Source organism: Leclercia sp. LSNIH1, from assembly GCF_002902985.1.
In the GTDB taxonomy this organism is placed as follows: Bacteria; Pseudomonadota; Gammaproteobacteria; order Enterobacterales; family Enterobacteriaceae; genus Enterobacter.
Genome location: NZ_CP026171.1, coordinates 1 through 341,250 on the forward strand (window position 1 = coordinate 1; position 341,250 = coordinate 341,250).

Annotated in this window: 346 protein-coding genes and 24 pseudogenes; 185 read left to right on the plus strand and 185 right to left on the minus strand. The window is 50.0% G+C overall.

Annotated elements, in window-relative coordinates; genetic code table 11:
• Positions 1-2,203: 2,203 nt before the first annotated feature.
• The 12 genes from trhC to C2U54_RS25205 form a co-directional block, all read right to left on the minus strand.
• Positions 2,204-4,885 carry an IncHI-type conjugal transfer ATPase TrhC gene (gene trhC / locus C2U54_RS25150; protein ID WP_040113303.1) on the minus strand — a complete coding sequence of 894 codons (2,682 nt, stop codon included), beginning with the start codon at positions 4,883-4,885 and terminating at the stop codon, positions 2,204-2,206.
• A gap of 8 nt (positions 4,886-4,893) precedes the next feature.
• Positions 4,894-5,844, minus strand: a complete 951-nt coding sequence (locus C2U54_RS25155; RefSeq protein ID WP_015063108.1) for a TraV family lipoprotein — start codon at positions 5,842-5,844, stop codon at positions 4,894-4,896.
• Positions 5,845-5,853: 9 nt separating this feature from the next.
• Positions 5,854-6,606 (minus strand): protein-disulfide isomerase HtdT, encoded by a 753-nt coding sequence (htdT, locus tag C2U54_RS25160; protein ID WP_185757620.1) that lies wholly within the window; start codon positions 6,604-6,606, stop codon positions 5,854-5,856.
• A 105-nt stretch (positions 6,607-6,711) separates the two neighbouring features.
• Entirely contained in the window at positions 6,712-7,218 is a 507-nt protein-coding gene (locus C2U54_RS25165; RefSeq protein WP_015063106.1) for a hypothetical protein, read from the minus strand.
• Between the two features lie 8 nt (positions 7,219-7,226).
• Positions 7,227-8,585: an IncHI-type conjugal transfer protein TrhB gene (gene trhB, locus C2U54_RS25170; protein WP_022652153.1), complete on the minus strand. Its 1,359-nt coding sequence runs from the start codon at positions 8,583-8,585 to the stop codon at positions 7,227-7,229.
• Entirely contained in the window at positions 8,575-9,015 is a 441-nt protein-coding gene (gene htdO / locus C2U54_RS25175; RefSeq protein WP_015063104.1) for a plasmid transfer protein HtdO, read from the minus strand. Before htdO ends, trhB begins: the two co-directional genes overlap by 11 nt.
• Before the next feature lies 1 nt (position 9,016).
• Complete coding sequence (locus tag C2U54_RS25180; protein ID WP_015063103.1) at positions 9,017-10,255, minus strand: TraK domain-containing protein; 1,239 nt, start codon at positions 10,253-10,255, stop codon at positions 9,017-9,019.
• A 2-nt stretch (positions 10,256-10,257) separates the two neighbouring features.
• Positions 10,258-11,043: a TraE/TraK family type IV conjugative transfer system protein gene (locus C2U54_RS25185; RefSeq protein ID WP_022652152.1), complete on the minus strand. Its 786-nt coding sequence runs from the start codon at positions 11,041-11,043 to the stop codon at positions 10,258-10,260.
• 11 nt (positions 11,044-11,054) lie between these two features.
• The gene (locus tag C2U54_RS25190; RefSeq protein WP_022652151.1) at positions 11,055-11,372 is read right to left on the minus strand and encodes a type IV conjugative transfer system protein TraL; all 318 of its coding nucleotides are present in this window, start codon (positions 11,370-11,372) and stop codon (positions 11,055-11,057) included.
• 51 nt (positions 11,373-11,423) lie between these two features.
• Positions 11,424-11,777: a hypothetical protein gene (locus C2U54_RS25195; RefSeq protein WP_015063100.1), complete on the minus strand. Its 354-nt coding sequence runs from the start codon at positions 11,775-11,777 to the stop codon at positions 11,424-11,426.
• Between the two features lie 289 nt (positions 11,778-12,066).
• A complete protein-coding gene (locus C2U54_RS27570) occupies positions 12,067-12,252 on the minus strand; it encodes a hypothetical protein (RefSeq protein ID WP_032610388.1) in 186 nt (61 codons plus the stop codon).
• A 1,050-nt stretch (positions 12,253-13,302) separates the two neighbouring features.
• Complete coding sequence (locus C2U54_RS25205) at positions 13,303-14,178, minus strand: RepB family plasmid replication initiator protein (protein ID WP_015063098.1); 876 nt, start codon at positions 14,176-14,178, stop codon at positions 13,303-13,305.
• A gap of 541 nt (positions 14,179-14,719) precedes the next feature.
• Here C2U54_RS25205 and C2U54_RS25210 point away from each other — a divergent pair.
• The 4 genes from C2U54_RS25210 (at position 14,720) to C2U54_RS25225 (ending at position 17,815) form a co-directional block, all read left to right on the plus strand.
• Complete coding sequence (locus C2U54_RS25210; protein ID WP_022652149.1) at positions 14,720-15,793, plus strand: hypothetical protein; 1,074 nt, start codon at positions 14,720-14,722, stop codon at positions 15,791-15,793.
• Positions 15,794-15,810: 17 nt separating this feature from the next.
• Complete coding sequence (locus C2U54_RS25215; RefSeq protein WP_022652148.1) at positions 15,811-16,011, plus strand: hypothetical protein; 201 nt, start codon at positions 15,811-15,813, stop codon at positions 16,009-16,011.
• On the plus strand, positions 16,008-16,727 hold the full coding sequence (locus C2U54_RS25220) for a hypothetical protein (RefSeq protein ID WP_015063095.1): 720 nt from the start codon (positions 16,008-16,010) through the stop codon (positions 16,725-16,727). Before C2U54_RS25215 ends, C2U54_RS25220 begins: the two co-directional genes overlap by 4 nt.
• A 266-nt stretch (positions 16,728-16,993) precedes the next feature.
• The gene (locus C2U54_RS25225) at positions 16,994-17,815 is read left to right on the plus strand and encodes a hypothetical protein (RefSeq protein ID WP_015063094.1); all 822 of its coding nucleotides are present in this window, start codon (positions 16,994-16,996) and stop codon (positions 17,813-17,815) included.
• A 14-nt stretch (positions 17,816-17,829) separates the two neighbouring features.
• Here the strand turns inward: C2U54_RS25225 and C2U54_RS25230 are convergent, their stop codons facing one another.
• Positions 17,830-18,675, minus strand: coding sequence for a DNA adenine methylase (locus C2U54_RS25230; protein ID WP_015063093.1), 846 nt, complete (start codon positions 18,673-18,675; stop codon positions 17,830-17,832).
• Between the two features lie 339 nt (positions 18,676-19,014).
• On the opposite strand from C2U54_RS25230, the gene C2U54_RS25235 reads away from it, so the two are divergent.
• The 7 genes from C2U54_RS25235 to C2U54_RS25270 all read left to right on the plus strand — a co-directional run bounded on the left by C2U54_RS25235 (position 19,015) and on the right by C2U54_RS25270 (position 30,473).
• Positions 19,015-20,169 (plus strand): ParB/RepB/Spo0J family partition protein, encoded by a 1,155-nt coding sequence (locus C2U54_RS25235; RefSeq protein ID WP_022652146.1) that lies wholly within the window; start codon positions 19,015-19,017, stop codon positions 20,167-20,169.
• A gap of 265 nt (positions 20,170-20,434) precedes the next feature.
• Positions 20,435-22,111, plus strand: coding sequence for a DUF4942 domain-containing protein (locus C2U54_RS25245; RefSeq protein WP_015063091.1), 1,677 nt, complete (start codon positions 20,435-20,437; stop codon positions 22,109-22,111).
• A 14-nt stretch (positions 22,112-22,125) separates the two neighbouring features.
• Complete coding sequence (locus C2U54_RS25250; RefSeq protein WP_022652145.1) at positions 22,126-22,302, plus strand: hypothetical protein; 177 nt, start codon at positions 22,126-22,128, stop codon at positions 22,300-22,302.
• 245 nt (positions 22,303-22,547) lie between these two features.
• Entirely contained in the window at positions 22,548-24,935 is a 2,388-nt protein-coding gene (locus C2U54_RS25255) for an Ig-like domain-containing protein (protein ID WP_022652144.1), read from the plus strand.
• Positions 24,936-25,250: 315 nt separating this feature from the next.
• Positions 25,251-27,707, plus strand: coding sequence for an Ig-like domain-containing protein (locus tag C2U54_RS25260; protein WP_022652143.1), 2,457 nt, complete (start codon positions 25,251-25,253; stop codon positions 27,705-27,707).
• Between the two features lie 502 nt (positions 27,708-28,209).
• On the plus strand, positions 28,210-29,409 hold the full coding sequence (locus C2U54_RS25265; RefSeq protein ID WP_022652142.1) for a tyrosine-type recombinase/integrase: 1,200 nt from the start codon (positions 28,210-28,212) through the stop codon (positions 29,407-29,409).
• Positions 29,406-30,473 (plus strand): PDDEXK nuclease domain-containing protein, encoded by a 1,068-nt coding sequence (locus C2U54_RS25270; RefSeq protein WP_004883035.1) that lies wholly within the window; start codon positions 29,406-29,408, stop codon positions 30,471-30,473. The genes C2U54_RS25265 and C2U54_RS25270 overlap by 4 nt, the downstream gene beginning before the upstream one ends.
• A 239-nt stretch (positions 30,474-30,712) precedes the next feature.
• Here C2U54_RS25270 and C2U54_RS25275 read toward each other — a convergent pair whose 3' ends face one another.
• The gene (locus C2U54_RS25275) at positions 30,713-31,678 is read right to left on the minus strand and encodes a hypothetical protein (protein WP_052958985.1); all 966 of its coding nucleotides are present in this window, start codon (positions 31,676-31,678) and stop codon (positions 30,713-30,715) included.
• Between the two features lie 103 nt (positions 31,679-31,781).
• Here C2U54_RS25275 and C2U54_RS25280 point away from each other — a divergent pair, with 103 nt between their 5' ends.
• Positions 31,782-32,813, plus strand: coding sequence for an IS630-like element ISEc33 family transposase (locus C2U54_RS25280; RefSeq protein WP_040113301.1), 1,032 nt, complete (start codon positions 31,782-31,784; stop codon positions 32,811-32,813).
• Between the two features lie 5 nt (positions 32,814-32,818).
• On the opposite strand, the gene C2U54_RS25285 is transcribed toward C2U54_RS25280, so the two are convergent.
• The 5 genes and pseudogenes from C2U54_RS25285 to C2U54_RS25305 form a co-directional block, all read right to left on the minus strand.
• Positions 32,819-33,115, minus strand: coding sequence for a hypothetical protein (locus tag C2U54_RS25285; protein ID WP_040113300.1), 297 nt, complete (start codon positions 33,113-33,115; stop codon positions 32,819-32,821).
• 288 nt (positions 33,116-33,403) lie between these two features.
• Positions 33,404-35,203, minus strand: a pseudogene (locus tag C2U54_RS25290) (UvrD-helicase domain-containing protein).
• Positions 35,204-35,205: 2 nt separating this feature from the next.
• Entirely contained in the window at positions 35,206-37,344 is a 2,139-nt protein-coding gene (locus tag C2U54_RS25295; protein WP_004883041.1) for an AAA family ATPase, read from the minus strand.
• A gap of 105 nt (positions 37,345-37,449) precedes the next feature.
• Complete coding sequence (locus tag C2U54_RS25300) at positions 37,450-38,859, minus strand: Shedu immune nuclease family protein (protein ID WP_004883043.1); 1,410 nt, start codon at positions 38,857-38,859, stop codon at positions 37,450-37,452.
• Positions 38,860-38,920: 61 nt separating this feature from the next.
• Positions 38,921-39,112, minus strand: coding sequence for a type II toxin-antitoxin system RelB/DinJ family antitoxin (locus tag C2U54_RS25305; protein ID WP_004883046.1), 192 nt, complete (start codon positions 39,110-39,112; stop codon positions 38,921-38,923).
• Positions 39,113-39,791: 679 nt separating this feature from the next.
• Between C2U54_RS25305 and C2U54_RS25315 the strand changes: the two genes are divergently transcribed.
• The 4 genes from C2U54_RS25315 (at position 39,792) to C2U54_RS25340 (ending at position 44,200) form a co-directional block, all read left to right on the plus strand.
• Complete coding sequence (locus tag C2U54_RS25315; RefSeq protein ID WP_103181206.1) at positions 39,792-40,622, plus strand: DUF932 domain-containing protein; 831 nt, start codon at positions 39,792-39,794, stop codon at positions 40,620-40,622.
• A gap of 80 nt (positions 40,623-40,702) precedes the next feature.
• Positions 40,703-42,769 carry a ParB/RepB/Spo0J family partition protein gene (locus C2U54_RS25320; protein WP_004883050.1) on the plus strand — a complete coding sequence of 689 codons (2,067 nt, stop codon included), beginning with the start codon at positions 40,703-40,705 and terminating at the stop codon, positions 42,767-42,769.
• An 810-nt stretch (positions 42,770-43,579) separates the two neighbouring features.
• A complete protein-coding gene (locus C2U54_RS25335) occupies positions 43,580-43,894 on the plus strand; it encodes a DUF736 domain-containing protein (protein WP_004883051.1) in 315 nt (104 codons plus the stop codon).
• 39 nt (positions 43,895-43,933) lie between these two features.
• A complete protein-coding gene (locus C2U54_RS25340; protein ID WP_034138236.1) occupies positions 43,934-44,200 on the plus strand; it encodes a hypothetical protein in 267 nt (88 codons plus the stop codon).
• Here the strand turns inward: C2U54_RS25340 and C2U54_RS25345 are convergent.
• The gene (locus C2U54_RS25345; protein ID WP_064717570.1) at positions 44,197-44,490 is read right to left on the minus strand and encodes a helix-turn-helix domain-containing protein; all 294 of its coding nucleotides are present in this window, start codon (positions 44,488-44,490) and stop codon (positions 44,197-44,199) included. The two genes, C2U54_RS25340 and C2U54_RS25345, sit on opposite strands and share 4 nt — an antisense overlap.
• 118 nt (positions 44,491-44,608) lie before the next feature.
• Here C2U54_RS25345 and C2U54_RS27890 point away from each other — a divergent pair, with 118 nt between their 5' ends.
• The 9 genes from C2U54_RS27890 (at position 44,609) to C2U54_RS25400 (ending at position 52,270) form a co-directional block, all read left to right on the plus strand.
• Positions 44,609-45,160 (plus strand): DUF2958 domain-containing protein, encoded by a 552-nt coding sequence (locus tag C2U54_RS27890; RefSeq protein ID WP_004883053.1) that lies wholly within the window; start codon positions 44,609-44,611, stop codon positions 45,158-45,160.
• A gap of 343 nt (positions 45,161-45,503) precedes the next feature.
• Positions 45,504-46,271: a DUF2285 domain-containing protein gene (locus C2U54_RS25355; RefSeq protein WP_103181207.1), complete on the plus strand. Its 768-nt coding sequence runs from the start codon at positions 45,504-45,506 to the stop codon at positions 46,269-46,271.
• A 112-nt stretch (positions 46,272-46,383) separates the two neighbouring features.
• The gene (locus C2U54_RS25360; RefSeq protein ID WP_004883058.1) at positions 46,384-46,668 is read left to right on the plus strand and encodes a helix-turn-helix transcriptional regulator; all 285 of its coding nucleotides are present in this window, start codon (positions 46,384-46,386) and stop codon (positions 46,666-46,668) included.
• A 26-nt stretch (positions 46,669-46,694) separates the two neighbouring features.
• Entirely contained in the window at positions 46,695-47,537 is an 843-nt protein-coding gene (locus tag C2U54_RS25365; protein ID WP_004883059.1) for a replication initiator protein A, read from the plus strand.
• Between the two features lie 265 nt (positions 47,538-47,802).
• A complete protein-coding gene (parA, locus tag C2U54_RS25375; RefSeq protein WP_004883061.1) occupies positions 47,803-48,441 on the plus strand; it encodes a ParA family partition ATPase in 639 nt (212 codons plus the stop codon).
• Positions 48,438-48,713, plus strand: a complete 276-nt coding sequence (locus C2U54_RS25380; RefSeq protein ID WP_004883063.1) for a hypothetical protein — start codon at positions 48,438-48,440, stop codon at positions 48,711-48,713. The genes parA and C2U54_RS25380 overlap by 4 nt, the downstream gene beginning before the upstream one ends.
• Positions 48,710-49,255: a DUF2840 domain-containing protein gene (locus C2U54_RS25385; protein WP_004883064.1), complete on the plus strand. Its 546-nt coding sequence runs from the start codon at positions 48,710-48,712 to the stop codon at positions 49,253-49,255. The genes C2U54_RS25380 and C2U54_RS25385 overlap by 4 nt, the downstream gene beginning before the upstream one ends.
• Entirely contained in the window at positions 49,252-49,851 is a 600-nt protein-coding gene (locus C2U54_RS25390; RefSeq protein ID WP_004883067.1) for a S26 family signal peptidase, read from the plus strand. Before C2U54_RS25385 ends, C2U54_RS25390 begins: the two co-directional genes overlap by 4 nt.
• A 436-nt stretch (positions 49,852-50,287) precedes the next feature.
• Positions 50,288-52,270, plus strand: coding sequence for a relaxase/mobilization nuclease domain-containing protein (locus C2U54_RS25400; protein WP_004883068.1), 1,983 nt, complete (start codon positions 50,288-50,290; stop codon positions 52,268-52,270).
• Here the strand turns inward: C2U54_RS25400 and C2U54_RS25405 are convergent.
• The 6 genes from C2U54_RS25405 to C2U54_RS25430 form a co-directional block, all read right to left on the minus strand.
• On the minus strand, positions 52,263-53,651 hold the full coding sequence (locus tag C2U54_RS25405; protein ID WP_004883070.1) for a patatin-like phospholipase family protein: 1,389 nt from the start codon (positions 53,649-53,651) through the stop codon (positions 52,263-52,265). The genes C2U54_RS25400 and C2U54_RS25405 overlap by 8 nt on opposite strands.
• Positions 53,652-53,872: 221 nt before the next feature.
• Positions 53,873-54,490: a DUF3313 family protein gene (locus C2U54_RS25410; protein ID WP_004883071.1), complete on the minus strand. Its 618-nt coding sequence runs from the start codon at positions 54,488-54,490 to the stop codon at positions 53,873-53,875.
• Between the two features lie 12 nt (positions 54,491-54,502).
• Positions 54,503-54,838 (minus strand): DMT family transporter, encoded by a 336-nt coding sequence (locus C2U54_RS25415; protein WP_004883073.1) that lies wholly within the window; start codon positions 54,836-54,838, stop codon positions 54,503-54,505.
• Positions 54,839-55,028: 190 nt separating this feature from the next.
• Positions 55,029-58,145: an efflux RND transporter permease subunit gene (locus C2U54_RS25420; protein ID WP_004883075.1), complete on the minus strand. Its 3,117-nt coding sequence runs from the start codon at positions 58,143-58,145 to the stop codon at positions 55,029-55,031.
• 22 nt (positions 58,146-58,167) lie between these two features.
• Positions 58,168-59,283 (minus strand): efflux RND transporter periplasmic adaptor subunit, encoded by a 1,116-nt coding sequence (locus C2U54_RS25425; protein ID WP_044256783.1) that lies wholly within the window; start codon positions 59,281-59,283, stop codon positions 58,168-58,170.
• A 50-nt stretch (positions 59,284-59,333) separates the two neighbouring features.
• The gene (locus tag C2U54_RS25430) at positions 59,334-59,969 is read right to left on the minus strand and encodes a TetR/AcrR family transcriptional regulator (protein ID WP_022652140.1); all 636 of its coding nucleotides are present in this window, start codon (positions 59,967-59,969) and stop codon (positions 59,334-59,336) included.
• Positions 59,970-60,078: 109 nt separating this feature from the next.
• On the opposite strand from C2U54_RS25430, the gene C2U54_RS27895 reads away from it, so the two are divergent.
• From C2U54_RS27895 to C2U54_RS25510, 17 genes are all read left to right on the plus strand, one after another.
• Positions 60,079-60,504: a hypothetical protein gene (locus C2U54_RS27895; RefSeq protein WP_213191790.1), complete on the plus strand. Its 426-nt coding sequence runs from the start codon at positions 60,079-60,081 to the stop codon at positions 60,502-60,504.
• Positions 60,446-61,501: a TolC family protein gene (locus C2U54_RS25435; protein ID WP_223852552.1), complete on the plus strand. Its 1,056-nt coding sequence runs from the start codon at positions 60,446-60,448 to the stop codon at positions 61,499-61,501. The genes C2U54_RS27895 and C2U54_RS25435 overlap by 59 nt, the downstream gene beginning before the upstream one ends.
• A gap of 74 nt (positions 61,502-61,575) precedes the next feature.
• Positions 61,576-62,520: a LysR family transcriptional regulator gene (locus C2U54_RS25440; RefSeq protein ID WP_004883081.1), complete on the plus strand. Its 945-nt coding sequence runs from the start codon at positions 61,576-61,578 to the stop codon at positions 62,518-62,520.
• Complete coding sequence (locus C2U54_RS25445; protein ID WP_004883082.1) at positions 62,517-62,792, plus strand: EexN family lipoprotein; 276 nt, start codon at positions 62,517-62,519, stop codon at positions 62,790-62,792. Before C2U54_RS25440 ends, C2U54_RS25445 begins: the two co-directional genes overlap by 4 nt.
• Positions 62,793-63,074: 282 nt before the next feature.
• The gene (locus C2U54_RS25450) at positions 63,075-65,090 is read left to right on the plus strand and encodes a conjugal transfer protein TraG (protein WP_004883083.1); all 2,016 of its coding nucleotides are present in this window, start codon (positions 63,075-63,077) and stop codon (positions 65,088-65,090) included.
• The gene (locus C2U54_RS25455) at positions 65,087-65,551 is read left to right on the plus strand and encodes a ribbon-helix-helix protein, CopG family (RefSeq protein WP_004883086.1); all 465 of its coding nucleotides are present in this window, start codon (positions 65,087-65,089) and stop codon (positions 65,549-65,551) included. Before C2U54_RS25450 ends, C2U54_RS25455 begins: the two co-directional genes overlap by 4 nt.
• Positions 65,548-66,615, plus strand: a complete 1,068-nt coding sequence (gene trbB, locus C2U54_RS25460) for a P-type conjugative transfer ATPase TrbB (RefSeq protein ID WP_004883088.1) — start codon at positions 65,548-65,550, stop codon at positions 66,613-66,615. Before C2U54_RS25455 ends, trbB begins: the two co-directional genes overlap by 4 nt.
• The gene (locus tag C2U54_RS25465; RefSeq protein WP_004883090.1) at positions 66,612-66,995 is read left to right on the plus strand and encodes a TrbC/VirB2 family protein; all 384 of its coding nucleotides are present in this window, start codon (positions 66,612-66,614) and stop codon (positions 66,993-66,995) included. Before trbB ends, C2U54_RS25465 begins: the two co-directional genes overlap by 4 nt.
• Entirely contained in the window at positions 66,992-67,264 is a 273-nt protein-coding gene (locus C2U54_RS25470; RefSeq protein WP_004883097.1) for a VirB3 family type IV secretion system protein, read from the plus strand. The genes C2U54_RS25465 and C2U54_RS25470 overlap by 4 nt, the downstream gene beginning before the upstream one ends.
• A gap of 11 nt (positions 67,265-67,275) precedes the next feature.
• Positions 67,276-69,726 (plus strand): conjugal transfer protein TrbE, encoded by a 2,451-nt coding sequence (trbE, locus tag C2U54_RS25475; RefSeq protein WP_004883099.1) that lies wholly within the window; start codon positions 67,276-67,278, stop codon positions 69,724-69,726.
• Complete coding sequence (gene trbJ / locus C2U54_RS25480) at positions 69,723-70,460, plus strand: P-type conjugative transfer protein TrbJ (protein ID WP_004883101.1); 738 nt, start codon at positions 69,723-69,725, stop codon at positions 70,458-70,460. Before trbE ends, trbJ begins: the two co-directional genes overlap by 4 nt.
• Before the next feature lie 12 nt (positions 70,461-70,472).
• A complete protein-coding gene (locus C2U54_RS25485) occupies positions 70,473-70,799 on the plus strand; it encodes a hypothetical protein (RefSeq protein WP_004883103.1) in 327 nt (108 codons plus the stop codon).
• Positions 70,796-72,160, plus strand: a complete 1,365-nt coding sequence (gene trbL / locus C2U54_RS25490) for a P-type conjugative transfer protein TrbL (RefSeq protein WP_004883106.1) — start codon at positions 70,796-70,798, stop codon at positions 72,158-72,160. The genes C2U54_RS25485 and trbL overlap by 4 nt, the downstream gene beginning before the upstream one ends.
• Positions 72,161-72,189: 29 nt before the next feature.
• Positions 72,190-72,894 carry a conjugal transfer protein TrbF gene (trbF, locus tag C2U54_RS25495; protein ID WP_004883108.1) on the plus strand — a complete coding sequence of 235 codons (705 nt, stop codon included), beginning with the start codon at positions 72,190-72,192 and terminating at the stop codon, positions 72,892-72,894.
• Positions 72,891-73,883, plus strand: coding sequence for a P-type conjugative transfer protein TrbG (gene trbG / locus C2U54_RS25500; RefSeq protein WP_103181208.1), 993 nt, complete (start codon positions 72,891-72,893; stop codon positions 73,881-73,883). Before trbF ends, trbG begins: the two co-directional genes overlap by 4 nt.
• A gap of 2 nt (positions 73,884-73,885) precedes the next feature.
• On the plus strand, positions 73,886-75,166 hold the full coding sequence (locus C2U54_RS25505) for a TrbI/VirB10 family protein (protein ID WP_004883119.1): 1,281 nt from the start codon (positions 73,886-73,888) through the stop codon (positions 75,164-75,166).
• The gene (locus tag C2U54_RS25510) at positions 75,163-75,405 is read left to right on the plus strand and encodes a DUF2274 domain-containing protein (RefSeq protein WP_004883121.1); all 243 of its coding nucleotides are present in this window, start codon (positions 75,163-75,165) and stop codon (positions 75,403-75,405) included. Before C2U54_RS25505 ends, C2U54_RS25510 begins: the two co-directional genes overlap by 4 nt.
• Positions 75,406-75,697: 292 nt before the next feature.
• Here C2U54_RS25510 and C2U54_RS25515 read toward each other — a convergent pair whose 3' ends face one another.
• Entirely contained in the window at positions 75,698-76,093 is a 396-nt protein-coding gene (locus tag C2U54_RS25515) for a DNA-binding protein (RefSeq protein ID WP_223203170.1), read from the minus strand.
• Positions 76,083-76,355 carry a hypothetical protein gene (locus tag C2U54_RS25520; RefSeq protein WP_022652138.1) on the minus strand — a complete coding sequence of 91 codons (273 nt, stop codon included), beginning with the start codon at positions 76,353-76,355 and terminating at the stop codon, positions 76,083-76,085. The genes C2U54_RS25515 and C2U54_RS25520 overlap by 11 nt, the downstream gene beginning before the upstream one ends.
• Before the next feature lie 108 nt (positions 76,356-76,463).
• Between C2U54_RS25520 and C2U54_RS27575 the strand changes: the two genes are divergently transcribed.
• Positions 76,464-76,622: a hypothetical protein gene (locus C2U54_RS27575; protein ID WP_022652137.1), complete on the plus strand. Its 159-nt coding sequence runs from the start codon at positions 76,464-76,466 to the stop codon at positions 76,620-76,622.
• A gap of 46 nt (positions 76,623-76,668) precedes the next feature.
• On the opposite strand, the gene C2U54_RS27580 is transcribed toward C2U54_RS27575, so the two are convergent.
• Positions 76,669-76,995: a hypothetical protein gene (locus C2U54_RS27580; RefSeq protein ID WP_015063087.1), complete on the minus strand. Its 327-nt coding sequence runs from the start codon at positions 76,993-76,995 to the stop codon at positions 76,669-76,671.
• A gap of 188 nt (positions 76,996-77,183) precedes the next feature.
• Here C2U54_RS27580 and C2U54_RS25525 point away from each other — a divergent pair, with 188 nt between their 5' ends.
• Positions 77,184-77,699, plus strand: coding sequence for a hypothetical protein (locus tag C2U54_RS25525; RefSeq protein ID WP_015063086.1), 516 nt, complete (start codon positions 77,184-77,186; stop codon positions 77,697-77,699).
• A 587-nt stretch (positions 77,700-78,286) separates the two neighbouring features.
• On the opposite strand, the gene C2U54_RS25530 is transcribed toward C2U54_RS25525, so the two are convergent.
• Both C2U54_RS25530 and C2U54_RS25535 read right to left on the minus strand, forming a co-directional pair.
• Complete coding sequence (locus C2U54_RS25530) at positions 78,287-79,168, minus strand: RepB family plasmid replication initiator protein (protein WP_015063085.1); 882 nt, start codon at positions 79,166-79,168, stop codon at positions 78,287-78,289.
• A 458-nt stretch (positions 79,169-79,626) separates the two neighbouring features.
• Positions 79,627-82,047: an Ig-like domain-containing protein gene (locus C2U54_RS25535; protein ID WP_015063084.1), complete on the minus strand. Its 2,421-nt coding sequence runs from the start codon at positions 82,045-82,047 to the stop codon at positions 79,627-79,629.
• A 224-nt stretch (positions 82,048-82,271) separates the two neighbouring features.
• Between C2U54_RS25535 and C2U54_RS27900 the strand changes: the two genes are divergently transcribed.
• Together C2U54_RS27900 and C2U54_RS27905 are read left to right on the plus strand one after the other, a co-directional pair.
• A complete protein-coding gene (locus C2U54_RS27900) occupies positions 82,272-82,739 on the plus strand; it encodes a DUF4165 domain-containing protein (protein WP_015063083.1) in 468 nt (155 codons plus the stop codon).
• Positions 82,733-83,137, plus strand: coding sequence for an Ig-like domain-containing protein (locus C2U54_RS27905; RefSeq protein WP_071787996.1), 405 nt, complete (start codon positions 82,733-82,735; stop codon positions 83,135-83,137). Before C2U54_RS27900 ends, C2U54_RS27905 begins: the two co-directional genes overlap by 7 nt.
• 519 nt (positions 83,138-83,656) lie before the next feature.
• Here the strand turns inward: C2U54_RS27905 and C2U54_RS25550 are convergent.
• The 7 genes from C2U54_RS25550 to C2U54_RS25585 form a co-directional block, all read right to left on the minus strand.
• Positions 83,657-84,355: a hypothetical protein gene (locus C2U54_RS25550; protein WP_022652135.1), complete on the minus strand. Its 699-nt coding sequence runs from the start codon at positions 84,353-84,355 to the stop codon at positions 83,657-83,659.
• An 84-nt stretch (positions 84,356-84,439) separates the two neighbouring features.
• The gene (locus C2U54_RS25555; protein ID WP_032610385.1) at positions 84,440-84,739 is read right to left on the minus strand and encodes a hypothetical protein; all 300 of its coding nucleotides are present in this window, start codon (positions 84,737-84,739) and stop codon (positions 84,440-84,442) included.
• A 35-nt stretch (positions 84,740-84,774) separates the two neighbouring features.
• Complete coding sequence (locus tag C2U54_RS25560; RefSeq protein WP_022652133.1) at positions 84,775-85,029, minus strand: hypothetical protein; 255 nt, start codon at positions 85,027-85,029, stop codon at positions 84,775-84,777.
• A 51-nt stretch (positions 85,030-85,080) separates the two neighbouring features.
• Positions 85,081-85,344 carry a hypothetical protein gene (locus tag C2U54_RS25565; protein WP_022652132.1) on the minus strand — a complete coding sequence of 88 codons (264 nt, stop codon included), beginning with the start codon at positions 85,342-85,344 and terminating at the stop codon, positions 85,081-85,083.
• A gap of 100 nt (positions 85,345-85,444) precedes the next feature.
• Complete coding sequence (locus C2U54_RS25570; protein WP_032610383.1) at positions 85,445-85,786, minus strand: hypothetical protein; 342 nt, start codon at positions 85,784-85,786, stop codon at positions 85,445-85,447.
• A gap of 462 nt (positions 85,787-86,248) precedes the next feature.
• Positions 86,249-87,025, minus strand: a complete 777-nt coding sequence (locus C2U54_RS25580; protein WP_022652130.1) for a hypothetical protein — start codon at positions 87,023-87,025, stop codon at positions 86,249-86,251.
• Positions 87,026-87,173: 148 nt separating this feature from the next.
• Positions 87,174-87,950 carry a hypothetical protein gene (locus C2U54_RS25585; RefSeq protein WP_022652129.1) on the minus strand — a complete coding sequence of 259 codons (777 nt, stop codon included), beginning with the start codon at positions 87,948-87,950 and terminating at the stop codon, positions 87,174-87,176.
• An 813-nt stretch (positions 87,951-88,763) separates the two neighbouring features.
• Between C2U54_RS25585 and C2U54_RS25590 the strand changes: the two genes are divergently transcribed.
• The 18 genes from C2U54_RS25590 to C2U54_RS25670 all read left to right on the plus strand — a co-directional run bounded on the left by C2U54_RS25590 (position 88,764) and on the right by C2U54_RS25670 (position 100,598).
• Positions 88,764-89,231, plus strand: a complete 468-nt coding sequence (locus C2U54_RS25590) for a hypothetical protein (RefSeq protein ID WP_022652128.1) — start codon at positions 88,764-88,766, stop codon at positions 89,229-89,231.
• A 63-nt stretch (positions 89,232-89,294) separates the two neighbouring features.
• The gene (locus tag C2U54_RS25595; protein WP_015063076.1) at positions 89,295-89,591 is read left to right on the plus strand and encodes a type II toxin-antitoxin system RelE/ParE family toxin; all 297 of its coding nucleotides are present in this window, start codon (positions 89,295-89,297) and stop codon (positions 89,589-89,591) included.
• Between the two features lie 8 nt (positions 89,592-89,599).
• The gene (locus C2U54_RS25600) at positions 89,600-90,781 is read left to right on the plus strand and encodes a hypothetical protein (RefSeq protein WP_022652127.1); all 1,182 of its coding nucleotides are present in this window, start codon (positions 89,600-89,602) and stop codon (positions 90,779-90,781) included.
• A 390-nt stretch (positions 90,782-91,171) separates the two neighbouring features.
• Positions 91,172-91,549, plus strand: coding sequence for a hypothetical protein (locus C2U54_RS25605; protein ID WP_015063074.1), 378 nt, complete (start codon positions 91,172-91,174; stop codon positions 91,547-91,549).
• A gap of 135 nt (positions 91,550-91,684) precedes the next feature.
• Entirely contained in the window at positions 91,685-92,119 is a 435-nt protein-coding gene (locus C2U54_RS25610; RefSeq protein ID WP_015063073.1) for a hypothetical protein, read from the plus strand.
• 63 nt (positions 92,120-92,182) lie between these two features.
• Positions 92,183-92,440, plus strand: a complete 258-nt coding sequence (locus C2U54_RS25615) for a hypothetical protein (protein ID WP_022652126.1) — start codon at positions 92,183-92,185, stop codon at positions 92,438-92,440.
• A gap of 115 nt (positions 92,441-92,555) precedes the next feature.
• Complete coding sequence (locus tag C2U54_RS25620; RefSeq protein WP_022652125.1) at positions 92,556-93,191, plus strand: hypothetical protein; 636 nt, start codon at positions 92,556-92,558, stop codon at positions 93,189-93,191.
• A 61-nt stretch (positions 93,192-93,252) separates the two neighbouring features.
• Positions 93,253-93,864 carry a hypothetical protein gene (locus tag C2U54_RS25625; RefSeq protein ID WP_022652124.1) on the plus strand — a complete coding sequence of 204 codons (612 nt, stop codon included), beginning with the start codon at positions 93,253-93,255 and terminating at the stop codon, positions 93,862-93,864.
• The gene (locus C2U54_RS25630) at positions 93,851-95,119 is read left to right on the plus strand and encodes a DNA methyltransferase (protein WP_022652123.1); all 1,269 of its coding nucleotides are present in this window, start codon (positions 93,851-93,853) and stop codon (positions 95,117-95,119) included. Before C2U54_RS25625 ends, C2U54_RS25630 begins: the two co-directional genes overlap by 14 nt.
• 175 nt (positions 95,120-95,294) lie before the next feature.
• A complete protein-coding gene (locus C2U54_RS25635; RefSeq protein WP_022652122.1) occupies positions 95,295-95,603 on the plus strand; it encodes a hypothetical protein in 309 nt (102 codons plus the stop codon).
• 82 nt (positions 95,604-95,685) lie between these two features.
• Entirely contained in the window at positions 95,686-96,126 is a 441-nt protein-coding gene (gene parS / locus C2U54_RS25640; RefSeq protein WP_032610495.1) for a type II RES/Xre toxin-antitoxin system antitoxin, read from the plus strand.
• Positions 96,123-96,581: an RES family NAD+ phosphorylase gene (locus C2U54_RS25645; protein WP_022652120.1), complete on the plus strand. Its 459-nt coding sequence runs from the start codon at positions 96,123-96,125 to the stop codon at positions 96,579-96,581. The genes parS and C2U54_RS25645 overlap by 4 nt, the downstream gene beginning before the upstream one ends.
• A gap of 37 nt (positions 96,582-96,618) precedes the next feature.
• Positions 96,619-96,849 (plus strand): hypothetical protein, encoded by a 231-nt coding sequence (locus C2U54_RS27400; protein ID WP_022652119.1) that lies wholly within the window; start codon positions 96,619-96,621, stop codon positions 96,847-96,849.
• A 334-nt stretch (positions 96,850-97,183) separates the two neighbouring features.
• On the plus strand, positions 97,184-97,516 hold the full coding sequence (locus tag C2U54_RS25650; protein WP_022652118.1) for a hypothetical protein: 333 nt from the start codon (positions 97,184-97,186) through the stop codon (positions 97,514-97,516).
• A gap of 56 nt (positions 97,517-97,572) precedes the next feature.
• The gene (locus tag C2U54_RS25655; RefSeq protein ID WP_032610382.1) at positions 97,573-97,836 is read left to right on the plus strand and encodes a hypothetical protein; all 264 of its coding nucleotides are present in this window, start codon (positions 97,573-97,575) and stop codon (positions 97,834-97,836) included.
• Between the two features lie 229 nt (positions 97,837-98,065).
• A complete protein-coding gene (locus tag C2U54_RS25660; RefSeq protein ID WP_015063028.1) occupies positions 98,066-98,872 on the plus strand; it encodes a hypothetical protein in 807 nt (268 codons plus the stop codon).
• Between the two features lie 46 nt (positions 98,873-98,918).
• Positions 98,919-99,365, plus strand: a complete 447-nt coding sequence (locus tag C2U54_RS25665) for a hypothetical protein (RefSeq protein ID WP_015063027.1) — start codon at positions 98,919-98,921, stop codon at positions 99,363-99,365.
• Positions 99,366-99,542: 177 nt separating this feature from the next.
• Positions 99,543-100,598 (plus strand): phosphoadenosine phosphosulfate reductase domain-containing protein, encoded by a 1,056-nt coding sequence (locus C2U54_RS25670; protein ID WP_022652116.1) that lies wholly within the window; start codon positions 99,543-99,545, stop codon positions 100,596-100,598.
• 27 nt (positions 100,599-100,625) lie between these two features.
• Here the strand turns inward: C2U54_RS25670 and C2U54_RS25675 are convergent, their stop codons facing one another.
• Complete coding sequence (locus C2U54_RS25675; RefSeq protein WP_023279901.1) at positions 100,626-101,261, minus strand: hypothetical protein; 636 nt, start codon at positions 101,259-101,261, stop codon at positions 100,626-100,628.
• A 613-nt stretch (positions 101,262-101,874) separates the two neighbouring features.
• Here C2U54_RS25675 and C2U54_RS25680 point away from each other — a divergent pair.
• The 5 genes and pseudogenes from C2U54_RS25680 to C2U54_RS25700 form a co-directional block, all read left to right on the plus strand.
• Positions 101,875-103,122 carry a tyrosine-type recombinase/integrase gene (locus C2U54_RS25680; RefSeq protein ID WP_007897923.1) on the plus strand — a complete coding sequence of 416 codons (1,248 nt, stop codon included), beginning with the start codon at positions 101,875-101,877 and terminating at the stop codon, positions 103,120-103,122.
• The gene (locus C2U54_RS25685; RefSeq protein WP_040113334.1) at positions 103,109-104,875 is read left to right on the plus strand and encodes a hypothetical protein; all 1,767 of its coding nucleotides are present in this window, start codon (positions 103,109-103,111) and stop codon (positions 104,873-104,875) included. Before C2U54_RS25680 ends, C2U54_RS25685 begins: the two co-directional genes overlap by 14 nt.
• Entirely contained in the window at positions 104,863-106,980 is a 2,118-nt protein-coding gene (locus C2U54_RS25690; protein WP_103181209.1) for a hypothetical protein, read from the plus strand. The genes C2U54_RS25685 and C2U54_RS25690 overlap by 13 nt, the downstream gene beginning before the upstream one ends.
• Positions 106,981-106,983: 3 nt before the next feature.
• Entirely contained in the window at positions 106,984-107,412 is a 429-nt protein-coding gene (locus tag C2U54_RS25695; RefSeq protein WP_017384060.1) for a hypothetical protein, read from the plus strand.
• 90 nt (positions 107,413-107,502) lie between these two features.
• Positions 107,503-108,191: pseudogene (locus C2U54_RS25700) on the plus strand (IS3 family transposase); the annotation flags it as partial.
• Positions 108,192-108,737: 546 nt separating this feature from the next.
• Here the strand turns inward: C2U54_RS25700 and C2U54_RS25705 are convergent.
• Positions 108,738-109,046, minus strand: coding sequence for an ArsR/SmtB family transcription factor (locus C2U54_RS25705; protein WP_032415288.1), 309 nt, complete (start codon positions 109,044-109,046; stop codon positions 108,738-108,740).
• Between the two features lie 95 nt (positions 109,047-109,141).
• The gene (locus C2U54_RS25710) at positions 109,142-110,266 is read right to left on the minus strand and encodes an alkene reductase (protein ID WP_023279877.1); all 1,125 of its coding nucleotides are present in this window, start codon (positions 110,264-110,266) and stop codon (positions 109,142-109,144) included.
• A 260-nt stretch (positions 110,267-110,526) separates the two neighbouring features.
• Between C2U54_RS25710 and C2U54_RS25715 the strand changes: the two genes are divergently transcribed.
• From C2U54_RS25715 to C2U54_RS25735, 5 genes are all read left to right on the plus strand, one after another.
• Positions 110,527-111,459, plus strand: coding sequence for a LysR family transcriptional regulator (locus tag C2U54_RS25715; RefSeq protein WP_158002126.1), 933 nt, complete (start codon positions 110,527-110,529; stop codon positions 111,457-111,459).
• Between the two features lie 82 nt (positions 111,460-111,541).
• A complete protein-coding gene (locus C2U54_RS25720; protein ID WP_017384065.1) occupies positions 111,542-112,417 on the plus strand; it encodes an MBL fold metallo-hydrolase in 876 nt (291 codons plus the stop codon).
• A 106-nt stretch (positions 112,418-112,523) separates the two neighbouring features.
• Positions 112,524-113,375 carry a DMT family transporter gene (locus tag C2U54_RS25725; RefSeq protein ID WP_023279882.1) on the plus strand — a complete coding sequence of 284 codons (852 nt, stop codon included), beginning with the start codon at positions 112,524-112,526 and terminating at the stop codon, positions 113,373-113,375.
• A gap of 75 nt (positions 113,376-113,450) precedes the next feature.
• Complete coding sequence (locus tag C2U54_RS25730) at positions 113,451-114,287, plus strand: helix-turn-helix transcriptional regulator (protein ID WP_023279881.1); 837 nt, start codon at positions 113,451-113,453, stop codon at positions 114,285-114,287.
• 294 nt (positions 114,288-114,581) lie between these two features.
• Positions 114,582-115,241, plus strand: a complete 660-nt coding sequence (locus C2U54_RS25735; RefSeq protein ID WP_007897903.1) for an SDR family oxidoreductase — start codon at positions 114,582-114,584, stop codon at positions 115,239-115,241.
• A 41-nt stretch (positions 115,242-115,282) separates the two neighbouring features.
• Here C2U54_RS25735 and C2U54_RS25740 read toward each other — a convergent pair.
• Both C2U54_RS25740 and C2U54_RS25750 read right to left on the minus strand, forming a co-directional pair.
• Positions 115,283-115,879, minus strand: a pseudogene (locus C2U54_RS25740) (LysR substrate-binding domain-containing protein); the annotation flags it as partial.
• Positions 115,880-116,326: 447 nt separating this feature from the next.
• A complete protein-coding gene (locus C2U54_RS25750; protein ID WP_022649401.1) occupies positions 116,327-116,653 on the minus strand; it encodes a four-helix bundle copper-binding protein in 327 nt (108 codons plus the stop codon).
• A 431-nt stretch (positions 116,654-117,084) separates the two neighbouring features.
• On the opposite strand from C2U54_RS25750, the gene C2U54_RS25755 reads away from it, so the two are divergent.
• Both C2U54_RS25755 and C2U54_RS25760 read left to right on the plus strand, forming a co-directional pair.
• Positions 117,085-118,218, plus strand: coding sequence for a glutathione-independent formaldehyde dehydrogenase (locus C2U54_RS25755; protein WP_022651297.1), 1,134 nt, complete (start codon positions 117,085-117,087; stop codon positions 118,216-118,218).
• A 569-nt stretch (positions 118,219-118,787) separates the two neighbouring features.
• Positions 118,788-119,087: pseudogene (locus C2U54_RS25760) on the plus strand (IS66 family transposase); the annotation flags it as partial.
• Positions 119,088-119,158: 71 nt separating this feature from the next.
• Here C2U54_RS25760 and C2U54_RS25765 read toward each other — a convergent pair.
• The 3 genes and pseudogenes from C2U54_RS25765 to C2U54_RS28030 all read right to left on the minus strand — a co-directional run.
• The gene (locus C2U54_RS25765; protein WP_012561117.1) at positions 119,159-121,810 is read right to left on the minus strand and encodes an excinuclease ABC subunit UvrA; all 2,652 of its coding nucleotides are present in this window, start codon (positions 121,808-121,810) and stop codon (positions 119,159-119,161) included.
• Positions 121,811-121,979: 169 nt separating this feature from the next.
• Positions 121,980-122,159: pseudogene (locus C2U54_RS28170) on the minus strand (hypothetical protein); the annotation flags it as partial.
• Positions 122,160-122,228: 69 nt separating this feature from the next.
• Positions 122,229-122,375: pseudogene (locus tag C2U54_RS28030) on the minus strand (regulator); the annotation flags it as partial.
• 51 nt (positions 122,376-122,426) lie between these two features.
• Here C2U54_RS28030 and C2U54_RS25775 point away from each other — a divergent pair.
• From C2U54_RS25775 to C2U54_RS25790, 3 genes and pseudogenes are all read left to right on the plus strand, one after another.
• Positions 122,427-123,112 (plus strand): annotated as a pseudogene (locus tag C2U54_RS25775) (IS3 family transposase); the annotation flags it as partial.
• A gap of 672 nt (positions 123,113-123,784) precedes the next feature.
• The gene (gene ltrA / locus C2U54_RS25785; protein ID WP_001189111.1) at positions 123,785-125,293 is read left to right on the plus strand and encodes a group II intron reverse transcriptase/maturase; all 1,509 of its coding nucleotides are present in this window, start codon (positions 123,785-123,787) and stop codon (positions 125,291-125,293) included.
• An 80-nt stretch (positions 125,294-125,373) separates the two neighbouring features.
• Positions 125,374-125,830, plus strand: a pseudogene (locus C2U54_RS25790) (IS3 family transposase); the annotation flags it as partial.
• Positions 125,831-126,029: 199 nt separating this feature from the next.
• On the opposite strand, the gene fghA (C2U54_RS25795) reads toward C2U54_RS25790, so the two are convergent.
• The 5 genes from fghA (C2U54_RS25795) to C2U54_RS25815 all read right to left on the minus strand — a co-directional run bounded on the left by fghA (C2U54_RS25795) (position 126,030) and on the right by C2U54_RS25815 (position 129,603).
• Positions 126,030-126,866, minus strand: coding sequence for an S-formylglutathione hydrolase (fghA, locus tag C2U54_RS25795; protein ID WP_012561110.1), 837 nt, complete (start codon positions 126,864-126,866; stop codon positions 126,030-126,032).
• Between the two features lie 64 nt (positions 126,867-126,930).
• A complete protein-coding gene (locus C2U54_RS25800; RefSeq protein ID WP_012561111.1) occupies positions 126,931-127,329 on the minus strand; it encodes a VOC family protein in 399 nt (132 codons plus the stop codon).
• Positions 127,330-127,372: 43 nt separating this feature from the next.
• Entirely contained in the window at positions 127,373-128,482 is a 1,110-nt protein-coding gene (gene frmA / locus C2U54_RS25805; protein ID WP_017384070.1) for an S-(hydroxymethyl)glutathione dehydrogenase, read from the minus strand.
• A 34-nt stretch (positions 128,483-128,516) separates the two neighbouring features.
• On the minus strand, positions 128,517-128,792 hold the full coding sequence (frmR, locus tag C2U54_RS25810; protein ID WP_017384071.1) for a formaldehyde-responsive transcriptional repressor FrmR: 276 nt from the start codon (positions 128,790-128,792) through the stop codon (positions 128,517-128,519).
• A 113-nt stretch (positions 128,793-128,905) separates the two neighbouring features.
• Positions 128,906-129,603 (minus strand): IS1 family transposase gene (locus C2U54_RS25815; protein ID WP_223195083.1). Its coding sequence is split into 2 segments (ribosomal slippage): positions 128,906-129,354 and positions 129,354-129,603, totalling 699 coding nucleotides; the frame shifts between segments, so codons are not numbered across the junction.
• A gap of 400 nt (positions 129,604-130,003) precedes the next feature.
• Between C2U54_RS25815 and acuI (C2U54_RS25825) the strand changes: the two genes are divergently transcribed.
• Positions 130,004-130,987 carry an acrylyl-CoA reductase (NADPH) gene (gene acuI, locus C2U54_RS25825; RefSeq protein ID WP_023280857.1) on the plus strand — a complete coding sequence of 328 codons (984 nt, stop codon included), beginning with the start codon at positions 130,004-130,006 and terminating at the stop codon, positions 130,985-130,987.
• Positions 130,988-131,049: 62 nt separating this feature from the next.
• On the opposite strand, the gene acuR (C2U54_RS25830) is transcribed toward acuI (C2U54_RS25825), so the two are convergent.
• A complete protein-coding gene (gene acuR / locus C2U54_RS25830) occupies positions 131,050-131,706 on the minus strand; it encodes an acrylate utilization transcriptional regulator AcuR (RefSeq protein ID WP_023280966.1) in 657 nt (218 codons plus the stop codon).
• A gap of 423 nt (positions 131,707-132,129) precedes the next feature.
• Positions 132,130-132,426, minus strand: a complete 297-nt coding sequence (locus C2U54_RS25835; protein ID WP_017384073.1) for a helix-turn-helix transcriptional regulator — start codon at positions 132,424-132,426, stop codon at positions 132,130-132,132.
• 858 nt (positions 132,427-133,284) lie between these two features.
• Here C2U54_RS25835 and C2U54_RS25840 point away from each other — a divergent pair.
• From C2U54_RS25840 to C2U54_RS25965, 25 genes are all read left to right on the plus strand, one after another.
• Positions 133,285-133,773: a P-loop NTPase fold protein gene (locus tag C2U54_RS25840; protein ID WP_023280967.1), complete on the plus strand. Its 489-nt coding sequence runs from the start codon at positions 133,285-133,287 to the stop codon at positions 133,771-133,773.
• A 44-nt stretch (positions 133,774-133,817) separates the two neighbouring features.
• A protein-coding gene (locus C2U54_RS25845) for an IS3 family transposase (RefSeq protein WP_087855188.1) occupies positions 133,818-134,968 on the plus strand; the annotation gives its coding sequence in 2 pieces (ribosomal slippage) (positions 133,818-134,076 and positions 134,076-134,968; 1,152 coding nt in all).
• Positions 134,969-135,035: 67 nt separating this feature from the next.
• Positions 135,036-137,807, plus strand: a complete 2,772-nt coding sequence (locus tag C2U54_RS25850; RefSeq protein ID WP_032415320.1) for a P-loop NTPase fold protein — start codon at positions 135,036-135,038, stop codon at positions 137,805-137,807.
• A 204-nt stretch (positions 137,808-138,011) separates the two neighbouring features.
• The gene (locus tag C2U54_RS25855) at positions 138,012-138,341 is read left to right on the plus strand and encodes a hypothetical protein (protein ID WP_000140246.1); all 330 of its coding nucleotides are present in this window, start codon (positions 138,012-138,014) and stop codon (positions 138,339-138,341) included.
• Between the two features lie 153 nt (positions 138,342-138,494).
• Positions 138,495-139,901, plus strand: coding sequence for a hypothetical protein (locus C2U54_RS25860; protein WP_223866369.1), 1,407 nt, complete (start codon positions 138,495-138,497; stop codon positions 139,899-139,901).
• A gap of 181 nt (positions 139,902-140,082) precedes the next feature.
• Positions 140,083-140,577, plus strand: a complete 495-nt coding sequence (locus tag C2U54_RS25865; RefSeq protein WP_015063025.1) for a hypothetical protein — start codon at positions 140,083-140,085, stop codon at positions 140,575-140,577.
• Between the two features lie 57 nt (positions 140,578-140,634).
• Positions 140,635-140,859: a hypothetical protein gene (locus C2U54_RS25870; protein WP_022652360.1), complete on the plus strand. Its 225-nt coding sequence runs from the start codon at positions 140,635-140,637 to the stop codon at positions 140,857-140,859.
• Between the two features lie 138 nt (positions 140,860-140,997).
• Positions 140,998-141,696 (plus strand): hypothetical protein, encoded by a 699-nt coding sequence (locus tag C2U54_RS25875; protein ID WP_187116898.1) that lies wholly within the window; start codon positions 140,998-141,000, stop codon positions 141,694-141,696.
• A complete protein-coding gene (locus C2U54_RS25880) occupies positions 141,693-142,001 on the plus strand; it encodes a hypothetical protein (RefSeq protein WP_040113307.1) in 309 nt (102 codons plus the stop codon). Before C2U54_RS25875 ends, C2U54_RS25880 begins: the two co-directional genes overlap by 4 nt.
• 33 nt (positions 142,002-142,034) lie before the next feature.
• Positions 142,035-142,559, plus strand: a complete 525-nt coding sequence (locus C2U54_RS25885; protein WP_040113339.1) for an HNH endonuclease — start codon at positions 142,035-142,037, stop codon at positions 142,557-142,559.
• 30 nt (positions 142,560-142,589) lie between these two features.
• The gene (locus C2U54_RS25890) at positions 142,590-143,198 is read left to right on the plus strand and encodes a DUF6012 family protein (protein WP_040113308.1); all 609 of its coding nucleotides are present in this window, start codon (positions 142,590-142,592) and stop codon (positions 143,196-143,198) included.
• Positions 143,199-143,388: 190 nt separating this feature from the next.
• A protein-coding gene (locus C2U54_RS25900) for an IS1-like element IS1B family transposase (RefSeq protein WP_103178130.1) occupies positions 143,389-144,086 on the plus strand; the annotation gives its coding sequence in 2 pieces (ribosomal slippage) (positions 143,389-143,638 and positions 143,638-144,086; 699 coding nt in all).
• A 44-nt stretch (positions 144,087-144,130) separates the two neighbouring features.
• Positions 144,131-144,367, plus strand: a complete 237-nt coding sequence (locus C2U54_RS25905; protein WP_022652355.1) for a hypothetical protein — start codon at positions 144,131-144,133, stop codon at positions 144,365-144,367.
• 33 nt (positions 144,368-144,400) lie between these two features.
• Positions 144,401-144,649 (plus strand): hypothetical protein, encoded by a 249-nt coding sequence (locus C2U54_RS25910; RefSeq protein ID WP_022652354.1) that lies wholly within the window; start codon positions 144,401-144,403, stop codon positions 144,647-144,649.
• A gap of 84 nt (positions 144,650-144,733) precedes the next feature.
• Positions 144,734-145,114, plus strand: coding sequence for a hypothetical protein (locus tag C2U54_RS25915; RefSeq protein WP_015063021.1), 381 nt, complete (start codon positions 144,734-144,736; stop codon positions 145,112-145,114).
• Positions 145,115-145,313: 199 nt separating this feature from the next.
• Positions 145,314-145,625: a DUF957 domain-containing protein gene (locus C2U54_RS25920; RefSeq protein WP_022652352.1), complete on the plus strand. Its 312-nt coding sequence runs from the start codon at positions 145,314-145,316 to the stop codon at positions 145,623-145,625.
• Positions 145,626-145,629: 4 nt separating this feature from the next.
• Positions 145,630-146,121: a DUF3085 domain-containing protein gene (locus tag C2U54_RS25925; protein ID WP_040113309.1), complete on the plus strand. Its 492-nt coding sequence runs from the start codon at positions 145,630-145,632 to the stop codon at positions 146,119-146,121.
• Between the two features lie 569 nt (positions 146,122-146,690).
• Positions 146,691-146,894 (plus strand): hypothetical protein, encoded by a 204-nt coding sequence (locus C2U54_RS27585; RefSeq protein WP_022652350.1) that lies wholly within the window; start codon positions 146,691-146,693, stop codon positions 146,892-146,894.
• 49 nt (positions 146,895-146,943) lie between these two features.
• Positions 146,944-147,168 carry a hypothetical protein gene (locus tag C2U54_RS25940; RefSeq protein WP_022652349.1) on the plus strand — a complete coding sequence of 75 codons (225 nt, stop codon included), beginning with the start codon at positions 146,944-146,946 and terminating at the stop codon, positions 147,166-147,168.
• Between the two features lie 34 nt (positions 147,169-147,202).
• Entirely contained in the window at positions 147,203-147,409 is a 207-nt protein-coding gene (locus C2U54_RS25945; protein WP_040113310.1) for a hypothetical protein, read from the plus strand.
• 229 nt (positions 147,410-147,638) lie between these two features.
• Positions 147,639-147,992 (plus strand): hypothetical protein, encoded by a 354-nt coding sequence (locus C2U54_RS25950; RefSeq protein ID WP_022652347.1) that lies wholly within the window; start codon positions 147,639-147,641, stop codon positions 147,990-147,992.
• A gap of 10 nt (positions 147,993-148,002) precedes the next feature.
• Positions 148,003-148,179 carry a hypothetical protein gene (locus tag C2U54_RS27590; RefSeq protein ID WP_162859439.1) on the plus strand — a complete coding sequence of 59 codons (177 nt, stop codon included), beginning with the start codon at positions 148,003-148,005 and terminating at the stop codon, positions 148,177-148,179.
• A gap of 120 nt (positions 148,180-148,299) precedes the next feature.
• Positions 148,300-148,581 carry a hypothetical protein gene (locus tag C2U54_RS25955; RefSeq protein ID WP_040113311.1) on the plus strand — a complete coding sequence of 94 codons (282 nt, stop codon included), beginning with the start codon at positions 148,300-148,302 and terminating at the stop codon, positions 148,579-148,581.
• A 236-nt stretch (positions 148,582-148,817) separates the two neighbouring features.
• A complete protein-coding gene (locus C2U54_RS25960) occupies positions 148,818-149,423 on the plus strand; it encodes a hypothetical protein (RefSeq protein ID WP_015063019.1) in 606 nt (201 codons plus the stop codon).
• Positions 149,424-149,856: 433 nt separating this feature from the next.
• Positions 149,857-151,197, plus strand: coding sequence for an ISNCY family transposase (locus C2U54_RS25965; protein ID WP_000589001.1), 1,341 nt, complete (start codon positions 149,857-149,859; stop codon positions 151,195-151,197).
• A 198-nt stretch (positions 151,198-151,395) separates the two neighbouring features.
• Here the strand turns inward: C2U54_RS25965 and C2U54_RS25970 are convergent, their stop codons facing one another.
• On the minus strand, positions 151,396-152,556 hold the full coding sequence (locus C2U54_RS25970) for an IS30-like element ISCfr4 family transposase (RefSeq protein ID WP_000830285.1): 1,161 nt from the start codon (positions 152,554-152,556) through the stop codon (positions 151,396-151,398).
• Between the two features lie 506 nt (positions 152,557-153,062).
• Between C2U54_RS25970 and C2U54_RS25980 the strand changes: the two genes are divergently transcribed.
• Entirely contained in the window at positions 153,063-153,635 is a 573-nt protein-coding gene (locus C2U54_RS25980; RefSeq protein WP_001515348.1) for a cytochrome b/b6 domain-containing protein, read from the plus strand.
• Positions 153,636-153,834: 199 nt separating this feature from the next.
• Positions 153,835-154,758 carry a cation diffusion facilitator family transporter gene (locus C2U54_RS25985; RefSeq protein WP_000167917.1) on the plus strand — a complete coding sequence of 308 codons (924 nt, stop codon included), beginning with the start codon at positions 153,835-153,837 and terminating at the stop codon, positions 154,756-154,758.
• A gap of 121 nt (positions 154,759-154,879) precedes the next feature.
• Here C2U54_RS25985 and C2U54_RS27915 read toward each other — a convergent pair.
• Positions 154,880-154,996: pseudogene (locus tag C2U54_RS27915) on the minus strand (hypothetical protein); the annotation flags it as partial.
• Positions 154,997-155,020: 24 nt separating this feature from the next.
• On the opposite strand from C2U54_RS27915, the gene relB reads away from it, so the two are divergent.
• The 3 genes from relB to C2U54_RS26005 all read left to right on the plus strand — a co-directional run bounded on the left by relB (position 155,021) and on the right by C2U54_RS26005 (position 155,776).
• Positions 155,021-155,260, plus strand: a complete 240-nt coding sequence (relB, locus tag C2U54_RS25995; RefSeq protein ID WP_000534858.1) for a type II toxin-antitoxin system antitoxin RelB — start codon at positions 155,021-155,023, stop codon at positions 155,258-155,260.
• Positions 155,260-155,547 carry a type II toxin-antitoxin system mRNA interferase RelE gene (gene relE, locus C2U54_RS26000; RefSeq protein WP_000323025.1) on the plus strand — a complete coding sequence of 96 codons (288 nt, stop codon included), beginning with the start codon at positions 155,260-155,262 and terminating at the stop codon, positions 155,545-155,547. The genes relB and relE overlap by 1 nt, the downstream gene beginning before the upstream one ends.
• Before the next feature lie 70 nt (positions 155,548-155,617).
• A complete protein-coding gene (locus C2U54_RS26005; RefSeq protein WP_001447600.1) occupies positions 155,618-155,776 on the plus strand; it encodes a type I toxin-antitoxin system Hok family toxin in 159 nt (52 codons plus the stop codon).
• A gap of 232 nt (positions 155,777-156,008) precedes the next feature.
• Here C2U54_RS26005 and C2U54_RS26015 read toward each other — a convergent pair whose 3' ends face one another.
• The 10 genes from C2U54_RS26015 to C2U54_RS26060 all read right to left on the minus strand — a co-directional run bounded on the left by C2U54_RS26015 (position 156,009) and on the right by C2U54_RS26060 (position 160,211).
• Complete coding sequence (locus tag C2U54_RS26015; RefSeq protein WP_044713525.1) at positions 156,009-156,215, minus strand: hypothetical protein; 207 nt, start codon at positions 156,213-156,215, stop codon at positions 156,009-156,011.
• Positions 156,216-156,254: 39 nt separating this feature from the next.
• On the minus strand, positions 156,255-156,605 hold the full coding sequence (locus C2U54_RS26020; RefSeq protein ID WP_032610485.1) for a hypothetical protein: 351 nt from the start codon (positions 156,603-156,605) through the stop codon (positions 156,255-156,257).
• A gap of 23 nt (positions 156,606-156,628) precedes the next feature.
• The gene (locus C2U54_RS26025) at positions 156,629-157,198 is read right to left on the minus strand and encodes a hypothetical protein (protein WP_040113312.1); all 570 of its coding nucleotides are present in this window, start codon (positions 157,196-157,198) and stop codon (positions 156,629-156,631) included.
• Positions 157,199-157,242: 44 nt separating this feature from the next.
• A complete protein-coding gene (locus C2U54_RS26030) occupies positions 157,243-157,575 on the minus strand; it encodes a DUF5417 domain-containing protein (RefSeq protein WP_032610481.1) in 333 nt (110 codons plus the stop codon).
• Positions 157,576-157,699: 124 nt separating this feature from the next.
• Positions 157,700-157,948, minus strand: a complete 249-nt coding sequence (locus tag C2U54_RS26035) for a hypothetical protein (RefSeq protein WP_050596976.1) — start codon at positions 157,946-157,948, stop codon at positions 157,700-157,702.
• A 59-nt stretch (positions 157,949-158,007) separates the two neighbouring features.
• A complete protein-coding gene (locus tag C2U54_RS26040) occupies positions 158,008-158,562 on the minus strand; it encodes a hypothetical protein (RefSeq protein ID WP_052134036.1) in 555 nt (184 codons plus the stop codon).
• 185 nt (positions 158,563-158,747) lie between these two features.
• Complete coding sequence (locus tag C2U54_RS26045) at positions 158,748-159,029, minus strand: hypothetical protein (RefSeq protein ID WP_032610524.1); 282 nt, start codon at positions 159,027-159,029, stop codon at positions 158,748-158,750.
• 117 nt (positions 159,030-159,146) lie between these two features.
• Positions 159,147-159,563, minus strand: a complete 417-nt coding sequence (locus tag C2U54_RS26050) for a hypothetical protein (protein WP_040113313.1) — start codon at positions 159,561-159,563, stop codon at positions 159,147-159,149.
• Positions 159,563-159,817: a hypothetical protein gene (locus C2U54_RS26055; protein ID WP_032610479.1), complete on the minus strand. Its 255-nt coding sequence runs from the start codon at positions 159,815-159,817 to the stop codon at positions 159,563-159,565. Before C2U54_RS26055 ends, C2U54_RS26050 begins: the two co-directional genes overlap by 1 nt.
• A gap of 10 nt (positions 159,818-159,827) precedes the next feature.
• Positions 159,828-160,211 (minus strand): hypothetical protein, encoded by a 384-nt coding sequence (locus C2U54_RS26060; RefSeq protein WP_050596975.1) that lies wholly within the window; start codon positions 160,209-160,211, stop codon positions 159,828-159,830.
• A 1,174-nt stretch (positions 160,212-161,385) separates the two neighbouring features.
• On the opposite strand from C2U54_RS26060, the gene C2U54_RS26070 reads away from it, so the two are divergent.
• The 9 genes from C2U54_RS26070 to C2U54_RS26110 all read left to right on the plus strand — a co-directional run bounded on the left by C2U54_RS26070 (position 161,386) and on the right by C2U54_RS26110 (position 166,714).
• The gene (locus tag C2U54_RS26070) at positions 161,386-162,591 is read left to right on the plus strand and encodes a DNA-binding protein (protein WP_032610476.1); all 1,206 of its coding nucleotides are present in this window, start codon (positions 161,386-161,388) and stop codon (positions 162,589-162,591) included.
• 64 nt (positions 162,592-162,655) lie between these two features.
• Positions 162,656-162,937, plus strand: coding sequence for a hypothetical protein (locus tag C2U54_RS26075; protein ID WP_032610475.1), 282 nt, complete (start codon positions 162,656-162,658; stop codon positions 162,935-162,937).
• 378 nt (positions 162,938-163,315) lie between these two features.
• A complete protein-coding gene (locus C2U54_RS26080; protein ID WP_040113314.1) occupies positions 163,316-163,612 on the plus strand; it encodes a hypothetical protein in 297 nt (98 codons plus the stop codon).
• A 49-nt stretch (positions 163,613-163,661) separates the two neighbouring features.
• Positions 163,662-164,099, plus strand: coding sequence for a hypothetical protein (locus tag C2U54_RS26085; RefSeq protein ID WP_015063013.1), 438 nt, complete (start codon positions 163,662-163,664; stop codon positions 164,097-164,099).
• 81 nt (positions 164,100-164,180) lie between these two features.
• The gene (locus C2U54_RS26090) at positions 164,181-164,726 is read left to right on the plus strand and encodes a hypothetical protein (RefSeq protein WP_032610473.1); all 546 of its coding nucleotides are present in this window, start codon (positions 164,181-164,183) and stop codon (positions 164,724-164,726) included.
• A gap of 45 nt (positions 164,727-164,771) precedes the next feature.
• The gene (locus tag C2U54_RS26095; RefSeq protein WP_032610472.1) at positions 164,772-165,008 is read left to right on the plus strand and encodes a DUF905 family protein; all 237 of its coding nucleotides are present in this window, start codon (positions 164,772-164,774) and stop codon (positions 165,006-165,008) included.
• Positions 165,009-165,545: 537 nt separating this feature from the next.
• Positions 165,546-165,686: a hypothetical protein gene (locus C2U54_RS27595; RefSeq protein ID WP_154591402.1), complete on the plus strand. Its 141-nt coding sequence runs from the start codon at positions 165,546-165,548 to the stop codon at positions 165,684-165,686.
• 266 nt (positions 165,687-165,952) lie between these two features.
• The gene (locus C2U54_RS26105) at positions 165,953-166,267 is read left to right on the plus strand and encodes a hypothetical protein (protein WP_015063011.1); all 315 of its coding nucleotides are present in this window, start codon (positions 165,953-165,955) and stop codon (positions 166,265-166,267) included.
• A gap of 87 nt (positions 166,268-166,354) precedes the next feature.
• Positions 166,355-166,714, plus strand: a complete 360-nt coding sequence (locus C2U54_RS26110; protein WP_015063010.1) for a hypothetical protein — start codon at positions 166,355-166,357, stop codon at positions 166,712-166,714.
• Positions 166,715-166,746: 32 nt separating this feature from the next.
• On the opposite strand, the gene C2U54_RS26115 is transcribed toward C2U54_RS26110, so the two are convergent.
• Genes C2U54_RS26115 through mobI form a run of 8 tightly spaced genes read right to left on the minus strand, consistent with a single transcriptional unit; the run spans position 166,747 to position 176,757 of the window.
• A complete protein-coding gene (locus C2U54_RS26115) occupies positions 166,747-167,475 on the minus strand; it encodes a nuclease-related domain-containing protein (protein WP_015063009.1) in 729 nt (242 codons plus the stop codon).
• Position 167,476: 1 nt separating this feature from the next.
• Positions 167,477-168,658 carry a S49 family peptidase gene (locus C2U54_RS26120; RefSeq protein WP_040113315.1) on the minus strand — a complete coding sequence of 394 codons (1,182 nt, stop codon included), beginning with the start codon at positions 168,656-168,658 and terminating at the stop codon, positions 167,477-167,479.
• A 12-nt stretch (positions 168,659-168,670) separates the two neighbouring features.
• Positions 168,671-169,333: a DUF4400 domain-containing protein gene (locus C2U54_RS26125; RefSeq protein ID WP_015063007.1), complete on the minus strand. Its 663-nt coding sequence runs from the start codon at positions 169,331-169,333 to the stop codon at positions 168,671-168,673.
• The gene (locus C2U54_RS26130; RefSeq protein ID WP_015063006.1) at positions 169,320-170,423 is read right to left on the minus strand and encodes a hypothetical protein; all 1,104 of its coding nucleotides are present in this window, start codon (positions 170,421-170,423) and stop codon (positions 169,320-169,322) included. Before C2U54_RS26130 ends, C2U54_RS26125 begins: the two co-directional genes overlap by 14 nt.
• On the minus strand, positions 170,423-172,507 hold the full coding sequence (gene traD / locus C2U54_RS26135) for a conjugative transfer system coupling protein TraD (RefSeq protein WP_040113316.1): 2,085 nt from the start codon (positions 172,505-172,507) through the stop codon (positions 170,423-170,425). The genes C2U54_RS26130 and traD overlap by 1 nt, the downstream gene beginning before the upstream one ends.
• Complete coding sequence (gene mobH, locus C2U54_RS26140) at positions 172,507-175,542, minus strand: MobH family relaxase (protein ID WP_015063004.1); 3,036 nt, start codon at positions 175,540-175,542, stop codon at positions 172,507-172,509. Before mobH ends, traD begins: the two co-directional genes overlap by 1 nt.
• A gap of 10 nt (positions 175,543-175,552) precedes the next feature.
• Complete coding sequence (locus C2U54_RS26145; protein ID WP_015063003.1) at positions 175,553-176,275, minus strand: hypothetical protein; 723 nt, start codon at positions 176,273-176,275, stop codon at positions 175,553-175,555.
• Positions 176,272-176,757, minus strand: a complete 486-nt coding sequence (gene mobI, locus C2U54_RS26150) for a conjugative transfer protein MobI(A/C) (protein WP_015063002.1) — start codon at positions 176,755-176,757, stop codon at positions 176,272-176,274. Before mobI ends, C2U54_RS26145 begins: the two co-directional genes overlap by 4 nt.
• Positions 176,758-177,513: 756 nt before the next feature.
• Here mobI and C2U54_RS26155 point away from each other — a divergent pair.
• The 5 genes from C2U54_RS26155 to C2U54_RS26175 all read left to right on the plus strand — a co-directional run bounded on the left by C2U54_RS26155 (position 177,514) and on the right by C2U54_RS26175 (position 185,894).
• Positions 177,514-178,311 (plus strand): hypothetical protein, encoded by a 798-nt coding sequence (locus C2U54_RS26155; RefSeq protein WP_015063001.1) that lies wholly within the window; start codon positions 177,514-177,516, stop codon positions 178,309-178,311.
• A gap of 5 nt (positions 178,312-178,316) precedes the next feature.
• On the plus strand, positions 178,317-178,829 hold the full coding sequence (locus C2U54_RS26160; RefSeq protein WP_015063000.1) for a hypothetical protein: 513 nt from the start codon (positions 178,317-178,319) through the stop codon (positions 178,827-178,829).
• A gap of 615 nt (positions 178,830-179,444) precedes the next feature.
• Positions 179,445-180,491 (plus strand): thioredoxin family protein, encoded by a 1,047-nt coding sequence (locus C2U54_RS26165; RefSeq protein ID WP_040113317.1) that lies wholly within the window; start codon positions 179,445-179,447, stop codon positions 180,489-180,491.
• Entirely contained in the window at positions 180,481-181,896 is a 1,416-nt protein-coding gene (trhH, locus tag C2U54_RS26170) for an IncHI-type conjugal transfer protein TrhH (protein ID WP_103181210.1), read from the plus strand. Before C2U54_RS26165 ends, trhH begins: the two co-directional genes overlap by 11 nt.
• A gap of 8 nt (positions 181,897-181,904) precedes the next feature.
• A complete protein-coding gene (locus C2U54_RS26175) occupies positions 181,905-185,894 on the plus strand; it encodes a conjugal transfer protein TraG N-terminal domain-containing protein (RefSeq protein WP_015062997.1) in 3,990 nt (1,329 codons plus the stop codon).
• Positions 185,895-186,265: 371 nt separating this feature from the next.
• On the opposite strand, the gene C2U54_RS26180 is transcribed toward C2U54_RS26175, so the two are convergent.
• Together C2U54_RS26180 and C2U54_RS26185 are read right to left on the minus strand one after the other, a co-directional pair.
• The gene (locus tag C2U54_RS26180; RefSeq protein ID WP_015062996.1) at positions 186,266-186,832 is read right to left on the minus strand and encodes an HAD domain-containing protein; all 567 of its coding nucleotides are present in this window, start codon (positions 186,830-186,832) and stop codon (positions 186,266-186,268) included.
• A gap of 99 nt (positions 186,833-186,931) precedes the next feature.
• Positions 186,932-187,447: a lytic transglycosylase domain-containing protein gene (locus C2U54_RS26185; RefSeq protein ID WP_032610469.1), complete on the minus strand. Its 516-nt coding sequence runs from the start codon at positions 187,445-187,447 to the stop codon at positions 186,932-186,934.
• 147 nt (positions 187,448-187,594) lie between these two features.
• Here C2U54_RS26185 and C2U54_RS26190 point away from each other — a divergent pair, with 147 nt between their 5' ends.
• The 3 genes from C2U54_RS26190 to C2U54_RS26200 are packed head-to-tail and all read left to right on the plus strand — an operon-like array spanning position 187,595 to position 189,219.
• Positions 187,595-188,344, plus strand: a complete 750-nt coding sequence (locus tag C2U54_RS26190; protein ID WP_040113318.1) for a thioredoxin fold domain-containing protein — start codon at positions 187,595-187,597, stop codon at positions 188,342-188,344.
• 25 nt (positions 188,345-188,369) lie between these two features.
• Positions 188,370-188,762 (plus strand): hypothetical protein, encoded by a 393-nt coding sequence (locus C2U54_RS26195; RefSeq protein ID WP_040113319.1) that lies wholly within the window; start codon positions 188,370-188,372, stop codon positions 188,760-188,762.
• A gap of 34 nt (positions 188,763-188,796) precedes the next feature.
• Positions 188,797-189,219, plus strand: a complete 423-nt coding sequence (locus tag C2U54_RS26200) for a hypothetical protein (RefSeq protein WP_015062992.1) — start codon at positions 188,797-188,799, stop codon at positions 189,217-189,219.
• Positions 189,220-189,277: 58 nt separating this feature from the next.
• Here the strand turns inward: C2U54_RS26200 and C2U54_RS26205 are convergent, their stop codons facing one another.
• The gene (locus C2U54_RS26205; protein ID WP_015062991.1) at positions 189,278-189,889 is read right to left on the minus strand and encodes a hypothetical protein; all 612 of its coding nucleotides are present in this window, start codon (positions 189,887-189,889) and stop codon (positions 189,278-189,280) included.
• Between the two features lie 105 nt (positions 189,890-189,994).
• Between C2U54_RS26205 and C2U54_RS26210 the strand changes: the two genes are divergently transcribed.
• Positions 189,995-190,804, plus strand: coding sequence for a DsbA family protein (locus tag C2U54_RS26210; protein WP_015062990.1), 810 nt, complete (start codon positions 189,995-189,997; stop codon positions 190,802-190,804).
• 51 nt (positions 190,805-190,855) lie between these two features.
• Here the strand turns inward: C2U54_RS26210 and C2U54_RS27935 are convergent, their stop codons facing one another.
• From C2U54_RS27935 to C2U54_RS26280, 14 genes are all read right to left on the minus strand, one after another.
• Complete coding sequence (locus C2U54_RS27935) at positions 190,856-190,909, minus strand: DUF4113 domain-containing protein (RefSeq protein ID WP_223203177.1); 54 nt, start codon at positions 190,907-190,909, stop codon at positions 190,856-190,858.
• A gap of 198 nt (positions 190,910-191,107) precedes the next feature.
• The gene (locus tag C2U54_RS26220; RefSeq protein ID WP_032610464.1) at positions 191,108-192,607 is read right to left on the minus strand and encodes a helix-hairpin-helix domain-containing protein; all 1,500 of its coding nucleotides are present in this window, start codon (positions 192,605-192,607) and stop codon (positions 191,108-191,110) included.
• A gap of 25 nt (positions 192,608-192,632) precedes the next feature.
• The gene (locus tag C2U54_RS26225; protein ID WP_040113320.1) at positions 192,633-194,270 is read right to left on the minus strand and encodes a PP2C family serine/threonine-protein phosphatase; all 1,638 of its coding nucleotides are present in this window, start codon (positions 194,268-194,270) and stop codon (positions 192,633-192,635) included.
• On the minus strand, positions 194,270-195,310 hold the full coding sequence (locus C2U54_RS26230; protein ID WP_040113321.1) for a TerY-C metal binding domain-containing protein: 1,041 nt from the start codon (positions 195,308-195,310) through the stop codon (positions 194,270-194,272). The genes C2U54_RS26225 and C2U54_RS26230 overlap by 1 nt, the downstream gene beginning before the upstream one ends.
• A gap of 85 nt (positions 195,311-195,395) precedes the next feature.
• Positions 195,396-196,034, minus strand: a complete 639-nt coding sequence (locus tag C2U54_RS26235; protein WP_001253658.1) for a vWA domain-containing protein — start codon at positions 196,032-196,034, stop codon at positions 195,396-195,398.
• Positions 196,034-196,675 carry a TerD family protein gene (locus C2U54_RS26240; protein ID WP_000116681.1) on the minus strand — a complete coding sequence of 214 codons (642 nt, stop codon included), beginning with the start codon at positions 196,673-196,675 and terminating at the stop codon, positions 196,034-196,036. The genes C2U54_RS26235 and C2U54_RS26240 overlap by 1 nt, the downstream gene beginning before the upstream one ends.
• A gap of 22 nt (positions 196,676-196,697) precedes the next feature.
• Positions 196,698-197,336 carry a vWA domain-containing protein gene (locus C2U54_RS26245; RefSeq protein WP_001388628.1) on the minus strand — a complete coding sequence of 213 codons (639 nt, stop codon included), beginning with the start codon at positions 197,334-197,336 and terminating at the stop codon, positions 196,698-196,700.
• 463 nt (positions 197,337-197,799) lie between these two features.
• A complete protein-coding gene (gene terW, locus C2U54_RS26250; protein WP_001176767.1) occupies positions 197,800-198,267 on the minus strand; it encodes a tellurium resistance protein TerW in 468 nt (155 codons plus the stop codon).
• A gap of 17 nt (positions 198,268-198,284) precedes the next feature.
• Positions 198,285-199,493, minus strand: coding sequence for a DUF4236 domain-containing protein (locus tag C2U54_RS26255; RefSeq protein ID WP_000506888.1), 1,209 nt, complete (start codon positions 199,491-199,493; stop codon positions 198,285-198,287).
• A 10-nt stretch (positions 199,494-199,503) separates the two neighbouring features.
• Positions 199,504-200,460 (minus strand): HpcH/HpaI aldolase/citrate lyase family protein, encoded by a 957-nt coding sequence (locus tag C2U54_RS26260; protein ID WP_040113322.1) that lies wholly within the window; start codon positions 200,458-200,460, stop codon positions 199,504-199,506.
• Positions 200,460-201,539 (minus strand): cysteine protease StiP family protein, encoded by a 1,080-nt coding sequence (locus tag C2U54_RS26265; RefSeq protein WP_040113323.1) that lies wholly within the window; start codon positions 201,537-201,539, stop codon positions 200,460-200,462. The genes C2U54_RS26260 and C2U54_RS26265 overlap by 1 nt, the downstream gene beginning before the upstream one ends.
• Position 201,540: 1 nt before the next feature.
• Positions 201,541-202,314: a hypothetical protein gene (locus C2U54_RS26270; protein WP_001040062.1), complete on the minus strand. Its 774-nt coding sequence runs from the start codon at positions 202,312-202,314 to the stop codon at positions 201,541-201,543.
• Positions 202,307-203,449, minus strand: a complete 1,143-nt coding sequence (locus C2U54_RS26275; protein WP_001282603.1) for a phosphoribosyltransferase domain-containing protein — start codon at positions 203,447-203,449, stop codon at positions 202,307-202,309. Before C2U54_RS26275 ends, C2U54_RS26270 begins: the two co-directional genes overlap by 8 nt.
• Before the next feature lie 9 nt (positions 203,450-203,458).
• Entirely contained in the window at positions 203,459-204,517 is a 1,059-nt protein-coding gene (locus C2U54_RS26280; RefSeq protein ID WP_040113324.1) for an ATP-grasp domain-containing protein, read from the minus strand.
• Positions 204,518-204,839: 322 nt separating this feature from the next.
• Here C2U54_RS26280 and C2U54_RS26285 point away from each other — a divergent pair, with 322 nt between their 5' ends.
• From C2U54_RS26285 to C2U54_RS26320, 8 genes are all read left to right on the plus strand, one after another.
• Positions 204,840-205,421 carry a TerD family protein gene (locus tag C2U54_RS26285; RefSeq protein ID WP_040113325.1) on the plus strand — a complete coding sequence of 194 codons (582 nt, stop codon included), beginning with the start codon at positions 204,840-204,842 and terminating at the stop codon, positions 205,419-205,421.
• Complete coding sequence (locus C2U54_RS26290) at positions 205,421-206,578, plus strand: TerD family protein (RefSeq protein ID WP_040113326.1); 1,158 nt, start codon at positions 205,421-205,423, stop codon at positions 206,576-206,578. The genes C2U54_RS26285 and C2U54_RS26290 overlap by 1 nt, the downstream gene beginning before the upstream one ends.
• Positions 206,579-206,600: 22 nt before the next feature.
• Positions 206,601-207,056 carry a tellurite resistance TerB family protein gene (locus tag C2U54_RS26295; RefSeq protein WP_000007448.1) on the plus strand — a complete coding sequence of 152 codons (456 nt, stop codon included), beginning with the start codon at positions 206,601-206,603 and terminating at the stop codon, positions 207,054-207,056.
• A gap of 22 nt (positions 207,057-207,078) precedes the next feature.
• Positions 207,079-208,119, plus strand: coding sequence for a tellurium resistance membrane protein TerC (gene terC, locus C2U54_RS26300; RefSeq protein WP_000255079.1), 1,041 nt, complete (start codon positions 207,079-207,081; stop codon positions 208,117-208,119).
• A 48-nt stretch (positions 208,120-208,167) separates the two neighbouring features.
• Positions 208,168-208,746, plus strand: coding sequence for a tellurium resistance membrane protein TerD (gene terD / locus C2U54_RS26305; protein ID WP_000116680.1), 579 nt, complete (start codon positions 208,168-208,170; stop codon positions 208,744-208,746).
• Positions 208,747-208,814: 68 nt separating this feature from the next.
• Complete coding sequence (locus C2U54_RS26310; protein WP_015062975.1) at positions 208,815-209,390, plus strand: TerD family protein; 576 nt, start codon at positions 208,815-208,817, stop codon at positions 209,388-209,390.
• Positions 209,391-209,448: 58 nt separating this feature from the next.
• Positions 209,449-210,099 carry a hypothetical protein gene (locus C2U54_RS26315; RefSeq protein WP_032610453.1) on the plus strand — a complete coding sequence of 217 codons (651 nt, stop codon included), beginning with the start codon at positions 209,449-209,451 and terminating at the stop codon, positions 210,097-210,099.
• Positions 210,100-210,114: 15 nt separating this feature from the next.
• On the plus strand, positions 210,115-211,356 hold the full coding sequence (locus C2U54_RS26320) for a vWA domain-containing protein (RefSeq protein ID WP_015062974.1): 1,242 nt from the start codon (positions 210,115-210,117) through the stop codon (positions 211,354-211,356).
• A 147-nt stretch (positions 211,357-211,503) separates the two neighbouring features.
• On the opposite strand, the gene C2U54_RS26325 is transcribed toward C2U54_RS26320, so the two are convergent.
• Positions 211,504-212,184 (minus strand): HAD family hydrolase, encoded by a 681-nt coding sequence (locus C2U54_RS26325; RefSeq protein WP_032610522.1) that lies wholly within the window; start codon positions 212,182-212,184, stop codon positions 211,504-211,506.
• A gap of 313 nt (positions 212,185-212,497) precedes the next feature.
• On the opposite strand from C2U54_RS26325, the gene C2U54_RS26330 reads away from it, so the two are divergent.
• The 4 genes from C2U54_RS26330 to C2U54_RS26345 all read left to right on the plus strand — a co-directional run bounded on the left by C2U54_RS26330 (position 212,498) and on the right by C2U54_RS26345 (position 217,775).
• Entirely contained in the window at positions 212,498-213,127 is a 630-nt protein-coding gene (locus tag C2U54_RS26330) for a hypothetical protein (protein WP_032610449.1), read from the plus strand.
• 82 nt (positions 213,128-213,209) lie between these two features.
• Positions 213,210-213,629 (plus strand): hypothetical protein, encoded by a 420-nt coding sequence (locus C2U54_RS26335; protein WP_015062971.1) that lies wholly within the window; start codon positions 213,210-213,212, stop codon positions 213,627-213,629.
• Positions 213,630-213,902: 273 nt separating this feature from the next.
• Positions 213,903-217,244 (plus strand): hypothetical protein, encoded by a 3,342-nt coding sequence (locus tag C2U54_RS26340; protein ID WP_032610447.1) that lies wholly within the window; start codon positions 213,903-213,905, stop codon positions 217,242-217,244.
• A 309-nt stretch (positions 217,245-217,553) separates the two neighbouring features.
• Positions 217,554-217,775 (plus strand): hypothetical protein, encoded by a 222-nt coding sequence (locus tag C2U54_RS26345; protein WP_032610446.1) that lies wholly within the window; start codon positions 217,554-217,556, stop codon positions 217,773-217,775.
• A gap of 206 nt (positions 217,776-217,981) precedes the next feature.
• Here the strand turns inward: C2U54_RS26345 and C2U54_RS26350 are convergent, their stop codons facing one another.
• Positions 217,982-218,581 carry a hypothetical protein gene (locus C2U54_RS26350; protein WP_015062969.1) on the minus strand — a complete coding sequence of 200 codons (600 nt, stop codon included), beginning with the start codon at positions 218,579-218,581 and terminating at the stop codon, positions 217,982-217,984.
• 261 nt (positions 218,582-218,842) lie between these two features.
• Here C2U54_RS26350 and C2U54_RS26355 point away from each other — a divergent pair, with 261 nt between their 5' ends.
• Complete coding sequence (locus C2U54_RS26355; RefSeq protein ID WP_032610444.1) at positions 218,843-219,373, plus strand: hypothetical protein; 531 nt, start codon at positions 218,843-218,845, stop codon at positions 219,371-219,373.
• A 220-nt stretch (positions 219,374-219,593) separates the two neighbouring features.
• Here C2U54_RS26355 and C2U54_RS26360 read toward each other — a convergent pair whose 3' ends face one another.
• The gene (locus tag C2U54_RS26360; protein WP_015062966.1) at positions 219,594-220,055 is read right to left on the minus strand and encodes a hypothetical protein; all 462 of its coding nucleotides are present in this window, start codon (positions 220,053-220,055) and stop codon (positions 219,594-219,596) included.
• A gap of 8 nt (positions 220,056-220,063) precedes the next feature.
• Positions 220,064-221,704, minus strand: a complete 1,641-nt coding sequence (locus tag C2U54_RS26365; RefSeq protein ID WP_040113327.1) for a hypothetical protein — start codon at positions 221,702-221,704, stop codon at positions 220,064-220,066.
• A gap of 314 nt (positions 221,705-222,018) precedes the next feature.
• On the opposite strand from C2U54_RS26365, the gene C2U54_RS27405 reads away from it, so the two are divergent.
• The 3 genes from C2U54_RS27405 to C2U54_RS26380 all read left to right on the plus strand — a co-directional run bounded on the left by C2U54_RS27405 (position 222,019) and on the right by C2U54_RS26380 (position 224,741).
• Positions 222,019-222,276, plus strand: a complete 258-nt coding sequence (locus C2U54_RS27405; RefSeq protein WP_103216141.1) for a hypothetical protein — start codon at positions 222,019-222,021, stop codon at positions 222,274-222,276.
• Positions 222,277-222,544: 268 nt separating this feature from the next.
• Positions 222,545-223,891: an ISNCY family transposase gene (locus tag C2U54_RS26375; RefSeq protein WP_077258062.1), complete on the plus strand. Its 1,347-nt coding sequence runs from the start codon at positions 222,545-222,547 to the stop codon at positions 223,889-223,891.
• A 58-nt stretch (positions 223,892-223,949) separates the two neighbouring features.
• Positions 223,950-224,741: a tetratricopeptide repeat protein gene (locus C2U54_RS26380; protein ID WP_023205302.1), complete on the plus strand. Its 792-nt coding sequence runs from the start codon at positions 223,950-223,952 to the stop codon at positions 224,739-224,741.
• A 40-nt stretch (positions 224,742-224,781) separates the two neighbouring features.
• Here the strand turns inward: C2U54_RS26380 and C2U54_RS26385 are convergent, their stop codons facing one another.
• From C2U54_RS26385 to C2U54_RS26415, 6 genes are all read right to left on the minus strand, one after another.
• On the minus strand, positions 224,782-225,618 hold the full coding sequence (locus tag C2U54_RS26385; RefSeq protein WP_004862033.1) for a macro domain-containing protein: 837 nt from the start codon (positions 225,616-225,618) through the stop codon (positions 224,782-224,784).
• A 56-nt stretch (positions 225,619-225,674) separates the two neighbouring features.
• Positions 225,675-226,229 carry a TIR domain-containing protein gene (locus tag C2U54_RS26390; RefSeq protein WP_004862036.1) on the minus strand — a complete coding sequence of 185 codons (555 nt, stop codon included), beginning with the start codon at positions 226,227-226,229 and terminating at the stop codon, positions 225,675-225,677.
• Positions 226,230-226,604: 375 nt separating this feature from the next.
• Complete coding sequence (locus tag C2U54_RS26395; protein WP_016246546.1) at positions 226,605-226,898, minus strand: hypothetical protein; 294 nt, start codon at positions 226,896-226,898, stop codon at positions 226,605-226,607.
• 20 nt (positions 226,899-226,918) lie between these two features.
• Positions 226,919-227,218: a hypothetical protein gene (locus tag C2U54_RS26400; protein WP_016246547.1), complete on the minus strand. Its 300-nt coding sequence runs from the start codon at positions 227,216-227,218 to the stop codon at positions 226,919-226,921.
• Positions 227,219-227,533: 315 nt separating this feature from the next.
• Positions 227,534-228,472, minus strand: a complete 939-nt coding sequence (locus C2U54_RS26410) for a hypothetical protein (protein ID WP_015062961.1) — start codon at positions 228,470-228,472, stop codon at positions 227,534-227,536.
• Between the two features lie 5 nt (positions 228,473-228,477).
• Complete coding sequence (locus tag C2U54_RS26415) at positions 228,478-228,993, minus strand: thermonuclease family protein (protein ID WP_015062960.1); 516 nt, start codon at positions 228,991-228,993, stop codon at positions 228,478-228,480.
• A gap of 222 nt (positions 228,994-229,215) precedes the next feature.
• On the opposite strand from C2U54_RS26415, the gene C2U54_RS26420 reads away from it, so the two are divergent.
• The 4 genes from C2U54_RS26420 (at position 229,216) to C2U54_RS26435 (ending at position 232,499) form a co-directional block, all read left to right on the plus strand.
• Positions 229,216-230,643 (plus strand): DNA cytosine methyltransferase, encoded by a 1,428-nt coding sequence (locus C2U54_RS26420; RefSeq protein ID WP_015062959.1) that lies wholly within the window; start codon positions 229,216-229,218, stop codon positions 230,641-230,643.
• 128 nt (positions 230,644-230,771) lie between these two features.
• A complete protein-coding gene (locus C2U54_RS26425) occupies positions 230,772-230,939 on the plus strand; it encodes a hypothetical protein (RefSeq protein WP_016246550.1) in 168 nt (55 codons plus the stop codon).
• A 23-nt stretch (positions 230,940-230,962) separates the two neighbouring features.
• Entirely contained in the window at positions 230,963-232,282 is a 1,320-nt protein-coding gene (locus C2U54_RS26430; RefSeq protein ID WP_040113328.1) for a DUF1173 family protein, read from the plus strand.
• A gap of 13 nt (positions 232,283-232,295) precedes the next feature.
• On the plus strand, positions 232,296-232,499 hold the full coding sequence (locus C2U54_RS26435; RefSeq protein ID WP_024191726.1) for a hypothetical protein: 204 nt from the start codon (positions 232,296-232,298) through the stop codon (positions 232,497-232,499).
• Between the two features lie 54 nt (positions 232,500-232,553).
• Here the strand turns inward: C2U54_RS26435 and C2U54_RS26440 are convergent, their stop codons facing one another.
• Both C2U54_RS26440 and C2U54_RS26445 read right to left on the minus strand, forming a co-directional pair.
• Positions 232,554-233,774 carry a hypothetical protein gene (locus C2U54_RS26440; RefSeq protein ID WP_032610436.1) on the minus strand — a complete coding sequence of 407 codons (1,221 nt, stop codon included), beginning with the start codon at positions 233,772-233,774 and terminating at the stop codon, positions 232,554-232,556.
• 2 nt (positions 233,775-233,776) lie between these two features.
• Positions 233,777-234,631: a DUF4942 domain-containing protein gene (locus tag C2U54_RS26445; protein ID WP_223866326.1), complete on the minus strand. Its 855-nt coding sequence runs from the start codon at positions 234,629-234,631 to the stop codon at positions 233,777-233,779.
• Between the two features lie 458 nt (positions 234,632-235,089).
• Between C2U54_RS26445 and C2U54_RS26450 the strand changes: the two genes are divergently transcribed.
• Positions 235,090-235,755 carry a DUF6884 domain-containing protein gene (locus C2U54_RS26450; protein ID WP_040113341.1) on the plus strand — a complete coding sequence of 222 codons (666 nt, stop codon included), beginning with the start codon at positions 235,090-235,092 and terminating at the stop codon, positions 235,753-235,755.
• A 37-nt stretch (positions 235,756-235,792) separates the two neighbouring features.
• Positions 235,793-236,245 carry a hypothetical protein gene (locus C2U54_RS26455; protein WP_040115233.1) on the plus strand — a complete coding sequence of 151 codons (453 nt, stop codon included), beginning with the start codon at positions 235,793-235,795 and terminating at the stop codon, positions 236,243-236,245.
• Positions 236,246-236,316: 71 nt separating this feature from the next.
• On the opposite strand, the pseudogene C2U54_RS26460 reads toward C2U54_RS26455, so the two are convergent.
• Both C2U54_RS26460 and merR read right to left on the minus strand, forming a co-directional pair.
• A pseudogene (locus tag C2U54_RS26460) lies at positions 236,317-236,787 on the minus strand (Tn3 family transposase); the annotation flags it as partial.
• A 33-nt stretch (positions 236,788-236,820) separates the two neighbouring features.
• The gene (gene merR / locus C2U54_RS26465; RefSeq protein ID WP_001166628.1) at positions 236,821-237,276 is read right to left on the minus strand and encodes an Hg(II)-responsive transcriptional regulator; all 456 of its coding nucleotides are present in this window, start codon (positions 237,274-237,276) and stop codon (positions 236,821-236,823) included.
• A gap of 71 nt (positions 237,277-237,347) precedes the next feature.
• On the opposite strand from merR, the gene merT reads away from it, so the two are divergent.
• From merT to C2U54_RS27600, 8 genes and pseudogenes are all read left to right on the plus strand, one after another.
• Positions 237,348-237,743 (plus strand): mercuric ion transporter MerT, encoded by a 396-nt coding sequence (gene merT, locus C2U54_RS26470; protein WP_001294653.1) that lies wholly within the window; start codon positions 237,348-237,350, stop codon positions 237,741-237,743.
• Positions 237,744-237,758: 15 nt separating this feature from the next.
• The gene (merP, locus tag C2U54_RS26475) at positions 237,759-238,034 is read left to right on the plus strand and encodes a mercury resistance system periplasmic binding protein MerP (protein ID WP_000732275.1); all 276 of its coding nucleotides are present in this window, start codon (positions 237,759-237,761) and stop codon (positions 238,032-238,034) included.
• Between the two features lie 27 nt (positions 238,035-238,061).
• A complete protein-coding gene (gene merC / locus C2U54_RS26480; RefSeq protein ID WP_000522996.1) occupies positions 238,062-238,487 on the plus strand; it encodes an organomercurial transporter MerC in 426 nt (141 codons plus the stop codon).
• Positions 238,488-238,525: 38 nt separating this feature from the next.
• Complete coding sequence (merA, locus tag C2U54_RS26485) at positions 238,526-240,211, plus strand: mercury(II) reductase (RefSeq protein WP_000209296.1); 1,686 nt, start codon at positions 238,526-238,528, stop codon at positions 240,209-240,211.
• Positions 240,212-240,228: 17 nt separating this feature from the next.
• Positions 240,229-240,594 carry a mercury resistance co-regulator MerD gene (gene merD, locus C2U54_RS26490; RefSeq protein ID WP_001277466.1) on the plus strand — a complete coding sequence of 122 codons (366 nt, stop codon included), beginning with the start codon at positions 240,229-240,231 and terminating at the stop codon, positions 240,592-240,594.
• Positions 240,591-240,827, plus strand: a complete 237-nt coding sequence (gene merE, locus C2U54_RS26495) for a broad-spectrum mercury transporter MerE (RefSeq protein WP_001087807.1) — start codon at positions 240,591-240,593, stop codon at positions 240,825-240,827. The genes merD and merE overlap by 4 nt, the downstream gene beginning before the upstream one ends.
• Positions 240,828-240,877: 50 nt before the next feature.
• A pseudogene (locus C2U54_RS26505) lies at positions 240,878-241,105 on the plus strand (DUF3330 domain-containing protein); the annotation flags it as partial.
• A gap of 32 nt (positions 241,106-241,137) precedes the next feature.
• Positions 241,138-241,203: pseudogene (locus C2U54_RS27600) on the plus strand (EAL domain-containing protein); the annotation flags it as partial.
• A 139-nt stretch (positions 241,204-241,342) separates the two neighbouring features.
• Here C2U54_RS27600 and C2U54_RS26520 read toward each other — a convergent pair.
• From C2U54_RS26520 to C2U54_RS26590, 13 genes and pseudogenes are all read right to left on the minus strand, one after another.
• Positions 241,343-242,107 carry an IS6-like element IS6100 family transposase gene (locus C2U54_RS26520; RefSeq protein WP_001389365.1) on the minus strand — a complete coding sequence of 255 codons (765 nt, stop codon included), beginning with the start codon at positions 242,105-242,107 and terminating at the stop codon, positions 241,343-241,345.
• A gap of 117 nt (positions 242,108-242,224) precedes the next feature.
• Positions 242,225-242,293 (minus strand): annotated as a pseudogene (locus C2U54_RS27605) (EAL domain-containing protein); the annotation flags it as partial.
• 320 nt (positions 242,294-242,613) lie between these two features.
• On the minus strand, positions 242,614-243,114 hold the full coding sequence (locus C2U54_RS26530) for a GNAT family N-acetyltransferase (RefSeq protein WP_000376623.1): 501 nt from the start codon (positions 243,112-243,114) through the stop codon (positions 242,614-242,616).
• A 127-nt stretch (positions 243,115-243,241) separates the two neighbouring features.
• The gene (gene sul1 / locus C2U54_RS26540; protein ID WP_000259031.1) at positions 243,242-244,081 is read right to left on the minus strand and encodes a sulfonamide-resistant dihydropteroate synthase Sul1; all 840 of its coding nucleotides are present in this window, start codon (positions 244,079-244,081) and stop codon (positions 243,242-243,244) included.
• Positions 244,075-244,284: pseudogene (locus C2U54_RS26545) on the minus strand (DMT family transporter); the annotation flags it as partial. The pseudogene C2U54_RS26545 and the gene sul1 (C2U54_RS26540), both read right to left, overlap by 7 nt.
• Entirely contained in the window at positions 244,281-244,937 is a 657-nt protein-coding gene (locus tag C2U54_RS26550; protein ID WP_012579084.1) for a quinolone resistance pentapeptide repeat protein QnrA1, read from the minus strand. The pseudogene C2U54_RS26545 and the gene C2U54_RS26550, both read right to left, overlap by 4 nt.
• Before the next feature lie 332 nt (positions 244,938-245,269).
• Positions 245,270-246,811, minus strand: coding sequence for an IS91-like element ISCR1 family transposase (locus C2U54_RS26555; protein WP_000050481.1), 1,542 nt, complete (start codon positions 246,809-246,811; stop codon positions 245,270-245,272).
• Between the two features lie 404 nt (positions 246,812-247,215).
• Complete coding sequence (gene sul1, locus C2U54_RS26560) at positions 247,216-248,055, minus strand: sulfonamide-resistant dihydropteroate synthase Sul1 (protein WP_000259031.1); 840 nt, start codon at positions 248,053-248,055, stop codon at positions 247,216-247,218.
• Positions 248,049-248,396: a quaternary ammonium compound efflux SMR transporter QacE delta 1 gene (locus C2U54_RS26565; protein WP_000679427.1), complete on the minus strand. Its 348-nt coding sequence runs from the start codon at positions 248,394-248,396 to the stop codon at positions 248,049-248,051. Before C2U54_RS26565 ends, sul1 (C2U54_RS26560) begins: the two co-directional genes overlap by 7 nt.
• A 163-nt stretch (positions 248,397-248,559) precedes the next feature.
• Positions 248,560-249,351 carry an ANT(3'')-Ia family aminoglycoside nucleotidyltransferase AadA1 gene (aadA1, locus tag C2U54_RS26570; RefSeq protein ID WP_001206316.1) on the minus strand — a complete coding sequence of 264 codons (792 nt, stop codon included), beginning with the start codon at positions 249,349-249,351 and terminating at the stop codon, positions 248,560-248,562.
• A gap of 412 nt (positions 249,352-249,763) precedes the next feature.
• The gene (locus C2U54_RS26580; RefSeq protein ID WP_001102919.1) at positions 249,764-250,276 is read right to left on the minus strand and encodes a GNAT family N-acetyltransferase; all 513 of its coding nucleotides are present in this window, start codon (positions 250,274-250,276) and stop codon (positions 249,764-249,766) included.
• 118 nt (positions 250,277-250,394) lie between these two features.
• Positions 250,395-250,859: an aminoglycoside N-acetyltransferase AAC(3)-Ia gene (gene aac(3)-Ia / locus C2U54_RS26585; protein WP_002089484.1), complete on the minus strand. Its 465-nt coding sequence runs from the start codon at positions 250,857-250,859 to the stop codon at positions 250,395-250,397.
• A gap of 75 nt (positions 250,860-250,934) precedes the next feature.
• Positions 250,935-251,489 (minus strand): aminoglycoside N-acetyltransferase AAC(6')-Ib3, encoded by a 555-nt coding sequence (locus C2U54_RS26590; RefSeq protein ID WP_032488579.1) that lies wholly within the window; start codon positions 251,487-251,489, stop codon positions 250,935-250,937.
• A 160-nt stretch (positions 251,490-251,649) separates the two neighbouring features.
• Here C2U54_RS26590 and intI1 point away from each other — a divergent pair, with 160 nt between their 5' ends.
• Complete coding sequence (gene intI1 / locus C2U54_RS26595) at positions 251,650-252,663, plus strand: class 1 integron integrase IntI1 (RefSeq protein ID WP_000845054.1); 1,014 nt, start codon at positions 251,650-251,652, stop codon at positions 252,661-252,663.
• Between the two features lie 141 nt (positions 252,664-252,804).
• On the opposite strand, the gene C2U54_RS26605 is transcribed toward intI1, so the two are convergent.
• On the minus strand, positions 252,805-253,509 hold the full coding sequence (locus tag C2U54_RS26605) for an IS6-like element IS26 family transposase (RefSeq protein ID WP_001067855.1): 705 nt from the start codon (positions 253,507-253,509) through the stop codon (positions 252,805-252,807).
• Positions 253,510-253,563: 54 nt separating this feature from the next.
• Between C2U54_RS26605 and C2U54_RS26610 the strand changes: the two are divergent.
• Positions 253,564-254,451 (plus strand): annotated as a pseudogene (locus C2U54_RS26610) (oligosaccharide MFS transporter); the annotation flags it as partial.
• Positions 254,452-254,481: 30 nt separating this feature from the next.
• Here the strand turns inward: C2U54_RS26610 and C2U54_RS26615 are convergent.
• Positions 254,482-255,570, minus strand: coding sequence for an AAA family ATPase (locus C2U54_RS26615; protein WP_001620097.1), 1,089 nt, complete (start codon positions 255,568-255,570; stop codon positions 254,482-254,484).
• An 86-nt stretch (positions 255,571-255,656) separates the two neighbouring features.
• On the minus strand, positions 255,657-255,917 hold the full coding sequence (locus C2U54_RS26620; RefSeq protein ID WP_001620096.1) for a hypothetical protein: 261 nt from the start codon (positions 255,915-255,917) through the stop codon (positions 255,657-255,659).
• A 297-nt stretch (positions 255,918-256,214) separates the two neighbouring features.
• On the opposite strand from C2U54_RS26620, the gene C2U54_RS26625 reads away from it, so the two are divergent.
• Complete coding sequence (locus C2U54_RS26625; protein ID WP_011117369.1) at positions 256,215-257,075, plus strand: extended-spectrum class A beta-lactamase SHV-5; 861 nt, start codon at positions 256,215-256,217, stop codon at positions 257,073-257,075.
• 20 nt (positions 257,076-257,095) lie between these two features.
• Here C2U54_RS26625 and C2U54_RS26630 read toward each other — a convergent pair whose 3' ends face one another.
• Positions 257,096-257,857: a DeoR/GlpR family DNA-binding transcription regulator gene (locus tag C2U54_RS26630; protein ID WP_002210513.1), complete on the minus strand. Its 762-nt coding sequence runs from the start codon at positions 257,855-257,857 to the stop codon at positions 257,096-257,098.
• 260 nt (positions 257,858-258,117) lie between these two features.
• Here C2U54_RS26630 and ltnD point away from each other — a divergent pair, with 260 nt between their 5' ends.
• The 4 genes and pseudogenes from ltnD to C2U54_RS26650 all read left to right on the plus strand — a co-directional run.
• Positions 258,118-259,020, plus strand: a complete 903-nt coding sequence (gene ltnD / locus C2U54_RS26635) for an L-threonate dehydrogenase (RefSeq protein ID WP_002210514.1) — start codon at positions 258,118-258,120, stop codon at positions 259,018-259,020.
• An 11-nt stretch (positions 259,021-259,031) separates the two neighbouring features.
• On the plus strand, positions 259,032-260,297 hold the full coding sequence (otnK, locus tag C2U54_RS26640) for a 3-oxo-tetronate kinase (protein ID WP_011117368.1): 1,266 nt from the start codon (positions 259,032-259,034) through the stop codon (positions 260,295-260,297).
• Positions 260,290-260,910, plus strand: coding sequence for a 3-oxo-tetronate 4-phosphate decarboxylase (gene otnC, locus C2U54_RS26645; protein ID WP_002210516.1), 621 nt, complete (start codon positions 260,290-260,292; stop codon positions 260,908-260,910). Before otnK ends, otnC begins: the two co-directional genes overlap by 8 nt.
• A 4-nt stretch (positions 260,911-260,914) precedes the next feature.
• Positions 260,915-261,568, plus strand: a pseudogene (locus tag C2U54_RS26650) (TIM barrel protein); the annotation flags it as partial.
• A 53-nt stretch (positions 261,569-261,621) separates the two neighbouring features.
• Here C2U54_RS26650 and C2U54_RS26655 read toward each other — a convergent pair.
• Complete coding sequence (locus C2U54_RS26655) at positions 261,622-262,326, minus strand: IS6-like element IS26 family transposase (protein ID WP_001067855.1); 705 nt, start codon at positions 262,324-262,326, stop codon at positions 261,622-261,624.
• A gap of 162 nt (positions 262,327-262,488) precedes the next feature.
• On the opposite strand from C2U54_RS26655, the gene C2U54_RS26665 reads away from it, so the two are divergent.
• The 4 genes and pseudogenes from C2U54_RS26665 to C2U54_RS26680 all read left to right on the plus strand — a co-directional run bounded on the left by C2U54_RS26665 (position 262,489) and on the right by C2U54_RS26680 (position 266,805).
• Positions 262,489-263,511 carry an IS110-like element IS5708 family transposase gene (locus tag C2U54_RS26665; protein ID WP_040113331.1) on the plus strand — a complete coding sequence of 341 codons (1,023 nt, stop codon included), beginning with the start codon at positions 262,489-262,491 and terminating at the stop codon, positions 263,509-263,511.
• A gap of 288 nt (positions 263,512-263,799) precedes the next feature.
• Positions 263,800-264,018 (plus strand): annotated as a pseudogene (locus C2U54_RS26670) (glycerol dehydrogenase); the annotation flags it as partial.
• Positions 264,019-264,346: 328 nt separating this feature from the next.
• Positions 264,347-265,738, plus strand: a complete 1,392-nt coding sequence (locus tag C2U54_RS26675) for an NAD-dependent succinate-semialdehyde dehydrogenase (protein ID WP_023205627.1) — start codon at positions 264,347-264,349, stop codon at positions 265,736-265,738.
• Positions 265,739-265,836: 98 nt separating this feature from the next.
• A complete protein-coding gene (locus C2U54_RS26680) occupies positions 265,837-266,805 on the plus strand; it encodes an IS5 family transposase (RefSeq protein WP_077255001.1) in 969 nt (322 codons plus the stop codon).
• A 261-nt stretch (positions 266,806-267,066) separates the two neighbouring features.
• Here the strand turns inward: C2U54_RS26680 and C2U54_RS26690 are convergent, their stop codons facing one another.
• Positions 267,067-267,864 carry a (S)-acetoin forming diacetyl reductase gene (locus C2U54_RS26690; RefSeq protein ID WP_040113342.1) on the minus strand — a complete coding sequence of 266 codons (798 nt, stop codon included), beginning with the start codon at positions 267,862-267,864 and terminating at the stop codon, positions 267,067-267,069.
• 161 nt (positions 267,865-268,025) lie between these two features.
• On the opposite strand from C2U54_RS26690, the gene C2U54_RS26695 reads away from it, so the two are divergent.
• Positions 268,026-268,994, plus strand: a complete 969-nt coding sequence (locus C2U54_RS26695) for an IS5 family transposase (RefSeq protein WP_000654811.1) — start codon at positions 268,026-268,028, stop codon at positions 268,992-268,994.
• Between the two features lie 203 nt (positions 268,995-269,197).
• On the plus strand, positions 269,198-270,127 hold the full coding sequence (locus C2U54_RS26700; RefSeq protein WP_040113343.1) for an Rpn family recombination-promoting nuclease/putative transposase: 930 nt from the start codon (positions 269,198-269,200) through the stop codon (positions 270,125-270,127).
• Here the strand turns inward: C2U54_RS26700 and C2U54_RS27920 are convergent.
• A pseudogene (locus C2U54_RS27920) lies at positions 270,124-270,356 on the minus strand (DUF2913 family protein); the annotation flags it as partial. The gene C2U54_RS26700 and the pseudogene C2U54_RS27920 overlap by 4 nt on opposite strands.
• 160 nt (positions 270,357-270,516) lie before the next feature.
• Here C2U54_RS27920 and C2U54_RS26715 point away from each other — a divergent pair.
• Positions 270,517-271,214 (plus strand): IS1 family transposase gene (locus tag C2U54_RS26715; RefSeq protein ID WP_223852547.1). Its coding sequence is split into 2 segments (ribosomal slippage): positions 270,517-270,766 and positions 270,766-271,214, totalling 699 coding nucleotides; the frame shifts between segments, so codons are not numbered across the junction.
• A gap of 212 nt (positions 271,215-271,426) precedes the next feature.
• On the opposite strand, the gene C2U54_RS26720 is transcribed toward C2U54_RS26715, so the two are convergent.
• The 7 genes and pseudogenes from C2U54_RS26720 to C2U54_RS27410 all read right to left on the minus strand — a co-directional run bounded on the left by C2U54_RS26720 (position 271,427) and on the right by C2U54_RS27410 (position 277,406).
• Positions 271,427-272,428, minus strand: coding sequence for an NAD(P)H-quinone oxidoreductase (locus tag C2U54_RS26720; protein WP_000903281.1), 1,002 nt, complete (start codon positions 272,426-272,428; stop codon positions 271,427-271,429).
• 124 nt (positions 272,429-272,552) lie between these two features.
• Positions 272,553-273,029 (minus strand): annotated as a pseudogene (locus tag C2U54_RS26725) (IS3 family transposase); the annotation flags it as partial.
• A gap of 80 nt (positions 273,030-273,109) precedes the next feature.
• Positions 273,110-274,618: a group II intron reverse transcriptase/maturase gene (ltrA, locus tag C2U54_RS26730; protein WP_139156384.1), complete on the minus strand. Its 1,509-nt coding sequence runs from the start codon at positions 274,616-274,618 to the stop codon at positions 273,110-273,112.
• A 672-nt stretch (positions 274,619-275,290) separates the two neighbouring features.
• Positions 275,291-275,719, minus strand: a pseudogene (locus C2U54_RS26740) (IS3 family transposase); the annotation flags it as partial.
• Positions 275,720-275,728: 9 nt separating this feature from the next.
• Positions 275,729-276,880, minus strand: a complete 1,152-nt coding sequence (locus tag C2U54_RS26745) for an IS30-like element IS30 family transposase (RefSeq protein WP_001254932.1) — start codon at positions 276,878-276,880, stop codon at positions 275,729-275,731.
• Between the two features lie 64 nt (positions 276,881-276,944).
• Positions 276,945-277,193 (minus strand): annotated as a pseudogene (locus tag C2U54_RS26750) (transposase); the annotation flags it as partial.
• 60 nt (positions 277,194-277,253) lie between these two features.
• On the minus strand, positions 277,254-277,406 hold the full coding sequence (locus C2U54_RS27410; protein WP_139156019.1) for a tRNA (adenosine(37)-N6)-threonylcarbamoyltransferase complex ATPase subunit type 1 TsaE: 153 nt from the start codon (positions 277,404-277,406) through the stop codon (positions 277,254-277,256).
• An 858-nt stretch (positions 277,407-278,264) separates the two neighbouring features.
• On the opposite strand from C2U54_RS27410, the gene C2U54_RS26755 reads away from it, so the two are divergent.
• Together C2U54_RS26755 and acuR (C2U54_RS26760) are read left to right on the plus strand one after the other, a co-directional pair.
• Complete coding sequence (locus tag C2U54_RS26755) at positions 278,265-278,561, plus strand: helix-turn-helix transcriptional regulator (protein WP_017384073.1); 297 nt, start codon at positions 278,265-278,267, stop codon at positions 278,559-278,561.
• 423 nt (positions 278,562-278,984) lie between these two features.
• Positions 278,985-279,641, plus strand: a complete 657-nt coding sequence (acuR, locus tag C2U54_RS26760) for an acrylate utilization transcriptional regulator AcuR (RefSeq protein ID WP_023280966.1) — start codon at positions 278,985-278,987, stop codon at positions 279,639-279,641.
• A 62-nt stretch (positions 279,642-279,703) separates the two neighbouring features.
• Here acuR (C2U54_RS26760) and acuI (C2U54_RS26765) read toward each other — a convergent pair whose 3' ends face one another.
• Positions 279,704-280,687, minus strand: coding sequence for an acrylyl-CoA reductase (NADPH) (acuI, locus tag C2U54_RS26765; protein WP_023280857.1), 984 nt, complete (start codon positions 280,685-280,687; stop codon positions 279,704-279,706).
• 400 nt (positions 280,688-281,087) lie between these two features.
• On the opposite strand from acuI (C2U54_RS26765), the gene C2U54_RS26775 reads away from it, so the two are divergent.
• The 5 genes from C2U54_RS26775 to fghA (C2U54_RS26795) all read left to right on the plus strand — a co-directional run bounded on the left by C2U54_RS26775 (position 281,088) and on the right by fghA (C2U54_RS26795) (position 284,661).
• Positions 281,088-281,785 (plus strand): IS1 family transposase gene (locus C2U54_RS26775; RefSeq protein ID WP_223195083.1). Its coding sequence is split into 2 segments (ribosomal slippage): positions 281,088-281,337 and positions 281,337-281,785, totalling 699 coding nucleotides; the frame shifts between segments, so codons are not numbered across the junction.
• A 113-nt stretch (positions 281,786-281,898) separates the two neighbouring features.
• Positions 281,899-282,174, plus strand: a complete 276-nt coding sequence (gene frmR / locus C2U54_RS26780) for a formaldehyde-responsive transcriptional repressor FrmR (protein ID WP_017384071.1) — start codon at positions 281,899-281,901, stop codon at positions 282,172-282,174.
• A gap of 34 nt (positions 282,175-282,208) precedes the next feature.
• Positions 282,209-283,318 carry an S-(hydroxymethyl)glutathione dehydrogenase gene (frmA, locus tag C2U54_RS26785; protein WP_017384070.1) on the plus strand — a complete coding sequence of 370 codons (1,110 nt, stop codon included), beginning with the start codon at positions 282,209-282,211 and terminating at the stop codon, positions 283,316-283,318.
• A gap of 43 nt (positions 283,319-283,361) precedes the next feature.
• Positions 283,362-283,760: a VOC family protein gene (locus C2U54_RS26790; RefSeq protein WP_012561111.1), complete on the plus strand. Its 399-nt coding sequence runs from the start codon at positions 283,362-283,364 to the stop codon at positions 283,758-283,760.
• Between the two features lie 64 nt (positions 283,761-283,824).
• A complete protein-coding gene (gene fghA / locus C2U54_RS26795; RefSeq protein ID WP_012561110.1) occupies positions 283,825-284,661 on the plus strand; it encodes an S-formylglutathione hydrolase in 837 nt (278 codons plus the stop codon).
• 27 nt (positions 284,662-284,688) lie between these two features.
• Here fghA (C2U54_RS26795) and C2U54_RS26800 read toward each other — a convergent pair.
• From C2U54_RS26800 to C2U54_RS26890, 16 genes and pseudogenes are all read right to left on the minus strand, one after another.
• Positions 284,689-284,841, minus strand: a pseudogene (locus C2U54_RS26800) (recombinase family protein); the annotation flags it as partial.
• Between the two features lie 114 nt (positions 284,842-284,955).
• Positions 284,956-285,232, minus strand: a pseudogene (locus tag C2U54_RS26805) (IS3 family transposase); the annotation flags it as partial.
• Between the two features lie 16 nt (positions 285,233-285,248).
• Positions 285,249-286,325: an IS110 family transposase gene (locus C2U54_RS26810; protein WP_000227969.1), complete on the minus strand. Its 1,077-nt coding sequence runs from the start codon at positions 286,323-286,325 to the stop codon at positions 285,249-285,251.
• A 272-nt stretch (positions 286,326-286,597) separates the two neighbouring features.
• A pseudogene (locus C2U54_RS27650) lies at positions 286,598-286,765 on the minus strand (DDE-type integrase/transposase/recombinase); the annotation flags it as partial.
• A 430-nt stretch (positions 286,766-287,195) separates the two neighbouring features.
• On the minus strand, positions 287,196-287,507 hold the full coding sequence (locus C2U54_RS26830; protein ID WP_032610398.1) for a hypothetical protein: 312 nt from the start codon (positions 287,505-287,507) through the stop codon (positions 287,196-287,198).
• Positions 287,508-287,591: 84 nt separating this feature from the next.
• Entirely contained in the window at positions 287,592-287,846 is a 255-nt protein-coding gene (locus C2U54_RS26835; protein WP_022652197.1) for a hypothetical protein, read from the minus strand.
• Positions 287,847-287,975: 129 nt separating this feature from the next.
• Positions 287,976-288,887, minus strand: a complete 912-nt coding sequence (locus tag C2U54_RS27660; RefSeq protein WP_022652196.1) for an HNH endonuclease — start codon at positions 288,885-288,887, stop codon at positions 287,976-287,978.
• Between the two features lie 185 nt (positions 288,888-289,072).
• Positions 289,073-289,276 (minus strand): hypothetical protein, encoded by a 204-nt coding sequence (locus C2U54_RS26845; protein WP_022652195.1) that lies wholly within the window; start codon positions 289,274-289,276, stop codon positions 289,073-289,075.
• 32 nt (positions 289,277-289,308) lie between these two features.
• Positions 289,309-289,716, minus strand: coding sequence for a hypothetical protein (locus C2U54_RS26850; RefSeq protein ID WP_015063157.1), 408 nt, complete (start codon positions 289,714-289,716; stop codon positions 289,309-289,311).
• A 114-nt stretch (positions 289,717-289,830) separates the two neighbouring features.
• A complete protein-coding gene (locus C2U54_RS26855; protein ID WP_306666234.1) occupies positions 289,831-290,466 on the minus strand; it encodes an HNH endonuclease in 636 nt (211 codons plus the stop codon).
• A 268-nt stretch (positions 290,467-290,734) separates the two neighbouring features.
• Complete coding sequence (locus C2U54_RS26865) at positions 290,735-291,940, minus strand: hypothetical protein (protein WP_015063155.1); 1,206 nt, start codon at positions 291,938-291,940, stop codon at positions 290,735-290,737.
• Positions 291,941-292,092: 152 nt separating this feature from the next.
• Entirely contained in the window at positions 292,093-292,323 is a 231-nt protein-coding gene (locus C2U54_RS26870; protein ID WP_022652194.1) for a hypothetical protein, read from the minus strand.
• Between the two features lie 409 nt (positions 292,324-292,732).
• Entirely contained in the window at positions 292,733-293,125 is a 393-nt protein-coding gene (locus C2U54_RS26875) for a hypothetical protein (protein ID WP_022652193.1), read from the minus strand.
• A 527-nt stretch (positions 293,126-293,652) separates the two neighbouring features.
• Positions 293,653-294,726, minus strand: coding sequence for a competence protein CoiA family protein (locus tag C2U54_RS26880; RefSeq protein ID WP_022652192.1), 1,074 nt, complete (start codon positions 294,724-294,726; stop codon positions 293,653-293,655).
• Between the two features lie 291 nt (positions 294,727-295,017).
• Complete coding sequence (locus C2U54_RS26885) at positions 295,018-295,659, minus strand: hypothetical protein (RefSeq protein WP_015063153.1); 642 nt, start codon at positions 295,657-295,659, stop codon at positions 295,018-295,020.
• A 176-nt stretch (positions 295,660-295,835) separates the two neighbouring features.
• Complete coding sequence (locus C2U54_RS26890; protein ID WP_022652191.1) at positions 295,836-296,048, minus strand: Hha/YmoA family nucleoid-associated regulatory protein; 213 nt, start codon at positions 296,046-296,048, stop codon at positions 295,836-295,838.
• A gap of 216 nt (positions 296,049-296,264) precedes the next feature.
• Here C2U54_RS26890 and C2U54_RS26895 point away from each other — a divergent pair, with 216 nt between their 5' ends.
• Complete coding sequence (locus C2U54_RS26895) at positions 296,265-297,446, plus strand: tyrosine-type recombinase/integrase (RefSeq protein ID WP_015063151.1); 1,182 nt, start codon at positions 296,265-296,267, stop codon at positions 297,444-297,446.
• A 24-nt stretch (positions 297,447-297,470) separates the two neighbouring features.
• Here C2U54_RS26895 and C2U54_RS26900 read toward each other — a convergent pair whose 3' ends face one another.
• The 25 genes from C2U54_RS26900 to trhI form a co-directional block, all read right to left on the minus strand.
• Positions 297,471-297,815, minus strand: coding sequence for a hypothetical protein (locus C2U54_RS26900; RefSeq protein WP_015063150.1), 345 nt, complete (start codon positions 297,813-297,815; stop codon positions 297,471-297,473).
• Entirely contained in the window at positions 297,751-298,659 is a 909-nt protein-coding gene (locus C2U54_RS26905; RefSeq protein WP_022652181.1) for a hypothetical protein, read from the minus strand. Before C2U54_RS26905 ends, C2U54_RS26900 begins: the two co-directional genes overlap by 65 nt.
• 10 nt (positions 298,660-298,669) lie before the next feature.
• Positions 298,670-299,629 (minus strand): DNA replication terminus site-binding protein, encoded by a 960-nt coding sequence (locus C2U54_RS26910; protein ID WP_022652180.1) that lies wholly within the window; start codon positions 299,627-299,629, stop codon positions 298,670-298,672.
• On the minus strand, positions 299,619-300,227 hold the full coding sequence (locus tag C2U54_RS27925; protein ID WP_015063147.1) for a hypothetical protein: 609 nt from the start codon (positions 300,225-300,227) through the stop codon (positions 299,619-299,621). Before C2U54_RS27925 ends, C2U54_RS26910 begins: the two co-directional genes overlap by 11 nt.
• The gene (locus C2U54_RS26925) at positions 300,220-300,666 is read right to left on the minus strand and encodes a hypothetical protein (RefSeq protein ID WP_015063146.1); all 447 of its coding nucleotides are present in this window, start codon (positions 300,664-300,666) and stop codon (positions 300,220-300,222) included. The genes C2U54_RS27925 and C2U54_RS26925 overlap by 8 nt, the downstream gene beginning before the upstream one ends.
• A gap of 16 nt (positions 300,667-300,682) precedes the next feature.
• Positions 300,683-301,219: a hypothetical protein gene (locus tag C2U54_RS26930; protein WP_015063145.1), complete on the minus strand. Its 537-nt coding sequence runs from the start codon at positions 301,217-301,219 to the stop codon at positions 300,683-300,685.
• A 73-nt stretch (positions 301,220-301,292) separates the two neighbouring features.
• Positions 301,293-301,550 carry a hypothetical protein gene (locus tag C2U54_RS26935; RefSeq protein WP_015063144.1) on the minus strand — a complete coding sequence of 86 codons (258 nt, stop codon included), beginning with the start codon at positions 301,548-301,550 and terminating at the stop codon, positions 301,293-301,295.
• A gap of 7 nt (positions 301,551-301,557) precedes the next feature.
• Positions 301,558-302,148 (minus strand): hypothetical protein, encoded by a 591-nt coding sequence (locus tag C2U54_RS26940; protein ID WP_022652179.1) that lies wholly within the window; start codon positions 302,146-302,148, stop codon positions 301,558-301,560.
• A 55-nt stretch (positions 302,149-302,203) separates the two neighbouring features.
• Positions 302,204-302,473, minus strand: coding sequence for a hypothetical protein (locus C2U54_RS26945; RefSeq protein ID WP_015063142.1), 270 nt, complete (start codon positions 302,471-302,473; stop codon positions 302,204-302,206).
• Positions 302,474-302,881: 408 nt separating this feature from the next.
• Positions 302,882-303,838, minus strand: a complete 957-nt coding sequence (locus C2U54_RS26950) for a hypothetical protein (RefSeq protein ID WP_022652178.1) — start codon at positions 303,836-303,838, stop codon at positions 302,882-302,884.
• Positions 303,839-304,014: 176 nt separating this feature from the next.
• Complete coding sequence (locus C2U54_RS26955) at positions 304,015-304,950, minus strand: hypothetical protein (RefSeq protein ID WP_022652177.1); 936 nt, start codon at positions 304,948-304,950, stop codon at positions 304,015-304,017.
• Between the two features lie 73 nt (positions 304,951-305,023).
• On the minus strand, positions 305,024-305,944 hold the full coding sequence (locus C2U54_RS26960; protein WP_022652176.1) for a hypothetical protein: 921 nt from the start codon (positions 305,942-305,944) through the stop codon (positions 305,024-305,026).
• 77 nt (positions 305,945-306,021) lie between these two features.
• Positions 306,022-306,957 (minus strand): hypothetical protein, encoded by a 936-nt coding sequence (locus C2U54_RS26965; protein WP_015063138.1) that lies wholly within the window; start codon positions 306,955-306,957, stop codon positions 306,022-306,024.
• Between the two features lie 67 nt (positions 306,958-307,024).
• Positions 307,025-307,903, minus strand: a complete 879-nt coding sequence (locus C2U54_RS26970; RefSeq protein ID WP_015063137.1) for a hypothetical protein — start codon at positions 307,901-307,903, stop codon at positions 307,025-307,027.
• Between the two features lie 77 nt (positions 307,904-307,980).
• Entirely contained in the window at positions 307,981-308,505 is a 525-nt protein-coding gene (locus C2U54_RS26975) for a hypothetical protein (RefSeq protein WP_022652175.1), read from the minus strand.
• A 273-nt stretch (positions 308,506-308,778) separates the two neighbouring features.
• On the minus strand, positions 308,779-310,011 hold the full coding sequence (locus tag C2U54_RS26980) for a DUF7146 domain-containing protein (RefSeq protein WP_032610499.1): 1,233 nt from the start codon (positions 310,009-310,011) through the stop codon (positions 308,779-308,781).
• A 114-nt stretch (positions 310,012-310,125) separates the two neighbouring features.
• Complete coding sequence (locus tag C2U54_RS26985) at positions 310,126-310,347, minus strand: hypothetical protein (RefSeq protein WP_015063134.1); 222 nt, start codon at positions 310,345-310,347, stop codon at positions 310,126-310,128.
• 70 nt (positions 310,348-310,417) lie between these two features.
• On the minus strand, positions 310,418-312,430 hold the full coding sequence (locus C2U54_RS26990) for a vWA domain-containing protein (protein ID WP_022652174.1): 2,013 nt from the start codon (positions 312,428-312,430) through the stop codon (positions 310,418-310,420).
• 77 nt (positions 312,431-312,507) lie between these two features.
• Positions 312,508-313,635, minus strand: coding sequence for a DUF3150 domain-containing protein (locus tag C2U54_RS26995; RefSeq protein WP_015063132.1), 1,128 nt, complete (start codon positions 313,633-313,635; stop codon positions 312,508-312,510).
• A gap of 71 nt (positions 313,636-313,706) precedes the next feature.
• Positions 313,707-313,976 carry a hypothetical protein gene (locus tag C2U54_RS27000; RefSeq protein ID WP_032610391.1) on the minus strand — a complete coding sequence of 90 codons (270 nt, stop codon included), beginning with the start codon at positions 313,974-313,976 and terminating at the stop codon, positions 313,707-313,709.
• Between the two features lie 38 nt (positions 313,977-314,014).
• Positions 314,015-315,067 (minus strand): ATP-binding protein, encoded by a 1,053-nt coding sequence (locus C2U54_RS27005; RefSeq protein ID WP_022652173.1) that lies wholly within the window; start codon positions 315,065-315,067, stop codon positions 314,015-314,017.
• A gap of 59 nt (positions 315,068-315,126) precedes the next feature.
• Entirely contained in the window at positions 315,127-316,113 is a 987-nt protein-coding gene (locus C2U54_RS27010) for a hypothetical protein (protein WP_022652172.1), read from the minus strand.
• 60 nt (positions 316,114-316,173) lie between these two features.
• The gene (locus C2U54_RS27015; protein ID WP_022652171.1) at positions 316,174-316,551 is read right to left on the minus strand and encodes a hypothetical protein; all 378 of its coding nucleotides are present in this window, start codon (positions 316,549-316,551) and stop codon (positions 316,174-316,176) included.
• 58 nt (positions 316,552-316,609) lie between these two features.
• Positions 316,610-317,485 carry a hypothetical protein gene (locus tag C2U54_RS27020; RefSeq protein WP_015063128.1) on the minus strand — a complete coding sequence of 292 codons (876 nt, stop codon included), beginning with the start codon at positions 317,483-317,485 and terminating at the stop codon, positions 316,610-316,612.
• Between the two features lie 373 nt (positions 317,486-317,858).
• The gene (gene trhI / locus C2U54_RS27025; protein ID WP_015063127.1) at positions 317,859-319,667 is read right to left on the minus strand and encodes an IncHI-type conjugal transfer helicase TrhI; all 1,809 of its coding nucleotides are present in this window, start codon (positions 319,665-319,667) and stop codon (positions 317,859-317,861) included.
• A gap of 182 nt (positions 319,668-319,849) precedes the next feature.
• Here trhI and C2U54_RS27030 point away from each other — a divergent pair, with 182 nt between their 5' ends.
• Entirely contained in the window at positions 319,850-320,722 is an 873-nt protein-coding gene (locus tag C2U54_RS27030; protein WP_015063126.1) for a hypothetical protein, read from the plus strand.
• Between the two features lie 28 nt (positions 320,723-320,750).
• Here C2U54_RS27030 and trhN read toward each other — a convergent pair whose 3' ends face one another.
• The 10 genes from trhN to parM form a co-directional block, all read right to left on the minus strand.
• Positions 320,751-323,927 (minus strand): IncHI-type conjugal transfer protein TrhN, encoded by a 3,177-nt coding sequence (gene trhN, locus C2U54_RS27035; protein ID WP_015063125.1) that lies wholly within the window; start codon positions 323,925-323,927, stop codon positions 320,751-320,753.
• A gap of 18 nt (positions 323,928-323,945) precedes the next feature.
• Complete coding sequence (trhU, locus tag C2U54_RS27040; protein ID WP_022652170.1) at positions 323,946-325,001, minus strand: IncHI-type conjugal transfer protein TrhU; 1,056 nt, start codon at positions 324,999-325,001, stop codon at positions 323,946-323,948.
• Between the two features lie 144 nt (positions 325,002-325,145).
• A complete protein-coding gene (trhW, locus tag C2U54_RS27045; RefSeq protein WP_015063123.1) occupies positions 325,146-326,654 on the minus strand; it encodes an IncHI-type conjugal transfer protein TrhW in 1,509 nt (502 codons plus the stop codon).
• Positions 326,641-327,153, minus strand: a complete 513-nt coding sequence (trhF, locus tag C2U54_RS27050; protein WP_015063122.1) for an IncHI-type conjugal transfer protein TrhF — start codon at positions 327,151-327,153, stop codon at positions 326,641-326,643. Before trhF ends, trhW begins: the two co-directional genes overlap by 14 nt.
• Before the next feature lie 278 nt (positions 327,154-327,431).
• Positions 327,432-331,730 carry an IncHI-type conjugal transfer protein RSP gene (gene rsp, locus C2U54_RS27055; protein WP_040113304.1) on the minus strand — a complete coding sequence of 1,433 codons (4,299 nt, stop codon included), beginning with the start codon at positions 331,728-331,730 and terminating at the stop codon, positions 327,432-327,434.
• Between the two features lie 121 nt (positions 331,731-331,851).
• On the minus strand, positions 331,852-332,409 hold the full coding sequence (locus tag C2U54_RS27060; RefSeq protein WP_022652167.1) for a hypothetical protein: 558 nt from the start codon (positions 332,407-332,409) through the stop codon (positions 331,852-331,854).
• Positions 332,410-332,411: 2 nt separating this feature from the next.
• Positions 332,412-332,846, minus strand: a complete 435-nt coding sequence (locus tag C2U54_RS27065) for a hypothetical protein (protein WP_022652166.1) — start codon at positions 332,844-332,846, stop codon at positions 332,412-332,414.
• Positions 332,836-333,288, minus strand: coding sequence for a hypothetical protein (locus tag C2U54_RS27070; protein ID WP_015063118.1), 453 nt, complete (start codon positions 333,286-333,288; stop codon positions 332,836-332,838). The genes C2U54_RS27065 and C2U54_RS27070 overlap by 11 nt, the downstream gene beginning before the upstream one ends.
• A gap of 564 nt (positions 333,289-333,852) precedes the next feature.
• On the minus strand, positions 333,853-334,530 hold the full coding sequence (locus C2U54_RS27075; RefSeq protein WP_015063117.1) for a hypothetical protein: 678 nt from the start codon (positions 334,528-334,530) through the stop codon (positions 333,853-333,855).
• Between the two features lie 26 nt (positions 334,531-334,556).
• The gene (gene parM / locus C2U54_RS27080; protein ID WP_015063116.1) at positions 334,557-335,591 is read right to left on the minus strand and encodes a plasmid segregation protein ParM domain-containing protein; all 1,035 of its coding nucleotides are present in this window, start codon (positions 335,589-335,591) and stop codon (positions 334,557-334,559) included.
• 372 nt (positions 335,592-335,963) lie between these two features.
• Here parM and C2U54_RS27085 point away from each other — a divergent pair, with 372 nt between their 5' ends.
• Genes C2U54_RS27085 through C2U54_RS27100 form a run of 4 tightly spaced genes read left to right on the plus strand, consistent with a single transcriptional unit; the run spans position 335,964 to position 338,653 of the window.
• Positions 335,964-336,911, plus strand: coding sequence for a metallophosphoesterase (locus tag C2U54_RS27085; protein WP_015063115.1), 948 nt, complete (start codon positions 335,964-335,966; stop codon positions 336,909-336,911).
• On the plus strand, positions 336,911-337,750 hold the full coding sequence (locus tag C2U54_RS27090) for a hypothetical protein (protein WP_015063114.1): 840 nt from the start codon (positions 336,911-336,913) through the stop codon (positions 337,748-337,750). Before C2U54_RS27085 ends, C2U54_RS27090 begins: the two co-directional genes overlap by 1 nt.
• The gene (locus C2U54_RS27095) at positions 337,743-338,264 is read left to right on the plus strand and encodes a hypothetical protein (RefSeq protein ID WP_015063113.1); all 522 of its coding nucleotides are present in this window, start codon (positions 337,743-337,745) and stop codon (positions 338,262-338,264) included. The genes C2U54_RS27090 and C2U54_RS27095 overlap by 8 nt, the downstream gene beginning before the upstream one ends.
• Positions 338,261-338,653, plus strand: coding sequence for a hypothetical protein (locus tag C2U54_RS27100; protein WP_022652165.1), 393 nt, complete (start codon positions 338,261-338,263; stop codon positions 338,651-338,653). Before C2U54_RS27095 ends, C2U54_RS27100 begins: the two co-directional genes overlap by 4 nt.
• 185 nt (positions 338,654-338,838) lie before the next feature.
• Here the strand turns inward: C2U54_RS27100 and C2U54_RS27105 are convergent, their stop codons facing one another.
• The gene (locus tag C2U54_RS27105) at positions 338,839-339,843 is read right to left on the minus strand and encodes a ParB family protein (protein ID WP_022652164.1); all 1,005 of its coding nucleotides are present in this window, start codon (positions 339,841-339,843) and stop codon (positions 338,839-338,841) included.
• The gene (locus C2U54_RS27110; RefSeq protein WP_015063110.1) at positions 339,840-341,093 is read right to left on the minus strand and encodes a ParA family protein; all 1,254 of its coding nucleotides are present in this window, start codon (positions 341,091-341,093) and stop codon (positions 339,840-339,842) included. Before C2U54_RS27110 ends, C2U54_RS27105 begins: the two co-directional genes overlap by 4 nt.
• Positions 341,094-341,250: the final 157 nt, after the last annotated feature.

Consider the following 341,250-nt stretch of genomic DNA (forward strand, 5'->3'; position numbering starts at 1 on the left):
GCCTCATCGGTTTACTTTGTTATGTGTAAAAAGAGAGTTATAAGGAATGACTTTCAACATTGGCGATAGCAAACTACCGACTTAACAAGAGTCAGCTATGTGGCAACTAACGTCAATTCCCCTGTATTCAAAAGCATCTCTTTTTGGGCTGGCGATTAACGGGGTTAAATGTTCCGGCACTCAAACAGCATCCCGCCCTGGGCTGGCGATTAAGGGGGTTAAATGTTCCGACACCCGGACAGCGTCCCTCCCTTGGCTGGCGATTAAGGGGGTTAAATGTTCCGACACCCGGACAGCGTCCCTCCCTTGGCTGGCGATTAAGGGGGTTAAATGTTCCCGCACCCAAACAGCATCCCGCCCTGGGCTGGCGATTAAGGAGGTTGAATGCTCCGGCACCCGGACAGAATTCGGCCTTGAGCTGGCGATTAAGAGGGTTCAATGTACCGCCGCTCCGACAGTATCCCGCGCTGGGCTGGCGATTAAAGGGGTTAAATGTTCCGGCACCTGGACAGTATCCGCCTTGAGCTGGCGATTAAGGGGGTTAAATATTCAGGCACCCGAACAGTATCCCGCCCTGAGCTGGCGATTAAGGGGGTTAAATATACAGGCACCCGAACAGCATCCCGCCCTGGGCTGGCGATTAAGGGGGTTAAATGTGTTCCGGCACCCGGACAGTATCCCGCCTAGAGCTGGCGATTAAGGGGTTATATGAATCAGTTCCCGGGAGGGATCTATACATGACCTACGATAAAAGCAAAACAACATTAAAGTTTGGTTGTAAGAACTGAAAAGTACAAAGTTGAAATATGAAACGCGGGTTGGACCTCTCTAACGTTAGTGGTAATGACTTATGGTGCAAACATAAATCTACATATTTATGGGAAGCTGGTTAGACGACGTCCGGTCTGAAGCGCACAGACTGAAAGAGTACCGTGTGGTTCGGCGTGAACCCAGACAATAATGTTAATTCTTCGCAGCAAAATAAGAGGGCGTTCTCACAAAAGTTGTGGAGACTTGTGCAGATTACTTCTTCTGAAATCTCGTAGGCCGTTCTAATTATCTCTATGTTACTAACATTTAATTTCCTTTACCTTTTCTAGTGTTTTCGAAATAAGGTTTCGGTGTGCTAGAACTTTGTTGGAATTTAAAGCCTGGACTCTAATACCGGGCAAAAGAGTAGAATATGCCAGGCCCCCGCAAAATTTTCGACGGCTAAGGCGCCATTCAGGAATGAACTAAATCCTTCCTGCTTACCTCGTGATCCAAAAGATGGCATTCAGAATACTAAGAAAGCACGCCGAATCTGAGCCTATAACCCTTTGGCTAAATTATGCAAAGCAATGTTACTCAACACCCGGGATAAACTTTAAGGTGTTTATATACCAATTTTGGAGATTAAGGCGCACATACCCGGCGGAGCGAATTGGTTGGATCGTCAGTAAATTGTTTTATTAGGAATAAACTTCCCCAATTTCAAGATGCGAATTTCAGGTTTTTTGGTAAATGGCACTACGCTTGTTTTACAGATAGCAACCAGTTACAACATCTCGATTAACCATATTCTAGTAATCACTTGAAGCTGAAAATGGTTGACTATACCAACCTAAATAGAAGGCATTTCATTTTAGTTCAAAACAAAACTGCAACTTAATAGTTATGGTTGGTTTAGATAACCACAAATACGAAAATTGACTAACAAAACAAAAAGAAACCAACTCACAAATATTATCTCTAACTTGTTAAACAAACCAACAAGACATGAGTTATTGTTTGTTTTTCAATGCCTTACCAAACTTTAAATCGATACATAAGAAATTATGGGTTGCTTAGCTAACCATAAAGATAGTGTTTATATCTAATATACAGTAGCGCGACAAATTTGGTTATCACTTGCAACCACAACATCCGTATCCAAGGCAGGAAAATTAGCTCAGCACAGGCCGAGCATGATTAAACATCAGCCGTATAAAAGCTACATCACCAATCAACTTAAGTAGAAGCCCCAGAGAAGCCAATCAACAGTATCTACAAATAAAATTTAGGGATATTTAGGGATATTTAGGGGAGTTAATTCGATCCAGAAATTCTGAACCTGAACAATTGTTGCGGGGGAGGGCAGTGTAACACAGTTAAAAACCTGTATTTTGAGTAAAGTACGGATACCTCATCCAGTAAAGATGAGGTATCCAGTACTACTTAAACGTTATGCAGCTGCATTGCTAGCAACTTCCTGTTCATACAGTATCTCAATTGCTTCGCCGTAAGAGCAATCAAGACGGCTTTGTATTTCCCATAGCTTTCCACGGTCGGTACTGTCAGTCGTAAAACAAAGCTCCATTTTCCTGTCTACATAGAGGCGACATATCTCCTGGAAATTCTCGAATCGGACGAGCATCTCAGAAAATGCACGCTTTATCGTTCGTATGTTTTTCATACGCTCATATACAGCATCAGTCGTGGAGAAGTAGTTATTAGCCTTCATGGCTTCTATGCTCTCCTTTTCCTGCTTCATGATGATCTTCCACGGCGAGTTGGCCGTCAGGGCTCGACCTACCGAGGAGGTGAAGTAATCTTCAAAGGACTGGGTAATACAAATACCAGCACAGTTCGTTTTCCTGAATCGGCGCCAGGCAGCTTCAAGGAAAGATGAGAAAAACTGATTTGACTGATTACTGGAGCCTGAAGCATTATCCGGGCGAATATACTCCCATGCCTCATCAAGGATGAACAACCGGCGGCGACCGTCCTTTTTGATAAACATTGCATGCTGAGCAGCTTGAATGATCGACATGAGCACGACTGTCTGGAGGTGAGGGGTACCCTTCAACTCTTCAAGCTCAAGAACTATAAACCGACTACCGAAGTTTATTGGCGGGAGCTTTTCGGTAAATCGATTTCCGTAAATGCCTCCTTCACACCATTGCCCTAATTGCTCACCGATATCTTTAATACGCTTATCTTCATGGGCAGAACAGCGGCGTGCAAATCCTGTAATAGAGCCTGTACTTCCGACTTTACGTGATTCGTTATATTCATCACCAATCAGTTGAAGCATGACCGATTGTTGAAAGTCGTCAATATTTCCTTTTTCAGATGCCATTATTTTTAACTGATTCAGGACCATAATGGTCTGTGCAACTTTATCCTTTTCTTCATCGTTATTATTTGAGTCGTCATTGAAAACAGGCGCTTCATCAAAAACTCGGTCTGCAACAGTGACATCGGTCAAAAATGCGAACGGATTCAGAGTAAAATCAGGCTTTTTACCAAAATCTATAAACTGACTATTTGTATATTGCTCCGAAATACCCTGATACGAGCGACCAACGTCAACTACAAAAATCTGGGCTCCATCAGGGTCAAATGCATCATAAGCATTGTTTTTGAAACCTTCAAAAGTATCACGATAATGGATCAGATTATTAGAACGCGGCCCTGCACCAAGATAGTTATTAATGATGTATGCAACCCAGAACGATTTGCCTGCACCAGAAGTCGCCCCAACAACCATATTATAGCTGGCAGAAGTCTTGAAGATATCAAGCCCCAACAGCTGGCCCTCTCGTGAGACGAGGTTAAGTACAGGTCTGTCAGTATTACCTTTCCATGGGCCGAATAGAGGGGTCATATGCGCTGCACCAGTATTACTGACTACCTCAAAACGGTCCAGATCTAGTATCGTCTTGGGGTCATTACACATTGGAAGGCAAGAGACAAAAGATGGAAAGATGATGTATGAATCATCAGCCACTTTAACGCGACTTTCCAGATAAAATGATTTTAACTGGTCTGCGGCAGACTGGACATCTAATGCTGAATTCCCCATGACGGTAAATGTCAGATAACTGTGTAAAAGACGGGCCCCATCTTCCAGTTCACGTGTTACCGCCATGTAATCATTATCCATGTCCTTCAGTCTTGGACAAAACGTTAAGACGGTTGGGATACTAGCTTGTTTGTTAGTAATTGCCTTATATCTGACGTTATCTCTAGCTAATTTTAAGGGATCGGCGAAATGGACTGTTTGAGTTATCATAAATGGGCTAAATATAGTTTTACGCCCATTCATCCAATTCACTACAAGTTCATACATGCTTCCAAAATTTACATGTTCTGGGAACTTGACCACAGATAATTGTTTGAAATAACGATGTTCAGAAACATCAGTACTCTGCGTTGTAGATGAAAAATTATTTTCAGTTACTGTATATTTTCGCCCCGGAACATTTAGCTGTTCGTTAAGACGCCTCATAGTGTTGACTTCAACATGACCTTCAGCCCAACGTGATGTTTTTCCCGGATGCATTAATTTATCCATGCAATAAAGCCAGTTTTCGGCGCTAACTTTATGTGGAAAAAGGCCCAGTGTGTTCAACTTACTGATTAGGTCAGAGTACAGTGCATCGATGCGATTAATTTCAATTTCAGTAGGAAGCGCAGATTTCAACGGAATAGAAAATGACATCCAGATCTGAAAGTCACGAAGCATTAATTTATCATGATCCGGTTTTAAGGGTTCATTTAGACTTCTATCATAATAATCCAGCTGGTAGGCCGTGAGTAAGTCCCCCTTAAGCTTATCATGTCCTTCCATTCGACCACCACGAACTGCCGACCAGGCACTTAAATGCAAGGTCAGGTCCGGCAGTGCTGTTAATGAGGTCTGACAGATAGTGTCAGTAGGAAAATCCATTTTAAATAATTCAGCTAACACATCCTGCTGATTATCAAAAACACCAGGTGAGGGGTTACAAATAAACATAAACCCAAGCCGATTACCGTCTATTAGAAAATAATTCGTGCCAGGAATCTGGTCGTATACAGGAATAAACCCACCAAACTGGTGGCGACTTAATTCTTTATTATAGATGTTAGCAGATTTCATTCGCGACCTCAGAGTTGTCTGATAATACCGTTAGACGAAACTGCTTTCGTTGCTCGCTGTTGCTGTTGCATATTTTCACGAGCGGCATCCTGAACTTGCAAAGGAACTATTCGCGCCGGATTTGATGTCGAATTTTTACCCGCAATCCAAGTTTGGGGTTTGACATTCACATAGACAAAGCCAGGCAGGTTTAAAGCGTCATTATCGTCCGTGTATGGTGCAAAGGTGATTCTCATGACGCGGCCTTGCTGAAGTACAGCAAGCGGTTCTGGAGCTACCACAGCCTGTTTATACCCTTGTGTACGGTATTGCTGGATCTGGCCAGAGCTGAGCGTAGGGTTTACAGGCTGTCCATTATTAACGGAGTAAAGGTCTTTACTAGCACTGATATCGGAATTTGGCGCAACGTAGCGCGGTACAGGTGCCGGAGATACAACCTGTGTTGTTTGCTTCATGACATCAGCAGTCGGATGGATAAAAGGGTTACCGGATGCACCTGTTGAGCTGTAGCTCGTTGTCATCCTTACATTAGAATTAACTGGAACGCCGCTTATCGGCCGTGGCCCGATTGTTGATGTTGGCGCGCCCATTTTTAATGTCTCATCGTACATAACGGGGACTTGGCCAGCAGGTTTAATTTGCGTCGTCTTGTATGTCACAGGCTTATTTACCAAGACGGCAGACTTAGGGTATTGCACAGCGCCAGGCGGCGAAATTTGGGCAGGGTACTGGCTGTCATTGACAGCCGATTTCTCCTTTCCCGAATTAGCTTCTTCCTCCGCAAGGCCGGAAAGATCATCACGGTTATTCGTTAGTTCCATAACTTCACGAGGGCCTTTACAAACGACCCCTTTTTCAATTCCCGGACATTCTGATTCTGAGCTGCCGATAGTACAACCCGCTAGGTATGAAGATGAACCAACAACCAGAGCGCTGAAAATAACTTTTTTAATGTTCATTTCATTACCTTAATTAGTAGCAAATGGGTTTTTGAGTAAGGGTTCGACACTTTGTTTTAACCATGAATCAAAATCTTTCGGTATGCCATTACCGGCAAGTCCGTCTTGTCTCACAACTGAAGGTACGCCCTGTAATTTATAAATACCTGCCAGCATCAGAGATCCTACCAATGGCTCAGCCGGACATGTTTCTGCCTCTTTTTTTGTCAGGAGCCTTTGTTCTATATCGGTCTTATTTCCCATAAGCCAACGCAAGATATCAAGGTCATTCACTTTGCCTTTTTCTTTACTGCACCATAGTTGACGTAATTCTTGCTTTGGCTCACCGGGGGAGGGGATTAAAATGATGTCAACCCGGTATTTTTCTCTTTCGTCATAGAATTTTTTTATTAAATCTTGGCAACCATCACAATCAAGCGTGATAAAAATAGCGGCTTGTCTTTTTAGTTTTGGGTTTCCTAAAGGGATCAATGCCACAGTATCAAGAGGAAAGGGGGCGTCGTCTAAATTAATAAAGTAGGATTTTCGTACATCTTCTACGGATAAGACTGACTTTCTCTGAAGAATGTCCATGACGCTACCACCCGTTATTGTATAACGTCCATCAGTGGTCACAGCCATCAACTGCGAACGTTCATCCTGGAACAGATAAAGACCTCCAGTCGGGATGTAAATAACATCTTTAGGCTTATAGCTTTGCATTTTCGCCAGTACGCCCTCTAAAGGTTTCGTGGACACTCCACCTTCTTTTGCTTTTTCCATTAATGCAGCTGCATCAGTGTTGTTTAATACATTTTCAGCAGCATTTGTAAGGGGTGGACACACTGTGATCATAGAGACCAGCAGAGATAAAAGTAACTTTTTCAATTATCGTATCTCACTTTCTTTTGTTTCGCCTTGTAGAGATTGTACCTCACCAAAACTTCCACCAAGGTCGATATAAGAGACTATTTGAACATTATCTGGAATTGTTACTGCTAATGATGCATCAATAACCAAATAGCCACGAGAACGGTAAACTTTCATTAATGCTTTAAAGTAATTTTCAAAGTTGTTTTTAGACTGTACCAAATCCGGCTCAGGATTCTGCTTATTAAATTCTTTCCTTAAAGTTTGCATATCAAGTACTGCAATTTGGTAGGACGGATTCGACATTGCTTTGACGCTTTCATAAACAAAACTCGCCCCCTTGTATCCATAGATCACGAAAAGCACAGCTAGGCCAGCTAGCATCAAATACTTGAGGGTTTTCTCGATATCTATTTCCAAAGTTACTTTTTTGGTTGTACGTATACCCCCAACAGGTTTAGCCGCCTCAAGCTTCACGTTTTCAGCAGAATCACTTTTTGTTCCTGGTTCAATGTTATTTTCCATAATTAACCTCAGCGACTCGTCAGGTTTGTAGGTATTGTTGCGCCTGATTGAACGATAAACGTAATTGGGCGCCCTGGGCTAACTTCGACTATTGGCCACTGCTGCTCAGCAATTGATGTGTAGTAGTCCACAAGACGGTTTAGACCGCCCTGAGCTGCTCCGGCTCCGGCCAACGCTCCTAATGCCCCGATGTTCGGCGATTGGTATTCAGCCGTTGAGTTAGGATCGATATTTAACGAAGACACCTTAGATGGGCTCAGACTACCAGCCAGTGCTGACAGGCCTCCTGCAAAAGCAGAACCTGCGATCGCATTTCCATTTCTACTTATCAGATTTCCACGAATACCATTTTTCCCGTCATTTTCACTAACTGCGTATGCTTCCAGTTTGACGTCGAAAGCTTTTCCTTTCGAGTTCACACAAGATATTGATGTTGCCCGAATGTATGCTCGCTGTGACGCCAGATCACCCACAGCTGAACCCAACAAATTACAATCCCGCAAATCCATCGTGAAATTGTTTGGCATGATGATGTCTTTTTTAATACGCATAGTGACTGGCATGGGTTCAGCTTTAGACGACAGACTCGTTGGGGCTTCCAGACCATTAATTAGCACCCCTGTGATAATTGACGTCGCTGGGAGAAACATTTCGTCTTTACGTGCCGCATGCCGAGCTTTACTGTCTACAGGAGCGGTCCCGTCGCCGCGAATAGTTCGTGTCGGGGCTTTGTCACCGCCAGCAACGACCTCACGCCCCTCTCTTATCCGGCTTTCGGATATCGGCATAACCTGAATGACACCATCAGAACCATTTGTCTTAATTGAACTCTGCGTGATAGTCCGCATTGGGCTATTTCGGGTCGGTGTGATCGGAGCGTATCCGGAACTAGCCCCATTCACCGCAGCATTTGGATTTAGCTGGTATGGCGTTGCTGGGGCCTGCTCATTGACGTTTTTGCGTGACCCACCTGCGTCGAGATTACGATTACCGTTTCGTGAGGTCTGCATGTCAGTCAACTGCGTCGAGAGCTGCTGGACTTGTGAAGCAAGGTTGGCAATCTGTACTTTGCTTTCTTGCTGGGCCTTTTCAGCTTTATCACGATCTGCCTTTGCCGCATTCTGATCAATGCGGTTCTGCCTGACCATTTCGTTATAAGTCTTCTGGCTTTCCTCGTTACTCAGCTTAGTCATTTGTGAATCATCAATCAGGAACCCAGTTTGCATATCTTTTTTCTGGGTTTTCTTCTCTTTTTTAACCGGAGTGGAAAAAATTGATTGACTAATAACGATAATCAATACAATCAACGCAGCACCAATTACTGAGATTCTGACAGTTTTATTTTCCCAGGCATTTTTAATGTCCATTATTAACTCCACTCTTTGGTTGCTGGAAGCGCTTAACTTTCAAATTTCGTTCGTTTTCTGTCATCTGAGGCACGATATAAGGTTCACCCGCCCTGGGCCATTTATCTTTAAAATTCAATCCTGAATTATCGGATTCAACAGGGGCAAAATCCTTACCATTATTAAGCGAACCAACTTCTTTAATTTCCTTAACTCCGCGCCGACTTTCAAACTCGGTTGAGCTTCCAACGAATTTTTGCGCAAGGGTAGGGTCGCTTATAATTATCGTATGTTCTTCAAACGCATCGTCAACTGTCTCACCCGGTCGGTGGTCATCGGGAACTATATTCACTGTTCCTTTTGGAATGTACTCAGTTTGGTAGTAATAACTGGTACCCAAAAAAACGACTAGTCCAAATGAGACCCCTGTAAGAAAAGTAGCTTTTCTCATTTTATCTTTTAATCAGGCTTGGTCGTGTGGTTACACGAGTCTGGCGCTCTTTAAATAATTTATCCCGCACAATGTAAAGCTCGGTTTCCTCTCCAGGCTGAAGAAATGCTTTATCGAACAAAGCACTTGCAATTACTCCTTCAGTTATACATTGCTGATCAGCGACAACTTGTCCGTAAGGCTTGTCATTTTTAACAAGAATGACATCTATCAATTCCCTAGATCCCACAAGTCTTTGCCCTAACTTTGAATACATATTGAAATTACACGGGGACTGCTCTGAGCTCGGTATACGTGACAAGCGGTCTTCTTGTAAACTAAAACCAGAAGGAACCTCACCTAGCGCAACCGGAGTCAGTAAATCAATGATCCGCTGTTTATGGTCATCCTGACGAGGGTCAGATGGTGCCAACTCTTCTGACTGGGATCGTGCCAGCATCTCATCATAATTATGTTTATCCAAAGATGTCTCACGTTTCGCCTGCATTGTCGGGCTCAAAGAAGTTGTGACCGAAATCATTGCACCAGGAACATCCAGTGGAACCAGTGTCAGGTTATAAGTCGATTCAGGCACTGAATCTTCTGAAAGCATTATTCCAATTGGCTTATCCGTGTTTGTTGAAATAAATACATCGCCGCCGTTAACGAAAATACTGGCTTCATCACCTGGCGTTGAAGTACTTACAGATGCGTTTTTAAATGAAGTTGAAATTCTGTTTTGCAGACCCCGTGAAACTGGCAGTACAATATTCCCACCCGGTGGGACGTTTACTCGCTGCACTTCTTTGTAGCGATTACGAGCCTCTACATATAACTCATCTGCTTTTGAAGGGGCCCCGGTGCTTTGTGCATTTTGTTGAGGCTCTTTCCCTGCCGGTCTTCCGTAACTATCAAAATTTCCGGATTTAACCTGTTGCTGATAACCGACAAGCGTAGGGTTTTTTGACAATGCGCCAGTTATCTCATTGACAGCTGGGGAGGCACTACTTGCAGGTGAAAGACTTGGTAGTTCAGTGGTCGGTTTTGTTGCTTGTGACGTCTCAGGCGCGGGGCCGGTGCCAGATTCTTTAATAATCGCATTTTTCACACCATTCTGAAATTCATCTGCCCCGACAGGCATAACAACCGGGTTATTTACTGTCGCCGGTAACTGATAGTCTTCAGCAAAGACTACATTCGAAGTTGCCAGCAAGATCATTGCTGTAATCGCGTGACAGCGAAAGCCCTTTTTAGAAGTCATAATTAGTTACCTGTAGACGGCGGGGGATTATCGAGTGTTGCCAGTTGTTCTTTGCCGTTGATTGTAATTTTCTTAATATTTGGTGTACCAGAATACTGATTTACATAGGCTATGCGTGGTCGTCCGTTTTTCATACCCAGCACCCATTCAAACGTCCATTTTGATGATTCTGTTTTGTCCGGAACATTAATCAAACGCGTTGATTTCGTTCCCCAGACATAGACCATGTCATTTTTGGTGTCATAATACATATCGATCGGTTTAAATGACTGTTCAACACCACGAGCTTGCATAATATTGGTCTGCTGCTGTAATGACTCACGGGTTTTCGCCTGTAAATCCGGAGAAAGCGCATCCAATATGGTTGTTGTTACAAAGCCTATGTTTGTTGGGTTTATGTTCCCAATTAAAGTACTGAAGAATAAGGCCCATTGAGTTTTATATGACTCTGAGGCTTTATTTCCCACAACTTTAACTTCTTCCGTCATATTAGGCGGAAGCACAATAGTCACAGGATCGGTAAGAAATTGATTTTTTACCACTAAAACTGCGATGACTAATATAGCAATTGAATTCACACGTAAGAGTTTTTCGTCACGTTTAATCAATGCACTATAAGTAATTCCAATTTCAGAAGCTTCAATCTCTTTACTAAAGCGAGCTTTAGAATCCCGAAAGCGTCCTTTTGAGTCTTCGCCTCCATTTTGCGAAGTCTCGTCCTTTTTATCAAAATCGCCATTACTGGCACTTTTAATGAATGGAATTTTAAGCTTGCTGAGAAGTTTCATTCTTAGCTCCATCAAGAATAGAGGTTTCTGATAAATGGATCGGTAAAGTAACGACTACTAAACACTGATTTCCCTGGAAACAAGCCGAACCACCACAGTTTGTGTTTGAGTTTTCCTCTAACTCCTTCTTCAGCTGCTTTTTTATATGCAAACCAAAACACAACCGCAACAACTACAGAAGTTATAAAGAAATCAAAAATATTACCACTCGCGATAGTCACGAATGTTATACCCAATTGCTTTGCATCCCAGAATAGAATCAACAAAGGCATATTAATTCTGTAAGGGAAACGATAGGTATGTGGAGGTACCTCGTACTGACTTGTCATAAAAACTCCAGAGAGGGGGAATATCCCCCTCATCGTTATTGTTCTAACAAATCACAGCGGGATACCAGCATCCAGGAACGTGCTGATAATTTTTTCACCGTTTGCCATAATCAGCATCATTAATGCTGAAACCAGCGCCAAACCAAGGTTAGGTTTTACAACGCCGAAATAAGCTACGGAGAACAACATGCCGCAAGCGATGATTTTACCCGGCGCACCAGTTAATGCTTCGCTCATGTAGGCCCAGATATCGCCGAAGGCTCCGTCGTCGGAACCCGCGTACGCTAAACCGCAACTTGCTAAAAACAGGAGAATAAACAAAGGCACTTTTGCATGTTTAGACTTCAGAAATGCAAAAGCGTTAGTTTGTTCTCTTTCAACGTTAGTATTCAATGTCAGTTCCATAATTACTCCGTGTTGATTTGAGTTCACGTAAACGCATTTGCATAATACTTTTTATTTTTCTTTCATTTTTCTGTTAACCACCCTTTTTTTCCCTTAATTGCGCCTGGTGTTTTTTTAGCCTATGAATGTCACATGTGAATACCGTGTGTATATCGGATTGAAGAAGGTGAGGCAGGTTATTTTTTCTTTATAGGGAAGAAGTTCATCGTCTATCTCTTCACCATTTTTGTGATAACCATCCAGTCCGATATTTGAGAAAGCTCTGTGTAAGGATGTCATTCTAAAAAAGTCACTTTTCCCATTGATACAAGTGCTTTTCAGCCACATCCTGTGTGTCGCCCCATTCATGCAAATGCTTTTCAAACAATGCGCCTTTTCCAGCCTCATTCATGCAAATGCCTTTGTAGCAAAGACACATATCCGAAACCCATTCATGCAAATGCTTTTCGACCAAAGGAACCTTTTCCGGGCTCATTCATGCAGTTGCTTTTCGACCAAGGGCAACTTTTACTATTCCATTCATGTAAATGCTTTTTGGTGAAATTCAGCTATCGAATCCCATTAAGAGAGGTACTTTCAGTCCAAAGGCACCTTTTCAGGTCGATTCATCCAAATGCTTTCCGGTCAAAGACACCGTTACGGCGCCATTCATGCAAATGCCTGTCAACCAAAAGCACCTTTTACTATCCCATTCATGCAAATGCTTTTCGACCAATGCCCCGTTTGCTGCACCATTCATGCAAATGCTTTTCGACCAATGCCACCGTTTGCGGCCCCATTCATGCAAATGCTTTCAGCTAAAGGCACCTTTTTACTGTCCCATTCATGCAAATGCTTTTCAGCTAAAGGCATCTTCCCGCCTCATTCATGCCAGGGGTTTCCAACGTAGGCACCTTACACAAACTCATTCAAGCAAATGCTTTTATACAAAAGGCACTTTTCTGTCGCCATTGAAGCAAGTGCTTTTCACAAAGGTCACTTTTCTCCCCCCATTGAAGCAAATGCTTTTCACCACCACTATGGGATTTTTAAACGATTTGCTTTTATTTTCATGAGGTTATGTTTACTTATGGGACCTCTGTTTTGAACTGGATATTTATCAAAACGCCTCTGTTCTAATCATGTCCCAGACAATTACAGGCTTTAATTTTCTGTGCAAATCTCAGTGTGACATGAGAAGGACAGGGATTTTTCACGTATAGCCACTATGCACAAACGTTGATGGGTAGTTTTATCTAAAGGCATCTGGATGAATGACTTCTGATTAAATCATTCAAAATCAATTGCTTAGTATTCGTTATCTAACTCAGTGAAAATTAGTTAAATAAAGCATTCGATCGAATGCTCAAAATTCCCAGGGTGCTTAAGCAAAAGTAAGAAAGGAAGCAGGGAAGCAGGGAAGCAGGGAAGCAGGGAAGCAGGGAAGGGTATTCATATCAGCAGAGGCGTCCAAAAAAGCATTTGGATGAATGCCCGTACGCCTCATTACATCCAAAGTTACTTTTCTGCGAACTGAACCAGAGGATCAGCTTTGTTTTGCCAGAGCAAGCTTTGGACTTCTCTTAAAAATCTGGAACTGAATATCTCTACCTTTCTTAACCTCTTGATATTCAAGGTATCCTATTGATTTTAACTCCAGCATAGCCTTTCTGATGATCTGGTTTTGAGTACGTACTGGAGTCGTCAAAAGAAGCCGCTCACGCAAACGCTTCATGTTAACGAATAACGTTCCGGCAGGCATTGCCTCAAAATAGATGTACAGGCTCTGTGCAGCTTCTTTTTTGGCGAGAACCGACAGTACCTGTAAGCTTAATAGGGTTTTATGATCATACCGGTAAAGCTCCCACATCGAGGGATCACCCACGAGCTCTACTGTGTCCTTCTTAGGGTCAATCATAGCTTTCTGCACAAGGTGTGTGACAGTGAAGCGTTCAGTTTTAGAATCACGGAAAGAAATAACAACGGACGCGAGGTTTGCCAGCGCTTCCTGAAATCGTGAACGGGTTCGCTTGTTGATATTTGTAGAACTGATACCACACATTTTTGCAAACTCATTGAACGACAATGTTATTTTCTCGGAGGCGAATCCATATTTACTGAACGCCATAATGCACCCAAGCCAACACTTGAAGTCCGTGGACATCGAAAGCTTAAGGCCAGTGATCCGGATGTCATCGTATCCTTCTGACCGGGCCAGTTCCATGCTCGACAACTCATCAGAAGCATCAACCTCAAAATTTCTGAATCGCTTCTCTTTAGTTCCCACCGGGGTAAAAACACTTAAGCGCAGTAAAGCAATGGGTTGGACCGATTTCGAAGAGTTTGGACTCAGTTGATAAGTCCTCCCTGTATCCGTGTTGGTCACATCAAACGGATGTGCTAACTCATTGTTATCACTCATTTAAACTTACCCACCATGTTTTTCCCTTTCTACATTTAGCTGTGAATAGATTATTCGTCCAAATGCTTTTCACGCATTAAACTAAATGCCTTTTCAATTCAAGTAAATGCTTTTCTTATTCGATCAAATGCTTTTCGCATGCACCTGAATGCCGGATCATTGCTATTTCTTTTAAAAATCATCACGTTACAATGGTCGTGATCTTTATTGTTCTCTATTGATCTCTATTGATCTAAAGAATTGATCTATCTTGTGGAAAACGGGGATAAATTCCCTCTGAGAAAGAGCTCTGGCCCTACAAATTTAGGATTGGATACAAACCCTGTATAGAATGCAGCCGGGAAAAATATCAGTTAGCATGAAGTTATTAAGAAAGATAAATTCAAACTATTCAGATTTTCTTTTTAATTTAATTTTTAAAACAGCCTATTTTTGAATTAGTAAGATACCTAACCACTAAAAGAAATTTTGTTTTTTATGCCTTCAGAGTTGTTTGAATCTGAGAGCATTAATGTATCATGTAATAAAAAAAGGTGCTTATATGAATCATTGCGACTATCAGATTATTGAAATCAGCCCAAAAGATCTTATTATCGAGCCTGGATTTAATCCACGGGAAGCGGTAATCGGTGATCTTTGTTACGAACAGGAGCCAGTAAAATCGGCAATTATTTCTCTCAAGCAAGCCTATAAAGAGGGGCGACGTGTTGATTTAATTAAGGTAGTAAAGAAGGACTCCAAGTACGTTGTCCGGCAAGGGCATTGTCGTTACAGAGCATTATTGCTTGCTCTCGCGGAAGGAGCTGACATCCAGCTCTTTTCAGTCGTACTTATGCACTACAAGGATAAAATCGAAGAATACCTAGAGAACCTTGATGGGAACAGGAATAACAGTCTCAATCCCGTTGCACTAGCTTACGCACTCGCAGAGACCCTGAAGCTTGGCTCTACCGTTGAATCCCTTGCTATGCGCTATCAGCGGTCTGGCACAGCGATTCGCAATCAGCTTAAAATCCTTGATATGCCTTTAGAACTGCAACGTTTAATCAGCCTAAACCTTATTAAAAAAACACTCGCGATTGAAATCATGTTGAAGTATTCCAATGATCATGCAAAAGTCCTTGCACACTTGGAGTCCTGTTCTTTTTTAGTGCCATCTTCTGGCGTACTTGATTTATCGAAACCAACAACCGTTGAAACAGCAACAAACAGTGAGCCACTCGAAGAACAGGAAAAACCTCCTGTACATATTAACCCTAAAGACATTAAAACAAAGTCTATCACTCGCAGTTCGTTAGGTATTAAACGTCTTTCACATAAAAAAACTGAACGGTTAAAAAATGAATTTATTGGTTTGATTGATAATGTAGGGTCAACAATGTCAGACAATAATAAACTGACAGAATTAATTTTAGACGGACAGCATTCTAATTTATTTATGAACGTCAGTAACACTTTAATCACAAAAACAAATGAAAGTGTAAAGATCACTTTAGATGAAGCAAAACTTCAACTTGTATTAAGTCTTCTAAATGATGAAAATACTGCAATCATCATTCCAAAATCTAAGGTTACAGAACTGAACGAAATTCGTGACCTTTTGACAAATGAGTAGATAGCTGAGGATAATTTATGGACAAGATTGTACATTTTACCGTCATTAATACTTTTAACGATTTACTTATTGCGAAAGCCTCGCTCGACCGTAACATTGTTGAGATCAACGCTGGTAAGCGCTTTGATCATTTTGAAGAAGGACATGATCAGTATGTACAGAAAGTGACTGACGCTTTACTTATCGTGGAGGGACGTCTGGAGAACCTTAAAAAATGAAACATTCAATTTTTTTTACTCACGATGGTTATTTATTGCCAGCGGTCGTAAAGCCTTTCCACGGTAACGATGGGCACTATTATGCCATGATCACACGTGAATGCTTTGCCTGCGGAGGGACAGGAGAAATCGCAAACGCCGTCTGCGTGACATGTAATGGAAGCAAAACGTCACCGGCCACAGAGGAAAAACTGGTACTGAAAGAGGGCATCGAATTTCTTGAAACTATCCCGGAATTTCGCTGCAATCCCGATCTAGACGCTTGGAAACGTAGGCACAGCGGGCACCTGGCATTGTTACAAGCCGATAATTCTAAGTTTGCAGTAAGCATTTCACAGCAGTTAAACAACAATCTCTTTTTAACAGTTCGTCAGTTAGAATCTTTCTACTCAACTTACCAACCCGTTTCTAAAGATTTGCCAGAAAACGCTGATGTACCTGTTGAGCATTCTTTCAGCATTGGTGATGTAGTGAGTATTGATATCATTTTTACAGAAGTGCGAGCTGCTTTTTCAAAAGGCTCCCACAGCTACTTTTTTACTTTTACAGGCAAAAAGCAGAATGATGGATTCGCATTAACAGGTAATGTGCAGGATCATGTTTTATTGGGGCATAGCTATCATCTTTCCGGAAGGGTGAGAAAGATCCACTATTTTGACTCTGTGCCCTACGCATTACTGACGGTGTTTAAATTAACCACAAAGCCTAGTGCGTAGTGAACAGAACTCCCAAATACAGGGTGTTTATTCATTAGCCACAGGCTTTCTGCACTGTCGTGCCGACTCACTCACGTCAAATTTGTTGCTCACGCATCGGGTTTTTACCCGGTTTTAAACTCCGAAAAATATGCCTATTTCTTTAAATTCAACACCCGTTATTAACTAATCTTTTAAATTAAAAATGATAATCTTATTAATTATATATTTAATTTTATTCTCCTTAACATTCAGGTTAAGGCGATTTTGTTAAAACGGAGTGATGTATGCAAAATGATCTTGGACTTGGGTTCATCTGCAAGTCAGCAAGAGCGTCAGCAAAAATTATATCCCGGAAAGTTACTTTTCCGCTAAATGGCTCGAGTACTACAAAACTTACCCTAACGGGACTACAGTGTCATCCATCCTGCCGGTTTCCGTTTTACCAGCTGTCTATGCTAATCCACAACCAGCTCGCTGATCATGCCGCCAACGTTGTCGATGAAAATGCTCCGTTCACTGTATCCATTAACATACATGAATGGCTGAGTCGTGCCAGAGTGGCATTTATTGATTATCACGGTCTGCGTAATACCGATAAAACAGCAATGATCACATTGGATCATCTGGAAGAATTACTTACTCACTTGTCGACTACATTGGCCGTATATATCCCGTATTCAAAGAAGCGCCTGAACTTTAGCTTTCTGACGTCCTTTACACTGATCAAAACATCACAGTCTTATACTTTGATGTTCCCTGGTGTGCTGCGGCCGATCTTGGTGTTACTTGGGGGGTTAATTCAGGAATTTATGACCGAGAAGTTATTGAAGAGACGTAATACCCAACTTGTCATTTTTGAATATTTGCGAAAGTCTCGGCGCCATTCCCATAAAATTACCGATATTGCTAACGCTCTTCAGTTGCAGACGGTGAACGTACGAATCATGCATGTTCTTACCCAACTTGCAGATCTGGGGCTTATATCGTTTATTTGTGAAGGTAAGAGAGGGGAGCGGTCCATCGAAGAGCTTCAGTTTATTCCTTATGCCAGTCGGGACCATTCCGAAGTTTTGAGCTTTGAGGAATGGATAAGCCCGATCGACTAACCACTGACTGTCACTTAACGAAGGACAGCCAGGATCTCTTTTTCCTTTTTTCGCGATTTTGATTGACTGCCGACAGAACGGTAAGCATTGAGAGTATGAATTTCAAAACCGCGTTCTTCATAGAGCTCCAGCGTAAAGGGAGTCAAGCTGTTGGATATGGCCACTGAAGCCCCTTTACGATGAGCTGCCACCAGCATATCCGCCAGTTTAACATGTGCGCTCTTATTGAACGGTATGCCGTCATAACTGACAAAGCTGGTTTTGCTGATTTTATCATAAGGCGGATCGCAATAAATTTGGTCACAACCACCAGCACTCTCCAACGTCAGACCAAAATCTGCGGTTGTCAGCTCAACGCCAGAAAGTCTGAATGAGAGATAATCGACTTTCTGGGGGTCCAGAGTTAACTTGGATCGATTCCCCCACGGAACTGAGTACTTACGTTTCAGATTGTAACGACACAGGCCGTTATATCCGAGTCGGTTCATTGCGTAGAAAAGGACTGCTCGTTGCAGCGGGGCATCATCCAAACTGGTGCTGTTAAACGTGTTCCTCAGCTTTAAGTAATCCTCTTTATCAAATTCCCTTTCCGCCAGAAGATTCACTTCTCTGATGAATGCCGATTTATTCCGCTGGATGTTGCGGTACAGATTGATTAGATCCGGATTACTGTCTGCCAAGAGTGCATCGGTGGCAAACATGTTAAGGAACACAGCGCCCCCGCCGATAAATGGTTCGACCCACCGACGGCTCTGATCATGTGGGAAATGCTGACTGATGAATGGCATCAGTTTGGTTTTACCCCCCGCCCATTTGATGATTGGTGTATGTTTTCGCAACGCGTATTCTCCTTTAAGCATTATCGGTATGTCACCCTTATGGTACCGAAAGCCGGATTACAACCAACAAGGTTTAAGCAGGGAAAATCGCGGGTGTTGTGAAAGAAATTTTCATTCCGACACATTTTTTTATTTTTTTTCACTTTTTGGCAAAAAAGTTAACTACCTTCTTAGCTCGCATAAACATTTGTTTTTAATTGTTTATTTAATCTTTTAGGTCTGAGCATCAGAACGTTTTGCTTCGCGAAATTCGGAATAAACCCCAAAAGTACCTTTTTAACGAAAAAGTGAGATTTTTTTTTCCGGTAGTATTCACGCACAGATGAAAGGTATGGCAAAAAAGAATACAACGGAGTATCTATGAGTGATCTGATGACTGATTCCCAGCAAACTAACTCACGGGTCTTTAAATCACCCCTCGTGTCATTTTCAACAGTGACAGGTTCCGGCCGATTCGTCAGTGGCATGAAGCAGTTCCGCGACGCGAACCCTGACCTTTGTAATGAAGTCACTGAACAAAAAGCTTGGGCTATCAACCCTTCAGTGGTTCAAATCTCGCCAGGCTTCAACTCCCGTGAGATGGGGATGGGGGAGGCATATTACCAGCTGCCGGAAGTCGTAGATCATCTCAATAACATCAAGTGTGCATTCATCCGGGGTGATTACGTTGACCCTATACGCGTTCTGATCAAAGACGGTATTCCGTACGTTTGCCAGGGCCATTGCCGTTTAAAAGCGGCTTTAATGGCTCAGGCAGAAGGACATACTGACCTCACCATTCTTTGCATCGAGATGAAAGCCGATGAGATCAGCTGCGAACTGACGACAATTGACGGGAACCGTGGTCTGGCTCTTTCTCCAGTGGCACTGGGTGAATCCTACAGACGTCTTCAGGCGCTGGGCGGATGGTCGCTTGATCGTATTGCCGAACGTGAGGGCAAGAGTAGTACAACCATTGCTGCTCTCATTCGTCTGACCGGATGCTCTGTCTACATCAAAAAATTAATCCATGCCGATGCTATTTCCTATGTTGCAGTCCTATCCCTTATTGATGAGTTCGGTGAAACGGAAGCCATCTCTCGTATCGAAAAAATGATCGCCGAGCTTGAGAAAGCTGATTCAAGCGGTATCAAGATTAAGAAGACGCCACGTGGCAGTATTCGTGTTGTCCCTTCCGATTTTAAACCGGCACGTGTTCCACCTGTTCTCGCCACAAAAGCCGTAGAAGGGGTCAAACTCATCACTACGAGTTTGTTGCAGAAACTCGGTGATATCCAACTTCCCGAAGTGACCGACTCCAGCGAAGATGAAGAAATTTCCTTTACGTTGAACCGAAGCATGCTGGAGATGCTCAAGAACCTGCAAAGTGAGATCACTGAAGCAGAAAACAAGCAGCTTCGCCGGGTCGAAAATCGGCAAGCTCGATTGAAAGGGGAGAAAGTGACTTACAAATCCGCGAAAAACACAAATACTGGCGGAGAACCACAATCTGAAGCACCACCAGCACAGGCTTGAATTAAGCATTTCAACTTATGAGTAGCACATAATTAGAAGTACGATATTCAAGAACGAGCCACCCAGGCTCTCGCCCATTGCCCCTACTAAGTAGGGGCTTTTTTTTGTCCTGTCTCCGGCACGCTTTCTCTTCATTAAAACGACATCTGTCTGTCCTACCTCCCGCAGCGCAACTTTCGAGATTTTTATGTCGCCCAACCTATTAGCTTTTTGAACGAGGTTGATATCCTGGTAATAGATAATTCCTACATAAAGGACTGATACTATGTCTGCTGTTGAATCTAATTTCCCCCAAATTGGCGCCCCAGGGAACTCTCTGGTCGCTTGTATGCCCCTAACTGGCCTCAGTGTTAACGAGGATAACTTTCTGCCCGAAATGCGGGAAGAGCTTGGCATCATTGCCAGCCAGGTCGAATCCTATAACGAAGAGCTTAGTTTACTGAGGTCCATGTCCACTCAGTTTATGAAATACGGAAATCAGAAGCTCTATTCCTACCTCTCGGGCTATAACCATCTCATTTCAGAAACAGATGCCCTGTACGCAGAAAATGCACTTCGTTCTGAGTACTGGAAGCGGGTAATGGCCCTTACCGATGTGCTGTCCGTGATGTCTGACGAAAAAAAGAACGAATGGGACAAGCAATTTACTGCTGACCGGTATCACCGGCCTCCGCAAGAGATCCCTGAGTTTACACTCGACGCAGTAGTTGCCACGGTTGTCACATTGCTCAATGACCGGCATCAGTTCATTAAAGAGCGCGTCTATGCCGTTTTTCAATCATTAAGCCGTCACCACAAAACCAATAAAGCTTTTGGTTTCTCAACCCGCATGATCACCGTCGGTGTCTGTGAAGGGGTGAAAGACAAGTGGGTAAAACTTAAAGTTGAATTCAAAGAATCAGGACTCATGCCACTGTCGGAACTGCGGGTGATCTGTTCTTATTTCCGGGGAGAAACAGTTAAACCGGTCTATGACACGAAAAAAATGGTTGAGAATATGGTTGGTCATGCTGGGTTCAGAAATTGGATCAGCCTGGATGGCAACAGTATTCGTTTTCGGGTTTACAAGAATGGTTCGATGCACATTGATGTACATCCTGATATTGCAGAACGGCTTAACAACATTCTTGCTGCCATTGTCCCTCTGGCGCTGCCTACTGAACGCTTAGCCCATTACAAAGCCACGTTGCAGGAGTTCCCGGCACTGAAACGCTGCATCGATTTTCATTCACGGATGCAGCTCGCAGAGCTGGAATTCACTCGGAATGAAAAGGAATGGTCCAGCTGGACATCGCTCGGTTATGCCGGTGAGTTCGCTGATAAAACGCGGCAGGTGAACGCGGAGGTTCTGCGGTTCCTCGGTGCCCGGATTACTAGCTACCATGTGACATTTGATTATGACCCGACCGAAGTGATGCGCTTCATCGGTCATATGGGTGCCATGCCCGATATTGTATCCCACCAGTTTTACCCTTCATCGCTGCGACTCAGTGAATACGTCGCATCCATTATTGCGACCGGGGAGGGGGAGCGACTGCTAGAGCCAAGCATCGGGCACGGGGATTTGCTGCAATGTTTTCCTAAGAGCGTCAACGTTACCGGCATCGAACTGGATACACTAAATTGTCTGGTCTCCCGAGCTAAAGGTTACGATACAACGGAGGCCGATTTTCTGGCATGGTCAGCAGCGAACCCAAATCAGAAATTCGACTGCGTGGTGATGAACCCACCTTTTGCTGACAACCGGGCTAAACTCCATCTACTGGCCGCTGCGTCTCATCTCGTTTCCGGCGGGCGTTTAGCGGCCGTCCTGCCGCTATCCCTTCAGGGGATCGATAACCTGCTGGGCGAGGGATACCGTGCTGAATGGATGGACACCTTCGATAACGAGTTTGACAACACTGCCGTCTCCGTCCGTGTTCTGTATGTAGAATGCCTTTAACTGAAGGAAAGACCATGTCTGAAATCTCACCTGGCCTGCCAGAGGACCAAAATGATGTTGAATTTATGATGGATGATTTCCAGCAGAGCCTGGGGAAAAGTAAACCGGTACATGAAGTGCAATTTCTGGGAGAGTCACCGCAAAGTGAAGACTCCGCCAACGCTGCCGATTCGCCCTGGTTTGAAAACTAACCTGTTAAAGGAGTTGGTACAGATTGCTCCCTTTATGGGCTCCCTACAAGATAGCGGGGAGCCCGAGCAGTGGTTATTACTCAGGATGAGATAAACTGTGATTAATAGTGCATGTTAAGCACTTCGCATTCCTGCTTTTATTGGCGAACATTTCACTCTTTTTTTCTTGTTTTTTATATCCCCTTCCCAGAAAAGTTAGCCTTGCTCACTTGGTATTATTGATACCTGACTGGGGGAGGATAATCATGAAATGCAGGGCGATACTTTTAGCACCACTCATAGCTTTTTCGTTTACGGCACAAGCTGAGATTGCAGAGTTAAGATTCAATGACACTCAGAATCAACCAAAGATTGTTGTTCCATCTGTGCAGTGGATTAATCCAGCAACCTCATTCGAGGCTGATGTAATCTCCGGCTTAGACCGGTACGTCCAGTTGTCGTTACTTAATGTCAACGGTGCAAGCTTGTGGAGCACGAAAAGTAGCAAAGTTACGGTTGATGACCGTATGACCTCCAGTAGCGGGTATGACTATTATGGAAAAAGGTTAAGTGTCCCTGCGTTTGGTGAAGATAATTACACCCTGAGGGAAGTGATCACAGATCTCCAAAATAATGAAATTTCTCGCCGGGACTACGTTATATCTATCGACCGCACTCCCCCTAAAACTAGCACAATTGGATATACGCGAAATGGATGGCAATATGGTAGCGAAGCCATCTTTACCAGCGTTCCTTCAGGTATGCAGTATGCCTCTGTTCAGGCTCTCGTCTTTTCAGGCCTTTCAGACAGTCGCTCTGGTCTCGACCGGGCTGAGTACTTTCTTGTCGATTCGAACGGCGTTGAACGAAAGAGAGGGGCTGTAATTAACCTGGTCGATAATTCAGTAACCGTCCAAAATACTACTGCGAGCGATCCAGCCCTGGCGCCAGCTTCTCAGTCTGAATACCGTATGGGCCTTTATGTTTATGACAAGGCAGGAAATAAAGCATCAGTAAGCAGACAAAGTGTGATTGATCGGGTCAACCCTCCTTCTGTTCTACAGGTGCTTAATACCAGGACAAATACCTGGGAAAACTACTCAGCTGGGATAACTGTTTACAGTAATCCAATATCATTGCGGGTACTCAGGAATAAAAGTAACTTTACTGCTGCTAATAAAACAAGCTTTGGGTGGGCAGATGCCAATTATCAAAGTTCTGACAGCACATATAATATTTATTCGTTCAATTTTGTTTTCCCCAGTACCGGTGATATTTATCACGAATTCCAGACACTTGCGGGAGGCGTTCGTCGGTACCATCACTCTGAGTTATCTTTCACTCCTTCCCCAACCATGGAACTTGCACCAAAGGTCACAAGCAAAGAAATTTTTCGTAGTGATACCGGTAAATGGAGCAGTGCTACTGGGAATGTAAGAACTGCCAAATTTACCCAAATACGCGTGACTACCGAACCTCGTAACTATGTACAACGGGTTGCAGCTAATTCGAACCGTAACTGGTACTGCCTTATCCCGGTAGGAAGCACTGGTTGTACCATGAACGTGGATTATACCTTTACTTCCGATAAGGGGATGCAATACATCCATCTGGTCTCAGGTAAAGACGGTACTGCTATTTATGATAATCTGGCTGGGGCATTCGTAGTGATTTGGGATAACAACCCACCGGTTATTAACGCCGTAAAAATTAACCGTATGGATAAAAATGTAACCATGACGGTTACTGATGATGACCGGATAAATGGATGGCAAATAGGAGCATGGGATACCCGAGAATTTGGCGTGGTGCTTAAAACCGAAACGGGGAATGTGATTGACCTACCCGCCAGGACATGGACAGAGAGTGATTTTAAAACAAAAAACGCGGTCATTTCCTATGCTGATCTGCCGGACGGCAAATATACCGTTCTGTCCGCCTATGCAAGAGATCTTGTGGGCAACACGGCAAACTACGTGATAAATGATTTGCTTACCATTGACTCCACTGCCCCTCTAATTTCCTACCGGTATCTGAATGATGATCCTGAAGGCAAACTGGTTAAGGGACTAGAAAACCTCAGAATTAGTGTAGCTGACCCTTCAGGTGACGCCTCGCTTGAATCACTGGTGTTGAGCGGTGGACCAAACAGTGAACAGGTGACATTAGCTTATTCCAGTCAGGGCTCAGGAGTTTATACGCCAGAGTACCCGCGTATCTTTCCCGTAATAGCAAAAGAGGATGGCATTTATACAATTGAAGCTCACGCAGTCGATGCCTCTGGAAACCGGTCCTCGAAAAAGCTCAATTTCCTCTATCAACCAGCAAACATGATCACTCTGGACAGGCTACGTACCCTTGCTACTGCGGCTGCACTAAAGACCACGGATAACCAGCCACTGGCTTTTATCCGGACAAGCGTACTTCGCCGAAAGGATGGTTCTGTCATTACTGGGCAGTTAAACGGTACGCTGTCCGTGCGGAAAGATGCTGACTTCCCGGTAAGTGTAGCTGGCGTAACCGTTGCGCCAGGAGAGACAAAGGCAATCATTTTTGATATGGGGCAGGGTGAAGAACGTATTTATTCTGTCACACCAGGAAAGAGTGGCGTTTCTGGTACATCTGAGTTTGCCGTGGAATTCCCGCAGTTCTGAATAATTTTGGGGTGTCGTTAAGTCGGCACCTTGCTGAAATATAGCCAAACCTCCACCCATATCTTTCAGTTCCCGCACTGTGGCATTTACATCAAAACATGAATTCTTGCTTACTTGTTCGTGTACGAAAAGTCACTTTTTCTCGTCCTGGTGAAGATCCATCTCAATAGTCAATCCGTTGCCAATTTTTACCTCGCCAAAGTTGTTATAACGGACATTTTCAAAAGTTTAAAGCTATGAAATACCTCTGATAACCAGCAAGGTCAGAAGAAATGATTTTGTAAAATAGGGACAAATACATCCCGGGAGCATCACATGCGTAAAATACTGACAGGCTGTATCATTGCCACGGCCATCTCTTCAACTTATCCGGCGGCGGCTCAGATTTTCAGTTATTCCTATACCGACACCAATCAGCTGGCAATGACGCTTAAGCCTGCAACGCAGAGCTATCTCAATCCGGCTGGCGCCCTGACCCTAAACTTAATTTCCGGTCTAGACCGGTACGAACGTGTGACTGTAACCAGGGACAGTGATAAAAAGGTTATGTATTCGGGACTAACGGCCAAGATAAGTGTTGCAGACCGCATTGTTGCTGCCGACGGCACAGAGTATTACGGAAAGGACATGGGGTTACCTGCACTTGGTGAAGGGTCTTTCACGGTAATCAATGACACGCTAGATCTCCAGCAAGCCGTCGTAAGTTCCACAACGTATCGTTTCACCATCGATACTACAGCGCCGAAGTACACCAGCATATACCCAAGCCAGAACGCAGGCTATGACATGGTCCTGAGTGGACCACTTTGGGAGCTCGGTCGCGGAGGTTCTGGCCAGTTTTCCATCTTTGCTGACGGCGTTGATGATGCGTATGGCATAGACAAGATCCGGTTGGTCATCAAGCGCAGCAATGGAACAGTCGTTTCCGATAATACACTCAGCTACGACACGGCGGCAAAACGTGCCTTTTACCCCTGGATAAAGGAAGCGGTCACTCAACCTGGCATGCCCACCAGCGATCTCAATGAAGAATTCACCTTCAATTTTATCATCACTGATAAGGCCGGAAACACGCTGAATATTCCTCCGCAGCGCTTTTTATTTGATGACCAGATAGGTGAATATACGCCCTTTGCGGTCCATGACTCACGAGTCAGTACGAGTGTGGTTCCAGGGATCTCTTCAGGGTACGTACCGTTTGTGCGGGGGCTCTCTGTACTCGAAAACCCGTACCGGATGGTCATTCGTATTCCCCGAACTAACTGGCAGCCATACCGTAACGGCGGCATCACCATTCTTAACAATTATGGCGGCTCTAAGGTTATTTCAGAAGACACGACCTATGTGTACGTAGAAGTGAAGCTCCCACAGGGTACTCTGGATGGAAACTACTATCGCCCTGTGAACAGGTACCAATGGGCCGGTGGCGGTCTGACTCAGTACGCCTCCTGGCTGAACTGGGACCCGGCGGCGGTAAAAAGTCCTGCGTGGGGGAGTCCTGCGATTGAGCGACAGAAGTCTGACGGCACTTGGTTCAATAGCGTCGACTGGAAAAATTTTCTGGCTTCAGATATGCCGGTGAACCTAACCAAGATCCGTTTCACTGTGCAAGCACGCCCCTACGAACAAGCAATTACCGGCAGTGCCACCTGCAAGATCCCTGCCGGGTCAACGTCGTGTACTGTCGACCTGACACAGGCGATTACAAACGGTACCACCGGCTATATACATACTGCCTATGAAGTGCGTTCGACAACCGAGTCCACCTTCTTCATGCCGCTCTGGGAAAACATCGCCTGGCATACAAAGGGGCCCACAGTTACTGGCTACAACTACAATGATGCGACCAACATTCTTCAGGTATTCGTCAACGAGCCAGGAGACGGATGGTATTTCGATGCCGTTAAACTGAGCCGGGTGTGGTTGTCTGACAAATCCCGCAATAACGCGGATATCAACGTGACAGGAAAACAAACGGGGCGTAACACAGCAACCGGGAATTATACTTACGACTTCAACCTGAAACAGATCCCGGAGGGCAGCTATAACGTGCAGCTCAACGCCCAGGATTCTTTCAGCAACACGGGAAGCTTAGCCTACAAAACCGTGACGGTCGATAACTCGCCGCCGTCCATCAGTATCAACTACGAAAACAAACCTATCACCAGCAACGTGACAGTGTTCGGCTTGGAAAACGTCCGAATTCAGCTCGCAGATACTCTGACCAAACCCTCGTTAACTCGCATGACGCTTCGAGGTGGACCGGTATCTGATGCTGTTGAGTTGTCCTGGGTAAATCTCGGAAATGATCTCTATACACCGAATTACCCGAAGATCTTCCCGTCACTTAATGACGGTGAAACCTACACGTTGACCGTGTATGCCAAAGACGAGATGAACAACGTTAAAGAAAGCGCCGTCGAATTTAACTACCTGCCGAACAACCTGGTACGTCTGGAGAACCTTAAGACCATCTCCGTCAGTACCGCCCTGAAAACGTCCGACAACACGCCGCTGGCTGTACTGTATGCCAGCCAGCTGCGCAAGAAGGACGGTTCTATCGCAACAGGGAAACAGGACGCGATACTGACGGTACGTAAGGATGCGGCCTTCGGCGTTACGGTGAATGGGGTTTCCGCAGCACCAGGGGAGAGCAAAAACGTTCAGCTGGATCTGGGTCTGGGTGACAGCCGCAGCTTCCCGATTTTCCCATCGATTTCCGGCGTCAGCGGAACGTCAGAATTTATGCTGAATATCGAGGAACTGAAGTAAAAGCGAGGCAGGGTGACCCGGTACCGGGTCACCCTTTCAAGGTAATGGCACCGCGATGATGATTATCCCATCTTATCCAGATTCCGGTCACAGGTTTATGCACCGTTTTTGTGGATAACCTGATGTCCCATCACTAAAACCGCAAATGAAACTGGCCTGCCGCTCTCTGCGGATCTGCCCATACACCTACCCGTCAGCATGGATCAACACATCATTCACCCGGCATAGTGGATTTGGGCAACTCTCCTAACCGGGAAGCGTGTTGCTTTTCATCTTTAGCCACGAAAACCCATCCTTAAGAGGCGCCTAAACGGGAGGCTTTTTTATTTCACCATGACTCCAGCACCGAAATTCGCTGGACTACGCTACAGCCCGATACAGCAGGTTTATCAATGACTTAAGCGAGTTCAACATATGCCGGTGCTTTCCGAAACCTGACCTGACTTCCGACCGCCTGACTCCTATCCGGCCCTTGGAATCCAGGTCTTTCCAAGGAGTCATCATGGCTAAGATCAAACTCACTAAGTCCGCTGTCGATGCGGCGCAACCCCAGGCAGAGGCCGTCGAACTCCGGGACACGCTGGTCCCCGGCTTCCTGTGCAAGATTACCCCGGCGGGTCGCAAGGTGTTCATGCTCCAGTACCGGACGAACGCTGGCGAGCGCCGCAAGCCCTCGCTAGGACTGTACGGGGAGCTGACCGTCGAACAGGCGCGGTCGCTGGCGCAGGAATGGCTGGCCCAAGTCCGCCGAGGCGGAGATCCCGCCGCAGAGAAGGCGGAGGCGCGCCAGGCACCTACGATCAAGGAGCTATGCACGAAGTTCATGGAGGACTACTCCAAGAAGCGCAACAAGCTCAGCACCCAAGCCGGCTATCAGGCTGTCATCAATCGCAACATTATTCCGCTGCTGGGACGCAAGAAAGTTCAGGACGTGAAGCGTCCTGAAATCGCCGGACTGATGGAAAAGCTTTCGTACAAGCAGACCGAGGCGAACAAGGTATTCAGCGTCTTGCGCAAGATGTTCAACATGGCCGAGGTATGGGGCTATCGGCCCGACGGTACCAACCCTTGCCGTCACGTCCCGATGTTCCCTGCCGGCAAATCGACTCACCTCATCAGCGACGAAGAAATGGGCAACCTGTTCCGACAGCTCGACAAGATCGAGTCGGAGGGGCTGGAGAACTACGTCATCCCTTTGGGAATCCGCCTGCAGTTCGAGTTCGCCGGCCGCCGCTCGGAAATCATCGCGCTGGAATGGAACTGGGTTGACTTGCAGAACCGGCGCGTCGTCTGGCCTGACAGCAAGACAGGCGGCATGTCTAAGCCCATGAGCGAGGAAGCCTATCGGCTACTCTCGACGGCACCCCGGCAGGAGGGTAGCCGCTATGTGCTGCCTTCTCCTAGCCACGCTGGCAAGCATCTAACCACGGGCGAGTATTACGGTGGCTGGAGCCGTGCGCTCAAGGCGGCTGGCGCTACGCACGTGGGCACGCACGGCATCCGCCACCGTTCGGCGACCGACATTGCCAATTCGGGCATCCCGGTCAAGGTCGGCATGGCGCTAACGGCGCACAAGACCGTCGTCATGTTCATGCGCTACGTCCACACCGAGGATAAGCCGGTGCGAGAGGCGGCCGAACTGGTGGCGAATCGGCGTAAGACGATCACCGGGATGCAGGGAGCCAAGGAGGTGGCCGCATGACCCGGCGCAAGGCATCCGTCTCAGCGCCAGCAGCGCCGCCCGCGCTGCTGGGCGACATCCGGGCACTGATCGAAGCGTCGCGCCAGCGCGTCGCCTCGGCGGTCAATGCCGAGCTGACATTGCTGTTCTGGCGCATTGGCCAGCGCATCCATACGGAAGTGCTTGCCGGGCAGCGGGCCGGGTACGGCGACGAAATCCTGCCGACCCTGGCGGCGCAGCTTGTCCGCGACTACGGACGTAGCTTCGCGGACAAGAACCTGCGCCGGATGGTGCAGTTCGCCGCCACCTTCTCGGACGAGCCAATTGTCGTGACGCTGTCACGACAATTGAGCTGGTCGCATTTCGTGGCGCTGCTGCCGCTAAAAGACCCGCTCCAGCGGGACTACTACGTGCAAATGGCCAGCGCCGAACGCTGGAGCGTGCGGACGCTACGCGAGCGCATCGACTCGATGCTATACGAGCGCACGGCGCTGTCCAAGAAGCCGGACGAGACGATCACGCAAGAGCTGGCGGCGATGCGCGATGCGCAGCGCATGTCGCCGGCGCTGGTCATGCGCGACCCGTACATCCTCGACTTCCTGGGCCTGCGCGATACCTGGCAGGAAGGCGACCTGGAAGCCGCGATCATCCGCGAAATGGAGTCTTTTTTGCTGGAGTTGGGCGCGGGCTTCTCTTTCCTAGCCCGGCAGAAACGCATCCAGATCGACGACGAGGATTTCCACCTGGACCTGCTGTTCTATAACCGCAAGCTGCGGCGGCTGGTGGCGGTGGAGTTGAAGATCGGCGAGTTCAAGGCAGCATACAAGGGGCAGATGGAGCTTTATTTGCGTTGGCTCGACAAGCACGAACGCGAACCGGAGGAAGCCTCGCCGCTGGGCATCATTCTTTGTACCGGCAAGAAGTCAGAGCAGATCGAGTTGCTGGAGCTGGACAAGTCGGGCATCCACGTAGCCGAATACCTGACGACCCTGCCGCCGCGTGCGGTGCTGGGGGAGCGGTTGCAGCAGGCGACCGAACGGGCGCGGTTGCAGATCGAGCAGCGGCAGCCTGGCGAGAAGTCCTGACAGCAGCATCTGTCCAACCGTACACCCAAACCACAGCACGAGCATGTGGCAACGGATCTCTTGCTCTATCGAGGCTCCATGCTAGTGTGGAATCGCCATAGGCCGATAAGGAACTGGCCTGCGGCTCAAGGATGCACTGGGGCTAGTGGGCGCGAGCGCCCAATCACATGATTATCGCGGGCAGCAGCGCCATGTTCTATGCCGATCGCTGTTTTAATTAAATATCTCAAACTATAAAGTCAGTTAATTTTTTCAAAATATTCACGAATCAAGTCATCATTTTTTAAATACGAATCGAGAACCTGAAACAGAAAAAGATCCCCGCTAATATTTATATCAAACGGGATCATTGAGTTATCTATTTTGAATGTCTTTATTTTTCTATGCCCCTTGATGTTGGCATTGCTCAATCTTTCTTGATAGCTATCCAACGTATATACGATAAATTCGTGATCCAAGTGAGTTATAAAAAAATCATCGCCTTTTGAACTGTATTCAAGATGGATGACTTGCGTTACGACGTCGTCGCCTGCCACCTCAAAGTCCTCCATCAATTCTTCAAAAGTCAAACTTAGCTTCTCTGCGTCATGGTGAATCCATAGATTGTTCTCATATTTATCGGTGGAGTAGAACTTTGACAATCTAGGAAGGGAAGATATTTTCAATCGCAACGGAGCGCCAAACTCCATCTCCTCCATTGCAGGGACATAATCGGAGACGTAATCAATCCTGAATGCTATTTCGGACAGCATTCCTTTTTCAATGAGTTCCTCGATAGAGGTAAGCAGCTTCCTCGGAACTTTTATCCAGAAGTGTCGCCCTATGCGTTCATCGCGTATTGTCTGACTATCCTTGTCGTTGAATATCTGAATATTCTCGTTCAGGCTGACAAGACTATATTTAGAGAACTGAGCATCTTCCTTTCTTATGTCAATTCCAATTTTCTCGTACTCACGTTCAACTACCTTGGAATATTTTAGCTCCAGCATCTCAGCCCTCCCCATGATTGATTGGTGCTTGGAATAAAAAATGCAGCCAATGCGATAATTTGCGTAATTTTCTTTTATGTACGAAACACCATCTTCGTCATGGATATGCTTGTAGGAATTGTTGAGAATTTCTAGCGATCCCGGATACTCGTTGAGATAATTATTTAAGTAGTCCATTAAATGCTGGATTGTCTTTATAGCCAATCGCTTGTCCACTAAATAGCTGCGCGGAATAGTAGATCACTGAAAGGGAACTCAGCCCGGATTGTGCGATCTGATCAATCGCCAAACCAACCAAAATCACCAACCGGGCTGAGCGATGCCGATCATAGTACCAATACCCCGTGGCGAACGACGCCTGATGCAGAAAGCTATTCATAAAACGCGTGATAAAAATCATGCCCGCAGACTCACGGCCATGCTAATGCTTCATCGGGGTGAACGGGTCAGCGATGTTGCCAGAACTCTCTGTTGTGCCCGTTCATCCGTTGGTCGCTGGATTAACTGGTTTACGCACTCAGGTATTGAAGGCCTGAAATCCTTACCCGCAGGGCGCTCCCGACGCTGGCCTTTTGAACATATCTGCACCCTGTTACGTGAGCTGATAAAGCATTCTCCCGGCGATTTTGGTTATCAACGTTCACGCTGGAGCACCGAATTACTGGCATTAAAAATCAATGAGATAACCGGTTGCCAGTTACATGCAGGAACCGTTCGCCGCTGGTTGCCATCTGCGGGGCTTGTATGGCGCAGGGCCGCGCCAACTCTGCGTATCCGTGACCCACATAAAGATGAAAAGATGGCGGTAATCCACAAAGCGCTGGATGAATGCAGCGCAGAGCATCCGGTATTTTATGAAGATGAAGTGGATATCCACCTTAATCCTAAAATCGGTGCGGACTGGCAGTTGCGCGGACAGCAGAAACGGGTAGTGACGCCGGGGCAGAACGAAAAATACTATCTGGCCGGCGCACTGCACAGTGGCACGGGTAAAGTCAGCTACGTGGGCGGCAACAGCAAAAGTTCAGCGCTGTTTATCGCTCTGCTGAAGCACCTGAAAGCCACTTACCGGCGGGCGAAAACAATCACGCTGATCGTTGATAACTACATTATCCATAAAAGCCGCGAAACACAGCGCTGGTTGAAAGCAAATCCCAAGTTCAGGGTAATTTACCAGCCGGTTTACTCGCCGTGGGTGAATCATGTGGAACGGCTATGGCAGGCACTTCATGACACGATAACCCGCAATCATCAGTGCCGCTCAATGTGGCAGTTACTGAAAAAGGTCCGCCATTTTATGGAAACCGCCAGCCCATTCCCCGGAGGAAAACATGGTCAGGCAAAAGTGTAGCGGTATTAGGCGCAGCTATTTAGATCAAGCTGTGGCCCATAAAACTTGGCTGCGTTTGGATGGTCGCGTTTGGCTTCAAATTCTTTCAGAATGGCCGCCTTTTCATTCATGCAGCCCTCCGTATAAGCACGCATTACGTCTGCCTGAAAGCTCTCATTTGCCAGAGAGGTTTGGATGAGGGGAAGCAATTTCTTGACAAAGATCGGGTCTTTATTAAGAAAGACGTAGCAAAATTTCCCAAAGCTGAATAACGCGATTTTTTCCGAAGAAAATTCATTGATTTCTTCAAAGATATTTTTCATATTTTTTACTCAACTCGCCGTAGTCCAAATAGTAAGCGACGGAACCTTGAGCGTCTCCACTTTGTGGATCGCGCTGCTCCACGTTCGCTATTCGCTCATCCCTGACGGGACTGGCATTCGCCAGCCCTCCACGGCCCGACACTGTGATCCGGGCCTGCGCGCTCCGCTTGCATGTTGAGCTGGCGACAGCAGGGCATGCAGAGCGAGCCGCGCGCAGATGATTCAGCCAAACGCTAAACAAAGCTGTAGGGCATCCCATAGAGAGCGCGGTTGCGCTACTCGTGATTTCTATGGAATTTGATCGTATCCAAAACTGCATGAGGCAAGCTTGCGAGTTACTTGATACTCTTCGCCAGAATACTGGCGAACTCGACCTCGTTCCGAAACAAGGTGCAGGTTCTTCCTTGCCCGCGAACCAATGACATACAGCAATTTCATCGCGCTTTCTTGACCGTTCGGATCATTGAAATGCGGCACCATATCTTCTAATAATGCATAAGCGATCACTGCATCGAACTCGGCTCCCTTGACGCCGTGTATCGTCGAGATGGTGATTCCAGTCCTATGCTGAAATACCTTCCTGAATGTCTCAATATCGCCTATAAATTCGCTACCTTCACTCTTCAATCGATTTACCCGGGCTTGCGAACTATCGAAGAAGGCAACGTGATGCTCTTGAAGCAGCGTGAAAAGGCGAAAGTCGATTGCTAAGTTTGCAAACAGACGCTCGAAAAATGCGCTCAAGTAGGTAAGACCATCTGTTTCATCGATCTTAATTGCATTGCACTCCCTCAACAAGGACCTCCGCGTGAGCTTCGACACGCTAGCCCCGGCCGCCTCTAGGTCATTCAGAATCTCCCCGGCCCACCGCAGTCTGCGCACATACATTCCCGGCGATGCCTGAGTAAGTGCAATCTTAGAAAGCCTGTACCAGAAATTCTCTGTGTCCCGTGCAAAGGGAACCATACCGGGGCCATCGAATGAGTACTCCGGCATGCTGGCGACCAAACGACGTGTCATGCTTGCAAGATGCGTCCACTGTGGCGCGAGAATGCACACCTCGTGAGGTGAGATGCCCATAGTCTCAATGTTGAAACGGATGAGCCGGATGAGCTCAGCGTCCAGATCATTTTTGCTCACTGTGTCGTCGAATGAAATAAGGCTTGGGTACGCCTTGTCCTCGGATGCGGCTTCGATGCGTGTGTTGTGAACGTTGTAGTTTCCGAAGTACTCAATGATGCGCTCAGAAGAACGGTAGTTCCGCGACAGTTCGAGTTCGTCCAAATCGATATTGGCCATCGCCTTGAAATCCTCGAAGGCAATCGGATATCCGCCAAGCGATTGATAAATCGCCTGGTTAGGATCTCCGACAATAAAGGCCTTGGTCGCACCTTGACCAGCTTTCAGAATGGCGGTGATGATCGAATACTGAATTCGTTTGGTGTCCTGATACTCGTCGATCAGCACGAAAGAGAACAACTGTGCCAGAAGAGTGCTGATCGCAGGATGACGTGCGATCAGTTGGTACGCATAGTAAAGAATGAGCTCAAAGTCTAGCTGCCGACTTTCGTGCAGAATCTCAAAATACTTGCCCAATATGACGTGAAGACCCGAATGCTTCCAATCTTGTGGGCAGGAGAGCACATATCCAGTTTCGGTGTAATAAAACTCACAATCCCAGAATGTTATTTTTGGCTTCTGGTAAGGCTTGCACAATGCCTCCAGGATTTTCTCGCGCTCATGCTGATCGATCACACGGAAGCCTCGATCCAACGCTTCGTGATAGATGCCGTACGGTTTCAATATCCATTCAAGACAGAACGAATGTATCGTTCCTATCCATAATCAGGATGTATCCACCCCAAGGCTCTCAATGCGCTCGTGGATTTCGTCGGCGGCACGGTGCGTATAAGTGATGGCAACGACAAACTGCTTGTTCGATTTCAGCCTGGACAACTCATAGGCGATTTTGTAGGTGAGCGTGCGCGTTTTCCCGCTGCCCGGGCAAGCGATGAGAAAGACGCTCCCTGGCTTCAGAATGGCTGCTTCCTGCTCGGGATTCAGATCATCTTTGTTCCACATGAACATGATCAGAACACCGCGAGTACATCGTTGATGCGATCATCTGGGAACGTGGCAAGCATCTCGTTTCGGATGCCGACGAAGTCGATGTCTCCATTTCGGAAGGCCAGCAGCTTGGCCCTAAAGTCGTCGAATACGGCAGACGCAGTGAAGATATCTTCTGCATCGATGTAGTTCACGCGGTAGCTCAGCACGTTAAACCAGACTTCCTTAGTGACCACCGGATGCGCAAAAGCGATGGCGTCCAAGATGTACTTCGGAATGGCGGTCTGCGGATCGATCTTCTTTCCCAGCAAGATGGCAAACCATCCCTTGCCGTAGTTGTCCGCCATGGTCAATGCGCGCTGACCGAACAACGCGATGTCCGCTGATTCGAGCTCCGCCTTGGCCGTCGCGATGGTTGGTGCATCCTTGTAGACATCAGGAAGGATGCCGACCACCTTACGCGCATTGCCGGCGGCAATGAAGTCGACCTCGAAGGTATGGGGGGCAAAGAATGGAGAAACCCACCCGTTATCTTTGAAGGTGTCTTCCAATAACGCTTTCCTGGCGACCCCTTTTTCCTGGGATGCCTGATACTTGCCCTTGCGCCGGAGCAGCCCTTCGGAGTCTCCCGCCGCCGGCGTTGTGTCAATGATGGACTTGTCAAGGTCGGTGACGATGCTGCACCGCTTCCGGATTCGGGCATCATCGAAAAGAACCGCGACGTTCTGAAATCCAGTGCTGCGGATATTAATTAAACTGATGCCGAGTTCATCAAGGCTGACGCCTAGCACGTTCTTGATCAGGATCGGAACGAGAATTTCTTCTGCATCGCCCTCCACTAAGAGGACGCTCTTGGCAAACAACAAGTTGCTACGGACAGCATCCAGGTAGCGTTGAATGTTGCCGATCTCTTCTGGGTTTAGGCCAATTGCAGGCTGGTATGCCTCGCAACGATCACCTTCTCTGCCGAGGATGTTCACGTTCTGAACATTGCTGACCTCAGAGATGTGCGTCGAATGGGTCGAATAAATGATCTGTGTGTCGTCGTATTTGAGCTTGTCGAACAGTGTTTTCTGGATATGTGTGTGAATGTGAGCTTCCGGCTCTTCGATAAGCAGAAAGTTGGCGATCGACTGTTTAGCCTTTTGATACTTGAATTCAAGCAGTTTCAACGTGAGGAATATCAGGTTTGCTCCACCAAGGCTCAGCTCGTGGATCGGTCCTTCGTGGCTCTCCCCCGATTCGCCAACGAACAGCTTGAGCGACTGGAACAACTTGTCAGCTTCGTCTGGCAGATCCGACTTGATAGAAAGAGAAGACGGCGAATACGCCTCACCCGCCGCATCCTTGATGGTGTCTCTGATATCCGTCCGGACGACCTGCACGTCTGGCAACGCTTCGATGGAGTCATTCAATGCCTTTACCCCGTCGGTGATAGCCTGGAACGCCACGGGGTCGATATCGCCGCTCTTGCCCTTCAGAAGCGAAAAGAGCGGATTTGTCCGGTTGTTGTGAAATTCGGAGACGACGTCCCGTAGCGCCTGGACGAAAGTGAACGAAATTTCTTTGGAGACGGACAGCACGTTCGGAATCTTCGCGCCGATAACACGAAATTCAACCTCTTCATTGAATCGAACATTCGCGAAGTCGCCGACCACATCCTTATAGAAGGCCTCGTCGTTGAAGTCGGCTTCACTCCGACCTGTGAAAATCGTTTCATAGTCGTCGATGGTGACCGGGTTCAGGATAGCGTCGAGGCCTGCCTGATCACCATCGTTCAATTGAGAAAGTCGCAGCCTGATTTCCTTCTTCGGACGAAAGATCAGGTTGTAAGTGGCCTTGCCGTTCGCCTCTTCCTCAATTACGCCCGTCCCATGTCGGAAGAGCGCCTGCACTGATTCATCCGCAGAGATTTCCTCAAACTCAAGACTGATGATGATCCAATGTCCCTGCCAGCGCCCTAGGCCGCGATGAAAGTCGGTATGCTCCAGCCGGTAGGCAGAGCGAATCATGTTGTCATCAAGCAGCAATCTGATTGCGCGAAAGAGATTGGTTTTGCCAGATCCATTTTCGCCGATGACAGTGTTGATACCCTTCTGGAACAGCAGCTTCGTGTTGGGAAAGTTCCGGTAGTTGACCAGGCTGAGCTTGGATATATGCATTTGATTCAATCTTGTTGTTGAAATCCACATGCCGATCGGCCGATGGATTGGTTGAACACTGCAGCCATTGATCCCAACTACGGAATGGCCAACTGTCAGTTGGTTTTAGAACGGCACCGTGTCTAAGGTAGGAATCGGTTGGAGCGCATTTTTAATCTCGGTTAGCCTTGCAAGTAGTTCATCGAAAGTCACGATCACGATCTCTGCGAACGCATTTCGAACGAGCTCGAATGACTTTCTTTGCTGATGCTCTTGTGGCGTCATGCCAGCGACAACTATGCAGCGAACCGCATAGCTGTGGAGGTCGTATCGGTTCATGTTATTTTTTATGACGGGTAGTTCACTCTGCAATTTGAAACGCTGATCTAGAATTTGAGCAATCGCTCCACCCAATTCTGTCGATGGGCCAAAAACATCATCTCCACGATAGGGAGATTTTCCTAGCAGTTCGGTTTGCGGCTTTTTTATCTCAATGAGGCCAAGATTGCCCGTGGAAGCGGATGCGTATAGAAAATCTGAAAATTTTCCGCCGGACCCGTTAAGTCGCTTGCCACCTGCATAAGCTTGCCCCTGAACCAGCATGGCTGGAACGGCAAATGCAAGACTAAGTATGAAAGGATTTTCCAGAAAGAAGCTTTGCCACTTGCTTTCCGTCAGTCCTTTTCCAAGCATTTCCTGGTATCGCTCAATCAGTTGATTCAGTGTGATGAGCTCAATATCATTCTTTAATGCCAGCAGCGAGCGCGGCTCAGATTCCGCCAGTGCTTCTATATTGTCTTGAACCATGCGAACAGCGGCGCGCCGATCACGCTTGGAAAGCGTCACATGCTGCCGCCCACCATCGGTCATTTCCGTTAGTGCATCAGGTCTTACGCTCTTCTTTAGAGCGGGAAATTGTGCTGAATCGGCAGCATGTAATAAGGTCTGGTAGACATGAAATTGCTTGTCCTTGCGCGCGTCTCTCTGGTGGCGAGAGGCTATGCGATTTAATTCTTTTCTTAATTCATGAAATCTTCTTATTCCGAGAATAAAGAATGGCGAATCAATTTTCGCGTCATTTCCTTTGTGGACAATGAGTATGCTTACGTTTTCTAAGCTGGCGGCTGTTTCGCAAATTTGCCGATATTCCCACAGAAGCCCCAAACCGAATCGAAAATCTTTGGCAAACCCATCCGGCAACTGCTCAAGAAGCCCAACGACATCGTCAGTAGTCTCTGGCAGTATGTAGGGCTCGATAACAGGCCGAGCGACGACGATGCGTTCAAGGGTGCCGTATTTAGGTTGCAGGTAATCGTCGCGATCTTCTCGAATATTAAGAGGCCAAATGGTCAATCTGTCTGGACACACATTGAGCAGTCTCGCTATTGGCGAATCCGGCTTGCGCTCCGCTGCGGGAATATCAGTGAAGAAAACGTTAATGCCTTCCTCTTCCGGTTCGGCTGCTTCAATGACAAGGAAGGGGCCGCCGTCCAAACGCTCACGTTGATTGAATGCTGAAGGTCTGATAGATGCCATGAACTATTCTTGATCCCTACTGTTCAGAGAAACGATTTGCGGGCCTTGCCTCAGCGCAACCTTATGGTGCCTTCCGATCAGAATCGGACGACACACGATTGATGTCAAAGGGGAGTGCCTTATCTGCCGCGATTCGGGTCAGCAGCATCCGAATCGCATCCGAAATTGATAACCCCATTTCAGCCAGAACAACAGTTGCGGCTTCTTTAATCTGCCCGTCAATCCGGGCACGAACGACGTCGTTACTTGCCATTGTTGCGCTCACAATAGATGTAGCTACATTGTGGCTCATAAGTACTATTGCGTCACTTACATTTTGTTGTGAACAGTAGAGCATCCCGGCGTGCCGCCGTCGGGCTCGCGGGCGTTGCCCCGCGCCTCGTGCCGAGTCGCGGCCATGCGGCTTTGATCCCTGATGCCTCCGGCCGTCTCTTCGCTCCTGGCCTGCGCGCGGCGCTTGCCCTCCAGGGGATCGGCTGGACAGCCCATCCCCGCCGCGCCTTGCTTGGCGCCCCTCGCATGCACCGAACAGGTTGCACCTGATCGACCAACAGCCATCCAGCTAGGCGTGCCGCTGGCACGCAGGGGCGCTCGCCGCGCGGCGTTGGTTTCAGCGCACCCCCTGGCCCATTGGCCGCTGTTCGTCTTTCCCCAAGTTCATCGCTTTTTCCCGCGACCGTAGCCCGCGGTGCCTGGCCGTCAAGGCGCGCAGGGCCGAGTCCTCGCTGCGCTGCGGGCCGCACCAACCCTGCGCTTCTCCCTTGACGGCCAGTCCCTCGCTGGCCCGGTTTTTCGCGGGCGATGAACTCAGGAAAGACGGCGGCAAACAGGACCGGCCCAGGTCTCTGCGCCGAACCAACCGAAGCCACAACGGGCTCCGAATCTTGGAATCCGGTCAGCTTTGAAACCACAGCAACTCATTGGAGAAAACCATGCAACTCGCATCTCGATTCGCTTCCCATTCCCCGACGCTGCGCAGTGACTACCCGCTGTCCGACGACCAAATCCGCCGCGTAGCCCCGTCCATCTTCGCGGAGGCCCCGCACGATAGCCGCTCCGAACGGTACGCCTACATTCCCACCGCCGCCGTGCTGGCGGAACTGCGCAAGGAAGGGTTTGAACCCTTCATGGCAGCGCAAACCCGCGTGCGGCACGACGACCGCCGCGACTACACCAAACACATGATTCGCCTGCGCCATGCCAGTCAGATCAACGGCGCGGAAGCCAATGAAATCGTGCTGCTGAACTCGCACGACGGCACCAGCAGCTATCAGATGCTGGCCGGAATGTTCCGGTTCGTTTGCAGCAATGGCCTTGTGTGCGGCGATACCGTGGCCGATGTGCGCGTGCCGCACAAGGGCGACGTGGCCGGTTCTGTCATCGAAGGCGCTTTCGAGGTGTTGAGCGACTTCGAACGCGTGAAGGAATCCCGCGACCTGATGCGCGCTATCACGCTGGACGAAGGCGAAGCCGAAGTGTTCGCCCGTTCCGCGCTGGCCCTCAAGTACGACCCCACCGATAACAAGCCCGCGCCCATCACGGAAAGCCAAATCCTGATGCCGCGCCGGTTCGACGACCGCCGCCCGGACTTGTGGAGCGTGTTCAACCGCACCCAAGAAAACCTGACCAAAGGCGGATTGCATGGCCGCAGCGCCAACGGACGCCGCCAGCAGACCCGCCCCGTGCAGGGCATTGATTCCGATGTGCGCCTCAATCGCGCCCTCTGGATGTTGGCCGATGGCCTGCGCCAGTTGAAGGCCTGATTCCCCACGCGGCAGGGGCAGGCAGCAGCCCTTGCCGCTTTCTTCGCTGCTGCATCCCTGAACCGATAGGAGTTATCACCATGAACGCCATTACCCAAACCGAAGCCCGCGCCCTCAACACCGCCGCCGCTATCCCGCTGGAAGCCGCCGACCCGACCAAGAACCTGATTTTGGTTCCGCTGTCGCGGCTGGTGTCGCGTCCTGCTGGCCGCAACGTGCGCAAGACCCCGCGCATGTCCATTCCCGAACTCGCCGCGAGCATTCAGCGTGTCGGCCTGCTGCAAAACCTCATCGTCATTGCCGCCGCCGATGGCGAGCATTACGAAGTCGTGGCCGGTGGCCGCAGGCTGGCCGCGTTGAAGCTGCTGGCGAAGAAGCGCCGCATCAGCAAGGAATGGGAAGTGCCTTGCCTGTTGGTGGCCGATGGCACCGCCCGCACGGCCAGCCTCACCGAGAACGTGCAGCGCGAAGCCATGCACCCCGCCGACCAGTTCGAGGCATTCGCCGCGCTGGTGGCCGAAGGCCGACCCATCGAGGACATAGCCGCCGATTTCAGCGTCACGCCGCTGGTGGTGCAGCGCCGCTTGAAGCTGGCGAACGTCTCGCCCCGGCTGCTGGCCGACTACCGCGCCGAAGCCGTGACGCTCGATCAGTTGATGGCCCTTGCCATCACCGACGACCACGCCGCGCAGGAAACCGCGTTCTACGACGCGCCGACGTGGCAGCGCAACCCTTCCCAATTGCGCGACCGCCTCACCGAGCGCGAGATTGACGCATACCGGCATCCGCTGGTGCGTTTCGTGGGGCTGGATACCTACGGAGCCGCAGGCGGTGGTGTGCGCCGTGACCTGTTCGCGGAAGGTGACGCGGGCGTGTATCTGACCGATGCCGCGCTGCTGGAACGGCTGGCGCAAGACAAGCTGGCAGGTATCGCCGCCGAGGTGAAGGACGAAGGCTGGGCGTGGGTGGATGCCACCCCCGCCGTGACCCATGCCGACCTGCACGCCTTCCAGCGTGCGCCGAGGGAGCGCCGCGAACCGAACAAGCGCGAAGCGCAGCGCATCGAGAAGCTGCAAACCAAGATGCACGAACTGGCCGCCGCCGTGGATGACGCGCTTGATACCGAAGACGAGGAAAAGGCCGATGCCTTGCAGGAAGAAGGCGAAGCCGTGGGCGAGCAGTTGCAGGCGCTGGAAGATGGCTTGCAGGACTACGGCACGACCGTGAAGGCCGCAGCCGGTGCCATCGTCACCATCGACCGCAACGGGCAGGCAGTGATTCATCGCGGGTTGATGCGCGAGGCCGAGGCCAAGGCGCTGCGCACACTGGAACGCCTGCGCCAAGGTTTCGGCAGCGAAAGCGAAGCCGGGAACGACGACGAAGGCGAGGACGACGAGCAGCCCAAGACCGCCGCCATGTCCGACAAGCTGGCGCAGCGGTTGAGCGCCCACCGCACCGCCGCGCTGCAAATCGAAGTCGCCCGGCATCCGCAAGTGGCGCTGGCCGCGCTGGTGCATGGCATGGTGCAGACCGTCTTGCAGGGCAGCCACTACGGCCACGACTTGCCGCTGGGCGTGAGCCTGAAAGCGCAAGACCGGCTGGAAGGCATCGCCCCGGATATACCGGATTCGCCCGCCGCCGTGGCGCTGCGCGAGTTGCAGCAGGTAGCAGGCGAAGGCTTGCCGGAGGACAGCGCCGAACTGTTCGCCGTGCTGCTAGCGAAGTCGCAAGATGAACTGGTGCGGCTGCTGGCGATATCCGTGGCCGTCACGGTGGACGTGGTGACACCCCGCGCCACGCCGCAGCAACCGGGCGCGGAACTGGCGCAGGCTGTCGGCTTGGACATGGCCGCATGGTGGAAGCCCACCAATGAGGGTTATTTCCGGCATGTGCCGAAGGCCGCGATTCTGGAAGCCGTGGAGCAGTACGCCCCGGCGCACGTCACCCGGCTGGCGAAGTTGAAGAAGGCCGACATTGCCAGCGAAGCCGAGCGGCTGGCCGATGGCACCGGCTGGATGCCTGCCATCTTCAAGGCCGAAGGCACCGACGACACCACGGCGCAGGATGCGCCGCAGGCGGTGACGAACGACGAGCCGGAAGCCATCGACAACGACGACGAGCAGCAGGCCCACGCACTCGCCGCCTGACCTTCACCACCACCGAGCGCCCCGGTTTCGGCCGGGGCGCTTCGCTGTTCCATCAGCATCGGCCCCAGGCCGTTCCGCCCTGGTGCCGATGGTCAAAAATCCGGGCGCGGCGGTGGCCGCGCCCGGTTTCCAAGCCCAAAGCCAGAACGCCCCTTCGCCGCCTTCGGGCGGACGGCGAAGGGGCGGCGCACAAGTGACCTTGTGCGCGGGAAACCCTCGAAGCCCATAAGTGCGTCGGCGCACAGCGCCGACGACATTCCGAACGCGCCCCACCGCAATGGACGGGCGTGTGGGGCTACGCCCCGGCTTGCTGCCGCAGGTTGCACGAAAGCGTGCCGTCCTCGACGCTGGCGGTTCGTCGCCTGTACGTCACGAAGGACGGTTCACCGACACGCCGCCCGGCCTTGCAATGGAGCTTCCACGCCACGCCTCACGCAAAGGGCCGCAAGCAGCAGTAGGGACGCTTTCACCTTGTCGCTGGGCATTGTCCTTGCCCGTGTCAGGGCGCAGGCCGGTGAAGCCGTCGCGCGGGGATGCCGAGTCGGCCATGCCTCCATTCGGGAGCGGGCGGCCAGTACGTCCTTGTGTTGTTGTGAATCCTGGCGGTGGCTGGGCTTCATGGCCGCAACCTTCCAGCGAAAACAATTCCCCCTGCGCTGCGCGCATTCCTCGCGGGACAAATTCTTTTCGCTTCCAGGTTCTCCACGGTGTTGCGACCGCTGCGCGGTGCGGCCAGCCCATCCCCCGCCGGACGGATCACAACAAGGACGCACTGGCGCGACCTTGTTCAACCCGAAAGGAGAAATCATCATGGCTAACATCGGCACCTTCACCGCAGAGAAAGACGGCTTCACCGGCCAGCTCCGCACCCTGACCCTCAACTTCAAGGTCAAGCTGGTTCCCAACGACAAGGGCGAGAACGAAAGCGCCCCGGACTTCCGCCTGCAAGCGGCCGGCCACGACTTCGGCGCGGCGTGGAAGAAAACCAGCGAGGCCGGGCGGGATTACCTGTCGGTGGCCATCGACGATCCTTCATTCCCGGCGACGGTCTATGCCCGCCTGATCGAAGGCGAGAATGACACGCACGACCTCATCTGGTCGCGCAGCAAGCCCAAGGCGGCCTGACGGCCGCCCACCGCGCCCCGCCCATTGCGGCGGGGCGCGGTGCTGCTGATCGCAGCATCGCACGCACAGGGTTTCGGCAGTTGCCCCATGTCCCGCATGTCCAAGGCCAGCATTGCATTGGTGATGGTCGAATGGCTCGAAGCCCGTGGCAGTAGGAACAGCATGGCGTGTCGGCGCATTGCGCCGCCGGGCTTTCGGGCTGCGCCCCATGCCGCCAATGGCGTCATGTCCATTCGGCTTCAATCCCTCACGCCTTCGCGCCTGGCGGCGCTGCGCGCTCCGCTTGCGGGCATTCAGACGCGCTAGGGCGCGTCGCGCTCTTTCAGCACGGCCTCGAACTCCTGGCGCACCCGCGCCAGCAGTTCGTCGGCCTTGTGCGTGTCGTCGCCGGCGTAGGCCAGCGTCAACAGCGTCAGCGGATGCACTTCCATGACCTCGCACAGCTCGGTCAGCTTGTGCAGGGTCGGACTTTTCAAGTCGCGCTCCAGCGTACTCATATAGGTGCGGCTGGACACGTCGGAGAACGCTTCCTGGCTCAAGCCTCGCGCCTTCCTGACTGTCCGTATTGCCGTTGCCAATGAGTGTTTCGCTGTCACTAACTTGGTTTCCCCATAAAAACCAAGATGACAGCCCATTGCGCCCTATAGGGCTACAATCTATAGTGTTCATTCATGGCTGAAAGGCCCGCTTTCGTGCTTTTACGGAAATCCGCAGATGCGGATTCCGACAGAACCGGGGAATCGCATCCGTGTCTTTCCGGCTTCCGACAATTCCGCTTCGGCGCTTCTGTTCTTCTACGGATGCGATGGCTTGCACATCGGTGCTTCCACACGAATGCACGGATGCGTTTCGGCAGTTCTGCGCTTCGGCACCAAAGCGCATTCGCGCATCGTCGGTTTCGTGGAGAAGCTGCCCATGACCCTGCCGCTTGTCACCGCTGATGAACGCGCCCGGCTGCTGGCCCACGGCGCGGCGCTCGCCGCTGGTCAGCGGCTCGACCCGCTGCCCGTGGTGCGCTTGTTCACCCCGGACGCGCATGTGACCTGGCTGCTGGTGTCGCTCGACCCGGCGGATGGCGACACGGCCTACGGCCTGATCGACCTCGGTATCGGTATGCCTGAGCTCGGGATGGTCAAGCTGTCCGACCTGGCGGGCATCGTCGGGCCGCGCAAGCTGCCGGTGCGGCGGGATCGGTATTTCCAGGCGGTGCGCCCGTTATCGGAGTACGTCCGGCTGGCGCAGGAGAACGGCGCGATCACGGACTGATGAAAACCAGCGCGGCCTAGCCAGCCGGGGCGCATCGTGACTATTTCAATCTTGATCAAGACCGTGCAGGTCTGAATCCGCATTCTTGCACCGAAGTGGTGCGATCCTGTTGAAAACAGTCCTGATCTTGGGCGCGGGCTGCGGCACGGTGTTCGGTGCTGCGCGTCATTTTCCTGAAGGCGTAGCCGTCGCATTCAGACGATTTCCGCAACACGCAGAGCCAAATGGTCTTGACACCGACAGTTACAGCCTAACCAATTTTGATGACGACCTGATGGCATTTCGATAGTTCCCGCATCGCGGAAATCGTGGCGACGCATCCCAAACAGAGGGAGGTTTCGCCATGACTGATCGCAGCGCCGAACACTGGTATCCGACAGCGGCCTATCTCTACGTTCTGCACCTTGACGGCCCTGCGCTGGCGTGGGAATACCTGCGCCGAAATCCCGACTACCGCCGCGACTGTCTGCGCCGCCGCCGCCGGCCGGACACGGCGCAGGCGTGGGGCCTGCGCCTGCTGGAAGACCCAGCCCTGGATGCGCGCGACGCGCATCCGGCCTGGTTTCCCGATCACGATGCCGTCGTGCAGGTTTACCCGGACGATGACCCGCCACCCGAAGCCCATGCCTTCGAGTTCTGGCGCGTCCCTGGCCGCAAGCAACTGATCCACGACGGCAAGCGCCTGGTGCTGGTGTCGCATTGGCCCGGCTGCTGCCTGCGGCTCGCGCTCGCGCCGGGCCTGGAAGACGGCATGGCCTACCTCTACGCCACCCGCGCCTGCGCCACGCCCTGCGCGCGCTATCGCACGCTCGCGTCCGAGCTGGACGCATTGGCCGTGGCCACGGTTGCCACGCCTGCGGCGGCGGCCCGTTCCAGGCCCACGACGGCCGCGGTGCTGGAACTGCACACCTTGCAGACGCTCGACGCGACCCTGGCGGGCGCGTCATTGCGCGAAGTGGCCGAAGGGCTGTTCGGCGCCGATGCCGTCGCCGCCGACTGGCACAAGGACAGCGCCTTACGTGCCCGCGTGCGGCGGCTGGTACGTCGTGGCGATGCGCTGATGCGTGGCGGCTATCGCCGCCTGGCACAGCTTCCGCCGCCGTTGCAGTAGGGGGGGACGTTTCGCGTCCCCCGTAGATCGTCCCTTAGCAAGCAGCCTCGCTTTCTTGAAAGTGCCTCTAACCGGCCGCGTGGTGTGGCCGGGCTTGATGGAGGTACATCCCATGCGACCCGCTCCCTTGCGGCCTGCCGCCGCTGCTGTCGCTGCGCCTGCGCAGCCCCAACGCTACCTGACCAACGACGAAGCCGCCGAGTACCTGCGCCTGTCGCCACGCACGCTGGAGAAACAGCGCGTGATCGGCGGCGGCCCGAAGTTCCGCAAGTTCGGCCGCCGCGTCATGTACGCGGTGTCCGACCTCGATGCCTGGGCCGACCAGCGCAGCTACGAGGCGACTTCCGACCCGGAATATGCCGAACGCCACGCGGGCGATTACCGTGATGGCCGCTGATCGCTGGCGCGTGGGTGGCCGTCGCCATGTCCAGCCCGCCAGGGCAAGCCTTGCAGCGCGAACAGCTCGACCTGTTCCGCGCGCTGCCGGGCGACATGGCACCCCGCGACAGCCAGGACTTGATGGCCTTTCCGTTCTTCTCGCTGGCGAAGTCGCGGCGTACCGCGCCGATCGACTTCCGCGCCGGCGGCATCACCATCCGCGTGGAGGGTACGCAGGAGCACGGCATCGCAACGATATGGGATGCCGACCTGCTGATTTGGGCCGCCTCGCAGATCGTGGAGGCGCGCGACGCGGGCTTGCGCCCGTCGCGCTGGATACGCGCCACTCCCTACGAGATCCTGCGCTTCATCGGGCGCGGCACGTCTCTCAACGACTACCTGCGCCTGAAAGCCGCGCTCGACCGGCTGCAATCGACCACGGTGGCCACGTCCATCCGCGAAACCACGGGAAGGCGATTGCATCGCTTCTCGTGGATCAACGAGTGGAAGGAACTGGCCGATGCCAGCGGCGTGCCGCTGGGCATCGAACTGATCCTGCCGGACTGGTTCTATGCGGGCGTGCTCGATGCCGCCTTGGTGCTGACCATCGACCCAGCCTATTTCCGCTTGAAGGGCGGGATCGAGCGCTGGCTGTACCGCCTGGTGCGCAAGCACGGCGGCAAGCAGCCGGGCGGCTGGCAATTCGACTTCCGGCACCTGCACCGCAAGTCGGGCAGCGCTGCGCGCTTCTCCGACTTCGCTTACGACCTGCGCGTCCTGGTGGCGCGGCAGTCGCTGCCCGGCTACGTCCTGGGCATCGAGCGAATGCCGGACGACGGACAAGAACTGCTGACCTTCCGGCCCGTGCTGCACACGGCACGGGGATAACTCGTGGAAAAGGTGTGGACGGCCTCGTGCTATCAGGAGTACCGGGTATCGTGCTATCGGGAGTACGCCTATCGTGCTATCAGGAGTACGAAAACGCCGGAAAGCCAATAACGGCGCGGGTTTGCGGCCCCTCTAACTTCCCTAACAAGAAATACATAACTTTTAGTAGAAGCGCGCCGTTTCGGTGGACAACCGAGAAACGGCACGGCGAACAGCGTTTTGCACGGCAGGTAAAGCCCGGCTTTCCAGCAGGGAGGGCCGCGCCATGATCCTCGCTCTGCTCAACCAGAAAGGCGGTGTCGGCAAGACCACGCTCGCCACGCACATCGCGGGCGAACTGGCGATGCGCGGCCAGCATGTCGTCCTGCTCGATGCCGACCCGCAGGGTTCATCCCTGGACTGGACGCAGCGCAGAAGCCAGCAAGGCTTGCCACGGCTGTTCAGCGCCGTGGGCCTCGCACGCGAAACGCTGCATCAGGAAGCGCCAGAACTCGCCAGGCGGGCCGATCACGTCATCATCGACGGGCCGCCGCGCATCGCCGCCTTGGCGCGCTCCGCGCTGCTGGCGGCCGAGCGCGTGCTGATCCCGGTGCAGCCCAGCCCCTACGACCTCTGGGCCAGCTCGGAAATGGTTTCGCTGATCCGCGAGGCGCAGGTGTTCCGGCCGCTGCTCCGCGCGGCCTTCGTCATCAACCGGCGCGTCAGCACCACCATCATCGGGCGCGAGGCGCGGCAATCGCTCGCCGAACAGCCGCTGCCCGCGCTGCGCTCGGAGGTGCATCAGCGCATCGTCTTCGCCGACAGCGTGGCCGCTGGCCGGCTCGCACGCGAGACAGCGCCCGACAGTGCCGCCGCCCGCGAAATCACCGCCCTGGTGGACGAACTGCTGCGGTGGCCGACATGACAGCGCAGCAGCCACCCAACAGCAAACGCACGGGCAAGCGCGTCGGCATCGGCGCACGTCCGCCCGCGAATCCGCACGCCGAGGCGTGGATTCGTCAGGGCGATGCCGACGCGCTGGGCAAAGGCGACCTCTACACGGCCCGCCTCACGCTCGACATCACGCCCGCCATGCGGGCGCGCATCAAGGTGTCGGCCTTCACGCAAGGCGTGACCGTGGCCGACCTGCTGCGCGGCCTGCTGGAGCGGGAGTTTCCGCCGGAGAACACACCATGAACGCATTCGCTTGGCCTGCCGCGAACGCGGCACCGGCTGCGCCGCTGCCTGCGCTTTCGGCACTCGCCGGACAGGCCGGCAATGTGCCGCTGACGCGCGTTTCGCTGGCCTACCTCGAACATCGCTTCAAGCTCTACCTGCGCTTCGGCGAACCGGCGCGCACGCTTCAGCTCGACCGCTGGCGGCGCTGCGCGGTGTTCCTGCCGGGCGCGATGCTCTGCCGCATCCGCTGGCAGGCCAACGACTACGGCACGATCCGCTGGCAACTCATGGTGATGCAGGCTTGCACACCGCTGGACGCGGCGCAGCGCATCCCCGGTGTTCAGCCGGGCGCGCGCTTGCTCCTACACACCGAAGGCGATGCCAACGTGCGCGCCGTGCTGGAGCGCATCGACGGCATCGAGGCGCTGGGCATCGCTGCCATCGACGTGTCGCCGGCGTACTGGCGCACGCTGGGCAACCGTCTTGCGGCTCGCCTTGCGCTGCCCGAATACACCACCGAGCGGCATACCGCCTGGCTGGCCGGGAAGGTGCTGCCATGACCGCCCCGACCACCACACCCAACGCGCCCGACGTGGCGCCGCGTCCTCGCTCACGCCTGCGCGCTCGCATCGTGCTGGCGACACTGGCCGCCATCGGCTTCGCTGCGCTGGCCTGGGCGGCTTTCGTGTCGCCGCTGCCGCGTCTGACCTACAACCCGTCCGACAGCGTGGCGGTCGGCTGGTATCGCATTGACCCGTTCGACCCGCGCACCGCCTCGCTGCCACGTCCGTTGTCCGTGGACAGCATCGTGCTGGTGCCGCTTCCGGCCACGGCTGCCGCGCTCGCTGCGCAGCGCGGCTACCTGCCGACGCGCGTTCCGCTGCTCAAACGTGTGGGCGCGGTCGCGCCGCAACACGTCTGCATCGTCGCCGGTCAGGTACGCATCGACGGCGTGCCTTCGGCCGCCGTACTGCCCGCCGACCGGCTGGGCCGGGCGCTGCCGTCCTTGCAGCTTTGCCGCCGCCTTGAACCGGGCGAACTGCTCCTGTTGAGCGTGACGAATCCAGCATCGTTCGACAGCCGCTATTTCGGCCCGGTCAGCGCATCCGCCGTGATCGGCGTTGCGCATCCGGTGTGGCCGGAGATACGCCCATGATGGCCGCCGATTCGCTGCGCTCTGACGTGCCATCGGGCATGTCGTTCTGCTGGCTGCTTCAGTGTCGCTGCGCCTGTCGTGCCGGTGCATTCGCACCGCACGTCGCGCAGCATCCGGCGCAGCCGTCCAACGTTCAGGCGTCTTGCCTCGAACGCGCCCGGCCTGCGGCCATTGGCGCTTTCGCCGGCGCGCTGTCTGTTCACGCAGCAGCGCCGCCGGGCCGCCGTTGCCTGGAGCGACAGCGAAGGGCAAAGGCGGAAGGCAAGACAAAAGGACGCGGCACCTGGCCGCGTCGAAAGCCAGTCAGCACATGGGGGGAACGCGGCACGGAGCGGCTTCGCCACCGTGCCGCGTTTGGCGCGAGGGTCGCGCCAATGCTGGCATGTCCGCGTGCTTCGCACGACAGGACACGCCCAAGCTTGCGGGGAGCGCAGCCATGACCGACAGCCGCGACGACGACTTTCGCGTGCGCCCCAGCGCCCCGAAGAACCGGGGCAAGGGCCAGGGGCAGAGCTTCGTTTCCAAGGTGCTCAAGCAGGCCGGCAAAGCCAGCAGCGGCAAGTCGGCAGTACGCCGTCCTGGCGCGGCTGGCACCGGCCAGCGGCCCGGCTCTCGGCTCGGACGTGGCCACACGGCGGCGCGCTTCGCCGGGGCGAAGCTAATGCCCATGTCGCGGCGCGTGACCATCAAGACCTTGCTGGTCAATCACCAGCGGGCCAGCCCGCAATCGCTCGCCAAGCACCTGCGCTACATCGAGCGCGACGGCGCGGGTCGCGATGGCGAACCGGGCCGGGGCTACGGGCCACAGGCCGACGAAGCCGATCTGGACGCCTTCAAGGAACGCTGCGCCGACGACCGGCACCATTTCCGCTTCATCGTCTCGCCCGAGGACGGGGCCGAGCTGGACGACCTGCGCACCTACACCCGGCATCTGGTGAGCCGCATGGAAGCCGACCTGGGCACGCGGCTGGATTGGGTGGCGGTGGATCACTGGAACACCGACAACCCGCACACCCACCTGATCGTGCGCGGGCGCGACGACACCGGCAAAGACCTCATCATCGCGGGTGACTACATCGCCCACGGCTTCCGCCATCGCGCCGCCGAGCTGGCGACCGAGTGGCTGGGGCCGCGCACCGAACTGGAGATTCAGCAGACCTTGAGGCGCGAGGTGGAACAGGAGCGGTGGACGAGCCTGGATCGCACCTTGCAGCGCGAGACCGGCGAGGATGGCCGGGTGCATGTCGAACGGCTCAACGAGCCGAGGTTGCAACGCCAGCGCCTGCTGCTGATCGGCCGCCTGCAACGCTTGCAGCGCCTGGGCCTAGCCGACGAGGTGCAGCCCGGCACCTGGGCCATTCATGCCGATGCCGAGAAGACCTTGCGTGCCCTGGGTGAGCGTGGCGACATCATCCGAACGATGCAGCGGGCCATGAGCGGCCAGCCGCGTGAGCTGGCGGTGTTCGAGCCGGGCGACGATGGTCGCAGCCTCATCGGCCGCGTGGCCGCGAAGGGGCTTGCCGATGAGTTGCACGACCGAGGCTATCTGATCATCGACGGCACGGACGGTAAGGCCCACTACGTTGCACTGAACGCCCGCGACGAACTGGCGAACTATCCCACGGGCGCTGTGGTAGAGGTGAAGGGTTCGACTGAGGTGCGCACGGCCGACAAGAACATCGCCTCGCTGGCGAGCGATGGCCTGTACCGCACCGATCATCACCTGGTAATCGAGCAGGGCCGGGCTACGCCCGGACGCGACCCGCAGGAAGTCGTCGCCGCTCATGTCCGGCGGCTGGAAGCCCTGCGCCGGGCTTGCATCGTGGAGCGCGTGGCCGAAGGGCTATGGAAGGTACCGGACGACCTGGCCGAGCGTGGCCGCCAATACGACGCGCAACGGCTGGGCGATGTAGCCGTAGAGCTGAAATCACACCTTCCTATTGAACGGCAGGCCCGCGTCATCGGCGCGACTTGGCTTGACCAGCAACTGATCGGCGGTGGCCGTGGGCTGGGCAACTTGGGCTTTGGCGGTGATACCAAGCAGGCCATACAGCAGCGAGCCGATTTCCTCGAAGAACAGGGGCTGGCACAGCGCCGCGGGCAGCGCGTCATCCTCGCGCGCAACCTGCTGGGCACGCTACGCAATCGGGAACTAGTGCAGGCCGCGAAAGACATTGCGGCGGAAACCGGCCTAGAGCATCGCCCGGTGGCCGACGGGCAGCGCGTAGCCGGTATCTACCGGCGTTCCATTATGCTCGCCAGCGGGCGCTACGCGATGCTCGATGACGGCATGGGGTTCAGCCTTGTGCCGTGGCGGCCGGTAATTGAGCCGCGACTGGGACAACAGCTTGCCGCAAAGGTTATCGGCGGAAGTGCCTCTTGGGAACTTGGACGAAAGCCCAGTATCGGTATCAGTTAGATATCAAGGGAAGCTGAGTACCAGGCGCAGTCTGCTTGGCTGCTGTGATTCTTCTTAGAGATTCAATCAATGCCATAAACTCCTTGGATTGCCTCAGTGCTTCGCCTCCCGCAGTTTGCAGGTCCAAGACATCCGTAGCCTCGATCGTGAAGGCTGTGGGCACGCGCAGCAGCGAATGCCGGATCTTGTCGTCCGGCACGTCGTTCAGACTTACGCTTACTACGTAGATTTCTGCGTCGGCCGCAAAGGGGCTGTCCGCTTGGCCACGGGTGCGGACAATCTCGGAACGCCAGTGTTGCAGGTCGTCGTTAAGCATGGCCAGCGTCACCTGGGTCTCGCGAGCGCCGGCACCGAAGATCAGCGACTCAAGTACTTGCGTCGTGCTGGGAACTCGGTCGCTACTGTCCACTCTCTCGCTCAGTCCTCGTTCGGAGTTCACCGTCACCAACACGAGTCGGCGCAAGCTTCCGGGCTTGACCTCCGAGAAATTGGCGCTCATTGAGCCCGAAGCTACTAGCCGGTCTAGCATCAGACGTACGCCGAGGTTGTCGGAGACACCACCGTCCACGAGGTGGATATAGGGCCGATCGTGCGCATTGAGGTAGCTGTCTATGCCGCTTTGCAGGATGCGTGATCTGTAATTTTGCCCTCTGACAGGCAAAGATCGGAGAGGCGGCGGACAGGTATTGGCGTTGTTTCGCACCGTTACGGGCGACAGCACCAGCGGTACTGCCGACGAGGCCGCCACCGCGAAAGACAGCGGCGTTGCATCGAGGTCGGAACAGATTAGCCGGAATTGCTCGGTGGTGAAATCGAAAGGGGCACCGGTCGTGAGGTCGGTTGCCGTGATCATCAGTTCGGGCGCGCCCGGTCGTCGGCGCACGTCACCAAAGGTGCGGCCTTCAAAAAGTTCGTCCAAGCGTTGAGCCAGGATCTGGCTGCGCCCAAACCAAGGTGAAGTTAGTCTATAAAGACGCTCAGGCCACAGAGCTTCACGTATGAGTCGCCCCTCAAAAGGCACAAGCAGAAAATCCGGCTCGAAACGAGTCAGCGTGGCATCGCCGAAGGCCGCGAAGTGCGCGGCAAGGATGCTGCCCCCCGACACTCCGCTGACCAGGAACACCTGATCCAACAGAGTGGTCTCCTGGCCCTCTAGCGCGAAGCGTGTGGCCTTGAGTTCGCGCAGCACGCCCAGGCCGAAGGCCGCCGCCCGAGCGCCCCCGCCTGACAGTGTCACCGCTACAACCACCGGTTGGTTGACCTCCGACGGCCTGATGCGTTGGTCGTTCTCGGCGAGAGACATTAAGGCGGCGTCGGAAAGTGTCGGGTTGATCCAAGGACGGTAAGTGGAACACCCTGTCAGAACTACCGTTGCCAGCACACCGGCCAAACTCCATCGTGTGAATTTACACACCTCCAGGCGCTTTACCTCTGCAAGCAGCACCACGCAGCGTTTCGAATAGACAAGAACGAGAAACGCCGGCAATTTTGCGACGAAGCAGAGCCACTCCAGAATGCTGCAGACGTTACAAGAACGGCACCCTACGAATCCCCTTGATGAGGCTCCTCGCGATCCGCGCGAAGTTATGGAATAGCAGCTATTCACGAGCCAGCACTTCTCCAAGCGCTATTGATCCGTTCAAGGCAGGTGGTGATTGCAGACTTTGCATGCCCGAGCAGTGTGTAGGAGCCTTTGAAATCCGCGAGAGCGTTGCCGTGCTCGAAGCAGCTAGCAGCAGCCACCCGACGATCTGTTTGTTCATCTACTGCCTCAAACTCCAAACTAGCTCCCCCAGTTGTCACTGGTCCAACAAGCAACGTCGTTAGGGTGTTGACTGCTCTATTGGGCGTCTCAATGGTCGTAATTGCCACACGCACACGTATGCGGCCTGACGATGCGGGAGCTTCGGACTTAGTTTGGAGATGTCGCAGTTCACTGTTGACGTGATCGAGAAGCTCTCGCACTTGCTCAGCTTCAAGCCCACCTATGCGTCCAGTTGCCGTCACTACCTGAGCATCCTCGACTAATATTTCCCGGTAACGACTGGGTTCAAAGCCTGGCGCCTTGAAGAGCAGAACATTTTCGTACTTCGTTTTTCCCAATACATCGTAATCACCAAGAAACCCTGATCGAGTCATTCCGTTTGAAGCACAGCCAGATAAGGTTGCCGTGAGGCCTGCCAGCAGCACAAAATGGATTAATGAAATAGGGCGTTTCATATATATTTTCATTTATCCCATTTTCAGACAGACGATGCCAGCAACAACCAGCGCAATTCCAACCCAACGTATCAAGGAGGCGGTATCGCCGAACACATACACGCCCACGAAAAACGCGCCCAGCGAACCGATGCCGGTCCAGACCGCATAAGCTGTTCCTATGGGGATCTGTTTAAGAGATAACCATAGGAAAAAGCCGCTGGCTGCCATACAGGCAACTGCAATCGCCGGCCCCACGTAGCGCATCGCTGCATTGGCCGCACCCATCTTGAGGCCTAGTGGCCAACCGATTTCGAACAGGCCGGCAATCAGTAGAACCAACCATGGATTCCATGACAACGGGTTCATATATTTCTCCAAATCTATTCAGTGAAAATTGATTATCAAAGCATCAAAGCATCAAAGAATAGGCAGTAGGCGGTCAATTCGCTCTGCTTCTGATTTCTTCTTAAACTCTCTGATGGCGAGAATCTGTCTCCCCGATCTCTCCGGCCACGAGAGAGATCGGGGGAAGCGTGTGGACAGTTACGCTGAGGGATCAGACCGGTTGCACTGGTTGTTGTACCGCCTCGTGACTCCGTTTGCTGCCCGGCCACTTCATTCCGAACAGCACCTCGTAGAGCAACGGAATCAGGCCAAGCGTCACGAGCGTGCCAAGTGCGAGACCACCGATCATGCCGATGGCCATGCCCTTCCACAGCGGCCCCGCAAACAACATCAGGGGCACGAGACCCGCGATACAGGTCACCTTGGTCATCACGATTGGACGCAGCCGCTGCATCGCAGCTCCCACCAGGGCTTCATGTCGGGCGAGACCTTCCGAGAGGCCGTGTTCAATTTGTTCGAGCAGAAGAACGGCGTTGTTGACGATGATTCCGAACAGCGCAAGCACCCCGAATGTCGCCATGAAGCTGAAAGGAGTGCCTGTTGCCTTCAGTGCAATCACGACCCCAATCAACGTGAAGGGAATCGTTGCGAGAATCACGATCAGCTTGCGGAAGGAGTTGAACTGCCAGATGAATAGCAGCAACATCGCCAGAAGAGCGAACGGCATGTAGTGCGTGAGCGATGCATTCGATTCAGCCGATTCCTCAATTTCTCCACCAAGCTCTATGGCATAGCCTGCAGGTAGTTCAATTGCGGCGATCCGAGGTGCGAGGTGATCCACGATCTCTTGCGCGGTGTATGCGGTGTTCTGCCCCTGAACTGTGACTGTACGAATGAGATTGCGGCGCTGGATCACAGACGGCTCGCTAGCGAGCGTGACATCGGCCACTTGCGCCAGGGAAACCGGCTGGCCACCCGACGCTGGATAGATGGTCGTCGAACCAACGTCCGCAGTGCTGCGCCGATCATTGGACGTCCCGCGCATCACGATTGGCACGCTGGTATCGCCATCTCGGATCACAGAGATCGACTGGCCGATGTAGCGGGTGCCAAGCCAGGCAGCTATGTCGTCGGTGGTGACGCCAGCACGTCGCGCACGATCTTGATCGACCCGAACATCGAGACGGCCGACACGGGTATCCCAGTTGTTCTTGATGTTGGCCGTACCTGGCAGCTCCCGTAGCGCGGACTCAATTTTCGCCGCCGCATTCATCAGCACCTCATGATCCGGCCCACTGACCCGGTAGACGGCTGTGCCGGCTTCGGTAGTGCCTAGCGAGAACCGCTGAGGCTCTGCGCGTACATCTCCATGATGCTGCGCGAAGTAAGCCCGAGTTCGGGCAATCACGACGTCAATGTTGGTGCCTGCCTTGACCGTCACGACAAAGTACGCGATGTTCGATGCTGGCAATGGGGGATTGAGCCCAAGGATGAAGCGCGGCCCACCGTCAGCGACGTAGCCAATGTGATCCGTGATTTCGGGGTTGATTTCTTGATCACCGAGCCAGCCGCTCACTTCCTTCACTTTGGCAAGAGTGAGCCGTGAATCCGTTCCAGGGGCGAGCTGCACCGGTATTTGGAATTGAACTCGGTCGGACTTCGGCAAGAAGTCGTATGGCAGTGTCGTGAATCCGTACAGAGCTACGGCCAATGCACCCGTCATCACACCAACGTAGATCGCCTTGTGGTCAAGCACCCACTCAAGCAACTTGCGATAGCCGCGATAGAAGCGTGTGTTGTAGGTTTGCGCGTCATTCGCCGGTTGATGATGCACTTTGGTGAAGTGGTAGCACAGCAGTGGAGTGACGGTCAGACACAACAGCCAAGATCCGAGTAACGTGAGCGCGAGGACAATGACGAGAGAGCGCAGATACTCACTCGTCGCACTCTGGCCGAAGAAGAACGGGGAGAAGGCGATGACGATAACCAATGAGGACGTCAGCAGCGGCAGTGCGAGGGTACGACCCGCTTCGAGACAAGCCTGTTTGCGGTCTTCACCGGCTGCCAAGCGCCGTTCAATGTCTTCGGCAATCACGATGCCGTTGTCTACCAAGAGCCCCAAAGCGATGATGATGGCTGCCATCGAAACACTTTGCAGCTCGATGTTCAGCGCGCGCATCACGATCAGTGCCCCCAGAATGGTAAGCGGCACGATCATCCCGACGATGAATCCTGTGCGCCATCCCAGGAAAAGGACGACGACGCCGAGCACGATGACAATCGTTTCGATCATCACCTGGTTCATCTTGCCCATTTCACGTTTGACGACGTCTGCCTGGAATGTCACATAGGAGAGCTCGAAACCTGCGGGCAGAAGTTTCTCAAGCTCGGCCACACGGGATTTGAGGGCTACGCCGAATTGCTCCACGTTCTGGCCCGAGGTCATGGACACTGCCATCACTACGGCAGGCTGGCCCTTATAGACTGCAGCAGACTCGGGAGGATCTGCAGGTTGTACCTGCACGCGCGCAAGCTCTCCCAGTGAGATTGAAGGAGCAGGCGAAGCACCGCGCGCACCCTGAGCTTGCGCCATCATGATCGGCAACGCGCGCAGCGAAGCGGCGTCGCGAACCTCTCCACTAACAGCCAGCGAAGCGTTGATGCCACCGATGGCGATTTGCCCGCCTGAAAGCACGACGTTTTGTTTAACGAGTTGATCGATCACCCCTTGTGGGGTCAATCCAAGCTGGGCTAGTTTTGGTCGATCAAATTCGAGATAGACGCGCTCTTCCTGCAAGCCGTAGAAGCTGATGCGATCAACGCCGGGAAGCGCGTATAGGCGATCGCGCATCTCTTTCAACGACACACGCATTTCGCCCATGGAGTAGCCCGGCGCGGTCACCGCAATGGAGGCCACGGCAACACGGCCGAAGTCGTCGTTGACAAATGGCCCCAACGTACCCTGTGGAAGCAGAGGCTGAGCATCGGCAACCTTCGCGCGAACGCGCTGCCATATGGGGGCTAGGTCGGTGTACCGCTCCCAGATCGTGACCTGTATGACGGCCCCGCCCGCGCGAACGGTTGTGGTTACACGCTTGACCTCGGCCAGCTCCCGCAAACGCTCCTCGATCGGACGCGCGATCAACTGCTCAACACGTTCGGCTGGCATGCCAGGGTTCAGAACGGCAACAACCGCATCTCGAATCGTGACCGATGGCTCTTCCTGCGAAGGGAAATTGAGAAACGTGGCAATGCCGGCAACAAGAATGATGACCGCGGCAAGGTAGGTGAGTCTGCTGGCGCGCAGCGCCATTTCTGTGATCTTCATAGCGAAGTCTTCCTGTAGCGGGTCAGCGTCCGGCCAATTGGGTCGTGGCCTTGAGTGGGGTGACTTGTTGCTCGTTCGTCAGCCAACTCGCGCCAGCCGCGACTACCATCTCGCCGCGCTTCAGGCCGCCCACAACGCGAACGTTGTCGCCGCCTGGCTCGCTCTGGAATTGCACTTCCCGGCGGTGCACCTTCTTTCCGGTCACGTCATATACAAACACTGCGGCTTGTCCTGCTTTCTCACTGAGCACCAGTGCCGAATAGGGAAGCATCAGACGATCTGGTGAGGCATCCTTCGCTTCCGGTGCCTTCAGCAATACTTGAACGGCAGACCCGGGTCGAAGACTGCGCGCAAGAGTAGCATCTTGAGGAACGAGCACGACAGGTAAAAGTGAGCCATTTTCAGCACGCAAGCCGATGCGTTGTACCGAAGCACGAACGGGACTTGCTGACTCGCTCAGGCGCAGTTCGGCGACCTGCCCAATTTTGATATTTGCCGCCTGGGTCGTCGATGCAGTCGCAAGGACTTCTACGCCGCTGCGTAGTCCATCCACTTGAAGCACCGGCGCTCCGGCTGCAATATCTGTGAACGGCAGAGCGAGTTTCTCCGCGACGACGCCGTCGAATGGCGCATGAATGGCGGCCCCCCTTCGCGCACGCTCGGCAAGGCCGAATGCGGCCTTTGCATTGCGCACCTGGCCTTCAGCTGCAACCAACTGTGCTTTCACACTCTCGAATGCAGCCGGGGAGATTACGTTGCCCTCAAGCAGCCCCCTTTGCTGCGTTGTCTGCACGATTCTGTCTGCCAATGCGGCTTCCGCAGCAGCGAGTGTCGCCCGAGCCTGTTCTAGGCGGAGTTGCTCGGGCTGAACATCCAACTCAGCCAGAAGCTGTCCGCGAGAGAAGCGATCTCCCACGTCCACATGAAGCTTGCTGATACGCCCGCCAGTCTCGAACCCCAAGGTACTCCGCTCACTGGAGCGAGCTAGACCACTCAATTCAATGCGATTGGCCACAGAACCTACATCCCCCACCGTGAGCAGCTTGACCGCTCGCGGTGGATCGGAAGCAGGCTCCTTCTGACTATCACAGCCGGCAAGCGATGCGAGCAGAACAAACGCGAGGCCGACTTTCTGCATTTGCCAGGACTGGGATTTAAAGGGAGTGCAAGACACGGGAAGGCCTTTCATCAGCGTTTATCAATAGGGGTGAGTTCCAGTTCGCCGCGGGCGAGCGCCTGGAGGGTGTGCATGAGTCGAGAAAGGTCTTCGGCAGCAAACGTCGGAAAACCCATCATTTCGGCGAGGAAGACTCCGTCCAAGGCAAATAGAACGATTCCGGCGATATCGGTGCCGCGTGGAGATTTGCTCGCGTTCTCGTACTGCCTGCGGTACCAGCCGCGCACAGGCTCAAGCAGCGTGGGGTCTTCAGCCACGGCCGCCAGCAATGCAGCGCTCATCTTTTGCATCCCGCCGTCAGGCATAGCCGAGACCTGGCTGGATAGCCAAGGGTCTGGATCGCCGACGAATGGCAGCTCTCGCTCTTCCTGCCCGCCATCAAACGCCGAGACCTGGTCATCAATCATCGTGAGGAGCAGATCGCGCTTGGTCTTGAAGTGGTACAGGAACGCACCTTTGCTCATTCCTGCCCGTGCAACGACCGCGTCAAGCGTTAGGTGCCCGGCACCTCCCTCCATGACTACGTCACGCGCAGCTTGAAGGATGCGCTCCCGTGTTTGTTGCGCTTTCTTAGAGATGGAGGGGGCTTCAGCGCCGTTGTCCGCCGAATGCGACTCCTCTGGGCTTGATTTCATACGAGTTGCCATGGTGAAACTCCAAAGATGCTTGATTTTTGAATCGTCTGGACGGTATAGTACACGCCATGAACTATGCCCGTCAAGACGGCCTCCTCAATTCACAACCTAGTGGCTCAACATGTCCGATCCCTACGCCCGCCGCGGCCTTACTGCTGTTGCATTCCTATCGATCACGCTTCTCGCCGCGTGCAGCCACTCGCCTCACAGGGTGGAGACATCACGCGTTGAGGTTCCGGCCAAATTCATGAACGAAGCGGGTCTGGCTGTGCAGCAGGTGCCAGCACAAGCACTCCCGGCCGAGTGGTGGACGGCGTACGGTGATCCGCTGATTGACGCGCTGGTGCGCAACGCGCTGGAGCACAACACCGATCTCGCTATTGCAAGAGCGCGGATTGATGAAGCTGTGGCGATCACCCGACGTACACGCGCTTCAATGTTCCCTAGCTTGGCGCTCACGCCCCAAGCAACGCGCGCGCGACTTTTCTTTGGCACCGACCATCAGCAGCGATGCCAGGCTTCCGCTGTCGGCTTCATGGGAAGTTGATCTAGCGGGCCGCCTCTCGCATGCCGCTGATGGCGCACGGATGGACGCAGTTGCTGTCGAACAGAACTGGTTCGCGACACGTTGGCAGATCGCCTTTGAGACAGTGTCCGCTGCACTGCAGCAGCGGCAGGCGGCAGAGCTGGAAGATCTGGCAAAAGAGCGACTTCAAGTCGCCGAGCGCCTTGAGCGTCTGACAGAGCAGAAGTTCAAGGCAGGTCAAGCTACGGGCTTTGACATTGAACGCACGCGTTCCGAGGTCATCGCCCTCCGGGTGGAGCAAGAGCAGTTGCGACGCGTACGCGGCGAAGCAACGCATGCCTTGGATGTGCTCGTTGGCCGGATTCCGGGGGCGCTTGGCAGCGGTCCTGCGCTTGCCTCTCTCACCATGCCCGATTGGACTCCCAGAAGCGTGCCAGGCGAATTGCTGCAGCAGCGCCCCGACGTCAGAGCCGCGCAGGCGCGTCTTGCAGCGGCGACGGCGCGATGGAACGCAGCAGAAGGCGAGCGGCTCCCCAAACTTGTGCTCGATTTGAGTGGTGGGCGCCAACGCTTCGAGAACAACGGAACACGTGTGGCAGGGAACATTTTCTCTCTGGGCTTGGGTGTGACGCTTCCGATCTTTGACGGTGGAGCAATACAAGCGGGAATCGACGAGGGCTCAGCACGCAGTCGCGGCGCACAGGCTGACCTGGAACGCACGGTTTTGCTTGCGCTTCAGGATGTGGAGAACGCTTATCTGGGCTGGCAGACCCAGCGGACTTCTCTGCAGCATCAGGTCGATGGTCTTGTCGTCGCTGATCGACTCCTTGACCGCAGTCGACGCCTCTTTGAGGCGGGACAGGTGGATGCGACCGTTGTTGCAGAAGCGGAGCGTGGCACCTTGTCCCAGCGAGCGGCTCTGGTCCGTGCTCGCGCCGACGCAGCCGTGCAATGGGGTGTTCTCGCTAAAGCGCTTTCTGGTTCGCCAGAGCATGTGAATCTGCAATCTTCACCCTGAGTCCTTGAGTTGGAAGAACGCAGCATGGCAGCGAGTTTTAAATACTGAATAGATCGACGATTAGTAGGGGACGCATGGAAATTCGACATCTACGTTGTTTTATGGCGCTCGCCGAGGAACTTCACTTCGCTCGCGCCGCTGCGAAACTGCATATTGAGCAGTCCCCACTGTCTCGCACGATCAAAGAACTCGAAGAGGAGTTAGGAGCACAGCTCTTTATTCGGAACACGAGAAGCACGCGTTTGACACGAGCTGGGTTGATGCTCATGGAGCACGCACCTCGGGTGTTCGCATCCTTGCAACAGGCGCGGGACTGCGTGAAGGCAGCAAAAAATGGCTTTCATGGACAACTCCGCGTCGCCTTGTCAGACGGCGCAACACTACTGTGCTTACCAGCCCTATTGGCGTTGTGTCGCGAGGAGGAGCCCGAGGTTGAGATTCGCTTTTTTGAGGTGCCACTATCCCAACAAATCAAAGGATTGCACGACGACCTGTATGACGTCGGCTTTGCACAGTCCGACGACGTAGGTGATGGAATCGTCGCACTTCCCGCGTGGACTGACACGCTTATGGTGGCGCTGCCAGCTCGGCATCCGTTGCTGGCTCTTAAGCGAATTCCATTGGATGAACTGCTGCGCTACCCGCTAGTGCTATCTGATCCTCAAGTGTGCGAGGGCCACGCCAAGCACATTGAGCGAGTACTTAGCCGGGCTGAAATGCAGCCTCTAGTTGCCGAGCGGGTTACCACTTTCGACCTGATGATGGCGTTGGTATCTGCCGGTTTTGCACTCGGACTTACAGGGGCTGCACACATTGCAGCCTCCCGAGAGCCAGGAGTCGTGGCGAGGCCGCTTTCGACACGCGTACCACCTTTGACGACCTATCTACTCAGACTTGAAGGCGATCCGTTTGACGAGCTTGCGCGCTTCATTCAGCGAGTACAGGCCATCGAATTGCCAGAGTTTCTCAGGTCAACAAAAAGCCGAAATCCCGATCTTCCGGAGGAATTGATGCCATGAGACTCGCCATCACGCTCGTCGCTGCAATGCTAGTCGCATGCGGTCAATCTGATAAACCGCACAAAGCCACTAGTGCAGAAAAGAAAACCCCGACAGTAGAAGAGCTGGTGGCAGACCCGGAACAGCTCAAGAAGTTGCGCCAGCAATGCAAGACGGATCGGCCTACTTTGGGCGAACTGCTTTGCAACCGGGTAGCGGAGGCAACACGTAAGCGGTTCTACGGTGACGGAAAAACGCCATACACACCGCCCAAAGAATCCCCCAAATTCTGAAATTCAGCAATTCAGCAATTCAGCAATTCAGCAATTCAGCAATTCAGCAATTCAGCAATTCGCTAGTCTGCCTGAATCTTCTGTTCGGCACGCTGATATTCGCCGGCGCTTACGGAGTCACTCCCTGGCTAGACACAGCGCGAATTCATTCTTTCTTATCGACCTTTCTGCCCCAAACGGTCTTTGACCGGCACTAAGCCAGCACCGATCCTGACGCCTGCGGCACATTTCTAAGCCGCGTTTCCCAAGGGAATCAGCGTAGGAGAGATTGGAGGCGGGGCTATGCAAGGTACGAATGTGCTGTTCGGTCAGATAGCCGTGGTATTCGGCATCGTGATCGCGGGTGTGTGGGGCGCCACACAATGGACGGCAGCAGCCCTTGGCTATCAGGTACGCCTTGGCTCCCCCTGGTTTGATTTCCTCGGCACACCGATCTACCTCCCGTGGAAGCTGTTTGAGTGGTGGTTCTTCTTCGATGCCTACGCGCCACGCGTTTTCGACACGGGCGGTGCCATAGCGGGTGGCAGTGGCTTGCTGGCGGTGGTGGTCGCAGTCTGCATGTCGATCTGGCGCTCTCGTCAATCACGCCTAGTCACGACCTATGGCTCGGCACGCTGGGCAAGTACGGAGGACATTCGCAAAGCCGGCCTTACGCAGCCGATCGGCGTGTTCCTCGGTCAGCACGATGGCAAGTACCTTCGGCATGAAGGCCCGGAACACATCCTCACTTTCGCGCCCACGCGCTCAGGCAAAGGCGTCGGCCTTGTGGTGCCGACGCTGCTTTCTTGGCCTGCATCCGCCGTAGTCCACGACATCAAGGGCGAGAATTGGCAGATCACCGCAGGTTGGCGCTCACGCTACTCACACTGCCTGCTGTTCAATCCGACCGATGCGAAGTCGGCGGCCTACAACCCGCTGCTAGAAGTTCGGCGCGGCGCACATGAAGTGCGTGACGTACAGAACATAGCCGACATTCTGGTCGATCCAGAAGGCGCGCTTGAGAAGCGCAACCATTGGGAGAAGACTTCGCACGCGCTGCTGGTCGGGGCCATCCTGCATGTGCTCTACGCGGGCGAGGACAAGACGCTGCGCGGCGTCGCCAATTTCCTCTCCGATCCGGCCAGCCCCTTCGAGCTGACCTTGCACCGGATGATGACCACACAGCACCTCGTGAACGTGGAAGGTGGTGGCCCGCATCCAGTCGTCGCTTCGGCGGCGCGCGAAGTGCTCAACAAGTCGGACAACGAGCGTTCCGGCGTGTTGAGCACCGCCATGTCGTTCCTGGGCCTCTACCGCGACCCCACGGTGGCCGAAGTCACCTCGCGCTGCGACTGGCGTATCGCCGACCTGATCGCGTCCGAGCATCCGGTGTCGCTTTATCTGGTAGTGCCACCTTCGGATATTTCGCGGACGAAACCGCTCATTCGCCTGATCCTCAACCAGATCGGCCGACGGCTCACCGAATCGCTCGACGGCAGCGACGGCATCGAACGCCGCCACAAGCTGCTGCTGATGCTCGATGAGTTCCCGGCGCTGGGCCGCCTGGACTTCTTCGAGACGGCGCTTGCCTTCATGGCGGGCTACGGAATCCGCAGTTTTCTTATCGCCCAATCGCTCAACCAGATCGACAAAGCCTACGGCCAGAACCATTCGATTCTGGATAACTGCCATGTCCGCGTGACGTTCGCCACCAACGATGAACGCACTGCGAAACGGATCTCCGAAACGCTTGGCACCGCTACCGAACTGCGCGCGCAGCGCAACTATGCCGGGCACAGATTGGCACCGTGGCTGGGGCACCTCATGGTGTCGCGGCAGGAGACGGCCCGCCCGCTACTGACGCCCGGTGAAGTGATGCAGCTTCCGACTGAGGAAGCTGTGGTGATGGTGTCCAGCGTGGCACCGATCAAGGCCAAGAAGCTGCGCTACTACGCCGACGCGAATTTCAAGAACCGCGTTTTACCGCCGCCTGTGCTCGCGGCCGGGCAATACGCGGACGCGCCACCGGCCCGGCCCGACGACTGGAGCGGCCTATCGATCCCAGCCGTGTCAACGGTCCGGGCTGCGGGCCTGTCCGGCGATGGCACAGGCACCGCCGATGACGGCGGCCCACGCCGACAGCCGGAGCTATCCGAAGTCAGCGAATACAGCCCCGAACCGCTGCTCGCCGGCCATGACCTGACTCTGCTCGATGACGACGACGACCTGCCGCTGCCGCTTCCCGGCCAGCTCGACCCGGCCATGCAGCGCACGGCCCGGCTGGCTTCCCTCGACCCCAACGACGGAATCGACTTATGAGCCAATACCGCCTCAATCTGTTCATTCAGCCCGAGCACGCCAAGCGTCTCGAAGAACTGGCCGCCAAGAAAGGCGTGTCCAAGTCGTCCATTGTCGCGGCGGCGCTCGCGTCGTGGCTATCGCCCGATGCTGGCGACCAGCGCGAGGCGGCCATCGCCAAGCGGCTCGATCGCCTGTCGCGGCAGGCCGAGCGCATGGAGCGCGACCAGAACATCCAGATCGAAACACTGGCGCTGTTCATCCGCTACTTCCTGACCGTCAGCACCCCGATTCCCGAAGCCCATCAGGACGCAGCTCGCGCCCAAGGCAAAGCGCGTTTCGAGCAATTCGTGGAGCGGCTCGGCCGCCACCTGCTGCGTGGCCGCAGCCTGGTGCGCGACGTTGTGGAAGAACTGCACCCAGACCCGGCGCGAATGGATGACGCGGAGGCACTGGCTGAAGCGCAGGAGCGTGCCTCATGAGCGCCATTCCGCAAACCCCGCCCGAACTCTCATCCGCCGCAACCTCTCTGGATCGCCGTATCCAGATGCTGCGCACGGCAATGGGGCCAGTCATCGCCGCTGCGCTGGCCGACCCCGACGTGGTGGAAATCATGCTCAACCCCGACCGCACCCTATGGGTGGATCGGTTGTCATCGGGCCGCATGCCGCTGGGCGTGGAGCTGTCCCAAGACGATGGCGAACGCATCATCCGGCTGGTGGCTGCGCACGTCGGCGCAGAGGTGCATCGCGGGCGGCCGCTGCTGACCGCCGAGCTGCCCGAAACCGGCGAGCGGTTCGAGGGCATCTTGCCGCCCGCAGCGCCCGGCCCAGCCTTCGCGCTGCGCAAGCGCGCCGTGAGCATCATCGGGCTGGATCGCTATGTGGCCGACGGCATCTTGACCACAGGCCAGGCCGAGTTCCTGCGCCGCGCCGTGCGTGAGCGCCAGAACATCCTGATCGCCGGGGCGACGAGCAGCGGCAAAACCACACTCGCCAATGCCTTGCTTGCGGAGATCGCCGCCACGGGCGACCGCGTGCTTGTGCTCGAAGACACCATCGAGCTGCAATGCGCAGCCCGCGACCATGTGCCGCTGCGCACCCGCGCTGGCGTCGTGTCTATGACCGAGCTGGTGCGGGCCACGATGCGCCTGCGCCCCGACCGCGTGATCGTCGGCGAGGTACGCGGCGGCGAAGCCCTGGACTTGGTTAAGGTGTGGGGCACCGGCCACCCCGGCGGCATCGCCACCATCCACGCCGGTTCCGCGCTGGGCGCGCTGCTGCGCCTCGAACAGTTGATTCTTGAAGTGGCGGTGAACCCACCGCGTGCGCTGATCGCCGAGGCGGTCAACGTCGTGATCCACATCGCCGGGCGTGGCCGCAAGCGCCGCGTCGAAAGCATCGCCCGTGTCGTCGGTTTCGACGGCACCGGCTATCGCCTGGCGGACGCGCTGGAAACACCGTTTCCCGAGCTGATGCCGGTTCCTCTCGCAGCCGATGCCGCTGCGCCTTCCTCGTCCCTTGACCTACCTGGAGAACTGCCATGACGCAGATGCACGTTCACGCTTTCCGTAATTCCGTAAATCCGGTTTCAACCATCGCACGCCTGCGGCGGCTGGCCGGCCCCGCGCACCACGGCCTGCTGCTGGCCGCAGTCATGCTGATGACGGCGGGCACGGCGAAGGCATCCGGCTCCTCGATGCCGTGGGAAGGCCCGCTGCAATCCATTCTGGAGTCGATTCAGGGGCCGGTGGCACGCATCGTCGCGGTCATCATCATCATCGCCACGGGCCTCGCGCTCGCCTTCGGCGACACGTCGGGCGGCTTTCGCAAGCTGATCCAGATCGTGTTCGGTTTGAGCATCGCGTTCGCCGCGTCCTCGTTCTTCCTGTCGTTCTTCAGCTTCTCCGGCGGGGCTGTCGTATGAGTGGCCCGGATAGCTTCGCGGCCGGCTTCGAGGTGCCGCTACATCGCTCGCTGACCGAGCCGCTCTTGATGGGCGGCGCACCGCGCACGGTGGCGATTGCCAACGGCACGCTAGCCGCTGCCGTCGGGCTGGGCCTGCAACTCTGGATTCCTGGCGTAGTGCTCTGGATCGTCGGTCACTCGCTGGCCGTGTGGGGCGCGAGGGTCGATCCGCAGTTCATGCAGGTCTTCGCCCGGCACATCAAGCACAAGCCGCTGCTGGACGTGTAGGAGACGCCGCCATGCTTAACCTTGCCGAATACCGCCAGCGGCCCGCCTTGCTGGCCGACTGGCTTCCCTGGGCTGGGCTGATCGCGCCGGGCGTGGTGCTGAACAAGGATGGCTCGTTTCAGCGCACGGCGCGCTTTCGCGGGCCTGATCTGGACAGCGCCACGCAGGGCGAATTGATCGCCACGACGGCACGGCTAAACAACGCGTTGCGCCGGCTGGGTTCGGGCTGGGCGCTGTTCGTGGAAGCCGAGCGCCAGTCGGCCGCGGACTATCCGCATTCCGACTTTCCCGAACCGCTGTCCTGGCTGGTGGACGAAGAACGCCGCGCTGCCTTTGAGGAATCGGGGAACCACTACGAAAGCAGCTATCACCTGACGCTAGCCTATCTGCCGCCGGAGGAATCCCGCGCTCGTGCAGCCAAGCTGCTCTACGAGCACGCGCCGGGCGATGGTGTGGACTGGCGCGGTCGGCTTGACGCCTTCCTGGCAGAAACGGATCGGGTTTTCGACCTGCTCGATGGCGTGATGCCAGAAATCGTCTGGTTGGACGATGCCGCGACGCTGACTTATCTTCACGCCACGGTGTCCACGCGGCGCTACCGGCTGGCCGTGCCCGAGGTGCCTTTCCACCTCGACGCACTGCTGGCCGATTCCGCCCTAGTCGGCGGCCTTGCGCCCATGCTGGGTGACCAGCATCTGCGCGTGGTGTCGGTGCGGGGCTTTCCGACCTCGACCTGGCCGGGCCTGCTGGACGACCTCAATCGCCTGGGCTTTGCCTATCGCTGGAGTACCCGGTTTCTCTGCCTCGATAAAGCCGAGGCGGAAAAGGAGCTGGGCCGCCTGCGTCGCCAGTGGTTTGCGAAACGGAAGAATGTCATTGCGCTACTGCGCGAAACCATCTTCCAGCAGGAATCGCCGCTGGTGGACACGGATGCCAGCAACAAGGCGGCCGACGCGGATGCCGCCTTGCAAGAGCTTGGCAGCGATCAAGTCGCCTTCGGCTACCTCACCGCCACGGTGACGGTGTTCGATGACGACCCTGCCGTAGCCGACGAAAAGCTGCGCATGGTGGAACGTGTCATCCAAGGACGTGGCTTCGTCACCATCCCCGAAACCTTAAATGCAGTCGATGCGTGGCTGTCGTCCATACCAGGCAATGCCTATGCCAACGTGCGCCAGCCCATCGTCTCGACGCTGAATCTGGCGCACATGATGCCGGTGTCCGCCGTGTGGGCTGGGCCGGAGAAAAACGCCCATCTCGACGGCCCGCCGCTGATCGTCACGCGCACGGATGGCGCGACGCCGTTCCGGCTGGTGACGCACATCGGCGACGTGGGGCATACGCTGGTCGCGGGGCCGACGGGCATGGGAAAATCTGTCCTGCTGGCGATGCTCGCCTTGCAGTTCCGCCGCTATGGCGGCTCGCGCATCTTCGCCTTCGACATGGGGCGATCCATGCGGGCGACGGTGCTGGGCCTGGGCGGCGAACACTACGACCTCGGCGCGGACGGCGCCATTGCCTTTCAGCCCTTGGCCCGTATCGACAGCGAAGGCTATCGCACCTGGGCCGCCGAGTGGATCGAAGGCCGCCTGCTGCATGAAGGCGTGACCGTCGGCCCCGACGAGAAAGCCGCCATTTGGTCGGCGCTCGGCAGCCTCGCTGGTGCGCCGGTGGAGCAGCGCACGATGACCGGGCTTTCGGTGCTGCTGCAATCGAACGCGCTGCGGCAGGCATTGTCGCCGTATGTGCTGGGCGGCGCGCACGGCAAGCTACTGGATGCCGACCGCGACCGGCTCGGCAGCGGCGACGTGCAGGGCTTTGAGATGGAAGAGCTAATGCACAGCCCCGCCGCCGTGCAAGCGGTGCTGCGCTACTTGTTCGCCCGCTTCGATGCACGTTTCGACGGTGCTCCCACGCTGCTGATTCTCGATGAAGCCTGGCTATTCCTTGATGAACCGTCCTTCGCGGCACGCATCCGGCAATGGTTGAAAACTCTGCGCAAGAAAAACGTGTCGGTGATCTTCGCCACGCAGTCGCTTGCCGACATCAAGGATTCGACCATCGCGCCCGCGATCATCGAAAGCTGCGCGAGCCGGATTTTCTTGCCCAACCCGCAGGCGACCGAGCCGCAGATTCGCACGGTCTACGAGGGCTTTGGCCTCAACAGTCGGCAAATCGAAATCGTCGCCACCGCGCAGCCCAAGCGCGACTACTACTACCAATCGCGCCTGGGCAATCGTCTGTTCGACCTCGACCTGGGGCCAGCCGCGCTCGCCTTCTCGGGCGCATCCACACCGCAAGACCAACGCGACATTGACCGAGTGCTGACGCAGGCCGGCGCTCCCGGCTTCGCCGGTGCGTGGCTACGCCATCGCGGCCTCGATTGGGCCGCCGACCTGCTGCCGTCCTCGCCGTCGGCGGCTTCTTTCCTCGCTACTCAACCCCTGGAGATTTCGCCATGAAGACCCGTGTACTTTCCGTTTCGCTCGCCGCCGCGCTGGCCGGCTCGCTGATGCTCGCTCAGCCAGCGGCGGCGCTCACTTTCGTTGATCCCGTCAACTTGGTGCAGAACACGCTGACTGCCATCCGCACGCTGGAGCAGATCAACAACCAGATCAACCAGCTCCAGAACGAAGCGCAGATGTTGATGAACCAGGCGCGCAACCTGGCGAATCTCGACTTCAACATCGTCAACCGGCTGCGCTCGACGCTCGCCACGACTGAACGCCTGATTGCCGAGGCGCAAGGGCTGGCCTACGACGTGCAGAGCATGGATGCCACGTTCTCGCGCCTGTACCCGGAGCAGTACGCCGCCACCATCAGCGGCGACCGCATGGCACAGGACGCACGCGAACGCTGGAAGAACACGCTCGACGGCCTGCACACCGCGATGCGGATGCAGGCGCAGGTGTCGCAGAACCTGACGCAAGACGAAAGCGCGCTGGCCGACCTCGTGAGCCAAAGCCAATCGGCCACGGGTGCGCTGCAAGCGATGCAGGCAACGAACCAGCTTCTCGCCTTGCAGGCCAAGCAGTCCATCCAGGCCCAGCAGCTCCAGATCACACAAGACAGGGCGGCCTCGCTGGAGCTGGCGCGGCAGGCAGCGGCCACCGAGCGCGCCCGCGAAGTGCGGCGGCGCTTCCTGGGCACCGGCACGCCGTACACACCGCAGTCCGTCAACTTCTACAACAACTGACGGGAGGCGGCCATGCGATGCGTTCCTGTCCTGCTGGCCGTGCTGCTGACCGCATGCGGCCAGCAGCCGGCTGAAGACCTGACCGCCACCTTGGCCGCCGATCCCGTGCGGCTCAAGGCGCTGCGCGCCCAATGCGCAGCCGACCGGCAAACCGCAGGCGAAGACACCTGTCGCGCCGCTGCCGAAGCCTTCCGGCGGCGCTTCTTCACCGGCCAGACTGGGCCGGACGAATACCGGACGCTGGCAGAACTGCCGCCGATTCCGGCGAGTTTCGACACGCCAACCGACGACGCGCCGGAAGGTGATGCGTCGCTCGCCGCTGCGGAGGACACGCCATGAACGACGTAACGATCATCGACAGATTCCTCGATACCTTCTCGCGCTACATCGACTCCGGTTTCGGTCTGCTGCAAGGCGAAGTCGCGTTCCTGACGGCCACTCTCATTGTCATCGACATGACCATTGCCGGTCTGTATTGGGCCATGAGCCATGCGACCGGCCAGGGCGAGGACGTGATCGCCAAGCTGCTGCGCAAGGTGCTTTACGTCGGTGCCTTCGCCTACATCATCGGTAACTTCAATTGGCTGTCGAGCATCGTGTTCCGCTCGTTCGCCGGGCTAGGCATCACCGCCACTGGCTCGGCCATAACGATGGAGAACTTCTTGCAGCCGGGTCGGCTTGCCAAGACCGGCATCGACGCCGCTGCGCCGATCCTCGACCAGATCGGTGACATGGCCGGCTTCCCCGAAGTGTTCGTGAACCTCGACCCCATCGTGGTGCTGTTCATCGCTTGGCTGGTGGTGATCCTCTGTTTCTTCGTGCTCGCGGTTCAGCTTTTCATCACGTTGATCGAGTTCAAGCTGACCACGCTTGCCGGCTTCGTCTTGATCCCGTTTGCGCTCTGGAACAAAACCTCGTTCCTCGCGGAAAAGGTGCTCGGCAATGTGGTTTCGTCAGGCATCAAGGTCTTGGTGCTGGCGGTAATCGTCGGCATCGGCTCGGGCCTGTTCGCGGAGTTCCAGGTTCATCCCGACGAGCCTTCCATCGACCATGCGCTTGTCGTGATGCTGGCTTCGCTTGCCTTGCTGGCGCTGGGCATCTTCGGCCCCGGCATCGCCACGGGCCTTGTGTCCGGTGCGCCGCAGCTCGGCGCGGGTGCGATGGCGGGCGCTGCCGTCGGCGCGGTAGGCACGGGTGTTGCCATCGGTGCCGCCGCGACCGGCGTGGGCGGTGCCGTCATGGCGGGCGCACGCATGGCCCCGGCCGCCGCAAAGCTGGCCGGGAGCGGCGCACGCGCCGCCACGTCGGCGGCCAGCAGCGCCAAGTCCGCATTCCAGGCCGGTTCCGCCGCTGCGGGCGGCGGGGCTAAAGGCGCGGCTGCGGGCCTCGGCAATGTCGCCAAGACCGGCGCGCAAGCGGCAGGCCGCCGAGCTGCATCGGGCGCTTCCGCTGCCGGTCAGAAGGTGGCCGACTCCTTCCGGGCAGGATGGAACGGTGCGGATGTCGGCGCTGCCGGTTCCGGCCAGGCCGCCGCAGGCGAAGGCGCAGCCAGCGCGCCGAAGCAAGAGCAACCCGCCTGGGCAAAGCGGATGCACCGCCGCCAGCAGATCACCCATGCCGCAACCACCGCAGCCCACACGCTGCGCAGTGGCGACGGCGGCGGCTCAGGGCAAGGCCCAAGCCTGCGCCCCGATGCGTGACCCGATACCTGACCACCAAGGAGAACCCTATGCGATTCAAACGCCCGCAGGTGCGCTATGCCGACACGCCGCAGCCTGCCACCCCGTACCAATCCGCCGCGCAGGTGTGGGACGAGCGCATCGGCTCGGCCCGCGTCCAGGCCAAGAACTGGCGTTTTATGGCCTTCGGCTGCCTCACGCTTGCGCTGCTGATGGCCGGTGGCCTGGTGTGGCGCTCGGCGCAGTCCATCGTCACCCCTTACGTCATCGAGGTCGATCAGTCGGGGCAGGTGCGCGCCGTCGGCGAAGCCGCCACGCCGTACCGGCCCGCCGATGCGCAGATCGCGCACCACCTGGCGCGCTTCGTGACGCTGGTGCGCTCGCTGTCTATCGATCCCATCGTGGTGCGGCAAAACTGGCTGGACGCCTACGACTACACCACCGACAAAGGCGCGGCGGTGCTCAACGACTACGCCAGCAAGAACGATCCTTTCGCCCGTGTTGGCCGCGAGTCGGTGACGGTGCAGATCACCAGCGTGGTACGCGCCAGCGATGCCTCGTTCAACGTCCGTTGGACGGAGCAACGGTTCATCAACGGTGCCCCCGCCGGGACCGAGCGATGGAACGCGGTGCTTTCCACCGTCCTGCAAACCCCGCGCACCGAACAGCGCCTGCGCAAGAACCCGCTGGGTATCTACGTCAACGGCCTGTCGTGGAGCCGCGAACTGGATTCTTCTGAAGGAGCCAAGCCATGAACCTGTCTTTCCGCTTATACGCTTTCGCGCTGACCGTGGTGGCCCTGTCGGGCTGCGCTTCGCAGGGCAAGCCGCCTCCGTCCATTTCGCTCGATGAGCCGGTGCAGGCACAGCCGCTGCCGGAGCCGCCTGCTCCAGTGGAAGTCGTCGCCATGCCCGAGCCGCTGGCGCTGCCAGCGCAGTTGAAGCCGCTGCACGAGTTGGACGCGGCCCCGGCTAAGCCGGAGCCGGCCGATGAGAAGGTGCGCGTTTCCCGTGCCAATGCCGAGGCGCGCATCGCGCCCACGCGCGAGGGCTACGTCAATGCGATTCAGGTGTGGCCCTTCACCGATGGTGCGCTCTACCAAGTCTATGCCGCGCCGGGACGCGTGACCGTGGTTTCCTTGCAGCCGGGCGAGGAACTAGTGACGGTCGCAGCCGGCGATACCGTGCGCTGGATCGTCGGTGACACGTCCAGCGGCAGCGGCGACGCGATGCGCATCAATGTGCTGGTCAAGCCCATCCGCTCAGGCCTCAAGACGAATTTGGTCATCACCACCAGTCGCAGAACATACCTGCTGGAACTGACCTCGACGGAAAAGGCATGGATGGCGTCGGTGTCCTGGGACTACCCAAAAGACCGGATGTTGGCCTTGCAGCGCCAGTCGCAGGCGGCTAGCGCCGCCGCACCGGTCGATACCGGACTGTCGCTGGAGAAGATCCTCTTCCGATATTCCGTCTCAGGCAGCAATCCGCCGTGGAAGCCGCTGCGCGCCTTCGACGATGGCGAGAAGGTCTATATCCAGTTCCCGCCGGGAATCGCCCAAGGCGAGCTGCCACCGCTGTTCGTCATCGGCGCGCAGGGCGACGGACAACTGGTGAATTACCGTTTTCGCTCGCCTTACTACATCGTGGATCGGCTGTTCGGCGCGGCCGAACTGCGCCTGGGCGGCGACAAGGGTGACGTGGTGCGTATCGAACGCACGGATGGCTTGGCGCGGAGGAACTGACCATGAGCCAGGACGACACTCCCGACCTCGCCACGCCGCATGCGGGCAAGGTGGCACCCGAGGCAGTTGCGCTGCGCGCCCAACCGCGCCCGGTCACGCGCCTGAACCGGCGCACGCTGGCCATCCTCGTCGGCGGTCTCTCGGTCGCTGTGCTCGGCGCGCTGATGTGGTCGCTGCAACCGCAGCGGCGCGGTGCAGGCGAGCAGACCGAGCTTTACAACGTCGATCGCGTCTCGAAGTCCGAAGGGTTGGACGCGCTGCCGGCGGACTACTCGAAGCTGCCGCCCCCCTTGGCGGCATCCGTGCCGGAGTTGGGGCCGCCGCTGCCAGGCGATCTTGGCCCGGCCATTGTGAAGTCGCAGCAGCCGGTGACGGCCGCCTACGCGGCCCCCGGCAACGACCCCAACGACGCGTTGCGCAAGGAAGCCGAAGCAGCAGCGGCATCGGCGGTGTTCTTCCGCTCTGGTTCGCAGAAGGCCGCGCCGGTGGCGCAGACACAGGTAGCCGCTGCGCCGGGCTTCACCGCCAATGCGGCCTTCGACCCGCTGGCGGCCGGGCCTGCGTCGACGGCGGCCCAGCCCGCCGACCCGACCGCCGTGCAGAACCGGCAAGACCAGAAAGAGGCATTCCAGAAAGCCGGAACCACGGAAGCCCGTGATTCCGGCAACCTGACGCTGCCGGCGTCGCCGTATCAGGTCATGGCCGGAACGGTGGTCGCCGGGGCGCTGGTGACGGGCATCAAGTCGGACTTGCCGGGCGATGTGATCGCCACAGTGACGGAGCCGGTCTATGACACGGCTACCGGCAAGTTCCTGCTGATCCCGCAGGGGTCACGCATCCTGGGCAAATACAACAGCCAGGTCAGCTACGGGCAGAGCCGCGTGCAAGTGGTGTGGAACCGGATCATCCTGCCCGACACGTCTTCGCTCAAGCTCGACAACTTGGCCGGCACCGATCCGGCCGGCTACGCCGGCTTGGAAGATGATGTGGATTGGCATTGGGATCGCGTCTTTGCCGGTGCGGCACTGACGACGCTACTGGGCATCGGTGCCGAACTGGCTGCGCCGGAGAACCGGCAGGACGGTGATCGCGTCATCATCGCCGGCCGCGATAGCGCCCAGGACAGCATCAATCAGGTCGGTCAGGAGATGACCCGGCGCAACCTCAACATCCAGCCCACCTTGACGGAGCGCCCCGGCTTGCCGGTTCGCATCATCGTCAACCGCGATCTGGTGCTGCGGCCGTACCAGCCACTTTTCTTCAACAGGGGGACTTCGCGATGACGACGCGCAAGCTACGGCTCGGGCCGCTGCCGAAAACGGAATCCACGAAGCTGACTTTTGCTTGCCCGGCCAGCCTGAAAGCCGACCTCGACCGCTACGCTACGCTGCACGCGCAGACCTACGGCGAGGCGGTCGATGCCACGGTGCTAATTCCGCACATGCTAGAAGCCTTCATGGTCGGAGATCGGGGATTCAGGAAGGGAGGCGCGGGCAAGGCCGCGCCGCCGAAGCCAAGCTGATGATGCCGGTTTCCGCTGGCGGCCATCCCTCAAACGCGCAGCCCAAGGCTGCGCGTTCTTCATTCTGGAGGACGGCGACCGATTGGGCTATGAAGACCAAACGCGGCTACCGCCTGCAGGCAACCGCCCCCGATGCAGCACGCTCGGGCTTTCTACCGCGAAGCTCCTATGTGGCTCCCAGCCCACAACGCCACAGCCCCGCAAGGCGGCCCGAAGTAGAGCCAAACCCGCACCCCATATAGACTTCCGGCCATCAGGCTGATTTCAACAATCGCTTGACTGCGGACATTTTTTATTGCTGCGCTGCGCTCCAGGCGTCCAGTTCTTCCTTCGTTTCGAACGACACAACTACTACAGCATCATGATCAGGGCGTTGCGGCTGTCGCACCATCTGAAAAGGCGGCTCAAAGGTCATATAGTAAATAGGCTGTTCCCGGCGTGCCACCCACTCAGCTTGTTTCCGTTCTGCCAGTTCACAGGCCTCATCATACGTGTCAGCCTGAGCCAGCCATGTCGGCCTATCCCACGCCCCGCCGTTCAGACAGTACACGTGAAATTTCTCGTTATGGGTGACGCAGTAAGGATGATCCCACCAGGCATCGAGCTGGGCCTTGCTGCGCTTCTCGTTAGGCGTAATGTCGAAATTCTTCGGAAGTGTAGGGTTGTTCGGGATCTGGTTAGGCATCATGCGCCTCCTGTTCATACACGCCACGGGGAAGCGCCCGCATGTCATCAGTAATGACAAAAAGCGATTCTGAAATCGTGTTGCCTGTTGGGCGCCCGTCCCCGCAAATTACCACGGCATCATTGCCTGGGTAGCGAGCCGACTCAATGACGGCGAATTCTATGCCATCTGCACGGCGAAACCAGTACAGGCTTTCACCTTCCGGTGATGTTTCAATAGTCTTGCGGAAAAACGTTCCTTCCAGTGTTTCGGGGATGTAAGGCATAAACACTCCTTGTGTACGAAAAAGACCACAAGTTGTTACCCCTGCGGCCTGATCGGGCGAATGCTGCCATTAAGACGGTTAATCGCCCTTGTAAGGTGAGGCAACAAAATGGATTCTAACGCTGTAGCTAACATTCCAGTAGGAATAATTATCCCCGCGAACGCGGATCTAAAACTGATCATCTTTGACTTTCCCAGCATCCGTCCGCTGGGCCAGCAGCAGCAAACACGGGTTCAGCAAGGCGATACACTGTACCGGGTACTGTAAACCCCTGTCCTGCCTATGTCGGTCAGCAGGACTGGAGGCGTGAAGTTCACGTGCTGTGGCCATATACAGACTGGTCTTCCCATGACTCACTGTCATGTTCAAGGGGGCCGGTGATCCATTGTGCGGTGCGTGAAGCTCGGGAGCGAAAAGCCCATGTTTCGTCAGGGCCGATAGTGACGTTTTCCTCCGTCAATGAGGCGTTTTCTGGCATTACAGGTAACTTGCGGGTATCACGATCACCGCTTCCCAGCCAGTGTTCTACTTGCGCCTGGGTCTGAAACAAAAAAGCATGCATATGGCAGGCTGTACCGTCATTGATACCGTACATCCGAAGTCCATCATCAAACTCAGCTATAAAAATATTGTGTGACATACATTAACCTCATGGAATTCGCTTTTTCAGGGGCGAATCCTGGTGCCTTAATTAAAGGGTAAAAAGGTAAACGCTCACCAATGGTACAATATAAAAAACCAATAACGTCATCCACGAACCTTTTTTGAGGCCGTAGATGATTTTAAACGTAGTATCTCTAAACTCGTACAAAATGGAGCATCAAAATAATGAAAATAAACATGGGTAGTCTGAAAAGCGCTGCACCGCTCTTTGTTCTTATTGGCTTGATGATCGCGTTTTCGGCCTATGTGAAATCATGGGCATTGTTATACACGTTGCTGGCGTCATCAGTCATGCTCACAGTCATGATATCGTTGCCATTTCTTGTCTCGCCTTTACAGCATTCAAAATTCATAGTCCTGCGAATTTTACGTTTACTGGTTATTACGCTCTGGGCGGTTGGCCTTGTCGGCGTACTCTTTTCAGTTGTGGAACGCCTTGTATGGGTTAATGCTGACAGCTATCCGTCATGGCTGGCGAAGGAACTGGATTCCCCGACCATCACGGATGGTGAAACTTTTATTAAAGCTACAGAGTCTTTTGAGAAGACCTGCGGTAAAAATAAAGGTTCTCTCAGCGTTGTCGCAAGGCATAACGGCATGTTTATGCGCTGCGATGATAGCGTCTCTTTCGACACCTGGTGGAAGGGGGTTTACCAACTTAAAACACCTGAGACTCGATGATGCATTTCTTTAGTGCAGCAACAGAATGGCCGTATTGTGGTTAAGACATTTTCGACGATATCAGCTACTCCACTGTGGCGGGAAAAGATTCCCCTCTCAGCCACCGGGTACGCAATCTTAGTGGCTCCACTATACCGGGTACAGTTTCCACTTCAGCCTCATCGTGCTATCAGGGCCGTTCACCCTTCACGAACCACTTTATCGGGTATATCTTCCTTCCCGTGACATCACGCCATCCGGGGCGGAGGCAGTAACGGGCTCCACTATACCGGGTAAAACTTGCCAACCAGTGCCGCCACATTTCCGGTGCCTGGTTCGCAAGGGGCCTTATCCACTATACCGGGTATGGATCACATTTTCGTGGCTCCACTGTACCGGGTATAGTTCACATTTTGGTTGAAAAACACACAGAATCGTCAGGGTAAGGCTGAAGAGAAAGGGCTGCATCGGAGTTTTAGGGCTGACATTACCCGGTGTAGTGGAGATCCACTGTACCGGGTAAAAACAGAGCGGAAAGGAGAAGAATATCCACTATTCCGGGTAATGCAGCCACCCACGCGGCAGGCAGCTGCATTATCCGGCATCTATCATGGCTTCATGTTTCTTTTCAGAATATTCAGTACATAATCGCCGTTTTCTTTGTCTATGGAGTATTCCAGAAAACCGATCTCTTTAAGCTGGCCCAGCGCCTTTTTAACTGTGGCATTCTGGTTGCCAAGATGTGAGGACAGTTGCAGGCGTTCACGCAGCCGGTCAAATCCGATACGGTAAAAGGTGCTCGGTAACTCAGCCAGATACAGATACAGGGCCTGTGCGGACTCCTTACGGGCCAGTTTCTGCAACGTCTTCAGGTAGAGTCGGGTTTTACCGTCGACGCGATACAGCGTATTGAGCTTCGAATTTGGCTTGATGACGATTTTCCCGGTGGAACTGTCGTAGTACGTGGATTCCACGAGGTGCATGTTTATCGTTATCTGATCGTCTGTACCGGGTATTTTCTTAATGAACGAGATACTGGTTCGGGCAATACGCGTCAATGAAGCATCAAAACGCTCTTTCAATTGCCTATCAATGCGCTTAGTGTCAAAACCGCAGAACTTAGCAAACTCCGGGAAATTCAGCTCCAGCTGACCTTCCGAGTCGAGCGGACGGTTAGACAATGCATAAACGATCCCACACCATGATTTGAAGTCAGAGTCCATGTCGAGGCGCGGGCCATAAATTTGGATCTGGCTGTAGCCTTCACCCTCGACAATGGATAGTCTCGAAAGGGGTTCGGTGGCATCGATGCGGTGACTCTTCCGGCCACCCTTATCCGTGGATTTCAGTGTTGGCACAAACACACCCAGACGGAGTAAAACTTTCGGCTGAATGGTCTGTCTTAGCGTGGGAAGCAGTTGGATAACTTCCCCGGAATCTTTTAGGGACTCTTCAATGACAAGAGATAACTTGTTGTTATTACTAGACATATAGAAAGATCCGTTTTGTGCATAAGATCTACATCCTACCCGGTATAGTGTATCGAATCCACCCGGTATAGTGGATTATGCACCCTGTATAGTGGATGGATTACCCGACATAGTGTATTTCGCCCCCTGTACAGTGGATGGCGATCCGCTGAGAGCCCCGATATTACTGGCCTGCGAGGATCGTTATTCCTTTTTGATCTGCTATTGATCCTATATTGATCTTTATTATTATTCTATCCTGTTGATAACTATGCACAGAGACGTCATGAAGCATTACGATCGAAATGTGAGTAAATTCCGATCCGTTCTAAGAACCGCACTAGCACACTTCTTCCCTTGTAGAAAAAGTTACTTTTTTGACGCAAGCGGCTACAGAGTTATGAGGAGAGAGAGCGGAGAAAATGCAGGAAATGGCGTCACGAAAAAAAGCCGCCAGAGTGACTGACGGCTTTTTATGGTTACTTCAGCTCATCAATTTGGATCATAAACTCAGCGGCTCCGGTCTTGCCGTTCTCTGATGGATAAACCGGCATGAGAAGATTATCACCCATACCCATGTCGATATTAACATTTACAGACTCCCCAGGAGCTGCCTCCGCTCCATTAAACACTATCCCGAAGTTGGCATCCTTACGTACTGAGAGGGTCGCGTTCTGTAAGCCTTTGGCTATTTCACCGTTAGTCTTGCGGAGCATGTTTGTAGACAGATAGGCAAGTGGCACGTTATCAGAGGTTTTGAGCGCCGACTTTACTGCAAGGGTTCGAAGGTTATGCAGCTGTACCAAGTTATTCGGGAGATAACTGAACTTCTGTGTGTAAGTTTTTGTGTTGGACTGGCTGTCCGACACTGTCACACTGAGAGCATAGTTTTCAGAGGGCTCGAAATTCGGGAATATGCGCGGATATTCCGGCGAGTATATGTCTTTACCAGCAGGTGACCAACTGAGTTCAACATTGTCTGATGTCGGTCCGCCAGTTAGCTGGAGACGAGTAATGCGAGGTGTGGTCAGGTTATCGCTCAGTGCAATGCGCAGATTTTCCAGACCATAGACGACGGTGTCATCCTTTACCGGCTTCCCTTCGAAGGTAATAGCAACCGTTGGGGGTGTGGCATCGAGAGCTATCACGCCATAGGTTTTGTTTGTCTGGTTACCGAAACGATCCTGAATATTCACTTCAACGTTGTATTGCCCTTCAGACTGCCGGGAAAGGTCATACTCAATCGTGTAGTTACCCGCGTTTCTGGACTTTTCGACTCCCACAGGCGTCATGCGCTGTTTGGAGTTCTTATCGGTAAGATAGAATCCGAGGAGTCTGAATCCGTCGAACCAATCATTATCTCTGTTGAGATGAGCTTCAACAGTCAGTATCTTAGATGTCGGGCTGTAGGTGATCTCACCAATTTCTGGGACGATTTGATTGTTCCAGCGTGTCATAACCCACTGCTCGGAACGAAGAATAGGGTTCGCGACACTGCGTACATAATAAAGTGTACGGTTATAACCCTGAGTCCCTACCGCCATATCAAAATTCTCAGGAGCTTCGCAACTTGTCTGGCCAACCGGAATGCGGCAGGTTAGGCGTCCCCCAACTTCCTGCTCAAACGGTCTGGCTTCTACATTAAATCTTGCCCGGACGATTTTAATCGGCAATCTGGAAGACAGAACTGTCTCGAAGTCCTTCGACTTATACCAGGTGCCATTGCTATCCTGAAAATCCTCCCAGGTGCCAGTAAAAGCAGGCGTCTTGTTTGCGTTCGGGTTGAGCGTCATCGTGTAGGTCGGGAAGTATCCTGCCCACTGTCCAAAGTTGGCCATACGAGCCATATCCCCATTGAAGGCACCAAATGGCAGCGTCATTTCGACATAGCTGTAGGTGGCATCAGAAGCGATTTCTTTTGCAGCCGAATAAAGGTTAATAAATTCCAGTCCACCCTCTGCATATGCCCGGTAGTTAGATCTCGGGATTTTATACACCAGCCTGATAGGGTTTTCGTTAACCACCATACCGGCTTTATAGGCCGGGTAGTTTTTCACGCCGGGAACGACGCTGGTTGCATCATTTGGATCATGAACAGCGAAAAGGGATATCTCACCAATTGTATTATCAAACCGAAATTTTTGGGTCGGTAACGTGCGGATATTCCCGGCGGTGTCGTAAATTTTGGCTTTTGCCTGAAATTCTTCGTCAAGGTTGCTATCAGGGATGCCCGGTTGCTTCACACTTGCGAAGGTGTAGGGCAGGTACATCGTCTTGTCACCGACGTTGTATTTCATTGGCGTTGAGCTGAAAAGGGTTCCATTAGCGCGATAGATTTCAAATATGCCTTTATCTATTCCAACCGCATCAGCGATGCCCGTTGATAAAAAGCTGTATTGCGCCACAGCTTCAAGACCTAATTTAAATACCGCTCCAGTTCCAGTGCCCAGTGATGTGGTTGCTGTAAGGGCATTTGCAGCCGGAGGTGTGGTGTCTATTGTCCAGTTGTAGTTATACGTAGCTACCACTGACTGATTCAGATCCAAAATGTTGACCTGGACGATCAGTTTTCCTTCCCCGAGAGCGGGTAAAGTTACTTTCTTCCCGTAAAATTCACTGCCGTCGGCTGCTTTTAGCCGATCAGCCACACCGGTACGGGTAGTGGTGGTATTGTACAACTGCGCCCCGGTTTCCCGGGTCACTTTAACGTTTACAAAGCGATCCAATCCAGAAATAAGCGTCAGCGTTACGGTAGAAGCCGGATTGAGTAGCATCCGGGTTGAAGGCGCGTGTACTTCAATGCCATTGGTATCTGTAAAGCTGGATTCATAAATCTGAGCTGTTACCGGAACTGAGACGCCGAGCAAAACCATAGCCAAAGTTATAGTCTGATATTTCATTCAGTATTCCCCTATTGTTTTGTCGTTATTTTAAACGATTCACCTCCGGCACTTTTTCGTTAAGCAGAGTATTTCTGGGCCGTTAATCAGCGGATATTGTCACTTTCGCTGGCCTGGCAAAAGGCGCACAAACGGGCGTTGTTTTACTGAATAATTACACCTCTTATCACCCGGGTGATGAAAACGTTTCGGGTAAAATTTCCTGGCCAACCAGGAGAACATAAATGAAATTTTACAGAGGTCCGTTGATCGCCGCCGTCTATGCGGCACTGCTGTTCCCACTTTGCGGCCAGGCTCAGCTGTACAACTATTCGTACACCGACACACGTGGTACGAAAGTGAATGCTGAACCCTCCAGAGCGTATCTCAACCCAGGTAGCGCAATTACGCTGAACTTGATATCTGGTCTCGACCGCTACGAGCGCGTTACCGTGACACGATCATCAGATAATGTGCAGATGTTCCAGAGTGTCACCGGCCTGGTGACAGTGGCCGACAGGATCACTGCCGCTGATGGTAGTGAGTACTACGGCAAATCCATGGCACTGCCGGTACTGGGCGAGGGGACTTTTGCCCTTAAATCCGAAACCCTCGACAATAAGTCGAATGTCGTGGCCACAACCAGCTACTCCTTCAGCATTGATACCCGCGTATCTTCCCCGCAACAGATGATGCAGATTCCTACGTGCTGACTGCCATAGCAATGGATGAAGCCGGAAACAGCACCACAAAGAGCAGCCGGTTCCGCTACGTACCGAACAACCTGATTGAATTTAATACCATCAAGACGCTGGCTGTGGGCATGGGGCTGAAGACATCAGATAACCAGCCACTGGCGTATCTGCGGACCAACAGCATCCGGAAGAAAGATGGTTCGCTGATCACAGGAGTGCAGACCGGCACGCTGACGGTCCGTAAAGATGCGGCCTTTGCGGTCAGTATGAATGGGGCGACTGTCATTCCCGGAGATTCGAAAGACATCACAATAGACTTCGGTCAAGGGGATGGCATCCTGATCCCGATCTTCCCGGCCACCAGCGGCAAAGTTGGCGAATCCCGCTTCATGATCGAGCTGCCGCAAATCCAATAAACACCACAGAACCGGCCCCGTCATACGGGGCCTTTTCATGGTGTCTTAACGTAGCCAGAAAGAAACGGAACAGGCTGATTTAGTCGAATGTCAGAGATTGCTGAGAAAACGTTTATCACGCATTTCGCTCCACTGGAGAGAATTTGCTATCGCGCTCCCCGGGTGCAGGGTCTCACGCCCGATCGCCATCAAATTCAAATGCAGCTCCAATTTTTGCGTCTTGGCGTCACCTGGTTACCACCCGCACTCGCCATGGCAGAACTGGAACACCTTCTTAAGGGGTATGACGCCGACCACTGTCGGCTACTGGAAAACGTCCTGGATACAGCCCACCGGCATTACCTGGAGTCCTGTGGACCGCTAAAGAGAGAAGGGGGCCGCGTCGGGAACCGCATATCAGGCACCCGCCACGACGAAGCACATTTGTGTGTACGGTTTATGTCAACACGCTATGAATTGGCCACTGAGCTTTGTGCCGCTTATGTGTGCAGCAGGTATGCTTATGGGTGATCGTACCGGTTACTTCTTGTCTTCCAACGAGGCCAAGCGGCTAATTTCTTTCATACCGAGACGAGCGGCCACGCCCATGGCGGAGGCTTCGAGTTCGGCCTTGCCGTGTGAGACGATTTTGTCCATGGATTCCTGCATCAACTGGGTGCTGAAGGCCAGATTAACCGGCAGGTTGGCGATTGCGCCGGACAGAGACTGATATACTTCTTCAAGCTCGCGCTTTCCTGCCTTGCCTTTTGCCACCAGCAAAGCCAGTGCTTTCAGCTTTTCATTCACTTTCGCCATCTCGCGCTCAGAGGCTTCCCGGATCTGACGCTCATAACGTTCGCGTGTCGACTCAATATAGCCAATCTCCGGCTGGCGCTCATAGTCGCCGCGAATCAAACTGTTAATGGTACACGGCACGCCGTCACTCATTCCGAACGATGTGATCATTGAGGCCCACTGAGCCGGAGACAGACTGACTTTCAGAAGTGGGGAACGGCGTCTGCCTTCCGCCAGCCGATGACGGATCACTCCATCGCGCTCAACCTGCTCTGATTCACTGAAGGTCAGCGTAATCACCTCTTTATGAATGAGGTCGGAGGCATACAAGCGCTGCCCCGTCGTTGTCGTGCGGCTTACCGATACCTGCCCGTATGCCGTGTGACGGGTGATCACCTCTTCCATCTCGTTTTCTGTTACCGTCGGTATTACTGTGTTTTCCATTGTCATGCCCTGAATCGAATTAATGTTGACAGCGTCTGGCGTAATACCGATGTGAGACCGGACTGCCTGGGAACTTTACCCGTATCACTCGCTAAATTGGACGCCCGCTGACCGGAGTAACTCTCTGACATCGTCTGCCAGGAAATACGTTTCTGTTGTGTTGCCCGGGCCATCAAAGAAACAGGTCTCGGGCAACTGAATTGCCTGCGACTGCTGCTGTATCTGTTCCCGGGACTCGTTACTTTCGACGATAGCATCGGCAATGACTTCTGTTGCCCAATCGCGATCAAAGCCAGGCATCGTATGGAGTGATGCCACCATGTCGCTGGGTAAGGCATCGATATAGTCCAGAGCCGCCTGAGCTACCGAAATCAGTTCTTTCATGGTTGTCACCTTACTGTTGTGCTCATTCACCGCGCTTAACTCGCGTGAGCCGATTCTTTACGTTTATTGATAAGAAACTCTTCACCGCACGTTCCGCATTTCAAAATGTATTCTGCGTGCCTGAGTTGCTTTAAGGACATTGCTTTGCAAACGGGGCAGGCAAGGTGTTCTGAAAGCCGACGCATCAGTTGATTAATTTCAGAGCATTGTTCTGGCGTTAACTTGTGGCGGGTTTCCCACTTATAGGTCGCTTCCCGCACGACACGAGCCACGATATTTTTACCCTTCATCACTCTTGTCCTCCGGTGCAGCCAGCCATCTTACTCACTTCCGTGCGCATGTCAGCGAATAATGACCAGGTCAGGACCAAAACTGAATCCATCGCCCATCCGGTCGGAATGCTTCGATACATACGATTTCCCGTACTTCTCCAGGTCTTGCAGGCTTGATTTTGCCAGATTCCATGAATACTCATGCCCCCAGATTTCCCCATCCCGATCAGCAAATCTTGCGGGTTTATAGTTGTCCTTGAGCAGAGCATAGACACGTTCGAGAGTTGGTAATTCTGGACTGGTCTTAACGTTAGATGCGTCAGCGTTCGTCATTATTATGTACTCATTCGAGTTGATGGATAGGGAAGGTTGCACGCGAACTGTGGCGCTCCCCGTTTTACTGATAACCTGTCGGTGCTCATGCACTACGAAATTAGAATGATTGAAGGCACGTCACGCTTCCCGAAAACCTTTTCCCGTTCCGGCGTTTAGGAAGCGAGTATTCGCCGTCAAACCGGTAGATGCCGACCTTAGAGCAGGGTCCTCCGTCTTTAACCAATTCCCAGATGAAATCGGCACGGTCACTGAAATAGCCAGGACCTTCGTCAAAGGATGAAAATTCACTATGCACAACACACAGATCGCCGTGCTGACCGTTGATAAAAACGAAGTGACCTTTATGCTTTTCGCCTGGCTTCGCATCGAGGTGTCCAAACGTTTGATACATTACGGAGGCTTGATGTTCTGCCCCTGTCTTTCCAAGTAATTCACGCATCTCACTCCCCCTTTGCAGTTGCGACCATTGCACGGTAAACATCTGCAAGACGCTGGCTCATTAATCGAGACATTTTTCCAGTGGCCGAAGTTATCTGCTTCCGGCCTGCAATTAGCTGTTCCATCGTGGGAACTACCGGGACGCGGGTCATACCTTCCACTTCTCCTGCGCCAGTAGTGGTAACTTGATCAACATACTGCTCAACCTGATGCTGCTCTTCGTCGGTCCTCCATTATGATTTCTTCAATCAGACGTCTTACAACCCAGTTACTTAGGTTGCTTTGTGACGGAAGGCGCTTATACCTTCCGCCTCGGCCATTTCGTTGCCCGCGCTGAGCATTCCAGCGTCGAAGTACGCCATCGTTAATTTTCGGTGGTAGTGTGGCAACATCGCCCATCTGCCTGACTCCTGTCCTGAATTATTTCACTCGGGGCCAAAATACCGCTGTGTTGTTTGCCAGGTTACACCCCTGGCACCAACAGGGACGGGCTGTTATAAGAAAAGCGGTCTACTGGAGCATCTTCAAATCCGTGGTTCGGCGCATCTGGTGTCAGAACAAGGCCGTCATGTGCCGCGTGAATATGCAGCAGTGAATCACTGCCCGTGTCGATGTGCAGCGTCGGTACACCCCGATCGATCTCAAAAATGAGGCCGAAACAAGTCGTGCCGGATTCATTCACCACTTCACACTGAATGTTTTTCTCTTCTAACAACACCTTCACCTGATAGGACTGACAGTCTTCTTCTGGCAGCTGGGTTTCACCCAGTTGCCAGTCCTGTAACGTCCGGATAATCTCTGAAGGCGTTGCCTGCGATTCCGGCGTCAGAAGCGCATACACCTGCTGGCGGAACTGCTGGCTCAACTCCTCCATCAGGGGATTGTCCTCGCCATCGAAATGTTCTTCCCAGCCATCAGGATCAGCGTGCATCCAAACGTTATGCGTCAGAGACGGTAGTGAGTCGTCAGGGTGTACGATGAGATATGGGGAGCTTTCTTTTGTTTCCAGATAGCGGACAGGCTGGCCATCCAGCAAAGCTTCATCAACTGCCGTACCATCGGTTTCCGGCAATGCGATTTCCGTGACATTGCCGCCGCAATGCTCTGCCACAACACGCCCCAGATCCTCCATCAGTGCGCGATGTTTTTCTGGAGAATCCAGCTCGCCCAATAATTCCGGTTTTACCAGTAATGCAGTAATAATTGTTGCCAGTTCACGAGTTGAAATTAATTTAGCCATGATAGTCATCCTTTCATCTGATGTGTTAATTCTAACAGTTTCGGTTTGCTGGCTAATAACCCGGCGTGAAGTTTTTTAAAAATATATTCGCCCTTTAAACAAAGAGCGAACAATGGAATTAAAAAAGGACAAATTTGTAATTAATGAATCAGGAGGCTGCTTTAACTAATAAGCCAGGGCGACCGTTGGTATACCTGTCAGGCGGCGAAATACCGAATTCATGATTCAGGGAGTCAGTTGAAAGGACCATGCCGCCGTGAGCAGCCTGGACGTGCAGAACTGAAGGATCAGTGTCACCCGCGTTTACATGGACCGAGGGAACACCATTTTCAATTAACAACGTCAGGGCCATTACCAGGCGTGATTCCACATCCTGTACTGCCAGCTGGGCATGACCGCCGAGCGCCATAGTAACGATAAACTCTGCTGAAGACCCGGGCTGTTCGTCGTCGAGGTTGCAGTAATCACGCATTCGTACCACCTGCGAGGGAAGATTAGCATGGTTGGTTTGTGTCTGAAGGAGCATCCGCTGGAGGGCGTAGCGGCGAACTGAGCACTCTTTATGCGTCGGCAATTCATCAGGGCTTTCTTCGTCGCTGCCTTTGATATGGTCAAGCCAGCCATCTCGGGCATGGTGACGCCAGACATTATCGGTGAGGGAGTGCATGTCCGCGCCGGGAGATACGACGAGATAAGGGGTTACATCCGGAGAGGTCAGATAATCGGCCTGGCTTGATTCATCGCGATCCACCGGCATGATCACACCGTCAATCTCTCCTCCGCAATGTTTCGCCACCAGCTCAGCGATATCCTGCATAAATGCTTTATGCGACTCCGGTGTTTTTAATTCATTCATTAATGTGGGTTGCACCAGTAATCCACAGACAATTTCCGCAAGCTCGGCAGGTAATAGACATTTTGGCATGGTTGGTTCTCCTCTTTTTTGAATGAGAACACTCTAACATTCCGGCTTATTTTCCAAATAAGTTGAAGGCATTTATTTTTTTAAAAATTCATATCCAAACTATAATTAAAATAGTCCATTTTAATCTCAGAAAAGTAACTTTTCTAAAGGCTTACCGGGAGGGCATTAACGAGTGTTTCGTAATCACATTTGTGCCAGTTGAAAGCCGGTGTGCATGACCATTGTTTCGTGACCTTAAACCCAGGAATCGTCGAGCGTCTGGGAGAAAGGCTGCGACACCTTCGGTTAAGATGGGTCTTGTGAGTGGGGAAGGGACGCTACAGCCGGAAGACAAACTGAATCTGCCATTTCAGCCCGCGAGTATCCCGACCCTGTGCCACCGTTTTATAGCTAACATTTCTCCTTTACTGTAGCATTCTGCCGTTTCGCCATCCTCTCGGAACTTCGGTATACCGCGAGCGGAATATTTGCCAGTCATATGGCCCTTACTGGTAACCGGAAAAAAGCTTCATGAAGGCGGATAGGAAGTTCCTTAGACGCATATGGTGTTTTTAAATTAACACATAAGCATTGCTACTCATAAGGATGTAAAATAACCATGCCCATTAAGGATGTAATTAAGACCTCATTGGTTTTTTTTTGGTATTTGTAAACAGACAATTCCGAAAATATTTCTCAGTAAAATTGAATCCTGCATATATAAACTGCCTTTAGCAGTGCTGCAAAATTATTTTTAAAAATCTTTCATTCAGGTTATTAGCCAGCGAGACCAATCTGTCATGATTACTTCAGACCAAACCTGAGGAATCAAAAATGGATAAATACTTTGACCAGAGCGGAATTGAAATCGACAACGCTAAGATTCAGTGTATTGATTCAGTAAAAGGCACCGGGGAATATATTTATCGGGTCACTTGCAATAAATGCAAAGGCCGTGGTGAGCGTAAACACTTTTATAGGAGCCGCTGCATGGCATGTAATGGTACGGGCTATAGCCTGGTCACAACCCGTACATGTTACACCCTTTCCGCGTTATATCGCACATACCCGGAAGCGGCACGCAAGATTTCAGCAGCTCAGGCAGTAGTGCGTCAGCGTGCTGTACAATCAAAGACTTCCGCGTTCAATCTGTGGTGTAAGAGCAATCAGGAACTGGTTGACGCCATCACACAGCAAGACGGGGAGAACAGCTTTCTGAACAGTCTGAAATCGACGTTATCACGGAAATATCCATTAAGTGATAAACAACTAACGGTCGCAGCCAGAATTCTCGGGATTTAATAAATCAGCTTCAGGCTTTTATAATTCTTATTTAATTTTACTCATTCCATTACGGAGGAAGATATGATCCATTCATTTAAAGACAGACGGCTGGAAAGCTTTTTCCGTAATGGAAAGTCCACAGCAGGTATTCCTGCTGATCTGTTAAATGCGATTTCATGCAGACTGAAAACGTTAAATAATGTAAAAAACGAACGCGAATTGTTATCAAGTAGTTTGCGTTACGAACGCTTAAGGATGACCGCAAACCGGTACTCTTCCATTCGAGTTAATTCAAAATATCGGTTATTCTTTGTGTGGAATGATGGCGTACATAACGTTCACCTGTCGGCGCATGATTATAAATCGCTAATCCATTAAGGTAAAAAATGAAACTTTTCGGTATTTTATCCAGGGATGCAGGCACGGATGCGATGTTTTATATTCAGACCAGCACTAAACAACAGGCAAGCTTCATATTTGATGCCCTTGTCCCCCGGCTGAATGCGCATTGCCAACTGATCGACCCACTGAATGAAACAATTATACCTTCACTAAGCCGGACGACACTTTCTTTACAGCCCTGGTCCCAGAATACCCAGACACGGACGAGTGAGCTGAAGATGACGACGCACGGTCTGACTCTCTCCGGGGCAGTGATGGTGGAACACTCCCGGCAGATCGTCGACTTCTGCGATAACCTGGGCCTGCGCCTCGATGCACCCACCGGGAAACCCAGCTGGACAGAACTGATCAATGCTGACCTTGAGCAGCTTAATTCCCCGCGTTTGTTCCCCGTCCTTACCCAATCTGGCACGGAAGGACAGTTTCAGATCTATGTCCCGGCACCGGCTGTCATTGACGCCGACGTAGTCATTGCAAGCGTGATCGGCGAGTGTTTTAGCGGCGTTACCCCGTACTGCGTGAACGGCACTCCATATCCGCTGACTGAAAAGCCGCTGATCCGGATGGAGGCACACGTTAGTGACATGCATACACGGGTTTTTGAGCTGACATTCGTCAGTTATAACCTGGCCCTTACTGCGACGGTATATGACAACAATCTGCGCCAGGTTCTGATGCTGTGTGAAGATTTTGGTGTCACCCTTCAGGGGCGAGCGGGTGCATCCTGTCATGCCTACATGCGTAACGAATACCGGCGGCTTGCACATGTAGGTGTTTGCTCACGCTCCGGGGCTGAAGACGATGTCCGCGCTTACAGCTCATATAAAGAGGAAACCCTGATCCGGCAGCTGCTGAATCAGGCGACGGCGGACAGCACATTGATCCCGGCGCGACACGGCCAGCAATTTAACGGTGTGCTGATGAATGCCACCCCGTCATCAGCAACCACCGGATTTATCTACCTGTCACAGGAATTCCCGCAAGGCCAGTTTATGATGACGGCGGAAGTGGTGAATGCCAGCAGCACGCCACGGGGGATCAGTTACATCGAAACGGTGGACGGTTACCGTTTTATTGTGACTGCATACGACACGAGAGCGATGAATTCCCTGACCGAATTTCTTGAAGTTAACGAGACCTATTTTACCCCATACCGCTGGGCGTAGCGCCAGCGCACCGGACAGCCAGGGAGGGCATCCGGAAAAGGTGATTTCACGCCATCAACAGAGCGCGAAACTCGCAGAAAAACAGACTGGCCCTATTTTAATACCCGATCACCGAAGCCAATTGCCTTCCGGGCAGAATGCCTGAGTATACCGGGTCTTAGCGACGTGGGATCAGGGCAGCCGGGAAAAGTAACTTTTGAAAAATTAGACGTGGTCAGTCGGCATGGTGTATTAAATTTCAAATCCTCTGGTTATATTCCTTCTTATAAACAATCCTCCTAATTTTTAAAGCTATCAATCACATCATCAACTATTCGGAAAAATTTTGCCGCAGGTTATTAGCCGTCGAGCGCGTCCTGGTATAATTGCCACATACCAACAGGAGACATCATGAATAAATTAGATATCATTTCCAGTCAGCTTAATTTCATTTCCCTTCTTAATGCTGTCGGTTATTCCGTATCTGATGTTGTATTTAAACGTCACGGTGCATCAACCGACTTTAATGCAGGTTTCTGGACGTTTGTCGCGGAGCAGAAAGATCGCTATATCGAAGTGTCGTGCAGCCTGTCACATCCTACCGCAGAAGGCACGCAGCATATCGATGTGCGCATTGATATGTTTGAAGACCCGATTGATGATGAGATCTCCCGGACTTTAGACACCAACACCTATGCCACGAATTATAAATATATTGAGCGAGTGCCGTTTACTGAATCCGTCAAAAGAGAATTTACCACCAGCCTTGGTGATATTATTTCAGAATAGTGCCAGCTTAATTCACGGCATGGATGCCTGAGATTTTCTTCAAAATATTCTCTTCCGGGTTATTAGGTTTTGAACCCAACCTGGTATTATATATCTACAGGCAATGCCAACAAATAATGAAGCGTCGGAGGCGATATGAGCATTCAGGAATTCGATTTTACCACCTGTGATTTATTTTCCATTCTGGACTCTCTGAATTATTCCCGCGAGGATATTAATGGTCTTACTCCGGCTATTTTCCGGGACGGCGAATTATCGAGAGTCTCTCTCTCTGTCGTCCAGTCTACCCGCTCGGCGGAAATCACGATCAGCCAGCGCGTGAGCACCGCCACAGGTCTCCGCTGCTATGTGCTGTTGATTGCGCAGCATGAAGACCGCATCCACAGTGAAGCCCTCAGCCAAGATGCTGAGGCGCAGTATCAGGTGAATCGCTTTATCCGCAAGATGGCTGAAGTCACGGATGCCAGCACCAAATCGATCAAGAAATGCTCTCAGATGATGAAAAAAATCATAAAGGAGCACCAGTTTAAAGCCAATCCTTCTTTCGGCCAGAGTTTCATCAAGGGTTGATTGAGTCTTGCCCCGGACGCCGGGGCAACGCTGAATAAACCCCTAACCAGCCGGGAGGCGCAGATGCCTGAAAAAAACTTCATTGTCAAAATTGTATGCCGGAATGGCGAGTATGAGCATTCCAGCGTGAAGCTTGTCGCCAGCGATACTGAGGCAAACGCCAGCCAGACGGCATTACTGAATGAGTGTCGCGACGAGGTCGAAGCACTGAGTTTTGAAGACGGCGGAGTGTATGATCTTGGCGGGGAATTCTTCTATCAAGTGAAGAGCTGCCAACAGCTGCCACCGGAGGATGCGGAGATCCTACTTCGTTACCTGTGAACCCGTGGACGGTTGCGTCAGCCGCCGTCCGTTGTAACGCGATCTTGCCTGCCCAGCCCGAGGGTTATGTGGTAATTTCCCGGCAACAGAATGATTCGAAATTAAGGTTATCAGTATGAAAAGTAAATTTGCTGAGCTGCCGGTGAAAAACGGGAAATCCGGTAACTGGACGCTGGACTCCTTTGTGATTACGCCAGAAAAAGCGCAGACCCTGAAGCTTCGCGCCGAATATACAAAGGATCAGGATGAATATATCCCGGCAGGCGTCTACCGGCGTTTGTCCTGTGATAACGAAGTGGTGATGTCCAATACGCCGATGGAGATCCGTACCTGTGAAGCTTTCATTGAGCGAGCAACTGGACGCATCCTGATTAACGGACTGGGGCTGGGAATGGTGCTGCACGCCATTCTTCAGAAGCCTGACGTGACCCACGTGACCGTCATTGAGAAGTCTCAGGATGTGATGAACCTGGTTTCCAAAGCATTTGCTCACGATCCCCGCGTTGAAATTATCCTTGCGGATGCTCTGAAATACTGCCCACCGGCAGGCGTTACCTTCAATGTGTGCTGGCATGATATCTGGCCAGATTTTTCGAGATCAAATCTTGATGAAATGGAAGCGCTCGAACGCAAATATCTCCACCTGTGCGACTGGCAGGACTCGTGGGGTAAAGAGCAGTGTGAAGCTGCCCTGATTCGTTTCGCGGCGCTGGAATCGTCACTGGAGTCCCTGATGCAGAAAGGGAAGTGACCTGCTTCACCGTCTTCCTGCGCCCACTTACGTTGAACTGAATCCATTTTAAGGATGACTGATGAAGAGTTGCTTTTCTAATTTACCTGTTAAAGATGGAACATCCGGTGCCTGGACACTGGACAGCTTCGAAATCTCCAAAGATAAGGCGGTTAGCCTTTTCCTCCGTGCCGCTACGGAGGATATCGACGCGGTTTTACAGCCCGGTAACTATCGCCGCCTTTCAAATGGCAGAAATGTGGTGATGACCAATTTGCCATACGAAATCCAACTCTGTCAGGAGTTCATAAAGCGAGCGACAGGGCACGTCCTGATCAACGGACTGGGGCTGGGGATGGTGCTGCACGCCATTCTTCAGAAGCCGGAAGTTAACAACGTGACTGTCATTGAGAAGTCGCAGGATGTGATTAACCTAGTTGCCGAGGCCTTTGCCCACGATCCCCGTGTTGAAATCATCCATGCGGATGCTCTGGAATACTGCCCACCGGCAGGCGTTACTTACGATGTGTGCTGGCACGACGTCTGGGCGGGATTATCGAGTTCAAATCTCGATGAAATGGAAGCACTCGAACGCAAATATCTCCACCTGTGCGACTGGCAGGACTCGTGGGGTAAAGAGCAGTGTGAAGCCGCCCTGGTCCGTTTTTCAAGGATGGCTGATGAGCAACCTTAACAGCGATTTGATTGCGCGGATCTATGCCGCGTCAGACACCCCGTTAACGAACGAAGAGCTGTATCGCGAGGTACAACGCGAAACGGGGATGTCGGATGCAGAACTACAGAAAATGAAGGCGTTCGGCTCGGACAAAATGCGAACCAGCGGCGTCAAGCATCAGGTTCGCTGGTATCAGCAGACGCTGCGGCAGGCCGGGGTGATCGAGCGTGTCCCGGAAAAGCGGGGCGTCTGGCGCTATGCCTTCAAAAATGACAAGAAGCTGCATGAGTCCTGGGACAAACTGTGCGTCGTTGGCTTCTCAACTTCGCTCGGGGCATCGGTCTTCGGGAATGCGTACGCGTTCTTCAGCAACATCAATGAGCAAATCCATCTCTGCCTTACGTCGCCCCCGTTCCTGCTGCGTAATGCCCGAAATTACGGGCACGGCGGCGGACGCGGTGAGCAGGCGTATATTGACTGGCTGCTGCGGATTCTTGAGCCTATCGTGAAGCAGCTCGTGCCGGGGGGCAGCGTGGCGCTCAATGTGACGCAGGACAGCTTTAATCCAGGCAGGCCATCGCGCTCTCTGTATCTGGAAAGACTGACACTGGCGCTGTGCGATAAGCTGGGTCTTGAGCTGATGGACAGACTGAACTGGGTGAACCGAGCGAAACCCCCGTCGCCGACTCACTGGGCGTGTAAACAGCGTGTTCAGCTCTGTTCGTCTTACGAGCCGGTGCTGTGGTTTACTAATGACGCGCAAAAGGTTCGTTCGAACAACATGCGCGTTCTCCAGCCTCATTCAGAGCAGCATCAGAAATTGCAGGCGTCCGGCGGCGAAAACCGCACTACATTTTACGGGGATGGCGCTTACCAGCTTAAAAATGGCGCCTTCGGCAATAAGACAGAAGGGACTATCTCCAAAAATACGCTTATGTTTGGCAATGCCTGCCCGGATACGCGGCTCTGCCATCGCATCGCCCGCGAACTGGGGTTTCCGCTGCACGGTGCAACGTCACCCACTCGACTCGCCGCATTCCTGATCGAGTTCCTCACCAGGCCTGGTGATCTGGTAGTTGAGCCATTTGCCGGTCTGCACAAAGTACCGGTTGCCGCTGAGCGGCTCGGCAGACGTTGGTATGCAACGGACAAAATAATGGAATGGCTCGGGATCTCGCGCAGCCTGTTTACAGAAATGCCGGGATACCAGAGCAGCCCGATACTCGATGACCTGGTTGCCCTTTACCGTGATGAACTGCGGGAAGGGGGATGAGCTGGGCGGTTTAGCCTGGCCAGCAGCCGGAAGTGACGCCAGCGGGGATGTCCTGCGGCGACGGCGCTGACAGAAAATGATTCAGCAACATACCGGCGTAATGGCCACCAGGATTCTTCTCCCGGATGCCTTAAAAACGACGGCGACAATTTTAATCACTGAAGGGAGTGTGAGCATGAAGAATTTGACTGAACAGGTTTCCCCCATTGAACTGCAAAAGGGCGACCGTGTTGAAGCGTACGGCGCATTAATGGAAGTGATGCACATCGTTGAATCCGGCTGTGATGTCCCCGGCGGCGTCCGCGTTGCCGCCTGCGTCTCGCGGGTTATCGGTGACACCACCGGTACTATTCCGCGTGGATGGCTGGAAACGCCCGAACAAATGTCGGAACGGGGGGCAACCTGGGCCGCAGAGCTTCCGGCTGGGCTGTACTGGAACATTCAGGGCAATGCCCATGCCAGAGTCAGCCGGGTGACGAACTGACGTTATGAGAAAGGTGAAAATATTGCCAGTAGTCACCCATATGGTATAATTGACATACCAAATGGGAGGGTCGGTTATGACTATGAAAGTTTTTTCTCCAGATTTATCCAAAATGAACCCGCACGGCTTATGGCAGGTGGTGGGTCTGGATAATGACGGCATTGCGCTGATGGACAAAATTAGCCACGGACTGGAAGGTAAAGTCGCTCATTCCATTTCTGAATGGGCGAACATCACGCCGTCGGAACTGCGCAAAATGTCCGGCATTCCGAACACCACCTTCAATCGCAGCGTAAAAGCCCGTTTCACTGCGGATCAGAGCGAACGTCTGGTGCGTATTATTCGCGTCATTGAACGGGCTGTAGAGCTGTTCGAAGGCGACAAAGAGGCAGCACAGAAATGGATGAACGAGCCAAACCGTGGCTTGAGCTGGAAGACTCCGGCAGATGTTGTCTCTTCGGAAACCGGCGCACTCGAAGTGATGCGCCTGATCACCCGTATTGAACACGGAGTCTATTCGTGATCCTGTATCGGATGACCAAGACCCGCTATATTACGACTGCATGGTCGGGATTAGGTGCGAAAGAAGCGGGAGGCCGCTGGAACAGTGTCGGCACAGCACTTGTCTATCTGTCCGAGACGGCCTCTCTGACCATGCTGGAGACGCTGGTGCATATCAATGCCCCGCAGCTTCTGGACGCTTACACGCTGCTGAGCATTGATGTCCCGGATGACCAGATCCAGGCCTTTGACTTGAACCTGCTGCCGCCGGGCTGGGCAAGTGAAGATGCGCCCGCAGAACTTGCCCTGTATGGCGATAACTGGGCTGAAAGTGGCTCTTCTGTTGCCCTGCGTATTCCCAGTGCATTATCTCCGGTGGAGTTTAACTACCTTTTAAATCCGGCTCATCCGGCGATTTTTGATCTGATGAAAACCGTCCAGAAAATTCCTTACCAGTACGACACACGGCTGAAATAGTTTCAGGTTTATATAACCTCCTGGATTGAGATGATAAATGATGACAAGCGAAAAAATCTTTAAAATCAGTGTATCGCTCGTTGTGTTATTTTCTTTCGTTTACTGGGGGCTTGATCCCGAATTTATCTGTAAATTTGCCAGTGACCCATCCAGTACCTGTGATTATTCTGAGCGTATTCCATTGCTTAACTTTATTTCTTCAGTATGGGCATTGATGCTGACTGTGACTCTGGCTGGCATTCTCGTTAAGTGGGTCAGAAAAAATTAGCCGCAGCTTTTGAACCGGGACAGGCTCTTCATAACGTCTTGTGTTCCGTCTGGTATTGCAACCGGGGCAGAGAGTATTTTACTTCAGATAATAACCTGAATATTTGAAATATACTTTTATACCAGACGATGCAGGTTCGTTGCGTACTTAATTCCGAATATGTCAAATGTGAAATGAATTGCAATCGGATAATGTGATTTTGCTGTTTCCAGATTTGTTCTCTTCCTGTTTTATTCCTCTATTTTTAAAAATTTCGCTTTGTACTTATTAGCCAGTGAACCGACTTTGCTAAAATATCCCTACAGCAACCCAACTGACGGTCGAGGTTAATAGTATGGAATCCGAACAGCTCATCACTAAAATTACTCAGACACTGAAACGCCCCGACGGCTCTGAAGTGCGTATTGTGGTGCAGCAGTCATTTGGCTTAGGCCTCACGCCTTCGCTGGGTGTGTATGTCCTGCGTCGCCCGACCACTGTCGACAACTGGCAGTTGTGCAAAAACACACCGCACAAGGACTGGCGCACCATGTCGGTGGATGAATACCAGAAACACGGGCGTTCTGAAATGCTGCGGTACGTCTCCATCGGCGAAATCCTTCGCCTAAGCGCCGCGATTGGCAAACCGATGAGCTACGTTGATACCTGTCCGGGTTTACAGGGCTGATGGTGTATTTTACCCGTAGCAGAACTGACAAATTTAAAAATTGCAGACGGAGAAAAATGATGATTAACAAACAGGGCAACGCTGTAAATCTCCCGGACTTAAGCCGACTGTATATTATCTCAGGCCGCATGATGTTTGATGATGAGGAAGAAGTGATGCTGGTTGAAGCCGACTCCTCCGGTGAAGCAGAAGCGGCATTCCGGCGACATATCGCCGACAGAGAGGCACACATTGAAAAGGCACTTGTCATTTCGTCGGCGTCCCTTCAATCACTGTTACCAGACCGGATCATTGTTTCCGCCCTGACACATACCTTATAACTGAATCTTTCCCATTTAATAAATGCCGCCCTTGTGGCGGTTTTTTATTTTTTCCGCATAATTACTTAATGCCGCCCTCTAAATAATGGCTGGATTAATAAATATGGCGCCTGTCTTCTCTATAAAAACTTCGAAAATATTTCATTTCGGGTTATTAGGTGCGGGTATCTGTTTTGATATTATCTATTCACAGACAGCAATCACACTTAATTAAATAAGGAGTTATGCAATGGCAAATAATTACACTCAGGCATCCTTCACAATTCTCTGTTCACAGGAACAGGCTCAGATGGCTCTGGACGCGATTGCGTATGTTACGGACACGGATGTGTCGGAAGGTGATCACCTGCTGTCTAAACCTGCTTCAGAGTGTTCCCTCACTGAACTGCTGGTCCTGGGTATTATTCAGAACCACCCGGAGTGCGATCCGTTTGAGCCGACTTTTGGTCAGCCGGAGTCACCAGAAGACAATTACGAGCTGGAACTCAAAGCGGAAATCACCGGTAGCGGTCTGGCAATCAGCCATGATGAAAGCATTAACCTCGACCACGCAATCGCGGTAACAACTGCCGTGTTGTCGGTGTTTAACCTGCCTGAAATGGTCACAATCAATGCCGCTTTCGTCTGCGACCGACCACGCGAAAACGAGTTCGGCGGTGCGACAATCGTGGTGACTAAAGATACACACCACTATGAGGAAGGCTTTAATTTTTCCCGCCTGATGAACGAAGCCCATGATGCCGGTGTTCAGTATGCGTTGGTGAAAGTGAACCAGTATAACCACGAAAACACATACACAGAATGCTATCTGATGAGCTGCAAAGCGTCTGAATCGCCTTATGACGTTGCACGCCACCGCCTGGCCTCGGACGAGAGTACTTCTGACGATCCTGATGAGGATGGAGTCATCATTCTCAGCGAAGAAGACAACACCAGCATGGCGCTTCACAGCGTCACCGAACTGACGCCCGTCGTGTACGACAGCCTGAGCAAATTGCTGCCTTCGCTGGACGTATTGTGCCCCGTGACTGCCTGATAACCCTAGATTGCCACCGGGACAGCCGGTGGCATGGAGAGCTGAAATGTTCAATAAACTTTTGATTGCGTCCGCTAGCTGCATCAATGAATTTGCGAGTGAAGTCCCGCAAAGCGTCTTCTTTTCCATTGATACATCGCTGGCTCAGCGTATCCGTGAACTGGCGGCATACGTGAAAGAGAATGATTTGTACGTTGCAGAGTTTTTCTTCTATGACTGCCTCTGGTCCGAAACATCGGAAGAGGACATTGAGGAACTCATGGCGAAGGCTGCATTTATTGAAAGTGACAGTAACGGGCAGGAAACCATGCTCCGGGACGTCATGCCGTCCTCTCGCACGGAAACAACTTCCATCCGGGTCATGAAAGAATCATTTCAACTGACGGCTGTACCCCGCCATTGCGGTGATGACATGATGCTCAATACCCCCAGAATTCCGTTGGCAGAGCTGGAATCAAATACGACGGTTTTAATTACCCAGCAGTATTCGTGAGAGCGTGGTAAAGATAATATATTTATTGCCGCGTAATTCTATTTATTCAGTGCTATTTAGTTAAATTGGCATAATTCCAATTTAACTAAATTTATCTTCACATATTGCACTGAAGATATTAGATGGGTTTAATAAATAACGCGATAATGCAGCGAAAGCCAAAATTCAGGAAATAATATGTATATCGAAATAAAAGAAACATTCCTTGAATTACCCTCAGAAATTCAATTTTCTGAGGCGGCTAACGCTGCCATTCTGACGCAGGATAAATGGGGCGATGTCTGGCAAACACTGAAGACCGATGCGGATCTGAATTATACCGATGCCGGTGAGCCGGTCAGTCTCGCATCGCGCGTGACGACGGCAACCAGTGCCATTTATCATGCGATTACCGAAGGCTGGACCATGTGCGTCGGCTACAGCGGCGGGAAAGACTCCCACTCGCTACTGCACCTGTTCCTCATGGCCCTGATCCGTGCCGTACGGAACGGGTCGAACGTCAGCCAGCACCACTTCATTCAGATCTCCAACACCCTGATTGAAAACCCTGAGATGCATCATCAGTCCACGCAGGTTCTCAGCCAGCTCCGAGCCTTTATTGCCGAACAGCAACTGCCCGTGACCGTCCTGGTGGCCCACCCGTCCATGACCCAGAGCTGGGTCGGACGCATTCTGACCGGGCGCGGACTTCCGACCTGGACAAATTCCAATACGCGTCAATGCTCTACAGATCTCAAACGCTCTCCACTGCGCCAGGCCAAAGCCCGTTATTTAAAAAATGCACCAGCTTCCGTCCGCAACAAAGTGTGCCTGATGCTGGGTTCCCGCGATGATGAGAGCGCCCGTCGGGCAGGCAACATCCTCAGAATGGGCGGGCAGTCGGACAGCGTCTCGCTCACGGAGCTCGGCGGCGAACTGTACCCGGTGAAAGAGTGGCGGACACAGGATATCTGGTCATTTCTGATGGCCTGTGGTTCGCTGGCGCGATTTCCGCTGCCAAGCTTTTTGCCGGACAACTTCAGCCTCGCCACGCTTTACAAAGACGCGACCGGGGAATGTATCTGGACGCCGGAGAAATACACGGCCCGGTCTTCTGCCTGCGGCGCTCGCTATGGATGCTCGCTTACTCTTGTTTTTATGTATTTAGAGTTAAACTCTACTTTTCTATTTTTAGAATTCAAGCTATTCATCGTAATTGAGAGATATCCTTTTAATGTTCAGCAAGCCTGTTAAAAGCACTTTATCTGAACCGCGTTTTGCCTAAATCCTGCTCAATATATACTCTCCCTGAGTTCTGAAATCCTCAAATTCCCCAATCTTAAAGCATTGATACATAGATGATGTCAGATAATGCGCAATCATCTCACCGCCAATATGGATCCGTTCCGGGTGTGAGTATGTCGCCTGTATAGCCCTTTGTTCATTCATCATTACAGGAATTGTCTGCAACAAATCCCCATCCAGGATTTGGCACTCAGGTTTTACTCCTGTTCCGTATTGTAATTGCTCTGATTCGAAATCATGGACTGAGCGATAGGCGAACGAAACGATATTTCCTGTTTCCTCGCAAATTGCGAACTGATAAACACTGGTTGTCACCGTTGAAGAAGAGGGAATTGCATGGTCATGCTTGTATTGTTTCCACAGCCTCCTTAGACAGGCCGATGTATGATAATTGAGATTTTGTATACCTGATACGACCATTCTGGTTGATGCTTCAAGCAACCAGGTGTTAGAAAATCCACCTGCCCCCGTACCTGCTATGATGGTTCTTAGCTGGGGGATGTAACCTGCTTTGGAAACAAAAGATAACGGCTCCCCATTATCGGTGACGGCAAGGGTATCTGTTACAATCAGTGCTTGTGCTTCGTCTGTATAAAATATCAGTGATGACATATTTTCCTCATCCAGAAAAGACATTACATGAATCACAGAACAGGTCACTACAACCACGTGAAAGGGAGTCAGACCATTTTCCAGAGGTAAATATATTCTTGTGTTTGGACGCGTTGCGGTTCTCTGTAAAAAATATATAGCACAAACAAAAGTCCCCGCAGGGATAAATATAGTTATATGCGCTTTTTCTGCTGGCTTTTACAATTGAAAGTGACAGGTAAACGAAATGTGTTACAGGTTTCTTTTGCTTTTCGTTGGGTTCTGTATATGCGAATTTACCCTGTGTGTTATTTTTGCAATGGACTCAGGCTGTATTCAATCAATTAAGGTTTACTTCTGGCATTAAGATGTATCCGTTGCCTGTTTTTTAAGGGCACGGTTTGTGCCGGGAAATGAAAATCACATCTTAAGTTCTTCACTCAAAGGATTTGTGATGTTTATCACGTATGGTCCGGGTAACGTGTTGAGGTCAATGTATTGCATCGTGATGGTGTCGTTACATCTTTTACTTTCCTCCTGATTTGCATATTCACTCCCGGCAACCTGGTTGTTTGTTTTTTCTTCTTCCGGATTTATAGTGTAGGCATGAGGTGGCGTTTCAGGGCGACAGACTGTGAGGATAATCACTAACATTCATGCGCGTTATGGGCGTGTCAGCAAACTGGATGCAACAGAGCCGAAACTGAAATTTGAACCCGGATTTCTGTATGCTGAAATACCTTATATTAGCGGCATCCAGAATCGAAAACTGAGCCGATATGTACACTTTTATCTTATGGATAAAGCTATCCTGCAGGCCAGGGATTTAAAGCCTTTAGCCCGGGCATTTTTACGCTGGATAAGGTGGCTGGAGGATAACGGACTTGACCCTTTCACCCCGGGAACGTTGAAATACCAAAGCCCTACATATGGCTTCAGGGAGTATCTTCTGGGGGCCGTAAGGCAGGGGCGCATCGCCTCATCCACCGCGGCGGTGTACATCAGCGTTATCCGACGGTTTTACGTATTTCTGGGCAAGTGTGGTGAGCTGGCTGCCAGCTCATTTTTTACGTTGGTCGAAAAAGTCGTTGACGGGCGACGCAAGGTGATAAGTTCGGATCTTGCCATCAGGATAACCAGCACAACAAAAAGGACAATCAACCCACTGAATGATGCAGAGGTTCATATCCTGGATGAGGCACTGAAATCTGAGTCCGGGTTGTTCAGTTTAATGATTGTGCTGATGAAAAATTGTGGGTTACGGCTGGATGAAATGCTGACCCTGCCGTCGTCACTCTTTACTGAAGAGTACCTTGCCAGTGTCCCTGTATCTGAGTTGACCATCAGGGGGCTTCATATTGGTCCGAGATGCGGAGTTCATACGAAGTTTGGGATGACGCGAGAACTCTTCATCACCAGACGATTGTACGAGCAGGTTCTGGATTATCTGGCGGATGAGGAGTATGAAAAGAAGATCCAAAAATGGCGTGCACGACAGGGTGGGGAAGGGCGGCACGAGCCTTTATTTTTAATGGCAAACGGGAAACGGATGTCTGAAAAAGCCTTTTACTCCCGCTGGTACAGTTTTCGCCATCGCCTGGCCCGGTCTGCTCCGGGAAATGTGTTCAGACATAAACCCCATGATTTGCGGGCAACGTTTGCGACCCATTTTTTACGCTCGGCACTGAGTTGCTATCCCGATCAGGCCGCAAATGCGCTGGGTACAGTAAAATACTGGATGGGCCATAAAAGCGAAAATACGACGATGAAATACATCGTCTTTCTTCAGCAAAACCAGATTTCTGATGCAGTCGCCGGGGTCATGGACGCATTGATTGACGGTGCTGCAGGTCGCGATGGAGCCATATATGAGCCGGAGTGAAACGCAGATAACGTGGATGGCCGAAAATGTGCTGTCATGGGAGACGGTCAGCGGACACATCACTCAGCGGGATCTGAACCGATATTATTTACTTGACGTTTATCTTCAGGCTCATTTTTCAGATTATGTGTTGCTCCCCGGATGGTTTAGTGAACATTCGCATCTTGCCCGCCCTGAAAAACGCGATTTTATTGCCTCTCTGAAACGATTTCTTCTGTCTTACCGTCCCGCCGGAAGGTTAACCATTTTCCGTTATCTCAATATGTTTTTTATATGGCAGTCAGTCAATCAGTATGACTATGGCACGGCTGAAGGCGTTGAAATGTATATTAAACATCTCATGAACGATATTCGTCGGCGAAAAATTTCAGTCAGGATGGCAAGACACTACTTGTCCGTGGTCAACCGGTTTTTGCTTACGGGCGGGCAGATTCAGAGGCGGTATGAATATGAATTCTTACCGAAAGGAACGTATCAGCAGCAGGGAAGGGATAGCTATACCAGGAATGAACTTTCCGAGATCCTGAGGCAGTTGTCATCCATGAATGAGTTCCTTGCGGGATGTATCCGGGAGCATATCGCTAAATCGGAAAAAGGGGTGCGGCATTTCTCACCGTCTTTGCTGGCACCTGTTTATGAAGCGTATTTCCGGTATCCGGGAGAGAACGGGGTCAGCAGGGCAGAGATCATCATCAGGGACGTTCTGGAAAATTACTTTCTTACTTCTTTTTTTCTGTTCTGTTACCACACATGGGGAAACACCTCTCAGGTTCTGGGTCTGACGCGGGATGATATACATCTGGATGAAAAGGGTATCAGCACTGATTATGTTTATAAGGGGAGAGCGAATAAGTATATACGTCTGACGATAGGTAAATCGGAGTATGTGACCAAACGTGCGGGCTATTACTGGTTTCTGTCTTTTATCAGGCTCAGGGACGACATCGTTAACTATCTGGTTTCCGCAGATAACTTCCCTCCGGTACAGGCGCTGTTTCTGAGTGAGCCGCAGGTGAAATTCCATAAGCTTTATTCTCTTAATCCCAGTCATCTGACTAAATTTTCTAACTCTGAGGGGGCGTGGGCCACGATGCGGCAGCTTAATCCCTCGCTTCCATCAATTACCGTTTCTGGCTTGCGCAAAACGTCTGAGCAGTATACGGACAGAACATTAAAGAATGGTCTGATTACGGCGGAAAAAGCACAGCATAACTGGGGCACTTACAGGCGGAATTATGCTGCAGGTAACCCACAGGGGGCGAAGGAAAACTTCAGTGCTGCACTTGATACGCTTATGAATCAGGGGATTGCGACACGTGCGTTATCCGAGCGGGTAAAAGTTGCTGATGAGCTGGGGATCGATCTGCGTGGAAGCGATGAGGGTGTGGATCTTTTATTGAATGGCCTGGGATGTCGATCGCAGGAGCCGCCTACAGATATTGAATTGCGCTTTATAAAAAAGCAAAAACGATTTGGCCGGACACCAAAGGCTTGTGCGGATTTTTCTCATTGTGTCGAATGTTCAAAAAGTTGCGTTGTGGAAACGCTGGAGTCTGTATGGCTCCTGCTGTCATTCAGGCATGCTATCGAGTATGGAAAACCGTTGTACATCGGTTCGGTCAATGCTGTGGAGCGTTATGAAACGTTACTCCTGAAGATTGATTTACGGCTTGGGCTGGTAGATGAGGCGATCCTGAAAAAAGCGCGCGTTAAACTTCAGCGAGAAGGTGTGGCTCCGGTATGGCAGATTTGAAGAAAAAAGAGGTAAGCCGTAGTCGAATGGCGGAGTTTCCTGCCGGAACGCCGCTTCGTTCAGGGGATGAGTTTCCGACTGAGGATATCATCTGTGAGGCACTAGAAAACAAAAGCTTTGAACGTCTGAATAACTGCCTGGTTATCGCCAGCTCAGATGAACATGATATGCGTTTTATCAATGAGGAGACGCTGAATATTTATTTCAGGGATGATGTCTGGACCAATCGCTATGTCAGAACCCATATTGGTGAAACGTTAAGAACCGTTAATTTTTCAGGCATACGGGATCCTGAACTGCGTCTTGAAGCCAAAATCATCTCAGCCAGCCTGCTCTGGATTGTCGGCAGGACCGCGAAGACGCAGTCCCTGATCCGGAAATGTGCAAACATTGTGGCGGGAGCCCGTATTATTGAGTCTATGGGGTATCGCAGTCTGTTTCAGCTTCGTTTTCCGCTTGTCCGGAATGCTTTCATTGTAAAGATGAAGGAGGAGGATGAGCACGGCAGGAAGCGTTCTGAAAGAACATTACGTAATTACTTTATGGACCTGGCGGATATCTCGCTGACAGGTCATACCCGTCTTCGAAAATACGGTTACTTTCCTGATATTAGCTTCGACAGTTACAACAGTGTGGATGATTCAAACCAGACATATTGTATGCCTTTCAGTCTTATGATGTCTGTCTGGGAAGGGCTGATTACTGAACTGGATGCTGAAATCAGTGATTTCGATTTTGACGGGTTTTCCCGGCTGTGCGCTATCATAAACGGTTTTTATGATTCGCCTTACTATACGTCGATGCTGGAAGCCCGTAAAAGAGGGACAGCAAAAAGCATACCGGATTACCGGGCCGCGTATTACTACAATATTGTTGCCGGGGAAATTCGGGCGCTTTTCGCGACACTTGGCCCCGGGATGCAGGGCTGGTTCTCGGTACATAAAAATAAGCGCTGGAGATCTGATTTTATTGGCGTTGATCACATAAAGCTGAACACCTGGCATTTTGAGCTGACGTTAAAAGTCATGAATGTGATACAGGCCATGTCGGGGATGAGACACAGCGAAGTGCTTGGCGTGATGCACGGTTCACTGATTTATGATGGTGATATCCTGGGACTTCGTTCGGTGTTGCATAAGTTCGCCCCGGAAGGTGGAAGTCACGAAGACTGGGTTGTTTGTCGCTATGTGGAAAAGCCTTTTCAGCATTTACGCAGAATTAATCAAATCATGACAGGCCTGGACGGGAAGACGCTGGACAATGTTCCATTGTCTTTAAATATCAGGTCGTGGTTCTCGGAGCAAAAACTCTCTTTTATGGGGACGCAGCGCCAGACTGAGTGGGCAAAGAAATTTGTGAAAAGACACCATCTGTTCATCCGACGTGACCATATTGATGAGTTCAGGCTTTTAAATCCAAACATACGTGATGATGAACGCGTTGCGATGGAGATTCGGGAGGGGGCTTTCTGGCCATTGCGAACCCATCAGTTTCGCCGTTCACTTGCTGTACACCTCAGGCGTCTTGATCTGATTTCTACTAATGATCTTATCCGGCAGTTTAAGAACTTAATCAGAGGCATGACGGAGTGGTATATGTCCGGTGCACTCAACGCTTCGCATTTTAGCCGGGCGATCCCTCAGGCATTCGCTGCCGAGATTGAGAGGGTTGATACCGAACTCTCAGCTTCCAGGGCTGTTTCTTATCAGCATGAAGGCCTGCTTTATGGCGAAGGCGGGAAGTTACTGATGTCCCAGAGAGGTGGGCACTTACATCAGATGACGTTTCCTACACTGAAAAAAGCGATGAGCATGGCTAAACGAGGCGGGCAAAAACTGGTATCTCTTGGAAACGGTTTTTATTGCATGAATGGCCATGACTGCGAGTTTAAGGCGGTTGTTCAGTCAGCGTCCTGCAATCCGGGATGTGAGAACATGCTGGCCGGAGCTGATTCTGTTCCCGTGTGGAAACGCAGGATGGCTCATTATGACAACCTTCTGGAGATTGCCGTGCGAAATAATGCTCCTCAGGCTGACAGGGATTTTCTGATGCTTGAGAGAGATTTTTATGCAGATGCTGTCCGTTTTTTTGAAAAGGATGAATAGAGCATGACGAACGAACAGTCGGGGGTTAAAAAAACACAGGCAAGAGCAGAGCAGGCCCTGAGGGAACTGATGTTATCAGGGGAGCGTATCAGCCAGTATGCTGTGGAAAAACGAGCGGGGCTGGCAAACGGCACCCTGAATTATAACTGTCCTGAGTACAGGCAGGTCAGGGAGGCTATCCGCAGTCTGAAAAAAACGTGCCAGGGCACCGCGCCGGTTGATGAGCAGGGCATTGAGCAGCAGATCAAGCTGAAAGAAAAGTATCGCCGTCAGAGAAATGAGCTGAGGGAAGAAATCAAAAAGATGATGGCTGAAAATGTAGAGCTGTTACATAACCTTATACTTTTACAGCAGTATGTCAGGGAGCTTGAACGCAACACCGGGAGGGAGAAAGGGGACGTCATTCCGTTCTCGGGTGGTGTCAGGGACTGAGGCTATACTGAACGGAAGGACGCGAGGTGAATCGCCACAGGTTTAACAGACACCTCAGAGTCATTTAAGATGACTTAAAGAGAGGTGCCCATGAGCGGTAAGCGTTATCCTGAAGAGTTTAAAATTGAAGCAGTCAAACAGGTTGTTGATCGCGGTTATTCTGTTGCCAGCGTTGCAACGCGTCTCGATATCACCACCCACAGCCTTTACGCCTGGATAAAGAACTACGGTCCGGATTCTTCCACTAATAAAGAACAGTCAGATGCTCAGGCCGAGATCCGCCGTCTTCAGAAAGAGCTGAAGCGGGTTACCGACGAACGGGACATATTAAAAAAAGCCGCGGCGTACTTCGCAAAGCTGTCCGACTGAGGTACGCCTTTATTCGTGACAACACCTATTGCTGGCCTGTTCGCCTGCTCTGTCGGGTGCTGGATGAACATCCCAGTGGTTTTTACGCCTGGCTTCAGCAGCCGCATTCACAACGCCATCAGGCAGACCTGAGACTGACAGGACAGATTAAACAGTTCTGGCTGGAATCGGGATGCGTCTATGGTTATCGCAAAATCCATCTGGATCTGCGGGACAGCGGGCAACAGTGCGGAGTGAACAGAGTCTGGCGACTGATGAAACGTGTCGGGATAAAGGCTCAGGTCGGATACCGGAGCCCGAGGGCATGTAAAGGCGAGGCCAGTATCGTGTCGCCCAACAAGCTCCAGCGACAGTTCAATCCGGATGCTCCGGATGAGCGTTGGGTAATCACAGCGTGGTTTCCTCAAACCCTCGCTGTGAATTAACTGAAATACTTCATTGAAGCTGTAACCAAACAGTTAACTGAAAGAATGAGCCCGCAGAGCATTGCACAGCGATGACACCATTTGTTGAGCTTCACCGTTTTCGCATACAACCGTCCGGAATTTGGAAAAGCACTGTCTTTTTGTACTGACCGATCATGATTAAGTGACACCTCTTCGAAAAAGAGAGCGCGATGAGCGATTAATATATGGCTCGAAAGACAATTATGTTGGGCTTTTATGACCGCTGTCAGAGGTATTATCTTACCCGGACGGCAACAGGGTCGGAATGTCATCAGCGGCACTGTAACAAGCTATCCGCCATCTTAAATATCTGCAGGTCCTTGCACCGAGTATGCACACCAACCGACAGAGTGATTTGACCCAAACTGGTGGATATTTTGCAAAACTATTAGCCTCTTATGACCGGTCTGCAGCCTGATATTGAGGAATTAGTGCGCTTTCATGGAATGCCTGCCGGGATCGCAAGTACGAACCCCCGGTACTGTTACACTGAATGTGCTCAGTCCTGTATCAGATTGTATTTTTCAGCAACTCAAGAACAACCCTTATTTTATCATTGTCACGTTTGTAGTACGTCCAGGGACCGATGCGCTGAGAAGTAACAAGTTGTGCCCGTTGAAGAGCTGAGAGGTAAAGAGAAACGGTAGACTGTGAGAGCCCGACCTTTTCCTGAATGATACTGACACACACACCGAACTCGTCCGCATCAGCATAAGGCTGATGGAAGTGTATTTTCGGTTCCTTGAGCATATGCAGAATTTTTCTTCTAACAGGGTTTCCCAGCGCCTTAATCACGTCATTCAAATCAATATCAGGCATAAACTCTGTCACTTGTCGCATTGAGGAATTGCAATGTTACGATACTTCTCTACGTTAAGCATCAGCTTTTGAAAAGCTGATGCTCATAAGAATGGTTAGCCAAAGGCGGGATAATCTGTGTAGCCTTTTGCCGTTCCACCATACATGGTTGTTGGATCGACCGGATTCAGTGGCCATTCATGATAAAGGCGCTGCGGTAAATCCGGATTAGCTATGAACGGGCGGCCAAATCCGATAATGTCTCCCCAGCCAGCACCGATAATCCGTTCGGCTTTTTCTTGCGTATATCGCCCGGCATACATAATTACACCGCTGAATAACTTACGGACTTCAGCTCTGAATGCTTCAGGCAATTCGGGAGCATCATCCCAGTCGGCTTCAGCAAGAGAAATATAGGCTATTCCGATTTCTTCAAGAATTTTAACGGCTTCGGTATAGGTTTCATGGGGATCATCTTCCACCAGGCCAAGATAGACCCTTACTTCATCCGTGGTCTGAAAGAGCGGAGCAAAACGGACTCCCACACGGTCTTTACCGACCACATCAGCGACAGCCTGCGTCACTTCGCGCAGAAACCGCAGCCGGTTATGTAATGAGCCACCATATTCATCCTCTCTTTTGTTGCTATGGGATGACATGAACTGGTTAACCAGGTATCCATTTGCACAGTGAATTTCCACACCGTCAAAACCGGCATCAAGGGCGTTCTGAGCTGCCCCGGCGTACATCCTGACAATCTCACTAATTTCCTCTTTTTCCAGTGCGCGGGGGCAGGAAGCGGTAGCCAGCGCACCCTCTCCCGGCCCGGTTTCGATGAATACCTTAACGTTTTCCCCTGCCGGTATCGCCGACGGAGCGACAGGCGAGGCGTTACATGGCTGCAGGGAGTTATGGGATACTCTTCCGACATGCCAGAGCTGGGCAAAAATGATGCCTTCTTTTTCATGCACTGCCCGCGTCACTTTCTTCCAGCCTTCCACTTGCCGTGAGCTGTAGATCCCCGGGGTCCACGCATAACCCTGCCCACGAGGTTCGATTTGTGTTCCTTCGGTCACCATAAACCCGGCACTGCTGCGCTGTGCGTAATATTCAGCCATCAGTTCGTTCGGAATATCACCCGGTTGTGAGCTCCGTGAGCGGGTTAAAGGCGGAAGTACAACACGATTCTTCAGGGTGTAGGGACCTAGTCTGGTGGGAGAGAACAGGTTTTTCGTCTTCATTACATATCCTGATATAGCGAATTTTCAATATCACTGAAACGCCATGTCTCAGCATTTACGACCTGGCATGTCGTCGTTCGGCCGATGTAGCCGCAGAACCACGACACTTTATTCCACATATTGAGATTTACCAATATCTAGATTTATAAAAATTATGATCGGATGAGCGGAACGGGGGGGTTGCCTGATGGCTCACAGAATCGGCATCATGAACCTAAATGGTTCTGATAATGTTATCGGAGATCCTGAACGGGAACGGTATGCGTCACGATTTTAATGACTATGTTGCATTCATGGCAGTAGCACAGGAGTGCAGTTTTTCACGGGCTGCTGTCCGCCTCGGGATCTCGGCATCCACGCTTTCACACACGATACGTCGTCTCGAGGAGCGCGTTGGCATGCCGTTACTTATGCGTACAACCAGGCGGGTGGCTGTCACCGAAGCCGGTAAACAATTATTACTGACGCTTGAACCCGGTCTTGCGCGCATTGAAGCGGGCGTGACAGCTCTTCAGAGACTGCGCCATACACCGGCTGGGCTGGTCAGACTTACGGTATCAGATCACATGATTCATGAATGTCTCTGGCCACGATTATCACCGTTACTAAAAAAATATTCGGATATCAAGGTGGAAATGTCGCAGCAGAACGGTTTTGTCGACATTGTTGAGGGCAATTTTGATGCCGGAGTCCGAATTGGTGATGACATATTAAAGGATATGGTGGCCGTCCGAATCGCACCGGACATACGGTTTGTCGTCATTGGATCGTCCACCTATCTTGCAGAAAGAGGTCTGCCGCTACATCCCTCTCAGCTGGAAAAACATGACTGCATCAATATACGTCTGTCACCCACAGGCCCGCTGTATGGCTGGGAATTTGTCAGGCAGGGGGAGATTGTGAAAAAAGTGGACGGGCAGCTTACTTTTTCAAGCATTTATCCAATGCTTCAGGCAGTAAAAGATGGCTACGGCCTGGCCTACCTGCCGGAGTCTTCTGCCCTGGCGGGGATTGAGGCGGGACACTATTGTCGGGTGCTTGAGGACTGGTCAGAGGCTTTTCCCGCCGACATGATAATTCCAATAATGTCCATTACAGGCTCCGGTAAAGATAATACCGACACCTTACATGAGAAAGGCAAAAGCAATATAACCTGCTGTGCTCCGGATTTTAAGAATGAGCGGTTTACGTAGCAGGATGAGCAGTTCGAACCAGAAATTTCGTTACTATTGCTAAAGTAAAACCTGATGACCTCTAATCGTAACGGAGACCAATATGACTTCACAACTGAACTGGCAGGCCCCGGCTATCAATCGCAAAAAAGTAGGTGACATGACTGTGACCATGCTGAGTGATGGCTATCTGGACGTATCTTTTGAGCTGCTGTCTGGTATTGACGGCTCACGTGCCGAGGATTTACTGCAGAAGCGCGGTGTGCCAGCAGTACCCCGTATTAATATCAACGTCTACGTTATCCAGACGCCTGAGCGAACCATCCTGATTGACAGTGGTGCCGGAGGTATCAATGGCTGGGGCGGTCGGCTTCAGGTAGCCCTGGCCGCGGCAGGCATTGACCCGCTTCAGATTGATACCCTTCTCCTGACTCACGCGCATCCTGACCATATCGGCGGGCTTGCAGGCCCCCTGCAGACTCCCGTTTTCCGCAATGTTCAGCAGTTGTTTGTGCATGAGAAAGAACTCGCTTTCTGGCGTGATGAAACCATTTCCGCTGGCGCGCCTGACGCATTCAAGCCGTTCTTTGAAGTAGCAAGGAACGCCTTCAGCGCTTATGACGACAAACTGGTGCCATTCCGCGAGGAAGCGATTTTACCAGGTATTCAGACTGTACCGCTGTTCGGCCATACACCAGGACATACCGGTTATCTGCTGGGTGATGAAAAAGAGTCGCTGCTCATCTGGGGTGATATTGTTCACTTCCCGCACATTCAGGTTGCTCAGCCTGACGTTACTATCGCGTTCGACAGCGATCCTGCGGCGGCGGCGGCCATCCGTAGCAAAGTGCTTGACCGCGCAGCGAGCGATAACCTGGCTGTCAGTGGTATGCACTTCAACCTGCCTACTACCGGTAAGGTTATCCGTGAAGGTAACAGCTTCGCACTGAATTACGACCTGTGGTCACCCGCAGTCTGATCACCTTCCTTCCCGGTGCACACAATAGTGACCGGGAAGATCCCCTTTCATATCGCCCGACAAGAACCCACCTGCAATACTATGAATATCACTGCCTCACAAAAAAATGGCTCATTACTCTTGCGCCCTGGCTTTTTGTATTCCTCTGGAGTCAGGGTTTGTCGCAGCCAAATTTACCGTGCAGTACAGCGCGCCGTTTCATCTTTTATTCCTGCGTGGCGCATTTTCCTGTCTGGTCCTTCTGCTGCTTACACTGGGGTTCAGGGCCCGTTTTCCGTCCGGCAGAGGAATGGTTCGCAACCTGATTGTCGGACTTTTCCTGCAGAGCTTCTTTCTGGGCGGATGCTTTTATGCCATCCATCGTGGCATGCCGTCAGGCATTGTGGCGCTCATCACCGGCCTGCAGCCGGTACTGACTGCAATACTGGTTTCACTCATGCACCGTCAGTCCCTGCATCCCCGGAAATGGCTGGGTATTGCGATTGGCTTTGCGGGCGTTTTCCTGGTGCTCTCGCCAGGCCAGCATAGTTTTGCACTGGATCCTGTGGCTTTTGGGTCGGTCATGCTGGGGTTATTTGGCGTAACGATCGGAGCGCTTTATCAGCGCCGTGCTCAGGGAGATGGACATATCTTTGCGAACACGTTTTTACAGTACGTCACTTTGACAATATCGATGGGTGCAATTAGCCTGATGTTCGAATCTGCTCCGACGCAGTGGAGCTTATCATTTGCGCTGGGTCTGGGCTGGCTGGTTATTGGCGTATCGGTTCTGGCGATTATGTTGCTGATTTTTATGATACGAAGCGGTGAAGCAACCAAAGTCGCTACTTACTTTTACCTGGTTCCCATTCTCACGGCAGCTGAAGCGTGGTTGCTGTTTGGAGAGGCCATTACATTGCCCATGCTTGTGGGTATGGCAATAACTATAATCGGCCTGATTTTTGTCATCCGGGAATAGACAACCGCACGCGTCGCTGTATGCTTTTGTATATGGCGACGTATAATAGCGGTCAAAGTCAAATTCCGGATGAATATGCAAACAGTCAGCTTTTCCGATTCTCCCGTTGATGATCTCCTCGCTGAGCTTCTTACCCTGGCACGCTCCCGTTTTCCACTTCCCTGCGATTGCCTTCGCGCAGAACAGACGCATCAGGTAAAGAAGTTCGAGGTGGAAGGTGCGACCCTTTCCTTCCCGCTGGAAGGAGAATTCCGGTATCGTGAAAATGAGAAATGGCACCGGGTGATCCCGGGCGAGATTATGGTCGTCCCGAATGCCCGTAGCATCGATATAGAATATGCCCCTTCAGAACAAAGTGGTGAGTTTGTTGCCCTGAGCGTGGTGCTCGCGGAGGAACAGCTTGAAGCAGCCAGGCTGTTACTTGCCGCACCACCACCACAGGACACCGGCAGCATCGCAGCCATTTCCGTATCAGCTCTTCTTTCACCCCTTAACCGCTGGACAGCCGCAATGCGGGAAGGGAAGCGTCCGCTTTCCCTGCACGCCATGGTTGAAGTGGTGCTCTGGCTTTATGGCATGGGATACCATGCTTTGCTGCGAGCCCGGCAGCCAAGTCTGGCCATGAAAATCCGTCAGATGGTAGCGGACAAACCGGCTCATCCCTGGAGTGCTGCTGAAATTGAAGATCTGACGGGACTCAGTGGCCCCACGCTTCGGCGCCACCTGGCCAGTGAGTCAACCAGCTTACGCTCAGTTATCGCCGATGCACGTATCGCGGAGGCTCTCCGCCTGCTGATGACATCGACGCTGCCGGTAAAAACGGTCGCGGGGCGGGTGGGTTACAATTCACTATCGAGCTTCAGCAAGCAGTTTTCTGAACGCTATGGAATCGAACCTTCAGGGTTCCGCTGACTTCAGTTCGTTCAAGGTACACATTGCGTCCCTCGCACTTCAGTAACTTGCGTGGATCTTTCGAATATAACGGAAGATATTGGCCGGCATTGCGTGTAACCGGTTCAGGAGTTCTCATCGTGACGGGAGAGCTAAATCGGTACGGCTGTTGTTCTCAGCTATAAGAACAACTGAGTATCTGACCAGCTGTCTGGTGCTGGCAGCAGCATGCAGTGCAATCGGTCAGGCTCAAAGGAACTGACCTGATGTCAGGTTATAATTTCGGACACATCATAACCCCAGAAGGAGACAACTGTGGTTCATGTTTTCATTATCGGTGGTGCAGGCAAAATCGGCCAGCGTCTGTGCAGGATCCTTTCAGGTAGGGGGCATGCTGTTCGTGCCCTCTACCGTAAGCCAGAGCAGCAGGCATTGCTAGGCGAGCTGGGTGCTGAGCCCGTCAGTGGGAGCCTGACAGAGCTGGATGCAGCTGCGCTGGCGATGCACTTTGCAGGTAGTGATACAGTGGTGTTTACTGCCGGTGCCGGCGGTAAGGGGGGACAGGAGATGACCAATGCGGTCGACGGCGAAGGGCTGAAAAAGTCGGTAGCTGCCGCCCTCAGTGCCGGTGTGTCTCGCTTTCTGCTCGTTTCTGCATTCCCGGAGTCCGCACGGGGAGAAACCACTTCTGAATCATTCGAAAATTATATGCGTGTTAAAAAAATGGCCGATGTGGAACTAGCACAAAGCGAGCTTGACTGGGTGATCCTGCGCCCCGGCGCGCTGCAGGATAAGACTGGTACGGGTTATGTACGTGCCGGCCTGGCCATCCCGTATGGTAACGTGCCCCGTGATGACGTGGCGGCTACGCTGGCTGAACTCATTGAGCAACCTGCCGTCAGCCGCGTCATCATTGAGCTGACGTCTGGCGATGCTCCTGTCCGTGAAGCCATACAGAAGCTGGCGGGCCGATAAAAGGCAGCGCACGTACCAGCAGGCTGCAGGCCCCCAGGCGTTTACAATAAACTTTCCAGCCAGTCGGTAAACGCCCGTACTTTTCGGGAGAGATGGCGGTGCGGATACAGAAGTTACAGTTTGCGATTCGGGGACGTATTATCTGGCAGAACCTCTACCAACAGCCCGCGATCGAGATAAGGCTGCAAAAAAATATTCATGCCCTGTAGTATTCCCAGCCCCGCCAGGCCTGCTGCAATGTAGGCTTCTGAGTTATCCACGACAAGCCTGCCTGGAAGTTCAATTTCGGTGGAGCCCTCTGACGTCCCGAATGTCCAGGGCATAACTTGTCTGTTGCTGCTGTTAATCCAGTTGACGGCCTGATGCTGCTGCAACTCGTCCATTGTTTCCGGGGTGCCGTGTTGATCAAGATACGCAGGACTGGCGCAGGTCGTCATTTTAACGGTTCCCACCTCCTTTGCGATATAGTCGCCATCGTCCAGCTCCCCCACCCTCAGTATGCAGTCCAGGCCATCATGCAGCATATTCCGTCGGCGGTCTGAGCTGCTCAGGATAATTTCAATTCCGGGATGCTGGCGATAAAAATCAGGCAGGTTGGGTATAACAAGTAAAGCCGCAAACGCGACAGGCATATCTATGAGCGAATAGCGGGCGTCAAAATGATAGCGACAGGAAAGTTCTGCCATATTAAACATAACAACCCTTGGGCGCACCGCCGCAGGCGCCCTCAGCACGTTTCTGCGGCCTCCCGCCTGTTTCCGGCACCTTTCAAACGCCCCTGATGATTTCTGCGCGTCTGCATGGCTATGCAGTGAGATCTGCTCTCCACCGATTAGTGCATGCAGATTTTGGAAACGTCCAATTCTGGCACGAAGCGGTCACCCCGGCGGGGTGCAGTCCGCTGTCAGCGAAAACGGACATTGAGCCAATCAAATAATCTGTGCCAGAATTTGTCATTGAGGCTAGTACTTTCGAGTAGATCTATTTCCCGCCCGTACTCTTAAACTCATCTATCTCATCCTTCTACGACTTATTACCGGGAATATAAAACCCCGCCGAAGCGGGTTTGGTAATTTGAGTTTTTCTCAGGCGGCCATCTTTCTGCATTGTTCGGCGCAGTGATGACAAGCGCTTGAGCAATCCTGACAATGGTCATGTTCATGCTTTCCACACTCGTCACCGCACTTCTGACAAACATCAGCGCAAAGACGGCAAAGATCCTGGGCAGACCCGCTATTTAGTGTCATGAATTGAGCTGCAAGACGGCAGATATTTGCACACTGCATATCCAGTTTTATGCACTCGCGCATCATCTCCAGATTCTCTTCGTCGAGACACGAAGCCGCACAGTTATCACATGCCGTTGCACATAGATAACAGGCTTCGATGCATTTTTTGTATTCGTCTAACATAATTTCTCCTTAGCTAAGGTTACGTATTAAGCATGGAAGAGATAACTGATTATTCAAATTTTGAATTAGTTAATTACCTTTTCAGCATTTCATATCATTGATTCAAAGTGCATCTCTAGGGTTACCTAATTCACCTATGTCTACTTCTGGCACAATGCAGAAATGAGATAGATTTACTTTATCCGCTTCTCGCTCAAAGCTGTCCGTAATCCCTTGCCTGCTTAAAAAAACCGGATTAACGTGTGATGTTTTTACGTTTTCCAGGCAGCCTTCATCGGTAAGTACCTGTCTTACAGACTTCAATGCACTTAGTTAAGAAACATCCTAATCGTCCTTTCGCCGATCGCGAGATCTGTTATGGCAGCTAAACTCGATTGATACCCCAATCCGCGGGGCAGCATTTCCTTTCCGCACGCAAGAAGGAGAAGATCATGAAAGCAGTAATTTACAACGGTCCTTATGATGTAAAAGTAAAAGACGTACCGGATGCGAAAATTGTCCGCCCCACGGATGTACTCGTCCGCATCACCACCACCAACATTTGTGGGTCGGACTTGCACATGTATGAGGGCCGGACCAGCTTTGAACAGGGACGGATTCTGGGTCACGAAAACCTGGGTGAAGTGGTCGAAATTGGCTCAGGCGTTGAACGTATTAAGGTGGGCGACTATGTTTGTCTGCCGTTTAACGTGGGATGTGGTTTTTGCGAAAACTGTGAAAAAGGTCTGACCGGCTTTTGTCTCACTACCAATCCGGGTACGGCAGGCGCAGCTTATGGTTTTGCTGAAATGGGTCCCTGGGAGGGAGGTCAGGCGGAACTTCTTCGGGTGCCATTTGCCGACTTTAACTGCCTTGTTCTTCCCCCTGATGCGGCAGAAAAAGAAGATGATTATGTGATGCTCTCTGACATTTTTCCTACCGGCTGGCATGCAACAGAACTTGCCGGATTGAAGCCTGGTGAAAGCGTGGCCATTTATGGCGCGGGGCCGGTCGGTTTGATGGCAGCTCATTCGGCGATCATTAAAGGTGCTTCACAGGTGTTTGTGGTTGATACGCACACAGACCGGTTGGCTCTGGCTGAAAAAATGGGGGCGACGGGCATCAATGCTACTGGCGATGAAGCTGTACAAAAAATTCTCGACCTGACGGATGGACGCGGTACGGATTGTGGCTGCGAATGTGTTGGCTATCAGTGCTGTAACAAACATGGCCATGAAGATAACTCTGTTACCATGAACAGTCTTGTTGCGTCGACGAAAGCAACCGGGGGAATTGGTGTGGTTGGCGTCTTTATTCCTCAGGATCCGGGGGCTGAATCGGAGCTTGCCAGAGAGGGTAAGATGCCATTTGATTTTGGGAGTTTCTGGTTTAAAGGACAGGCAATCCGTACCGGCCAGGCGAACGTTAAGGCCTATAACCGTCAGCTGTCTCGCCTCATCCATCACGATAAAGCCAGTCCGGGCAAAATAATTTCTCATCGTCTTTCGCTTGAAGAGGCTCCTGCCGGATATAAGCACTTCGATGAGCGGGATGAAGGATGGACGAAGGTTATCCTTAAGCCTTAAATAGAGTTATCCGGTATGAGAAAGCAAAAACCGGGAAAGAATGTATGACTTTTGACAGGGTGCAATAAAATATCCTGTCAGGGCGTTATTATTCATACTTTCAGCTGCCAGGCGCTTCCATATCCAGACTTGTTCCCTGATTTTGCCGACGAGATAGCAAAATTAATACATTCAGGAGGAGGCATCTGCGGTTGATCTGTTCCGTATTTATTAACGCCCTGTGCTGTAAGTATTGTCTGCCTCTACCACATAGCAGACATGTGCGCAGGAACGGTCCGCTATGAGCGAAAAGCGGACTTCCGGTCCTTGCGCAAACTCCCGTTCCGAGAAGTTGCAGTTCACAAATCACCTGTTAAAGAAGGTATGGTAGCCCACAGCATTAATTTTGCTTCCATCTTCAGTCAGACTGGCCGGTACCGGCTTCCGATAAGTTTCGTCGGCTGAGGCCCGCTAAAGTAGAGAGGTCAAAAAATAACCTTGACGTACAATAATTTTCGATATCCAAACTGACCCCTAATTAGGTGGACACCTGATGACTGACTTAAAATTTCTATCACGCCAGCGTTACACATCCGCAGTCGCATCTTGCGGGGTTCAGCGGGGTGTTGCAGGCGGACGTGCACGTGCGGACGCCCTCTGACACCACGACCGAAGCGCTGTGCCGTATCGGCGAGCTGTATGGCATCGAGGCGGGCATCCGGGGCAAAAGCGCGGCGGAACGGCTGGCCATTCGGCAGGAAAAAGCGGTACCGCTGCTGACCGCGCTGGAGGGCTGGCTGCGTGAAAAGCAGAAAACGCTGTCACGGCACTCGGAGCTGTCGAAGGCGTTCGCGTACGCGCTGAACCAGTGGGATGCGCTGAAATTATACCTGCGGGAGATTACTGATACAGAACACGCCGGGAATGTGCCGCCATTGACGCAATGACGACACAGCCCTTTTTAACCGTTCCGTGAGAGTTCCCTGGCAATATACTGTGCGGTACGGCTTTCTTTGACCTGCGATACCTGTTCGGGAGTTCCTGCGGCAACCAGGCGTCCTCCCTCATGTCCCGCTCCAGGACCGATGTCGATAACCTGGTCTGCCTGAGTAACCGCCCGCATATCGTGTTCAATCATTATCACCGTATTTTCTGCATCAACAAGCCGCTGCAGCTGCACAAGGAGGCGGTCGGCGTCTGAAGCATGCAGGCCGGTTGTCGGTTCATCTAGGATATACAACGTGTGGCCACGTTGGCTACGTTGTAGTTCGGTTGCCAGCTTGATCCTTTGCGCCTCCCCTCCGGATAACTCGGTTGCTGGTTGTCCCAGACGCAGGTAGCCCAGACCAATTTCACTCAGCAGACGGAGGGGACGAGCCACTGGTTCTTCAGTCGCAAAGAACTGACTGGCTTCATCCACCGTCATATGCAGGACCTCCGCGATATTTTTGTCCTGCCAGCAGATCCTGAGAGTATCCCGGTTATACCGCGCGCCATGGCAGGTCGGGCACGGTGCATACACGCTCGGCATAAACAACAGCTCCACGCTGACGAATCCTTCACCTTCACAGGTTGCACAGCGGCCTTTTGCCACATTGAAAGAGAATTGACCCGCATCGTAATGATGGAGTTTGGCGTCAGTCGTTCCGGCAAAGAGCTTACGAACAGGATCAAACAACCCGGTATATGTCGCCAGGTTTGAACGGGGGGTCCTGCCTATCGGTTTCTGGTCAACCTGAACCAGACGCTTTACCAGTCCGGTATCACCGGTCAGGGTACCGTACGTTTTCTCCGTTACGGATGGCCCCTCAGCGTCGCTGGCTTCGGAAAGCACGTCTTCTGGCTCACCGCCAAGTGAAGAAAGCACCAGTTCCGGTAAGGCCTGGGCAATCAGACTGGATTTACCGGAGCCAGAGACTCCCGTCACGGCTGTCAGCACACCCAGAGGAATATCAACATCGATCCACTTAAGATTGTGGCGATGGATCCCCTGCAGTTTCAGCCACCCGGATGGGATACGGGCAAAAGATTGTGGTGGCCGGACTTCATCAAATAAATAACGCGCGGTACGAGATTGGGTGACGGCTTTCAGATCTTCAGGAATACCACTGTAGAGAACATGTCCTCCCTGTTCACCAGCCGACGGTCCCACATCAACAAGCCATTGCGCCCGTCGCATCAGGTTAAGATCATGTTCAACGACAAACACCGAGTTGCCGGCATCACGAAGGTTCTCAAGCGCATCGTAAAGCGCTTTACTGTCTGAGGGGTGCAGACCCGCAGACGGTTCATCAAGAACATAGACCACACCAAACAGCATCGAACTGAGTTGCGTGGCAAGACGCAGTCGCTGAAGCTCTCCTGCAGATAGAGTTGGGGTTGCTCTGTCCAGCGTAAGATAACCCAGCCCCAGCTTCTGCAACTGATACAACCGGGCCATGACACCACCGGTCAGCCGTTGTGCCGCCAGTCGTTTCTCTTCCGATAACGCCGATGTCCGGCAGACATCGGCGTTATCGGAATGGACCGCTTTTCCGGATGCAGCACGCTCTGTCAGATCCCGACGGGTGATATCCCTGTCGGCATCTGCGCCGGCGTGGTGGGCACTGAAATCCCCCCGGGAGATTGGAAGGAGCAATTCCGCCAGCTGGTCTAAGGGCATCTGCATAAATTCACCAATGTCCACACCGGCAAAGGTGACGGACAATGATTCTGACTTCAGTCTTTTCCCGTGACAGACCGGACACAGCTTGCCTTCCATAAAACGGGAGACTCGTTTTCTCATCAACGCGCTTTGCGTGCTGGCGAAGGTATGTAGCACATAACGACGTGCCCCGGTGAAGGTCCCCATATAACCCGGCGTCATTTTTTTCCTGACGGCTTCGCGCGTATCTTCCGGACTCAGTCCCGGGAAAACCGGTACAGTGGGGGTGTCTTCGGTAAAAAGGATCCACTGACGGTCTTCCGCTGGCAGATTTTTCCAGGGAGTGTCGATGTCATACCCCAGCGTCACCAGAATATCCCGCAGATTCTGTCCGTGCCAGGCCGGGGGCCAGGAAGCAATAGCCTTTTCACGGATACTAAGTGAGGGATCGGGCACCATCAGTGTTTCAGTTACCTCATAGATATGGCCCAGACCATGGCAAGAAGGGCATGCCCCCTGCGGCGTGTTGGGAGAAAAATCCTCGGCATACAGCATCGGTTGTCCGGCAGGATAAGCGCCCGCCCGTGAGTACATCATTCGCACCAGACTGGATAAGGTGGTCACGCTGCCGACAGAGGAGCGCGCGTTACTGGCACCGCGTTGTTGCTGAAGCGCAACGGCTGGCGGCAGTCCGTCAATGGCATCCACATCCGGAACCCCGACCTGATCAATGAGGCGACGAGCGTAGGGGGCAACCGATTCAAAGTAGCGCCGTTGCGCCTCAGCATAAATGGTGCCAAAGGCCAGTGAAGACTTACCCGAGCCTGACACACCCGAAAAAACAACCAATGCGTTGCGCGGAATGGAAACATCCACCTCTTTAAGGTTGTTCTCGCGAGCACCGCGAATCACAACTGAATTGTTGTCGTCAGTCAGGATGGGATGATAACCGAAAAGTTTCTTTGCCATAGAATTTCCTGTGCTAGGTGTGTCCGCTCTTAATAAGGCCACCTCTTGTGACGGTATCTGGTGTGCCGGACCGCTCGATCAGAAAGCCCGTCGAAAAAAGCGTTTGTGTGACTGGAAACAGATTGCTGAAGCTGGGCCCGGTGGTACCATGTGGGACACCGCTGAAGTTTCAGCGGTACCCTGCGGATCCGCCTTCTGTATGAGAACTGGCTGGCGGCGTACCCGGGACCGGAGATTTGGCTCCCGTGATAATGCGGGCTCCCCGGTACGCGACGCTGTGGTTCCAGACCCAGCTGATGGCGACACTCAGGCGGTTTCGGGTACCAATTAAAAAATACAGATGAATAATGCACGTGATTTCATATGTCATTTCCTTTCATTACAGTTTTAGACCCCATCAGACATCTGCCTGGCAGAGTTAACGGAGATAGGAGCGGACTATCGAAATGGTGTCGTCGATTGACCTCTTCTGCGACTCATTTCGTTTGCCCGTATCGGGGAATTCCTCCCGAAGATAGCTTTCCAGAACAACCGCCATCAGGTCGTTAACGGCTCCCTGGACTGACCCCGCCCCGGTAGACGATCCTGCCCTATAGTTTGAGTATAGGAGGAGCGTATGGGCACACCACGATTTACACCTGAATTTAAGGAAGAAGCCGTCCGTCAGATAACGGAACGCGGTTATTCCGTCGCCTAAGTATCTGAGCGTCTGGGCGTCTCTGCACACCGCCTCTACAAGTGGCTACGGGCTATCAAACCTGATAACAGCGAGCAGCATGCCCGGGATTTACTGGAAGCTAAAAGCGAGATCCTGAAACTCCGGGCGCAGCTAAAACGCACCGAAGAAGAACGGGATATCCTGAAAAAGGCCGCGCGGTACTTTGCAAAGGAGCCCGACTGAAGTACCGCTTTATCAATGAGCACCGAACTGTATGGGGTGTGATGACGATGTGTCGGGTACTGAATGTCGCCCGGGCCGGGTTCTATGCGTGGCTGCATAACCCTGTCTCGGCGCGTGATAAAGATAACCAGCGCCTGCTGATGCTTATCCGCGACTCATATTCCCTGAGCGGAGGCGTATACGGTTACCGGCGGGTTCATGGCGATCTGAACGAAATCGGGGAAACCTGTGGTAGAAACCGGGTGGGTCGGATCATGCAACTGGACCGGATTAAAGCTGTGCGCGGCTATAAAGCGCCACGTCGTATCGCTGGCAGGCCTTCAGTCGTTGCTCCTAATCTCGTGCAGCGGCAGTTCACCGTTGTCCGGGCCACCCAGGTCTGGGTCACCGATATTACTTATAGTGTGCCCGGAGTTCAGGGCGGGCATGGATGCTTAAATGAACCGCGAGTCTGTCTGGAATATTGAACCGGTAACTCACGATGAGAAACCCAACAATCCCACCGGGTGTGACGGTGGAGAACCTGAGCGGCAGTGACCTGCGGCATGCCCGCAGGGTGATGTAACCCGCTGACAACGGGGATTGAGGCGAGATCACTAAGCCGAGATGATCCTCAAGGTTAAGTACTGAAAGGCTGAAGAACATGAACCCGTTAATCCGCCTCTGTGGGTTGAAAACGTCACCACGGCCTACGTGATCTGACAGGCCGTGCAGGAGGAACTGGCAGTGATACGTAAGCACTGCCGGTCGAAGGTGTTTTGACATGTATGCGAAACACCGGGGCAGCAGCGTCTATCACGCTTGCGATGCTGACTTCTGCCAACTTGCGGCAAGCAAGGATAAAGAGTGCGACGGGCAGCCTCCTCAGTATGCCTGAGTCCAGGCAGGTAAACCGGGGAAGGTCAGCGACGGATGTTAAGGGGGCATGGCTCCGATGACGCGCTGGCTGGCGGAGCTTCCGTAGTAGTCCGCGATGGGGAAAGCCCATTACATGGCGAAGGGAAGCAGTTTGAATGTGTTTGCGACGTGAATTAACTGACCTAACGAGGTGAAGACCTTTGATAATCAGCGAAATGCAACGCAAGCTTGCCACATGGGCAGCCACCGATCCGTCCCTACGGATTCAACGGCTGCTGCGTCTGATAACACAACCAGAATGGCTGGCTGAAGCGGCGCGGATCACGCTTTCATCAAAGGGGGCCCATACCCCCGGCGTTGATGGCGTGAACAAAACAATGCTACAGGCCAGACTGGCTGTTGAGCTGCAAATCCTCAGGGATGAATTACTCTCAGGCCACTACCAGCCCTTGCCCGCCAGACGGGTTTACATCCCTAAAAGCAACGGCAAACTGCGACCACTGGGTATCCCCGCGTTGCGGGATCGTATTGTTCAGCGGGCCATGCTGATGGCGATGGAGCCGATATGGGAGAGTGATTTTCATACGCTCTCATATGGCTTCCGGCCTGAGCGCAGTGTCCACCACGCGATCCGCACGGTGAAATTACAGCTCACAGACTGTGGTGAAACCCGGGGACGCTGGGTGATTGAAGGCGACCTGTCCAGTTACTTCGACACCGTACATCATCGACTGCTGATGAAGGCTGTACGCCGCAGGATCAGTGACGCACGTTTCATGACTCTGCTGTGGAAAACCATCAAGGCGGGACATATCGATGTCGGTCTCTTTCGGGCGGCCAGTGAAGGTGTACCACAGGGCGGTGTTATATCGCCGCTATTATCGAACATCATGCTGAATGAGTTCGATCAATACCTGCATGAGCGCTACCTGAGCGGGAAAGCCAGAAAAGATCGGTGGTACTGGAATAACAGTATCCAACGGGGCCGAAGTACGGCGGTCAGAGAAAACTGGCAGTGGAAACCCGCGGTGGCGTACTGCCGCTATGCCGATGATTTTGTCCTCATCGTCAAAGGCACCAAAGCACAGGCGGAAGCCATCAGGGAGGAGTGTCGGGGTGTGCTCGAAGGCAGTCTGAAACTCAGGCTGAACATGGATAAGACTAAAATCACCCATGTTAATGACGGCTTTATCTTTCTGGGGCACAGGATCATTCGCAAACGCAGTCGTTATGGCGAGATGCGAGTGGTCTCAACGATCCCGCAGGAGAAAGCCAGAAACTTCGCCGCATCGCTGACAGCACTGTTATCAGGCAACTACAGTGAAAGCAAAGTCGATATGGCTGAACAACTCAACCGAAAACTGAAAGGCTGGGCCATGTTCTATCAGTTCGTTGATTTTAAGGCCAAAGTCTTCAGTTATATCGACCGTGTCGTGTTCTGGAAGCTGGCTCACTGGCTGGCCCGCAAATACCGTACAGGTATCGCTTCCCTGATGAGGTGGTGGTGTAAATCACCGAAACCGGGTCAGAGCAAAACGTGGGTTTTATTTGGTAAAACCAATCACGGCAAGCTCAGCGGCGAAATACTGTACCGGTTGGTGGGGCAAGGCAAGAAGCTGTTCCGCTGGCGGCTACCCGAAGGTAATCCCTATCTGAGGACGGAGACCAGAAACACGTATACATCGCGCTTTACAGAAGTGGCAATGGCGTTCGCCAGCATTTAAATGGAGAGCCGGATGCGCTGAAAGGTGCACGTCCGGTTCGGGGAGGAGAGGCAGGGAAATAGTCCGACTACGCCCTGCCTCTTACTCTACTCCGCACCTGGCAGGGCTGGCTGTATCTGGCGGTGGTTATCGATCTCTTCGCCCGTAATGTGGTCGGCTGGTCGATGAAACCCACTCTCTCACGCGAACTGGCGCTCGACGCGCTGATGATGGCGGTCTGGCGCCGAAAACCAGACAGCGAGGTTATCGTACATAGCGATCAGGGCAGCCAGTACGGCAGTGACGACTGGCAGCGCTTCTACCGGGCCAATAACCTGGCGCCGAGCATGAGCCGGCGTGGCAACTGCTGGGATAATGCGGTGGCCGAATCGTTCTTCAGTTCGCTGAAAAAAGAACGGATCAGAAAACGCATATATAAAACCAGGGATCTGGCCCGGGCGGATCTTCGATTACATTGAAGTCTTCTATAACCGGTCCCGGCGCCACAGCCACCTCGGCGACGTCAGTCCGGAGGCCTTCGAACAGGCCTCGTCGTGAGGACAGGATTTGTCTACAGGCGTGGGGTCAGTCCAAACTATAGGGCAGGATCGTCTACCGGGGCGGGGTCAGTCCATCAACGGCTCGGAAGTGTCTAGATTATCCGTGGCGATTCAGTTACAGTACATCTCAGGTCTGCAGGGTTCAGGCCCTGTTCAGGCCTGAAAATTAAGCACATTTTCTGAGGCTGGAAATCAACTCATGCTGACAGCCTGAGCCTGTTGGCATGGTAAGCAATGTGCTCACCAATAAAGCTGGAAATGAAATAATAGCTGTGGTCGTATCCAGTATGATATCGGAACGACGCATTGAGGTTCATCTCATTGCATACTCTCTCAAGGATTTTGGTGCGCAGTTGCTCTTCATAAAAGGCGTCACTCAGCCCCTGATCAATGAAGATTTCTGGTAATTTTTCACCCTGTAAAATGAGGCTGACTGGATCGTAGGCTTCCCACGTTTTTCTGTTTTCACCCAGGTAAGCGCTAAATGCCTGTTGCCCCCATGGCACCTGAGAAGGCGATACTATCGGGGAAAATGCTGATACGCTCACATATTCACCAGGATTTCGCAGAGCCAGCACCAGAGCACCCAGCCCTCCCATAGAATGACCGGATATAGATTTTCTTGCCGTTGCAGGAAAATGATTCATGACGACATCCGGAAGCTCTCTGAGAATATAGTCATACATCCTGTAATGAACATTCCACGGCTGTTCCGTCGCGTTCAGATAAAAACCGGCCCCCTGGCCAAGATCGTAACTGTCGGCATCCGGGACATTATTACCCCGGGGACTGGTATCCGGGACAACAACGATGACGTTATGCCGGGCTGCATAATGCTGCATACCTGATTTGGTGATGAAATTCTGCTCAGTACAGGTCAGGCCCGACAACCAGTATAGTACCGGCAGTTTTTCTGTTACTGCTTTGGGAGGAAGATACACACCGAAATTCATTTCACAATTAAGGGATTGTGAATAATGCCGGTACACGTTTTGCCAGCCGCCAGAGCTGGCATGCTGCTCAATGAGTTCCATCAGCCGTTATCTCATGGTTATTTCCCCTGACCGAAGCCAGGGGAAGTATCTTTAAATCCGGACGTCAGATAAACGTATACGCCGTGATTTTGTTACCCGCCGGATCCCGCAGGTAGGCAGCATAGGCCCCGGGAAGGTGACCACGCGGGCCAGGTTGACCTTCATCAGCTCCACCGGCGGCAAGGCCGGCAGCATGGAAAGCATCAACCTCTTCCGGGGTGGCAGCAGCGAAGCCGACAGTCACCCCGTTAGCGGAAGGTGCTTCACCGTTGCCCGGACGGGCAATGATAAATGCCGGCTTTTCGCGGCCATAGAGTACCCAGCCGTTGCCAAACGGGCCGAGGTTATTGATACCAAGCGTGCCCAGGACGACATCGTAAAATGCGGAGGATTTCTCGACATCGGCTGCGCCAATGAACACATGAGAAAAGATGCCGTCACCAGAAATTACCGGAGTTGTCATTTTCCACTTCCTTCAGTTTGAGTTGATTAAAATTCTGATGGGATCAGTAATGAATCACTGTCCGGATAGATTTGCCTTCATGCATAAGCTCGAAGGCGTCATTGATTTCATCCAGTGTCATCGTATGGGTTACAAATGGCTCAAGGTCAATATCCCCCTTCATGGCATCCTCGACCATACCGGGGAGCTGAGTGCGGCCTTTTACTCCGCCAAACGCGGAACCTTTCCATACGCGCCCGGTGACCAGCTGGAAAGGACGGGTGGAAATCTCCTGTCCGGCCCCTGCGACACCAATGACAACGGACTGCCCCCACCCACGGTGAGCACTTTCCAGCGCTGCACGCATGACGTTAACGTTACCGATACATTCAAAGGTATGGTCAATACCCCACTTGTTGATATCCAGCAGAACATCTTTAATCGGTTTGTCATAATCATTCGGGTTAATGCAGTCAGTGGCCCCGAACTGACGGGCCAGGTCAAATTTTGTCGGATTAGTATCGATAGCGATAATACGTCCCGCTTTTGCCTGACGGGCCCCCTGTACCGCAGCCAGACCAATTGCCCCCAGACCAAAAATGGCAACTGAATCGCCCGGCTGCACTTTAGCCGTGTTATGGACGGCGCCAATACCGGTAGTCACGCCACAACCCAACAGGCAGACGTGTTCATGGTTCGCCTCCGGGTTAATTTTTGCCAGAGAAACCTCGGCCACAACGGTGTATTCACTGAATGTGGAACATCCCATGTAGTGGTAAAGAGGCTGACCGTTGTATGAAAAGCGAGTGGTCCCGTCAGGCATCAGTCCTTTGCCCTGAGTCTCGCGAACCGATACACAGAGGTTCGTTTTACCGGACTGGCAGAATTCACACTCCCCGCATTCAGCGGTGTAGAGCGGAATAACATGGTCACCCGGCTTCACACTGGTGACGCCTTCACCAACTTCAACGACGATACCGGCTCCCTCGTGGCCGAGAACCACCGGGAAAACGCCCTCAGGGTCATTCCCTGAGAGGGTAAAGGCATCGGTATGGCAGACACCTGTGTGGGTGTTTTTAATCAGCACCTCGCCTTTTTTAGGCGGAGCAACATCAATTTCAACAATCTCCAGGGGCTTCCCTGGTGCAAATGCAACAGCGGCACGTGATTTCATACGTAATATATCCTCAATGTAATAATGGCCTCACCTATTTAAGATAGGCACGAACCAGCTCAATCGTATCGTCAACTGATTTACTGACTTCATGACTGTAGCTGTCATTCTGGTCAAAGGTTTCCCGTATGTGGCTCTCCAGCACCTCTGCCATCAGTCCGTTAGCGGCGCCCCGGACGGCGGCGATTTGCTGGAGAACGGAACGGCATTCAGCGCCACTTTCAAGTGCTCTTTCCAGAGCATCAATCTGACCCCGGATACGGCGAACCCGGGTTAGGACCTTTTTTTTCTCTTCAGGAGTACTGGGCATTGCTTACCTCACTGCTCTGTATTTCTTATACTATAGGGGAGTATTACATTAAGATCAACACATACCCCACTATAGTATAATAAATATATCAGAGCACCGGTAATGACTCCAACTTACTGATAGTGTTTTATGTTCAGATAATGCCCGATGACTTTGTCATGCAGCTCCACCGATTTTGAGAACGACAGTGACTTCCTGCCCAGCCTTGCCAGATGCTGCCTCAGATTCAGGTTATGCCGCTCAATGCGCTGCGTATATCGCTTGCTGATAACGTGCAGTTCTCCCTTCAGGCGTGATTCATAAAGCGGCCAGCCATCCGTCATCCATACCACGACCTCAAAGGCCGACAGCAGGCCCAGAAGACGCTCCAGCGTGACCAACGTGCGTTCACCGAATACGTGCGCCACAACCGTCCTCCGTATCCTGTCATACGCGTAAAACAACCAGCGCTGGCGTGATTTAGCGCCGACGTAACCCCACTGTTCGTCCATTTCCGCGCAAACAATGACGTCACTGCCCGGTTGTATGCGTGAGTTTACCGACTGCGGCCTGAGTTTTTTAAGTGTCGTAAAATCGTGTTGAGGCCAACGCCCATAATGCGTGCACTGGCGCGACATCCGACGCCATTCATGGCCATATCAATAATTTTCTGGTGTGTACCGGGCTGAGAGACGGTGTAAGTGAACTGTAGCTGCCATGTTTTACGGCAGTGAGAGCAGAGATAGCGCTGATGTCCGGCAGTACTTTTACCGTTACGCACCACGCCTTCAGTAGCTGAACAGGAGGGACAGCTGATAGAAACAGAAGCCACTGGAGCACCTCAAAAACACCATCATACACTAAATCAGTAAGTTGGCACCATTACCCGAATTACCAGCGTCTGCTCTTGGCACGGAGCGGACCTATTTACTGAGCCGAAGGTCCGCTCAGACTAACTCATTAAAGCCTGGTTGTTTTATCGCATCATCAGCCGTGTTCTGAAGCATTAGCTATGTATCTTCAGGGATGCTGATTTTCCCTCTGCACCAGATAAACCAGAATACAGTTTGATGTCGGTCAAAAAAGACAGCTTTAAGTGCATGAAATGAATAATGTTTCTTGAATGCTGGCAAAGCACTGGGATAGTAGTGTTGATTATTAGACGATCGGTCAATATTATTTATTGACGACTTAATGACTGAACGGTAAACGCCCGGACAAACGAGGTGAACGTGTTTAAATCTTTATTAATCAACAAAACAGATGGACGCTATAGTGCGCAACTTGCTGAAATCGCTGAAAGTGAACTACCGCAGGGGGATGTGGAGGTCAATGTTGACTATTCATCCATCAACTACAAAGACGCACTGGCCATTACGGGCCGGGGCCCAATCGTCCGACGCTTTCCCATGGTGCCCGGCATTGATTTTACCGGTACAGTGTCCGCCAGTTCACATCCCGAATATCAGGCCGGAGATAAGGTTCTCCTGACCGGCTGGGGTGTTGGGGAAAAACACTGGGGCGGACTATCCGAAAAAGCACGGGTAAATGGAGACTGGCTGACGCCGCTCCCGGCTGGCGCTAACGGCAAACACGTAATGGCAATCGGAACAGCTGGGTTTACCGCGATGCTGTGCGTAGACGCACTTCTGAATCATGGTATTAAGCCTGAAGATGGTCCGGTACTTGTTACCGGTGCCAGCGGCGGCGTCGGGAGCATTGCGGCCATGATCCTTGCATCAATGGGGTACCGCGTTACGGCGTCTACTGGACGCCCGGAAGAGGCTGCCTGGCTCTATAAAACGGTCGGTGTGGACGAGATTATTAACCGTTCCGAGCTCTCCTGTCCCGGAAAACCGTTACAGAAAGAACGCTGGGCTGCCGCCATTGATACAGTCGGTAGCCATACGCTCTGCAATGTATGCGCCGGGGTGCGTTATGGCAGTATTGTTGCAGCCTGCGGCATGGCACAGGGGATGGAACTAATGGGGAATGTGGCTCCGTTTATCCTGCGTGGCGTCACGCTGAAAGGGATTGACAGTGTCATGTTCGCGAAGGAAAAAAGAGCGGCGATCTGGCAGCAGGCGGTACAGTATTTACCGGAGTCCAGACTGGATAGCCTGACCACCGTTTATCCGCTGAGTGATGCCATCAATGTGGCCGAAAAACTTCTGAGTGGCGGAATTCGTGGCCGGGCAGTAATTCAGTGTAGCTAATGAAGTGGAAGCCAGGCTCAGCCTGGGTTTGATAATTATTATCAGGGGCTGCGGCCCCTTTTTTACTTTTCAACAGCCGTGTCCTTAGAGGGCTGATAGCGTACTGACTTTTTGAAATAGCTCCAGAAGTCGTACACAGGCTGGGTTGAGCAATAAAGTTTGGCACGCATTACGGCACCCTCCCAACTGCTCCAGAAAATGGCCGCCAGTTGCGTATTATTCATATCGGAACGGATTTCGCCCGAAGATAACGCGTCGGACAGACAGCACGCCACAAGCGCCTGCCAGCGCTCAAGTATTTCGTGGAGCTGTTTGATAAAGGACAGTGGAAGACCCGGACTCTCCTGCATCATATTGCCAACCAGACAGCCCCGGGTGAAATTGTACTTTTTAATGCCGTCGCAGGCATCGTCGATGAAATTTTCCAGACGCATCATTGGTGTGAAGGATGATTCATACAGATGTTTTTGGAGTTTATGCACAAAGAAACTGTCATAGGCGCTCAGAACAGTCTGGGCATACTCTTCTTTGCTCTTGAAATAGTAATAAAATGAGCCTTTAGGAACACTGGCATTTTTGACAATGGCATCGACTCCCGTTGAAAGAAAACCATTCTGCGTGAGCAGTTCAAGCCCGCTTCGGATCAGGTCATTACGGGTATCTGTATAGGTACTCTCTGTTTTTCGTGGCCTGCCTCGCCCACGAATTTCGCCAGTCATGACTTTGCTCCTGCATTTTATTAACGGAAAAGAATAAGTGATTTTGCGCGGAGGCTTCAATCAGTTTATCCCCGGCGGTGACGAGGTGGCCACCTATGCCGACTGGACAGGGGACTGACTATTGCCATAACGCCATCGCAGGTTGCTTCAGTAAACCTGCTAATCCCGTACAATGGCGAATTCGCTATATCCGCTTCTCGCACTTAGCTGCCATAAATCGGCCAGGCAATCACAGGTCATTTCTGTCTCGCAAAGAAGGTGCCGTTTCTGCTTTGCGTTGACACCCCTAAATATTAGAATTAAAAGGAGAGAGTTACTGGAAAAAGGCAGCGGAGGCAGTGACAATCGTGGCTTGAAGCCACTACTCGATGGATGCGGACATGTAGTTGGCGTCATTCGACAAAACTAGCAAACTTCTAATAGTCACCATTTCTCCCGTCTGGCGGGAGTGCTGTCAAATGCCCCCCTCATCTCTGTGTGGGAAATGAAGGGTGAAGGGGAAATAGATGACAGCGTTATTTCTACGCCCAGAATACTGAATACCTTGTACAGACGATCAATACTGGCGCTAGCAGGGTTTGCTTCCAGGCGGGCATAGGTTTGCTGCGTTACGCCAAGCCTCTCAGACACATCTTTTTGCGTGAAGCCCTTGATTTTGCGAAACCCGATTAGCACAGGTCTGAGCTGGTTCAGCGTTTTTATCGGGAACTGATTATTCATAAGTGACCTGCCTCGCAGACTGAGTAGGGAGTACCGCCCTGTAATACAGCAGGTAAGGTGTATTTTGTGTTATACAGACTATAGGCTGTAAAACCTTTATTGAAAAGATGCTGATGTTCCAGGGGCATGCCGAGCATGGACGATTTTCTGCGGGGCGGTATTTCGCTACGGGGGAGATTGCGTTCGGGCAATGTACCGGTGTAAAAAACGTCAATTTTTCAAAACCGCTGTTATCGGGATAAGCTGAAAACTCCGAAGGCAGACACAGCCACGAATAATGTCAGACTTAAACTCTGTAGCTGTCTTCTTTTGCCTGTAAATAACGTCTAGTTTGACTCTGATGAAGGCTGTACCAGGCAGAGAACATGTCACTCTCGGGGCCGGATGATAAAATGTGTTCAACTGGCTGGGCAGGGTAATAGCGAAGAACGTTCTCTGAAATTCGATTCAGCTCAGCGTAACGTGCGCTGTAGGTATGTATAATCCATTGCATCAATTTTGCATCCGTATTATTCGCAGATTACACACAAGAAGCTTAACAATGGCTGAAAGAGTGAGCAGGGATATGTAACAAAAACAAGGGCTTCAAGATGAACTGGATAAAACCGGAGCAGAGCAAGCCCTGTTCCGGTTTGTCAGGCTTTGGAATTTCTTCCAGGCCCCTGCAGCTAGTCACAACAAACACATTAATGTTTTCATTGCTTCAATTCAATATTATTGTGTGAAAGGGATTCCATCGAAATCGGCTTATGCATGCTTAAAACTAAACTGCCCCGGCTGCAGTCATTTGGTTGCTGTGGGCTCTGTACTGTGTCTAATAGTGAAAGAATCTTACGTTATAACGAAGGAAATTGCTGAATGACTCTACGATTGCAGACGGAATCACCCGCTGACCAGGATATGTTTAGAGGCAGCAGTCATGAAAAAGTTGCAGAGAATGTGGCTCAGATCATCAGGACACCTGATGTCAATATTATTGGTCTGGAAGGTGAGCTGGGTTCAGGTAAGTCAACAATATTGAAGTTCCTGCAGAAAAAGCTTAAAGATGATTTTACGTTCATTAACTTTGATGCAGAACGTTACCATCATGGCTCAACTAAAAAAGCGCTTATCGATGTCATCCACCACGGGGTCAGCCTACAATGTCCGGGCTCCCGGGATGTGTTGGATAAGTATAAAAATCTGGCTCTGGGTAACATCGTTGAATACGACAAGAGGGTCAGCAGCAGGCTAAGCTGGTTGACCGTCGTTTTTATTTTACTGTCATTGCTTTCCGTGCAGATGCTTCGTTATGTGCTAACAGACCTTAATCAATATTTTACTAACAATGATCTTACCCACGAATAGTGGACACACGACTAAGTGAGTAAACTCTTAACCAGAGGTGACTCATGACAAAACCAGCATCAACCAGTAAGAAGCCCCGCAAACAGTACACGCCTGAATTCCGCAACGAAGCCCTGAAGCTTGCGGAACGTATCGGTGTTGCTGCCGCTGCCCGGGAACTCAGCCTGTACGAATCCCAGCTCTACGCATGGCGCAGTAAGATTAACAATGCCCGCAGCTCTTCCGAACGTGAGCAGGAAATGTCCGTTGAAATTGCCCGTCTTAAGCGCCAACTGGCGGAACAGGCAGAGGAGCTGGCCATTCTCCAAAAGGCCGCGACATACTTCGCGAAGCGCCTGAAATGAAGTATGTCTTTATTGAAAAACATCGGGCTGAGTTCAGCGTCAAAGCCATATGCCGGGTACTGCGGGTCGCCCGTAGCGGCTGGTATGCGTGGCGTCTGCGTCGTCAGCAGATAACACCACGTCAGCAGTTCCGGCTCGTCTGTGATACTGCTGTCCGTCAGGCATTCACTGAGGCAAAACAGCGTTATGGTGCGCCTCGTCTCGCTGACGAACTGCCTGAGTACAACGTCAAAACCATTGCCGCCAGCCTGCGGCGTCAGGGGCTTCGCGCAAAAGCGGCCCGGAAGTTCAGCCCGGTCCGATACCGCGAACATGGCCTGCCGGTGTCTGAAAATCTGCTGAAACAGGATTTTTACGCGAGTGGCCCGAATCAGAAGTGGGCGGGTGACATCACGTACTTGCGCACGGACGAAGGCTGGTTGTACCTGGCGGTGGTCATTGACCTGTGGTCCCGTGCTGTCATCGGCTGGTCGATGTCGTCGCGGATGACAGCGCAGCTGGCCTGCGATGCGCTACAGATGGCACTCTGGCGACGTAAGCGCCCGGAAAATGTCATCGTGCATACGGACAGAGGCGGGCAGTACTGTTCGGCAGACTATCTGGCGTTACTGAAGCGGCATAATCTGCACGGTAGCATGAGTGCCAAAGGATGTTGTTACGACAATGCCTGCGCGGAAAGCTTCTTCCACTCGCTGAAGGTGGAATGTATCCACGGGGAACGCCTTATCAGCCGGGAAATCATGCGGATGACGGTGTTTAATTATATCGAGTGTGATTACAATCGGTGGCGCCGACACAGTGCCTGTGGCGGACTCAGTCCCGAACAATTTGAAAACCAGAACCTCGCTTAGGGCCGTGTCCACATTACGTGGGTAGGATCACAAGGAGTCATTATTAGGGTGGCTTTTTTATGTTGAGGTGGCCGCGTTTCTTTCTCCTGCCATTATGGTCGCAGGACTGGCATGCCTGCAGAACATGGAATGGTACAGAAAGAAAGGGTATTCGAGTATTGGTGATTTGTTCAAACGCAACAGTACTGACAGGATTGAAGAGACTTGGCTAGTTAATAAGGAGGTCGGAGCTATTGAGCTGGCTGAAGCTCTGCAGGGATTTACCTCCAAAGAGGTCATTTCCCATGGAGATCGCTTCATCCTTATCATTGATAATCTGGACCGAATCAGTGCAGACAAAGTGAAAGAGCTCTGGAGTGATATGGAGCTTATTGCCGGAGCCACTCATGAACACTTCAGGATAGTGGTGCCCTATTCGGCAAGACAGGTTTCAGCCTCACTTTCTGTGGCGGGTTTCAGCGGGCGTGAGTTTATTGCAAAGCGGATTCCTGTAAGTTTTCAGGTTCCTCCTCTTATTTCGGCAGGATGGCAGGAAGCGTTAAGGCAGTACTGGAAAGAAACAGTAAATGAGGATGCAGGGATAGCGTGCCGGGAAGCAACGGTGTTGCTTGAGCGCTGGAAACCCTCTGAGTATCCTCGTATCACACCGCGATTAATGAAGAAGTTTGTTAATGATATTCATATTCTGAACCTTACCGTTCCTGCAACAGAAGATCATCGCCATATTCTTATTGCTCTCTACTTACTGGTGGTCAGATACGGGGAGCGAGATATTAAAGTATTACTTCGCGATCCCAAAGCTAGTCAGACCGAACCCGGTATTGCTCCGGATGATTTTGACGAGATGCTCTCGCTAACTTATCAACAAATATCCCGAATTTTTAATAACGATACAGAAAGATGGAGCGAATTTCTGATGAGCATCCACTATCAGTCCACGGTGGAGCTTGCCAGGAGCGAGTTGCTTGATACGCCTCTTAAAGACGCGATTGGTGCTATAAATATCCCACGGCTTGAAGAACTGACGGCCTTGTGGGGTTTCGCTGAAGCATGGCAGCGAGTGGCACCACATATTCAGATGCGAGACTGGCTGGTTTCTTATAGCCGGATGGATGAGAAGTGTCAGGCTCTCGCCGAACCGCAACTCAAAGTCGCAGTGCAAATGCTGAATCAGAGTTATGCTGTTTCACTCAGAGAAAAGAATGATGAAGGTTTCGTATTGAGTCTGCAGAAACTGATGGCTGACGGGCGGATAAGCCTAGAGCCTTTCGTCGAAAGGCAAATATCGTTTATTGTGAGTAAACTTGATGAAATTCAGGATTCAGAAAAATTGGAGGCTGAATCCACGCAGACGTTGCTGCAGGAAGCTGATTCATACTCTGTTCTGGCCGGTGAATCACTACTGAATAAAATGGAGAATTTTGTAGATGGCGTATTTTATGTGGAATACCTTGTCAATAATGAAGAGACCTTGTCAAACCTGAAAATTGGCACACTAGATATCGGAAATCACGGTCGGGAGGAGATGTTACGCTATGGAGCTGAGCAACCTCAGATAGACCTTTTTAATCCGGGAATTATCCGGCATATCAATATTGCATCGAAGGCGGTACAGAACGTAATTGGAAAGAATGATGGTACAGGTGGGGCTCAGGTTAGCTCTGCAATAATGACGCTTAAAAATCGTCAGGTTGTTGAGGACGTTATCCATTTCAGAAAAATTGTTCTGAGCCCGGACTGGAATAATAATGTTTTAAATCAATATTATCTTAATAATACGGCGACGAGGAATCTCTTCCCTGCGGAATTTGCTGCACAGGCTGTTGCTCACATGGTGCTCCATGGTAACTATGCCGGTATCGAGTCGTACAGTGAACATATTGGTGAGGAACGGTTTGACCTGGCTTTGGCTGCATATCTTCGTTATCTACGTACTGCCGAGAGTATCTTTATAGCACTTAAGGATAAAAATGTTCTGCCGTACATCAAAAATGCTGTTGGCAGGATTGTTGATTTAGGTCTTCTGGTGAATATACCTGTCCTGAGCTTTGTTAAAGGTCAGTATGACGTCATCAAAGAAGCTACAAATGCAACCTCTCTTTTAATATTTGTGCGAGAGCGTCAAAAAGCACTGTCAGAGAAAATAATTGAGTCTGATGTGAATGCTATGGGTCCAGTATTTCTCCATGACGTATATCAGTCAGGTGAGCAGTTTGATATTTTGAAGAAAAAGCTGAACGCCCTGGCATGTGGAGTATTTAGTTCTTCTGAAAGGCTTATTGAGTGTTTTACGGTTCTTCCTGTGAACATGCGCTTTATCCTTGAACAAATGCAACTTCAGGGGCAGCATATCCGGATGGAAGGTAGTGTGGGTATCTTTGCATCATGGTTCCGTGATGCAGAGCCAGACGTTGTCACAAATGCCGAGAACATTCATTTCCTGTGGTCTTGCCTCGACGATACCCAGAGAGAGACTGTACTTGATGAGTTGCACGATGTCTTACTTGAAAGACATATTCGTATTGACAGCCGTATTGCGATTATTACCCGTTTTCATAATGAGTTGTCGTTTATTGAACCTGAGAAGGCCGTTGAACGCAGGGCTATTGCGGCGCTGTTTAGCGCTTCTGTTGATAATGTATTATTGTCTCAATGGCTTGACCGTCAGACGTTTTCATTTTCATCATGGTCTCCGGAGGACGCCCGTACGGCAACGAGTTGTATAATGAATAACTCGGAGATTTTTCCTCTCATCTGCAGGAATTCACAGTATATTAAAAACAGAATGTTACCAGAGAAAGCGGACGTTACAGAAGATAGTGATACGTTTCCGGACTGAGTTCGTTCTTTAAATCCTATACCTGAAGACCACAGCGGTGGTCTTTGGGAGTTTTTTTATTGCCTGATATACATTAAGCATGTTATATCTTGCTAAGAAATAATCATTCAGGGATTAATCATAACTACTGAAGTTATGTTGTGTTCTTTTCTTTTAAAAATAAATTATTCAGATTTATTTTCTATTGATTTAATGAGGTAGGGAATGACAGAAAGTGCTTTGCTTTTGCGAGAGGCATTTAATGAATCGGTTAACTATATGACATGGTCTTTTTATTCACTGATAACTGCTTACGTTTCGATGGCTTTTTATGATAGAGTTGAGGTTAAGACCCGAATAAATAATTATCTGAATAAGTTACTTTTCGTGATTGCTATGTCCGTTTTTATCCCAAATATGTACTTTGTTTCAATGGTGTTCAGTCAGAAGTTAGGCACCGCAGCTGGCGTTGCGTCATTCATTATTGGGCTACTTTTCATGATGTTAAACTCGGCGCCTGTAATTACTGGTATCGTACAGCAGCGCAAAGATTGAGTTTTATGAGTATAGTCAGTTGGGTTTTCATCTGTTTTATCAGACTTAGAAAAATGAAATCTTTCAATTCATTGATTTTAAACGCAAAAAAATTTCTAAATGATCAGAATTATAGGGTGCTCCTTATGCTGCGCCGTCGGCATTGACCACTCGATGGAAACCTTACTCCGCACTGATCCTGAGAAGTACGGCTACCAGGCTGGTCTAAACCGCCTTCAGCGTTTCCTGACCAAAATCCAGTACGACTGGAGCCTTCGGGATTATATCGGCCGCAAAGTGTTTGAGGGCGGGTATGTGCGTCTTCAGCCCAATGTTTTCTCGTCGTCCCTGACCGAACGACTGTTCCATATCTGTTGCAGCCTCGATTACGTGGAGGCCCAGCGGGCCGCAGCGGTGCGGGAAAAGTTACTTTCTGGCGAGGTCGAAGATACGGCGCATAACCGCCGCATGGCGGAGCCGCAGTTTCGACTGGTGCAGGAAGCCAACGTGCTGCATATCGACTTTCTCTGGTCACTGCATTGCTTTAACCCGCGACCATTTCGCGCCATCGAACTTTACCGCCAGGTGTGGGAAGGGGGGGCACTGGATCTGCTCGACGATGAGCCAGCTATGCAACCCGTACCCCGCACGCCGATGCCAGCACCACGCTGGATGAAGTTGCCGGAAGGCCGTATCGGGACGTCATTTGACGGGCTGTCTGATCCGTCTGCCGAAATGGCCTATTTTGACGGTCGGGAGGATGACCGTGCTTCCCGCAGCCTGCTGAGCAGCGGGGAAAGCCTGAACATCGTTGCATTCGAAGAAGAGGATGAGCTGACGGTCGATGAAGACACTGCGTCCTGGATTATCTGGCATGAATATGACGGATTACGCCAGCGTGTGTCTGACGGTGAGTTTACCCCCGTGGCGGCGGCACAGTACCTGCTTAGATACGGCGCCGTCCGAATTTCCCGGGGGAAAGGTGCGGTGTACCACCGCCTCGCTCAACGCGGGCAGGCCTTTTCACGTCTTGGCATTAACGACCAGACGCCGCTGCCGTCCCTGCTCGTCAGCCACCGTTTCAAGATCCTGACCGACTGCGATTACCGCCTGCTCGTTGCCCGTAAACTGCGGGGGCAGCGGCAGAAACTGCGCTTCTGGTGCTGTGTTGCGGCCTGTGTGGCGCTGCACACCCACAACCGAACGCCTCTTGGGGCATGGATCACGACGCAACTGGAGAACGAACGCCAGCAACATCTGGCCCGGACGGGTGACGAACTGAAAGCCGGTCTGCTCGACGCTGTACTGACTCTCTGTAACCTGCGGATTAAGCCTCAATCAATGCAACCGGAGGAACGGTTGTATTACCGGGCTGTCAGAAAACGCTTTCTGACGACGTTAGCCAGGTGTATTTCCCAGGAGTACGACGAAACCTTACGGGAGGTTATTTGGGCGCTGAGGATGCTGTCCGGTCCCCAGTCTTCGAAAAAGACGGGATTCCGGCATGTGGATGATTGCCGGGAGAGTACTGCGGCACTGTTAAGGCCTCTGCTGAATCGTCTGGTCCGCCTGCTGGCGTGAGGCAATTAGCACAATCAGACAGACCTAAAAAAGCGTGAAAATAGCCCCGTTAACGGAAAAATAGATGAAATGTGTGTGGTGTAATGCTCGCAGGGGTGAAGTCCGTTACGGTGCGGGTTTGAAAAGTAACTTTTTTCATCAGACTAACAACATCCATTTTAAAACTATTAGGGACTGATATATGACCGATAAAGAGGATAAAAAAAGGAACTTAAGGAAGATAAGGGGCATTTCAATCAACTGGGAATTTAATAAGCCCACTGGTAAGGAACACCTGCTATTAATTATTGCCATAGTGGCATGTATTTTCCCTAGTCAGATTTTTTTCAATTCCTCTCTATGGAGCGGCTTCCTGTATTTAATTTGTGTTGCGGGTAGTTATGCATACCTGGCTATACCTCATTTTAAACATCGTAAGGAAATCTGGAAGGGATGGCTTGACCAGTCGCTGAAAGAGTACCAGCCGCTTGATCTGCAAGCTTGGGAGGTTTTTAAGGCCCGCGTTAGTGAGGAAGGCATGACTTATGTTGCTTTTGAATCATGGATGAATACTGAGGCTAGTGCTTTATATAAAGAACCCAAACAAGAATGGTCATTTGTCGACAAAACACCGGTCGGAGAAAATGATCAGTCAGAACCTGTTCAACAGATTTCAGTAAGTAATAAAAAAGAATAGATAATTTTAATCGAAAACCGTCCTGAAAACAGGGCTAATTATCCAGAGGATTGCACTATGACTATTCAAGAAAAAAATACCGTTTTCATTTTTAATGCCTGCCACGCTGACAAGGCCACTGCCTCCAGCGCCAATGCACTTTACAGCCTGGAAGTTGAATATCCGATGACCCTGAATGATTTGTCATTGCTGTGTGAGTCTGTCGCGAAAGCGTTGGATGCACCTGGTTGCGTGAAATATGAAATTACGACCGAGCCGGTAGTGGAAGCGGATGAAGATTAATTCGGGGTGTGTACACCACGTTTTCAGGAAGGGATGTAGAGTCCCGCGACCGTGTAACGACTGTCGTTTCCAGGGATGGGCGAATAAAGATGGATAGGCTTCTCAATGTGTGAACCATGTGTGAAAGGAGAAACCACAGTGAAGACACGTGGAATGCTTTTTAAAGATGAAATGGTCAGGGCAATTCTGGCAAACCAGAAAACACAGACGCGGCGGATTATAGAGCCTCAGTACAGTTCACCTGAATGGTCGGTAAGGCCTGCGCAAACACCGCGACATCGTGGGCATACGCATGACTGGTGGCTTCCAACAGGAACTCAGCCAAATTCGGCGCTTCGCGCCTGTCCGTACGGTGTAGTTGGCGACCGTATTACTGTACGTGAAGCGTTTTCCTTGCTCGGGAATGAAGATGCGTGCGCGGTGGACTGGAATGACAACATTGTGATGGACAGATCTGAAGCAGCCCGCATTTACCGTGCGAGCTGTGAACAGCGTTCGGGGGATTATGGGCTGTGGTCGATCCCTGATGAGGCCGACTGGAAGCCCCGTACAGAAAATATGAAGTTCGAAGGTGCGTGGACACCTTCTATCCATATGCCTCGCTGGGCCAGCCGTATAGTACTGGAAATCACCGATTTGCGAGTAGAGCGGTTAAACTGCATCAGCGAAGAGGATGCGAAAGCTGAAGGAGCCCCAACCGAATGTTGTGTTATTGGCGATAAGCATTTTCTTGGCTTCCGCAGCCTTTGGAAAGACACCTATGGAGAAGACAGTTGGCAGGCCAACCCGTGGGTGTGGGTAATCAATTTTGAGCGCATTGCTGGGGAAGTCGCATGAATAATGAGGTGAGTTCGCTGGGTACGGAAAAACCCGAAGGTCCTTTTGTTCTTCTGACGTTAGTCGGTGATGGTTTTATCTTCGATGAGCGGCACGAGATTATCAGGATAAATGGAAGACCAAAGCAGGTCGGAGTAAAGCGAAATTATTTTGAATCTGATCTGGGGGAAGGGAAGGCGAAATGCTGGACAGTGGATATTAATGAGGCCCATGTATTCCCCACTCTGGATGCCGCGACCGAACAGCTATGTAAATTAAGCCGACCACACCTGATTAAAATCCGAAAACTAATTCAGGAAATTTAATAAAAAACCGTCTTAATATGGTTGGGAGGTCCGGTGAAAGTTCTAAATAACAAAGGCTCAGTAATCGAATTACCCAATTTTTCAGAACTCCTCCCGAAGGTTAAATCTGATGATGGGCGATTTTCAAAGCCCAAAAATAAAATATCCAAAGAGCAACGAGCCGAACTGCGTTTGAAATTTGGTGGTCGGTGTGCCTATTGCGGCTGTACTCTGCCGGAAAAAGGCTGGCATGCCGATCATGTTGAACCGGTGAGGCGGGATTTTGAAATGGTCAGAGCCCCCGCTGGAAGCCGAGTGACACACCAGGCTCGAAGTACCGGTAAGGTCATGCATCCTGAACTGCATGCAAGCGAAAATCTTTTTCCGGCTTGCGCCCCCTGCAATCTCTTTAAAGGTGCATTGAGTGTTGAAGGAATGCGGAAAGAAATAAGCCGCCAGGTAGAACGCGCCAGGGCATACAGCGTCAACTTCAGGACCGCAGAGCGATTTGGATTAATTGAAGTCACGGAGAAGCCGATTGTCTTCTGGTTCGAAATGTATCAAGCGACACCGAAATAATTGAAACCATAATAAACGAGGATAATGACGATGTTTTTACACCTGGTACCTAAAATCCTGCATCCGATGGGAAATCTCTGCACGCTGGATTCCGTGAGCGTCACGGAACTGTCGCTTCACCTGACAGGAAATGACCTGTTTGCGATGCGCCCTTATCCGAACAAGCAATACCTGGTGGGTATGCTGAAGGGTCGCAAGGCATTGAATGGATTTCTGGTCAAAATTCCCCGAGCGTTAGAAGAGTTTACGATGGTCTCCGTCTGGAATATTGAAGGATACGGCAAAATAACGCACACCCTGAAGACCTTTGTCGAAGATACGGAATATGACCTGGTTTCCCATGACGTGCTGCTGGCGCAAGGGAGCTACCGGGCACAGGCGTCTGAAGAGTATCGTGTTCACCCTGTCTATAAAAACATTGCGCCGGTACACATCGAACCGAAGATGGAGTCCCTGCTGTCGACCGAACCCAATTTAGAGAACGATGTCTGTGAAACCTATTCGTGGGGGATGCTGGTGCGTACGCGGGAAGAGGGGTTTAAGGCAATGACGATGCCATCAGCCCGTCTCAGGGAGTCTGAGGCACTGCGGGGGGATCGCCAGCCACAACCGGAGCAGGCCATTGTTATTAGCGGGTGAGTGGCGATCAGCCTGATGTCGTTGCACAGGCTGACAGACTCTCAATGGATATACCGGGGAAGTTGATTTTCCAACCTGTAGGTTATTCGGTTCGTACCCCGATTCGGTATAATTAGTTAAATCATAGTTAGTTTAGGTGATGCTGCCAACTTACTGATTTAGTGTATGATGGTGTTTTTGAGGTGCTCCAGTGGCTTCTGTTTCTATCAGCTGTCCCTCCTGTTCAGCTACTGACGGGGTGGTGCGTAACGGCAAAAGCACTGCCGGACATCAGCGCTATCTCTGCTCTCACTGCCGTAAAACATGGCAACTGCAGTTCACTTACACCGCTTCTCAACCCGGTACGCACCAGAAAATCATTGATATGGCCATGAATGGCGTTGGATGCCGGGCAACCGCCCGCATTATGGGCGTTGGCCTCAACACGATTTTCCGCCATTTAAAAAACTCAGGCCGCAGTTGGTAACCTCGCGCATACAGCCGGGCAGTGACGTCATCGTCTGCGCGGAAATGGACGAACAGTGGGGATACGTCGGGGCTAAATCGCGCCAGCGCTGGCTGTTTTACGCGTATGACAGGCTCCGGAAGACGGTTGTTGCGCACGTATTCGGTGAACGCACTATGGCGACGCTGGGGCGTCTTATGAGCCTGCTGTCACCCTTTGACGTGGTGATATGGATGACGGATGGCTGGCCGCTGTATGAATCCCGCCTGAAGGGAAAGCTGCACGTAATCAGCAAGCGATATACGCAGCGAATTGAGCGGCATAACCTGAATCTGAGGCAGCACCTGGCACGGCTGGGACGGAAGTCGCTGTCGTTCTCAAAATCGGTGGAGCTGCATGACAAAGTCATCGGGCATTATCTGAACATAAAACACTATCAATAAGTTGGAGTCATTACCGTTAGTTTATTATGTGTAAGGACATAAACATGGATGAATATCTGGCGCTGGACAAGGCACTCATCGAAGTTCTAACCCCGGTTCCTAAGCCGTTCGCGACATTATTTGCCGGAGAAATCAAAGCAGAGTGTCACAGGATTGCCGCTAGGGAAAGCAATCCGCAACCATTGCGGATTCTTGACCGCCGTTTGCAATCGCTAATTAAGGACGGTCGCATTTCTTATACAACCGGAAAAGGTTGGCTTAAATGTGGTGGCACCGTATAACGGTATTTTCAATACAAAAAATTGGAAAGAATCATGACCAGCAATCGCTCCCGTGAAATCAAAACACCGCCTGTGCATATTATTGCGGATTACGTTCTTCGCTTCATGAAGAACAATAAAGAAGCGAAATTGTACGAAGCAATGAGCCGTCTTGAAAGTAAAATCAAACTCTTTGTTGCTGACGGCCATGATGAGCAGCATATCCGGACACAGTTAAATCAGGCCACACAATGTCATACCAAAGAAACACTGAAACGGGCCTGTGAACGGATTTGTATTTAACCTCATGTTATACATTCTGCGAGTGGTAGGCTGGCCTTTGACATCGTAGCCAGATTCTACCACTGAAAGAGGGACGCAATTTTAATGAAATTTATCCTGTTGTTTTTCATTTTAGTCATTCTGATCTGGGGGTTTACAGGTCTGGCTTTTAAAGAAGCCATTATATTTACGTCCGTCGGACTGAGCATTTCGGTTGTGGCTTTGTCTGCTCTCCTTGTGGTAGTTCTGACATTTGTAATGGCTGCAATGTATGCAACTCAGGAACTGGGTGCGCTGGGAAAAATGATTATCGCTCAGGTTGTACTGACCGGATTATGGAACCTGGCTTTTTCTATTATCCCGGACGGAAAGTTACTTTCTTTTTTCGGCGTAAATATCTGGCAATCCGGCTCATACCTGGTTTACTTCATGGCAGTGTTGATAGCTGTTTTTGCGACGTTCGTCGCGTTCCAGAAGCAGCAGTAGTTTTTACCTGATGCACCATAAGCCTTCCGATATGGAAGGTTTTTTCCTTCAGTGCTGAGTTTATTTATAGCGGGTCTGTCTTTACACCTTTTTAAACTAAATTCTGTCCTATCTAATTTATCTATTTTTTTGCTCTTTGGGTTATTAGCCGGGAGAGTCGGTTTGTTATATTGGGTTTACACCAACCGCGGGCAAAAAAATGCAGATTAATAAAGTCATGTCTTTTCTTGATATTCTTTCTAGCTGGCTTGAAGACAATATTAATATGGAGTCTGAGCTGGTCTTCGATAATGATGTAGACAATACCACCTCAGAAGCCCTGTATCCCGCAGTGGAAAAAGCTAACGCGGTATTGAGCAAACTTGCATCTCTGTCGTCTGATACGATTCAGGCGACGCGTCAGCGTTTACAGGACGCTGTCGAAGGCAATGGGGAGGTTTCTCCTGCTGACGTCAAAGAGCTGCTCTTGGCAACCAAGCATTTGATGCTAGCGCCGGATTGCGGAGAATAATCAGATGAGCAGATTAACATTCGAGATTTCAGGGGTAAAAAAACTGCTTAAAGAAATCCAGTCAGCGGAGCAATTCCTTGCAACCGTTGATCAGCTTTTTGAGCCAACAAATTATCCGGGGGGGGTGCCTCTTAACGAAGCTGGTAAGACGGAAAAAGAAGCTTGCCTGGCAGGGGAAGTTTTCTGGCCATCGCCAAAGCATATGGTTCAGACCCGTCTGACCCCTCAGATTACTCTGGTAAAAGGCCATGGCGTCTGTCTGATTACCAATGCTTCTCTGGATGGAAGTCCTGTCTCCCGAGATACAGCTATCTATGCCCGTGGAATGAATCCGTCGCTTGATGAAGATTGGAATTATGAGTCTGATCAGATTATGGGAGGAGATGATAGTACAGTTACTGTACCGCTTGAGTGGTTTGAACTCGCAATCGAAAAGAAACTTAAGGCTTTTAGTCTCAAAGTATCCCCTACAAAAATAACGCTGGTGAATGGATAAACGAGTCACAGGCTGTATCGGTCTAACATGGTCTGTCCCTGATCTTTCAGCCAGCCGAACAGACCCACCTTAAAAGGAGTATTATGGCTGACACAAAGCGACCTATTTCCCCGCTTACACAGGCCCAAATCTATGTGTTGCATCGTCTGGCAAGCGGAACGAAGTATGAGATCTGCGGTGAATTTCGTCGGGCCCGGGAATGCCGGATGTATAGGGGGGCATCGGATGATGTGCGATGCCGTAGCACCCCGGTCCTCTTTCGGCTTGGGTTGGTTGAGCTGGTTAATCCGTCCCAGCGGCCTTTACCGGGAAGTTATTATCAGGTCAAGCTGAGCGCCACTGGGAGTGATCTCCTGAGGTCCATCGAACGCGACTAAATTTTTCAATTGGAACCGTTTTTCTCTCTGATATCAGGACGGGATGACCACAGGTACCTCGAAAAGAACCTCGCCATTGCCAACCCTGAGGCGCTATTTTTTTCTGGTCAAAATAGGCCCGTTAGCGAAAAAAAAACGGTATCTGATGTGGTGTAATGCTGTTGTCATTTCACCCCAGAAGGATAGCTACTGATGAAATTGTTTTATAGCAAACCAGTTCGCTTTATCGTCATTATCTGTGTATTTCTCCTCGGCGTTGATAACTTGAGCGATATGTTCGCCGATGTTTCCCGATCTGTATTCTACGGCGGTCTCGCTGCTCTCCTTGCAATTGCCGTCGTCATTGCCCGAGTTGGTTACACCAAAAATGCGGACAAGGCCAGCCAGGCGCAGTAACTTTTACTCAGCCACCTTTCGGTGGCTTTTTTTTCATAAGGACTGACTCATGCACAACATTGAAATTTCTACCGTCGCCATTTTCAGCGCCCAGTTTAAAAACATCGAAGACGCCGAGAATGCCGGGGCCCTATATTCAGTCGACATCGAATATCCGATGACGCTGAATGACCTGTCGCTGCTGTGTGAATCCGTAGCAAAAGCCGTTGGTGTCCCTAATGGAGTAAAGTACCAGTTTGTCACTCAGCCGCAACCGGAAGAAAGTGATTATTAACGCTTATGGCGACTGGCTGAACAGGAGAAGAACATTGCCCCATGTTGATCACACCCGGACGCTCCGGGTCCAGCTGTACGATGCCAGCCGCTTTCATGATGGCGCGACGGCGGAACAAGCTGGCGAACTGCATACTGTCGCATTCAGTAAACCCACGATTACCGATGATATTCAGAAAATTGTGGATACCACTGCCGAGGTGCTCGGTAGACGCTACAGCGTTAACGTATTCTCAAACTGAGCGCCGGAGAAGGAGGTGTCCAGGTGACCTCCTTCTACCTTTTTTTAAATCAAAGACCGTCAAATTTAATTCCCCTGTCAGACGTCATCGGCACACTTAAAATAAAAACCGTCCTTTTCCCGGTTGCCATTTTCACTTTTCAGATATTCGTCAAAATATTTCACCACGGGTTATTTGGGCCAGAGGCCGTATTGATATAATGAGCTCACATTTCTGAAAGGAGTTTTAGATGAATAAGTCTCTGGTCAGCTTTGCGGAATTATCTGGCGATGCTATTAATCTTGCGCGACAGTCGGTTATCGAGATGGAAATGACCGCTGCCCGGGAAAAGATTGGAAAGGCTCGTTCGTTATTCCGCTCAGGTATTCATCGTGCTGTTAATGGCTATCCGCTGATTCAGTCGGCGGCTAACCAGATGAGCGTCATTAAACGACTCCAGAGCGACACAGAATATCTCGATGCCTGTATTACTGAGAATCTTTGTATGTTCTCGACAGAGGGTTATCTGTACCTGTTTATGCAACGCCGCTTCATTAATGAACCCGTGTCTGAAGGCCGGGAACTGAACAATATTTCCATTTAAAGGTGACATTATGAAACCATTTGGACTTGCCGGAAAACCGCAGCCTGAGCCCTGTGGCTGCTGCTGGTACTACCCGGAGGATTGCCGTTATGCTGCTGCGAAACCGCTTTACCGCCGCAGCCAGCGTAAGGCTGAGCGTCAGCGTCAGCGTGCGACTATTACCCGCACACTGGCCGAATCACGATAGCCGTAAGGACTGCTCATGCCTGGGCTGACAGTACCCTGTTACCTGGCGGCATTATCCGCTGTGAGTGATTATGATTAAATACGTCACCACGTCGATTTCCCCGATATCACCGGAGCAAAGATGAAACTCAGTCAGTTGGAGGCGGGGATGACCGTTTGGTCACTCTTCCGAACCAAAATGGGCAATACCACCATTAAGACAGTAACTCTTCATTCTGTCGTTATTCAGGAGGTTTACGATAACCACGTTATCGCCAGCTGGAACCGCAATGCGCCGCGTCGGTTCGGGGAAACGGCGATAAGTAGCTGGAAAAAAGATAAGCCGCTACTCATCCGCGACCGTTCCGGAAGTGTCCGTTTGGCGACGCGGGAAGAAAAATCCCGAATATTGGAATCAAAATAGCGCCCGTCCATCTTATCGGTTTGGCCCGTTCCGTTCTCAGCGTATTCCGGTGATGGCAGTTTTCCCCCCCACTTAACTGTAGGGAAACAAAACAGCTCATTGCATCCCACCTTCCTGCTGTCATTTCCCTCTTTATTCCCGTTTTTTTCGAGCCCTTAACCCGCAAACTAGCTCCCGTTCACCGGGTATGATCAGCGTGTCTGTGACCATTAATTTTCAGAGTGAGGAGAGGGTACATGAACCAAACTGAATCGGACCCGTCCGGATATACCGCAACAACGGTCGATGAAGAACGCATGGCCATCAGGGAACTGATCGGCGAAGTGGTCGGCCGCTACCGTAGACAGGTACCGCCTGATCGCGTCCAGAAAGCTACTTTTGAGGTGAATGGCGGGCTGCTCATGGGGCTTTTGCTTGCTCTGCTGATGCTGGTATGTATTATCCAGCGTGTGGCAACTGGCGACCGACTGATGAGCTTTACCGGAGAGCCTGACGTCCGGGATATTCAGTTTACCCTGATGCTGGTCATGGAGCTCGCACTTGGCATTGTTGTCTGGTTCCTGATTGCGACGGGGGACTATTCGCGTCCCTGGCTCTATCGTCTTACTCCGGCAAAACCCGTCTGGCTTTTTGATGAAGTGGAGGACTCCGATTTGGTGCTGCTTTCCAGCAATCCCTTTATCAAACGCTGGCTTCACGAGGAACTAACGAAAATCAGGCGACTGACGTATACCCGCCTCGATGAGAAACTGGAGAAAATCGCCCATTACCCGGATAGCCTAATGCACAGTTGTGTTCGTGCTCACCGTTTGTCACTGATCGCGGGTTCGAAGACTGACTGATTACAGCCGGAAAGAAGCGGGGGACCGGACGGGCTGGCGGCGTTGAGTGTAGAGATTTGCATCCGTCTGTTTCGTCAGCGATTACGTCAGCCGTCCGCTGTTACGGCCTGCGAGGCAGCAAAACCTGAAATACTTACTTATTAAATATTTAGGCGGTCGACCTGTTCGTTTGAAGGGGGCTGGGTGGTATAATGGCTTCGGTGCTGGAGGCTTTTGCCCCAGCCAGCAGAATCACTGTTTGACTGTGGTAAAAAGCAGAAAGCCCCGAGTAATTTTTTCAAATTAACCCGAGGCCCCTGATGCTAGTCACATTAAAGGTTAGCCTCTTACCTGCAAAAATGCAAGGAGAAGAAGCCATGTGTTAACACCAAGCTGTAATGTCCCCTTTGAACCATTCTAAAATGTCCCCAGACAATTCTCTGGGGGATTTTTCATGATCAAAGAGACTGTTACGATGAGTCATAAGGAACTCGACCGACTTCACATTATTCAGGAGTCACTTAATCGCCATATTACTCAGGAACAAGCTGCGGCACGCATTGGCATTTCTATTCGGCAGGTTAAACGTCTGGTGCAACGGTATAGAAATGAAGGGCCTTCTGGTCTAGTTTCCCGCCGACGTGGAAAGCGTCCCAATAATTCCTTTTCTACCGAATTCAGAGCAACAGTAATTTCACTCCTCAAAGGCCGCTACGCTGATTTTGGACCTACGCTTGCGTGCGAAAAATTGCGCGAGATACACGGCTTGTGTTTATCCATTGAAACTCTCAGGAAGTGGATGGTAGAGGAGGGCATATGGCGCGAACGTCGTCGTAAGTTTGCCCGAATTTATCAGCGCCGGATGCGGCGCCCATCCTACGGTGAACTCATCCAGATTGATGGCTCGCCTCATGACTGGTTTGAAGGTCGGGGCCCCAAATGCACACTGATAGTCTTTATCGATGATGCTACCAGCGCTCTGATGGCGCTACGATTCGCTCCTGCAGAAACAACCCGGGCTTACATGGAAACCCTCCGGGGTTACCTTAATGATCATGGCGTACCACTGGCTCTCTATTCTGACAGACACAGTATATTCAGAGTAAATAACCCGGAGCGGGAAGGAGAGTTGACTCAGTTCACACGTGCGATAAAGACACTGGGCATCGAGCCAATCCATGCCAACAGCCCGCAGGCAAAAGGGCGGGTAGAGCGTGCCAATCAGACACTGCAGGACAGGCTGGTCAAAGAAATGCGGCTTCAGGGTATCAGTGATATTGAAACAGCAAACGCATGGTTGCCGACCTTTATTGAAGCCTATAACAACCGGTTTGCTACGCCGCCTCGTATTGCTGATAACGCCCATCTTGATGTACACCATTCTGAAGAGGAACTGGGTTATATCTTCAGCCTCCAGGCGAAGCGCGTTCTCTCCAAAAATCTCACTTTCCAGTACAAAAGCAGTGCGTTTCAGATTCGCAGTGAAGGCCGGGGATATCGACTTCGGCATTCGGTTGTCACGGTATGCGAAAGCTTTAACGGTGAAATTAAGGTTCTGTATGATGGGAAAGCGTTGGGATGGGAAAAATATGTTGATGGCCCGGAGCCTATACCACTGGATGATGAAAAAAGTGTCCATGAACGTGTGGATAATGCCCGTTTTGATTTACGCTCAAAATTCTACGTAAAACCTAAAGCTGACCATCCTTGGCTCACGCGCCGCACGCAAAGTAATCAGCAAGTGAAGCCCCCTAAATTACCCAGAAAGAAGGCTGATCCCGATAAAATGGACTGAAACCAGGCGTTATTCAGTTGAGTGCATATCCAGTCATAGGATAGATTCTTACGTAGCGTTTCTGGCGTGCATTTTCGGGTGGTTTGTTACTGTTTTTAACGGGGACACGTCAGAAACGCGCTCAGGCCGTCTGAGCGGTACGCGTAATGCGGCGTTATGGTAAATAGCCTATGCTAATGTCCGCTAAGAGCTGTGAGTTCAACTGATGGACGCAACACACTTATTGAACCGTTCTGCGGGTGATTCATAGTCTAGCGTTTTTCTCGGCCTTTCGTTGAGCTGTCTGGCAACACTGTTAAGTCTTTGCTGGCTGTGAACCGATAAGTCAGTTCCTTTTGGAAAATATTGTCTGAGCAATCTGTTCGTATTTTCATTTGAGCCACGTTGCCAGGGGGATTGAGGATCGCAGAAGTAAACCTGAATATCTGTGGCTACAGTAAACCGGGTGTGGCTGGTCATTTCAGCGCCCCGGTCCCAGGTTAATGTTTTATAAAGTTCAGCAGGTAATTCCCGGGCTTGTCTGATGAGTGCAGATATAACCGTTATGGTCTTGTTGTCTCTGATCTTCGCCAGCATAACAAAACGGGAATGACGTTCTACGAGGGTGATTATATAGGAGTTTTTCGAGCCCTGAATCAAGTCACCTTCCCAGTGACCTGGAATGGCTCTGTCAGCCGCCTCTGGTGGCCTTTCGCTGATAGGTATCGTGTTCGGGATTGACCCTAATCCTTTCCCTTTAAGCGATGACGTTCTGGATCTACGCACTGCTCTTCCGCTTCTGAGGCATTGCTGCAGCTCTTTTTTTAATGCTCCCCGGGTTTGTATAAAAAGCGTTTTATAAATCGTTTCGTGTGACACATGCATTTCCTGATTATCCGGATAACAACGTTTCAGCCAACCGGCGATCTGTTCCGGCGACCAGTCCTGATGCATCTTCTCTGCAATGATTTTACACAATGCGGGGCTTTCAATTAGCTTGCACGGTTTTGGTCTCAGCGCATTTTCCCACGCAGTAGCATCGGCTTTTGCTGCTCGGTATTGTTTTGCACCACTGTGCCTCCTGACCTCGCGGCTAATCGTTGAGGGCGCTCTTGATAATTTGGCGGCGATGTCCCTGATGCTGAGTTTTGCTACCAGCCCTCTGGATATCTCCTCTCTTTCATCAAGCGAAAGCGCTAATCGGTGCCGTTTTCGCACGGGAGGACGGTAGCCGCCTGTCTGGTGGATAGTGGGCATAATGGAAGAATGATATCTGTCGAACATTCTGGCGATATCATGTAGAGAATCACCTTGCTTATATCTGTCCCAGATAATTGCCTTCTGCTCTGGCGTGTAGTTAATCCGAGTTCTTCGTTTCATGACAACGTCCCCCTTGATTAAGGATAGCGTTGCATCGACCCATTGAACTCACAGCGAGAAGCGGACATTGCAGACTGCCCAGTAGAAAAAGTGCTATCAGAATTATCTAAAGGAAGATCGTATTTACCATGTCTCATTCTAACTGTTTAATAAATTACAAAAATTAAAATTTCCATTTAATATCATCGCGTTAAGCAAGAGAATTAAACCTCTCATTTAATTTATGATTCTTATTTAATTCATGAGTTGGTGTAAAAATAGGTTGCCGCACTATAGAAAGACACATATTTAAACCCAGCAGGAAATCATATTTGAAAGTAATGTGTTTAAGGGGCTGCGTAACAAGAACAGCAAGTAAATACATAGTAATAACAGTTACCATTCCCATTTCGCAAGTGGCCATATCAGAGGTGAACTAATGCCTGCTGCAATTTTAAGAATTAAGGTTATCCTAATAATTCTTTTGTATGATTAAGATCATCGATAAATTTACTAAGGACTCATTAATGAAATTGCGACTCTGGAATCTATTACCCCATGATTACGCTCCTTTTTTTCGTATTCTTCACATCATTGTGGCATTTCTAATATTATCACAAATTATTAACTCTAATCTGACAGAGACCGAAGCAATTGGTGAACATAGTCTTGAAGGAGTTATAACCTGGATGCACATTATTTCAGGGTTAGGACTGATTATTTGTGGTTTTATTATGTTAAGTTGGATGCTTACTCAAAGAGGTTTTACTTATTATTTTTCATGGGTAGGGCTTGACTTTAGTGGTATTAAGCAAGATATAAAAACGTTGACTAGTTTCCGACTGCCCGATGCACATTCGGGAGGTATTGCCAGTACAATCCAAGGATTTGGAGTTCTAGCATTGCTAATTGTAGCACTTTCAGGTGGCCTATGGTTCTTGTTGAATACCATGCAGTCAAATCTGGCTGAAACAGTAATCCACTGGCATAAGTTCTTTACTACTTTCATTGAGGTCTATTTTTATGCACATGGTGCAATGGGAGTTTTGCATATTTTAATTGAAAAATATAAAAGCCGCTCAGTTAACCTAAGTGACTAATCTGTTGTGAGATAATATTACTTCAAGTTGAAGAAAACCCTAAAAATAAAATTTAGTTTACTAGAAGATGAAACAGCACTTGCAGAGACTTTTTAATTAAATTTAATAAAAACGAAAAAATATTCATGGCGAAATGATTGTTTAATTATCTATCATGGATAGAAATGTGAGTTAGTCGTCCTATTTTAGGAAGTTAATAATGACTAAAACAAAAGGGTTACCTCGTCCGCTGACGCACTACGCTTGGCTTTCCATTGCCACGGCTATTGCCACTATCGGACTCAAAGGTGTGGCGTGGAAAATGACCGGTTCGGTCGGTCTGCTATCTGATGCCATCGAATCCGTAGTTAACCTCGCAGGAGCCCTAATGGCGCTCTGGATGCTGACCTTGGCTGCGCTTCCGGCCGATGAGAACCATGCATATGGGCACGGCAAAGCCGAATATTTCTCGAGTGCTTTCGAAGGATTTCTGATCCTATTGGCGGCAGCCAGTATCGCCTATACCGCAGTTGAGCGGATGTTAACTCCACAGCCGCTTGAGGAGATTGGTCTCGGATTACTGGTTTCAACAGTCGCATCAATCCTTAATTTTGTGACGGCTCGCATTTTGTTAAGGGCTGGCAGGCAGCACAACTCTATCACTCTTGAGGCAGATGCTCATCACCTGCTGACCGATGTCTGGACGTCGGTCGGTGTCATTTTTGGTGTCGGACTGGTTTATCTGACCGGCTGGTTTTGGGTCGATCCGATCGTTGCATTGCTGGTCGCAGCCAACATCGTTTGGACTGGTTATCAGCTTATGAGTCGTTCAGCTGCAGGTCTGATGGACGTATCGCTACCCACGGAAGAACTCAAAAAAATCGAGTCACTGCTGGCAGGATATCGTGAACAGGGGCTTGATTTCCATGCACTACGTACACGCCAGGCTGGCGGGCGGGCGTTTATGACAATGCACATCCTAGTTCCTGGGCGATGGACTGTTCAATATGGGCACGACTGGGCCGAGCGTATAGAGAATGATATCCGCACCGCACTGCCTTTTATCCATATCACCACTCATGTGGAACCGTTGGAAGATCCCGCGTCAATGAACGACCAAACGCTCGACATTTCTGATCACTAAACTAACCACATGTCGCTGGTCGGGCAGGGTAACAAACCTCGCTCTACAAAAATTTCAGGTATTCTCTATAATTCTGAGGGTACTTGATGTGACCTGCGCCCAATTGTTGGGCACGCAATATTTTTAAAAAGTCCGCTTCTGGCACAAAGCGGACAGTGATCACCGTTCTTACGACTACTTTCTGACTTACTTCGTGACTTGCCCTAAGCATGTTGTAGTGCGATACTTGTAATGACATTTGTAATTACAAGGGGTGTAAGACATGGGTAGCATTAACCTACGTATTGACGATGAACTTAAAGCGCGTTCTTACGCCGCGCTTGAAAAAATGGGCGTAACTCCTTCTGAAGCGCTTCGTCTCATGCTCGAGTATATCGCTGACAATGAACGCTTGCCGTTCAAACAGACACTCCTGAGTGATGAAGATGCTGAACTTGTGGAGATAGTGAAAGAACGACTTCGTAATCCTAAGCCAGTACGTGTGACGCTGGATGAACTCTGATGGCGTATTTTCTGGATTTTGACGAGCGGGCACTAAAGGAATGGCGAAAGCTGGGCTCGACGGTACGTGAACAGTTGAAAAAGAAGCTGGTTGAAGTACTTGAGTCACCCCGGATTGAAGCAAACAAGCTCCGTGGTATGCCTGATTGTTACAAGATTAAGCTCCGGTCTTCAGGCTATCGCCTTGTATACCAGGTTATAGACGAGAAAGTTGTCGTTTTCGTGATTTCTGTTGGGAAAAGAGAACGCTCGGAAGTATATAGCGAGGCGGTCAAACGCATTCTCTGAACCAAAGCATGACATCTCTGTTTCGCACCGATGGTGACACTTCTGCTTTGCGTTGACAGGAGAAGAAGCCATGAAACTGCCGAACCAACCCGTTGTTTTGTGCGTATTGATAGTATGTCTTACGCTGTTGATATTCACCTGGCTTACGCGCAATTCGCTCTGCGAACTGCGGCTGAAAGACGGTACGCGGGAAGTGTCGGCTGTGATGGACTACGAATCCGGTAAGTAGCTGAAAGAGGGGGGTAACCCCCCTCGATTCAGATGTGGCCAGCAAGCCAATAGCACCTTTAGAAAAGGGTTTCTCCGGTCGGGGAAACCCTTTTTTCCTTCCGTTCGGTGGCAGACCGCCACTCAATTACCCAAGGCATTCAACAGTCTCAGTGGAATACCGTCGGATTAAAATTCTCCCCAGAACGGCTGCGGCTCGCACTGGGTACCTCCTCCTGCGTCCTGTTTAATTCTCAACGCCTCAATTTTTCGAGGACCCGCCGCATTTTCCGAACCTGGCTGGTCGTGGAGAGAGTACTGGTTTGTGGATGACATGCACTGGTCTTCTCATTGGGCTGTAGCTCATAGGACATAGCCAGTGCGGTCAGTGCTTCTTCAGCATCCAGCAGAGCTTTAATGGCCGTCTGGCGCATCTCTGCACGGCGTTCAATTATGGTCATGTTTGTCCTTGCTGCATCCGGTAAAATGACGCCGGGTATTCAGTCTTTCACGTTTTTCAGAATGGCCTGGCGGCAGGCATTCCAGATCGTCTGGGCATTCGCATCGCAGTCCACGAACCCGCCGCATTCCTGATAGATGACCTGGTAGACGCTGTCTGGGATCTTCTCCGGTACAACCGGGGAAAAGATGCTGACGGATGCCTTTCCTTCGGCGGCGTCACAGACGGCGTCCAGATGATTCGCCATCCATTCGGTTAAATTCAGATCCTCCTGAATTGCCTGCGCCTTATAGCGTTCTTTTCTTGTTACAGTGGCACGCATCTGAATTTGTACGCTCGCAGGCTCTTCGCCCTTCATCGCATTCTGAAGTGCAGATTTGGGCTGTTTCATCTTCGTTTTCATTTTCAATCGCACTATTTGGAAAGCGGCTTGTCTTCAGTGGGCTGAACCGGGGCTGTCTCCCCCGGCGTAACCAGCACACCAGCTTCACTCAGCACATGTCTCCACTGCTCATCCCGGTAGGCCGTTGCGGCGTCGGCAGAATCAAAGCATTGGTCGCAGGGCGGAGAATTTACGGTAACCAGGCTCACTACCGGCTTAACGTAGTACGCTCTTCCCCGTGGATAATCTTTTCCACAAGGGGCATAGAGCTCCTCGTCCCCACCAACACGGCGGAGGTGGAATTCTGGTTGCTGGCTGGCCTGCTCGGACAGCTTCACGGATGCCGTCTGCCAAGCTGCGATAGCCCGGGTCATGTCGCTTTCATGCCTGGCAAGATCTGCATCCCGGCGAGCCAGTAGGTGCGCGATAATATTGGCTTCATCGTAATTGATGACCGCCATTAGTTGACGGGTCGCTTCATCCCAGTCCTGTACTGCGGAGCCATCCAGTGGATTAGCGAGGTGCGCCTGGTATGTCGTACGGTAATTTGCGGCAGCACCTTCCAGCTGGTGCAGTTTTTCATCCGATAGTTGTTCGGTCATTGCACAGTTCCTTTTAGATGCAGGCTCAACGCTTGCATTAAAATTCATGCCGTCTGTTTGGCTGCGGCTTTACGCTGGGCGGCGATATGGGCGGCAATCTGCTTTTTGAGGCGCTTATAGTCAGCCCTGAAGCGTGCCACGTCATCGATCTCAATCATGTACCCGCAGCTGTAACCGGCATGCCCAAACGCATCGTCATCTTCGTAGTTTGGACAGTGATCGCTTTCCCAACCCGCTGCATCCAGCAATTCATCAATAGCGACGAGGTGTGCCCTGGGCGCATTCTCAATGATGAAGTAGAGCGAGCGACCCCAGAAGTGGCTGCGGGTACCTTCGATTACAGCAGTGTCGTTCGTGGTCTGGCGGGAAAGTTTCATTGGATACTCCTTTGCCCGGAGCCGCCGGGGCGGGGGTGTGATGTTCACACCTTGTGTTTGCAGTATGCGGTCCTTTTCAGGCAACCGGGAAAGTAACTTTTCGCTGCTGCTGGTGGACTGTCGCCTATTGCTCGCCAGCCTTTTTCTTTAGATAGTTTACGTCTGACTCATCACATACCTGATCCATATGACGCTGAATCCATGCCGAGATAGTCAGGCCATTACGCTTCGCCTCACGGACATAGCGTGATTTTTTCTCCGGGGTCATACGCATCTGGACCAGTGCCGTTGCTTTGTCGGCCTCATCTTTTTTCGCGTTATCGTTGCCCTTCATATGGATCGCGTTAACGTGCTTTTCATTGTTATCGGTCATAGTGTTCTCGGTCAAACAGAGCCGCGTAGTGCGGCTCCCAGGGGGAGAGTGCAGCCGTGTCATGTCGCTGTTGAAACCGTCGGGTCAGGGGCCAGTCCTGTGGCGAGGTTTACGGAAACGTTCTGCACGTTAGAATGAATTGTCTGGTCAGGCTGTTGGTCTGTATTATGGACGACGGTGTCTGATGGATTGTCAGCCATTCGAACAAGATCACCGGCCATAACTTCGTGCCGATGATCAAGCATGACTATGCCAGTCCGTGCCTGGGCACGGGGTGTGCCGTTAGCGCTGCGGATGAATGCACTTCGAAATCCCGTCACGGTACGAACAGTACCCTTGTCCAGGACCCGCTGGCCCGACTCCAGAGTCTCAGCTGCGGCCGCATGAAATTCCGCCACGGCAGCAGCAAACCACTTTTCGAAACGGGGAGCAATGGTCTTCACGGCAAGCGAGGTACAGGAATAGACCTGTTCAACCTGCTTAGAACCGTTTTTATCGGTAAAGGCGATAATGCCGATTCGGCCACAGTTAACGGTGTAGAAGGTTGGTCTGAAGCCGTTGGTGAGGAGTGATTTAACAGCTGAGAAGAAAGCGGATTTAAGCATCGGTTTCATGGGGTTATCCTGTATGCCCGGAAACGCCGGGGCGTGCGGCCAGAGTGCCGCTGTGTGATTAAATATACAGAATCAGAGTTGTTTTGTCAATACAAAACAACGGGTGCTTTTTCCACCTGATAGCTGTATTTATTTTTTAAATCAGACTGTTAAAGTTGTAATGAGCAGTGCAGCAGCGGGCTGAGTCAGCCCACCGAGATCACCGCCGTTGTGGCTAACTCCTGCCCACGCCCGGTCAGCCGTACGCGATAGAAACAGCTCTGTTCTAACCCACTTTTCAGAGTGAACTCAATCAGGCCCAGCCGGAAGAGGGGTGGCAGACTGGGGGCATTAACCGGAAAATATCCCAGCGTACTGAGGCAATCTGGACGCTGCTCCATCCCTTTCTTTCCGTTGCCCTGCATCAGGTAGCGGGTTCCGGTATTCAGCCGACGCAGAGTATAAATTTGGGCGTTAGTCAGCGTCATGATCATCGCCCTCTTCAGTGGAAGAGCTGACCGGCTGTTTCCAGCCGCAGTGACAGTCCTGTAGCGTTCCATCCCCCCCTTCAAGGTACGCCAGGCACTCGGGGCAATACAGCTTCATTACCACGGGACCACCTCGACATGTTCACCCAGCCAGGCCAGCTTCTCGCGAAGCAGTTCGGCGGCATGCATCTGGTCTTCGGCCCAGAATGGAGCGAGTCCCATAAATTCGCACCAGTACGCCAGACCGGATTTTCCGTCGTCCCGGTAAGTCCAGACCGCCTGGCCGTGACCCACGCCGGAGTCGACGGTTACATACAGCCCGGGCATGCATTCACAGGGCTCCTCGCAGTCGCAGGTGCCACTCTGGACCACGCGTACTCGTCTCAGCTTCACTGCGGTACGCAGGCGCAGGAGCTCCTCCAGCGCATCAGCGTCGAATTTCGTCGTGCTGACAAGGGTGTTTGCACTGGTTTTACGCAGCGCCTGAATACGGGTGCGAAGCGCATCGTTGCTGATAGTAGCCTTAATCATCATTATTCCCCCATCTCACCCAGCTGCTTGCGGATTGAAACGCTTTCCGCACGGAGTTCATCTTGTTTTGCCAGCAGGAAACGTTTTACAAGCGCCATCGCGTCCAGAAATTCAGTGGGCTCACATTCAACCCGTTCGCACACGCTCTGAACGGCTTCCGTCACCAGCGGCATTACGTCCAGCGCTGTCTGCATTTCCGAAATCACAGAGGAGTTGCCTGCGTAACGGGTTGCCAGTGACAGAGTCTCTTTGCTCATGGATCGCTCCTTATGCCGAGACCGGACGGACAAACAAGTCATGCGCCCCATCTGCCAGCGGCTCGCAGTAATCACCGAAACCGTCTGGCACAATGCTGCCATCGGCCACGATGCAGGAAGCCACCGGTTTCTGTGCCCGGTACGCTGCCAGTTCGGCTGCGTCGACTTTCGCGCCATCGGTCAGGTCAAAATGCAGATCGTCATACGCAGAGCCGTTCAGCTCTTCTTCCAGACTGATAGCCGCATTCAAGGTAGCCAGCGCATCAGCGACGTCACGTGAGTTGATTTTTGCGTCGCGCAGCTCTAGCTCAAAGGCCAGTTGCAGGCGGCGTACAGCGACGATGTGGGACTTATGCTGGGACAGACGAATGAGGGTGTCGATATCGTGGGTCATGATGCTTACCTTATGCCCGGAAACGCCGGGGCGTTGGTGCGGATGCCGCGCCATGGGATTACTATGATCTTCTGAACTTCTATTGTCAATACAATAGAAAACAACGTTTTGAGGATTTTTTATACAGGACGGATGCTGCGGTAAATTCAGTTGCACACAGTCATTAGCCCCTGCATTTACAGAAGATGGAGGCGGTTTAATCCAGGAGCTGACATCTTGATATGGACGCCAGCCGTCACAGCATGATTCTGCCCGGGGACACCGCGCCGAGTGTGACCTCCCGCAGACGGAAGAAGAGCGGGGGAGAATGTGCCCCTTCTCCCTGCGGTGGTCGCTGGGTTCAATATAGGATTGAAATTCCCCGCTTATCGACCAGATGTGGCATGCGAACAGGGTAGAATACTATTCCGGATTCACGAATTATCAGCGCCAGCCGGTGACCCGCTGACGTACCCGCTGCAACCTGTGCCGAAGGTGTCGACATGATTAAAAAGGAATGTATGAAAGAACGTACACAATCCCCGGGTGAGTCGTTTGCTCACGCTGAGTTTATGGAGAAAGTCTTTACCAACTTACGGATGTTTTGTGACGCCGAATACCGACGGTTAGCCACAGGTGAGAAAGAAACCCAACAGTCGCAACCGGAAAAGACCATACATTCGCATTATCTCGTGTAAGACCCATGCCGCCGTATCCTTTCCCGATGGCCGGGCAGATTTAGCCTGGCCCGATTTTAATTCCCTCATTCTACCTGCCCCGCGTTGAGATGTTCGACAGTGATCCCGGTTATTCTTTTATAGCGATAGATAGATTGCCATTCCATATTTTGGAAAAGTAACTTTAGATGCCTTGTGACGCCGCAGTTCCCCTCTTACTCATCTTCCCTTCAGCGCATGTAACACCTTTCATGCTGACGGTTCTGCATTATTGTGGGTTCTTGCAGACGGAAAAGTAACTTTTTCGATAAATTCCGGCTTTTTGGTACCCGATTTCACACTAAAGTTAAATTTGGCCTCCTTAGCGAAAAATTAAAACGGACGGATCACGTACTATTACCCCGGGAAAAAAAGTTACTTTTTTTTTCGCCTCAGGTTATTAGGAAATGAATCGAACCTGGTATTGTTGTGTTGTAGCGAACAACCACCCTAAACGAAAATTTAAAAGGAAGGCCACAATGTCCACTATCGAAAATGATGTAAAAACCGCTAACAACGATATCAGCCTGCGCACTTACCTGGAGCGTTCCGGTAACGGCGCACGCAAAAGCAATGGTCTGGTCATCAACCCGGCAGTGGTCGAAGAGGAAGAAGGTTTTAACACCCGTACCGCTGGCATGGGAGAAAGCTACTACTCCTTACCCCACGTGGTAGCCCACCTGAACAGCCTTAAAGAGTCCTATAAGTCTGAGCCTTTAAGCGTACCAGCTATCGTCGTGCAGGTTCTGAATGGTCGTCCTGTTCTGCGTCAGGGGGCATGTCGTATCCGCGCCGCCGCTATGGCAAACATCGAGCTGGCAGAGGAAGGGCGTGAACTGATTTCGTTAATTCGCTGCGAGGAGTTTCGCGGTAGCCGCGCCAGTGCCGAACAGTTTACGCTGGACGGTAACTCTAATCTGGCTCTGTCTGTCGTGGCTGAGGCGCTCTCCATCAAACGGATGGTCGAAGATGCTGAAGAACCTAAAACGTTCGCAGAACTGGCCAAGCGTCGCGGTAAAACAGAACAGCACCTGCGTCAGATGGTTCGCGTCCTGGACCTGCCTGAAGCCCTCCAGGTTATGCTGGTGACAGGGGAAGTGAGCATGTATGTCGCGCTGGATGAATATCTCTACAGCGGCGATAAGGCCGTGAATAATATCACCAAAGCCATCGACGTCTATGGCAAGGCGACGGCCAAAACCCTTAAATTCGTCAAAGCTGGCAACATTGATGCAGCCATGCAGCCGAAAGCGCCGGTCGTGCAGGAAACGAACGCAAACACCCCTGAAACCACCGTGACGGAACAAACATCCGTCGAAGGTACTACGGATGAGACCACCCCGCCGCAGCTGGTGGACGGGAATGTTGGGACCAACCCGGAGCCAACTCCGGAAAACACCCCGGAGCCGAAGGCGAAAGATCCGATCAAAACGCCAGAGCCTAAAACTGTATCGGTCTCCAGCGTACTCAACAAAAAGACCGTGACGACGATTGCGGACACGGCAATCCCGCTTTTTTCGCGTATTGCGGAAGAAGCAGAACAACGTGCCGCTAAGAACCTCAGCGACGATACGTACACCTTAGTGCTGACCAATGATGAGATGAATGCCATCTGTGAAGCCCACGGCAATCTCACGCAGTACCTGCGTAAGCATGCCGAAAAGCAGCAACAGGGCCAGGCATGATTTTCTGACCGACCCTCCACCCGGTAGGGTCGGTTACCACCACAGGTCAAGGAGAAACAGGGTAATGAAGAATATCGCGATCAACGTCAGCACGAAGGCACCATTGCAGACAGTTAAGGACCCTGTGACCCGGGTCAGCATTCAGTGTACGGCGAAGGATGAGAAGGGCGAAGACGTGGAAGTGAATATTCTCGATCTGGAGCAGCACCACACCACCAACGAAATTAAAGTGACTTTTGGCGGCTCCCCCTCCCAGGCGCTGACCATGCTCAGCCGGGTGATGGACGTGCTGCAACAGCAGGCGGACGCAGAGCTGCAACTGAATTCTTACGCTCGTTTGCAGTAAACGTAAAAGGTGAATGATCCGTTTTAATAAGTACCTGCAAACCCCATGGATACCGATTTGACGAATGGCACACCCATTTATAAATCTTAACCGCCACTGAACAGGCAATAAACAGAGTTATTGTGAACTTACATCCGAGGGAAAATAGGTGGCTACCAGCTTTTAGGATGGTGATATTCAAATAACTGCAAAATTACGAATTAGCAAGCGTATTGTAGGGAATACATAATGGTAGAATAAGATATGGTTTTAATAATTTACAACGCTTAAATCCACATTCGTCCATATTTAATATTTATGGGAATTTAAAAATATATTCAGTGTAGGTTATTAGCTAGCAGGTCGAATTTTATATAATACCAAAAAACAGGAGGTATTATGAAAACCAGTCTGGCTTACGCATCTAATTGTTCCGACTCTCTCTATTCCTTTATTTACAAGGCACTGCAACAACGCTCAGGTGCCGAAAATGAAAGTCTCTATCAGCAGGCTATTTCAGCGTGCCGTACTCCGAAGCAAAAAAAGAAAATGGCCGGTTACTACGCCGGTCCGTGGCAGATGCTGTTTAACGCCTGGTGTTACAACCGCCTACCCAACATTGCCGTACTGCCCGTGTTGGCACAGCAGTGCTTATCCTTTTTGCAGTGCGAAGAACTGATCGCCGACTGGCACTAATCACATTATGTCCTGCTGGTGGATGCTGGCAGGTCTGGAGTACCTTTAAATGTACAGATATGACAGGAACCGGCAGTCGTTCAACCTGGTCAATGCGCTTCAGCCGGTCTATCGCAACAACGGTGGCGGTTTGTTTGAGTTCGACCGCAGGAAGCAACATGAAACGGCTGATCTCATCTTCGAGGCACTGACGTTTTCCCAGGCGCCCGAACTGGAGCTGGCGAAATTTGTCCGTCTTAAATCTGTGCGCCGAATTGCACAGTTTGACGACGGTGAAGTGCGCTATGGCGTTCACGTTGAACTGGCCGACGCTGTTGATAATAATTCCTTCAGAATTTTCAAAGATGATAATACAGGTGGATTTGATTTTTATTTATTTTCTACTTCAAATAATGAAGCAGAGCTTGTCCGCTTTAATCTGGATGTCTGTGGTATTCATTTACAGGACATTTTTGAACGGTCAACCGGCTTGTGTCTGTCGTACTGAATTATTTATTAAATATTTCACTTCAGGTTATTAGCCACGAAACCGATTGTGGAATAATAATAAAAAACGACGAGGTGAAATATGAAAAATCTTAATATTCAGATTAACGACATCGCAGCAATTAACACACTTGGTGGATCAATGCTGGCGGATATCATCGCCACCCAATATAAAGTAATTGGTGATAACAAAGACACTGCGGAAATGCCTATGCCGTGTATTGCTTACGGGCAGACCCCTGCAAATATCGACCCAGGCGTCTTCATCAACCGTGTGTACTGCTTGGACAGTCAATCGCTAAGTGCCAGCCTGCGTTACGAGCTGTTTAACGGACTTGCGAACCAGGCGTTTACCTTCTTCTGCCAGTCGGGCTGGTACGGTGCATTCCGGGTGGTGTCTTTCCGTGATAACGGACCTGCCGGACTCCTTAATATCGGCATTGTCCATGAGAAGGTGTTAAACGAATTTTGCGCCGATTTTCCCCGGGCTAATGTCAGCGAAACCGGCTTTAACTGCGGCATGACGTTTGACCAGATCCGGATGTTTATTTCAGACCGGGCCTATCAGATGCCGCTCTACAACAACCAAGATCACTTCGTTAAACTCGCGAAACGCCTTGTGGCCTGACACCCAGTGCCAGGCTCAGGCCTGGCCATTATGAAGGAAATGCCCATGAGCGGATTTTTCAGCAACGAATCACCGTTATCACTGGCTCAAGCCCGCGCCGTTGCCGCCGGTTACCAGAACGTCTTTATCGAAAACCTCCAGCCAGCAGGCCATTTCCAGATTGCCATCCGTAATCATCGCGACCACGATCGCCAGCTGATCTGGCGTAACTGGAATTATGAACCCGATGCCTATGATGCGCTCAATAGCCACCTGCAAAGCCACGGACTGAAGGCCAGCTGATCAGCACAAGAACCCGGTAACTCCGGGTTTCTTTTTATGGACTCAGCTGTCAGTGCTGGCAAACGGGGAAGGGAGTCTGGGTCTGCCCGGGGCCCACAGCTGGTGGTATAAGTCTGACCCGCATGCAGATGGTTTCGCCCGGTGCCGAGATGGCGCCGGGGAACTGAAAAGGTATCTTGCATCCGGAAAGAAATCGTCGTGACCTCCCGACCTGCGTGTAGATATGCCTGGCGGATGCCTGCGGTGTGTCGTCTGTAACTGAACTGAGCCATCTTAATTCGCGATCGAGAGAAAAGGGACGTGCTAGCAAAAATTAAGCGCGAGGGACTTTGATATAAATACTCAGACAATTAACGATGACTCACAGGATTTCACTGGTGCTTATGATTCTCCATATTGTTTTAACCCTCTATGTGGTTGTATGTCTTTTCTGCTGTCTATTTTTGAGAGCCCGTAATAAAAAGGCACTTTGCCATTCCCAGACCGAAGGGCGTCGGTATACGCAGGATAGTAAGAGAGGGGGGATTGCCGACGGAAATGGTTCCTTCTTTACCCCCGATACCTCAGGCGGTGATGGTGGATGTGGGGGTGGTGGTGACGCTGGTGGCGGATGTGGGGGTGGTGGTGATTGATGCTGTTCGCAGGCGTCCGCTGGTGGGGAGCTATCGACATTGGTAATTTTGACGGTTTTTTTCGTAAAGGTTGCGGCCGTGGGCTCTGGCTGGTGGGGCGTGAAGTCAGAGAATCTAAATTAAATCCGTCGTGCAGAAAAGTACCTTTTCTGAATCTGTCAGACGCATCCGGAAAGAAAATATCTCTCGGGGCAGCAAAGGCACGCCGGAGGTGATTTGCAGATTCAAGCGGGAAAGTCTATTTTTCATGCACCGAACCTATTTGGGCTGGGACGGAACCTGGTATAATGGACACATACAAAGGAGGGCATTATGAATACTTTTCTTTACGTACTGGTAGGCTGGATTGTCGTGCTGTATCTGGTTAATAAAGTGCGCGAAAAACGCAGCAAAGCGAAAGCGGTTAAAATCCTGGTGAAACGCAATGGCGTTTATCAAGAAGTGGATGCCGTAATGTTGCCCAAATACCAAGGCAGCGATGTGAGTACAGTTAAGACAGGCAATGAATCAGCCTCGCAATGGTTGAATAAAGAGGATGATATTACTGAACCGGAGTACTACAGTGGCGCTTCATTATTGAAGGCAACGAGAGATTTTGAAGCTCAACAAATGGAACAAAAATTCTAGCTACACTAGCCAGTTTTCACGACTAGGAACTGTTAGTTGAACCCTATTCATTCAGATTTAATAGGGTTGGACGGGAGGAGTTTAATAATGACAACGGCCAACGTAACCACCACTACTATCTACCGCTCCGATGATATTGTGCCTTTTCGTCGGCCACAGGGCGTTCTGGATAATCGTTATATGCCGCAGGCTTATGCTCTGGTACGGAACTGGGCCAGCAAACCAGCGGAGTACGGTTCTGGTGTTCTGGCAACCTACAGACAGGCGGTAGTTAATCTTGCGTATCAGGTTAAAGGGACTCGTGTGATTTTAATTCTGGTTCCCATTGAATGTGAGCCGGTTGGCGTAATCATGACTGACACAGTCTTATGGCCGTCGCTACCCATTGGGGAGGTCATGCAAATTATGCAGGAAGCATGGCAAAATATTCCGGTGTTGAATCCATAAAAAAGCCCCGCATAAATTAGCAGGGCTTTTTTTTACTTTGTCGAACCGAATATTTTACCCGGTAGATTCCGAAGAAAGCGCAAAAGGTTATAGGTAATACGCTGCTCCAATCGCATAGTTGTTTTGTATCTGGTGGTAACGTTGTGGATATGGTCCAGATCAGTATAAAGGCCAGGAGGCTTTCTCTTTAACTTCAGCTCCCCACGGATATAACTTACTGCCTCAGGCTTGAATACAGTTAACTGGCGCCGCTCAGTGACTTTCCGAACAAAATCACCCATACCCATGCAAAGCCAGTCTGGCTTCTCACCTTCAAACTTGCAGGGCCCGTTAATGATGACAACATTGATACACTCCAGTTCGCTGGCGCGTAATGTAGACTGAATGGCCTTGATGTGACCGTAGTTTTGCCTGAACGGGTTTTGTAACTTTAGTGTCCCTGACGATTTCCATTTTCGCCAGTGGCTTTCATCCAGCTTCCCATAGAGCTTTCCAGCATAGTTCTTCTGCTCGATGACGTAGAGCCCATGAGAGGCGATAAGGACGTGATCAATCTGCGTGGTGCCAGTGGCACTAACCGGCAGAGTTAAATCGCTCAGAAGGCCTTCTGCATCATCAGGAAGGTACGCTTCAATTTGCTTGGCCGTCCTGCGTTCAGCAATGGCTGACGATACGAATCCCATCAAGCAATAAAGCACAATGAGTACCAGGGCAATAATACTTATTGCTATCACCCGCCACGCCATCAGGATCACGTCCATCTTATTTCACCGTCGGATAGCTGGTGGCCTGAACAGAATCAAGTAACCGGGAGGTTGTGCCCGCCAGCGTTTCGATGTTGGTTGACAGGCTCATTAACATACCGAGCGCGGAGCGAAGCGATCGTTGCGGCTCGTTGTACGTTTTGAATGTAGTGGTCGAATACATTTGAGACAGACGCGAACGGACCTCGACTGGTGTCAGGTCACCGTCGATGAGACCGTACTGGATTGCTTGCTGCGTTGTCCATACCCGGCCGGAATACAGAGCGACAGCATTTGCCTCCGGGCGGCTAATTAGTTTGTAACCCCGGCCTTGCTCAACGTCCGAAATAAATTTTTCATGCATGGAATCCAGGATTTGCTTCTGCATAAAATCCCGGGTGGCCTCGGAAAGCGGATGATAAGGGTCGAGTGCAGCTTTAAATTCCCCTGCTGTGAGCGGCTCATTTTTAACACCGACCGTATCCATGACGCGGGACAGGTTCCAGTGATCCATTCGTACGCCGATCGAGCCGGTCAGAGCGCTGCTATCTGCATAAATGGCGTCAGCAGGGGACACGGCGTAGTAGCACGCTGAAGCACAAATGCCTTTGACGCTAACGATAATAGGCTTATAGCTGGTTTCCATATCGGCAATGAAACGGCCACTCCCGGCGGAGAGGACCTCCAGGGTATTGCGTTTCGATTGTTCGGCATTGATATCGTCCTGCGAGCGTGAAGCACTGGTATCACCCGTATTACGGGTCTTGCTTGCGGATTCCGCATGTGAAATACGTTCAATCTTCTGCTGGTGGCTTCGAAGTGCATTAATCTGGCGATAAATAATAATCGCGTCTGAAGGTCCGCCACCACCTGACTCCGCCTCGATAATGACAGCTTTGGCATGCGGGTTGTTGTACGCTTTTGCCAGTGCTGCGGCTATCACAGAACCGTCACCGGCCTCTGACCCGGTGCCCATTTCTCCCGATATGCGCACGACGGCAATATGATCCATTCGTCCTTCTGATTCCTGATACTTATCGTAAATATTAAAGGCCGAAACCCCTGCTGCTGCTAATGCCAGAAGGGAAATAACCACTTTTGAGGTGGTATGGATTCGGAACATCTTATAAAAACGGTCAGCGTTCTCATCAAGCGATTCTTTGATATTGGCAGGTGACTTCTTATTTTTACGGTTAAACATCTGACCACCTTATTACATAAGTTTTTGAAAGTTAGACCACAAGCGGTTGAGTGCAATTCCCAATATCAGCAATGCGACAGGGGGGAACAGTTGAGCGATATTGTTAAAAAGAGACATATTAGGCATTGAGAGGTAAACAAAGGTTAATGCACCAATTATCCAGAAGGCTCTGAACCAGATCCTGTAAAACTGAACGGTTACATTACCGAAAACGTAACGTTTTAATTTCCATTGATACATGCCGTCAGCGAGCATAGCAATTAAGTAAGGTGAAAACACAATCAGCCAGCCGAGTATCAGATTCCAGCGGAAAATGGACTGATAAATGAGCAAGGGGAGATTCTTTGCCACAGTGTAGTTTACCGATGACATCTTCTCTGCAACGTAATTCAGCCCACGCGCAGGTTTCGTCGTTTCCGGGATCAGTATCGTATTCAGATATTCGATCAGCTTATAGTCATTAATCAGAGTCGACAAAGTAGCTTCACTATTTGCAATAACCGACAACCACCGGTCATTAGAAATGAGGCTACGACTGGCGTTCACCTCCTGAGTGATTTGTTGCTTTAGATCGTCAGTATTCTGGAAGCCCAGACTATAAATAAGATAAAGCATCATCCCTAAAAAAAGCAGTCCTCTGATGAATACTGCCCGTGCAGAATTATCCGCAGCCATTTGCGTCCCTCCACTCCCTGAATAAGTCTAATCGGTCGCCATGGTCACGGTAGTGGCTTCGCCAGATTGTTGGCACACCCAGCAACCAGTGGTATTGCTGCGGGATTATGTGGTTGATCAGGCTGAACTCAGCCAGTTCCTTATGCTCCGGACTTTTCCAATGAATTTGACCGGGTTCAGGAACATAGACACAGGCTTTTTCCTTTGCAGCCTGACGGCTAAACTCAACAAAATTAATCCCCCAGGGCGTCCAGTGTCGGTATCTCCCGGTGATCCCTGTATTAAATACCGGGAGCGTTAGCATGGTGTCTGCGTAGGTTGAGATGACCTTTTTGCACACACAAGGGCTATCAATTTGCTCCCGGTCGAGGTGTGTTAATAGTGCCCGGTCCATAATGTGGTTGAACATATTGGCATATAGCCCGGTCGGGTCGGGCAGGCGGTCAATCGCCGAGATTAGTTTAAATTTGATACGAGAGAGAAACGCCGAGTCTTCTATGGTAAGAATGTGACTTAATGTGGTTTCAGGGTGAATGAGTGGCTTATTGCGTTGTACTTGTTTAAACGTGACGCTGTCAGGCAGCGTAATAAACGCCGATGCAGCACTCGTAAAATTGACAAAATAGGGAAGTAAATAACTCCCCAGCATTTTTGAATTTTTATCAACAAGGCGGCGGCGCTCTTCAGAATTGTCGAATGTAATGCGAAAACCAATAAATTTTCGCTGTCCGTCTTCGCTCGTAAGAAGAGACTGAACCCATTCATCACAAGGTCCCTGAGCTACGGACCAGTAACTTGTTTCATGGTCACCGTATTCATTGCTGGTGGACAGTTCCCCTTGGAGCAGAAAAAGCTCGGAAAGGATAATAGCCAGCGCTGATAAAGACTCAGCATCGTTGTCATGGCAAAATTGCCCCACAGATTTCAAAGCACCTTTTTCAATCCCTGCCAGACGGTCACGAACATCCTGCGAATCGGCAAACTTCAGGCCTAATGACTGCATACGCCGTTTAACAAGCGAACGGCTTTTACTGACTTTCAGAGATGAACTGAAAATTTGATTTTGTGTCAGAGTAATTTGCTCGTCCATCAATGCAATTTCCTTAGATGTTTATTTAAATAGTCTAAACCCACATTCTGACGCAAAGTTACTTTTCCGGCGGGTTTCAGGAACATCTCCAATAATGTTGTATTGGGTCTCATCGAGTTTTCACTTACGGCAATCGGGATCTGCCCGACGACTTTACGACCATCCTGAAGTCTGGCCACAATATGAAATTTTGGAACCTGGCCTAAAAGCTCTTTCGGAATACTTTCTTCCAGCGTTGTTTGCTTTCTTTCTGATATCGAACCAGAGAAGTTATTATGCGGCAAAGTGGTTTCTGATCCTGTCGTATACGTGACCATATTTGTACTAATTGGACTTTTACCAAAGTTTTCTACAACCAGCGTTTGCGTTGGGGTGTCGTTTACCCGCAGGCTAATGTAATTGTTACACAGACCCGTAATACGATTTGCAGTCTCAATGTTTGCTGCTGCAATAAAATCGGAAATGGTTTGCGTGCAAATAAACAATGCAATTTGTGCGGCACGACCCTGAGCGAGTAAGTTTATCATTGAATTGTTGATTGCGGAGTGTGCTTCGTCGACGAAAATACTGATCCTTGAATGTGAGGACATATCACCATCATCAGAGTTATAGCGACTACCCGCGCAGGACGTCAGGTCTGACATTATCAACTGCGAAATAGCCCGGGCGGATTCCGGGTTGGAAAGACCATCGAGCGAGATATAGAGAACACCTCCGGTACTGAATATTCCATCTGAAGTGACTATTTCACGCGAAGTGAGTGAATTAGGTGACGGCGAAAGCAATTCATTCAGTGGTTGTTCGGTCAGACGACTGAACAGCGGCATAATACCCGCTGTCATTTTTGACATGTGCTCAGGATCAGACAAAGAATAATCTACTAACCGGCCGACGGTATCAATCCAATCAATGGGCTCGGCACCTTCATAATTCAAGAAGTGGGCAGAAAACCATTCAACAAGGCGCTTAAAGCGGACTTGTAGAGTATCATTCGAAGAATATTTCACCTTTTCCATCCATACATCGGGCCCGTAGTGCCGTGCATAACAGCATTCCAGAACTTTTACGGTGAGGTTCAGGATTGCCATGTGGCTTTTCATGTTTTTATGAATGAGATATATCGACGGTTTTTTATCCGTGTAAGACAGACCGGTGATCACAGTTGAAACGAGAGCCTCGGCATATTGTACGAATGGGTTAACTTCCCCGGGAACCGAAACCAGACTAAGAAGGCGTGAGGTGAGGTCCGAAACATTGGTATAAGCGTTGCAGACATCAATACACACTGAAGAAGAAGGCTGGGCAGGGTGAAACTTATAAAATGGCAACCCAAGTTCCGCCGCTTCATCCATAAGTGACTGCCGCCAATCTGCGTCGTTCTTTGGATCAATAACCACAATGACGTGGCCTAAATGCAGCATACTGATGCTCAATAACCGCTGAAGGACTGTTTTACCGGTACCGACGTTTCCGGTAATGAGGGTATGGCCGAACCAGTTATCTTCGGTAACAAAAATTGGCGCCCGTTTATCAACAGCAAAAATGGCGTTACTGCCACCCATGGATCTGGCCATCGCCTCAAAATGCCGCGCTATGGGGTTTAGGGCAAATGGCAGGGCTATCTCTCTTTTATCGCTTGAGAGATTGGCAATTTGATACGCGCGATCTGCATGCTCGGGACCCCATTCAAAGCCGTTACAGAAGTAGGTTTTTCTGTCCGGTACCTGACGGTTGGATTTTTTATACTCTTGTACCAGCTGGCGGTACTTTCGCTCGTTAGAGAAAAAGTTACTTTTGTTGATCGACCTGAGCGATTTAAGGCTAATAAACATAATCTGGCGCTGAAACACGCGCCAGTGCGCCATCAAATAAGGGTATGCCGTTTTACAGCGGTACAAACAAACCAAAAGCATGAAGGCAGCGGTATACAAAATGATGGGGGCAATATTCAACCCATCTGATCGAAACCCCATAAACAGCATTATTATGGCGCAAATTAAAAGTACTGAGGCACTTCTGTACTCCAATATCGGCCTGTAAAAGTTTTCCTGGGCGTGCAGGTTGGTCCTTTTTGATTTTGCCATTATAGATTCCCTACATCTTTAAGTGTGTTAATGATTAACTCAATATCGACCTTTGCCCGGTCGGATGCGGCTACCAGAGTTGGCATGTTGAATGCGAAACATTTTGTATTGACTATGGCGCCGGAGGTGACCTGGTATTGAGGAAGCTGGTTAAAAAGCTCAGGCGCATTTAACTGCGTCCCGTATTTTTCAACACATGACTGGGTCAGAAAAAAGGTGTTCTGGGTCAAAACCATGAATCGGTTTTTCCGCTTTCTTTTAAACGACCCAGATAACTTAGTCAGAATGTGGTGAAGCATTGTGGCAATTTCGACGTATTCAAGTTCTGTAACTTCACCGCCACTTAGCAGGGTAAAATCTTCCAGTGTCTCCTTTTCTTCTGCACCAGGTTGGTCAACGGCAATAGGAGCCTGAACTGTGGCAGAGTTGGATCGATTAAAGGCTTCTTTCACTGGAGTCGTGACCGGCGGATTTTCATGCTTCTTCTCTGCTTGAGTGTTTACCGCAAACAGACGAGCCAGGGCCGGAGATAGATGGTTCGCTTTCTCCCCGGCGGGTTCCGATTTTATAGGGTCCTGTGATGACACAGGACTTGTTAAAATTACTTCTTTCCCGGTTGTATTGGGAGCTGGTGGCTCTCTGGTATCCTCAGGATCATTCAATTTACCGGGCGCAACGACCTGGTCTGTTTCATCATGGAATTCGGCGACATCGCTATTTTTCGCCTCAGGCTGGGGGGGTTCAACCACAGAGTTGTCGGCGACTATAAAGTCAGAATATGCCTCACTATCGCTATCTAGGGTTTCTTCCAGCAGGTGGCCATATTGCTCATACTCAGAAGCAGTGACGGTCTCCGGTTCGGAGTGGGCGTTAATCTGTTCAGCTACCGAATTGGCCTCTACAGCCTGGGGGGTATTCAGTCGCGCCGGAGGGAGATCAAGCGGTGTTTGTGGGGGCGAAACCGCTTCGTTTAATGATGGACTTTCAGGGATATCCAACGGCTGGTACATTGACGTATCAAAAAGCGACTTCAGCGTAGAAGTGGTTCGGGGTTCCGAGGTACTCACCTGAATACCAGCACAGTTATCCCCCAGTTGTATCAGGCGTAGATTGTTTACGTCACGGACTATCCACATACCATCCAGTGATCCATCACGGTACGTCAGCTGGAAAAAGGGCCCATCACAAAATGCCGCCTCATCAATACCAGGGATTAACGCAATAGCAGCATCGAGATTAAGGTAAGGTACGGAATCAATATTAATGACTGCGTTGTGGGGCAGTGGGGCGCTCAGAAGCATTTCATGCAGCTGCTCGACCAGACGCATCTGACTCTGCTCTTCATGTTCCTCTACCCGTTCCTTTTCATCCAAGCCGCCTGTTCCGGCTGTATCTGTTGGCGTAGTAACCTGCGGATCAATAATATCGGTTGCTTTATCCGTGCCAGCCGCCTCCACACTTTCTGTGATGGCTTCAGTATTTTCACTGCTTTTACCGTTGACACTGTCGGCATCAGGGCCGTTCACGAGTTTGAGTCCGTATTGTGGAGTATCTTCAATGGCGTCGCTTACGGTGTCCGTTACTCTGGTAACAGACTCACGACCCGGGACCGGCCTTCTGTATTCTGTTACAGTTTTCTGTTCATCAATATAGATGAAATCTTTATTTGCATTAACGCTGAAGAGGCCCGGAACAGAATCCGGGATTTTATATGAGTCAAAAATTAACCCGATCCAGCGAAGTTTCAGGAGATTATAAAATTCCAGCTTACCGATACCGTTTCGGAAGATGCTGGCTATTTCATTTTCCGAGTATGTCCCGGGAATAAAATAATGAACCACACGCTCATCATCGTAAGGCTCAACATAACCCCGTTGAACCAGCGACTCTACTAGTACAGTTTTACCTGCATCCCCCTGTGGGAAGTTGAACTTGTGGGCCGCAAAATCACTAAGTACAAAGTCGAGGAAGGCGTTTTCATTGAGGTAAACTTCACCGTTTACAATAATGATGTGCATGGGTTTGGATTTATAGTTATTAATATTAATACTGGTGAAGTTATGCTTAATGGTACCTATTGCTCTTGCCGCAGCATCATTCGACCGCAGACCCATTATCGGGTCCCTCAATACATTAAGGTCAGTTCCCGTTGAATAATAATCTGAGGTTCTTACACATTTGGACAGAAAGTCATTGCCATCGTTATAGACATTCAGTGCCGTAACCATTTTTGCATAGACGCGCTCCTTTTTGACACGGTCGAGGAATGACATACAGACCGGATCTAATATTCTCTCAAGGAAAACGCTTGACCATATATTATGTTGGTTATGAATGCGTTTTCGCCAATGTATTTCATATTCGACAACATTGTTTTCACGTGCCCAGTCAAGCAGGCTTTGCGAGCTTGGCGCCCATGTTAAAGTTTCATTCAGATTCAGACTTACTATATCGAGGTCATATACCTTTCCGGCATCATGCACAAGGCCACAGATAAAAGCGGCATAGAGATATACTTTTCGGCGAATGACTTCTTCATCCTGATACCCAATTGGGCGCAATTCAGAATGATTGGCATTTTTTAAAGAAATCATTGCAACTTCCAGGCTATGTGACAACAATCCGCCAATACCATTATGGTGGTGGTTTTCTGAAGCAGGAAGTAAATGAATCCAACGGATGTATTCAATCAATGGTTTTAAAACCAGATTGGTGAAGGTAAAGGCATCCTCACGGATGTCTCCATCACTTATTGCCAGCATCATAGAGATTGAGTGCAGTTTATCTCTGTAAAGAGAAAGAATAGACTGCTCATTAAACGTTTGTATCCCAGCTGGCCGAGTTGGGTACTCAATGAATTTCAGGACTTCAAGATTCGGGTGATCCGGTACAGTGTATTTCTGATCCCCTATAATCTGAGCAAATGGTGAAAGACTCGAAACATCCTTCATCATTAACTCAGCCACATCATTCTCCCTACTGGAGAAGATGCCTAAAACTCTTTGTATACTTAGGAATAGCGCCCTGAAATTCATCAAATAATCCTTATTGGCGTTTACCAGATAGTTCCGCAGCAATATATGCCTGCACGCTTTTGTACTGTTTTACCTTTTCGATAAACTCATCAGGACTGTAAGAACCTTTTACACGGCGCGACACGTTAAGTGTTTTTTTGACCCGTTCGATATACATGTTGAGACTTCGGATAATATTGTGCGCCATTACGTTGTAATCGCTAACCGGCAGCTGACCCAGAGAGTTGAATTTATACATCTGGGTCAGAAGGTTGTTCATTTCAAAGATGTGCTTATAAAATCGCATCGTGTTCTGGTTGTTGAAGTTTAACTGGACAGATTCAAATCTGAACGGAGAAAACTCAGTTGATGAGAAGAATGGATCACTTTCATCAACCTTAATAGTGGCGATGTGGGCCTCCAGATTCTGCTTCATCAAATTGTTTTCGTCGTGCAATTCATTAAACCAGTCCTGAATTGCCTGCACCAATTCAGGGTGTTTTACCGCATTAACCGTCCTGAATAATGATGAAATAGCAATGCTAACATCATTAAAGCCTCTTATTACGGAACGATTCCGTGCCGTAAGAAATCGGTTAAAGTCTGGCGTGCCTGGAGTAATAGTTACTGTTGCCATGCCGTAATGTTCATTTTTACTTTGCGTGGCTCTTCGGCTATCTTCAGGAGTCTGAGAGGAGCGGGCATTTACATCAGGTGTCTTCTGCTTGCTTTCATTAATTGTTACGTCGGTCATTGTGCCACCTCTGATTTTGAGTATTTACGGATTTTGCGTCCCAGTTCGATATACGCAGTATGATAGAACTCAAGTAATTCTCTGTAGGGTTCTAGTACTCCCTCCGTTTTTTCGATCATTTCATATTCCCAGAAGGCATGATTAACAAAGCAGCTTTTCGAATATTTTCCGCTTTTCATCGCAGAAATCCGTTTCGACATATGACTGGGAGACCTGGTTTTAAACGGGCTGAACTTATGCCAGGTGATTGTAACTTTTTTGGCATTACCGATTAATTCAATTTTCGGCGCATACGAACCCAGATACTCACGCTTTAGCGTATTGTTAGGCCGGGGTAAATTAATCTCCAGATGATTCCGTTCTTTCCACTCGATCCAGTAATTTGTGCAAAGGTCTTCAGCTGCCTCCCGCAGAACCTCGATTTGTGAACGCATCAAACTGCGTGATAATTCTAGTGACTTTATTAGTTTCGAATTAGACATGTGACCTCCTGATGTGAAATCACTATACCGAAGTGGTTTTTATTTTTTTTTCACAAACAGGACTTTTTTCCGTGATTTTTATCGAGAATTTTGAGGTGGGGCTTCGGAGGCGTGAGGAATACAGATAGTGCGCAGCTCCAGATGAACACGGGAACGGCTGAGATGGGCGCATTTAAGCGCGGCAGAAAAGTAACTTTTTCTGCCATGGGTATTTTGAGACCGTGATCTGAAAAGTGCTGTTTTACTTACTAAGTTATACATATATCTAGTGCCACTTTTTAAACAAAAGTGACCCTATGTTTTTTGCGCATAGTGCCACTTTTAAAAAAAGTGACCCTATGTCTTGGCTACATAGGGTCACTTTTCACAAAGAAGTGACCCTATGTCGAGGCTTCATAGGACCACTTTTCGGCAAGAAGTGACCCTATGTAGTAGTCATGTTAATCAATCGGAAAAATATTCATCCTGAATCGCTTTTTTCGCTAATGTTATTGCCGCTTAATGCCGATAACGATTCGGGCTTTGCTATTTTTTTAAGCGATTAAAATTTCGTTAGCAAGCGCAGGGTTTTTTGATAAAATTCTGGTTAGTTTGGTCAAAAAGTGTTACAAGTAAGGCCAATGGATGAATGGTTAGTTTTAAGACTCAAATAGGCAGTATTAAAATTCCAAAAGTTACTTTTCATCATTCAAAAACCAAACTTTAATTTCATGTAGAAGATTAGTACAATTGTATTGACGCAAGGACAATCCGCACATGTCAGAATCAGATAACATAACGCGTAACCTACTCGGTAAACTATTACGTACCGAGATTTCGATTATTCGTAGTTACCGTGCATTCCTAATGTTATTGCCTATTCACGGATCTTCTATGTATCAAACAGGGTCTCCACTCCTGCAACGCCGTCTATTTGGAACCGGGTTTGGGGCAATGGCTGATAATGCATTCGAAGTTGAAACACGTCCCGGAAGTTTCCTCGTTCCACGTTCTTTAGGTAAAGAGATCTCGTGGGATAAATTTTTTATGGCCGTTGTTGATGGTGACACTAACGTTATCCGTGAATATGACAGTGACGATACTGACTTCGGCATTTACAATGCAGGGGAAAAAGTTACTTTGTTGAATGGGCAGGAAGATTGTTATAATCCGAGCAAAATTCAGCAGTTACGCTCCAAGTGTGTAGACATACAAAATGATTATTTTATGCAGATCTTCTTTATGTCAATGCTTGCACCTGAGTTTGTCAGTATATTTTTTGGATTAAAGCCTGCTACCGTAGATGCAATAAAAGATGTTGGTGTGTCATCACTCAAAGCAATTAACGATGTCGTTCTATTCCCACGAATAATTGCCTTTACACCGGGGTTGGGGGATGATAGTGCAACATTAAAATCTAAGGTGTTTGCCTGGGCATACGAATTATCTGCCGACATTCGTTTGGGTAAAGTTAGTGACGACTTAATGGAACTATTGCGTTACGACACTATGTTTACATGCCACCGTCAGGATGTGTTCAACTCTTTGGCAAATAAAGTGCTCTTGAAGGATTAATAAAAATGGCTAAAGTCGATCAAACTAAAGCTAACATGTTGTTGAGCGCTACAAAAACGATGTCACTTGGTGCGAATAAAAACTCAATAAGAATTCTTTATGGAAGCCATGTTGCAGAAAATATTGATTTCAGATCGGAACCTCAACAAAACGTTAAAAAAGGTATTCGAGGGTGGAGTCGTCGTTCGGATAACCGCAGAGCATTTTCTGCGGTTATTGATGTCGCGGTAAATTACTTCGGTTTTGATCCTATTCATCCGGAATCCAGCTTCCGCAATATTGACTTCAACCGAATCATGAGCGTGCTGCATAACCTTGGGTATTTCGTCTGCGCCCCTGAGGTCAATAAAATCATTGAGATCCTCACGTCAATGAAAGAAATAGAGGAACTCGAAACTTGTGCGAAATGCAAGCGGCCTTACATTGTCCCGTATACCAATGATACTCATTGCCCTCGGTGCAGATTGTCGTCAACGGTCTCTGCAATAGCGAGATATTCTCAGGAGGAGTTAGATTAGCTATTACTTTATGTGAGTGGTTTTAAGCTGAGACCAAAAATCTAAAGACTGCGTCGTCTTTATCTATTAAATCTTTGGCTTGCATACCGTTACACATGGTTCCTCATGTTGCTGTTTATTTTCAGACGGCTTCCGTTCTGACGTATCTAAAACATACTGTGTTAAATATTACTACCATCCGTATTTTTTTGTCTGCTCTATCCTTCCAACGTTCATTTTCTGTAAGTATAACTAACATGAATTGCCATTCTTTGATTCATTACGGTCTTTGAAAAGTCCAGATTTTATGATGCGCCTGCCAATTTCGTTTCTTATAGGTATTCAATTAAGTATAAATTCCCTTATGCGTTAACCAGCAAAGTACGGGGATCGTTCATAATCTGGATAGTGTTGTCTGAATGACAACGCGAATTTGCATTACTGTACCGTCATATAATTAATCCATTTCTCTCTTACAGACCATGTCTTTACCGGGACACTGTGTTGAACTGTCGTTTTTGGGGCTTTGTCGGCGTCACATTTCTGGTTTTTTAACGCATGAAATCTACTCCGTTATCGAACTCCCGGTGATTTTTTTTATGCCATCATACCTCTATTCCATGAGGAGATCGGTGAATGACTCGATTAACGTTACTGCCTTCAAAGATGTTAGTGTTGATGTCTTTGTTTATAACTGGCGTCCATGCAAATGAAGACCAGACCCTTATCAAAGACACCCCATTTGTGTCAGGACAAGCCTTTAAGAAAGGTTTTTTCTGGTATGACGACCCAGCCCGGAAAACTGAGGAAGAAATTAATGAGACTACGCCTCCTGTTGCATCTTCGTCCCAGCCAGTACAAGAAGAAAAGATTGATCTTAATTCAAAGTGGCTAAAGGACAATATGCCCCGGCTTTTGACTCAGGCAATGGATAATCCGACCCCTGAAAACTTATCGAGGTTTTATACAGCGCAACGTTTAATGTTGGATATCGGTACGCGATTTTCGGATAAGTCGAAAGATTATTTTCTTAAAAATCCAATGATGTCTGAAAAACGAAGACAGCCGGTTGAGAAGGTTGCCTTGGATGCACATCGTACGGTTGTGGAAAAAAACCAGCAGACGGTAATGAAAGATATTTTCACAAGATCCGGGCTCTTTTTCTTTTTCCAGAGTACCTGTGAGTTCTGCCACGAAGAAAGTCAAATCCTCCAGTTTATGCAGAATTACTATTCGGTCGACATTCTCCCTGTCAGCATGGATGGCAGACCATTACAAAATGGGTTGTTCCAGGATTTCTCTGTCCCTAATGCGCAGATTATTGATCAATTCAAAATCCGCGAAGTGCCAACTATTTTCCTTGTGTCGAAAGACGGGTCATCAGCGCAACGAATTAGCGAAGGTATGATCACTGCTGAGGCGCTCAAGAATACTATTATTCTGGCTGCAAAGGGCATGAACCTGATTGATGATGCCTCATTCCAATCCACGTTAGATATTAAGCGCCAATATACCATTGGTGAGGATGGCGTAATTACAGTGAATAAATCAGAAATGGAATCTGACCCGTTCTTATTGCAACGAATAATGGACCAGAAGTTGGAAGGGTACGATATGCCTACAGCGGACCCTGTGAACTACTTGAATGTTGGTGGCAGTTTAGGAGGCCCATATGCGCGCTAACCTCCATGTTTGTGCAAAAAAGTTACTTTTGTCGTTAGCCGTTTGCACGGCGATGATTGCACCAAATGCCGGTGCCGATAACGCCATGCGTAATATTTTTAATGGAATGATGACGACAACCAGCCCGGCCAGTTTTGAAACGGCCACCCGTACCGGTGTGGTTGGCGGCTCTTTTTCCTACCGCACAACAAACGTGAATACCAATTTAGTTTCAATGTCTTTCCCCAAAGCTTCCGTCGGCTGTAACGGCATCGATGTTTTCCTCGGTTCATTCAGTATGATTAACGGAGATCAGTTGGTGCAGGTTGCTCGCGGTATCGCGCAGGGGGCCGCGATTTATGCATTTAATGTCGCGGTATCGGCAATCTGTGCTGACTGTGCTGCGACTATTAATGATATCCAGAACAAATTGCAGGCGTTGAACAAATTTGCCAAAGATTCCTGCAACGCTACTTACTCGTTTCTTTCTGAAAATGTTGGACCACCCAGCCAGTATGCGAATGCGGTCAGTTCCGGCCCAGCTTCAATGCTTGGTACTCTTAATGGATTGTTGCCTGATTTCGGTTCATCAATGACCAAGTCGCCAGAAACTGTGACCTCCCAGGTAAAAGCAAAAGACCCTGAAGAGTTTGCTGAAAAATTCAGTGGAAACCTTTTCTATATGTCATTTATGGACATCGATAAAGGTTCTATGAATATCGGTGGCGTGACTGAATTATCTGGCTACAAACTCGCAGAGCAGCTGATGTCGCTTGTCGGCACTGTGATTATCAACTGGGATGCTAAAGGTGAAAAAGCGGGGATGGAAGTTCGTCCATCGACGATGACGGTATCGGATTTCATCATGGGTCCTCCGGCTGGTGGCTCCATAAAAATGCTCAAATGTTCGCCTGTACCCGATCCTGCTTCAGCGAGAAAGTCGCAATGCCTGGTTATGTCTGAAGTGATGGATGGTGGTTTCAAAGGACTGAAGGATACGATTTCAGACCTCCTAATTCAGGTTCAAACAAAGGCAATCAGCGATGTCAGGATCTCTGATGATGAATTACGCATTATTTCTTATATCGGCATCCCAACAATTCTTGATTCTCTTCAGACTTTTGATGTCCCTGAAGGCTATGCCTATATCCAGGATATCAGTGCAATAGCGGCCACCAGCCTTGTCATTAACATGCTTCGGCAAGTTGAAGCAAAGATCAGCGCTATGAATATCCCCAGTGAATCACTTTCCGGACGGCGGCAGGACCTGACTCGGTTATCTGAAAACCTTAGCAATCAGGTAAAAGCAGCTTACGAGCTCACCCGTAGCCAGGTAGGTAACAGCTCTGATGTCATTTCAGCATGGGATGATCGCCGATTAAAGAGTAAGGCGTTCATGGAAAGTCTTCGTGGCACAGGTAACTGAGGTCTGATATGGATTACAACATCTATACAGTAGGTGATATCGAGTTCGTGTGGTCCGCCCTTAACGGGATTGCCCTGATTTTCTCACAATATACCGGTGTAAAAGCATTTCTCACCACGGCAGCGGTGCTGGCTGGAGCCAGCCTGTTTTATAAAACATGGCTTTGGCTGTTGAACCCGACAAAAGCAGAGGTGCCGATATTTTCATGGATTCTTGGGCTGATTCTTTTTTCGATGGCAATAGTACGCGTGGATGTGACTATTGAATCGGTTAAGTCTGGTGAAGTGAGAAATGTCGATGGTATTCCTGTTTTTATCGCGGCGATGGGAACTGTAACCACTAACCTTAGCCAGGGCCTACTCAAAGACTATAAAACGGCGTTTGATCCGCTGGCGCCGATCGACTTTGCCGCAACCACGCTTGATGATGACATTACTCTTGGCCCGATGATTCGCTTCGTTAAATTCTTACAATGGGGCGGGGACAGCCAGGGGTATTGTTCAGCGTTCCCCGAACCAGTTAGCGGATTAGGTGCGATGAACGTGTGTGCGACAGTGCAATCACTGGCCTATAACTGCCTCAAGGGAACACAAAACTCAAGCGCGAAAATCGCTGGGAAAGAAACCATTTTTAACGATATTTTCTCTTCAAATGTCGCGGAAAGCATGGAACGCATTAATCAGGCGATGAAAGGTTCGCTGAAGAACGCATCTGCTAACATCGTGGGTGTGAATAGTTCAAAGTCAGCGACTTGTGAAGAGGTCTGGTCGACCGTTAAACAGGTAACGAGCACCCCGGAGGCTCGACAGACGATTGCTTTGATTGGGCAAACAAACGGTATTCTTACCCCAGAAGAGGCGGGCGGTGCCGCATCCGGATCGAGCTTCACGGATGTAATGGCGTCGGCGAACGGCATGTATGGCAAGGCGATTGGCGCTTATGACGCGACGCTTTCTTTGTTCATCATGAATGAGCTACGTAATGGTGCCAGTAAATACAAAACCCCACTTGGTCTGGCCTCGGATATGCAACTGTTTGAGGCATCATTAAAACGTACGAATACCATGGCATCTCAGGGGCAGCTCTGGCTGCAATTATCTGGTGCGGCAATTGCGTTTCTTGAAATGTTTGCGTACATGGTTGCTCCGTTTGCATTGCTCATGCTGCTTGCACTCGGCGGAAACGGTGTTGCCGCAGCGGCAAAATATCTTCAGTTGATTCTCTTCGTTAATATGTGGCCGATTACTGCGGTGATGGTCAATGCCTACGTGAAGAAGGTGGCAACAGCGGATCTTGATACATGGAGCACACTGAATAGTCAGAGTAACGCGGTGACTTGGATGGGCTTACCAGGGCTTGCCGAAACATATAGTTCTTACTTATCAGTTGCATCAGCGCTCTATGCTCTTATCCCAGTCCTGACGCTGTTCCTGATGACGCAATCCATTCATCCAATGATGAATGCGATGAAAGGAGTTACGCCACCCGCACCTGTGGACTCCAGCCACCTCACGCCGAAAGTGTGGGATGCGCCAAATAGCGGAAAATCATCATTTGGGGATGTTAATCGTACAGCACTGACAAGCACCGGGCAGGGGTTCAGCGGTGGCGGGGCCATGGACTCCAGTAACTTCCGACTCGGTACGTGGAATGCAGGTTCAAGTATCGCGTCAAGCCAGGGACAAGGGGCGGCAATGACCTCATCAGTCATGAGTGCAGCAAGTAATTCATTCCAGCAGGCCTACAATCAGATGAGTGAAGTTGGTCGTTCGGGGCAATCGGGCCAGCAATTTTCCTCGAATCTGCAAAACTTGAAATCATATACAGACCAGGCCGGTGCAAACGTCGCTAATAGCGTAGGGGCGAAGCACGGAATTAATTCGCAGCAATTAGCTGGTGTGGTGTCAAACCTTCTCCTCAATGGAAGTTTGGGACTTGGTGGCGAGGAAAAACTTGGAAAAGGGGGGGCTGGGGGCATAGGTCAGAAAGTGATGGATTCACTAGGTCTGAAAGCATCGGGTACCGTTGGTTCAGGGATCTCAAAATCGAATTCAGGCAGTGATAGCCTCTTAACTGATTTGAATAAAGCTATTACGACTCAATTGTCAGAAAACTCAGGACTTTCTGAACAAATGAGTAAAGCGGCTTCTCAGGTAAACAGTGATCAGTTTGCACAGACCAATGCATTCAAAGAAGCTGCATCAAAAATGAACCAGGCAACACAGACAATGGCCGAAAATCTGTCGACGTCACTTTCAACGAACGCCAGCGCTAATACCGGCATGACACTCGACTCAAGACAGTCTGTCAACCTAGACAGATTCTCCGATTCTATTCGTAATAAAAACTTCAGCGATGATGATGTGCGTAATTTTGCACGGAAAAATGGTCTTGATGAGAATGCGTTTATGGATAAATTCAATTCTTACAATGACACATTTAAGGCCAGCACTCAGTTGGGATCACAACTCCAGCGAACTGATGCGCTGGTGGCAACGACACGCGACTTTAGTGAGCAAAAAATTGCGATTGATACTGCCAGGGGTGAAACGGCTGAGAGCAATAAGCAGGATCTGCGTGAGACCTCCAGCCTGCTTAAAGGGCTGGTTGCTGACTTCGGCGGTAACGCTCAACAGATGCTGCCAATTACCAATCAACTTGACCGAATCACTGGTGATGCATCGGGTATTAATACCATTGCACAGGCGCAGGAGCGCACACCAGACCATGTAGATACCTCCGGCGTAATGAGTGCCGATCGTGTTGCTGACGTAGGGCAAGGTCTGGATGCTCAGGCGAAAGCTGGATTGGCACAGAACCAGCAGAATGCTAATCAACATATTGGCGGACAAACCGAATCAGGTGTTACGCCGTACAATGTGGGCTCGGTCAGTAAAGAAGATATTCAGGGCATTCATAAAGGTAATGTAGCTAACTCCTATAGCGAAGAAAACCAAAGTGTTCTCTCGTCGTTGGATAAGAATACCCCTGTAGTGACTAATGAGACCGTGGGAAGAATTCAGGGGGCTGGGCAGGACGTTAAGAACGCCAACCAAACTTTCGACCAGCTTCAAACTGGTATAGGCGGCAAGCATGCTACTTCAGGCATGGGTAATACCAGCGAAAAACTGAATTCTATGTACGGAGATAGCCAGATACGCGGGATATCAAACAACCTCCCGAATTATTTTGACAGGGTTGCAAATGACCCAACCAAAAAGCCGGATGACAAACGGGCGGAGCTGGCCGCACAAGCCGTGTTTACCTATGGGGCCAGTACAATGGCAACCGGCGCTGAGAAAGAACAACTGAAAGCGGATACTCAAAGCCTCCTCACCGAGCTGGGTCACTACAACGTTAGCTGGGGGATGAATGATCTCCAGAGTATCCATGAAGGTTTCAACATGCACAACAAGGCTTCAGGCTCTCTTGATTCAGCAATAAGGGCGAATCTTGGTGAAGGCGGCTCTGGCGGCGGGATCGTTGGCCAACGAACCCAAACCACGATTGATACCCTTGCTGGTAATAAAATTGAGTCCAATACAGAACGTAGTGTGATTGGCAGTACGCTTTTATCGGGCCAGGAGAGTGTTGCCAGAGGGCTTGACGTTATCGGAGCAAAACCCGTAAACGACATGCTCTCAGGTATTGGGGTCCTGACTACGCCCGCATCTTTGGCAAACGATGCAACGAATCCGGTAAATATGCCGAGTTCGTTATTGGGCAAGGTTGGCAACCACCTGCAAATGTCAGATGGTCTGAGCGCGGTGACCAGCCGTTATAAGGATATGGGAAGTGATGGGATCAAGACGTATGAGAGTGCATCACAAAACTCAGAGCGTGCGATTCGTCAGCAACTGACCGATGATCCACGCTTCGGGTCGGATAAAGCAGATGCGTTCGTTAACTTTATGAAGTCAGACCTTAACAATACAAACGAACCGTATCAGTCGAGAATAGAGAGAGCTGAAAACTGGCTGAATGATAATAAGAAGTAGGAGTGAATACTGACTGATAAAAGCCGTGCTCTTTTTGGGCACGGCTTTTTTATGCCTGCATCCGGGGAAAATAACTATTCACGGCAGTGCTATTCAAGGTAAACCACGAATCTGAGAAAAGTACACCGGCTAACTGAGCATTGGATAAGGTTTGTTCAGTTTTAAAACAATGGTCAAACAGGATACTATCTTAATCACGATTCAAATTCTCTTTCCAAATCCAGTTCACTCGCCACCCTAAGAAACGTGAATGCTTACTGGCCTAAATTAAAGTTGAGGAAAAAGTTACTTTTCTGATCGACTGATGCAGTGTTTTTGGTAGATGGCGAATCATGGTTTTTTTTAACGGAGTGTGTGGAAAAGTTACTTTTTTAATAAAAACGGGCCATCAGTAGGTTATATCTGGCTATCAGATCCGTTATGTCCTTTTCTTTAACCCCCGTGTAATAATCCGTACGGATCAGGTGCGGATATTCTGGCGGAAACAGGGTCGTATCGTCATCAAGGCAGATAAAGGCTTTTACCTGGTGCCTGGCCACGAATTCTTCACATTCAGCTGCACGTACCCCTATTCCCCCCGAGGGTAGACACAGGGATGGGGTTGCGCCAATTACCCGGTCTCTGTACGGCGAGCGGAAAAGTGACTTTAGGTAGGTAATACTCCCGCATTCTCTCCATGAGCTTGATATAACGATGAACATTGAAGGACTTGCATCAAGTAACTTCTCAATCAAATACATCCGTTCGAAAGATTCATTCTGACATTTGTGGATTACACCATCAAAATCCAGGAAAAGAACAATATGGATTAATGGCAGAGGTCCCCATAAGCCAGCTGTTGATTCATCCTGAGGCAAGATCCCGTCCAAGTCTTTATTTCTAAGCTTCTGTGGAGAACAGCGTATCTTGCACAGGAATTCGTATATTGATTGGAGCATACCTAACCTCTTTCACGGGACAGTTTCACTCGCTCAGTGATGAATTGTTCACAGCCACGTAAAACAACTAAACAATAAATTGGAGAGTAGGGGGGTAATTTACTCCGGAACATTTTTTACAATATGTCCGTTGTACTGGGTCTTTGGTTGCGTCCACTGATATAACTCGTCCATGCCATTCCGGCCCTGAATCCGGCGATTGTATTTGACCATGAAGTTAAAGATATACCTCGCCCGGACCTTAGGGGTTTTGCTGTTGTAATCGGCAATCCCTTCAAATACATTACCATTTCGGTCTACAATTTTCCGGTAAAGCCACCAGGTACCTACCCAGAAACTGGCACAGGCGTCATAGGCCAATACCCGCCAGGTAACAGACGGAAAGTGGCCACGTATTTCCGGCAGATTGGACGAATTGATCTGCATAGGTCCAATATCATAAGTGCCATTTTTATTCCGGCTGAACGTTCCCACTTTTCCGCCTTCATTATCAAAAAGCGTAAAGACCAATTCTGCATCAATCCCGAAAAAGCGGGAGGCATCGGTAATGCACTGTGTGTAGACTTCAACAGGAACGGGAATAGGTTTCACATCATCTGCTGGTGGTATAAACACGAGATAATCTCCACTGGAATTACATACTGGATATTCTCCCACATCGCGGGCTAAAAATTTTTACTATAGGGAGGGAATTTTGTCCCTTAAGCGAATTTGGAGGATTTTTTCGCATGATAGTATTAATGCTCCATTAAAGGAGCTGAAATGAATAAGACTATCAAGGCATCATTCTTATTACTGGCATCTTGTACGGCCTTTAGCATGAATGCCCAGACAGTGAAAACTGACGTGCTTCCTGATGCAGCACTGAAGAAATTAAAAGAAGTTGGGCTGTCCATCGAGCATATTGAACCATCCCCAGTAAAAGATATTTATACCGTGATTTCAAGAGAAGGCGTGAGTTACGTCAGCAAAGATGGTGATTACATTTTTACCGGGAGCTTGTTTCATGTTAACGGCAAAGATGTGGAGAATACAACGGAACAGGCGATACTGAAAGGCGTCAGGGAGTTTGCTGCTAAAACAAAATCCATAGAATATAAGTCGGCGAATGAAAAATATCGCCTGGCGGTGTTTACTGATATAACCTGCGGGTATTGCCAGAAACTACATCATGATCTTCAATCCTATCTCGATGCCGGGATCTCAATAAAATTCCTCGCTTTTCCGCGTGCAGGCCTGAACTCCGTGGTCGCGGGGAATATGGCAAAAATCTGGTGTGCGGCCAAACCTAATGATGCGCTGGATGCTGCAATGAGCTCGATATCAATCATTCCGGAAGGACGGCCTGACGCGGCCTGCCTCGATATTATCAAATCGCATTTCCAGGTTGCTTCAACTATTCCGCTTCAGGGTACGCCAACCATGGTAACGCTGTCGGGTAAACCTCAGTTGTTCACCGGCTGGTTGAGCCCGGAAAATCTGGTGACCCGCATGGGCACCGCACAAAAGTGACTTTTCACGACTGCAAGAGGTGATTATGAAATCTGTAATACTGACAACGTTAATGCTCGTGGCGGTTGGCACTCAACCCGTCTTTGCGGCCCAATGCCAGTTCGGGTCCTGCAACGCAGACATTGAGGCCAGCAGTGAACTGCTGGTCTCTGCGGCTCAGACGGATAAAGACGCGGTTTTAAAAAAACTTAATGACGCATCATCCCCCAGCGACGCCATGTCTAAGCGGGTTGAATCGTATCTGAATAATGACAGGCTAAAGGTGAACACCGACAGTACCCGGAAAGGTCCGGGCAATGGAATCGTGAAGCCGACGGATGAGCTAGCGCCGGTAAGGCAGCTGAAAGTCATTCGCCCCGAGCTTGTACAAAACCCCATCACCCAGCCATTGGTTGCCTTTTATGAACGTATGGCCTGAGAGCGCCGTATATCCGCGATTTGGGGGTTAGAAAATGTCGCTCTGGCTCAGCATTGTCACCCGGGCAACGGGATTACCGGATAAGCGGTATTTAAATGATCCGGTGATCTTCCGTTATTACCAACAAAAGATCCAAAAGGCTCCTTTTGCCCTGGTCGGATGGACTCTCTGTTTCCTGGCAACCATCGGTGTGTCGCTGGGACTGGAGCTCTCCAACCAAATATTACTTCTCGTTCTGCTGATTCTGTTTTTACTAATGGTGGTTCTCCAGAGTCGGTACCAGTTCATGCATCCGGAGAGATGCATCAGTGCTCGATTTTACCAGGAGGTGCTGGACGATGCGTCAGTGTCAGATATTCAGAAAGCGCAGTTTGAGTATTTGTTCGTGTCCAAAGTGGATGCAATGACGATCGGTGATCTTTACCGGCTCTATGATTTCAACAGAGGAGGCCGGTAAAGGTGCGGCATGCAGGTGAGAAAAGTCACTTTGCGGTTGGGCGTTGCGGTGCTGGTCATTAGTTCCAGGGAACCGATGCGACATAGTTTCCGGAGCGTAGCGGGGCATCCAGTTTCCCGGCCAGAGCGTCGATCATTGCGGAATACGCAATGCTGTCCGATGGGATTGGCGCATTGCTCTGCATACTGACTTTAAGAACCTGTTGTGCCCCTTTCCCCGCAGGGTAGACTTCCACATCAAGGCGGCGCCAGAAATGCCTCTGTGATATCGTCTCTGACCCCACGATCCCGCTGACGGGTTTATAGTCATAGTCCGTCTGAGTCTGCCCGTGTTTATCTTTTTTCGTTGTCTTCTTCTCGACGACATATCCGGTTATGCCCGTCACCAGCTGTTCACTGTATTGCATATTTTCCTGGGTCTTACTGTAACTGAATCTGAGAATATAGTCGGGCAGATGGTTGGAAATATTAAACCCTATCCCCGTTAATCCACTCGCAAACCGGGCTGCAAACATGCGCGATTGTATACTGTCATCAGGCGCTACAATTTCAAATTTCTTGTTGCCTACCGGGCGTGACATTAAATCGTAAGCATCAACATCATTCCCGAAATGATAGCTGCACCCACATAAGAACGTTGTGGCGGTCAGTAAGAATAAATGCCGTAACATTCTAATTCCTCCAAAAAGGGTTCTTTAACGAATAATTCCGATGTGCTGTGACAGTATAATCGAACACAGGTTGATAACTAACAAGTTGAATTCGTAAAGGTGGCTATGACTAAATTAAATTATTTAAAACCCGTAGCGTCTGTTTTAATTTCTGTGTTGATTGCGACGGCTGGCTCTGTGTATATCACGTCGAAATATTTTAAAACTGAGCTCCCCAGTAACGATGAAGTAGGAAAGGTAGCGGCTACCTATCTGGTAAAAAATCCTCAGTATCTGCTTGAAGCGGGTAAGGCTCTTGAAAACCAAAATACCAACGCCTCCCTTGAGCGGATCATCCCTTACGCACCGGCTCTCTTCGAGACCAAAGAGACTCCCAACATTGGACCGGATAATGCGGCCGTCGCCGTCATCGAGTTTTTCGACTACCAGTGCCATTTCTGTATGAAGGTAGCGCCGGTCGTTGAATCCGTGTTGAGCCAGAGCAGCGATGTTAAATTCTTCTTTAAAGAATTTCCAATCTTCGCTGGTTCGAAACCCGTTTCTGCGATGGGGGCGGCGACAGGCCTGCATGTGTACCAGGCATTTGGCGCTGAAGCGTATCGTAAGTACCACAACAACCTGATGACCAGCGCGTATGTATTCTTCAACAACCAGCGAGGGTTTACGCTCAGTGATTTAGACATGGTGGTGAATAAATCCGGGTTCAACAGCTCATTCAGCGATCGAGAAAAAAGTCGCTATGAGAATGTCATTTCCGGAAATATGCAACTGGGGGAAGCTCTCGGGATCAGCGGAACGCCAGGGTTCATTATCATGAACATGCAAAAACCCGATGCTGCAACGACATCATTCATCCCGGGGGCTGTCGACGAAGCTACCCTGAAATACGCAATCCAGAAGGCCCGTGGTGGTTAAAGTAGCTTTTCATGCCAGAACTGACCATGCCGGGTAACACTGGCATGGATGTCAGGCTTTTACGACAAGTAGCTCATTCCAGCGAGTGGTATACCGTGGCGACATTGACAGTATGGTCTGCTACCCCCTGAAATCCTGCTGAATCCCTTCCCCAAGCAGGAACAGAGAGCTACGCAGCTCTTTGTTAAACCGATCCATCGCCTTCATAAGCGCTTCACAGCCTCGTTTGGCGGGCCGCTCATCGAATTAGTCGCGATGAGTGGCTCAATGCCGTAACAGCTAAAATCTGGTAAGAGATATTTGTTAGTTTTCTACTAATTGAACGACTACCAGCCTGCCACCTTCCTCTTTTGACAAAACAAATTGAGCGTTATTCTTCAGTTCTATTTTTTCCCCAACCATAATCTGCCGCTTATCCGGTAATGACATTAGTCCTGATATGCCTTCATTTACCAACCACCATTGATCGTTATGGTAAACAAAATAACCAACCCGTTTCCTTTGTGCATCCGTTGTACGTTCATTTGGCGCGATAAGACGATTCACATGCCACGCATAGATAGACTGCCCGCTCCAGACCATCAACCGGTGATCGTCAGGACGATAGCTGCCTTCTTTACGAGAAGAATAAAAATTAAGCACTGGCAACTTACCTTTATACGGCGTACCGCAGTAAGGACAGACCGGCTTTGTCTTACCCGAGAAAACGTACCACTTCTGTTCACATTTCGTGTTTTGGCAGGGCTGTATCAGGTCAACGGTCTTAACCAAGGCACTTTCCCACTCATCGGCGGTAGGGCGTTTTGTGGCATCATGTAAGCCATCGATGAAGGCTCGATCAAACAATGACGTCAGGTAGGGACCCATGATGGTGTAAGGAATTTTACCCGGGTCAGCCCAGGGAAGTGAAAAGGAGGATAACTGACTGATTTTGACTGCATTACTTTTGTCTGTCGGATGTTCAATGAAGAGCGCTTTCTCACCCATTGATAAGGTTTCATCACGCACTTCATCCGACATGTCATGTATTTTTCCGCCACGTAGCGGATGACGGAAAAACAGGTACATGTAGATAAGCACCGACAGTGCATGGCGGTCAGTAGTAATGCTTGGCAGTACGCGGTTCGGATCTTCTTTGGAAAGATGGCTGGTTTTCACCACCTCCGGAGCGATAAAATCCGGAGTGCCCACCACATCGGGAGGATACTTTCCAGGAACGACTAGGCCGTCTACGTCAATGATGCAGGCATGGCCCATTTCTGGATCAATCAGCACGTTTTTATAGCTGAGATCGCTGTGACAGAGGCCAGCTGCATGCATCCTTCTGACGGCTCTTGTCAGCAGCAGACAGACTTTGAGATAGGTAAGCGTATTGCCTCGTTCACGCGGATCGAGGAATTTATTCTGGTTGCTGGCGCTGGCAAACCATTTGCCTTCTTTCTCCCGGCCTTTAATATCCAGAAAATCATCGTTTTTGGAACCATATTTAAAGAAAAAATGGTTCTGGTAGGTTGGAACCACGATACCGATTTTATTCCCATGCTCAACAACGTGGGTCGGCCAACAAAACAGATCCTTCCAGTATTCGCCACCGGATTGTCCAAAAATGTTTTGCCTGTAGCGGCCGGTGATCATATCAATACGATCCCGGGCCTGCTCATTCTGCGGTTTTTGATAAAAAGCGACGACGTAAGATTTATCAGGCGAAAAGTAAACATCCTTCATCGAGCCTGAACCAATCACCTCGTCAACATACTGGACTGTTTCGCCGTTCTTTGTTTTACACGTAACGATATTTGCCATATTGATCACCGAAAAAGCGTATCCCTTACCACAACACCGCAATAGTGCGGTCATCATGGTTCCCAGTGGAGAAAAAGTTTAACCAGTCGCCTAACCCCTCAGACGCAATACTGGCGTCTGCGAGGATAGGGGAGATCTCATTAATGAGACGGGTCCATTTTTCGTCACTGCGAAGCCCGTTATCAGTCTCAAACAGAGGGTCTGATACGCCGTCGGTCATAAGGATCAAGTGAGATACGTCATTCCATTTGCCCACGCTGATGCGACCAGTAAATGATGGGTCTGCGATAATGCTCTGGTCAAGGAAGCGGGTTTGTCCTGCGTATTCTCCGCTATCGGGATTTCCAAGTATCCTGACTTTACCTGAAGGACTGTATGCACCTATCGCACCATCGCCAAGCCAGAAAGCAGCTGCAAACAACTCGTTTTCAGTTCGCAGTGCTACAGTTGCAAGAAGGGTTGTTGAATAGGATTTCACAGGTTGTTCTGCACAAATGGCTTCGTTCTGGATGCTGTTGACCGCGAGCGTAGCTGCCTGTTTAAAATGATGAAGCATGGCGTTTATGGTTGCCTGCTGATCGCTCCCTTCCCAAGTCGTGATATGCTCTTTTAAACGGACGCCTTTCACTCCACTGAGCTGATTGAAAAGGTAATCGCCAGCCGTCATGACTGCAATTCGCGATCCCTCTCTGGAATTTACTGCACTACCGGCCCCGTCTGCGACCAGCATGACAGACCATCCTGTTTCCTGGCAGTGGTTGATATAGAAGTCATCATCTCTGAAGCTCCCGGCATGCTCATGAGAGCGGCCCCGGCGACTGGCGGCAGCAATACATATGTTATCTCTGACCAGGCCAGCAGAGTCCAGATGGGCCTTAGGGTAGGGAGTGTCTGCTGGTGGTTCTATTACCTTCCACAGGCTTCTCGGATCCGGGTTTACTACAAAAAGTAACTTTGTTTCGCATTCGTCGTGCGAAGTGTATGACCACAGTACTGAAAGCTCAATATCGCCAATTTCAGTGGGTATGCCAGTGAGCAACCCTTGTTCTTTTTTATACGACAAGCCAATGTCCCGGGGAAAGACAACGTCTCTTATCGTCGCCCGTCCACCCTCATCCAGTATGATGGCAACCGGCGAAGAGAAACGTTCGCCTGCGCGGGCGTTGGGTATGGTTATTCTCGCTGTCGGGGGCATTACACATTGCACTGCTGACCCGGTCCGATGCTGGCTTTCCGGTACCTGCCCAGGTTTTAGTATCGGAGACGGCTGGTTTTCAGTTTCATTTTTTCCTGGTTTCTGAAGTTCGTAAAAAGGCATCAATTTCCACAATGTAGGGCTGGTTTCGTTGACTGTGGCTGTTTGCGTCTCTTTTTTGTCAATAGCGTGGTTTCCCTGCATATCCTCATCAGTCCCGACCGGCTGTTGCTTTTCGGCAAGGCCTGGAGCAGGCGGGAGGGCAGTCACTGATTCGTTCTCACCTTCGTTAACCAGTGCAGAGGTACCTTTTGCAAGGTTCTCAATCCGCTTTATAAGCTGCATAACCTCGGCAGACAGGGCAGGATCCTGGGATGGAAGGGAAAGCCGCTCACCTTCTGCGGTGTGGCTGAGCTCAGACAGAACTAAGCGGATAATCTTTTCTTCAAGTGACGTATTTTGCGACATCAACCTCTCCCTCTGTTTACGTCGAAGTTAGTGTTTCCGCCATCATTGCTGAATGAAAGACCTTTTTCACACCATGGGCAGATCACGTCATCGGGGCCATCAATGCAGAGCAACTTCCCGCATGAGCACATGGCAAACGCACTGGCATTACCACAGTGGGGGCAACCCGGTACACCATGCAGTTCGCTTGTGTTTACCTGCAAATCGGTAGCGGTGGCATCTGACCACGCAAAATAGTCCTCATCAATGGGATAGCATCCGGCAATATTAAAGTTGTTCAGGTTCAGGTTGAAATCGAGCCCGGAAATCCTTGCTGGTGGCCGTTCATACTTCATCAGATACGGACGACGGGTCTTGCTGCAACGGCCGGTAAGCGTAACGCAGTTTTCGTCGTACGCTTTTACTGGCTCGTCCTTGGCCAGCCGGACTATGTATTCAGTCTGGCTGAGCTCAGGTTGTTTGTCGTCTCCGACGCTGCGGCTGTGCGCCGTAACCGAGGCTGTGATCCATTTGATGAAGCGGGTAAAGTCCCCTTCCTGAGACTCGGTGAACAGCATGACATTCTCTGTCAGTTGCCGCAGGGTATTCAGGTCCGCTGACGGCCCCAGGCCAACGGCAATGAGATTCACTTTACTCGCGTAGTGATCCTTCCAGCGCTTCACTTCTGCGGTTGTGTCGTCAGTCGGACGTCCGTCGGTAAGGAGATACACGACGGGTTTCCAGTCGCCTTTAGCCTCATGAGTGGTTTTTCTGACCTGGGTATCAATTTGTACGGTCAGCTCACGCAATGCGGCCCCAAGGCTCGTACCGCCGCCAACGGGAAGGCGGGGAGGGTAGAACGAGGCAATTTCGTGAAGAGGTACAATCGTACGGGCTACACCGGCAAATGCGATTACCGAAACCCAGGCTGTTTCAAGTGCGTGTGGATCCTTTCTTAAATCTCCGACGATCATTTGCAGACCATCAGTCATTTTTTTCAGGTTTTCACCAATCATGGACTCTGAACAGTCCAGGACAAAAAACACGGGAAGGCGTCTCATAATTTTCCTCGTACGGCTGGTACGGCCAGCAGAAAACGTTGCTGTACAGAAAGGTGCTGCCCGGAAAGCAGCACCTTTCTGTCTGTCAGAGCACCAGCTGGATTTCTGGTGGAGGAGGGGGAAGGGTATCAGTTCCGTTATTGATCCCCGCGCTTGTGCTGCCGGAAGACACGCTGGCCGATACCCATTTAAAGAAACCTGCAAACGCGGTTGAATCTAGCGTCTCCAGAGACACAACCTTATCGGTGAGCTGTTTTAAGTGCTCATGGCCTGCTTTAGGACCAACGGCGCAGGCAATGATGGATCCGAATCCCCGGCCGCGAATCGCTTTTACCGCTTCACCGTACGCCAGGGCATCAGAAGGGGTTCCATCAGTCATCAGGAATACCAGAGGACGCCAGTCTCCTTTTGTATCACCATCTGAGCGACGTACATCCCGTTCAACACACTGCATCAGACATTCAAGGGCAGCACCGGTGAACGTCCCGCCTGCGCTTGGCACAACGATGTCAGAAAACTGGAAGTCTTCCAGCGGCGTGAGAGGAATGAACTCACGCGCCTCATTGTCATAGGTGATAATGGAGATATGAACGCTTTCGAGGGCGTAGGGATCCTGGCGAAGAGCGCTAAGCATCGCCTGAATTCCAACGTTAACGGAATGGATGGACTCACCGCGCATCGAGCCGGATGTGTCGATAACAAGGTAAACAGGCAGGCGGCGCATCACATGTAATTCCTCAGGTGCGAGACAAACGAATCTGATTCTGAAGGCTCACCAATTGCCCTGAGTTTCCAGCCTGTAGCCTCGCGTATCAGCTCGGCAAAAACCATGGAGCGCTGGCTGGCGAAGGCGGGTCCGCCAGAAAGATCGAATCGTGCCATTTCAATATTACGGGCATCTACTGCCCGGATGAAGGCATTCTGAACTTTACCAAAGTGCTGCTGGAGCTTTTCACCATTGTAGATCTGAACGATGAACACAATTTTCTCGTACTGAGCGTCAAGGGAATTCAGGCGCACAATAATTTGCTCATCGTCACCGTCACCGGCTCCGGTTCGGTTATCGCCCGTCAGCCAGATATTTCCTGACTTATGGCGAAGGCTGTTGAAAAAGATGATATCGCCATTCACAAGCGTTGGTTTACCATTTTCCACATTGCCGAGATCGGTCACCTTTCCGGCTGAATTACACAGGAAAGCGATCACATCAAGGTCGTATTCTTCTTCTTTTTTACCAAAGATCCCGCCGAGGAAACCTTTCTTTTCCTCATTAATATCCCAACCCAGGCCGATAGTAACGGACGAGAGATCGTATTCATTTTTTTTCAGGCTTACGCCCTGGCCTTTGCTCAGACTGACAGACATGACATCCCCTTAATTAATAAAATTATAAGACCACGTTTACTTCTGGCGGCGGTGGTGGCAGGTCTTCAAGACCGATCACTTCTTTTTTGCTGGACTCCACTTTCTGACTGCCTACCGAAATGCTCGCACTGACCCATTTAAAGAAAGCTTTAATCGTCGAACTGTCAGCTGTATCGAGCTGAACCACGATTTCAGTGATTTCTTTGAGGACGCTGGTATCGGCATCATGCCCGGCTGCACATGCCACAACAACGCCGGTTCTGGCCGCTTTAAAGTCATTTAGGCCTTTACGCCAGTCATCATTCGGACTTCCATCCGTCATCAGGAATACAAGGGGACGCCAGTCACCTTTAGTGTCAGCCGTCGTTTTCTGTACTTCTTTGGCAATGGAGCTGGCCGTCAGGGTAAGCGCTTCGCCAAGAGAGGTGGTGCCGCTGGCTGTTAGTGCTGGCATCTGGAAACTCAGGAGGTCTGTCAGGGGGACTGCCTGTCGGGCTGAAGAATCAAAGGTGATCACTGACACGTAAGCCGTTTCGAGTGCATACGGATCCTGTTTCAGCGTGGTAAGCAGCGTCTGAACGCCATTCTTAACCGCTTCGATAGGCTCTCCGTGCATAGAGCCGGACGTGTCGAGTAGCAGATATACGGGTAAGCGTCTCAAATGTAATTCCTTCTTAAGAGATCGGAAGAGGAGAGTAGTTTCAGGAAGAGGCCAGAGTTTGTAGATTTGATAAAACGGCACGACATCTGTCGGGTGGAGATTAAATACTCAGAAGCGGCATTAAAGAAATAAGTTAACCACCATTGAATTACCGACATGTGAATGGCCTCTTATCAGAGAAAAAAATTCAGACCGTACTGGAATATAAGATTTCTGAAAAAAACTCCGGCAAAAATAAACTTTCTTATGTATGAAAATCATCATACATCACAGATCTGCATGAATGGAGTGTAAATCGCCCAAAGATTGATGTGTAGCACAAGAGGATGTCAAGACACCAGGTTTTGTAGGCAGAAAGGCGCTGCTGACATTGCGGGAGGAGAATAGATCAAAACTCCGTCACGCAGATACAGAGGTGAAATATGACAAAACCGGGGTTTTCACCCCGGTCTGAGATTTAGCGTCAGGACTTTTTAGCGCTGTATTCTTTTATCAGTTCATCAACGGAGTGCAGAGCCAGCTTCTCTACCGCTTCACTTCGGGTCGAGCCACTCAGCGCAGCCAGACGGTCAATTTTTCTTAAAATCCGCATGCGTAGCGATAATGACACGGCTGTTTTTTTATCCTTATCGAGTACGACCTTCCCTGTGGACTCACCGGTTTTCAGTTCAGCATTCTGTGCGAGCGCTTCATTCATCCGGCGAAGGGTCTTTTTATCCAGCTGGCCCGGATTAACGAGATGGTATGAATGACCTGCCTTGCTGTATTTGATCTCCGCAGAATATGACTCGCGTAGCTCTTTGAGTGCCCGGGTTAATGTCGGCTCTGAGCATTCCAGACTGGTTATAATGTCGGCAGCGGAAACGGGCTTGCCGGTGCCCAGTAAGTTGGCAAGCTTAAAAATCCGGGCCTGTCTGGTATTTAATTGCATCGTAAGATTTAGCCTGCTTAAAGGGTTAGTGGTTCAATAGGCTGAAAAATGAAGGTACTGCTCATCTTTCGAATAACCGGTTGATCGCCTAACGCTTCAACCGGATCAATGTGTTCTAAGCCTGCAAAATTTACTGACGACATCTGGCTGCGACTGCATTTGCAGGACAGGATATACTCATCCTCCAGATAGCCGGTCCGCTTACTGACCCGTTGCGTAAAGCCTGACACAATCACGTTGTCGAACGGTAGCGTATGTAAAACGATACCGACCAGGCGGAACAAGCAGCCATGGACGTGGCGGGCATAGTTTTCGCGTACGGCTTTTTGCGTCATGGCTTTTTCCGTCAGCTCCGTGCCCCGGGCATTAACGCCGTAAATCTTATCAGGGAAATCTTCAATCTCAGCTAAATCAACATCCAGCAGGACTGCTGATAGCTCCGGCTTTACTTCAAATGCAACAAGCGTTTCACGCGGCCATTCAGTTTCTGCCAGCACACCCGCCAGGTATGATTCGAAAAACGCGGCGTCTGTCCGGAACTGCTGCCGGGCATCTGCCTGAGCCGTGGCGAGCCGTTTTTCATGTTCTTCAGCCTCAAACTTCCAGTTTGCATACTGTTCGGCCCAGGCCGTCCGTTGTTGCTGGTACCGGTGCTGTCGAAGGGTATTCTCACGCTCCACATCAATCAGCTCCTGCTGCCACCGGCGAAGATTTTCGGCGTGGCGCTCAGCTTTAGCTGATTCCGATTCAAACCATTTACCCAGAAAACTAATGCCTTCGCTCTCGGCAGGCTTTTCCGGCAATGCAAGATAGTCTGGCTTTTCTGGACGCACCGGTGCCGGAACCTGAAAAGGCGACGTTCTGTTATGCAGGTATACTGCTTCCAGCTCTGCCCAGCTGATGCCTGTTTTGGGATCCGGCGTCAGCTCGTGAATATTACGGATTGCGGTCACCGCTGACATGAGATCAGCGGCTTCCTGCTCAAGCGCCTGTCTGAGCCCCGGGTCGGTAGCCGTCCGGTTCCCACCTCCGGAACGCGCGGCCCGGTCAAGCCGGGTACGGTAACTCAGCCCGGTACCGGGCAAGCCCAGATTGGCATAGGTCCCCCGGCTTCCAAAAGAAACGGAAGCACCTCTCGGCCCGACACTCAGGCTCGGTGCACCGTTACTCAGGTTGAGGCGAACACCAGGAATAATGTTGATCGACTTTCTGAACCTGAACCCCATTATGATTTCCTTAATGATGCTGGGTCACGGTAAGTAATCTGATTCCATCAGCGCTTTGCTCGTTCTGTAACCCATAAAAACTAGCTCTGTCCAGAATGCCAGCCGCCCAGCGGCGATGTGTGGCGGGTTCACACATTGCTCCCTGCGACTTAAACACGGCCTGGGTAGAGTTCAGGATCCGCAGAGCGTCAGAATGCTCACCCTGAGTGACCATCAGCGCGTTTTGAATGACCTCTATCTGACCCGGGTGAATGGCCGTTTTCCCAACAAGCCCATGTGCCATATCAAGAGCCAGCTCTCTGGCCATTACGGCATGATCGTCAATATGCTCACATACGGGCGCGGTCAGGGCAAAATCACGCGGGCCGAAGACCGAAACGAGCATTTTGATGACGTAGCCCATCGGGCTGTCATACAGCGTCAGGTCCCGGGGACGGCGAAGCGACACAACGTTCATAAGATCGTTGCCGCCGATTCGAAGCGCAATAATGCGGTCGTGGCAGGGATGTTCCACCAGACGGGTGGCCAGCTCGCGCATCTGAACCACGTCAAAGACGTCTTCTGTTTCCAGCGTTGGCATCATGCACAGGTGAGTCCCGCCCATGATATCCCACCATTCAGCTAACGAACTGAGGGTAAATTTCGGCAACACAAACCCGTCGACAGCGGAAAGATCATAATGCGCTTTTAACCATCTGCCCATGTCGGCATGCCGGGGGCGAATGAACACCAGAGGCCAGTCATTTTTACCCAGGCTACGCATGCTGTTACTGAGCTCGTGCAGCAGGTGCTCCAGATTTTTGAGGGCGATGGGGATGTCTGCTTCACTGACAGCATCCTCAAGGCAAATTACCAGAGAGCGCAAACCCGGGATTTTCCCATGCAGGACGGCATCAGCAATATCTTCCCGTGTTGCAGGCATGTATAGCGTGGCTCCCAGATTCCAGGGAGAAAGACGATTTTTCATCAGAGTACCTTCTTGATAATGGTTACAGCCCGATACTGGCCGAGGGTTCCCCCCATTTCTGTAACAACTATTCCCTTTTCACGAGCAAGCCCTACAAGCAAGGCAACGTCCGGGTCGTCAATAGAACGCACAAATATATGGTCCGGTACCCGACGCAATACAGCCCGGGTTGCTTCAGCAATACCGGGTTTAATACGATTGACGCTGTCCACTTTAAATTCATCGGCCAGGAACGCGATAACGTCGCAACTTGTCTGCCATAAGATCCGGGCTGACTCCGTATTCCAGCTCAGGGGAGCGAGGGATGTCGGTGTTAACTTCTTACGGAAATGAGCGACGGTATCGACAAACATCCGGCTGCATTCGAATTCACTGAGATGCTCGCAAACCATGCACCCATGTAATCCTTCAGAGGACCATACTGACCGGGAGATCAGACCTGATACCGGCGCACCCATGATGCCAAAAGGAATGAGCCAGTCATCATCACTTGCTGCAAGCCAGGAACAGCCACAGGGATCGGCCAGGACAACCAGTCGCGGCTGCTCAGGATAGCCCGGGCGATCTTTCAGTGCGCGTACAAGCTCTCCGGTAATTGCGCCTTTACCTGTCCATCCGTCAACAAAGACAATACCGCTGGTACCATGCCGCTCTTCAATGACGTCGAGTGCTGCACCGTCAATTCCACGATCCCGGATGATGCTGATGCCGTAATGCCATGAGGTTTTCCCCATGTCACGCAGGGCCTGGTGCAGCATAACGCCGAGCGGTACGCCAGCTCTGACAAGACTGGCCAGTACAATGGGCTCATCACCGAAGCGTTCGGCCAGAGAAATAGCGAGCTGTGTGACTTCTTTTGCAAGCCTCTCTGCGCCCCGATCCAGCGCCCGGTGAAACAAATCAAGATGCCATTGTGTTGGTGCTGGCTCCTGGCTGAGCATGTCTGAATAATGTTTCTTCCCGGACTGAATCAGCTCTTCTTTTTGATCAACCGGCGTCATCTCAATGACAACCGGCTTTAGCAGAAATTCCACGTCACCGGGCTGGTATGAGCCGGTAAATGTTTCATGTGGCTGCATTTTAATTTTCTCCAAAAATTCGCTGTGAAATGGCATCTGCAAACTGACTCTGACGCGGGATGCCAAACCAGCTGCACAGTTTCATAAAACGATGATCGCTCAGGCTGTCGCCCAGACCAATTACGGGGAAAACGCCGCGTTCAGCTCGAAGTTTTTCAAGCAGCCAGCTGACGGCCAGCCCTTTCTCAACCGGGGTGGGTAGCCAGGCCACGTTATTACTGTTGCGGTGGATGTAGAAGCCCTCGGTCGGAAACACCGTTTCTATCTCATCTGCAATGGCATTGAGCTCGTCAAGGCGGGTGCTGTCGCGGTGTTTCATCACCATATAAACCGCCGTTTCACCGTATTCGAAGTTCAGTCTTGCCCAGGCATTAATCCCTTTTGCGTCCATCATTTCAGTTATCAGTCGCTGCATCGATGTCAGCTTTTCCTGATAGGGAGCCAGCTGGCCGAGCATATGGGCCTTCCACTCCTCGTCGGGGTTGCCTTCAGGCGTGAGAATGACGGCCCCGTGCGTGGTGATTGCCCAGGAGTGGAAAGGGATCCGTACGCGGCTGATTTCTTCAGTTCCCCGTGCGGTAACGGGAATGAGTTCAGCCTGCTCCAGAAGCCAGTCCACTAACATGGACTGTTCTTCCGTCATAAAGCTTCGTGGATTCAGGGTACGATCAACGGCACCGGTACGGAATGGCTCCAGGGCCAGCTCGTCCACCATTTTACGACGGGTCTGAAAGAGCGTGTCGTCAAGGTCGCTCAGAACAACGGGTTTATTCATAGGTAACAATCTCCACGACGGGCGCAACCTCAGCCAGCGCCTTAAGAAGCTGCGCGTCAATACTTTCTGCGGGTGTCTCAGTACACACAAGAATGCGGTCAAACTGCTGGTGGGCGACGTTATAGACAAAATTGGGGATGCCCAGCCCGTAGTTATCCGTAAAGGAAATGGCGGACTCAATGGCATAACCAACGGCGATAGGGGAGCGGGTGGTCGAACCGTAAAATGCCTTTGCCCCGGCAGCTTCGAGCCGTTCTGCAAGCAGGAACGGCTCCCAGACGAATTCCCCTGTCCCGAGAACCAGAACACGCTCCCCTTTGCGGACGGAAACCTCATGGCCGAGATCGGCCGCAGGTGCGAGCATCCCCAGTCGACCCCATGACTGTTTCCCCTGGATGTCCCATTCTCCGCGTGAAGTTACGTTGACTTTCGGCATGTCCGGGACCGGTGCATCTGGTAATGTGGTCCATCCCCACTGACCGCTTACAAGAGAAACAGAAGTGACGGGTAAGGTGCTGCGCTCGGACAAGGCTTTGCCACTCCAGTCGGTAAGCGTAACGGCGATAACCTGTTCAATATGTTGAAGCTTGCCGGTATTACGCAGGGCAGAAAGCAGGTTAATAAAGGTATTACCGGTGGTTGCCTCGTCATCAATCAAAACCAGCGTTCGCGCGTTGGTAACACGACGTCTTTTCTCTTCATCATCTGGCAGATAGATCAGATGATCAGTGGCGTGGCTGTGTTCTTCCTTGAACTCGCAAAGCAACGTGCCATCAACCGGGTGACGGGTAGAGGTCAGATATACAGATTCACGATGCTGGTGGCGCACTTCATCAAACACACCGGCCCCAAGCCCAACGGCGGTTTCAGCCATACCGATAAACAGTACGGGCCCTGTCAGCGTTGAGGGGAACTGGCTGGCAAGCTGTCTGTAGGCCTGCCGCATGACTGAGGGTGGCACGGGAATGTGCCTGCCGAGTACTTTGCTGACAAACAGAAAGGCGCGTTTCGGGTTACGTCTTTCAGCGATATCAAACAGGTCATCGAGCGAAACTTCACCCTGATCGCGGATTACCTGAATCGTACCGCATGAGAGGGTACGGCGATAAATCATATCTTCGAGGTTATCAGACATAAACACGCCTTAATTCAAAAGGTTAGAGAGTGATTCCGGGTATGCAATTACATCCGTAATGGCTCTCACCGCAACCGGAGAAAAGGTGTTTTTAGCGCTCTGGCGCACCATATCTTCAGACATCAGACCGAGCTTAAAGGCAGCAAATAACCCAGGAAGGTTCACCCCGCTGTGAAGGGTATAACCCACCCCCCCTGACGGACGCATGTTGGTTTCAAGCAGCACCGGGTTGCCATTCACATCGTTTCGCGTCTGAACATTCACCAGCCCGTCGGCCTTCATAACCCGGGCGCAGTCACACGCCAGTTCCCAGGCGCTACCTTCGTTTACCAGATACTGGATAGCCCCTTCCTTACGGCGTCCCACGGCTGCGAGTATTTCGCCCTTATCCGCGAGGATATCGACGGAAAATTCCGGGCCTGGCAGGTACGGCATCAAAACAAGGGGTTTAAACGACTCAGCAGCTGATGCTGCTGCAATATACTGTTGCGGACTGACCAGACGATGTTCGGGATGATTAAAGACGGCCATAGGCGAAGCACTGTCATCAAAGCGCCAGAATCCCATGCCATAGATACCCGTCACCGGCTTCACGCATACCGGGCTGTCAGTGAACGGCGGGGACGCGAGGTGTGTCTTTAATTCTGCCAGCGTATTCACCCTCCAGGATGGTACAACCGGGAGTCCCTTTTGCTCCATAAACTGAGCAAAAGTAACTTTTTCGTCAGCCAGAGTTAACCAGTCGACGCTCGTTGCACCGGTAGTAAGGGTGGCACCGGTCGATTCAATGGCTGAACGGTGTTCTTCAAACCACTGGCTGTTACGGCCAGTATGAATATGGTGGATGCCGTAGGTCTGAATGGTTTCCTGAATAAACTGGAGACGTTTTTGAGGATCTTCAGGTTCAGTCAAAGAATAATCGGCAACGGAAAGGATTTCATTTCTTTCGTTACGGTGGGAGGCAAAAACGGTAATGGCAAAATTATTTTTTTGTGCAAATGATTTTACCCCCTGAATAATATCTCGCTGGGAGGATAAACCTTCCATAAACCAAATTTTCTTGTTCATTTTTTTTAATTATCCGGAACGTCATGCAAATTTATGATTGAGAAGTGAGTCTATGAGTGTCTAAGCTACATGTCAATCATAATATGATTAATAACTTCTGTGGTTATGAAGTGAGTCAGTATTTTTTGGATTCCAGATAAAGTATTGATATTTAAATTAAACATAGAAAATTAACACCCTGAAAAGGTTTTCTTTTTTATGTTTTTACAGAAAACTACCAAAATTTCCCTTGTCAGAGAACTTCATCATGATATGATTTTCTTCGTCAGTTAATAAACAACCCTTTGATTGTCTCGGTCATTACTATTTTAAGGAATAGAACATGGTTTCATTAGTTAAGAACCAGACGGTATCACTCAGCAAAGAATCATCTGCATTAAGCCAGCTTCATTTCGGTCTCGGTTGGGATCCGGTTAAGAAAAAAGGTCTTCTTGGAGGATTGTTTGGAGGCAACGACTCAATCGATCTCGATGCTGGCTGCGTATTAATGGACAGCACCGGTAAAACAATTGACACCATCTGGTTCCGCAAACTGGAATCCACCTGCGGCGCTGTTGTGCACAGTGGCGATAACCTGACCGGTGAGGGTGACGGTGACGATGAAGTGATTAAGGTCAACCTCTCCCGACTGCCTGCAAACGTTGAATACCTGGCGTTTACGGTAAACAGCTTCCGTGGTCAGTCGTTCAATGACGTCGAAAACGCGTTCTGCCGCGTTGTCGATCAAACCGGCAAAGAGCTGGCTCGCTACAAGCTGACTGAGCAGGGCTCACATACCGGGATCGTTATTTCTTCGCTGCACCGTAATAACGGCAACTGGGACTTTACCGCCCTTGGCCATGCCTGTCGCGGCCGCACAATTGACGATATGCACTCCGATATCGTTTCAGCGGTTATCCGCTAATGAACCTGACGCCGGGGGGCAATGCCCCCGTTCCAGCCCAGGAGTTGCGGGTCCGGATCACCTCGGGCGGCCAGGTGGATGCTTCGGCGTTTCGCCTGTATGCCGACGGGAAGGTGCAGGGTGATGCGGACATGGTGTTCTATGGTCAGCCACGTAACGATGATGGTACCGTCAGCCTGGTCAGTGAAGGCCAGTACTCAACCTTTACTGTCGCGCTCAACCGGCTGAAACCTGATGTCCAAAAAATTGCGTTCACCGTGACCTGTGACGGTGGGCAGACGGTGTCCGGTCTTCGTAATCTTTCCATCGACGTGGAGCAAGGGGCTACCGGCCTGGTTAGCGGCAGTGTCGAACTGAGCGGCCGTCAGGAAGCAGCCTTAATTCTGGGTGAATTTTACCGTCGTAATAATGACTGGAAATTCCGCTTTGTTGCGCAGGGGTTCAACGGTGGACTTAAACCGCTGGCAGAGCATTTCGGCGTAAATATTGCCGACGAACCTGCTCCCGCAGCCCCGACTCCTCCGGTTGTAACCCCTCCGCCAGTTGAGACAAAAATCAGCCTGAGCAAGGTATCGCTGACAAAAGAGAAGCCTGCAATCAGCCTGACCAAACGGGATAACTTCGGTGAAATCCGGATCAACCTGAACTGGCACCGGGGCAGCGGCAAATCCGGCTTTGCAGGCATGTTCGGCTCCAAAGGAATCGACCTGGATCTGGGGGCCTTTGTTGAGCTTCAGGACGGGTATAAATCGGTCATTCAGGCGCTCGGTAATGCATTCGGTGATTATCGCGATGAACCGTATGTTCAGCTCAAGGGAGATGACCGGACGGGTGATGTATCAGACGGCGAGTGGCTGCATATCAATGGCCGGGAATGGAAGCATATCCGTGAAGTGCTGATTTACGCCTTTATTTATGAAGGTATTCCCAGCTGGGACAAGACTGATGGTGTGGTCACCATTCATGTGCCGGATCAGCCTCCCATTGAGACCCGCCTCACCGAAGGTGAAAACCGTCGCACATTGTGCGCCATTGCCAGACTCGTAAATGAAAACGGCGCGATTAAAGTCGAGCGTATCAACCAGTACTTCAAAGGCCAGGACGAAATGGACCGGGCATTTGGCTGGGGATTTCGCTGGAGCGCCGGTTCTAAATAACACAGCAACAAAGGAAACAGGTATGAGCTTTTTCGACAAGGTAAAAGGTGCCATTAACTCTGGCCGGGACGAACTGACCCGCCAGGTTGGTCGTTTCAAAAACAAAAAATTTATGCACGGCACCGTTGCTGTATGTGCCCGTATTGCCGTATCGAGTGACGGCGTGAGTTCGGAAGAAAAGCAGAAAATGATGGGCTTTCTTCGCTCTTCAGAAGAGCTGAAGGTATTCGATACCAATGAGGTGATCGAGTTCTTCAATAAACTGGTTTCAAGCTTCGATTTCGATGTTGAAATCGGCAAGGGCGAAACCATGAAATACATCCTGGCGTTGAAAGATCAGCCTGAGGCCGCTCAGCTGGCCTTACGTGTTGGTATTGCCGTTGCAAAAAGTGACGGTAACTTCGATCAGGACGAGAAACTGGCCTCCCGCGAGATCGCTATCGCGTTGGGCTTCGACCCGGCTGAATTTGGCCTCTGATCCACATCCCTAAGGGTAAAATATGGTTTCCACACACATCGGCTTCCCGACTGAAACGGTCATTGTTTTTATTGCGCTTTCAGTCGGTGCCATCTTTATTGACCTGTTTATGCACCGTGATGACAAGCCAATCTCGCTTAAGAGTGCGGCGCTCTGGTCCGTATTCTGGGTTGTGGTTGCGATGGCATTTGCCGGTTTCCTCTATATCCACCACGGTGCTGAGGTTGCCAGTCTGTTTGTCACGGGTTATGCGCTGGAGAAAGTGCTGTCGGTCGACAACCTGTTCGTCATGATGGCCATCTTCTCCTGGTTCGCCGTTCCGGATCGTTATCGCCACCGTGTTCTCTACTGGGGGATCATTGGTGCCATTGTCTTCAGGGGCATCTTTGTCGCCATCGGTACGAGCCTGCTGAGTCTGGGGCCGTACGTTGAAGTTGTCTTCGCTATTATCGTTGCCTGGACGGCGGTCATGATGCTTAAAAGCGGTGATGACGATGATGAAATTGAGGATTACTCCCAGCATCTGGCTTACCGCATGGTTAAACGCTTCTTCCCTATCTGGCCGAAGCTCAGAGGGCATGCCTTCCTGCTTAACCAGAAGGAAGTGGATGCCGAACTGGCGAAACCAGAAAACAGCGATGTCACCATTGGCCGTGGTAAAAAAGCGGCGCTATATGCGACCCCGCTGTTCCTGTGTGTGGCTGTGGTTGAACTCTCGGACGTAATGTTCGCGTTTGACTCGGTACCGGCAATCATTGCCGTCAGTCGTGAACCGCTTATCGTCTATAGTGCCATGATGTTTGCTATCCTGGGCCTGCGTACTCTGTATTTTGTCCTTGAGGCACTGAAACAGTACCTGGTTCATCTGGAGAAGGCCGTTATCGTGCTGCTGTTCTTCATCGCGGCAAAACTCGGCCTGAATGCGACCGATCACATCTGGCATCATGGTTACAGCATTGCGGCTACAACCAGCCTGTATGTTGTACTGGGTGTACTGGCGCTGGGCATTCTCGCAAGCGTCATGTTCCCGGGCAAACCTGAATCTGAGGAAAAGGGGAGTTAATCCCCTTAAGTGTTAACCTGAACAATTACTAATCGAAGAGGTTATTTTATGAGTGTTTCTCTTTCCAAAGGCGGGAACGTCTCCCTGAGTAAAGCAGCTCCGTCAATGAAAAACGTCCTGGTGGGCCTTGGCTGGGATGCGCGTTCAACAGACGGTCAGGACTTTGACCTGGATGCTTCAGCATTCCTGCTGGCCTCAAACGGCAAAGTGCGCGGCGATTCAGATTTCATCTTCTATAACAACCTGACGTCATCCGACGGTTCCGTAACGCACACCGGCGATAACCGCACCGGTGAGGGCGATGGTGATGATGAATCGCTGAAAATTAAACTGGACGCCGTCCCGTCTGAAGTTGACAAGATCATCTTCGTTGTGACCATCCACGATGCTCAGGCTCGTCGCCAGAGCTTTGGTCAGGTATCCGGTGCGTTTATTCGTCTGGTTAATGACGATAACCAGACTGAAGTCGCTCGCTACGATCTGACCGAAGATGCGTCCACTGAAACCGCCATGCTGTTTGGCGAGCTGTATCGCCACAATGGTGAGTGGAAATTCCGCGCAGTAGGCCAGGGTTATGCTGGTGGTCTGGCATCTGTATGTGCTCAGTACGGCATTAACGCGTCCTGATCGAAAAGTAACTTTTCATATCCGGGGCTGTTAATTCAGCCTCATTCAACTGTTTGCAGGAGCTAAAAATGGCAGTTTCTCTCGTAAAAGGCGGCAACGTATCTCTGACCAAAGAAGCACCAACCATGAATGTCGCTATGGTTGGTCTGGGCTGGGATGCCCGTGTAACCGATGGTCAGGGTTTTGACCTTGACGCTTCCGTATTCGCAGTAGGTGAAGACGGTAAAGTGCTGTCAGATGCCCATTTCATTTTCTTCAATAATAAAACCAGCCCTGATGGCGCAGTAGAGCACCAGGGCGACAACCGTACTGGTGAAGGCGACGGCGACGATGAGCAGGTCAAAATTGATCTGACCAAAGTCTCAGCAGACATCAAAAAACTGGTGTTTGCCGTTACCATCTATGATGCAGAAGCGCGTAAACAAAACTTCGGCATGGTGAGCAACAGCTTCATGCGCGTTTACAACAACGACAACGGCGCGGAAATTGCTCGTTTCGATCTGTCTGAAGACGCCTCAACCGAAACTGCAATGGTCTTTGGCGAACTGTACCGCCATGGCGCTGAATGGAAGTTTAAAGCTGTCGGCCAGGGCTTTGCTGGCGGGTTATCTGCACTGGCAACCCAGCACGGCGTGAATATTTAATAATAAAAATAAACTCAACCCCGGTGCTGTCACCGGGGTTTTTTATAGGTGTTAGCACATGGCAAAGAAAAAAGATGATGGTTCAGCAGTAATACTACTTTTTATTGTGGCTTTTTTTGTGTTCCTGCCGTTTCTGATATTCGGGATGTTTTTCTACCGAAAGCTAAAAAGAAAATATTCAGCTATCCCCAACATTCAACGTGTATATGATATTGGCGTCATTTTTAAAACGTTAAGTGCCTCTATCGCAGTTATTGTGGTTTCAGCAGTGCTCGTTCTGCAACTCAGTGCGCTTCCCGTCAAATTTGTATCGCCAGAAATATCACATTATATAGCAAGAGTTATGTTCGTTCTCTATCCACTTGTAATGATCTGGCCAATGAAAAAAATGGCGGAACGCATCGCCATAGAATATTTCGGTATAATTTTTAACGACAATGACAGAACGATAATTCTTCCAGCAGATTTAGGCAATATGGGATTGGGTGACTGGCTTCGTCTCAAGTTTCTGAGCAGGATGGGTGAGCAAGACAGCATTGAGATTCGAAAAATATCGAATATCACACGCGAGAAAGGTGTCAACTTCTATATCCATGGTGATTTCGGATCCCGACGCATCAACTTTTCGAACAAGCAAAAGCGCGATGAGTGTATTTCAGCACTTCAGGCCAGAACCCGGGTAAAGGGTGGCAGAGACTACGGTTACTAAACAAGGAACAGAGTCATGCAATTACAGTCAGGTCAAAATATCCTTCTATCTTCATCATCAGTCACTCTTAATTTGCGATACCCGGTACGTCCCGGTTTTAACGGCGAACCCGACACCTGCGTTTTCATGCTCAACGCACAAGGTAAGGTGAGCGGTGATAACGATTTCATCTTTTTCAATAACCTGAGTTCACCGGAGGGGGCTTTAAAACTGACGGCAGGGACGCAGCAATCAAGCGTACATATTGATCTTAACCGCGTTTCCTCGGCTGTTCAGAAAATCGCCATAACCCTCGTGATAGACGGAAGCGATACTATTACAGGCTTGCAGAATCTGAATTTGCAGGCCTCCGGTATTGCATCGTTTGATCCCGAAACAGCAGGGCGCAGCGAGAAAGCTATTATCGTGGCGGAGGTGTATCGCCATAACGGCAGTTGGAAGCTACGGGCGCTTGGCCTCGGTTTCAACGGTGGGCTTGAGCCCCTGGCGATGAGTTATGGTGTTGATGTTGCACAGACAGCTCCGCAGCCAGCACAACCTGCTCGTATCAGTCTGGAAAAGAAGCTCGAAACAAAATCTCCGCGACTTGTAAGTCTCGCTAAAAAGGCCTCAGTCAGCCTCACTAAAAATAAACTGGAAACCCTGGAGGCAGCAGTTGCGTTTGTTCTTGACGCGTCCGGCTCAATGAGTGGCCAGTTCAGTAAGGGTAACGTTCAGTCCGTGCTGGATCGCATCGCCGTCCTTGCCGCCCAGTTCGATGACGATGGCGAAATGGATGTCTGGGGCTTTGGAGAGAAGCATAAGAAGTATCCAAATGTCACTCTGGATAACCTTGACGATTACATTCAGACCATCCGTGGATCCGGAAAGCGTTCAGCCTGGGAAAATTTGCCGGGGCTTGGTGGGACTAACAATGAACCACCGGTAATGGAAGAAATTGTCGACTACTTCAAAGACTCAAAAATCCCGGTTTACATAGTGTTTATTACCGATGGCGGGATAAGCAAGACCGGAGCAATTAAGAATGCTATCCGGCGCTCAGCCAACTTCCCGATCTTCTGGAAATTTGTCGGCCTCGGTGGATCTAGCTACGGAATCCTGAAAAACCTGGATGATTTTACAGACCGCCGCGTTGATAACACCCATTTCTTTGCAATGGATGACTTCGGCTCTATCAGCGATGAAAAATTATACGATAACTTACTGGAAGAATTTAGACCGTGGATAGATGAAACAAAAAGGTTAAATATCCTTTAACTTGCTTCCTGATAAAGCTTAATTAGAGGGCTCTGGCGAGAGACCCAGCCAGCTGGGTCTTAAAGGTATCAACGGCCAAACACTGGTCATGGACAACTGTGAAAGCTAGCCCCGGTATATTATTTAAAACGTTCATGTTGTGCGATTTTAGACCCTGAACGACTCCTTTTTTAAGCGGTGTATAAAAGCTTTTTTTCTGTCCCAACGAGGATGGAAGTGCCGCCAGTGGGCATCTTTGGCGGCTGCCAGCAATTCATAATCGCCCCGAGTGTCCCCCCAGGCTCGAAGATGATACTGATCTAATGGTCCGTAAATAGACTCCAGCCGGTTAATTTTCTGTATGCAACGACAATTGTGCCCTGTAATGCGCCCGGTCAGGATACCATTAACGCTTTCCAGCTCTGTACCGATGAGCTTGATCCCCAGTCGTTCAGCAAACGGAGCAAGTACAAGCCTCGGTGAGGCTGAGCAGAGTGTCACCTCAACATTGTTAGAAACTTCCGTTGCCACGGCCAATAGGCCTGATGCTCTCATCAGACGCCCCCAATAAAGGTTGCAATAGGCTTCAGCTTTCTCCTTGACCCACTTTTCCTCGATACCAGTGAGAAACGTTGATATTAAAATTTCTTTGAGTTCATCACGAGTTAGTTTGCGACTCAAACACCGCAGGGTAGGAAGAGCGAGTTTAACCAACCGGCGGGTGAAGACACTGTTACCGAAGGCAAAGCGCAAAAAGGGGATAAAGCTGTCATGTCGGGTAAGAGTTCCATCAAAGTCGAAAACGGAAAGAACCTTTATTTCTGCACGAAATGAATTATCCACAAGCAGCCCTTTTTGAATTAGATAAATTTTCCATATTTTATCATCTGACGAGGGTGACTCAAAGCATGTCAGAATTGGATTGGACCATGAAGATCTCGCAGTCTTACACTGCATCTTGTTATCCATGCCGTGGTCAACTAATTGTGGCCCACAACCTGGCTGTTCGTGGAACAGTTGTTCTGATTCATTTGGCGTTTAGCAACTGTTCTCTCTGGCGCTGCATTTAGGAAAGATATAATGGCGCTAAGCCATATTTTATGTAAGGGTATGATATGGTTCAGCGGATTTTCATTCACGATACTGACAACAGGATTTACCTATGACTATCGATACCGACGATTTCGATCCGGTAGATGTAGATGTAGAGGTTGCAGAGGCGTTAGAGAAGCACATGGCACAGTTACGGGACCTGGAAGCATACTGGCCGTACAGCACGACAGCCGTTATTGATTGTTTTTTTGACCAGGCTACCCGGGCAACTCACGCTGAATTGTGGTTGGCTGCCTGTACAACTTTCCTGAACGGGATTGAAACCTCACTGAGGGTGACGCTTGAACTGATGGAGTCACAGGCGCATTCGCAGCCAGCCGCAACGCTGGTGGATTTAAGTGATATGGCCACACTCAGTAATGCCCTAATGAGAAGGGCGCACATGGCTGGTATGCCGGTGACGCTGCTGGCGTTTCCCGAGGAGCAGGATCTGCTGACCAAGATTGCTGAAGGTGCCCCGAAAAGGCCCTATGCGGAAATCGTGAGGGTTCGTCACAATTTATGTCACGGGAACATCCTGGAGCACATCATCACTGTGAGTGACGATTTGGGGGAGCCAGTCCGGTTATTCACACCTGAATGTATGCGTGTCCTGGCAGAGACGATGTCGGCAATCTCGAAACAATGGGTTGCAGGCATGCATCAATATTGGCGTGATAACAATTTATCTATGCCTTGAAAATTCCGGCCGGATTCTGTTCCCGGCGTCAGTTTAACGCCGGGATGAAATAATTATGATCCACAACCAGAAATAGCTGTTTATGGTTGAGAAAATATTGTGGTATAAAAATTATGTTTTTAACTTGGTGATAGTCATGGAGAAACAAATGAAAATTAAATGCATCGTATTGGCAGGAATATTTTCACTGGTATTTTCTGTTCATGCCAGCGAAACACAGAATAAAAAAAGTGATCCAGTACCTGTCTTTGGGCACGCAACAGCTGTTTCAAAAATGTGTGGTGAACTTCTCGGAGAAACTAATCCAGTTAAGATGAGAGATGGGGCTACTAAGATACTAAACGAGACTCTTAGAAGATTACCTGATGCCGAAGTGTCAGATGAAGGGAAAAATGTAATCGAGGCATTTGTTACTCGATCAAGATCCCCGTCTGACATACCTTCTCGCTGTGAAACCAGTGTTAACGAGAGATACTGGGAAATCGTTCAGTCCAAAAAATGATCTGACGTTGGTTGACTGTAAAAAAATATTTCGCCCGTTAAGCTTCTGTCTCTAAAATATATGACTTAATGGGCTATTCAACTCCTTCCTATGTAATATATGAAGTCATTCCCCGATGATTTAATTAACGAAGGTTTAATCCACATGTTCAAAACTGATAAATTGGACAGGCTCAATTTTAATTATTTTACCTCTTCCCGTACTTCAGGTTATTTGGCTGACAATCCAATCTGGTATGATGCTTATAACAAACAAATTCGGAGGGTATAGTGAATGGGTGGCCTGGTCAGCAAAACTAACATTGATCGCCTTGAACGTTTTCATTCTCTGCTGGCGGGGCAATACTGGTCCGCCCTCGTCGATATTCCGGCAGAGGCGATTGCGGCCGGGGATACACTCCTCATCAACTCGTTGCGGTACGTGGATGACAATCTGCATACCGTCATCCTTCGTGCCCACCCTCGGCACTACGGGGAATGGGTAAACGTTGAAGTCGTTGCTGAGAACGGCTCAAAATCAACGAAAGACAAGAAACTGAATGAACATCGGTTTCTGACGGCCGATTTTCTCGCCTTGTTTGAATATCAGCCCGACCATGAATCGATCCGTCAGTCAGAGCTCAAAGGCATTCAGGACGAGGTTGCTGACCTGCAAATGCGTCTCACCGAAACACTGAAAAATCCCTCAGATCTCCGGGAACTGGCTATGAAAAGGATCGAAGACGAAGAGGCCAGTAAAAGGGGGGGCGAGTCAGACGACAGAATGCTTCCGGTCGTCAGAAATGCAGAAGATGCCGCAGTTACCATGGCGCTGGGTACGGTGCAGAATGCCCTTTCTCAGGGAATTTCCGAAGCTCAGGTTTCTCTGATGGCGAAAGTCGCGGAACGGGAAGGGAAGATTGCCGGTGCCGTAGCTAACATTATTACGTCGCGTACCGGTGCTATTACCCGGGCGCTGGAGAAAATGCATCCGTATTATGCGGAGCTGGCCGCTGCCAAGTTGGCCGGAACGCAGGAGGGCATTGAGCAGGCTAACAAAATTCAGGCCGGTGTTCTCACGCTGGAATTATTCGTCGGCAAAAACGTGACGGTAGTCGATATTGCTGAAGGCGAGCCAGCTGACAGCAGCATTCCGCTGACGCTGTGTCAGAAGAAGCTCGTAGTGGATGAGGAACTTTCAGCCTGGTGTGACATCGACGAACACTTTGATTTCAGGAGTCTTTCCGCATTCCACAAGGCGCTAAAAGATAACCCTGGGCTGGTGGAGCAAATTTTTCCGACTGAGCGATGTGTACTCGTCATGGTAACCACCCGCAGATTTATTGACTATGGTGATACCTGGGCGAATTCAGAATACAATGAAAAGAACAGCATCGTGTTTCTGATGGTCCGCAACGGGCAAAACATCAAACAAATCTATTCCCCGGTGGAAAGCCATCTTGGAGCATCACGGTTATTTCCGTCTGAAGATGAGCAGCAGGGCCACTTTCGTGGGTTTGACGGTACCACCATCAAATTTGAAGATGTGGCCTATACCGATCGTCTCAAATCCCATGACCTGATGGCTCTGCATTACCGACGTCTGCTTATCATGCTGTTTGGTCTTGACCAGCGGCTGGCTCTCTTTGGTCAGTTCTATCCCAAGCATGAAAAGGCTAATTTCCTGAATCTGAGCTTCCAGGAGCGGTACTTCCATTTTCTGCACGATGAAGACGGCACAGGGCTGCTGGCATCACCAGACTCGCAGACGCTCGATGAATTTATTAGTGAAAAAAACTCCTATATGCAACCGGGCTCGCGGCTGCTCTGCAACTGGCGTGAGCTTATGACCCCCAGAACAGCACCTGGTGCCGTCAAAGAGGACAGCAGCTATTCAGGGTACTCCTTCATCGCTGAACCAGAGAATAATGTCTCTGCTGCGGTTGTGTATCGTCAGGGAGATAGTCTGGCAGTTGATGTGGCGGTGAAGCGCTACAGAACAGATAAGATGTTTAACTGTAAGGTAAACGTTTCTGGCTACAGGCCGTGGCGCCGGGGAGAAGCAGAGCTTGCATATCTGTGCCTGGATGCAGTGGGCCCGGAGGAACTGAACCGTTTTATCCAGCAGCGCAAATTCCGGAGTAACCACCTTTTTTACATTCGATTTTTTAAGGCCGCAATCAAATTCCTGGAGCAGGAACGTGAAAGAGAATTGCCGCACCGGCAATATCTGCTGACTGCAATGCAGGATTCGGGGTTGCGCCTGCCGGTGAACATTCATGAACTGATTCATCAGTGCATTGCTTCATGGAAGACCGGTAACCGTGGCGTTTCGCTTGATGATGGAATGCGTTTCGAAAAAGGGCGCCAGGCCCTGCTGAATCAACTTTACAGGCTCACTCAGGGTGCAAGCGAAATGGCATCGGTCATTCAGGAGCAGGTAACTGCGTCCGGATCGCAACTGCTTCGGGCCGGGGTCAACTCGTCAGGGAATTACGTCGCGTTTATCGCGCCTAAACCCTATGAGTGTGATAACAGACTTGAAGCTCATGCGTGGGTCCATCGTGTTGTCTATGCAACCGGAAAACGAAACATTCGGGAAACCAGCAGATCCTGGGTCTCTATGCCGGAGCGTTCGGCATCCGAAATTACCCTTTGGGAAGATGAGGAGCAGTCTAGGAAATGGTACTCCATGAAACCGGTATTCAGTTCGTGGGCCGAAAAACAAAAGCTATTTGAAATGTGCGAAAAAGGTGCGGAATTACTGAAAGGGGCCATGGGCAAGTCGGGACATGAGGAATATAGCGATCTTTTTGAGATGTGGGGAGATGCTTATATTGCATGCAACTCCAACTCTGGCGCGGAATACGTAACAACCCCGGATATGTTCCTCCCGGTTGGCTTGATTAAGTCACGAAACTCATTACAGCTAATTGCATTAGGGACATGCTCAACGGAGCAATGGATGTATGCCCGGGCAGGGGATGATGACACACGGGAGCTGTTGCTGGAGTTGTATACCAGTTGGTATGAATGCCCGGATAAAGCGCGAGCAAGGGTCCTGTCGATGGCAGAGAAAAACTCAGGTCTGAGGTTTGTGTTGCTTGAAGGAAAGGCAAAGAAACTGGAGCGGTTTGTTGTCAAACGGCCAGAAGAGATTGTTAACTGGCATGCCGGTGATTTAAAGGAATTCCCGACAATGCTGAATGATCAATGGGCATGTCACATGGCAATGGTCAGTCGGAATGATAAAGTTTATCTGACGCCGGATTTGCTGGATGATGATGGCCTACCAAATTTTAATGAAGTCACAAGGCAGGAGCCCGGAGACGGTTATCAACCCGTCAATGTCTATGAATTTGAGAGTGATTATTTTAACGCGATCTATGATGCAGACGGTAAGAAAGTGGTACTTTGTCACTGGTATGATGTGACGGGTGATTCATATACTGCTGAAGATCTTACAGGGAATATGCCTCATGACGCATTTAAATTCCTTCAGTATAGGCTGGATAATATCGAGCAGGCTGAGGCATTTATCAAATACAGAAACCGTAATTATCAGTCCCGAGAAAATTCAGATTGGCCCGAACCGCCTGAAGGTGTAAAGCGTTACGTCATCAGAGCCCGAAGCTAAGTGAGCAACATTAAGCTAAAAGTTCAGTATGGAAATAGATAAATCATACTGAACAATAAATATAACTTTATGCATAACACTATGACGGTATCTTATTAGCAGGTGCTTCGGAAAAAAGTAACTTTCCAAAGGTAAGTAAGCGCAGCGGGAGATATGCTAACATGAATACATCACGGGGACAGTGCTGGATACTGGCCAATCCATAATTTGCATATGATTAAAATGTACTTAGATGTTGCAATACTGATGAATTGTGTTAAAAGATAGCCGTCGTTACCTAAGTTAAATTTTATGAAGTATGGTACTGTTATGGCTAAGAAAAATTTATACTCGGAAGAGATTGTGATTGCCAAAAAGCAACTCAATCAGCTATCCACGCTTAAAGATAAAGTCAGCCTGCTAACGCGTCAGTGGGAAGGTGATATTGGCAAAAATCTGCCTGGTTACACTGAGCTATATGCTCACGTGGAAAGAATTGAAAGACAGATTCATGAACAAATTGGTAGCTGGAAGAAAAGTCCTACAATGTAAGATTACGGCGATCCATTCTGAAGCGGTGTATTTGGTTCAAGAATGCATAAATAACATTCCTTTATAACTCAATTACCCGCTTTTAAATCTCTTTATTTTCAATCCCGCTCATCCATTTGAGGAACTTTGCGCGGAAGTTCAGCGGCATCATAAACTGTATGGGACAGTAAGAATTGCACTGACATTAACTGGTACAAAATGCAGGGCTATTGAATCCCTTCAGTGTACGCAAGCCTCACGTGTTCATCTACTGTAGCTTGGTTGCCGGGGATATATCGCGGAAAGTCCGACACGTCATTGGCATTTTTGACAATGAAAGAAGGGTATCCAAACTGCTCGGCAGCAATATCGATATAAAAAGTCATTCCTCCAGCACTCAGCTCACACCAGTAGTGGCCATGTCCTCCATACTCATTGAAAAGACCTCCATTATCTGTACCATTCCCGCCGCGTATACTTGCGACCATGCCTCTGAGTCGTGCAAATTTACAAACCAATATACATGCGAACATGCATGTTCCGGTTGTGTCACTTGTTCCAATTTCCTTAAGGTTCTCTTTTAAGGACTTATGGGCTTCTTCTGCAAGCTCCAGGATTGGCGTAAGAACTAAAATAGATGTCTTGTCAGTCACGAATAATGTCTCCGGTAAACAGAACAATGGTAAGGCTAGAATCCCGTTTAAAATAATTTTAGTATCAGGTAACAAGTACCTTGAACAAAGCACTTGATTCACACAGATCAATAAAAACCTTTCGAATAAGGAAAATACGAAAATTTGTGAAAGTACATTATCGAGTTTTAACATGAATCTATTCTGAGTCGCAAGGGTTTTCAGTTCGGACAGAAGGCTTCTAAAATTTCATGAAGTCGTCCAACCATCTTTAACTACTAGGTAACAAACCATAATTATTGATTTCATGAAAATAATTAAACTCAGAAATTGTGTTGTTGAGGTTATTAGAGATGGATATAGGATGTGGTATATTTGTTTGGAAATAAAAACAAAGGTTAGAACTCAGCTTTCGTACAATCTAGTTCAATCAAATTATGACGCTTAGGAGTATAAATGAGCATTAACGACAAAGATTTTAGTTCTTTAACAGTAGAGCAATATGGCTGGAATTTGGGGGTTTTTAATCATTCAACCCCATTTACATCACACTTTATTTATGTCTACGATTGTTATAAACAGTATGTTGGATTGATTTCCATTTCACAGGAGGATTTTAACACCACTAAAATTTCCACATCGTTAAGCATTCATATGTGTGTGGCAAAGCTAGGTAAAATCCTTAAGAAAATGTCAAATAAAAAGGCTTTGTCACAAACGGAAGAAACTGAATTGGCCCCTCTTATTATTAATTATGTAAAGCAAACGATGACTTTTAGGCAATGGGTAAGTCAATCAGAATTAAATCAACGCATGCATTTTCTAATTAATATCTACGGTTCTAAAGATGATAAAAAAGGGGAGGTGGTTCTACGACCATTAATTTCGAATCCAGATGCCTTAATTTTAACACCGACGGAAGTCATTGAATTGAACACGCAAGTTATTAAAGCTGATCGTATGCGACATCCGGAATGGTTCCGTTAAGCAGATTTACCGCATTCACCATTGGAACCTTCGCCAGTAAGAGCTCGATGGTAAAATTACAATCTGAGATGGTTCAAAACGGCTATAGAGTTTTGAACCTCAAACGGGAATATTTTCACATTCATCCTTTGAAAGAAAGTCGTGGCTAAAAGAACTGAAGTAACCCTATCAAAGCCAATTTTCCTAACGACCGGAGTTATCTACTATTTACCGGATAACATTATTTCATTTGTCCTGTCGAATACCATGCCAACGTAGATTCCGGGATGCAGATTTTTGAGGCGAATCCATCGGTAATTAAATCGAGCAGATTTGGGGCTAGTAGATTACACGGTGCTGGCCTCAGTGGTTCATAATGATGCTTCGGGTAATGAAGGCTGCTGAAAATGCCATGGGGCGCCCCTGAGGCTTTATCTGGGCCACAGAAAAGGTTAATCCACATCCGGAGGCGGTAGTCCACCGTGAAGCCGTCGATTTGCAACCATAAGTGGGGGGAGAGCACAAAATCACATCCCTTAACGGTAACTTTCCCAAGGAAGCGAAGATGTGGGATCTTAGCCTCCATCAAGGCATGGCTGAGCATTAAAGTATGCCCATCGCATTCCAGCTTTGCACTGTCTACCGCTAAAAAGGCATCATTAAGGTCAGAGAGATGTATAGGTGTGTTATTCACTGTTACCATTGTGTCTCTCAATTTTTATCCTTTGTCCTGAGATTTGCTATAGTTAAGTTAATATAAACGACTTTATCCGCAAATATTCCGCCAGACTCTCGCAAGCTAAAGCGTATGGTTTGATGATGGGTGCTGTGCATCATTTCAAGTTTAATATTTCTGTTTTCTTTTTGGTAGTCTTCAAGCGCTGATTCAGTGTGTTTACGAATATTCACAAATTTATGGTCAAAGCAGAATAACACCAGATATAGGTCAGGCAGAACGATAAATGACTGAGCAACAGAGTCTGAATACTTTGTATAAAGTTGAAATATTCCTTTTGTTATTACAGATTTTATTGGCACTTCGGTGGAATGTTCTTGTATTAACTTGGATTCGATAATGCAAACTCTCACACCTGAAGAGAAAATAGAAATATCACTTCGCCCGTTTGCGATCTGATCTTCCTGGACCACCATAAACTTTTTAAGTTCAAGGCTTGCTTTCAACCAGGTTAATAATGATGCTGTAAGGTTATTTTCATAAAACAGAATGTCGTTTTTCACACGATACAAATTACTGTTGCTGGTAATGTTCTGAATGCCAGTGAAAATAGTATTAGGCAGAAGGTCGATTGTCTTGCTTTTAACATCGTAATTATTAAATGAATCAGCTAATACACCTAGTTTAAAAGCGAGCGTCCGTATTTTTTCTGTATTTCCAAACTCAAGATGATTGGCTTGATGTTTAAGTGATCTGATTTTATTATATATATATTGTGTGTTTCTTTCACTTAATCTGACCTGCATAAAACTCTGGCGCATGTATTCTTCAAAAAGGTTCTGGAGCTCAAACAATTCTTCAATAATAGAGGTTAACTTATTTTTAGGTTCAAAGAACATTGAGTCTTTATTTTTAATATTTGAAGCCAGTGAAATGATTTCATAAAGAGCATCGGTAAGCAGATGAAGTGGTTCAACTGTTTTTATAATGCCTTTTTCATTCCTATAAATCATAATGTAAGGCTGGTGACGTGAAAATAAATCCTGCAAGACATCTTGTGACACTGGCGTTGTAATGAAGAAAATAAGTCCCGGCTTAAGATCTTTGTTTTTCAAATGTTCTAATTTATCAATAAGTAATACTTTCCTAATCCCGTTCGCTAGAATTAGTCCGAATTCAGTTCGATAAAGATTCCAATTTCGCTTTGTTGATGTAATAAGGGATAAATCATAATTAATATTTACGAGGTTTTCATTGATTGTCGTAATTAAGTTATGAATGTAATTGTTGTGATAAGTGGCATAACTCATAATGCCAAACTTACTTTTGAGTTCGTTGATGTGTTCGACAAGTGTTTTCAAGTACGTATAAGTTGTGCTTTGAGGAACTTTTTGTAAATTGTAAGATGACCACTCTTTAGCTATATCATAGATAAAATCGCATTCTTGTGATTCAAGGAACTTAACCAAGCGATTTCTGGAACTTTTATTGCTGTTAAATTCTTCTTCAAATCTTTCGAGCTTTCTGCAAAAAATATGAACCGACAGGCAATGGCGACGTTCCTGCTCTAATAATTGATCATCCAGGAAAATCTCAGTATTTTTGTTACGACTGAAGATAGATATGGGGGCCATTTCCATTAGTTCTAACGCATTGAAATCATAAAATCTGCTCATTTATTTCGCCTGCATAGTAATTTTAATCACTAAAAGCTATTAAGCTTTTTCCTTTTTTAAACATACGAAAGCCTTTAGAAACACGATTTATACTAACGGGGCATCTAAATTCGTGATCTGTTCAATGTATTCAAAAGAGTATTGAACGCCTCATATGATATTTTCGCTCTGAAAGCGATTCCCCTAGCTTCATTAAGAGCCTTTCTTCCGGAAGCAGATTCAGGCGATTTAAGGTACTTTAAAAGTAACTTTTCAATCTCTATAGTTTTGTCATTCTGAAGTAACTGAGAGGCCATGATGGCTCCGAGCCTAAATTGAAGCTGAATATTCACTTCTTTGTGAAACTCCAGGTGCTGACGGTGGCGGTCAGCCAGCTGGCTTCCACGGACCCTGGCACGATACAAACGCATATAGTCGGCCATTTCGGCGGTATGGCGTTGACGATACCGGTTCTTGGCTGCATTGACTACATTGCGGTTATTCAATTTATACAACCGGTTTTCGCCAGCTACGCACTGGCGGCAGCGAGTCTTATGGCCATCCTTACTTTTACGGTCAATTCCGAAGTCTAACAAGCTCTTCAGAGTCTTGCATTTTCGGCACAGCTTACTTTCAACGAGTTCAGTCATGGGTATATTATGAATTGAAGTACTTCCCGAAAGTATACCCAACTCGACTATCCATTACAATTAAACGTTTTTGGGTTAACATAATCCACGTTATACGCACTTATAATGTTAGAACCATTTAGTAATGTCACTTTTTATCCAGATAGAAACGTCACCTTAGAGTAAGCTAAACTGAATGCAATTCTAAGGGACTCAACGGATGTTGGTGACCATGTCAGATAAAGAAATTCATCGCTTGCCAGTGATACAGGCTGTTTGTGAAAAGCGCCTACGCCGTCGCGATGCAGCGTCACAGCTTGGCATCTCAGAACGTCAGGCGCAACGGCTTATCAATCGTTACCGGGTTTCTGGTGCTGAAGGACTTGTCAGCCGCAAACGCGGTCAACCCAGCAACCGTCGGTTGACCGAATCTCTCAAACTACGCGTACTCACGCTAATACGTGAAAACTACAGCGACTTTGGACCCACACTGGCCGCAGAAAAACTCAGAGAGCGTCATGATATCCGGCTTTCAATCGAGACTGTCCGCAACTGGATGACGTCGGACGGACTCTGGGTTCCGCATGCTCGTCGCAAGTCACGGGTTTATCAACCTCGACATCGGCGTGATTGCCTGGGTGAACTTATCCAGATCGACGGCTCCCACCATGACTGGTTTGAAGGCCGTGCGCCAAAATGCTGCCTTCTGGTATTTATCGATGATGCCACCGGCCGCCTGATGCATTTGCGGTTCAGCGAGTCAGAAACAGCCTTTGACTACATGCTGGCAACCCGGGAATACATTGAGCAGCATGGGAAACCGGTATCGCTGTACAGTGACAAACACGCAATATTTCGCGTCAGTGGTCCGGAGAACCGCAATACCACCGTTACCCAGTTCGGACGTGTGCTCTATGACCTGGCAATCGAGCTTATATGTGCCAACAGCTCTGAAGCTAAAGGCCGCGTGGAACGTGCGAATCAGACGCTTCAGGATCGACTGATCAAAGAAATGCGTCTGGAAGGTATTACCGGCATTGAGGCTGCAAATGCCTGGCTTGCCACTTTCATTGCAGACTTTAACCGCCGATTCTCACGTCCGGCCAGGTTCCCGAAAGATTTGCATCGTCCGGTGCAGGAAAGCCCCGGTGAGTTAAGAGACATCTTTGCCTGGCATGATGTTCGTACCGTGTCGAAATCACTGACATTCCAGTACGATAAGATCCTTTATCTCATGGACCCAACAGAAGAAAATAGCCGTCTTGCCGGTGAAAAAATTAAAATACTGGACTATCCCGATGGCACCCTCGCCTTCCACTATGGACACCGGAGCCTTAAGTGCCAGGCATTTGATAAGCTGGCCTGTGTCGACCAGGGGCAGATTGTCGATAACAAACGTCTCGGGACTGTACTCAGACTGGCTCAGGTAAAACAGGATGAGCGGGAAAGCGAAGGCAAACGGGAACGAAGCAAAAAATCGCCCAGCCGTAAGGCTCAGGTGCGCGTCCAGGAACAGCTCCGGGCTATCAATCCCGTTCTGGCAGACCCGAGCTTGTTTGTGGCAAGTTCAAAGCGATAGAATCGACCATCAGTGCTGCAAAGTACCGGAACAGTGAGCCCCCAAAAGGATACTTGAGATGATTAAATTCCCGACTAAAAAGCGCGTTGATTTGTATAAAAATGCTGTCAGTTCTGAGCAATTACATCTGGATCTGGCTGCGGCTCAGGAGTTCATGTTCGATGCCTGGGAAACTGATGACCTGGACGTTGTGCTGAAACTCATCAGAAAAGCTATCAAGAAATCCCCGCTCTGTGCTGACGCATACTCATTCTACTGCGAGTTATCTCAAGAACCTCCTGAGTCAAAAATCGGGAATCTGGAGACGGCTTTGTACGCAGCCAGCATTGCTCTTGGCGAGGATTTTCAGGAGTTCGCAGGACGTTTCTGGGGATTTGTCGAAACACGTCCATATATGAGAGCAAAAGCAGCTTTGGCTGAGGCCTTATGGGAGTCAGGTAATTTTTATCCGGCTATGGCTCACTGCCGCGAAATGCTGAAGCTCAACCCGAACGATAACCAGGGGATTCGTCATTTATTAGCGAACTATTACCTTGAGCTTGAAATGGTGGATGATCTGGCCTTGCTACTGGACGATTATCCTGGGGATATGCGCCCGTTTCTTCAGTATACACGCGCCCTCCTCGCCTACCGGCAGTCATCCCCAGATGCCAATGATATCGCTAAAGCTGCGATTGATTCTAATAGACACATCCCCGGCTTGTTATCGAAGTGCAGATTACAGCCCAAGTCTAACAGTGGATATATTACGTTAGGTGAAATGGATGAAGCCATATATTACGTGAATAATAATTTAAAATCCTGGATTCGCACCCCTGGTGCAATTGAATGGATTGTCAATGGTATTTAATTTACGAAGGCCATTGCTTAGGCCTTCATCATTAATTTAATCACAAGCCATTTCTTGCTGTCTTTAATTCTAAAAGATTGACTTTATCTATCTTCCCTTCATGGATCATTATTGTTAATTTCGCTGGATGTTTAAATCGCATTTCGCTTATCCTAAAAGTCCAAAGCATTATCTTTAATAGATCTTGCTCATCGATAATTTTGTGGCCTTTTATTCTTGTAAGTCCAGACCCAAAGATTGGGACAGAAACACTTTTTTGAGCATAGACTCGATTAACCTTATCCCAAAAACTTATTAGAAAACCTAAATACTCAGGCATTGTGAGATGAGCTACATTGTGCTCGTCAAACTTAGATAGCGCAGTGAGTATGTAATCACCATAAACACAAATAGTGCCAATTTCAAATTTTTGCTTTTTACCTTCAATCCTTTCCTCATTTCTATCTTTTATCTCTTCGGCATCGAACCTATAGTTACTAATGTAATCATCCAACTCACTTACAGTACAAGATAAATGTTCGTTGATAAATTTACCATTGAGACTACTTCCGGCAATAATTCGCTCATCAACCTGAGTATCAAAATATTCATTGAAAGCGATCGCTTTCAAACCCTCCTGTTTGAAGATATCTCCTGTTTTAATGATAACAGTACTTTCCTCAATGGTTAGATTAATCTCCCTCAAGCTATTTGCTCTGTACCATAACCAAAGATAGGCGATAATAAGCACTGCAATGCAAGCTAAACCTGCCGCAATTTTTTGATTTGCAGGAATGTCGACAAAAATAACAACTGCACCGATAAAACCGAACAATAATGATGCATATCCCTTAAACTCATTGAAAACCTGCTTGTCACAGAGACTAACCTTAGACATTTAATATTCCTATATCTATGCAAAAACAAAGCGCCACAATCGGCGCTTAAGTTACATTATGCGCTATATCTATATACATCTGGAACAGTTTTGGTTTTCACCATAAACTTACTATCTGCCAGTGATTGTCTGATAAGAGCTTTATTCATTGGGATATGCAACGTGGGAACTAAATGCATTGAATCTCTGAATGCGGGAATCTTAGACCATAAATTTTGTATTTGCTGCTTTAAAATGTTGTTAACTAGCAAACTTTCTTTTGTGTCATAGTCAGGGTATATTACAATTACAGGAAGCCCCAAGGAATTAATACCGTAATCAATTTCTTCTCGTAGAGCGCGAGAATTTATAGTTCGATCACTCAGGAATAGAATAATATTCTTAGAATTCCGCAGACGCTGTCTGAGGCGAGGCATTAAAGTTTGCTCCCAGTTACTGCCATCACGAACGTTATAAGTTGTATCGTGTGAATTGGTAAAAGGGAAACCGGAGTCCGCTCCTTTCCACATTCTCAGTGTGTTGTAATAAACGAAGTCTTTCGTAGCATGAGCTCCCAGAGCGCCCTCATGAAAAGGCTCAGCAACATAAAATGCACAGTAATTCCCACTCATTCCTGTAATCCTTCTTTGTTAGAAAAATCCCAAGGAAATTATACACCTCCTTACAAGTTGAACCGCAACCAAAACATGAGCTTTAAGTGCCCTTTCTATCTTGCAGAAAGAGGTGACATTTTAAAACTGCATTGACATATAAATCAATGGGTTACGTTTTACTTCTTGGATTACGCACTGGCACGGGATTTGGGATTTGGGATTTCCATGATGATTTTCCTGTGGGCAACCTGCATTATCACCATCCAGGACATAGGACGGGCTTACCCCGTTCTTACCTAATCATTTTAGGTCCTTCGTTACTAGAAAAATTTTTTAAACTCATACAGATAGACCGCCATAGGTACCAGCGGAACTATCTGTACCATTACTGAACTAAAAATAGATGAAAAAACATGCAGCCAGTACCGTGACGCTAATAATTGAAAATAAGTTAACTACGATGGAAATAAAGCTTTTTTTCATCATGGTCAAGGTTTCGGCTGGTGTTTCATCGAGTGCTTTGCCAGATTTATGGTCATCATAAATACGCCTTGAAGTTACAAGCTTATCGTGATGTTTATTCACTTGCTTCATCAAGAGGTGAATGACTAAAATCATAAGGGCAATGTAGATATACTTATCTTTACTTAGTGCGTCAATTATTTGATGTGCCTGATTCTCGTGCATAAAAATATCTCCTTGTTTGATTAACTGTGAAGTAGATAAAATAGATACCCAAAAACAATAGTGGATAGTGCTAACACCACACAATTAGCAATGTACCAGATCAATGTTTGGAACTTAAGTCGCCGGATCATTTCAGGTTCTTCACCGCTTGAGAAAGATCCTCTACCTTCACTGACTAACTTATCAGCATTTTTAAAATGCTGATAAGTTGAACCAGCACGGAAAGTAAGCCATGCCATACCTAACATTATGAATCCAAATAAATAAAATGCTTTTTCTAAGTAAAAATCTACCGCTGATACAACATCCAGATTTTCCATTTGGTAATTCTCAATATTGTTGGTGAGTTAAAGATTTTTTTGTTGGCTAACTGTCTGAAAGCCCTAATTATGGTCATTACAATCCAACCAATTAACAGGTTCCCCAAGAAACCGTGTCAATGCTGCTTTAGCGTATTGTGGCTTAGTGTAATATCGAGGGAACCAGCCATCGAAATTTTGTGTTCCATTGCGGCGGTATTCAGGTTCGACAGACAGTCTACATCCCTGACCGTGAGGCGAAATGAAAAAGGTGAACCCGTCAATCGAATCAGAACTCAACCGGCTGCATGTCATTGGAAATCCTTCATGATTTAACTAACCAGGCATTGCACTGGTAATCTGATGCTCCACACTCCGCATTCGAGGATTTTGACGTACAAAGTCTCTGACGCCCGAGATGCAAGCTTTGATGATTATATCAAAGTGAGGCTGCGCCTCCGATACCAAATTTCCCGTATTATCCAGTAGCAATATGACCCCTAGCGATTTTACAAGCTGGTACTCAACTGTCGACCGGTCTAGGGCGATCTGGAGCATGTAAATAGTTTCCCCGGATACATTTCCGTCTATTCCAATCACGGTTGCCGTGCAAGCTGCCTGCTCCTCTGGGTAGTGAGGTGTATAATAGTCATACCAGTAATCGGACTTCACCGATTCTTTCCTCGATTGCAGGTTTTTAACAGGCCATTTCACCCAGACAGATGACATATTCTCTGAAACCAGTGAGTGCTGTAACGCGGTAAGGGGGTTATCAAATTCGCCCATGGACCATAAGGTCTCAAATTCTGCTTGAAAAGTAGATGGGTCTATTACAGCAATAAAATCGAACTGGTCCTTATTAATTTTAGACGCTCGCTCATCCATATAGAAAAGACCAAGTCTGTTCCCTTTATCACTTCTCCAGGTGGCCCCTGCTGGTTGATAGTCCGTATTTATAAATGGTCGAAGTTGCTGGTCTTTGTGCAGAAAGATAAACGATGGGGCCAGTGTTCTATTCGCGTTCTTAACTGGGTTAACATATAGGCGCTCACCTGCGCTGAGGAGTTCAATGATCGACTTTGAAATGACAACATCTACAGATGGCGTGCAGGGGTTAACGCCCTCCTCCACTTGATGTACTAAATCCCCATCCGGACCCGGAATAACGTCTCGCAGACACGTTGGGCAGCGCTGAGTTTGTCCGGGTAAAATTGGCCACGAAAGATGTCCATCGTTATTAAGCGCAATTTTCAATAAAGGATGTTGTCTTGTCATCGCGGTCACCCCCTGCTTTTCGTCTTTTGAGGTTTCTGGTTTTGCTGGCGCCACTCCCAGGGGGCAACGGGATTCGGATCTACCCAGAGGCCTTTAACTGCTTTCTGCGCTGAAGCTTCGAATTTCAGATAGTTTGGGACGATGGCATTACCGTCAAACCGGTATACCCATGCATAGCCACTGTCTACCATTGAGGCGTTTATGTCATAACCATCAAGCCAAATGGTTCCCAGCATCCTGCCGTAAATATCAGGTCCGTGGTCTATTACCGTAATATTCTGTGCAGCAATCGCGGAGCTCAACGCTTGTTTAGCCTTTTGTCCAAAGGCCTGCTTACTTTCGGGGGCATCAATACCGTACAAGCGGATTTTGATGTTTGTATTCTGACCATCGAGCGCGGTGATTGTGTCCCCGTCGATAATTTTTACCACTTTCGCTTCAAATGATGATTGGGTAGCAAGAGTTGCCACCGGGAAAAGGACGATTAATGTCGGCAAAAGTAACTTTTTCAAAAGAGTCATACGTTCTCCCTGAATTAGATGGTTCGTAGTAACAAATAAGTCGTGTGATTTGACGCGCTTATTGTACCAATTAGAAACTCGGCGATTTTCTGTTAACGGAGGCAATTTGAGTGGATAAAAATTTTAATACAGGAGATGAAAATAAAGGCCTTTAACAAAAAATTGAATTTTCACCGCGTGGTAGTCTGAGAACCTAAATTAATCACATTTCACGGAGTAAGGATGTACAACGATAGAACTGAGCCTGCAATAACAGCATTGCTTAATGATGAGACACCTTCCTCTATCCATAAATTACTGGTGCAGGTTGCAAGCATCTACGACGTGAAGGATTTGGCTGAGCAACTTAATGCTGCAACCGGCAGCGAATGGTCGAGGGGAACGCTTATTCGCCAGATTAAAGGTGCAGTTAATGAATGCCAAATCACCCAGGAAGGATATCGTTATCTTCGAACGTTGCTCCCCTCTCGGCCAGCGGACTATGACCAGAAGTTTTTCCGATTTATTGACTTGTTTGCTGGGATCGGTGGCCTCCGGAGTGGTTTTGACGCCATCGGCGGAAAATGTGTGTTCACCAGTGAGTGGAATCAGTTCTCCCGACGGACTTACAGTGCAAACTGGTACTGTGACGAGACTGAGCACCATTTCAACTCAGATATCCGGGACATTACACTCAGTAATCTTCCCGATGTTTCGGATGACCAGGCCTATGCTTCTATCGATGCATCCATCCCAGACCATGATGTTTTGCTCGCAGGTTTCCCATGCCAGCCGTTCAGTATTGCCGGTGTCAGCAAAAAGAACTCCCTTGGCCGAAAGCACGGCTTTGAATGCGACACCCAGGGGACCCTTTTTTTTGATGTTGCCCGGATCATCCGAGCCAAACAGCCTGCCATTTTCGTTCTGGAGAACGTAAAAAATCTGAAGAGTCACGATAAAGGCAATACGTTCCGCATCATCATGAATGCGCTTGATGAGCTCGGCTACGATGTTGCCGACTCCGATGCTCACGGAGCAAAGGACCCCAAAATAATTGACGGTAAGAACTTCAGACCTCAGCACCGGGAACGTATCGTGCTGGTCGGTTTCCGCCGTGATCTGAAACTCAATGATGGCTTTTCGCTAAGTGGTGTATCCGCTCTTTATCCTTCACGACGGCCAACCCTTAGGGAGCTGCTGGACGCTGAGGTCGATAGCCGTTACATCCTTTCTCCAAAGCTCTGGGAATACCTTTATAACTACGCTAAAAAGCACCAGGCAAAAGGCAATGGATTTGGCTATGGTTTGGTAGATTCATCAATAGAAACAGTGGTTTGCAGAACACTCAGCGCACGCTATTATCGGGATGGATCTGAAATTTTATTAGACCGGGGATGGGATTTTAGCATAGGCGAAAAGCACTTTAATGATCCTGTCAATTTGGCAAGGCGCCCACGCCGTTTAACCCCGCGAGAATGTGCCCGCCTTATGGGGTTCGAGCAACCGGGAAAAGTTACTTTTCGCATTCCAGTCTCTGATACGCAGGCCTATCGCCAGTTCGGGAATTCGGTCATCGTCGACGTATTTGCGGCCGTGGCCAGTTTGCTTCGGAGCCGTATTGAGACTGCCGTTTCGGCTCGGCTCAAGGGAGAGTTTGAAGCGGCATCATAGTCATTCTTCTGTGTGATTTAACAGGGTAACGTAATGGTTTAATTCACAAAATATTAACATTCACGCAGATAAAACCTGGGCAGGAAGAGTAAGCCTGCTTCAGTTATCGCCTTCATCAGGAGGTACTGATGACGTATTTTGATTCAGCTGAAGATCTTACTATTACAAAACAAAGGGCTCTCCAGGAGCTTGCTAAACATGGCGTTGAGGCCAGCGACATCAACGTGTTTTTTTCCGAGTTGGGTGAGAAGGAAGAGTACAACGCGCAGGATGTATTGAGATGGCTGGGCTATTAGTCTTTTAAATTTCAGGAGGTCCCATGGGCCAGAAGTTTGCAGTATTTATTGCTTACGATGACGAACCAAACACGAAACGATACTCGGCTGAATTTCAGACGCAGAACGAGTATGTAAAGGGATGGCAGTCGGCCCTAAAGAAAGCACACCACACGTCCGGGCAGAAATCTGTGATCACCTGCGGATGCCGGGGCAAAGGCGCAAAGCGTCTGTACGTCCGGTCGCTACCAAACAGTGATACCTTCATATTGATTAAGGCTGCAAATACCGGCACTGAGCATGATCCATCGTGCGTGTTTTTCGACCTTGATGCCAGGCATACGGGGTTAAAGGGTTATGCCAGCAATGTTGTACGCATCAACAATGAGGGGACCATGTCAATACGCCTCGGAATAGGCATGACGGAGAAAGATCCGCCGGAAAAGTCAGAGGTTCCTACCCCGCCCCAAAACCAGCGACCTGAAGGTGGACAGGCTTCAATGACCCTGTCCGGACTTCTGAGTCTGTTGTGGACTGAAGCCGGTCTTAATGTCTGGTATCCGAATATGGCCGGGAAGCGAAATGATTCGCTGGTTCGCTACCGGATGTTGGACGCCGCAAAGCAGGTCAAATCAGGTAGAGCGTGTATTGGCGACCATCTCTTTATCGGGGTGGCGGACTCTAAAAGCAAAGTGGCCAGTGAGCAGGTTAAGCTGTTGTCGTCCGCAGAACTGAGCGACAAGCGACTGCTGCTGCTATCAGTACTGCCGCGCTATGACGCAGAAAAGCATGAGAAGCCACTGAAGTTTCTTCCTATGCGTAACTTCGGCGGTATGCCCCTTACCTTCTTTAACTCAGACGGGCACTGGGATAGCGTGAAGCGGCGATTCCCACTGGAATATGCAGCCTGGAAAAATGGTGGCAAAGTTGTTGTTTTTGCACTTACCTCTCCCGTATCTGTGACCACTAGAGGTCTCTCTGCACGAGCTCATCAGATAGTGCTTATGCTGGTGAGTGATAACTGGATACCTCTGGACTCCTCATACGAAGCGATTGTATCCCGTAAACTGGATGCCGAACACCGGCACTATGTTAAGCCTATGCGGTATGACGCAAGTGCGAGCGATGTATTCCCCGATTTTTATTTACTTGATACCCGGAGTGATAAGCCGTTCCCGATGGAGGTTTTCGGAATGTCGACACCAGCCTATCTTGCGCGAAAGGAACTTAAGAAGGCGTATTACAACCAGGAATATGGGGCCTATGGATGGTGGCACTGGGATGCTACGGAGAAGACGGAATCCCAGGATCTCCCTCATTTCCCTGAAGCTAAAAAATACAATTCACCCGAATCACAACCTTAAAATGGGGTTAAAAATGGCGTACATACTTTCGATGAGTGAACAGGTTAAACTGAAAGCGTTTTTGGCGGCAGTACTCGATGACTATAAGCTGGGAGCTATTTCGCAGCAGCAAGCTGTTGGCGGGATCACTAGCCTGGTTGATGCTCTTGAGATCAGTGACTCGGGGAAAATCAGCCAAATGCTATCGGAAGGACGTAAACTCCTCCGGACGGGATAAAGAGCCTACGGGCGCCAGGAATTTAAGTTTATAGCAAATTCCTGGCGGGAGCAGTTATGTCGTCTTTTTGTTTCGCGGTTTTGATGCCCCTGGGGATTTAGGTTTGATAGCAACTACGCCGGTCATAGCTTCGGTAAGCTGCTTGATTGTTCCTCGTAAAGACTCTGCAATGGTCTTTTCCGCATTGAGTGTCGCTTCCATGGACATCATCTGATTCCTGAGCTGCTGAAGCTCTTCTGTCAGATCTGTTTGGACCTTTTTGGACACCAGGTTCTCATCAGCTAAGCGTTGTGCTTCAGCTCGTAGTTGTTCATTCGTCCCTTTAGCTGTTGAGAGCTCCGACCGGACGAGCGTCAGGGCCGTGTCCTTTTCGGCTAAAGATGAGCTCAATTCAGAGGCATGGGATTGTGATGAAGAAAGGTCCTGTTCAAGCTGACTGACACTGGACTTTAAATCAGACACGGTCCGTTGTAAGTTTTCATTCTGGCTGTTGAGGGCGGTCAGCTCTACCTGCTGCGCTTTATTTTCATCATTAAGCTGCTTCTGATACTCCTGCTGCGAGGCCAGTTCCTGTTTGCGCTCACTCAGTTGCTGGTTCAGTGTCCCTACTGTCTGCTGTAAAAGCTGGATCTCGTTTTGGGCATGCTGTAATTCACTTTGAGTTCCTGCCAGAGTTTCTTCTGCTTCCTGAAGTGAATCTTCTAATTTACTGGAGAGTTCACGCTGCTGCTCCAGCAGGTTAATCAGGTTAACTTTTTCGTTATTCAGGACTGTAGCCTGTTCTTTCGACTGTGACAGTTCTTCCAGAATTTCAGCATTCCGGTGCCGTAACTGAGTAATTTCTGCCTTCGCAATTTTCACGCTATCACTCTGGATAGCCGTATAGCTTAAGCGGAAGTACCAGGTGATAAACGCAGTAAAATCACTGAATGCATCTTTAATCTGGTCAGGGATTTCAATCGCGCGTGCTTCTTCGGGCACCTCGTCCACGTATTGCTTGTAGGCCGCCAGCATCTCCTGAGCCCGGGCAAAAGACCCCCCCATTTTATCCCGCAGCCAGTGGGCTTTGAAAAACTGGTCGAGGTTTTCGGTGCTGATGCTCTTATCGAGGCAGATTTGTTCAATCTCGGTGAAATATTTAACCTTAGCTATTGACGAGTAAGGGGAATTCTTCAGTAACTCGGGGCTTAGAGGGGGCGTTTTTGGAGTATCTTCACTTAAACTGGACGCTGTCTGTTCATCCCCGTTCATCAAATTTACATTGTCAGTCATCATTCTTATCCTTTGGCCGGGATCTGGTTGGCAAAATAAATGCTAATCAGGTCATTCAGTGCGTTATGCAGGCTTTCACACTCAACTGAGATATGGACGTTACCATTTTCGAACAATCGGCACTTCCAGCCCTTCGGGTCGGTAATGTCACCCGTAAAATCGGTTTTCCGTAAGACAGCAAGCCGATCGTACATGTTCATTCCACTGCCGACAGGCGGTGTTGCTGCATTGGAGCAGATGCAAACGATATTCTCAAAGTCGTTTAAATAGAAGAGATTATCCTGAGAAAAGCCATTATATCTCATCATGTTCGAGTCGGGAAAAATGCCGCGTAGTACCAGTTTTTTTGGCATCACAAATTGCTGGGCATTAGTTTTATACCGGCGATCAAGCTGGCATAGCAGATCAACAAACCCTTCAGCAAGTGTAATGCTGCGCATGGCAACTGCCTGGCGCAATGTACTGCGGATTACGGTTAACGACGCAATTGGCGGAGCGTTCCGGAGAGACTCACGGAACTCTGCCCGCTGGTTGTGATTCCAGAATCGGTCAATACCCGTTTCTTCAAAAAGATTGTTCCATGTCTTACGGTCTATTTGCTGTCGCCCTTCCTCGATGCTTGCGGCCAGGGACGCAGGAAGGCCAAAAGCATTAGGGGCCATAATTTTGCTGTTAAACAGTGAAAACCCGCAAATTGCTGAGGCTTCGGCAATCAGCGTCATGCCGTCCAGAAATTTTTGCATAGCGGCATCACGACTACTGGCGAGTTGTTCGGTACGGGTACTCAACTTCAGTTCCGGCTGCGAATTCATGCTCATTTCACGATCCTTTTCCCACTGTTTTGGCTGAGAGATTTTCACTGGCCTATCCACCTCTCTCGTTAAAAAAATTCTCGTAGCGTCATATATAGTGAAGCCTTTACTAGTGACTAATGATGAAAAAGATTAGCACACAGATGTCGGGTGACCAACAACCCGCAACCCGTTAAGTGGCGATCGCATCCCCTGAATGCACAACCATTGCGCTACATGACTGATTAATAAGGGTTTTAGCCGCAATTACACTATGGGGGGTGCTATTTGAACGATGGGATTTACCGATAATTAAATCCCATAGTACATAAAGTGAGCTAAAAAAGGCCAATAAGCGTGACACCGTCACCTCGCGAGGTTTTTTTGTGGTAACTAGTTATTAGTAAAGGCATGACTAAATGTATAATGGGATAGTTGTTCGGGCCTCCTCTTTGGTCGTTATCACGGATGAGGGGCTGTTACGACTGATAGACAGTGATTGCACACATTGGGCTAAGGGCAACAAAATGACGGCGTCGCGAATTACACACCTAATAACGTCCTGTACCAAAGGTAAGCACTTCCAGTGCGGCTCCCGTGCGGAACTGAGCATCCGGGCCGGAGAGACACCTGAAGAGGCTATGGCCAGTTGGGCAGCGACCATAAGACGGTCGCAAAGTGCATCACCGGTACCCGCCCTATCGCTCTATACTGGGAATCACTGGTCAACGGCAAAAGAGATTTTACGGACGACGGAAAACCTGGAGTTGTGGGTGATCTCTGCCGGGTTGGGTTTTTTGAATAGTCGGGACCTCGTCGACGTATATGAAGCCACCTTTCATAATTTACCGTTCAGTCACCGCCATTGGTGGCGGGAATTAACAAATACATTCGGGAAGGAAAGATCGGAGAATTCCATAGGGACGTTAATGGAAGCCAGGCCTACTGATGATTACGTGATCGCTGCCTCCCCAGTTTATATCGCTGCGGTTGAGGACGATATCCTGGCAGGAGTAGGTAAACTAAATAATCCCATTGCCCAGTTGACCGTTGTAACATCTGGGGCATATTCTGGGGGGCTGGAACCCTATTTAATTCGTAGTGAATCCCGCATGATGCCGGAACTTTCAAGCAACATGGTATGTCTCAACATCAAACTCGCGCAATATATCATTAGTAGTCAACGCATTTAGTCTATGGCTGAAATAGATAAAACAGAGGGTTTTAGAATTGAAAGCGATTATCCATGTTAATTCGACAAATGACAGTATTACTATCCAGCTATGCGGAGTTGGCGCTACTGAGGTACAGGCCAGAGAGAAAGCATTTGGCAACGTAAATCGCGTTGTTAATGTCTCCAGTCAGCAGTATCAGGGCGGACAGTGTGTCACAGCATCTCAAGAATTTATAGATGCCTACAATGTAGAACCTGTTTGGGACTCACGATTTGATGAGACTGGTAAGGTTGTAAATAGCCTTAATGAAGACTCACATCAGTTTATTGTTGATTTTTTGGAAAGTCTGTTTATTGATGAAAATGGCGAACTGAATTGCCGTGTGAAATCTGTACAGAATGAAACTTCTGATAAAAAAAGATTAGTAAATGAGTCTTCGGCATTTAGACATGCTATGGATATCCACTATAAATATGCTTCAGCGATCAAACCTGATACTAGTCATTAACTCTCTTCCGCCTCGTTTTGTATCTCTTACTTCATAAAGGGGTTTGAGGGCCAATGGAACGAAAACGTACGCTAAGAAGGTAATTCATTGTTTAAATTAAAATTTAATTCTCTCAGTTCCCCCTTCAAAATATCCTCCGGTAGCGTGAACGTATAATGCCCCAGCATATTGATATGCCCGTGCATCAGTGGGGATAACCGGACGATATCTTCACCCCCGGTTTCTTCTCCATTCCTGCGCATCCAGCTCAGGGCTTCCTGCATATAAAGTGTGTTCCACAGTACCACTGCGTTAGTGACGAGGCCCAGTGCACCCAGTTGATCTTCCTGACCTTCACGATAGCGCTTTCTGATCTCACCGCGCTGCCCGTAGCAGATCGCCCTCGCCACAGCATGGCGGCCTTCTCCCCGGTTTAGCTGCGTCAGGATCCGCCGACGATAATCTTCATCATCAATATAATTTAGAAGGTACAGCGTCTTGTTGACGCGCCCCACTTCCATGATCGCCTGTGCCAACCCTGATGGGCGCGAGCTTTTCAGCAAGGGGTCGTCTCAGAATTCGGAAAATAAAGCACGCTAAGGCGTAGTCACCCCGTGACTCCCCCGCGCCGATGCAGCGAGCTTCGTTCCGTCTTGCAGTGACGCAATCAGCGGGCAGGAAACGTTCCCTTTCCGCGCATGGCAGGCGCACACCAGTTCAGACAGCACGGCCTCCATGCGTGCCAAGTCGGCCATCTTCTCGCGCACATCCTTGAGCTTGTGCTCGGCCAGGCCGCTGGCTTCCTCGCAATGGGTGCCATCCTCCAGCCGCAGTAGCTCGGCGATTTCGTCCAGGCTAAAGCCCAGCCGCTGGGCCGATTTCACGAACCGCACTCGTGTTACATCCGCCTCGCCATAGCGGCGAATGCTGCCATAGGGCTTGTCTGGCTCCGGCAGCAGGCCCTTGCGCTGGTAGAACCGGATGGTCTCCACATTGACCCCGGCCGCCTTGGCAAAAACGCCAATGGTCAGATTCTCAAAATTAATTTGCATATCGCTTGACTCCGTACATAACTACGGAAGTAAGCTTAAGCTATCCAAACCAAATTTGAAAGGACAAGCGTATGTCTGAACCACAAAAGTCTGAACCACAAAAGTCTGAACCACAAAAGTCTGAACCACAAAACGGGCGCGGCGCGCTCTTCGCCGGTGGGCTGGCCGCCATTCTTGCGTCGGCCTGCTGCCTGGGGCCGCTGGTTTTGATCGCCTTGGGGTTCAGCGGGGCATGGATCGGCAACCTGACGGTGCTGGAACCCTATCGCCCGATCTTCATCGGCGCAGCGCTGGTCGCGCTGTTTTTCGCCTGGCGGCGCATCTACCGCCCGGCGCAAGCCTGCAAACCGGGTGAGGTCTGCGCGATTCCCCAAGTGCGAGCTACTTACAAGCTCATTTTCTGGATCGTGGCCGCGCTGGTCCTGGTCTCGCTCGGATTTCCCTACGTCATGCCATTTTTCTATTAATCACAGGAGTTCATCATGAAAAAACTGTTTGCCGCCCTCGCCCTCGCTGCCGTTGTTGCCCCCGTGTGGGCCGCCACCCAGACCGTCACGCTGTCCGTGCCTGGCATGACCTGCGCCTCTTGCCCGATCACTGTCAAGCACGCGCTTTCCAAGGTTGAGGGCGTGAGCAAGACCGACGTAAGTTTCGACAAGCGCCAGGCCGTCGTCACCTTCGACGATGCCAAGACCAACGTCCAGAAGTTGACCAAGGCGACCGAGGACGCGGGCTATCCGTCCAGCCTCAAACGCTGATCCGTTAACCGAACTCGGGAGCGACACATGGGACTCATCACGCGCATCGCTGGCAAAACCGGCGCGCTCGGCAGCGTCGTTTCCGCGATGGGCTGCGCCGCCTGTTTTCCTGCCATCGCCAGCTTTGGCGCGGCCATCGGACTGGGCTTCTTGAGCCAGTACGAGGGGCTATTCATTGGCATCCTGCTGCCGATGTTCGCCGGCATCGCGTTACTCGCCAATGCTATCGCTTGGCTCAATCATCGACAGTGGCGACGCACGGCGCTCGGCACGATAGGCCCGATCTTGGTGCTGGCAGCGGTGTTTTTAATGCGGGCTTACGGCTGGCAGAGCGGTGGACTGCTCTATGTCGGCCTGGCCTTGATGGTTGGGGTGTCGGTCTGGGATTTCATCTCGCCAGCACATCGCCGCTGCGGGCCGGACAGCTGTGAATTGCCAGAACAACGTGGCTGACGGCAACAGCCGTAGCCACCACAGAAAAGGAAAAATACATGACCACCCTGAAAATCACCGGGATGACCTGCGACTCGTGCGCGGCTCACGTCAAGGAAGCCTTGGAGAAAGTGCCCGGCGTGCAATCGGCGCTGGTGTCCTATCCGAAGGGCACAGCGCAACTCGCCATTGAGGCGGGCACGTCATCGGATGCGCTGACTACCGCCGTGGCCGGACTGGGCTACGAGGCAACGCTTGCCGATGCGCCACCGACGGACAACCGCGCCGGCCTGCTCGACAAGATGCGCGGCTGGATAGGGGCCGCTGATAAGCCCAGTGGCAACGAACGCCCGTTGCAGGTCGTCGTCATTGGTAGCGGTGGAGCCGCGATGGCGGCAGCACTGAAGGCCGTCGAGCAAGGCGCGCAGGTCACGCTGATTGAGCGCGGCACCATCGGCGGCACCTGCGTCAACGTCGGTTGTGTGCCGTCCAAGATCATGATCCGCGCCGCCCACATCGCCCATCTGCGCCGGGAAAGCCCATTCGACGGCGGCATGCCACCCACACCGCCGACGATCTTGCGCGAGCGGCTGCTGGCCCAGCAGCAGGCCCGTGTCGAAGAACTCCGTCATGCCAAGTACGAAGGCATCCTGGACGGCAATTCAGCCATCACCGTTCTGCACGGTGAAGCGCGTTTCAAGGACGACCAGAGCCTTATCGTTAGTTTGAACGAGGGTGGCGAGCGCGTCGTGATGTTCGACCGCTGCCTGGTCGCCACGGGTGCCAGCCCGGCGGTCCCGCCGATTCCGGGCTTGAAAGAGTCACCCTACTGGACTTCCACCGAGGCCCTGGCGAGCGACACCATTCCCGAACGCCTTGCCGTAATCGGCTCGTCGGTGGTGGCGCTGGAGCTGGCGCAAGCCTTTGCCCGGCTGGGCAGCAAGGTCACGGCCCTGGCGCGCAATACCTTGTTCTTCCGTGAAGACCCGGCCATCGGCGAGGCGGTGACAGCCGCTTTCCGTGCCGAGGGCATCGAGGTGCTGGAGCACACGCAAGCCAGCCAGGTCGCCCATATGGACGGTGAATTCGTGCTGACCACCACGCACGGTGAATTGCGCGCCGACAAGCTGCTGGTCGCCACCGGCCGGACACCGAACACGCGCAGCCTGGCATTGGAAGCGGCGGGGGTAGCCGTCAATGCGCAGGGGGCCATCGTCATCGACAAGGGCATGCGCACCAGTAGCCCGAACATCTACGCGGCCGGCGACTGCACCGACCAGCCGCAGTTCGTCTATGTGGCGGCAGCGGCCGGCACTCGTGCGGCGATCAACATGACTGGCGGCGATGCGGCCCTGGACCTGACCGCAATGCCGGCCGTGGTGTTCACCGACCCGCAGGTCGCCACCGTGGGCTACAGCGAGGCGGAAGCACATCACGACGGGATCGAGACCGACAGTCGCCTGCTAACACTGGATAACGTGCCGCGTGCGCTTGCCAACTTCGACACACGCGGCTTCATCAAGCTGGTCATCGAGGAAGGTAGCGGACGGCTCATCGGCGTGCAAGCGGTGGCCCCGGAAGCGGGTGAACTGATCCAGACGGCGGTGCTCGCCATTCGCAACCGTATGACCGTGCAGGAACTGGCCGACCAATTGTTCCCCTACCTGACCATGGTCGAAGGGCTGAAGCTCGCGGCGCAGACCTTCAGCAAGGACGTGAAGCAGCTTTCGTGCTGCGCCGGATGAGGAAAAGGAGGTGTTCAATGAGCGCCTACACAGTGTCCCGGCTGGCCCTTGATGCCGGGGTGAGCGTGCATATCGTGCGCGACTACCTGCTGCGCGGATTGCTACGGCCGGTCGCGTACACCACGGGCGGCTACGGCTTGTTCGATGACACCGCGTTGCAACGGCTGCGCTTTGTACGGGCTGCCTTCGAAGCGGGTATCGGCCTGGACGCACTGGCGCGGCTGTGCCGGGCGCTGGATGCTGCGGACGGTGACGGTGCGTCTGCGCAGCTTGCCGTGTTGCGGCAACTCGTCGAGCGTCGGCGCGAGGCCCTGGCCAGCCTCGAAATGCAACTGGCCGCCATGCCAACCGAACCGGCACAGCACGCGGAGAGTCTGCCATGAACAGCCCAGAGCACTTGCCGTCTGAGACGCACAAACCGATCACCGGCTACTTGTGGGGCGCGCTGGCCGTGCTCACCTGTCCCTGCCATTTGCCGATTCTCGCCATTGTGCTAGCCGGCACGACGGCCGGCGCGTTCATCGGGGAGCACTGGGGTATTGCAGCCCTCACGCTGACCGGCTTGTTTGTCCTGTCTGTGACGCGGCTGCTGCGGGCCTTCAAGGGAAGATCATGACCGCTTCCCAGCCAGCCGAGAGTGGGCAGCTTTGAGCTTCGCTACCAATCTGGAGGAGTACCACCATGAACGCAAACGCCCCGAACACTGCCAGTTGCACCACCTGCTGCGTATGCTGCAAAGAAATTCCGCTCGATGCCGCCTTCACCCCGGAAGGCGCGGAATACGTCGAACATTTCTGCGGGCTGGATTGCTATGAACGCTTCCAGGCACGCGCCAAGGCCGCGACAGAATCTGACATTGCGCCTGTCCCTGGCGGTTCGCAGCCGTCAGATTGAGGCATACCCTAACTTGATGTCAGATGCCATGTGTCATTTTCAGAAGACGACTGCACCAGTTGATTGGGCGTAATGGCTGTTGTGCAGCCAGCTCCTGACAGTTCAATATCAGAAGTGATCTGCACCAATCTCGACTATGCTCAATACTCGTGTGCACCAAAGCGAGGTGAGCATGGCGACGGAGGCTCTGTTGCAAAGATTGGCGGCAGTCAGAGGTAGGCTGTCGCTCTGCGCCGATCAGGCGGCTGCTGCGAAATGGTGGTTGAGCATGCCCATGGCCTCCGTCAGCGCCGAGGGCCCAATGCCAAAAGCTCTCTCCACAAGGCGCACCTCGCCCCTGATGCCGGGCTGCAGGCACCAGGGGCGAGCCTGTCCTTTGCGCAGGGCTCGCATGACTTCGAATCCCTTGATCGTGGCATAGGCCGTGGGGATCGATTTGAAACCGCGCACCGGCTTGATCAGTATCTTGAGCTTTCCGTGATCGGCCTCGATCACGTTATTGAGATACTTCACCTGCCGGTGGGCCGTCTCCCGGTCCAGCTTTCCTTCGCGCTTCAATTCGGTGATCGCTGCACCATAGCTCGGCGCTTTGTCGGTATTGAGCGTGGCAGGCTTTTCCCAGTGCTTCAGGCCTCGCAGGGCCTTGCCCAGGAACCGCTTCGCTGCCTTGGCGCTGCGGGTCGGCGACAGGTAGAAATCGATCGTGTCGCCCCGCTTGTCGACTGCCCGGTACAGGTAGGTCCACTTGCCCCGCACCTTGACGTAGGTTTCATCCAGGCGCCAGCTCGGATCAAAGCCACGCCGCCAGAACCAGCGCAGCCGCTTCTCCATCTCCGGGGCGTAGCACTGGACCCAGCGATAGATCGTCGTATGGTCGACCGAAATGCCGCGTTCCGCCAGCATTTCCTCAAGGTCGCGATAGCTGATCGGATAGCGACAATACCAGCGCACCGCCCACAGGATCACATCACCCTGGAAATGGCGCCACTTGAAATCCGTCATCGTTCCGTCCGTCCAATCTCCGCCAAGCATGCTCAAGCTTCACGATTTTTGCAACAGAGCCCACACGAGTATTGAGCATAGTCGAGATTGGTGCAGATCACTTCTGATATTGAACTGTCAGGAGCTGGCTGCACAACAGCCATTACGCCCAATCAACTGGTGCAGTCGTCTTCTGAAAATGACATTTGGTATCTCTCATAAACGGATGTTTTTGAGAGAACTATCTTCGGCCTTCACACGCACGAAAGGCGGCGAAGCTCCGCCGTTAATCCGTCCGCCGGAGATCTCGCCCAGGCAGGCTGAAGGCCGAGCAAGCCTGACAGGCCCGAAAAGCCCGGCACGGGCGTCGGCGGCGATGACGGCGGCGGCATTATCCAGGGTTGATGATGGAAGTGGAGGATATCGACAACCTCTCGCGCAACCAAGACATCGCGGTCGGACTGCAAGTGATCTTGAAGCCACGGGCCCGTCCCACCCCGACATGGACCTCGATGCCCGAACGGACGTTAGATTTCGAGTTCTAGGCGTTCTGCGATGAAGGTTGGATCCCAGCCGGGATTGAAAGTGTCGACGTGGGTGAATCCGAGCCGCTCGTATAGGCCACGCAGGTTCGGGTGGCAGTCGAGCCGCAGCTTGGCGCACCCCTGCGTTCGCGCGGCATGGCGGCAAGCCTCGATCAGCGCGGAGCTGACACCCCGGCCCGCATGTGTCCGTCGCACCGCGAGCTTGTGCAGATATGCGGCCTCCCCCTTGAGGGCGTCGGGCCAGAACTCGGGATCCTCGGCCGACAAGGTGCAACAGCCGACGATGCCGTCGCTGCAACTCGCGACTAGGAGCTCGGATCTCAGGACGAAGGTCTCCGCGAATGTCCGGTCGATCCGCGCGACGTCCCAGGCGGGCGTTCCCTTGGCGGACATCCACGCCGCAGCGTCGTGCATCAGCCGCACAACCTCGTCGATATCACCCGAGCAGGCGACCCGAACGTTCGGAGGCTCCTCGCTGTCCATTCGCTCCCCTGGCGCGGTATGAACCGCCGCCTCATAGTGCAGTTTGATCCTGACGAGCCCAGCATGTCTGCGCCCACCTTCGCGGAACCTGACCAGGGTCCGCTAGCGGGCGGCCGGAAGGTGAATGCTAGGCATGATCTAACCCTCGGTCTCTGGCGTCGCGACTGCGAAATTTCGCGAGGGTTTCCGAGAAGGTGATTGCGCTTCGCAGATCTCCAGGCGCGTGGGTGCGGACGTAGTCAGCGCCATTGCCGATCGCGTGAAGTTCCGCCGCAAGGCTCGCTGGACCCAGATCCTTTACAGGAAGGCCAACGGTGGCGCCCAAGAAGGATTTCCGCGACACCGAGACCAATAGCGGAAGCCCCAACGCCGACTTCAGCTTTTGAAGGTTCGACAGCACGTGCAGCGATGTTTCCGGTGCGGGGCTCAAGAAAAATCCCATCCCCGGATCGAGGATGAGCCGGTCGGCAGCGACCCCGCTCCGTCGCAAGGCGGAAACCCGCGCCTCGAAGAACCGCACAATCTCGTCGAGCGCGTCTTCGGGTCGAAGGTGACCGGTGCGGGTGGCGATGCCATCCCGCTGCGCTGAGTGCATAACCACCAGCCTGCAGTCCGCCTCAGCAATATCGGGATAGAGCGCAGGGTCAGGAAATCCTTGGATATCGTTCAGGTAGCCCACGCCGCGCTTGAGCGCATAGCGCTGGGTTTCCGGTTGGAAGCTGTCGATTGAAACACGGTGCATCTGATCGGACAGGGCGTCTAAGAGCGGCGCAATACGTCTGATCTCATCGGCCGGCGATACAGGCCTCGCGTCCGGATGGCTGGCGGCCGGTCCGACATCCACGACGTCTGATCCGACTCGCAGCATTTCGATCGCCGCGGTGACAGCGCCGGCGGGGTCTAGCCGCCGGCTCTCATCGAAGAAGGAGTCCTCGGTGAGATTCAGAATGCCGAACACCGTCACCATGGCGTCGGCCTCCGCAGCGACTTCCACGATGGGGATCGGGCGAGCAAAAAGGCAGCAATTATGAGCCCCATACCTACAAAGCCCCACGCATCAAGCTTTTGCCCATGAAGCAACCAGGCAATGGCTGTAATTATGACGACGCCGAGTCCCGACCAGACTGCATAAGCAACACCGACAGGGATGGATTTCAGAACCAGAGCTAATCCGGCAGCACTATTACTCCCAAGGGTTCCAGCAGTTGCTCCTGTTGCCAGGCACAGATCTTGACTCCTTCGAGGTTGACCCGTCTGGGGTCGAGCCCATCCAGATCGGCAAAGGTTAGGTCACAGCCCCGCAGATTGACCTGTTGCCAACAGTCGCGGGAGAAGGTGCCGCGGCTGAGATCTGAGCCCATCAAGGAAGCGCCGCTGAGATTGGCATTGCTCCAGTTGTTTTCAAACAGCTCGCATTTTTCCAGGCATTGGCCACTCAAGTTGGTATAGGCCAGGTTGCAACCTGAGATATAAGCCGAGCAGAAGTACATCTTATGGCTGACTTGATTGTAGAAGCGGGCCCGGGAAAAGTTGGCGCCCTTGAGATCGCACTCCCTGAACTCTATGCCAAAGCAGTTGGCACCGCTGAAGTTGGCCAAAGACAGACGGCAGGCCTTGAAACTGGCATCGCGCAGATCGGCATAGCTGAAGTGACACCCTTCAACGGCGCCGCTTTCAATGAAACTGCAATCCTCGAAACTGGCATCCTGCAGCTGACAGTGGCTGAAGTCACACTGATAAAAGCGGCAGCGGCGAAAACGGCTGTCACTCAAATCCTGGCGTGAGAAATCCTCTTGCTGAAAAACTTTATCAATAATATCCATACGGCTTCCTTTAATCAGGGAGGGTGCTAACTCTTTCGGCGAGCTTTGCCTAGGCAGGCAAACATGGGGTTGGTTCGCGCCTTCCCAACAACCTTTGCAGGGGTATAGGAAGTATAAACCACCTTTTTGCTCCTCATCCGAAGTATCTTACCTGAAATTCCCTCACTCGTTTACCGCTCAAGCCCCAATTTTAACTGCCGGTCCAGCCTAAACCGCTCTAATAAGGTTCGATTTGGCGGTAAAATCTCTAGCCTGATAGCTCGAGAGATACAAACTGCCCCACCGCCCCGTTTAAAAGTTGGCAGTGTTGAGCAGTGTTGGATTTGGGGTCGTCAGTCAAAGAGACGACTCTGTGATGGATCGAACAGGCTGGGAGTCAGTGGCGGCGCTCGTTCTGGTGGCAGCTCACGCTGCTTGGCGGCATTCGCCTTGGCTGTTTTCTGTTTCAGATGCTTGAGAATCTGCTCAATGACCTTCGGATCTTCGATGCTGGCAATCACTTTGACGTGACCGCCGCAGTGTTCGCAGACTTCAATATCAATATTGAAGACTCGCTTGAGGCGTTGCATCCAGGTCATGGCGCGGTGGCGCTCTGCAGGACTCTTGTCACGCCAGTTAGTATCGAGACCTTCCGATTTGTCGGGCTTCTTGCCCCGCTTGGCGGGTGTTACTTGAACTCGGTGTTTGCTGTTCGGTGCAAAGACGCCGTGGAAGCGTGTGAGGTTGACTCGCGGCTTAGGTACCAACGCAGCGAGTTTGGCGATGAAGTCCAGCGGCTCGAAGATCACATGGGTGGTGCCATTGCGGTACGGAGTTTTGAGCTCGTAACGCACCTGCCCATTGGCGGTTAATGCCAGACGTTTTTCTGAAACCGCTGGCCGACTAATGTAGCGACACAAGCGCTCAAGCTTATCCCGCTGATGCGCTTCGGCCATCACACCGGCGTGTAGCGAGAAACCAGCATGGTTGGCTACTCGACTGCTTGAGTCGGCTTTATCCTCACGCCCTGGCAAGGTTTGCAGGGTGAAGACTTTGCGCCCTTGCTGGGGGCCGACGGCAATGCGATACGTAACCGAAGCACCATGTAATTGAGTCAGCGTATCGTCTTCGCCCTCTTCCAGTGTCAACCACGTATTCTCGGCATCACGCTCCAAAATCCCACGCTTTTCCATGCAGCGAGCGATGCGATGGCTGAGGGTGTGAGCGAGCGTATTCAGCTCATCGTAAGTGGGTGCCTTGACACGATGGAAGCGTTGCTTGCCATAGTCATCTTCGGCATAGACACCATCGAGAAACAGCATGTGGTAGTGGACATTGAGATTTAGCGCGGAGCCAAAGCGTTGGATAAGAGTCACTGAGCCAGTTTGTGCAGAGGCTTTGGTGTAACCGGCTTTTTTGATCAGATGAGTTGAGAGTGTACGATAGACGATACTCAAGACCTGGCCCATCAGCTGGGGATGGCGAGCCAGCAAAAAGCGTAGCTGGAAAGGAAAGCTGAGCACCCACTGGCGAATGGGCTCCTTGGGGAAGACTTCGTCTATCAGCAGCGCCGCACTCTCGGCCATCCGGCGGGCACCGCAGCTAGGGCAAAAGCCGCGTCGTTTACAGCTGAAGGCGACCAGACGCTCGTGATGACAATCCTCGCAGCGAACCCGCATGAAACCATACTCCAGACGGCCACATTGGAGGAGGTCGTTGAATTCTTGTTGGATGTAGCGAGGCAGGTGTTGACCTTGGGCTTCGAGTGAGGCTTTGAAGGCTGGGTAGTGCTGCTCAACCAGCTGGTAGAGCAGCGTCTGGTCGGGTTGGTGGCGTTCGTAACCGTTTGTTTGAGTGGGCGATTGACTCGCCGTGGCGTTCCTTGCCAGCGACATGGGTATCCTCCGCTGATACTGTGGTTATGTACAGTATCAGCGGCTTGCGTTCAGACGTCCAGTCTGGCCCTAGACATCGCTAAATGCTTAACCCGCAATAGCCCTCACGAGTTGTTATCAGCCACTACCGGTTGAGCGAGAAGGTTTTGGGTTCAGGGTGCTATTGCTCCACCAATCACAATACTGAAGCCCCAACTGTTATCAGTTGGGGCTTTTTCTTGTCTGTTTGCGGCGGTTGCGTTTTATCGGTAGTCGTCGAGCTCTGCACCATCCCACATAAGAGCTTAACGGTGCGATCTTCAACGCCATCACACAAAACTTTCTTTTTCACGCACAGTCAACTTATTGGATGTTTTATTAACAACCCAAAAGGAGATATTTAGCGGGCGGCCGGAAGGTGAATGCTAGGCATGATCTAACCCTCGGTCTCTGGCGTCGCGACTGCGAAATTTCGCGAGGGTTTCCGAGAAGGTGATTGCGCTTCGCAGATCTCCAGGCGCGTGGGTGCGGACGTAGTCAGCGCCATTGCCGATCGCGTGAAGTTCCGCCGCAAGGCTCGCTGGACCCAGATCCTTTACAGGAAGGCCAACGGTGGCGCCCAAGAAGGATTTCCGCGACACCGAGACCAATAGCGGAAGCCCCAACGCCGACTTCAGCTTTTGAAGGTTCGACAGCACGTGCAGCGATGTTTCCGGTGCGGGGCTCAAGAAAAATCCCATCCCCGGATCGAGGATGAGCCGGTCGGCAGCGACCCCGCTCCGTCGCAAGGCGGAAACCCGCGCCTCGAAGAACCGCACAATCTCGTCGAGCGCGTCTTCGGGTCGAAGGTGACCGGTGCGGGTGGCGATGCCATCCCGCTGCGCTGAGTGCATAACCACCAGCCTGCAGTCCGCCTCAGCAATATCGGGATAGAGCGCAGGGTCAGGAAATCCTTGGATATCGTTCAGGTAGCCCACGCCGCGCTTGAGCGCATAGCGCTGGGTTTCCGGTTGGAAGCTGTCGATTGAAACACGGTGCATCTGATCGGACAGGGCGTCTAAGAGCGGCGCAATACGTCTGATCTCATCGGCCGGCGATACAGGCCTCGCGTCCGGATGGCTGGCGGCCGGTCCGACATCCACGACGTCTGATCCGACTCGCAGCATTTCGATCGCCGCGGTGACAGCGCCGGCGGGGTCTAGCCGCCGGCTCTCATCGAAGAAGGAGTCCTCGGTGAGATTCAGAATGCCGAACACCGTCACCATGGCGTCGGCCTCCGCAGCGACTTCCACGATGGGGATCGGGCGAGCAAAAAGGCAGCAATTATGAGCCCCATACCTACAAAGCCCCACGCATCAAGCTTTTGCCCATGAAGCAACCAGGCAATGGCTGTAATTATGACGACGCCGAGTCCCGACCAGACTGCATAAGCAACACCGACAGGGATGGATTTCAGAACCAGAGAAAGAAAATAAAATGCGATGCCATAACCGATTATGACAACGGCGGAAGGGGCAAGCTTAGTAAAGCCCTCGCTAGATTTTAATGCGGATGTTGCGATTACTTCGCCAACTATTGCGATAACAAGAAAAAGCCAGCCTTTCATGATATATCTCCCAATTTGTGTAGGGCTTATTATGCACGCTTAAAAATAATAAAAGCAGACTTGACCTGATAGTTTGGCTGTGAGCAATTATGTGCTTAGTGCATCTAACGCTTGAGTTAAGCCGCGCCGCGAAGCGGCGTCGGCTTGAACGAATTGTTAGACATTATTTGCCGACTACCTTGGTGATCTCGCCTTTCACGTAGTGGACAAATTCTTCCAACTGATCTGCGCGCGAGGCCAAGCGATCTTCTTCTTGTCCAAGATAAGCCTGTCTAGCTTCAAGTATGACGGGCTGATACTGGGCCGGCAGGCGCTCCATTGCCCAGTCGGCAGCGACATCCTTCGGCGCGATTTTGCCGGTTACTGCGCTGTACCAAATGCGGGACAACGTAAGCACTACATTTCGCTCATCGCCAGCCCAGTCGGGCGGCGAGTTCCATAGCGTTAAGGTTTCATTTAGCGCCTCAAATAGATCCTGTTCAGGAACCGGATCAAAGAGTTCCTCCGCCGCTGGACCTACCAAGGCAACGCTATGTTCTCTTGCTTTTGTCAGCAAGATAGCCAGATCAATGTCGATCGTGGCTGGCTCGAAGATACCTGCAAGAATGTCATTGCGCTGCCATTCTCCAAATTGCAGTTCGCGCTTAGCTGGATAACGCCACGGAATGATGTCGTCGTGCACAACAATGGTGACTTCTACAGCGCGGAGAATCTCGCTCTCTCCAGGGGAAGCCGAAGTTTCCAAAAGGTCGTTGATCAAAGCTCGCCGCGTTGTTTCATCAAGCCTTACGGTCACCGTAACCAGCAAATCAATATCACTGTGTGGCTTCAGGCCGCCATCCACTGCGGAGCCGTACAAATGTACGGCCAGCAACGTCGGTTCGAGATGGCGCTCGATGACGCCAACTACCTCTGATAGTTGAGTCGATACTTCGGCGATCACCGCTTCCCTCATGATGTTTAACGCCCAGCTTCAGACGCGCGGAGGCCGTAAGGCCGTAGCGTCGGCTGGAAGCATTGGTTAGAGCATGAGCGATTTACTGTATTCATGGCTTTCGAAAAATTGTATCTGCACAGGTTGCTAGTACGACGTACACAATAGGCCCGAGCAGTATGAGCGCCGCCCAGCCCTGAGGAGAACTTGGCGCTTTACCCGCGTAGGTGACGATCTCCACCACCAGTAGCGCCCAGGCCGCAAGGAATATGGCGATGTTTCGCGGCCTTAACCAAGTGCGCTTCTGAGCCTTGTCTAGAAGATTCACCACGTCACTACCGTCAAAGAAGTGGTGGCCGCAGTGAGCGCAACGATGTGCATCTACGAAATTCTGGCGGCCACAGCGTGCGCAGTTCATTTTTGCTCTAACGCCCTAGCTAAGCCGACGGACAGCCCGCAGGGCTGGCCGGTCGGCTTGAGCGCCATGTTGGGCGACAACTGCCTTGCGCATTGCATACCTACGGAACATGACGCCTCCACGGGAGACATTTTGCTCCTCAACTACACTGAAACCATGCCGCAGGAAAAAGGGCTTGGCGACCAGACTGGCTTCTGTGAAGAGCGAAACACCTGGGAGGGCTTTCTCAACCTCACGGTACAGAACAGACGCGACGCCCCGACGCTCGGAACCCGGTGCGGTGTAAAGAAACTCGATGTGGCCGCTAAGCTCGTAAGAGATGAACCCGATAACCGCATCTCCCTCAATTGCTAGAAGAGTCTGTAGGCCAGATAAGCGAGCTGACCAAGCCTCTATATCTGCGGGACGCGGTGCCCACGCATTCCTTTGCGAAGCGTCATAGTGAGACGCTCCAAGTACATGAATAGACTCAGTAAATACGACTGCGATAGAGGCGACGTCAGATTCAGTGCAAGTGCGTACGTTCATATCGGTTTTCTTGTTGCCCAACGCCTGAGTTAAGCCGGAGCGCTTTGCGGCCGCGGCGTTGTGACAATTTTTCCGAACAACTCCGCGGCCGCGAAGCGATCTCGGCTTGAACGAATTGTTAGGTGGCGGTACTTGGGTCGATATCAAAGTGCATCACTTCTTCCCGTATGCCCAACTTTGTATAGAGAGCCACTGCGGGATCGTCACCGTAATCTGCTTGCACGTAGATCACATAAGCACCAAGCGCGTTGGCCTCATGCTTGAGGAGATTGATGAGCGCGGTGGCAATGCCTTGCCTCCGGTGCTCGCCGGAGACTGCGAGATCATAGATATAGATCTCACTACGCGCCTGCTCAAACTTTGGCAGAACGTAAGCCGCGAGAGCGCCAACAACCGCTTCTTGGTCGAAGGCAGCAAGCGCGATGAATGTCTTACTACGGAGCAAGTTCCCGAGGTAATCGGAGTCCGGCTGATGTTGGGAGTAGGTGGCTACGTCTCCGAACTCACGACCGAAAAGATCAAGAGCAGCCCTCATGGATTTGACTTGGTCAGGGCCGAGCCTACATGTGCGAATGATGCCCATACTTGAGCCACCTAACGTTTGACATGAGGGGCGGCCAAGGGCGCCAGCCCTTGGACGTCCCCCTCGATGGAAGGGTTAGGCATCACTGCGTGTTCGCTCGAATGCCTGGCGTGTTTGAACCATGTACACGGCTGGACCATCTGGGGTGGTTACGGTACCTTGCCTCTCAAACCCCGCTTTCTCGTAGCATCGGATCGCTCGCAAGTTGCTCGGCGACGGGTCCGTTTGGATCTTGGTGACCTCGGGATCATTGAACAGCAACTCAACCAGAGCTCGAACCAGCTTGGTTCCCAAGCCTTTGCCCAGTTGTGATGCATTCGCCAGTAACTGGTCTATTCCGCGTACTCCTGGATCGGTTTCTTCTTCCCACCATCCGTCCCCGCTTCCAAGAGCAACGTACGACTGGGCATACCCAATCGGCTCTCCATTCAGCATTGCAATGTATGGAGTGACGGACTCTTGCGCTAAAACGCTTGGCAAGTACTGTTCCTGTACGTCAGCAAGTGTCGGGCGTGCTTCTTCTCCGCCCCACCACTCGACGATATGAGATCGATTTAGCCACTCATAGAGCATCGCAAGGTCATGCTCAGTCATGAGGCGCAGTGTGACGGAATCGTTGCTGTTGGTCACGATGCTGTACTTTGTGATGCCTAACTTTGTTTTAGGGCGACTGCCCTGCTGCGTAACATCGTTGCTGCTCCATAACATCAAACATCGACCCACGGCGTAACGCGCTTGCTGCTTGGATGCCCGAGGCATAGACTGTACAAAAAAACAGTCATAACAAGCCATGAAAACCGCCACTGCGCCGTTACCACCGCTGCGTTCGGTCAAGGTTCTGGACCAGTTGCGTGAGCGCATACGCTACTTGCATTACAGTTTACGAACCGAACAGGCTTATGTCAACTGGGTTCGTGCCTTCATCCGTTTCCACGGTGTGCGTCACCCGGCAACCTTGGGCAGCAGCGAAGTCGAGGCATTTCTGTCCTGGCTGGCGAACGAGCGCAAGGTTTCGGTCTCCACGCATCGTCAGGCATTGGCGGCCTTGCTGTTCTTCTACGGCAAGGTGCTGTGCACGGATCTGCCCTGGCTTCAGGAGATCGGAAGACCTCGGCCGTCGCGGCGCTTGCCGGTGGTGCTGACCCCGGATGAAGTGGTTCGCATCCTCGGTTTTCTGGAAGGCGAGCATCGTTTGTTCGCCCAGCTTCTGTATGGAACGGGCATGCGGATCAGTGAGGGTTTGCAACTGCGGGTCAAGGATCTGGATTTCGATCACGGCACGATCATCGTGCGGGAGGGCAAGGGCTCCAAGGATCGGGCCTTGATGTTACCCGAGAGCTTGGCACCCAGCCTGCGCGAGCAGCTGTCGCGTGCACGGGCATGGTGGCTGAAGGACCAGGCCGAGGGCCGCAGCGGCGTTGCGCTTCCCGACGCCCTTGAGCGGAAGTATCCGCGCGCCGGGCATTCCTGGCCGTGGTTCTGGGTTTTTGCGCAGCACACGCATTCGACCGATCCACGGAGCGGTGTCGTGCGTCGCCATCACATGTATGACCAGACCTTTCAGCGCGCCTTCAAACGTGCCGTAGAACAAGCAGGCATCACGAAGCCCGCCACACCGCACACCCTCCGCCACTCGTTCGCGACGGCCTTGCTCCGCAGCGGTTACGACATTCGAACCGTGCAGGATCTGCTCGGCCATTCCGACGTCTCTACGACGATGATTTACACGCATGTGCTGAAAGTTGGCGGTGCCGGAGTGCGCTCACCGCTTGATGCGCTGCCGCCCCTCACTAGTGAGAGGTAGGGCAGCGCAAGTCAATCCTGGCGGATTCACTACCCCTGCGCGAAGGCCATCGGTGCCGCATCGAACGGCCGGTTGCGGAAAGTCCTCCCGGCACTGTTGCAAAGTTAGCGATGAGGCAGCCTTTTGTCTTATTCAAAGGCCTTACATTTCAAAAACTCTGCTTACCAGGCGCATTTCGCCCAGGGGATCACCATAATAAAATGCTGAGGCCTGGCCTTTGCGTAGTGCACGCATCACCTCAATACCTTTGATGGTGGCGTAAGCCGTCTTCATGGATTTAAATCCCAGCGTGGCGCCGATTATCCGTTTCAGTTTGCCATGATCGCATTCAATCACGTTGTTCCGGTACTTAATCTGTCGGTGTTCAACGTCAGACGGGCACCGGCCTTCGCGTTTGAGCAGAGCAAGCGCGCGACCATAGGCGGGCGCTTTATCCGTGTTGATGAATCGCGGGATCTGCCACTTCTTCACGTTGTTGAGGATTTTACCCAGAAACCGGTATGCAGCTTTGCTGTTACGACGGGAGGAGAGATAAAAATCGACAGTGCGGCCCCGGCTGTCGACGGCCCGGTACAGATACGCCCAGCGGCCATTGACCTTCACGTAGGTTTCATCCATGTGCCACGGGCAAAGATCGGAAGGGTTACGCCAGTACCAGCGCAGCCGTTTTTCCATTTCAGGCGCATAACGCTGAACCCAGCGGTAAATCGTGGAGTGATCGACATTCACTCCGCGTTCAGCCAGCATCTCCTGCAGCTCACGGTAACTGATGCCGTATTTGCAGTACCAGCGTACGGCCCACAGAATGATGTCACGCTGAAAATGCCGGCCTTTGAATGGGTTCATGTGCAGCTCCATCAGCAAAAGGGGATGATAAGTTTATCACCACCGACTATTTGCAACAGTGCCGTGGAAGCTTATATCGAACGCGTCAGCCGGGCCAACCGCTTTGAATATGGCAAAGTGCGGGTCGCAGGCTGCGTCGGCTGGGCGCTATGCGCCTCGATAACCGGCGTGCTGTTCGGCATCGATCCCAATATCACCTTCTGGATCGCCTCCGGCTTTGCGCTGGTGCTCGGTCTGCTGCTCTGGCTGTCGCGGCCGGAAAGCAGCAACAGCGCCCAGGTTATCGAGGCGCTGGGCGCCAATCGCCAGGCCTTTTCGCTGCGTACGGCGGCAGAGCTGCTGCGTATGCCGCGCTTCTGGGGCTTTATCGTCTATGTGGTGGGTGTCGCCAGCGTCTACGACGTGTTTGACCAGCAGTTCGCCAACTTTTTCAAAAGCTTTTTCGCCAGTCCGCAGCGCGGTACCGAAGTGTTTGGCTTCGTCACCACCGGCGGCGAGTTGCTCAACGCGCTGATCATGTTCTGCGCGCCGGCCATCGTTAACCGCATCGGCGCCAAAAACGCCCTGCTGACCGCGGGGATGATCATGTCGGTGCGTATTCTCGGGTCGTCCTTCGCCTCATCGGCAGTCGAGGTGGTGATCCTCAAGATGCTGCATATGTTTGAGATCCCCTTCCTGCTGGTGGGAACTTTTAAATATATCTCTTCCGCCTTTAACCCGCGCCTCTCGGCCACCCTGTTCCTGATCGGTTTTAATCTGTCAAAACAGCTGTCCGGGGTGGTGCTTTCCGCCTGGGTGGGCCGGATGTACGACACCGTCGGCTTCCATCAGGCCTATCTGATCCTCGGCTGCATAACCCTGAGCTTCACCCTGCTCTCGTTCGTCACCCTACGCGGCGGCAACCGTCTGCTGCCGACCGCAGAGACGCAGAGCCCCGCCTGACTCCAGCGCCCCCGTCAGGGATGACGGGCTTCACTCGACAATCCGCGTCTCCCCGCCGCGATTCTCCAGCGCATAGCGCTGACAAGGCGCCCCGGCGGCGATAAGCTCCGCCAGCTCCGCCGAGTGGCTGGTCAGCCAGATCTGGCTGTAGCGCGAGGCCTCGATAATCAGCCGGGCCAGCGCGGGCAACATGTCGCGATGCAGGCTGTTCTCCGGTTCATTGATCGCCAGAAACGCCGGCGGGCGCGGACTGAGCAGCGCGACGGCGAGGCACAAAAAGCGCAGCGTACCGTCGGACATCTCCGCCGCCAGCAGCGGGCGGCGGATCCCTTCGCGACGCATTTTCAGAGCGAAACGCGAGTGCTCGTTTTCACAATAAAACTGGCAGCCGGGAAAGGCGTCGGCAAGGATTTCATGCAAAATCTCCTCCGCGCCGATCTCGACAATGGTCTGAAAGGCGGCGGCGAGATTCTGGCCATCGCTGTCGAGGACTGGCGAACGGTAACCCACGGCCGGCTGACGCAGTGGCGAATGACGGCCAATCGCGAATTCATGATAAAACCGCCAACGGCGCAGCGTCTCCCGCACTCGCGATACTTCGGGAAAACGGTGCGGCTCGCCAAGCTGACCGAACACCGACTCATTTTCATAAATACTCTCGGTGAAAGTACTTTTCTCCCCGGTGACATCGACGAGAAACGCCGCCTGATTCTTGCGCTGCAGTACGCGGGAGGAAGGCCGGCGGGAGTAGCCGGCCAGCCAGATATTCTCTTCTTTAACGATAGGATCGAGCATGAATTGCGTCGGATAGGGCAATTTTTCAGGGAAGCCTATCTGCAGTTCATAATCGAAGCTGTCGGTCCGGCAGGCGATTTGCAGCCGGCGGGGGTGACGATCGAGGGGCGAACGCTCCCCGGACCACATCATATTCTCCAGACCGCCCTCTTCGCTGATAAACCCCGAAAGCCTGCCCTCAGCGGCAGCGGTCAGCAGGTGGATGGCGTTATAAATATTGGATTTACCGCAGCCGTTAGGGCCGAAGACAATGTTCAGCGGCCCGAGCTCCAGCGCGATATCCTTTACTGAGCGAAAATTTTGAATACGAATGTACTGAATCATTATGCGTCCGGCCCTGGAAATAGAAGGCTGCCACAGTAGCACAGCGGCGCCCGGCATACCCTCTTACGCCCCCTTTCGGGCAGGGTTTAACAGAACATTTTTTTCATTCCACGGGTCAGGGCGACCCGCGTCAGCTTATCGCTATCCTGATGGGCGTCGCTGAAAACGCCAAAAAAATAGCGTTCATCGTCAATGGTTTGGCTAACAATTCGGTAGCTCAACGATTGCCCGGATAGCGCACCGTACTGCGCAGGCGTCACCGAGACTTCGGTCGCGTCATCGGCGACGCTGACCAACAGCCCGTCCGCCTTACCGCCCACCAGCATGACCTTAATTATCGGGTGCACCAGTTCCTCCCGGGATGGCATATAGCGTTGGCGAACCGCAGGGACCGGCGGGCGTGGTGATCGGCAAACAGCGACGCCCGACAGAGTGCGGTATTTAGTACTTTCTTATAGTTCATCACGGCCTTGAGTCAAAAAATAGCGTGCTTAGGCAGGGCTAGATATTGATTATTCGAAATAAAAGATGAAAAATGATGAAGGAAAAAAGAGGAATTGTGAATCAGCAAAACGCCGGGTTATTCTTATTTGTCGCTTCTTTACTCGCCTTTATCGGCCCTCACTCAAGGATGTATTGTGGTTATGCGTTATATTCGCCTGTGTATTATCTCCCTGTTAGCCACCCTGCCGCTGGCGGTACACGCCAGCCCGCAGCCGCTTGAGCAAATTAAACTAAGCGAAAGCCAGCTGTCGGGCCGCGTAGGCATGATAGAAATGGATCTGGCCAGCGGCCGCACGCTGACCGCCTGGCGCGCCGATGAACGCTTTCCCATGATGAGCACCTTTAAAGTAGTGCTCTGCGGCGCAGTGCTGGCGCGGGTGGATGCCGGTGACGAACAGCTGGAGCGAAAGATCCACTATCGCCAGCAGGATCTGGTGGACTACTCGCCGGTCAGCGAAAAACACCTTGCCGACGGCATGACGGTCGGCGAACTCTGCGCCGCCGCCATTACCATGAGCGATAACAGCGCCGCCAATCTGCTACTGGCCACCGTCGGCGGCCCCGCAGGATTGACTGCCTTTTTGCGCCAGATCGGCGACAACGTCACCCGCCTTGACCGCTGGGAAACGGAACTGAATGAGGCGCTTCCCGGCGACGCCCGCGACACCACTACCCCGGCCAGCATGGCCGCGACCCTGCGCAAGCTGCTGACCAGCCAGCGTCTGAGCGCCCGTTCGCAACGGCAGCTGCTGCAGTGGATGGTGGACGATCGGGTCGCCGGACCGTTGATCCGCTCCGTGCTGCCGGCGGGCTGGTTTATCGCCGATAAGACCGGAGCTAGCAAGCGGGGTGCGCGCGGGATTGTCGCCCTGCTTGGCCCGAATAACAAAGCAGAGCGCATTGTGGTGATTTATCTGCGGGATACCCCGGCGAGCATGGCCGAGCGAAATCAGCAAATCGCCGGGATCGGCGCGGCGCTGATCGAGCACTGGCAACGCTAACCCGGCGGTGGCCGCGCGCGTTATCCGGCCCGCAGCACCTCGCAGGCGTGCCGGGCGATATGACTGGCGGCGGCATCGGAAAGATGCCGGTCGGTAATGATGGTGGTGAACCGGGTCAAAGGTAACGCCATAAACGTGGCCACCTGATTGTATTTCGAACTGTCGCACAGCAGGATGCTTCTCGCGCTGACCTGGCTGACGGTCTCCTTGACGGTAACCTTGTTCTCATCAGGGGTGAATATCCCGCGACTGTCCCAGCCGCTGGCGGAGATAAAGGCCGTATCGATAGCCAGGTGGCGTAACGTACGCGCCGCCGATTCGCCCACGCAGGAGCGGTTCTCCCGGCACAGAGTGCCGCCGGTGTGGATCACGCCGCACTGGCTGGCATCGATCAGCAGCTGGGTTATCTCAAAATCATTGGTGACCACCTGGAGATCGTTCCGGTCGAGGATCGCCCGCGCCAGCGCCAGGGTGGTAGTCCCGGCATCCAGATAGATGCAACTGTTTTTAGCGATATGACTCGCCGCCAGCGCGCCGATCGCCTGTTTCTCCTCACTCTGCAGCGTGCTTTTCACCAGATGACTGGGTTCCGCAGCCAGCCGGCTGACGGCGCGCACGCCGCCCGAGACGCTGACCAGCAGCCCCTGCTCCTCCAGTTTACTGACGTCCCGACGGATGGTCATATGGGACACGCCGAGGATCTCCGTCAGCTCGTTAATGCTTACCGCCCCACGCTGCTCCACCAGGGCTAAAATACGCTGATGTCGTTCTATTGGAATCACCGCTCTCCCCTTACCATTTTTTCACACCAGGCGTCACCACCCAGGCTACGGCCCTGGCGACACCCGGTGTTGTTATCGCGCTTTGCCGCTGTTTTTAGGCTATTTTAGGGCAAGAATCGCCGTTGTGCAGCCTCTTTCCGCCTGTGAATTTTTTATATTCATGTGGGTTATTCGTGATAACTCTCACATAAATTCACATGATAACGCTTTATTCTATCATTAAATCACATTAATTAACTAATGTTCACAAGGAGACCAGCATGGCTGCACACACTAACGTCTGCGTGATTGGACTGGGTTCAATGGGCATGGGCGCCGCCCGCGCCTGCCTGCAGGCGGGCCTGAACACCTGGGGCGTTGACATCAATCCCGACAACTGTCGCGCACTGCTGGCGGCGGGCGCCAATGGCGCGGGCCCCAGCGCGGTGCCGTTCGCCGCGGAACTGGATGCAGTTGTGCTGCTGGTGGTCAATGCCGCCCAGGTGCGGGGGATCCTGTTCGGCGAGAGCGGCCTCGCCGCCCATCTGAAGCCGGGCACCGTCGTGATGGTGTCGTCCACCATCGCTTCCGCCGATGCTCAGGCCATTGCCGAGGCGCTGGCGGAGTACCAGCTATTGATGCTCGACGCGCCGGTATCGGGCGGCGCCGTGAAAGCGGCCGCCGGCGACATGACGGTGATGGCCTCCGGGAGCGATGCCGCCTTTGCCCGCCTCGCGCCGGTGCTGGACGCCGTGGCCGGCAAAGTCTACCGCATAGGGAGCGACATTGGTCTTGGCTCGACGGTAAAAATTATCCATCAGCTGCTGGCCGGGGTGCACATCGCCGTTGCCGCCGAAGCGATGGCGCTTGCCGCCCGCGCCGGGATCCCACTCGAAACGATGTATGACGTGGTCACCCACGCGGCGGGTAATTCATGGATGTTTGAGAATCGCATGCAGCACGTCCTGGATGGCGATTACTCGCCAAAATCCGCTGTCGATATTTTTGTCAAAGATCTCGGGCTGGTGAATGACACTGCCCGGGCGCTGACCTTCCCGCTGCCGCTCGCTACCACCGCGCTGAATATGTTCACCTCCGCCAGTAATGCCGGATTCGGTCGGGAAGATGACAGCGCGGTGATCAAGATTTTCAACGGCATCACCCTGCCGGGCCATAAACAGTGAGGAGAGACAACATGCAGCTTGGTGTCATTGCCGATGACTTCACCGGCGCCACGGATATTGCCAGCTTCCTCGTGCGCAACGGCATGCCGACGGTGCAACTGAATGGCGTGCCGACCCGCGATCTTCCGCTGACCAGCGAGGCGGTGGTCATCAGCCTGAAAACTCGCTCCTGCCCGGCGGAAATGGCCGTCAGCCAGTCGCTGGCGGCCCTGCGCTGGCTGCAGGCCCAGGGCTGTCAGCAGTTTTATTTCAAGTACTGTTCCACTTTCGACAGCACCGCGCAGGGCAACATTGGCCCGGTGCTGGATGCCCTGCTGGCCGAGCTGGGTGAGACGCGGACGGTGATTTCCCCGGCGCTGCCGGTTAACGGCCGCACGGTCTATCAGGGATATCTGTTCGTCGGCGAGCAACTGCTGAATGAGTCCGGGATGCGCCACCATCCGGTGACGCCGATGGAGGATGCGCACCTGGGCCGCTTAATTGAGCGCCAGGGGCGCGGAAAAGCCGCGCTGATTGCCTGGCCGATTGTCGACCGGGGGCCGGAGGCGGTCGCCGCCGCGCTGGCGGCAGTCAACGATCCGGCGGTGCGCTATGTGGTGCTCGACGCCCTCAGCGAACAGGATCTGCTCACCCAGGGCGTGGCGCTGCGGGAGATGAAGCTGGTCTCCGGCGGTTCCGGCCTCGCCATCGGCCTCGCCCGCGACTTGGCGCAGCGCCATGGCGCCCGGGGTGAAAGCGCTCAGGCCGGCATGCCGCTGGTCGGCCCGGCGGTGGTGCTCTCGGGCTCCTGCTCGGTGATGACCAACAGCCAGGTGGCGGCCTATCGTCAACAGGCCCCCGCCCGCGCCGTCGACTTAAGCGCCTGCTTTACCGATCTGGAGAGCTACGTCAGGACGCTGACTGACTGGGTGGACGCGCAGCGCGATGCGCCGCTGGCGCCGATGATCTATGCCACCACCGAGCCGCAAACGCTGCAGCGGATCCAGGCGCAGTATGGCGACAAGGCCAGCAGCGAACGGGTGGAACAGCTGTTTGCCGCTCTTGCCGCCGCCCTGAAGGCGAAAGGATTTACCCGCTTTATTGTGGCCGGAGGGGAAACGTCGAGCATTGTGGCGCAGACCCTGGGGGTTGAGGCGTTCCATATTGGGCCGACCATCTCCCCTGGCGTGCCCTGGGTGCGTGACACCCGCCAGCCGCTCTCCCTGGCGCTGAAGTCAGGTAACTTCGGCGATATCCAGTTCTTTGCCCGTGCCCAGCAGGAGTTTCGTCATGACTGAGCAACAACTGCGAGAGGAAATGGTGCAGATTGGCGCCTCGTTATTTAGCCGCGGCTATGCCACCGGCTCCGCTGGCAATCTGTCGCTGCTGCTGCCGGACGGCAACCTGCTGGCGACGCCGACCGGCGCCTGCCTCGGCGAACTGCAGGCTCAGCGGTTGTCGGTGGTGACGCTGCAAGGAGAATGGATCTCCGGCGACAAACCGTCGAAAGAGGTCACTTTTCACCGGGCAGTCTATTTGCACAACCCGGCCTGCAAGGCGATCGTCCACTTGCACAGCCACTATCTGACCGCGCTCTCCTGCCTGCAGGGGCTCGATCCGCACAACTGTATCCGCCCCTTTACCCCCTATGTGGTGATGCGCGTCGGCGACGTCCCGGTGGTTCCCTACTACCGGCCGGGCGATGACCGTATTGCCCAGGCGCTGGCCGGGCTGGCGCCCCGCTATAACGCCTTTTTACTGGCCAACCACGGACCGGTGGTTACTGGCTCATCGCTGCGCGAAGCCACCAACAATACCGAGGAACTGGAAGAGACCGCACGGCTGATATTTACCCTCGGCAACCGCGAGATCCGCTACCTGACCGCTGACGAAGTAAAAGAACTGAGATAAAACCATGCCAAAATTCGCTGCAAATTTATCCATGCTGTTTACCGAACTGCCGTTCCTGGAACGCTTTGCCGCCGCTGCCCGGGCGGGATTTGAAGCCGTTGAGTTTCTGTTTCCCTATGAGTATGCCGCCGGGGAAATCAGACAGCGCCTGCAGGAGAACCAGCTGCAGCTGGTGCTGTTCAATACCCCACCCGGCGACGTCAACGCCGGAGAATGGGGGCTCGCCGCCATCCCCGGGAGAAGCGCGGAGGCCCGACGCGATATTGAGCTGGCGCTGGAGTATGCCTGCCAGCTCGGTTGCCCGCAGGTGCATATCATGGCCGGCGTGGTGCCGCCGGGAGCGGATCGCGCAGCCTGCGAGGCCGTGCTTATCGATAATCTGCGCTACGCGGCGGAGTGCTTTGCCCGCCACGACAAGCGGATACTCATCGAAGCGCTGAATCCGCAGACCAAACCGGGCTATCTCTACCACAGTCAATATCAGACGCTGGCGATGGTGAAACGGGTCGACAGGCCGAACCTGGCGGTGCAGTTAGATCTGTTTCACGCGCAGAAGGTGGACGGCAATTTAAGCCATCTTATTACCGAATATGCCGGCCAGTATCGCCATATTCAGATTGCCTCCCTGCCCGACCGTCATGAACCGGATGAGGGCGAAAGGCACTGTTGCAAAGTTAGCGATGAGGCAGCCTTTTGTCTTATTCAAAGGCCTTACATTTCAAAAACTCTGCTTACCAGGCGCATTTCGCCCAGGGGATCACCATAATAAAATGCTGAGGCCTGGCCTTTGCGTAGTGCACGCATCACCTCAATACCTTTGATGGTGGCGTAAGCCGTCTTCATGGATTTAAATCCCAGCGTGGCGCCGATTATCCGTTTCAGTTTGCCATGATCGCATTCAATCACGTTGTTCCGGTACTTAATCTGTCGGTGTTCAACGTCAGACGGGCACCGGCCTTCGCGTTTGAGCAGAGCAAGCGCGCGACCATAGGCGGGCGCTTTATCCGTGTTGATGAATCGCGGGATCTGCCACTTCTTCACGTTGTTGAGGATTTTACCCAGAAACCGGTATGCAGCTTTGCTGTTACGACGGGAGGAGAGATAAAAATCGACAGTGCGGCCCCGGCTGTCGACGGCCCGGTACAGATACGCCCAGCGGCCATTGACCTTCACGTAGGTTTCATCCATGTGCCACGGGCAAAGATCGGAAGGGTTACGCCAGTACCAGCGCAGCCGTTTTTCCATTTCAGGCGCATAACGCTGAACCCAGCGGTAAATCGTGGAGTGATCGACATTCACTCCGCGTTCAGCCAGCATCTCCTGCAGCTCACGGTAACTGATGCCGTATTTGCAGTACCAGCGTACGGCCCACAGAATGATGTCACGCTGAAAATGCCGGCCTTTGAATGGGTTCATGTGCAGCTCCATCAGCAAAAGGGGATGATAAGTTTATCACCACCGACTATTTGCAACAGTGCCGCTTAAAACGCTTAACGAATGGAAGGGACTTCCCCTGGATATGCGCCTGATTAACTTTCGTGCAATCATAGGATAAACATTGACCCAGAGGGATTCGTTATGACCATCACCACTGTCGGTATCGATCTTGCTAAAAATGTGTTTGCTGTTCACTGCATTGACCAAAATGGTAAAGCTGTTCTGGTTAAACCCAAGGTGTCGCGTGCAGCACTTTCTGAACTCATCGCAGGTTTACCTCCCTGTGTCATTGGAATGGAAGCCTGCTCGGGTGCCCACTATTGGGCAAGATTATTCAGGCAGTATGGCCATGATGTCCGGTTGATGGCTCCGAAATTTGTCTCACCCTATCGCATGGCGGGTAAGACCGGGAAAAATGATGCAGCTGATGCAATAGCTATTTGTGAGGCAGTGCAGCGGCCGCATATGCGCTTTGTACCAGTCAAAGACGAAAGCCAGCAGGCAATGCAATGCTTACATCGGACAAGACAGGGATTTATCCAGGAAAGAACAGCAACGTATAACCGTCTTCGGGGCCTGATATCTGAATTCGGGGTTATTGCCCCACAAAGCACTGATGCTCTGCGTCATGTTGTTTCTGACCAGAAGGAAACTCTGCCAGTACAGGTTAGGCTGTACATTGATGATCTATTGACACATGTCACTAATATTGAAGAGAAAATCGCCGAATATGACAGGGTATTATCTCGTGTGGCCAAAACAGATCATCGCAGCCAGCAGTTAATGGAACTGAAAGGTGTTGGGCCCACCACAGCGAGTGCGCTGGTCGCCAGTATTGGCAATGCCCATGATTTTAAGAACGGGCGCCAACTGGCAGCCTGGTTGGGGCTAACGCCATCACAATACAGTAGTGGCGGAAAATCAAAGCTTGGCAGGATAACAAAAGCGGGTGATGCCTATCTGCGAACCCTACTGGTCCAGGGAGCCCGTTCTGTAATGGTAGGGGCAGAGAATAGAACGGACCCGTTTAGCCGTTGGGTCTGCTCGTTGATTGGTAGGCGGGGATACTGGCGTGCTGTCGTTGCAATCGCCGCCAAGAATGCGAGGTTGTGCTGGGCATCATTACATTACGGCGATGACTTCAGACTGTATTCAACAACATGAAAAATTTAACTGAGTAGTAACTGAACTGTAAATTGTTGATGGTAAAGGGTTAGACCCCCGTGAGAAGTATCTGCATATCCTACTGGATATCACTATCCGATTAACGAAGGAGGATCTCACGAGCGTCTTTCATCAGGGTCCGAATCACTAGCGATTCAGCATGACCGTTTATAGTAGCGCAGTCTTATCCCTTGCCTTTCATTGATGAACAGACAGAAATTAAAAACCGGCGTTGACTGTTCGGGGAAGCCCTTATAGTACAATAATTCTCTATATCCAAACTGACCCCATGTTGTCCGCATCATTAAAACCGCGGGTTTGCCGCTGACTCTGGCAGATATGGGGCTGAAACAATTCCGTGAGGAGGAGTGGCGTAAAGTTGCCGAAATCGCCTGCGCCGAAGGCGATACCATGGGCAATATGCCTATGGCGGTCAGTGCCGATGATGTCTATCAGGCAATGATCGCAGCCAATGCCATGGCCGAACGCTATAGCCACCAGAACTGACAAGATACAAAGGATGCAACCTCTCTCCCGAAAGCGAGGGGTTGCATCTTCCCTTGCGCAAGATCAAAACGATAAGTTACATTTTTGTTGGTCAATGCTGTTTTTAAGTTTTTTAAAAACAAAGAATTAACAAAAAAGGATTAAAAATCACCGAGACGGCTGCCGCGATCAAGATCACACAAATGTCGCCATTTAAAGCGTAGAAAGGTTTGAGCTTTTTCTTGCCACTCGCCTCTGGGGGGCAAAACCCACGATAACTTCAAACATTTTCACCCGATGCCAGGAGTTGGCATCAATACCCTATTACTTGCAACGCTGGGAGGAACACATGACATATGCAACGATCAATCCCTTCACGGGAGAGCTCATCAAAGAATTTCCCAATGCCACTGATGCCGAAGTCACAGAGGCAATTGAATCGGCCCACCAGGCCTTTTTGAGTTGGCGCAATACCTCTTTTGCCAACAAGGCTGAAATACTCAATCGGGCTGCAGCCCTGCTCAGAGACAGCAAGCGCCGCTATGCAGAGCTGCTGACCCTAGAGATGGGTAAAGTCATTGGAGAGGCCGAGGCCGAAGTAGAACTGTCGGCGCAGATCCTCGAATACTATGCCGAGCATGCCGAGAGACTGCTGGCACCGCAGAAACTGCCTGTGGCCGATCCCGCCGAAGGGGAAGCGCTGCTGGTCAATGAACCTCTTGGGGTCTTGCTGGCCATTGAACCCTGGAACTTCCCCTATTACCAGATAGCCAGGATCTTGGCTCCGCAACTTTCTGCCGGCAACACCCTGCTGCTGAAACACGCTTCCAATGTGCCTCAGTGCGCCGCCGCTTTTGAGAGCCTGATGCGGGATGCCGGACTGCCACAGGGCGCCTTCCAGAACCTGTATGCTACCCGGGATCAAGTCGAGCAGATCATCAACTCACCCAAGGTACATGGCGTGGCTCTGACCGGCTCTGAAGGTGCAGGCGCCGTTATTGCCTCTCAGGCCGGTAAGGCGCTGAAAAAATCCACTCTGGAGCTGGGCGGCTCTGACGCCTTTATCGTGCTGGAAGATGCCGAGCTTGAGAAAACCATAGATTGGGCGGTATTCGGCCGTCACTGGAATGCCGGTCAGGTATGTGTTTCATCCAAACGGATGATCCTGGTGGAAGCCATTTATGACAAGTTTATGGAAGGCTATACCAAAGGCGTAGCCGCGCTTAAAGCCGGTGACCCTATGGATCCGAACACGACTCTGGCGCCCCTGTCTTCCCAGGGTGCTGCCGATGAAGTGAAGCAGAAAATTCGTGAAGCGGTTGAGCATGGTGCCACAGCTACCGAAGTTGGTCCCAAAGTGCCGGAGCAAGGCGCTTTTGTACAGCCGACCATACTTACCAATGTGACCCCGGACAACCCGGCTTACTATTGGGAGTTCTTCGGCCCTGTCTCCATGATCCTCAAGGCAAAGGATGAACAGGAAGCGATTGCCATTGCCAACGATTCGCCCTTCGGCCTCGGTGGCTCTGTGTTCACCGCCGATGAACAGCGCGGTCTGGCGGTAGCCAAGCAAGTCTCTACCGGGATGATGTTCGTCAACCACCCCACCATGGTTAAGGCTGATTTGCCCTTTGGCGGCATCCGCCGCTCCGGCTATGGTCGTGAACTGATCGACTTAGGCCTGAAAGAGTTCGTCAACCACAAGTTGATCAACGTGGTGGATATCAACGCTCCCTTCTGATCGCGCTTGAAGCATATTTAGTTCGATAAAGACCCGAGCACCTGGCCGGGTCTTTTATCGCCACAGGGCTTTGTTGAATAAATCGAACTTTTGCTGAGTTGAAGGATCAGATCACGCATCCTCCCGACAACACAGACCATTCCGTGGCAAAGCAAAAGTTCAGAATCACCAACTGGTCCACCTACAACAAAGCTCTCATCAACCGTGGCTCCCTCACTTTCTGGCTGGATGATGAGGCGATTCAGGCCTGGTATGAGTCGGCAACGCCTTCATCACGAGGAAGGCCCCAGCGCTATTCTGATCTCGCCATCACCACCGTTCTGGTGATTAAACGCGTATTCCGGCTGACCCTGCGGGCTGCGCAGGGTTTTATTGATTCCATTTTTGCCCTGATGAACGTTCCGTTGCGCTGCCCGGATTACACCAGTGTCAGTAAGCGGGCAAAGTCGGTTAATGTCAGTTTCAAAACGTCCACCCGGGGTGAAATCGCACACCTGGTGATTGATTCCACCGGGCTGAAGGTCTTTGGTGAAGGCGAATGGAAAGTCAGAAAGCACGGCAAAGAGCGCCGTCGTATCTGGCGAAAGTTGCATCTTGCTGTTGACAGCAACACACATGAAGTTGTCTGTGCAGACCTGTCGCTGAATAACGTCACGGACTCAGAAGCCTTCCCGGGCCTTATCCGGCAGACTCACAGAAAAATCAGGGCAGCCGCGGCAGACGGGGCTTACGATACCCGGCTCTGTCACGATGAACTGCGCCGCAAAAAAATCAGCACGCTTATTCCTCCCCGAAAAGGAGCAGGTTACTGGCCCGGTGAGTACGCAGACCGCAACCGTGCCGTTGCTAATCAGCGGCTGAGCGGAAGCAATGCACGGTGGAAATGGACAACGGAATATAACCGTCGCTCGATAGCGGAAACGGCAATGTACAGAATGAAGCAGTTGTTGGGAGATTCACTGACGCTGCGTGACTACGATGGTCAGGTAGCGGAAGCTATGGCCATGGTGCGTGCGTTGAACAGGATGACAAAGGCTGGGATGCCAGAAAGCGTGCGTATTGCCTGAAAATCCAGCCAGCTACAGGGTCGTTCGCAAGAAATCTTATTTATTCAACAAAGCCGCACTGGAACTGACAGAAGAACAAAGGCGTTTTCTGAATAGTATGCTCGATGAGGCTGAGGATTGTTCTGGGGATGAGCAGTAATTGTCAGTGTACTTTTATAAAAACACTCCTCTGGTTTCTGAAGTCTGTACTGACCGAAAGAGTAAGTGTGCTTCTAAAAGCACACTATGATATTCCAATCAACCAGGGCGTATAGATGCTGATCAGTTAAATACCATCCCACCATCAATAATGAGTGCCTGACCTGTCATATAATCTGAATCCACACCGGCCAGATAGGAAACACATGCCGCAACATCCTCTGATTCAGAAATGCGTCCGAGGGCAACATTTTTCGCCCACTGCTGAAGGCCCCATTCCAGAGACTGGCCATTTTCATCTGCGACTTTTTGTGCGATACCATTCATCATAGGGGTGCGAACAATTCCCGGGCAATACGCGTTCACAGTAATCCCAAATTTCGCCAGATCTTTTGCAGCTGTCTGAGTTATACCGCGAACAGCAAACTTTGTAGCGCCGTAGACGGCCAGATCAGGGTTACCCACTTGGCCTGCCTGCGATGAGGCGTTGATTATCTTACCGATAATGTCCCCCGTTTTTGCCGGAGTACGCTGCTTAAAGTACTTCACAGCGGCCTGAATACCCCAGTACACACCTCCTACGTTAACATCAAAGACTTTACGGTAAATTTCTGGAGTAATTTCCTCAATTGGTGTCGTTGGGCCAAGACCGGCATTATTAACCATAACATCCAGGCGGCCAAACTTTGCAACGACTTTATCCACTGCTGCAAAAACTTGTTCGCGATCTGCGACATCCGCAGCTACTGCCAGTGCCTCGCCACCCATTTCTTCAATAAGCCTCACCGTTTCATGTGCCGTTTCGCCATTGAAGTCCAGACTACCGATACGAAATCCATCTTTCGCCAGACGGAGAGCGATTGCTTTACCAATTCCCTGCCCCGCACCAGTAACAACAGCTACTTTATGTTCTGTACTCATCGTTTCTCTCTTTGAACTCGTTTCAGATATACCGAATTCATAGTAGTCCAATATCACTATATGCACATTAGCTTTTATTATCAGTGCACAGTTTTTTTCGATTAGAAACATATCACCTAATATATACATGGCTTTGTTGAATAAATCGAACTTTTGCTGAGTTGAAGGATCAGATCACGCATCCTCCCGACAACACAGACCATTCCGTGGCAAAGCAAAAGTTCAGAATCACCAACTGGTCCACCTACAACAAAGCTCTCATCAACCGTGGCTCCCTCACTTTCTGGCTGGATGATGAGGCGATTCAGGCCTGGTATGAGTCGGCAACGCCTTCATCACGAGGAAGGCCCCAGCGCTATTCTGATCTCGCCATCACCACCGTTCTGGTGATTAAACGCGTATTCCGGCTGACCCTGCGGGCTGCGCAGGGTTTTATTGATTCCATTTTTGCCCTGATGAACGTTCCGTTGCGCTGCCCGGATTACACCAGTGTCAGTAAGCGGGCAAAGTCGGTTAATGTCAGTTTCAAAACGTCCACCCGGGGTGAAATCGCACACCTGGTGATTGATTCCACCGGGCTGAAGGTCTTTGGTGAAGGCGAATGGAAAGTCAGAAAGCACGGCAAAGAGCGCCGTCGTATCTGGCGAAAGTTGCATCTTGCTGTTGACAGCAACACACATGAAGTTGTCTGTGCAGACCTGTCGCTGAATAACGTCACGGACTCAGAAGCCTTCCCGGGCCTTATCCGGCAGACTCACAGAAAAATCAGGGCAGCCGCGGCAGACGGGGCTTACGATACCCGGCTCTGTCACGATGAACTGCGCCGCAAAAAAATCAGCGCGCTTATTCCTCCCCGAAAAGGAGCAGGTTACTGGCCCGGTGAGTACGCAGACCGCAACCGTGCCGTTGCTAATCAGCGGCTGAGCGGAAGCAATGCACGGTGGAAATGGACAACGGAATATAACCGTCGCTCGATAGCGGAAACGGCAATGTACAGAATGAAGCAGTTGTTGGGAGATTCACTGACGCTGCGTGACTACGATGGTCAGGTAGCGGAAGCTATGGCCATGGTGCGTGCGTTGAACAGGATGACAAAGGCTGGGATGCCAGAAAGCGTGCGTATTGCCTGAAAATCCAGCCAGCTACAGGGTCGTTCGCAAGAAATCTTATTTATTCAACAAAGCCTAATTGATGATGAGTAAAGATGGTTTAGGGAGGGGACCGAACCACCCCGGAACGGCCCCCTGAAGGAATGGCAATTCCGTTCACCGCCAATATTAGCTTTTTCCAGGCTGTGATAACATCTCCGGGTCATTTTTCAGAGCCAGGGCAGATGAAGAAGAAAAACAGCACACCCACTCCTCACGATGCCACGTTCAGGCAGTTCCTGACGCAACCGGATATTGCCCGGGATTTCATGGAAATCCACCTGCCTGCAGAGCTGCGAGCAGTCTGCGATCTCAGCACGCTGAAACTGGAATCAGGCTCGTTCGTTGAGGATGATCTCCGCCAGTATTTCAGCGACGTCCTCTATAGCCTGAAAACTACAGCCGGCGACGGCTATATTCATGTTCTGGTCGAGCACCAGTCAACGCCGGACAAACATATGGCTTTCCGCCTCATACGCTATGCGGTAGCCGCCATGCAGCGCCACCTGGAGGCAGGGCATAAAAAACTGCCACTGGTGATACCGGTGCTGTTCTATACGGGTAAGCGCAGCCCGTATCCGTACTCTACTCGTTGGCTGGATGAATTTGACGCTCCCGAGCTGGCAGGCAAACTCTACAGCAACGCTTTCCCGCTGGTAGACGTTACGATCATTCCGGATGATGAAATCGCTGGCCATCGCAGCATGGCCGCCCTGACTTTACTGCAAAAGCATATTCACCAGCGGGACCTGGCAGAACTGGTCGACCGGCTGGCACCCATCTTGCTGGCGGGATACTTGTCTTCATCGCAGGTGATATCGCTGGTACACTATATAGTGCAGGCAGGCGAAACATCCGACGCCGAAGCCTTTGTACGCGAACTGGCACAGCGTGTGCCGCAACACGGAGACGCACTTATGACCATCGCACAACAGCTTGAACAGAAGGGCATCGAGAAGGGGATTCAGCTCGGTGAACAACGCGGCATTGAAAAAGGCGAGCGCGAAGCCACCCTTAAAATTGCACGAACCATGCTCCAGAACGGCATTGACCGCAATACCGTCATAAAAATGACTGGTCTGACTGAAGACGACCTGGCGCAGATCCGCCACTAATCACCCTTTCCTGGCACTCCCTGTCTGGTCATCAGCGAATACTGGTGGGGCAGGGAGTCACCAGACTCAAGTTCAGCCAGCCACAGCGATTAAACAGCTTCATCACCTCGCCACATTCCCCCGTCAGACACGCTGTCAACGGATTTATCTGTAAAGCGACATAGAGATTGGCTCGTAAGAGATAAATGCCGTTCACACCCGCACTGAGCGCCACAGCATTCCGACCGGCCCCCAGTTAGCAGCTTCTCAGTCGGGCACAATCCAGTAAAAAAGCGATGAGTCATCGATGGAGATACAGGCTAGAAAAGTGCGGTTCTGGCTTGTTCATATCCCGGGTGATGCTGCCAACTTACTGATTTAGTGTATGATGGTGTTTTTGAGGTGCTCCAGTGGCTTCTGTTTCTATCAGCTGTCCCTCCTGTTCAGCTACTGACGGGGTGGTGCGTAACGGCAAAAGCACCGCCGGACATCAGCGCTATCTCTGCTCTCACTGCCGTAAAACATGGCAACTGCAGTTCACTTACACCGCTTCTCAACCCGGTACGCACCAGAAAATCATTGATATGGCCATGAATGGCGTTGGATGCCGGGCAACCGCCCGCATTATGGGCGTTGGCCTCAACACGATTTTCCGCCATTTAAAAAACTCAGGCCGCAGTCGGTAACCTCGCGCATACAGCCGGGCAGTGACGTCATCGTCTGCGCGGAAATGGACGAACAGTGGGGATACGTCGGGGCTAAATCGCGCCAGCGCTGGCTGTTTTACGCGTATGACAGGCTCCGGAAGACGGTTGTGGCGCACGTATTCGGTGAACGCACTCTGGCCACACTGGAGCGTCTTCTGAGCCTGCTGTCGGCCTTTGAGGTCGTGGTATGGATGACGGATGGCTGGCCGCTGTATGAATCCCGCCTGAAGGGAAAGCTGCACGTAATCAGCAAGCGATATACGCAGCGAATTGAGCGGCATAACCTGAATCTGAGGCAGCACCTGGCACGGCTGGGACGGAAGTCGCTGTCGTTCTCAAAATCGGTGGAGCTGCATGACAAAGTCATCGGGCATTATCTGAACATAAAACACCATCAATAAGTTGGAGTCATTACCGCGAATGTGTTAGACTGTGTCCACCATAGAAAAGCCAGAAAACGAAATCAGATATTTTAGTCGCCACATATCGTGTCCTGTGATATTTGATTACTATCACCCGATAAGCGTATTAATAAATGCTGGCTCAACATTGGTGGATATTTAAATGGTCATATTCCTGATGACCTAACGTGGGAGTTGTGTCGGGCTTAAAGCTAATTCACCGTAAGAACAATTTTCCCAACATGCTTGCCGGACTCCATCAATGCATGCGCGCGTGCTGCTTCGCGTAACGGGAATGTGCTGTGAATCATGGGATGGCAACGACCTGCATTGAGAATCGGCCAGATATTTTTAAGCAAGTCGTTGGCAATTTCGGCTTTTTCGACCGAAGTTCGTGCTCGCATCGTTGAACCCGTGACAACCGCTCGCTTCAACGCGAGTTCTTGCAGATCCACTTGTTCTGCGAAAGCTCCGCCAAGGAAGCCAATGATTACCAGCCGGCCATCCATTCCTAAACTCCTCATATTTCGGGAGAAATAGGATGCACCCATTATATCGAGAATGATATCAACGCCACGGCCATCCGTTTGCTTCAAAATGAAATCAGAAAAATCAGTTGTCCGGTAGTTGACTGGCGTAGCGCCAAGCTCTGCGATCACATCGCATTTATCATCTGATCCAGCCGTCGCATATGCCTCGATACCGATTTCGCGGCATAGCATCAACGCGGTTGTGCCGATACCACTTGTTCCCCCATGAATCAGAACACTCTGACCCTGTGTTGCGCCACCAATCTTGAACAAGTTTGCCCAGACGGTGAACAGAGTCTCAGGAAGTGCCGCCGCTGCTATCATTGACATGCTGTCTGGCACCGGCAGTGTCTGGCTTTCCGGCACGATGCAATACTCACCATAACCACCGCCATTCGTCAGAGCACAGACTCGGTCACCAATCTTTACGCCCGTGACGCCTTCACCAATTGATGAAACCGTTCCAGCGACCTCAAGACCAGGAATAGGGGTTACGTCGTCAGGCATAGGGTAATGACCCTGGCGTTGAATGACGTCAGGACGATTAACACCTGCGGCCTTGACGCGAACCAAAATTTCCCCAGCCTTTGGCACCGGAATCGTTGTCTGAACGGGCGTTAAAACCTCTGGCCCGCCAGGCTCAGAGATTTCAATGACAGTCATTTTATTCGCAGTATGTAACATGAACGTAAGTCCTTATGATTTTGTTTTTCGTTGAATTTCCCAACTACACTGTGTCTCATCACTAGCCACTTTTCTGTACGTTGCAGCACGTACCCTCTTCTAGGGGTGAATCGCCACGGATAATCTAGACACTTCCGAGCCGTTGATAATACTGGTTTTCATATTCTGTCGGTGACATCTGATCGCTAGAACCATGCCGACGCTTACTGTTATAAAACATTTCGATGTAATCAAAAATATCGCTGCGGGCTTCTTCCCGCGTTCCGTAGATCTTTTTCTTTATCCGTTCGCGTTTCAACAACTGGAAAAAGCTTTCTGCAACCGCATTATCATGGCAGTTACCGCGACGGCTCATGCTGCCCTCCAGGCCGTGTGATTTCAGGAACGACTGCCACTCATGGCTTGTGTACTGACTGCCCTGATCCGAATGAACCAGCACCTGTTTTTGGGGATTACGCCGCCATACAGCCATCAGCAGTGCGTTCAGGACAATGTCCTTTGTCATCCGGGATTGCATGGACCAGCCGATAATTTTGCGTGAGAACAGATCAACAACCACGGCAAGATACAGCCAGCCTTCGTGGGTCCTGAGTAGAGTAAGAGGCAGGGCGTAGTCGGACTATTTCCCTGCCTCTCCTCCCCGAACCGGACGTGCACCTTTCAGCGCATCCGGCTCTCCATTTAAATGCTGGCGAACGCCATTGCCACTTCTGTAAAGCGCGATGTATACGTGTTTCTGGTCTCCGTCCTCAGATAGGGATTACCTTCGGGTAGCCGCCAGCGGAACAGCTTCTTGCCTTGCCCCACCAACCGGTACAGTATTTCGCCGCTGAGCTTGCCGTGATTGGTTTTACCAAATAAAACCCACGTTTTGCTCTGACCCGGTTTCGGTGATTTACACCACCACCTCATCAGGGAAGCGATACCTGTAAGGTATTTGCGGGCCAGCCAGTGAGCCAGCTTCCAGAACACGACACGGTCGATATAACTGAAGACTTTGGCCTTAAAATCAACGAACTGATAGAACATGGCCCAGCCTTTCAGTTTTCGGTTGAGTTGTTCAGCCATATCGACTTTGCTTTCACTGTAGTTGCCTGATAACAGTGCTGTCAGCGATGCGGCGAAGTTTCTGGCTTTCTCCTGCGGGATCGTTGAGACCACTCGCATCTCGCCATAACGACTGCGTTTGCGAATGATCCTGTGCCCCAGAAAGATAAAGCCGTCATTAACATGGGTGATTTTAGTCTTATCCATGTTCAGCCTGAGTTTCAGACTGCCTTCGAGCACACCCCGACACTCCTCCCTGATGGCTTCCGCCTGTGCTTTGGTGCCTTTGACGATGAGGACAAAATCATCGGCATAGCGGCAGTACGCCACCGCGGGTTTCCACTGCCAGTTTTCTCTGACCGCCGTACTTCGGCCCCGTTGGATACTGTTATTCCAGTACCACCGATCTTTTCTGGCTTTCCCGCTCAGGTAGCGCTCATGCAGGTATTGATCGAACTCATTCAGCATGATGTTCGATAATAGCGGCGATATAACACCGCCCTGTGGTACACCTTCACTGGCCGCCCGAAAGAGACCGACATCGATATGTCCCGCCTTGATGGTTTTCCACAGCAGAGTCATGAAACGTGCGTCACTGATCCTGCGGCGTACAGCCTTCATCAGCAGTCGATGATGTACGGTGTCGAAGTAACTGGACAGGTCGCCTTCAATCACCCAGCGTCCCCGGGTTTCACCACAGTCTGTGAGCTGTAATTTCACCGTGCGGATCGCGTGGTGGACACTGCGCTCAGGCCGGAAGCCATATGAGAGCGTATGAAAATCACTCTCCCATATCGGCTCCATCGCCATCAGCATGGCCCGCTGAACAATACGATCCCGCAACGCGGGGATACCCAGTGGTCGCAGTTTGCCGTTGCTTTTAGGGATGTAAACCCGTCTGGCGGGCAAGGGCTGGTAGTGGCCTGAGAGTAATTCATCCCTGAGGATTTGCAGCTCAACAGCCAGTCTGGCCTGTAGCATTGTTTTGTTCACGCCATCAACGCCGGGGGTATGGGCCCCCTTTGATGAAAGCGTGATCCGCGCCGCTTCAGCCAGCCATTCTGGTTGTGTTATCAGACGCAGCAGCCGTTGAATCCGTAGGGACGGATCGGTGGCTGCCCATGTGGCAAGCTTGCGTTGCATTTCGCTGATTATCAAAGGTCTTCACCTCGTTAGGTCAGTTAATTCACGTCGCAAACACATTCAAACTGCTTCCCTTCGCCATGTAATGGGCTTTCCCCATCGCGGACTACTACGGAAGCTCCGCCAGCCAGCGCGTCATCGGAGCCATGCCCCCTTAACATCCGTCGCTGACCTTCCCCGGTTTACCTGCCTGGACTCAGGCATACTGAGGAGGCTGCCCGTCGCACTCTTTATCCTTGCTTGCCGCAAGTTGGCAGAAGTCAGCAACGCAAGCGTGATAGACGCTGCTGCCCCGGTGTTTCGCATACATGTCAAAACACCTTCGACCGGCAGTGCTTACGTATCACTGCCAGTTCCTCCTGCACGGCCTGTCAGATCACGTAGGCCGTGGTGACGTTTTCAACCCACAGAGGCGGATTAACGGGTTCATGTTCTTCAGCCTTTCAGTACTTAACCTTGAGGATCATCTCGGCTTAGTGATCTCGCCTCAATCCCCGTTGTCAGCGGGTTACATCACCCTGCGGGCATGCCGCAGGTCACTGCCGCTCAGGTTCTCCACCGTCACACCCGGTGGGATTGTTGGGTTTCTCATCGTGAGTTACCGGTTCAATATTCCAGACAGACTCGCGGTTCATTTAAGCATCCATGCCCGCCCTGAACTCCGGGCACACTGTAGGTTATGTCCGTTACCCAACGCTCATCCGGAGCATCCGGATTGAACTGTCGCTGGAGCCTGTTGGGCGACACGATACTGGCCTCGCCTTTACGTGCCCGCGGGCTCCGGTATCCGACCTGAGCCTTTATCCCGACACGTTTCATCAGTCGCCAGACCCGGTTCACTCCGCACTGTTGCCCGCTGTCCCGCAGATCCAGATGGATTTTGCGATAACCATAAACGCATCCCGATTCCAGCCAGAACTGTTTAATCTGTCCTGTCAGTCTCAGGTCTGCCTGATGGCGTTGTGAATGCGGCTGCTGAAGCCAGGCGTAAAAACCACTGGGATGAACATCCAGCACCCGACAGAGCAGGCGAACAGGCCAGCAACAGGTGTTGTCACGGATAAAGGCGTACCTCAGTCGGACAGCTTTGCGAAGTACGCCGCTGTAGATTCAATCTGTCAATGCAACACCCCTTTCAATTATCTCTTTCGGTGTTTTGAACTTCAGTGTCTTTCTCGGTCTGTTGTTTAGCTGAGCAGCAACCAGATCTAGTTCATGTTGAGTATATTGGGCAAGACATGTCTTTTTAGGAAAATACTGCCGAATTAGCCCATTTGTGTTCTCATTTGTTCCCCGCTGCCAAGGACTCTGAGGATCGCAGAAGTAAACTTTAACGCCGGTGCTGACAGTAAATTCTAGATGTCTGGCCAGTTCCATTCCTCTGTCCCATGTCAGTGATTTTCTGAGTTCTGACGGTAAACTCAGGAATTTGTCGGTAAGAGCCTGATTTACTGAGACAGAATCTTTGCCCCTGAGTCTAAGGATGATCGTATAACGTGATTTTCGGTCTACAAGTGTGGCTATATGGGAGTTTTTTGTACCTGAGACTAAATCGCCCTCCCAATGCCCCAGAGAGCGTCTGTTATCGATATTTCGGGAACGTTCGTGAATTGGTGTTCCGTTCACTATGTTAATCGTACCTCTTTCGCCTTTGCGGGTATGACGCCTGCCATGGCGAAGGCTATGCGACCGTCGCAGATGCTGTATATTCAGGTGGTGTAGCGCTTCACGGCTACGAAAGTACAGCGTTTTATAAATTGTCTCAGGTGATATTCGCAGCGTTTTTTGACGTGGTTTTGTTCGCCTTAACCATCCTGATATTTGCTCTGGAGACCATTTCATCTCCAGCTTTTCCAGAACAAGCTTTCGCAATGGTAAATTTTGATCCAGTAAGCACGGTTTTGGCCTTTTCGCCATTCTGTTGGCTCGGTTATTAGCATCAACAGCTTTGTAATAGCGTCTGCCCCGATTACGCTGAACTTCACGTGAGATCGTCGAAGGACTGCGATTCAGCGCAGTAGCTATCGCACGAATGCTCATTTTGGCTGACAAACCAGCTCGTATCTCCTCGCGCTCAGACAGTGTCAGGTGAGCTACAGCCCGCTTACGCTCATGGGGTTTTATGCCGCCAGTATCCCTTAACATAGTGAAGATCGTTCCGGGTTTTGAACCCAGGATATTCGCTATTTCACTGAAGCCTGTTCCGTTCTTCCATAGTTCAAAAACAGAGGCTTTTTCCTCTGCTGTAAATGTTCGTCTCATTCAAAAAACCTCCGCAACCCCATGTTTTCACATAACTGTTGCGTTGACCAATTGAATCTACAGCGGCTTTTTTTAATATGTCCCGTTCGTCGGTAACCCGCTTCAGCTCTTTCTGGAGACGGCGGATCTCGGCCTGAGCATCTGACTGTTCTTTATTAGTGGAAGGATCCGGACCGTACTTCTTTATCCAGGCGTAAAGGCTGTGGGTGGTGATATCGAGACGTGTTGCAACGCTGGCAACAGAATAACCGCGATCAACAACCTGTTTGACTGCTTCAGTTTTAAACTCTTCGGGATAACGCTTACCGCTCATGGGCACCTCTCTTTAAGCCATCTTAAATGACTCTGAGGTGTCTGTTAAACCTGTGGCGATTCACTTACCTGAACCCAGCTCACCTTCCAGACCAATAATATTGACATCAGGTGTCCTGATGATCTGAGCCACATTCTCTGCAACTTTTTCATGACTGCTGCCTCTAAACATATCCTGGTCAGCGGGTGATTCCGTCTGCAATCGTAGAGTCATTCAGCAATTTCCTTCGTTATAACGTAAGATTCTTTCACTATTAGACACAGTACAGAGCCCACAGCAACCAAATGACTGCAGCCGGGGCAGTTTAGTTTTAAGCATGCATAAGCCGATTTCGATGGAATCCCTTTCACACAATAATATTGAATTGAAGCAATGAAAACATTAATGTGTTTGTTGTGACTAGCTGCAGGGGCCTGGAAGAAATTCCAAAGCCTGACAAACCGGAACAGGGCTTGCTCTGCTCCGGTTTTATCCAGTTCATCTTGAAGCCCTTGTTTTTGTTACATATCCCTGCTCACTCTTTCAGCCATTGTTAAGCTTCTTGTGTGTAATCTGCGAATAATACGGATGCAAAATTGATGCAATGGATTATACATACCTACAGCGCACGTTACGCTGAGCTGAATCGAATTTCAGAGAACGTTCTTCGCTATTACCCTGCCCAGCCAGTTGAACACATTTTATCATCCGGCCCCGAGAGTGACATGTTCTCTGCCTGGTACAGCCTTCATCAGAGTCAAACTAGACGTTATTTACAGGCAAAAGAAGACAGCTACAGAGTTTAAGTCTGACATTATTCGTGGCTGTGTCTGCCTTCGGAGTTTTCAGCTTATCCCGATAACAGCGGTTTTGAAAAATTGACGTTTTTTACACCGGTACATTGCCCGAACGCAATCTCCCCCGTAGCGAAATACCGCCCCGCAGAAAATCGTCCATGCTCGGCATGCCCCTGGAACATCAGCATCTTTTCAATAAAGGTTTTACAGCCTATAGTCTGTATAACACAAAATACACCTTACCTGCTGTATTACAGGGCGGTACTCCCTACTCAGTCTGCGAGGCAGGTCACTTATGAATAATCAGTTCCCGATAAAAACGCTGAACCAGCTCAGACCTGTGCTAATCGGGTTTCGCAAAATCAAGGGCTTCACGCAAAAAGATGTGTCTGAGAGGCTTGGCGTAACGCAGCAAACCTATGCCCGCCTGGAAGCAAACCCTGCTAGCGCCAGTATTGATCGTCTGTACAAGGTATTCAGTATTCTGGGCGTAGAAATAACGCTGTCATCTATTTCCCCTTCACCCTTCATTTCCCACACAGAGATGAGGGGGGCATTTGACAGCACTCCCGCCAGACGGGAGAAATGGTGACTATTAGAAGTTTGCTAGTTTTGTCGAATGACGCCAACTACATGTCCGCATCCATCGAGTAGTGGCTTCAAGCCACGATTGTCACTGCCTCCGCTGCCTTTTTCCAGTAACTCTCTCCTTTTAATTCTAATATTTAGGGGTGTCAACGCAAAGCAGAAACGGCACCTTCTTTGCGAGACAGAAATGACCTGTGATTGCCTGGCCGATTTATGGCAGCTAAGTGCGAGAAGCGGATATAGCGAATTCGCCATTGTACGGGATTAGCAGGTTTACTGAAGCAACCTGCGATGGCGTTATGGCAATAGTCAGTCCCCTGTCCAGTCGGCATAGGTGGCCACCTCGTCACCGCCGGGGATAAACTGATTGAAGCCTCCGCGCAAAATCACTTATTCTTTTCCGTTAATAAAATGCAGGAGCAAAGTCATGACTGGCGAAATTCGTGGGCGAGGCAGGCCACGAAAAACAGAGAGTACCTATACAGATACCCGTAATGACCTGATCCGAAGCGGGCTTGAACTGCTCACGCAGAATGGTTTTCTTTCAACGGGAGTCGATGCCATTGTCAAAAATGCCAGTGTTCCTAAAGGCTCATTTTATTACTATTTCAAGAGCAAAGAAGAGTATGCCCAGACTGTTCTGAGCGCCTATGACAGTTTCTTTGTGCATAAACTCCAAAAACATCTGTATGAATCATCCTTCACACCAATGATGCGTCTGGAAAATTTCATCGACGATGCCTGCGACGGCATTAAAAAGTACAATTTCACCCGGGGCTGTCTGGTTGGCAATATGATGCAGGAGAGTCCGGGTCTTCCACTGTCCTTTATCAAACAGCTCCACGAAATACTTGAGCGCTGGCAGGCGCTTGTGGCGTGCTGTCTGTCCGACGCGTTATCTTCGGGCGAAATCCGTTCCGATATGAATAATACGCAACTGGCGGCCATTTTCTGGAGCAGTTGGGAGGGTGCCGTAATGCGTGCCAAACTTTATTGCTCAACCCAGCCTGTGTACGACTTCTGGAGCTATTTCAAAAAGTCAGTACGCTATCAGCCCTCTAAGGACACGGCTGTTGAAAAGTAAAAAAGGGGCCGCAGCCCCTGATAATAATTATCAAACCCAGGCTGAGCCTGGCTTCCACTTCATTAGCTACACTGAATTACTGCCCGGCCACGAATTCCGCCACTCAGAAGTTTTTCGGCCACATTGATGGCATCACTCAGCGGATAAACGGTGGTCAGGCTATCCAGTCTGGACTCCGGTAAATACTGTACCGCCTGCTGCCAGATCGCCGCTCTTTTTTCCTTCGCGAACATGACACTGTCAATCCCTTTCAGCGTGACGCCACGCAGGATAAACGGAGCCACATTCCCCATTAGTTCCATCCCCTGTGCCATGCCGCAGGCTGCAACAATACTGCCATAACGCACCCCGGCGCATACATTGCAGAGCGTATGGCTACCGACTGTATCAATGGCGGCAGCCCAGCGTTCTTTCTGTAACGGTTTTCCGGGACAGGAGAGCTCGGAACGGTTAATAATCTCGTCCACACCGACCGTTTTATAGAGCCAGGCAGCCTCTTCCGGGCGTCCAGTAGACGCCGTAACGCGGTACCCCATTGATGCAAGGATCATGGCCGCAATGCTCCCGACGCCGCCGCTGGCACCGGTAACAAGTACCGGACCATCTTCAGGCTTAATACCATGATTCAGAAGTGCGTCTACGCACAGCATCGCGGTAAACCCAGCTGTTCCGATTGCCATTACGTGTTTGCCGTTAGCGCCAGCCGGGAGCGGCGTCAGCCAGTCTCCATTTACCCGTGCTTTTTCGGATAGTCCGCCCCAGTGTTTTTCCCCAACACCCCAGCCGGTCAGGAGAACCTTATCTCCGGCCTGATATTCGGGATGTGAACTGGCGGACACTGTACCGGTAAAATCAATGCCGGGCACCATGGGAAAGCGTCGGACGATTGGGCCCCGGCCCGTAATGGCCAGTGCGTCTTTGTAGTTGATGGATGAATAGTCAACATTGACCTCCACATCCCCCTGCGGTAGTTCACTTTCAGCGATTTCAGCAAGTTGCGCACTATAGCGTCCATCTGTTTTGTTGATTAATAAAGATTTAAACACGTTCACCTCGTTTGTCCGGGCGTTTACCGTTCAGTCATTAAGTCGTCAATAAATAATATTGACCGATCGTCTAATAATCAACACTACTATCCCAGTGCTTTGCCAGCATTCAAGAAACATTATTCATTTCATGCACTTAAAGCTGTCTTTTTTGACCGACATCAAACTGTATTCTGGTTTATCTGGTGCAGAGGGAAAATCAGCATCCCTGAAGATACATAGCTAATGCTTCAGAACACGGCTGATGATGCGATAAAACAACCAGGCTTTAATGAGTTAGTCTGAGCGGACCTTCGGCTCAGTAAATAGGTCCGCTCCGTGCCAAGAGCAGACGCTGGTAATTCGGGTAATGGTGCCAACTTACTGATTTAGTGTATGATGGTGTTTTTGAGGTGCTCCAGTGGCTTCTGTTTCTATCAGCTGTCCCTCCTGTTCAGCTACTGAAGGCGTGGTGCGTAACGGTAAAAGTACTGCCGGACATCAGCGCTATCTCTGCTCTCACTGCCGTAAAACATGGCAGCTACAGTTCACTTACACCGTCTCTCAGCCCGGTACACACCAGAAAATTATTGATATGGCCATGAATGGCGTCGGATGTCGCGCCAGTGCACGCATTATGGGCGTTGGCCTCAACACGATTTTACGACACTTAAAAAACTCAGGCCGCAGTCGGTAAACTCACGCATACAACCGGGCAGTGACGTCATTGTTTGCGCGGAAATGGACGAACAGTGGGGTTACGTCGGCGCTAAATCACGCCAGCGCTGGTTGTTTTACGCGTATGACAGGATACGGAGGACGGTTGTGGCGCACGTATTCGGTGAACGCACGTTGGTCACGCTGGAGCGTCTTCTGGGCCTGCTGTCGGCCTTTGAGGTCGTGGTATGGATGACGGATGGCTGGCCGCTTTATGAATCACGCCTGAAGGGAGAACTGCACGTTATCAGCAAGCGATATACGCAGCGCATTGAGCGGCATAACCTGAATCTGAGGCAGCATCTGGCAAGGCTGGGCAGGAAGTCACTGTCGTTCTCAAAATCGGTGGAGCTGCATGACAAAGTCATCGGGCATTATCTGAACATAAAACACTATCAGTAAGTTGGAGTCATTACCGGTGCTCTGATATATTTATTATACTATAGTGGGGTATGTGTTGATCTTAATGTAATACTCCCCTATAGTATAAGAAATACAGAGCAGTGAGGTAAGCAATGCCCAGTACTCCTGAAGAGAAAAAAAAGGTCCTAACCCGGGTTCGCCGTATCCGGGGTCAGATTGATGCTCTGGAAAGAGCACTTGAAAGTGGCGCTGAATGCCGTTCCGTTCTCCAGCAAATCGCCGCCGTCCGGGGCGCCGCTAACGGACTGATGGCAGAGGTGCTGGAGAGCCACATACGGGAAACCTTTGACCAGAATGACAGCTACAGTCATGAAGTCAGTAAATCAGTTGACGATACGATTGAGCTGGTTCGTGCCTATCTTAAATAGGTGAGGCCATTATTACATTGAGGATATATTACGTATGAAATCACGTGCCGCTGTTGCATTTGCACCAGGGAAGCCCCTGGAGATTGTTGAAATTGATGTTGCTCCGCCTAAAAAAGGCGAGGTGCTGATTAAAAACACCCACACAGGTGTCTGCCATACCGATGCCTTTACCCTCTCAGGGAATGACCCTGAGGGCGTTTTCCCGGTGGTTCTCGGCCACGAGGGAGCCGGTATCGTCGTTGAAGTTGGTGAAGGCGTCACCAGTGTGAAGCCGGGTGACCATGTTATTCCGCTCTACACCGCTGAATGCGGGGAGTGTGAATTCTGCCAGTCCGGTAAAACGAACCTCTGTGTATCGGTTCGCGAGACTCAGGGCAAAGGACTGATGCCTGACGGGACCACTCGCTTTTCATACAACGGTCAGCCTCTTTACCACTACATGGGATGTTCCACATTCAGTGAATACACCGTTGTGGCCGAGGTTTCTCTGGCAAAAATTAACCCGGAGGCGAACCATGAACACGTCTGCCTGTTGGGTTGTGGCGTGACTACCGGTATTGGCGCCGTCCATAACACGGCTAAAGTGCAGCCGGGCGATTCAGTTGCCATTTTTGGTCTGGGGGCAATTGGTCTGGCTGCGGTACAGGGGGCCCGTCAGGCAAAAGCGGGACGTATTATCGCTATCGATACTAATCCGACAAAATTTGACCTGGCCCGTCAGTTCGGGGCCACTGACTGCATTAACCCGAATGATTATGACAAACCGATTAAAGATGTTCTGCTGGATATCAACAAGTGGGGTATTGACCATACCTTTGAATGTATCGGTAACGTTAACGTCATGCGTGCAGCGCTGGAAAGTGCTCACCGTGGGTGGGGGCAGTCCGTTGTCATTGGTGTCGCAGGGGCCGGACAGGAGATTTCCACCCGTCCTTTCCAGCTGGTCACCGGGCGCGTATGGAAAGGTTCCGCGTTTGGCGGAGTAAAAGGCCGCACTCAGCTCCCCGGTATGGTCGAGGATGCCATGAAGGGGGATATTGACCTTGAGCCATTTGTAACCCATACGATGACACTGGATGAAATCAATGACGCCTTCGAGCTTATGCATGAAGGCAAATCTATCCGGACAGTGATTCATTACTGATCCCATCAGAATTTTAATCAACTCAAACTGAAGGAAGTGGAAAATGACAACTCCGGTAATTTCTGGTGACGGCATCTTTTCTCATGTGTTCATTGGCGCAGCCGATGTCGAGAAATCCTCCGCATTTTACGATGTCGTCCTGGGCACGCTTGGTATCAATAACCTCGGCCCGTTTGGCAACGGCTGGGTACTCTATGGCCGCGAAAAGCCGGCATTTATCATTGCCCGTCCGGGCAACGGTGAAGCACCTTCCGCTAACGGGGTGACTGTCGGCTTCGCTGCTGCCACCCCGGAAGAGGTTGATGCTTTCCATGCTGCCGGCCTTGCCGCCGGTGGAGCTGATGAAGGTCAACCTGGCCCGCGTGGTCACCTTCCCGGGGCCTATGCTGCCTACCTGCGGGATCCGGCGGGTAACAAAATCACGGCGTATACGTTTATCTGACGTCCGGATTTAAAGATACTTCCCCTGGCTTCGGTCAGGGGAAATAACCATGAGATAACGGCTGATGGAACTCATTGAGCAGCATGCCAGCTCTGGCGGCTGGCAAAACGTGTACCGGCATTATTCACAATCCCTTAATTGTGAAATGAATTTCGGTGTGTATCTTCCTCCCAAAGCAGTAACAGAAAAACTGCCGGTACTATACTGGTTGTCGGGCCTGACCTGTACTGAGCAGAATTTCATCACCAAATCAGGTATGCAGCATTATGCAGCCCGGCATAACGTCATCGTTGTTGTCCCGGATACCAGTCCCCGGGGTAATAATGTCCCGGATGCCGACAGTTACGATCTTGGCCAGGGGGCCGGTTTTTATCTGAACGCGACGGAACAGCCGTGGAATGTTCATTACAGGATGTATGACTATATTCTCAGAGAGCTTCCGGATGTCGTCATGAATCATTTTCCTGCAACGGCAAGAAAATCTATATCCGGTCATTCTATGGGAGGGCTGGGTGCTCTGGTGCTGGCTCTGCGAAATCCTGGTGAATATGTGAGCGTATCAGCATTTTCCCCGATAGTATCGCCTTCTCAGGTGCCATGGGGGCAACAGGCATTTAGCGCTTACCTGGGTGAAAACAGAAAAACGTGGGAAGCCTACGATCCAGTCAGCCTCATTTTACAGGGTGAAAAATTACCAGAAATCTTCATTGATCAGGGGCTGAGTGACGCCTTTTATGAAGAGCAACTGCGCACCAAAATCCTTGAGAGAGTATGCAATGAGATGAACCTCAATGCGTCGTTCCGATATCATACTGGATACGACCACAGCTATTATTTCATTTCCAGCTTTATTGGTGAGCACATTGCTTACCATGCCAACAGGCTCAGGCTGTCAGCATGAGTTGATTTCCAGCCTCAGAAAATGTGCTTAATTTTCAGGCCTGAACAGGGCCTGAACCCTGCAGACCTGAGATGTACTGTAACTGGTGGCTTCAGCAGTTTCTCTTATGCTCAGTTTCTTGACCTGTCGGTAATACAGAACTTTCTTATGTCGTTCCTGATCGGCCTGTTTGCCCCGGTGAATCGCCACGGATAATCTAGACACTTCCGAGCCGTTGATGGACTGACCCCGCCCCGGTAGACGATCCTGCCCTATAGTTTGGACTGACCCCACGCCTGTAGACAAATCCTGTCCTCACGACGAGGCCTGTTCGAAGGCCTCCGGACTGACGTCGCCGAGGTGGCTGTGGCGCCGGGACCGGTTATAGAAGACTTCAATGTAATCGAAGATCCGCCCGGGCCAGATCCCTGGTTTTATATATGCGTTTTCTGATCCGTTCTTTTTTCAGCGAACTGAAGAACGATTCGGCCACCGCATTATCCCAGCAGTTGCCACGCCGGCTCATGCTCGGCGCCAGGTTATTGGCCCGGTAGAAGCGCTGCCAGTCGTCACTGCCGTACTGGCTGCCCTGGACGCCCTTCTAAGAGTCAAGCTGTTATCGGGATACTGTTGATCCGCCTGTTTTGATTGCGCAGTAACGTGTAAACTTCGCGGGAGATATATCGCTTTAGACAGCGTATCGCTTCCATTTTTGTATGTCCTTCGGCTACACGCCTGGCGACATATTCCTTTGTTTTTGCGTCAGTTCGTAAGCGTCCGATGGCGATGATGTGAAGTGCACTATTTGCAGCACGATCTCCACCACGATTAAGTCGGTAACGGTTCGTTTTTCCAGAAGAAACGGGGACCGGGCTGACACCACACAGTGCCGCAAATCCTGATTCTGATCTTAACCGTTGAGGATTGTCTCCGGCAGTGATCAGCAACTGTGAAGCGCTTTCGTATCCGATAGCATTACGTTTAATCAGCTCAGGTGCCAACTCGTCGACAATTGCCGCAATCATGACATCCAGATCAGCGATTTCGTCATGTAACTCGAGATAGCGTCGGGCAAGGGACTTTAATGAAATGCGATAAACGTTGGTTACATTGCGGTATTCACTGGCATCAGGTCTCCAGGAACCCAGGGTCCTGATGAGCTGCATGCGCGTCATATTTCTGAGCTGTTCACGTAATTCATCCGGGGCAGAGATAATATTTGAATGGATAATCTGGAGAGCGACTCTGCGGGCTGATATTGCTGTTTTTCGGCAAGTTTTTAATACCCGCAGGGACTCAATCATGCCATCACGCGTTTTGGGAGTAACTGTCCTGATGCCTGAGAATGCTGCATGAGCGGCACATTCAGCATCAATTGTGTCACTTTTACCCCGTTTGCGTCGCTCCATCCGGTCTGGAGCAGTCACCTCAAGAACTTCTAACCCGGCGTTCTGAAAATAACGAAGCAAACCGGAACCATAGGTACCTGTGCACTCAACACCAATTCGCTTTAATGTCCCAAACGAGGTCATCCATGCCAGCATCTGCCGGTAACCTTGTCGTGTTGTGGAGAAATACTGAGTCCCAAGGACTTTATTGTTCTGATCTACGACAGCGGCAACGTGCAAATCTTTATGTGTATCCACGCCACCCACAACGGCAGCTTCGGTAACTTTATCAACCATGACAGAGCTCCTGTGAGGAAACAGAGTTGAATCTCCAGACAGATAACCCGGACAGGACAGTAACGAGACAAGCCGTCAGGCCCTTCTTGAGTCACGCGCATCGGTGAGGAGATGCCTCGCATGAAGGCGCTTCCGGCAACCGACGGGTCCAGGGCAGGACACAAAAGGTCGATCGCTGTGTGAGTCAGGATGCGGGAAGGTCTTCACTGCATCAGTAATCACACCAATCTGGTTAAACGGCAAACTAAGTGGTGGTAAAGACTGACATCGGCATTATTACTATCGCTGTGGAACATCACCCCGACGGGCTTACCACGGGTTTCCCATGCCATTTCCAGTGCTTTCATGGTAAGCCTGCTGTCCGGCGAGAACGACATGGCCCAGCCCACTGGTTTTCTTGAGAACAGGTCGAGAACAACGGCGAGGTACGCCCAGCGCTTAGGTCCATTATCCGGCACAACCCTGCAACCACCGTGATTTCTGTATATTCCGTTTCCGGAAAAGGCCATAAAGACGCCTACCCCATTAAGTTCAAATGGAGCATAATCTGCATCATTGAGAGTTAATTTGCCTTTTAACGCCATAGCGACCTACATCCATATAAATGATGTGGGTATAGTACAAATATATGAATCAAAAGCTAAGTCTAATATATTACAAGTTGTAACCACCGGTCTCATGAACCGATATTCAGAATTTTCTTAGAAACCACAACCAGGATCTCTGATTGTGGTAATGCAGGAACGCAATCCGGCAGTTCTCATTCACTCAACGTCCCCGTTGTGCAGATGAACGCTATACATAAGCCGACGTTTATAAAGGGAAACAATAACTCAGAAAGCGTGCAAGCGGTGCATTCATTGAGGGATTCTATGTGAAATAGCGAATCACTAAAGTGATGACTGCCCCTAACAGTGCCACGACCGCCAACAATTTTAAAATATGTGCTGAAATCGTATCTGTAAACATCACCATTACACCAGTGATAATAAACGCAATTGCAGCCAACCACATACTTGCTGTGGAAACTATGGGGCTCGCAACCCCGAGAATATCACCGAGACTATTGCCAAATGCAAATATAAAAGCAATCAGTGCTGGCCTAATCCACTTTTCGTTACGAGCATAATAAGAGTCATTGATATCTGCCATCATTTTTACCTCGAATTGAACGTAAGCCATTTGAATTTCTTAGTTCTTGTGAATGTTCGAAGGCTAACATAGCCTCATTGTGATCTTTGATACTAACAGTTTTTCTATTGTGTATTATTCAGTGTGAGTAGATTCATTTTTAGTGCTAACACCATGAATGACAATTGTTTTACCATCAGGCAGATGAACCCCTATCAAACGAAGGACAAAACCTCGCCAACCAGAATTTGCTTCCTTTATGCAGCGATACAGTTCGTTATTTTCGTTTTTCAGTTTATTCCATTCAAGAGAAAGGGTCTCGGAATCTAACTCTGAGATGTGTTTCACTTCATTGTTTATGCGTACAGTATTCATACCACTCCCAGTCATAAATAATCTCCATAGGTTTGATAAACAGGTTGAACATTGACAAAACTTCTTGTAGCAAGCTTTATCAAATAAGAATGCCATTAGGCTAACATAGCCTCATAGTGCATGTTGCTGCTAACTGGGCGTTTTTCATAATTGTTGATTTTTATTATTTGGCTCTTTCTTTCTGAATGGATTGCCATGACGGTTAAAAAATTCGTTCCAGTGATGTCGCAGGTATTCAATATTGATAGGCATTTGCAAGCGGGAAAAATCAATTTGCTTGCCTTCCAGTTGTAGCAAGTCTTTATCGACGGAGAGCACATCCGGGCTGAAACGGGCTTTCATTGAATCAGGGTCGATTGAAAAGTGCCAATTGTCAAAGAGGGTGTGGATGTCACTTCGCAGTAGAATCCCGTTTGTCACATCCGGCTCACCACCAGCATGACGGGGTTTAATGTGCGCTGCCTCAGTTCTTTGTCTGGCTCGAACGCCGGTAAGAACACACGTACCGGCGCAGTTTTTCCGGACATCTTCGGAAAATGGTGCCTGGTCCGGGCTCGACATTGTGATTTGTTCCTGCCCCTCCTGATACGTTCGGGAAGGAAAAGTTACTTTTGTTGATGTTACTGCGGGGATCGAGAGATAGGCAATTCCTCGCCGACTGAACTTTCCTCCATTAAAAACCTTCCGGATGGAGTAAGTCATGCCCACCAGGACAGGGTTACTCATTTCGACGATTTTGCTTTTGCAGTTTTCAACCGGATATAATTTTATGAAAGAGCCGGTGAATATGTCATAGGCTCCGTCTGGACGCTCAACACACAGAACAACATGTTCAAAGTAGTCCCTTGAGTCAGCGATAACCCAGTTGCCGGTCATGATCCGTTTCGTTTGGCAGGGACCCGTTTTGAAGATACCAGGCTTCAGGTCTGGAGTTAAGGTTCCAGTTTTCCCGTCCGTGCGAATGGAAATAATTTCCCCTGTTAACCCCAGCTCTTCCAGTTTCTGGAAGACAGGGCGAAGCCTGACGGGTTGAGGCTTATTCACTCTGGTGTTCATGTTGTTTCCGGTTTGCATCCCATTGTTCATTCAGGTTGGCACTGGCGTCCACGCCTAGTCATAAAAACGAGCCCTCGTCGCTAAGAGGCCTGTTCACGGCGTCCACATCAGAATCTCTTCAAAACTCATGAAATCCGTTATAGGTCAGGCAATCAATCAGCCAGATGCGAAGCTAGCAGGTCTCATTATCTCACAGGCAAAGCACCAACCATGCGGAGGGCATTCATTACTTCGTTAATACCAAACATTTCCTGTTCCGGCCATTCTTTCCCCGCTAATGAACATGCCGTGCAAGCTGAATTAAAACTATTAACGCGTTCACGATGCAGGGCCAGTAGTGCGACGACGATCAGCTCTCTTTCTTTTCCAACCAAATCTTGAATGCCCATAGTATGAATCCTAATTTGATTAACTTAATTGGCTATTTTACCCAGGGCATCACATAACTGTTATCCGGGCGCATCACAATGGTCCGATCCTTTTTATGTTCAATCGTCCATGTTTCCTGGCGTCGGAATTGCTTTGTCGCATCAACAACGATGACCGCGACAGTCTCAGAGTGATTCTCAATGAGGACGCAACCGCCCTCAGACGTAGTGTTGCCGTTAGCATCTGGGCATTGGCTGCTCCCGAATATAAGTGCTTCCTTGCCGTGGTCATCCATTCGCCAGCCCGGACTCATCACGATAGTCGGCTCCCTGAAAGGTCCATTCGTGTATTTCTGATACACTCCACTTTCCGTCGCACCATTTGCCAGGTCGCAACCTGACAGGCCCGCAGATAAAATAACAATGGTCGCTTTTAAATATCCCGTAAGGTAATTTGGCATTAGTGGTATCAACTCTGTCGGTTTTCAATAAAATGGTGGCGTGCAGTCAGCACATCTCAGAATGAGGTGCCTAACCAGGAAACACTGTCATCCGGTATAGGCTGGATTTTCCATCTATTCCTCGGTACCGAGGAAATCAGCCCAGCGAGCAGCCAGCCGGTCTGTATCCAGGTCATACACCAACGGGTTGAGCGTTTTGCCTTCAAACAGCTCTCCCGCCTCGATGCCCGGTTTAAAATGAACGGTGAGTGTGGACGGGTCTATACCCATCAGATCCGCGTCAAACAGCGCGTGCATTGTCGGCGTCAACAGGATGCCGTTCGAAGGGTTGTAGCGCGTCCCATGCTCGATATGAGCCGCTACCAGCACACCACCATTAACCCATCCCGTGACCGCACACCGACCCGCGAAATTCTCAACAAGGAGATTCTTGAATTTTGTCTGCGCTGCGCCGCTCCGCTGGGTCACAAAGCGCTCGCAAGGCTCTCCCTGAATGTCCACGTCAGGTTTTCGCTTCCGTTCGCTGGTGGCGTTCTCAGAGCGTTTTAACGGGATTCGTGGATAAGCCAGATTGTAGGCAGCGCCTGTGGTCATTTGTTCGATAACGGCCGGTGCATATCCATCCGCTTCGAGCTTACGGTAGGCGGCACGGTAGTCCTGCTGGGTTTTCACCGGAAAAATGTCGCCGCCGGTACCGTTACCGGGCGCGGAGATCTGTCGCACATACCGGAATATCTCCGAGCCAATCATCCACCAGCTGTTGTAGTTGAGCATGCAGCTCAGCAACCGTCATAACTTCAATTTGAGTTGTCATCAGATTTCCCTACTGAGTGATATTTAAGCAGGCAAGAACCATCCCACTGCCGAGCAAAACACAGGCCAGAAAGGTCGTACAAAGTTCCCACGCATCTCTGAGTCCTGAGCTGATGGCATTTATTTCATGATCGTCTGCCTGCTCAATGAGCCAGTCGACGTATTCATCGTGCTTTTTGTTAGAATCCATATTGGTTAGTGCTTATCATTTCCGGCCGTTCTGTGTGGCCGTCAGGAGGGTACTACTTACTTTTCTCATCTGACGGAAGGTATCGGAAAGTGTGCTGATCGGATGGCCTTCATTTCCTGCGGCCGCAGAATCACCGGCAACAAATTTCATGGCCACGGATACCTGATACGCCAGCCCAGAAAGAGCGGTATCGAACTGCTGAGCCTCTGAGCCAAAACGATAGGCATCCTCAACCGAGGCTCCTGTCAGCCATGCGTGTGCGATGAGTCTTCCTGTTTTTTCCGGGTTGTCGCGGGACACATTCGAACTGACGGTACTGCCAATAAGGTGATAAAGAAATCCGTCGCACCTCTCAGGGTATTCCCACATCGATTCACAGTACTCGTCATAGGCTCTCTGGATAGCGGCCGGGGACAACATGGACAGCTCCGGGTATATAGCCTGGAATTGCTGGTGGTATTCCGGATCGAGTTCGTCAACGTCACTGGATTTGAGCTCCAGCTGCTCCAGTCCGAACTCTCCCGCCCGGGGCCACAACGAGGCGAAACACTCCGGATTTCCCATGTACGCGCATGTCGCGGCGATAGCGTGGTTCCATTCCCACTCCGCTGATTTAACCTCGTTAAACAAAGATTCGGAAACCGGCGCGAAGCCACTGACAAAATCCGTGTTCCAGAGATGCGTGTAGGCACCGGGATTTTCATACACCGGCACATCCCATTCAGGCCGTGGGGGAAGACGGTCGAGTGTAAAGGGCTGGCGAAGGATCATGGACTGCCCCCGGTAGACAAAATCCCCCTCACCCTCGACAGGATTACCGAGAAGCAATCTGGTCGCATCCGCATTACAGGCGTCACGGTCAGGATATTTCCGGGGCAAATACGCATTGAAATAAGGGTGGTAGATCGCCTGACTATGGTCGGTATTATTGATCTCACGAGAATATGGCGCCGGGAAGACCGACCACTCCTCAATAGCCTCTGAGGCGGTCATTGTTGCCTGCGGAACGAGGTCTAAGGCTGTTGCCAGGTTATGGCCATTCTGTTTCACCAGTTGGACAAGTTTCTCGAACACGAAAACATTATCGCCATATACCTGATAGCTCACACCGGGGATACCGTCTATTGAGCGGAGCCTTTCGCGAATGACATCATCGTTCATATGATGATTGTGGAACTCATCCATACAAAAAAACCTACCAGCAGGTACTTCACGGCTCATAACGAATTCCTCACGGATTATTGAGACTCTACTTCAGACCGGTCTAAAGAGATGAAAGCGATGTACATCATAACATCAGCCAAGTCGGTGACTAATAGGTTGCATGACCTCATCATCAGTGTGAGATGTGCCCCACAGTCGTCTTACCCGTATCAACCTCCCTTGGTAGTTTGATCGGTCATATTGAAAGTCTGTTTGCGCTCTGTTGTAGGGGAAAAACAATCACGCTTTTTGCTTTCGCGCATCAAATGCACAACGCCTTTGCTGGCGTGCCCCAGATCAAACACAACGACCTGTCCAACCTCTATGCCCTGCCCAACCAGCTCCGGATCAATCATCATGACCTGGCCTAAATGCTCTGACTTTTGCTCAGTTCTAAACATAGTAACCCTCTCTTATTAAAAGCTAACGTTTATGGTGTAACTGAACTGGCGACTGCCATGAGTCAACAGCGTCAGATACATCATGAAGTTGCATGTCCTCATCCAACTAGTGCTTGTTAACTACAAAACATCGTGCCCGACATTAACAATGTGCAGCCATCAGTATCACGTATTTGACAATTGTGCCCTGGCAAGGCCGCCCGCGAATTTCGAGTAAACAGGAAGAAAATAAAAAGAAAACAAAGAGTTATAGCCTGATGTATACGCGCCGATCGGGAATCAGGCGAAGCCTGACCGCACGGAAGGGTCTGGCAGGGGGCATTAGGGATGAGGACATGCAATTGTGTTATCACGTCCGCACCAGCTGTCGTGGAAATCATCCCCGGCCGGTTAACCCGGTTTCGGATGTTCACCAGTTTTCCGGGTAGCAAGGCCAGCTCATCCAGACATCGAGCACCTCGGTATCACTGACCGCCGCAGCGTAAATCCCGGCACCCGGGAAGAAATAGACAGGCAGGCTGGCGGCGGGTGACGTGCTGTCATCCGTCAGGGAGCCGACAACCTCATGCGGCCCCCGGAGTAAATCACCCAGGTAGTCATCCGGCCTGATGCCGTTGCGGGATGCAGCCATCTCCACAAACTCCGCCAGCGGATGGCGGGTCGGATAACCCCTGAACACTTCATACGATGGCGAAACACATTCGCCGCTGGTGGACCGCCCCCAGTACCCGGCCAGTTGTTCCGGACCGAGTCCACAGGCATGTTGGGTGACCTGTGCTTTAAACTGTTCGAACGTATTCATTCCTGAAGTCCCTGTAGGGTATATTTGGCAAACCTCCCTGCCAGCGTCACTACCGGCAGGACACCGCATTGTCAGACGCGACCACCGGCTATGAACCGGCAAGACGTCAGTCGCCCGCCAGCCCGGGTGAGGTGGAATACAGTTTACCAGTTCCGGCCGACTGACTTTGCCGCCAGGAGACGCTAATTACACTATTATTGAATCTTTGCATCTTCGATGACCAATATCGCCCCGACGCTGAACGCTACTGGAATGCATCTCTTGCCACGATTGAAAGGATCAAACACACCTACCGCGCAAAAATCCGGAACTCCTGATCCAGTCTTTCGGCCATAACAGCCCAACGCTAATGTATGTCCATTAGCGTTGGGCTGTTATGATGGCTGTGCCAGTTTATATTACCGGACTGATCATGATAGGTACTCTGAGACCATGTAAGAAATGAACAACCCATTACTGCTTAAGGCGAGCAAGTAGATTTTGTTTACGTTTCCATGCCCGCCAGGCCCGTAACTCCCCAGCCCCCTTCAGAGCAATGAGAAATTTGTTGGTCCTTCAGTTGTTGCCACCTTACTGTCTTCGCAGGCCGTCAGGCAGACACTTTTAAGTCGGTGGTTGTAGAGGCCAATACGGGCGATTTCCTGGAGATAATCCCGTTCCTCCATCGTTAGCGACTGCCCTTCCTGTGATTTTGTGATCATGTCCTGCCAGTTCAGCAATTTCTCGTAATTCACATGCTCACTGGTGTCGAGACAATGCAGACGGAAGTAACGTATAAACAGCGGAAATTCATCAGTCTGGGCTATATTGGATGCTCTGACGGTGAGCCGACACAAACAAACGATGGTGTCCTGCTGCATTCTTATCAGCGTATTCATGCTCTGGGGTAAGATGTCCGGCAGCTTCATGTAGCAGTCGGAAAGACGCTGGAGAAGTGGTCCTGCTTCCGCAGGCTCACGGCCCTGATAAACCTTCAGGGGTTCAGTCCCCAGTTCCTGCATCATGGGATGATACAACCACTCTCGTGACTCCGTCTCATCAATGATAATTTTCTCGATACGTTCGCTGTAGGTTCCATCTCGCCTGCCAAGTTGTACCTGACTGATTTCGTATTCTATATCCGGCAGATCGATACGTAATGCTGCTACCATTTCCGAGGGATGGAGATGGTCGAACGTCAGCTTCCCGGCCACGCTGCGATCGGTATCAAGAAACACGGCGACACAGAGGTCGTTAACCTTCACAAACAGATCTGCCGTGGCGCCGAACATGCTTCCGCTGCCGCTTACCTCATCAAGTGGCACCTTCCCGCCTTCATAACCGGCCAGAAGATGCGGGAAACCGAGAAGATGTCTTTCCCGGACAACTTCAATAATTTTTCCCCGAATCGCCTCCATCAAGCCGTCACAATCACCGAAGAGGTCCGTGGTGTGGCTATAGTGCCAGAGTTTGACCTCACCCTGCCTGGCGATCAAATCCGTACGACACCCGGGGCAGATACAGTTGCATGCACTCCCTCTGCTTACTTCCGTGATGTCCAGATACCGTCCAGTTTCGCGATGGAGTCCGAAAGGAATCCCATAGGTATAGCTCTTTCGCATGTTATTTCCCCCGCAGCATACAGACATTCACTATATCGGACGAAAGCAGTATGACATTTCGATAAGAGGTCTTTTTTCATGAGTTTTTAAGTTGCTTTTATTACTGTGGCAGGGGCAAATGGATAAAGCGATGGCAATTCTATGCTGGTAAAAAGCTACTTTTCCGGTTGCCCGTCCCTCCACCAGCAGTGAGACTTATTAATACGGACGGAACCGGAATTAGTGAGCATTCCAACAGTGGGCTCACTTTCAGGACGAAAGCTGATTTAATATAAATACTGGACCCTACATTCAATGCAGTTTGTGTTGATCAATATAACCCATCATAAATTGCATAAGTTCCGGGTCACTCCGGGCAGAAAAAAGTACAGTCACTACGTTTTTCATCGCACTTGTCGCATTGCTGGCGTCAATAGCATTCTTGTCATTTATAATTGCATTATTCCCAATTTTATTAATCTGATTAATTACTTCATCCTCACTGATGCTTGTACTCCGGATTGAATCAAAAATCGGGTAGGCCTGCGCCGCATATTCAGTGAAGCGGACAGCATCAAGGCTCGATGCCAACGCCGCCTTTTCCTGTCGGGAATATACCGCCAAAGCGGTCTGACTCAGCAACTCCGAAGGCGTCTCGCAGGCCGCAGTACTGGTGTTCCCCTGGATCATGCCCATTCTGAAAAAATTCGAGACAACCTTGTTTATTTCATCATTCATTATCTGGCTGAAACCAACTTTTGGGTCTGAGGTAGTGAAATTTGCCCTGTAGTTCTCAAGCGCCAGAGAGGCAACCTCTGCGTTGCCCGTCTGAGTTGCGTTACAGGCGTAACGGTAACCTTCATCCAGTTTTTGACTGAACTCGTTTAGGCTCGCCGCGTTTAAATAAAAGGAGATGAATGGAAGAGTTAAAATTAATAAAGGTTTAATTCCCATGCGTTTTACCACAACAGAGCAAGTAAAGCATTTTAAGTGAAGTTATTACTTTTCTGATTAAACTAATTCCCAGAGGTGGTAATAAATAATTTAATAAATTTATATGTTCAACAGACGATTTCATAAACCTCTTTTTGTTAAACGTCGGCTGTATAATGGTTCCCGGGATTTTCATTTTACTGACGAACCAGGGTCCATACACTGGCGGGGACTTTATCGTAGAGTTTTTTCATTGTCAGTTCAGCTTTTCGATGGTCATATGCCCCGGAAATTTCTAGTGAAACTATACCAACATTCTTTTCACAGAGTCGTTCAAATACTTTTTCCAGTGTGTCAAATGAAGAGCACTTACGAAATTTCATCAAATACGCCTGTTTAGTTTCGGACATGGTCAACCTTAAGTTATTTTCAGCAAAAGTACAGTATCCCAATCTTATGTGGATTTGTTCCGGGAATCTAATTTTTTTTGCAACTATTTGACGTATAACTCCGGCTCGTTGCTGAACTGGCGGGCCCCCTTTTTTTGTTGCCCGGAACCTGTTCATAAGCAGGTACCGCAATGCTAAAATGGCTGTAAATAAAAACAGTGTATTCAGGTGGACACAATGAATAGCCAGCCAGTAACCAGACGGTTTGCAGACAACGATCTCCATCAACAATTGTCTACGGTTAAAGTTAATGACAAGCAACTGATGCGCCTCATCCGCTATTTTTCTCACCTGAAATACCATACGGCTAAGACGTATCTCCATTGGCTGCGTTCCTGGAATGAGTGGTATCAGGCAAATGCAGGAAAGGAGGTGAACGAAGATTGGCCCGCCAGCTCTCTCCCGGTGACTGAAACTCCACTGCTGGCCTATTTAGACCATCTTCAGAAGTCACTGTCACGAAGCAGTATTAAAGGGTGCCTGCATGCCCTGAACAGTATCCAAAGGAAAGCACTCGATCAGCCTGGGATCATCACATCTGAAGTGGGTTATATTCTTGCGGCCCTCGAACAGGCTGAAGCCCGAAAGCAGAAAGTTACCCGCCAGGCTACGCCATTCATGGTGACGGATCTAAAGGCATTGATTAAAGCACACAGTACGACGCAGTCGGTGCGCAAACTCCGCGACCTTTGCCTAATTTGGACAGGGTTTGAAACACTGCTTCGCTCAGCGGAGATCAGGCGAATTCGGATGGAAGACCTTGTGCTGGATGAAAAGACCGGCAGCTTTACCTTGACGGTATACCGGACAAAATCCACTGTCAGTACCCTGCTCACCTATCATCTGACCCCTAACCTCACAGCCACACTGAGAAGGCTGATGGGTATGGTCGGAAGGGATCAATACAGCCATCCGAAGGACTATCTCTTTCAGGCCGTTAACTTTCAGGATAACGGATATATGCCACCTGAATGGGGTTTACGAAGCCAGGGTAACGAAATCAATGCGCTGCTGAGAAACCATAACATGCCCTATCTGCCTACCCGAACCCCGCTCGGGGGAAATGGCGAACCCATTCCCGTCGAGGATGAGGGTATGCTTAGTAAGAACACGCTACTCCGGGCCTTTGAAGCGCTTTGGGAAGAGCTTCATCCGCAGGAAACGGGCACCCGATGCTGGACCGGTCACAGCGTCCGCGTAGGCGGTGCCATCGAACTTGCTCATGCCGGGTATACGCTCTTGCAGATCATGGAGATGGGTAACTGGAGCAACGCGGAGATGGTTTCACGCTATATCCGTAACATTGAAGCTGGTAAAAAAGCGATGACGCAATTCATGCGCGGAGCGCTGGATGAGTAGCGCCCATGCGGGCGCTGCTGAGGGTTATTTCTTACGGAAAGGATTAAACCGGTTCAGATCCTGAAGGGCGTCTTTCGGCGGCAGCATACCTGTGCGTTTCATTTTATAAACGCCGTTAAGCTTCATAGTTTGCACACCCAAGTTTAACAGTGCCACCAGCTTAAGCGTATACAGAAACGTGAATGCCGGGGCCATCTGGATAAAAATAAACAACAAACCGGCACACATCACCCTCAGCCACGCCGCATATTCCATGCTCAGCGGTCGCTTAAAATAATGGATTTCCAGTAATCCCACCGCCTTGTTACTGATCCACACCGCTGCCAGTGAGAGTAACAACACGATGCACACCATAATGCCCAGTTCCATGATCCTCACTCCCCGTCGTTTTTATATTTTGTGTTTCTGATTTGCCTGCTTTGGTTTTGTTTTTCGCCTTCTTTTTGGGTTTGATATGGTGGAACAGGAAACAATCCACCAGCACCCAGCCATTGGCATACCGGGCCAACAGCAATTTCTGCCCCGGATAATGAGCATGAAAAAGCATTTTCACATCGGCGGTATTCATGATCTGTTGCTTACGCTTCAGCTCCTCCTCAGGCATCTCATATTCCTGAATAAATGGTGATGACAACCGCTGGCGAAGCATACGAATAGCGCTGGCATTTTCATCGTGTTTAGCCAGACGGCCAAAACGCACAAGCGCCTTATGAGACACCTGGACAGGTCCCAGATGGGAATCAACCAGTTCATACTGCCAGAAATATCGCAGATCCACTTTCACCCAGCTGATACTGTCTTCCTGTGCAGCTTTCATTATGGTTCCCGACATCGGGACCATTGTCAGTTTGGTCAGACGTATGTGAATATAATCAGCCAGGGTCCTGAGGGACTCCGGTACATTATTGTTCAGCAGAAGCTGCTGAAGCCCCGGGGTCGACGTCTGCCAGCTCAGGTTGCGGCCGTCAGGTAAAAATTCAAAGTTTTGATCCGCTGGCGCCGATTTCGCATTGTTTTCCTTCCTCATGAGAAAGTAATGGCCACACAGTAACTCGGACCGTACCTTATCCTCTCCCGGGTCATGTCGGGCTTTACTGAGATCCACCGTCAATACAACACGGTTAATAGCGTCCTCGTGGTATTTTTTCACCCAGACACAGACACGATAAAGTCTCTCATCGAGCTTCTGGCTGGTAGTGGAGATCCATTGCATGCTTTTCTCCTCAGACCTTACTCATAATGAAAATGCCAAGATCCGCACCGGGTACAAGCTCCGTGTAGCTATGGTTGATCCTTCGTGCATTTGACGGTGCGTCATCCGACGCAGGCACCCAGTTCTGAAGACCTTTAAATGCTGGCTTTTGTCCAACAGCGAAAATGGGCAGTGAGGCTTTCACCACCTTGTAATCCGTCTCGGCGTATTTGCTACTTCCACGCTCCGTGCCTTCAGGACGGTATGAGAACAGATGCGCGATCGGAACCGGGAAGGTATTGGTCCGACAAAGACGTAACGCATCCCCGTCTTGTAGGACCTTTCTTTCAAGTAATGCCTTCGCCCTATCGATGTTCGCAACCACTGTCAGGTCAGTGGTCGCTGGCGATTTGACCGCTGCCGTACGACGCTTATCCAGCATCGCGATGAGCTCACTGGCGTTGGTTTTTACCTGGTTCCGGTTTAGTCGCCAGCAAAAAGTAACTTTTTTAAGCCGTGCCTCCACAAACATAATTTTGCGAGTAGACGCCACTGTCACAAGGCCGGGAAGTTTACGGTGAACTTCCTCAAAGCGGATGTGTTTCTGATCATTTACCCTTTTCATAGCTGAGGCAAAGTCAGTTTTGGCGTCGTTGATATCGCGAATAATTCTGCTCAGCAGTTCGGCACCCTCAGGAACAATAATCAGCCCCGGATATTTGGTCGTTACTTTCGTTGAATTCCTGCTGAGTACATCGATGTCATCGATACAAAAATCCTGAAATACACGGATAATGTCATCTACAGAGGCATCAGAAATAGTACTCACCTCAATTGGGGTAACCTCTTTCAGCCGCTCTTCGTGGCGCGTGACGGCCCCCACAGTCATCAGTTCCGCCATCACCGGCTGATGGTTATTCAGAAAGGCTCTGAGCTGTTCAATTCGCTCCAGAATCCGATCACGGTAGAAAGGTAAATTTTCACTGGACATTCATCACTCCGGTTTCAATAAAACAGCGCAACACCGTTACATCCTCAACCACTTCTGAAGATGCGATACGCAGCCGGTAGCTGTACTTTTCCAACACCTTCCGCAGTTCATCGGAATTGCCTGTTGTATAAAGGGGCAGAGGTTCAGCCTGCTGGCCGTCATGCCTGAAACAACGATTAAGGTCGGACAAAAGGCCAAAACTGACAGGCCTGTGTTGCAGATTGATACGCTGCCAGTCCAGCGGTACACCGAACTTCACCCACCAGCCCAGTCCAATAAGTTCATTTCGTATACTCTGCACATTACCCAAATCCGATACTGTAACATCCGGGATAACGCCATTACCTTCCACCAGCAAATGCATCACGCTCTTAAAATCAGGCTGACGACACTTTCTGGCTTGCTTCAGAATGGTTCGGATCGAACGCAAACACTGACGAGAATGCAAATTACGACGTTCAGCCGAACTAAGCCATCTGTTGATGAGTTCATTCGAATACGCCACCGGGCATTCCCCGAGGCCTGACCTTCCGTTTTCACGGACATACAACAGACAGGAGGTAGCTGCACTCACTACAGCGTCATATTTTTCATTCATGTTTACCCCCGTTAATATCAGAAATCTGGTTATCCGGAGTCAGGAACAAAGGCTGATAATGCAAGCGCCACGGATAATGTACCGTTAGGCCATCCGTGCCAATACGGTTCAGCCTGTAGCGGCCGTTCATTCGATCAACAGACCAAATGCCGGGAACTACAGGACGGCTCCACCGACAAACCGGTAAACCTCCGAGCTGAAGGGTATTCACCAGCCCTTTATCAATCTCGGTCACGCGTACCTTCAACAAGAAGCATAACCAGGGAGAGCACCAGATAAACAGCCAGACGGGCGCTAGGACAAACTTGTTTAGCAAATGCCCTGTCATCAACATCGCAGATAACAGCATAAAACTGATGATCAACCAAAAAACCATCCATCCTAACCAGGCTCGTGTCTCACAAAGTTTCCATTCCAACAGGTAAAGTCGCTTTTTCATCCAGAGCCCCCGGAACTCAGTGAATGACTGAGGTGTGCTGCATCAAAATAGGTGTGCGTGGCAAGATCTCGTTTCGCCACAGCTCTTGCGCTGACGTCCATCCATGGAGAATTCCGTTGCCACAGTGTGAATTGAACGCCATTACCTCATCATTTAGCTGATAGACAAGCCTGTCTGGCATCTCAAGGTACTCAGGCAGAGAAAGCAGTACGCCGTGGATCATTTCGCCAGTCAGCCTGGATAACGTCTCTTCTTCGTCGAGATTTACTGTTGGCATTGCAGATAGTGGGATAGAGAAACAGCAGAGATCCATACCCACAGCGTCATAACCAACATCAAAACCATCATCATTAAGCACAAATCGAAAGATAGCCTCAGGTGCCTGACCCAACTCGGGCATCGGTGCTTCAGGCACCTCTGTGCCGGTAAAATATTTTTCGGTCCAGTTGCTAAAGGGACTGGTAAACATCCAACAGAGCAGCGACAACGCAATGTCCGTTTTGAGTACTCGTTTCGTGCCAGACGCTCCAAAAGGATGAAGATTGCTTTTCATGATTTACCTGTAGATTGCTTTATTTACAGCTATTTAAACACATTCCGGATTTTCCCCAATAGGTTGCAAAACGCTAAAATTCGCAGATGCTGGTCCCCTTCTGTTTTAGTCGATGCTCAAGATAGATGCTGGCCAGATCGAGAGGATGATTTTCTTCGAGGCATGCCCGAACGAGATCTTCAGTTGATACAGATTCCAGTCCCCGGGTTTCAAGAATTTCTTTCGCCGTCGTCAGCGCCCGGGAGGCACTTCGACTTAACTGAATTTTCACCTGAGAACTGCTTTCACACAGGGTGTCAGCTGGTACGGTCTGTGAATCGGTATTGTACATAGGGGTATCACTCCATATCAGGGATCGAATGAAAATTGACTGCAAGAGACGTCTCTGGTTCACCGTTTTCCACAGTGCTTAGCCAGGTTCGGGCAGGAAGTTGTTGCTCACAGAGAAGCAGGTAACCTTCGCCCATAAGATGCTTTTGTCCCAATGCATGCAGTAGATCCCCTGAATATGGACCCAGAGCAGTTTGGGTATAAAACAACGCGCCTGCGGGTATTTTTTTAGACAACATGCTCATTAATACGATCTTCTCGTCCTCATTTTCGGGTAAAACGAGGATTATCCTGAACCCCTTGTTAACGTGTGATTGCAGACCTGCAACCAGCGACCGAAACCTGAGCGCATAAATGACCATCCTGAATCGGGTCATTAACAGTGTTGTAGCAGCAAAAATAACGACGACTGAGCCGAATTTTGACCGGTAAAACCACCAGTTCAGGCCACCGGCCACAATCAAAACAACCAGAAGCACAATGCTTCCGTAAAAAAATGCAGCCGGGAAACGGGTTCTTTTTCCTTCGAGGAGCGCCGACGCCATTATTACGCCCGTGATGCAGTACACAACCCAGTCATAGAACGATTCAGTCATCATTAGGTGCTTGTGTCTCGTATTGTTATAAAATCGGACGCCTGCCTTTATAAAGCCCTCAGCAATCGTGTCCCATACAGCCATAGACTTCGCTAAAATTGTCGCAACTGTCTGTTGTCACAAAGAGTTCCCCACGGCCTAAACGACGCTGTAGATCGGCCTTTACTTCAGCTGCCGGTTTGAGAAAAAGATACTCCAGCTGTGAGTCACTTCCCGAAGAAAGCAGCAACTCAATACTGAAATCAACATGCCGATAAGAGAACTGGCTTTGGTCGTGGGAAAAGACCGAGTTCACAGGGATATTGCTCAGACTTATGGTGGCAGGCATAGTCACTCCTTTGTTTTAAACAGTATACAAATCTCTATCGTTCCATTTTTCGGATAAGAGACCTATTTTCGCGAAACTAAAACAAAGTAAGTAAATTTTATTTATGCAGTCTCCAGCATGTAGACTGATTGCGGCCGGAAACGGAAACACGTGTCAAAAAATTGAAACTAACCGGAGCAGGAAAGGAAGCAGCAGAAAGAGTGTCATTTTGGATTGGAGTTGATGCGGAAGGTAACGGATGGTTTATGAAGAGCTGTGACCGGAGAGCAATGCAGTTAATCATATCGGTCAATGAGTACGTTGAAATATAGCGGATTAAAGAACAGATTTGAGGAATAAAAAAAGGCACGGATAACCGTGCCTTCTTGGGAGTATAAAAAACTGAAGATATAAAACTATCTTCAGCACTCATGCCGCAACGGAGACTTTAACCTCTGTAGCGGGGATGAGTTTACGTAATGTGGAGAATACTTCATAAATTAGATCCTGACGGTCATGGATTTTAACCCGGCCACCAGTCAATTCAGATACATTCACCCCTTGGTAAAGTTCATTAACGACTTCACCATCTTGATCAAGGACTCGAACATGAGCAACCATATGAAAGTAAGATTTTGCAGCATAACTTTCATAAATATCAATAATCGATTCATTATTACGACGTAAAACTACTTTGCCGGACGGCAGCGTTGTTTCATCCATATAACAATCGGTTAATTGATCGTCGAAATCGTCCTCTTGAAGTGAAATATGCAGACTCAGTTCGTCGGTAATTCGACGTGAATATGAATACTCACTAAATGTATAAGCGGCCATGCTTATATCACTGAAAGTGCGATAAGCATCATGAAGACCGGATGTTATTTCATCTGATACATAGTTGATAAGCCCAATAAAATGCGTATTCCAGAATTGTTCCAGTGCAAAACGGGCGATTAAAACCTGTCCATCAACTTCCATCAGTTTTTTGTATTCTTCACGATCATAGCCACCAGGTTGTGTGCTATCCGCAGAAAGACTTAGGATATCACAACAGACATCATCGTATTCAAAGCGGCTAGTCGCGTAGTGTTTACCAGAGATATCCAGATACTGACCGGAAACTTGGTCGAAGACCTCAAGGAAGTAAACCAGGCGCTTCTTGAGGGTATTAGCATCCAGTCCATCCAGTTGAGTAGCATTAAGCGTTTCCGCATAATGGTCCACAGACTGTCTTAATTCACTGGCTGATATACTGCAAGAAAAAGAAACCTCGTCGCCCTGGCAGTGAGAGACATTGATATGAATCTCTGTCTCATCAAAATCAATGCCAATGTCTGCCAGTACTGCACGAACGTAGTTTTGATTATCAGTATAATTAGTCATTTTCACTTCCTCAGGAAAATTGAAAGGAAGTGCCCCATAGGGGAGCAACTTCCCCAGTGGGTGGATAAAAATATGTTTTTCTAAATCATTCTATCCTGCCAGTTAAACAGGAAAGTGAACGCAATCATTTAGTCGAACAAAGTTACTTTTTACGATGAGGTGAGAATGAGGACCGGTTAAACACCGTCCCGAAACTCTTCAATCGCTTCATGGATCAACGCTGCTCTGTCACAGATTTGTACTCGGCCACAAGGTCCCACAGAAGAGAAGGTTCCGTGCGAGGATTCACACTTAACACTCCCATCACTGCCAGTGAAACGAACGTTCATCATAACCGGCACATCGTGTCCGGAACTTACGCAGGTATAAAGACGAATGAGTTTTTCATCATCGCAATACGCCCCCGTCGTGCCTTCAGACTCATTGAAACCAATGTAAAGATCAGGCATGCAAGCCGGGTATTCATCAGTGTTCAGCTCAAGATGCAACATCAGTTCATGATTTACACGACGGTGATATTGATATTGACCTAAACTATGAAATGAATTTTTAACAGACTTGATAACCTGAAGAGAATTAAATAGACACTCTGTTATTTTTTTCTCAAACTCATAGATAAAGTCGCCAAAATCAGAATGGAAAAATTGCTTCAGTGCATACCGGGCAATAAGAACTTTCCCGTCAACACTCATTCTATTCTGATAAATTTCCTTTCTGAGACCTTTCTGAAATTCATCATATTCAGGCAACGATTCTGAGGCCGCCAATATTGATGTTGCTATATCGAAAAATTTCATAGTGCTATGCGCATTATGATAACCACGAATTGTTATTTTCTGAAACCCAGACTTTTCATATACTTTAAAAAGGTATTTGATTTTATTCCGGAGAACTTCGGTTTCAGAATACGGCGCTTTATGTTTTATCAACTCTTCGATATATGAATCAAGATAGAATAACAAATCATCAGTCGCCACTTCTGCTTTGAATGAGAGTTGTTCAAAGAAATTAGACTTATCAAACAGTTTAATATCCTGTTGAATTACTGTCAGACCAAGTTGTTTTTTAAGCATGGCGCTAACAAAATTTATATCATCGTTTTCATTAAACATATCTACTTCCTCTTGAAAGAATAAAGGAAGCATCCCCTAAAGGGATTGAGCTTCCCTTAGGGTTATTTATTAATTACATGTAAAGCAGATCATCCGAATGCTCTGGAGCATACGAATTGATTTGCTTAAGCGAGTTATTTATAGCCTTTCTGTACAGCGATGAAGAATGCGATTGAACCATTTTGTACTCAGTGACGAGAAGAGGTGAAGTAAAGCAACCTAGATTCGCGTCGAGAGTTAAAGGGCCATCGTTGCAAGATTCAATAACAGCGTAAATGCGCCGCTTCATCACCCTACCCGACAGGTAACGATTAACATGGTTCAGGAACTTGTCAGCCCCAGAAATACTACTCACATCCCAGTTGGCAGAAATTATCTGGTCTGCAACTGAAACGGGTACCGGTTCAACTACTATCTGAGTATTGATTTGATGGTCAACACTGAAGAACCTGGTTAACACTTGTGGAACTGAACTTTCCGCAACCTTTTCTGTAACTGCGAAAATAAGCGGAAGAACCTGAGATAAGCGTGACCGTAACTGGCCATGAAGATGGCTGATGAAATTGTGACCGTTTTCAACCATACCAAGGATTAAATCCTTGTCTGCATTGCTGGAACGATAATAGACATAGTCCAGTTTTTCACGGTTCACACCTTCATTCAGCCAGTCTGGCTCAACATCAACAAGACGCAGGTGAGCTGCTGACACTGAAACCTCAAACTGCAAGGTTTCAAGAGTGACCGGCCCAGCCTTCAACAACGCAGCTCCTGAGCAATATTGTGCAACAGGATGGTTATCCACGTCAGGGCCCCATAAAGGCTCCCAGTCGCGCAGATAACGCATTAAATGCGGTTTTAAAGTCCGGACTGGAATATCAACCTTCACAACAAGACTCTGAATGACTCCGGTTTCCAGATTGACACTTTGGATCGCAGCACCTTCAAAACCCATCTTCACCAGCATCGCTTCAATTAATTTATAAATAGCTTTCATTTTATTGCCCTCGGTTAAGAGGGAATTCTCCCCAAGGGAAGAGTTCCCTCAGGGATTAGATAAGTTGAAAATAAGTTTTAATACCCGTAACGAATAGCGTGTTGTCTTTCTTGAAGGTAGGCTTCGTATTCATCTTTTCCGGATGCGAAGCACTCTTTAACAAAGACACCGCAAAACATTTTAAGATCATCTCTGGCATGCATTTCTTTATCTGACATGACTTTAGCATAATCAGACGTGTCGATATCCGCTAAGCGCCAACCGTACTTCATGTAAACACGATTACTGTGGGCAAAGCCTTTAAGATAGCGGCGTGCATTTTTGATGATCTGACGACTACCAGACATGTCGGATGACAAAAAGTCAGGTGCGATCATCGTTTCCAGAATATCAACTGGCAACCCCTTACAAAATATTTGAACATTATAACTATTGTAACAGTCATGATATTTAAAGTCCTTTATAAGACGGTCAGGTTGGTCAGTTGTTATCTTATTTAAAACATCAAGTGCTAAACGAATACCTTCCTTCATAGTTTCATGTAATTCTACATTCACAAATGAAAAGAAGGGACTCAGTCCTTCTTTGTACGTGAGATAGTCTTCACCAAAACGTCCATGTCGAGTTAAATGCAGCAATCGTTGCTTGTTATATTCACTATCAGTCACGTCGTAACTACCACCGCGCTGTAGAGTGAATCCTTCCTTGACAGTAACCGGGAATCTAATATGGTCAATAAAGAAAGACCGATTCTGCTTATTTTTCACTACATCTAACTGACGTTTAACACAATCCGTAATGTTCTGGTCTTCGAACCCAGGGAACGGGATATCTAAAAATATTGAACTGTATGCGTTAGCATACGAATGAAGAAAATCAAATGAAACATCGGCGTCACAGCGTATACCAGTAAATTTACCGTCACAACCAGTTAAGCAGATAACATTGCTGACCTTCACAGCGTGATTGCGTGACATCAGAAATGCATTAATGATTTTCTCGATAATTTTCATGTAATCCTCTCGTTATAAAAAGGGATTACGCCCATCAGGGGAGTAATCCCCAGATGGGTAGTGTTAATCAGAAATCAGAAAGACCTAAATCTTTATTTCGCCCTGATATCGTGGAAGATATAAGACGATTTACTCGTTTCTGTATACTGTATTCAGACGTCTCACTTATAAAAAGTGGTAATGACTTACCAAGAGACTGTCCATTTCGATAATAGTGACAGACTATATAACCATGTCTCCACCCTGTACTGATATAAGACTTAACACATTTGATAAAACCCGAAGCTGCCGCTTCTGTTCGTAAAGAGGTAAATGATTTCAGATACCGGTCCATTGAACATAGTGCAATAGCTTTAAGAGTTACCTCCAGCATTTCATTCCCGTACTTCACTCTCTTAATTAACTGATCTTCATTACGGTGCAAGAATGCATTCCGCAGTCCGGCAATCAGTATTAAAACTTCTCTGAGTAAAGTACAGAGTCTATTACGCACATATCTCATGAAGTCATCAAAATATAAAAGCCAGAAACAAGCAGCCTGGCTAATCAAGAGATCATGGGAACAAGCTAGCATCTTAGCCAGCTCGATATCTTCGGAACGAAGAGAAAAGTTACTTTCCTCAAACCGTTGTTGCTTTGAATTACACGTATAGAGTTCTATCCATACAGAGATAAATTCAAGCGATTCCATGTCTTCGCAGAGCAATTCAGCACTGCTGATACACTGCTGAAGTTCAAGGCCGATATCATACGATACCGGACAATCTTTCAGAGTCTCGACATAGTCAGGGACGAACCGCGATAAATGCGTTGTTTTCAGGTACAGGCTGAGATGCACTTGTGTCAAAGGATTTACAAGAGACTGTACAGGCATCTCAGTAATGGAAACCGGTACAACACCATCCTTTATCAGAACTGCATTGACAAGATCTGTAGCTAATTTCATAAGGCCTCCAGGTTAAATGCTGAGGGCCCCCCCGATGGGATTGGCCATCAGGGATGTAGTTAAAATATGTGATATGTTTATGCGCAAAGAGCTATGACATTGTCGATATAACTGACAAGAGATGGTCGCTCATCCTTTACTGCAAAATGACGAAGTCCATCCAGATTATATGCCGGTAGAAAATCGGCATAACCACGGGTACGAAGATCATCAACCACAAGTTTTAAATAATCAAATCTTCCAAGAGAACCTCTCAATGGGGGCCTTCCCGGTTTGGACAAAACTTCTAAAGCTTGTTGCCACGTGATATCTTCCGCTTTTCCTGTAGCAAGATTAAAATGCACATAAATGAATGCTTTATAATCTCCACGACAGGTAAGATAGTAATTCGGAAAAAAATATTTATCACAGCGTAACAAACATGTACCTGAAGGGCGAATTACATACAACAGGTTTTTGTCCTTATCTATTATGCTGTGTTTTAAAATCGTAAGGTCAACTTCACTATCATGAAGATAATAGCATGATGATGGTTGCTCAACGATACGAGATGAAATCACAGCAGCAAACTTATTAAATAAGTCTTGATTTTCAGTTTTCATAACAATGCTCTCTTATATTAAACGATGAGCATCACCCTAACGGTAATACTCCCGTCAGGGGTTTTGAGTTATATGGATATACCACGTCATACAACCGACCGTAGCCAGATGTACCGCACATTTATTTAACTGAGCAAGCATCTCAGCCGTAAAAAAAACCTGAATAACAGGTGATTTTCACGAAGGAAATCTAATTATCTGTTTAGTATTTATGAAATTAAACACTAAAGAGATAACCCCCCCCGACCTAAAAAGGCGGGGGAGTTATCGGGTTTAAAGCTGAGCAAGACATTCAGGAGCCCATTTTACTGGGAAGCCATCAGGTCCTGTTAATTTCAATACTTCGTTCCAGTCGATTCCTTTCGTCCCTTCAGGAATATCGAAATCTGGTTCAAAGACTTTAATTGTCAGCTCTGAAGTGGGATATCGCTTTGCAAAAAACTCTTCCATTCGGGCCTGAAGTCGTATTGCTGACTCCATACCCGGGCAAGCGCCTCTTGAATTCACAACATCCTTATCCGCCCAGACGTAAAACTGTATTTCTTTCACATCCGGAGGAGGCAGTAGACTATCCGGCACTTCAACGTTTTCAAGACACCAGGCAGAGCTCGCAGCCCAACACGGTGTTGAAGTCGCTTCAGTTACTGACAGCGCGTTTTCTATGCCTTCAGCCACACCTAACGTCCAGGTACGGGTACCTGAGTTGTAGTGTGGGTCGTACAGCTGAATTGAGCCGCCGGTCATATCGGCAGGCGGTTTCATCATCAGTTTCGGATTCTCTACCCGAGCCTTATCACCATTTTTCTCTACGAACGTTCTATGGATTGTCAGAGGACGTCCCCGTGTATCACGATAAATTGCGATCATTCCCGGGTAAGTTGACGGTTTCTCTAGTGACTTATCCATATAGTAAAGTCGGTTGTTCAGACCAAGATCCTTAGGCAGATTACTCAGAATTCGTTTAAGACCACGATTTCGGAGATACATGCCCACAGGACTCCCTGGCTTGATTTCACCTGTATAGTGATATAACACTTCAAGTTTACGCAGCCGTTTTTCAACTTCATCGCTATCAAGCGTTTCGGTTGCACGAACTGTTGATTTATAACGCCGTTCACTTTCGAGATCCGCATCAGTTAACGGAGCGTACAGATCCATACCAAAGAAATCAGTCAAGATCTTCTTACAAGTCTGGGTTTTGCTCAACTTGTAATACTCTGCCAGCACATCAATACCGTCACAAAATGCATTCACAGGGAAATCATTGTGAATAGCACAACCGGTATAGAGGTCTTTTTTTCGGAAACGGAACTTTGATTTCCCGTCCCCGGTGAAGGGGCAAGGAACCTGGCTAGGTGCTTTATCACAAGCATCTTTAAATGCCGGTATTCTATCGAATACATAGCGCCAGCCAGAGGCTTCCGCAACACGAGCGTGAACCATTTTAATAAAGTGCTCAGATACTTCATGTGGTGTACGCTTAACAGCCGGTGATGCATAAGTCATTTTGTTCTCTCTTATCTGGCATTGTGGGTTTCTCAATGCCCTCTGCGATGCAGAAAACAGGGAGAAACCCACAACGCAGAATCTAAGAATAAGGGCCATAATGGCCCTTAACAATTACGCTTCAGACTTGAAGCCATTATTTTCAAGACGCTGGATAAAACCATCAACCATTGATGTTGCCATTTTTACATTACCCTCCGGTATAGATACATCCCGGAGAATTACTTCTTTTGGCAATTCACTTTTGACAACTTCACCCATGCGACCAAAAATACGGACACGATGCATCATCCCGACTTTTTCATACTCGACACGGTAAGTCTTTATCTGAGTCATATATTGCTCCTTAATCCTTCAGGGAGCAAAACGACCCAACCGGGCGTCATTTTGCCCCGATTGGGTAGAGTTAATTAGATAGAATTTGATGTACTAATTTACTGACCACATTCGGCAGTAAAGAAATATCATCAACATTTACGAAGGTGCCCTCATCAAAACCAATTAACTCATCAGTTTTAATGCCTACACCAGCGATTTCAATACCGTTACTTTCAGCTACCGTAAGAACATCACTAATGGTGTAATCAGACTCTGTCGGATAACCATCAGTAATAAGGAAAACAATTTTCCTGTCAAACTGGCTTTCAAGTAACAATTCTACAGCAGCCATTAAGGCGGAACCCGTTGGGGTATTATTCCCTTTACAGCCGAGTGAAAATTTTGAAAGCGTCTCTTCCGCGTTTTCATCAAACGTTTTGATAACTTCAAAGTCTTTGTCGACAAACGGATAAATCACATTAGCAACGTGCATTTTTGAATTAGCTTCAATCGCCAAAGTTAATGCAAGGTCAGTCTTAATTGCGTGGATATAACGGTGATCCAGAATCATAGAACCTGAAATATCACGAACAATAACCAAGCCGACGTGGCCCCGGTTTTTAGATTCGCTTTGCGACCGGAATACATCCCTCACACCCATCGGAGACTGGATCAATCGATTAATGTCGAATGACAAGCCTCTATCACGGGTTTTAAATTGACCACGCATTTTTACCTGCTGTAAAACAGATAAGTCTGCCCCAAGAGTCTGACTGATATTTAATGCTTCATTGTAGACATTCAGATCAATAAGCAAATCTGGAAGATCCCACTCATTTGCACCAAATTCAGCTTTAACCTCATCCGACACACTGGCAGCAATTACGGAGATTTCATTTGCAAGAGCCTCATGAAAATCTTCACTTTCCTCATCGCTGTTAAGAAAATCATCCAGCAATTTGGCAAGGATACTCCACTGCTCAGGAGAAAAGTTACTTTCCCCATCGGAAGGATTTCCATTGGAACTGTCGATTTGGGAAGGAGTTCCGTCAGCATCATACGAGTCAGGGTTAGCCGATTCATCGGTTTCGGGCTCTCCATCAGGTTCACCGTTACCGCTCTCAGCACTTTCTTCATCCCCTTTAGATTGCTCTGACGGCTCATTATCTTCCATAGGTGCTTTACCATTACCAGCATCATCGTCTTGCTCTTCGGAATCTCCATCCCCTTCACCCTGGTTGTCACCATTGGTTTCGGAATCAGGTTCATTCTCAGAGCCAGATGAATTGTCTGTGTCGTTTTGCGGGTCTTTATTCTGATCCTCTTCTTGCTGTTTCTCTTTGGCTTCATCCCGTAAACGCTCTAAAAGAGCCAAGGTTTTACGCGCCAGAGAATCGCAATTTTGCGTACTTTTGCAACTTAGAGCCTGATGAATAATCTCATCAACTTCTAAAATTACAGGCTCAAGGATTTTCTTTGCATAATCGAAAAATGGATCAAGCGTTTCTTTATGCCCTTCTTGCTGGAGAACGTTAACCCGCAATGTATTAAGCAGGAACATTTCAATAAACTGAACAGGGTTTTGAGGGCTTGAAGAAACATCAACCGTCATTCGCCCAGCTTCAACCATCAAGGCATAACTTACCGCGAGGCGCTTTTTTGCCTCCTGATAGTTAATACCCGTTTTCTCTTCCATCTGGACATCATCAAAGAGATTAATAAGTCCATGTAGACGGTAAGCCCTGGCATATGCGATTTTCTTTTGTTTAAGGGTTTGAAATTCAGCGTTCAGCTTATCATCTATACTGATGAAGCCATCTGCATTAATCAGTTCCCCAACAAAAGCTTCACGGTATACTTCATGTTCTGTATAGCGACCGTGTCCAGCTTCATGACATATAAACCCTTCAATTAGCTTGACGAATTTCTCATCGCTATAATCACCATTAGGTAATACACAAACGTTCTTTTCGCTGTTGAAATAAGGTGTATGTACCTTATTGTCTATTACAACATTAAGACCACTTATACCGCTTATCACGCTGGCTATATTCGTCAGGCGTTGAATATGGCGGGGTGAAGATTTCAAATCAAATTTCATTTGAGTACCTTTAATTAATAAAGGGTACTCACCCAGATGGTGAAGTACCCATCTGGGGTTATTTTTACAAGACTAAATCACCAGCCGTTCAGTTCGAGTTCGCTGTTAAAAGCACTATTACTACCACTGGCCTGAAGGGAAACATCTTCTTCAGGGACAACAGCAGACAAAGGTGCAGTTACTGCGTTTTTCTCAACTTCTTCAAGCGGATCTTCTCTGAACACATTTGCTGAAGAAAAAACATCATCCTCAAAAGCATTCTGAGAGTTAGCCGTATTATCCTGTGAATCAATATTGAATGACCGGGTAATGGAATCCAGCCAATCTGTTACTTTCTGCTCACCAGAAATAATACGTTTCAGCATTGACGCATCACTCATGAAATAGAACCATTGCTTTAACACCGCAACATCACGGGGAGAAGAAATGGCGCCTTTGGGTAAATTATTCATGACGTGCTTGATAGCTTCTGCAAGAACAACCGCCTCTTTATGAATGAACATAAAGCTAATGATTTTATCTTGCATCTGTTTTAATCGGTCAATCGTGCTGGAACGCAAATTATCATTTTTACTGATTTTTGCATAAACCTTCATAGCTTCATCGGCCAAATCGATTATCAGTTGTTCCTGATAAAAGTCCTGTGTTTCATCCCCCTCCACACTAATCGGTGAAAACGGAATGAAATGCGCCAGATTAAACCGGAATGATTTAATAAAATCATCTTTCGTTAATTTCAACTGGTCGATTAAATCTGACATCAACGGACTGCGATCTTTCTCAGCCTGAATATGAGTGTCATAGTTATCAACCACATTCTGGATACCGGCTTGAAATTCACGTTCAATTTCTTGTGCCTCTTCCAGAAACTCCTCCATTCTTTCGACAGGCAAAATCCACATATTGCTATAGCGGATACACAACCGTGAACAGAGTGTTGAAATTCGACTAGTGATAGTGCTTTTGAAACTCAGTGCCTTTATGTCTATCCAGCGAACTTCACTTTTAGACACGCTCTTCTGGTCCGTTATATCATCGCCGCCATAGGACAGTTCGATTTTATCGGTACGCCGAGAGCCCTGACAACCACTGATTTCGATTTTTGTTATAACAGCACCTTCCAACAAATCAGGATGTGCTTTTACAAAGTTATCACAGATTTGCTTAGCGGAAACTTTATTAAGTTTAGAAGTATTGAAAGTCATAGGTTTTCTCCAGATTAAAAAAATGGGAAAACCTCCCTGTCGGGAAAGATTTCCCGATAGGGTTAAGATTATTACTTCTCAAGTGTTGTTAAAAGAATTCCAGGAAATTCACTCTCGACAGACGTCGATTGAATACTTCCTTGATACATGAATCCTTTTGATTCAAGGCCCTTAATCATGGCTTCCATATCTTTGTCACAATCTTGATAACAAATAAATGAATAGTCATTATTGTGCTGCTTAAGACCTATATATTGATTTCCTTCCTGTGCAATCGCGAAAGTTTCATCCCCGTCTGCACTCAAAAAACCGTAAAACGAAAGATGAGCAAAGTCTGTCACAAGGCATTCAGCCTTCTGATAACTCGTCCCATCTATAACTACTTTTTTGCAGTGTAATACTCCATTGTACGGTTCTTATCGTCACCGAGTTTTAAATCGATGGCTTCCAGCACCATACCACTGGCATGTGCAGGCAGAGCCGACGCAAAAGCAATTTTAAACGTATCCAGTAAGGACATGGTCTTTAACGTCATCGACGTTCCAACCCATGCCACAAGCTGACGAATATCCATTACACTGTCTTCAGTTCCTATGTTGTTTACTGCAACGGCTACCGAAACGAATTTTTCAATTACCAGCATAGGCAGGCTATTGTAGCGTTTAAGCAAAACGTTGGTTAATGCAACCTCTGAAGGCCTTTCCATCTCCACAATCAGGAAGCGTTTAATAAACGCTGCATCCTGCCGCTGTGATGAAACGAACTTACGAGATCCCCCACTCATGTTTGTGTTTGCTGTACCCATAAACCGCGTAAACTTATTGGCATTAACCACTTCGCCACCGTTGGCGGCTAGTGACCAGGGCTTACGCTCTATAGGCATATGCAGCTTCGCGGCGGTATCAGGGTCAATCTTGTCCACTTCATCCAGAAGAATGAGGTGGCCTTCCTGAAACGCCGTTACAAGCTCGCTGGGCACAAAACTGGTGTTTCCGTTAATGAGACTACGCTCACCTTCAAGTTCATCAGCACGAATATTACTGTTGATTTGCTTTATGGTTAGCGGCCAATTCAGCATATGGCTAATGTACATTGCCATTTCAGTCTTACCAGAACCAGACTCCCCTTTCAGGCATACACTTAAATCTATATCGTTACTTACGAGCAATTGTACTACTTGCTCAAGTATACGAGCATTCGGTATATAATCCTTATTCAGGTTTGCACGATGTGGAGATAAACGTTTAAATACTGGAACTATCATATCCTCGGACATTTCAGGAATACCAAACAAATCTTTGGCCTTAACCAGGTAATATTGTTCCTTATTCGCATATGCTTTTGTAGATATAACATTTGCGGGTAACAGATTACCAATATTTTCTTCCAGTAATGAATTTTCGGTTTCTAATATAGTTGCGGCGTTAGTCATTTTTAAAACTCCGGTAAAATGCAAACACCGCCCGCTGGCAGATGTTTGCCAGTGGCATATTAGTTGAAGGTCATCTTACACGCTGTAACCATCTGTTTTCTAATAGCATCAACGTTGTAACCAAGATGAGTCCCTACAATTTCGAATACTTCAGATTCAATCCATTCGAACTGGCGCTCAAATGTAGGGTTTACGATAACCCAACCTGATGTATCCCTTAATGTTAACTTGTTATTTACGACAAGTTTTTCAAACAAATTAATTGTTGATTTAAATGCTTTAGAATAGACATCCATTATATCCCGATCAGTCCATTTTACTGCCAGTTTATTTTCTGCCAATAAATAGTCACGGTCGAAAAAGATATCCCATCCCATATCTTCCTTACAATCATGCAAAATAATCTCTTTATCCTGATGATATTGAGATAATTTAACATTTTCACTTTCAAAACTGTGCGTGTATTCATACAAGCTTTTTTTAAGCTCTGACCTAAACTCAATAGCATCTATACCATGAGTGGCACATGTAAGCTCAAATGACTGCGACATATACCAACGTGTTTCTGCTTCAAGAAGCGGATTCACTTTGATATTTCCGAATTCATCAGTTGTATAGAGTGATTTTGTAAAGACAAGATATTTAACGTTTTCCAACGACTCTTCCATTGCGACGACGTATAACTGATATACATCTTCAGGAGCCCAGTCGATAACCAGACCACCTAATTCTGCATTGTATTCTTCTAAAGTGAAGAGATAATCAGTTTCAGAAGCAAAACTAATTCCATGCAGAATTTGATTGTTGAGTAATTTGGAACAATGACCTAGCAATGCAACATCATCCGACACATGAGGCACCAGTTCCGGGCCAGAATGTTTTTCTTCTGATTGCATGCTTTGCTTTTGGGCTATTGCATTATTTATATATTCAAGCGGAGACTCAACTATGGGTATTATTTCATTTTCCTCTTCTTCAAAATCGAATATAGAGAAAAAATCCATTTGTTTACCAATAAATGATGTCGAGCTAATTTTTTGTTTCATGGGGCCTCCAAAGGGAGATCTCCCATGAAGGGATTTCTCCCCTTTAGGGTGGTTTAAATGTCAGATCTGTCTAAAGCTACTTTGCCCAAAACCCTTGGGGGGTTTAGGTATGTGAGCTAACTTACTTGTTGCAACGACTCTCATGTAGTCAAGAGGGTGCTCTCTCCCTTCCAACGTGACAATATCCACAACAAGATAACCGGAGACCATTAACTCATCACCTTGATTTATACCAGTGAAACAGCCTGAATACATTTCTGGTGACACTTTGATTTGAATAGAAAATTCTCTCTCAGCGATTTCACCATTAATTTCAGTCTTCATTCTGTTTTTGAGCTTTATTAATAACCCAACGTTACCGTCAGTCATTTCTTTCTCCATTGCACTGATAACTATCCCGGACACTTTAACTTCATTAACATATTCAAGATGTGACATTTCTTCTCTCCTCATTTTAATCAAAGAGAAGCCCTGTCAGGGTTCCCCCTTAACAGGATTAAATAAATTTATTTACAATGAACATCAATGACATCATGCCAAGAACAGCAAAACAAAACGTCTGACCAAAAGGTCTTGGTTCTTTAGCTGTTTTAGCGCTATTGACTTGAGTCAAAAGTTCATCAATTGTTAACTGCCGTTTTTCTGCCTTCATTTTGTCATCTAAATATTGCGCTTCTCGTTTTGTGAGAAATTCAATTTTAGATTTGATAGCATGGTCCCAGCCTTTGGAATCGAAAACGCTCAATTCACTAAAGGTATGTAGCATGAGTTCATCAGGAAAACCTAATTCTTTCATTAAGGGACGGACGGCTGCATACAATGCATCTACAGTTTCATAATGTGCCTTTGTCACTTCATTAAAGCGATTACGCAATGCTAATTTATCGCGCTTCACAATAATTTCAGAAACCCAGGCAATCAACTGATCATTTTTTAACTCTCTGGATTTATCGAGTGAATAATCTAGGTCATCCACATCAAGGAATGTGTTCAACCCATACTTTTCAAACTCTTCATTTAAAAACTTATCCAGTTCAGCTAAAGTTTTAAACATGGGAATTGCAGGTGCTTCTTTGAGTAGCTTATAAGCCTTCTCAAAGTCAATTGGATTGACATGAATTTGCTGCATTTCTACATGATAATAAGTTGAAAAAGCTGAAAGCTTTTGGGCCAGCATAGAAACCGATTTTAAAGAGTTCAGTTCAATTATAGTTGGTCCGTCTTCATTCAAAATAACAATAAGGTCATTATCATGCCCTGAGTAAATAATCAGAGATTCCAATAACTTCTTGTTAACTGCCTTGTCCATATCCGGAATCAGATCGGCGAAGGCCAGAAGAAGGGCTTTACTGCGTGCTTTGCTTTTAGACATTTGGGGTCACCTATATATAGTAAGAAGGAAGGAATAATGGAATATTCCAACACAAAGGCAAAGCCTGTCATTCATCTCCCGTAAGCTATGAACCGCCTGATTTATACTTTCTGGCATTAGAAGTACGCAACGAAAATAGCTCAATCAAGAGCTAAATTAGTTACGATTTGGTAAATTCGGTTTGCCTTTTTACGGGCATAGGAAAGGCACCAGCGACAAAGGTGACATTTTGCCGGTGGTGCCTTGCAGCTTAAGTAAGCTGGCCGCTTTTCACGGCTGAATCCGCGCTTAATGCGCAAAGTAACTTTTGTCAGTTACTTGAAATGTGGGAGCGATAATACAAAGCTCAATATTCTTATACAACATAGAGTCATTATTGTAAATACTGATTGGAAAATTCTTCTGTTAAATTTGATTCTATTCTCATATTCGCTGCCTCTTTCAATTTTTCTTCGGCGCATTCGCTTAAAAAGAAGGACGGATCACCGTACCACATTACATGCAGCTGTTGTTCTGCTCGTGTAAATCCTACAAATAGAAGTCTTCTCTCTTCTTCAATCGCTTCCTGCCCCACTGATCTCTTGCTTGGGATCTGGTCAGCATTGCAACTCATAATAATGACTTTTTTCCATTCTAGCCCCTTCGAACCATGCAATGTCGATAAAACTACTTTATCCGGCGTATATTCCTCATCCTTCTTTTTAGGCCCCAAACACATCGCCGCAGCTCGATTTATCATGTTTTGCCAGCCATTTTTCTCAGCCCATTGCTTACAGGTATCTAACGCAATTCGTGTCAGTGAAGGTGAACCTTTCTGAGTCCTCATTTTTATTGATGACAATTCCATCCATTTAATCAGATTTGCGAAGCGCTTTTCGATTTCAACTTTATCCCGAGTCTCCTGTGTAAACCGGGTGAAGTTTGAGTGAAGTGTTCTTGTTTCCAGGGAACTTGCATCTGGGATGCTCAGTTCACCAAAAGTTACTTTTCTCCCTTTCATGCTAAATGCTGTTTGATCCAAAACTTCTTCATTTTCACCGAAAAGCGCCAGCACCCTCTTCATTAATCGAACATCGTTGGACTGCCGAAAGAAAGCCATCAGATGCAGTACGTCGCTCGTCTCTTTCTCATCCCAAAAGGACTTGCCTCCATAACGAAGAACCGGCTGCTCTATGAGGCTTTCAAGCTGATCAAGATGTGCATTACCTCTGCTAAGGATTGCCCAGCCATTTGGGTCTTGGTTAATTAGATTGAGGATGCCTTGAATCTGTTCATCCATATCAACATATGAGCGGAAATTAACTTTTCCACCACCACTTTTAGCTGAACGCAGATCCTTAACGTATCTGTAAACATTTTTTTCAATCAATGCCCCTGCAACCTTAAGAATTTCTGGTTCACACCTGAAACAGGTATTTAGATAAAATATGTTTGGCCTGAATTGTTTTTCAAATTGCTGGAATATTTTTACCCCGCCGGAGGCCCTGAAAGAATAGATTGCCTGATCATCATCCCCTACGATGCTCGTGTTAACACCACCCCTTGTATGTAGTGCGATCCAGGCATACTGAATCGAGTCGGTGTCTTGCACCTCATCTACAACTAAATGCGTCAAATTTAGTGGCTGCATTTTTCCTGAGTGCATCTGGCCCACGACAAAACGTGAGAGTGCATTTAAGTCAGCTACGTGGTCTTTCTGACATATTGCCTGGTATGTGTTGAACAAGTGGATTTGTTGACGCGTATGGCGAACTGAAATGATGTCTGTATCCATTTCCCTTCCAATCGCATCAATAGCAAATTCAGCTTCCGGGTAACGGAAAGGCGCGCCTGACTCCTTTAACGCACGATGAATTACAGAACGCTGTGCCGAGCTAATCAGCATCTTGCCCTTCCAGTTGACCATGTCCAGTTGCATCCGGATAAAGCCGTGGAAAGTATTTACCAGCACCCTATCCTGGTCTTTTTTACTTAACCGACTTTTCAGCTTTTCAGCCAATGAATTTGTTGCAGCGCGAGTAAATGTGACCATTCCAACCTTGGCATATGGGAACTGCCTGAGGATTGAGATCACAGCCTCGATCATCGTAAATGACTTCCCAGACCCTGGTGCTGCAATAACCATATTATTTGCGTTTGCATTTTCAATGATGACCCTTTGCTCATCTGTTGGTTTACCCATAAAAGCCTCTGAATATTTAGTCCCACTGATTATACGATTTAATTTAGAGGGATTTTTCTTTACAAGGCTGGTTTTTGTTCGCTTCACATTTTTTCATTTTTTCTGCATTTTGGTTGTTTGAGAAACTGACGAGTATGAAATAATGCTTCTAGACAAAAAAATCATTCAAAGAAGGGTCTCAAATGAAAACTAAACGTTTTGTATCTCTGGTTTCTGCTTTTGTTGCCAGTGCATCGCTGGTTGGTTGTGCCCGGGATGCTGGTAAAACCCCGAATTCTGCACAGCACAGCGACACTCATGGGCTCTACTGGCATGCTAATTCTAAAGACTCGGTAGCCAAAAATGCTTACTCTTTGGCCGGTTTTGACGTTACTTTTAATGAAGAAACAGTCCAGCCGGGTGGCGATGCAGATAACTTGCTTTCCAAACTGCTAATTAGTGGCTCTATGGGCTATGTTACAGGAGGGCTCAGTGGATTAAGTATTATGAGTTTGGGATCAATGTACAGCTCCTCTGACGCTGAATATATCCAGGTTAACCAATACGTCGTCTTTGTCCCGAACCCTAAAAAACTTCCTTATAACGATGAAAGCTTAGTACGTGCCGGTGCTGCATATGTTTATAATCACACCAAAGAGTCACAGGTGGCACTCGGGTTCAATCCTTCGAAGCAAAGTGCGGCTCTGGCTTCATGCAAGATTGATATGGCAGTGATGAATAAATGGAGTACCTGCGACCTCCCTTCAAAGCCAGCTGCCGACGTAATGCCGACTAAGTCCATGTACAGCTTCCAGGTTATTCGCCCAGCGTCTGGATCTGAAATCCCTCAACTTAATCTACCTGCCGGTGATTATTCAGTAGTTCGTTACGTATTCATTCCATTTAAAGGCAATGAATCTAGTACTAACTTCTCAGGTATTATTTTCCGTTCTGACAGTCCAAAATTCACTACCCCAGGTGGCGTTGCTGCATCTATTAACGGTAAAGATTATTATCTTTTCGCAGGAGAATATGGTCAGAAGGGTTTCCCTGAAAAAACTCTTAAAGCAAAATAAAAATAAAGGGGCTTTACAGCCCCTACATTTAGTATTTTGGTAATTCCTTCCCAGTAATTGGGTCTACATAAGTTGACCCAACTTCACAAATCGCGGGCCGTGGTAGATAGCTACAGTCCACATTCTCCTCTTTAATTGCCTGATTATTTTCCTGTCTAGCTTTTATCATATTATCCTCACCACCCATTGATTCTTTCGTTCTTTGGGATGGAAGTTGGTAATTTTCATTTTTAAATGGCAAATTTTCTGTTATCGATGACTCGGAGAATGTAGCGTACTGATCAGGAACTTCTCCGACCTGGACGGCATCGTTAATCCATTCAGTTAAATCGATCTTATCAAAATCTAATCTCTGTATTTGACTAATTGATAATCCAACGCAACTCGAAGCAACCGGATCTATTCCAAGTTGAGGATACGCCTGCTGCATAATCACGCGAGATAACATTGAATTGTAGCAGCACATGTCTGTTGCTTTTTTAACACACTTCTTTGTAAATCCCATATTGAGATATTTAACACAGCGTTCAGTATCCAGTGTGAAACAGGATTTCTGATTTTTATGAATAGACGCTTCCATTTCTTTTTGATCACAGGCCACAAGCATTTCAAGCAACATTTTTGTTATTTGATATGCGGTATAAATCCAGCCAATGACATTTAATGCAAGCATAAAGTTTTGAATTGCTGCTGAAAAGACTACTTCGCCACCCGTTGTCGCTACATTTTTAAAAACGAAGTCCCTTACTGTATCGGGAAGCAAGTCATATGCTTTTTCCATGGCCATCTTCTTAAGGGTACCAAGCCCGAAAGAGCTCATTGTCTCCTTAGCAAGTTGACCACTTCCACCAGCAGTGGATGAACCTACTGTTCGCCCAAGGTTACCGGCCACATTTTCGTAGACGCTGGTTAGCGAACTGGTGACATTGTTCCACATCTGACCAACAGTTTTACCTGCCGATGCTGTCCATTCACCAACCGAGTTAGCCATTGAAGCCCAGGTTCCACTCTCCCCACCGGTCCAGCTTACCAGCTGAGCATTCACTCGTGTCCAGTTCGTGTTTCGGATCATCGACCCAGCCAGCATAATCGCCTCTAGTGAGCCAGCGGTACCCTGTGGCTGTTCGCAGCAATCTGTTTTGGCCAGCCCGTTCACAAAACCAACGGACCTGCCGCACCATTCTGCTTTCCCCTCAAAGACGGAGCAGGAATTAGGGTCGTTGGGATCTTCGCATTTTGCCTCACCCTGCATGTACTGAACCATGTTTGAGTACGCGGCCACTTTCCCAAAATCATTGTTTTCCTCTTTTGGGCCGGTTTCGCATGTTCCACCAGAACATGGGATCATACCTACACAGGCGTTAGTCTGTGACTCTACCTCTCTGACGACGTCCTTACCTCTGTCACACGTATATTTCTGCTCATACATGTAGCATGTATTTGTGCCTTCATCGAACCAACCTTCTGCACAAGTCTGTGTATCGAGCACACACGCAGCATCATTTTTATATGTGCCGCAAGCGTCAGGCATATTTTTAATGTCGTCGTAGTTGTAGCAGAGGTCTTTTCCTGCGGCGTCTTTCATGATGTTTCCCTTCGCATCATATGAGCACAGCTTTTCCTTCGCCAGGGGATCACAGAAGTAACCTTCAAGGTTTGTTTTCCAGGTTAAGAACCCGGTATCGCCTTTATAAAGCGGTGTGGCCATTTTAAGCACAGTTTCCGGGAGCCGCTTTGTACCGACATCCATGTTCACAAACCGGTCAAACCGACAGAATGAATTCGGCGTTTGTACTGCATCAAAACAACCTGCGGGTTCCTGTATATGTTTATCCTCCAGCTTCATATTTTCAAAAGTCAGCTCAACTTCAAAATAGCCTTCCCCACCGCCACCTACCCAAACGCGTGACGCCATTGTCACTTCACGGTCCACCTCCTGATATACAGAGTTTCTTACCTGGTCGGTAATATCGTAGACTTTGTCAAGCTTCCATGATTTTTTCAGCTCCCATGGCCCTTGTGGTGATGGATAATTGCTACTTCTATATTCTCCATCTATGTGAGCAAAAATCTGCGTTCCATCAAGCGTGACCCTCATATGATCATCCCACTCTGCATTAATTATTTTCGCAGTTGCAAGCTTTGCATCAGGATGAAATTTTAAGGTTAATGAGTTGTCATATACTCCATCGTTCCAATAGTTGTCGTCTCTTCTGCCGAACCAGACCCTCACACAATTATCCCCGCACATAGACATATCACCATTACCACCTGAGATATAAACAGGTACGGAAAAATCACGAGTTATTGTGCAACTATTAAAGTTATCTTTCTTGGGTGAGTTGCAGTAAAACTCTTTATAATCTGGATAGTGTGTAGTAATAGTTTGTTTTTTTGTTTCCGTATTGCAACTCTGTAGCCAGTTGCCTGTACCGGCTACAGCATTACCAATTTCATTTCGGCCAGCATTGAACATAGGGTCGTTAGGTTTAATATTAGATGCTGGGTTGTCTTTATTTGCATTCACCAGTGTACGGTAGGCAACCCCATCGTAACTCTGCGCTTCAAACAGCTGACTTTTTCGATTTTTGATGTCATTGATGAATCCATCCTCATCTCCATACCGGCCACCGGAATTAAACTGAATATCACTGTGCTTCTGCTCTGAGCTGAATAGCTCTCCTGTACTGGTTTTGGTTCCTGCCGTTGTATTCGTGTTGTTACTTATACCAATGTTACCGCTACTGTCTCTGGAAAGTAACTTTGCCCCCTCTTTCGTATAATTAGAGTTGATCGTACCGCCCGTCATGCTCGGTAACTGTACGGTCTTACCGATCGACTTGCCGTCAGATGCAGCATTACTCATAACACTTTCGTTTGAGTTCAGCGCCCCGTACTTCCCAACGTCTAAGTTTATTGAATCTGCTTTACCTACATATTTATCTGATATTTTTCCGCTCAGGTTTTCCCCGGAATCAGCATTCTTGTACTTCTCTACAATATCCTGAGCACTTGTTGTTGCATTTCGATTTGCGTTGGGGTTCGCAAGGTCAAAATTGTTTTCCAACTGATCAAATATCGCATCAGCTGCGTATATTTTTGGTGTCATAACCATGTTAATGAGCGAAACGTAAAATGCCCAACTCATAGTATTTGCGAGCATAGACGCAATAATTGTTGAAGCAATTAATTTCCTAGTTTTCATATTAAAAGCCTCCTGCAATTAAGCGCCGGGATTAAAACGCACGCAACAGTCATTATATCTCCATAGCATATAGACATAATTATCTATGCCTATTTTCTTTCGTCCACCTTTCAGCGTTGACCAATCATGTACGGAGTCACCAAGCCTATGGCAGCAATCAGGCCCTTTAGCTTCTGGCGTTGGGTAAAGCATTGAAAGTCTATATTGTGAACGAGGAGTGAAGTATTCCCATGTTTTCTCACACATTGCATCTGCTCCCATTGTTCTCATTAGCATTCCTTGCCGATGTAACTTAGTTAGTAGTCGTTGTGTAATAAGGGAACTGGTTCTGACGGCATCATCATTCGCATAGACGTGCCCTGTAAGCGGGTACAAGTTACCATCACAACCGGCACAAAAATAGGCAGCCAAATTATCCTTTCCGGCAGTCACTGCCACGCAGTCAGCAGCACATACCATTGAGGCAATAGGGTTTGCAAATACCACAGCTTCGGGGTTCAGCACGAGCGTCAACAGATCACTTTCCCACATTGGATCAACTTCGCTGATATACGTCAGACTGGCATCAATATAAGGTTCTGCTGTACATTCACCGATTATCAGCAATTTCAACATTGTCATGATCGGGAATTCCCAGAGATGTACGTCGTAGAATCCGGCTTCTGTAGCAGTCATAGGCTGGTTAGTATTGCTCTTGCCAATATCGAACTGTGATTTTTGCAACATGGTTCCCTCCAAAAATGGGCTGCACCATGGGCTTTTCACTACTTCTACGATTTTAACTGGCTGGAAAAAACTTAACTGCCATCCGATTTCTGGTATCCCATTTTGGTCTGTGCAATAGCAGCCGGGGCGTGAGGGTGCGGCACCTTCAGGTGCCGCACCAATTCCCATGATCCGCATCGGGAAGATGCAACTCCAGCAGATATTTTTGATTAGTCCCTGCCACACACCAGCTGACTGGCACATTGCTCCCGGGACGCCGGTATCTGCGGCCATGGTCATTGCAGGCAGGGAAAATGACAGCATGACAGCAACCAAAATTTCCAAAAGTAACTTTTTTAGCTTCTTCACCGGCACGCTCACTATTTAGTAATGAATGTTGTCACGCTTTCCATATACGTAACCACTTTGTTGAAATACTCTCTCATCAGGTCCGGGTAATTCAGAGTCAGCCATGTGGCCAGCAGCGCCCCTAAAATAAATCCGATCTTCATATCAGTTCTCCTCTGCCGAGATTTTTTCTCCAACACCACGTATTTCAGCTTCACTGAATTGCGTTATCCGGAATTTATCTTTTTCAGTTGAAATCAACACTGGAGTGTTTTTAATCTGGAAGCGGGAAATAATTTGCTCATTGACTTTGAATACTTTCCCGTTAAATTTCTCGCGCAGATCATTCAGATGGTCCCAACCATTTTCCTGTTTAATTCGCGTAAACATCGGCATAACCTGTCCGCTGCCAAGAAGTTGGCGATATTGCTTCTCAGCCCAATCAAGCTGCCCCGGATTCAATGGGTCAAAAATTATCATGGTGAGGTTCTGCGGGAACCTGCTCAGCGGGTTAATCAGCTCGCCCGCAGAAGCAATGACGCGGCCCTGCTTATCTTTCACGTCCTGAGTGACCCTGATAGTCGGGTCAATTAACCATTCCTTGTGCTCCTGAGCCGGAGGCAGATTAACCATGAATTGGTTCTTCCATGTGTCTGCAACAGCTCGCTTCTTGGCGCCCTCCCAGTCATACTTTTGTGCTCGCTCTTCGAGCTCTTTAATAATGCTTTTCTCTTCGACCGGATAGGTCGTACCAGCATTAGGTAAAATATCCTGATCGGGATTTCTGGCCAGTTCTCGCTGGAAGAAATCAACGTTAAACGAACCGACCATTTTAGCGAATCGGGATTCCTCACGGGAGATAATTGTCGGGACCTGCGTGACCTGGTACTGGTCAAACGCATCAGGGTCAATCGTAATCAGTGGAGAGTCAAACTTCCCCTTCACCACCAACTGATTGATTGCAGCCTGAGTCTCCGGAAGACGCGTCGTGCCTTTCTTCAGACCATTAAAAACCACTCTCGCCTTATTTTGTGACGCGGTACGGAGTAGATCTTCTAGGACGTAATCAGGCAGGCTAAATGACGCAAAGATAGTGATACCGTTTTCTGTCGAAAGCACCTCTTCCCGTCTGCTATCTATTTTTCGTTCGAAGTCAGCGGCGGTGATCCCTGAGGTACCAAACATTTTTTCGATATTCGTCGACTGGCTGCGCATTACTTCTGGTTTATTTTCGACAGACTTCAGTGCTGAGTCGTTCAGCTGAATATTTCCCTGAATTTCATCACGTCTGCGAATAATGTCATTAACTGCTTCAGAATTATTATTCTGAGCGCGTATAGCCTGAGTATGATCGATAACCGCCTGCACACTGTCAGCATTCATACCCGGTACATAGCCCCGATTCGTTGGCTGACTGATGTCCCTGTTTTGCTTCAAAGCTTCAGCCTGGCGGACGTACTTCTGGACATCCGGAGAATCCAGAGAGCCTGACGAGAGCGGGCCTTCTGCTGTTTCCGGCGGCGTTGACTGAGCGCCCAATACTTGAGCTTGCCTAGCAATGTCGTCAGCAACCTGTTGATACTGGGGGCTAGCCGTAGCGGTGGACATCAAGGCGTAAAACGCCAGGCAGGTGGCCAGAGGCTTAATCGTTGTTTTTAATTCAATAGATCGCATATGTTTTCCCAATAACTGAAGTCAACTTAACCGGCCCCCAAAATCGTGAGTCCCATGAGTGATCCGTTTGGCCAATTAAAAAAACTTCTCCTTTCGGAATAGTTAATTCTCTTTCAATAGACTCAGCAGGTATGTTGTATTTCATTGAAATACGTCTGGCATTAGCTTTATAAAACTTGCTCCCGTTATAAACGCCATCCATTGTGACTCTTAGGCGATCTCCGCCTACCCCCGCCACAATTTTAATAACCTTCTCATTTTCACGTATAAATCGGACTGATTTTGGCATATGAAATGCAATGATGTTTCCTGCCTTGACAGATTTATCCTTCAAGTCAATCATGTAAAAATCAGCAGGTAAACAACCATTTAATAGCCCATGTCCAAATGTAAATCGAGTAAAGAAGATGGCCAGTACCAGTATCAGAATTGCCAAATTGATCGGCACGTACCAATCAAAACTCAGTAACCCACGCTTCTTAGGTATGTATTCGCTCATAACCTGCTTCTCTCAGATACCGGAACCAAAGGACTAATTTTTACATTACCTTAATACCTATTATCCATGTTTTGGACCGTCATTATTTCTACAAAGCCAGTTATTTCTGATAATTTACGCCCCTCTTTTTCTTTCATTATTGCCATTGATTGGTGATTCATGAGACTTGTATCACCGTTCATGCAAAGTAACTTTTCCGACGAAATCAATTCAAAAGACCAAAGACAAAAAGCCGGGACATTACTGTCCCGGCTTCTATTTCAGTACATAAATTTGTCTTACTGCGATGTACCAGTTGTTTCTACAGCCTTTGATTTTTCCTCATCTGGGCCATATACGACCGTGCGCTGTGTTGCTGAATCTCCACTATCATCATATGCGACTACACGGATATCTTGCTTCCCACGATTAAGATTTTTCGATAGTGTCGCAGTGCTGCCAAAAACATTCCTTAGTTCATCATTGATATACCATTCATAACGAACCAGTTTGCCATCAGTATCGACACATTTATTTGTGAAACTCCAGCTCATATTGGATTCTGTATGGCTTAGCACACATTGCGGAGCGGCGTTTTTTACAACATCAAAATCTACTGATGCTGTACCACGCTGTCCCATTTTACTGACAACATCCAGCGTGATTTCATATTTTTTCTCAGTAAGACCGGGAATTCCCTGAGCCCAATAGTTTTTACTACCCTGGACAACCTCTCCATTTACTTTATACGTCACCGTATCAATACTGTCAGCAGAGTGCGCCAGTTTAATATTAGATCTTAGTGTGACATCAAGAGGAGCCCTCATGAACTTATTAGAGAATTTTGGGGTCATTTCAACAGTCATCGGAGTTTGCTCATCGACGACGAAGGTATTTTCAATACGCTGTTCGTTATTACGGTTATCGCGGAAAACGATCATCAACGTATATTTACCCGGCTTCGCAATTGCAAACTCTTTCGTATCTCCTTCATCTTTTGAAATGGAGATATTTTCCTTATCGTAGATCCACTCCCGTGAATAAGTTACTCCCGGATAGTCACCGTCTTTTATTCCGGTCAGGGCGACGTGTAAGGTCGACGGGGCCATAGTGTATTTTAGCTTCGTACTGACTTTCATTTCAGGGAACTTATACACCCAGGACTTAATCGATACTTTCCGCGTGGAAATGGTACTTTCCTTGCTGTCAGCGAGCCATGCACTGTATGTAAATGCCGCATAGCCTTGCTTATCCAGCATCTCCTCTGTCAGCGTCATCGACAACTTAGGCCCTCTGATTTTCTGTCCGTCAGGGGCAGTCCATTCTTCAATGACGTCATTTCCGTTCTGGTACCGACTGTTCGGGTTGGAGTATTTACCATCTAAAGTAACTTTACTTCCCACCTCTACCTTTGAAATGCTGCTCACTGAAACGGAAAGGCGCTTGGGTTTAGCGACCGTTAACCGCGCAGACGTCTCTTTCCAGGAGGACTCTTCAGCCAGGTCGTCTGAATCCAGATAGCGCATCCGGGCGTAGATAGTTGGCGGAAGCTTCTCAGCGGCAGTCACGGTATAGGTAGTGTCACCCGCGACCCAATTAATTTTATCTTCCGACCACATTACTTCAGCCGTACCCTGCGGAATCGGCTCATCATTATCCAGCAACGAGACTGGTAAATCATCGCCTTCAAGAATTTCCGCAACATCAATACTTAGCTTAGGCTGTTTGTACGTTACAACTGTCAGCACGTCGCTATAAGACACTTTTGACGTAAACTTGTTGGTCATCTTGGCCCTGTAGAGCCACTTACCGACGTCAGTTTTTCTGATTGAAATACTTCTCTTCCCAGTCATGTCCGAAAGCATCGTCCATGTCTGCCCATTGTCTGACGACTCCTGCCACTCGGTAGGAGCAAGCGCATCAGAGTTAGCTGTGCTGGCCGATTTGAAGTTCACAAGCGTACTGAGCGGGATACGGCCGATAATCAGGCTCTTTGAGAGATTACCCTCCAGCTCTTCACCCTTATACACACGTATGCCGACCGCACTTGTTTCCCGGGTCAATTCAAAATCAGCGAAAGGCGAACGGACTTTAGCTATCCCGACAAGACGCATGTTCCCAAGGTCCATATTCTCGATTTTGATTTTTGTTTCGACTACCCCGGCATCATTCACCGGCAATGCCTCGGTTAATGGGGTACGTTCATACGTCGTTTTAAAACGGCCTGTTTCTGGATCTTTACCATAGATACTTTTCTGAGCGTAAATGGTTACATCCCAGTCACCCATTGTCGTCCGGCTAAATGAGCTTTTGCGAGTTGAATTGTTATAGCGCCCAACTGACACCTTCAACGGTAATTCCATTGTAGTAGCCGTCTTTTTGTCTTCGACTTCCATCGTAGCCCGAATGCTGAAGTCGGGGACCGTATACACGTTAAGTGTATCGGCGGTCCGCATTGTCGGGTCCTTCGAGTACTCTACAGCAATGTCGAATACATTTTTCGTCCACAGTGGGGCTGCGGCTACTTTCAGACGCTGAACGAATGTAGTTGCATCGTTGTTTGATGAACGGTTTTTAAACGTCGTTTTTGTGTTCTCACCCCCGTTTTGCGAAACATAGACTGTCACATCAGCAGGTACCACTTTTGCCAAGAGGCGAGCAGCTTCCCCACCTGTCGTGTACGCTAGTGCAGTGTTAGGGTTGATCCCAGTTACCAACTTATTTTTCTTGTAAGTAAGGATTGGGTTATATGGCAGTTGAGTTGTCAATACGCGGCGGTATTTGGCCGACACAGCTTTAGAGCCTCTACCGTTTATCATATAGACTTGGTAATCGAGCAGGTTTTCGCCAGTTTTATTGAAGAACCCCGTAAGTCCTGGCGTCCTGCCTTTAAAGTAAAATTCAAGCCCGTCCGGTACATTGTTCCACTGAGGGTAACAGGCAGTGATATCAGATTTGCCGCCATACCACTCAAGATAAGCCTGCGCGTTCTCTTCCGTAGTAAAGAGAGTGCATTTATCACCGGCTGTCTGACTCATCAGATCGGTATATTGCCGAACGCGAGAATACAAGGTGACGTCTTTTTCTAAGTTTTTAAGCGCAAACCCTGTCGGTTGATACGTGAAAGTGGTATTGAATGTCACAATCTTGCCATACAGGTTTTCCGCCACGACTGTGATTTCGTGGTCAGCATTCACATCTAGATCATCCCCCACCGGCAGATAATAAATGCCTTTGTAGTTCGTTGGGGTGAGTTCAACAACTTTGTTATCGATAGTAACGGCTTTAATATCCGCAACCCCGGCCTGCCCCTGGAATGCGGCAACAATAATTTCATTTAAGAAATAAACAGGTGCTCGTTTTGCCAGCGCTGCCCCATCCTTAAGTACCATGAGTGTGGGGTTATCAGAAAGCATCAGTTTGCTTTCGGGCTCATTGTACGTAGACGTATTCTTGCTAGTATTCTCTATAGTGAACGTGGCGGCATAAGAGCCATTCGTCAGGTCTGTTAAGTCAAAGATATACAGATACTCATCGCCGACCTTCTGGGGTCCGCTCACGGGCTGGAGGGTACGCCGTATCGGTGTTACCCAGGATTGCTTAAAGTCGATAACCGTACCGTCATCCAAAGTTACTTTTGTTGTCGGCTTGAAAACCCCGTCCGGCACCATCGTCAGCGTCATAGCTGTTGGTAGCCACCACTCGCCTTCAGTCTCTTCCTGGGGCACTTTGACGGCTACAGCTACCGTTTTAGCGCCGGTATAGATTTGCTGACCGCCAATACTGATAGTTTTAGCTTCATCAGTGAAATTCCAGAGAGTATGGTCAACAACAGGAGGACGGTAGTCCCAGGTCAGCGTAAGCTTTTGCGCTTCAGGAGGGGCAAAGTAATTATTTTTCGAATTAGCGGTGACAGTTATTTCCCGTGAACCTATCAATAAATCCGAATCACTTACTTTAATACTTCCTACATCGATCGTGCAACTGGTCCCACCAATAGGGACTTCACAGGCAGAACCCGATCCGATAGAAATATATTGCACAAAATTGCGGGGTTCTACTGAGACGGCAAAACTCCTGATCACTTCATCCTTAATATAAGATTTAAGTGTGTAACCCTCTTGAACCAGCCCATTCATAGACGACTTTAGGCCGGTGATCGTCGGTTTAACCGGTACGAGAGCATTAACTGTATACTCCCCTTTCACTACTTCTACTTTTTGCCTTTCTGTACCGGAAAAATAGGAAATTTTGTAAGGGAGTTTTAGGTCTCCTGAGCTGTTTGGAATCCCGGTTAACGTGAACCCGTTAGCAGTAAATCCAGAGCTATTTGGAAGCCACTCAAAGAAGCAGACAAGATTATCCACCGTTGATGTCGCACGATCATCAACCGTCACATTACATGCGGTTCCAGAGCCTGAGGCAGTAATTATATTATTGTTTACGAATGCAACAAAATCGCCCGGGCCGGGATTAAACGTGACGGCAGGCATATCAGCCTGGAGTTTTCCGGAAATCATAATTGCCTCGGCATGTACCGACTTAATCGAGGCAATTAAAGAAAACAACAGGGTTAAACATAAACCTGATTTTCTCATGACGAACACCTGTTTTTTTTACGCAGAATTAAAATTACTCTACGATAAAAAAATCTGAAATCTTGTTCGTTAAGAGGAAAAAAAAATATTAATTTTTTGCTAAAAATTGAAGATTTTTAACTCACTGACAGCTTTTCGACTCCGAAAGGCGCAGAGCAGTTATTATCGATTCTGAGGATACCCATGGCATCTTAAGCGTCAAGAATCCAAGCAAAAAAAGTCCTGTTGAAACACAATCCATTTGCGTTACGGGAAGATTATAATTTATGGGTTTAAATGAACCCCTTTCGACCGGAACAATGCCTGACGTGACTAACAAGCCCCCACGGTCATTTGGGCCGATAGTGATATTTTTGTAAGCCTGGTGTGTGCGATGCGTGGTTTTTCTCTTTTCAATTTTAAGTGTAGGTTTAATTCTCAGGAAGACAGAAGCCAGCGCCATGGCTTCGTTTTGGGATAGTTTCATGAGAATACTTCCCTCTGAATTCCACCCATATTCTCTATTGTCAGCCGGAGGGGCGAATTGGAGAGTAAGGTAATATTTTTCAGCCTCGCTTATGAAGGCTGAATTATCAGCAGACCGACTTATGTCGACGTTCACTTCAAATGCCATCGCCACTGACTGGCTGAAGACCCTAGCCCGTAGAGCCTTCGTTCCAATAGCTTCCAGTTCTTTCATTGCTATGCTCTCTTCTTAAAGAACCATATACCGGAGATGACTTCATTATCCTGGATGCGTATCAAATCCGAAATAACAAAACCACCTTTTCCTTCCGAAATTATCATGGTGTAAGAGCTCGTATGCACAAGCCGAGCATTTTTGATTGGTAACCCAGCACACTTAACAGAAATTTCATCAGGCGAAACTTTTTCAACAAAAGTAACTTTTGATGCAACACCATTGATATGTATGTTTCCGTTATCTGCAATTTTAACGTTTAACGAAGGTGTGGATTCTTTATCACAGGGTTGGAAAACAGACGTGGCTTTAAGAACTTTGCCAGTAAAATCGTACAAGTCGGGCTCCGCCGGTCTTGCGTTGAAAAGCGAGTAAGCCCCCGCAATTGTTAAACCGAGCACTACAAGAGGTAATAGTTTCTTGTAATTAACTTTCATCCTCCAGTTCCTCTCCAATCAGGTGTAAAGCACTCACGCACATAAGCCTAAGCTGATACAGCAAATTGTCGGCGGTGATACCACCAACAAATGTCACTGTACGGCGTATCGATACACCACCAGGCTCGCATTGAATATGGCCAATACCCGCATCGCGAAGAAAATCATTCTCGGCGCTTACGAGGTCTGCTTCCGCAGGTGGAATGACCACTTCGATGAGTATTGTATCAATTGGAGCCCATTCCCAGTCGTACTTAAGGGAGGAAATTGGAGCGATAGAAACATGAAATTCATCAATATTAAAAATTACAGGTTTTTTGCCCGTTGATTCAGGCTGAATGAAGGGATTCTCGACCAGGACAACTGGGAATTCAGAAATAGACAGAACTTCGATTAACTGATCTCGACGTAAACCATGTATTAGTGAGTTGCGTGATAACATTCAGTCAGCCTTCATTATAATAATCAAACAGTTACACATGATGCCGTTAGTTTCTTTATGCTCATCCAGATTGCACGGCAGAAACTCTTAGGATCATAGGGTGCTAGGGTAACAAAAAAACCTAACTTGACCAGTAAAGCATAGAGATTTTTTACATAAAATAATAAATAAGTACCAATTTTAGTAAGATATTTCTTACTTCAACCAATACTTTAGGACAAATCTGTACCCGTTTTAACACCTGTTCTTAAATCGTGCAAACGAACAACCATAAACAGGAGCTAAACCACCTTTTTTTTAGTAGTATACATAACTAAAATTAGGTTTCATAAAACAAACTGGTTAGACCTGAAACAACCAAAGAGGTTCATAATGAGTTTTTGAGTTGGATCTATAATTCTACGAAATTATTTAACTTGCTATGCAGCATTGAGTGTTCCATTAACTACATGTAACCGGTTCACCATCCAACCTCATCTACTAATAATATACCAACAAAAAAGCCAGCTGGTAAGCTGACTTTTTTGAGAGATTACAAATTTTAATCAATTGATACTTCTATATTTACTTTGCAAGATTTGCGAGGTTTGCATTTGCCCTTTTCTTCTGCTTTGTTGTCACACCCTGCACTTGCGCTTGTTCACTGAGCGCCATGGTTTCGGTTTGAGCTAAGTTAACGTCCGGAGAACCATGATTAGTTTTTAGAACTGAATCATTCTGATTTGCGATCGCAACAGGCGGCAAGGTCTCTACAGTCACAGGCATGGAGTTTTTGGCCAGTTCTGTAGACATTAATTCCAACCGCTGTTCCTTTGCTGTCTCAGGCTTTACTGCATCACTGACATCAGTTTGACAATTAGTTGAAAATACAGCAGCAGGATTCTTGCAATTATTAATCTTTAAAATTAAATCGTTGAATTTCGAATCAAGCATAAGACTTATTTGTTCTTTCAACTGTTCATTACTTAAATCACTCTTTTTAAATTCATCATTAAAAAACCGATTTAGATCAGCAGCCGTTAATCTCTCATTCAGTCCATTAATAAAACTTGATAGCTCGGGGAAGAGGTTATTTAGCACTAACCCCGTAGTGATTGCAGACCTTATTATGGAAAGCTGTTCGCCACGATGTGTTAAGTCACTTTTTTTTAGAAAATTATAGGCATACGGAGATTGCCTTTCCGATAACCAAAACGCGCTAATCTGGATGCGATCGTTTTCCTTCTCAGTTTTTTTTGTCATACCCCCCCCCCTTTACAAAACCATCATCACGCAAAAACAGTATCTGCAATAGCCAGTGAGAGAGCGAATTGCGGATTATCTACCATGATGATTTTCGATTTATCAAAATGTTCACGCACTGCCGGTTCAATCAGGTAAGAACCCCCACCGACTAGGAATACATTGTGCGGACGTTCTTCCACCTGAGTGACTGCTTTGATCACTTTTTCTTGAAGTTGCGCTACGGCACTATTTACGGCTTGGAAGACACCATCAAGATCATCGGAAGAAACCTTTAGTGAGGCTTTGTTATCACGATTGTCGACCAAGTGTTGAATATACGCGTAGCTTGCGTTCAGCTTTGAAGAATCCAGATAACGACGGACTTCATCATATACGATAGAACAACCAATACGGTCAAAACCCTTGACTCGGGAGATCTGTTCCAGCTGACCAGTAATGCTTGCTACATCAAGTGTTGTCCCACCTAAATCGATAACCAGGCTTGATTCAAAAGATTCAATTAACTCAATTTCATCTGCACGAGTTACCGCCGGAAGTGACTCAGGAAACACGGTAACTGAAACAACATTAAATGAAACACGCTTACCATCAATATAACGTTCAACCGGCTTCATCAGGTTGTCTTTTTTCCGTTGGATGTTTTCGTCATTGGTTTCACCCAAAGCGGTATAAAACTGACTAAGTGGCAATGTTACATAGAGATGAACATCCTGCGGCTCTAAACCAGAGGAATGAAGAGCATGGTGAACATTCAGACGACTGATCTCATCGTACTGATGCGCAACGTCGGTAGTTTCAAGGGCATTACTAGATTCACTGTGATGAGAGAATCGTTGAAGGCCATCAATAAGGTAATTAAACGGAATAAGCCCGTCATGGCTTACCCGGAAATCTGCAACGAAACTATTTTGAGTCAATAAGGGAACAAGGTCACCTTGATTGTTAACACAAACCAGTTTTGCCGCTTTACTACCATCATCAATAACAACTTTAAGTGTCTCTAATTCAGTAGAGTTTGATTCAGCTACAGCCAGTTTTGTTTTTACTAATTCAGTCATGCAGAACCCCTCGAATTGGTTTAATTAACCCACCACTTTTGATATGGGATTTATACACTAATGGTTGCTTTAGGTCAACAAAAACGAGGCAAGAAACACACGTAAGTTATTGTTAAAAAAGAATCCTTCGTTTTTAAAAATTGTCTTGCTCTACTTTATGTACACTTGATAAAAACACACATAAATGACGTTTTCTTCAGCTTTACGACACTAAAAAATCCTATCCAAAGACGGCACTTAAAAGTCTCTCTGTGCGGATACTACAGATGAATTCAACTTCTATTTTGCCTAAGCGCAGAAATTAGCCCTCTTAACGAAAATATTGCCGACACTCATCCGGTATTATTACTGTACTTTCTAGAAGAGGCATTTATGGCATCTGAGCACGTCCAGACAATTGACCTGACTAATTATTCCGGAAGGGTTTTCTTTCTGGCAGACCCCCATGGACATTATTCGACGCTTTGTAATCTTATCCATTCGATATCGAGCCCAGATGAGGAACTAATCATTTTCCCTACCGGGAATCTCTTTGATTATGGTCCTGAGCCCATGGAGTTAATGACAGCGATAAACACTGGTATTTTTGATGGACGTTCTGTGCGAGTGTTCTCAGCAGCCGGGGCTGGTGAAGAGATGATGAAGAAGCTCTTACCCACAAATAATGATCGTAGGACTTATTACCCAAGCACATTTCTTAACGAACGGTGGTGTGCAAGAGGCGGACGTTGGCATAAACAAATTAACCGCAGTTATCTTGAAGAGGAGATCAGCAAACTGCTCTCCACCCAGCTGGCCACGGTGATGAAGGTGCTTTTTAAAGGAAATATTACTATCGGTGTTTGTCCATCCGACTACACGGACATACGACAGGGTTTCGACAATACCTATAACGCTCTCCTCGCGTTTAATCAGGCAAACGTGAATATCTTTCAGAGTCAGTTTCTTTTTGGTATGGATCACGCAGTCAGCCCAATGAATATTAGCGATGTCAACCTCGTTGTACTGGGTCGGAATCCGGTCAATAGCATCAGAAAGGCTCATGGGTTACCTTTGACTAACTTACCTGTACTCGTCGGCAACTGTCTCCATATCAATACTGGCTCGCTGTTCATGTCAGCAATTAGCGATCCAGCACTACTAGCCCCAGGTATACCTCGTACTACAGTTCCGGCAATAACGCTGGTCGAGTTGATACTGGCCTCAACACCAACCCTAATTTGCCACCAAATGATCCTTAATAAGAACGGCATTTACACACAAAACACAACACCACTTGACCTGGATTTAAAAGATAACAACATAGAGGCTGCTTTATAATGCAGAAATTAAAACTGATAATTTTACCGGTGCTGGCATTTGTGTGGCCATCAATCAATGCAACCGCATCGACTAAAACACCAATGCCTACTTCTCAGCAGTCAGTTGCTAAATCTGAGGCTAACTATGAATTTATTTCTATTTCTGCAAAATATGTCGACGGTATGTGGCTTGTTAATGGTCAACAAAGACCTGTAATTAAAACAAGCATGACTAAGCGTAACTATCTCCAGATCGCAAATCAGTCAACACTTACGCCTTTGAACCTTGTGATACCCAAAATTGCATTTGACGTTATAGCCAAAAATGGCGTTTTGTTATCAAATATTGTATCCCTGGATGAAGATGCAGCCGGTAAAAAAATTCTATGGTTAGAGCCGGGTTCCAGCCTGACAATCTCTTTCGTCAATGACCTATCCAGTACCCCATTACAGGCGATAGTGTCCGTAAGTAAATTGAATAAAAGCGTTATTGCGATTTTTGGACCAGACCAGGGTAAAAAATTCACCCTCCCCCAAACTTCAAAATCACAGGATTTTTCAAAGGAGTATGACCCTTCACCAGAAGTCGCACTACGTCTCAATGTGCCCAAAAAAATTCACTCTTCCGTCACAATCCCAGATGTCGCGACTGCATCATTACCGTCCTCACATACCTACGAGATTATAGCGACTGATAAACTCAGGTCTTTTATGTTTTCAGAGTTTGTTTGGGTTGGTAAACGTAACAGCTTCCTCGTTGGTTCTAATTATTTCTCCAAAAATTTGACGGTTTACCCAGGTGAAGAATTCGATATCAGCACCATACAGAAAACGATTATGAGGGCTAGTAATGATTAAAGCAGCCGGAGTGATTTTTATCTGTCTTTTGACTGGCTGTCAGTCGGTTGGAAGCAAAATTGCAGACCTCCCCTCAGTAGGTTTCGACCCTGTGATGAGCAACAAAAGTGAATCCTATACCGACGGAAAAGTTACTTTTCTGATTGAGAGTTCAGGCACTGATGTCTGGCTGCTCGCCAAGAATGGTACCAAGGAATTTATTGAGTTATCGGATCTAAATCTAGCCGGAAGCCGTTGCACCTATTCATCGCGTGGGAAACTGTTATTAACACCTGGTTCAGTTTCATTGTTTACTGTTCCGACTGTTGGTTTACTCGGCCTTTGCTACGACAACACTGACCAATTAACGTTTATTAATAACGCATTTACCAAAATTTCACAAAAGTCGAGTGATGGACCCACATTGCCATTGTTGTTCAGTATTAGATATGAATTTCCCGGCTCGGGTGAAACAAACACAACGCTAGTTACGCAATCATTAAGTCTTGCATTTTTGGAACAGGAGCAATCATGAAATCTATATTGGCCGTCATCTGTATTTGCTGCTGCGAGGTGGCTTTTGCTTATCCTTATCGCATCTACACAGCACCTGATGGTGCCATTGTGAAAAATATACTGACCAATGAAGTGATCGGTAGGACACCGGTTGAAGTTGATGTCAGTAATACTGAAGCAGGCTCCACGTTCGGGATATCTATGTATCGGCATGAGAATGTTGCAATAAAAATATTCACAGTAATGCCAAGCGCGGAAAATAACTTTACTGTTTCAGGTCCCGACGTTGCAACAATGTCTTTACCAGGTAAAGCCCCTTTAAACGTAATTAATGACAGTAATGCAGCAGCAGTTCACATAGATCTCAGGCCTTTTCTTTCTGAACCTGTACATCAACCCATTCAATAGTTAATTTAGGTCCCTGTCATGGGGACCTGCAATCTCATTTATAAGGATATTTGTTCTAAAGATCATGCAGTTACACGCATCTAGAATGATTAAGGCTTTACAGTATTGATAATGGAGGGAATGAAATTAAGGTCAACATAGTAATAAATCCGCATCCTTGCGATGCGGGTTAATGCAAAATTTAATTATTCTTTTTCTTTCAACTTCGATTTTATAAACTCCTCAATTTCTGCGATCAATTCGCTATTAATTCTATTAAATTCAAACCTAATTTTTCTTCCAGACGCATTTTTGCTAATCCTTGCATATTTATCTTTATTATCAAACACGGCTAATTCACGAGTTTCCCACCCCTTGCTAGGAGGTTTTATGTCAAGCTGTTCAACTACTGTAGTAATTTTATCTATTACTGTCTTCTGTGCTTCGGAAATATCGGTTACATCCAAGCTCCTTATTTCCTCCCGAACATTATCTACAACTTCCTCAAGAGAGAATAAATTCTTTTCGACGTACTTCTGTAGTCGGGATAAGCGATTGTAATACGAGTTAGGAATACCTTCATAGTCAGGAAAGAGAGCAATAAGAGAATTATCTATCTTCGCCGCCTGGATACGCTTAGAAACAGATACATGGCTGATTCCGAGATAATTAGCAAGCTCTTCATTAGTTGCAAATCCAAGGTCTTTCATTTTCTGTAAATACTGGAATCCAACTTCACGGTAAGAAAATCTCCGTGATGTCTGTGCTGCTGTAATGATGGAATTAATATCTTCCGGGGATAATTCATCCGGCAACACCCATAGTGGCAAATCCTTCGCAGATTGAATACAACAGAAACGCCTACGACTGCCCTCTATAAGCAGATACACCCCATTTCGTTTGACAGCAACGCCTTCTGTATCAACACCACGTACCTTAATTTGTTCCAGGATATCTCGAACTGCATTTACAGTGAGAGCTTCCTGGTTTCGTGGGTTCATAGGGTGTACTGCGGTTTCCAGTTCCACCTTCTCAGCCGGTACAATGATGTGTTCAGCTTCCAGCTTACGTCCATTATGTAAAGCAAACAGCTTCCTCAGTCGAGGCTGTGATTTCAGGCCTGGAAGCCCGGAGCGATGGCTGACTTCAGTACGCTTAGGTGCATTAATATAACGGGATTTGTCATTCCCGATATGCTGCTCATCACTCATGCGTTACTCCTTTCTTTCACAGAAAAACTCTTAATCTCATTTATAAATTGCTGGTAGACCGCCATTACAGATTCTTCAGCCACATCAAGCTGCTTAGGTGAGCAAAGCTCTTCAGACTTTTTAATATCCAATACGGTTCTGCCCCTTGATGCTGCGGCTTTAAACGCTTCGGAATTTTTAATATTTGCAGACATAAAGAGTTCCTGCACTGTTCTTACCAGTTTATCCAGAACAATTTTTTCATATGGACTCTTATCGTCTACGTTAACAGCCAGCACTTTGAACCACCTCAGATTTTCGCCCTTGCTCGGCGATTGTTTGAAACGCTCGCTGATGGTCAACATGAAATCAGTTGTGGAAGCATAATCGTATTCACGAGGTGATACGGCAACAAGAATGCCATCAGCGGCTTCATCAGCTGCCCAAGTGATTGGCGAATCCTCTGGTGGAGTATCGATGATAATCAGGCCGTATTTTTTCTTCAAAACAGGCAGAATAACTTCTTTGAATCGAAGTAATAGCTCTGTTCGTTCTTCTCTGGAACACTGCCAGTATTTATCTTTAAATCGCGCATCTGTAGGAAATGCTGTAATAACATCAAGATTCGGTAGGTGTGTCGAAAAAGGCATACTCTCAATGATTTCTTCTTCCGAATACCCTAAATCAAGGTATTTTTTGTAATCTGAGTCCTCTTCATAAACCCCTAAGATGGCGTCAATAGCAGTGAGGAAAACATCATCTTCCGCTACACTTTGTATCATCCCGCTACCAATTGAGCCTTGTGGGTCCCATTCGATCAAAAGTGTCCTTGCGTTTAGATGCATATCAAGCGCTGCGGCTACAGCAAGAGCCCCTGAAGTTGTACTCTTACCCGTGCCGCCCTTATGGTTCTGCGTTACGATTGCACGGCTATGGTAATAGTCGCTGTACCGAGGACAGCCCAGAGCATCCATGATTTTTTGGACGTCCCACCTGGTATAGAGATGGTTTTTGTTCTGAAAGATAGGAGCACCAACCAGACCTCTATCTTCAAGATCGGCAAGGATTTTATTAAAGGTGACGCGTGACTTGCCAAAAAAATCTGACAGATTTTTTTTATTCAAACAATGGTTATAGATGAGGCGATCTACACCTTCAACACTATCATCCGAGACCGAAACCCTTGAAGAGACCAATAATGACTCCTTCAGGGAAATCTGCTCGCTCTTCATTCGTTGACCGACAAGGGCGATCTTATCAATTAGATTCATTCTCTTCCGATCCCTTTTAACCTAAATAATGAAATTAAACGCATATATGTACACTTTACGCATAATGCGTACATTCGTGCCTTATGCGTTTAATTGTAACCGTAATTCTAACTATACGCTAACGTTCTGTTTCTTTTTCGTCGATTATGGGATATCA

What these genes read in the sequence shown, in the direction of transcription:
- C2U54_RS26980 (WP_032610499.1), bottom strand. Translation starts at nt 310,011, where the DNA reads ATGACTTATGCATCACCGGCTGTTAAGCGTACACCACATGAAGTATCT.
- merE (WP_001087807.1), top strand. Translation starts at nt 240,591, where the DNA reads ATGAACAGCCCAGAGCACTTGCCGTCTGAGACGCACAAACCGATCACC.
- C2U54_RS25560 (WP_022652133.1), bottom strand. Translation starts at nt 85,029, where the DNA reads ATGAAGGGTAAAAATATCGTGGCTCGTGTCGTGCGGGAAGCGACCTAT.
- C2U54_RS25660 (WP_015063028.1), top strand. Translation starts at nt 98,066, where the DNA reads ATGGCAAATAATTACACTCAGGCATCCTTCACAATTCTCTGTTCACAG.
- C2U54_RS26655 (WP_001067855.1), bottom strand. Translation starts at nt 262,326, where the DNA reads ATGAACCCATTCAAAGGCCGGCATTTTCAGCGTGACATCATTCTGTGG.
- C2U54_RS26080 (WP_040113314.1), top strand. Translation starts at nt 163,316, where the DNA reads ATGAAAACCAGTCTGGCTTACGCATCTAATTGTTCCGACTCTCTCTAT.
- C2U54_RS25670 (WP_022652116.1), top strand. Translation starts at nt 99,543, where the DNA reads ATGTATATCGAAATAAAAGAAACATTCCTTGAATTACCCTCAGAAATT.
- fghA (WP_012561110.1), bottom strand. Translation starts at nt 126,866, where the DNA reads ATGGAACTCATTGAGCAGCATGCCAGCTCTGGCGGCTGGCAAAACGTG.
- C2U54_RS25970 (WP_000830285.1), bottom strand. Translation starts at nt 152,556, where the DNA reads ATGAAACGAAGAACTCGGATTAACTACACGCCAGAGCAGAAGGCAATT.
- C2U54_RS25650 (WP_022652118.1), top strand. Translation starts at nt 97,184, where the DNA reads ATGGAATCCGAACAGCTCATCACTAAAATTACTCAGACACTGAAACGC.
- C2U54_RS26060 (WP_050596975.1), bottom strand. Translation starts at nt 160,211, where the DNA reads ATGACCCACGATATCGACACCCTCATTCGTCTGTCCCAGCATAAGTCC.
- C2U54_RS27925 (WP_015063147.1), bottom strand. Translation starts at nt 300,227, where the DNA reads ATGAATGAAAAATATGACGCTGTAGTGAGTGCAGCTACCTCCTGTCTG.
- C2U54_RS26965 (WP_015063138.1), bottom strand. Translation starts at nt 306,957, where the DNA reads ATGAAAATTATCGAGAAAATCATTAATGCATTTCTGATGTCACGCAAT.
- C2U54_RS26180 (WP_015062996.1), bottom strand. Translation starts at nt 186,832, where the DNA reads ATGCTCCAATCAATATACGAATTCCTGTGCAAGATACGCTGTTCTCCA.
- C2U54_RS25655 (WP_032610382.1), top strand. Translation starts at nt 97,573, where the DNA reads ATGATGATTAACAAACAGGGCAACGCTGTAAATCTCCCGGACTTAAGC.
- C2U54_RS27900 (WP_015063083.1), top strand. Translation starts at nt 82,272, where the DNA reads ATGAAATTTTACAGAGGTCCGTTGATCGCCGCCGTCTATGCGGCACTG.
- htdT (WP_185757620.1), bottom strand. Translation starts at nt 6,606, where the DNA reads ATGGAAAAAGCAAAAGAAGGTGGAGTGTCCACGAAACCTTTAGAGGGC.
- sul1 (WP_000259031.1), bottom strand. Translation starts at nt 248,055, where the DNA reads ATGGTGACGGTGTTCGGCATTCTGAATCTCACCGAGGACTCCTTCTTC.
- C2U54_RS25720 (WP_017384065.1), top strand. Translation starts at nt 111,542, where the DNA reads ATGACTTCACAACTGAACTGGCAGGCCCCGGCTATCAATCGCAAAAAA.
- C2U54_RS26910 (WP_022652180.1), bottom strand. Translation starts at nt 299,629, where the DNA reads ATGTCCAGTGAAAATTTACCTTTCTACCGTGATCGGATTCTGGAGCGA.
- C2U54_RS25455 (WP_004883086.1), top strand. Translation starts at nt 65,087, where the DNA reads ATGAGCCAATACCGCCTCAATCTGTTCATTCAGCCCGAGCACGCCAAG.
- C2U54_RS26555 (WP_000050481.1), bottom strand. Translation starts at nt 246,811, where the DNA reads ATGTCGCTGGCAAGGAACGCCACGGCGAGTCAATCGCCCACTCAAACA.
- C2U54_RS26290 (WP_040113326.1), top strand. Translation starts at nt 205,421, where the DNA reads ATGAACCTGACGCCGGGGGGCAATGCCCCCGTTCCAGCCCAGGAGTTG.
- C2U54_RS25380 (WP_004883063.1), top strand. Translation starts at nt 48,438, where the DNA reads ATGACAGCGCAGCAGCCACCCAACAGCAAACGCACGGGCAAGCGCGTC.
- C2U54_RS27580 (WP_015063087.1), bottom strand. Translation starts at nt 76,995, where the DNA reads ATGTCACACAATATTTTTATAGCTGAGTTTGATGATGGACTTCGGATG.
- C2U54_RS25420 (WP_004883075.1), bottom strand. Translation starts at nt 58,145, where the DNA reads ATGAAGATCACAGAAATGGCGCTGCGCGCCAGCAGACTCACCTACCTT.
- acuR (WP_023280966.1), top strand. Translation starts at nt 278,985, where the DNA reads ATGACTGGCGAAATTCGTGGGCGAGGCAGGCCACGAAAAACAGAGAGT.
- C2U54_RS25915 (WP_015063021.1), top strand. Translation starts at nt 144,734, where the DNA reads ATGAAATTTATCCTGTTGTTTTTCATTTTAGTCATTCTGATCTGGGGG.
- C2U54_RS26285 (WP_040113325.1), top strand. Translation starts at nt 204,840, where the DNA reads ATGGTTTCATTAGTTAAGAACCAGACGGTATCACTCAGCAAAGAATCA.
- C2U54_RS26350 (WP_015062969.1), bottom strand. Translation starts at nt 218,581, where the DNA reads ATGTTAAAACTCGATAATGTACTTTCACAAATTTTCGTATTTTCCTTA.
- C2U54_RS25605 (WP_015063074.1), top strand. Translation starts at nt 91,172, where the DNA reads ATGAATAAATTAGATATCATTTCCAGTCAGCTTAATTTCATTTCCCTT.
- C2U54_RS26095 (WP_032610472.1), top strand. Translation starts at nt 164,772, where the DNA reads ATGAGCGGATTTTTCAGCAACGAATCACCGTTATCACTGGCTCAAGCC.
- C2U54_RS25610 (WP_015063073.1), top strand. Translation starts at nt 91,685, where the DNA reads ATGAGCATTCAGGAATTCGATTTTACCACCTGTGATTTATTTTCCATT.
- C2U54_RS26225 (WP_040113320.1), bottom strand. Translation starts at nt 194,270, where the DNA reads ATGTCGCAAAATACGTCACTTGAAGAAAAGATTATCCGCTTAGTTCTG.
- C2U54_RS26035 (WP_050596976.1), bottom strand. Translation starts at nt 157,948, where the DNA reads ATGACCGATAACAATGAAAAGCACGTTAACGCGATCCATATGAAGGGC.
- ltrA (WP_001189111.1), top strand. Translation starts at nt 123,785, where the DNA reads ATGCAACGCAAGCTTGCCACATGGGCAGCCACCGATCCGTCCCTACGG.
- C2U54_RS25265 (WP_022652142.1), top strand. Translation starts at nt 28,210, where the DNA reads ATGGCTAAGATCAAACTCACTAAGTCCGCTGTCGATGCGGCGCAACCC.
- terD (WP_000116680.1), top strand. Translation starts at nt 208,168, where the DNA reads ATGAGTGTTTCTCTTTCCAAAGGCGGGAACGTCTCCCTGAGTAAAGCA.
- C2U54_RS26975 (WP_022652175.1), bottom strand. Translation starts at nt 308,505, where the DNA reads ATGAAAACTGAAAATCAAGACTTATTTAATAAGTTTGCTGCTGTGATT.
- C2U54_RS26720 (WP_000903281.1), bottom strand. Translation starts at nt 272,428, where the DNA reads ATGTTACATACTGCGAATAAAATGACTGTCATTGAAATCTCTGAGCCT.
- C2U54_RS27400 (WP_022652119.1), top strand. Translation starts at nt 96,619, where the DNA reads ATGATGACAAGCGAAAAAATCTTTAAAATCAGTGTATCGCTCGTTGTG.
- C2U54_RS26115 (WP_015063009.1), bottom strand. Translation starts at nt 167,475, where the DNA reads ATGGACGTGATCCTGATGGCGTGGCGGGTGATAGCAATAAGTATTATT.
- C2U54_RS26075 (WP_032610475.1), top strand. Translation starts at nt 162,656, where the DNA reads ATGAAGAATATCGCGATCAACGTCAGCACGAAGGCACCATTGCAGACA.
- C2U54_RS25890 (WP_040113308.1), top strand. Translation starts at nt 142,590, where the DNA reads ATGTTTTTACACCTGGTACCTAAAATCCTGCATCCGATGGGAAATCTC.
- C2U54_RS25925 (WP_040113309.1), top strand. Translation starts at nt 145,630, where the DNA reads ATGAGCAGATTAACATTCGAGATTTCAGGGGTAAAAAAACTGCTTAAA.
- C2U54_RS26005 (WP_001447600.1), top strand. Translation starts at nt 155,618, where the DNA reads ATGAAACTGCCGAACCAACCCGTTGTTTTGTGCGTATTGATAGTATGT.
- C2U54_RS26210 (WP_015062990.1), top strand. Translation starts at nt 189,995, where the DNA reads ATGACTAAATTAAATTATTTAAAACCCGTAGCGTCTGTTTTAATTTCT.
- C2U54_RS25620 (WP_022652125.1), top strand. Translation starts at nt 92,556, where the DNA reads ATGAAAAGTAAATTTGCTGAGCTGCCGGTGAAAAACGGGAAATCCGGT.
- C2U54_RS25165 (WP_015063106.1), bottom strand. Translation starts at nt 7,218, where the DNA reads ATGGAAAATAACATTGAACCAGGAACAAAAAGTGATTCTGCTGAAAAC.
- merR (WP_001166628.1), bottom strand. Translation starts at nt 237,276, where the DNA reads ATGCAAATTAATTTTGAGAATCTGACCATTGGCGTTTTTGCCAAGGCG.
- C2U54_RS26025 (WP_040113312.1), bottom strand. Translation starts at nt 157,198, where the DNA reads ATGACCGAACAACTATCGGATGAAAAACTGCACCAGCTGGAAGGTGCT.
- C2U54_RS26260 (WP_040113322.1), bottom strand. Translation starts at nt 200,460, where the DNA reads ATGAAAAATCGTCTTTCTCCCTGGAATCTGGGAGCCACGCTATACATG.
- trbG (WP_103181208.1), top strand. Translation starts at nt 72,891, where the DNA reads ATGAACCTGTCTTTCCGCTTATACGCTTTCGCGCTGACCGTGGTGGCC.
- traD (WP_040113316.1), bottom strand. Translation starts at nt 172,507, where the DNA reads ATGGCAAAATCAAAAAGGACCAACCTGCACGCCCAGGAAAACTTTTAC.
- C2U54_RS26130 (WP_015063006.1), bottom strand. Translation starts at nt 170,423, where the DNA reads ATGGACGAGCAAATTACTCTGACACAAAATCAAATTTTCAGTTCATCT.
- rsp (WP_040113304.1), bottom strand. Translation starts at nt 331,730, where the DNA reads ATGAGAAAATCAGGTTTATGTTTAACCCTGTTGTTTTCTTTAATTGCC.
- C2U54_RS26960 (WP_022652176.1), bottom strand. Translation starts at nt 305,944, where the DNA reads ATGAAAGCTATTTATAAATTAATTGAAGCGATGCTGGTGAAGATGGGT.
- trhC (WP_040113303.1), bottom strand. Translation starts at nt 4,885, where the DNA reads ATGAAATCTGCTAACATCTATAATAAAGAATTAAGTCGCCACCAGTTT.
- trhN (WP_015063125.1), bottom strand. Translation starts at nt 323,927, where the DNA reads ATGAAAACTAGGAAATTAATTGCTTCAACAATTATTGCGTCTATGCTC.
- C2U54_RS26955 (WP_022652177.1), bottom strand. Translation starts at nt 304,950, where the DNA reads ATGTTTAATGAAAACGATGATATAAATTTTGTTAGCGCCATGCTTAAA.
- C2U54_RS25550 (WP_022652135.1), bottom strand. Translation starts at nt 84,355, where the DNA reads ATGGAAAACACAGTAATACCGACGGTAACAGAAAACGAGATGGAAGAG.
- C2U54_RS25205 (WP_015063098.1), bottom strand. Translation starts at nt 14,178, where the DNA reads ATGAGTGATAACAATGAGTTAGCACATCCGTTTGATGTGACCAACACG.
- frmA (WP_017384070.1), top strand. Translation starts at nt 282,209, where the DNA reads ATGAAATCACGTGCCGCTGTTGCATTTGCACCAGGGAAGCCCCTGGAG.
- merA (WP_000209296.1), top strand. Translation starts at nt 238,526, where the DNA reads ATGACCACCCTGAAAATCACCGGGATGACCTGCGACTCGTGCGCGGCT.
- C2U54_RS25905 (WP_022652355.1), top strand. Translation starts at nt 144,131, where the DNA reads ATGGATGAATATCTGGCGCTGGACAAGGCACTCATCGAAGTTCTAACC.
- C2U54_RS26040 (WP_052134036.1), bottom strand. Translation starts at nt 158,562, where the DNA reads ATGAAACCGATGCTTAAATCCGCTTTCTTCTCAGCTGTTAAATCACTC.
- C2U54_RS26440 (WP_032610436.1), bottom strand. Translation starts at nt 233,774, where the DNA reads ATGATGACTGACAATGTAAATTTGATGAACGGGGATGAACAGACAGCG.
- C2U54_RS26310 (WP_015062975.1), top strand. Translation starts at nt 208,815, where the DNA reads ATGGCAGTTTCTCTCGTAAAAGGCGGCAACGTATCTCTGACCAAAGAA.
- C2U54_RS25235 (WP_022652146.1), top strand. Translation starts at nt 19,015, where the DNA reads ATGAGTGATCTGATGACTGATTCCCAGCAAACTAACTCACGGGTCTTT.
- C2U54_RS26030 (WP_032610481.1), bottom strand. Translation starts at nt 157,575, where the DNA reads ATGAAACTTTCCCGCCAGACCACGAACGACACTGCTGTAATCGAAGGT.
- C2U54_RS26565 (WP_000679427.1), bottom strand. Translation starts at nt 248,396, where the DNA reads ATGAAAGGCTGGCTTTTTCTTGTTATCGCAATAGTTGGCGAAGTAATC.
- C2U54_RS25440 (WP_004883081.1), top strand. Translation starts at nt 61,576, where the DNA reads ATGGAAATTCGACATCTACGTTGTTTTATGGCGCTCGCCGAGGAACTT.
- C2U54_RS25840 (WP_023280967.1), top strand. Translation starts at nt 133,285, where the DNA reads ATGACTCTACGATTGCAGACGGAATCACCCGCTGACCAGGATATGTTT.
- C2U54_RS26220 (WP_032610464.1), bottom strand. Translation starts at nt 192,607, where the DNA reads ATGGCAAATATCGTTACGTGTAAAACAAAGAACGGCGAAACAGTCCAG.
- C2U54_RS27085 (WP_015063115.1), top strand. Translation starts at nt 335,964, where the DNA reads ATGGCATCTGAGCACGTCCAGACAATTGACCTGACTAATTATTCCGGA.
- C2U54_RS27090 (WP_015063114.1), top strand. Translation starts at nt 336,911, where the DNA reads ATGCAGAAATTAAAACTGATAATTTTACCGGTGCTGGCATTTGTGTGG.
- C2U54_RS26205 (WP_015062991.1), bottom strand. Translation starts at nt 189,889, where the DNA reads ATGTTACGGCATTTATTCTTACTGACCGCCACAACGTTCTTATGTGGG.
- C2U54_RS26550 (WP_012579084.1), bottom strand. Translation starts at nt 244,937, where the DNA reads ATGGATATTATTGATAAAGTTTTTCAGCAAGAGGATTTCTCACGCCAG.
- C2U54_RS25195 (WP_015063100.1), bottom strand. Translation starts at nt 11,777, where the DNA reads ATGGAACTGACATTGAATACTAACGTTGAAAGAGAACAAACTAACGCT.
- C2U54_RS25535 (WP_015063084.1), bottom strand. Translation starts at nt 82,047, where the DNA reads ATGAAATATCAGACTATAACTTTGGCTATGGTTTTGCTCGGCGTCTCA.
- C2U54_RS27890 (WP_004883053.1), top strand. Translation starts at nt 44,609, where the DNA reads ATGCGGATTCCGACAGAACCGGGGAATCGCATCCGTGTCTTTCCGGCT.
- trhB (WP_022652153.1), bottom strand. Translation starts at nt 8,585, where the DNA reads ATGGACATTAAAAATGCCTGGGAAAATAAAACTGTCAGAATCTCAGTA.
- C2U54_RS25690 (WP_103181209.1), top strand. Translation starts at nt 104,863, where the DNA reads ATGGCAGATTTGAAGAAAAAAGAGGTAAGCCGTAGTCGAATGGCGGAG.
- C2U54_RS26935 (WP_015063144.1), bottom strand. Translation starts at nt 301,550, where the DNA reads ATGTACAATACCGATTCACAGACCGTACCAGCTGACACCCTGTGTGAA.
- C2U54_RS25415 (WP_004883073.1), bottom strand. Translation starts at nt 54,838, where the DNA reads ATGAACCCGTTGTCATGGAATCCATGGTTGGTTCTACTGATTGCCGGC.
- C2U54_RS26880 (WP_022652192.1), bottom strand. Translation starts at nt 294,726, where the DNA reads ATGCGAAAGAGCTATACCTATGGGATTCCTTTCGGACTCCATCGCGAA.
- C2U54_RS25920 (WP_022652352.1), top strand. Translation starts at nt 145,314, where the DNA reads ATGCAGATTAATAAAGTCATGTCTTTTCTTGATATTCTTTCTAGCTGG.
- mobH (WP_015063004.1), bottom strand. Translation starts at nt 175,542, where the DNA reads ATGAATTTCAGGGCGCTATTCCTAAGTATACAAAGAGTTTTAGGCATC.
- C2U54_RS26165 (WP_040113317.1), top strand. Translation starts at nt 179,445, where the DNA reads ATGACTCGATTAACGTTACTGCCTTCAAAGATGTTAGTGTTGATGTCT.
- C2U54_RS25425 (WP_044256783.1), bottom strand. Translation starts at nt 59,283, where the DNA reads ATGCAGAAAGTCGGCCTCGCGTTTGTTCTGCTCGCATCGCTTGCCGGC.
- C2U54_RS25835 (WP_017384073.1), bottom strand. Translation starts at nt 132,426, where the DNA reads ATGAATAATCAGTTCCCGATAAAAACGCTGAACCAGCTCAGACCTGTG.
- C2U54_RS25615 (WP_022652126.1), top strand. Translation starts at nt 92,183, where the DNA reads ATGCCTGAAAAAAACTTCATTGTCAAAATTGTATGCCGGAATGGCGAG.
- C2U54_RS25860 (WP_223866369.1), top strand. Translation starts at nt 138,495, where the DNA reads ATGGAAACCTTACTCCGCACTGATCCTGAGAAGTACGGCTACCAGGCT.
- C2U54_RS27070 (WP_015063118.1), bottom strand. Translation starts at nt 333,288, where the DNA reads ATGTTATCACGCAACTCACTAATACATGGTTTACGTCGAGATCAGTTA.
- C2U54_RS26410 (WP_015062961.1), bottom strand. Translation starts at nt 228,472, where the DNA reads ATGACAAGACAACATCCTTTATTGAAAATTGCGCTTAATAACGATGGA.
- C2U54_RS26160 (WP_015063000.1), top strand. Translation starts at nt 178,317, where the DNA reads ATGGCTAAAGTCGATCAAACTAAAGCTAACATGTTGTTGAGCGCTACA.
- C2U54_RS25580 (WP_022652130.1), bottom strand. Translation starts at nt 87,025, where the DNA reads ATGGCTAAATTAATTTCAACTCGTGAACTGGCAACAATTATTACTGCA.
- C2U54_RS26105 (WP_015063011.1), top strand. Translation starts at nt 165,953, where the DNA reads ATGAATACTTTTCTTTACGTACTGGTAGGCTGGATTGTCGTGCTGTAT.
- C2U54_RS26615 (WP_001620097.1), bottom strand. Translation starts at nt 255,570, where the DNA reads ATGATTCAGTACATTCGTATTCAAAATTTTCGCTCAGTAAAGGATATC.
- C2U54_RS25220 (WP_015063095.1), top strand. Translation starts at nt 16,008, where the DNA reads ATGAAACATTCAATTTTTTTTACTCACGATGGTTATTTATTGCCAGCG.
- C2U54_RS26280 (WP_040113324.1), bottom strand. Translation starts at nt 204,517, where the DNA reads ATGAACAAGAAAATTTGGTTTATGGAAGGTTTATCCTCCCAGCGAGAT.
- C2U54_RS25530 (WP_015063085.1), bottom strand. Translation starts at nt 79,168, where the DNA reads ATGTCTAGTAATAACAACAAGTTATCTCTTGTCATTGAAGAGTCCCTA.
- C2U54_RS25360 (WP_004883058.1), top strand. Translation starts at nt 46,384, where the DNA reads ATGCGACCCGCTCCCTTGCGGCCTGCCGCCGCTGCTGTCGCTGCGCCT.
- C2U54_RS26665 (WP_040113331.1), top strand. Translation starts at nt 262,489, where the DNA reads ATGACCATCACCACTGTCGGTATCGATCTTGCTAAAAATGTGTTTGCT.
- C2U54_RS26145 (WP_015063003.1), bottom strand. Translation starts at nt 176,275, where the DNA reads ATGACCGACGTAACAATTAATGAAAGCAAGCAGAAGACACCTGATGTA.
- C2U54_RS26045 (WP_032610524.1), bottom strand. Translation starts at nt 159,029, where the DNA reads ATGACGCTGACTAACGCCCAAATTTATACTCTGCGTCGGCTGAATACC.
- C2U54_RS25600 (WP_022652127.1), top strand. Translation starts at nt 89,600, where the DNA reads ATGAAACTTTTCGGTATTTTATCCAGGGATGCAGGCACGGATGCGATG.
- merT (WP_001294653.1), top strand. Translation starts at nt 237,348, where the DNA reads ATGTCTGAACCACAAAAGTCTGAACCACAAAAGTCTGAACCACAAAAG.
- C2U54_RS27105 (WP_022652164.1), bottom strand. Translation starts at nt 339,843, where the DNA reads ATGAGTGATGAGCAGCATATCGGGAATGACAAATCCCGTTATATTAAT.
- C2U54_RS25245 (WP_015063091.1), top strand. Translation starts at nt 20,435, where the DNA reads ATGTCTGCTGTTGAATCTAATTTCCCCCAAATTGGCGCCCCAGGGAAC.
- C2U54_RS26950 (WP_022652178.1), bottom strand. Translation starts at nt 303,838, where the DNA reads ATGACTAATTATACTGATAATCAAAACTACGTTCGTGCAGTACTGGCA.
- C2U54_RS25960 (WP_015063019.1), top strand. Translation starts at nt 148,818, where the DNA reads ATGAACCAAACTGAATCGGACCCGTCCGGATATACCGCAACAACGGTC.
- C2U54_RS26175 (WP_015062997.1), top strand. Translation starts at nt 181,905, where the DNA reads ATGGATTACAACATCTATACAGTAGGTGATATCGAGTTCGTGTGGTCC.
- C2U54_RS25335 (WP_004883051.1), top strand. Translation starts at nt 43,580, where the DNA reads ATGGCTAACATCGGCACCTTCACCGCAGAGAAAGACGGCTTCACCGGC.
- C2U54_RS26255 (WP_000506888.1), bottom strand. Translation starts at nt 199,493, where the DNA reads ATGGGGTTCAGGTTCAGAAAGTCGATCAACATTATTCCTGGTGTTCGC.
- C2U54_RS25305 (WP_004883046.1), bottom strand. Translation starts at nt 39,112, where the DNA reads ATGGCAAGTAACGACGTCGTTCGTGCCCGGATTGACGGGCAGATTAAA.
- C2U54_RS27660 (WP_022652196.1), bottom strand. Translation starts at nt 288,887, where the DNA reads ATGAACACCAGAGTGAATAAGCCTCAACCCGTCAGGCTTCGCCCTGTC.
- trhF (WP_015063122.1), bottom strand. Translation starts at nt 327,153, where the DNA reads ATGAGCGAATACATACCTAAGAAGCGTGGGTTACTGAGTTTTGATTGG.
- C2U54_RS26675 (WP_023205627.1), top strand. Translation starts at nt 264,347, where the DNA reads ATGACATATGCAACGATCAATCCCTTCACGGGAGAGCTCATCAAAGAA.
- C2U54_RS25585 (WP_022652129.1), bottom strand. Translation starts at nt 87,950, where the DNA reads ATGCCAAAATGTCTATTACCTGCCGAGCTTGCGGAAATTGTCTGTGGA.
- frmR (WP_017384071.1), bottom strand. Translation starts at nt 128,792, where the DNA reads ATGCCCAGTACTCCTGAAGAGAAAAAAAAGGTCCTAACCCGGGTTCGC.
- C2U54_RS26265 (WP_040113323.1), bottom strand. Translation starts at nt 201,539, where the DNA reads ATGCAGCCACATGAAACATTTACCGGCTCATACCAGCCCGGTGACGTG.
- C2U54_RS25965 (WP_000589001.1), top strand. Translation starts at nt 149,857, where the DNA reads ATGATCAAAGAGACTGTTACGATGAGTCATAAGGAACTCGACCGACTT.
- merD (WP_001277466.1), top strand. Translation starts at nt 240,229, where the DNA reads ATGAGCGCCTACACAGTGTCCCGGCTGGCCCTTGATGCCGGGGTGAGC.
- C2U54_RS26830 (WP_032610398.1), bottom strand. Translation starts at nt 287,507, where the DNA reads ATGGCTTACGTTCAATTCGAGGTAAAAATGATGGCAGATATCAATGAC.
- C2U54_RS26190 (WP_040113318.1), top strand. Translation starts at nt 187,595, where the DNA reads ATGAATAAGACTATCAAGGCATCATTCTTATTACTGGCATCTTGTACG.
- C2U54_RS25665 (WP_015063027.1), top strand. Translation starts at nt 98,919, where the DNA reads ATGTTCAATAAACTTTTGATTGCGTCCGCTAGCTGCATCAATGAATTT.
- C2U54_RS26380 (WP_023205302.1), top strand. Translation starts at nt 223,950, where the DNA reads ATGATTAAATTCCCGACTAAAAAGCGCGTTGATTTGTATAAAAATGCT.
- C2U54_RS26995 (WP_015063132.1), bottom strand. Translation starts at nt 313,635, where the DNA reads ATGACTTTCAATACTTCTAAACTTAATAAAGTTTCCGCTAAGCAAATC.
- C2U54_RS25485 (WP_004883103.1), top strand. Translation starts at nt 70,473, where the DNA reads ATGCGATGCGTTCCTGTCCTGCTGGCCGTGCTGCTGACCGCATGCGGC.
- C2U54_RS26375 (WP_077258062.1), top strand. Translation starts at nt 222,545, where the DNA reads ATGTCAGATAAAGAAATTCATCGCTTGCCAGTGATACAGGCTGTTTGT.
- C2U54_RS25155 (WP_015063108.1), bottom strand. Translation starts at nt 5,844, where the DNA reads ATGAACATTAAAAAAGTTATTTTCAGCGCTCTGGTTGTTGGTTCATCT.
- C2U54_RS25270 (WP_004883035.1), top strand. Translation starts at nt 29,406, where the DNA reads ATGACCCGGCGCAAGGCATCCGTCTCAGCGCCAGCAGCGCCGCCCGCG.
- C2U54_RS25940 (WP_022652349.1), top strand. Translation starts at nt 146,944, where the DNA reads ATGCACAACATTGAAATTTCTACCGTCGCCATTTTCAGCGCCCAGTTT.
- C2U54_RS25505 (WP_004883119.1), top strand. Translation starts at nt 73,886, where the DNA reads ATGAGCCAGGACGACACTCCCGACCTCGCCACGCCGCATGCGGGCAAG.
- C2U54_RS25565 (WP_022652132.1), bottom strand. Translation starts at nt 85,344, where the DNA reads ATGACGAACGCTGACGCATCTAACGTTAAGACCAGTCCAGAATTACCA.
- C2U54_RS26850 (WP_015063157.1), bottom strand. Translation starts at nt 289,716, where the DNA reads ATGCCAAATTACCTTACGGGATATTTAAAAGCGACCATTGTTATTTTA.
- fghA (WP_012561110.1), top strand. Translation starts at nt 283,825, where the DNA reads ATGGAACTCATTGAGCAGCATGCCAGCTCTGGCGGCTGGCAAAACGTG.
- C2U54_RS27030 (WP_015063126.1), top strand. Translation starts at nt 319,850, where the DNA reads ATGAAAACTAAACGTTTTGTATCTCTGGTTTCTGCTTTTGTTGCCAGT.
- C2U54_RS26755 (WP_017384073.1), top strand. Translation starts at nt 278,265, where the DNA reads ATGAATAATCAGTTCCCGATAAAAACGCTGAACCAGCTCAGACCTGTG.
- C2U54_RS26275 (WP_001282603.1), bottom strand. Translation starts at nt 203,449, where the DNA reads ATGTCTGATAACCTCGAAGATATGATTTATCGCCGTACCCTCTCATGC.
- C2U54_RS25595 (WP_015063076.1), top strand. Translation starts at nt 89,295, where the DNA reads ATGATCCATTCATTTAAAGACAGACGGCTGGAAAGCTTTTTCCGTAAT.
- C2U54_RS25750 (WP_022649401.1), bottom strand. Translation starts at nt 116,653, where the DNA reads ATGTTAGACGAATACAAAAAATGCATCGAAGCCTGTTATCTATGTGCA.
- trhW (WP_015063123.1), bottom strand. Translation starts at nt 326,654, where the DNA reads ATGCGATCTATTGAATTAAAAACAACGATTAAGCCTCTGGCCACCTGC.
- C2U54_RS27060 (WP_022652167.1), bottom strand. Translation starts at nt 332,409, where the DNA reads ATGAAAGAACTGGAAGCTATTGGAACGAAGGCTCTACGGGCTAGGGTC.
- C2U54_RS25710 (WP_023279877.1), bottom strand. Translation starts at nt 110,266, where the DNA reads ATGAAGACGAAAAACCTGTTCTCTCCCACCAGACTAGGTCCCTACACC.
- C2U54_RS26050 (WP_040113313.1), bottom strand. Translation starts at nt 159,563, where the DNA reads ATGATGATTAAGGCTACTATCAGCAACGATGCGCTTCGCACCCGTATT.
- C2U54_RS25385 (WP_004883064.1), top strand. Translation starts at nt 48,710, where the DNA reads ATGAACGCATTCGCTTGGCCTGCCGCGAACGCGGCACCGGCTGCGCCG.
- ltrA (WP_139156384.1), bottom strand. Translation starts at nt 274,618, where the DNA reads ATGCAACGCAAGCTTGCCACATGGGCAGCCACCGATCCGTCCCTACGG.
- C2U54_RS26625 (WP_011117369.1), top strand. Translation starts at nt 256,215, where the DNA reads ATGCGTTATATTCGCCTGTGTATTATCTCCCTGTTAGCCACCCTGCCG.
- C2U54_RS25765 (WP_012561117.1), bottom strand. Translation starts at nt 121,810, where the DNA reads ATGGCAAAGAAACTTTTCGGTTATCATCCCATCCTGACTGACGACAAC.
- C2U54_RS26070 (WP_032610476.1), top strand. Translation starts at nt 161,386, where the DNA reads ATGTCCACTATCGAAAATGATGTAAAAACCGCTAACAACGATATCAGC.
- C2U54_RS27575 (WP_022652137.1), top strand. Translation starts at nt 76,464, where the DNA reads ATGGATTCTAACGCTGTAGCTAACATTCCAGTAGGAATAATTATCCCC.
- C2U54_RS26895 (WP_015063151.1), top strand. Translation starts at nt 296,265, where the DNA reads ATGAATAGCCAGCCAGTAACCAGACGGTTTGCAGACAACGATCTCCAT.
- C2U54_RS27590 (WP_162859439.1), top strand. Translation starts at nt 148,003, where the DNA reads ATGAAACCATTTGGACTTGCCGGAAAACCGCAGCCTGAGCCCTGTGGC.
- parS (WP_032610495.1), top strand. Translation starts at nt 95,686, where the DNA reads ATGAAAGTTTTTTCTCCAGATTTATCCAAAATGAACCCGCACGGCTTA.
- C2U54_RS26110 (WP_015063010.1), top strand. Translation starts at nt 166,355, where the DNA reads ATGACAACGGCCAACGTAACCACCACTACTATCTACCGCTCCGATGAT.
- trbF (WP_004883108.1), top strand. Translation starts at nt 72,190, where the DNA reads ATGCGATTCAAACGCCCGCAGGTGCGCTATGCCGACACGCCGCAGCCT.
- C2U54_RS25225 (WP_015063094.1), top strand. Translation starts at nt 16,994, where the DNA reads ATGCAAAATGATCTTGGACTTGGGTTCATCTGCAAGTCAGCAAGAGCG.
- C2U54_RS25250 (WP_022652145.1), top strand. Translation starts at nt 22,126, where the DNA reads ATGTCTGAAATCTCACCTGGCCTGCCAGAGGACCAAAATGATGTTGAA.
- C2U54_RS26200 (WP_015062992.1), top strand. Translation starts at nt 188,797, where the DNA reads ATGTCGCTCTGGCTCAGCATTGTCACCCGGGCAACGGGATTACCGGAT.
- trbJ (WP_004883101.1), top strand. Translation starts at nt 69,723, where the DNA reads ATGAAGACCCGTGTACTTTCCGTTTCGCTCGCCGCCGCGCTGGCCGGC.
- C2U54_RS26415 (WP_015062960.1), bottom strand. Translation starts at nt 228,993, where the DNA reads ATGACTCTTTTGAAAAAGTTACTTTTGCCGACATTAATCGTCCTTTTC.
- merP (WP_000732275.1), top strand. Translation starts at nt 237,759, where the DNA reads ATGAAAAAACTGTTTGCCGCCCTCGCCCTCGCTGCCGTTGTTGCCCCC.
- C2U54_RS26985 (WP_015063134.1), bottom strand. Translation starts at nt 310,347, where the DNA reads ATGACTCAGATAAAGACTTACCGTGTCGAGTATGAAAAAGTCGGGATG.
- C2U54_RS25410 (WP_004883071.1), bottom strand. Translation starts at nt 54,490, where the DNA reads ATGAAACGCCCTATTTCATTAATCCATTTTGTGCTGCTGGCAGGCCTC.
- C2U54_RS27015 (WP_022652171.1), bottom strand. Translation starts at nt 316,551, where the DNA reads ATGTCACATCTTGAATATGTTAATGAAGTTAAAGTGTCCGGGATAGTT.
- relE (WP_000323025.1), top strand. Translation starts at nt 155,260, where the DNA reads ATGGCGTATTTTCTGGATTTTGACGAGCGGGCACTAAAGGAATGGCGA.
- C2U54_RS26970 (WP_015063137.1), bottom strand. Translation starts at nt 307,903, where the DNA reads ATGAAATTAGCTACAGATCTTGTCAATGCAGTTCTGATAAAGGATGGT.
- C2U54_RS26425 (WP_016246550.1), top strand. Translation starts at nt 230,772, where the DNA reads ATGACGTATTTTGATTCAGCTGAAGATCTTACTATTACAAAACAAAGG.
- trbB (WP_004883088.1), top strand. Translation starts at nt 65,548, where the DNA reads ATGAGCGCCATTCCGCAAACCCCGCCCGAACTCTCATCCGCCGCAACC.
- C2U54_RS25355 (WP_103181207.1), top strand. Translation starts at nt 45,504, where the DNA reads ATGACTGATCGCAGCGCCGAACACTGGTATCCGACAGCGGCCTATCTC.
- C2U54_RS26365 (WP_040113327.1), bottom strand. Translation starts at nt 221,704, where the DNA reads ATGAGCAGATTTTATGATTTCAATGCGTTAGAACTAATGGAAATGGCC.
- merC (WP_000522996.1), top strand. Translation starts at nt 238,062, where the DNA reads ATGGGACTCATCACGCGCATCGCTGGCAAAACCGGCGCGCTCGGCAGC.
- intI1 (WP_000845054.1), top strand. Translation starts at nt 251,650, where the DNA reads ATGAAAACCGCCACTGCGCCGTTACCACCGCTGCGTTCGGTCAAGGTT.
- C2U54_RS26055 (WP_032610479.1), bottom strand. Translation starts at nt 159,817, where the DNA reads ATGAGCAAAGAGACTCTGTCACTGGCAACCCGTTACGCAGGCAACTCC.
- C2U54_RS25985 (WP_000167917.1), top strand. Translation starts at nt 153,835, where the DNA reads ATGACTAAAACAAAAGGGTTACCTCGTCCGCTGACGCACTACGCTTGG.
- C2U54_RS26340 (WP_032610447.1), top strand. Translation starts at nt 213,903, where the DNA reads ATGGGTGGCCTGGTCAGCAAAACTAACATTGATCGCCTTGAACGTTTT.
- C2U54_RS26315 (WP_032610453.1), top strand. Translation starts at nt 209,449, where the DNA reads ATGGCAAAGAAAAAAGATGATGGTTCAGCAGTAATACTACTTTTTATT.
- C2U54_RS25510 (WP_004883121.1), top strand. Translation starts at nt 75,163, where the DNA reads ATGACGACGCGCAAGCTACGGCTCGGGCCGCTGCCGAAAACGGAATCC.
- frmR (WP_017384071.1), top strand. Translation starts at nt 281,899, where the DNA reads ATGCCCAGTACTCCTGAAGAGAAAAAAAAGGTCCTAACCCGGGTTCGC.
- C2U54_RS26930 (WP_015063145.1), bottom strand. Translation starts at nt 301,219, where the DNA reads ATGAAAAGCAATCTTCATCCTTTTGGAGCGTCTGGCACGAAACGAGTA.
- C2U54_RS26605 (WP_001067855.1), bottom strand. Translation starts at nt 253,509, where the DNA reads ATGAACCCATTCAAAGGCCGGCATTTTCAGCGTGACATCATTCTGTGG.
- trbL (WP_004883106.1), top strand. Translation starts at nt 70,796, where the DNA reads ATGAACGACGTAACGATCATCGACAGATTCCTCGATACCTTCTCGCGC.
- C2U54_RS25465 (WP_004883090.1), top strand. Translation starts at nt 66,612, where the DNA reads ATGACGCAGATGCACGTTCACGCTTTCCGTAATTCCGTAAATCCGGTT.
- C2U54_RS27010 (WP_022652172.1), bottom strand. Translation starts at nt 316,113, where the DNA reads ATGAAACAAAAAATTAGCTCGACATCATTTATTGGTAAACAAATGGAT.
- aadA1 (WP_001206316.1), bottom strand. Translation starts at nt 249,351, where the DNA reads ATGAGGGAAGCGGTGATCGCCGAAGTATCGACTCAACTATCAGAGGTA.
- C2U54_RS26085 (WP_015063013.1), top strand. Translation starts at nt 163,662, where the DNA reads ATGTACAGATATGACAGGAACCGGCAGTCGTTCAACCTGGTCAATGCG.
- C2U54_RS27005 (WP_022652173.1), bottom strand. Translation starts at nt 315,067, where the DNA reads ATGACTAACGCCGCAACTATATTAGAAACCGAAAATTCATTACTGGAA.
- C2U54_RS25555 (WP_032610385.1), bottom strand. Translation starts at nt 84,739, where the DNA reads ATGAAAGAACTGATTTCGGTAGCTCAGGCGGCTCTGGACTATATCGAT.
- C2U54_RS26450 (WP_040113341.1), top strand. Translation starts at nt 235,090, where the DNA reads ATGACGGCGTCGCGAATTACACACCTAATAACGTCCTGTACCAAAGGT.
- otnK (WP_011117368.1), top strand. Translation starts at nt 259,032, where the DNA reads ATGCAGCTTGGTGTCATTGCCGATGACTTCACCGGCGCCACGGATATT.
- C2U54_RS26015 (WP_044713525.1), bottom strand. Translation starts at nt 156,215, where the DNA reads ATGACCATAATTGAACGCCGTGCAGAGATGCGCCAGACGGCCATTAAA.
- C2U54_RS25635 (WP_022652122.1), top strand. Translation starts at nt 95,295, where the DNA reads ATGAAGAATTTGACTGAACAGGTTTCCCCCATTGAACTGCAAAAGGGC.
- sul1 (WP_000259031.1), bottom strand. Translation starts at nt 244,081, where the DNA reads ATGGTGACGGTGTTCGGCATTCTGAATCTCACCGAGGACTCCTTCTTC.
- C2U54_RS26240 (WP_000116681.1), bottom strand. Translation starts at nt 196,675, where the DNA reads ATGTCTGTCAGTCTGAGCAAAGGCCAGGGCGTAAGCCTGAAAAAAAAT.
- C2U54_RS25800 (WP_012561111.1), bottom strand. Translation starts at nt 127,329, where the DNA reads ATGACAACTCCGGTAATTTCTGGTGACGGCATCTTTTCTCATGTGTTC.
- C2U54_RS25515 (WP_223203170.1), bottom strand. Translation starts at nt 76,093, where the DNA reads ATGATGCCTAACCAGATCCCGAACAACCCTACACTTCCGAAGAATTTC.
- C2U54_RS26940 (WP_022652179.1), bottom strand. Translation starts at nt 302,148, where the DNA reads ATGATGACTGAATCGTTCTATGACTGGGTTGTGTACTGCATCACGGGC.
- C2U54_RS27110 (WP_015063110.1), bottom strand. Translation starts at nt 341,093, where the DNA reads ATGAATCTAATTGATAAGATCGCCCTTGTCGGTCAACGAATGAAGAGC.
- C2U54_RS26900 (WP_015063150.1), bottom strand. Translation starts at nt 297,815, where the DNA reads ATGGAACTGGGCATTATGGTGTGCATCGTGTTGTTACTCTCACTGGCA.
- C2U54_RS25525 (WP_015063086.1), top strand. Translation starts at nt 77,184, where the DNA reads ATGAAAATAAACATGGGTAGTCTGAAAAGCGCTGCACCGCTCTTTGTT.
- C2U54_RS26690 (WP_040113342.1), bottom strand. Translation starts at nt 267,864, where the DNA reads ATGAGTACAGAACATAAAGTAGCTGTTGTTACTGGTGCGGGGCAGGGA.
- C2U54_RS25445 (WP_004883082.1), top strand. Translation starts at nt 62,517, where the DNA reads ATGAGACTCGCCATCACGCTCGTCGCTGCAATGCTAGTCGCATGCGGT.
- C2U54_RS26875 (WP_022652193.1), bottom strand. Translation starts at nt 293,125, where the DNA reads ATGAATACGTTCGAACAGTTTAAAGCACAGGTCACCCAACATGCCTGT.
- C2U54_RS26360 (WP_015062966.1), bottom strand. Translation starts at nt 220,055, where the DNA reads ATGGTAACAGTGAATAACACACCTATACATCTCTCTGACCTTAATGAT.
- C2U54_RS26990 (WP_022652174.1), bottom strand. Translation starts at nt 312,430, where the DNA reads ATGAAATTTGATTTGAAATCTTCACCCCGCCATATTCAACGCCTGACG.
- C2U54_RS26530 (WP_000376623.1), bottom strand. Translation starts at nt 243,114, where the DNA reads ATGGACAGCGAGGAGCCTCCGAACGTTCGGGTCGCCTGCTCGGGTGAT.
- acuR (WP_023280966.1), bottom strand. Translation starts at nt 131,706, where the DNA reads ATGACTGGCGAAATTCGTGGGCGAGGCAGGCCACGAAAAACAGAGAGT.
- C2U54_RS26385 (WP_004862033.1), bottom strand. Translation starts at nt 225,618, where the DNA reads ATGTCTAAGGTTAGTCTCTGTGACAAGCAGGTTTTCAATGAGTTTAAG.
- C2U54_RS26845 (WP_022652195.1), bottom strand. Translation starts at nt 289,276, where the DNA reads ATGGGCATTCAAGATTTGGTTGGAAAAGAAAGAGAGCTGATCGTCGTC.
- C2U54_RS26790 (WP_012561111.1), top strand. Translation starts at nt 283,362, where the DNA reads ATGACAACTCCGGTAATTTCTGGTGACGGCATCTTTTCTCATGTGTTC.
- parA (WP_004883061.1), top strand. Translation starts at nt 47,803, where the DNA reads ATGATCCTCGCTCTGCTCAACCAGAAAGGCGGTGTCGGCAAGACCACG.
- C2U54_RS26890 (WP_022652191.1), bottom strand. Translation starts at nt 296,048, where the DNA reads ATGTCCGAAACTAAACAGGCGTATTTGATGAAATTTCGTAAGTGCTCT.
- C2U54_RS26395 (WP_016246546.1), bottom strand. Translation starts at nt 226,898, where the DNA reads ATGCACGAGAATCAGGCACATCAAATAATTGACGCACTAAGTAAAGAT.
- C2U54_RS26885 (WP_015063153.1), bottom strand. Translation starts at nt 295,659, where the DNA reads ATGGGAATTAAACCTTTATTAATTTTAACTCTTCCATTCATCTCCTTT.
- C2U54_RS25280 (WP_040113301.1), top strand. Translation starts at nt 31,782, where the DNA reads ATGCCGATCATAGTACCAATACCCCGTGGCGAACGACGCCTGATGCAG.
- frmA (WP_017384070.1), bottom strand. Translation starts at nt 128,482, where the DNA reads ATGAAATCACGTGCCGCTGTTGCATTTGCACCAGGGAAGCCCCTGGAG.
- C2U54_RS25180 (WP_015063103.1), bottom strand. Translation starts at nt 10,255, where the DNA reads ATGACTTCTAAAAAGGGCTTTCGCTGTCACGCGATTACAGCAATGATC.
- C2U54_RS26745 (WP_001254932.1), bottom strand. Translation starts at nt 276,880, where the DNA reads ATGAGACGAACATTTACAGCAGAGGAAAAAGCCTCTGTTTTTGAACTA.
- C2U54_RS25215 (WP_022652148.1), top strand. Translation starts at nt 15,811, where the DNA reads ATGGACAAGATTGTACATTTTACCGTCATTAATACTTTTAACGATTTA.
- ltnD (WP_002210514.1), top strand. Translation starts at nt 258,118, where the DNA reads ATGGCTGCACACACTAACGTCTGCGTGATTGGACTGGGTTCAATGGGC.
- C2U54_RS26855 (WP_306666234.1), bottom strand. Translation starts at nt 290,466, where the DNA reads ATGATTGGCTCGGAGATATTCCGGTATGTGCGACAGATCTCCGCGCCC.
- C2U54_RS26235 (WP_001253658.1), bottom strand. Translation starts at nt 196,034, where the DNA reads ATGCGCCGCCTGCCTGTTTACCTTGTTATCGACACATCCGGCTCGATG.
- C2U54_RS25570 (WP_032610383.1), bottom strand. Translation starts at nt 85,786, where the DNA reads ATGCGTGAATTACTTGGAAAGACAGGGGCAGAACATCAAGCCTCCGTA.
- C2U54_RS25295 (WP_004883041.1), bottom strand. Translation starts at nt 37,344, where the DNA reads ATGCATATATCCAAGCTCAGCCTGGTCAACTACCGGAACTTTCCCAAC.
- C2U54_RS25190 (WP_022652151.1), bottom strand. Translation starts at nt 11,372, where the DNA reads ATGACAAGTCAGTACGAGGTACCTCCACATACCTATCGTTTCCCTTAC.
- C2U54_RS25230 (WP_015063093.1), bottom strand. Translation starts at nt 18,675, where the DNA reads ATGCTTAAAGGAGAATACGCGTTGCGAAAACATACACCAATCATCAAA.
- relB (WP_000534858.1), top strand. Translation starts at nt 155,021, where the DNA reads ATGGGTAGCATTAACCTACGTATTGACGATGAACTTAAAGCGCGTTCT.
- C2U54_RS25705 (WP_032415288.1), bottom strand. Translation starts at nt 109,046, where the DNA reads ATGCCTGATATTGATTTGAATGACGTGATTAAGGCGCTGGGAAACCCT.
- C2U54_RS26925 (WP_015063146.1), bottom strand. Translation starts at nt 300,666, where the DNA reads ATGAAAAAGCGACTTTACCTGTTGGAATGGAAACTTTGTGAGACACGA.
- C2U54_RS27585 (WP_022652350.1), top strand. Translation starts at nt 146,691, where the DNA reads ATGAAATTGTTTTATAGCAAACCAGTTCGCTTTATCGTCATTATCTGT.
- C2U54_RS25210 (WP_022652149.1), top strand. Translation starts at nt 14,720, where the DNA reads ATGAATCATTGCGACTATCAGATTATTGAAATCAGCCCAAAAGATCTT.
- C2U54_RS26155 (WP_015063001.1), top strand. Translation starts at nt 177,514, where the DNA reads ATGTCAGAATCAGATAACATAACGCGTAACCTACTCGGTAAACTATTA.
- C2U54_RS26125 (WP_015063007.1), bottom strand. Translation starts at nt 169,333, where the DNA reads ATGGCTGCGGATAATTCTGCACGGGCAGTATTCATCAGAGGACTGCTT.
- C2U54_RS25285 (WP_040113300.1), bottom strand. Translation starts at nt 33,115, where the DNA reads ATGAAAAATATCTTTGAAGAAATCAATGAATTTTCTTCGGAAAAAATC.
- C2U54_RS25590 (WP_022652128.1), top strand. Translation starts at nt 88,764, where the DNA reads ATGGATAAATACTTTGACCAGAGCGGAATTGAAATCGACAACGCTAAG.
- C2U54_RS26330 (WP_032610449.1), top strand. Translation starts at nt 212,498, where the DNA reads ATGACTATCGATACCGACGATTTCGATCCGGTAGATGTAGATGTAGAG.
- C2U54_RS25255 (WP_022652144.1), top strand. Translation starts at nt 22,548, where the DNA reads ATGAAATGCAGGGCGATACTTTTAGCACCACTCATAGCTTTTTCGTTT.
- C2U54_RS26945 (WP_015063142.1), bottom strand. Translation starts at nt 302,473, where the DNA reads ATGCCTGCCACCATAAGTCTGAGCAATATCCCTGTGAACTCGGTCTTT.
- C2U54_RS25315 (WP_103181206.1), top strand. Translation starts at nt 39,792, where the DNA reads ATGCAACTCGCATCTCGATTCGCTTCCCATTCCCCGACGCTGCGCAGT.
- C2U54_RS25430 (WP_022652140.1), bottom strand. Translation starts at nt 59,969, where the DNA reads ATGGCAACTCGTATGAAATCAAGCCCAGAGGAGTCGCATTCGGCGGAC.
- C2U54_RS27020 (WP_015063128.1), bottom strand. Translation starts at nt 317,485, where the DNA reads ATGTCTAAAAGCAAAGCACGCAGTAAAGCCCTTCTTCTGGCCTTCGCC.
- trhH (WP_103181210.1), top strand. Translation starts at nt 180,481, where the DNA reads ATGCGCGCTAACCTCCATGTTTGTGCAAAAAAGTTACTTTTGTCGTTA.
- C2U54_RS26520 (WP_001389365.1), bottom strand. Translation starts at nt 242,107, where the DNA reads ATGACGGATTTCAAGTGGCGCCATTTCCAGGGTGATGTGATCCTGTGG.
- C2U54_RS25695 (WP_017384060.1), top strand. Translation starts at nt 106,984, where the DNA reads ATGACGAACGAACAGTCGGGGGTTAAAAAAACACAGGCAAGAGCAGAG.
- C2U54_RS25950 (WP_022652347.1), top strand. Translation starts at nt 147,639, where the DNA reads ATGAATAAGTCTCTGGTCAGCTTTGCGGAATTATCTGGCGATGCTATT.
- C2U54_RS25910 (WP_022652354.1), top strand. Translation starts at nt 144,401, where the DNA reads ATGACCAGCAATCGCTCCCGTGAAATCAAAACACCGCCTGTGCATATT.
- C2U54_RS25450 (WP_004883083.1), top strand. Translation starts at nt 63,075, where the DNA reads ATGCAAGGTACGAATGTGCTGTTCGGTCAGATAGCCGTGGTATTCGGC.
- C2U54_RS25725 (WP_023279882.1), top strand. Translation starts at nt 112,524, where the DNA reads ATGGCTCATTACTCTTGCGCCCTGGCTTTTTGTATTCCTCTGGAGTCA.
- C2U54_RS26320 (WP_015062974.1), top strand. Translation starts at nt 210,115, where the DNA reads ATGCAATTACAGTCAGGTCAAAATATCCTTCTATCTTCATCATCAGTC.
- C2U54_RS26355 (WP_032610444.1), top strand. Translation starts at nt 218,843, where the DNA reads ATGAGCATTAACGACAAAGATTTTAGTTCTTTAACAGTAGAGCAATAT.
- C2U54_RS25185 (WP_022652152.1), bottom strand. Translation starts at nt 11,043, where the DNA reads ATGAAACTTCTCAGCAAGCTTAAAATTCCATTCATTAAAAGTGCCAGT.
- C2U54_RS26345 (WP_032610446.1), top strand. Translation starts at nt 217,554, where the DNA reads ATGGCTAAGAAAAATTTATACTCGGAAGAGATTGTGATTGCCAAAAAG.
- C2U54_RS25320 (WP_004883050.1), top strand. Translation starts at nt 40,703, where the DNA reads ATGAACGCCATTACCCAAACCGAAGCCCGCGCCCTCAACACCGCCGCC.
- C2U54_RS26905 (WP_022652181.1), bottom strand. Translation starts at nt 298,659, where the DNA reads ATGCAATGGATCTCCACTACCAGCCAGAAGCTCGATGAGAGACTTTAT.
- C2U54_RS25685 (WP_040113334.1), top strand. Translation starts at nt 103,109, where the DNA reads ATGAGCCGGAGTGAAACGCAGATAACGTGGATGGCCGAAAATGTGCTG.
- C2U54_RS26390 (WP_004862036.1), bottom strand. Translation starts at nt 226,229, where the DNA reads ATGAGTGGGAATTACTGTGCATTTTATGTTGCTGAGCCTTTTCATGAG.
- terC (WP_000255079.1), top strand. Translation starts at nt 207,079, where the DNA reads ATGGTTTCCACACACATCGGCTTCCCGACTGAAACGGTCATTGTTTTT.
- C2U54_RS26195 (WP_040113319.1), top strand. Translation starts at nt 188,370, where the DNA reads ATGAAATCTGTAATACTGACAACGTTAATGCTCGTGGCGGTTGGCACT.
- C2U54_RS27095 (WP_015063113.1), top strand. Translation starts at nt 337,743, where the DNA reads ATGATTAAAGCAGCCGGAGTGATTTTTATCTGTCTTTTGACTGGCTGT.
- C2U54_RS26865 (WP_015063155.1), bottom strand. Translation starts at nt 291,940, where the DNA reads ATGAGCCGTGAAGTACCTGCTGGTAGGTTTTTTTGTATGGATGAGTTC.
- C2U54_RS25390 (WP_004883067.1), top strand. Translation starts at nt 49,252, where the DNA reads ATGACCGCCCCGACCACCACACCCAACGCGCCCGACGTGGCGCCGCGT.
- C2U54_RS25260 (WP_022652143.1), top strand. Translation starts at nt 25,251, where the DNA reads ATGCGTAAAATACTGACAGGCTGTATCATTGCCACGGCCATCTCTTCA.
- htdO (WP_015063104.1), bottom strand. Translation starts at nt 9,015, where the DNA reads ATGAGAAAAGCTACTTTTCTTACAGGGGTCTCATTTGGACTAGTCGTT.
- C2U54_RS25625 (WP_022652124.1), top strand. Translation starts at nt 93,253, where the DNA reads ATGAAGAGTTGCTTTTCTAATTTACCTGTTAAAGATGGAACATCCGGT.
- C2U54_RS25980 (WP_001515348.1), top strand. Translation starts at nt 153,063, where the DNA reads ATGAAATTGCGACTCTGGAATCTATTACCCCATGATTACGCTCCTTTT.
- C2U54_RS26870 (WP_022652194.1), bottom strand. Translation starts at nt 292,323, where the DNA reads ATGTTTAGAACTGAGCAAAAGTCAGAGCATTTAGGCCAGGTCATGATG.
- terW (WP_001176767.1), bottom strand. Translation starts at nt 198,267, where the DNA reads ATGCAATTAAATACCAGACAGGCCCGGATTTTTAAGCTTGCCAACTTA.
- C2U54_RS26335 (WP_015062971.1), top strand. Translation starts at nt 213,210, where the DNA reads ATGGTTGAGAAAATATTGTGGTATAAAAATTATGTTTTTAACTTGGTG.
- C2U54_RS25470 (WP_004883097.1), top strand. Translation starts at nt 66,992, where the DNA reads ATGAGTGGCCCGGATAGCTTCGCGGCCGGCTTCGAGGTGCCGCTACAT.
- C2U54_RS25955 (WP_040113311.1), top strand. Translation starts at nt 148,300, where the DNA reads ATGAAACTCAGTCAGTTGGAGGCGGGGATGACCGTTTGGTCACTCTTC.
- C2U54_RS26700 (WP_040113343.1), top strand. Translation starts at nt 269,198, where the DNA reads ATGAAGAAGAAAAACAGCACACCCACTCCTCACGATGCCACGTTCAGG.
- C2U54_RS26020 (WP_032610485.1), bottom strand. Translation starts at nt 156,605, where the DNA reads ATGAAACAGCCCAAATCTGCACTTCAGAATGCGATGAAGGGCGAAGAG.
- C2U54_RS25675 (WP_023279901.1), bottom strand. Translation starts at nt 101,261, where the DNA reads ATGTCATCACTGATATTTTATACAGACGAAGCACAAGCACTGATTGTA.
- C2U54_RS26090 (WP_032610473.1), top strand. Translation starts at nt 164,181, where the DNA reads ATGAAAAATCTTAATATTCAGATTAACGACATCGCAGCAATTAACACA.
- C2U54_RS25730 (WP_023279881.1), top strand. Translation starts at nt 113,451, where the DNA reads ATGCAAACAGTCAGCTTTTCCGATTCTCCCGTTGATGATCTCCTCGCT.
- trbE (WP_004883099.1), top strand. Translation starts at nt 67,276, where the DNA reads ATGCTTAACCTTGCCGAATACCGCCAGCGGCCCGCCTTGCTGGCCGAC.
- C2U54_RS25870 (WP_022652360.1), top strand. Translation starts at nt 140,635, where the DNA reads ATGACTATTCAAGAAAAAAATACCGTTTTCATTTTTAATGCCTGCCAC.
- C2U54_RS25520 (WP_022652138.1), bottom strand. Translation starts at nt 76,355, where the DNA reads ATGCCTTACATCCCCGAAACACTGGAAGGAACGTTTTTCCGCAAGACT.
- C2U54_RS27570 (WP_032610388.1), bottom strand. Translation starts at nt 12,252, where the DNA reads ATGAGCCCGGAAAAGGTTCCTTTGGTCGAAAAGCATTTGCATGAATGG.
- C2U54_RS27410 (WP_139156019.1), bottom strand. Translation starts at nt 277,406, where the DNA reads ATGACTCTACGATTGCAGACGGAATCACCCGCTGACCAGGATATGTTT.
- C2U54_RS25865 (WP_015063025.1), top strand. Translation starts at nt 140,083, where the DNA reads ATGACCGATAAAGAGGATAAAAAAAGGAACTTAAGGAAGATAAGGGGC.
- C2U54_RS26420 (WP_015062959.1), top strand. Translation starts at nt 229,216, where the DNA reads ATGTACAACGATAGAACTGAGCCTGCAATAACAGCATTGCTTAATGAT.
- C2U54_RS25755 (WP_022651297.1), top strand. Translation starts at nt 117,085, where the DNA reads ATGAAAGCAGTAATTTACAACGGTCCTTATGATGTAAAAGTAAAAGAC.
- C2U54_RS27595 (WP_154591402.1), top strand. Translation starts at nt 165,546, where the DNA reads ATGGTTCCTTCTTTACCCCCGATACCTCAGGCGGTGATGGTGGATGTG.
- C2U54_RS26580 (WP_001102919.1), bottom strand. Translation starts at nt 250,276, where the DNA reads ATGAACGTACGCACTTGCACTGAATCTGACGTCGCCTCTATCGCAGTC.
- C2U54_RS26120 (WP_040113315.1), bottom strand. Translation starts at nt 168,658, where the DNA reads ATGTTTAACCGTAAAAATAAGAAGTCACCTGCCAATATCAAAGAATCG.
- C2U54_RS27895 (WP_213191790.1), top strand. Translation starts at nt 60,079, where the DNA reads ATGTCCGATCCCTACGCCCGCCGCGGCCTTACTGCTGTTGCATTCCTA.
- C2U54_RS26295 (WP_000007448.1), top strand. Translation starts at nt 206,601, where the DNA reads ATGAGCTTTTTCGACAAGGTAAAAGGTGCCATTAACTCTGGCCGGGAC.
- C2U54_RS25400 (WP_004883068.1), top strand. Translation starts at nt 50,288, where the DNA reads ATGACCGACAGCCGCGACGACGACTTTCGCGTGCGCCCCAGCGCCCCG.
- C2U54_RS27075 (WP_015063117.1), bottom strand. Translation starts at nt 334,530, where the DNA reads ATGACAAAAAAAACTGAGAAGGAAAACGATCGCATCCAGATTAGCGCG.
- C2U54_RS25300 (WP_004883043.1), bottom strand. Translation starts at nt 38,859, where the DNA reads ATGGCATCTATCAGACCTTCAGCATTCAATCAACGTGAGCGTTTGGAC.
- C2U54_RS26400 (WP_016246547.1), bottom strand. Translation starts at nt 227,218, where the DNA reads ATGGAAAATCTGGATGTTGTATCAGCGGTAGATTTTTACTTAGAAAAA.
- C2U54_RS25365 (WP_004883059.1), top strand. Translation starts at nt 46,695, where the DNA reads ATGTCCAGCCCGCCAGGGCAAGCCTTGCAGCGCGAACAGCTCGACCTG.
- parM (WP_015063116.1), bottom strand. Translation starts at nt 335,591, where the DNA reads ATGACTGAATTAGTAAAAACAAAACTGGCTGTAGCTGAATCAAACTCT.
- trhI (WP_015063127.1), bottom strand. Translation starts at nt 319,667, where the DNA reads ATGGGTAAACCAACAGATGAGCAAAGGGTCATCATTGAAAATGCAAAC.
- C2U54_RS25880 (WP_040113307.1), top strand. Translation starts at nt 141,693, where the DNA reads ATGAATAATGAGGTGAGTTCGCTGGGTACGGAAAAACCCGAAGGTCCT.
- C2U54_RS26270 (WP_001040062.1), bottom strand. Translation starts at nt 202,314, where the DNA reads ATGAATAAACCCGTTGTTCTGAGCGACCTTGACGACACGCTCTTTCAG.
- C2U54_RS25715 (WP_158002126.1), top strand. Translation starts at nt 110,527, where the DNA reads ATGCGTCACGATTTTAATGACTATGTTGCATTCATGGCAGTAGCACAG.
- C2U54_RS25630 (WP_022652123.1), top strand. Translation starts at nt 93,851, where the DNA reads ATGAGCAACCTTAACAGCGATTTGATTGCGCGGATCTATGCCGCGTCA.
- C2U54_RS27065 (WP_022652166.1), bottom strand. Translation starts at nt 332,846, where the DNA reads ATGAAAGTTAATTACAAGAAACTATTACCTCTTGTAGTGCTCGGTTTA.
- otnC (WP_002210516.1), top strand. Translation starts at nt 260,290, where the DNA reads ATGACTGAGCAACAACTGCGAGAGGAAATGGTGCAGATTGGCGCCTCG.
- C2U54_RS26810 (WP_000227969.1), bottom strand. Translation starts at nt 286,325, where the DNA reads ATGGTTGATAAAGTTACCGAAGCTGCCGTTGTGGGTGGCGTGGATACA.
- C2U54_RS26230 (WP_040113321.1), bottom strand. Translation starts at nt 195,310, where the DNA reads ATGAGACGCCTTCCCGTGTTTTTTGTCCTGGACTGTTCAGAGTCCATG.
- C2U54_RS26835 (WP_022652197.1), bottom strand. Translation starts at nt 287,846, where the DNA reads ATGACTGGGAGTGGTATGAATACTGTACGCATAAACAATGAAGTGAAA.
- mobI (WP_015063002.1), bottom strand. Translation starts at nt 176,757, where the DNA reads ATGTCTAATTCGAAACTAATAAAGTCACTAGAATTATCACGCAGTTTG.
- C2U54_RS25855 (WP_000140246.1), top strand. Translation starts at nt 138,012, where the DNA reads ATGACAGAAAGTGCTTTGCTTTTGCGAGAGGCATTTAATGAATCGGTT.
- C2U54_RS26430 (WP_040113328.1), top strand. Translation starts at nt 230,963, where the DNA reads ATGGGCCAGAAGTTTGCAGTATTTATTGCTTACGATGACGAACCAAAC.
- C2U54_RS27100 (WP_022652165.1), top strand. Translation starts at nt 338,261, where the DNA reads ATGAAATCTATATTGGCCGTCATCTGTATTTGCTGCTGCGAGGTGGCT.
- C2U54_RS26435 (WP_024191726.1), top strand. Translation starts at nt 232,296, where the DNA reads ATGGCGTACATACTTTCGATGAGTGAACAGGTTAAACTGAAAGCGTTT.